Consider the following 447,805-nt stretch of genomic DNA (forward strand, 5'->3'; position numbering starts at 1 on the left):
CAGCCCAACACTTCGGGCTCTGGCCCACCGCCATCTCCCGCCTCGAACGAGGACTACAACGCGACGACGACCTCGCCGACCGCTACCGAACCTGGCTCACCACGGCTTGACAGCAATAGGAGCATCAATCTTCCGGCGCGCAGAGGTGACGGCGAAAGGGTTGTGCCCACAAGCGTCCTCAAGTAGGGGGTAACCACCCAGAAAACCGGCACTGCCCCCGTACCCGAAACCCCATTGCCAGAACCGCGCTCCGCGCGAAAGGGTCGGTCGGAGGGGCATGGATGCCCGACTCTCCCCGGCATCCGGTCCGGGGACTCGTGCGGAGGTGTGCAATGCAGGACGTCCAGGACAGCCGTCGGTCCGAGACCGTCGAGGTCACCAGCGAGGCGGCGCTTCGCGAAGTCATCGGGCACCCGATCCCGCGGGTGGCGGGGAAGGTCCGCCGGCGCCTGGAGGAACCGCACCGTCAGTGGCTGGCCGCCTCGCCGTTCCTGGTGCTGGGCACCTCGGCCGCGGACGGCAGCGGTGACGTCTCGCCCAAGGGCGACCCGCCGGGGTTCGTCAAGGTGCTGGACGACCACACCATCGCGATCCCCGAGCGGGCGGGCAATCGGCGGGTCGACGGCTACCTCAACGTCCTGAGCAACCCTCAGGTCGGTGTGCTCTTCCTGGTCCCCGGCCGGGACGACACGATGCGCATCAACGGGCACGCCCGGATCGTCAGCGAGGCGCCCTTCTTCGACTCCATGGTGATCAGGGGCAGCCGTCCGGTGCTGGCCCTGGTGGTCACCGTCGAAGAGGTGTTCTTCCACTGCGCCAAGGCGTTCATGCGCTCCGGGCTGTGGGCGCCCGGCACCTGGAGCCCGGAGAGCGTGCCCACCCGCGCCCGCATCGCGCACCAGATGGAGAGGTCGGACCAGACCCTGCAGGAGGTCGAGGCCTACTACAGCCCCGAGAACTACGACGCGGGCCTGTACCCGGTGAAGCCTGAGTGACGTGAGTTGGCCCGCTGCCGAGGCAGTGGTATAAATCACACTTGTTACAGGTGGGGTGGTAGGTGCCTTATGGCAGGATTCGACGGGAAATCCTGTCACGGGTCCGGCGCGCAATTGACTCGTCCCTGAGCGTCTGAAAAGGCGGCTCCGGGCGGGTCACGTTTGCTCCCGTAAAATCAAGCTGGGTCGGACGAACAGCGCGCCGAAGTGCCGGGATGGGGCCGAACTGTGGAAAGCACCGAGACGGCATCCGTGCCGTCCTTTCCGCGTCCACGTGTTTCTGCCGAGGACCTGGAAATCCGGCGGCTCCTGCGACTGGCCCGGGTGCACCTGGGCATGGAGTTCGCGGCGGTCGTCGAGGTCCTGGGCGACGAGGTGGCCCTGCGGGTCGTCGACTGCGGGCAGACCACGCTGAACTTCCTGCTCGACCGTCGGCTGCCGGCCGAGGGCACCTACGCCCAGCGCATCCTGGCCGGCACGTTGCCCACCCATCTGGCCGACACGCACTGGCACCCCGGCACCCGCGACCTGCCCACCACGCGGATCAACGGTGTCGGCTCGTACGCGGCGGCGCCCCTCGGCCCCTCGGCCCTGCTGGTCTGCGCGAGCGGCACGAGCACGCCCGGTCTGGACGAGCGGGCCCCGCAGTTCCTGAACCTGCTCGCCGAGGTGGTGGGGGAGCAGGTCCGGCGGGCCCACCTGTGGGAGCCGGGGCGCATCCACGAGGCTCTGGACGCGGCCCGGTTCCGCATGGTCTACCAGCCGATCGTCGATCTGGCCCACGGCGGCGTGGTCGGCTACGAGGCGCTGGCCCGGTTCGACGACCCGGGTTTCCCCACACCCGCGCACGCTTTCGAGGCGGCCGCCCGGGCCGGGGTCGGGGTGCAGCTGGAGCTGCTGACCATGCGCTCGGCACTCGAGCAGCTGCCGGCGGTACCGGCCGGCGGGCGGCTGAACGTCAACCTGTCGGCCGAGGCGCTGATGACGCCGAGCGTGGTCGACGTTCTGCTGCACCATGCGCAGTACCCGCTCAGCGTGGAGATCACCGAGCACACCCAGGTCCGTGACTACGTGTCGCTCTCGGAACCGCTGGAGCACCTGCGCCGCGCCGGGGTGGAGATCGTGGTGGACGACGCGGGGGCCGGTTTCGCGAACTTCGTGCACCTGCTCAAGCTCAGGCCCTCGGTGATCAAGCTCGACATCGAGATCGTCCGGGGCGTCGACCGCGACCCGATGCGCCTGGCCCTCACCCGCAGCCTGGTCGGCTTCGCGGCCGAGGCCAAGGTGGCGCTGGTGGCCGAGGGCATCGAGACCGACGGCGAACTGCAGACCCTGAGGACGCTCGGGGTCGGGTTCGGGCAGGGGTTCATCGTCGGGCGTCCGGCAGACCTCCCAGCCGTCTGAGCTTCGGGTTCAGTCGTCGATCAGGGACGAGAGAACGGCCGTCCGGCTGCTGCGTCGCTTGGCCTCGTACTGAGCCTGGTCGGCGGCCCGGAACAGGTCGTTCGCGCTGAGATGGGGCCAGGCCCGGGTGGTGCTGGCCACCCCGCACGACACGCCGGCCCCCGCCGGTAGCCCGGAGGCCGCCGCGCACAGGGCGTTGGCGCAGGTCAGCACGGCCTGGACGGAGTGGTTGGGCACCAGCACGACGAACTCGTCGCCGCCGACCCGGGCGATCAGGCTGCCGATCAGCGGGGAGAAGTGCTGCACGAGCAGGCGGGCCACAGAGGTCAGCAGTTGGTCGCCGGCCGCGTGCCCGGTGGTGTCGTTGACTCGTTTCAAGCCGTTGACGTCGACCGCGACGGCCGTCACCCGGCGGGCGCCGGTCTCGGCCCCGGTGCGGTTACGGACCCGCCCGTCGTAGCCGTCACCGTCGTCGGGCCCGACGACGGTGGGGCTGAACCCGGCCAGGTGGCCGGGCAGGTCCTGACGCGAGGCGCGGCGGTGCTGAAGGGCCACCTCGGCGGCGTCGTCCAGGGCGCGGCGGTTGGCCAGGCCGGTGAGCGGATCGCGGAAGGCGAGCTGTTCGAGGGCCTCGAAGTGGATGGCCCGGGACAGGGCACCGGCCAGGATCGCGCACAGCGCCTCGGTGTAGGCCAGGTCGAGCGGGAAGAAGCGGTTCAGGTCGTGGTCACGGGTGGCGTAGAACTCGCCCCAGAGCTGGCCGTCGACGATCAGCGGGGCGGCCAGGGCGGTGCGCTTGCCCAGCTTGCGCAGCAGTTCCACCTCGACCGGGTCGCTCAGCGGGTCGTCCACGTCGGTGACCCAGACCTTGAGGTCGGAGAGCACCTCGCGGGCCTGCGGGTAGTCGTCGAAGTGATAGGTCTCGTGGACCGGCCAGCGTTCCTCGTCCGGCGCCAGGTCCCCGACGTTGATCAGGGTGTGCAGGGTGCTGGTCCCGGGCTGCAGCCGGCTGATCGAGATGCTGCTGGCGCCGAGGGCCGTCAGGGCCGACTCGCTGGCCAGTTCCAGCATCTGGTCGAGGCGGATGGACAGCCCGAGGGCGCGCGCGACCGTGGCGAGGCTCTGGATCCTCGCCGTCGCCTCGTGGGATCTGGCGGTTGCTTCGTCGGATCGTGATCGCACGGTCGCCCGTCGGAGGTCGGTCGGAGCTGGTTCGCCCGAGTTCGGCACAGGAGGTGATGATGTCATCGTTCGGGCCAGGATGACCTTGAGTCTTCGGTCAGTAACTAGATTGACGGGACTTGTGGGCATCGTGGGGCGGAATTTTGGCCCTCCGGAGTGCCGGTAGGGGCCGATGCGACCGGTTGGACACGTGGGGCGGCAACGCTGGCCACCGGGCCTAGGCGCTCGACGGCGCCCCAGGGTGGCTCCTGGGGCCGCGGACGGCCCCCGGATCGGCGAGCGCGGGAACCGCGCCCGTGTGAAGGGTGGTGCTGGTGCGCCCGGCAGGATTTGAACCTGCGACCGACAGATTAGAAGTCTGTTGCTCTATCCGCTGAGCTACGAGCGCGCGGGGGATCACTGAGCGAGTCGCCGCGACTGCCGACGCCTCACCGGCTGACCCCCGACCGCGATGATACCGGCGCGTCGCCTCTGGTGAAGGGAATATGGAATGACCGCGTCGGCCAACAACGGGTAAATGGTGCGAACCGTACTTTTGGCTGGGCGTGAGGCTGTGGGAGATTGTCCTGCGCATTAAAGAAGTAGTGACCAAGAGTATTTGAATGAATGCGCAGAGTTTAACTGACCCTCCTCTCGCCGTATTTGCCGGGAAGACTTGTGTGCTGGGTCTCCCGGTACGCCCATTCGAAGGTTTCGGCGTGGGTGGGCGGTGTTCCGGGCGGGAAGGCAGTAAACATAGGTTCGGAACCTGGTCAACTGAGGCCCTTCCTCGCCCAATGCACAATTAGTTATCTTTGCTCGACGGAACGTATTGCATTCGGTCGTCAGGTCGACGACGTCGCGGACGACAGGGAGGTGGACGGCGCTGTGAGCCCGGCACGAGATGGCCGCCGCACGGAAGATCCTGGTGGAGCCGAGGGTCTCGACGGCGAACAGCGTCATCCGGAAAGAGCTGGAGGCGAGGCCTCCGGGGAGTCCGTTCCTGCCTGGGTCGTCGCCGCGGAATCGGCGAGCGGTTCGTGGATGACCGGCTCTCCTGCCCGTCGCGTGGATCTGAGTGAGATCGAATCGGCGGAGCGCGAGAAGGCGGCCGCGTCGGCCCGGTCGGCTGCCCCGGTCGTTGGCGGTGCCTCGTCCGCGGGTGCGGGTGCGCCGGGTATGGCAGGTACGGCTGCTTCGAAAGTTTCTCGTTTTGCTGGAGGAGTTCCGGTGGCTGGTCATGAGGCCCCATCGCCGGCTGTCGGCGGGGTCGAAAGTGGGCCGGGTGGGGCCGTGCCCGCCGGTCAGGCTGCATCTGCTGGGCAGGCTGTCTCTCCGGGCCAGGTTGTCTCGTCGGGTCAGGCTGGATCCGTGGGCCGGGCTGGATCCGTGGGTCAGGCTGGATCCCCGGGTCAGGCTGCCTCTTCGGGCCAGGCCGCATCCGTGGGCCGGGCCGGATCCGCTGGTCAGGCAGCATCTGCGGGTCAGGTTGGAGCCGCTGGCCAGGTTGGAGCCGCTGGCCAGGCTGGATCCGCCGTTCAGGCCGCCGCATCCGCCGGTCAGGCCGCACCGTCGCGTCGGGCGTGGCCGGTCGGCCGAGGCGGAGCACATGCCGAGGTCCCGGAGACTCACACCGACGCTGATGCCGACCAGTCCTTGTCCGACGGCGTATTCGCTCCTGCCGTAGGCAGAGCTGTGCCCGGCGCCGCTCGCGCTGTCCCCGGCCCCGCCGCGCCTGGCCAAGCTGTGCCTGGCGCTGGCGCTGGCACTGCTGCGTCTGCTGCTGGCCCTGTTGCGCCCGCTGCCGGGCCTGGGGTCGTGCCGGGTGCCGGTCCGGGTACGGGACCGGTGCGGGTGAGTCGTGCCGCGGGCGTTCGCCGTGGTGGCGTGCCGCGAAACGGGCCTGTTGGTGCGCGGCCTGGTTCTGCGCCGGGTGTCGGGCCGGGTGTCGGGCCGGGTGTCGGGCCGGGTACTGCGCCCCGGGGTGGGCCTGCTGGCGCGGGGCAGGGTGTTGGCGCCCCGCCACTGAACGAGTTTGCTAGCGCTGGGCAAGGTGTCGGGGCTGATGCTGTGCCGGGGACCGGTCCTGGTGTCGCGTCCGTTGCTGGCCGTGGCGCTGGTCCCGGTGTAGGTGCAGGTATCGGCGTTGGTGCCGGTGCCGGTTTCACGGCTGGGCCGGGTACCGGAACTGCCGTGGGGCCTGGGGTTTCGCCCGGTGGAGCCGGTTTGGTTGCCGGTGCGCAGGCTGAAGCGGGTCCTGGAGCTGCCTTCGGGGCCGCGACTGGGGCGCCCCAGCGGCGGCAGGAGCGTGGAGGGCCGGTGCCGCGTGGCGCCCGGGCCGGCAACGGGCCGGGCGGTGCTTCGGGTCCCGCCTCTGGGCCGCTTCCGGTCGGTCGTCGGCCCGTGGCCCCGGCTGTCGGCGGCCCAGCTCGCCCACCCGAAATGGGGACGGCGGGTGTTGTGGGCCCGGGCGCTCGTCCCGTGGGTAATGGATCGCAGACGGCTCCGGTCGGGGCCGGTGTCGCTGGCGGCCCGGGGGCTGGTGCGGCCTTGAGCGGTGGGGTTTTCGGCGGTCTCAGTGGCAACTCTGCGGTCGGGCCGGCTGTTGCCGGAGCTGATTCGGGTGTCGGTGGGCGCGCTGGGAATGCCACCGGTTCGGGCTTCGGAGCTGGGCCAGAGGTTGGTGCTGGCGGGAGCCCTGGTGGGACCGGGGCGCACCCGACCGGTGCAGGTGCTGGCGCACAGCTCCTGCCTCCGTTGGGGGCGCAGCCCGCTGGGAGCGGCCCGGTCGCGCAGCAGGGACAGGCGCCGGCGGGGGCCTCCGGGCAGCCGTGGTTCAGCCGTGATGCCGCAGGCGCGAATGTTTCCGCTGCGCAGGGACAAGGCGCTGGAAGCGGGCCCGGCCTCGCGGCCGGGACCTCCCGCGCTGAAACCGGGGCCGAAGCCGCGTCCACGGCCAAGCGTGGTCGCTCGGACAAGAGCGCGAAGGCCGCCCTCGGATCGGATGCGGCGCAGGATGCGGACGAGAACACGCTTGGCTTCGCGGCTCCCGTCGGACGCCCCTGGGTGAAGCGCCCCGACAGCGCTCTCCAGAGCGCCCGCCCGGAACCGGGCCGTGAAACTGCGACCGGACCCGCTCGCCCCGAGGGCAGCCCTGGAGCCGACGAAGACGGCTCGGAACAGAACCTTTTCGCTGCCGGACCGGTCAGTGGCAAGGCCGGCGGTGTCGGCCGGGCTGCCGGGGCCGGTCTGGCTGCGCCGATCAGTTCGGCCGCCGGGAGTGTGCAGCAGGGGGCGCCCGGTTCGGCTTCCACTGCTGGTCCCCGGACGGATACGGCCGCCGAGACCCCGGCTGCGCCGGCGGTCGGACGTGGTGTTGAACCCACAGCGGTGACCGGGCCTGCCGGTGCCGGTCAAGGCGTGGATGCGGCTGGGGGAACCACCGTGCCGAAGCGACTGGCTGCCGTCGAGCGGCTGCGTACCCAAGTGGCGACCCTGCCCCTGACTCTGGATGTGGAAGGCGTGGCCGACGTCCGTCGGGAGCGAGAGGACCTGCTCAGCCAGTTGGACGACTACATCCTGCCGCGGCTCCAGCGTCCGGACGCTCCGGCGCTCGCCGTCATCGGTGGTTCCACCGGGGCGGGCAAGTCGACGCTGACCAACTCCATCGTCGGCCGCGAGGTCACCCGGTCCGGCGTGCTGCGGCCGACCACCCGCTCGCCAGTACTGGTGCACCACCCGATCGACTCGGGTGCGTTCCTGTCGCAGCGCATCCTGCCGCGACTGACCAGGGTGACCTCCGAGGCGCCGGAGCCGGTGCAGCCGATCGACCCGAACGCCCCGCGGATCACCGGTCTCCGGCTGGTGCCGTACGACGGCCTGGCCCCTGGGCTGGCCCTGCTCGACGCGCCTGACATCGACAGCCTGGTCGAGACCAACCGTGATCTCGCGGTGCAGTTGCTCCAGGCCGCGGACCTGTGGGTGTTCGTTACCACCGCGGCCCGCTACGCCGATGCAACGCCCTGGAAGATGCTGCGCCAGGCGGCTGAGCGGGGCGCCGCCATCGCCGTGGTGCTCGACCGGGTGCCGCCGGAGTCGCTGCAGGAACTGCGTATTCACCTCGCCACCAAGCTGCGCGACCAGGGGCTGGGCGGGGCGGCGCTGTTCACCGTTCCGGAAAGCCCACTGGAGAACGGGTTCCTTCCGCCCGCTTCGGTCAAGCCGTTGCGTGACTGGTTGCGCCGGATCGCCGGTGATGCACGCTCGAGGTCGGTGGTGATCGAGCGCACGCTCAAGGGCGCCCTGCGCAGCCTGCCGCCGCGGGCCCGGTTGCTCGCGAAAGCGGCTGCGGCACAGGCTGACGGCTGGTCGCAGCTGTGGGAGGAGACCGACGAGGTCTTCATCCCCGCCCGCTCGCGCATGCTGGAAGGACTGGCCGACGGTTCGCTGATGAGCGGGCAGGTGCTCTCGCACTGGCAGGAGTTCATCGCCCGCGGCGACCTGGCCTCCCGTCTGGGGGGCGTGACGACCACGCGCACACAACGGATCGGAGCCGCGCTCAGCCAGGCGGAGGAGAGCGAGGAACCGCTCGCGGCCACCATCTGTGAGGCCGTCTCGGCTTCGGTGCACCACAGCGTGCGCACGGCGATGGAGCAGGTGGTGGTGACCTGGCGCAAGCACCCCTACGGGGTCGGCCTGCTCACCGCCCGCGGCCATCAGGTGACCCCCACCGACCGGGAGAATCTGCTGGGCCGCCCGGTCGACGAGTGGCGGCGCGGGGTCACCGAGCAGGTGACGGAGGCGCTGAACAAGGTTCGCCAGGAACGCCCGGACGTGTCGGTCGACGAGCAGACGGTGGTGGACGTGATGTTCACCGTCACCGTGGCTCCGGATCACGATGCGACCTCCGTGTCGTCTCCCGCCGGGGGCACCGGAGCAGTCGGTGAGCAGGCCGATCCCTCGACCGAGGGAACCGGGCCTGCGGCTGAGCCCGAGGACGTCCCGGCCGGCTCCACCGTGGGTGCGCGCTTGGCGGTCGAGGAACTGCTGGGGGCCGAGACGGTGCGGGCGATCGTGGATGCGGCCCGGGCGGACCTGCTGGAGCGGGCCGGTTCGGTCATGGAGAACGAACGCCTGCGGCTGGAACGGGTGCTCGAGAGCCCGGAGGGGCTCGGGTTGCGCGTCGGAGGGCTGCTCGACGCAGCATCCGCCGTGAACATCGCCGAATGAGCCCTACCCTTGAAACACATGAGTGCTGACGCGCGCCCGGGCCGTCCCGCCCGGGCCGCCGCGTGGTCACCCGACGCAGCTTCGCGAGCGACAGGATCGGCAGGATCGATGACGGACAAGGACGGCGACCGGTGAGCGACGTGATGGGGCGCGTCGCAGCACTGTCCGCAGCACTGGACTGCGGCGCTCCCTGGCTGCCCCCGGAGGCGGTCCAGAACACCCGCGACCGGATGGAGCACGTCGGCCACCGGCTCGACCTGGGTACCGAGCGCACGGTGGTGGCGCTGGTCGGCGCCACCGGCAGCGGGAAGTCCAGCCTGTTCAACGCGATCGCGCGGATGGACATCGCGGCGGTCGGTGCCCGCCGTCCGCTGACCACCTCGCCGATGGCCTGTGTCTGGGGCGAGTTCGGCTCGCAGACCCTGCTGGACTGGCTGAAGGTGCCGGCCGACCGGCGGATGGCCCGCGAGTCGGTGCTGGACGCCGACGACCAGGCCGCGCTGCACGGACTGGTCCTGCTGGACCTGCCCGACCACGACTCGACCGAGGTCGTGCACCGGGTCGAGGTGGACCGCCTGGTGCGGATGGTCGACCTGATGATCTGGGTGGTCGACCCGCAGAAGTACGCGGACAACGCCCTGCACGCGGGGTACCTGCAGAAGCTGACCAGCCACGACGGGGTCATGCTGGTGGTGCTGAACCAGGTGGACAAGCTCACCGCCGAGGAGGTCGACACCTGCGTGACCGACCTGCGCCGCCTGCTGGACGGCGACGGGCTGGGCCGGGTCGGCATCGTGCCGGTCTCGGCCACCCGGGGCGACGGGGTGGAGGAACTGCGCACGCTGCTCGCCGACGTGGTCCAGGACCGGTTCGCCGTGATCGAGCGGATCGAGAGTGACCTGGACATCGCGGCCGAGGAGATCGCGGCCGGTCTGGCTGCGGCCGAACCGGGCGCCGGGCAACCGGTCTCGCAGCAGAAGCTGAACGCCGACCTGGCTGCTGCGGCCGGTGTTCCCGCCCTGCTCGACGTGCTCACGGCCGAGTACCGCCGCCGGGGCAAGGAGAAGCTCGGCTGGGCCCCGTCGGGCTGGATCTCCAGCTTCCTCGCTTCGCGCCGGCCCAGCGCCGGGGCCGCCGAGACGCGGCTGCGGGCCGAGACCGCATCGCTGAAGGCGCTGGCTTCGCCGGCTCAGCGACCTGCTGTGCGGCTGGCTGTGGAGGCCGTTCTGGCCGACAACGCCGACCCGCTGCCGGAACGCTGGGCCACCGAGATGCGGGCCCTGGTGGCCAAGGCGGGCGACCCGGCCGTAGCGCCGGAAGACGCTCTGCTCCCGCCGGCCGGCGAAGATGACTCTTCCCGTTCGGCCGCGGTCCGGGGTGCCGGATCGCGCGGGCGGGGACGGCACACGCCGGCCTACGGCATCCCCACCATCACCCCTGGGGCCGCTGCGGGCGGGGAGCCGGACCCCGACGGTCTGGCCCGTGTCCTCGACACCCGTCTCTCCGCTGTCGATCTCCGGTTCACCGTTCCGCTGTGGTGGCGCGTGGTGCAGGTTTCGCAGCAGATCCTCTGCGGTGTGGCCGGGTTCGGTCTGCTCTGGATGCTGGTGGCGGGACTGCCCCAGCTGGCCGGCCAGAACCTGCCCGGTGCCCTCGGCTCCTTCCCGGCGGCTGTCTCGGTAGGTGTGGGCGGCCTGGTCGCCGGGCTGCTGCTGGCGCTGCTGTCGCGGTGGTGGCTCGTCACCGGCGCCCGTAACCGCCGGGCCGAACTCGAGAACCGGCTGAACGCGGCCGTCGCCGAGGTCGCGGCCGAACGGGTGGTCGCACCGATCCGGTCGGTGCTGGCCCGCCACCGTGAGACCAGGCAGGTACTGCTCGGCGAGAAGGCCCCCGCGGTCGGGCCCGGGCCGGGGGGCGCCCCCGGCGTGGGACACCGCCAGGCCCCGACGCTGGAGACCCGGGGCGAGCCGGTCGCGGCCCTCTCCAACTGAATCAGCACGCGGGGCATGTGTCTTCATGCCTCCGATGGTCGGCCCGAACGGTCGTGCGGTGCCATCCGCACGGCCGTTCTGTGGATAGATGCGGGTTCCTGCTTTCCACAGCCGACACGACCGGCCAGTTATCCACAGATCACCTTCCCCGCTTTGAGCCGTGCCCTCGGGCAGCCGAACCTGGACTCCTGACCGGGCATCCGGCCCGGCGGTCCCGGCTCATCCGGCCGGTGGCGAAAGGGGTCTGCAATGAACGACATCCAGGTGGTCCTGCGCGGAAATCTCGCCAGCGACCCGCGGTTCGTCCAGTTCGACGACGGCAACACCGTCACCAGTTTCCGGCTCGCCTCCACGTCCTCGTGGTTCGACCGGGAGCGCAACACCTGGGTCGACCGGCGCACGACCTACGTCAGTGTGAACTGCCGCCGCGCGCTGGCCGACAGCGCCCGGCAGAGTCTGCGCAAGGGGCATCCGGTGGTGGTCACCGGCAGGCTCTGGGAGCGTGCCTGGGTCAAGGAGGACCGCTCCGGCCGCACGCTCGAGGTGGAGGCCGAGACCGTCGGTCACGACCTCACGTTCGGGATCTCTGCGTTCACCCGGGTGGTCCGGGCGAGCCGGGACCGGCACGTGGGTGAGGACGGGGCCGAGCCGCGCAGCGCGCAGGAGTCGGAGCTGCACGGGCGTAAGCCGGAGGAAGTGGCGGTGTTCGACGCTGTCCGGGAGATCAACGCAAGTATCACCGACGTCTCCGGTCTCCCGGTCCTGGAGGATGAGCCGGCTGGTTCCGAGGGTGAGGAAGAGGCCGCCGGAGACCGGTTCTCCACGTCGCGGGCGGGGTAGGCGTCGTAGCCCGTGGGGTGAGCATGAGGTCCGCAGGTGCCGGGGAGGGCTTGTGTACCGGGTCGGGTCATGAGGTGCGGCAGGATGCGCTGTCATGAGTTCCAGGCATTCGACCGGCCAAGACCTCTCGGCACGGGCCATGGGCATTGCTGCCGGAGTGCTTGCCGACGCGGTGTTCGGTGACCCCCGCAGGGGCCATCCGGTGGCCCTGTTCGGCACTTGGGCCGGGTGGCTCGAGCGGCGCCTCTACCGGCCCAGCCGCCAGCGGGGGGCTGTGTTCACCGCGATTGCTGCGGGGACGCCGGTGGTCGCGGTGGCGGTGGCGGACCGGCTCTGCAGCGAGCACCCGGCCGCCCGGGCCGGGCTGACGGCCTTGGCCACCTGGACGGCGCTCGGGGGCACGAGCCTGGCCCGCGAAGGCGCGCGGATGGCTACGGCGCTCGAGGCGGGGCACGTGCTGCAGGCTCGGGAGCTGCTCACACACCTGTGCGCCCGGGACCCGTCCGGTCTCGAGCCGCCGGAACTGGCCCGGGCAACGGTGGAGTCGCTGGCCGAGAACACCTCGGACGCTGTGGTGGCCCCGCTGTTCTGGGCAGCCGTGGCCGGTCCGGCCGGGGTGATCGGGTACCGGGCGGTGAACACGCTGGACGCGATGGTCGGGTACCGATCGCCGCGGTACGAACACTTCGGATGGGCGGCGGCGCGGGTGGACGACGTGGTCAACCTGCTGCCGTCCCGCCTGACCGCGCTCATCACGATCGCAGCGGCGTCCTCGGTCCAGGGGGCGCCCGGTGAGGCCTGGGCTGTCTGGCGACGGGACCGGGGGCGGCATCCCAGCCCGAATGCGGGCCAGTGCGAGGCTTCGGCTGCCGGGGCGCTGGGGGTCCGCCTCGGGGGGACGAACGTCTATGGCGAGCAGGTCGAGTCGAGGCCCGTCATGGGGGAGGGCAACCGTGCACCGGACGTCGGGGACGTGCGTCGGGCCGTGAAGCTCGGGCGATGGGTGGGGGCCTTGGCGGCGGCCGGTGCGGTGGTGGGTGTGGTGGGGGCTGCTCGAGGCCGGGCATGGCGGTAGAGAACGCAAGGATCGAAGGGGAGCCGGGACGATGAGTGCGGTTGAGCAGAACGGTACGAGTGGTGGCCCGTCGTCGTTGAGGGGCGGCCTGATGGTGGCCGGCACCACCTCCGACGCGGGCAAGAGCGTGCTGGTGGCCGGGCTCTGCCGCTGGCTGGCCCGGCAGGGCGTGCGGGTGGCTCCCTTCAAGGCGCAGAACATGTCGCTCAACTCGTTCGTCACCCGGGGTGGGGCGGAGATCGGCCGGGCCCAGGCGATGCAGGCCCGGGCGGCCCGGATCGAGCCGGAGGCGGCGATGAACCCGGTCCTGCTCAAGCCCGGCAGCGACCGCACCTCCCAAGTGGTGGTGATGGGCCGGCCCTTCGCCGAAGCCGGCGCGATGGACTACGGCGACCTGACCCCCCGGCTGCTGCCGGTCGTCCTCGAGGCCCTGGAAGATCTGCGGTCCCGGTTCGACGTGGTGATCTGTGAGGGGGCCGGCAGCCCGGCCGAGATCAACCTGCGCCACCGCGACATCACCAACCTGGGCCTGGCCCGTCCGGCGAACCTCCCGGTGCTGGTGGTGGGGGACATCGACCGGGGCGGGGTGTTCGCCGCCCTGCACGGCACCCTGGCGCTGCTGGACGCGGACGACCAGCGGCACATCAGCGGATTCGTGATCAACAAGTTCCGGGGCGATCCCGCGCTGCTGGACTCCGGGCTCGACATGATCCGGAAGATCACCGGGCGGCCGGTTCTCGGGGTCCTGCCCTACCTGACCGGGCTCTGGCTCGACGTCGAGGACTCGCTCGACCTGGAGAAGGACCGCGGGCCGATGCGCCCGCCTCTGGGCAGCGACGTGATCCGGGTGGCGGTGCCGCGCCTGCCCCGCCTCTCCAACGTCACCGACATCGACGCCCTGGCCGCCGAGCCCGGTGTGGCCGTGCGCCTGGTGCATCACGGCGCCGAGATCGCCGGAGCCGATCTGGTGGTGCTGCCGGGGACCCGGGCCACCGTCGACGACCTGGCCTGGCTGCGTTCCACCGGTCTGGCCGACGCAATCGTGGCGCACGCCGGGGCGGGGCTTCCGGTGCTGGGCATCTGCGGTGGCCACCAGATGCTCGGCCGCACGGTCACCGACGAGGTGGAGTCCCGGCGGGGCCGCGTGCCCGGTCTCGGCCTCCTGCCCACCCGCACCGATTTCGGTGCCGAGAAGGTGCTGGCCCGGCCGCACGGAACCGCGCTCGGGCACCCGGTGGAGGGTTATGAGATCCACCACGGCGTCGTCACCCTCGACCCGGAGGCCCCCGAAGGGCTCCGGAGGTCGGCCGAGGTCTTCCTGGACGGCTGGCGCAGCGGGCCGGTCTGGGGCACCACCTGGCACGGCGCGCTCGAGAACGACGCGTTCCGCCGGGCCTTCCTGACCGAGATCGCCGATCTGGCCGGGCGGGACGGGTTCCGGGTCGCCCCCGACACCTCGTTCGCGGCGTTGCGTGAGGCCCGGCTGGACTCGCTGGCCGACATGGTGGCCGACCACCTCGACGTCGCGGCCCTCGAGCGCCTGATCAACGGGGGTGTGCCCGACGGGCTGCCGTTCGTGCCGCCCGGCCGGCCATGATCACGCCGCTGGCAGCGGTGGTGACGTCTGGTGGGGGATTGCCCGGACATCCGGATGTGGCAGTATCCGAGGCGACCCGCGCGGAGGAACACCGGTGCAGGAGGTCCGGCCTGTCACGGGTGGTCCTCCGAGTCCGGGGCGGTCCCGCCACTGTGACCGGACACGATCCGGGAGCCAGGTACTCCGATCAGGTCCCCGTGCCCGCCTGGGTGCGGTGTGCGCTAGCGGTGGGCGTGGAGACCCACCGGGAGTGGAGGAACCACTGGTGCCCCCGTATCCGTTGACCGCCGTCGTCGGCATGGACGATCTGGTCCTGTCGCTCCTTCTCTCGTCGGTGGCCCCCGACATCGGCGGTGTCCTGGTCCGTGGTGAGAAGGGCACAGCCAAGTCCACCGCGGTGCGCGCGCTGGCGAACCTGCTGCCCCCGGTCGACGTGATCTCCGGCTGCCGCTTCGGCTGCGACCCGCACGCTCCCGACCCGGAGTGCCCCGACCAGCCGCACGGCCACGAGCACCACCCCCGACCGGCCCGGCTGGTCGAACTGCCGGTCGGCGCCACCGAGGACCGTCTGCTCGGCTCCCTCGACCTGGACCGCGCGCTCTCCGCCGGCGTACGGGCCTACGAGCCCGGGCTGCTGGCCGGGGCGCACCGCGGGATCCTCTACGTCGACGAGGTCAACCTGCTGCACGACCACCTGGTGGACGTGCTGCTCGACGCGGCCGCGATGGGCCGGGTGCACATCGAGCGGGAAAGCATCTCGATCACGCACGCCGCCCGTTTCGTGCTCGTCGGAACGATGAACCCCGAAGAGGGGGAGCTGCGCCCGCAGCTGCTCGACCGGTTCGGTCTGACCGTCGAGGTGCGGGCCAGCCGGGATCCGCAGGTGCGGGCCGAGGTGGTCCGCCGCCGTCTGGCCTTCGACGCGGACCCGGAAGCTTTCGTCAAGGAGTGGCAGGAGGCCGAACGCGAGCTCTCCGCCCGCATCGTCTCCGCCCGTGAGCGTCTGGCCGCCGTCGAACTGTCCGACGGGGTGCTGCACCAGATCGCCGGTGTGTGCGCGGCTTTCGACGTGGACGGCATGCGGGCCGACCTGGTGGTCGCCCGCACCGCCCGGGCTCACGCGGCCTGGGCCGGGCGCAGCAGCGTGACCAGCGAAGACGTCCGGGTTGCAGCGATGTTCGCGCTCCCGCACCGCCGCCGCCGGGACCCGTTCGACGCCCCCGGCATGGACGAGAACCTGCTCGACGAGGCGCTGCGCGACAACGCGCCCGAAGACCCGGAACCGCCGCAGACCGATCCTGACGGCGGCCCCGAGGGCCCGCAGGGTGGCCCGGGTGGGCAGGACCCGCAGAATCCGCAGGGGCCCCAGGGCGATTCCGGCGAACAAGAGCCTGTGGACGATCGTCAGGCCGCTGGTTCGCAGCCCGAGTCCGTCTCGGATCAGGCTGGTCGGGACCAGGCCGGGCCATCTCCAGCCGGAGGGAACGCTTCCGCACGAAAGAACGAGGACGAGCCGGACGAGCAGACACCTCGTGCCCCGGCTCCCACTCAGGACGCGGTTGCGGCCACCAGCCCGTTCAAGGTGCGCTCGTTCAAGGTGCCCGGACTCGGAAAAGGCGCTGCCGGCAGGCGGTCCCGGGCTCTGACGGTCTCCGGCCGGACGATCGCCACCCTGCCCCTGACCGCGGAACGGGACTCCGGCGGCCGGGTGCATCTGCCCGCCACCCTCACTGCAGCCGCGACTCAGCAGCATGCTCGCGGCCGGGTGCCGGGCGGTCCGGTGCTGCTGCGCCGGGACGACATCCGGCTCGGTGTGCGAGAAGGCCGTGAGGGCAACCTGATCCTCTTCTGCGTGGACGCCTCCGGCTCGATGGCCGCCAAACAGCGCATGGCCGCGGTCAAGGGTGCTGTGCTCTCCCTGCTCCTCGACGCCTACCAGCGCCGTGACCGGGTCGGGCTGGTCACGTTCCGGGGCCAGGACGCCGAGCTTGCCCTTCCGCCCACCGGTGCCGTCGAGGCCGCTCGTATGCGTCTGGACAGGCTCCCGACCGGAGGCCGGACCCCGCTCTCGGCCGGTTTGCGCAAGTCCTGGACCGCCATCGGTAACGAGCGCCTCCGAGACCCCCACCGACGTCCGTTGTTGGTGATCGTCACCGACGGCCGGCACACCGCGGGTGAGGACCCGACACCGATCGCCGCGGAATTTGCCCGAAGGGGCATCCGCAGCGTGGTGGTCGACTGCGAACGCGGGCCGGTGCGGCTCGGTATGGCCGGAAAGCTGGCCGCCGGCCTCGGCGGCGAACTGATCACCCTCGACGATCTGCGCGCCGAGTCGCTGGCCGGCCTGGTGCGCCACCAGGTCGCCCAGACCCAGGAACGGAGGATTGCCTGATGCCTCAGGGAAAACCGGTCGCTGTCCCGACCGACGGTCTGACCACCCGTCAGCGCCGCAATCGTCCGCTGGTCATCGTGCACACCGGCACGATGAAGGGAAAGTCCACCGCCGCCTTCGGTCTGGCGCTTCGGGGCTGGACCCAGGGCTGGTCGATCGGCGTGTTCCAGTTCGTGAAGTCGGCGAAGTGGAAGGTCGGCGAGGAGAACGCGTTCCGGGCGCTCGGCCGGCTGCACGAGCAGACCGGTGAGGGCGGGCCGGTCAGCTGGGCCAAGATGGGCGAGGGCTGGTCGTGGTCGCGCAAGCCCGGCTCGGACGAGGAACACGCCGAGGCCGCACTGGAGGGCTGGCGCGAGATCCAGCGCCGGCTCGCCGCCGAGGAACACGGGCTCTACGTGCTCGACGAGTTCACCTACCCGATGAAGTGGGGCTGGGTGGACGTGGCCGAGGTGGTCGAGACGCTGCGCGACCGGCCCGGGCACCAGCACGTGGTCATCACCGGCCGCGACGCGCACCCGGACCTGGTCGACGCGGCCGACCTGGTCATGGAGACCACCAAGATCAAGCACCCGATGGACGCGGGCCAGAAGGGCCAGCGGGGCATCGAATGGTGACAACCACCGGCCCCGGTAGGCCCGCGTCCCGGACCAGGGCAGTGCCCGCGACCGGCTCCGGCCCCGGGGGCGCCCGGTGACCGCCCGGATCGTGGTGGCCGCCCCGGCCAGCGGCCACGGCAAGACGAGCGTCGCCACCGGTCTGCTCGCGGCCTTCGCCGCCCGGGGGCTCACCGTCAGCCCGCACAAGGTGGGCCCGGACTACATCGATCCGGGCTACCACGCGCTCGCCGCTGGGCGTCCGGGCCGCACGCTCGACCCCTGGCTGGCCGGCGAGGAACGGCTCGTCCCCCTGTTCAAGCACGCCGTGGCCACCCCCGTCCCGGCCGACCTGGCCGTGATCGAGGGCGTGATGGGGCTGTACGACGGGGCGGCCGGCCGGGGCGAGTTCGCCTCGACCGCCCACGTCGCCCGGACGCTCGACGCCCCGGTCCTCCTGGTCGTGGACAGCACCGCGATGGGCCGCTCGGTCGCCGCCCTGGTCAAGGGCTTCGCCGGGTTCGACCCGCGGATCCGGGTCGGTGGCGTGGTCCTGAACCGGGTCGGCTCCGACCGGCACGAGATGATCCTGCGCCTCGCTCTGGAGGAACTGGGCATCCCTGTGCTCGGCGCGATCCGTCGGCACGATGCACTCGCGACGCCCTCTCGGCATCTGGGCCTTGTGCCCGCCGCGGAACGGTCGCAGGAGGCCGTGGACGTGGTCCGCGGGCTGGGTGCGGTGGTTGCCGACGCGGTCGATCTGGACGCCGTGCTGGCCCTCGCCCGCTCCGCGCCGGAGCTGCCCGGCCCGGCCTGGAACCCCGACAGCGAGATCGCCGCCCTCCGGGAGAGCGCGCCCACCGACGGATTCCGGCCGGTCATCGCGATGGCCGGGGGTGCCGCGTTCACCTTCTCCTACGCCGAGACGGCCGAGCTGCTGACCGCCGCCGGCGCGGACGTGGTCACGTTCGACCCGCGCAGCGACGAGACGCTGCCGGCCGGCACCAGCGGGCTGGTGATCGGCGGAGGCTTCCCCGAGATCTACGCAGAGGAGCTGTCGGCCAACCGTCCGTTAAGAATTGCCGTGGCCGAACGGGCAAAGGTGAATGTGCCCATCGTGGCGGAGTGCGCGGGTTTGCTCTACCTGGCACGCTCTCTCGATGATCGGGAGATGTGCGGTGTGCTGGACACGGAGGCGAACATGACCGGCCGGCTCACCCTGGGATACAGAGAGGCGACTGCGATGAGTGACTCCGTCCTCGCCACCGCCGGCGCAACGGTGCGTGGCCACGAGTTCCACCGGACGGCCTGTCGTCCGGGCACGGGTGTCACACCGGCCTGGGAATGGACGGCTCCGGACGGGAGCCGGCACCGGGAGGGATTCGTCCAAGGTGCTGTCCATGCCTCCTACCTCCATCTGCACTGGGCCTCGATGCCGGGCGCCGCGCTGCGCCTGACCGAGGCAGCCCGCGTGAACGCCCTGACCGGCGACGTCGTCCACAGCTCGACCGGTGCCACCGGTAGAGGAAGAGAGGTCAAAGCCTGATGTCGACCACCGCAGCCTCCGACACCGGCTCGACCGACGGGCGCAGTCCCGAGGAGATCCGCGACCGCTACAACGAGATCGGGCCGATCACCGGCGCCCTCCAGCTGGGCCTGCAGGGCACCGGCGACCAGATCGTCGTGGGCATCGGCTCACGCCGGGGGGTCGGCATCCGCGACGTGCGGATGGCGATCGGCCAGGCCCTGTCCAGCTCCGGGGTCCGGGCCCGCGACGTGATCGCGATCGCCACGGTCGACGCCAAGCAGAGCGAGGAGGCCCTCCTCGAGCTGGCCGACATGCTCAACATCCCGCTGCGGTTCCTGCCCGCCGACGTCCTGGCCGGGCAGAACGTGCCCAACCCGTCGGCCACCACCGAGCGGCTGGCCGGGGTTCCCTCGGTCGCCGAGGCGGCGGTGCTCGCCTCCGACGCCGAGCTGATCGGCCCCAAGCACACCTACCGCGGGGTCACGGTCGCGGTCGGCCGGATGACCAGGGCCGCCCCCCCGCAGCAGCACGGCTGGGCTGCCCAGAGCGCGCACGGCGTGGGCACCGAGGCCCGGGTCTACGAACAGACCTACGACGAGGCGTACATCGCCGAGGACCTGGGGCACCACGGAGACGCCGAAGTGGCGCCCGGTCTGGTCGATCTGGCCGTGAACGTGCGCGGCTCCGCGCCCGAGTGGCTGCAGCAGCGCCTGCGCGACGCGGTCACCGACCTGGCCGCCTATCCCGACCCGCGGGCCGCCACCGAGGCGATCGCGGCCCGGCACGGCCGTCCGGCCGACCAGGTGCTGCTGACCTCCGGCGGCGCCGAGGCCTTCGTGCTGCTGGCCCGGGCGCTGGCCCCGCACCGCGCCGTGGTGATCCACCCGCAGTTCACCGAGCCGGAGGCCGCGTTGCTGGCCGCCGGGCACGAGGTGCAGCGGGTGGTGCTCGCCCCGCCCTTCCGGATCGACCCGGGCCTGGTGCCCGATGACGCCGACCTGGTCATGGTGGGCAACCCGACCAACCCCACGTCGGTGCTGCACCCGGCCGAGACGCTGATCGCGCTGTCCCGGCCGGGCCGGGTGCTGGTGGTCGACGAGGCCTTCATGGACGCGGTCCCGGGGGAGTCGCAGTCGCTGGCCGGCAGCCCGCAGCGACCCGCGCCGGACGTGCCCGGCCTGGTGGTCGTGCGCAGCCTCACCAAGAGCTGGGGCCTGGCCGGTCTGCGGGTGGGCTACCTGCTGGGCGCTCCCGAGCTGCTGCGGGCCTGCGCGGCGACGCAGTCGCTGTGGGCGGTGAACTCGCTGGCGGTGGAGGCGGCCACCGCGGTCACCACGCCGGAGGCCCTGGCCGAGGCGCAGACCTTCGCCGCGCATCAGGCCGAAGACCGTGAGCACCTGGTGCGCGCCCTGGCCCAGGTGCCGGACGTGGAGGTGCAGGGCCCGGCCTCGGCGCCCTTCGTGCTGCTGCGTGCGGGCGGCCCGGACCCGGCGGGCGTGCACCAGCGCCTGCGTGAGGCGGGCTGGGCCGTGCGCCGGGCCGACACCTTCCCCGGTCTGGGTTCGGGCTGGATGCGGGTGGCCGTGCGCGACCGGTCCACGTCGCAGCAGTTCGCCGTGGCCCTGAACCGGGCCGTGCACGGGTAGCCACTCCGCCTGCTCAGGACGGTCTGGCTCAGCAGAGCCAGACCGTCCTGGGCAGAGACATCCACAGCGGCTGACCAGACTCCTGAAGGGGCAGCGGCCCGCACCGGCGCCCAGGCAGAATCGCTGCCCGGGCGCCGAATGCTGTCAGGACATCGCACGACCGGCGGGAGCGGCCGAACAGCCGTCCTTCCGCCCCGACACCGCCAGGAGCACCACATGACAGCCGACCAGGGCCAAGGACACGGCCAAGAGCCGGGCCAGGCGCAGGGCCGGGCCCTGCTCGAGGCCACCCTCGCCGCGATCACCCCGGCCGATCCGCAGGCCCTGGAGGCGGCCCGGGACCGGCAGGCCCGCCTGACCAAGCCCGCCGGCGCCCTCGGCGTGCTCGAGGACGTCTCGATCCGCCTGTCCGGCCTGGCCGGCACCTGCCCGCCGCCCGACCCCAGCCCCGCGGCCGTCGCCGTGTTCGCCGCCGACCACGGCGTGCACGCCCAGGGTGTCAGCCCCTGGCCGCAGGAGGTCACCGCCCAGATGGTGGCCAACTTCCTGGCCGGTGGCGCCGCCGTCAACGTGCTCGCCCGGCAGACCGGCGCCACGGTGGTGGTGGTCGACGCGGGCGTGGTCACCCCGCTGCCCATTCCCGACGGGGCCCTGGTGGCCGACGCCCGCAACCTCACCCCCGAGCAGCCCCGCCTCCTCGAGCGCGCGGTCCGGCGGGGCAGCGACGACATCTCGGTGCGCCCGGCGATGACTCGGGAGCAGGCCGTCCAGGGCCTGGCCAGCGGTATCGAGATCGCCGGGCAGCTGGCCGAGGCCGGCCACCGCTGCCTGGTGGCCGGGGACATGGGCATCGCCAACACCACCGCCTCGGCCGCCCTGATCGCCGCCTTCACCGGCACCGACCCGGCCGACGTCACCGGCCGGGGCACGGGGATCGACGACGAGGCCCACCGGCACAAGATCGGCGTGGTCCGGGTCGCCCTGGCCCGTCGCACGGCCGAGAACGAGACCCACCCGCAGGACCCGATCGACATCCTGGCCTCGGTCGGCGGCCTGGAGCACGCCCAGATCGCCGGCTTCGTGCTCGGCGCCGCCGCCCACCGCGTCCCGATCGTCCTGGACGGGGTCATCGCCGGCGCCGCCGCCCTGGTCGCCGTCGCCCTTGCCCCCGCCGCTGTGGACGCCTGCCTGGCCGGTCACCGCTCGGCCGAGCCCGGGCACGCCGTGGCCCTCGGCCACCTCGGCCTGACCCCGCTGGTGGACCTCGAACTGCGCCTGGGCGAGGGCAGCGGAGCGGTGCTGGCCCTGCCGTTGGTCCGATCGGCTGTCGCCGTGCTGCGTGAGATGGCGACGTTCGACACAGCCGGCGTCACCGAGAAGAGTTCCTGAGACAATGCCGCAAGTGGACAGGCCGTACATCGCCGGGCTCGATCTGACCGGTCGCCGAGTGGTCGTGGTCGGCGGGGGAACCGTCGCCCAGCGCCGGTTGCCGCCCCTGCTCGACGTCGGGGCGCAGATCGTGCTGGTCGCCCCCGAGGTCACCCCCGCCATCGAGGGCATGGCCGAGGCCGGTGAGCTCACCTGGCACCGGCGCAGCTACCAGCCGCACGACCTCGAGGGCGCCTGGTACGTCCTCGCCCTCACCGACCAGCCCGAGGTCAACGCGGCGGTGGCCGAAGAGGCCGAGCAGCGCCGGGTGTTCTGCGTGCGCGCCGACCGGGGTGCCTCCGGCACCGCCTCCACCCCCGCCAGCGGTGAGTGGCGAGGTCTGCGCGTGGCGGTGGCCAGCGAGTCGATCGGCCCCGGTTCCGAGCACGGCGCCGACCCGATCCGCGCCGCCGTGGTCCGCGACGGCCTGCTGGAGTGGCTGCGTTCCGGCGCGGGCGACGAGCTGCTGGCCCGGCGCAAGCAGGCGCGAGGCGAGCAGACCCGGGCCGACATGGCCCCGCAGAAGCTTCCCGGGGTGGCCCTGGTCGGCGGTGGCCCCGGCGACCCCGACCTGATCACCGTGCGCGGGCGCCGGCTGCTCGGCCAGGCCGACGTGGTGGTGGTCGACCGGCTCGGGCCGCGCAGCCTGCTGCCCGAGCTCAGCCCCGAGGTCGAGCTGATCGACGCGACCAAGCTGCCCCGCGGGCGGTCGATGTCGCAGGAGGCGATCAACGCGGCCCTGGTCGAGCACGCCCTGGCCGGCAAGTTCGTGGTCCGGCTCAAGGGCGGCGACCCGTACGTGTTCGGCCGCGGTTCCGAGGAGCTCGAGGCCTGCCTGGCGGCCGGCGTACCGGTGCAGGTGGTCCCCGGCCTGAGCAGCGCCATCTCGGTGCCCGGCCTGGCCGGGATCCCGCTCACCCACCGGGGGGTGGCGCACGAGGCGGTGATCGTCTCCGGGCACCTGCCGCCCGACAACCCCGACTCGCTGATCGACTGGACGGCCCTGGCCCGCCTGCACGGCACGATCGTGGTGCTGATGGGCGTGGCCAACCTGCCTGCCATCGCCGAGACGCTGATGGCCCACGGCCGCGACGGCAGCACCGGGGTCGCGGTGATCCAGGACGGCTCGATGCCCGCCGAGCAGGTCACCGTCTCCAGCCTGGCCGAGATCGGTGCGCTGGCTCAGCAGGCGAACATCCGCCCACCGGCGATCATCGTGATCGGGGAAGTGGTGAACCGCAGGCCGCAGTAGCCGTACGGGGGAGGCTCAGGGATGAGCGAAGTGGCCGACGTTCTGGTGGTCGGCGCCGGTCCCGCAGGGGCCAGCGCCGCCCTGGCGGCCCGGCAGACCGACCCGGCCGCAGACGTCCGTCTGCTCGATCTGGCCGACTTCCCCCGCGACAAGGTGTGCGGTGACGGCATCGCCCCGCACGCCCTGGCGGAACTGCGACGGCTCGGGGTCACCGGCCTGGCCGAGGGCTACGGCCCGATCCACACGCTCGACCTGCGCTCACCCGGCGGCCTGCAGCTGAAGGCCCGGGCGCCGGAGCCGATGTACGTGATCCCGCGGGCCGTGTTCGACGCGCGGGTGGTGGCGGCGGCCCAGGCTGCGGGCGTCACGCTGGTCAGACACCGCGCCAGGACGCTGGAGCAGCACCGCACCCATGTCCGGGTCGACAACGAGCACGCCGGAAAGACTCTGGTGATCGCCGACGGGGCGAACTCCACGCTGCGACGGGCCCTGAACATCCCGCGCAACCCCGACCAGCACATGGCCGTGGCGATCCGGGGTTATGCACCCGAACACCCGGCCGACCACCTGGACCCGGCCCAGTCCATCGTCATGCAGGACGACGCCTGGCCGGCCTACGCCTGGTCGTTCCCACTGGTCGACGGCAGCGGGACGGCGAACATCGGGTACGGACGCCTGCGCTCGGCCCTGCGCTCCCGTCGCCAGCTCGAGGAGGAGCTGACGCGGCTGCTCCCCGGCCGGCCCGCCGAACGGCTGCGGGCCCACCACCTGCCGCTGGCCACCTGGCGTCCGCGGCAGCCCGACGGCCGGGTGCTGCTGGCCGGTGACGCGGCCTCGCTGATCAACCCGCTGACCGGTGAGGGCATCTTCTACGCCGTGCGCTCGGGCCGCCTGGCCGGGCAGGAGGCCGCGCGGGCCGCCGCGCGCGAACGAACGGCGACCACCGAGCCGACCAGGGCGAACCCCGGCCGGGCCTACCGCGAGGCCCTGCGGGCCGAGCTGGGCCGGCACCTACGCCACACCAGCTGGCTCGCCCGCCTCTCCGCCCACCCGGGAGCCGTGGACGCCGCCGTCGCCGCAGCCCAGGCCCGGCCGGAGACCCTGCACCGCCTGATCGACCTGGGCCTGGGCGACGGCGTGATCCCGGCCCGCCTGGCGCCGCCGGTACTGCTGCACTTCGCCCGGGGGCGGCTGCTCAGGCTGCCTGCCAGTACGGGTCGCGCCCGGTGAATGCCACCAGCTTCTCCAGGTCGGAGGCGGTGCCCGGCACCTCGACCTGGTAGCCGAAGCTCTTGTCCGGCCCGCGGTACTCGTCGGTGAGCATCTTCGGCATGAACGCCAGGGCGGCCGCCACCGCCTCGGCCGGCGGGTTCCAGGGCAGGCCGGTGGCCTGGGCCAGGTCGTGCCCGTGCACCAGGTACTCGCCCAGGCACATGCCCAGCCCGGCCGAACCGGGCAGCGGCCCGCCGAACATGACCACCTGCTCGTCGGCCACCCCGGCGTCGACCCCGGCGCTGATCTGACGGCGGGCCCCGCGCATCACCTCGGCCGCCTCGGCCGGGCTCTGTGGGGCCTGGTAGCCCTCGACGTCAGGCCGCTCGTCGGTGCCCTGCGGCCGCTCGAACACTGCGCCGAAGAACAGCGCCCAGCCCAGGATGTGGCTGCGCAACTTGGACACGTCGAACTCGGGGCACGGTGTCGGCGCCGAGTACTGCTCGGGTTTCACCTGGGCGAGCAGGTCGGCGAGTTGGTCCAGGACGATCGGCAGATGCAGCCCTGCGGGCGACGAATTCGTCATGACAATCAAACTAGGGGTGAGGTACGACAGTTTCTTGAAGAACCGCGACACCGGCACCCGCAGTAAGGTCACCGTCATGGAGGGCCCGAAACCCGTCACCGAGGACAGCAGAGGCATCATCGGCCCCGAGGCTCTGCGGCGTCACACCCGCCTCGACCGCTACCCGGCCGGAACGGCGCTCGAGGGTCTGATCGCCTGGTTCTGGGTGGCCTCCTGGTCGCTCCCGGCGAACACCGTCCACACCCAGGAACTGCTCACCCACCCCTGCGCCAACCTCTACGTCAGTCCCGAAGAACCGAACGGCGTCACGAAGGCCGAACTGGAAGGCGTTCTGCAGCAACGTTCCAGCCGCCGCCTGGCCGGCACCGGGATCTGCGTCGCCGCAATGACCACGCCCGGCGGCCTGGGGGCCTTCCTCGACGGGCCCGCCGGCCGGTACAACGACCGCGTCGTCCCCCTGGGCCAGGCCATCGGCACCGATGACCAGAGTCTCGTCACGCAGATCGAGGCGACCGACGACGAAGTCGCCAAGGTCGCCGTGTTACGGCGGGCGCTCGAAGCAGCGGTCCAGGAGCACCGTGTCGAGCCCGCCCGCGAGGTCGCGGCGGTGGCCAGGCTGGCCGAGACCGACCGCACCCTGCGCCGAGTGGAACAGCTGGCCACCGAGGCCGGGACGAGTGTGCGCACCCTGCAACGGATGTTCGCCGAGTACGCGGGGGTCTCCCCGACCTGGGTGCTGCGCCGCTACCGCCTGCTCGACGCGGCCGAGTCCGCCCGCCGGGGGGAGAACGTGAAGTGGGCCCGGATCGCCGCCGATCTCGGCTACAGCGACCAGGCCCACCTCGTCCGGGACTTCAGCGCGGCGATCGGGTCCACCCCGGCCGCCTATGCCAAAGCCACGCTCTGAGAGCTACTTACCCTCCAGATCGCCCTCGGTACGCAGAAACACCTCGCGCAGCGCGTCCAGCATCGCCTCGTCCGGCGCCGCCCACAGTCCCCGCTCGGCCGCCTCCAGCAGGCGCTCGGTGATGCCGTGCAGCGCCCACGGGTTGGAGTCGGTCATGAACTTCTGCATGCCCTCGTCCAGCACGTACGTCTCGGCCAGCTTGCCGTACATCCAGTCCGCGACCACACCGGTGGTGGCGTCGTAGCCGAACAGGTAGTCGACCGTGGCCGCCATCTCGAAAGCGCCCTTGTAGCCGTGCCTCTGCATGGCCGCCACCCAGCGCGGGTTGACCACCCGGGAGCGGAACACCCGGGAGACCTCCTCGTGCAGGGTCCGGGTGCGGACGGCGGAGGGCTGGGTGCTGTCTCCGATGTACGCCTTGGGGGCGGTGCCGGTCAGCGAGCGGACCATCGACACCATGCCGCCGTGGTACTGGAAGTAGTCGTCGCTGTCGGCGATGTCGTGCTCGACGCTGTCGTAGTTCTTGGCCGCCACCGCGATCCGCTTGTACGACGACTCCATGTCCTCGCGCGCGGGCCGGCCGTCCAGCCCTCGCCCGTACGCGTAACCGCCCCAGACCGCGTACACCTCGGCCAGGTCCTCGTCGTTGCGCCAGGTCCGGGTGTCGATCAACGGCAGCACGCCGGCGCCGTAGGTGCCCGGCTTGGAACCGAAGATCCGGGTCGTGGCGCGGCGGGAGTCGCCGTGCGCGGTCAGATCGTCCTGCACGTGCGCCCGCACGAAGTTCTCCTCCGGAGACTCCTCCAGCGAGGCGGCCAGCTGGACCGCGTCGTCCATCATCGCGACCACGTGGGGGAAGGCGTCCCGGAAGAAGCCCGAGATCCGCACCGTGACGTCGATCCGCGGGTGGCCCAGTTCGTCCAGCCCGATGGCCTCCAGCCCGGTGATCCGCCGGGAGGCGTCGTCCCAGACCGGCCGGATCCCCAGCAGAGCCAGCACCTCCGCCACGTCGTCACCGGAGGTCCGCATCGCCGAGGTGCCCCAGATCGACAGCCCCACCGAACGCGGCCAGTCGCCCTCGTCGGCCCTGTACCGCTCGAGCAGCGACTCGGCCATCGACCGCCCGGTCTCCCAGGCCAGTCGGCTGGGCACCGCGCGCGGGTCGACCGAGTAGAAGTTGCGCCCGGTCGGCAGCACGTTGACCAGACCTCGCAGCGGCGAACCGCTCGGGCCCGGGTTGACGAAACCGCCTTCCAGCGCGTGCAGCACGGCCGTGAGCTCGTCCGTGGTCCCGGCCAGTCGCGGAACCACCTCGGTGGCCGCGAACTCCAGCACGGCCCGCAGGCCTTCGCGGTCCACCTTCGAAACGTCCAGATCAGAGGACGCCAGCACCGACTCGATCACGGACGGCACCGACTCGACGGCCCAGGAAGCGTCGTCCAACCCCTGGACCAGCGCCACCGCGGTCAGTTGCGCGGCGTCCACCTCTTCCAGACCGTCCGCTTCAGCAACGCCGGTACCGACCGAGGCCTCGTCCAGGCCCAGCGCCTCGCGCAGACCGGGCAGCGACTGCGAACCGGCCCACAACTGCCGGGCCCGCAGCATCGAGGTGACCAGGTGCACCCGCACCGAACCGGTCGGCGCTTGCCCGAGAACGTGCAGCCCGTCCCGGATCTGGGCGTCCTTGACCTGGCAGAGCCAGCCGTCCAGGTGCAGGATCATGTCGTCGAACTCGGCCTCGTGCGGCCGCTCGGCCAGGCCCAGGTCGTGGTCCAGCTTGGCGGCGTGCATCAGCGTCCAGATCTGGGTCTGGATCTGCGGGGCCTTGGCCGGGTCCATCGCGGTGACCGCGGCGTACTCGTCCAGAAGCTGTTCGAGCCGGGCGATGTCGCCGTAGGAGTCGGCCCGGGCCATCGGCGGCACCAGGTGGTCGACCAGCGTGGCGTGCGCCCGGCGCTTGGCCTGGGTGCCCTCGCCCGGGTCGTTCACCAGGAACGGGTAGATCAGCGGCAGGTTGCCCAGCGCGGCGTCGGGGGAGCAGGAGGCCGACAGCGCGAGCGTCTTGCCGGGCGTCCACTCCAGGGTGCCGTGCTTGCCCAGGTGCACCAGCGCGTCGGCGCCGAAACCACCCTCGGAGACAGCCAGGTTCAGCCAGTGGTACGCCGCCAGGTAGTGGTGCGAGGGCGGCAGTTCCGGGTCGTGGTAGATGGCCACCGGGTTGTCGCCGAAGCCCCGCGGCGGCTGCAGCAGCAGCACGATGTTGCCGGAGACGATGGCGGCCAGCACGATGTCGCCGTCCGGGTCGCCGGAGGACAGCGCCCCGCCGGGCGGGTCGACGAACATCTCACCCGGCGCCGGACCCCACGACTCGACCACGGCCTCCTGCAGATCGGCAGGGAGCGTCTGGAAGAACCGGCGGTACACCGCGGCCGGGATCCGGACCGGGTTACGGGCCAGGTCCTCTTCCGACAGCCAGTCCAGGTCCTGCCCGCCGGCCTCGATCAGCCCGTGCACCAGCGCGTCGCCGTCCATCGCCTCGAGGCCGGGCAGCGCCTCGGAGCCTTCCAAAGGCCCGACATCGTAACCAGCTTCAGACAGCGCCTTCAGCAGCACCAGTGCCGAGGCCGGAGTGTCCAGCCCAACTGCGTTACCGATCCGCGCGTGCTTGGTCGGGTAGGCCGTCAGCACCAGACCGATGCGCTTCTGCGGAGCGGGCAGGTGCCGCAGCCGGGCGTGGGCCACCGCGATACCGGCCGCCCGCAGGGCGCGCTCCGGGTCGGCCACGTACTGCGTGAGGCCCTCGGAGTCGACCTCCTTGAACGAGAACGGCACCGTGATCAGCCGGCCGTCGAACTCCGGGATCGCCACCTGGTTGGCCGCGTCCAGCGGGATCAGGCCCTCGGAGTTCTCCAGCCAGCGCTCCCGCGAGGTCAGCGTGCTGATCGCCTGCAGGATCGGCACGTCCAGCGCGGCCAGCGCCCCGATGTCCCAGGTCGACTCGTCACCCCCGGCCGAGGCGTTGGCCGGCCGGTTGCCGCCCGCCGCCAGCACCGTGACCAGCAGCGCGTCGGCCGTGCCGAGCAGCTCCATCAGGTCGTCGGGGGCGGCCCGCAGCGAGGCACAGAAGATCGGCAGGGGCCGCCCACCGGCCTGCTCCACCGCCTGGCACAACGCCTCGACGAAGGCGGTGTTACCCGCAACGTGATGGGCGCGGTAGTAGAGCACCGCGATCGTTGGGCGCCCACTCTCGTCCTCAAGCAACGGACGCTCGAGCACACCCCAGACCGGCGTGCTGCGCGGCGGCTCGAAGCCGAAGCCGGTCAGCAGCAGGGTGTCGGTCAGGAACGAGTGCAGTTCGGTCAGGTTCTCCGGACCGCCCTCGGCCAGGTAGCCGTGCGCCTGGGTGGCCACCCCGACCGGCACCGTCGAGCGGCGCATCAGGTCGGCGTCGGGCAGCGCCTCGCCGGAGAGCACCACCACTGGCACGCCCTTGGCCAGCAGCGCGGCCAGGCCCTCTTCCCAGGCCCGGGTGCCGCCGAGCAGGCGCACCACGGTGACCGCGACGCCTTCGAGCAGGCCGTCCAGGTCTTCCACGGCCACCCGGTTGGGGTTGGCCAGGCGGTAGGGCACCTTGCTCGCGCGTGCGCTGAGCAGATCGGTGTCCGAGGTGGAGATGAGCAGCACAGTGGAGCGCTCGGGAGCCTCAAACGTCACGTACGTCCTCTTCCTCGCCGTCCGCGCGGCGGGTTGCTGCGGTGCGGCACAGTTTCCTGGCTCGGCGTCCGCGTGACGTCCCGGCCTTCCAGCCCTCACAGGCCGTGACCATGGAGTTCTGGAACGTCACTCAGCGCTCACAGTGGCGCGACCGCGCCGGATTCTCACCGGCTTCCTGTCCGCCACACCGCGGTTGCTTTACGGGGCCACTGTGCCAGCCCTCGGCAACCCGCCCAACCCCCGGCCGTGGAGCACCTAAGCTGACCGGGTGTTCGTCGTGCATGCGTGGTGGTCGATCTCTGCCAATGACCCCGCTGACGACGGCTCCCTGGTGCTCTGGGCCGAAGATCCACAGATTCGCACTGCCCCCGCCGAACGCACCGGCCGTCGGCCCAAGATCCGCGAGCACCCCTTCGACGTGCCCTCCGAGGAGCTCCGGCACACCATCACGGATGTCGCCGACCTGGTGGACGAAGGCTGGAAGGAGGGCACAGCCGACCTTGTGCTGCCCTCGTTCCAGCACGCTCCCGGCGGTTCGCCCGAGCTCCTGGACCTGCGTTCGGGCTGGCCCAGTGATCGTGCCGAGGGGGAGTCGGCGCGGCTGTTCCCACAGGTCCGCTGGCGGGTAAGGACGATTGCGGTGCCCGCCTGGCAGGCCCCCCAGGTGTTGCTGGGGTTAGGTAAAGAGCTTGAAGACGCCCCAACGCTCGGATCCGACGTCCGTCACCTTCTCGCTCTGCACCAGTTCGCAGAAAACCTGATCAGCCGCGGTCGCGTGCTTCCCGTCGTGCTGGAGACCCCCGACGGGCACGGAGTCGCTCGTTGGCGCCCGGTGATCACCGGGGACGACGGCGAATGGTTCCGGCATGTGGTGCACACTCTGCCCCCGTCCTGGAATGCCGAGGCCCCCGCCGACCAGAGCGCTGCGGCCGCAGTCGATGCCCTGGTCGACGTGGGAGTGCGGGGCAGGCTCGGGCCTGGCCCGGGTACGGGCGGGCTGGGGCTGCTGGGCTGGCGGCAGGCCCTGCACGGGCAGTACCCCGCGTTCCCGGCGAACCAGCGGCAGATGCGTCACCTGGTCGAGGGCCTGGACACCTGGCAGGCCGAGACGGTGCACGGCGGGCTCGTGCGGGCCGGCTTCCGCCTCTCCGAGCCCACCGACGACGACCTCGACAGCATCCTGCGCCCGGCCCGGATCGAACTGCGCCCGGCCGAGCTGGCGGCCCTGTGGCGGCTGGAGTTCGGCCTGCAGGACGCCGACCAGCCCGGCCTCTTCGTGTCCGCGCAGGACATCTGGGACCGGGAGCCGAGCCTGACCCGGCTGCGCCGCAACGCCCCGCGCCCGCAGGAGACGCTGCTGGCCGAACTGGGCCGGGCCCTGCGGCTCTACCCGGCCCTGCGTGATGCGCTGCTGCACGCGCAGCCCGTCGAGCTCCTGCTCGACAACGCCGGGGCCCACCACTTCCTCACCGAGGCGGCCGGTCTGCTGATCGGCGCAGGCTTCGGGGTGCAGCTGCCCGGCTGGTGGTCACGGCCGCAACGGCTGGGCGCGCGGCTGCAGGCCGGCACCAAGCCCCAGCCCGGAAGGGTCGAGGGCACACCGGTCTTCCGGCAGAACGACATCGTGGAGTACGACTGGCGGCTCTCCGTCGGCGACGCGCTGCTCACCGACGACGAGGTCGAGTCGCTGATCGAGGCCCAGGCGCCACTGGTGAAGCTGCGCGGCGAGTGGATGCAGGTCGATCCCGAAAAGCTGCGCAAGGCGCGTACTTTTCTGCGCAAACAGCGCAAGACCGGCCCGCAGACCATGTCCATCGCCGACGTCCTCTCGGTGATCGGTGCTGGTTCCGAAGGGCCCGCCGGGCTCGAGGTGACCGGGGTGGACGCCTCCGGCTGGCTGGCCGACTTCCTGGCCTCCCCGGAAGAGCGTCAATTGACGACGTTTCCGGTGACCAGTGATTTCAAGGGCACCTTGCGCCCGTATCAGGAGCGCGGTGTCTCCTGGCTGGCCTTCCTCGAATCTCTCGGCCTGGGAGCGGTTCTGGCCGACGACATGGGGCTGGGCAAGACCGTGCAGCTGCTCGCCCTGATCGCCTCGGACCAGGAAAAGCCTCAAGGCACCGATGATCTGGTGCCCGCGCCGACGCTGCTGGTCTGCCCGATGTCGCTGGTCGGCAACTGGCAGCGCGAGGCCGCCAAGTTCACCCCGGGACTACGGGTGCACGTCCAGCACGGCTCCGACCGCCCCCAGGGTGAGGAGTTCGCCGCTGCCGTGGCCGGGTCCGACCTGATCATCACCACCTACTCGCTGCTCGCCCGCGACGCCGTGGCCCTGCGCAAGTACGGCTGGCGGCGGATCGTGCTGGACGAGGCCCAGGCGGTGAAGAACGCGGCCACCCAGGCGGCCACCGCGGCCCGTTCGCTCACCGCCGAGCGCCGGATCGCGGTCACCGGAACCCCGGTCGAGAACCGTCTGGCCGACCTGTGGAGCCTGATGGAGTTCGCCAACCCGCGCGTGCTCGGCGACCCGGCGGACTTCAAGAAGCGCTACGCCCTGCCGATCGAGCGGGTCGGCTCCGAGGAGGCCCGTGAGCAGCTGCGGGCGGTGACCCAGCCGTTCGTGCTGCGCCGGGTCAAGACCGACCGGAAGATCATCAGCGACCTGCCCGAGAAGCTGGAGATGGAGGTGGTCTGCACCCTCACCGCCGAGCAGGCCGCGCTCTACCAGAACGTGGTCACCGACATGATGGAGCGGATCGAGCAGAAGGAGGGCATGGAGCGGCGCGGGCTGGTGCTGGCGGCGATGACCCGGCTCAAGCAGGTCTGCAACCACCCGGCCCAGTTCCAGCGCGACGGCAGCCGGATCCCCGGTCGTTCGGGCAAGCTGGCCCGGCTCGAGGAGACCCTGGAGGAGGTGCTCGCCTCCGGTGAGAAGGCTCTGCTGTTCACCCAGTACGCGGAGTTCGGCGAGATGCTGCGCACCCACCTCACCGCCCGGTTCGGCCGCGAGGTGCTGTTCCTGCACGGTGGGGTGAGCAAGACCCGGCGCGACGAGATGGTGGCCCGGTTCCAGAGCGGCGACCACGACGCGCCGCCGATCTTCGTGCTGTCGCTGAAGGCCGGCGGCACCGGGCTGACCCTGACCGCGGCCAACCACGTGATCCACGTCGACCGCTGGTGGAACCCGGCGGTCGAGGACCAGGCCACCGACCGCGCCTTCCGGATCGGCCAGTCCCGTACGGTGCAGGTCCGCAAGTTCGTCTGCGCCGGCACGCTGGAGGAGCGGATCGCCACGATGATCCGCGACAAGCGCGGTCTGGCCGCCTCGATCGTCGGCACCGGCGAGGGCTGGCTCACCGAACTGTCCAGCTCCGAGCTGCGCGACCTGCTCACCCTCGATCCCTCGGCGGTGGGCTGAGATGGCCGATTTCAGCAAGTTCGGAGCGCCCCGGCCGGTCGAGAACGGCCTGACCGCCCGCAGCGAGCGGGGTGACATCGGCGAGCAGTGGTGGTCGCGCCGGTTCATCGGGGTGCTGGAGTCGTTCGCCCTGGGCACGTGGCTCACCCGGGGGCGGTCCTACGCCCGCAAGGGGCAGGTGATCTCGCTGGAGATCGCGGTCGGCGAGGTGCAGGCCGACGTGCAGGGCTCGCGGGTGACCCCCTACCGGGTGCGGATCGGCCTGAAGAAGTTCAGCGAGCTGGTCTGGGCCAAGATCGAGGTGGCGCTGGCCGAGCAGGCCCTCTACAGCGCCCAGCTGCTGGCCGGGCAGTTCCCGCGCGAGCTGGAGCCGGTCCTGGCCCAGATCGGGGCGCCGTTGTTCCCGGCCCGGCTGGCCGACCTGGACCTGCGCTGCACGTGCCCCGACCAGGCGGTGCCCTGCAAGCACATCGCGGCCGTGTTCTACCTGCTGGCCGAGCGTTTCGACGAGGACCCGTTCCTGCTGCTGCGCTGGCGCGGCCGCTCGAAGGAGGCCCTGCTCGAGCGGCTGCGGGCACTGCGCGGCGACGTCGAGGAGGTGCCCGAGGAAGACCGGCCGGTCGCGGCGCCGGTGCCGACGGGCCGACCGGTGCTCAGCGCCCGGCTGGCCCTGGGCGAACCTGACCCGATAGCGGCGGTTTCCGGTGGCAAGCAGGCCAAACCCGGCCCCGCGGGTGGGGATGCGGTCGCGTTCTGGACGGCGGGCCGGTTGTTGCCGCTGCCCAGCCATCCCGAACTGCCGCCCGACCTCCTGTTGCGCCAGTTGCCGGTGCCCGGGGCCTGGCTCGGCGGCGAGGAACTGGTGCGGGAACTGGCCACGCTGTATCAGCGCCTGGCTCCGGAGGATTGAGCCGACTTCGCGGATTTTGACCGGTGAGCAGGAGCCGGTCCGCACGATGAAGTCGCCCGGCACTCCGCGTGCTAGGCGGGATTCCGGGCGCCCGGCCGGGCAGTCTTGGGCGGTGACCTCCGGACAGAAGCCCAGGGCCAGGAAGACGCCGCGAGCATCGGCCGCGCGCAAGACCGGGGTGCAGGAAGCGGCCGGCGCTGCCGAAGACAGCAAAGTGAGCGCGGCAGCAGCGAAGACGGGCCCAGTGAATGCGGACGGAAAGACCCCGGTCAAGGACGCCCTGGTCCCGGCCCCCCGGACCGCGGCCGACGAGTCGCCCCGGCCGCAGGAGATTTCGGCGTCCAAGTCCGACCGGTCCGAGAAGTCCCCGTCCGACGGCAGTTCGTCCGATGCGGACGGTTCCGACGAGAAGGCCTGGGGCGACGGCGGGGTCTCGTGGGGTCTGCCCGCCGAGCCGACCGCCGAGCACGCCCGCCTGGCCGAGTCGCCCGGGCCGGGCAGTCCTTGGCGGCAGTGGGGCCCCTACCTGGCGGGCCGCCAGTGGGGCACCGTGCGTGAGGACTACACGGCCGACGGCGATGCCTGGTCGGCGTTCCCGTTCGAGCACTCGCACGCCCGCGCCTACCGCTGGGGTGAGGACGGGCTGGGCGGCATCTGCGACCGGTTCGGCTTTCTCAACTTCGGCGTCGCCCTCTGGAACCGGAAGGACCCGATCCTCAAGGAGCGTCTCTACGGCCTGACCAACGGCCAGGGCAACCATGGTGAGGACGCCAAGGAGTACTGGTGGGCGGTCGACGGCACTCCCACCCACAGCTGGATGCAGTGGCTCTACCGCTATCCCCAGCGCGAGTACCCCTACCACCAGCTGCGCGAGGAGAACGCCCGCCGGGGCCGGGACGAGCGCGAGTTCGAGCTCGGCGACACCGGGATCTTCGACGAGAACCGGTTTTTCGACGTCCTGGTCACCTACGCGAAGGCGTCTCCGGAGGATCTCTGCATCACCGTCCGGGCCACCAACCACGGCCCCGAGGCAGCGCCCCTGGACCTGCTGCCGCAGATCTGGCTGCGCAACACCTGGGCCTGGGGCCGGGACTCGCGCCGCGGCCACCTGAACCAGCTCCTGCCACCCACCCTGGCGGTCGGCGGGATGGAGGCGCTGGAGGTGCAGCACGGTTCGCTCGGCACCTACTACCTGGCCGCCGAAGGTGCTCCGGTGCTGCTCTTCTGCGACAACGAGACCAATGCGGTGTCGCTGTTCGGGGCCGAGCGCAACAACAGCCAGTACCCCAAGGACGGCATCAACCAGCGGATCGTGCACGGTGACACGCAGGCGATCAACCCCTTCGACGAGGGCACGAAAGCCGCGATCTGGTACTCGTTCGACTCGGTCGCCCCGGGTCAGTCGGTCACCGTCAAGCTCCGGCTCAGCCGGCAGATGCCGGCGAACAGCACGTTCGGCCCGGGTTTCGAGGCGGTGATGAAGGCCCGGCGCCGGGAGGCGGACGAGTTCTACAGCCGGGTGATCCATCCCGACATCAGCGCCGCCGACCAGCACGTGGCCCGCCGGGCCTACGCCGGTCTGCTCTGGGGCAAGCAGCTCTACCGCTACGACGTGGAGCAGTGGCTGGAGGGCGACCCGGGCAGTTCGACCGCGGCGCCGGAGTCCCGCCGGGCCAAGGGGGCCCGCAACACCACCTGGCGCCAGGTGTCCCTGGCCGACGTCATCTCCATGCCCGACGAGTGGGAGTACCCCTGGTTCGCCGCCTGGGACACGGCTTTCCACGCCATCCCGCTGGCCCACGTCGACCCGGACTTCGCCAAGGAACAGCTGGTGCTGATGTGCCGGGAATGGGCCATGCACCCCAACGGCCAGCTCCCGGCCTACGAGTGGGAGTTCAGCGACGTGAACCCGCCGGTGCACGCCTGGGCGGCCTGGCACGTCTACCGGATCGACGGCTACCGCGACCGCGAGTTCCTGATCCGGGTGTTCACCAAGCTGCTGCTGAACTTCTCCTGGTGGGTCAACCGCAAGGACTCCACCGGGTCGAACATCTTCGAGGGCGGCTTCCTCGGGATGGACAACATCGGCCTGTTCGACCGGTCCGCCCCGCTGCCGCCCGGTTTCCGGCTCGAGCAGTCCGACGCCACCAGCTGGATGGCCTTCTACTGCCAGCAGATGTTCAAGATCGCCCTGGAGCTGTCCCGCTACGACAAGGCCTGGGACGACACCGCCACCAAGTTCCTCGAGCACTTCCTGTCGATCGCCCGCTCGATGACCAACTTCGGCTCGCACGAGGTCTCGCTCTGGCACGAGGAGGACGGCTTCTTCTACGACGTCCTGGTCGGCCAGGACGGCAGTGCCCAGCCGATGCGGGTGCCCTCGATGGTGGGCCTGCTGCCGATCCTGGGGGCCACCGAGGTGCCCTCCTGGATCAACGAGGAGTGCCCTGACGTCACCGCCCGCCTGCGCTGGCTGCAGCGCCGGCGGCCGGAACTGGTGGGCCCCCTGCTGTTCGCCAAGGGGCAGGGAGGCCGCAAGATGCTGCTCTCCCTGCTCGACCCCGAGCGGCTTCGGCGCATCCTGGAGCGGATGTTCGACACGGAGCAGTTCCTGTCTCCGTACGGCATCCGGTCGATGTCCCAGGCGGTTCGTTCCGGGGTCACCACGGTCATCGATGGCCGCAGCGCCTCCATCGAGTACGAACCGGGGGAGTCGCGCACCGGTCTGTTCGGGGGGAACTCCAACTGGCGGGGGCCGATCTGGTTCCCGGTGAACGTTTTGCTGGCCGACAAATTGAGGACGTACGGGCGCCACTTCGGCGATACGTTCACCATTGAGATCCCCACGGGTTCGGGGAACCACTGCACTCTCGTAGAGGCCGCGGACATGATCGACCGTGGCCTGACCGCCCTGTTCCGCCCGGTGGACGGGAAGCGTCCGGCAGACGGGAACCGGATCGAGGCCTCGGACGACCCGCTGTGGGCAGAGCACCCGACGTTCAGTGAGTTCTTCGACGGGGACACCGGGGAGGGCCTGGGAGCCACTCATCAGACCGGATGGACGGCGTTGGTGGCTCATCTGCTCAACCCCCGGCTGCCACCCGACCCTCGCCAGCGCGGCTGGGCGTAGCGCCCGTTCCGTCCTCTTCGGGACTCTTGCCCCACGGTGAGGAAGACCGGCGGGGGTAGGCATCCGGCGCGGCCACGTAGGATCGAAGGCGTGGTTGGACGGGTGGCGCCGATGCCGGTGCAGCGAGTGGCGGCAGATTCCTGTCCGGGAGTCCTGCGTCCGCATCAGGCCGCAGACGGAGCGCTCGCACGCCTGCGCGCCCCCGGGGGAGCGTTGACGGTCGATGCCCTGCGCGGCCTACGGGCGGTTGCGGAAGAGTTGGCCGACGGCCGCCTCGGGCTCACCTCGCGAGGAAACCTGCAGGTCAGGGGAGTGGACCCGGCGAGCGTAGGCCGTCTCGAAGCTCGCCTGGCCGGGCTCGGCCTGTTGCCCCACCCCACGCACGAGCGGGTGCGGAACATCGTGGCCTCACCTTTGGCGGGGTGCGGGTTCGGGTCGATTGAGGACGTCGGTGAGCTCGTTCCGTCGTTGGATGCGGCTCTGTGCGCACGGGCGGATCTGGTCGAACTCCCCGGGCGGTTCCTGTTCGGCCTGGACGACGGCACCGGCGACATCGCCGGGGAGGAGCCGGACGTGCTGATCCGGGCCGCGGCGCCCGGACGGTTCGAGGTGTGCCCCCTTGGGGCGTCGGCCGGAGTAACGGTCGGCCGGGCCCAGGTGGTGGAGGCTGCGCTGGTCGCCGCCACGGCCTTCCTGGCCGAGCGGGCGCGCCAGGAGAGTAAGGCCTGGCGGGTCGACGAACTGCCCGGTGGTGCGGCCGCCGTGATCACGGCTCTGCTGACTGCCGGTCATCCCGAAGCCGACGACCTAGGCGCTGGGCGACTCGCAGCCTCTGTCGTCACCCCCGGGTTGACCGAGCAGCGCGACGGCCGGTTCGCGGTCTGCGCCGTGGTTCCGCTCGGCATTCTCGACGGCGAACAGATGGACGCCCTCGCCGCCTGCTGTGAGATGGCTACCGACGAAGGTCTGGCCGAAGAGGAACTCCTGGACGGGTACCCCTCGTCCGATGCCCTACTCGACGGCACAGACTTCCCCGGCGCTGAGCCGGACGGCTTCATGGTTGCCGGGTCTCCCGGCAGCACCCCCCTGCGCATCACCCCCTGGCGCCGCGTGGTCGTCCGTGATCTCGAACTTCCCGCCGCCCTGGCCGCCCAGGAACTCCTGGCCGCGGTCGGGCTGGTGGTCGAACCCGAATCGCCCTGGGCCCGGATCACCGCGTGCGCCGGGCAGCCGGGCTGCGCCAAGTCGCGGACCGATGTCCAGGCCGACGCCCGGGCCTTCGCCACGATCTCCGCACCGGACGGGCCCGCGGTGCACTGGGCCGGGTGCGACCGGGGCTGCGGCACCCCTCACGCGGCCGTCGCCCTGCTCGCGGCCGAAGGCGGCTACCGGGTGAACGGTGAACTTCCCGAAAGCGACCGCAACGCAGCGGCGTCCTCAAGTATTGGACTGAAAGACGAGCCCCGGCAATGACTGACACCACCCCCTGGCCCGGTCCGTACGAGGCGAACGGCGTGGAGATCTACCGGGAGTCGTTCTCGACCATCCGGTCCGAGACCGCTGCCGACCTGGCCGGGATGCCGGCCGACGCGGCCCGGGTCCTGGTCCGGATGATCCACTCCTGCGGGATGACCGACCTGGCCACCGATTTCGCCTACAGCCCGAACGCGGTCAAGGCCGCGCGGCAGGCCCTGCTCGACGGCGCCCCGGTGCTGTGCGACGCGCAGATGGTGGCCAGCGGCATCACCCGGGCCCGCCTGCCCCGGGACAACGAGATCGTCTGCACACTCAACGAACCCGGCGTGCCCGAACTGGCGGCCAAGCTGGAGACCACCCGCAGCGCCGCCGCCATCGATCTGTGGATGGACCGGCTGGAGGGCGGTGTGGTGGCCATCGGCAACGCCCCGACCGCGCTGTTCCGCCTGCTCGAGCTGATCCGCGACGGCGCTCCCCGCCCGGCCGCGATCCTCGGCATCCCGGTCGGTTTCATCGGCGCGGCCGAGTCCAAGCTGGCCCTCAGCCAGAACCCGCTGGGGCTGGAGTACCTGGTGGTGCACGGCCGGCGCGGCGGTAGTGCGATGACCGTCGGAGCCGTCAACGCGATTGCGAGCGAGAAGGAATGAGCGGCACTCTCTACGGCGTCGGGCTCGGCCCGGGCGACCCGGAACTGGTCAGCGTCAAGGCGGTCCGGCTGATCGGCAGCGCCGACGTGATCGCCTATCACAGCGCCCGGCACGGTCGCAGCATCGCCCGCTCGATCGCCGAGCCCTACCTGCGCTCCGGTCAGATCGAGGAACAGCTGGTCTACCCGGTCACCACCGAGACCGTCGACCACCCGGGCGGTTACCAGGGCGCGATGAACGCCTTCTACACCACCGCCGCCGAGCGTCTGGCCGCCCACCTGGAGGCCGGCCTGAACGTGGTGGTGCTGGCCGAGGGCGACCCGTTCTTCTACGGCTCCTACATGCACATGCACAAGCGGCTGGCCCACCGGTACCCGACCGAAGTGGTGCCCGGCATCACGTCTTTCAGCGCTGCGGCGGCGGCGCTGGGCCGTCCTCTGGTGGAGCGCGACGAGGTGCTCACCGTGCTGCCCGGAACCCTGCCTCCCGCCGAGCTGGCCCAGCGCCTCGCCACCACCGATGCCGCGGTGGTGATGAAGCTGGGCCGCACCTTCGAAGGCGTGCGTGACGGTTTCGAGACGGCGGGCAAGCTGGACCGGGCTTGGTACGTGGAGCGGGCCAGCAGCCCGCGCCAGCGCACCTCGGCCCTGGCCGACGTGGATCCGCAGGCCGTGCCGTACATGTCGATCGCGCTCATGCCCGGGCCGCTGAACGAGGGCAAGGCCGCGGTGGTCGAGGCCACTGCGGACGGCTCGCACGGGGGAGAGGTGGTCGTGGTCGGTCTGGGCCCCGGCCCCCGCGACTGGACCACTCCCGAGGTGCAGCAGGCCCTGGCCGAGGCCGACGATCTGGTCGGCTACATCACCTATCTCGACCGGGTGCCGGTCAATCCCCGCCAGGAGCGCCACTCCTCCGACAACAAGGTCGAGTCCGAGCGCGCTGCCTTCGCTCTCGACCTGGCCCTGCGCGGGCGTCGCGTGGTGGTGGTCAGCTCGGGCGACCCGGGCGTCTTCGCCATGGCCTCGGCCGTGCTGGAGGTCGCCGACGAGCCGGCCTACAAGGGCGTTCCGGTGCGCATCCTGCCCGGAGTCAGTGCCGCCCAGGCGGTCGCGGCCCGGGCCGGAGCCCCGCTGGGGCACGACTTCTGCACGATCTCGCTGTCCGACCGGCTCAAGCCGTGGGCGGTGGTGGAGCAGCGGCTCGACGCCGTGGCCGCCGCCGACCTGGTGATCGCGATCTACAACCCGGCCTCCAAGGAGCGCCGCGAGCAGGTCGCCCGGGCCCGCGACGTGGTGCTGCGCCACCGCGACCCGGCCACCCCGGTGGTGATCGGCCGGGCGGTCGGCTCCGACCAGGAGAAGGTCGGCGTGGTGACGCTGGGCGAGCTCGACCCGCAGGTCGTCGACATGCGCACGCTGCTGATCATCGGCTCGTCGCAGACCCGGATCAGCACCCGCCCCGACGGGTCCCCGGTGGTCTGGACGCCCCGCCGCTACCCGACCTGATCAGCCTGACGCCTGCGCAGGTTGCGCACCGATGGCGGGATCAGCGCCAGAGCCGTTGATCCCGCCATCACACCCGCCGCGACCAGCAGCCAGGTGCGCTCGCCGGTGGTCTGGACGACCGGACCGACCACGGCCAGGCCCAGAGGGCGCATCACGTACGAGCCGACCTGGTCGAAGGCGAACACCCGGGCCAGCTTGTCCGGCGGGATCTGCTCCTGGATGGCCAGGTCCCAGTTCACGCTGAAGATCTCCAGGCCCAGACCGTGCACGAAGGCGCCCAGCAGGATCACCGGCAGCGGCACGTCCAGGGCCATGGCCAGCGGGAAGCAGGCGGTGAGGGCGAGCATCGTGGTGCCCGCGAACAGCAGCCGGGTGGGCCGGTAGCGCAGGCTGATCACCCCGCCGGCCATGAACCCCACCATCAGTGCAGCCAGGGCCAGACCCCAGGCCTCCTCGCCGAAGTCGCGGGTGATCACGATCGGCCCGACCACGCCCTGCACCCCGCCGTAGACCAGGTGGTAGATCAGGGCCTGGGAGATCAGCAGCCACAACCAGGTGTGCCGGAACACCTCTCGTGCGCCGGCGCCCAGGTCGTCCAGTAGGCTCTGGGACTCGGCCGCGGCCAGGGGAGCCACCTTCATCGCCGTGTAGCAGAGCCCGGCCAGGGCGAACGTGGCCGCGTCCACGGCGATCGCCCAGCCCGCCCCGAAGAACCCGACCAGCACCCCGGCCAGGCTGAAACCCAGCACCATGGCGGTGTTCTGGGACAACCGCAGTGCCGAGATGGCGTTGGGCAGGGCGGCTTCGGGCACGGTCTGCGCGACCACCGCCCGAGAACTCGGTCCGGCCAGCGCGGCCAGCGCCCCGTTCACCCCGCCCATCACCGCCAGCAGCGGCACGGTGGCCCAGTCGGCCAGCAGAGCCACCGCCACGAAGGTCTGAGCCACGCACGACAGCGCGGCCGAACCACGCATGAGCAGGGTGCGCGAGAACCGGTCGCCGATCACCCCGGCCAGCAGCGTGGTGAGCACCTCGACCAGGGCGTAGGCGGCCACCACGAGTCCGAGCTCGGTGGCCGACCCGCCCAGGTGCAGCACCGCCAGGGCGAGCGCGACCGGGGCGATGGCCGATCCCAGGCTGACCACCGTGCGCCCGGCCAGCAACCAGCGGAAGGCCGGCGACTCCCAGGCCCGGGCGTCGAGGACCGCAGAAGCGGGAGGCCCGGGCACTGACCCACCGCTCCCAAGATCTGCGGCCGGCCCGTCAGCTCCCGCCGCGTCACGAATTCCGGCCGTCTCGTCCATGTCGCCGGATGCGCCCCTGCTCATGTTGCTCTCCATCCTGTCTCCCCCGTCTGCCCGGCCACCCACCGCCAGCAATTTAGTTCGCCAGCGAAATATTCGTCAACGAACTTCTCGCCCCGCCGATCACCGGAAAGGTAGCCTCGGGGAATGGCTGAGGACTTCGCCGAGCGGCACGTGGCCCGCTGGCGGGACCACTGGATCGACATCGACTTCGACGACGCGGTCGAGCTGGCCACCGTGCGCATCTCGCGGATCAAGCGGCACGCCAAGGAGAGCACCCGCCGGGCTGCGGCCGAGGTCGGTCTGCAGGTCTACGAGTACGAGACGCTGCACGCCCTGATGATCCGCGACACCCCGGGCACCGCCTCGCCCCGGGAGCTGGCCCTGGCCGCCGACGTGTCGCCGGCCGGGATGACCGGCCGGCTCGACGCGCTGGAGAAGGCCGGCCTCATCAAGCGCACCCCCAGCCGCACCGACCGGCGCAGCGTCACCGTCGAGGCCACCTCGCGCGGGGTCGACGTCTGGCGTCGGGCGATGGATCTGCGTGGCCAGGCCGAGCGCCGGCTCTTCGGTGCGCTCTCGCCCAAGGAGCTGGCCTCGCTCAACCGCCTGCTGCGCAAGGTGGCCCTGGTGGCCGACGAGGAGTTCCCGGCCGAGCCGTAGGCCCGTCACTGCCCTGGGTTCCCCACTCGAGTAGTGAACCTCCGACGGTCGCCCAGCACCGGCGTCCATCAATTCTGATCTTTTGTTGCAGGCCTCTGACCTGCGCCTTCGTGCTGCCTGCGGCCCGGGTCGGCCAACTGTGCGTTGACACCGGGCCGACCAGGTTGCATGGTTAGTTACATGAGTAATGAACCAGCGAGGTGGCGAACCCCCGATGGATGAGGGACGCCCGATCTTCCTGCAGATCGCCGAGCAGCTGGAGAACGCGATCATCGACGGCTCGCTCGCCGAGGGGGCGCAGGCCCCGTCGACCACCGAACTGGCCGCCTTCCACCGGATCAACCCGGCCACGGCCGCGAAGGGTGTGAATCAGTTGGTAGCCGACGGAGTTCTGCACAAGCGCCGCGGGATCGGGATGTTCGTCTCGGACGGCGCCCGGGGGCAGCTGAAGGAGCGGCGGCGCAACGCGTTCGCCGAGCAGTTCGTGGTTCCGCTGGTGGTCGAGGCCCGCAAGCTCGGCCTCGACGCCGACGAGCTGAAGAACATGATCGACAAATGGGGTCAGGGAGCCGCCGGATCGGACGAGGCGGTCATCACTCAGGAGGGGAAGCGATGAACGCCCTGGAGAACCGGACGTCCGTGCCGGCCGCCGTCGAGGTGGCCGCACTGAGCGGGGTGAGCAAGCGGTTCGGCGACTTCACCGCGGTCGACGACGTGAGTTTCACGCTGCGGGCCAACACGATCTACGGTCTGCTCGGCCGCAACGGGGCCGGCAAGAGCACGATCATGCGGATGATCTCGGGGCAGGCGCTGCCCACCTCGGGGCAAGTGATGGTGCGCGGCGCCGAGCCGTTCGAGAACGACGCGATCACCCAGCAGATCTGCTTCGCGGCCGAGAATCAGGTTTATCCGGACGGTTTCCGGGTCCGGGACGTCCTGACGGCGGCCCGCCTGCTCTACCCCCGGTGGGACCAGGACTACGCCGACGAGCTGCTCGAGGTGTTCAATCTGCCGAAGAAGCGCCACGTGAAGAAGCTTTCGCGGGGTATGCGCTCGGCCGTCGGGATCGTGGTCGGCCTGGCCGCCCGGGCCCCGATCACCATCTTCGACGAGCCCTACCTCGGCCTGGACGCCACCTCGAGGCAGCTGTTCTACGACCGGCTGCTCGCCGACTACGCCGAGAACCCCCGCACGATCATGCTTTCCACGCACCTGATCGACGAGGTGAGCGAGCTGATCGAGCACGTCCTGGTGATCGACCGGGGCCGGCTGGTGATCGACGAGGAGGCCGAGCTGCTGCGCGGCCGGGCGATCAGCGTCAGCGGCCCGACCGAGCTGGTGGACAAGTTCAGCTACGCCATGACCCGGATCCACGAGGAGCAGATGCTCGGCCAGAGCCGGGTCACCGTGCTCGGCGACCCGGACGACCCGCAGCACGCCCGGGCCCTCGGCCTGGACGTGAAACCCGTTTCCCTGCAGCAGCTCGTGGTGCAGAGCACGCTTCAGGTCAACCCGGAGAAGACGGAGGGCAAGCGATGAACCGTGTCGTCGGTGCGGCCCGGCTGCATCTGCTCGGCTACCAGAACGTGCTCGTGCCCTGGAGCGTGCTGGCCAGTGCCCTGGTGATCAACCTGCTGCTCTTCTGGTCGATCCAGCTGGGCAACCCGTCGGAGTCGGCCGCCTTCACCGGGGGCCTGCTGTCGATCTACATCTGTGCGGCGGTGGCCGCCGTGCAGATGCTGAACCGCAACTTCGACTTCGCTCTGGGGCTGGGCCTGACCCGCCGGGGCTACCTGCTCGGCACCGCCCTGTTCGCCCTGCTGATGGCGGTCGGCTCGGCGCTGGCGCTCTACGCCCTGCTGGGCATCGAGAAGGCCACCGGCGGCTGGGGCCTGGAGCTGGAGTTCTTCGGGCCGGCCGGGCTGTTCAGCAGCAATCCGCTGGTCGCGGTGCCCTCGTACGCGGTGCCGATGCTGGCGTTCATGGCGCTGGGGGCGCTGTACGGCGCGATCAACAACCGGTGGGGGTTGACCGGGGTCTACGCCTCGGGTGTCCTCGTGGCGCTGGTCGGTGGCCTGTTCACCGTCGCCATGATCTACGCCGGAGCCTGGGGTTCGTTCTTCACCTGGTGGGCCGGACAGCCTACGGTGGCCGTGATGGCCGGTTACCCGCTGATCGCGGTGGCTGTGTTCGGCGGGGGCGCCTACCTGGTCGCCCGACGAGTGGGGGTCTGAGAGCGCGATGAGTACCGTCGAGCAGTTCGCGGTGGGTCCGGCCGTCACGGCCGGCCGGACCCCGCTGACCCGGATCACCGACGCGGCCCGGCTGCACCTGATCGGCTGGCAGAGCATCCTCATCCCGTACTCGGTGATGTTCAGTGCCCTGGCGGTCAACCTGCTGATCTTCGGTCTGCTGCGGGCCCGGGGGATCGGCTCGGACGAGGCCGCCTTCACCGGCGGTCTGCTCTCCCTCTACATCACCGTGGGCCTGGTGTTCGTCTCGGCGATGAACCGCCAGCTCGCCTTCGCCCTCGACTTCAGCCTCACCCGCTGGGCGTACCTGCTCGGCACTGCCCTGTTCGCCGTCGGCCTGAGCCTGGCCTCGGCGCTGGCGCTCTACCTGATGCGGCTCGTCGAGAACGCCACCGGCGGGTTCTGGATGGATCTGCAGTTCTTCGCGATCGGCGGCTGGGACACCGGCGACCCGGTCACCCAGATCCTCGGCTACGCCGCCCCGATGCTCGCGGTGAGCGGGATCGGGGCGCTCTTCGGGGCCGTGTACGCCCGCTGGGGCACGATCGGCTCCTACGCGGCCCTGATCCTGCTGGCCCTGGGGATCGGCCTGTTCGTGGTCGGGGCGACCTACGCCGAGGCCTGGACCTCGATCGGCGACTGGTTCACCGGCCAGCCGATGGCCGCGCTGCTGGCCGGCTACCCACTCGTCATCGCCCTGGTGTGCGGGGCCGGGGCCTACGCGGTGTGCCGCCGGGTCAAGGCCTAAGACATCAGCTCGTCCTGGCACCACTGCCGGAAGGTCGTGGGAGAGCTGGTCTCCCGGATCCGCTGCAGGTGGTTGTCCAGCCCCTGGGCCTTGGCGGCCAGCATGTCGCACCGGGCCTGGGCCACGGCCTCGCTCACCCCGGCGGCCAGCTGCTGCCGCTTCAGGTCCGACAGCCCGATGCGCTCGTAGCGCACGGGCTGTCCCAGCACCTCGGACATGATCTCGGCGCAGCGGCGGCGCGACAGGTCTTCCGGGCCCAGCAACGGATGCTCGGCCACACCGCTCCAGGCGCCGTCCAGCAGCAGGTCGGCCGCGGTCGCCGCGATGTCCCGCACCGCGCACAGCGGCGCCTCGTGATCAGGGTCGAAAATGTCGGTGAAGAAACCCTGCTCGCGAATCTGGGCCACCTGACGCAGCCAGTTGTCCATGAACGAGGGCAGGGTCAGGGCCTGGTAGTCCACCCCCGAAGCCGCGATCAGGTCGTCCGTCGCCCAGGAGGCGGAGGCCAGACCGGCCGAGTCGGTCGTGCCCCGCCCCAGCGCGGAGATGCCGACCACGCGGCGAATTCCCTTGGTAGCGAAGAGAGCCGCGGCCGGACGGGTGAATCCGACGTAGTCGTCGAGATGGGCCAGCGAAGGGTCCGGCGGCCGGAGCCAGAACACGGTCTCGACCCCGGTGAGGGCCCGGTCGAGGACGTCGGGGTCGTCGTGGGCGCCCGGGACGACCTCCACCCGGGCGGCCACCTCGGGTGCCAATCGGTCTGGTCGCCGGGCGATCACGCGGACCGGAACCCCCGAACTGACAACGAGGGGGAGCACCTGTCGGCCGATCTGTCCGGTCGGGGTGGTGATGAGGATCAAGACGATCTCCTGGTGTCGGGGCGTTACGGCAACCATCGGCCCGGCCGGCGCGCAGCGTCCAATACCTGTTCTGCGCGATTGATACCCTCAGGGCATGGATCTGGATCTGCGCAAGCTGCGGTATTTCGCCGCGGTGGCCGAGCTCGAGCACTTCGGGCGGGCCGCCGAGCGGCTCTACATCGCGCAGCCCGTGCTGAGCCGGCAGATCCGGGCTCTGGAGGCCGAACTGGGCTGCGCCCTGCTCGAGCGCACCACCCGCAGCGTGCGTCTCACCGACGCGGGCCGGCAGCTCTACGCGGAAGTTCCGGCCGTGCTTCAGGCAGCCGAACAGCTCACCCGAAAGGTCCGTCGGGCCGCCCAGGGTCCGCAGCGGATGGTTCTGGGCTTCGCGCCCGGGCTTTCGGTGGCGCCACTGGTGCGGGAGTGGGCGGCGCTCCACCCGGAGGTGACGGTCGAGCTGCAGCAGGTGCAGTGGTACGAGCAGGGGGCGGCGGTGCGTGAGGGGCGGGTGCAGGTCGGCTGTCTGCGCACCGCCGAGAAGCTCGATGATCTGCGCACGGTCCCCGTCGGGATCGAGCAGAAGGTGCTGTGTCTGCCCTCCGGCCATCGGCTGGCCCGGCGCCGCAGATTGAGCATGGCGGATCTGGAGGGCGAGGTCATGCTCGACGTCCAGGCCCGCCGGGTGGGCACGCTGGAGGAGAAGTTGCAGCTGATCGCCGCGGGCGAAGGGCTGGCCCTGGTGCCGGTGAGCGTGGCCGAGACCTACCGGCGGCCGGGCCTGGTGCACCGCAAGGTGGTGGACGGCCCGCACGTGGGGCTCTGCATCGCCGTCCTGCCCGGCCGGCACCCGGCCCACGTCGAAGAGTTCGTCGAACTCGCGGCGCGCCTGGCCGACCTCGGCTGAACGGGTGAGAACGATTGTGCCCCGGCTGTTTCCTACCCGTGCGTTCGGCTGTTCCTACTACCGGGGATGCGCTAAACCAGGCATACCCCGTCAAGCCGATCTGGCCGCGACGCCGTCCCTCCTCATCGGGGCGGACGCCGCGGCCAGATCGGCGAGGGTGTGTCAGTCCAGCGCGCGGCCGGTCCGGGCCCGTAGCGAAGCGAAGGCCTCGCGCAGTTCCAGCGGCTCCAGGTCGCTCAGGTCGGCGTCGAAGGTGAGCATCAGTCCCGCGATCCCGGCCCACGACCAGGCGCCCAGCGTCAGCCGGCAACTGGCCTCGGTCAACTGCTCGACCGTGGAGCCGCCGGGAGCGTAACGGGCCACCACCGGGGCGGGCAGGGCCAGCACCGCCGATCCCCGGCACTGCCACCGGGCCGGGGTGTCGCCCCGGTCGGGCGTGGTCATGACGAAGGTGACGGCGTCGTTCAGGGGCACCGGGCGCCGCTCGAACGGGGTGTGCGTGGGTGGCCCCGGCACCAGGCCGTCCGCCCGCATCACCCGCCAGCGCTGCGCCTGCGGGTCGAACGCCACCAGGTACCAGCGGGCCGCCCAGACCACGAGTTCGTGCGGTTCCAGGGTGAGGTCGGTGCCCTCGTGCTCCACCCGCAGCCGGTGCCGCCGGCTGATCGCACTGCCGATCGATCGCACGATCCCGGCGTCGATCGGGGGCGCCGGGAACTCCCAGTAGTTCCGCGCGGCCGAGACGGTGAAGGCCTCGGCCTGCACGCGACTGCGGGCCGGCATGGCCTGGCGCAATGTGGCCAGGGCCCGGGCCGAGTTCTCCCGGATTCCGGACAGAATGGTGGGAACCGTCTGCAGGGCCACCGCAGCGGCCACCGCCTGGTCCTCGTCGAAGACCACCGGGGGCAGCCGGGTGGCCCGCCCGAGCCGGTAGCCGCCGCCCGCTCCGTGGATCGCCTCGATCTCGTACCCGAGTTCCCGCAGGGTCTCGATGTCGCGGCGCACCGTGCGCACCGAGGTGTCCAGACGCTCGGCGAGCGCTGCGGCGCCGAGCGTCGTGCCGAGCCCCAGCACCGACAACAGCCGGAGGGCGCGGGCGGAGGTGGTGGCCATGTCGGCGATGCTTCCACCTAGGACAGGACCTAGTGGCCATCCCGCGGCCACTACGGCTGCCAGGGTGCGTCGCATGACCGACTCACCAGGCACAGACATCATCGTCGTCGGGGGCGGGATCGGGGGTCTCGCGCTGGCCGCGGGCCTTCGCCGGCACGGGTTCGAGGTGACCGTGCTGGACCGGGACACCGACCTGCGCCGGACCGGCGGCTACCACATCACCCTCGATCCCCGAGCCCAGCAGGCCCTGGCCGGGCTGCTGCCGCCGGACGTCTTCGAACGCCTGCTGGCCTCCTCGGCCGACGGCAGACTGCGTGACCCGGACCCGTTCTGGGACCACAAGGGCCGGTTGATCGGCCAGGCCAGGACGGCGAGCGGGGTCCCCGGCATCGACATCGACCGGATCACCCTGCGGGTGCTGCTGGCCGAGGCCGCCGGTGACCGCCTGGTCCTCGGCCGTACCTTCGAGAACTTCCGGCACAGCGAGAACGGCACCGTGGTGGCGCGGTTCGACGACGGCAGCGAACGGGAGGCGGGCCTCCTGGTCGGGGCCGACGGAGTGCAGTCCCGGGTGGCCCGGCAACTGGCGGGCGGGCCCACCAGCAGGCCCACCGGCCTGGTCGGGGTCTGCGGCCGTACCCCGCGGGCCCGGCTGAGCCAGGACGAGCAGGATCGGCTCGGAACCCGTTCCAGCCTGGCGGTCGGAGCTCACGGCACCGCTCTGTACGTGGGCTACCTGGACCCGGGCGCCCAGGCCGTGCTCGACGCCCCCGAGCTGAGCATGGCGGTGACCAAGGAGCCGATCTACATCTGGGGAGCCATGTTTCCCGAGAGCGAGCACACCGGACAGATGCGTGCGCTGAGCGAGAGCGGTCTCCGTGACGCCACCCGTGACCTGTTGCGCTCGCGGGGCTGGGGAGAGCGCCCGCTGGCCGTGCTCGAGCACACCGACACCCAGGGCATCGCCGTCTTCCGGTTCAACGCGGCCTCTTCCGACCCGCAGGAGCAGGCGCCCTGGCCGGCCGGCAACGTCACTGCATTGGGGGACGCCGTCCACGCCACTCCGCCGACCGCCGGGATGGGTGCGGGGGTGGCCATCCGGGACGCGGCCGCGCTGGTCGAGGAGCTGCAGGCGGCCCGGGCCGGGCAGAAGGCGCTGCGGGTGGCCGTGCACGACTTCGAGGGCGGGATGCGCGAACGCGGCGCCGAGGCGATCCGGGCCGCGATGAAGACCGTGAACTGGGTGCTGGCCACCAACACCCCGGCGGGGGCGGCCCTCACCCGTGCGGCCCTGCCGGTCCTGGCCGGGCTGCACGGGCTCAAGCGGTCGAGCTGGTCGAGCTGGTCGGGCTAGTCGAGCAGGGCCTGGTACTCCTCGGAGGTCAGCAGCTTGGCCGTGGTCTCCGGGGTGACGGTGAACAGCCAGCCGTTCCCGTAGGGGTCGGCGGCGATCAGCGCCGGGTCGTCCACGATCGCCTGGTTGACCTCGGCCACCACTCCGGTGGCCGGGGAGTACAGGTCGGACACGGACTTGGTGGACTCCACCTCGCCGCAGGCGTCGCCCGCGGTGACGGTGGTGCCCACCTCGGGCAGGTCCACGAACACCACGTCGCCCAGGGCGTCCAGGGCAAAGGTGGTCAGGCCCACCTGCACCGGCCCGGTGGGCAGGCTGTCGTCCGTGGTGCCGGGCGCCAGCAGGATCCACTCGTGCTCGGCGGTGTAGAGACGGTCGGCGGGGTTGCTCATCGTGGGACTCCTCAGGAGCGCTTGTAGAACGGGTACGGGACGACCTCGAAGGCCAGGTGCGTGCCGCGCACGTCGACCTGCAGCCCCCGGCCCGCCAGGGCCTCCTCGCGGTCCACGTAGGCCAGCGCGATCGGGCGGCCCAGGGTGGGGGAGAGGGCGCCGGAGGTGATCACACCCACCGGCCGGCCCTCGGCGTCGAGCACGGTGTTGCCGGCGCGGGCGGCGCGGCGGCCGCTGCCGGCCAGGCCGGTCAGGACCCGGGCGGGCGGTTCCTCGGCGAGCCGGGCCAGGGCCTCCTGGCCCACGAACGGCTTGCCCAGCTGGGCCACCCGGCCCAGGCCGGCCGCGTACGGGGTGGTCTGCAGGCTCAGCTCGTTGCCGTACAGCGGCATCCCGGCCTCCAGCCGCAGGGTGTCGCGGCAGGCCAGGCCGGCCAGGCGCCCACCGGCCGCCTCCAGGCCCGGCTGCAGCGCCTGCCACAGCGTCACGGCCTGGTCGGCGGCGACGTAGACCTCGAACCCGTCCTCGCCGGTGTAGCCGGTGCGGGCCAGCAGCACCGAGAGACCGGCCAGCTGGGCGGGCATGCAGGCGTAGTAGCGCAGGGCGGCGACGGCCTCGCGCTCGGCGTCGGTCGCCACCAGCGCCTGGACGATCGCCTGCGAGGCCGGGCCCTGCACGGCGATCAGGGCGGTCTGCTCGGTCTCGTCGGTGATCCGGGTGTCGAAGCCACCGACGCGGGTGGTCAGGGCCTCGAGGACGGTGGCGGTGTTGGAGGCGTTGGCGATCACCAGGAACTCGTCGTCGGCGAGCCGGTAGGTGACCAGGTCGTCGAGGATGCCGCCGTTCTCGTCGCACAGCAGCGAGTACTTGGCCCGGCCGGGGGCGATCGCCGACAGCTTGCCCACCAGGGCGTGGTCCAGGGCCGCGCCGGCCTCCGGGCCCTGCAGCCGGATCTCGCCCATGTGGCTCAGGTCGAACAGGCCGGCGGTGGTCCGCACCGCCTCGTGCTCGGCCAGTTCGCTGCTGTACTTCAGCGGCATGAGCCAGCCCGCGAAGTCGGTCAGCCGGGCGCCGGCCGCGGCGTGCACCTCGTGCAGGGGCGTGGAACGGGGCACGGGCCTGTCGGACATGAGCTGCCTTCCGGAATCCTGCGACCGCGCGCACGGCGGCGCCGGTGGGCCGATTCCTCCCCGCTCTGTCCTGGGACCTGAGAGCTTGGCCGCCGCCCGCGGACGGGTGGGGCACTTCACCTTCGGTAAACCGGCATCCGGCCGGATTTCTCCAGAGTTGCCTCGTCGCGACGGTATCTGGGCCTGAGAGATTCCTGGGGAGGGATTGCTCCTACGGCGCTTCCGGTACGGAAGGCTCTCCCGTCGCGCGTCGACGGCGTATTCAGTTCTGCGTGCGGCAGGCAACCGTAGCCTGGCCCGCACACCCCCATCAACACGAAGCGGTGTGTCCACTCGGGTGGAATCGGCCCTTTGCCCCGGCTCGCCGGCCCAGCAGCATGCCGCTGAGGCACAACCGGAGGGGGAGAACATGATCACGTTCGCGCACGTCAGCGATCTGCACATCGATCTGGGGGAGCGGGCCACCGAGCGGGCCCGGCGCCTGATCGGCCGGCTGAAGGCGATGTCCGGGCTGGACGCCGTGCTGGTCACTGGTGACATCGCCGACCACGGCACTGCCGCCGAGTACCGCCTGGTGCGGGAGCTGCTCGCCGAACTCCAGGGGCCGGTGCTCGTGCTGCCCGGCAATCACGACGTGCGCGAGCAGTTCGGGCCGGCCCTGCTCGACCGCGACGCCTCCGCCGATGAGATCAACCAGGTGGTGCCGGTCGGCGACTCCGACTTCCTGCTGTGCGACAGCACGATCCCCGGCGAGAGCGGGGGCCGGCTCAGCCCGGTCACCCTGACCTGGCTGAAAGAGGTTCTGGCGGAGCGGGATCCGGCCCGTCCGGCGGTGCTGGCCTTCCACCACCCGCCGGCCGTGCTGCACATCCCTTCCGTCGACGCGATCCGGCAGACCGGCGAGCAGGAACTGGCCGATCTGCTGGACGGGCGTCCGGACGTGGTCGCCCTGGTCTGCGGCCACGCCCACACCGCCGCGACCACCACGTTCGCGGGCCGGCCGCTGGTGGTCGGGCCGGGCTGCGTGTCGACCACCCAGCTGCCGGTGCTGGGCCCCGAAGTCCTGGAACCCCAGGCCCCGCCCGGTTACGCGATCCACCTGCTGGACCAGGACGGCCGGCTGGTCACTCACTTCCGCCCGGTCCAGGTCCGGTTGGGCCGAACGCCGTAACCACCCTTCACCACCCCCGTCCATCGTTCCGAAGAACTCCTGGTGAGCACGACCACGGACAAGGCGCCCCCGCAGACCCCGCCTGCCCCCGCCCAGGTCCTGCTGCACGACATCGCCGAGGAGGCGCCGCTGCGCGACCCGGTGCGCCGGCGCCGGTTGCTGCTCGGGATCGGCGTCGCCGTCGTCGCGCTGGCCCTGGTGCTGGCCACGCTGCGGCTGGTCGGCGTGGTCGGCGCCCCGAGCGAGGCCGACAAGGACGCCGAGGCCCTGGTCACGGTGCAGGAGCAGGTCCGGCCCGCGCTGGACGACCTGATGAGCTCACGGGCGGTGTTCTTCGACGCCGAACGCCGCTACCTGCCGGCGATGAAACAGGCCGAGACCAGGGCCCAGGCCTACAACCGGCGTTACCTGTCCGGTCAGCGCCGCACCGCGGTGCCCGACTTCAGCGGCCCGGCCGGTGAGCTGGACCAGGTGGCCGACGAGCTGACCGCGCTGGGGAAGCAACTGAGGGAGGTCCGGCCCGAGGCCGGGGTCACCTCCGACGCCCACGACTACCTGATCAACGCCGTGCGCACGCTGGCCCGCGACGCCCGGCGTAACGCCGCTGTGCTGCAACGTTCTCGCGGCCCGTTCGTCCTGGTCGCGGTCGACGACGACAACGCCCTCAACTCGATCCGGCGGATGAACAAGTCTCTGCTGTTCGTGCTCGACGCCACCCAGTTGCCGATCCGAGAGTTCGACCTGCCCGGGGGCACCGACCCGCACCGCGACGACCACAGCAACCTGATCTGAGGCGTACAGCGGCAGATAGCGGCGTATAGTTGCGTTCGTGACTCACTCGTGCCCTCCGCCCGCCGGGCGTCTGGAGGTCCTCGGCGCTCTCCGCGCCGGCACGAGGTAGCTCTGCCCTCATCCGGTGATCCGCGTGCGTCTTCCGCACGCCGTCCGTGGCCTCCTCGAGGTCATTTCCCACCACTGAGAATCGTCATTCCCTGCGGCCGGTCCGGCCGCGGGGCGATCAGACATGAGGCAGAACCTTGCGTCCCATCACCGAGAAGCAGATCCGCACGTCCTTCGTGAACTCCTCCCTGCGCGAGCGCAAGGAACTCGTGCTGCCGGAGAACCTCGGCGAGCTGGACTGGGAGAACCTGGACTACCTGGGCTGGCGCGACCGTAAGTACCTGAACCTGGGCTACGTCCTCGCCCAGATCGACGATCAGCTGGTCGGCGTGGTCATGCGCCAGGCCGACGCCCAGACCCGCAGCCGGCCGCTGTGCAACTGGTGCGAGAGCGTGCAGGACAACAACGACGTGGTGTTCTTCAGCGCCCGGCGGGCCGGTCCGGCCGGGCGCAACGGCAACACCCTGGGCACCCTGGTCTGCTCCGGGTTCGAGTGCTCGGCCAACGTCCGGATCCTGCCGCCCACGCCGTACGAGGGCTTCGACCATGCGGCCGCCCGACAGCGCCGTTCTGAGACCCTGCAGCTGAACGTGTACGCCTTCCTCAGTGCTGTGCTCAGGCAGGGCTGAGAGCGGGCACAACCTTTCTGTCGGGTCACGCGTCGTACCGGGGTGATGGTCATGTCCTCCTCTGCCGGCACCTCGCCCGGGTTCGGTGACGAGGTGCCGGCGGCGCCCACCCTGTCCGGTCTCGACGCCGAGGCGGCGGTCGAGATCCTGTTCGACCGCTACCAGCTACGCATGCTCCGGGTGGCGACCGTGCTGGTCGGTGATCCGGTGCTGGCCGAGGACGTGGTCCAGGACGCGTTCCTGGCCGTGCACGGCAGCTGGGAGCGGATCCGGAACAAGGACGAGGCGGTCGGCTACCTGCACCGCAGCGTGATCAACACAGCCCGGTCCCGGCTGCGCCGGCGCTCGGTGGTGCAGCGGCTGGCCGGGCTGCGCCAGCACGACCAGATGAGCGCGGAGGACGCGGCCCTGAAGGCGCAGTTGCCCGGGCCGCTCACCGCGGCCATCGCGGCGCTGCCTCGGCGGGAACGGGAGGTGGTGCTGTTGCGGCACTACCTGGATCTGTCCGAGAAGGAAACTGCGGACGCTCTCGGGCTGCGGTCCGGTTCGGTGAAGGGGTACGCCTCACGCGGGCTGGCGAAGCTGCGCAAGGTGCTCCAAGAGGAACAGCGACCAGAGCTGCTGCAACAGAAATCATCAGGGAAGGAGGAACCGCGATGACCGACGAAGAGCGTCTGCGCCAGCAGCTGGACGAGGAGCTCGGCGACATCCAGGTGCGGGCCGGCTCCCGGGAACGGCTGCGGCAAGGGATGCGCGGGCGGCGTAAGTCGCGGTGGTTCCGGGCCTCGGTGATGGTGCCGGTGGCCGCCGCCATGGCGATCGCGGCCCTGGTGCTGAGCATTCCGCTGCTGCTGGACCGGCCCGGGCAACGGGTCGAGGTGGTGCCGGCCGGTCCGCCGCCGGTCGTGGCGACCACCCCGGACCCCAGCCCCACGGCCAGCACCCGCCCGGTCGAGTCCGGCAAGATCGAGCCGAGGCCCTCCGCCGAACCCGAGCGCACGGCGGCCGTGCCGAGGTCCAGCCCGGCGAAGGTGCGCGAGACCACCACCCGGGCGCCGTCGCGCGAGTCCGTGCCGCGGGCCACCGAGGCCGAGCCGACCCGCCGCACCGACAGCCCCACCGACGACTCGGAGTGACCGGAAAACTACTTCCCCGAAAAAGCTTTCAGTCGCACAACCTTTGTCCCCACCGGTGAGTCGTTCGTTCAGTGAGACCGGCACCCCTGCCGGATCACCGGACGAGGAGGACGAAGATGCGCAAGACCAAGCTGGTGGCTGCGGTACTGGTTTCGGCGGGTTTGCTGTTCGGGGCGTCGGGCACGGCCCTGGCCGCCGGGAACGACCTCACGCCGGAACCCTCGCCCACGGCGGAGGAGAGGACGCGGCCCGCCCCGGTCGAGACCACGGCCCGGCCCAGCAAGCGGCCCTCGGAGGCGACTCCCACCGCGATGCCGCGGGACGAGGGCAAGGTTCCGGCGGCTCGCCCGGCCCGGCCGGTCCAGGGCGACCCGAGCTTCACCGGCTGAGCCTGGTGCGCCGTACTTCTGGTGGTCGTCCCGCCGGGCTCCGAGCCCGGCGGGGCACCCCGCAGATTCTGACCGCTGTCGCAATTGCCTGCGGCGTATTGCTTTCCGGGTGTTCCTCGACTGCCGAGGAACCCAAGGCGCCGGTCGCCGATCAGGCGGCACCGTCGTCCTCAATCGGAACTGACGAGCAGGCGCAGGTGGTCAGCCATCTCGAGAACCTGCAGCACGGAAGCAGTCTCGTGGCCACCGCGACCGGCAGTGGGGTGGAGGTGCTGAAGAAGCCGGGCGGGACCAAGGGCAAGAACCTGGCCAGCCCGATCGAGAGCGGGGGACCGCTGACCTTCCTGGTCACCGATGAGAAGGACGACTGGCTGAAGGTGCACCTGCCCACGCGGCCGAACGGCTCCACCGGCTGGGTCTCACGCTCGGAGGTCGAACTGTCGGTCACGCCCTACCGGCTGGTGGTCTCGATGAAGAAGCACAGCCTGGTGGTACTGAAGGACGGCAAGCTGGTGGCCGAGCACGAGGTGGGAGTGGGTAAGGCCGCCACCCCCACCCCGCCGGGCGAGTACTACCTGACCGAGCTGCTTCAGCCCAGTGACCCGGACGGCGCCTACGGTCCCTACGCCTTCGGCATCTCCGGGCACTCCGACACCCTGAAGAAGTTCGCCGGCGGTCCGGGGCAGCTCGGCCTGCACGGCACCGACCAGCCGGACAAGCTCGGCACCGACGTCAGCCACGGCTGTCTGCGCCTGTCCAACGAGGTGATCACCGAGCTGGCCGAGACCCTGCCCCTGGGCACCCCGATCGAGATCCAGGCCTGAGAGCCGGCCCGGTTCTGAGGAGTTCGCGGGGAACAGCACCCGATCGGCCCAGGTGCTGGTTCCCGCGTGCTACTCCTTCAGGGGCGGCACTGGGCCGGGCGGGTGGTCGGCGCCGTGGTGTCGTGACGCTCAAGTACCTCTCCGCACATGATTGAGCCATGGACGAACTCAGCCGCCTGGCCGGCATTCTGCAGGCCTGCTCGGACAAGCTCGAGGTGCTCTCCGGGCAGGTACGCGCCGACGCGCTCTTCTTCGACCTGACCAGCCACCCCGATCTGGCCTACCTCGACGCGCAGGTCGACGGGTACTACGGCCGCTGATCGCGGAAGAGACCGGCCAGCGTGTCCATGCCGTCGACCCAGAGCTGATCGGTCCCGGGCGGCGGCGGGGTGCTGAGCAGAGCCACCGCCGCCACACCCCCGGCCTGTGCGGCCAGGATGTCGCTGGAGGAGTCGCCGATCATCGTGGTCTCGGCCGCGGTGGCGTTCAGCGCCCGCATGGCCCGCAGCAGCGGGGTGGGGTCGGGCTTCATCAGGCGCGGATCGGGATCGCGGCCTTCGACGTGGCCGACGAGTTCGGACAGGCCGTAGAGGGCCAGGACCTTGTGCACCGCCTCGGCCCCGTTGTTGCTGACGACCGCCACCGGCCGGCCGCTCTCGGCGCAGGCCCGCAGGAAGTCCTCGGCCCCCACGGTCAACGGGGCCTCGGCGGCCGCGTCCACCTCCAGCGCCCGTACCGAGGCGTCCACGCGCGCGGTGAGTTCGGGGTAGATCTCCGAGACCCCGTCGAGCAGGTCGAGCGGGTCGTCGATGTCGGTCAGCTCCTCGTCCACCGGGCCGCCGACGAAGGCTTCCAGCTCGTTCAGCGCCGCGTCGGCGAGCACGTCGGCGGGCAGGCCGGCGAACAGGTCGCAGATCGGCCCGTCGAAGTCGAGCAGCACGTACTTGGTGGCCGCGACGAGTTCGGCCAGGCGCGGTTCGTCCTCCATGAGCAGCGACACTAGACCCGTTCCGCAGATCGGGCCTTCGATTCGGACCGGAAGTACCAGAGCGCCACCACTGCGCAGATCAGTGCCGTCAGGGCCAGCCCGGCCGTGCGCTGCACCAGCGTGGGAAGGTCGGCGTCGCGCAGCGGTTCGGTGGCGAACGCGTGGAAGAGGTACACCCACAGCGACTGCTGCCCCATGAACACCAGCCAACCCGCCCGCGGTTCGCGCAGTTCGTCGAGGGCTGCAGGGACAATCGTGACCAGGCACAGGTTGAGCACCAGGAAGCTGATCGCGGCCAGCCAATCGCTGCCCTGGTACGAGTACGAGTAGACCGCAGCGGCCAGGAGCCCGGGGATCAGCAGCGCGGGATGAGGCCGTAGGGCAGCGGTGTTGCGCGCGCTGAAGCCGGCCACGAACCAGACCAGGTAGCTGAAGTACCGATCGTCGACCAGATCCAGCTGCGGCGGGAGCTGCTCGGCCAGCGGCGTACCCCAGATCAGCCACCCGACGGCGGCGGTTCCGGCCAGGAGCAGGAACGGGTGGGGTAGGCGAACGGCGAGCCAGGTCAGGCTGATCATGGCGAACAGCACCGGCACGTACCAGAGGTGCCACTGCGGCGCGGTGAACAGTTCGGCCACTGCTCGCAGGTCGGTGGGGAACACCCCGAAAGTGCTGGCCCAGAGCAGGCTCACGGCCAGCCAGGGCAGCAGCATGCGGCGGCCGTAGTCGGTGAGCAGCTCGGGATAGCTTCTTTCCTGCAGTCGCTCGGCCCGCAGCAGATAGCCGGACAGGAACAGGAACGCCGGCATGTGGAAGCCGTAGATCAGCCACTTGGTGAAACTGTCGTCCAGGCGTTCGGCGAAGGTGTGCCCGAAGATCACCAGGACCAGCAGCAGGGCCTTGAGCTGGTCGGGGCCGGCCGAACGGGATCGGCGGGGCCGAACTGACACCTGACGCTCCCTCTGCGTGGACCGGCGGCACACGCTAGCCAGGTCTGTGACAGGAGTGCACATCGGGGAGCGTATCGGCTCTTCGGCCGAGACCCGCGAGTATCCGCCGGGTATCCGCTGATGGGCCGGTACCGGGCTCTACGGTGGTCGTCTTCCGCCCGGTGCCGCGGGCGCGGACGTAGGAGTGGGCAGCTGAAGAGGGTGCTGGTTCTGGTGTGCGCGGCCGTGCTGCTCGCCGGCTGCACCGAGCCCCATACCCCGCTGGCCGCAGCCTCACCGGTAGCTTCGCCCGGCGTCTCCGGAGTTGTCGGCCCGACGGGCGGGCGGGTGGCGGTGCCGGGCGGTCCGGTGGTGGACGTGCCGGCCGGTGCGGTGTCGGGTGCGGGCACGCTGGTGGTCAGGGAACCCAACAATGGACGACTGGCGCCGGTGTCCGGCTCACCTTTCCTTGGAGTCGGGGGCGCCTACGAGATTGCTCTGCAGGGAGCCCGGCTGACCGGGCCGGTCCGGCTGACCTTCCCGGTGCGGATGGAGCCGCTACCGGCGGCCGCGGACGCCGATGCCGCAGCCGTGCTCGGCCACTACGACACCGCCGAGCGCACCTGGAAAATCGTTCCGGCGCAGTACGATCCGGACAAGAAGACGATCACCGCCGAGGTGTACGAGCTGGCCTGGTGGAACGCCTTCGTCTGGGACTTCTCCCGGCTGCGCGACGCCGTCGCCACCACCTATGCCTCGGTGCTGGCCGAGCCCGGGGCCCAGCCGACCTGTGAGCACGAGTCCGCCGCCCGTCTGACCGGTGTGCGGGTCAGCGCCGGGCCGAGCGAGCGGATCCGCTGGTGCTACGGGCTGGCCGACGGGGCGCCGGTGCTGAAGGTGGTGAACGTCGGCGGCTATCCGATCAGCATCGAACATCCGCGTTCGTGGCCGGTGCGGCGGCACGAGGACAGCGTCCGGATGCCTCCCGAGCTCGACGCCCTGGTCAAGCGCCCCGGAAAGGTGCTGCTGGCCGGGGGCTCGACCCTTGAACTGCGTCCCGATGGGCTCACGCCCGGCGGCACGGTGACCGCGCGGACCAGTGGCGCCGGCTTCCTGGCGCTGGCGCTGGCGCTGGGGCAGGACTCGTTCGACCAGGTCTCGGCCGGAGTGCCGGGGGCCCGCCCGGCCGAGGCGGCCGATGTGCTGCGGAAGGTGCTCGAGGGCGACTGTCTGGAGCGGTACACCCGGCGCATGGACCGGCCGGTGCCCGACCTGGCCGATGCCGAGCAGCGCGCGCTGGAGGCGCACACCGTGGCCTTCGACTGCCTGCGCCGGGCCTGGCCCGGTTCGGAGGCGTTCACCGGGGTGGCGCTGGCCTGGCTGGCCTCGGGCATCGGGGTGCTGCTGGACGGGGTGACGGGGGTGGCCGACGCGGCGGTGTTCGCCGAGCCGGAGACGATCCAGGTACGCGTGGACCAGTAGCCCGGGATCACCGGAAGGCCGTGAACGGGCAAGTTGATCACGTCCTGCTACGGTTTTGGGGCTCACCGACCTGAGCGCGTTGACGTCCCCCCGGCCGACCGGAGCTCACGGTGATCGCTCTTCTTCTCGACCTGTCCAACATCGTCGGCGGGCTGTTGCTCGGCCTGCCTCTGCTGCGCCTGGCCCCCCGCGGGGGTGAGCAGAGCGCCCGCCTGATCTCCCGGATCGACCCCTGGGCCTGGATCGTCGGTGTGGTGGCCCTGGTCACCGGCGGCTACTACCTGATCGTGCACCTCGTCTCGGGTCCGCACCTGTTCCACTTCGAGGTGGTCGGCCTGGCGGTCGGCGTGATCCTGCTGTGGGACCGGCTGACCGGTCGCCCTCCGCTGCGGGGCCAGGCCGGCCCGCCCGAGGGTACGGCGCTGGTGCTGGCCATCTTCGGGCTGATCGCCGTGGTGGTCGGGCTGCAGGGGCTGTTCACCCCGAACTGAGAGGGGGCCGGTGGAGACGGGAATCCGGGGCATCGGCGCCCGCCTCCACCGGCGTTCGGGGGCCCGGCCGGCTGCTGGCAGCGACTGACCGGGGGAGTCGCGCGCGAGTTCTCCACGCAGCGGCTCTGGACGTTACCCGGCCCGGCCCTCGCGCCGCCACCAGGGGTTACTGGTGAGCACAAAGGGCATAGGGCGAGGCGGACTCACCCCTGATCTGCGCCCAGCTCGCGGTACAGCGGCTCCCACCGCGCCTTCCGGTCCTGGCTGGACTGCTCCCACCAGGGGGTGCCGCGCTCGCCGAGGGCGACCTTGGCCCGCTGCACCCGGTCGCGGGCGGCCCGCTCGGCCGCCTCGTCTTCCTGCCGCAGCGCGCGCCCGACCTCACGCCGCGCGCTCATCAGCTCCTTGCGCAGGACCGCGCCGACCTCTTCGGGCAGCTCCGGATCGGTGGCCCGCCACTTCCGCCCCTTGATCACCACATGATGACCGTCGGGGGTGAGTTCGGGGTTCACGCGTTCTCGACGATGCTCTCCGCCACGTCGCGCAGGTGCTCCTGGTTCGGGGCGAAGGCGTCGGCGATGTCCGGGTGCAGACCGGCCCGGGTCTTCTCCAGGAGCTCCTCCTCGACCTCGTCGACGCTCTCGCCGGAGTAGTGGCCGTCGACCTTCTTCACGGCCACGCGCAGGGCCGAGGTCAGCTGGTCCTCCAGCGGCTCGCGCAGCTTCTCGACCGGGCCGAGCGAGGTGTCGGGATCGAGCTTGACACGGGGCTGCACCATTTTTCGGGCCTCCAGCACTCAACCAGCCGGGCGGATCCGGCGGTGCCCAGTATGTGGCCCGAAGATCGGTTCGGCATCCCGGGCCCGAGGTGCGCCGCGGCCGCCCGAGCACAAGAATCGGACGGGTAACGCAGGCCCGAGTCACGCAGAAGGTGGTCATGGAACCGATGTCCCTGATTCTCACGGCGGTCGTCGCCGGGGAGTCCAAGACCGAGACCAACACCATGATCGGTGCCGTCGAGGACGACTACGGCAAGCTGCACAGCGCCCTGCAGGCCCGGCTGGAGGGCCGTCCGGACGCGCTGGAGGCCCTGCAGCAGTACGTGGACCAGCCCGAGAACGACAAGGACACGCTGATCACCGGGCTGCAGCAGGCCGGTGTCACCCACGACTCCGAAGTGCTCGAGCTGGCCCTGAAGGTGATGCAGCGGATCGACCCCGAGGGCAGCGCCAACGGCAACTACGCCGTCGACCGCTCGTAGGTCAGGCGCGTTCCACCCGCAGACCGGCGCGCTCGGCGTTGCTGTAGTCGTCGGCCACCCAGACCACCTGGCGCCCGGCGCGTTTCAGCAGGCTGGCGGCGATCGAGGAGCGGTAGCCGCTGACGCAGTGCACCCACAGCTCGCCCGGCGGCAGCGAGTCCAGCCCGGTGAGCAGCCGGTGCAGCGGCAGGTGGGCCGAGCCGGGCAGGTGGCTGGCGGCCCGTTCGTCGTCGCGGCGCACGTCGAGCACCACCGCGTCGGTGGCCCGGGCGAGGTCTTCGAACGAGGCCTTGCGGTAGGACGCGGGCTCGTCGGTGAAGGCGGCGACGTCGCCGAACGCCGTGGCGTCGGGCCGGTCGATACCGATCCGCACGAGCTGGCGCTGGGCCTGGGCGATCTGTTCCTGGTTCTCACCGATCAGGGTGAGCGGCGCGCCCCAGGGCATCAGCCAGCCCAGGTAGGTGGTGAACTGCCCGCTCAGGTCGATGCTGACGGTGCCGGCCAGGTGCCCGGCGGCGTAGGCGGTGCGATCGCGCAGATCCACCACCCATTCCCCGGCGCTGATCCGGCGGTGCAGCTCGTCGGCCTGCACCGGCTCGGCTACCGACAGGTCGACCGGACCGGGGCCCTGCCGGTTCAGCACGCCCATGTGCACGTAGTACGCCGGGTAGGCGGTCAGCCCGGCCACCAGCCGCTGCACGAACGCGTCCTCGTCCGGTTCCAGCAGCGCGTCGTTCACCTTCTTCTGCTCGCCGATGGTGCTGGCCGAGCCGCCGGTGGCGCTGCCCGCCGAGCAGAAGCTGCCGAACCCGTGGGTGGGCATCACCTGCACCTCGTCGGCCAGTTCGTGGGCCAGCCGGTGGGCCGAACGGTACTGGGCGTGGGTGAGTTCCACGGTGCGGGCGGCGTCGACCAGGTCGGTCCGGCCCACGCTCCCGAACAGCAGCGAGCCGCCGGTGAACACCACCGGGTCGGACGAGCCGTCCTCCACCACGTAGGCCAGGTGCGTGTCGGTGTGCCCGGGGGTGGCCACGACCCGCACCCGCAGCCCGCCGGCGGTCAGCTCGTCGCCGTCACCGATCGGCCGGCGCTCGAAGCCCACCTCGTCGTCCCGGTTCACGCCGTACTCCGCGCCGGTGCGCCGGGCCAGCTCGTAGCCGCCGGTGACGTAGTCGTTGTGGATGTGCGTCTCCAGCACCAGCACGCAGCTCAGGCCCAGCTCGCCGAGCCGGCCGAGCACCCGGTCGACGTCGCGCTGCGGGTCGATCACGACGGCGCTGGAACCGTCGTGCGCGATGTAGCTGCGGTCGCCGAGCTCGCTGGTCTCGATCACGTCCACCTGGATCACGTGCTCACGCTCCCGCGCATTGCTGGGACATCCGAATGTCCGTACATTAAGTGCCCAGCGCAGACGAGGGCAACGGAGCGATGGTGAACTTCACGAGCGTGCACACCGAAGAAGGGGCGCCGGCCCAGGGGTCCTGGTCGGCCGCGATCGACCGGTCCGCCCCGCTGCCGCTGTGGGCCCAGGTGCACGCCGACCTGCGTCGCCGCCTCAATGCTGAGCAGTTCACGGCCGGTTTCCCGGGTGAGATGGCCCTGGTCGAGGCGTACGACGTGAGCCGTCACACGGTGCGTGAGGCCCTGCGGCGCCTGCGCGACGAGGGCGTGGTGATCGCGGCGCGCGGCCGCCGCCCCCGGGTCGCCTCCGGCACCCGCCGCATCACCCAGCCCCTGGGGGCGCTCTACAGCCTGTTCGCCTCGGTCGAGGCCGAAGGGCTGGAGCAGCGCAGCATCGTGCGGGCGATCGATCTGCGCACCGACGCCCACGCCGCCTCCCGCCTGTCCCTCGGGCCCGACACCGAGCTGTTCTACCTGGAGCGGGTGCGGCTGGCCGGTGACGAGCCGCTGGCCTTCGACCGGGTCTGGCTGCCCGCCGCCCTGGCCGCCCCGCTGCTCGAGGCCGACTTCAGCCACACCGCGGTCTACCGCGAACTGGAACAGCGCTGCGGCATCCGGCTGGGCGGAGGCGAAGAGACGATCCACGCCGTCCTGCCCACCGCCCCGGAGCGCGAGCTGCTCGGAATCGGTCCGGAGACGGCCGGGTTCGCCATCGAGCGAAGGGCTCAGGGGCCGGCCGGGCCGGCCGAGTACCGGCGCACCCTGGTCCGGGCCGACCGCTTCGCCGTGGCGGTGCAGTTCTCCACCGGCGGCGGCTACAAGCTCAGCCTCTCCGGCGCCTGAATGTGGCTACCCGCAGCCATATCTCTCGCCGACTGTTCCTGACCGCCACCGCCGGTGCCGTGGTCACCGGCGCCGGGGTGGCCGGCTACCTGAGTGGTGTCCTGCCCGGGGTCGGGGGAGCGGAACCCAAATTTAAGACGTTTGACTCCAGCGCGCGCGGAAAGCCGGTTACGTACGGGTGGGCTACTCCGCCCGATCACGAACCTGACGGGCTGCCAGTTGTTCTGGTACTGCACGGCCGGGGAGATGATGCCCACTCCGCCTTCGATTCCCTTGCCGCTCATGAGTTCTTGGCCCAGCACGTGGCCAACGGCGGTGCGCCGGTCGGCATCGCATCGGTCGACGGTGGCGAGACCTACTGGCATCCCCGGGCCGACGGCGACGACCCGCTGGCCATGATCTCCGGCGAACTGCTGCCCCGACTCGGCGAAATCGGCTTCGACACCGGCCGCCTTTCCCTCCTGGGTTACTCAATGGGTGGTTTCGGGGCCTTGATGTTGGCCCGGGAGGCGTCGAACGGCCGCTTCGGGGCGCCCGGCCAGTTGGTGGCCGCCGCTGCCTCCAGCCCGGCCCTCTTCGCCCGGGCCTCGGTCACGTCGGCCGGATCGTTCGACGATGCCGAGGATTTCGAGCGCTGGGGTGACCTGGCCGCCGATCCTGACGTCGGCGACCTACCGCTGTCGGTCTCCTGCGGGGCGGACGACCCCTTCCGGGCCGAGACGGAGCGCTACTGCAAAGCCTGTGACCCGGCTCCGGCCGGCTCGCTCGGCGAGGGTGGGCACGACCACGGTTACTGGCGCAGCCTCCTGCCCGATCAGCTGGTCTTCCTCTCGGAGCGGTCATGATCCAGTTCGGCTTGCGGGAGTGATCGATTGCCCCAATGGTGGACATGTCGGGTTTTCGCCTCGCAGCAAGGGAGAGAAGACATGCCTTTCACGTTCCGCAAACGGATCAAGATGCTCCCGTTCCTGCGCCTGAACGTCTCCAAGACGGGCACCAGCCGTACCTGGCACATCGGTCGCTGGTCGTGGAACTCGCGCAGCCGCCGCCACTCCGTCGACCTGCCGGGTCCGGTGAACTACCAGAGCAAGGCCCGCGGCCGCCGCTGAGTCCGCACTACGCGCCGATGCCCGTGGCCGCCAGGTGGTTCACTTGGCGGTCATGGACACGGCCGTGAGCGGGGTCAGGCACCACACCTTCACCGTCTCCCGGGAGCTGGACGCCCCGCCGGAGACGGTTTTCCGGGTTTTCGCCGACGATGATCTGCGCCGGATCTGGTTCCGCCTGCCCGGCCGCGACAGCGAGTACTCGTTCGACTTCCGGATCGGCGGTACCGAGCAGGCGCGCAGCACGTTCACCCCGCTCGAGGGCGAACCGGAGCTGGTGCACAACCGCTCCCGCTGGATCGACATCGTGCCCGGGCGCCGCCTCGTGCAGTCCTACGAGGCCGCCATCAACGATGTGCTGATGTGGACGGCCCTGCTCACCGTCGAGCTGTACCCACTGCCCGGAGCCACCGGCGAACCCGGCGGCACGCTGCTCGACTGGACCGAGCAGGTCGCCTTCCTCAACTACCGCGGCGACGGCGGGGTCGACCTGCAGCACCTGCGCGGCGCCACCGGCCTGCGCCTGAACGGGCTGACCAAGGCCGTCGCCCAGGCCTGACTCACCTCGAAAAGTCCACCGCCCACCCCCGAGTCCCACCGGCAGGCCGTCGGCGGATCGTGGGTGGGCGGTGGATGATCCGACCCTGGGGCGGCCAGGGCCGGAGCTCGTGGGTCCCGGGCCTAGAGCCGGGAGTCCTGGGTGATCGCGACCGCTGCCCTCGCCGGCACCTTCACCGAGGCTTGGCCGTCGGCGCCCACCTTCACAGTGGTGCCGACGCAGCTGCCGTCCTGAGTGCCGCCGCTGGTCAGATCGCAGTAGGTGCCCTCGGGCAGACCGGTGGCGAACGTCTGCGTCTGGGCGGAGGTGCCGTTGTTCAGCGCCGTCCAGCCGGCCTCACCGCGACTGAACGAGATCAGGTCCGCGCCGTCGTCCGACCAGTTCGTCACCGCCGCGTCGCCCACGCTGTTGCGGAAGGCGACCATCCCGAGCACCGCCGGGTCGCGGTCCAGACAGTTCCAGGCATCGTTGTCGCAGTCGGTGTCGGTGATCAGGCCGTCGGCCCCGGAGGGCGGGGCGTCGTCGTAGGCGTTCCACCGGAACGACGAGTAGACCTGCGGGACACCGTAGTCGTGAGCCAGCACGAACTGGGTGGCCAGCTTCTCGGTGGCGGCGTCCTTGGAGCTGATCGACTCACCGGTGCGGTCGGTGTCGTGGTTCATCACGAAGGTCAGCGACTTGTCCGAGGCCACCAGCCCGTCGCCGAAGTTCTCCAGTGCCGCGAGGTTGCCGCTGAACGCCTTCTTCAGCTGCACCGAGGCGTCCAGGCCGAGCACGCTGCCCAGCTCGGAGTAGGCCGCCTGCGAGAGCTCACCCTGACCGCCGAAGACCTCCAGCGCCACGTAGGGCCGGGTGCCGTCCACGGTCGGGTCCAGGCCGTCGATGATCGCCTTCAGGTCGGCCCGCGGGATGTGCTTGGCGGCGTCCACCCGGAAGCCCGAGACCCCGTACCCGACCAGCTTGTTCAGGTACTTGGTGATCGCGCCGCGGACGTAGTCGCTCTCGGTCTTCAGGTCCTCGAGCTTGCCGAGCCGGCAGAAGTGCGCCTGCTGGACGTCGTCGTAGTTCTCGACATCCCCGGAACTGGTGGGACAGTCGGCCGCCTGGTGGAAGTCGTCCTTCATGTACAGCCCGGGATACGTCATCGCGCTGTACTTGTTGCCGCTGTAGGAGGTGGCGCCGCTCGCGGTCATGTCACTGCCGGACATGTGGTTGATCACCGCGTCCACGTAGACCTTCACCCCGGCGTCGCGGCAGGTCTGCACCATGTCGCGGAACTCGGCCTCCGACCCCATGCGGCTGTTCAGGTCGTAGCCGGCCGGCTGGTAGACCTCCCACCACGGGTGGTGGTCCCAGTTCACCCGGATCGAGTCCTGCGGCGGGGCGACCTGCACGCCGCCGAAGCCGTTCGGCCCCAGCACCTCGGTGCACTCGGTCGCCACGGAGGCCCAGTTCCACTGGAAAAGGTTGGCCATCACGTCCCCGGCCGAGGCGCTCGCGGCAGGTGCGCTGACTTCAGTGCTGACTTGGGTGCCGGCTCGGACGCTGTCCTGCTGAGGCCAGGCCATGGCCGTGGCGGCGGCCCCCACCACGAGAACGGTGGTGGCACCGGCGACGGTCGCAATGCGCCGTTGCCTGGCCGAGCTTTCTTTACGCCGAGTCACGGCGGTGACCCTAACAGCCCGCAAAACCCCCGTGCACAGCCATAATTGGAACGCACGTCCGACTACTCTGCGTAGCTTAACCATGCATCCCGGCGTGATCACCCAGGTCTTCGGTGCTTGATCGGCGTCGGTTGTCGTCAGAGACAACAGCGCACTTAGCTCCCGTTTAGCCCTCATCGGCCTGACTGCCCGGCCTGCTGTGACTCAGGTCACCTGAAATTCTGCGACCTAAACCGGGCCTGCGCGCATCTCAGTAGGTGTGCGGGTACCGGGCTGTCCCCTGAGCAGCCTGGTCCGCATCCGAGATCGTGAACGCCCGAACGGAGCCGCAGTGGCATCCGCCGGGCTCGTAGCGCCCGGCTGGGTTCAGGGGCCCGGCCGGGTGAGGGCGACGGTGTCGGGGTGGAATTGAGGGCCACCCCGGCACCGCGCCCGCAGGTCGTCGGAGTCACGCGAGGTCGCCCGGCTCCGGTGAACGATGCGCTACTTCATCGCCGGAGAGGGGTACACCGTGCCGATCCGCAGGCCGTCCAGCCAATCGGTCAGGCGGGCGGCCTCCTTGTCGAGCGCGCTGCGCACCCCCGGTGGGACATCCTCCACCAGGCGTACTTCCACGCGCCCGGCCGCGTCCTGCACCCAGCAGCCGACCATCCGGCCGTTCGCCCAGGCGCTGGTGCCCACGTTGCCGCGGGTGTCGAAGAGCCGGGCCTTGTGGGGGCCGAGGTAGAAGTCGCGGGCCTGCCAGCCCATCACGGTGGCGTCCAGCACGGGCAGCAGCCTGACCCAGGGGCCGGGGTCGGCGACCGGCTCGAGGTCCTCGGGCAGCAGCCAGCCGGTCGAGGAGTCTTCCAGCTGCACCGCCTGCGCCCCGAGCTCGGCCAACGCCGTGCGCACCGCCTTCTTGGTCGAGCCCAGCCACCACACCAGATCGCCCTCGGTGCCCGGCCCGAACGACCAGAGCCAGCGCCGCACCAGCTCCCGATAACCGGCGTCGACATCCGGCACCCCACCGTCAGCCAGGCCGTCCGAGTCGCCCGAGCTGGTCGGCTCAGCCAGACCAGCGGAGTCGACCGAGCCACCCGGGCCACCCGGGCCAGCCGAGCCACCGGCAAGCCAGTCCCGGGTCAGTGTCCATCGCGGCCGGGAAGCCACCCAGCGCCCGGTGTTCACACCCCGCACGATGTCGGCGGAGGCGCCGAGCAGGACCAGCATCCGCGGCCCGGCCCAGGTCTCGCCGCCCACCGCGCTCGCCTTCACCCGCAGCCGGGGCACGGCCTCACGGATCTCGGCCGCGGTCAGCCCGGTGGGGTGCTCGGCGAGAACAGCCAGAATCTCCGCCCGCGCCGCGTCCAGCCAGCCGGCGCCCTCCTCGGCAATCCCGGCCGCGACGACGTCCTTGATCAGTTTCGCTCGTTCGGTGGCCGCCACCCGGGCTGATGCGCTGGACCGCACCGAAGGCAGCAGCTCCCGGGGAAACACGAACAGGGTGCGCCGCATGGCCAGTTGCTTCACCAGGGACCGCTGCTCGTAGAGCGCCTGGTCCAGATCCTTGGGCTGCATCGACGTGGTCCGGGCCCAGCACGACAAGTACGGCGTGGCCGGCTCGGTGGCGTGCAGTGCGGTGAGCGCCCGGGTGACCGCGTCGGGGGAGTCCGCCTCCAGGCCGGGAACCAGCGCATGACGGACCGCCAGGCGGGAGCGGCGTTCGGCATCGGTGACCAGTCGCACCTCGCCATCATGCCGCCCGGCGACCCACGGCGGGGAAGTCCGGGTCATGGCCTTGATCTGAGCAGGCCCGCCGCCGATGTATCCCTGACCAGACCGTCCACGGCTTCGGGGGCCAACGTGGGTGTCACGACGCTGTCCTGTCCCGCCTGCGCGCGCCCACTGGGGCACCGGCAGACCTACTGCGAGACCTGCGGGGCCCGGGCCGGCGATCCGCCCGCGCGGCCGGTGCGTAGGCCGGTCGTCCAGGTTCCGGGGCCGCGCCAGGTGCACATGCAGGAGATCCTGACGCCCGCGAGGCAGGGCTCCCGCGGCGGTGGCTGGGGGATCGGGCTCGGCCTCGTTCTGGTCGTGCTGCTGGTGGTGGCCGGTCTGACCTTCGCCACACTGAGATCCACCGGAGTGGTGGGCGGTCCGAGCGAGACCGAGCGCCAGGCTGCCGCAATGGCTCAGGAGCAGGCCGACCTGCGTTCCGGCCTGGGCGTTTTCATGGAGATCCGGGCGGTGTTCTTCGGGGCCGAGCGCCGCTACCTGCCGGCCATGCACCAGGCGCGGGTGCAGATCCAGGAGTACAACACCGAACTCGCGCAGGTCGAGGCGCAGATCGACGAGATCAACTCGGCCAACGCCGCTCGCCTGCGGGGCTGCGGCAGTTCCTGCCCCGACCTCGACTACCCGGCCTACCCGAAGATGCCCGAACTGGGGCCGCAGATCAAGGATCTCAAGGCGGTGGTGCAGCGCACCGGCGAACTCCACGGGCAGCTCTCCGCCCTGCGCGAGACCGGTGTTCTGGTCATGGCCTACTCCGACCTGCTCAGCGCGGTGGATCTTCTCGGTGAGGATGCCCGGGAGAACCTGGCCTCGCTGAAGGACATGCGCCGCAAGCCCAAGACCGGGTCGTACGCCGACGGCCGCACCCGCCTGCGCATCGGCACGCTGAACGGGAACAGTTCGCTGCCGGTGATCCGGCGGATGAACGGCAATCTGGTCCGGCTGCTGGAGCGTACCGACCTTCCGGTACGGGGCTACGATCTGCCCGGGGGGCGGGACCGGGACCGGTCCGATCACAGCACTGCGGTCTGATCAGGCCTGGGCCGGCACAGCGGATCCACAGCGAATCCGTGACGAGTGCCTCATGGTTGAAAGCTAAATAGTTGTTGCTTCAAGTTTCGCGCTCGGTCAGGCTGGACCGGCTGGCCCTCCAAGACCGGCCGCCGGGGAGCGACGGGGCCCCTCGCCGGGCCGGACCTGTGACCTGTCGAAAGGAACTGTCGTGAACAACGCCGTACTGCGGGACGTCGCCGTACTCATTGCCCGGATCGCCCTCGGGGTGGTCTTCATCGCCCATGGCTGGCAGAAGTTCAGCGAGTGGGGCATGGAAGGCACGGCCGGCTCCTTCGAGCAGATGGGCGTGCCGGTTCCCACCGTCAGTGCCTGGTTCTCGGCGATCGTCGAGGTGGTGGGCGGCGCCCTGCTGATCGTCGGTCTGGCCGTCCCTGTGGCCGGACTTCTGTTGCTCGTCAACATGTTCGGCGCATTGTTCATCGTGCACCTGGAAAGCGGCATCTTCGCCGCCGACGGCGGCTACGAGCTGGTCCTGGTGCTGGGTGTCACCTCGCTGCTGCTGGCGGCGGTCGGCGCCGGCCGGTTCAGCCTCGACCAGGTGGTGGCCCCGCGGCTGGCGCAGGGCGCCGGAGCCCTGGTGAAGGCCTGAAAAGCTCCCCAACTGAGGACGGCGGTGGCCAGTGGGCCGTCGCCGTCCCGTTGGGTGCGGCACCAGTGGGGTAACGGCGGTCAGGTTGACCTTCAGGTCGGATGAAGCTCCAGGATGACGGCATGCCCACCGCAGACCTCATGCCCATCGGTACTTTCGCCCAGCGCACCGGCCTGACCGCGAGCGCCCTGCGCTTCTACGCCGACGCCGAGGTACTGGCCCCGGCCCGGGTCGACCCGTCGACCGGGTACCGGTTCTACTCCGAGACCCAGGTGGAACGGGCCGTGCTGGTCCGGCGCCTGCGGGAGATCGGGATGCCGCTGCCGGCCGTGTCCGACGTGCTCGCCGGGGCGGTCGAGCTGGTCGAGGAACATGTGCGCCGGATGGCCGACAGTGCCGAGAGTGCCCGGCTTCAGGCCGCTCTCATCGTCTCGACCCTGAACGGGGAGGCGGGCGAGCCGGTGCTCACCCTGAGCGGGCCGGTGTTCGCGGCGGCGGTGGATCAGGTGCTCGCGGCCACCGCGCGGCAGGCCGAGCTACCCATCCTGAACGCGGTGAGGATCGAGTTGGCCGACGGTGCCGTGACTCTGACTGCCACCGACCGCTACCGGCTCTCGACCCGCACGCTCACCCCGCTGGATTCTCGGGGGACGTTCGCGGTCACTGTGGATGCGGACGACCTGCGGGCCGGTCTGCCCGAGCTCAGGAGCAGTCATCGGGTATCGGTTTCGATCGGTGAGCGCGCCCTGACCCTGCATCTGGACGGGCGGGAAGGTGTACAGGAGAGCGGCTACCGGATCCGGCCCGGTGACTATCCCGACCACCGCGCCCTGCTCGAAGGGCTGCCGGAGGTGACCACCCGCGTCCTCACTCAGAAGTCGGCGGTCCTGGCCGCGCTGGAGACCGGGCCGGGCGATCGCGCCGTTCTGCGGGTTTCTCCCGAAAGCCTCCTGATCGGGGAGGTTCCGGTGGAGGCAGTGGTGAGTGGGACGTCCATTGTCGTGCAGTTCGAGCTCACCAACCTGTACCCGGCGATCAGCACCGCGATCGGGACCGATCTGGTGGTGGAACTGAGGGGTGCGGCCCTGCCTGCGACCATCCGCTCGGCCGACCACGGAGACCTCACCACCCTCGCCATGCCGGTGGCCTGAGCCGCCCGAACGAACCGGGCCCCGCGGAACGAGTTCCGCGGGGCCCGGTTCGGTGCGAGGAGCTGGTCAGCCCTTGACACCCTGGTACGGGTAGATCTTCAGAGTGCGCTTGCCGCCCGGCTTGCCGCCGATCTTGACCTTGCGCAGCGAGGAGTTGTTGTCGTAGTTCGCCTCGCCGAGCTTCTTGTCCGGGTTCGCGATCGTCTGGATGTAGTAGATGCCGTTCTTGACCTTGGTGATGTCGAACGACTGGCCCGGCAGGTACTGGCCGTAGGTGTCGCCCCAGCCGGTGCCCAGCACCTCACGGATGCTCAGCAGGTTGGCGTTGCCCTGACCGCAGGCGGTGTAGAGGTCGATCGACTCCGGCTGCCACTGGGCGCCCTCGACGTTCGGGTCGACCGAGTCGGTGGGGGCCAGGCAGAAGGCCTCCTTGCCGCTGATGATCGCCTTCTTCTTGGTCGAGTCGAGCAGCCGGTAGGAGGCGAAGTCCCGGAAGTGCCAGTGGTTGTGGCCCTCGCGCGGGTCCCACTCCATCTCGCCGGCGCCGGTGTAGCCGACCTGCTTGCCGTCCTTGTCGAAGTAGTACTGGTAGGCGTCGAGGACCGGCTTGCCCTTCTGGCGGAAGCCGTCGACCACCAGCGGCGAGGGGCCGGCGTTCCAGACGGTGGCGCCGAAGCTCAGGTAGGTCTTCTTCTTCTTGCTCGAGGTGTCGAGCATGATCTGGTACGCGGGGAGCGAGCGCAGGTCGGGCTTGGGCAGGTCGTCGACCGCGGCGGCGCCGAGACGGTTGCCGGTGGGCGCGGTCTTGGCCGGCACGTTGGGCTTGCCGAGCGCGGCCTTGCGGTCCATCTCGCGCTGGGCCTGCTGCGGGGAGAGGTTCTCGGCGTCGGGGTCGATGCCGGCCGGCTGCTGGCCGTGGCTGTGGCCGGCCTCCGCGGCGGCGAAGCCGATGCCCTGGTCCTCCTTGACCGTCTTGACCTTGACCTTGATCTTCGAGGTGGCCTCGGCGGCGGGGATGCCCAGGGCCTTGGCCCACTGCTTGTTCACCGTGGCCTCGACGGTGTACGTGCCGTCCTTGCCCTTGAACTGCAGGGGGTTGTTCCAGTCGGCGAAGACCGGGGTGGACCAGCCGCCGGGCAGGCCGAACAGGCCACCGATCGCGTAGGGGTGGTAGCCGCACTGCTTGGGGTAGGGCGACTCGGCCGCGCCGTCGGGGGCGATCCGGCTCTGCTGGTCGGAGTTCAGGCAGAAGTCGAGCTTGCTCTTGTGCACCGTCTTGCCGGCCCGGGTGACCTTGAGGTCGAAGAACTTGGTCAGCGTGGACGGGCTGGCGGTGATGTTGGCCGGCAGGGTCTTGGTGACCTTGCTGTCCCCCTCGCCGACGATCAGCTTGGTGGTGATCGGGTTCTTGTACGACTTGCCCCGGTCGGTGCGGATCTCCAGGGTCTTCGGCGCGACGGCGTAGAAGCCGAGGCCGTAGAGGGCGATCGGCTCGCCCTTGAAACGCTGCACGCTCTGCGTCTTCACCGGCACGACGAAGTCGAGCGCGGCCTTCGAGGTGGCGGCGGACTCGGCCCCGGAGACCTGCCCGGCCGCCTCCACGGCAGCGGCGGTCATGACAGAACCCGCCATCACGGCGGTCAGGGCCACGGCGGCGACAGGTGCGACGCGCCTGGCGGCAGGGCGGCGGATCGGGCTCACGGGGGTCCCCCTCATGGGATCAGGAATGGCATCACCTCAAGTGACGCATTACCGAACCATAAGGTTGTCTGGGACGAAGCCGAATCAGCCTCCGGGATGATGCTCGCCGCGCGAAGGGGCCGCGGCGATCCTCCCGAAGGATGAGTATCAGACGACTGTCTTTTTGCCGTGGCGGGTGGGTGACGCTCGGTGGGCGGTTGCCGAGACCGCACCGCAGCAGGGCGATCTCGCTACGGTCGGCTGGGCGGGGATGACCGTGAGGTGTCGATCGCGCTCGCTCGGCCCAACTGAGGCCCGATCCGGCCCCGCATGGTTCAGGGGTGGTCTATCGTTCGGCGACCCGGACCTGCCCGACGAAGGAACGCCGAACGTGATCAGAAGGTTTCACCCGGGTCACTACGTGCTGGCCGGGCTGCTGGCCGTGACCACGCTGGTCGTCCTGGCGCCGGGTGTGTCCTTCTCGTTCGGCTCCTCGTACGGCCCTTCGGACGGGTCGAGCACGGCCGAGGAGCTGTGGGAGTCGGGTCCGTCGGGCATCGGTGGCGCTGAGAACGACCAGTGGGTGATGGAGGACGCGCAGGCCCGCACCATGGAGATCGCGGGCTGGGGCACCGGTTACATCACCTCGAAGTTGTGGAGGCTGGCCCGCGACGGGAACGCGGACGTGGACGTGTGGGCCTACGAGCACAAGGCGACGGCCAGCCCGCGAAGTCGCGCCGGACAGCCGGATCCCGTGGTCAGCCGCCTGTACCTGCAGGCCACCCCGCGGACGCCGGTCGAGGAGTGGCTGGACTGGTCGGGTAGCCCGTCGGCGGACTTCCGGATGAACGGCGACGTGCCGGGGGAGGCCTCCCTGGCGGTCGAACCCGGCTGGTTCGCCCCGGCCGGCGGGCAGAGCGCCTCGTACGTCACGGAGTTCACGGTGAAGGCCGGGCAGCGGCCGGTTTTCGATCCGGTGCAGGAGATCGAGTTCCGGTCGGTCTGGCGGACCACCCGTTCATGTTCCGCGAACGGGTCCGAAGACGAACCAGAAGACTGCGTCACCGACCTCAGCTGACCGAGCGTGGTCTCCTGAGCGAACCGCAGAACCCGCTCACGGACGTCTGTGCTCGGGTGGCCGCCCGAACCCGCCTACGGGTGCCGGTGGTGGGTGGACCACAGAACCCGCTTGAGGACGTTTGTGCTGGGCAGTCGCGGTGACCTCGCCTTCGGTGGGTTCTGGGTCCTGTTCTGTGGATCACTCGCCTACTGCGGGGCAGGTCTAGTCGTGTTCGATGTGGTCGCGGCCCGGGCCGCCGGAGATGGTGTCGGTGCCGGGGCCGCCGTACAGCCGGTCGTTCCCGCTGTTGCCGAAGAGCTCGTCGGCGCCGGCCCGCCCGTAGACCACGTCGTTTCCTTCGCCCCCGTAGAGCCCGTCGGCCCCGGCGCCCCCGTCGAGCAGGTCGTCACCGCGGTCGCCGCGCAGGAACGAGGCTCTCTTGTCGCCGTAGAGCTTGTCGTCGCCGTTGCCGCCGTGGGCCGAGTTGTAGCCGCCGCCGATGCGGATCGTGTCGTTGTTGTTGCCGCCCCAGACGCCGCCCAGGTCGCCGATGCCGCCGGCCGTGATCTGGTCGCGGCCGTCCTGCCCCCAGATCCCGCTGCCGTCGATAGCGCCCGGCTGCGGGCGGGTGTCGGCCTTGTCGTTGCCGGCGCCCAGCCAGAACTCGTTCGAGTAGTAGGCCTGCCGGGTGCGGTTGTGGAAGCGCACGGTGTCGCTCTGGTCGCCGAGCCGGAACTTGGCCATCACGTACGGGTCCTGCGACTCCCGGCCCTCGACCAGGCAGACCACCTCGGTCAGGTCGGCGGCGGCCGGGTACTCGCAGCCCTCGCCCGCGTCGATCGGCTGCGAGTCGTCGATGGTGTAGCGGTAGAACCCGTCGTCGGCCAGCTCGGTGGTGACGGTGAGCTGGTTGGCCTGCCCGGGGGCGGCCGTGTAGTGCAGGTACCAGTTCTCGACCTCGGCCTGCCCCTGCGCAGCGCTGCCGGCCAGAGCGGGAGCGGCCGGCCCGAGAACGGCCGAGGCGCCCAGAGCCAGAGCCGAGGCAGGTAGCAGAACCCGGCGAAGTGCAGTCTGAGTGAGCACGACTGGTACCCCCTGGAGCGATGCGAGCGTGACCTGCCTCACTGTACGCCGGAGGGCATTCCGGCTGCCGGGCGATCCGGCCATATGTGGATAACTCGGCGCGTCTGTGGACCGGCGCGACCTTCTGATCAGTGTGGGGTGTTTGACCGTCACCACCGCACGCAGCCATGACACAGACTTCATACGCGACAACGAGCGCGCCGGACCTCTTCTGCCCCTTGGGTGGCAGAGGCTGCTCGGCACCCGAGGAGGGGCGGGTGCCGGGCGCGATCCGGCTGGGACGACTGGTCTTCTATTGGTGACCAGACGTGATGGTGCGTCACTTTCGGGTGACATATGGTGAGTCTTGCACTGCCTGCTGTCATACTGCGCCCGTGTCGTCACCGCCCGTCGAGCGCGAATCGCAGGCACCGGCCCTGCGCCCCGCAGTCGGCAGCCGGGCCCTGGTTGCGGCCGGACGCAACCGTCCTGGCCTTCCCCGGCGCCCCCGCGAGCGGCTCGTGGCCGATCCGGCGCAAGCCCGTCAGCTACCCACCCAGGTGTCTCTGACCTGCAGCGTCCGGCCGGGTGAAGCCGCTTCTTCCCGCCACCTCGGTCAGGGCGGGCGCGCCGTCGGGAAGCTCGCCGACGGCCGAGAAGGCACACCCGCTGAACCAACACGTAAGGACGTCGTCTCCGGGGACACCGGCGGCCGGGTACGGGTGAGCCGGCTGGTCAGTGACGACCGGCTCCGGGTGGAGGTGGCATGGGAAGCACGGACGGCGCGGACGGTGGACGGCCGGACGGTGCGGCTGTGAGCGCCGACGTGCAGGTGGTTCTGGTCGACGACCACCCGGCCATCCTGGCTGGGGTGCAGGCCTGGATGGCGCTGGCCAGCCCGGCGGTCGATGTGGTGGCTGCCGGGTCCGACCTGTCGGTGGCCTGGCTGGAGCCCGGTCGTTCGGTGCCTGTGGTGGTGATGGACCTGCAGCTCGGCGGCGCCCCGGCCTACGCCGACCTGTCGCGGCTGGTGGAGCACGGCCGTCAGGTGGTCGTCTACTCCATGCGCGAGGACAGCGACACCGCGCTGACCTGCCTGGAGATCGGCGCCTTCACCTACCTGACCAAGGCCGAGGGGCAGGCCCACCTGGTCGACGCGGTGCGGGCGGCGGCCGAGTCGCGGCCCTACGTCTCGCCGTCGCTGGCCGGGGCGATGGGGGTGGACAGCCGCCGGATCCGCCCCGACCTCGCGCCCCGGGAGATCGACGTGCTGCTGGAGTGGTTCCGCTGCGAGTCCAAGGACCTGGTGGCGCAGAAGCTCGGGATCTCCGCCCGGACGGTGTCCACCTACATCGACCGCGTGCGGATCAAGTACGCCAACACCGGCCGGCCCGCCTCGACCAAGGCCACGCTGGTGGCCCGGGCGATCCAGGACGGGCTGGTCTCGCTGGACGACCTGTGAGCCGGCTCGGAGCCGGGATCTGAGCAGGGTTCAGGAGAGGGCGTCCTCGAGCGCCCGGCGGATCTCGGCCTGCCCCCGGGCGTTCGGGTGCAGGCTGTACGTCGGGTTCACCGGGTCTACGTAGGTCAGCCAGCGCCTGGCCGGCACCTGCTCGCAGGCCGCGTGCCCGGCGAACGGCTCCACCAGGTCCACGAACGTGGTGCCCGGTACCTTCTGGGCGATCAGCTCGGTGCGCCGGTTCAGTTCCAGGGTGATCGCGTTGATCAGGTCGGTGGCCGGCTTTCCGAGCGGGGCGCAGGCCTGGGGATCGTTCGGCGGGAACAGCATGGGGTAGCCGGTGACCGCGAGGTGGGCGTGCGGCGCGGCCTCGTGCACGGCCCGGAAGGTGCGCTCCAGCAACGAGATCCCGCCGTGCTCGGGCAGCGGCGTGGTCATTGCGGCCAGGGCGCGGGTGGCCTGGGCCAGGGCCTCCTGGCAGCCGGCAGCGGGCAGGCACGAGGTCAGGATCTTGCCCACCCCCACGTCGTTCCCGCCCACCGAGAGCGTGACCAGGCTGACGTCCGGGGTGGCGGCCAGCCGCGCGAGCTGCCCCGGCTCGCCCTTGGATCCGGCCAGCAGCCCCGGGATCGTGACGCCGCTGCAGGCCACGTGCCGGAAGGTGGTGCTGCCCCCGGCGGGGACACGAGCCCGGTCGGCCAGCTGGCGGGTGGCGGCGGTGGCTGAGCGGTGGCAGCCGTTGGCGGTGGTGTCGTACTCGTCGGTGACGAAGGGCGGGTCGGCCTCGCCGGAGGCGTAGGAGTCGCCCAGCGAGACGAACGAGACGTCGTCCAGCACCTGCGTGCTCGTGGTGCTCCGGGAGCCGTCGGGACGGCTGGCGATGAACGCCATCCGGCCACCCCGGGAGCGGTCGCGTACCCGGCACTCGGCCGCCGAGCCGCTGGTCTTCAGGCAGCTGGCTCCCCGGCCGGTCCAGGTCAGGGTGGTGCCGGCGGCGGCCTCGACGGTGAACGTGGTGTCTCCGATCACCGGCCGCAGCACCTTCTCCGGCGGCGGGGTGAGCCACTGAGGCTGGTCGGACTGCACCGCCGACGCGGTCTGGGTGACCCAGGCGACCGATGTCACCACCGTCGCCGTGGCCACCACCGCGGTGACCGCCGAGCACAATCGACCGGATCTGCCGAGCTTCATCGTCTTCCCCCGTTTTCCCCGTGAAACCTGGCCAAGACCGTAGGACGGGGGTGCGCGGCTTTCGCTGGAACCGGGGGTAATCCAGTGAACGGGGGACGAGGGTTTGGGGCGCGTCGCCGTCGAGGTGAGGCTGGTGGGGTGCGGGGGTATCGGTGGCGCAACGCGCCGGATCCGGAACAATCGCGGCCATGACAGCTGCTCTGCCCCTTTCCTGCGGATCCCTGGAGGCGTCGTGTTCGCGGCGCTGACCGGTTCCGGCCTCGCGGCGGCGGCCGGGCTGAACGCCTGGATCCCGTTCATGCTGGTGGCCCTGACCGCCCGGACCAGCGACCTGATCGAGCTGCCGGGCGACTACGACTGGGTGATCAGCGACTGGGCGATCGGGGTCGGGGCCCTGCTGCTGCTGGCCGAGCTGGTGCTGGACAAGGTGCCGGTGGTGGACCACTTCAACGACCTGGTGCAGACCGCGGTCCGGCCGACCGTGGGCGGGCTGATCTCCAGCGCCACGTTCAGCGCCCAGAACCTGGACAACAGCCAGTGGATGCGCGACAACCCCTGGGCCGGGGCGGTGATCGGCGTGGTGGTGGCCGGGCTGACGCACGCGACCAAGTCGGCCGCCCGCCCGGTGGTGAACGTGAGCACGGCCGGGGTGGGGGCGCCGGTGGTCTCGACGGTCGAGGACGTGCTTTCCCTCGTGCTCAGCGTGCTGGCCGTCTTCGCGCCGGTGCTGATCGTGATCGCGCTGATCCTGCTGGCCTGGCTCATGTTCGTGATCTGGCGCAAGTGGGCGGCCCGGCGACGGCGTCGGGAGGCCGCAGTGGCGGGCGGCACCTGAGGCTGCGAAGCCGGTACTTCGGGACGATTCGCCCACCTGGACGGCTGCCTAGCTTGCTGGTGTGCATCTTGTCGGTCAGCTTCTGCTCCGGGCCGCGGTCACGGTGATCAGCGCCGGGTTCACGCTCTTTCTCTGGTTCGTCTTCCTGGTGTTCTTCTCGGGGGACTGGTTCAACGGCGTCTCGGCCATGTGCCGTAACGGTGTTCCGGACTACCCGCCGATGAAGGAGCGGTTGTTTCCGCTCTCGCAGGCGTGCGTGTACACCGACGGCCGGACCGAAGAACTGGTGCCGTGGATCGCCAATCCGGTGATCGCCCTGGCCGGTGCGCTGACCCTGTACTGCCTCTTCCGGTGTCTGCGAACGGTGAACGAGATGGTTCGGGCGGTGGCCGGGTACGCGAGGTCGTTGCGGGCCTGACCCGCCGCTGAGGCGAAGGTGCGAGGGTGGGCGGATCTCGGTGGCGGGACCGGTGTCGCCTACTCGCCGCGGACACCGTCGATCGCCTCGCGGATCAGGTCGGCGTGGCCGTTGTGCCGGGCGTACTCGTCGACCAGGTGCAGCAGGACCCAGCGCAGTGACACGGTGCGGCCGTTGACCGGGTGCACGACCGTGTCGCCGAGGGTGAGCCCGGTGGTGATCCGGCGCGAGTGGGCGACCTGCTCGCGCCACGTGGCCAGGGCGGCTGGGCCGGTGGCGGTGGCCAGGTGCACGAACTCCTCCTCCGCGTCGTCGGTCTCGGTGTAGAGCTCGGGCGGGTTCTCGTCGGCCAGGACGACCTGGAAGTACCAGCGCTCGACGGCGGCCAGGTGCCGGAGCAGACCGAGCAGGGTGAGCTGCGAACTGGGCACCGGGTGGCGCCGGAGGTCGGCGTCGGCCACCCCCGCACAGTTGCGCACCAGGGCCTCGCGCTGGAAGTCGAGGTAGCCCAGCAGCAGGGCGCGCTCATCGGTCGAGGCCGACAATTCCCATCGTGAATCGTCCATGAGCACAGCGTGCCGGAGGGGTACGACAAAATGGACTCGTCTCACCCTCCGGGGCCGATCCGTAGCCTGCGGTGAAAAGACGCGGGCGACCCTTGTGCTCAGGCTTAACACAGGTCACCTTGGTCTCTGTGACAACGGTGGCGGGTGCGCGTGAGTGGCCGGAACCAGCCACCCTCACCGGCGGCCGCTACCCCAAGCGGTCCGAGCTTCGCAGGGCCGAAGCGCGACGTGGCCATAACGGTTCGTCTGCCCGTCCCGCTGACAGCCGGCCGTCCGGTGCTCCGCACAGTTCGTTGCGTCCCCCGGCCGCCCCCGTAGCTGCCGCTCGCAGCGTTGAGGCCCACAAGCGTCCTCAGTTACAGCAGTTCCCGTACTCGCACCCGCCGGTCGCCGTGGCGCCTACCCCGGCGGTTCTCCCTATACCGCAAGCCAATCCGCGCCGCCCCGCGGGCATCGACGTACCCCTGCCGCCGCAGGTCTCCTCCGATCCATTCCGCAACCCCGCGCAGGCGGCGCCCATGGTGCCGATCGCCTTACCCGCCACTCGCCCGCCGTTAGGTAGGGGCGTTACCGGAGCCGCGCGTCTTCTGGTGATGGCTCTCGTCGTGGGTGCGCAGGGGGTCGGGGCGTCTTACCTTGCCGATCACGCCCTCCCACTGTTCGGCGATGGCGAGGGCGCTGCCTCGGCCGCCTTCGTGCTCAGCGATGAAGAGCGGCAGAACCAGGCTGCCGAGCGGGAGCAGGCCGAGGCCGAGCAACGGGCGGTTGCGGCAGCGGCGCAGGAGTCGGCTGCGCTCAACAGCGCGGTCAAGGAGGCCTCGCCGGCCAAGGCGGAGGCCGCGCTGGCCCAGTACACGCAGGCCAAGGCCGCGGCCGACCGGATCAAGGCGGCCGAGGAACGTCGTGAGCGGGCCCTGCGCAACGCCCAGCGCGACCCTCGGTCGGCAGCCCGGGTGATGCTCGAGGACCGGGGTTGGTCCTCGGCCGAGTTCTCCTGCCTGGACTCGCTGTGGACCAAGGAGAGCCACTGGAACTACCAGGCCACCAATCCCTCGTCCGGGGCCTACGGCATCCCGCAGGCCTATCCGGGCAGCAAGATGGCCTCGGCCGGTTCGGACTGGCAGACCAACCCGGTCACGCAGATCCGCTGGGGCCTCGACTACATCGCCGAGCGTTACGGAACCCCGTGCGCAGCCTGGAACTTCAGTCAGGCCCACAACTCGTACTAGCGGGTCAGTGTCACTCGGGCCACATCGGTGAAGCCTCGGCGGCGGTACCAGGACAGCGGCCAGTCGTCCTCGTCCGCCCCCACGATCACCGTGTTCACTCCATCGGCGTGCAGCTGGTGCAGGGTCGCGGCGAGCAGCGCATCGCCGAGGCCTTGCCCGCGCCAGGCCGGGAAGATGTCCACCTCCTGCAAACGTGCCCACCCACTTTCGCCGAAGTGACCGATCGAGCCAACCACCCCGTCCTCTGTTGTGTGCCCGAAATACATGGCCAGGCGCAGGATTGCGGTGCGTTGACGAAGAACCGCGACAATTGTGCGGGCTTGAGGTGGGGGTACGCCGAAACCGGCCTCTACCTCGATGCGCAGCTCCTCGTAGAGCCGCCAGTCGGCGGGGGAAGAGATTTGTTTCAGGGTGAGCTGTTTGGCGACAGGCGGCGGTTCGCCGGTGTGGGCCAGAAGAGCCTTACCTATGGACGGGTCGTCAGCCGCCAGTTCGCGGGTGAGGGGGAACAGCAGCCTTTCTGACGTAAGCGCCAGATGGTCGCTCATGCTCGCGGCCTGGTGGCCAGAAGATGTGCGTACGGACGGGTTTCGTGAGGTGGGTGCGGCTCGTGCACCAGGCGGGCCTGGACCTGCAGCCCGGCATCAGTGAGCGCCTGCTCCACCTCGTCCGGCACCAGGCGCTGCAACGGCAGCGTGACCGGATGGTCGAGCCAGCTGGTCATCCGGAGCGGCTCCTCGCGCACGCTGAAGGCCAGCAGGGCCACCCCGCCCGGCCGCAGCGCCCGGTGGAAGCCCTTGAAGGCCTGCGCAAGATGTTCTGCCGGAACGGTGTTGAACGAGAACAGGGCCACGATGCCGTCGAGGCTCAGATCGGTCACCCGCAGGTCGAGGACGGAGGCCTCGTGGAAGGACAGGTCCGGGTAGGTCTGACGGGCCTGCGCCAGCATGGCCGGGGAGAGGTCGAGGCCGAACGCGTCCAGGCCGAGTTCCCGCAGCCAGTGGGTGACGTGGCCGGGACCGCAACCCACGTCGGCCACCCGGGTGCCGCCGGCCTCGCGCACCAGCTCGGCGAACAGCGGCAGCATCGCCCGGTCGTAGGGCCGGTGGGCCAGCTTCTGGCTGCTGGCCTCGGTGTAGGCCTGCGCCACGGTCTCGTAGGAGTCGCGGGTGGCAGTCAGGAACTCGGGTTCGCTCACGAAGCCACGGTATGGTCCCGGCGACCACGCCGGTACTCCCGGGGCGAGACGCCGACCACCCGCTTGAAGGCCGTGCTGAGCGCGCTCTCCGAGCTGTAACCCACCTCGCGGGCGATCCGGTCGAGGGTCTGGTCACCCTGGCGCAGGCGTTGCGAGGCCAGTTCGATCCGCCAGGCCGTGAGGTACTCCAGCGGGCCCTGCCCGACCACCTGCTTGAACCGGGCCGCCAGCGAGGAACGCGAGACCCGGCTCACTGCGGCCAGTTCGGCCACCGTCCAGGCGTACCCGGGCCGTTCGTGCAGGGCCCGCAGGGCGCCGGCGACGAGCGGGTCGGACAGCCCGGCCAGCCAGCCGTGGACCTCGGCGGGGCGGTGCCGCAGGTGCAGGCGCAGCACCTCGATCAGCATCACCATGGCCAGGTGCTCGGCGATCGGCCCGGCCCCGAAGTCACCTCCGGCCAGTTCGGCGCCGATCTTGGCCAGGGCCCAGTGCACGGTCCCGGCCTCCGGCAGACCGCCCGGGACGTGCACCACCGGCGGCAGGTTCTGCAGGAGCACACTGCGGGCGCGCTCGTTGAACAGGAAGCCGCCGCCCAGCAGGAGCACGTCCTCGCCGTGCCCGGCCCGGGCCGGAGCGGGACCGGCCGCCGCGAAGATCGGGGCGGCCGCCAGCGCAGGCCGGTTCAGGTCGCTGGCCAGGACGAACGCCCGCGGTTGGGTGAGCAGGAAGCAGTCGCCCGGCGCCAGGTCGATCGGTGCGGGCAGGCCCTCCACCTGCAGCCGGCACCGGCCGCGTTGCACCGAGTTGAACTTGACCCCGAGGGGCGGCTCGAACCGCACCGCCCAGTCGCCGCCCGCCACCATGCCGCTGGAGAGGTAACTGGTGGCGCCGACCACCGAAAGAACGTCCTGAAGCGGATCCATGAGACCTCTCGCTGGACGATGGATGAAGAAGCCTGGACTCAGGAAGACGATAAGTCCACGAGACGGGTCGTTGTGCAGGACATGATCACGACTTCCTTCTCAGCCCGCACCACCGCGTCCGAAATTCTCGAGGGCGTCGACCTGACCGGCCGCCGGGCGCTGGTCACCGGGGGCGCCTCCGGCCTCGGGGCCGCCACGGTCCAGGCCTTGGCCGACGCCGGGGCGCAGGTCACGGTGGCCACCCGTAACCCTGACCCGGCCTCGTCGGCCGTCCGGCTGGACCTGAGCGACCTGCAGTCGGTGAAGGCTTTCGTGCAGAACTGGCACACCCCGCTGGACATCGTGGTGGCGAATGCCGGTGTGATGGCGGTGCCCACCCGCCAGGTCACCGCCGAGGGCTGGGAACTGCAGTTGGCCACGAACTTCCTGGGCCACTTCGCCCTGGTCACCGGCCTGCGCGAGCACCTGCGGCCGGGCGCCCGGGTGGTGGTCGTCAGCTCCGGGATCCAGCGGCAGGCGCCGTTCGACTTCGAGGACCCGCACTTCGAGCGCCGGGCCTACGACCCGTGGAGCGCCTACGCCCAGTCGAAGGTCGCCGACGTGCTCCTGGCCGTGGGGATCACCCGCCGGACGGGGGTGATGGCCAACGCCCTGAACCCGGGCTACATCCACACCAACCTGCAGCGCCACGTCGACGCGCAGACCATGCGCGCGCTGGGCGGGATGGACGAGGAGGGCAATCTGGTCACGCCGGACTACTACAAGACGCCCGAGCAGGGGGCCGCGACCTCGGTGCTGCTGGCCGCCTCACCGCTGGTCGAGGGCGTCGGTGGCCGGTACTTCGAGGACAACCAGGAGCTGCCGGTGGTGAAGGCGGACGCCGACGGGCCGGGTGTGGCCGAGTGGTCGGTGGACCCTGGGGCGGCCGACCGGTTGTGGGACTACGCGGCCTCGGTGGTGGTCAGGGCCTGGGGCGGGAGGTAGCAGATCGGATGGCTGAGCGGGGGCGGCCGTCGTAGCGTGCCAGCATGTCCAAGCTCCCTGCGACGGTCCTGGCCGACCTGCTGAACATCCGGTTCGCCGACGCCACGCTGGAGGAGGTGCTGGGCCAGTACGTCCGGATCGCGAAGGCCGGGGTGCCCGGGGTGGACGAGGCCTCGATCACCCTGATCCGGCAGAACCGGCCCTTCACCGCCGGCTACACCGGTGATCTCGCTCTGGCGGCCGACGAACTGCAGTACGAGCGCGGCTACGGCCCCTGTATCGACGCTGGTACGTCCGGCACCGAGCTGGTCATCCCGGACATGCGCGAGGAGACCCGCTGGCCGGACTACTCCGCGGTGGTGGTCGAGCGGGGAGTGCTCAGCTCCCTCTCGATCCCTCTGCCGGTGCAGACCGAGCTGGTCGGCGGGCTGAACCTGTACGCGCGCAAGCCCGGGGCGATGGGCCCGGAGTCGCTGGAGGCGGCCCGCGAGGTGGCTGCGCACATCGCCGTGGCCATCGGCAACGTGGTGTCGTACCAGGACAGCGCCAAGCTGGCCGCGGACATGCAGGCGGCGATGGCCAGCCGCGCGGTGATCGAGCAGGCCAAGGGGGCGATCATGGCGCAGAACCGGTGCACGGCCGACGAGGCGTTCGAGATCCTGCGGGTGGCCTCGATGGGCCGCAACGTGAAGCTGCGCGATCTGGCCACCGACATCGTCGAGAGGTTGCAGGCCCCGTCCGCCTGAGTCCTGACGCGGCTCAGCCGGCCGGGCCGATCACTGCCCGTTCCGTGGGCAGGGGGTTGTGCCGGACCTGAGCGGTCGTGCCCGGCCGCCGGGTCTCGGTGAAACGGCGGAACAGGATGGGGACGCCCACCGCGGTGCCGAGGTCGAGGCGGTCGCTGACCTGCAGGTGCAGATGCGGCTGGGTGGAGTTGCCGGAGTTGCCGCAGTCGGCCAGATGCTGGTGAACGCCGATCCGTTCACCTTCGGCCACCCGTAGCGACCCCCGCCTCAGGTGTACCAGGGCGAGGTAGGGCCCGGTGGGGGTGATTTCGACGATCAGGTGGTTGCCCGCGACGGCGGCCGGGCCCTGGGCGAGACGCCGGGCCTGGCCCAGGGCGTAGGGGATGAGCGTGAGCTGGGACCGGCGGGCCTCGTGGTCCGGCTCCCCGTCGTGGGCCCTCACCACCCGCCCGGCGATCGGCGCGAGCACCGGTCGGCCGAAAGCGTGGAACAGTTCTGGGGGTTCACTGGCCAGCAGGGTGCGCCAGGTGCGCCGGGACGCGCTGCGGTGCCGTTCGTCCACGGCCACGAAATCGATGGCGTACCGGCTCCCGAGCCGGTCGGTGCCGTGGCTGGGCACCCGCTCGGCCGGGCTGTTCTGCACCAGCCAGGAGCCGGTGAACGGCAGTTCGAGAACGATCGTCACCGGTCGAACTTTACGTCCGGCTTAGGGTGATCGAGAGCGGTTCGGGATCTAGGGTTGACCGCATGGCGATGACTCTCCCAGTCTCCGGGCTCGTGTCGGCCGGACCGGGCCACGACGGTGCCCCGGTCCGGATCGGATAGTTCGGCGCATGGGCCGCAGGGAGATCGTTGCGTTGGGCACCTCGTGCCAGGTGCCCACCCGCGAGCGCAATCACGTGGCCACGCTGGTGCGGCTGGGCGAGGTCAGTGTCCTGGTCGACTGCGGCGAGGGCACCCAGCGACAGATGCTGCGGGCCAGCGCGGCCAGTTCGCGGGTCTCGGCCCTGTGCCTGACCCACGAGCACGGCGACCACACCTACGGCGTGCCCGGTTTCCTCAACCGGCGGCGTCTGGACGGGGCGGTCGGCCCGCTGCCGATCGTGGCGCCGGAGGCCGCGCTGGAACGGCTCGATCTGCTCACCCGATTCGCCACCCGAGGCGATGTACCGCTGCACCGGTGGGTCCCCGCGCCTTCGGACGGCCTGGTCGAGGTGATGCGGCTGAACGAGTGGGGCGTCTGGACGGCACCTCTGAAGCACGGGGTACCCACGGTGGGCTACCGGTTCGTCGAGGACGACGGGCGGCGGGTGGTGCCGGAACAGGCTCGCGAGCGCGGGGTCTGGGGTCCGGAGATCGGAAGGTTGCAGCGGGGTGAGCAGATTCGCGGGGTCTCGCTCGACGACGTGAGTGTTCCCCGGCCCGGTCAGCGCATCGCCGTGATCATGGACACGGCGGTGTGCGACGGGGCTCTGGCTCTCGCGCAGGGGTGTGACCTGCTGGTCGTCGAGGCCACCTACGTGGAGGCCGAGGCCGCCCTGGCCGAGGAGAACCTGCATCTCACCGCCCGGCAGGCGGCCACACTGGCGGTGGAGGCAGGGGTTCGGCGTCTCGTGCTCACCCATTTCTCCTCACGTTACGGAGATCTGGACGAGCACGCCAAGGAGGCCGGGGCCATTCATCCCGACGTCGTGGTGGCGCACGATCTGCAGACGGTTGCGGTGCCTAGTCGACGTCTTCAGTAGCGCGGAACACGTTGCCCTCGCTCGCCGGGCTCGGCTTGCGGGCCAGGGCCAGGAGATTGAACAGGGGGCCCACCAGGACGTCGTAAAGCCTTGGCACAACGGTGAATCCGAGCCGCATCAGAGGGTTGAACGGGCCCACCGCGGCGTTGTGGCGGCGCTTGTCCACCACCCGCAGCACCTTGCGGGCCACCGCCTCAGGGCTGAGCACCGGCGGGGGAGGCGAGCCGGCCCGGCCCACGTAGGTGGCGGCCATCCGGTAGATGCGCGTGTCGATCCCGCCGGGCGACACCAGTGCCACGTGCACCTCGGGAGTCTTGCGGGCTTCCTGCTGCAGGGTGCGAGCCAGCCCGTGCACGGCCCACTTCGAGGTGGCGTACGCGCCCATGCGCGGGGCGGTGATCTGCCCTAGCACCGACCCGATGATCACCAGGCTGCCGCTTTTCGCCGGCTCGAAGACGCGCAGCGACTCACGCGCCACATTGGCGGTGCCGTGCACGCCGACGTCGACCACCCGTTCCCAGACGTGCCTAGGTACCTCGGTGAGCCTGCCGTAAGCCACCACTGCGGCGGTGTGGACCACCACGTCCAGGCCACCGAACTCCTGCACGGCCCGGTCCACGGCACTACCCACCGCCGCGCTGTCGCTGACGTCCACGACCTGGGTGAGGGCCCGGCCGCCCACCTTTCGGCAGCGCTCGGCCAGATTCTCCAGTTCGCCGGCGGAGCGGGCGGTGAGGAGGAGCGAGGCCCCGCGCTCGGCGTAGGCCAGGGCGACGGCGGTGCCGATCCCGCCGCTCGCGCCGGTGATCAGGACTACCGGTGGTGCCTGCATGAACGCCTCGTCTCGTGGTCGAACGGTCCCGGTCAGCCTGACAATCAAGGACGTCGGTGGCGACTTGGGAGGGCATCGCGGGCGGGCGGGTCGACTTGCAGGGCGGCCGGGCCCCTGCATCACTGATCACCATGTCCTCCGTCGTATCTGGGAAGAATCCGCCTGTCGTCGTGGTCACCGGGGCGAGCGCCGGGATCGGCCGGGCCACCGCGGTGGCCTTCGCCGCCCGCGGGGCGAAGGTGGCGCTCCTGGCCCGGGGTGAGACCGGTCTGGAGGGCGCGGCCCGCGAGGTGCGCGAGGCCGGGGGCGTGCCGCTGGTCATCCCGGTCGACGTGGCCGACCCGGAGGCCGTGAACGCGGCCGCCGACCGGGCCGAGGCCGAACTGGGACCGGTGGACATCTGGGTGAACTCGGCGTTCTCCTCGGTCTTCGCCCGCTTCGCCGAGATCAGCGCCGAGGAGGTGCGGCGGGTCACCGAGGTCACCTACCTGGGCACGGTCTACGGCACCCAGGCGGCGCTGCGGCTGATGAAGGCCCGCGACCGGGGCACGATCGTCCAGATCGGCTCGGCCCTGGCCTACCGGGGGATCCCGCTGCAGAGCGCCTACTGCGCGGCCAAGCACGCGGTGCAGGGCTTCCACGAGTCGCTGCGCATCGAGCTGCTGCAGGAGGGCAGCGGGATCAGCACCACGATGGTGCAGATGCCCGCGGTGAACACCCCCCAGTTCTCCTGGGTGCTCTCCCGGCTGCCGAAGCAGGCCCAGCCGGTGCCCCCGATCTACCAGCCCGAGGTGGCGGCCCGCGCGGTGCTGTTCGCGGCCGACCACCCGCAGCGCCGCGAGTACTGGGTGGGAACCGGCGCGGCCAAGACCATCCTGGGCAACGCCCTGATCCCGGCCGTGCTCGACCGTTACCTGGTGCGCACCGGCTTCGACTCGCAGCAGACCCCCGACCCGCGGCCCGCCGACCAGCCGACCAACCTGTGGGAGCCGGCCGACGGCCCGGGCGGGCGCGACTTCGGCTCGCACGGCATCTTCGACGACCAGGCCCGCACCTGGAGCAAGCAGCAGTGGGTGGCCCACCGGTTCGGTGAGCTCTCGGCCGCGGCCGGCGGCACGCTCGGCCCGGCCGCCAGCAACCTGGGCGCGAGCCTGATCGACATCGGCACCCGGGCAACTGGCAAGATCGGCGGCATGGTCACCGATGCCCGCCGCCGGCTGGGCGCTGCATGAGGCCCGGGGTCGTCGCGCTGACGGGGGCGGCCTTCGGGGCTGCGCTGCTCTGGCAGCCGCGCCGCGTCCTGGCGCTGACCGGGGCCGACCCGGATCTACCGGGTGCGGTCGTCGCCGCCCGGGTGCTGGGCGCCCGTCATGTGCTGCAGGCCGTGGCCATCAGCGCCGCGCCCACCCAGGCCGCCCGCTGGTCCGGCCGGATCGACGGCCTCCACGCCGCCAGCATGCTCGCCCTGGCCACCATCTCTCCCGAATACCGGCGCGCGGCCCTGGCCAGCGCCGGTATGGCGGGGGTGCTGGGCGCCGGAGCCACCCGGAGCGTGGGCTTCAGTTGATCGCGAGCTTTTCGATGCGGCCGGCCTGGACGGAGTAGAGGAAGGGCCCGGGCTGAGCACCGGCCCGGGCTATGGCCGGCAGGTTCCGCAGGTAGCACTGGGCCATCTCACTCGAACGCAGATTGGCGTTGGCGAGGCAGAAACACCGGGCCTGATGCTGGTGGATCATTGCCCGCTCCGCGGGTCGGCGACGGATCCGGTCGTCCTCCATGAACAGGATCCAGCCCTGCTGAGCGGCCTCCGCGATCCATGTGACATCTTCCACGCCCTCGTCCTGGGGTATGCCGTAGTACTCGGCGAGCGTGGTGAGCTGGACACCAGCCTCGCGGAGAAGCTGGGGCACGAGAATCCGCCCCAGACTGCGGTCTACGAAAACGTGAGGTAGTCGGGGCGCTCTCCGGCTCACGCGGCCGTGGGGCGGGACGCTGCGCGGACCGCGTCTTCCAGTTCGTCTTCGGGGACGCCGTACTCGGCTGACACCGTGGCCAGGGACTCTCCGGCCCAGAACAGCCCAAGCACATCTTCCAGGCGGGCTCCGCCCCGTTCAAAAGTCGGCTGGCCGAAGTTTCGACCTGGGGCAGCCACCACTTTGGCGCTGCCGAACCGGGGCAGACGTATGAGCTGTGCGAAGTCGTCGGACGCGAACTCGATCTGCTGGAGGTACTGCGCGACGACCTCGGTGAAGGCTCGCTGACCATGACGGACCACGACGAGTTGCCTGAGGGCCGAGGCATCTTCGGGATCCTTGCTGTGCCGGCCGAAGTCGTACAGCACCTCCGCGCCGTCGGTGTAGAGGCGCCGGGAGGCCAGGACATGGTCCATCCCGAACTCTGTCCGGAGCTGATCCAGAGCCGGCCTGATCCGCTGCAGCGGCACTCCGGACTTACGGATGCCGGCCAGGACGAGGCCCTCGGCCAAGCCGATGAACGGGACACTGGCCGATCCCCGCCCCTCCACCGGAATCCTGGTGACCGCGGCGGGCACGTTCTGCTGCTCACCGGTCTCCGCCGGCCGACGATGGCTCTGGGCCCAGGAGCGGAAGGTGGAGTTGCTGACGCCCAGGTACCTGGAAGCTTCGGCCACCGTGTAGAGGGGAAGGGAGAAGCGTTCGTCCGAGAGATCGTTCATCGACGTCGGGCCCTTCCCTCTCGGCAAGTAGCGGATTCTGTCCGGGGCGGACCGGTCCAGTATTCGCCGGCGAGCGTGCCGAGCGTCCGGCGCGTGTCTGCGCAGTTGAGCCCGCACCCACTTGCCGCCGTCTGCTGACGGGTCTTCGGTCGCTGCTGCACTGTCCATTAAACCGCACCCTCAAGGCCAGTATCGGATTATCCGATCTTACTACGGCTTGTCCGGGGCCATGGCGTGTGGAGTCAGGCGGTGGCGGTGTCCTGGTAGGTCTCGTCGCGGCCGGGGCCGCCGGTGATGGTGTCGTGGCCCTTGCCGCCGGCGATGATGTCGTCGCCGGTTCCGCCCTGTAGTTCGTCGGCCTGGTCGCCGCCCATCAGCATGTCGTCGCCGGGACCGCCCCGGATCAGGTTGCGGCCGCTCTCGTCCATCGCGGCGTCGGCCCCCGGGCCGCCGTCGAGGGAGTCGTCGGCGCCCTCGCCGTTGAGCACGTCGTTGCCCTGGCCGCCGGCGAGCCGGTCGTTGCCGTCGCCGCCGCTCAGGATGTCGTCGTCGGCCTCGCCGGCCAGCACGTCGGATCCGTCGCCGCCCTCGACGAGGTCGGCGCCTTGGCCGCCGAAGACCTGGTCGTCGCCGCGGCCCGCGTCGATCGAGTCGTCCCCGGAGCCGCCGCGCACGGTGTCGTCGCCCGGCCCGCCGCAGATGATGTCGTCGCCGGCCAGGCCCTCGATGGTGTCGTTGCCGCCCAGGCCCGCGATGACGTCGGGGCCATCGGTGCCGGTGAGCTGGTCGGCCCGGGCGGTGCCGACCAGGGTGGCCGGGGTGCCGAAGCAGGACACCTGGTGGACGTCGGCGGTGGACGGGGTGGGGGAGGCCTGGGCGGAGTTGACGGCCAGGAGCAGGCCGCCGATGCCGAGCGCGCCGGCGGTGAGGCCGGTGACGACGATGCGTGTGCTGCGAGCCATGGCTTTTCGTCCTTCGCTGCCGGAACGGGATGCCCCAAAGCTGTCGCGTGCGGCCCTGACCGCGCGTCCCTCCCAAGTCCCATCCGCGCTCCGGTGACGTTCCCGCTTTGGTCGCACTCGCGTCATCAATCGGTCTGGATACTCTCGGGGGTGCGTCCCTCCCCTCACGTACTGGACCTGTTCGCCGTTCCCGAAGACCTCGAGCCGCTGCCCGGCGGTCAGGGGCGCAGCGTGCGCGCCGGTGACCTGGTGCTCAGCCCCGAGCGCGACGCGCTGATCCAGGACTGGCTGAGCCCGTTGCTGGCCCGGCTGGCCGTTCGGCTCGACGTGGACCCGGCCCGGCATCCGCAGGACCTGCGGGTGGCCGTGCCGGTCCCGGCCCGCGACGGGGCCTGGGTGGTCGAGGGCTGGGCGGCCAGCCGCTACGAGCCCGGCTCGGTGGCCTGTCAGGATCTGGACGTCACCATCGCGGCCGGGCACCTGCTGCACGCCCGGCTGGCCTCGCTGGTTCCGCAGCGCCCGGTCCGGTTGCCCGAGCGCACCGATCGCTGGGCCCGGGCAGAGCGGGTCGCCTTCGGGGAGGCACCGGTGCCCGAAGGGCGGCCCGAGGTGACGGAACTGGTCGAACGCGCTCTGGCGGCCGCCGACCAGGAGAACACGATCGGACGGGACCAGCTGGTACATGCCGACCTGGCCGGAAACGTTCTGCTGGATGCGAACCGGGCCCCGGTCGTCATCGATTTCGCCCCGGCCTGGCGGCCGGTGCTGTGGGCCGATGCGGTGTGCGTGCTCGACAGCGTGCTGTGGCACGACGCCTCGCGCAAGGCCCTCGACGACTGGACGAGCGGTCCGGCCCGGGCGGCGATGTCGCGTGCGGTGGTCTTCCGGATGCTTTCGGACGATCCGGCGGACGTTGCTGCCTACGCGGACGTTCTCGGGGCGGTCGAGGTCTCGGTCTGACCTCCCGCCGGACCGGTCCGAACATCCTGAACGTTCGCAGCGCCGAACGAGGGGTTCGCTGCTTCGGCCCGGCTGTTCGGTGGGCCGGCCTGCCTGGCCAGTGGTCCGGGACGGCCGCGACCAGACCGGCCGCAAGGTGGCACTCGGTGTTTATCACTGGAGGCTCCTTGGCCAGGCGGCGGACGGGGACGGGTCTCTGATCGGAGAACTCGGCGGATCAGTGGGTTCCGGTCAGGTGCGGGGTCTCGGATGAAGACTTCGGGCAGGCCCGGGCAGCGGGCCAAGCTCAGCTGCACAAGGCGTTGTCAACGAGTCGGTCGGCCGCCTGCTGCTGGCTGGCCAGTTGCTCGAGGGAGCCGCCCAGGGCAGTGTTCATGGTGAGCACGACACTGCGCTTGCCGTCCTCGGTGGCGCCGGTGACGGTGATGAAGCCGGCGTCTCCGCCGTCGTGGCCCCAGTACAGTCCGCCGCACGACAGGGGACGGCTGATCAGCCCGAGACCGTAACGGGCGCCCGGCAGAAGGTGTTCGATGTCTTCGCTGACCGGCACCGTCCGGCGCATCATCGCCAGCTGGGCAGCGGGCAGGAGCTTGCCCCCGAGCAGGGCCCGGAAGAAGACGGCGACCTCGTGCGTGGTGGCCAGCACGGCATCCGGATCGGTGGTGACCTGCTCGGTGACATCGACCAAGCCGTGGTTCGGGAACTCCTGATAGGCCTGCGGATGCGGCTCGGGCAACGACGGTGAAGTTCCTGACCACACCAGCCTGCGCAGGCCGAGGGGGCCGGCGATGCGCTGTATGACGAGCTGTTGCAAGGGTTTGCCGCCGACCCGTTCGGCGATCTCGTCGAGCAGCAGGTAGCCGGTGTTGGAGTAGGACCAGTCGGTGCCCGGGGCGAAGTCTGGGCGGTGCTGCAGCGCCCGGTCGATCAGCTGATCACGGGTGTAGACGTCGTACCGCTGCTCGAGGTACTCGGTGGGACTGGTGTATCCGGGCAGGTCGTCGTGCAGGCCGCTGGTGTTCTGCAGCAGGTGCCGCACGGTGACCCGGCGCCCGTCGTTGCCGTTGCCCCGAACCCTTCCCGGTAGCCACTTCTCGACCGGATCGTCGATGCCCAGCCGGCCCTCGGCGACCAACTGCAGCACGACCACGGCGGTCAGCGACTTGCGGGTGCTGGCGATACGGAAGTAGCCCTGTCGGGGCATCGAGGTTCCGGCCTGATCGGCGGCACCGCTGGTGACCAGGGAACGCTTCCCGCGGTCGAGCAGCTCTGCCTGCACCCCGACGACCCCGAGGGCCGTGATGGCATCGGCGTCTGCCTGTAGGTGGGGGTGCGGGTGTGGGGCAGTGGCCGCGGAGGCCGGCGGAACCGCAACTGCGGTGAACGCAAGCCCGGCGAGGAGCAGTGCAGCGGTCGAGCGGCGGCGATGACGTCGTGAATTCATGCCACGACAGTAGTTTTCGCGATCCGAGCAGCGCAGTGCCCCGGGCTGTAGGTCATCGACTACAGCTGGCTGTAGTGCCAGTGGCCCGGCGAGGTCGGCAGACTGTTGCGCGTGCTGGGGGATGGGATGCGTGAGCGGGCGATCGACGCGGTGCGCGGCGTCGGGTACATCGAGGCCGGCCTGGCCCAAGGGGTGGCAGCGTTCCTGATGCTGCCGCTGCTGTGGCGCCCAGGGGTGTCGGTGAGATGGGCTGCCTTGCAGCAGGAGAGAGCCCGAGGGTTGCTGCGGTTGGCTGATCCGGTGGCAGGTGAAGGACGCGCAGGGCCGGTGCACGAGGTGCCGCAGGCTCAGCTGGTAAGTCGGTCGGGGCTCGGTCAGGGCGTCGGGCAGCCGAGTGGGGCAGGGCAAAAGGCGGGACGGGACCAGGAAGAAGACCGGGCAGTCGCCCGGGGCATGGAGGCCGAGCCTGGGCGGCAGTTGGGACAGGTAGACCAAGCCGGGCGGCTAGGGCAGGCGGGGCAGGTAGGGCGGGAGGGGGCGGCCGGGCGGTGGCGGGTGGCGGCCTGGGCGCTGGTGCAGGCGGTGGTGGGTACGGTCCTGGGCATCGTGGGGCTGCTGGTCGTCGGCAATGTCGTGCAGGCCGTCATGGCTGCTTCGATCTGGTGGCTGCTGAGCCCGGCCGATCCCGCGCGGCTGTTCGTCGAGGTCCCGGTCCGGAGTTGGCTCGTTGCCCTGACGCTCGCTCCGCTGCAGGTCCTTCTTCTGCTTTCCCTCACCCTGGCCACGGCCGGTCCGTTGGCCCGGGCCTACGCCCGCTGGTGCCTGGTCGTGCTCGCGCCGTCCGAGGCCGACCTGCGGGCCGGGCAGTTGGCCGAGCGGGTCGCGGTGCTCGCCGAGACCCGGGCCGATGTCCTGGATGCTCACGCGGGCGAGCTACGGCGCATCGAGCGCGACCTGCACGACGGCACGCAGGCCCATCTGGTCGCCATCGCGGTGCGGCTCGGAGTGGCCGAGAAGGCTCAGGCCCGGGGCGAACACGAGCGCGTCGGCGAACTGATCGGGCAGGCGCACCAGGAGGCGCGCACCGCGATGGAGTCGTTGCGGGCGGTGTTGCGCAGCGTGTATCCGCCGATCTTGGCCGACCGAGGTCTGCCCGGTGCGCTGAAGACGTTAACGGCCGGGTGCGCGGTGCCCACCCGGCTGGAGATGGACGAGGTCGGCAGGCTTCCTGCGGCTGTCGAGTCCGTCGTCTACTTCGTGGTGGCCGAGTCGCTGACCAACGTGGCCCGGCACAGCGGTGCTCAGGCGGCCGGGGTCGAGGTTCGTCTTCACCCGTCGTCGGGGTTGCGGCTGACGGTGACCGACGACGGTGCTGGTGCGGCCGATGCCCGAAGAGGGAGCGGCCTGAACGGGATGCGGGATCGAGTGCGTGCTCTGGACGGCAGTTTTCAGATCGACAGTCCGGCCGGTGGGCCTACAGTGATCCAGGTGGAGTTGCCATGCGGGTGGTGATCGCCGAAGACAACGTCCTGCTGGCCAACGGGCTCGAACTGCTCCTGGCCGAGGCCGGTTTCGAGGTGGCGGCCCTGGTCGGCGACGCGACCGCGTTCCTGTCCGCGGTCGAGGAGCACGAACCCGACGTCACCATCGTGGACGTGCGTCTGCCGCCGGGCTTCCGGGACGAGGGGATCCGGGCCGCCCTGGAGGTCAGACGGCGGCGTCCCACGTTGCCGATTCTCGTTCTGTCGCAGTACGTCGAGCAGCAGTACGCGGGCGAACTGCTCACCGCCGGGGGTGGCATGGGATATCTGCTGAAAGACCGGATCAGCCGAGTCAGCGAGTTCACCGAGGCCCTGCTACGGGTGGCGGGTGGCGGCACGGTGATGGATCCGGAGGTGGTGGCCCAGTTGCTGGCCAACCGTCGGCCCGGGCCGATCACCACGCTGAGCCCTCGTGAGCGGGAGGTGCTGGCCCTGATGGCCGAAGGGCTGGACAACCAGGCCCTTGCCGAGCGCCTTTTCATCACCGACAACGCCGTGCACAAGCACATCGGCAACATCTTCGCCAAGCTCGGCCTGGCGGCTTCGGAGAGCGGGCACCGGAGAGTGCGAGCCGTGCTCATGTTTCTGGAGGGCTGAGACCCGGGAGCGTAGGCCCTCCGCACCGCGTCCGGCCGGCGTGCTGGGCGCGGGGCCAAGTGCCCGACGGTGGACCTGCCCGAGCCCACGAGATGCGTTCCGGATCCGCCCGGGAGTAGAGGCCACAACCTGGCCGCTACCCCTGCGATGGTCCTCGTGTCGAAGCGGGAAACACCCGCTCAAGGAGGCAGATCATGAGCGTCACCACCACCGTCCACCTGAACTTCCGGGGCCAGGCCCGGGCGGCGCTGGAGTTCTACCAGTCCGTCTTCGGGGGCCGTCTCGCCGTGGCCACTTACGCCGACGCGCACCGGGTGCAGCGACCTGAAGAGGCCGATCAGGTGATCTGGGGAGAGGTTCAGTCCGAGGCCGGCTTCCACGTGATGGCCTTCGACGTGCCCGGCGACCGCGCCCACGACCCGGGTGTCGAGGCCGTGTTCGTGTCGGTGCGGGGGCAGGACGAGGACGAGATCCGGGGCTACTGGGACAAGCTCGTGGTCGGCGGTACGGTCCGGGAGCCGCTGGAGCCCTCCGGCTGGGCCAAGCTCTACGGCATGGTCGCGGACCAGTTCGGGGTGATCTGGGTGCTCGACGTCATGGCCCCCTTCGAGGGCTGAGCGCACTCCACCCGCTGCGTATCTCGTATGTTCGGATGATGAGCGCTCAGATCTTCCCCCCTCCCGCCGCAACCCCTGGCCGGTCACGGATGAACGTGGCCGCCCAGTGGGTCCGGTGGGGGGTGCTGGGCGCGTTCCTGGCCGCTTTCGTCCTTCTGCCGACCCTGGGCGAGCGGCAGGGGCGGCTGAGCAACCTGGAACGGGACATCGCGAGCGGCCGGGTGAGCGAGGTGGCGGTCAGCGGCGAGTGGATGGAGGGCGGCACCTTCACCCAGGGCATCCACTGGCGGGACGGGCTGATCCGCCGCTATGTCGAGGTGGTTTCCGGCGATGACCGAAGCGTCAACCGAGGCGCGCCGCGGATCGACGCCGAGGGTGCCGAACCGTACCTGCGCCAGCAGAATCCCGACCTTTCCATCACGACCGCCCCCGACCTGAACAGCTACGGCAGCATCTTCGGCTGGGATCATCTACCCGAGTGGCTCTCCGCCGCATACGTTCTGTTGTCAGTGGGCGTGCTGGCCCGCCTGATCGGTGGTCCGCAGCCCCTGCGGGCCACCCGCTGGGCCTGGTTCTGGCTGTGGACCACTCCACTGGGGGCGCCGCTGTTCCTCCTGCTGGCTCGCCCGGCGCCCTTCCTGCCCACCCCGAGGCCGGGCGCGCGCAGGCTGACCGGTGGCTACGCCTTCCTCCTGTTCCTGGTTCTGAGGTGGATCTTCTAGGCGCAGGACTTGACCCCGGCGCGCTGCCTGCCGATGGGAGAGAATGCCGGCCCAGGAGCAGGCCAGGGCCGTTTGTGCCGCCTACGAGCTGATCGAGGCCGCGCAGGACCACGACGTGTCCGAGGAACTGGCCGCGCTCGACGCCCAGGCCCGGGAGCAGGGCTGGGGCGAGGTGGTCCTGCTGATGCACTTCGCCCGTTCGCTGCTCGAGCGTGATGCCGGCCGCGACGACTCCGAACACGTCCGGGCCATGGTGCAGACCGTGCAGGAACTGGGCGATCCGGCTCTGGTGGCGCTCGGTCTGGCCACTACCGCGATGCGCGACGCGACGGTCGGCGCGAACCCGCTGGAGGCGCGCGTCGGAGCCGAGCCTCTGGTGCGCGCGGTCATCCTGCTCGACAGCGCTCACAGTCTCGTGGTGCACCGGGTGGCCGCCCGGCTGGAGGTCGCCGGGGGCTTCCACGCCCTGGGCCTGTGGCCGCTGGCCCACGAGCAACTGGCCCTGCTGGAGCCCCTGTTCAGGCAGGCCCACGATCCGCTCTGGGACGACGTGCTGCACCGGCAGAAGCGGGTGGTGCACGCGAACAAGATCGACATGGCCGTGGACGAGGCCTGCGCGCTGGCCGAGGTGGGTAAGTGGAAGGCCGCCGCGCACAATGCCGTCCGCCACCTGCCCGACGTCCTGACCCCGCTGGACGACGGCTGGGCCCCGAGCTGGGTGGCGATGGTCCACGCCTTCGCCGACATCTTCGCCGCCCTGGCCGGGCGCCCCTCACCGGCCGACCGCCGGATGATCGCCCAGCAGGCCCAAGGACAGGCCGACGATCCGAACCTGGCCATGCTGGCCGTGGCCGACGCGATCCGGGCCCACCAGGCCGGCGACGCGGCCCGGGCCGCCCGCCTCGCCGGGCCCTGTGCCGGTCCGGTCACCCCGAACGTCCCCATGCACGTGAGGTTGCTGGCCCTCAACCTGGCCGTCCGCGATCCGGGAACCCCACCGGCTGCACTCACCTACGCCTCGGAACTGGTTGCCCTGCGCTGGAACTCCCGGCTCAGCCGGCTCACGTCGATGCGCGCGGCGATCGATGCCGAGAGGCGCCGGGCGGAGCACGAGTTCCTGCGCGACCAGGTGCTGATCGATGAGCTGACCGGTCTGGGCAACCGGCGTGCCTACACCGCCTACCTGGAGCGGATCCGCCGCACCCTCGGCCCGCCCGGGAGCTCCCGGCGCCGTCGGTCCACCGAGACCGAGCTGGTCATCATGATGGTCGATGTCGACCACTTCAAGCAGGTCAACGACACCTTCGGTCACGACGTGGGAGACCAGGTGCTGCGCCGGATCGGCTCGATCCTGACCTCGCACGTGCGCTCGGACGACCTGGCGGCCCGGCTGGGCGGGGACGAGTTCGTGGTGGTGATGTGCCCGGACGTCCGGGGGATCGGGGCGGCCCGGGCCGAGGCCATCGTGAAGTCGGTCCGCGAGCATCCCTGGTCGGAAGTGGCACCCGGACTGAGCATCTCGATCAGTCTCGGCCTGCACCGGGGTCCGGCTGCCGACCTGTCGCACCTCACGGCCGAGGCGGACCGTCAGTTGTACGTGGCCAAGCGGGAAGGCCGAGGAAGGGTGGCGGGCGGCACCCCCTGATCAGTGGCTGGCGTAGTACTGGCCCAGCCGCTCGAACCCTTCTTCCAGCCCCACCGCAGGCGTCCAGTCGAGCACCGAACGCGTGTGCTTCTGATCGAACCAGTGTGCGGTGGCCAACTGTTCAGCCAGGAAGCGAGTGAGGGGAGGATCGTCGCGGCGCTTGCCGGCGGCCCAAACGCCTTCCACTGCAGCACCGGCCAGCCAGGCCACGCCGAAGGGGATGTGCAGGCTGGGCGGTTCGGCTCCGGCGGCCGTACATAGACGGGCGAAAAGATCGGCCACCGGCCGGGGTTCGCCATTGGTGACCACCAGGGCCTGCCCCCGCGCATGATTGATGCGGTCGAGGGCGGCAACCGTCGCGTCTACCGCATTGTCGATGTACGTGGTGTCGATCAGCGCTGCCCCGGAACCGATCAGGGGCAGGCGGCCGGCCTGGGCGCGCTGCACGATGCGGCCCACCAACTGCGTGTCGCCCGGCCCCCAGACCAGGTGCGGGCGGATGGCGACGACGGCGAGGTCGGGACCATTCGCAGCAAGGGCGAGCTGTTCGCCGGCAGCCTTGCTGCGAGAGTAGTTGCCGCGGGCGCGTTCCGGGTCGGCCGGGCCCGCGCCCGCACCGACCAGGGCGTGGCCGTGGTGGGCCACCGAAGGCGACGACACGTGAACCAGACGCGGAGTACCCGCGTGCTCAATGGCGTCCAAAAGATTCTGGACCCCATCGATGTTGACCGCCGCGTACTCGGCCCAGGGGCCGGTGACGTTGACCTTGGCGGCCAGGTGCACCACCGCGTCCATTCCTTCTACTGCTTTGAGGACGCTGGTGGCATCGGTGATGTCGCCGGTCACCTCCCGCACACCGGCCAAAGACGATGGGCGGCGCTGGAACACAGTGACCTCGTCACCGCGGTCGGCCAGCTTCCGGGCCACCCCACCACCGAGCAGACCGCTGGCGCCGGTGACCAGAACCCTCATCGGGAACCCGCCAGACGGCCTTCCGCCCAGCGGGCCACCTCGGTGCGATCGATCTTGGAGTTGTGCCGGATGTCGGTCTTCAGGCCGTCGGTGACCAGCACCGCAGCGAGTTCGACGCCGGCCACGGCGCGCACGGCGGCGGCCAGCTCGAGCGGGGCCACCCCGGCGGGGGCCTCGCCCTCGAGCACGGCGACGAGCTGTTGCGCGCCGGCCGGGCCGACCCCGACCAGGGCCGCCCGCCTGACCTGGGCCACCGTCTCGATGCGCTGCTCCACGCCGACCGGGGTGACGAAACCGCCGGCCGTGCCGAGCACGTGCACCAGCCGGCCCTCGACCCAGAGCCGGCCTTCGGCGTCGAAGTGCCCCACGTCGCCGGTACGGTGCCAGCCGTCTTCGGTGAACGTGGTGCGCTGCGTGTACCAGAGCTGGTCGTAGTGGTTCTTCACATGCCCGGCCCGCACCAGGATCTCGCCGGTGACCTCGGGCTTGTCGGTGGTCTCGGCGATGGCGGCGGTGCCGTCGGCCTGCAGCGGGCTGAGCGTGACCTCGACCCCGGGCAGGGGCCGGCCGACCAGCACACCGTTGCCCGGGCCGGCGGCCACCAGCTCGGTCAGGTCGACGTCGGTGACCAGCAGCGCCTCGGTCATGCCGTAGGGGGTGTGCAGGGCGGCCGCGGGCAGCAGGGCCTGCAGCGAGGTGAGGAGCGCGGCCGGGACCGGGGCCCCGGCCGAGAGCAGCAGCCGCACCTGGTCGAGCCCGCTGCGCTCGGCGGCGCCCAGCTCGACCGAGGTGTGCAGGACGTTGGCCAGGGCCGCGGGCGAGGCGAAGACCATGGTGGCGTCGATCGCGCGGACCGCCTGGGCCAGCGCGGTGGCGCTGAGTGTGCGCGGCGCGGTCACGTCCATGTCGGGCACCACCGAGGGCACCCCGAGGGCGGGGCCGAACAGCGCAAAGGGGGCGAAGGCGGCCACGAAACGGTCTTCCGGCCCCAGGTCGTAGGCGCGGGTCAGGGCGTCGCGGACGGCCTCGAGACGGCGGTGGGTGTAGACCACGCCCTTGGCCGGGCCGGTGGAGCCGGAGGTGAAGATCACCATGGCCTCGTCGTCCGGCGCCGGTTCGGGCGGCAGTTCGGTGACGGCCGAGTTCTTCAGGCTCTCGAGCGTGGTGCTGACGCCGAGGGCGCGGGCCCGGGGCGAGCCGGCCCGCAGGCCGACCGAGATGCGCCGGCCCGGCCAGCGCAGGGCGCGGGCGGCGAGCAGGCCCCGGTCGATGGCGATCACGTGCTTGATCGCAGCCCCGCGGATGGCCCGGTGCAGGCCCGGCAGACCCAGCCCGGCGTCGGCGATGACCGCGACGGCGCCGATGCGGGCGCAGGCGTAGAGCGCCACCGTGAGGTCGGCGCCGGGGGGCACGAGCAGGGCCACACGGTCGCCGGGGGCGACGCCGGAGGCGAGCAGGCCGGAGGCCACCCGCGTGACGTCGTTGGACAGCTGCAGCCAGCTGTGGGTGCGCCAACTGGCGGTCTGCGCGGTGCCGTTGCCGGTCGCCTCCACCAGGGCGGCAGTCAGGTCTTCGGCCCGCTCGGTCAGCGGCGCCCACAGGGGGCGGCGGTTCTCGGAACTCTCAGAACTCTCAGAACTCTCAGAACGAACAATGGACGATGTTTGCGCACCTACGGCGGTCGGGGGGCCGGAGGCGCCCAGGGTGGGCACCACCGCGTCCTCGAGCCACCGCCGAAGGGCGCCGGCCACGTCGGCGTCTTCGGCGACCAGGTGGCCGGCCTTCTCGAACCGGTGCACCTGGGCGTGCGGCAGGCGCTCGCGCAGGTCGCGCAGGTAGAGGTCGGTGAACACCGGGTCGCGCGGGCCCCACAGCATCAGCGCGGGCACGTCGGCGAGCCGGGGCAGGCCCTGCACGATGCTCTGCAGCGCGTCCCAGCTGGGGTGGCTGGGCGAGACCGGGATGTCTTCCACGAAGTGGTCGATGCCGGTGCGCCGCTCGGCCGTGCGGTACGGGTCGAGGTAGCCGGCCCGCACCGGGCGGCGCAGCAACGGGTGCGCGATGGCCAGGGTGCCCTGCAGGAAGATCGGGCAGGTGGCGGTGACCAGGCGGCGCACGCCGGGCAGCCGGGCGGCACCGATCAGGAACGGCAGGGCGGAGCCGGGCGGCTGGTGCACGGCGGTGTTGAGCACCGCGACCCCGGCCAGCTGGGCGGTGTTGCGGGTGGCCCAGCCCAGGGAGATGCAGCCACCCCAGTCGTGCCCGAGGGTGACCACCGGGCCCTTCAGCTCCAGCGCCCGGGTGAGCCGGTCGAGGTCGTCCAGCCGCAGGCCCAGCCGGCGCCGCACGCCGGTGCGCTCGGACCAGCCCATGTTCAGCTGGTCCATCGCGATCACCCGCCATGGACGCGGGCCGGTGGACAGGGCGGCGATGACGTGGCGCCACAGGTACGACGAGGTGGGGTTGCCGTGCACGCACAGCAGCGTCCCGACCGGCTCGGCCTCGAGCACGTCCTGGTTGTCGAGCACGTGCCAGGTGTGCACCGCGCCGGTGGCCTCGGCCACCCGCACCTTGCGCACCCAGCGCGGGTCGACCCCGTGCGCCGGGCTGCTCACTTCCGGGCTCACTTCCAGGCTCACCAGATCACCGGCAGGACCCCGGCGGTGAACCCGGCCGCGCCGCAGACCAGCAGGACCTTGTCGCCCTTGCTGATCAGCCCCTGCTCGGAGGCCAGGCTGAGGCCCAGCGGGATGCTGGCCGCGGCGTTGTTGCCGAACCGGTCGAGGGTGAACTCCACCTGGTCGGGGGAGTAGCCGATGGCCGAGCACAACGCCTGGGTGACGCCCTTGGAGACCTGGTGCGGGAAGATCCGCTTCACCTCGTCGAGCTTCCAGCCCAGCTCGTCGATCGACTTCTCGATCAGCGGCGGGATGTGCTCGATGGCCAGCGACTGCAGGCCCGCGCTGTCGCACTCGAAGAAGTAGCGCGAGTTGTCGTGCGGCATCAGGTTGCCGCCGGCCAGCACGGTGGACAGCTCCCACTTCGAGCCGTCGGAGACGAAGCGCCCGGGCAGCAGACCGGTGTTCTCCTCCTCGGTGGCCTCCAGCAGCACCGCACCCCCGGCGTCGCCCAGGGTGAGCGCGGCCAGCTTCTTGCGCAGGTCGTTGGAGCTCTCGATCGAGAAGTTGATGGTGGGGGAGAGCACCTCGCCGGCCACCACCAGGACCCGCCGCGCGCGACCGGTCTCGATCGCCGCGGCGGCGAAGTCCAGGCCGTTGAGGAAGCTGTTGCAGGCGTTCTTGATGTCGGCGAAGGTCGCGTTCCGCGCGCCCATCTTGTGCTGCACGATCGCGGAGGTGGCGGGCTCGGACACGTCGTGCGAGGCCGAGGAGTAGATCAGGAAGTCGACCGACAGCGGGTCGACGTCGGCGTTGCGCAGCGCGGCCAGCCCGGCCTGCGCGGCCAGGTCGGAAGAGGTGGTGCCGGGCACCGCGTGACGTCGCGCGCCGACCCCGGTGAGCCGCTCGACCAGGCCGGCCGGCATGGCGAAGCCGGGGCTGCGCTCGGTGACCAGGGCTTCGATCTCCGCCGAGGTGATCACGCCGTCCGGTATCGCGTGTCCGGTGCTCACGACCGCAGAATTGATCAAAGTTCTCTCACCTTGGCGACTGGGATTCGGATGGTCCGGTCCTGACTTCGGTGTCCCGCCGGGCCTGGGCCACCTGCCATCCTGACACGGAATCGGCATTCCGCTCGCGCGGGGCCGCCGATACGCGTGGTAGGTGCGGGTATGAAGTGACGACGAACCAGCGCCGCCCGGCGTTCCGCAGTGGTCCGCGGTGGCCCGCCGCCCGGCCGAGATCAAGTCGTTATATCGAAACCCTTGTTTTCGGGTTGCGGGGGTGGAGGCCCTCTCCGAGGCTGACAGTAGGTGGCGCGCCCCGTGCTCGCGCGAGGGCTCCCCGGCCGGCGGGACAGCTGATGTCTGCCTCTCCGATCTCCCGGTAGTTCCAGCGTCGAACATCCGCTACCCACAGGCATTCAGCGGTCACTGCGGTCGAATACGCCCGGCAATCGCTGAATCTCGTTCGGTCACGGATTCCCGTCACTGGATCGCAGGTGCCCGATCACAGAATCAGCCCAGGTCAGACGGTATTCGGCAAAGACTTGCGTCGGGCGGTACTGATGGAAGAGGATGATCAAAGCCTCAACTTCCAGGCGATCATGAGCACCACTGCCCGGAATTCGTCCGCTGCTTCATTGTTTCGGCAACCCGGTCGCCTCCTTCGTCCGGCGTGCAGGCCAGCGCCTCGGCCGGATCCCTCCCGGTGCGTGTGAGATCCGTTCCACCGCAACCCTTGATCGAGAGCAATCTGATGACGCCAAGTTCGAGCCCGGTCACCGCACCCATGGACATGGTTCGCATCGTCCGGCAGGGCCGTCACGCCGCCTTCGAGCAGGTCTCCTCCGCAACCGAATTCGCCCGCCCGTCGGCCCCGCCCGATCGTGCGGCGGTGATCAGGGAGCGTCTGGCCGTTGAACGGGACCAGCTGCGGCGGCTGCGCCGGACCCTGCCTGATCTGGCCGACCGGTCGCAGCGCTTCGAAATCGAAGAGGAGATGCGCGTTCTCGCGGGGAACATCCGAGCCGGGCGGCAGGCTCTGGAACGGCTCAGCGCGCTGGGGTCGGCCTCCGCCTGGGGCCCGTCCGACTTCGTACCCGGAGACGAGGCGCGCCTCGGAACCACCTGGGGCGAGGTGCTGCACATCGGCCCGGCCGGGCTCACCCTCCGGTTGGACCAGTCGTCCGAGCAGTCCGTCGAGTACGCCCGCATCACCGGCCGCCGTCGCGACGGGCACGAAGACATGAACAAGGCCTGAGCCTCCCTCAGGGCCGCGCCTCGTGCCCGGCGCGCCCGTGGGTACGCCGGTCCTCCTTCATCCGGGCCTCGAACAGGTGCCGACGCCCACCCACCAGCTCCTCACGCGCCGTGCGTTCCAGCTCACGGGCCAGCGACCAGTAGCCGTCGTCGTAGTCCTCGACCACCTGGAACGTCCATCGGCCGGCGATCACGTTGTGCCCCACCAGCTCCTTCTCGATCCGGTCGGCCAGCTCGGGGTGCCCGGCGGTGCGCAGCGCCTCCACCGCCTCCCCGAACTGAAGATCCGAGCGTCCGGTGATCTGGTGGAACGCGTACAGGTGCCCTCGGGCCTGCTCGAGCGTCTCGAGCGCCTCGGAGAGCTTGCCCAGCGCCTCCACCGTCGCGTCGCTGACCCCTTCCGGCACCCGGTGGGCCTCGTCCGGGCCGGTCGGCTGGGGGGCTGAGTTGATCGTCACGCCCTATCCGTAGCCCGCTCGCCCAGCCCTCGCCCGTCGATCTTGCCCCTCCGCACCCGGGCCAGGTCCAGCGTCCAAAATCCAAAACAAGCCCTTGACCTGGTCAAACGTCAGTGAGCAGCCGAGTGGGCGAAAAGTTGAGCGATAAGGGCTCAACTTCGGAATGCATCGGCGCCCGATCGGCGTTACCTTCTTCGTGCGGCCCGGAAGAGGGGTCGCGAGAACGAGATGCTTCGAAGGAGCGTGAGTCGAAATGGCTCTTCCTGTGCGTTCGGGCGACGCGGTCGTGCGGTGGGATCCGTTCCGTGAGTTCGGCGACATGCAGCGGCAGTTCGACAGTCTGGTCCAGTCCGTGTTCGGTCCCGCGGGCCGCGAGCAGGCCGAGAGCCGGCGTCCGTGGCGCCCGCTGGCCGACGTGAGCGAGACCGACAGTGGCTACGTGCTCAGCCTCGAGGTGCCCGGTTTCCGCCGGAACGAGATCGAGATCAGCGTCGAGGGTGACACCCTCACTGTCGGTGGCGAATACGCGCAGTCCGAAGACGGTGAGCAGCGGCACGCCCGTCGGGCCGGGCGGTTCCAGTACCGCACCCTGCTGCCGAAGGGCGTGGCGGCCGACCGGATCGGTGCCTCCCTGGCCGACGGTGTGCTGCAGGTCTCCATCCCGAAGACCGGCGAGACCGCACCCCGCACCATCGAGATCACCGAGGGCTGACCGAAACCCTCGAACAGACAAAGGATGCCCGACCTCGCCACCGAGGTCGGGCGTCCTTTGTTGTGGGTCAGGGGGTGTTCGGGTGTAGCTCCACGGTCAGCAGCACTTCGTAACAGTTGCCTCGGGCCAGGCTGGTGACGCCCATGTTCGCCCGGGTCACCGCCCCGGCCTCCCCGAAGACTTCGGCGAGTACGTCGGACACGCCTTCGCCCACTTCGTGGTGGCGGTCGAAATCCGGTGTGGCGGCCACGAAACCGAGCATCTGCACCGGGGCCAGCACGTGGTCGAGCGAGCCGACGGCCAGGCGGATCATGCCCAGACAGTTGGCGGCTGCCTTACGGGCAGCCACGTAACCCTGCTCTACGGTGAGGTTCTCGCCCAATCGTCCCGGATTCAGCACGGTGCCGTCACGGTCTTCCGGGGTCATGCCGCCCAGGATCAGCAGAGAACCGGTGCGATGGAAAGCCTTCAGTTGCTTGCCGTAGCGCGCCCCGTACGGCGGGTCCGAGTAATCGGGGACGATGTGCTCGAGTCGGTCTGCGCGCGCATCGGGGCCGTCGGTCGCCATGAGCGAACCCTAGCCATTGGATCCAGCTATTGGAAGAATGGATCCTAGGATGAGAGGCAGCTGGCCAGAGCACTGCCGTTGCCCTGAGTGCCCTCGTAGCCCTGGGCGAAGGCCTGGGTGCGCTGCTGCCCGGTGCCGTGCGCGCCCTCAGCGAACCACGGGATGCCCGGCTGGTCGCCGACCGTGGCCAGGGAGGTGAGTAACTCGTCGATGTCGCCTTCCTCCACGGCCAGCACGTCGGCCCGGACCGAGTCGCCCAGATAGGCACCGGCCATGCAGTCGGCCTGCAGTTCGTGCTGGATGGTCAGGCGGTGCTGGATGCCCAGCAGGTCCTGCACGGCGTGCGCGTACTCGTGGCCGATCAGGTAGTACACGAAGGCGTCGCCGATGGCCTGGTACTGACCGGCGATGAAGTTCTGGTCGTAGGCGATGAAGTTGCCCACCGGGCAGAAGAAGGCGTTGTTGAGCACGAAGGGCTCGCCGCCGCAGTCGCCGTCGCCCTCCTCGTCGTAGGGGATCACCCCCTGGACCGGGGTGAACTGACCGCCCTGGGACTCGAAGAACGACTCCCAGTAGCTCTCCGAGGTCCGGATCGAGGTGTCGATGTCGGTCTTCAGCTCGTCGGCGCCGGACTGGGAGCTGCCGCCGGAGTCGGGACCGGTGCCCACCGAGCCGTCTTCGGCGTAGGCGCACGCGGACAGCAGGAGCAGGGCGGTCAGGCCGGCCGAACCGAGCCGGAGAGACCTGCTCCGGCTGGCCGGCCGCACACGACGCAAGACGCTCATATCGTCCGAGAGTAAGTCAACCAAGATCGAACGGCGACCCGAAGGACTCAGAGGCGCCGATCGTCCTCAGGTCTTCGGTGGTTCTCCGGCGCGGGCCCAGGCCGCCTGCGATCACTGCCTTTTCGCGGGTGCCCCGGTCTCCACCGAGGTGGGCTCGGAGGGGGTGCCCGCGGGTGCAGTGCGCCGTCCGGTGAGCAGGCGCCGGGCGATCGGCTGGCCGAGCAGGATGCCCAGGACGACCAGGGTGACCCCGACGATCTGCCGCACCCCGAACGGCTCGGAGGCCAGGAGCACCCCGAGCACCACCCCGGACACCGGGTTGAGCAACCCGATCAGGCCCACGGTGGCGGCGTCCAGGCGTTTGAGGCCGTTGAACCAGAGGGTGAACCCGAGGGCGGTGGCCACGAAGGTGACGTAGCCGTACCCGGCCAGACGCTCGGCCGTCATCGCCGGGGGAGCGCCCTCCACCGCGATCGCCACCGGCAGGATGATCAGGCCGCCGGCGATCAGCTGCCAGGAGGTCAGCGCCAGGATGTTGATCTTCGGGCTCCAGCGCTTGGTCAGGATCGCGCCCAGGCTGGAGAGGATCATGGCGGCCAGGGAGGCCAGAACACCGCGGTAGTCGATGCCCTCCCCGCCGTAGTTACCCAGCAGCATCACGGCTACCCCGGCGATCCCGACCACGGCGCCCGCCACCGCCAACACCTGCGGCCGCTCGGCCAGCAGGGGCCAGGCCAACAGCATGAGCATCACCGAAGAGGTGGCCATGGTGGTCGAGGCGACGCTGGTGGGCAGAAGCTGGGCGGTGATGTAGATGAGGGTGAAGAACGCCCCAAAGTTCAGTGCCCCGAGCACCAGCGATCGCCACCACCAGGAGCCCTTGGGTAGCTGTCGGGTGATCAGCAGCAGGAGCAGACCGGCCGGCAGGGCGCGCAGGGCCCCGCCGTAGAACGGATGGTCCGCAGGGAGGGTGTGGCTGGTGACGTAGTACGTCGAGCCGAAGACGATGGGGGCGACGGCGGTGAGCGCCACCCAGCGGACGTTAGCTTCCATGGAAGCTAATATAGCTTCCCGGGAAGCTATATAGTCGGCCGATGAGCACGCCTGATCATGTGGCCCGGGTGATGGCCGAATGGTCCCGGGAACGACCGGATCTGGATTCCAGCCCGGTCGCGGTGATCGGCCGCCTGCACCGCCTGGCCAACGCGCTCACCCAGGAACTGGTGCAGGTGTACCGGCAGTTCGGTCTGACCGAGGGGGAGTTCGACGTCCTGGCTGCCCTGCGCCGGGTGGGAGAGCCGTTCGAGCGGGCGCCGGGCGAGCTGGCCCAGAACACCATGGTCACCACCGGGGCGATGACGAAGCGGCTGGACCGGCTGGTCGAGGCGGGGCTGGTCTCGCGGCGGGTCAGCGAGGTGGACGGGCGGGGCCGGGTGGTGGCGCTGACCCCGCAGGGGCGCGAGCTGATCGACCGGGCGTACACCGCGCACATGGCCAACGAGCAGCGACTATTGCAGCATTTCAGTCCGCTGGAGAGGCGCACGCTCGAGGAGCTGCTGACTCGCTGGCTGGGCCGGTTCGAAGGCTGAACCGGCCCAGCCAGGGGGTCAGGTCAGTGACTGGGCCTTGAGGCAGGCGGCCTGCCGCTTGCACTTCTCGGCCGCCTCGAGCTTGCGGTGCAGGCTGCGCAACTTCTTCTGGGACAGCTGGTTCACCACGTTGCGCCGCTCGAGCGGGTCCTTCTTGCGGTCGTAGTACTCCCGCTCCCCGGTGACGTACTCGACGTACAGCCACGACTTGCCGCGGATGGCGGTGTAGTCCGGTGGGTTCGGGCTGCGGAACACCTCGCGGTCCGGGTCGTTCGGGTCGACCAGCGGGCCCCGGTGCTCGATCAGCACGTACTGCCGGCTGTTGGTACCACCCCGCCAGAGCGGGGCCAGGCTGCGGCCGTCGGCCTTCTTCGGGCGCGGGGCCCCGGCCAGGTCGGCGAAAGTCGGCCGCAGGTCGATGCTCTGGCCCAGTGCGGACACCTTCTGGCCGGCCGGGACGTCCGGGCCGGTCACCACCAGGGGCACGTGGATGTCGGTGTCGAACGCGGTCATCTTGCCCGAGACCAGGGCGTGCTCACCCATGTGGTAACCGTTGTCGGAGGTGAACACGATGTAGGTGTTGTCCTCGACGCCGCTGCGGCGCAGCTGGCCCTTGATGTCGACGATCAGGTCGCTGACCGACTGCACGGTGCGCAGCCGCTGGCGGTACTGCTCGTCCATCAGCTTCTTCTGGGCCTTGGTCAGTTTCCGCGCGCGCATCCAGGCCGAGGGGTTGGTGTTCGCCTTGTCGTACGACTTCCCGCGCGGCACCTTGGCCTTCTTGAACAGGCCGGCGTGGCGGGGGGCCGGGATGTAGGGCTTGTGCGGGGTGAAGGTGGAAAGTTCCAGCAGGAAGGGCTGTTCGCGGGCCGCGGAGCGCCGGATGAAGTCCTGGCCGCGGCGGGAGATGACGTCGGTCAGGTAGTCCTTGGGCTTGCGGCCGTAGTGCACGACCTCGCCGTTCTGGTTCAGGTTGTAGTTGAAGCCCGCGTAACCGCTGGCCGCCAGCGACCATTCGTCCCAGCCGGCCGGCTGGTTGCCGGACGGTGACTTCGTGCTGCCCGGCTGGTAGTCGTTCAGGAACTTACCCATGATCGCGGTGCGGTAGCCGGCCTTGCGCAGGTCGCTGGCGAAAGTGTCCTGGTCCAGCTTCTTGTCGCGGAAGGCCTGGTAGCCGCCGTCGGGGGTGCCGTTGGTCCAGATCCCGGTGTTGTGCGAGTAGCGGCCGGTCATGATCGACGTGCGGGAGGGGCAGCACAGCGAGTTGTTGACGAAGTAGTTCTCGAACGTGGTGCCCTGCTGCTGCATCGTGCGGACGGCCGGGATGTGCTTCAGCAGGTTCATCGACAGGTCGTCGGTGAGCACGAGAACGATGTTGGGGTCGCCGTTTCCGCCGGCGGCGGGCTGGACCACCGGCTGGACGAGCGGTTCCTCGGCGGGCCGGTCGACGATCGACGTGGTGGCCGGCGGGGTGCCGCAGGCCACCAGGGCGGTGATCAGAAAGCCGGTCAGGGGCAGGACCCGCCACGGGTTGCGCACGGTTGCGCACCTCCTTGTGCCGCCACCGCGGTAGCGGTGCGGGTGAGAGTGTCAGGGGGACTCCAGATTAGTCTACTAATCTGGTAGAGAATGTGGGACGTGGGCAAAAGTTCCGGGGGTCCCGGTGAAATTCCGGAACCCCCGATGGGGATCGGCCGAAAACTCCTGGTGGGGAGCCGGAGATCAGTTGGCCGAGGGCAGACCGGCACCCAGCGGGGTGCTCGATGCGCTCGGCGAAGGGGTGGCCGTGGCCGAGGGCGAGGTGCTCTCCTCGAGCAGCTCGTCGGCCTTCGCCTTGGCCCGCCTCCGGGCCTGCCGCAACTCCGAGACCGAGGCCGGCTCGGCGTGGGCGTGGGTGCACTGCTCCTGCCCGGCGCACTGCCGGACATCCTTGAGCAGGCGGTCCAGGGTGAGCAGGCGCTTCTTGGTGATCTTCCCGACGATGTTGTTCATCTCGTACGGGTCGCTGGTGAGGTCGTAGTACTCGCGCTGGCCGTTGTTGTACTTGACGTACAGCCAGTCCCGGTGGCGCAGGGCGGCGTAGTTCGGCGGGATGGGGCTGCGGAAGATGCCGGTGTCCGGATCCATCTTGTCGACCTCCATCCCCTTGTGCTCCACCAGGAGATGCTGCCGGTCGTTGGTGCCGCCGCTCCACAGCGGGGCCAGGCTCTGACCGTCCACGCTGGCCGGCACCGTGGCCCCGGCCAGGTCGCCGAAGGTGGAGCGCAGGTCGATGTTCGAGCCCAGGTCCTCGACCTTCACCCCGGCCGGGACGTCGGGACCGGTCACCACCAGGGGCACCTGGATGTCGGTGCTGAACGCCGTCATCTTCCCGGAGATCAGGGAGTGCTCACCCATGTGGTAGCCGTTGTCGGAGCTGAACACGATGTAGGTGTTGTCGGCGACGCCGCTCTCGCGCAGCTGGGCCTTCACGTCGGCGATCATCTCGTCGATCGAGAGCGTGGTGCGCACCCGCTGACGGAACTGCTCGTCCATCTTCTTCTTGCGCGGGCCGGTCAGCTTCTGCGAGGCCATCCAGCTGGGGGCGTTCTTGTTCTTCTTGTCGTACGAGGCCACCCGCGGCGCCTTGAGGTCTTTGTACAGGTTCTCGTGGCGCGGGGCGGGCACGTACGGCTTGTGCGGCGTGAACGGGGCCAGCTCGAGCATGAACGGCTCGCCCTCGGCGGCGGCCCGCTTGATGAAGTCCTGGCCGCGCTCGGAGATCACGTCGGTCAGGTAGTCCTGCTCGGCCCGGCCGTAGTGCACGACCTCGCCGTTCTGGTTCAGGTTGTAGTTGAACCCGGCGTAGCCGCTGGCCGCCAGGGCCCACTCGTCCCAGCCGGCCGGGTTGTTCGCCGAGGGTTTCTTCGGGGAGCCGGGCTGGTACTCGTTCATGTACTTGCCCATCATCGCCGTGCGGTACCCGGCCGCCTGCAGATCGGTGGCGAACGTGTCCTGGTCGAGCGCGCGGCCCTTGAACATGTAGTACCCGCCGCCGGTGGCCGCGGTGTTGGTGATGATCTCGGTGTTGTGCGGGTAGCGGCCGGTGAAGATCGTGGCGCGCGAGGGGCAGCACAGCGAGTTGCTGACGAAGTAGTTCTCGAAGGAGGCGCCCTCGTCCTGCATCGCCTTCACCGTCGGCATGTACTCGACGAGGTTCGTGGCCAGGTCGTCGACCAGGACGAAGACGATGTTGGGCTTGGACCCGGAGGCCGCCACCGCCGCCTGGTCGCCCTCGACGCTGCTCACGCTGGGTGTCTGGGGGGCACTGCAGGCGGCCAGGACAGCCACCGTCAGGCCGGCCACAACGGTCACCGCGCGTTTCTTCAGCATCTCGCACCTTCCGCAGCCGTCACCGCCGGCCAAGGTCAGCCACCGGGTCGGGTCGCGTCAATCAGGGGGAGTGGCAGCCTAGTCGACCGCATAAGTCACGATTGGCGCCACAACTCGCTCGAACCCTTACTGCACCGCCCCGGATCGGCGGCGGCGCGGGTTCTTCACCGCCGGGAGACCCTCAGGGTCGTTCATCGGAATCGGTGCAGACGCGCTGAACTGCGCCGATGGCGCAATGTGAGGGAAGTATGAGAGCCCGGTGAGAAGCTGTGAAGAGCCTGAGAACGTGGCGATCGTCACGTGGCCGACCGGGTGAACGGTCGAGCCTAACTCCCGTTGATCAAGAACGCACTCCGACCGTTAACCGGCCGTTCAGTCCGAGGCTCAGCTCCTGGCGACGCGACGGGTGGTGGCGTTCTCCTGGATCCGGTAGATGCCCGGGCCCACCGTCAGGTAGAAGCTCGTTCCGTCAGTGACCGGGCCGCTGATCCTTTCGGGGCTGCCGCTCTCGTCCGCCCGCCCCGGCAAGTGCACCTGCGTCCACGACGAGCCGTTCCAGCGGTGCACGGTGTGGCGGTCGTCGGCCGTGGGCGAGGCCGACGCGTGGGTGGCGACCACGGCGATGCTTTCGTCGGTGGCGGCCGCGAGCTCACCCGGAGACTCGATCTCGGTGGTCTCGCCGGTGGCCGGCGTCAGGCGCACCACCGTGCTCGGGGAGGAACCGTCGGGGGCGGCGGCGAGGCTCCAGACCACCGAACTGGGGGTCAACGTCATGCCCGAGAGCAACTTCGGCCCCTCGCCGGCGTCGTACAGCGCCTGGGTGGTGCGCCCGTCGTCGGTGACCAGCAGCAGGCGCCCGTGACGGTAGACCAGCGTGCGCTCACCGTCGCTGACCACGTAGGGAGTGCTCTCGTAGCCGCCCGCGGGCAGCTGGAGCAGTTCTCGCCTCACCCCGCCCCGCAAATGCTGCACCAGACGGTCGTTCTGGTATCCGATCCAGCCGCGGGGGGTCCAGGCGACCAGCTGTTCCGGCGTGCGCCAGGCTTTTTCCCGGCCACTGGCCAGGTCGAGCCGGTGCAGGGTGATCCCGGGGCCCGCGTCCTCGGTCCAGCGCAGGACGCGGCCGTGCAGGTCGGTGTAGTTCTCCCGCCAGCCCTGGCGCAGCCGGGCCTGGGCCACCTGGGTCAGGGGCGCTCCCGGGCGTGCGGCGAGGATGGTGGCGTCATTGCGCAGTACCGCCAGGCGGCCGGAATCGAAGCCCAGGATGGTCAGTTCGGCGGGCCGGGCCGCCGCCGGGCCGGGAGCGGTGAGGCTGGGCAGCAGGGTCGCCAGCAGCAGACCGGCCACCCCGGTGCGAAGTCGCCGCCCGCTGGTGCGCGCCGTCATCCCGGTCTCCCGTCTTCTCGGCCAGTGCGACAAACTAGGCCTGACCGGCGAGTAGTTCTGTGGCGTGTTCGGGGGAGGGGTGGCTCGGCCGATCCGCCCGTGAGCGCCTTCAGTACCCGCTCCAGCAGCCCATGCCCAGACCGTCCGGCCAGCCGCCGACCGGGGTCAGGTTCAGGCTCCCGCCCGGTTCCGGTCCCAGGTCACCGATCACCGGACCGCTGCCGTCGGCCGCCTCGGCCTGCAGGACCCAGGTGTAGCAACTGGGGGGCACTGCTCGGCCGGAGTGGTCACGGCCGTCCCAGCGAAAACCGCCGATGGTGCCGAAGGGAGCCTTCGACTGCAGGGTGGCGAGCGCCGAACCGGAGCCGAGCAGGGTGAGGCGCACGTTCGTCAGTGGCTTGGACACGTCGAAACGCGGCTTCCAGGGCTTCCCGGCCTCCAGTTCGGTGGACAGTTGCGACGAGATCAGCCAGGGGGCCTGCCTTCCCGGGGTGAACGGCAGGTTCTGCACCCGCACGCGCCCCTGGGCGTCGATCCCGGCGACTTGGCGTCCCTCGACGGCGTAGGGCGGCCGCAGAGCCAGCTTGTACCGGCGTGGTTCGGCCTCGCCGAGATCCATCACGTGCACGCTGCCGTCGTCGGCCGTCCAGGAGAGCGTGGCGTAGTTCAGCCGGAGATCCCGGACCCGGCGACCGGCCGGGACGGTTCGGCGCTCGTAGCCGAGGTTCCCGAGGATGTGGATCCGCCCTTCGGTGTCCAGGTAGGCCGATCGCGGGCCCCAGACCGCCACCGGCCCGGCCGCCCCGCTGCGGGCCAGGATCTTCTTCACCGGGCCCTCCGGGTTCAGGTACCGCTGCCGCACCTGCCCGTCGTCGGTCGACCAGACCACGTGCGGGCCGAACAGGTCGGTGTCCGACGTGCCGGTGCGCAGCATCAGCCGGGCGCCGTTCCTCGGCGCAGCCACGAAAACCGTTCCACCGACCAGCGAATAAGACCCGGACTGCTTGATCCGGTGCTGGCCCCGGGGAGCCGCGGTCAGCGGAATCGCCGGAGCCGGGCCGTGCTTCACGGAGTAGGCGCCGGACGCGGACCGGCGCAGTTCGTGGGTGCCCGAGACACTGACCGCGCCGCTGTCCACCTCGAACAACCGCCCCGCGCTGAGCGAGATGTCGCCTGGGGCGCTCGGCCGGGCGTACCCGCGAGGGGAGGGTGCGAGCAGGCCGAGCGTACAGAGAGCGGCGAACACCCCCGTCGCGAAACGTACCCGCGTTATCCGACCGAACCGCAACCCGACCCCCGTGCCCGCAACCCCCGTTGGGTGCTGCCACGGTACTGGGCGCAGTCGTCCTCAGCGGCTAGGCACTCGGAGGTTCGGCCCGATTGTCGGTGTGGCGCAGCGAAAGCGCGTCCGGAGCGGGTGGAAGCGGACGGAATCGCGGTGATTGGCCGTTGAGGACGACCAGGCCCAGAGGAGCCGCCTCGAACACGCCGCCGGTGGTGCCGAAGTGCCGCTCATGGAACCGGCGGCCCTTCTCCGTGGTTTCCAGGTGCGTGGTCAGCGCCCCGAACCGCGACCCGGGCAGGCCGTTGAGGTAGCCGTGCTCGATCAGCCGGCGCAGTGCCCCGTCCACCGTGTGCACGTCGAGACCGAGCAGGTCGCCGAGCACCCGGGCAGGGGCGCGGGGCGGGCCCAGGGCGCTCTGGCCCTTCTCGACGGCCCCACTGTGGACGACCAGAAGCAGGGCCTGGAGCAGCAGTTCGCGCTCGGCCGGGGCCAGCCTTCCGTAGGCCCGGCGCCGGGCCGCCTGGTGCAGAACCAGGGCCAGGACCAGGAGCAGGAAGGAGGTGGTGGCGACCGCGAGCACGCTGGAGCCTGAGTCCTCGAGCCAGCTCTCGTCGGCCATGAACATCCCCGTCGTCCGCAGGTGTTGTCCCGTCCGAGCGTAAGACACCAGGGGCGCGTGAGGCGATGGACGACATCGCCCGGACAGCGGATCGGAACAAGGGGTTAACCCCTCCGGCTGCAGCGGCGCGCTGATCAGGAGCTGAGGGAAGCCTCGGTCAGTGTGCCGAAGACGATCTCGGAGTCCCTTCCCGCGGCCCGGGCGAGGACGGCGCCCTGCGGGGACCAGATGCCTGATCCGCCGGCCGAACGCCGACCGAGAGGCGAGCCACCCAAGTTGGCCGCGATCGTCCAAAAATTGTTGTCGGCTGCCCGGGAGGCCATGCGCTGGTCCAGTTCGCGCTCCTCGCCCTCGGTGAAGATCACCGAGGCGGCGTACGCGTGGGCGCCCGCGGTGCGCAGGTTTTCGGCGTGCTGCGCGAATGCGGTGTCGAAGCACACCGCCAAGCCGACGCTCCAGTCGGCCACCTGTACGACGACCGGCTCGTGCCCTGCGTCGAAGATGTCTGATTCGGCGCCGTGTAGGTGGCTTTTCGGAGCGACGACGTCCGGGCCGTTACCGCTGAGGGCCAGCGAGGCGAGGTAGCGGCGCTGGCCGACGCGGACGGGGACGCCCACAACCACCACGGCCCCGGCCGCCCGGGCGCTTTTGCGCAGCCGGTCCAGACGGGCGTCGCCCGGCGCGAACCACAGCCGGGGGTCGTCCAGTCGGTCGAGGTCGTAACCGGTCAGCGACAGTTCCGGGAACAGCACCAGGCGCGCACCGCCCTCGGCGGCCTGGGCGAGCGCTGTCTCGGCGGCTTCTAGGTTGGCCTCGACGTCGCCGATCACCGGGATCGACTGGATCGCGGCCACCGTCAGATCGGCTCGTCTCGTGATCACAGGAGCACGATAGGCGCCTAGGGCCGAGGGGCGCGGGCGGGGCGCAGGCGCTTGGCCGGCAGCCAGGTGTCGGTGACCGTGGCCCGGCCCTCGGGGGAGGAGGTGCTCAGGATGACCCGGCCCCACCAGCCGTCGCCGTCACGCCGCCAGTCGATCAGGAGACCGGCCAGGGGCCGCGCGGGGGCGGCCGGGTCGGTGACCCAGCAGTGCCGGCCGGTGGGCCGGGAGTTCGCCGGGTCGGTCTGGAGCCTCGCCCGGCCGGGGAAGGGGATCTCCTCGGTGGTGAGGTTGTTCTCGATGGCAGCGATCGGCCTGGTCGAGCCTGCGAACGAACTGGGTGCCTGCCGATCCCTCACCGGGCAAGACTCCCACACTCGTTCGCACATGTGTTCGACCGGCCGGGTGGTTCGAATCGGCCAAAAGGCCTGCGGCGGCCGAAAAGCACCGCAGCCCGTGCCCCGGGTGAGCCGGGACACGGGCTGCGGTGACTGACTGTGCGGATCGGATCAGCTCAGCGCGGCCAGAGCCTGGTTGAGCGTCGCCGACGGGCGCATGATCGCCTCGGCCTTGGCCGGGTCGGGCCGGTAGTAGCCGCCCACGTCGGCCGGCTGCCCCTGGACCTGGATCAGTTCGTCCAGGATCGTCTGCTCCTTCTCGGCCAGGGCGGCCGCCAGCGCGGTGAACTTCTCGGCCAGCTCGGCGTCGTCGTTCTGCCCGGCCAGCTCCTGGGCCCAGTACAGGGCCAGGTAGAAGTGGCTGCCGCGGTTGTCGAGCTCCCCGGCCTTGCGGCTGGGCGACTTGTTCTCGTTCAGGAACGTGCCGGTGGCCCGGTCCAGCGTGTCGGCCAGGACCTGGGCCCGGGCGTTCTTCGTGGTCTGGGCCAGGTGCTCGAAACTGACCGCCAGGGCCAGGAACTCACCCAGGCTGTCCCAGCGCAGGTGGTTCTCGCGCAGCAACTGCTGCACGTGCTTGGGCGCCGAGCCGCCGGCGCCGGTCTCGAACAGGCCGCCCCCGTTGATCAGCGGCACCACCGACAGCATCTTCGCGCTGGTGCCCAGCTCGAGGATGGGGAACAGGTCGGTGAGGTAGTCGCGCAGCACGTTGCCGGTGACCGAGATGGTGTTCTCGCCCCGCCGGATCCGCTCCAGCGAGTAGGCCGTGGCCTCCACCGGGGACATGATCTTGATGGTCAGCCCGTCGGTGTCGTGCTCGGGCAGGTACTGCTCGACCTTGGTGATCAGGTTCGCGTCGTGCGCGCGGGCGGAGTCCAGCCAGAACACCGCCGGGTCGCCGGTGGCCCGGGCCCGGTTGACGGCCAGCTTCACCCAGTCGCGGACCGGCACGTCCTTGGTCTGGCAGGCGCGCCAGATGTCACCCGGCGAGACCTCGTGCTCCAGCAGCACAGTGCCGTCGGAGGAGACCACCCGCACGGTGCCGGCCTCGGCGATCTCGAAGGTCTTGTCGTGGCTGCCGTACTCCTCGGCCTTCTGCGCCATCAGGCCCACGTTGGGCACCGAGCCCATGGTGGCCGGGTCGAACGCGCCGTTGGCCCGGCAGTCGTCGAGCACGGTCTGGTACACGCCGGCGTAGCTGCTGTCCGGCAGCACCGCCAGGGTGTCGGCCTCGTTGCCGTCCGGGCCCCACATGTGCCCGGAGGTGCGGATCATCGCCGGCATCGAGGCGTCCACGATGACGTCGCTGGGCACGTGCAGGTTGGTGATCCCGCGGTCGGAGTCGACCATGGCCAGGGCCGGGCCCTGAGCCAGCTCGGCGTCGAACGAGGCCTTGATCGCCTCGCCGTCGGGCAGGGCCGACAGGCCGCCGAGGATGGCGCCGAGGCCGTCGTTGGGGGTGAGCCCGGCCGCGGCCAGCGTGTCGCCGTAGCGCTCGAAGGTCTGCGGGAAGAACGCACGCACGGTGTGGCCGAAGACGATCGGGTCGGAGACCTTCATCATCGTGGCCTTGAGGTGCACGCTGAACAGCACGCCCTCTTCCTTGGCCCGGGCGATCTGGGCGCTCAGGAACTGCTGCAGCGCGGCCACGTCCATCCGGGTGGCGTCGACGACCTCGCCGGCCAGCACCGGGACCGACTCGCGCAGCACCGTGGTGGTGCCGTCGGTGCCGACGTGCTCGATCCGCAGCGTGTCGTCGTTCTCCAGCACCACCGACTTCTCGCTGGTGCGGAAGTCACCGGCGCTCATGGTGGCCACGTTGGTCTTCGAATCGGCCGTCCAGGCGCCCATCCGGTGCGGGTGCACGCGGGCGTAGTTCTTGACCGAAGCCGGTGCGCGGCGGTCGGAGTTGCCCTCGCGCAGCACCGGGTTGACCGCGCTGCCCTTGACCTTGTCGTAGCGGGCGCGGATGTCGCGCTCCTCGTCGGTGCCCGGGCTGTCCGGGTAGTCGGGCAGGTCGTAACCCTGCTCGCGCAGCTCGGCGACGGCCGCCTTGAGCTGCGGGATCGACGCGGAGATGTTCGGCAGCTTGATGATGTTGGCCTCGGCCCGCTTGGCCAGCTCACCGAGCTCGGCGAGGGCGTCGTCGAGCTTCTGCCCCTCGGGCAGCCGGTCGGCGAAGGCGGCGATGATGCGGCCGGAGAGGGAGATGTCCCGGGTCTCGATGGTCACACCCGCCGTCGAGGCGTACGCCTGAACGATCGGCAGCAGCGAGTACGTGGCTAACGCAGGAGCCTCGTCCGTGTGGGTGTAAATGATGGTGGAAGCGTCCGACGCCAACGCTGGCTCTCCGTCCCTGAGTTGTGACTCTGGTCGTCCCCGAGCCTATGGCCTGGGCAGTGTGATGGGTGAGGCGGCGGGCGTGCCGTCGGTCGCACTCAGGTCTCGGTGGCCAGGTCGGGGCGCCAGTTCTGCACCTGCCCACGGCCCCGGCGCTTGGCCGCCTTCAGCGCCACCTCGGCCCGCAGCATCAGGGTCTGCAGGTCGGCGCCGGGTTCCACGCCGACCACCCCGATCCCGGCGCCGGTGCTGTCCACGCCCGGGGTGGACACCGCCAGGGTGGCCACCGCGAACGTGATCCGTTCGGCGATCCGCAGCGCCGCGGCCTCGTCGATGCCGGGCAGCAGCACGGCGAAGTCGTCCCCGCCGAGCCGGGCCACCACGTCGCTGCCCCGCACGATCTCCCGCAGGATGTCGGCCACCCGGCGCAGCACCTCGTCACCGGTCTCCCGGCCGCACGCCTCGTTCAGGGCGGTGAAGTCGTCGAGGTCGATCAGCAGCAGCGCGGCCTCACCGGCCCCGGGCTGGTCGAGGATGTCGTAGAGGACCTCGGTGAAGGCCTGCCGGTTGGCCAGGTGGGTGAGGGTGTCGGTGATCGCGGTCCGGGCCAGCTCCTCGTGCACCAGGCTGGTGCGGTAGGCCAGCATCACCTGGTTGAGGATGCTGCGGGCGGTCAGCACCACCTCGAGGTCGAGCTGTTCGGGGTGCCCCAGCGCCATCGTCACGTCCGGCGCGACGTGCGGATAGGTGATCATCACCCAGGTGCAGGCGGCGCCCGCCGCCCGGTTGAGCACCTCGTGCACCAGCGGCACGTCGGCGTCCAGAACACCGGTGATGGCCGGGGGCTGTTCGGGGAACGGGCCCAGCCACGGCCCCAGCCCGAAGCCGTCGGCCGTGCGGGCCATCCGCACCGCGCGCAGGCCCGGGGTCTCCTCGGTCAGGTCGCGGATCGCTCCCCAGCCGGCCACCCGGATCAGCGATGCGTCGGTGCCGGGGGTGTTCAGCAGGTCGGCACCGATCCGGCAGACCAGCATGGCCCGGCGGGCGCCGGCCTCGGACGAGGTCACCGGCATGCCGGACCACCCGCCGGCCGGAGTGTGCTTGCGTGCATGGACCCGTCCCCCCGAAGTCTCGACAGACGGCATCGGCTGTCGGACCGGGCCGGGTTGAGGTGGGTCGAGGGCCGGCCACCCTGATGGCTCAGACCTGGTCCAGCCGGCCCTCGACCCGGCCCTGCCGAGGTTCGCCCGACCAGGCCGCCAGCAGGGCCTCGACCTGGCGGTGCACCAGGTCCCACTCTGCGTCGGCGCTCTCGCCGGTGACGTAGTAACCGCCGTCGGCGCGCTGCTCGGCCCAGCCCTCGCGGGCCAGGCGGCGCAGGGCATCTCGCGCCGTGCGCACCGGGTAGCCCTCGTGCTCGAGGTCGGGCGGGCTGGGCAGCGGGGCGCCCGGCGGGAAGTGCCCGGCCTGGATGCGGGCGGCCAGGTGGTCGGCCAGCAGCAGGTGGACGGAGACCGGCATGGACTTATGAACTGCTGCTGGGGCGCAGTTCCGGGCCGATCGCCGCGGCCTGCAGTACCAGCCAGGGGCTGAAGGCGAACGGGGTGCGGCGCACCGCCTCGTAGAGGTCGGGCCAGGCCACCCAGGTGTACTCGGCCACCTCACCCGGGTCGGGCCGGGGCACGGCCGCCGGGTCGAGCACGGCCACGTGCACCGGGCAGAACTCGTTCTCCACCACCCCGCCGGCGTCGACAGCGCGGTAGCGGAAGTCGGGCAGCACCACGCTGAGCGACTCGGCGGGCACGTGCAGGCCGAGTTCCTCACCGACCCGCCGCTCCACCGCCGCCGTGATGTCCTCACCCGGGCGCGGGTGGCCGCAGCAGGTGTTGGTCCACACCCCGGGCCAGGTCTTCTTGCCCAGGGCCCGGCGGGTGAGCAGGGTGCGGCCCTGCTCGTCGAGCAGGTGCAGAGAGAAGGCCAGGTGCAGCGGGGTCTGCGTGTCGTGCACGGTCAGGCGGTTCGCCGTGCCGTTGGGGTTGGTGTCCTCGTCGAGCAGCACCACCAGATCAGCTCCGCCGAGGCTCTGTTCGGTCGGCGGGTTGGTGACGGTCATGCATGCCCTCTCTGTAGGCCGGCCCCGGCACGTGAGTTACGCGCGAGGCCGGAACACCTTTTTCGCTGATTCGGTCCGGATGCGCCACCCGGCGCGCGGGGATCAGTGTTCGTGGGCTGCGGCCATCTGCTGATTGACCTGCGTCAGGGTGCCGGTGAGCAGCGTCAGGGCGCCGGTCAGCTGCTCGAGGACCTCTGGTTCCAGCCCGTCCAGCGTGGCCTCGAGCAGCCGGGCCGGCTCGGTGTAGATCGCCTCGGCCCGGTCGCGGGCCAGTTCGGTGGTGCGCAGGGTGACCTGCCGCCGGTCGGTGTGCTCCCGGGTACGCACCACGTAGCCCGCGTTCTCCAGGCGGTTGACCAGGGCGTTGGTGGCGCCGGAGGTGAGCCCGACGCGCTCGGAGAGCCGGGCGGGGGAGAGCGGGTGGCCCAGCCGCTCGGCCGAGAGCACCTCGACCAGGGCGTTGGCGTCGGTGGTGTGCAGCCCCAGGCCGCGCGCCGAGTGCCGGGCCAGCTCCTGGAACTCGCCGGCGTAGGCCCGCAGTTGGTTCAGCAGATCCAGGCGGGGGCCGGGCCGGAGGATCGGCGGGAAGGGCCGCATCTCCTCGCTCATGAAGGGCAATCTACTTCACGAGATGCAATACTTCACGACTGAGGTAACTTCACCGTGAAGTAATCATCCAGGACGGGAGTGGACGACATGGCGAGAACCGTGCTGGTGACCGGGGGCAGCATCGCCGGGCCGGCGGTGGCCTGGGCCCTGCATCGGGCCGGGTTCGCCCCGACGCTGATGGAACGGGCACCCCAGCAGCGCACCGCTGGGCAGAACATCGACATCCGCGACGCCGGGCACCAGGTGATCGAGGCGATGGGCCTGCGTGAGGCGGTGCTGGCCGCCCGCACCGGAGAGGTCGGCACGCGTTTCGTCGACCGGGCGGGCCGCCCCTACGGCGAGCACCCGGCCGAGACCGGGCACGACGGCCCCACCGCGGAGATGGAGATCCTGCGTGGTGATCTGGCCGAACTGCTGCTGTCCCTGACCAAGGACGAGATCCCGCACCGGTACGGCGATCACGTGACCGCGGTCGAGCAGTTCGACGACGGCGTGGAGGTGACTCTGGCCAGCGGTGGGCAGGAGCGCTACGACCTGCTGGTGGTGGCCGAGGGGCGGCGTTCGGCCACGCGGCAGATCGTGTTCGGCGACGAGGTGCGCTGGCGCGACCTGGGCGAGTACATCGCCTACGGCACGATCGACCGCACACCTGAGGACGACGACTGGTGGCGTTGGATGACAACCACCGGTAGCCGTATGGTTTCGTTGCGGCCGGATGCCTACGGCACCATCCGCGCCAACCTGGCCTTCCTCTCCCCGCCGATCGGCCTGGAGACCCTGCCGTTCGAGGCGCAGTTGCACGTGCTGCGGCAGCGCTACGCCGATGTCGGGTGGCAGAGTGAGCGCGTGCTGGACGGTTTCGCGGCCCGGCCGGAGGAGTTCTACCTCGAGCGCTTCACCCAGGTGCGTCTACCGGCCTACACCAAAGGACGGGTGGTGCTGGCGGGCGACGCGGCCTGGGCTTCGGGGCCCTCGGGTATGGGTACGACACTGGCTCTGGTCGGCGCCTACGTCCTGGCCGGAGAACTGGCCCAGGGGTGGGACAACCGGCACCTCGCCCAGGCCTTCGGTGGTTACGAGCGGGTGATGCGGCCCTACGCCGAGAAGGTGCAGGCCTTCCCGCCCGGCGTGCCGCGCATCATCTTTCCCAAGTCCGAGGCCGGGCTCCGGGTGCTCGAGACCGCGCACCGGATCGCGGCCAGCGGCCCGGCGCGCCGACTGGCCCACCGGGCGCTGCTGTCCCGCTCGAGCCCGATGCCCGAACTGCCGGTCTACGCCTCAGTGTGAGCCGGTGAGGTGGTGACGGGACCGGTGGTCAGCGACCGCCGTTCCCGTTACCCCCGCCACCGTTACCGCCACCGTTCCCGCCGCCACCATTGCCGCCGCCGCCGTTCCCGCCGCCGCCGTTCCCGTTACCACCGGGACCGTCGCCGCCACGATCGTCCTTCTTTTTCTTCTCCTTCTTCGGCGGCAGCGGCTTCTGCCCGATCAGGCTGCTGTCCGCGCTGGGGAAGCTCTTGACCTTCTTGCCCTTGAGCGCCGACTCCATGATCTTCTTCCAGGTCGGCGCCGCGATCGTGCCGCCGTACACGTGCGAGTGCCACTGGCCGTTGATCCGCACGCCCTGCATGTACTTGCGCTTGCCGTTCACCGTCTCCGGGCCCACCCACACCGAGGTGGACAGCTGCGGGGTGTAGCCGACGAACCAGGTGTCCTGCGAGTTGTTCGTGGTGCCGGTCTTGCCCGAGGCGTCCTGGCCGCTGGACAGCCGGCCGGTACTGGCCGCCGTGCCGTTGATCAGGGCCCGGCTGAGGCCCAGGGTGGCGGTGTTCGCCACGTTGGCCGGGACGGTCTGCTTGCAGCTGGTCTTCGGGATCTTGACCGCCTTGCCGTTGCGGTCCTTGATCGAGGTGACCGCGATCGGCTCGCAGTACTTGCCGCTCGCGGCGAACGTGGCGTAGGCGTTGGCCATGGTCAGCGGCGACTGGTTGATCGTGCCGAGGACGATCGAGGGCACCGTGTCGGGGATGCCGGTGGTCGCCTTCTCCTCGCCCCACTCGACCGCGGCGGCCCGGTGCATGCCCAGCGCCTCGGCCATCTCGCGCACCTGGCACAGGTCGAGCTTCTGCTCCATCCGCACATAGGCGCCGTTGACCGAGTTGGCGGTGGCGTCCCAGGCGGTGATGGCCCCGGACCCGCTGCCGTCGCCGGCGTTGTTGAAGTTCCACGTCTCGGTGCTGCGCAGGTTCGAGCCGCAGGCCCGGAACGAGCTGACCCCCAGCGAGCCCGGCCCGCTCTCGATCGTGTCGTTCAGCTTGCGGCCGGACTTCAGCCAGGCGGCCAGCACGACCGGCTTGAACGTGGACCCGGTGAGGAAGCCCGAGGAGCCGCCGTAGGTGTAGTCGGTGGAGTAGTTGACCGTGGTGTTCTGCCGGCCCTTCTCCACGCTGTAGTACTTGTTCTGGATCATCGTGAGCACCTTGCCGGTGCCCGGCTCCACGGTGACCGAGGCGGTGGCCACCCGGCTCTTGTCGTCCGGCGGGATCGCCGACTTCACGGCCTTCCAGGCGGCGTTGAGCATCTTCGGCTCGAGGGTGGTCCTGATCGTGTAGCCGCCGCGCTTGATCGCGATCGCCCGGTCCTCCTCGGTCTTGCCGAGGGCCGCGAAGCCGGGGCTCTTGGTGAGCAGGTTGTACACGTAGTCGCAGAAGTAGGCCCGGGTGCCGGCGTTGGCGCAGCCCTGGTAGGTCGGGCTGATGTCGGCGCCGAGCTTGGCGGCCAGCGCCTTGTCCCGGGTCTCGGCGTCGATCATGCCCTGCTGGTACATCTTGGTGAGCACGGTGTTGCGGCGCTGCTTGGCCCGCACGTGCTTCTCGGTCTCGGCCAGGTTGTACTGCGGCGGCGACTGGATCATCCCGGCCAGCGTGGCCGCCTGGGGCAGCGTGAGCTTCTTGGCGGTGGTGTCGAAGTAGTAGCGCGCGGCCGCCTCGACGCCGTTGATCTGCCCGCCGAACCAGGAGATGTTCAGGTACGCCTCGAGGATCTCCTTCTTGTCCATCCGCCGCTCCAGCGCGGTGGCCAGCCGGATCTCCTTGAGCTTGCGCTCGTTGGTGCGCTCCTGGGCGGCCTCGAACCCGGCCTGGTCACCGGCCAGGTAGGCCTCCGCCTTGAGCATGTTCTTGACCAGCTGCTGGGTGAGCGTGGAGGCGCCCTGCGAGACCCCGCCGGAGACCTGGTTGGCGACCACGGCGCGCAGCAGGCCCTTGGGGTCGACCCCGCCGTGCTCGTAGAAGCGCTCGTCCTCGATCGCCACGATCGCGGTCTGCATGAACGGCGAGATGTCCTTGAGCTTCACCGGCACGCGGTTCTCGTCGTAGAACGTCGCGATCAGCGAGCCGTCGGCGGCCAGCACCTTGGTGTTGGTCGGCATCGGGGTGTCGGCGAGCTCGGTCGGCAGCTCGTTGAACGCCTTGATCACGTTGCTGGTGGCCAGGCCCGAGGCGCCGATCGCGGGGACCGCCAGACCGGCCGCGAGGACGCCCGCCACCAGACTCGTCACCACGAAGGCACCGAGCAGACCCAGGAAGTTGAGCGGGCGAGGCTTCGGCGACATACCGCGACCCTAGTGCAGGCATTCTGCCCACCAGAACCAAAGCACTGTTGTATGAGGGTAAATCGGCGGACGGGTGAGGCAGATCGCAGGCATGATGACGGTGCGGGCAGGGCTGCTCACCCAGTGCATCGGGCCGATCGTGAAGAAGTTTCAGTTCGCGTCAAGGCCAGGGCAAGAACCGGCCGCGAAATCGGCGGCCGAGGAGAATTGTCCGCGCACGGGCAAGACATCAGCGCTGAATCCCTGTCGCTTCAGCGGTGCGGCTGCGACACTATGCAAACGTTGCGAAAGCGTCGTATGCAGACATAAGCGGGCCGGAGGGCGCGGGGCATGGATCAGGTGCAACGCTCGCCCGGGGCCGACGCGCCGGCCGGGCTGCTGGTCCGGATGCGCCCGCCGTCCCTGCCCGCCGATCCGGGGTTCGGGCCCGGGCCGGAGGCCGAGCTCCGCGAGCTGCAGGCGCTGGTCACCTCCGAACCGGCGGTGGCGGCCGAGCGGGCCCGCGACCTGCAGGTGCGGGCCGAGGCCCTGGGTGAGCCGCAGATCGTCGCCGGGGCCCTGCTCTGCCGGGCCGAGGCCAGTCAGCGCACCGGCGAGATCACGGCCGCGGTGAAGCTGATCCGGCAGGCCTGCGCCGGGCCGGTGGCGCTCACGGCGGTCAACCGGGTGCGCGCCTCGCTGCTGAAGGCGTTCGTGCACAACGACCTGGGCGACGAGCCGACCGCCCTGCAGCACGTGATGGACGCGGTGCTCGCCTTCACCGACGAGGTGCCCCGGCCGCTGCGGGTCAGGGTGCTGAACAAGACCGCCGACCTGCTGCACAAGCTCGGCGCCGGGGAGGACTCGCAGCTGTGGTACTCCCGGGCCGAGGAGCTGGCGGTCGGCGATCCGCAGATGCACCTGCTGGTGATCAACAACCGGGCCTACGCCGCGCTGCGCGATGCCCGGGTGGAGGACGCCCGGGCCGGGGCCCAGCAGCTCACCGCGTTCAGTGCCCGCTACGGGTACCCGCTGAACGCGGCCAGCCTCGACACCATCGCCCGCATCCACCTGCTCGCCGGTGAGCCGCAGCGGGCGGCCGAGGTCGCCCAGCAGGCGGTGGAGGCGGCCGTCCAGGTCGACTTCCGCACCCCCGACGCCGGCTCGTACTACCTGATCACCCTGGCCGCCGCCGAGCTGGCGCTCGACCGGCCGCAGGCCGCCCTGGACGCCCTCGCCCGGGCCCAGCAGGCCTGCGCCGACGAGGGCTGCGCCCGGGTCAAGAACGAGATCCTCAAGGCCCGGGCCGAGGTGCGGGCCGCCCTGGGCGACTACCGCGCGGCCTACGAGATGCTCCAGGCGTTCAGCACCGCCGACCGTGAGCTGCTCTCCCACGAGCGCGAGGCCCAGGCCCGCATCCGGCAGACCCTGTTCGAGACCCGCACGGCCCGCGAGGAGGCGGCGCGCTACCGCGAGGAGGCCCGCCGCGACCCGCTGACCGGCCTGCGCAACCGGCTCTACGTGCAGGAGCGGCTGGGCGAACTGCTGGCCTCCGGCCCGGGGCCGATCGGTGGCCTGAGCGTCGCACTGGTCGACCTGGACCACTTCAAGTCGGTGAACGACCGCTACTCGCACGAGGCCGGCGACCGGGTGCTGCAGACGGTGGCCGGACTGCTGGAGGCGGCGCTGCCCCCGGACGAGGCGGGATCGTTCGCCGCCCGGCTCGGCGGGGAGGAGTTCCTGCTGGTCATGATCACGCCCAGCCGGGGCCGGGCGCACCGCATCGTCGAGCACGTGCGCCGCACCGTGCAGCAGTACGACTGGAGCCCGGTGACCCCCGGCCGCGGGCTGACTCTCAGCGCCGGCGTCGCCGCCCAGCACCCCGGCGACACCTACGAGACCCTCCTGGCCCGCGCCGACCAGCAGCTCTACACGGCCAAGTCCAGCGGCCGGAACCGGATCAGCGTCTACATCTGAGCCTCCGCGGTGCACTGTCCGGCAGTCGCGCCGTGCCGCCGGCCCGGCTGAACCTAGGCTCCCTCGCCATCCGACGGTGGGGGGCAGCGATGAGCGGACAGGCCTGGGCCAATGTGATCGCGGTGTCAGGCTCGGTGCTGGCCCTGCTCGGCGTGGTGGTCGGCGGGTTGCTGGCTGCCCGCGCCCAGAGCCGGCACTGGCGGTTCTCCGAACAGGCCGATGCCTGCGCCGCGTTCCTCGCTGCCTACGCCGGCGTCTACCTGGCCCACGTCGAGGCGGTGCGTTCCGGCACGGCCGCCACGGCCCAGCACACCTCCGACTTCGTTGACTGGGCCCAGTTCAACGAGGCGCTGGAGGCGCTGAACATCCGGCGGACGCCGAGATCGCTCAGGCTGCGCACGATCTGGACGCGTCACTCTGGAGGGTCGGGCGAGAACTGCTGAGACGCCCGATATCTCTCACCGAGTGGGCGGCCCAGCGCAGGGCTCTCGACGAGGCCAAGCTGACCTTCGTGAACGTCTGCCGCTCCCGTCTCGTGCGGGGTGCGGGCCGGCTGAACACGCTCAGCGGCCGTCCGGCCGACGACGACCCGATCTGGGCGGCCCCTTGACCTCAAGCGCGCTTCAGCAATCAGGCTTACCCGCGGGACGTAGGAGCGAGCAGCAGGGGGCCAGACGATGAGGGCAGCGGCGTTCGAGCAGCCGGGCGGGCCGGAAGTGCTCAAGGTGATGGAGGTTCCGGCGCCCGAAGCAGGTCCGGGGCAGGTGCGGATCGCGGTGCGGGCGGCCGGGGTTCAGCCGTTCGACCTCGCCGTGCGGGCCGGATGGATACCGCAGGGGGTAGAGCCAAGGGCCGTGACGATCCCGGGCAACGAATTCGCTGGGGTGATTGATCAGATCGGCGCTGGCGTGACCGATTTCGCCACGGGCGACGAGGTTCTCGGGTTCGGACGGTTGGACGCCTATGCCGAATACCTGGTGATCCCGGCCGACCAGATCACCGCGAAGCCGCCGAGCATGTCCTGGGAAGTGGCCGGCGCGTTCAGTGCGAGCGCCCAGACCGCGCACATCGCCCACGGTGAGCTGCGGCCCGCCCAGGGGGAGACTTTTCTGGTTCAGGGCGCAGCCGGTGGGGTGGGCACGGTCGCCGTGCAGTTGGCGGTTCAGACGGGTGCGGTCGTGATCGGCACGGCGCGTCCCGAGAATCACGACTACGTGCGGTCTCTCGGTGCCACGCCGGTCGAGTACGGCGAAGGTCTGGTGGAGAGGGTGAAGCAGTTGGCCCCGCAGGGCGTGGATTCGGCGCTGGACTGCGCGGGCGGTGCGGCGCTGGAGACGTCACTGGCTCTGGTGGCCGACCGCTCAAGGATCCTGACCCTGGTCGAGCACGGCAGGGCCGAGGAGCTCGGCATCCGCGTCACTCCGGCCACGCGTTCGGCCGCCCGCCTGGCCGAGCTGGTGAAACTGCACGAGCAGGGCCGACTGCGCATCCACATCCGCAGCACCTACCCGCTGGCCGGTGCCGCCGACGCGCACCGCGAGCTGGAGACCGGTCACGGGCGCGGAAAGATCGCGATCACTCTTCCCTGAGCCGCCCGGCGACGATGGTGAGCAGCACCACCGCGTCCTCCTCGGCGTTCAGGTCGTGCTTGGCCGCGGGGATCACCAGGTGGTCACCGGCCGCGCCGCTCCACGTCTCCTCGCCGGCCTGCAGCGTGACCTTGCCGGTCAGCACCTGCACAGTCGCCTCGCCGGGGTTGTCGTGCTCGGCCAGCCGGTGCCCGGCCGCGAGCGCGAGAACCAGCTGCTTGAGCCGGTGTTCGTGACCCACCACCAGGGTGTGCGCGGCGCGGCCGCTGTGGGCCGCGCGGGCCTGCTCCAGCAGTTCGTCGGCGAGTTCGGTGAGCTGGGTGCTCTGCATGGCGGTTTCCTTCGGCCAATGATGGACGCTCGTGCTGGCGAACGCGGTAATGGCATCATTGTGGCTTCTCACCTGTGGGGGAGGGGCCTCCCGGCCCGGTTGTGCGGGACTTTGGTCGGTATCCGGGCAGGCACGGCTGCGGGCCCCGCCCGCCGGGTGCAGGGTGTTCCCATGGCGGCGCCGAGTGAGAAGCAGTTGCGGCAGAGCATCCTCGACCTGCTGGCCGAGCGCCGGGAGGGGGCCACGATCTGCCCGTCCGAGGTGGCCCGGGCCCTGGGTGGTGAGCAGTGGCGCGACCTGATGGAACCGGTCCGGGAGGCCGCCCGGGGGTTGCGTTCCGACGGCCGGGTCGAGATCACCCAGGGCGGTGAGGCCGTCGATCCTGCGACTGTGCGCGGCCCCATCCGCATCCGGTTGGTGTGACTTACGGGGGTTAACCCCACCCCCGTTCGGTGGTGCATCGGAGTGCCCGGTAGTACGGCCCGCTGGTGTGCTGGACACATGCTTACGAACCGGAAGACCAAGACCGTGGTGGGGCTCGCTGCGCTGGTCGGCGCGGTGGTGCAGTTCCTGGTGTTCCACCTCGTGGTCCAGGCCGCCTGGGAACGGCCGTACAGCTGGGCCGACCACAACATCAGCGATCTGGGCAACCGCACCTGTGCCGTCCAGGCCGAGCCGCAGATGCGCTGGGTCTGCTCACCCGATCACGGGATGATGAACGAATCCTTCATACGGCTGGGCGTTCTCGCGGTGATCGGCCTGCTGCTCAGCGCTCCGCTGTGGCGGCCGGGGGCGCGGGCGGCCCGCGGGCTGCTGCTCGCCGCGGGCCTCGGCTGGGTCCTGGTCGGGCTGGCACCGGCCGACGTGAACGAGAACGTGCACGTCCTCGGGGCGGCCTTGATCATGCTGGCCGGCAACATCGGCCTGATCGTGGCCGGGCGGCAGGCGTCCGACCCGATCGTGCGGCGCTTCGGCCTGCCCCTGGGCGCGCTCGGCCTGACCGCGTTCACGCTGTTCCTCAGCCAGCAGTACCTGGGGCTGGGGATGGGCGGGATGGAGCGGGTGGCCGTGTTCCCACAGCTGGCCTGGCTGGTCCTGTTCGCCGTGGTCGGCCTGCGGCACCTGTTCACGAACGAGCAGCCCAGCCCGGCCGAGCCGGTGCTCAGCTCATCCGGCAGGCGTTCCCGCTGACGCTGATCCCGCCCTCGGCCGGGATGTTCACCTTGATCATGCTCGGGCGGCCCATCTCGATGCCCTGCGTCACCAGCACCTCGGACGGAGGCTGGACGATGCCGAAGTGTCGCAGGTGGGCGCCCAGCGCAGCCGCCGCCGCACCGGTGGCCGGATCTTCCACCACTCCACCCACCGGGAACGGGTTGCGGGCGCGGAAGGTGTCGGGGCCGGTGCGGTGCACCAACTGCAGCGTGGTCAGGTTCTCGGCCAGCATCAGCTCACGCACGGCGGTGAAGTCGTACTCGAGGGCCGAGAGCGTGCCCAGGGTGTGCAGGCCCAGCACCAGGTGCCAGGCGCCGGCGAAGCTCAGGGCGGGCGGCAGTTCGGGATCCAGGTCGTCCGGGCTCCAGCCCAGCAGCGGCAGCAGCTTCTCCAGCAGACCGTCGGGTACCGGCTTCACCTGCGGCTCGACCGAGGTCAGAGTGGCCACCGGCCAGCCTTCTTCGACGTCGGTGCTGACCATCACCACACCCGGCCGGGTGCGGAACTCGTAGGTGGCCGGGCCGTGCGAGTCGGCCAGGGCCACGGCCGAGGCGATGGTGGCGTGGCCGCAGAAGTCGACCTCCCGCTCCGGGCTGAAGTAGCGCACCTCGGCCACGGTGGAGCCGGGGGCGATCGCCAGGAAAGCTGTTTCGGAGTAGCCCACCTCGGCCGCCACCCGCTGCATGGTGGCCTCGTCGGGCAGGTGGTCGCCGATCACCACACCGGCCGGGTTGCCGCCTTCGGGGTCACGGGTGAACGCACTGATCCGCTGAACGAGCATGAAGAGCAGTTTGAGCGTCCCGGATTGCGCCGGTCAAGAGCCCCGGAAACGACTTGCCGCCGCAACCTCCGGTGCCCGACGCTGAGCGGCGTGAAGAGCTCCCGGCTGCCACCGCGCGGCCCCGCGGTGGCCGCGAGAAGCATGCTGCAGGCCTTCGACGTGGACTGCGGTGAGCTGGTGCCGGGGCATAACTTCATCGCGCGTGGTCTGGCCGGGCCGTACGAGCTCACCGTGCCTCAAGAGTGGGACGGCGACGCGGGCGAGTACGAACAGATGCTCGAATACCTGGACGGCGGAGGTTATCCCGGCTTCTCGCTGGAGTACGAGCTCGCGCCGGCGGTCGTAGACCTGCAGAAGGCCGAGGCCTACTGGCGGCCGGCCGGCTGAACTACGGCAGCCAGGTCCAGTCGGCCGGATCGGCCGAGTACCTCACGTCGCCCCAGTCGAGCGTGTCGTTCGACACCGGGACCTCCACCGAGACCTGGAGCAGTTGCCCCTTCTCGGTGCTGCTCACGTCGATGTTGGTTTCCGGGCAGATCCCGGCGTCGGCGCGGGTCAGTTCGACGCACACCATGGCGGTCTCGTGGTTCAGCCGGAACCAGGCCTTGCGGGCGATGATTTTTTCGCCCTTCTTGGTCGGGCGCACGTCGGGGGGCACGAAGCCGGTGAACTCGTAGCCCTCGGGCAGGGTCACCGGCAGCTTCAGGCGCAGGCCCTTGTCCCGCTCGTACATCTCGACCACGTCCTGCTTGGTCCACACGTCGCCCAGGCCGGGAGGCTCGTCGCTGTCTTTCTGGACGGTCGGCGCCGGGGTGGTCATGCCCTGCCCGCGAGGGGTGCCGCTCGCGCTGGAGCAGGCTGCCGTGAGGGAGAGCACCGCGCCCATCATGACCAACGTGGGTCGAGCCCCACCACGTGACCTGCGCATACCGCCCTCTCTTGCCTGACCTGCCGAACGGGGAGCCTGCCACCACCGGGTGTCGCGTCGTTGAACGGCGGGCAGAGTGCGAGGGAATTCGCCGGGTTGGACGTTAATACGTTTGTGCGTAGTAACGTAGAACTATGGACGAGGACATGCTCGCCTTGCGAGCGGAGCTGCGGGCTCTGACCGACCGGGTGGAAGCGCTGGAGAAGCAGCCCGCTGCGCCCGGGCCCCTGTCGGAGGAGACGTTCTGGGCGCTGACCGGCCTGCAGGCCCGGCTCGACGACGACCCGTCCACTGCCGAGGGCGCGGTCATGCTGGTCGGGGCGCTGACCCTGCCCACCGGGGCGCCGGTCTCCTGGCAGCAGAGCGCCGGCACGGCCGGGCTGCTCGAGACAGAGTGGTCCGACCAGGCCTCGGTGTTCGCCGCGCTCGGGCATCCGGTGCGCATCGAGATCCTGCGCCAGGTGCTGCTGGGCCGGCACACCACGGCCGACCTGGCCGCCCTGGAATCGCTGGGCACCACCGGGCAGCTGCATCACCACCTACGGCCCCTCATGGCCGCGGGTTGGCTGCGTCAGAGCGGCCGGGGCAGCTACGAGGTCCCGGCCACCCGCGTGGTGCCACTGCTGGCCTGTCTGACTGGAGCGCAGCGATGAAGGCAACGGTGTTGGCGCTGTACCGCGTGCGTATGCCGATCTACCTCGGCGCTGCGGTCATCCTGATCGGAAACGCCCTGTCCGGTGCGGCGCTGCCGCCGGTGCTTCCGATCTTGGCCCTGGTGGCCGTCGTCTTCTGCCTGGCTCTGGTCGTCCTGGGCCCGAAGCTGCTCCCGGTGCCCGAGCCCCGGGTGGTCACCGCGCCGGTGCGCGGAAGGTGGCTGGGCATCAACAGTCCCGCCACGAAGACGCCCAGCCACGGCATCCGGGCCTACGGCCAGGCGTATGCGATCGATCTCGTCCACGAACCGGAGGCTGACACTCGTCCTCAATTCGGGGTTGGTCCTGCTCTGCGGCCCAACCACCAGTACCCGGCCTTCGGGCAACCGGTGCTGGCGATGATCGACGGTGAGGTGGTGAAGGCCTCGGGCTGGCGGCGCGACCACCGTTCCCGCTCCACCACTGCGGCGCTGCTCTACATGTTCGCCGAGGGGATGGTCCGCGAGATCGGCGGACCCGGGTTCATTCTGGGCAATCACGTGGTGATCCGCGGCGAGGACGGCATCTTCGCCGCCGTCGCCCATCTGCAGCAAGGTTCGCTGAAAGTCCGGGTGGGCGACCGGGTCCAGGCCGGCGACCAGGTCGGCAGTTGCGGAAACTCCGGCAACAGCAGCGAACCCCACGTGCACGCCCAGCTGATGGACAGGGCATCACCCACCCTGGCCCAGGGGCTGCCGATGGCCTTCGCCGCCGTCACCATCGAGGCCGATCAGGTCGACGGCCTGCCCGCCAACGACCAGCACATGAGCGCCTGAGCGGCCCTAGAGCCGCAGCCGCCGCCGCACCAGAGCCTGGTCGGCAGCCGGCAGGGCCGGCGCATCGAGAAGCCGAGGCAGGAGCGCCGGTTCGAGCGTCATGGCCCGGAACGCCAGGCTCACGGTGACGTCGTGGTCGGGGCGCTCGAGAACCTCCACGGCGTCGCCGGCCTGCAGGTGCCCCGGGGTGATCACCCGGAAGTAGGGGCCGGGAAGGGCGCCCTTGGTGAACTCCTTCACCCAGCCCTTCCGGTCCAGCCAGCCCTGGAACGTGGAGCAGGGGATGCGGGGCCGGGTGACCTCCAGCACCACCTCGTCGCCGACCTTCCAGCGCTCGCCGATCAGGGCCTCGTTCACGTCGATACCGGCCGTGGTCAGGTTCTCGCCGAACGAGCCGTTGACCAGCGGGCGGCCCAGGATCGACTCCCACGAGTCCAGGTCCTCCCGGGCGTAGGCGTAGACCGCCTGGTCGGTGCCGCCGTGGTGGTCCACGTCGTACACCCGGTCGCCGGCCAGCCCGACCGAACCGTCGCCCATCGGGCCGGGCGCGGTGACCAGCACCGGCACCGACACGGGCCGCTTGTCGATCCCGGTCTGCGACGCGGTGCGCCACGGGTTGTCGATGGCGTGGGCGATGTTGACCGACAGAAGCTTCACCGGGCCACCGTAGAAGTTGCCCGAATTTGCCGCTACCACTCAGGCGGCGCTGATCGGGCTCGCCTCGTCGATCCGGGTCCAGGACGCGGTCAGGCCGTCGGCGGTGACCGGCTGGGAGAACAGGAAGCCCTGCCCGTACTGGTAGCCCAGGTCCTGCAGCAGGCTGCGCTGCTCCTCGGTCTCGATGCCCTCGGCCACCGAGGCGAAGTCCAGCGTGTCGGCCATCTGGCTGACCGCGGTGGCGACCGCGGCCTGCCGGCCCACCGTGGTGATCGACTCCACGAACGAGCGGTCCAGCTTCAGCGTGGTGACCGGGCAGGTGAGCAGCAGGCCGAGCGAGGAGGCGGCGGTGCCGAAGTCGTCCAGCGCCAGCTTGACCCCCAGCTCGCGCAACGCGACCAGCGCGTCCATCGACTCCTGGTCGTCCAGTACCGCGGTCTCGGTGACCTCGATGCTCAGCCGCTCGGCGGGCAGCCCGAACTCCTCCAGCGCCTGCGCCACCTCCTGGACGAAGGTGCCGGAGCGCAGTTGCCGGCCGGCCACGTTCACCCCGATGTTGAGCTGCTCGGCCTGCGGGAACTCCTTCCGCCAGACGGCGGCCTGACGGCAGGCCTCGCGCAGCGCCCACCGGCCGATCTGCACGATCTGCCCGCTGCGCTCGGCCAGCGGGATGAAGTCGGACGGCGCGACCAGCCCGTGCACCGGGTGCCACCAGCGGATCAGCGCCTCGACCCCGACCAGGCTCATGTCCTGAAGCCGCACGATCGGCTGGTAGACCAGCGTGAACTCGCCGGCGTTGACCGCGGTCTCGAGGTCGCGCAGGGTGTCGGCCTCGGCGTTGATCCGTACGCCCATCTCCTGGTCGTACAGCGCCGAGGTGCCCTTGCCGCGGTGCTTGGCCTCGTACATGGCGATGTCGGCGTTGCTCAGCAGCACCGAGGGCAGGGTGCCGGGCTGGGCCACGGCGATGCCGATACTGGCCCGCACCGCCAGGGTGTGCTGCAACACGTCCACCTCTTCGGCGAAGCCCTGCAGGATGCGCTCGGAAACCCGCAGCGCCACCACGGCGTCGGCGTTGGGCAGCAGCACCGCGAACTCGTCACCACCCAGCCGGGCCACCAGGTCGCCCGGCCGCACCGCCTCCTGCAGTCGCTGTGCCACCGAGACCAGCAGGGCATCGCCGGCGGCGTGCCCCATCGTGTCGTTGACCGTCTTGAAGTCGTCGAGGTCGATCAGCAGCACGGTGTGCGAGTCGGCCGGGTCACCGGCCCGCCGGGCCTCGGTACGGGCCAGCAGCCGGGTCATCTCCTCCTGGAAGTGCACCCGGTTGGCCAGGTCGGTCAGCGCATCGTGCGACGCCTGCCAGCGCAGCTGCACGTCCTGCCCACGCAGGTTCTCGAGGGCTACGTCCAGACGGCCCAGCAGCCGGCTGTTGTCCTGGAAGGAGATCAGCTGCCGGCCGGTGACCAGCGCGGTGATCACCACGATCCCGGCGAACGCCCCCCACAGCTGGATCGACACGTGGTCCGGCAGCACGAAGTAGAACATCACGAAGGTGAGCGCGACCATGACGTACGGCAGCAGGCTGTAGGCCCGACGCTTGGGCCGGGGCGCGTAACCGGTGATCCGGACGGTGAGTTCCTGGATGCGGGGGCCGGCGGCGATCAGCAGCGAGGGCAGCAGCTGCACGGCGAAGGCGTAGGGCTCGTGCTCCTGGTCGAAGATGCCCAGCAGGAACACGCTCACGCCCTGCACCACCGGCGCGGCGACCATCGGCCAGGCGGCGATCCGGTCCATCGGCGGGTCGGGGCACAGCGCGACCTTGGTGGCGGCGAACGCGGCCACCACGACCAGGGCCACGGTCAGGCTGGCGGCCACCCGGTTGGTGCCCTCGTCGACCGGGTTCACCGCGAAACACCAGGCCAGCACGGCCCCGCCGACCAGCACGGTGGCCGAGTCGAGCCAGAAGATCAGCCGTTCCCGGCCGGTCTGCGGGCCCTGCGGGAAGGTCAGGCAGGCCAGCAGGTTGCCGGTCATGCCGACCGCGAAGAACGCGTTCTGCACGATGCTGCCGTCGACCGAGGCCTGGTCGGGCACCGCCAGACAGTAGAAGAACTGGAAGCTGTCGCCGATGGTGAAGGAGGTGCCGCCGAAGGCGATGAACGACCAGAAGCGGCGGAAGTGGGGCGGCGCCAGCTGTCGAAGCCGCCAGGCCCCTACGGCGAGCACCGCGTCCATCGGCACCTGCACGGCCCAGTAGAGCTGGGTCTGGCGCACGGTGTTGCCGGGGAAGAAACCGAACAGCACCCACCCGACGACGGTCAGCGCCACCAGTCCGAGCAGGACCGGGTCCCGCAGGAGAGTGGCGAGCGGACGCGCCGGCTGAGACGGTCGGGTCTGCACTCGTCCTCCTTCTGGCAACAGCATCTGCCTCAACCATCGGCCGAGGGGTGACGATGCTGAGAAGGGCGGGCTCAGAGGTTCGGCTCCGCGGTCCGGCGGGACCGGTGCCGTGCCTGTTTCGCCCGATTGCCGCACACCCCCATCGAACACCACTGCCCGGTGCGCGAGCGCGAAGTGTCGAAGAAAGCCCAGCGACAGGCGTCGTTTCGACACACTTTCAACCGCGCCCAGGTGCCGTCGGCCAGCCCTGCGGCCACCCGAGCCAGCACCTGCGCCCCCACCGCCCGCGCACCGTCGGCTTCCGAGCCGAGCATTGCGCCATCCGGGCAGAACCGCACCCGCACCTCGGCCCACTGCGCCGCCCGAGTGAGCTCGGTGGCCACGGCCTCGGGCAGGGGAGCCCGGTCATGGTTGGCCTGGAGCCCCTCGCGCAACGCCTCACGCAGCCTGACCAGACGGGCGAGATCATCAGAACTTGAGGACGGTTGCTGCCGGAAACCGTTGCGGCCCGCCCAGGCGGGCCATCCGTCGGGATCGGTGAGCTCGTCGGTGCCGGCCTCGATGTCCAGCGAGTTCACGAACCGGCGCACCAGTTCGAGGCCGCCCGCCGGGGGCGTGCTCTCGGTGCTCGGGTCGGTCTCGGCCACAACCAATGCTAACCCTCGTTGCGCCGACGCTGGTTGTGGGTAACCTTCAAATTAAGGACGATGGTTACTGGCGCTCGTAGGAATGGGGACTTGCGATGTCGGTGGGTGGAGCGGGGCAGGCAGACACGGAGGCCGAGCCCGGTGGGCGGCCGGACCCGAGTTCGGGCACGGCGCAGCGCTCGGCGTCCGGCGTGGGGGTGTGGCCGGATGCCGGGTCGGGCCTGAGCGCGAGTCCGACGCCAGCGACGGGTGTTGAGACGGGCGTGGTGCCGGGCGTGGGGCCGGGCGTGGGGCCGGGTGTTGAGACGGGCGTGGGGCCGGGTGCTGGGTCGGGCACTGGGTCGGGCGCTGCGGCCGGCACTGGGTCTGAGGGCGAGCTGGGCTCGGGGCCGCCCGCATCGGCCTGGGGCAACCGCTCGTTCCGCCGGGTATGGGCGGCGGGTACGGCGTCGGAGGCCGGTACCCAGATCGCTGACCTCTCCTTGCCGGTGCTGGCCGTGGTCACCCTGGGGGCGAGCGCGTTCCAGCTTTCCCTCACCCGCGCCGCGTTCGTCGTGCCCTACCTCTTACTTCCCCTGTGGGTGGGCGTCCTCGTCGACCGGCGGGCCCGGCGTCCCCTGATGATCTCGGCCGACCTGGCCCGCGGGCTGCTCCTGCTCGCCGTGGCGGGGCTGGCCCTGGCCGGGTGGCTGAGCTTGCCCGTCCTGATCGGGGCGGCGCTGGCGGTGGGCTCGTTCGGGGTGCTCTACGTGCTGGCCGAGTTCGCCTTCCTGCCCTCCGTGGTTACGCGCGAGCAGCTGGCCGACGCCAACGCCCGCACCGCAGCCACCCGCTCAGCGCTCGAAGTGGCGGGCTCCGGGATGGGCGGGGCGATCGTGCAGGTTCTGACCGCTCCCTTCGCAGTACTGGTCAATGCGTTCGCCTACCTCGGCTCGGCCTTACTCCTGCGCAGAGTCGTGGCCGACGAGCAGGCCGCCCCCGAAACCCAGCCATCGGGCACGTGGCGAGCAGCGCGGGAAGGGGTGAGCACGTTGCGGCGCAGCCGGATCCTGCGGCCGCTGGCGGCCGAGGCTGCGACGTGGAACCTGGGCAACGAGATCCTGCTGCTCGCCCTGACCGTGCACCTGGTCAACGGTCTGGAACTGGGCGCGCTGATCCTGGGCGGGCTGCTGATGACGGTAGGCGTCGGCGCTGTGCTCGGCAGTGCCACCAGCGCCCGCCTGACCGCCCGCTTCGGCTATGGCCCGGCCCTGGTCGCGGCCCTAGTGCTGGGCAACAGCGCGCCCCTGGTCGGGCTGGTGGCCGGGGCCGGTCTGGACCGCGCTGCGCTGATCGGGCTGGGGGTGGCCTTCTTCGTCTCCGGCGTGGGCATCGGTGTGGCCGACTCGCAGGCCGCCACCGTGCGCCAGCTCTCCACACCCTCGCACCTGCAGGGCCGGGTGAACTCCGCCTACCGCCTCTTCTCCTGGGGTGCCCTGGCGATCGGCGCGCTGCTGGCCGGGGGCCTGGTGACCCAGTTCGGCGCCTACCCGGCCGCGCTGATCGGGGCCTCGTTCATGGCCCTGGCCACGCTGCCGGTGGCCCTCTCACCCGTGCGCCGCATGCGCACCCTCACCCAAGAGCCGGCCAGTCCGCATTGACGTCGGCCCGGACCCGGTGCCCCGATTCCTGGTCCCACGTCCAGCGCAGCAGGGCCATCAGCCAGCCCGGACCGAACGCCGGCCCGAACAGCTTCTCCCAGAACCGTTCGGCCCCGCTGCGGTCGCCGTCCACCGCGCAGTCGGCGGCCGCGCGCGAAAGGGCGGCCGCCTCGTGCAGAGCAGTGGCCAGCTTGGTGCGGGGCAGGCCGAGCTCCAGCACCCGCCCGTGCCCCGGACGCCGGAGCACGCCCGGATAGGTCTGGGCGGCCTGGAAGAACCGGGCCAGGGCCTCGGCCCGGGTGAGCGTCTGCCACGAAGTGGGCCTGGGCATGAAGGCCAGGACCAGCACCTCCAGGGCCAGCGGCGCCAGCCCCAGGGCGTGATGCCGATTCCACGCCCGGGTCATCCGCACCAGGTCTTCGAAGTGCTTCCACTCCCGCTGCCGCTCCGCGACCCGGGCGTACAGCTCCTGGGGATCCACCGACGTCCATTGGTTGTCGTTGCCCGGAACCATCAGCTCGGAGCCCTGCTGAAAGGCCGGCATGAGATGCACCGGCGCAGAACCAGGAACGATCGCGCGATAGTGGTCCGGCCAGCGCGGGGCCGACCACGCGCAGGCCACCAGGTGACCCGCCACCCGCGTGCCCCGGCGCAGAGCCGCATCGTCGAGGGCCCGGTGGTGCACCCGATGGCCCACCAGACGCTGGATGATCTCGAGAGCCTGCTCGGGGGTGTGGTTCCGGAGCCGGGGCAGTACCACTACCAGATCCACGTCGAACGCGTAGCCCGGCACGTGTCTCGGCGAAAGTGCCCCCACGTGGATGATTTCCGCCACGTCCGGGTCACTTCTCAGCGCGCTGGTGTACCGGTCGCGCTGCATCCGGGTGAACAGCCGCAGCAGCTCGGCCGGACCCACGGTGAGATCATGCTGGTGAAACGCGGTTTCGGCGCTCATCACTGCCCCTGTCGCCCGGGATCGTCAGCCAAGACGTTAGGCGGCCGAACCGGCGAGGACCATGAATCGCCCACGCACGAGAGATGCACCGGCGCACCCGCTACGAGCAGACCGCCACCAGGCAAGCCACCAACGCCGTGACGGCCGTCACGGCGCGGACCCGGTCGACCCGGAGCAGCGTGGCCAGGAGCTGACGATCATGACCGGTGCCCAGCCGCCCGTGCAGCCGGGCCGCAAACCCCGTGGTGACCAAGGTGGCGCCGACCGCGACGGCGGTCACGAGCGTCCACAATCGGGTCTCCGTGACCACCGCCCACCCGGTGCTGAGCAGCAAAGCCCCGTACACGACACCGACGAGCGGGGTGATGGTCCGGGAGTGCCTGCGGTGGGCATCGGCCCACTGCTCGGCGGGCACCCGGGCCAAGGCCGGATAGACCAGCAGGGTCACCGTGGTCTGGAACCCGGCATGCACGGCGGTCGCGGCCAGCAGGGCGGTCAGCGCGGTACTCACCCGCCGAGCCAACCAGACCCGGTCAGCCTCGCAACCGCCGCAAGTGCGCCTCGACCTGCCGGTTCATCTCGTCCCAGTTGATCTCGCCGGCCTGGTCGTCGGCCACCACATAACCGCCGTACGTCCCGATCTGCACCCACCCCTGCTCGACCAGCCAGCGCAGCGCCTGCCGCACCGCCTCACGCGAGTGCCCGGCCTGCTCCAGGTCGGCCGGACTGGGCAACGGGGTGCCCGGGGCGTGATGACCGGCCTGGATCCGGGCGGCGATCTCGTCAGCGAGGAGGTGGTGCGGGGAAAAAGACATCCCCACGATGATCTCTTGCCCCGCCACTCCCGCCGCACACCCCTAGGGGTGAACTGAACCACGCCTCTCAGGACGGGAACGTGACGGTTACGGTGAGGCCGCCTTCGGGGCGGGGGGTGAGGTGGAGGTCGGCGTGGTGGGCACGGGCGACGGAGGCGACGATGGCCAGGCCGAGACCGCTGCCGCCGGGGCCTCGGGTGGGGCGGGTGCGGCCGTGGGCGCGCACGAAGGGTTCGGTGAGGGTGGCGGCGATCTCGGCGGAGATGCGGGCGCCGGTGTTGGCGATGCTGAGGCGGGCGCGGCCGGCCGGGTCAGTGCCCACCTCGACCCAGATCGTGCCGCCGCTGGGCAGGTTGTGGGTGATCGCGTTGCGCACCAGGTTGTCGACGAGCCGGCGCAGCAGGGGCGGGTTGGCGTGCACCGCGGCGGGGGCGAACGACTCGGACAGTTCGATCCCGGCCTCGGCGAGCGGGACCTCCGACTGCGTGAGGACGTCCATGGTCACCTCGGTGAGATTGCACGCCTCCCGCGGTAGGTCACCTTTTTCGGGACGGGCCAGTTGCAGCAGGGCCTCATGGGTGTCGATCGAGCGGTCGTTCATCTCCTGCAGTCGGATCAGAAGCTGTTCCAGATCAACGGCTTCAGGGTTGGCGCGGGCCACCTGCAGCATGGTCTTCATCACGGTCTGCGGGGTGCGCAGCTCGTGCGAGGCGTTGGCGGTGAAGCGGCGCTGCTCCTCGAAGGTGCGTTCCAGGCGGGCCAGCATCGCGTCGAAAGTGTCGGCGAGCTGGCGTAGCTCGTCGTCGCGGCCGGGTAGGTGCACCCGGTGCGAGAGCGAGCCCTGGGCGGCGGCTTCGGCGGCCCGGGTGATCCGGGCCAGCGGGCGCAGCATCTGACCGGCCAGGATCCAGCCGGCGCCCAGGCCGACCGTGGTCAGGAAAAGCAGGCCCCAGAAAGAGAACTGGATCGCCACCTTGAGCAGGTCTCTACGGCGGGGTGCGAAATCACCGTTGCTCACCACCGTCAGATTCGCGTCCGGCACATAGCGCAGCACCAGCAGCAGCACGGCGAAAAGCACTGCGCCGGAAAGGACGAGGAAACCGGCGTAACTGAGGGTCAGCTGCCAGCGGATGCTCAGGCCGGGGGTGCGGCGTGGGGGCGAGTTGTCAGGAATGATCGGACGCCTCTTCTCGGCCGAACCGGTAGCCGACGCCGGGCACGGTCTGGATCAGTTGCGGTTCGCCCAGGCGCTTGCGCAGGGTGGAGATGGTCACGCGGACGGCATTGGTGAACGGGTCGGCGTTCTCGTCCCAGGCCTGTTCCAGCAGGTCTTCGGCGCTGACCACACCACCGGCGGCGGTGATCAGCACCTGCAGCACCGAGAACTGTTTCCGGGTGAGCGCCAGGTACCGCCCGTCGCGGTAGACCTCGCGGCGGAACACGTCGACCCGCACGCCCTCGCGCTCGATCACCGGGGGCAGGGCCTGACCGGAGCGCCGGCCCAGGGCCCGCAGCCGCATCACCAGCTCGCGCATCTCGAACGGCTTGGTCAGGTAGTCGTCCGCGCCCAGTTCGAAGCCGCTGGCCTTGTCGTCGAGCAGGTCGGCGGCGGTGAGCATGAGGATCCGCGTGCTCGGGTGCCCGGCCACGATCCGCCGGGCCACCTCGTCGCCGTGGATCACCGGCAGGTCGCGGTCGAGCACCACCACGTCGTAGTCGTGCACCGCCAGCATGTCCAGGGCCGACGCGCCGTCGAGGGCCAGGTCGGCGGCGATCGCGGCCAGACGCAGGCCGTCCCGGACCGCCTCGGCCAGGTACGGTTCGTCCTCCACGATCAAGACACGCATCCGGCCAGGTTAGTCGGGCCGGGATAACGTCGGCATAAGCAGAACCGCAGACGCCCGGGCAACCCGAGGCTGGCTTCTCTGGTGTCATGACCGATACCAGAACACCGGCCGCCAGATGGGTTTTGGTTCTGGCCGCCATCACCCTCCTGGGTGCGTTGGGCAGCATCGTCGCCCCAAACGTCCTCAAACAGTGGACGTCGGGTGCGCCTTGGCCGGAAGGCGTCCACCTGAGTGGGGGGCTCGGTACCGAAGATGGCGTCATCGGTGACGATCCCGCGGAAGTCGGGACCGACGTCCCCGCTCTGACCGAACTGCGGCCTGCCCTGCTGGCCGCCGTGCGCGAGGCCGCGGCCGACGCGGCTGAGGACGGCGTGGACCTGAGGGTGACCAGCGGCTGGCGCAGTGCGCAGTACCAGCAGCATCTTCTGGACGAGGCGGTCGACGAGTACGGCTCCTACGAGGAGGCGCGGCGCTGGGTGAACACACCCGACGGCTCGAAGCACGTCACCGGTGATGCGGTGGACGTCGGGCCCACCGACGCGGCGGACTGGCTGGGGCGCAACGGCTCGGCCTACGGGCTGTGTCAGGTCTACGCCAACGAGATGTGGCATTTCGAGCTGCTCACCGCACCCGGCGGCGAGTGCCCGGCAATGCGGCTCGACGGATCCTCTTGACCAGCAAGGACCCGGCACATAGCTTCCAACGACGGTAGTTTCGTGGCGGTTGGGAATGGGTTGGTGGACGTGAGCGTCGGCTGGGGTTTCGTCGGTACCGGTGGCATCGCGAAGGCGGTGTCGGCTGCGCTGGAGCAGGCCGAGGGCGGTCATCTGGCGGCGGTCGCCTCGCGGGACCTGACCCGGGCGCAGGAGTTCGCCCAGGCGCGGGGAGTCTCGGCGGCCTACGGCGGCCCGGACGCGGTCGAGCAGCTCCTGGCCGACCCGGGGGTGGACGTGGTGTACATCGCGAACACCCACCCGCAGCACTACGCCCCGGCCCGGGCCGCCCTGCTGGCCGGCAAGCCGGTGCTGGTGGAGAAGCCGATGACGGTCTCGCTGGCCGCCACCCAGGACCTGTTCGACCTGGCCGAGAAGCAGTCGGTGTTCCTGATGGAGGCGTACTGGACGCGCTTCCTGCCCGGCACCCGCGCGCTGCTCGAGCAGATCGAGAACGGTGCGATCGGGCCGGTGCAGTCGGTGCACGCCGACCTCGGCTTCACCGTGCCGGAAGACGCGAGCCGCTTCCACGACCCGGAGATCGGCGGCGGCTCGCTGCTCGACCTGGGCCCCTACCCGGTCGGCCTGGCGGTCACGCTGTTCGGCTCGGCCACCGCGGTGCGGGCGGTCGGCTCGCTCACCGAGAGCGGGGTGGACCGGCACATCGCGCTGGCCGTGAGCTTCGAGGGCGGCCAGGTGGCGGCGCTGTCCACCACGATGGTGGCCCGCTCGGCCAGCAAGGCCTGGATCGAGGGCAGCAAGGGCCTGATCGAGATCGCCGAGCCGGTGCACAGCGTTCCGTCGTTCACGGTGCTCACCGGTGAGGAGCCGACCGTGCACGAGCACCCGGTCGAGCACGGCTGGAAGTACATGCTCGAGCACGTGCACGAGTGCCTGGGCGCCGGGCTGACGGCCTCCCCGCTGATCGGCCGCAAGTGGTCCATCGACGTGGCCACCATCTTCGAAGAGGCGCTCACCCAGGTGGGTGTCACCCGCAACCTGGAGACTCTGCCCGACCAGGGGTAGGCCTTAGGTCCTGTCCTGCGGATCAGTCGCCTACTGCGGGGCACCCGGTGGGCAGCCTGGACGCACCCGGCGGGCGCCCACGTAGAACCACTACGAGGGCGCCCACCGGGCACGCCCAGGCCGTCACCGGGCACCTCCTCGCTACGGCGCTGATCCACAGGACAGGCCCTAGACTCGCCGGTTGTGACGAAAGCGCCCGAGCCGGTCGAAATCGCCGTTGGTCTGATGCAGGAAGGGCGCTACGGCGACGCCGAGAACCTGCTGGTGCGGGAGGTCGAGCGGGCTGCCCAGGCGCACGGCGTGGGCAGCCCCGAATGGGCCTCCGCCCAGTGCGACCTGGGCAACATCCTGATCAACGCCGGTCGGGTCGACCGGGCGATCGAGTGCTTCCGCGGCGCCGTGACGATGACCGTGCACGACGAGCAGAACCGCAAGGACCAGCTCACCTACCGGATGAACCTGGGCATGGCGCTGCGGATGGCGGGCCGGCTCGACGAGGCGGAGACCGAGCTGCGGCAGGGCGTGGCCGAGCGGCTGGCCTTCTACGGGCGCGAGCACGCCGGCTACGCCTTCGGTCTCGAGCCGCTGGCCGACCTGTTGCGCCAGCGCGGCGACCTGACCGCCGCCCGGGAGGTGGTCGAGGAGACGGTCGACAACCTCTGGCGCAACGGTAACGAGCGGCTCACCTGGGCGATGGCCCTGCGGGCGCAGATCGTCCTGGCCCAGGGAACCGGGGAGCCGCTCTTCGCCGGTCTCGACGCGCTGCCCGAAGAACTGGTCGCGATGGTCGCGCGCACGCTCTGCCATCGGATGGACCGGTCCGACCCGCAGTCCCGGGTTCTGCTGGAGGTCGCCCTCGGGGCCGTCGAGCACATCCTCGGCCCCGACCACCAGGCCACCCTCAACCTGCTCTCCGAGCTGGCCAACCTCAAGCGCGAGCAGGGCGACACGCAGGGGCGGGCCGAGCTGATCGAGCGGGCCCGCGACTCCTACGACCGGCTGGGCCGCCCGGAAGAGGCGGTGCTGACCACCCTCGCCCTGGCCCTCGCCCACAGCGAGGCCGGCGGGGTCGAGTCCTCCCTGGCCACCTACGCCTCGGTCGGGGAACGGGTGCGGCAGCTCGGCAGCCCGGAGCTGACCAGCCACGTGCTGCGCAACTGGGGGCTCGCGCTGAACGAGGCCGGGCGGAGCGAGCAGGCCGAGCCGGTGCTGGCCGAGGCGGTGAGCCAGGGCCGCCGCGGCGCCGACCACGACCTGCTGGGCCGGGCCTGCGTCGCGTTCGGACTGTTCCTGCAGCACCAGGAGCGGCTGGCCGAGGCCGGGCCGATGATCGAGGAGGGTCTGGCGGTGCTCGACCCGGTGGACCCGGACGCCCTGGTCGGGCGCAGCCACCTGGGGGCGGTGCACCAGGGGCTCAGCTGCGGCTGCGGTGACCTGGGCACCACGATGGCGGCCGCGTTCCGGGAGTTCGTCAGTGCCCGGCTGCCCGCCGACCTGCTCGACCGGCTCGAGGTGGAGCTGGTGGACGGGGATTTCAAGGTCGACGTGCACCTGCGCCGCGAGCCCACCGAGGGCGAGCTGCAGCGGCTGAACGAGGTCACCAGCACGGCCCAGGCGGAGTTCCGCCGCCGGGTCAACGGCCGGCACTGAAGATGTCCCTGCAGGACGACCTGATCGACGCCGTGGCCCAGGACGGGGTTCACGTCGCCTCGTTCGGCGAGACCTTCCGGTCGCTCGGGCTGTGGCCGCTGGGCATCAACGCCCGCAACGGGGCCGCCTGGCTGTTGCTGCTGGGTACGGGCTTCCTGGTGTGGTTCGCCGAGGCCGTGCTCTTCGGCCGCTACTTCCCGGGCTTCCCGTTCTGGCCGGTGGTCGGCTGGCTGACCCTGGCCGCGGTGGTCGCGTACGTGCCGGTGTTCCTCGGCGTGGCCGCCTTCATCACGGCCACTCCGGCCTGGACGGTGTTCATCGACGACGAGCACACCGCGATCATCGGGTTCCGGGTGCGCGGGCATGAGCTCACCCTCAACTCCCACCTGGCCCGGCGCCTCGGGACCGGTCAGGGCCGGGCGCTGAGAGAAACGGTCGGGCAGCGTCTTTCACCGGTGCTCGAACGGCACCCCGACACGGTGATCCGGTTCCGGGCTCAGCATGCACGCCTGGCCCAGATGTACGCCGACGATCTGGTGAGAATGCTGCCCGGCTGGACCCATGAGCTCGAGGGCCTGCACGGGGTGGTGCGCCGGAGCGGTGGCCCCTCAGCCGGGCAGGGTGAAGTCGACCAGGACGGGGCGGTGGTCGCTGTTGCGGGCGTTGCCGGTCCAGGCGCGCTGGGCGGTGAGGTCGCGGCCGTAGACCCAGTCCACCCGGATCTTGCGGCGGGTGGTGCCGAACCCTGAGCCGGCCTCGGCCTGCAGATCCTGAAGACCGGCGCCCAGCAGGAGTTTGCGCGGGGTGTTGGCCGGGGCGGAGTTCAGGTCGCCGCCCACCAGCAGCGGGTTGCCGGTGGTGCGCAGGGCGTCGGCGATGATCTCGGTCTCGGCCATCCGCAGCCGGGAGTTGTGGCCCAGGTCGGGCAGCCCGCGCCCGGACAGCGGGGAGGCCAGGTGCAGGGGGACGAGGTCGAGCCGGGTCCCGTCGACGTCCACGGTGACCACGGACGCCGTCCTTGCTTCGGCGGGCATCCCCTCGATCACGCGGCTGGCCACGATCGGGTAGCGGGACAGCACGGCGGTGTGCCCGCAGCAGGGGGCCTGCTCGGCGATCGGGGCGAAGTAGTGGTGGGGCAGGCCGGGGGCGGCGGCCGCCACGTCGTCCAGGTATTCGCTGGGCACCTCGGCCAGCAGCATGATGTCCGGGTCGGCCTCGGCGATCAGCGCGGCCAGGTCGGCGGAAGGGTTGCGGGGGCGCACGTTCCAGGCGATCGCCCGCACCTGGGTGGCGCCGGCCGAGACTCCGCTCGGATCGGCCCGTCCGGGCACCAGGTAGGGGCCGAACGTGGACACCCAGACCACGGCGGGCAGCACGCTCAGCAGCGCGGCGGGCCACCAGGCCCGGCCCAGGAAGGCCAGCGGCAGCACCAGCACGGCCGGCGCCCACCAGATCACGCCGAGCATGTTCGCCACGTAGAGCCACGACCACTGGTCGCCGGCCACCTGTCGGATGATGACGTGCAGTGTGGCCAGCGCACCGTAGAGGACCACGGCAAGCATCGCCGTCGTCGCGAGCAGGGGCCGACCGGAAAGAATCCCTGCCGTCACGGCGGTGAGATTACCGGACGGATCCCCCGTTCCCCGGCACCGGGCTGTCGGTGCCGGGGAACCATCCGGGCCCCGGAGGGGAGCGAGGCCCGGATGCGGGTCGTGCACAGGGTCCACGGGTCAGGTGCCCGTCGGGTTCACCTCAGTCCCATCCGCTCGGCCTTGGTCCGCAACGTGCGCAGGGCTCACTGAACCTCGGAGCGGTCCTGGACGTGCAGCAGAGGTGAGTCTTGCCCAGGAGAGGTCAGCGTTGCTGGTCGGCCAGCAGCGCTGCGCCGAGAGCGGTGGCCGTCTGCGGGTCGGGCAGCAGCACGACCTCACGCCCCAGACTTTCGGCCAGCATCTGGCCGACCACCGGGATCTGCGCGGTACCGCCGCTGAGCAGGACCGTCGCCGGGTCGGAGCGGCCGATCCGGGCCGAGTCGAGCACCTGCCGCAGCGCCGGCAGAGCGGCTGCCAGTTGCGGGCGCAGCCACTCCTGCAGGTGCAGCCGGGTCAGCATGACGCTGTGCGACCGGCCGGGCAGCGCGACCTCGATCTCGGTCTGGGGCACCACGGCCAGGGCCTCCTTGGCGCGCACGGCCGCGGCCCGGATGCGCTCCAGGGTGCGTGCCTCGTCCGGGTCGCCCGGATCCAGCTGGGACACGGCCCCGCTGCAGGCCCGGTCGACCCGGCTGAGCACGGCCCGGTCGAGGTCGACCCCACCGAACCACTCCATCGACTCGGGCACCCCGAGTTCGCGCACCGTGACCTGGCCGTCGGGGGAGTGCACGACGTCGATCACGCAGGCGTCGAAACTGCTGCCACCGGCGTCGTAGATCACCAGTGGTCCCGGCGTGCGCGGGGGCTGGCCGGACAGGTAGGCCATGGCCACCGCCTCGGGCTCCGAGCGCAGCGAGAAGCCGTCGGGGTGCAGGTCGGTCTCGCGGCAGATCTCGGCCAGTTGCTCGCGGCGGCGCGGGCCCCAGGTGGCGCGGCAGGTGATCACCACGTGGCCGGGGCGGGCGCCCTGGCCTGCGGTGACCTCTTTCAGGACGGCCGAGATCGGGGCGCCCCCCGGGAGGGACAGGGGGGCCGTGCGCCCGTCGCTGACGGCAGCCCGGGTGACCACGGTACCCAGATCGATGCCCAGGCCGTAGCTCACCAGAACTCCTGCGACGCATCGATCGGCACGTTCAAGGATAATCCCAGGAATCCCACCCGCTACCGTCCGACGAAGGCCCTGCGATGACTGAGACCGTTGCCCGGCGCCCTTCCCTGCGGGTGGCCGTGGCCGAAGACGGCGCCCTGTTCCGCGAAGGGCTGGTGCTGCTGCTCGAGGCCATCGGGCACACCGTGGTCGGCGCGGTGGACGGCGGGGACAAGCTGGTCGACCTGCTCGACCGCGAGCCGGTGGACGTGGCCGTGCTGGACATCCGGATGCCGCCGGAGCCGGACGGCGGCCTGAGCACGGCGCGCCGGGTGCGGGCCCGGCACCCGGAGACCGGGTTGCTACTGTTGTCCCACTACGGTGAGGCGCACTATCTGATGGAGATCCTCAAGATCGGCACCGAGGCCATCGGGTACCGGCTGAAAGACCGGATCTCCAGCTCGGAAGCGTTGCACGACACCGTCTTGCGGGTGGCCGAGCGGGAGATCGTGATCGAGCCGGTGGTGGCCGGGCAGCTGGTCGAGAGCCCGGGCGCGGGGGCCGACGAGCTGGGCTCGCTCACCGAGCGCGAGCTGGACGTCCTGCGGCTGATGGCCGAGGGCCGCTCGAACGCCGGGATCGCGCGGCAGCTGTACTTCTCGCCCAAGGCGGTGGAGAAGAACGTGGCCGCGATCTTCGCCAAGCTGGCGCTGCCCACCGATGCCACCTCCCACCATCGCCGGGTGCTGGCCGTCCTCACGTATCTGCGGGCGCGTCGGGAAAGGTGAACCCGCTCAAGGGCATGCTCTGGCCGGCTCGCCGGGAAGCACTGCTGGCCCAGATCGCCCGGTTCCGGCCCGGCCCCGGTGGTGCGCATCTGACCCGCCTGTGCCGGGAACTACAGGTCGGGCTGCGGGCCGAACGGGTCCGGCTCACCCTGGACAGCGGCCAGCAGTTCGGCTGGCCCGACGTGGGGGTGCCGGCCGATGGTCCACCCCCGCGTGAGGTGCCGCTGCGGAACGGCATGCTGTACGTCTATTTCCGGCCCTGGAGCTTCGGCCGGCACCGGGCAACGCTGCGCGAAGTGGCCGACCTGCTGGGGCCGGTGCTGGAGAACCTTCCCCTGCAGCACGAACTGGATCGATCGCTGGAAGAGGCTCGGGTGCACGCCGAGCTGGTGGCGGCGGCCCGGCGGCGGGCGTTCGGCGAGCGTGACGCCGAACGGCAGGAGATCGAGCGCGATCTGCACGACGGGGCACAGCATCAGCTGGTTGCCCTGGGGATGACGCTTGGCCTGCTGGAACTGCATGCTGCCAACCAGAACGAGCCGGGTGTGCAGGCGCAGATCGAGCGCTTGCGCAGCGGTTTGGACCGGGCCCAGCGCACTTTGCTCTCTTCCGTGGAAGGAGGCAGTCCTCTGCTGCGGGAGTTCGGGGTGCTGCCCGCCTTGGAGGCCGAGTTACGCGATGTCGGGCCGCAAGTCAGGCTGGAAGTAGGGCAGTGGGACGGCAGTCGCCGCTATGACGCAACGATCGAACTCGCCGTGTATTTCATCTGTCTGGAGGGGGTGAACAACGCCCGTAAGCACGCCCCGGGGGCTCAGGTGGTGGTGCGTCTGGCCGATGGCCCCTACGAGCTGACTTTCAGCGTGGCCGACGACGGGCCCGGCATGGAAGACGCCCAGATGGAGGGGACTTCCGGGCTGGCGAACATGCGTCGCCGCATCACTGCGGCCGGTGGCCGACTGCAGATTCGTACCGCTCCGGGGACGGGGACCGCCATCTACGGGTTCATCCCGCTCTGAGCGCGTCCTCGGTCTTCACCAGTCGTTCCAGTTCGTGCAGCTCGTCGTCGACGGCCAGGTCGGCAGTCTGAACCAGACGGACGATCGCGGCCAGGGCCGTACGAGCCCGCAACTCATCGGCGCGGGCCACCACCTCGGTAGTGAGTATCTGCGAAAGGTCCGGCCATTCACAGTCTTTGCGCAGCAGGCCAACGCCGGGCAGGTGCACCTCGAAGCAGCGCTGGGGCGCCGTTGCGCTGGGCCGGACGATGACGTCGGCCCCCAGGCCGGTGGTGACGTCGCCGCCCGGCATCGAGACCAGGTCTGGGCGCCGAGCCACCAGTTCGGCCAGACGCTGAGCCCGGGGGCCCGCCTCCGGCAGCCCGGTCAGGGCCACGTGCACCGGTTCGTCCAGCCAGTTGAGGATCCGGCGGGCCGGTGTCGCGCCCGGACTGTGGGCGCAGCGGGCGACCAGGGTGAGCGCCAGCGCCCGCACCCGGGTGTGCAGGTTGCCGCTGGGGACCAGGCCGACCCGGGCGACCGGTTCCAGCCGGTCCGGCACCCAGGCCTCGACCCGGATGCGCTGCGCGCCGGCCGAGACCACGACCCGGCCGCCCAGATGCCGCAACCGGTCGGTGTCTCCGGCCAGGGCCGCGCGCACCTCCGCCTCGGACTGCTGGGTCCAGGCCAGGATGATGACCTGCAGACCGGACGCCCGCTGCTCGAGGAAGTCGTGCCCGAGGAAGACCTCGAGGTCGGCGCCGGAGCGGGCCAGGGTGTGCAGGCAGCCCGCGGCCAGGTAGTAGAGCGAGGCCGAGACCTCGTGGTCGACGCGGGGCGGGATGGACCCGGTGATCCGGATGCGGCCGGGGTAGGTGGCCGCCATCTCGGTGAGGGCCGCGCGCACCCCGTGGCGGTAGAGCACCCGCGGGTGAATGCCCCGGGCCAGGGCCTGGAAGTCGGCCGTGAGCCGCTCGAGGTGGGTGCGCAGCTCCTTGACCTGCCCGGCCACGTCGGAGCTGGGCGTGAGCTGCTCCACCCCCTGCTGCAGGGCGGCCAGCCGGCCGTGGCTGAAGGTGACGATCTCGGCCGCCACCCGCCGCCGCTCTTGGTCGCGCACCCCGGCCAGGCGTCGGGACGAGTCCAGTACCTCCCCGGCCAGCTGGCTGGTGTACGCCGCCTGATCGTGCACTTCACGCTGGAGCTCGGCGCGGCGGTGCAGCACCATGAGGCAGTTGGCGGTGTCGCTGAGTTCGCGCCGCTCACGCCGGGTTACGCGACGGCGCGATTCCAGCGTGACGGCCGCCTGGGGCCGGCCTTCGTCGTCGGCGAGAATTCTGGTCCGGGGACGGCGGGCCAGCTCGGCGGCCGGGATCTCCGGGACCGGCGGCGCCTGCGGGGGCCAGGCCAGCGCTGGGCGCAGCAGGTCGGGCTGCCCGGGCTCGGGCAGCCAGAGCCGAACCGCGTCTGCGTGCGTGACCTGGGCCAATCGGCGCAGCAGGACCTGACCGGCGACCGCCTGCGGCACAGCGGGATCGAGAGCGGCGAGGGCCGCATAGGCAGAACCGCGGGAGGCCTCGTGCCCCGAGGGTGGCGCCTCAGGCAAGTCTGCTCCGTCCTGGTGCCGATGGGGCGACGGAGGTGCGTGCTCATCGGGTGGGCGCCTGACGGAGCACCATTTTAGGTCATTTCCGGGCGGGCCATCTCGGTCGTGAACCCCGGGCCCACGCCACCCGTGTGATCCGTGAGGAACACGAGCTCGGAGGCTGTGATGAGTAAGGGAGCCTGGTCCCTGCGCGAGCCCGGGACCGCCCTGGCGATGCCGGGGGAGGCCCGGATGGTGGTGATGACGACCGACCCCCTGGCCCAGGCCGAGGTGGACGGGATGCTCGGCGGCCGGCCCGGTCTACGGCAGCTGCCGATCACCCGGGCCGACGACGCGCACCTGCTTCTGCTCCTCGCCCGCCGGCCCGGCCGCAGCGTCACCGAGGCCCTGAGCGTGCGCAGTGCGCAGCACCTCCCCGTGCTGGCGGTGCTCGACGAGCCGGGCGATGCGAGCCCCTCCTCGGCCGCCGAACTGGCCGGGCTGGGAGTGGTGGCCTGCCTGTGGCGGGCCGAGGTGGACGCCCAGGTGCTCAGCGACGAGATCCGCTCGGTCGCAGCGCAGGGGCGAACGCTGGTGCCGGCCCGGCGGCGTATCGGTCAGGACATGGACCGTTACCGTGAGCGATTCCTGCACGAGGCGGTCGGCCCGGCTCGCAGCCGGCGCGAGGCCGACGTGATCCGGCTGATGATGGACGGCCGCTCGGTCCGCGAGATCGCCCGCGACCTAGGTTGTTCCGAGCGCACGGTCGGGCACACGCTGGATGCGGTGGTTCGGCGCACCGGCGCCCGTAACCGGATCCAGGCGCTCACTCTGCTGTGGCGAGGGGAGGCGCTGTGATCGGCTCGGTCAATGCCCCGGGGCGTACTCCACCGCGCCAAGCCGCCGGTCCGGTGGCGGTGGGTGTGCTGGCCGCGACTCAGCTGGACGAGGCCGGCATCGTCGCCCTGATCGGGCGCGACCCCGGTCTGACCCTGCGCCCGCTGGACCAGTTGAGCAAGACCGGCGTCCTGGTCGTGGCCGCGCCACGCTTGAACGGCCCACTGCTGCGGCGGGTCCGCGAGCTCACCGAGCTCGCCAAGGTCCCGGTCGCCGCGGTGATCAGCCAGCTGGGCGAGGCTGATCTGCTCACGGCCGTGGACAGCGGCCTGCAGGGGGTGCTGTGGCGGGAACAGGCCACCGCCGAACGGTTCTCGGCCCTGCTCCGCACCGTGGCCTCGGGGCAGGGCGACTTTCCCCGTGAGGTGCAGAGCCGGCTGCTCAAAGACCTGGCCCGGCTGCAGCGCAACGTCTTGCGCCCGAGGGGCCTGACTCCCTCGGGGCTGGAACAGCGCGAGATCGCCGTGCTCACACTGGCGGCCGACGGTCTGGACACGGCCGAGATCGCCGCGAAGCTGTCGTGTTCCGAGCGCACGGTGAAGAACGTGGTCTCCGGCGTGCTCGAACGTTTCAACCTGCGCAACCGCACCCACGCCGTCGCCTTCGCCCTACGCAGCGGCCTGCTCTGAGCAGCGTCAGGCGTCGGGCACGATGACGACCTTGCCCCGGAGGTCCGGCGACTCAGCCAGGGTCAGGGCAAGGTCGGCCTCGGAAAGCGGGAACCGGGCGGCGATCCGGGGAGTCAGCACGTTCTCGGCCAGCAACTGCAGCACCTTGCCGGTGTCCTCGCGCCACCACTGCTGCCGCTGTCGCCCGCTGCGGAACTGGCCGCTGTGCAGGTTGAACGAGTGCGCCCGCCGACCGTTGGGCAGCAGGTTCCACAACCGCAGGCGGGCCGCGTCCTTCGCCGAGGGGCCCAGCCGGGGGTCGTCGTCGTTATTGGTCGAAAGACTGGAATAGAGCACCAGCGTGCCGCCACGGCGCAGTCCTGCCCACGACTTTGCCAGGGTTTCCTCACCCACGTGGTTGAACACGGCGTCCACGCCGTCGGGCGAGTACGCGAGCACCTGTTCGAGCAGGTCCGGAGCCCAGCAGTTCATCGCCACAGCACCCTGCTGGCGCAGCGACTCCTGATCGCGGGGCGGCGCGATCGCGATGACGCTCAACCCCGCCCGTCTGCCCAGCTGGACCAGGGATCCGCCGATCCCGCCGTCGGCCGCCAGCACCACGATGATGCCACCGGGGGGCACGGCGGCGACCCGGTGCAGCATCTGCCAGGCGATGACCCCGTGGCTCAGAACGGTTTCCACCGCCGCCGCATCGAGTTCCTCCGGCACCGGGATGAGTAGATCGGCCGGGACCACCAGATGACTGGCCCAGCCGCCGGTCCGGACCACGGCCGCGTACCGCCGCCCGATCAGCCTCGGCGACACCGAGGGGCCGACCTCGACGACCCGCCCCACCACGTCGAACCCGGGAACGAAGGGAAAGGCCGGCTGGTCACGCTCGATACCCCGGCGCATGCGTACTTCGGCATTGGAGACGCCGGTGGCCTCCATCTGCAGCAGAACCTGGCCTACGGCCGGCATCGGCCGCGGCAGCCGGCGCACCTGCAGGGCCTGGGGCTCCACGATGCCCGGCAGGACGATCTGCGTGACCTGCGCACTCTCACCGTGCTGCCGCGCCAGAACTGTTCTCATGGTGGTTCAGCCTGCCTTGACCGGCGGGGGCGCTGCGTCCGCCGCAAGAAGGGGAAGGCCACCGGGACGTACTTCTTTGGATGTACTGGTATGGGGAGGGCACCGATATTGGTGCCCTCCCCGTACTTGCAGACCGACGCTCAGTAGCGGCCGGTCACCTTCGCCAGTTCGCGGGCGTAGGTCTTGTAGCCCCGGTCGGTCGGGTGGAACATCTCCAGCTGGTTGTCCAGATCCACCTCGTGCAGCCACGGGTCGTCGGTGCAGACCTCGTGCCCGGCGAACGGCCCCCGCAGGTCGACGAACTTCACGCCCGCCTGGCCGGTGGCCGTGATGATGCCCTGGTTCACCGCGTCCACCGTGCTGGTGAACAGGGCCCGGCGCTCGGCGTTGGGCGTGACGTCACCGCAGCTGTCGGTGCCTTCCGGGTCGACCAGGTGCGGGTAGCCGAGCACGATCACCCGGGCGTTGGGGGCCTTGCCCTTGATCTCGCCGAGCAGCGCCTTCAGATCGTCGACCAGGGTGGTGGACGCGTAGTTGGTGGCCAGCGCGGCCGCGCCCTGGCACTGCGCGTCGGTGCCGCCCAGGCAGGCGTTGAGGGTGGCGCGGAAACCGGCGTCGTTACCGCCCACGGTGAGGGTGACCAGCTTGGTCTTCCGGCTCAGGGCGCCGAGCTGCTCGGCCCGTACCTGCGGGATCCGGTAGCCGCTGCAGGCCACGTCTTTCAGCTTGAGCTTGGGATGCTTGCGCGACCACGTACGCGGGTAGCTCTTCGGGCTGCGCAGGCACTCGCCACTGGCCTCGTCGTACACCGAGGCCCCCACCCCGGAGGCGTAGGAGTCGCCCAGCGCCACGTACTCGCCACGTTGATGCGCCGACGCCGGCGTCGCGCCCAGCATGGTGAGACCCATCACGGCGGCCACCGCGGTCAGAACGATCTTGCGCACGTAGAGACCCCTTCGTCGTGTTACTCGGACGTCAACCATCCTGCCTGCGTCCGATGATCAAAAGGAGCGAAACGGATAAATACCTGGGATGTCTGCCCGATGGCGTCAGGCCGTAAAGTGCGGCAGATGAGCACTCGTCCGGCCGCGGTGGCGGTTCTGCCGGCTGAGCCGGGGGTCTACCGCTTCCGCGACGAGGCCGGGCGCGCCCTCTACATCGGCCGGGCCGGCAACCTTCGCCGCAGGGTCAGCTCGTACTGGGGTGATCTGCGCGACCGGCCCCGTCTTCGGCGAATGGTGCCGCAGGTCGCGGGCATCGAGGCTCTGGTCTGCGCGTCCGAGCACGAGGCGGCCTGGCTGGAGCGCAATCTGCTGGAACACCGCAAGCCCCGGTGGAATCGGGCGCGTGGAGGGCAGGAACTACCGGTTTACATCAGGCTCGACGAGACGCCTGCGGCTCCTCGTCTCGACCCGGTCTTCGGAGTCGAACCCCGCCCAGGGGTGCGTTTCTTCGGCCCCTATCTGGGCTCACGCAAGGTGCGGGCGGCAGTCTCGGCTCTCAACCGCTGCTATCCGCTGGTCTACACGGCGTCTCGGCTAAGGGGAGCGGAGCGTGATCTGGCCGCCACCCGAGGTGTCGATGCGGGTGACCGGGAGCGGTTGGTGGCGAACATCGCGGCAGTGATGGAGCGGTCGGATGAGGCGGTGCCGGCGGCGATGGAACTCTTGCGGGTACGGCGCGACGAGGCCGCGGCCGGATTGCGCTTCGAGATCGCGGCCGCCGTGCAGGACGAGATCGAAGGCCTGACCTGGGTGGTGGCTCCCCAGCGGGCCACCGTCGAAGGCGCCGGAGATCTGAAGATGTCGGTCCGGCAGAGCGGTCTGGCGTTGCATTTAGAGATCAACAATGGACGTTTGCGCCAGTGGAAGCAGGAGGCTCACCTGGGTGCCGATCGAGTTGTCGATGCCCCGGAAGGCTGGGCCGCCTTCCTGGAGCGCAACGCGGTTCTGGCGGCCGAGCTGGGCAGCCCGGTGCGGGCTGCCCAGCCCTGAGACTCAGTTCTTCGGCACGTCGGTCACCGACCAGACCAGCCGGTCGAGCTGCTGGCCGTTCTTGCCCCAGATCGAGGTGCCGGTGAAGGTCAGCCCGTCCTGCACCGGGTAGGTACCGCGCACTCGGATCCGGTCGAAGATCTTGCCGGTCTTGGCGTCGGCCACGGTGATCCGGCCGTGCGCCCGGCCGCCCGAGTTGGCCCGCACGTCGAAGTCGACCTTGCGGCCCTCGATCACGCCGACCCCGTCGATGCCCTGCAGCTTGCCCTTCTTGTAGGTGAAGACGAAGTCACCCGACTCCAGCTCACCGCCGAACCGGTAGGAACGGGTTCCGCTGCGGTCCATCGTCAGGCTGTCGCGCATCTTCGGCGGCTGGGTGGCGTTGACCGTGACCGCGGCCGAGGAAACGTCCTTGGCCCCGTCGGAGTCGGTCACCGTCAGCTTGGCGGTGTACGAGCCTGCCTTGGCGTAGGTGTGATCGACCACCGCGCCGGCGCCCGTTGTCCCGTCTCCGAATTCCCAGGCGTAGGTGGCAATCCCTTCCACGTCCACCGAGCTGTGACCGTCGAAGCGCACCGCCAGCGGTGCGTTTCCGCTGGTCGGATTCACCGTGAAGCCTGCAGTGGGCAGGTCGTTCACCGCGCTGACAGAGAGCTTGACCGTGCCGGTGGCGGTTCCGCCCTTACCGTCCGAGACGGTGTAGGTGAACGAGTCGCTGCCGTTGTAGTCCGGGCTGGGGGCGAAGGTGCACACCCAGGCCGAGGTGCAGGACAGGTCGCCGTGGGCCGGCGTCGAGGTCGACGTGATCGTCACCGGGTCGCCGTCGGGATCGCTGACTTTCGCCTTCAGGTCGACCTGCACCGAGACGTCCTCGGTCGTCTTGACGTCCAGGTCGGGTGCCAGCGGGGAACCGTTGGCACAGTCCAGGACCAGCCAGAGGTCGGTGACCGGCGGCGGGATGGTCATGGTGTACGAGAGCGCGTACGGCAGACTCGGGTCGTCGGCCGAGACGCACCCGGGATGCTGGGCCCGCACCTGGTAGTAGCCGGCCACCACGTCCCAGCCGAAGTAGCCGTTCTCGTTGGTGAGGGACGGGTTCCGCCGGTTGGCCGGCGACATGATCCGCGAGCCGTCCGGCACCACGGTGAACGGGCCGTCATAGTTCTCCGAGCGGTAGAGCGTCACCACCGCGTCCTCCACCGGGTTTCCCTCCGTGTCGACCACGTGGCCGCTCGGGTCGATGTAGACGTCGAACGAGACCGTGGTGGGCGGGCCGTTCGGGCACTCCAGCCGGATCACGAACGTCGCGTACCCGTGCACCGGCTGGATCGGGGCGATAATGGTCGTGTACTCACCGTCCACCCCCTCGGTCAGCGTGCCGGAGAGTCGGACCTCGCTGTCCTGCAGCAGCTCCCAGGTCGCGACCGCGCCCTCGCAGCCGTGGGTGCGTAAGGTCAGAGGCTCGCCCCAGTACACCGTGGGCACGCCCTGCGGGTTCGTCCCGATGTTGGTGATGGTGGTTCCGGCCGGCGGCGGGGCCAGGACGTTGAGCACGATGTCCTGCCCGGTCTGCATTCCGCCCGCTTCCGGAACCGTGACCTGGCGGCCGCCCGGCTCGGCGGTGGAGTTGGCCGGTGGGTAGGCCGAGAGGTAGTAGTCGCCCGGCGCCAGATCGGTGAACGAGTAGGTGCCGGCGCTGTTGGAAGAAGTGGTCTCGCACTGCCCGTCGGACGAATCGTTGCTGGACGAAGGCGTGTTCGATCGGGAGTCGGTACCCGTCGGCCGCCACGAGGGGCAGATCTGCACGAAGCTGTCGGCCAGCACATTGCCCGGCGCGATCGAGTCCTCGTACACAGTGCCGCTGACTCCACCGGTCGCAGCGGCTACCCGCGCGTTCGGTTGCGGCGCCCCGGTGGCCGTGACCACCGGAGTTACGGTGTTGCCGGAAGTGTCTGATGCGCTGGGTGATCCGGCAAATGCTACCGAAGCGCTCAGAGTCAGGGCCAGGCCGCAGGCGGCGACCAGCCCTCCCCGTACGACTCGTGATGCCCGTGTGCGGGCGGTTGTTGACGCCATCTGTTTCTGCTCCCCCGAATGGCGGTAAAGGACGCTGAACCGTAGCGCCGGGAGTTTCGCGGTAGCCGCGTCTTGCCGGAAAGGCTGGCTGAACGGGGGAGCGCCGGAACCTTCAGCGGTGACAAGGCCGGTCCGATGTTCCGACGGGGGAGTTGCGTCGATACTCGGGGGTTCGGTGGTGTCCGCTGACGACGGTCTGGCCAGGCTGCTACGCAGGGAAGAGACGATCAGCGACCTGCTGGCCTTTCTGACCCAGCACGACCCGCAGCCGCTACCGGGCCTGCTGGGCCTGCCGCCGGGTACCTACGAAGTGGCCCGCGAGCGTCCTCTGGGATCGGCCGCGCGCGTGGACCTGCTGGTTCTGGATGCCGAAGGCCAACCGGCCGCGGTGCTCGAGATCAGGGCCGGTGCAACCGAATCCGGCCATCAGCGCGCACGCCTCGAAGCCTGGGCGCCGACCAGCGGACTACCTCTCGAGCGCCTGTTCTTCGTCACCCTCGCCCGCGTCGAAGCGCCCCGCGGCTGGACCTCTCTGGCCCTCGGCGACGTGTTCGCGGCCTGGGAAAGTAGCCCGGAGGCGGGCTGGCTGGCCCAGCGCATCGGCGACGAACTGAAGCTCTGGCAGACCCAGGCCGACGGCCGACTGGGTGAACTGTCCGGCTGGTTCGCCCCCGACCTGCTGCTCCAGCGCCTCGCCACCGAGCTCGACCAGCGCCTCGCCGCCGTTCCCGGCACCGAGACCCGCAGAACCGTGGCCGGAAGCACCAGCGGCGGGCAACCGCAGCTCATCGCCTGGCTCCGCCCGGCCGGATACGACGGACAGATCTGGGCCTCGGTCGAGCTGCGCGCCCAGGGCCGGGCCGAAGCCGGCGGCCAGCCCTGGAGCCTGCGGCCGTGCGTGGATGCCACCGCCGGCCCCGCACCCACCGACCAGATCCTCACCGAGGTGCACCAATCGTCCTTACATCTGCGCGAGCACCTGTCGTTCGACGCCGTCGCCGCCCACCTGCAGGTCCAGGGCCGAGCCGATCTGGCCCACCACCTGCAGCCGGGGCAGTACGGCGGTGACCTCGACACCTTCGACGCGGCCGCCGTCACCCGCTGGTACGAACTGGCCCTCGGCGGCCGTCGCCCCCGCCTTCACCCGTTCTTCTTCCACGACCGCGGCCGCCGCATGGGCACCCAGTTCCGCCTGGCCGTGCACGATCTCGACCGCACCGACCTCGGCGACCTGATCACCATCGTCCTGCAACACCTGAGCGACGGCCTGCACACCTGAGCGGTGGCCGGACCCGGTGCTGGCTGGCGGGCCGTCGAGAGCCCACGCCTGGACCAGTGAGATCAGAGCTTTTGGACGCTAGTGGCGGGCTGGGCGGCAGTGGCCCGAAGGCTGCGGTCGGCGAATTCGATCAGCCACGCGTAACTTTCGTCGATATCGGTGGCAAATTGAAACCCACCGTCGGCCTCCAGGCTCGCGAACCCGTGCATCACACTCCTCAACATGCGCAGGGCGTGGATCTCCTGGGCCGGATCGAGGTCATACCCCCTCAGCACCGCCTTCATCGACTCAAGAACCTTGCCGCGGGCCGCGATCAGCGGATCGTCCGGCCCATTGGTGGGTGCGTTGTTGCCCGCCGCGTACTGGCCCGGGTGTTCCAGGACGAACGTGCGGAACGCCTGGGCAGCGGCGTAGAGGGCGTCTGACCCGGCCCGGCCCTGGGTGGCGTCGCGCAGGGCGGCGCTGAGTTCGTGGCCGGCCTGCACCGCGATGCCGTGCACCAGATCGGCCAGGCCGTTGACGTGCTTGTACAGCGAGGGGCTCTTCACCCCGAGGCGTTCGGCGAGCAGGCCCATGCTCAGCCGGTCCAGCCCCACCTCGTCGGCCAGCTCCGCGCCGGCTGCGATCACCGAGGCACTGGTCAGCCCGGCCCTAGCCACGAGCGAGCGTCCGGGCCAGGAAGGGCAGGCTCAGGTCGAGCACGGCCTGCGAGGAGCTGGTGTGCAGGTAGTGACCGCCGCCCTGGATCATCTCCAGCTGGCCCAGCCCCTCCGGCAGGTCGGCCAGGATCTTCTCGCCCTCGGCGCGGGGGTCGGCCCAGTCCGGGTCTTCGGTGCCGACGAGCACCAGGACGGGGCAGCGCACGTTGGCCAGCTGGGCGCCCGCATCGCCCGGGCTGGTCATCCCCATCGCCTTCAGCACCTTCATCCGGCCCGGCTCGCTCATCTTGGCCTCGATCCGGCCCAGCTCGGCGTCCCAGTCGGCCGGTTTGGCCGGGTTCGCCACGTCGAGGTACCGCTTCCAAGCCTTCACGTTGCCCAGCATGGCAGCGCGCCCCAGATGCAGCGTGCCGGTGCGGTAGAGCTTGTTCTTGAACAGCCCGCCGACGTCGAAGCTCTGCGCCCGGGTGAAGGGAGCCACCTCGACCAGCCCGCGGATCAGGTCGGGGGCGGTGGCGGCGGCCACCGTCGCGGCGCCGCCACTGATCGAGTGCCCCATGATCACGGCCGGCCCACCCAGGTGCCGGATCAGGGCCACCAGGTCACCGGCGATCTCGGTGCGGCTGTACCCGTCCCAGCCCAGGCTGGAGTCGCCGCAACCCCGCAGGTCGACGCTGGCCACGCGGTAGCCGGCGGCGGCCAGGGCGGGAGCGATGAAGCGGTAGGAGTGCCGGCTGTCGCCGATCCCGTGGGCGAGCACCACCAGGGGGCCTTCGCCGATCAGGTCGTAGGCGATGGTGTTGGCGCCGATGCTCAGGTGCTCGGTCATGATCCCGGTCCTCCGTGACGTTGGTTAACTGTGTTAGCTAAAAGCTACGCCGATTAGCTTTGGTCGTCAAGGGCCAGTCCAAGGATCGAGGCCCACGCCTCAGGTGCGGGCGTCGTAGTCGGCCCGCGCCGACGCGATCGCCGCGCGGTTAGCCAGGGACCAGTCGGTCAGGGCCCTGATCAGGTGGGTCAGGCCGGCGCCGGTTTCGGTGAGGCGGTAGTCGACCTGGGCCGGCACGGTGGGGTAGACGGTGCGCTGGACCAGGCCGTCGCGTTCCAGGCGCCGCACGGTCAGGGTGAGCATCCGCTGGGATATGCCGTCGATCGCCCGCTCCAGCTCTCGGAACCGGCGGGGGCCGGAGGCCAGTTCGACGACGACCAGGACCGACCACTTGTCGCCGAAGCGGTCCAGCACGTCGCGGATGCCGCAGTCGGGGTGATCGGCCTTCCCGCACGGCTCCAGCTCGGCCGTCGGCTCACTGACCTGCAGGCTTACCGCGGTGTTCGTCGCTGACACGAAAGTGCCTCCTTGTGGCGTCCGGCCCTGGGCCACAGATTCGGTTCCGGTGACCGATCCGGGTCACCCACCAGGAACCACGGTTGGGGCCATCTTGATCCTCATCACTGGCGCGGGCGGCCAGCTCGCCCGCCGCATCGTCGCTCATCTCCGCACGGCCGGCGCGCAGGTGGTGCCCGGCAGCCGGAATCCGGCCGAGGGAGGTCGCCGGCTGGACTTCGACCTTCCCGAGACCATCGACCTCACCGACGTCTCCACTTTGGTTCTTGTCTCCGCCGGATATGCCGAGGACGACATCGTTACCCAGCGCCACGCGTCCGTAATTGAAGCTGCCCGCCGCCACGGCGTGAAGCACGTGGTTTACACCAGCCTGGTCGGTGCGGGGGATCACCTGGCGTTCGCGCTGGCGCATCGCGCCACCGAGCGCCTGCTCCGCGACAGCGGGCTGAGTTGGACGATTCTGCGCAACGGGCTGTATGCGGAGCTGATCGGCGGGTTGCTGGCGTGGGAGCAGGGGGTGCTGGTGTCGCCTTTCAACAATGGACGGGTGGCGGCACCGACCCGAGAGGACCTCGCGGTTGCGGCGGCCCGGGTGGCGATCAGGGCAGAAGATCACGTCGGCCGGGTCTATGAGCTGACCGGTGTTCCTTTCAGTACGGCTGACATTGCCGCCGAGCTCGGTGTCGAGGTGCTCGGGCTGAGCCTGGGGGAGTACCGGGACCGGTTGCTGAGCAGTCCGGACCTGTTGCCTTTCCAGCCGCCGATGCTGGCCGGGATCGCCTCGTCGGTGCGGCACGACTTTCTGGGCCAGCACGGGCCTGACCTGGAGGTGCTTCTAGGCCGGACTCCGGCTCCGGGTCTACCGGTGGCCGCACGGACTGCTCGCGCGGCGCTACCTGCTAACCGTGCGCAAGACGGGGCTGCCCGTAGTCTTGGGGGGTGAGCTATTCCGAGCCTCAATTGGTCCGGCTGCGACTGCCGTCCCGTCTGCACCCCGTCTACCTCATCCGTCACCTCGGCCGGGAGGTCGAGGGATACCCGGGGGCAGATCAGTTGGAAACCTTCGAAGGGAAGCTTCTGGGGTCTGACAGCCCGGGTCTCCTGCTGAGACATCTCGGCCTGTCCGACCAGCCCCAGGTGCGCATGCTCAGCCTCGACCTGCGCCGGGCCCGGCGTGGGCTGGGCCGGCCGAGCCCGCGGTGGTCGCGGGTGGTCCGGGCCACGCTGACCGACGCCGACGACCTGTTCTTCGACGCTGCCGCTTCCCTCTCCGACCAGGCCATGGCCGATGCCACCAGTGGCGACACCCCTTTCCACCGCACCCACCAATACCTGTGGGGCCGCGCCGACACGCTGTTGCCGGCCACCGAGCGGCTGCGGTTGTGGGACGCACACCTGGAATGGCTTCAGGATTCCATTACGGTGCGGCACCGCGTCGGTGTCTGAGTAAGTCCTAAGCCCAGAATTCGAACGACATCAAAGCCTGTCGGCGGCGGTAATGTGCTGCCGCCGGCAGGCGCTATGCTGGCGCGCGGTCATGAATGCATTGCGGTGTATTCACCCCGGTAAAGCTCCGTCTGCAGGCGCCCAGGAAGGGCGCCGATGTCGTGGAATCCGAAGCGAAACCTTCGGTGAATCGAACCGGCGGCCCAGGACGAGGCCGACGGTCTCGTATGGGCTTAAGGGGAAAGATGAACATCGTCGTCACCGAATCGCTGCGTCAGGCGGCTCAGGTGCAGACCAGGGCCGCCAGTGCGGTCGGGCCGCAGGTCAGCGAGGCTGCGCGGCGTCTGGCCGAGTGCCTGCAGGCCGACCGGCGGGTGTACGTGATCGGCAACGGCGGCTCGGCGGCCGACGCCCAGCATTTCGCGGCGGAATTCACCGGTAAATATCTGCGCCCCCGACTGCCGCTCCCGGTGCTGGCCCTGACCACCGACACCAGTGCCCTCACCTGTATCGGTAACGACTACGGCTACGATGCGGTCTTCTCCCGGCAGGTCGAGGCCTTCGCCCGGCCCGGTGACATTCTCTTTGCGATCAGCACCAGCGGAAACTCGGTGAACGTGATCGAGGCCGCCCGCAGCGCCCGGCGCAAGGGTGTTTCGGTGATCGGAATGACCGGTCGGGCAGCCGCCGGTCTGGACGCTTTCTGCGATCTGGTGCTCAAGGTCCCTTCACCGGTGACCGCGCGGGTCCAGGAATGCCAGATGACGATTCTGCACATCATCTGCGACCTCACCGAACGTATTCTGCTCGACTCCCGTCGGCCCGCCCCGAAAAACCCGGGTGTGCTTCCGCCCGCGCTGTTGTCGTTGCGGCAGGAATGGCGGCGTCAGGGCCTCACCGTGGTCTCTACCAACGGCTGCTTCGATGTGCTGCACGCCGGTCACCTCGACTCGCTCGACCGGGCCGCTGCCCTGGGCGACGTGCTCGTGGTGCTGCTGAACTCGGACGAGTCGGTGCGGCGGGCCAAGGGGCCTGCCCGCCCGGTGAACCCGCAGCAGGCCCGGGCCCGGCTGCTGCAGGCCCTGACCCCGGTCGCCTACGTGTGCGTGTTCGACCAGGACAACCCGGCTGCGGCCCTGGCTGAGCTGCGGCCAGACGTGCACTGCAAGGGCGAGGAGTACGCCGCCGGCCAGCCGGTGCCCGAGCGTGAGGTGGTGGAGCGCTTCGGCGGCCGCATGGAGTTCCTGCCCCGCACCGTCGACGTCTCCACCACCCAGATCCTCGATCGCCTCGAGGTGGTCTGAATGCCCCACCGGGCGCTGGTGGTGGGCGATCTGATGCTCGACGTGTTCAGCGAGGGTCACGCCGGGCGTCTCTCGCCCGAAGCGCCGGTGCCGGTGGTGCTGCAGAGCACCCGCGTCTACACGCCCGGCGGGGCCGGCAACGCGGCCGCGAACCTGGCCGCGCTGGGAGACGAGGTCACTCTGGTGGCTGCCGTCGGTGACGATCCCGAGGGCCTCCGGCTGCGGGCCGGCCTGAACGCCGCCGGGGTGAAAGACCAGGCCCTGATCACCGGTAATGGCCCGACCACCTACAAACACCGGGTGATCGCCAACGGCCAGCAGGTGGTCCGCCTCGATGTCGAGCAGCCCGCCGAACCCGAGCTGACCGCAGCCTGCCTGGATCAGGTGCGCCGCAGCATCGGCGCGGTCGACGTGGTGCTGATCTCCGACTACGCCAAGGGCCTGTGCACCCCCGAGGTGTGCGCCGAGGTCATCCGCCTGGCCCGGGCCCTGCGCATCCCCGTGGTGGTCGACCCGAAAGGTGTTGACTACAGCCGTTATCGCGGAGCCAAGCTGATCACCCCGAACCTTGCCGAGCTGAACCAGGCAACGCCTGCCAACCTGAGCACCCTCCAGCAGAAGGCCCTCGCCCTGGTCGACAGCCTCGGCAGCGCGGTGCTGGTCACCCGCAGCGCCGACGGGATGTCCCTGTTCGACGGGCACTTTCCGGAACTGCACCTCCCAACCCAGGCCCGCACCGTCCTGGACGTCACCGGCGCCGGTGACACCGTCGCGTCCATTGTTGGTGCTCTTCTGGGCCGGGGAGCGCCCCTGAAAGACGCCTGTCGCGTGGCCAATGCCTGCGCCGGCGTGGTGGTGGGGCGCCGGGGCACGAGCCCTATCACTTCGGGGGAGCTGCTCGAGGTGTGGGAGGCCGAACTGCCCTCAGAGGCAGGTGTGAAAATTCCGGCCAAGTCATGACAACCTACTCCCGGCAACCCGCGTTGCCAGTAGCGGGCCGGGAAAGTCCTGGCCCTATCGGAGGGGAAAACCTGTCATGCGTCGAGTTCTGACCGCCGTCGGCATCACCGCAGCTCTGCTCGTGGGTGGGGCCGTGGCCGCCGATGCCGCTCCCAAGAACAAGCCCTGCGTCACCACCACCGAGTTCGGCAAGGTGAAGGTCGGCCAGTCCAAGGCCAAGGTGGCCAAGATCTTCGGCACCAAGGGCAAGCGCGACTCGATCGGCCCCGACGGCCACGGCTACACCAACGAGGTGCGCCAGTACAAGGCCTGCAAGGCCCCCGGCGCCATCGTCACCGTGACGTTCGCGTCCGGCGCCGACCTGCCCGCCACGAAGGTCGGCTGGGCCAACAGCAAGTCCTGGGTCGAGGGCTGGACCCAGTAACCAACTGCTCGTCGTGGCCGTCGGATCCCGCGTGGATCCGACGGCCACACCGGCATTCAGTTGCCGGCCGGAGACTGGTCCCCGGCCCGGGCCGCCTCCAGCAGACGCAGCCAGACCTCGCTGACGGTGGGGAAGGCGGGCACGGCGTGCCACAGGCGGTCGAGGGGCACCTCGCCGACGATCGCGATCGTGGCCGCGTGGATCAGTTCCCCCACGTCCGGGCCCACCAAGGTGAAGCCCACGATCACCTGGCGGTCTTCGTCCACGACCATGCGGGCCTGCCCGCGGTAGCCCTCGGAGTGCAGCGCAGCCCCGGCCACGGCGGCGAGGTCGTAGTCCACCACACGCACGGCCAGTCCAGCGGCGGCCGCGGCTGCGGCAGTCAGCCCGACCGCGGCAACCTCGGGCGAGGTGAAAATGACCTGGGGAACGGCGCGTTCATCGGCGGTCAGGGCGTGTCGGCCCCAGGGGCGGTAGTCGAGTGGCTCTTCCGCGGCTCGGGCAGCGAGTGCGTCGCCCAGCGCTCGGGCCTGGTACTTGCCCTGGTGGGTCAGGAGCACGCGGTGGTTCACGTCGCCGGCTGCGTAGAGCCAGTCCACCGGGGTTCCATCAGCGTCGAGCACGCGCAGCGTGTCGTCCACCGCGAGCCAGTCGCCCGGCGTCAGGCCGATCCGGTCCAACCCCAGGTCGTGGGTGTTCGGCTCGCGGCCGGTGGCTACCAGAAGCTCGTCGAATGCGATGGTTTCGCCGTCGACCAGAGTGAGGTGCAGCAGGCCCTCACCGGATCGGTGCACGTTCGCGACCTGAGCTCCCACTCGCACGGTGACTCCGGCTGCGCGCAGAGATTCGGTGACCAGTTGGCCGGCGAACGGTTCGACCGCCGGCAGGATCCCGTCCCGGGCGAGCACGGTCACTGAAGACCCCAGTTCAGCGAACGCAGTGGCCATTTCGCTGGCCACGACTCCGCCGCCGATGATGGCCAGGTTCTTCGGGAGGCGCTGGGTGGCCGTTGCTTCCCGGCTTGTCCACGGCCTGGCCTCGCGGAGCCCCGAGATCTCAGGAACCAGGGCGCTGCTGCCGGTGGCGATGACCACGGCGTGCCGGGCCGTCAGCGTGATCGTCGAGTCGACCTCGACCACGCGCGGCGAGACGATGCGGCCCTGCCCCCGGAACAGTTCGATCCCGGCCTGCTCGAGCCAGGACGCCTGCCCGTCGTCTTTCCAGTCGGAGGCAAAGGCGTTTCGCCGCTGCAGCACGGCCGCCGGATCCAGGGCGCCGGTCACCGCTTCACGAGCGCCGGGCACCTGACGGGCCGTGCGTAGCGCGGCGGCGCTGCGCAGCAGAGCCTTGGTGGGCATGCAGGCCCAGTAGGAGCATTCGCCTCCCACCAGTTCGCGTTCGACGATGGCGACGCTCAGCCCGCCCTGCCGGGCTCGGTCGGCGACGTTCTCTCCGACCGGGCCGGCGCCGATCACGATCAGGTCGTAAGTGTGTGTGCTCATGTCACTTTCCCTTCGAGGCGCTGCGCAGCCGCAGGGCGGAGACCAGGAAGAAGACGCCGCCGGGGATGGCGTAACCAGCGGCACCGGCCAGGGTGGGGTCGTCGGCCCCGGCGCCCGCGATGAACGAGGCCCCGGCCAGCACGGAGATCGCGCCGCTCAGGATGAGGGGCCACTGGCCGCCCATGGCCCGACGGCTCAGGGATACGGCCAACTGCACGGCTCCCGCCACGATTGCCCAGGTACCCCAGACGCGCAGGACATCCGGGATGCCGGAGGTGGCGGCGACGGCCACCGCGATTGCGGTGATCGAGCTGACCGCCATGTTCACGTACAGGCCCACGACCGATCCGGTGCGGTGGGACGAGCGGGCGTCGACGACGGCGGCACCGACATCGAACAGCGGGTAGATCACGAGCAGGGTGCCGGCCAGGACCCCGAGGTCCTTGGCGGTGGTGAACAGGGCAAGTGCCCAGGCGATGGCGAACGCGAACCGGACGAAGTACAGGCGTTGCAGGGTGTCGGCCACTGCGGTTGTGGTGGTCGTGGTCATGGCGGGTGTCTCCTCCTCGGAATGCAAGAACGAACGTTCTTCCCACCGAAGAGTTGCGCACGTCGGCTCGCAAAGTCAAGAACGAACGTTCTTCCTACTAGAATGGCGGCATGAGCCCGACGACCCGCCCCTCCGAGGCCCGCGACCGCCTGCTGAGCACAGCGAGCGCGATCTGGTACGCGGAGGGCATCCACGCCGTCGGGGTCGACCGGCTCGTGGCGGAGGCCCAGGTCACTCGGGCGACCTTCTACCGGCACTTCCCCAGCAAAGAAGACCTGGTGGTGGCCTATCTGCGGGCGGCCGACCGGGGTCTGCGGGAGCAGGTCGAGCAGGCGATCGACGGGCTGGAGCCGGCCCCGGCACTGCAAACGATCGCGCAGGGCATTGCCGCCGGAATCGAGTCCGAAGGCTTCCGCGGCTGCGCCTTCCTGAACGCCGCAGCCGAGTACCCGGACCAGGACAACCCCGTGCACCAGGTCGTCCTCGAACACCGGGCCTGGTTCCTCGACACGCTGACCAGCCTGTTCACCCAGATCAGCACCAAGCCTGACGCCGCCGCCCGGCACTACGCGATGCTGCGCGACGGCGCCATGGCGGCCGGCTGCCTCTTCGACCCGGCCCTGGTCAACGAGACCTTCCTGCGGGGAGTCGAAGGTCTGCTGCAGGCTCAGGTGGCCGCCGCTGAGTAGGCTGCCCGGATGCGGTGGCGCCCGGGGCGAGAACGCCGCCCGGCACCATCTGGGCGGTTGATCCGGGGTTACCCCGGGCTCGGCACCACATCCTCGGCACCGCGCCGCACGTGCGCCGCAGCGCTTCGCGCAGCAAGGCACGCGCACTACAGGACAGGTCGTCGTCGGGCGTCACCGCTGTGAACTCATCCCGCCGCCGCGCCCTGGCCCGTGCCCTGGGCAATGCCTTCCTGACAGCCGACGACTGGACTGTCCGGCCATTGGTGGCCAGTGCCGAGGCGGCAATCGGCTCACGACCGCGCTGGCTGTTCCGGTTGGCCCGCGAGGTTCTGGCGGCCTATCCGCGTCGGCCGGCGGACCGGCCCCGCGAATTCGCCCGATTCATCGAGCTCAGCCCGATCCTGCAGCGAGCCATCGCCCGGGCACTGGCTTCCGGCCAGCCCCTCCGCGTAGTCAGCATCCCGCCGGCGCGCACCCGGATGGCCCCGAGCCGCCCCTGGCCGGTCCCCGAACTGCACGACGCCAACGACCTGGCCGAACTGCTGGAAACTGAACACCTGGAATGGTTCGCCGACGTCTCGTTCAGACAGCGGCGCGCAAAGCCGGGACCGCTGCACCATTACCGCTACCTCTGGACAATCGCTGCCTCAGGACGTCCTCGGCTGCTGGAAGCCCCACTCCCGCGCCTGAAAAGAATCCAGCGCACCCTGCTGGAGCAGGTCCTGGCCCCGATCCCCGTGCACCCCGCCGCCCACGGCTTCGCCCCCGGCCGCAGTGCCATCACCGGCGCCCGCCTTCACACCGGCGCCCCGACAGTGGTCAACCTGGACCTGGCCTCCTTCTTCACCACCGTCAGCGCAGGCCGCATCTACGGCATCTTCCGCACGGCCGGCTACCCAGAACCAGTGGCCCACCTGCTCACCGGCCTGTGCACCACGCGTTCCCCGGTTCGAGTCATCTCGGCCATGCCCCGCAGCACGGGCGACCACAACGAGATCCGATCCCGCCTGCGCAGCCCCCATCTGCCCCAGGGCGCACCCACTTCACCAGCGCTCGCCAACCTGGCCGCGCTGGCACTGGACCGTCGGCTGGCAGGCCTCGCCGCGTCCATTGGTCTGACCTACACCCGCTACGCCGACGACCTCACCTTCTCCGGTGATCTGAGCGACCGCGCGGCCATACGGCTGATCGGCGGTGTCGAAAGGATCGTCCGAGCGGAAGGATTCTCGGTGCAGCCGGCCAAGACCCGCGTACGGCATGCCTTTCAACGGCAGGTGGTCAACGGCATCGTTGTCAACGAACGCCCCAATCTGACCCGGGCCGAGTACGACCAGCTGAAGGCCCTGCTGCACAATGCGGTTCGCCTCGGCCCGGACAGTCAGAACCGCGACCAGCACGGCGACTTCCGGGCTCATCTGCTGGGTCGTATCGCCTGGGCAACGCAGCTCCACCCGGAACGCGGGCAGCGCCTGCGGGCGGCCTTCGACCGGATCGAATGGCCGGCGGACCAGCTGAATCGGGTCACTGCGTCCCGCAGTACGTCGGCGGCTGCCGCGCGGGAGTGATCCGCTCGATCTCCCAGAAGTAGCTCCAGATGGGCGCGGCTGAGTAGGCGGCCCTGTGGGGCTGCATCCGGCCGATCGTGCCGACCGTCAGGGTGTGGGGTCTAGCACTTGTGATTGCTTGGACGATCCGTAACGGATCCTGGCTTCAAAGTTATAGATCGTGCGACCCAAGTAGACAGGCAATCCGATCCTGGCCGCGAATACACAAAGCATCCGAGTTTGCGCTTGCGGTAACGAGTGGATCGGGTGGCCAGGGCGCCGCGCGTCGACACCCCACCGCGCGACGCCACACGTGGCGGGACGCGGATGGGAGAACGACTTGTTCGTCGTGAGCGGGATCGCGTCGAGTCGCTGGCCGGCCGGGCCCGGGGGATGCTTCACGAAGGTTCCGACCCGATCACCGGAGGTACTGATGAAGGCGTTCCTCACCAAGCGACTGCGCACCTGGCTGTTGCTCACCGTTGCCGTCCCCGCGGGCGCAGCGGCTGCGCGGGCCGTGGCGCACCGCATCGAGAAGCGCAATGGCCCCACGCCGGTGTCGCGCGGGCTGATGTCGGTGAGCAACCTGGTGGTGCGGCGGGGCGGCAAGAGCCAGGACGTGTCGGTGGGTGGGCAGGCCGAGGTCAGCCCGGGCAGCCGACGCCGCTGAGCGCTTGTCATCGGATCGGGCACCCTGCACAATGAGGCGCGAGGGTGCTCGACACCCGTGTCTTCGATGGCTCCCGGTGTGCCGAAAAACGCCGATCCGATGCAGAATGCACCAAGCCTTTCCGTTCTGAGTCTGCAGTTCGAGGTCGCGGAAGAAAGCAGCCCCGACTGGCCCGACCTGGTGATCCGGGTCGATGGGCGAGATCCGTTCGAGGGATCCAGATCAGGCTGGCGCGGGTTCGATCCCTCCAGCATGCTGGGTGAGGATTGTCCGCTCATTCCAACCAGTTCCGGTCGCCGCGTGGCGGTCGTCCGCTGCGGGTGTGGCGAAGCCGGGTGCGGGTCGCTCGCGCCGCTGATCGTGGCCTCTGTTGATGGCCGGCGCATCTCCTGGCTGGACTTTCGCGACTACGTGGGCGTCTTCGCCGGCCCAGTCGTGGACGAAGAGATCAAGCCCGACTGGGGACGGCCGAAAGACCTTCCTGATCTGCACTTCGACCGCGACCAGTACCTTGCCGAGGTCGAGCGGGTGCGGTGGGACCGGGGCTGGGAGACGCCGCGCAGACGGGTGGCCCGGCTGGTCGGAGAACGCCTGCTCCCTCTGAATCTGGTGTTGCCGCCGAATCTTCCCTTCCATGGGGCCGGTGCCGCCTGGCCCGACAATCAAGGCGTGGTCATCTCTTTCGCGCTCTGGGGCGAGGGAGCCGAAGAGCAGCAGTTCAGTCAGAAGCTCCTCAAACTCCGAAGCGACCTGGCTGAGCCCGAGGCCGCGGCCGAGGAGATGGTGCAGGCACTGCTGGCGGTCCCGCCCGAGCGCTGGTCCGAGACCTTCGGCTACCGCCCGTGAAGCCCTGACGCTGCACTCCCGGGCAATCCCGAAAGGGCAGTGTTCGGCAATCGCTCCTCCCGTGTACCCGTCTTCCTGCTATCGCTAGTGGCCTGCGAACGGCCCCAGTGCGAGAGCCAGGGAGATGGCTATGTCGCAAGACAACGCGGCGGCCCCCACCAAGGCCGGCAAGCCCGAGCTGAGCGTGAGCAGGACCGAGCCCGAGAACACCTCCCCGCGAATACCGGCCGGCGTGCTCACCCTGGTCACGGTGGTCCTGGCCTGCGTGGTAGCCATCGCCGAGATCAACCGGCTCACCGGAGCCCTGCGCGACAAGCAGGATCGGGCCGTCTCATTGATGACCTTTGTGGGCCCCAGTCGCTTGTGGACGTGGGAGCCGTCGGGAGACGAGGCGTTCGGGCGACTCGCCGACGGTGCGGCCATCGCGGTGGTGGGTCTGCGCTGGTGGCTGCTGCTGTACGTCGTCCTGCACGTGGTCGCGCTCGGCTGCGCCCTGCTGCTGGCCCGGCGGGCACTGGAGCCCAGTCGAATCACCGGCTGGGTCCTGGTGGCCGCGGCCGGCCTGTGGCTGGTGGTCGACGTCCTGGTGGTCTGGCTCGCTCTGCTGGTCACCCGGACGGAGGCCGAGACCTATAGCGCACCTCTGGCCGAGAGCACTGAATCCTCACTCACCCCGTTCGCAGCCGGGCTGGCCAAGTTCGCCGGGGTCATGGCGTCCATTGGTTGGGTTCTGGCTCTGATTATCGGCTTGCTGCTCGTGCGCCGCCTGACTCAAGAAAGGGCAGACCGAGGACGCCCGCGGCTGGCCAGGCTGCGCAGGGTCGGGCGGGCCGTTTTCATCCAGCGTTTCTCGGTTTTCGTGGTTGCCGTCATCGGCGGGCTCGTCGTTCTGCCGGGCGGGGAGATTCGCGACCAGTTCCCCGATGCAGTGAGGTCTTGGACGGATGGCGAGCTGACCGGCGTCAAGGACGCGGTGGTCGCGGTGCTCGCCCTGGTCGCGTTGTCGGTTGTTGTCTTTCTTACAGGACGGCTGCGGTCCACTTGGGTGTGGAGGCAGCGGGTTTCGCAGGATCAGAGGCCGGCGCCGGATCGCGCGGTCTACCTGTGGTGGCTGGCGGTCGCCGGGGTGGCTCTGGTCGGCGGCCTGGTTGTCGACTTGCTGGGCATGGGTGACGTAGATCTTCGGGTGTTGGGGCTTTTCGTGGCGGCCATTGTTGCGGTGCCGGGGCTTTCCTGGCTCGTCAACCGGTTCAGACCTCAGGCCGGGCCCAGCCTTCCGAAGCAGGACGAGCCTCTGGCTCGAACCGTTTGGATGGTGGGTGACATCGCGGCCGGGGCTTTGCTGGCGATCGGCGGGCTGGGCCTGGTGCGCGCCTACACCGCGCCAACCGTCCTCGGGTTCGGGGTCTGGCCGGCGCTGGCGTTGATCGTAGGCGGCCTTGTGTCTGCGCTCGTCTGGTGGGTCGTTGCGCAGGCCGAGGAAGCGCTCAACCGAGGGGAGGGGCAGACCAAGCATCTGGTCCGACCCGACGTAATGACCGACCTGGGGCCGAAACTGGGAATCGGTCTCGGCGTGGTAGCCGCGCTGGGCCTGATCTTCGTGCTCTTCAAACCCCTCACCGCAGCTTCCTGGCTCGGCGTGATCGGCGCGACCACCACCGTCCTCGGTTTTCTCGTAACCCTGGCCGCCCTCGCTGTCCTGACCGTGCAGCGCAACGATCCACTACCCGTCTTCAGGCTCTTCGGGCTCAAACACACCCCGCTGCTGACCCTGCTCTTCCTCGTGCCCTTCCTGGCCTCCCTGGGCGGAGGCGACGTCGACGTGCACCGTGTTCGAGTGGTGTCCAACGCCGATCAGGCTGAGCTCGCGGTCAGCCAAAGACCGCTACTGGCTGAGGCGTTCGATCAATGGCTACAGCAAGAGGGCGGGTGCGTCGGCGCCAACGATGTGGCCGGGCACCCCGTGCGGCCTCTCGTGCTCGTGGCTGCGGCCGGAGGTGGTATCCGCGCTGCGGTCTGGACGGCCTACGGTGTTGACCGGCTGGCCCAGCACTGCGGCCCGCGGCCGATTTTCTTATCTAGCGGCGTCAGCGGTGGCTCGCTCGGACTTGCGTTGGCGCGGGGCGAGGGCTACACCCAGGCAGCCGAGAAACTGGCCGAACCCGGAGCCCTGACCGCGGCCGTCAACGGTCTGCTCGTGCGCGACCTGCTGGCCAGCACCACCGGCATCCGGGTGAACGACCAAGACGGCACGCCCAACGAAAAATGGCTCGACCGAGCCGGTCTGATGGAACACCGCTGGGAATCCCTGGCCCCGGTGCTGGGCGAGAACTTCTTGGGGTCGACCGGCGATTCCGGCCACCTGCTGCTCAATTCAACCTCGGTCGGCACGGCCTGCCGCATGATCGTCAGTGACCTGAAGCTGACCACCGGCGTCGAGCAGGTGGGCTCGGAGTCGGCCCCGGGCGCCGAACGAGACCCTGACTGCCACGCCCCCGACAGCAGCCTGCCCGCGGGCTCGGTCGACCTTCTGCACCAGTACACGCCCTGCCTGAAAGGCGCCCTGCGCAATGGCACCTCGGCCATGCTGTCGGCGCGCTTCCCCTACGTCACACCCAGCGGGGTGATCGACGGGTGCAACGATCTGACCAAGCAGCAACTGGTAGACGGCGGCTACGCCGAGGGCAGCGGGCTGGGCACTCTCGTGGACCTCGGGCCGGAGCTCATGCGTCTGGTGCGCGCCCACAACCTCGGCGTTCTGAACGGGACCGAGCCGGGCGGGTCGCTGGTGGTGCCGACCGTGGTGTTCCTGCAGAACCACTTCGGCACCGACCTCTCAGCCCCGCCCAGCGGCCTCACGTCCGAGCTGCTCGCCCCGCCCATCGCCGCCCGGGCCAAGGAGGAACTGGCCGGCGACGCAGCCCTGCGGCAACGCACCTACGCCCAGTACGCCGACCCGATCCCCTGCGACCCGGCGGAGTCGTGCGAGTCGGACATCCCACCCCTCGTGGTGGTCGCGCCGGCAACCCAGCCGTCCGTGACCGCACCCCTGGGCTGGACCCTGTCGGAGCGCAGCATCGAGCGCCTCTCGCAGGCCATGGACTTCCAGGTGGGGGCCTGCGCCGGTGGGCTCTGCAACCTCTTCGCCGCGACCAGACGCTGACCCAAGATCACAGCAAGGTGCGCGAGACCCATTCCCCGACCGGCAGCCCGTACACCTCGCCCGCCCCGCCCACACTGCCGATCGACAACACCGAGCCGACCGAGCCCACCGACAGCACCGAGCCGACCGAGAACGCCGAGGCCAGGCTGCCCACGCTGCCCACCGACAAGACGCTGAACATGGACCCGGCCGAGAAGGTGCCGGCGATGGAGGCCCAGCTGAAGGCCGACAGGGCCGACTGCGCAGACGAGAACGACGCGATCGACCGGTAGGAGGAGCCGGGCGACTTCCGTACCGGCTTCGCTGCGGCAGGGGAGCCGTACTGGGGGAGGGCCTGGCCAGAGTCTTCCATGATGATCTCCTCAGTCGTGTCCTTCACAGACCATCATGAGACCCCGGCGCACAGCGGAGGATGGGGATAGCCCCCGGGTCAGTCCTCCTCAGGAAGCACGATCAGCCCGGTGCGCTCCGCGATCGGCAACACCGACTGGATCCGCGCCAGGTCCCACGGCGGCGGCTGCTGACCCGGAATCGGGTCCTCACCGGCGTCGACAAAGAACTCCTCGGGCCCACCCGGGGTGTAGAAGAACAGCATCTTCGTGTTGCTCTTGCTGATGTTCTTGAACCGGTGACGGTGCCCCCGCGGCACGTACACGAAGTCACCGGGCCCAGCCACGAACTTCTGCTCCCCGTCGAGGAACTCCAGCTCGCCCTCAAGCAGGTAGAAGGTCTCGTCCTCGTCGGTGTGGGCGTGCGCCACCGGCCCACCCCCGGGCGGCACGACCGCCTCGATGAACCCCAGCCGCCCGCTGGTCTGACCACGGGTGACCTTCATCGTGTAGCTGTCCCCGGAAACCCACTTGGTCAGCCCCTGCCCGGCCGGCACGTGCAGGGCCCCCACCTTCTCGGTTCCGGGGGCTACATCAGGTACGGAAAAGCTCATCTCTTTCGCCCTCCAGGCTTGCCACAGATCTGCGATGCACCTGAAGACACGGAGGCCGGCGTTCGATGGTTCACCCAGATCCCGCTCGGCCGAGCCTGCGCTCTCGCCACGACGGCCGGGGCTCGGGAAGGCAATCGAGTGAGGTGTACGCCTGGTACACGGCGTACACCTCGAGACTGCGGTGACGGACTGCCGACCGCCAAGACGATGCTGCAGGCGGGATGCTGGGCGGCCTGCAAATGGGATGCTAGGAAGCCTGCAAATGGGATGCTAGCGAGCCTGTAAATGGGATGCTGGGGAGCCTGCAAACGGGATGCTAGCCTGAGAGGCGGTTACCCACTGTGGAGGCGAACGCACTGATGAGTCGAGGCGACCAACGGCCCGAAGCGGGGCGTCTTGCCTGGCCGGACTACCGGCGAAGAGTCATCGATGATGAGTTGGACGAGCTCCTCACAGGGCTACCCGCCATCGCGCTGGACGGAGCCAAGGGTGTGGGAAAGACCAGCACGGCCCGGCAGCGGGCCAACACCCAGTTCCGGTTGGACAACCCCGCGGAGATGACGCTGCTTCGCGCCGACCCTGAGCGCCTCGGCACGGCCGACGCGCCGGTACTCGTCGATGAGTGGCAGCACTGGGCCTCCGTCTGGGACTTCGTTCGTCGGGCAGTGGACGCGAACCCGAGCCCGGGCCGGTTCCTGCTCACGGGCTCAGCCGTGCCCCTTGGGCATCCCGTGCATTCCGGGGCCGGGCGGATCGTGACCCGGCGGATGCGCCCGTTGTCCCTCGCCGAGCGCGATCTGGTCTCGCCGACGGTTTCGCTGAGCAAGATGCTCCAGAGCGATCCTCCGATCGCCATCGATGGGGAGAGCCCGATCGGGCTCGCGGAATACGTGCACGAGATCCTGGCGTCCGGGTTCCCGGCCATCCACCCTCTGAGTCAGAGGGTCCGTAACGCGCTACTGGACGGCTACCTCGACGCGTTGGTGCAGAAAGACTTTCCGCAGCAGGGGCATGACGTCCGCGTTCCGCAGACGTTGAAAACGTGGCTTGCCGCTTATGCGGCAGCGACGTCCTCGACCGCCGCCTACTCGGTCATTCTGGATGCTGCGACACCAGCAGACGCCAGCAAGCCGGCCAAGACAACTACTCAGGCCTATCGAGCGGTGCTAGAGCAACTGTGGCTGCTTGATCCGGTGCCCGGATGGGTTCCGAGTAACAATCCTTTCTCCAGACTGACCCAGCGGCCCAAGCATCACTTGGCTGACACCGCCTTGGCAGCTCGCTTACTGCGCGCCTCCGAGCGGACTCTACTGAGCACGGGCGGGGCACCCGGGGACGTGCTGCCTCGTGATGGAACACTGCTGGGTGCTCTGTTCGAATCTCTCGTCACCCTGTCTGTGAAAACCTATGCGCAGCATGCTCAGGCCGAGACATTTCATCTTCGCACGGCGGGACAGCGCGAGGTCGATCTGATAGTCGAAGGCGAGGATCAGCGGATTGTCGCCTTGGAGGTCAAGCTTGACGGTGAGGTCCAGGCAGAGGACGTGAAACATCTGCATTGGCTTCGCGAGATGATCGGAGACCGTCTGGCGGATGCAGCCGTGATCACGACGGGACGCTTTGCCTACCGTCGACCGGACGGGATAGCCGTTGTCCCCGCTGCCCTTCTCGGGCCCTGACTCGACCGGTCGTCATGGTGTACAACGAAGGCTCGGCCAAGCGGTTGGAGAACCGATGCGACGCACGACCGCCCTGGGCCTGGGGTTGGTTCTTCTGCTTGCCGGTTGCGGCGCCGACAACACCGTCGAGGTGGTCACCGCAGAGGCGTCCCAGCAGGCCGCGACCGACTGCGGCGACCACGAGATCGGCCAGAACGAGCGCCTCAACACTCCCGCCGCCACCTGCCTGCTCGACGCGGTGAAGGCAGACGAGCAGGCCATCCTCAAGATCACCTTCTTGACCACCGAGGGCGATCCGATCAAGCAGGTCTATCGGCATCTGGGCGCGGGCGAGGTGCAGGTGGTCACCGACACGACCGAGGACAAGTTCGGGCCGAACGAGGTCCGCACCGAGACCTGCACGGGCCTGGTGCGGTCGTCGTTCGCCTTCACCTTCAGCGCCTGCACCTAGGTCGTGTCCTGCACCTAGACGCAGAGCACCGACGGCCACCGGGGAAGAGTGGCCGTCGGTGACGCTGGTTCAGCGGTGGGCCTTCAACCACTTGCTCACGTCGTTGACGACCTTGCGGTCGGGCTCACCGAATTCGGGGGTGAACTTGGGCGTGGTGTTCATGGTGTGGGCCATGCCCGGGTAGATCACGATCTTGTGGTCCTTGTTGCCGGCCTTGGCCACGGCGGCGTCGGCGGCCAGGGCGGCGCGGGCCGGGGTCTGCAGGTCGTTCTCGCCGTTGAGCATCAGGACCGGGCCGGAGTACTTGGGCAGGGCCTCGGAGACGGTGGGGAAGCGGCTGAGGTCGTTGATGTAGTCGACCAGGGGCTTGTCGAAGCCGGGCACGTTCGGGTAGCTGCCGATGCCCGTGACCTTGCGCAGCACCGCGCCCGCCTCGGCGTCGATCGAGACCTTGCCGTCGCGGTTCTTGTCGGTGCTGGCCAGCACCTTGCCCTTGCCGTCGAGCAGGATCGGCCGGAACTGCTCGGCCACCTCCTTGGGCTGGCCGACCAGGCCGTCCTTGGCCTCGCGGGCGGTGAGCTGGCCGTCGGCGTTCACGTCGAACTCGTCGTGCAGCTGCAGCAGCAGGCGCCCGAAGATCTGCAGCGTGAGCAGCTGCTTCAGCTCCAGCCCGACCACGCCCATCTCGACCACACCGGCGGGCTTGGGGATGTCGTAGCGCTTGGGGTCGGCGGCCAGGTTGGCGGCCACGTTGGTGCCTTCGCTGTGGCCGAGCAGGAAGATCTTGGACGCGTCGACCTTGGGTGACTTGGCAGCGAACCGGATCGCGGCGGCCGCGTCCTTCTGGATCCGGGTGTAGGGGTTCTTGGGGTTCAGCTGGGCCGGGTCCTTGGTCTCCACCGGCCCGACGCCGGTCACGCCGCGCTTGTTGAACCGCAGGGTGGCGAACCCTTCGCGGCTGGCGGCCTGGGCGAGCGGCACGAAGGTGGAGCCCTTGCCGTCGGGCAGGGTCTGATTCATGTCGTTGTGGCCGCTGCCGTGCAGCATCACCACCACCGGCAGCTTGCCCTGCGCACCCTTCGGATAGGTCAGCTCGCCCTCTGTCACCCAGCCCTGACCGAAGTCGATCCGGACCTTTTCGCGCACGATGCCCTGCCAGCCGTCGGATTCGGCGTTGGCACCCGTCGGCTGGGCGGTCGCCGAGGCCGGCAGGGCCGCAGAAGCGGCGAGCGCCCCACTGGAGGCGAGCACCGCGGCAGCGCCGACGGCGACGGTCACTTTCCGGAACTTCTGCGTCGTTGTCATGCCCTGAACGCTATTTTCGACGGGCCGAGTGGAACGATCCCGGCATCTACCCACTATTGGTATAGCTGGCTGTACCGTCACCAGGTTCGGAGCGTGCGCCATGAGTCGTCGTGAACAGTTCGTCCGTGCGGCCGTAGAGCGAGGTCACAGCCCCAGCGAGGCCGAATCTTTCACGCGGTTCCTGCGGTTCGCGATCGGTACGAATGGACGGGTGAACGGCCCCGTTGTCGGGCGGAACGGGGGCCTGCCAAGCCTGCCGGTGGGCCTGGAATGGCCGCGTTCCGAGTACGGGCCGCTGCCGTTCGTCGTTTCGTACGACTGTGCGGCCCTGCCCCAGGTCGAGGGTCTGCCCATACCGCCGACCGGCACGATGCTGTTCTTCCTGCACCACGAAGACGACTACGAGAGCGACGCCAAGGATCAGCAGCACGCGCAGGCCATCTACGTGCCGCTGGGCGCAGAAACCGTCGAGGCGGCCGAGCCCGAGCACGCCGAAAGCATGTTCTCCGACTGGGAACGCAACTTCGTCAGGCCGCAGCGCGAGCTGTACGCCTGGGTGCGCGCCGACCTGCCCGAATGGCTGAGCAGAGACGAGGCCGACCTGTCCGCGTTCCAGCGGGAATTGGTGCAAGACCTGCCGCACCGCCAAGACCTCTGCGCCCTGGCCCAAGAGCTGTGGCCGGCCGGCGAAGACTGCGACTGCCAGCTGGGCGGCTACTCCATGCACATCTCCGAGCTGAGCACCCCGCACCTGTACGAGACACCCGAGGTGGCGATGGCCCGCGAAAAGGTAGAGGTGAGTACCGGTGAGAGCGCGAAAGACCATCTTCTGGAGCAGGAGACGCACCGGGTGATGGGGGAGTGGCTGCCGCTAGCCCAGTTCCAGATCGACGAGGTCTACATCGGGCGCTTCCTGATCCGCCCCGACGACCTGGCCGTCGGCCGCCTGGAAGGCGTGATCACCTGCACCGAGTTCACCGAGTGAAGTCTCCCCGCGCACGACGATGCCCGCCCACCAAAGGTGGGCGGGCATCGTCCTCAAATTTGCCGTAGAACCTCAGCTCACCAGCTCAGGTTCGCGATCCGCGGGCCGGTTCTTCGTCAGCTCGTGCCCCTCCACGTCCACGTTCGGCACGATCCGGTCCAGCCAGCGCGGCAGCCGCCAGGCGCGCTCACCCAGAAGCTTCATCACCGCCGGCACCAGGGTCAGCCGCACCACGAAGGCGTCGATCAGCACCCCGAAGCCCAGGGCGAAGGCGATCGGCATGATGTTCGGGTCGTGCGAGAACAGGAAGCTGACGAACACCGCGATCATGATTGCGGCCGCGGCCACCACCACCCGCCCGGCGCTGCGGCCCCCGGCCACGATCGCTGCGTCGGCGTCGCGGTGACGGGCGTAGTGCTCACGCATGGCCGAGACGAGGAAGACTTCGTAGTCCATGGCCAGGCCGAACAGCACCGCCATGATGATGATCGGCACGAAGCTGGCCACCGGTCCCTCGGAAGGCACACCCAGCGGCCCGGCCAGCCAACCCCACTGGAACACCGCCACCATCGCGCCGAACGCTGCGGCGACCGAGAGCAGGAAGCCGGACGTGGCCTTGAGCGGGATGGTCCAGGAGCGGAAGGCGATCATCAGCAGCAGGAGCGACAGCCCGACCACCACGATCGTGAAGGGCAGCAGAGCGCCGTTGAGCTTGTCGTTCACGTCGATGCTGACCGCGGTCAGGCCGGTGACCGCCGCGTAGTCGCCGGTCTGAGCACTGATCGGTTCTAGGGTTGAGCGCAGCTCCGCGACCAGGGCGTTGGTCTCGCTGTCACGGGGACCGGTCTCGGGGATGATGCCGACCATCGCGGCCTGCTCGTCGGGCGCCATCTGTACCGGGCTCACTCCGGCCACCCCGGGAACCTGCTCAACAGCCGCGGCCACGCTCTCAGCGGTGGTCTGGATCTGAGCCGGGGAGTCGCCCTCGACCAGGATGGCCAGCGGGCCGTTGGCGCCCGGCCCGAATGCGTCGGAAATGAGGTCGTAGGCCTTGCGGGGCTCGGAAGACGCTGCCGCCGAACCGTTGTCGTTCAGAGCCAGCTCCAGCTGGGCGGCCGGCACAGCAACAACACCCAAGCCAAGGACGACTGCCAGCACGACAGTGCGGGGGTAGCGGGTTACGGCGCTCACCCAGCGAACCGACCAGGTCCGAGCCTCGGAGTTCAGTTCACGGCGGGCAGCGCGGGAATTCGGCTTCGGGCGCATCTTCTCGCCGGCCAGCGCCATCAGCGCCGGCAGCATGGTCAGGGCCAGCAGCACCGCGACAGCCACCGCACCGGCCGAGGCCAGACCCATCGAGGTCAGCATCGGCACCCCGGCCACCACGAGCCCGGACAGGGCGATGATGACGGTCAGCCCAGCGAACACCACCGCGCTACCAGCCGTCGCCGTGGCCATCGCCACCGACTCGGCCACGCTCATACCCCGGGCCAGCTGGCCCCGGTGCCGCGAAAGAATCAGCAGCGCATAGTCAATGCCCACCGCCAGGCCCAGCATGATCGACAGCGTCAGCGCGTTCTGGTTGACCGAGAACTGGTTGGCCACCAGCAGCGTGGCCCCCACCGTGCCGCCCACGCCCAACACTGCAGTCAGCAGCGGGATCCCGGCGGCAACCATCGAGCCGAAGGTGATGAGCATGACCAGCAGAGCCACGCCGATACCAATGACCTCGGTAGGCCCGAACGGTGCGTGCTCCTCCTCAAAGGCGTCACCTCCGAACAGAACCAGGCCCCCGGCGTCTTCAAATTGGCGGTTGTAGTCGGCCCCCGCCGCACGCACCGCCTCCTGCAGGGCCGGCTCGACCTCTTCGCCGGCCGGAACGTCCAGGCTCAGCGACGTGACCGCAACCCGACCGTCTTCGGAGACCTCCGGAGACGGGTCACCCACCTCAACGACCTTCTCGGCCCCCTGAAGCCGCTCCACGGTGGCCTGGATCTGCTGAGCAACCGCATCGTCCGTGATCTTGGCCCCCAACGGAGCCTGGAAGACCACGTCTCCGCTGATCCCGCCGTCTTCCGGGAAGTGCCGGTCCATCTTCTCCAGGGCAGCCTGGGCGGGGGAGCCCGGGATCGAGCTGCCGGACTCGAACGAACCGGGGAAGCTGAGGGCCAACCCCAGCACCACCAGCACCGATGTCAGGGACAGGCTCAGGAAGGTGAGCCGGCGGCGAGCTGCCAGGGCACCCACCCGGTAGAGGAACGTAGCCACAGAATTGCCTTCCAGACGGGCCGTTTTGCTGACACGTCCAATCTGGTGGAGCAGGTTGACGCCATCCCTGCTGCGAGCGTGACGGGTTCCTGAGGGGTTGTGGGGTAATCGTCAAGATCGCTCGCAACGCACTTCTACAAAACAGCCCACTTCTACAAAACGCCGTTGTATATTTCGATCGTGCATGTTGAGGAACTGGCCTCGCTGGTGTCTGACCTTCGTCAGGAGGGCAGTGACACCCCTGAAGTCGAGGTCAAGCGGGCCGCGGGTGGGTTCCCAGACAGCGTGCTGCCTACAGTGTCCGCCTTCGCGAACACGCCCGGTGGGGGAACGATCGTCTTCGGGCTGGACGAGAGGTCAGGCTTTGCTGCTGTCGGCGTGTACGACGCCGCCGCATGCAAGGCAACCCTGGCGACCAAGGCCCGCCAGGCTCTCGATCCGCCGGTCACCTTCGAGGCCTGGGATCTGACTTTCGAAGGCGTCGCCGTCCTGGTCGTGAAAATCCACGAACAGCCGGCCCACGGCAAGCCCTGCCGGGTTCTCTCGTCTGGAAAGGCCTACCTGCGTTCCTACGATGGGGACTACGAACTGTCACAGGTTGAGGAACAGGCCTTCGTTGCGAATCGCAGTACCCCCGTCTTCGATCAGCAACCTGTGCCGGGAACCACCACGGCCGACCTGCGCGCCGACCTGCTGGCCTCCTACTTGACGTCGTGTCGCGCTTCCTCTACCGCGCTGGGGGCGATGTCTGACGAGCAGATCCTCTATCGCACCGGCGTCACGACGGGCACTGATCGCGTACTCAGCCTTGCCGGTCTTCTCGCGCTGGGAACCTATCCGCAGCAACATGTTCCGAACTGTGTGATTCAGGCATCTGTGGCGCCCCGCAGCAGTGATCCGGCAGGCACCCGCGCCGCCGATGTGCGCCGCTTTGACGGCCCGCTGCCGTTGATGCTGGACGAGGCATTGCGATGGGTACAGCGCAACACTCGCACCAGGGTCCGGTTCGGCATCGACGGACAGGCCCGGGACGAACCCGAGTTCCCGGTCGAGGCTGTTCGAGAGTTGCTTTCCAACGCGCTGATACACCGCGATGTCGGGCCGTATGCCCTAACTCAGGCCATCACTCTGCGGCTGGATGAGCGACAGTTGATCTTGTCCAATCCTGGCGGCCTGTGGGGTATTACTGTCGATCGACTCGGCAAGAGCGGTGTCACGTCAGCCCGTAACGGCCACCTGTTGAGAATCTGCCAGAACGTGCGCAGCCAGGAGGGCAACCGTGTCGTGGAAGCTCTCGCGTCCGGTATCCCGGCCGTCCTGGAAAGTTTGCGCAATGCAGGAATGGTGCCGCCCCGGTTCCACGATCAAGGCATCAGTTTCACTGTCGCAGTCCCCAACCATGCGCTGCTAGCGGCCGACGACCTGACTTGGCTGGCCGCTCTTCCGGCCGCCGCGTCGCTCAGCGACCGCCAACGGCACGCACTGGTCGCCATGCGGCACGGTCAAACCTGGACGAACCAGACGTTCCGTGAGACCTTCCCCATGGATTCACGCGAAGCCCGGACCGAACTTGCCGGGCTCGTCGAAGCAGGTGTTGCAACAGCTGAAGGGGAGCGCGGCCAGCGCATCTACCGACTTCCAGATGCGCTGACTGGCCAACAAGACGCGGGTTCCCGCACCACGTCGCCGCTGACCTCGTCGACACACGAGCCACACGTCGCTCCTCGGACGCAGCCACAACCGACAATCGTCAACAACACCGGTGCAGGGCGCCGTATCCATTGGGAAACCATCAAGCGGCAACTGCAGACGGGCGAAAAGTCGGCGTCCGAATTGGTAATCGCCACCGGATTGACGGCCAGGCAGGTTCAGTACGCGCTTCAGCAGATGCGTGAGGCCGGTCTGGTCGTCCTGGTCGGCAGCCAAGGGCGCCGCGAAAGTCGTTACCGGGCGATCCCATAGCCCTCGAACCCGCTGTCCTCATCGCAGAAAGCTGGCCTGGCGCGTTACTACAGGCGCTGGTCGTCTGCGGCAGGGCCAAAGCCCGGTCAAGAACGGCGGTTGCGGCTTGTGCGGGTGACCCACGCGATCAGGGTCGCGTTCACCACGGCGCTGAGGGCGACGACGCCGGCGAAGGCTGCGACGTTGCCGCTCTCGCCCAGGTCCGGCAGGGCCATGGTGGCGGGCAGCGACCAGGGCAGGGTGACGAAGAGGGCCCAGACCCCCGCCAGGTTGGCGTCCGGAGCGGTGTGGGTGGCTTGGGAGACGGCGACGAACAGGCCGGTCGCGGCGACCGCGGCCAGGTAGACCTGGGCCGGTCGGCTACTGGCGATGAGCTGGAGCGGGTTCGTGCTGCCGTGGTTGCCGTTGCTGCTCGCGTTCGTCATGGCTTCTGTGCTCCTGGGCTGAGAAGGGGTGTTTCTCGGTGAGCACGAAACTAGGCGGGCAGGCGGGCAAGTGCGTCCGTCCGAAGTCGCAGGATGGGGGTGCGCCAAAGGATGACCCCGGGCCCGCTGCTCAAGCCGATGCGGATCTTCGCCGATGGGCAGAGCTCACCTGTTGGCGATCAAGGAGGAGCTCCAATGGCGAAGAAGAAGGACAGCAAGGACAAGAAGGGCAAGAACAAGAAGTCCGGCAAGAAGAAGAAGTAGCAGCCGGGCTCGACGGATGGTCGCGGCCTGGATCGGCTCACGTCCGTCAGGGCCGTGACCACCCGACTAAGCATGCTTACTCAGCTGCCGCGCCGCGCCCTAAGGTGGCGGCATCGCTCTGGCCCGACCAGGTCGCCAAGCTGAGCTACCACGACCCGGAGACCTACGGGCTCGACCCGACCAAGCTGCCGCCAGAGGCCCTGGCCCGCATGGCCGGCAACCGCCAGACCCTGATGGCCTACGCCCCCGAGATGACCGACCCCACCCTGGCCGGCCGGCTCGCCCGCGTCACGGCACCGACCCTGGTGCTCTGGGGCGAGGCCGACCAGATCGCAAATCCCAATTATGGACGGGTGTTTGCGGCTGCGATCCCCGGCGCGCGTTTCGCTCTGATCACCGAGGCGGGACACCTCCCGCAGATCGAGAGGCCGCGCGAGCTCATCGAGAGCATCTGGTCATTCCTCGAAGAGGTGGGGGACTAGTCGAAGGGGCAGGGTTTGTCTGACGGAGCGCACACCGAAAGCCCCTGCGTGAGCGTCAGACTTCCTGAACGACGACCCTCCTTGTATGCCATCGTCACCGTGTCGTACTTCCGAGCTCCTTCTTTCAGCGCCCGGTACTGGACCAGCACCGACACTCTGACGCCAGGCGCCAGTTCGTAACCGGCCAACGGCGAGCGCTTGGCCTCAGGGATGACCTTCTCTCCGGCGCCGGCGGACATGCCAATCGTCGTCTCGCCTTTCAGAGACTCGGTGGGTACGACCTGCAGGCGCTGGACCTCGATCGGGTCCTGTACCTGACTGGTGTCCTGGTCGGGATTCAGCGTCAAGTCTTCCAGCACGATCGGCGAGTCCCCGGTGTTCCAGACGAGCAGCATGCCCCACGTCGCAACATCATCTACGTCCATGGTCAAGCCGGTGATCGTCTCGGTCGTCGGGCCGGCCAGCGCATCGGAGGCGCGGATCGCGAGGACGTACACCATCACGGATGCCACGACCGCCGTGGCGGCGACCGCTGAAACCATCAAGGCGAACAGTCTGCGCCGGCCGATCCCTCGTGCGTGTGTCACGGGCCGGAGTATCCACCGGTGGCTCCAAGCAGCTCAGTCCGGATCGTTCGGGTTCAGCAGGCGGGTGATGGCTGCCCGATCGGAGCCCTCGGCTGCCGGAACGCTCGAAACGCAATTCGCTCATTCGACGCTGCTCCCGAGCCTGGGTCTCAAAGTGTGGTTTGTCCGACCTTACGTGATCATGATTCGGTGGCCGATCCCGACCTGGCAGTCGTAGCCCGCCGACGCCAAAAGCGCTTCTTCGTAATAGCTTCGCCGCTGTTCGTTCTTCTGGTCCCGGCAATGGCCCTGGTGAGCTTCGCTTCAACCAGGTCTATGGACGATCTGCCAGCCGGGAGCTGGATCATCCTGGCTGCTTCGGCCGTCCCTGCGCTGCTCGTCGTGGGTGCGCTGCTCTGGGCTCGCCGATGGGGTGCGCGGGCGGTGCAGCCGCCGCTTTCTTGGGGGCTGAGCTGGACCGAGCGCTGGCGGATCTCGAAGGCCATCCGGACCAATCAGCCGGTGGGCGAGCATCTTGAGGTCGCCCGTGACATGGCTCATCGGTCGGTCAGCAGTCGGTGGGTGGCCTACGTGCTCGGCCCGATCGGGGTAACTCTCCTGCCGCTGCGGTTCCTGATCGACGACGGGGAGGGTGCGGGCGGATTCCCGGCCTACGCTGCCCCGGTCATTGCAATCGCCCTGGCTCCCAATATCTGGCTCGAGGCCAAGCGGGCGCAGCGCTGGCTCGACGAGCACGGCCAGGGGGAGACGGCGTGACGCGCCTTGTGTACCCGAAGCCGGAACCGGACCGCCGTTGGTCTGCCTGGTGGTGGGCGGTGGCCGCGGTGGCCGCGGTGGTGTGGGTGGTGATGGCGGTCTGGGTTGTCGGCTGGGGGAGGGCGGTCATGCTGGCCGCGATCGGGATGTTCTGCAGCTGGTACGACCAGCGAGTGCAGACTGTCGTCACAGCGGAGGAGATCGCGGTCAAGGGATGGTTTCGCAACTGGACGCTGCCGGTGGGCGACCTCATCGAGGTTCAGACGCGCGATCTGGCGGGCGACCCGGTGTACGCGGTTACCCGCGCCGGTCGTCGCAGGCAGTTGGCGAAGGTGAAGCCCGAGCACCTCTCTGAGATCGGCGCCTTGACCGGCCTGCCTGTGCGCGACTACACAGACAAGGCCTGAGCCTGCCCAGGGGCTTGCTTCGGGCTGGCTGTTGGACGCCGAGGAGGGGCAAGAAGTGAAGCGCTGGGCGATTGTCCTGTTGGTCTGTGGCATCGCGGGTGCGGTCACCAACGAGTGGGCGTTTCGGCAGTTTCCGGAGACCTGGGGTGGGCCCAATATTGGCGGCGGTGCTCTCCAGATCTGTTTCTACGCAATGATTCTTGGTGGGGTCGTGCTGCTTGCTCGGGTCGCCCTCTCGAAGCGGAGCTGAGCGGTCGGACAGTTTTCTGCTCGCCGGTAGCGCAAGAATCGTCAAGTTTGGGCGCCGCTGGGTTGGTACGGTCACAGGGTGTCGCCGCGCACTCGCGAACTGTTGCACCTCCTGGCCGTCGTCAACGCGCGGCTGAGTGAGGACGTCTCGCTGGGCACCTTGGCGGGGTGGGCCCACCGGTCGCGGTTCGACCTGCATCGGCGGCTGCGGCAGCTGACCGGTGAGACGCCGAAGGCGTACGCGATGCGGGTGCGGCTGGCTCGGGCCGCGGGGGAGCTGGTGGCTTCCGGTCGTCCTGTGTCGGTGATTGCCGCTCGGCATGGGTTCCGTAGCCATGAGGTGTTCAGCCGGGCCTTCACGCGTCACTTTGGGCGCAGCCCGCGGAGTTACCGCGTGCGGGGGTTGCATGTGGATGTTCCGGGTGCGGCTGCCGTGCACGCCTTGGCGGCCGGCTCGGCGGCGCCGTGTCTTGGCCTTTACCGCGTAAGTCTTACCGAGAGGAAAGCTGCTGTGTCTCTTGATGTATCGGTCCGTGAACTGCCGACCATCCATGCGCTGATGATGCGCCGGCGGGTCACGCGCGACGAGATCGCGACCGCGCTGGGGGAGATTCTGCCCACCGTGTTCGAGTTTGTTCAGCGAGAGGGGCTGGCGATCGCCGGCCCGCCGTTCGCTCGCTATCCGGAGATGGGCATGGGGTCGCTCGTCATCGAGGGTGGGATCACGATCGTCGAGCCCGCATCGGTCGAGCTGCCCGAGGGGGTCGAGGCGATCGAGATCCCGGCTGGGCGGGCGGCGACGGCCATTCATCGGGGGCCGTACGAGACCCTGCAGGAGTCGTATCAGGGGATTGAGAAGTGGATGCGAGAGCAGGGTTTGAGCGCGGCGGGTGCGCCGTGGGAGACGTACTTGACTGACCCGGGGGAGCAGCCGGACCCGGCTCTGTGGGAGACGGAGATCGTTCAGCCTGTGCGGTGACAGGCCGTCGTGGGGACAGGCGTCTGTGGGAGTCTCGCGAAAGAGACTCCCACAGACGTGAGCGACTTGTCGGGATGAGCCCGTCAGTCGAGGACGCTGGTCACCTGGAACTTTGAGCCGGTGGAAAGCACAGCTCGGGGGGTGCCGTCGGCATCGATGATCTGGAGCTCGCCGTTGGCGTCCTGCTTCACGCCGGCCGCGTCCTTGACGATCGGGCCGGACTGCCACTCTCCCGGTAGAAGGAGGTACTCGGCCTCCGACCTGGCCACGATCCTTTGGCACCCGCCCTTCGCCTTGAACTCCTCGCAGTTCAGGACCAGGCCGTCGACGTCATAGTTCTCGCGGTCGATTCGGCACAGGACGGTGTCGTGGTTGGGGTCGTCCGAGGTGTTGTTGCCGCAGTACACCGCGTCGGGCGTCACCGTGAACCAGGTGGATGCGGTGCTGAGGGGTTCCCTCCTGTTGATGCTCACGGTCTCGGACACACTCACTCCACCGGCCTGCGGAAAGGCTCGCAGGATGCGGCTGCCGTCCTGCGACAACAACAGCAGTTCGCTGTACTCGCTCAGGTCGCAGAGGTCGTAGATCGGAATGGCCCGGTCCTGGGGCAGGCAACCCTCCTCGTCGACGGCCGGCGCTTCCTGAAAGACCGGGCTGCTGAGCACCCAGAGGCCCTCCGGGGTGCTCACCGCCGGAGCAATGATCTTGCCGACCCGCTGCTTCAGCGGCAGGTCGGCCACCACTGCGTAGACGTCGTCGCGCAGGTAGTCATTCCGGGCCTGGCTGGGTCCCTCGACCTCGGGGATCTGCAGCGTCGGGGTGGGGGAGGCCGGCGCCGACTCGTTCTGGGCCTTGCCCAGGATGCCGGTGCCCAGGAGCACGGCCAGGACAGCGACGGCGGCGAGGGCTGGGACCAGAACCTTGTAGGCCCGCATCCTTGGTGACCTTTCTGATCGAGGCGCGACGGACGTCCTTTGTTCTAGTGATTCGTGGGTGCGGGCGTGCCGTTCGTGCAGGGCGGCACGAATCCGGTCGTCCAGGTCGCTGTCGTTCATCGGGAGTCCTCCTCGCTCAGGATCGTGGCCAGTCGGGTGCGCGCTCGGAACAGGTGGGCCTTGGCGGTGCCCTCTGCGCAGCCCAGGATCTCTGCGACGTCCTTGACGCTGCGGTCTTCCAGTTAGACCAGCACCACCACGGCCCGCTGCTGCTTGGGCAACTGGCGGATCGCGGCCATCACCCGGTCCAGCTCCTCAGGTCCGGAGCGGATCACCGGGGGCGGTGGCCCCAGCCGCAGCAGTGCAGCCGCCTCGGCCCGGGCCCGGCGCAGCCGCTTGGAGGCCATATTGATCGTCACCCTTCGCAGCCAGGCACCGGGCCACTCGTACTGCCGGACGGTGTCCCAGTTCTGCTCAGCCTTCAGCAGGGCCTCCTGGGCCACGTCCTCGGCCATCGCCGAGCTGTTCGAGACCAGGGCGGCCAGCGTGACCATCCGGGGGAACTCCTGACGGTAGAACTCCTCGAAACTCAGAGCCGTCTCTCTCCCCTTGAGGGCGCCTGCGGGCATCTGGGCAATCCTTCCCCTTGTGCGTGGGTCATGCCCGTACAAGGCCGCGGGGTGGGGGGAGAGGTTTACCGGGTTGGGGCATGAGGTTCGACGAGCACGGTCGGGCCGAGACTGTTCGGAGCGTCTGGTCTACCCGGAGCTGCGCGCGGGGATGGGCTTGCCGAGCATCGTGCAGATCGCGGCATCCACCAGCGCAGCTTCTGCGGCGCCGGCCTTCGGGTCGGCCTGCAGCCCGAAGTGGGTCGTGTTCAGCACCGACACTGTGCGCTTGCCGACCTTGTCCGTGTAGTTGTAGCTGCGGTAGCCGGGCAGCGATCCCTCGTGGCCCCAGACGGTGCCGCACGAGCTGTGCACTTCTTCCAGCCCCAGCCCGTAGCGGGACGTGCCGCTGCCGTCGTCCACAGTGGTGCGCATCTGGTTGAGCTGAGCCTGGGGCAGCAACCGGCCGGACAGCAGGGCCCGATCGAACGTGGCCCAGTCTTTCGCGGTGGAGACCATCGAGCCGGCCGCCCAGTTCCAGTTCGGGTTGATCGCGGTGACATCGACCCGCTTCCCCCGGGCCGGACCGACGAACCCGAACCCTTCCGGCACCTCAACGCCCAAGTGCTCGATCAGCGGCGCCAGATGAGCTGCATCCGGCTCATACCCGTGAGCCAGCTGCGAATCCTGCTTCTCAGTGGAAGTATTGGCTGGCATGTAGGTGTCTTTCAGCCCCAGAGGCTTGACGATCCGCTGCTGGATCAAGCTGGGCAGAGAGCGCCCGCTCACCTTCTCCAGAATCAGGCCAAGGGCGATGTACCCGGTGTTGCTGTACGAGTAGCCCTCGCCCGGGGCGAAGTGCACCGGGTGGCTGGTCGCCACAGCGATCAGCTCCAGCGGGGCGGGGTAGACATCGGACTGCCCAGTCATCACCGTTAGCGACTGGGGGTCCCAGGCATAGTCGAACAGGCCGCTGGTGTGGTTTAGCAACATCCGCAGCGTCATGTTCTCGCCGTTGGGAATGACGCCGGGCAGCCACTTCTCGACCGAGTCGTCCAGCCCGAGCCGGCGCTCGGCGACCATCTGCAGAACCAGCGTGGCGGTGACAGTCTTGGTGTTGGAGGCCATCCGGAAGCGGTCGTCCGCCGCCAGCTTGTGGTCATTGACGCTCCAGCGCGCCTGCCGGCTGATGGTCAGCGGCTTCCCCCTACCAGTGTCCACCCGCACGATGCTGCTAGGAACACCAGCTGCCACAGCCTGATCCATTACCGAGGCCAGCTTCGGCTTCGTCTCCGCTGAGGCCGAGCGCACGCTCGTCTAGGACGCGAAGGCCGCACCCGCTCCCGTCGCAGCAGTCAGGCACGTTGCCAGAGCGACTGCCGTGAACGTTGCCCGCCGCACACCCGACGCCAGATTCTTCTTGCCCGCCACGATGAACTCCCCTGTTCGAGCTGCGACCCGTGTCGCAGCGACGTGAACGACATTAGGAGTGGCGCCGGGACGCTCACGTCACTCCAGGAGGAGTCGGTTTGTAACTCTTGCGAGGGACGCGCAGACTTATGGCTGCGCCAGGAAGTACCCTGACGAAGAACGCGGTCGAGCAACGAAATGGCCGTTGACCTGCGCAAAGACCCCACCGCGGTCGCCTGGGACCCAGATTGTGCGTGGTCCATGCCCGTACAAGGCCGCGCGGTGGGGCGAGGTTCATCGTTGTCCATGCCGTGAGACTGAGACGCCAGCTACGCAAGTTGCTGGGATGGCCCGAACTGCCCGCCTCTTGACCCCTACGTTCGCCCCAAGACTCACGAGTTCAGCCAGTTCCCGGGCTCTCACCCTGCGACGCTGCGGTCTTCGGGATCACGCAGCGCCGTGGGGTTCCGTCATGACCGTTGCCGGATGCTCGATCGGGAGTTCTGTGTCTGACCGTTTGTTCACCTCCGAGTCCGTCACCGAGGGGCACCCCGACAAGATCTGTGACCAGATCAGTGACGCGGTCCTGGATGCTTTGCTGGAGCAGGACCCCACCTCCCGTGTCGCGGTCGAGACCATGGTCACCACCGGCCTGGTCCATGTTGCCGGTGAGGTGACCACCAAGGCCTACGCCGACATTCCCTCGATCGTGCGTAAGACGATCCTGGACATTGGTTACGACTCCTCCACGAAGGGCTTCGACGGCAACTCCTGCGGCGTCGAGGTCTCGATCGGTGCGCAGTCGCCGGACATCGCCCAGGGTGTGGACACGGCCTACGAGGCGCGGGTCGAGGCTGGCGCGGATCCGCTGGATCTGCAGGGTGCGGGCGATCAGGGCCTGATGTTCGGTTACGCGAACGACGACACTCCTGAGTTGCTGCCGTTGCCGATCTGGCTGGCGCACCGTCTGGCCGAGCGCCTGACCGAGGTCCGCAAGTCCGGCGAGGTGCCGTACCTGCGCCCGGACGGTAAGACCCAGGTCACCATTGCCTACGACGGCGACAAGGCCGTGCGCCTCGACACCGTGGTCGTGTCTTCGCAGCACGCTGCGGACGTCAGCCTGGAGAACCTGCTGCTGCCGGACGTGGTCAACCACGTGATCAAGCCGGTGCTGGAGCGCGTGTCGATCGACACGTCCGACTACCGGCTGCTAGTGAACCCGACCGGGCGGTTCGAGGTCGGTGGCCCGATGGGTGACGCCGGCCTGACCGGGCGGAAGATCATCGTGGACACCTACGGTGGTTTCGCCCGCCACGGTGGTGGCGCGTTCTCCGGCAAGGACCCCTCAAAGGTCGACCGTTCCGCCGCGTATGCGATGCGCTGGGTCGCCAAGAACGTCGTGGCAGCGGGTCTGGCCAAGCGGTGCGAGGTCCAGGTCGCCTACGCGATCGGTAAGGCCCAGTCGGTCGGTCTGTACGTGGAGACCTTCGGTACCGAGACGGTCCCGACCTACAAGATCACCGAGGCGATCCGGGAGGTCTTCGACTTGCGTCCCGCCGCGATCATCCGTGATCTGGACCTGCTGAAGCCGAAGTACCACCAGACCGCGGCCTACGGTCACTTCGGCCGCGACCTGCCGGGCATGACCTGGGAGCAGACCAACCGCGTCGACGCCCTGCGCTCAGCTGTGCGGCCTCATAACTTGGAGATCGTTCTGGGTGAGCGTGCGACTGCCCTCCGGCAGTGAGCACGGCGTACAGCCAACGCTGAATTCCTTATAAGGAGAACCTGATGCAGACCGAACGGGACACCGTCGCTGTTGAACGCCAGCAGGCATACTACGAGCGCACTGCCGAAAGCTATGACGCCGATCATGTGCATGCCGGAGATGAGCACGCCATTGCACTGAACTACATTGCTCAGCTTTCCCGTGTGGTGGGCGCACATAGAATCTTAGACGTGGGGGCTGGGACGGGGCGAGGCCTCAGATACCTGACCAGTTTGCGTCCCGATATGGAAGTTGTCGGGGTCGAGCCCGTGGCCGGCCTCAGGGCTCAGGCTGAACTGCAGGGGACCAAGCTTCTGGATGGGGCAGGACAGCATCTTCCCTTTGAAGAAGACTCATTCGACCTAGTCATCTCCACAGGCGTTCTGCACCACGTCCCGGACCCGGCGCCCGTGGTGAAAGAAATGATGCGCGTGGCCCGGTTAGGTGTACTCATCTCGGACGCGAACAGGTTTGGCCAGGGTCCGCCGGCAATGCGGGCGGCCAAGATCCTCATGCATCTCACGCACACCTGGAAGCCATACATGTATCTGCGTACTAAGGGGCGAGGGTACATGGAATCGGAAGGGGATGGAGTCTTTTACTCCTATAGCATTTTTGATTCTATGCCGCTCATAAGCACATGGGCAGATCGCACCTTTGTAATCCCCACAAGCGGGCGATCCGCAGGGCGCCTTGGACCTCTCCTGGATGCCCCCAGCGGGCTGTTGGTGGCCTTGCGAGAGCCAGAAGGAACGCTAGAGCTTTAGGGTGCTTCTCTTGACTTCGTGTCACGCTCGTATCAGCCCATAGCTGGGGATCGCAGGTGCGAACGCCCTGTCGGTCTCTTCTCTCATCAGCAAGTTCATCATGGTGGTACTGGTCGAAGCAGTTGCGCTCACACGTGAGCATCAGGCACATCCCAAGATGGGGTTCCACGAGCGCCCCCCAAGTCTTGCAAGGGTTAACATGAGGGCAGCAGTACTGCGTCTCACCATGGCATGGCAGACCAGCAGCAATGGCATGTAGCGCAATGGTCTAAGGCGACAGGCGCGCGACCACGCCGCCCGTGGCTAAGTATGAGGCGCCATCCGACAAACGGAGGACTCCCCAAATCTGATTGGCGGGCACCGCATGTCCCTAAACAGTGGGACATGGCCGTGCCTCAGTTCGATTCCCTGGATTTGGGCCCGCTAAGCGAGCGAAAGATGTACTCTCTGTATCGAGTCGAGCACTCACCGTCGAGTTGGTCGAGCAGCATGGCCATATCGGCCGTTCCGATCGCAGATGAAGTCCGGGGACATGTCGTAGGTGAGATGAAGGAGACTCAAGCGGTGTTACCGGAATCCGTTGCACAAAAAGTGCGCGGAACTCCAATGAAAGTCTATGCCGGCTTCATGGGTGGGCAATCCTTGATTCAAGCAATATCTCTTGTGGTTGGCATTATCGTGGTCAATCAGTTGAGTAAGGCCGAGTATTCCTATTACACCATTGCTTTTACGGTCGTATCGGCCATCACTGTTCTGGGGAACTCGGGGTTCTCATCGGCCATACTTTCCAGGGGGGCGAAACTCAGGTCAGACCGACACGAACTGTCACGTCTCGTTCTGTCAATTATTTCTCTGCGCCGCCGGGTCTTCGTCATCGTTGTGATGATCGTGGGACCGCTTACCTGGATTTTGCTCCGACGAAATGGGGCGAGCACGCATACAACGCTCACATTGGTCTCTCTTGTGATGCTCACGTCGGCGGCCATGACGAGTTTCACAGTATTTAACGATTTACTGGCTCTGGAGTATGAACGAGCACGACTGCAGGTCGTTTCCATCTCAGGGGCTTTTCTGAGGCTTGCTGGGGCAGTGTGGTTGTTAGCGTGGCCCATGAAGGCTGCCGCAGTACCCGTCGCAGTCAACGCGATGGTGATATTTCTTTCCATACGTATGCAGAAGACCAGCGTAAGAAAATTGATTGACCTTCGCGCGCCAACGAAGAATCAGTTTCGGCAATTGGCCATGAGAAACTTTGCCAAACTGCTGCCGGTCAATCTATTCGTCGTGCTACAAGGCCAAGTAATCGTGTTCTACCTGGGGGTGCTGGGGCAGACGGAAACGTTGGCGGAGGTTGGAGCGCTGGGACGCTTCTCGACTGCGTTTGCTGTGATCTCCGTGTCGATGTCCATGCTGGCAGGTCCGATCGTCGCACGGGCCTCCACGGAGCGTGTCGCCATAACGTACTTTGGCATTCTCAGCTGCGCAATCCCTTTGATCTTCGTTCTTGTTGCATGTGTCAGCGCCTTGAGTCCTCATCTCTTGCCGCTGCTAGGAACCCAGTACTCGGGACTCGAAGCAGAATTGAGGGTTATGTTCGCTGCGGGGGCGATCATCTGCGTAGGCGAAGTTCTGCGAACCCTGAATCAGGCGCGTGGTTGGATCGGGCTCTCGTGGCTGCAGATACCGATAACGATTCTTGCGATCGGATCAGGTGTAGCGCTGCTTGACATGAGCAGCGCGATGGGTGCCTGCGTCTTCAGCGTCGTGGTGAGCGCACCAGCGCCCACATGCCAACTCATACAGATGACGGTGGGTATGAAAAACAGACAACGGACCGACCAACTTGCCTTGGCCGAAGGAAGAGCTTGATTGTGAGCATTACAGGCTTCTCGCCACAGGCGGTTCGTTCTAACGCCGAAGCCGAGCAAACAGTCACCCTCATCGAGCGACTGCTGATGCTGTATGCCGTGGCCTGGATTTATGAAGGGGCGCTTCGGAAATGGATTGTTCCCAGCCTTGGGTCGCAACTGTATTTCATAAGAGATGCACTTCTGCTTCTTATTATCATTTGCATTCTTTAAGAAAACCTAGGGCGTGCGGCAATCGTGACCGCCTGCCTGGAATGGTTCCTGCGCTCCTTATTATTGCGTTCGCGTCATACGTAAGACTGCTTGCGATTCAACACAATTTGGCGCTGCCGGTGCTTGTGCTCGGGGGTTTACAATATTCCGGTCTGTTTATCATTGCACTGCTGATAGGAAAGGTCTCACTCTGCACCCGAAACTCTTTGGAAAAGGTTGTAATCTTTGCCATTTCGGTACAGGCGGCCTTGATCTTAGTGCAGGTCCTGAGTCCGAAAATGTCCTACGTGAATCAGGTCGGCGCTGAGGCGTACCAAGAGGCGAGCACAACCAACGAGGTCGTGCGCTCGAGCGGCACCTTTGCTTCACCCTATGGTCTCGTCACATTAAAGGTGTCATGCGCCGACTTGCGCTCCTGATGGTTCTTGTGGCTTTCTCCATCAATATTGTCAGCTCATTTTTGCCGTCCGTGACCAATGCGTTCATGGAGCGTTCTAAAAATGCAAGCCAATCCGAATCGCTCACGACAGGATTATTTTTCAGAGCTTTGGCTACATCGACAGCGATTTCGGCGAGAACTTGGCCATTAGCGGCGCGGGCGTGAACAGTCAGGCGGGAATTCAACTTGGTAGCAATCAAGAGTGGGTTGAGAATGAAGGGATGCGCTGGGTTCGGGAGCTGGGCATCCTTGGGTTTATGCTCATGATTGCACGAACAGTTCTTCCGTTGGTTGCTTTGTACAAGCTTCAACGCATCAGGGAGCCCTTGCTTAGGGTCCGTGGCCTTATTCTCATTTTCTTGTTCATGCCTAGTGTTTTTTCGGGGCAGCTGAATCCGCAGGCCACCGTAGGGGGTGGTTTGGCCATATTCGCAGGGCTCGTACCCTGGTACGCCAAGGCCGGGCACCAGATCCGGGAGACAACATGAAACGGTTGGTGTACGCGTCAAATGTTCGACACACGGAGACGGCCTTGCGCGCGGCTGCACAGCTGCACTTAGACGTTTCTAGTTACGGACCTAGCCCATGGCCGGCGTTTGCATGGATCGCAGCTTCGCGAATGCCCATACCCCAAGCTTATGGTCGCCGCCTACAGCACTACGCTGCCAGGGGTGGGGGAGCAGCGGTCCGCTCCATCGGGCCAGGACAATACATTCCGCACGCGCTGGGACTGATGCGAAAGCCATACAGTGGTCGCGCAGTGCGTCTGACGCATTTGGCGCAGGCTCGGTACGTAACGACTTCCTATGGTCGTAAGGCTCCCGACTTTCTTCACACGGTAGAGGGTCTCCTAGCCCCCATGTTGTCGAGCTGGCCGAGCGCCTTCGGTGTCGTCGAGCGCCGCAGCCATCATTATCGTGTTCAAGAGGCTTTACGCAGGACTGAAGGCGAATTTCCACAGACAGCACCGTTTAAGGATGCCTTGCGCGAAACACTGGATGTCGAGTTCCGTCTGGCCGCCAAAGTGGTGGTGTACTCATCAGCAGTAGCCGAGAGCCACTGCCGCTACGGCGTCGAACCGGAGAAGATCCAGGTTATACCCATTTCCTTTGAACCGGGTCAGCTTGAAAGGACGGAACAGTCAGTTCTGGCCCGCAGTAATCGCAATGCGCGAAAAGCCCTATTTGTTGGAAGGGCAACCCTCGAAAAAGGAATCGACATCGCGGCGGAAGCCGTTCGGCGCAGCCGCAATTTTGACAAATTGCTGGTTGTCGGAAGCGCAACTGCCCAAGTACAGGCTTGGATGGCGAAGTGCTCGTGGATCGAGTACCTGGGCGTACTTCCTGGCGACGAGGTGCGGCAGTGGATGGAATCTGTGAACATCTTCATTATGCCGTCGGTGGAATCCTTTGGACTGGCTGTACTTGAGGCAATTGCCATGGAGCAAATTGTTTTAGTGTCTCATCAGACAGGGGTCGGATCCTACCTCAAGGAGGCCAACGAAGCCATTGTGGGTTCACTGCAGCCTGATGACTGGGCTGCTCGGCTGGATAAGTTGGCGTCCATTTCAGATGAGGAGCGCCGCGTTCGTATTGGACGGCAACGGCAGGTTTTCTCGCGTCTGTCTCCGACCATCGTCAAGCAAGGTTATCAAGCCATGTACGAGGAACTTCTTGCGTGAGCGTGACCTTGATGCGGTGACGGCTTTCGGGGCTTACCCCCGGACCTTGGACACGCTGAACCCGGCATGATGCTGGAGGAAGCGAGATGATCCTATCGTGGCACGTAAGTCGTGCTCGGAGGAGTTCCGGCAGCAGGCGGTGGACCTGTACCGGTCCACGCCCGGCGCATTGATCAAGGACATCGCCGCTGATCTGGGCGTGACCAGGGACGCGCTGAGTAAGTGGATCAAGGCACGACCGGCACCAGCGGACGAGGTGCCCTCGCCCTGACCCGGGTCTGTGGGGGCGCCGCCTGCCCGACGAGGACGGCCGGCAGGCGGGGCGGCGCGGATCGCGGAGCTGGAGGCCAAGTTGCAGCCCTGGAGGCGGCTGAGGCCGACCGCCAGGCCGAGATGCGCAAACTCGCGACCGAGCGGGACATGCGTCAGGCTGCGAAATATTTCGCGGGAGAGACGAACTGGTGAGCCGTTTCCAGTTCGTTGACGACCACGCAGACACCTTCACGGTGAAACGGCTGTGCGAGGTCCTGGACGTCCAGCGGTCTTCGTTCTACGCCTGGCGCAACGCCGCGCCCGGCCGGACCCGGCGGGCCGCCGCGGACGCGTTCCTGGCCGAAAAGATCCGCGTGGTCCATGAAACGGACCGCACCCAAGGCTCTCCGCGGATCACCGCGGAGCTGAATCAGGACGCCGGGCCTGGTCAGCCGGTCAACCACAAACGGGTGGCCCGGGTGATGCGCGAACACCAGATCATCGGCCTGCGGCTGCGCCGCAAGGCCCGCACCACCATCTCCGATCCGTCCGGGCAAAAGTTCCCTGACCTGCTCAAACGCCGGTTTAGCGCGCCCGCACCCCGATGTGTCTACGCCGGTGATATCACCTACCTGCCGATCGCCGACGGCTCGACGCTCTACCTGGCCACGGTCATCGACGTCGGCACCCGCCAACTGGTCGGATGGGCCATCGCTGACCACATGCGCACCAGCCTCGTCACCGCCGCACTCGACGAAGCCCTCGCTATCAGAGGAACTTTGAAAGGATCGATCTTTCACTCAGACCACGGCGGGCAATGAGCCCATTCCAACCTGCGTCAGCGGTTAAGGATCAAGGTCTGAAGGGCGTTGACGAGGATGGTTGCGTGGGCGGGGCTGGAGCGGCTCTTGCGCAGGATGCGCCAGCTCTTGAGGTCGGCGTTGGCTCGTTCGCCCGGTGCACGCATCTGCGAGATCGACGTGTTGACGGCCTTTTGGCCGACGGACAGTTCCCTGCGTTGGAAGAGGTGGGTGCCGCGATCCTGGCGCAGTCGGCGAAACGGGGCGGTGATGGTGGGCCCGGCGCCGATGTATGCGGTGTCGGCGAACGCGTCGATCCCGGCGGTGGCCAGGGCGTTGGGGATGCCGTGTTCGCGGGCAGCGCCGGCGTCGTGGCGGGCGCCGGGCAGGGCTGGTGATGCCCAGATCAGCCGGCCGACGGGGTCGGAGATGACTTGCACGTTCACCACGTGGGCCTTGGCCTTGCCGGAGTAGTAGATGCGGTCACCGCCGGAGGCCATGGCCACCCGGTCGATCCGCAGCAGGGTGCCGTCCAGGATCACGTAGGCCTTCTCGGCGGCGGTCTGGATGGCCTGTTCCAGGCTCGGGGCCAGCGCGGCCACGACCTGCAAGGCCTCGCGGAGATACCGATAGGTCGTGGTAGCACCGACGCCGAACCCGACGTCCAGGTCCCGGTAGGTCTCGCCCTTCTTCAGGTAAGCCAGGAGCATCAAAGCTTGCTGGTGAGAGGACAACACGCGCCAGCGGGTCTTCAGCTGGCGGCGGTGGGTGCGCAGCGCGTTCGTCACGAACCTTAGCGACCGGGTGGACACGTTCATGCCCGAGCGATAGACAAGCACACGAAGCTCCTGGTGGCGGATCTTGATCTCGACAATCCGGATCCCACCAGGAGCTTCTTCATGTCTGCGCCACCGCCACGTGCACCCTCACCGCCCCCAGAACCCCTGTGACTCAGGAGGTTGGAATCAACTCAATACACCTCGAAGGACTTCGTCCAGCACTGCAAGGACCTCGGACTGCGCCAGTCCATGGGAGCGGTCGGCTCCAGCGCCGACAACGCGATGGTCGAGTCCTGGAACGCCACCTGCAAACGCGAGGTCCTCCAAGGCGCCCGCTACTGGCCCGACCAGGCCACCTGCCGTCGGGACATCTTCCGTTTCAATACCCGATACAACACGCGCCGCAGGCACTCCTACTGCCGGTATCTCTCACCCAACAACTACGAGGAAACCTTCACCCTCGATACACTCACCCTGGCCGTCTGAAACAACCACCCGCGTGTCCAGGATCCGGGGTGAAGGCCCGTTTCATCTCGATGCCTCTATCGGACATGGTGGAGGACGCAGGTGAGATTTTGATCCGCACGGTCTGGCATTGGAACCTGCACACGCGGTTCGCGTGCCGACGGGCAGTCCGGCGGGCGGAGCATGCAATCGCTCACCCGGACGAGAAGCTTCAGATCGGGTACATAGAGCGCGCCCGGGGCGCCCACTTCTAGCCGAAGGGGCATCGCCAGTAGCCGTCGAGATCATGCCCAGTCGCCCTGTTCGCGCCGGGGTTTAGTGTGGAGCATGAGCGACAAGGAGACGGGGCGGCAGGGCTGGTCCGCGAAGGTAACCGCCGTTCTAAGGTCGGCCTTCCGGCGGCTGAACGACGCGTCCACCCACACGGTCGCCGCTGGCCCGCCGCCCAGGCCGAAGGGCCCGGTCAGCCCGTGGGAGAGGATGCGCGAGCCCACCTGCGAGGTGACCAGCCTCGAGCAGAAGCGCATGGCGCGGGCCCGCCGCGTTGGAAGGCCACTCCGGTCCTCAGTCAGCCTGGCCAGCCGCAGGGGGTACGTGTTCAGGGCTACCGCCGACGGCAGCACCAGAGCGAACTCCGAGAGGCAAGCCCGCACTGATGTGTGGGGCGCCCGGAACAGCTACCGAGTCACTCGGCCTCTTCAAGGCTGACCGCAGCCTGACGTTCATTGATGCCGAACGCGAAGATGACGAGGCCGGTGCTGTCCATATCTGCAGTCTGGCACCCGCGGCGAGGCCGGAGCCCGTGACCACCATTGCGGGGTCCACCAAACGCCCCACGACTGGCGGGTAACCGCTTGGCCTCACCACGGCTTGGGCACCCTGGGTGGTCGCGGTCACGGGGACCGCGGTTCAAATCCGGGGATGTCATGGGCCTTCACACCAACGCAGTTACCGCGACGTCCAGCACCGTCCAGCACCGCGTCGCCTATCTCGACGGACTTCGAGGTGTAGCCATCCTCGCGGTCATCGCCGTTCACTGGCGCCACGGGTTCCAGTGGTTCATCGGCGGATCCGTCGGGGTCGACGTCTTCTTCGTCCTGTCCGGCTATCTCATAACGGGCATCCTCATCCGCAGGCGCCCCAGCTACGGCGCCTTCATGCTCGCCCGTGCCCGCCGCCTACTCCCGGCGCTTGCCGGTGCCATCGCTGCGGGGCTCCTGCTGTGCCTGCTGTTGCCAGACCCGCCGGTCAGCGCGGCCGAAGCGTTTGCGGGTGCACTCGTCACGGGCCTGCAGCTCACCTCAATCAGCCGTCCTGGCTGGGATTTCGCGGCTACCCCCTGGAGCGTCAGCTGGTCTCTGGCGGCCGAGTGGTACTTCTACGCAGCCTGGCCGGCGATCGTTGCTGCTGTCGGGCGGAGGACTTGGTCGCCGCAGCAGGCGCGTAACCGCCTGCTCGTGGGGGCAGGCATCGTCTACGGGGGTTCTATGCTGCTGTCTGGATCGTGGTTCTACTACGGCCCGTCAGGGCGGTTCGCCGAACTGGTCGTGGGCGGCGCCCTCGCCTACCACCAACTCTGCCCTCGCCCGGAGCACACCGGCCGCGGCCGCCAAGTTGCAGCGTGCGTGCTCGGTGCCGCAGCGGTAGCCTGGGTGGTCATCGGCACCGGCGGGACGGACGCCGCGTACCGTTGGATAGGACTGCCGGTCGCCGTGGCCTGGACCTGCTCGGTGATCGTCCTGGCCATGAGCGAGCCGGGGGCCGCACTCATCCGCGGGCTGGCATTTAAACCTCTTGCTGCCCTTGGGCGCATCTCGTACAGCGTGTATCTCTGGCACTACCTGCCCCTTGCGTTCCTCGCGAACACCTCGTTCGGTCTGCCTAAGCCGGTAGCGCTCGGGGGTTGCATGATCCTGGTGGCCGCCGCGTCGATAGCCAGCTACCGGTGGCTTGAGAAACCGTTCATCCGACCACACGCCGCCACCCCGCCAGTCATCGATGTGCGAACTAGCCGAAAGACCGTGGCGCCAGCGGATACTTCGGGGGTGTAGCACACTGCACGCCGACGCTCCCGGGGATCACCGGGGCGGAGGACCCATGGGCCGGACAAACGCACGGCTCGGCTATGAACCGCTCTCGCTGGGCGGTACGCCCGGGCAAACTAGACGGTTGCGGTCACGGGGACCGCGAGCTACTGAGGCAACGATGATTTCCAGCGTCCGACTGATGCGTCATCTGAAAGGGCAGGCGATCACGTGGAGGACCCGCCGCCGTATTCAAAGGCAGTGGCCTACCTGCGCCGGCTGCGATGAACGCATCCAGCTTTCTGAGGCGCATCGAGGGCACCTGCGGCTGGGTACATGAGCGGCCGGACTGCTTAAGCGAGAACGGGGCCAGATGGGCCCTCTGAACGGGGACAGCGTCCTTGCCCGACTCGGCCGCTTCTTCCGGCCGCTTCAACCCGTCCACCTAGGGCACGGGCCGATCGCCAACGACCAGCGGCCCTGCCTGCAGTGCGGAACGCCCATCCCCCGGGCGCCGTGGCACTGGTGGTGGGACCGCCAGGACTGCTGCAGTGAACGCTGCTGGGCAACGTGGGCCTCAAAGGTCGGCTTTGACCAGTGATCTCACGCCCACGCAGTATCAGGCGATCGTAGGATGACCGGCAAGTACGCCGCAGTATGGAAGATGGCCACCGGGACACTCGGCCGGTGACCTCCGCCACCGCCACGCCCTCAGTGCGACTCCACAGCCTCGATGGACTACGCGGTCTGGCCGCCGCCATCGTCGTCGTGCACCACGCCCTGATGGCCAACGCCGTCCTGTACGACCACTCAGCCACATGGCCGTCCTGGTCTTGGGTAGCCCTACATACTCCGGCCTACCTGCTGTGGGCCGGGGCTGAGGCCGTCACCCTGTTCTTCGTGCTGTCAGGCTTCGTGCTGGCTGCCCAGGCATGCCGCGAAGGATTCACCTGGCGCAGCTACTACCCCAGCCGACTGGTCCGCCTCTACCTGCCCGTCTGGGCCTCCATCGCTCTGGCCGGTGCGCTCTTCCTGGCCATACACCGCACCGCGCCGGCCGGGGCCAGCTCCTTGCTGCTGGAACACCGGGACCAGCAGATCGGCGACACCTTTAAAGACCTGATCCTCCTGGCCGGGACCAGTATGCTGAACGGTCCGCTGTGGTCGCTGCGGTGGGAGGTCGCGTTCAGTCTTCTCTTGCCCGTCTACGTGCTGGCGGGTCGGTGGAGCGCCACGAGCCGGGCCCGGGCGGCCGCGGTGGCTGCCGGGCTGACGCTCGTCATGGTGGTGGGGATCGCCACTCACGTCTTAGCCCTGCAATACCTGCCGGTCTTCGGGTTCGGCACGCTCCTGTTCTTCCATCAGGATCTGAACTCAGCGTTGGCGCCGCGGTTGGCCCATGGCTTGACCGCGCCAGCGCTGGCCGTCGTGGCTGGCTGCCTGATGATGCCCGTGGTCGTGGCCGGGTGGGTCATACAGCCGCCTGCGGGGGCGGCCAGCGCGGGGAAGATCTTGGTCGTGTTCGGTTCGATCCTGTGGATCGTCCTGGCCCTGCACTGGCCGCCGCTGAGGTCGTTCCTGACCATGCCAGTGCTGCGCTGGCTGGGGTCCAGGTCGTTCACGATCTATTTGGTCCACCAGCCGATCATCGTCACGGCAGCGTTCGTCTTCGACCTGGCCGGGCGCCCCGCCCTCCTGCTCGCGGTGACGGCGCCGATCGTGCTCGTCACCAGTGAGGCTTTCTTCCGGTGCGTCGAGCGCCCCGCCCATGCACTCTCGCGTCGCCTAGTCCGCCGGGACACGCGGCAGACGTCTGCGGCCCGGATGCGGTGACGGAACAGAGAGCGGACCCAGCAGAGGCAGCAGCAACAGCGCAACGGTGATAGCTGTGGCCCCTTGTTGCGTGGGTTGGGTGTTCAGCAGCCCTCCAAAGAGGTTGACCGAAAGGATCATCCCGAGAAGGAAAAGCTCCGGCTGCCGGAGCCTGTAAGCCCATCGCCACGCCCAGACCAGCAAGGCAATTCCGGTAGCGAACCGGGCAACGACCGTGAGGAGCCCGAGGAGCCCGCCTTCGGCGATCCAGCGGCCAGGTTCATTCTCTATCCACCCGTACGGGGAGCCGGCGGCAATGCCGCCCATCGCCCTTGCGCCAAGACCTTGCCCGAACAGGCTCACTGTCGGTACGTACTCGGTGAAGAGCAGCAGCTGATCGTTGACCCGATCGCTGGTCGACTGGCTCTGCTCAGCATTCTCGAAGCGTTCCTGGAACGCGGTCAGAACGCCGGGCGCGAGGTGGGTAACGACGACGAATGCCGCGACCAACGGGACGGCCAACCGCAGCACTTGGCGGAACAACTGCCTATCTCCGGCAGCCCGGGCCACCAGGAGCCTGGCTACCAGGCACGCGACCGCCAAGAAGATTGCCGAGCGCGACCCGGACACAAAGCACGTCAGCAGCAGCGACGGCAGGACCACGATCCGGTTCAGGAGCGCCATGCGTGGCGTGATCTTGTCGGAGCCGACCATCCCGAGGGATAGCGGCAGCGCGATCATCAGGTACGACACGATCCCGAAGGCCGCAGTGAAGGTGCCCGACGCCCGGACCACTTCACCGGACGAGAAGATCACGACGTATGCGTCCGGGCCGACCTTGTTGATCCAGCTCTGCTGCGGGCTTAGCGACTGCAGCAGCGAGATCCCGGCCTCCAGCGGGGCCATCATCAAAAGGATGCGGGCCAGCGACCAGAACAGCTCCGGGCGGCAGTACCGCCAGCATAGGTGCACGACGAACAGCGGGCCCAGGAACGACCTGACCCCGACGACACCAACTCCCACCGGGATCGGCTCAACGATCAGCTGAACCAGGACCAGGAAGACGACTATGGCCTCGGCCCAGGCGAGCGCTCGGGGAACCCGCCGCCGTGGCACGTCCTGCAACAGGAGCAGTGCCAAGGCGACGACGATGAAACCGTCGCGCGCGAAGTACAGCGGCTGGCCGAGGCCGGCGGGCCCCCACTTGCGCAGGATGCCCTCGCCCAGCCACAGCAGCAGATAGATCTGGGCGGCGCGCTCTGCAAGGTTGGGGCGCCACACGGTCTCGGCGACCGTCTCGCGGACGGTCGAGGTGCGCGGGGTTGTGGACATCAGACACCGCCCGTGTACTGGTGATCCCAGAAAATCCGGTGGTGTTCCGCGCTGCAGCACCACAGTTTGCGCGAGGCCTTGAACTCGTCGACGACCGACCAGGGAGTGTTGACCGCGACTTCGGCGCACGTCGTGACCGCGCACTGCGGCTCCGCGGCCCTGACCCGGGCACGGGTTCGGTGCGTGATCCAGGCGTCGGCGAGTCGCCGCCTCAGAGACGGGCCGGCAGGTGCGTTCATGCCCGCGATTCTGCACTGTGGGGCGAGAGACCCTCCACGGCGAGTAACCTTCTCCGCCGATCGGCTGAGCCGGGCACTGAATTTCGTACGACTCAGAGGGGCCGGGCCTGAGCGGGCCCGGCCCTCACCCGGTCAGTACTCGAACCAGCGCAGCGCCGACTGATCCCACATGTACTGGCAGGTGGCGCCCTGGGCCAGGACGTCATTCGCACCTGACTTGTTCACGATGTTCGTGCAGTGCGGAATCGTCGTGTTGCCGCAGCTCGCCCGCAGGAAGATCACCTGCCCGTCGGCGGCTCCCGCGAACTGAGTGACCGTCGTGGGGCTCGCGTGCGCCAGGATGAACCGATTTCCTGCCGAGACGTCCGGCGTTGCGCCGGTGAGCTGGCCCTGGTCGCCGAGCAGGTACCGCTTCGCCGTGAAGCGGCCGTCGCTGCGCACCGAGGCAAGAACGGACTGCGAGGCATCGCCTAGCCGGATCTCGACGTTGCCGAAGCCACCGCTGCCCACATCATCCTGAGGACGCAGCCCCAGGACCAGATCCCGGCCAGGAGGCGACGCCACCACGGTTCGCGGGAACTCGGTGCCGGCCAGGATGGACCGCGGCGCCAGCTGGCTGCCCCTGAAGTACTCGGCGTAGCCCGTGGGGGGTTGGCGTAGCGGAACCGACCCGCAGAGGATGTGCCCGACCCGTTGGGGGTCGTAGACGACCTGGTAAGCCGTGCTGCCCATCAGGGTGACGTCGCCGGAGCATGCCGCAAGGTTGACGGCGTACCTGACCCGGCCGAGGCTGGCCTCCCCGCCGATACTCCCACCGATCCACGTCAGGCGAGCAGAGCCGTTGTTACCTCCTCCAGTGTTACCCATGAGGAAGTCGTCCCAGCTGCCGTTCGTCATAGGCACGTTGGCGACAGCGGCGCCCGCAGGATCGGCCAGGGTGATGCTGGTGCCGCTGATATCCGCCACGGTGGTGACGAGGTCCCGGCCGAACACATCCGCGGCGCCGGCCACAACGATCGGATCGCCTGGGGGATGCCGCTGGCGGATGCCACGGTGAGGGCAGTGCTGCCGTTGCTGACGGTGCCTGTGGTTCTGGCGTTCTTGCCGCTGCTGCCCACAGATTCGGTGTTGTAGTCCACCCAGAGGAACGAATGCAGGCCGCCCTTGAAGACGGCGCCGTGCTGCTGGGTGGCAGAGTGCCCGCAGCGGATCCACGTGCAGTCGTTGCCGCCTACGGTCTGCACGTCGTAGGCCGACTGCGGGTGCCCCGCGACGAGCGTGTTCTCGAACAGCATCTTGTCCATATACGAGTTGCCCGGGTCGCCTGTGCCCACATACTCGTGCTACCAGCCGATCTGGCCGCCGCTGATCTGGACGTCCCGGACGGCCCACCCTTCAATCGACGCCTGCGTGCCGCCATCGTTCGGCGCGACATGGAACGCGGCCCGCTGGACGGACGTGAACACCACGCGGTTGATTTCACATTGGTAGCTGAGCCCTTTCGACGCGATCTGGCCGCGGACACCAGCGAAGATGGCGTCCTACCAAGACATCTCGCTCTGGTGTGTGTGGGCGGCGTGATGGTGTCGGACCCTGAGGTGCCGATGATGCGGGCGCCGGAGGTGCCGTTCCTGGTCTGACGGCCAGCGCCCTTGAAGCGCACCTTCGCCGCCCACACGAGGCCGGTGGCCTTGATACCGGGGCCCGGGGCCCGGGGCCCGGGGCCCGGAGCACGCCGCCGCCGGCCGCCGCGATGGCGTCCTGCATCTGGGTCGAAGCGTTCGTCGTCCCGTCGAGAGGCACCGCGAAGTCGCGCACGTCGTACTCGACCGGTCGGGCCACCACGCTGGCCCGGCCCGCCGCCGTGCCTGGGTAGACCGGGAGATCCTCGACGGCGGGCATAAACCGCTGCTGGGGAGGCACTACCGCAAGACCCAGAACGCCCAGTTCGCGGCGGCCAGATCCATAGCGCCAGCAGTGGGGTTGTAAATCACCAGGGTGACCACGTCGTTCGCGGTCGGGTAAGCGTTCTGCAGGATCAGCCCGCTCGTGGTAGAGGCCGCCGCCGGGCTGACCGTGATCGAGGTGGCATCGCCACGGTCGCCGGTACGAGCGATCGTCACGGCAACCGTGGCCGTGACGATCGCGCCGGCCGCGATCGACGGAAGGTCCACCGACACGATCTGCCGGTCACCAGTTGTCGGACCAGGATGCGCCCCGGTCACGACCGCGACCCGGCCCGAGTAGGCCGTCAGATCCGGGCTGCCCGGCAGGTTAGTGATCCGGATGCTGTTCGTCGCGAACGTGCGGCTGATCGACGCCGAGGTCATCGCGAACTGGCCCAGGCCAGGCACATACAGAGAATCGGCCTGCGTGATCGGCTGCTGCGCCGCCGTCGGTCCCAGCGGGTACACCGCCGCCAGGTCTACCCCGCCCGCGCCGGCACCTGCAACGACCAGGAACTCCTGCCGGAACCGCTGCGCAAGCATCAGGTCGCCCGGTGTGGCGGTCGACTTCTGTCCGATGGTCGCAGCCAGCAAGTCGGCGATCGCGACGTCGCCGCCGTTGAGCGGAACCCAGGTCGGGCCAGTACCCATGGCGGACGAGCGCGGCGACGGGTGAACCTGGTCGCCGAGCATCGGATTGCGCGCAGTCGCCTGCGTCCCGAAGATGCTCGAGGTGTCCATGACCTGGACGTGCGACCACACGCCCTCCAGCGACAGGTACGCATCCCGGATCAGCGTCGAATAGTCCTCCTCAGCGCCCGCGGGGTTGATGACGCCACCCGTGCCCTGGACAAGGTTCAGCGCCCCGCTGTCCGTCGTGGAGAACGTGTTCGGGATCCGCAGGACGATGTCGGCCGCCGGGCACGTCAACGCGGAGCTTCTCCACTGTCCGGGACGACTTGCCGAGGACCGAGGAGAACTGATTGCCGCCCCCACCTCCGCCGCCCGCGCCAGGCTCTGCGGACAGCGCCCACCGGGCGCCGTACCAGCCGTGGTCGGACCACACGGTCGTCGGGCCACCATCGGTCAGCCTAGTGTGAAGCCGTATGACACATTGGGAGCGCCCTACGTTCGGGCTCTCTGATTGTTCAGCTAACAGCGCCGGCGGCCCGATCGAAATAGTCGCGCATGGCACCTGCTTCGCGTTCCGCGTTAAATCTTTCCGTGACCTCGTGTTCGGCTCGGTCGAGGCGAAGGTCCAGGTTGTGGCGGGTCATTTGGAAGAGTCGCTGCAACGCGTTCGCTAGCGCATCTGGATCGCGCTGGGGTATGACCAAGCCATTATCGGGAGTCACCAGCTCTGCAATTCCTCCCGCGTGCGTGGCGATCACCGGTCGTCGGAGCGCCATCGCTTCCATCAGGGCGACGGGGATACCGTCTCCAGCTCCTGCAGCGGTGCTCTCACTCGGCAACACGAATACGTCGCATTCGGAAAGGTGCCGCATTACCTCGGAATGCGGCTTCGCACCAAGGAGTTTGACATGTTCGCCCAGCCCGAACATGGCAATTCGGGCTTCAAGCTCGCTGTGCAAAGGCCCTTCGCCGATGATGGTCCAACGGAACGACTGGCCTTGATGGAGCAGCAGTTTTGCAGCTTCAAGACAGGTCAGCAGGCCCTTGGTAGTCACCAGTCGTCCGACGGTGAGAAGGCGCGGCGTGCTGGGCTGCGTCAACGCAGCGAGCCCGCCCACCGGCAACCGGTCCAGCGCCACTCCGCAGCGTACGATGCTGGTGGAAAGGTGCGGCGCTGCCGCCTTGACTGCGGCTTGGACGCTATGACTCGCACAGTGAACGTGCTCAGCACGGTGCAGTCGAATCCGCTGAAGTTGTGGCTCGCCGTTGGCGTAGGCATCGCCTGCATGAGCTGTTGCAGACCAGCCAATGCCTAGTTCTGCGGCTACGAGACTGGCGACGTCAGCCGTACGACCTAGAAAGTGTGCGTGTACGTGCCGTGGTTGAAGATGTAGCGAGCGCAGTGCGTTCAGAACTGTGACAGCACGCTCGCAGGCGTACACGAGACGGGCTCGTTGTCTCAAGTCGCGTACGTCTCGGTGGTGTCTCGAAAGTTGCGTGACTGCCAATGGTAGGGCCCGGCCTAGCGAGCTTGTGCTTGGCCGACGCCCGGATCCGGGGAGTGGGGCAAAGGACGGTGCGTCTGCGCCCGATGCTGGGGCTTGTAGGCCGAAGACACTGACCGCAACACCCTGCTGGCGGAGCATTTCGACCTCGGTCTTGACGAAGGTCTCTGAAATGCTCGGCCATGCGTTAACTATGTACAGAATTGGTTTGTCCGGGCTGGAGGGTCTCATCAAGGCTTCTCCTGGGGCACGGCCCGGCGCTCAGCCGCAGCCAGCACATCCTGATACACCGAAAGCGCCTGTCGGGCACTGGAAGCCCAGCTGAAGCGGTCCTCGGCCAAGCGCTTGGCGTTTTTGGACATAGTCTCACGTGCAGTGGGGGCAAGGGCCTGCAGGATCCCATCGGCGACGGTCTCGATCGACCGTCCGCTCAATACGACCCCGGCACCCCATTCGGCAATTTGGGGGGCGATGGCGACGTCAGCGGTTACCACGGCAGGCAAGCCTGCGTGCAAGGCTTCAGCGACGCTGATACCGAAATTTTCGTTCTCGGAGGGGAGAACATATACATCAGCCCTGCTGAACTCGTGGGCCTTGGCTGCACCTTCGACAAAGCCGACCACATTTACCCGTGAGCGCTCCCCGGCGGTCAACTGTTTCAGCGCGTCGTGGAGCAGCGAGGTATCGCCCGAGCCCGCGATAGTCAACTGAGCTGCGGGATACCGTCGGAGAACAAGTGGGAAGGCGCCAATGACCAGATCCACTCTCTTTTTCGGCGCAATTCGAGCGAGAAATAGTATGTTGCAATTGTTTTCGTTTTTCGCAACAGCGACCTGCGCATGTGCAGGGTCCCCTGGTGGAGCTGAACCGAGAGACATCAAAAACGCTGGCGTCCGGTATCTGTCAAGTATCTGATGAGCGTGATCACGTTCGGATTCGGTCGCGAAGAGCATGCCTGCGGCGTTGCGTAAGATGTAGCTGCCTACAAGACGGTTATATAGCGATTTGCGGTGGGCAGACTGTTTTTCTTGGTACGGCTCGAAGACGCCGTGAGGCTGAATCAGGTAGGGCACCCGGTGAATCCGGGCCAGGATCGCTGCGGCGGCGGTATGGAACAGGTAGAAGCCATGGATATGCACGACGTCGGTTCCTTGGAGGCGCCTGATCAACGTAGGCAACATCCCCAGTGAAGCCTTGAGTGCTTTGGGGCTGTGAACACGGGTCAATGTGAGGTCGAGCGATTCGGCGTGGCCGATCTGGTCGACGTGCAGATGGCCGTCGTCATGGGCATCGGTCGAGACAATGACGTCCTCAACCCCGAGACCGCGCAGCTCACGTGATAGGGCCAGCGTCCCCAGTGAAGGACCACCGTCGCTTGGCGAGACGGAGGCAGCTACCCGAAGAACCTTGAGGGTCATAGCGTTTGCTGCTCGCTGGGACTCTGGACGGACTTGCTCGTGCCGCTACGCACGTCGACGACGGCCTTGGTGTTGCGCCTCAGCTCAAGGCGCTTTGCGCTGATCTGCCAGAAGTAGAATGCATGGGCAACGGCGTAATGAAACCCCGCCCTACCATCCAAGAAACCTCGGCGGGCAATGTATGAGTAGAAGAAGAACGCCAGAGGCTTGAGAGGTAGCCGCGCGTAACGCTTTCCGCGCTCGGTACGCGCGCCCTGAACCGATTTGGCTAGCGGTTCACGTTCGGCCAGATGCGCCTCCCAGTCGCTGTAGCGGTTGTGACGCGCAAAATAGTCGAACAACGGGTCCCGGTCGTTGTGGTGCAACGTGCCTGTCAGCCGGCCGATGCTTCCGTCGATGAGAGGCTGGTAGTGCCCTTCCACCTCCCACATGTTCTTGACGCCTAGGTCGTCTACATGCGGCCAGACGGCCCGGGTGCGGTCAAGTAGAACTCGTTTGGTGACCCGATGGCCGTGACGCAGCATCTTGCCCAGGAACCAGTAGTCGAGTTCGACGTCGTAGGCGGCATGCTCTGGATCGGTCCGCATCAGCTCCGCCAGTTGCACCGCAAGCTTGGGGGTCACCATCTCGTCCGCGTCCAGGTACAGGACCCACTCGTACTTGAAGGGGAGGTTCAGGAGCGCCCATTCCTTCTTCTTGGGGTAGCCCCCGTTCCAGGTGAACTGCACCACTTCCGCCTCGTGGGCTTCTGCGATCTGGAGAGTGCGGTCGGTGCTATGGCTGTCCACCACGAAGACCTGCGCGAACGGCGCAACGCTTTGCAGCGTGTGTTTCAGTACCCGCTCCTCGTTGATCGTCATGATGATGACCGATATGGGGATGGAGCCAGGGGGAGGGGCCTTCATCGGGTTCACCTGCTCCTCGGGGTAGGGGTGCCGAACTCAGGGCTCATCGCGACAGCGGTGTCGCGAAATCAGGGCGGCAGCTACAGCACACAGTGTGCTGGACAGACTACTGCAGGTGATTCGGGATGGTGCAGGGATGGACAGTTGCAGGTGGTTATGAGCACCGGACAGCCGACGGGCTTGGGTCTTTCGCAGTGGTCTACTCCGCTGAACGAGGGATGCGCCGGGTCGCCGGAACGTATGGTCGGCTCAGAGGCCCTCGGCAGTCAGAGCTCAAGGCGTCGTCAGGCGCTGAATACGTAGTCGCCTGACCGAGGTGAGCCGGCATGAGGCGTGAGCTTCCGGATCGGGCCTGGCCGGTTCGTCGGCGTGGCCCGAGGGGGCGCGTGTCGTCACTCGGCTATTGGCGCATTGCTGCCGGTGTCGCATGCGGCAAAGGCTCGACCGTGGTCTGTAAGTGTTGTTCGGCGGCTCTTTTCGGTGCGACCGCCAGACGAAACGTGAGGGCGATCTTAAGTCCGGGCATCGAGACGGCTGGCTAAGGGTGCGGCTTCCGGCTGTGGTGTAACAACCGTCGAACTGTTGGGGCTGCTGGGGATTATCTATCGCTGCCTGCGCAGGGTGCGACGGTCCCTGCGCGCTCCTGGGCAGGCCATCCTGGCAGCGCCTGAGAGCTCATATGGTCGTGGAGCTATGCCGCCCCGGACCGTGCCGGAGTCAGACTTCTGTGGAGAGCACGTGAGCTCGTGTGTGGCGCCCCATCAGATGCCAGCCCCGCAGAGCCTGACTCCTCCGGGGCTATTGCCTTGCTGCTGTCAGCTGGAAAGGCTGTCGAGCTCGCCGCGCTTGGCGGCCGTCAGCAGGTCCGAGTAGGCGTCCGCATCGACCGTGAGAACAGCGCCACTCGGGTTCTTGCTGTCCCTAATCTGGCGAGCCGCACCGTTCCGGCGCTGTTCGACGCACTGGCCTTCGGATCCAGACCGGGTGGACTTCACCCAAGGTGTGATCACGCTGCACGCTCCCTGACATCGGTTGTCCCGGCGTCGATGATAGAACGTGCGACGTCCTGATAGCGGCGAACCACCCTCGGGTCGCTGACCCAGTTGGAACCGTTGAATGATTCCATGTAAACCACGGTCTCCTTAGAATCGATCTGCATGAGGGTGAAAGGGCCGGAGATCATGGCCTGGTGAGCGAGCGTCGCAGGGATGAAGCGAATGCTGAATTTTGGTCGCGCGGCCAGCTCGTGGAGATGCCGGACCTGGTCTCTCATGACTTGGGCAGAACCGATCTCGCGAGTAAGGGCTGATTCGTCCATGATGACGGATAGTTCGACGTCGTCTCGGGCCAGGAAGAGAGCTTGGCGCTCTGCTCGGAGCTCGATCTCGCGGGCCACGTCAGTGAGCGGTGGGATCAGGTCGCATAACGCCTGATGATATCTTCGGGTCTGAAGAAGCCCGTTGATCACTGTTTCGTGAATGGCAGTGATCGCTTCGGCCTCCTGCTCCGTCTCCAGGTACAGGCCAAACCGCGAGCCGTACGGTTCGTGGAAGCTGTTCTCCCGCCAGCGTGCTGACATCTCGATCAACTTGTTGAGCTGGTCGGTGGCTGCGCCGTACTTCCCGCACAGCGCGCGGATTTTCAGCTCGCCGTAGGGGCCCTGGCCGGACTCCAGGCGCCAGATGGTCTGGCGGGACATGAAGCCCGAGCGGTCGAGGTCGGCCATGTCGATGTGGGCGTCTTCTCTGAGCCGCTTGAGCTGGGCGCCGATCCTGCGGCCGACGAAGGTCGTGTTTCCTCTCGCCCGCTCAGACTTGGTCTCTGCCATGCCTTTAGCATGACTCATTTTTCGGTAACCAAATCTCCGTTGCTGATGGTTACGTTGGCTACTGGCGTGTAGCGCGGAAAGACTCTGGTTTAGGCGCACGCCGGGGATGAATGGCTCCCTCCGCCGGCCTCCCCGGTGTGTGCCCACCAAGTTCCGGCCGTACGTGGAGAAGGTGACGGGGGACGGTCGGAAGGCCCGGCGGGGGAGCGAAAAGCGTTGTGCCAGGAGATGGACATTTGCCCACTGGACCGCTGTTTCCGTGAGGATCGCTGCTTTGCCGGGCCACCCGTCCTTAATCGAGTACTTGCATTTCAGGGTGGGGAGATCGCTATGCGCGAAGTGCAGCACGAGGACGGTCACCTGTGGCAGAAGTCGTCTGTGGTGGACGAGGAGGCCGTGGATCACGAGCGGCAGATCGCGCTGGTGGAGGTGACCGGCGAGGTGGTGCGGGTGCGGGTGGCGCAGCGGGTCGACTTTGATCTGCTGGCCGATCCGATCACGGCTCGGGTGAGCCCGCCGCGCATCACGGTGGGTGGGGCCTTCGAGATGACGGGGGCTGCGGGGGCGGAGCTCGGTCGGCAGTTGCTGGAGGCCGGCCGGTTTGCTGAGGAGGAGGTTGGGCAGGGGGAGGTGCGCTCGTTCCAGCTCACGGTGGCGCCGGCGCCGAGGCCGCGGTTGGTGGTCGACGGGTAGAGCACGGCCTGATGCCTGCGAGACGACCATCCAGCCTGTACGAAAATTGAGGGCGATCTCTGCGACACACGTGGGCGAACTTGGACAGGAAGAGGGAGTGAACTCCACCATTCCGCCGCCGCGGGAGCGTGAACAGCGCTTCCGGGAGATGTACGACGCGGCGTACGCCGACCTGCTCCGGTTCGTACGCAGGCGCGTTCATCCAAGCCACGCCGAGGATGTAGTCGGTGAGGTCATGCTCGTTGCGTGGCGCCGGCTGGACGATGTTCCTGTCGATCTGTCGGCGGCGCGCGCCTGGCTGTTTGGCATGGCCCGCAACATCCTCCAGAACACTCGACGCCGCGACGACAGGCACGAGGCGGTCGCGGTCCGTCTGGCCGAAGCCGGTCACAGTCCCGCCAATGTTGGCGAGCTTCCTGACCTGGTGGCCTATCGGGTCGACATCGCTGCAGCCTGGCCGCTGCTGAGCGCGTTGCATCAGGAGGCGATCGCGCTGTCGGTCCTGGACGGGTTCACCGCGTCTGAGGCGGCTGCCGTGCTTGGCATCTCGCCCACCGCTTTTCGCCTGCGGTTGTCCCGGGCCCGGCGCCTCCTGCGGCGTCACGTCGAATCCACCACCGCCGATGACCGACTGCCCGGTGCCCTTGCTTCCGACAGGAGTTCACGATGAACAAGCGCACCTTCGACAGCATGACCAATGCTGCCCTGCGTGACCTCGACCCCGCCGGGCCGGCCGAGTTGAGCGATGCCGAGCACGAACGCGCCGACGCGACATTGGCCCGCATCCTGGCCACTCCTGTCCATGAGCAGGCCCCGCAGACGCCCGATCGCCCGCGCCGGCGCCGTGGTCGACTGCTGCTGCCGGTGGGCCTGGGCGGCGCTGCCGTCACTGCCCTGCTGCTCAGCGGCGGTGGCTCCGCTTTGGCGTCGTGGACGCCCAAGCCCCAGGCCCTGACCGGCGCGGCAAAAACCGAGGCCGTCACCGCCTGCCGCGGCGCCTTCGGGAGATCCGATCGGGGAGAGCCGGCCGTGATCGCAGAGCGACGTGGCGGTTGGACCTACGTGATCATGAACGGCCCCAAGGAAAACATCTCCTGCCTGATGTCCGACAAGTTTCTCGGGCAGGGCGACCCTGCGGACACCACGGTGGGGTTCATGGGAGGTTACGACTCGGACCCCGTTGAGGCCCCCTCCGTGGCGCCGGACAGCCTCGTCGAGACCGAGAGTGCGGGGAGCAGCTTCTCCCTTCCCGGTCGCTGGCCTTTCACCACTGACGATGGGTACGTGGAGTGGGTCCAGGGATATGTGGGTAGCAACGTCACCGGTGTCACCGTGCACCCCCCTGTAGGCCCCGACGTCGAGGCATCGGTCAACGGTGGCCAGTTCGCCACCTGGTGGCCTAGAGGCGTGCTCAAGGGCGACCACCCTGGGATGGGTGGGGCGTGGAGCTACACCGTGACCCTGGCCGACGGCACTACACGACTGATCACGAAGGATATTGCGGACGACTGACTCACACACCGTCCACGCCCGGGCTGGCCTGACATCAGGGCTACGAGGGACCGGCGAGGGACCACCAGCGAACGCCCTCGACATCTGGAGAACCGAGCTGCTCTGCGTAGTTGCCGAGCGGCTCAGATATGTCGAAGGCCGCTATGTCGACAGCTACCCGCTCGGGGGCATCACCCTGCTCCGCGAGATCCAGCCTTCTGATGAGCCCCAGTCGGCCGGTGTGCAGCGGGTGCGTGTAGACCGCGCGCAGGACGCCGTCGCAGTCGAGGTCGGCGCCCAACAGATCGACGCCCTTGGACATGAGGTCGTGCTGAGGCGGCTCGAAGCAGGCGCGGAAGCTGGTCATGAACGTGTCGCGCCATTGCTGTTGCATTCCTAGCTTCGCGCCTCGATCTCGTCCTCGATCTCGTCCAGAAAGTCGTTCCAGGCGACGCCCTCTGGCAGTGGGAAGGCCGACAGCAACCAGCCGGTGATGGCAAAGACCGCTGGGACGAACTTCCCCAGGGGAATCCGGTCCAGCGGGGATCCTGACTCCTGCCCCAGCGAGTCCAAGTAGTCCTTCACCACCTGGGGTTCGATGTCGGCCCAGGTCTCGTTCTCGGTGAACTTCTGCACGAGGAGGTCGACGCGCTCTGGGCCTGGCCATTCCTGACCATGCAGGATGTAGAAGGCGATCGCACTGACGGCAAGGGTCAGGTTCATCGTCTCGTTCGCGAAGTCGTCGCCACGACGGGCGATGTCCTCAACAGCGTTGTCGAAGCGCTGACGGGCCCCGCCGGCGGACGCGGTGAGTGCCTCGCGCATGGCCTTGTCGACTTCACTATCAATCTTCACAGCGTTTCTCCTCGTCGGTTGTGGCGCGGCTTGGGCGGCTTCGACTGCTTCTCTTTCTCCGCCTTGAGTTGTTGCCAGACGCCAAGTCCTGCGAGCACACCAGTGACTGCTCCCGCGGCGATCCCGGGCATCTGGGCGACGGCGGCGACGACCCCCGAGGCGCCGGTCACGATAGTGGCGGCGATCCCGATCTTGGCGGCGGTGATCCGAGACGCTCTCTTCGGGGCTGGAGCCTCCGGGTCGATGCGATCAGCAGGTCCTACTGGCGTCCCTCCCGGCTCGATCCGGCCGGCGACGGAGCCAGAGAAACGTTGTCGACCGGCTGGCCGTTGGGCTCCCGCGCTTCGACGTGACGGCGGCCCTCCTCGCGGCACCGCGGTGGTTCCCGACGGGGATGACTGCCCTGCCGAGGAACCTGCGGTGGTATCTGCGGAGCCGCTCGTCCTTCAACCCTTCGCGGACTCCAAGACCTTGATGGCGTCGTCGAGCGAGCTGGTCAACCCATCCGTTGCCGCGGCCACACCTTCGAGTGAGGTCTTGACCTCGCTGACCACTTCGACCATGGCCTCGGCGCCGACCTCGGCCAACAGATTCGAGGTGGTCTCCGCCTCCTGCACGGCCACGGCCAATCCATCAGCCGCCTGGACGTACTGCTCCTTGGCGCTGTTGATCGCTTGGATGGTGTCGTCGATCGCCGGCATTCCCAACCCTCCGTCATGTCATAGTGACTCTGGGAAATGTTAGCTAATCGAACCGGGCGAATGGGTATGTTCCGGGCTCGCAGCTAGGGCTGTGAGTCTCCAAATCGCGGGAAGCCGCAGGTCAGACCCGAAGTGTCTTGACCGCTTCCCGGCGCAGGCCCGGCTCAGCCATCATGAGGCGTGCACCGATCGGTGCCGCCCAGCGTCCGGAAGGCCCTCACGTGCGTCGTCCCGCTTCCCTCGTCCTCGCACTGGCGGCCGTCCTCGCGTCCTCGACGATCGGCATGAATTCGGCCCAGGCCAGTCAGGTCAGCAGCGATTCGCCGGAAGTGACCAGCGCGGCCGCTCGCACGACCACCGGCAAGGCGTTGCTGGGCAAGCTCAAGGTGCGGGCCGTGCACCGGGGCGGCTACAAGCGGGACAAGTTCGGCGAGGACTGGCTCGACGTGAACGACGACTGCCAGAACACCCGGTCCGAGGTGTTGCAGCGCGACTCTAAGGTCAAGGTCACCTTCTATTCCGCCAGCCAGTGCGCGGTGCTGACCGGGCGCTGGACGTCCCCGTACGAAGGCCGCACCTGGACCGATGCCCGGAAGCTGGAAATCGACCACGTGGTGGCCCTCAGCGAGGCCTGGAAGTCCGGCGCCTCGAAGTGGAAGAAGTCCAAGCGCCTCAGTTACGCCAACGATCTGGGCTACGGCTGGACGCTCAAGCCGGTCACGCGCAGCGTCAACCAGGACAAGGTCGACAAGGATCCTGCCGAGTGGCTGCCGGACAAGAACCGGTGCACGTACGCCCGGCAGTGGGTGGCGATCAAGTACCGGTGGGGCCTGAGCGTCGACACGGGCGAGAAGCGCGAGCTGGCGAAGCTCCTGGCCGGGGATTGCGGACGTGTGAAGATGAAGGTCCCGGCCCGGGTCAAGTAGTTGACCTGCATCTGGCCAGTTCGGTCTGCTCAGCAGTGGCTGCGTCTTGCTCGCCACTTCGTGAGCCCTCCCACTGATAAGGCGCGCTCGTAAGCGTGCCCTGCTCACCGACGTCCATCGTTGGCGCAGTTGATGGGCGCGCTCGTATACGTAGGCAATGTCGGGACGTCGGCGAATGCCTCCTCACCTCGCCATAGTGCGAGGGCCTGGGCCGGACGGGTTTCGGCGGCTTCGCGCTCGCTCTCGCGCAACAAGGGCAGGTGTTCGCTGCACGGGCGGGGAGTTGCCCTGGCAGAGCGTCGATCAGCCAGTCGCTGGAGACGTACTCGCCGTTGCGGACCACCAGGATCGCCAGCAGCGCTCGCTCCATCCAGGCGGTGATCGGCGTTGACTTGTTTCTGTGGCGGATGTGCAGGGGCTATCGACGAGGGAATAGGCAAGCGCATACATGAATATGCCGATTCCAAAGCTACACATATCGGTTTCCCAACGCAACTAATCTATTTTGAGACGCTCGCCACATGATCAGTAGGTGGCATGTGCCGGGTTGGCTTGTCGCAATATTCTCAGCCTGCTAGGTTTCAACCCGCTTGCATGAGTTACGACATGGGCGAATTCGATGCAGTAGGGCCTCTTTTCGCTCGCGTTTCGACTGGCCGGCTGTATTCACGTGCTCGCATCGAGCATCAAACGCTTAGCACGACGAATGGCTTGTATTTGCAGGCCGATCTGACAAGGGGTAAGGCACGTGGCAAGAACCAGAATCGCAGCCGTACTGTCACTGATGGTGATCCCGTTTGCAGCGCTGCCGGCGTCTGCTGGCTCAACGGGAGACTCGCCTTCGTCTTCGTTCCAAGGCTTGGAAGCCTCGACTGAGGTCGACACTTTTACCGACGAAGACTGTCTGCGAACGCTACCCAAAAATATGGATGACGCTGTCTGCCAGGCAAAGATGATCACCGAAGTCTCGGAACCCGAGGCAGTCACTGCGGCTCAAGCCAAGGGGCAGAGTGAATCGGTCATGCGGGCGGCAGCTGAGGGTACGCTCAAGAGTCGCCAATGGTCACAGAGCTCCAAATCCAATCTTGGTGGCATCGTTTGGACGGAAAAGCATGAGGGTGTCTTCTGGTACAGCGGTCAGTACGCCTGGATCAAGAAGTACAAGAACAAGACAGGCTGGCACGAGTGCGATCTTGGGCAGTCCGTCGGCTACAGCATCAGCGTGAAGAAATGCAGTCAGCCTGCGGGGCATGAACGTGGATTCGATCTGTACGACCGGTTTCAGGTTCACCTGATCCTCAAGCAGATTCCGCTGAAGACAAGTCAGTGCATGCTGGTTCACTCGAACGGTGATGGCACTCTGGCGCGAACGGCCGACTGCCGCTAAGGAGATCGATGAACATGGCTGTGCGATCACGGAATGAGACGTTGGCCCTCGTCGCCATCGTTCTCGTTGGACTTGTGGTGCCTCTGGGAGGCATCCTCACCGCCGTCATTCTCAGTTTGACTATGTTTCGGGACAATCCCGCGATGAAGCGAAGCGCTCTGATCGTCGGCCTGGGCGTCACCGTAGTGGAACTCGTGCTGTTCGGACTGGCCGTTTGGGGGCTTCAACCACAGTGAGTCACGCCCGGATCGCGGATCGCGCCGGTTGCTGCGAAAGCAGGTAAGCCGGGGGCACGTCAGTGCCCACCGCGGGCAGCGCACGGTGGAGAACAGCCCGGTCTCGGACTGCTGCCCCAGGTTCGGTATCGGCGCGCGGACCACGCCGTGCTACACCGAGACCCCAGCTTGGGCTGCCCTGAGATTCTTCCGAACTTTTCCTGGGGCCGGTGCATCGAAGTGGTTGGAAGCAAGAGCCAGTCCCTTCGCTGCACCCCCCTGGAGGAAGCAATGTTCAGCGCCCGTCTCTCCCGCCGTACCAAGGTCGCGACCGCCGTCGCCGGCGTGCCCGCCGTTGCTGCAGGGCTGTGGCTGAGCACCGGCGTTGCCGCTGCCGACGACAAGCCTGCTGTTCAGAGTGTGTCGGCCGCGGTGGCCGCGCCGAACACCGACGACCCGGTGCTGATCAAGGCCCCGAAGTACAAGGGCAAGGACCGGATCCTCACCGTGAACAAGGGCGGCACGATCTCGCTGAAGCGCTCCAAGCCCACCGCCTCGAACGGGCTGTCCACCGAGGGCACCTGGATGGGGCTGACCAAGGTGGGCAAGAAGTACCAGATCATGAGCCTGAACGACAGCCACGAGATCGACGCCTACTGCATCCAGCAGAAGCAGAACGGCACGATGAACCTGGCGCTGTGCGACAGCCAGAAGAAGAACCAGCTGTTCTCGTTCAAGCCCACCGGCAAGCAGTACACGATCCACGGCAAGTGGGGGCACCTGGAGACCTACAAGCGCCAGGTGACGTACCTGCCGGCTGAGCACGCTGGGCCGGCGGCGAAGTTCACCGTTGTGGCGAAGAAGCAGTAGCAGTTCTCAGCTCGCCACTGGAGTGCCGAGGAGGATGGCGTAGCCATCGTCCCGGCACTCCAGCCGGTTTGTGCGCAGGGCTGCGATCCGCTCGCGTTGTACGGCGGTGGGCTGGCTACGCAGCGCGGTCCACGCCGTCTCGGTCAGCTTCTGCACCTCGGGGAATCCGGTGTCGAGCGGTTCCTTGCGGTTGAGCAGCCAGGAGGCGGCGATTGTGCGGGCTGCGTACTCCTGGTCCAAGGTGCGCGAGTCGTCAGCTTCGGCGCACCACATCGCGCCGGCGCCGTCGAGAATGCTTTCTTCCAGGCTGGTTCCGCCGGTTACCAGGTGACCTTCGTGGTCTAGGACCAGGTCCAGGAGAACGGTCTCTGGCGGCTGACGTTCGTCTTTGCGTGGGTCACGAGTGTCTTGAAGGACGGTTGTGGGCGCGTTGGGTAGTTGGGCCAGCGCTCGCAACGCGGCCCGGGCCGGAGCTACCAGCTCGGGCAGGGATTTGGCGTAGGGGCGGGCGACGCAGACCCGGGGCAGTCCTTCGGCGCAGACCAGCTTCGTTGCGCCGGCGTCCTGTATCTGCGCCTGATTTGGCGACGGGAACAGCAGCAGCGCGGCGGTGAGGCCGGTGATCAGGACTGCGCCGGTGGCGCTGAGAGTCCGCCGCCGGTCCCACTTCGTGACCGAGCAGAGCAGCAGGCCGGCGATGCCGAGGGCCAGGAACCAGGTGGCTTGAGCGGCGTTCGTGCGGGCGGCGGTGGTGGCGAACTGGCCTGCGTCCGGTCCCAGGTACGAGGGGATGAGCAGCCAGGCTCGGGACGGGTGGTACTCGGCCAGGAGCAGTCCGAGCCCGATCGTGGCCATGGCTACGACCCCGACCACCGGTACCAGCAGGCGAGAGGGCAGCGACCGGCCCAGGGCCAGGCCGAGCAGCGCGGCTGCGGCGACGGTGAGCGCCCCTGCCAGCAGTGACCAGGCCCAGCCTTTTGGCCAGTACGAGTCTGTCTGGGCCGCAGAGATCAGTTGGTCGGCCGGTGCTACGAGGTAGGCCGCGGCCAGGCCGAGGGTGAGCAGGGCTGCCCGCGGCGCGATCCGGGTCCAATGGCGGGTTGTGGTGCTGAGCAGTTCGCTCACTCCCGCGGCTCTGTCCCGCCCGCCGATCGCGGTGCCGATCGCCAATGCCAGCGGCCAGAGCAGGAAAAGGTTGTTCTGGTGGCCGGAAAGAACCGGCATCACCAGGCCGGGCCAGCTTCCGGACATCGGGTCTTGGGCGAGGAAGTTGGCCACCACGAGGAAGCCCACGCCGAAAGGCAGGATCATGGTGCGGCGCACCTCGCGCCAGAGGATCCGGGCGATCACTGGATCACCCGCTCCAGCAGGACGGCCAGGCCGTGCTCGAGGCTGTTCCCGGCTTCTCGTACCTGTGCGATGCCGCCCCCGAACGCGAATCGCCCGGTGTTCATGATGAGGACCTCCGCCGAATCGGTGGCCACGTCCTCGATCAGATGGGTCGCCATGACCACGCAGGTGGATTCGGCCAGACCCCAGAGCAGTTCGCGGATCTTCTGCCGGGTCTGCGGGTCCAGCCCGGTGGTGGGCTCGTCCAGGAGCAGGATCGGCGGGTCACCGACCAGGGCCTGAGCCAGCCCGGCCCGGCGCACCATTCCGCCGGACAGCGTGCGCAGGCGGGCGTCGGCCTGCTCGGCCAGGCCGACCAGGTCGATGGCGCGTTGGCTGGCGGCCGGAACATCGCTGGCGGAAATGCCTTTCAGCCAGGCCAGGTACTCCACGAACTCGCGCACGGTGTAGCTGCGGTAGTACCCGAAGCTTTGCGGCAGGTAACCCAGCGAGCGGCGGACTGCGCGCAGGTCGCCACCGTCGTGCACCGGCTGGCCCACCAGTTCGAGGCGCCCACCGGTCGGTCGCTGCGCAGTGGCGAGAGCACGCAGCAGCGTTGTCTTTCCCGCTCCGTTGGGCCCGAGAATGCCGTAGACGCCGTTGGTCAGGGCCAGATCCACGCCGGACACTGCGACCTTGCGTCCGGCCCGCACGGTCAGGTTCTCGGCCCAGACCGGCCAGGCGTAGCCGATCGGTTCCATGTCCTGCTGGGATACGCCCTGGACCACCAGTTCCTCCAACGTGCGTCGCGACTCAGAAATGACGTGGGTCCTGCTGGTATCCGTCCCGCAGTCGGGTCAGCGCCGCTGCTGACACCAGTGCGAGGGCAGCCCAGAACGGCGCTGCGGCGGGTTCGAGTGGCACCGGTGTTGAGCCCCGGGCGAGCACCGGCAGGATCACCGCCAGCGTCCACAGCCCAGCCAGAGCCGCGGTTGCCCGGCCCACTCCGATCACCGCGCCAAGCGTGAGCGCAGCCGTGGTCATGGCCAGGCCGGGCAACAGCCAGAGCGCCGGTGAGGCACCGACCAGGAGGCCGGCCAGTGTCAGCGGAGGCAGGATGACGATGAGAGCGGCCAGCGTCCGGCGTAGCACCAGGCCTAGCCCGGCCTGGGCGGTGACCGAGACCAGCGCGTGCGCCCGGTCGGTGAACCGGTTCCACGAGGCCGCCACCCCCAAAGCAGGGACGATTGGCGCCACTAGGAGGAGCAGTGGTGTTTGGTCGGTGCTCGCGTTGAGGTCCAACAGCATCGCGGCCAGGGGGATGGCCAGCACACACAGCAGCCAGGGCATCGCTGCCGGGGCGGCCCACCGGGCCATCTGTCGGCGGAACCGATGCCTCAGCCCCCACCACCGGCCGTGGCCGGGACCGAGGCGAGGCTCCAGGGCCGTTCTTACTGATTGGACGAGTTCGGTCACCCTGGGATCGGTCGTTACCTGCCCCACCTGCTCCCGGCAGGCCGGGCAACTGTCCAGGTGCGCCTCCAGCACCCAGAGCGTCTCGCTGGGCAGGTCCTCACCCGAGGCGTAACGGGTCAGCATGGTTGCGGACACGTGAGTGGTCATGACAGCGCCCTCCGCAGGTGCAGTCGGGCCCGGCGCACGCGCGTCCTGACCGTTGCCTCCGGAACCCCGAGCAGGCCCGCCGTCTCCCTGGCGGTCAGCCCGTCCAGGACCATCAGTTTCAGCGCCGTGTGAAGTTCGGGGCTCAGCCCGGCCAGCGCGTCGGTGAGCGCGGCGTCCGGGATGCCCACGAGGACCTCGTCCTCTGCCGCGGGCTCGGACCGAACGGGCTCAGCGATCACTGCCTCCCGCTGCCGGGCCCGGCGGCGGAAGGCGTCGATCAGTCGGCGGGAAGCGATGGTCCACAGCCATCCGCCGGCGCCCCCTTTACCGGCGGGTGCGCCCACGTAGCTGGCTGCGGCCTGCCACACCGCCAGGTACGACTCCTGCATGACCTCGGCCACGATGTCGTCATCGGCGCAGCGTCGGTGCAGGCGGACGGCGAGCCACGGCGCGGTGCGCCGGTAGAACTCGTCGAAGGCGTGGCGGTCGCCGCGAGCAATCCGCCGCAGCAGTTGCTCCTCGTCGACCTCGCCCAACCCCGCACTCTGGTTCACACAGCGCCTGACGCCCTACCCCTGGCCGAATGATTCACTTGGCGTTGTGACCTGGCTCACTTGCCTTGAGCAGGTGCTGTTCGGTGCGGGCGACGATGCCGAGGAACGTTGCGTTGTCGCCGTACGCGCGGGCCAGGATCAGCCCGCCCTGGATTGCCGCGACCGCGTCGAGCGCACGATCGGCCGCCTCCTGAGCGGGGAGCCCGCCGGTACGCAGTGCCTGCGCGAGCGCGTCAACCCAGTCGGTGAAGTAGGCCCGCACTGCTTCGGCGAAGGTGTCCTGTTCCTGCCCCAACGTCATCGCGGCGAACAGGCACACGCTCTCGCGGGAGGTGAAGTAGTCGGCCACCTCCCGCGACATCGCCTCGATCGCCTGCGGGACGTCGTGCGCGGTGCGCAGGGGCGTGAAGATCTGTTCTTCGAACCACTCGCCCACCTGCTCTAGGACGGCCCGAGCCATGTCCGTCTTCCCGTCGGGGAAGAAGTGGTAGAGGCTGCCGCGCCCCAGGCCGGCCTCCCGCTGGATCACCGACAGGGAGGCGCTTTCGAAGCCCCTCTTGCGGAAGACGCCGGCCAAGGCTCGGACCGCGTCCGAGCGGTCGAGAACAGTTCGTGCCATTACAGTCCGAGTTCGCTCAGGCCGGGGTGATCCGCCGGACGGGGGCCTGAAGTGTCCCAGAAGAACTTGCGCTCGGACTCCTCAATGGCCACATCGTTGATGCTCGCGTGGCGGTGGGTCATCAGCCCGTCCTGGTCGAAGCGCCAGTTCTCGTTGCCGTAGGCGCGGAACCACTGGCCTTCCGCGTTGTGGTATTCGTACGCGAAGCGCACCGCGATCACGTCGCCGGTGTAGGCCCACAGCTCCTTGATCAGCCGGTAGTCGAGTTCGCGCTCCCACTTGCCGGTGAGGAACTCGACGATGGCGGCGCGGCCCTGCGCGAAGGTCGAACGGTTACGCCACCAGCTGTCCTCGCTGTACGCGAGGGAGATGCGCTCGGGGTCACGGGTGTTCCAGGCGTCTTCCGCGATGCGGGCCTTCTGGATGGCGCTGGCCTCGGTGAAGGGCGGGAGGGGAGGGCGAGACATGATCTTGCCTTTCGAGAGTCTGTACCGATCGGTTCGGCCTGTACTGAAAGGTACAGACGCGCTGGTGGAGGTGTCAATCGCGGGTGGCTCGGGCAGGCGCAAAAGTTTTTTCGGTCGAAACCCATCCGAAGCGGTGTGGGCACCGAACCCAGCCCGCAACGTCAGTCCATCGATCACTCGGAGGAACAAAAATGCGTCTGCGTCGCCGCGTTCTTGGGGTTGCCACCGCTGTCACGGCCACCATCGGCGTGTCCTCGGTTGCCCTCATGGCCTCCCCGGCATCCGCTGACACGACCGGCAAGGCCGCAGCCAAGGGCGACAAGTCCCTGGCCTCGGTGCTTCTCGCCGACAAGGGCAAGTTCGACCACAACAGCAAGGACTTCGACGTGTTGCGCTCGGCCGTGCTGGCCGTGCTGAAGGAGAAGCCGAAGTCCCCGGTGGGCGTGCTGACCAAGGGCGACACCGCCCTGACCGCGTTCCTGCCCAACGACCACGCCTTCAGGGTCCTGGTCAAGGACATCACCAAGGCGCACAAGCTGCCCTCGGAGAAGGCCGCCTTCAAGGCCGTGGCCGGCCTCGGAATCGACACTGTCGAAACGGTTCTGCTCTACCACGTCGTGCCCGGCGCCACCCTCAGCTCCAAGGCCGCGCTGAAGTCCGACGACGCGGTGCTGAAGACGGCCCAGGGCGGCACGGTCAAGCTCAACGTGTCCCTGCGCTACCCCAAGGTCGGCTTCCACCTGATCGACGCCGACAAGAGCGACAAGAACGCCCGTGTGATCGGGGTCGACGTGAACAAGGGCAACAAGCAGATCGGTCACGTCGTGGACCGCGTGCTGCGCCCGGTCGACCTTCCCTAAGACGCCTGTCTGGGGCCGGAACTGAAGTGTGCTCCTCACACTGAAGTTCCGGCCCCGGCCGGGTCTGCCGTCTATTCGGGTGTGCTCAGCTCTGCCATGTGCCAAAGGACGCGTTGGGTCTGCTGATTCGTTCCCTTGACCCAGACGATCGTGTCGTGAGCCGGGTCACCCTTGACGGCGCTGTACCCCCGATGCTCCGCGATGGAATGGAGCTTTCGGGTAGACATGTTCAGGTAGTACTCCGTGGGATCGCCGTTGCCCGACCCGTTGCCCCAGAGCACGCCCGTCCGGGTCAGCGACAGGTTCCTCTGGCCCCCCACCTCGTCGGCCGTGATGGCAGTGCCCACTTCTTGGGTGGCCAGATCCAGCACGAAGATCTGCCCGGGCTCAGACTTGGACGACCACCCATGTTCGCCGACCTTGGGGGCGCTCACGCCCCATGCGACGTAGGAGTCCGAGGCCACCAGATCAACGATTTCCGTTTCCCCGTAGGGGATGCCGCGAACGATTGTCTTTTCGGTGCCACCGTCCGACACCGCCCTACGGCGGATCTCGTAGCCCTTGGATGCCCCTGGGGTTCGCGTAACGTAGACCAGGTCACCACCAGCGGCCGCAGGCAACACCGAGTTCTTGGCCACCGTATCCACCTTGGACCTGCCCGACAGCTTGGTCCGGAGAATATTGAACTCCCAGTCCTTCTCGGCTGCCGGATCGGGCGTCAAGGTGGTAGCGACGGTCGCCGCCCAGTACACCCAGTCCCCGATGACCACCGGATCGGTGCCCCCGAACACGGGGAGCGGGCGCGCCGGGGGCTTCAAGGGCTGGCTGTGCGCCAACTCGCGCACGCCCGAGCCGTCCGTCTTAGCCGTTCGCAGACTCCATTCCTGGAACATCAGATCCGTGCTCGGGGTCTCCATCCAGACCAGGCGATCTCCAACGCGCTCCATTCCGGTTGCCTGCCGTTCAGCGCCCTTCAACACGCCCCCGGCCTCCCGCCCGGTCTTGGCCGCAGGAACGAAGCCCTTGGTCTGATTCCACAAGCCCACCCTGCTGAAGGTGTTCAGTGTGTCGCCGGCCCCGTCCAAAGACCTGAGGCTGCTCTCCTCAACGAGAAGATCCTTCTCGGCCGAGATACCCCCGGGCGCAAGCATGCGATCGGCAGAATCAGCCTTCAGCCGCAAGCGGGCCGCCGGCGCTTTGAACTGCACCGGCGTGGCCTCAGCAACGTCAAGGACGAACGACAGCTCCCGGTCAACTTCGATCCGACCGCCCGTCGGTGACGGGTCGGCGCTCGATGACTCCACCCGAGATGGCCGGGTCGCCTTCGCTGTCTGCGGATCGCCTGTACAACCGATCAGGCCTGCAAGGCTGGGCAGCACCAACAACAGCGTCAGGTTCCGAGACCTCATGACTGCTCGAACGCTCCATCACTCTGTGGTCAAGACGGGCTCGCGCCACTCCGGCCGGATCCCCACGGTCATTCCTGTTTCGATGCGCCCAAGTTCGCAAAACCCATCGTCCCTGATGACCGTCGTCGTATTCTCGCGCGTATGAACGTTGACGGTCTGCCTCTTTCGGAGTTCGCGTTCCCCGGGCCGCTGCGCGACCAACTGGTGGCGGCGATCCTCTCCGGGGCGAAGACCTCGACCTCCGGCCTCGTGCTCTTCTACGAGCGGGAGAACGAGCCCTTGCCGCAGGTCGGGCTACGGTCGGCGGTGGTGGACTCGCAGGGCCGGCCGGTCGCGGTGATCGAGCTGACCGAGGTGCGCGTGGTTCGGCTCGCCGACGTCGACCTGCAGCACGCGGTGGACGAGGGGGAGGGGTTTGCGAGCGTGGCGCAGTGGCGGGCGGGGCATGAGGAGTTCTGGCACAGCGCCGAGGTGCGGGCCGAGCTCGGTGATCCCGGGTTCACGGTGAACGACGACACCCTGGTGCTGGCTCAGCGCTTCCGGCTGGTGAGCGCGGTGACCAAGCTGTGACCCCGTTCGGAGGCGGAAAGTCGCATACTCACGACCATGGAGAACGGCCGCCCGCGGGCGCGATCAGACTGGATCATCGAAAGCGTCCTCGCCGTGCCCGGTGTGGTCGGCGTGATCTTCTTCCTGATCCAGGCGGTCATCTGGGCGGGTTCAGGGGATCAGACACACATGGCGCCGGTCGGGGTCATGGGCGCGCTCATGATGGCCGGCATCTCGGCTGCGTTCGTCGCTCCGCTGGCCAGCAGTCTCTACCAGCACAGGCAGTCACGGCCACAGCGGTAGGGCTTCACTGCCCCTCGTGGGCGGCCCGGACCGCCTTGACGTTGTCCGACGACGAGGAAAGTTCCCACTTTCTGCCGAAGTTCACGTACAGCCCGCGCAGCTGGATGTGCACCATCAGGGGGCGCGGGGTTGCGGTCAGCACCGATTTCAGGTGGGCGAGCAGGAGCAGGTAGGCGCCCCGGTCGCCGGTCTCGTCGGGGAACAGGTACTGGCCCTGTTCGTACACGTAGTCGAGGTAGCGGGCGAGCTCGTGGGCGTCCATTACCATCGCGACCGGTGGGCGGAACTCGTTCAGCCCCCAGCTGTGGATGCGCACGAACGGCTGGCGGCGCATGATCAGCCGCTTCAGCCCCCGGTCCACGATCAGCTCGACTTCCCCACGTTCTTGCAGGTCGAGCAGCAGGCCGTTGATGCCGGGCATGGCGGACCCTCCTGAAGCCGTCAGTTAAAGGTCATTTTAGACATTCACTGGGCTCGTGGGCCGAGAGCTCACTCCACGAGCGCCCGGGCATACCGACGCCGGTACGCGGGCTGGAGCAGGAGGGCAGCGGGGAAGGCCAGGCGCCACAGCCCCTGGGGAGCCCGGGTGAGCGAACGCAGTGTCAGGTGCACCGAACCGTCGGCCTCGCGGTGCAGAACGAAGGCCTCTTCGCCGCTCACGGGATGCCCGTGTGCGGTGCCGTAGGCAAATCCCCGCCGGTCCGGCTCGTCGGCCACCGCCACGATCTGCACCGGTTCCCGCACTCGGAGCGGCCCGAGGTGGGCTGTGAGCTGGTACTTCTGGCCAGCCTCGACGACAGTCGTGGGCTGGGGATCGACGGTGAAGCCGCTGCGGGTCTTCACGCCCCAGCGAAGCAGAATTGAAGACGTCGTTGCCCAGTAAGCGTCTCCCTCACCGAGGCGCACGGTGCGTTCGAAGTCGCGGTAGCCGTCTTGGCGGCGCGAAGCCCACTCGGGGTCGGCCGGCTGGGTCGCCCCGACCACGTCGTAGTTCAGCACCAGCCGCCCCCACCCAATCTGGGCTCACAAACGTCCATAGGTAGTAATGCTTTTCGATCAGATGGAGCGGGCGACCCACTCGGCCACCGGCAGCCCGTACACCTCGCCGGCGCCGCCGACGCTGCCGATCGACAGCACCGAGCCGACCGAACCGACCGAGAGCACTGAGCCGACCGAGAAGGCCGAGGCCAGGCTGCCGACGCTGGCGAAGGAAGTGGCGCTCAGGAGTGACGCGGCCGAGAAACTGCCCCCGATCGACGCCCAGCTGAACGCCGACAGCGCCGAGTGGGCCGAGGCGAAGGACATCAGGGAACGGTGCGACTTCGGCAGCTGCTTGTGGGGCCCCGGGCGGGTAGGCGGCTGCGAGGCTGCGGCGGCCTCGGGCGACCCGTACTCGGGCTGGGGTGTGCTGGCGTCGGGCATCGGGTCTCCTCCGTGAGTCGCCGAACCGGATCAGGCGAGGTAGCCAGGCTACTGCGTCCCTCCCACAGGCCGACCGGGTGACTGCCGCCTATAACGTTCTAGTCGCCGAGGGCCTAGAACGTTATAGTCGAAGAGCGCCCCCGTCTGGCGGGCCCACATCACCCGTCACCGGAGGAACAGTGGAACAGCTCACTCCACTGCGTCGTTTTGGCGCCCTTTTCGCCCTCGCGCTCGGCGGTTTCGCGGTGGGCCTGACCGAGTTCGTGGTCATGGGCCTGCTGCCCGACATTGCCCGCGACCTGCTGCCCGAGCAATACGCCACCGACCGGGAAGCGGCCATTGCCCGGACCGGCTGGCTGATCAGCGCCTACGCCCTGGGCGTGGTGGCCGGCGCACCCACGATCGCCGCGCTCACGGCCCGGGTGCAGCGCAAGCCCCTGGTTCTGGGGCTGCTGGGCCTGTTCGTGGTGGGTACGGCGGCCTCCGCGCTGGCCCCCAGCTTCGAGTGGGCGTTGCTGGCCCGGTTCATCGGCGGTATCCCGCACGGCGCCTACTTCGGCGCGGCCGGTCTGCTGGCCTCCCGGCTGCTCGGACCGGGCGCCCACGCCAAGGGGTTCTCGCTGGTCATCGCCGGGCTGACGGTCTCCAACGTGGTCGGTGTCCCGGCCATCACCTACCTGGGCCAGGCCACTGACTGGCGGGTTGCCTACCTGGCGGTGGCCGCCGCGTTCGCCCTCACGCTGTTCGCTGTGCTGGCGATCGTGCCGCCGGTGACCAGCACCGTCATCGGCTCCCCACGCGCCGAGCTGGGTTCGCTGCGCTCCGGTCAGGTCTGGCTGACGGCGCTCGCCGCGGCTATCGGGTTCTCTGCGTTCATGGCGATCTACACCTACGCAGCCCCGATGACCACGTCGGTTGCCGGGCTCTCGGAGTCAGCGGTGCCCTGGGTGCTGGCGACGGCCGGTCTGGGGATGACCGTGGGCAATGTCCTGGGGGGATACTCGGCCGACCGTGACCTGCCGCGCTCCATGACCGGCGGCTTCGTCGCTCTGCTCCTGGCCGGGGCCGTGTTCTGGGTGATCGCGCGGAACCCGGTGGGCCTGTTCGTCGGGGTCTTCCTGGTCAGCGCCTGCGGCCTGTTCCTGGCTCCCGCTCTGCAGGCCCGGCTCATCCAGGTCGCTCCCGGCGCCCTGCTGATGGGTGCGGCGCTCAGCCAGTCGGCGATGAACACGGCCAACAGCCTCGGCGCCTGGCTCGGCGGTCTGGTCATCGCCGGCGGCTTCGGTTACCTGTCCCCGGCCGTCGTGGCCGTGGTCCTGTCTGCGGTCGGGCTCGGGCTCACGGTGTTCACCTTCAACAGCCAGAAGAACAATGGACGGGTCGGTCACCAGGCGTACGAATCGGTCCAGTAAGGCATTGGTACGGTTCTGCGATGCGGCCCCAGCGCAGCGGCGCCTCCCGAGTCACGCTGGCCGATGTGGCGGCCCGGGCCGAGGTCTCCACCGCGCTGGTGTCGATCGTGATGCGCGATGCACCCGGAGCCAGTCCGGCCACGCGCGAGCGGGTGCGCAAGGCCGCCAGCGATCTGGGCTACCAGCCGGACCGCCGGGCGCGGCTGCTGCGTAGTGGGCGCACCCGGCTGCTGGGCGTGGTGTTCAGCGTGCGGCACGCCTTTCACGGTGATCTGGTCACTGGTCTGTACGAGGCCGCCGAACGGGCCGGTTACGAGCTGACGCTGAGCGCGATCACCCCCAGCCGCAGCGAGGCTCAGGCGATTCGGGGCCTGCTGGCCGAACGCTGCGACGCCGTCATCGTGCTCAGCCTGCAGGGCGCCTCGGCACAGCTTTCGGAGCTGGCCGCGCAGGTCCCGGTCGTGGTGTTGGGCCGCCCGGTCCGCGAATCCGCGGTGGATGTGGTGCGTAACGACGACCGGGCGGGCCTGCACCTGGCGGTGGATCATCTGGTCTCTCTCGGCCACGAGCGGATCGCCCACGTGGACGGCGGGCGCCATCCCGGCTCGGCGGAACGCCGGCGGGGGTACCGGGAGGCCATGGAACGCAACGGACTGGCGTCTCAAATTCGGGTTGTCACCGGCGGAGTCAGCGAGGCGGAGGGCGCCGAGGCCGCCCGCGCCCTGCTCGACGAACCGCCCACCGCCGTCGCAATGTTCAACGACCGCAGCGCCACCGGCCTGCTGGAGGTGGCGCGCGGCGCCGGCCTGGCCGTGCCGGAAGACCTGAGCGTGGTCGGCTTCGACGACGACCGGCTGGCCCGCCTGGGCTACATCAACCTGACCACGATCGGCCAGGACGCCACCGCGATGACGACGCTGGCGATCGAGCGGGCGATCGACCGGATCGAGGGCCGTGAGGTGGAGCAGCGGGCCGTCGTCATTGCGCCGCATCTGGTGGTGCGGGCGACGACGGGGGAGCGGGGGAATGACTAGCTGAGCGCAGCTTTGTCCTCAGCGGGAGGGACGATCGCGGGGTAGTTCTTCTCCAGGAACTCGCGGTAGCCGGTGGGACGGTAGCCGATGAGCCGCTCCAGGTCGTCGGTGCTCTTGCTGAACGCGCCCAGGCCGACGCCCGCGACCCAAGCCGTCAGGAACTCGGCGACCGGCTGAGGGGTGCCGTTCTGAAGGTAACTTTGGAGGTGGGCCTCCCGCTCGACGGGTTCGTAGGGAACCGGCTTGCCGTGGATTTCGCTCAGCACGGCCGCGATCTCGCGGAACGACGCCGCCTGGCTTCCGTTCAGGGTGTAGGTCTGGTTCTCGTGGCCCTCCTGGGTGAGCACGGCCACGTTGCCAGCTGCTAGGTCGCGGAGCAGCGCGGGCGCCATCGTGCCCTCGCCTGAGGGAACGCGCAGGCCCTTCTCGTACGTGCCGGGCGGGATGTAGAGCTCCAGGTGGTCGAGGTACATCGGGTTTCGGAGAATGGTGTAGGTCAGACCGGACGCACGCAGCGCCTGCTCGGTGAACACGTCGGACTCGGTGACCCCCACCTGAACGATGCCGAGTTCCTCGTCGCGTTGGATTGACGTGTAGATCACGTGCTTGACCCCGGCCTGCTTCGCGGCCGCAATGGCGTTGAAGTGCTGAGCGCTGCGGTCCGTGAAGGCCAGGGCCGAAACGAGCAGCAGCTTGTCCACACCTTCAAAAGCCCTCACGAGTGAGGCGTAGTCGAGGTAGTCACCCTGGCGGATGTCCACACCCCGCTCGGCCAGATCGGATGCTCGCTCGGGGGCGCGGGAGAGCCCAGCCAGTTGCTCAGCGGGCACGCGCTCGAGCAGGAGTTCCAGGGTCAGGTGGCCCAGGTTTCCCGTGGCGCCGGTGACGAGTAGCTTTCCCATGTTCTTGTTCCTGTTCTGTGGTTCGTTCAGACGGTGATGACGGTCTTGCCGATCGTGCGGCCACTTTCGGCCAGTCGGTGGGCTTCGCGCATGGAGTCCACCGTCAGGCCGTGCAGTTCTGTCGTCACGATGGGCCGCGCATGTTCCACCAGTTCGGCGAGAACCGCGCCCTGGCGGTGGAGGTTGTGGTCGGCGATGACGCTGCTGAAAACCATCTCCGTGTGCACGGATATGGACTTCTGAATCAGTGGTTCGATGTCGGTGCTACTGGCCAGGTCGGTGGTGGCCAGGTGGCCGAACGGTTTGAGGACGTCCGCGAGCCAGTTGATGTTCGCGGCTGTGCCTTTGGTGGAGAGCACCAGATCGATCCGTTCGACTCCGGCGGTGCGCAGCTGCCCGGCCACGTCTGCACTGTGGTCAACCACCAGGTCGGCTCCCATGGCGGTGCACCACTCGCGGGATTCTGGGCGCGACGCGGTGCTGATCACCAGGGCGGATGTCTTGGCCTTGAGCAGTTGAGTCCCCAGCGAGCCCACGCCACCGGCGCCGCCCACGACCAGCACGTTCTCCACGCCGGGCGGCAGCTCGCTCCGATCGCGGAACAGGGCTTCCCAGGCGGTCAGGCCGCCGATCGGCAAGGATGCGGCGTCGGTGAAGGAGAGCCGATCCGGGATCCTGGTGACCACTCGATAGTCAACCGCCAGGCGTTCGGCCCAACAACCGTCTCTAGTTATGTCTCCGGTGCCCATCACCCGGTCGCCGACGGCAAAGCCATTGCCTGCCTTGGCCACCACCCCGGCGAACTCCCAACCAAGGATGACCCGCCCACCCGGGGGTGCGCTACGCATCTGCCGGATCGACGCCTCGCCCGGGTTCACGCCCACGGCCCGAACTTCAATCAGCAGATCGGTCTCGCGCAGCTGGGGCTCGTCCACCTCCCTGAGTTCCAGGGCGAACGCTTCGAGCGGATGCGCCTTCTCGTAGGCCAGTGCCTTCACTCAGCACTCCTCTCGCAGTCTCTGGGGTCAGTCTTGTTTCAGGGCGTGCAGGGCAGACAACAGGCCTCCTCCGACCTGCATCAGCCGTCCGCCTTCGCCGAGCGGTCCCGCGTCCACCGGCGCAAAGCCGACGCCCGCAAACGTCCTCTGGAAAATGGTTTTCGCCTCGGCGTCATCGCCTGCGTAGAAGAGAAGCTGACGCCCCTCGGCATGCCGCGGGTCCGCTGCGATGTACTGCCCGTACAAGGTGCTGAACGCCTTCACCACCCGTGCGCCAGGCGCGTGCCGAGCAACGATCTCGCTGCTGCTCTCCCCACCGAGATCGGCCAGGTCCGCCGGTGTTTGGCCCACAATGTGGTTAGTGGCATCCACCAAGATGCGCCCGTTCCAGTGAGGCAGACCCTCCAGCGCCGCCGGCACATCCCTCCACCTGACCGCCAGAATCACCATCTCAGCCGCCGCAGCCTCGGCCGCCGTGCCTGCTCTGGCCAACGGCCCCAACCGAGCGAGCACGTCCTCGAGCGACGCCGGCCCCCGACTGTTGCTCAGCACCACCCGGTGCCCCGCCGCCACGAGATGACCCGCGACGGCCTGCGCCACCGTGCCCGCCCCGATCGTTCCCACATCCATACCCAGACCTCTTCCGGCTTCGATGACGCCCGTCATCGATAAAACAATGATGGCCGTCATCGTTCGCTGTCAAGCCGGGGCTCGGGCGCGACGGTGCCGAATGATGACGGGTATCATCAAGGGTTGAAGCGGCGTTGGACCTGGTCAGACGCCCGCCCGGGAAGGAGACGCACATGCCCCGCCTCACGCAGGAGCAGAAGAAGCTCAACCACGACAAGATCATCGAGGCCGCGGGCCGGGGCTTTCGGACCCACGGCGTCCACGGCATCGGCATCGCCGACCTGATGAAGGCCGCCGAGATGACCCACGGCGGCTTCTACAACCACTTCGACTCCAAGGACGACCTCGCCCTGGCCGTCATCCGCGAGGGCTTCACCAGCTCCCTCACCGCCCTGGCCAGCATCCGCGAACAACACCCCGGCTCAGCCCGCGAGGCCCTGGACCACATGTTCGACCAGTACCTCGACCCCGAGCACCGCGACCACCCCGAATTCGGCTGCGCCTCAGCCGCCCTGGTCACCGACGCCGGCCGCGAAGGCGTTGCGGCCCAGTCCGAGTACCAGCACGGCCTCGAGGGCTTCTTCACCGCCATCACCGAGATGGTGCTCGAGTCCGATGCTGATCTGACCGCCGAGCAGGCCCGAGAGCAGGCGATCGCCCTGTTCAGCCAGATGGTCGGGGCGATGCTCCTCTCGCGCGCTGTCGCTCAGTCCTCCCCTGGGCTGGCGGACGAAGTTCTGAAGGCGAACAACGCGCGGCTCAAGCAGGTGTGATGGAGGGCCCGAGCCCTGAGCAGGGCGACACAGAAGCGGGGCTGCTGCCCGGCCGTCCCGCCCGTCGGCTGCGCTCCGCGGTGATCGGCGGTTCGGCCGCGCTCGTTGTGCTCGCGGTCAGTGCCGGGGCGCTGGCCGGGCTCGTTCCGGGTGTGCCGCTACGCAGTGGCCCGCTGGACGGGGGGAGCTCCACGGAGATCCTGGCCCCCGTCCGCGAAGGAGACGCTGGGGTGTTCTGGGGTGTGCTGGAGCTGCGTGGTCCCTCGGACGGATCGATGGTTCTGGACGGCGTGAAGATAGATGAGAACCCTGACAAGGTTGGGCTACTCACGGCTCCGTACGTCTGGGACGAGTCACGTTTCGAAATTCTGACGGACGGCGGCGTCAGCGCCTACCCGATTCCTTTCCCCGAAGACATGACACTTCCGCCAAGGCAGAAGGTGAACGGGTTCGCCATGAAGCCGGGGGAGTCAGCGCAGGTTGCGTTCGAGTTGGCAACGCCTGAGAAGGCCGCCACAGTAGAAGGAATCAAGGTTCGCTATCACGTCGGCTGGATGGCCTACGAGAAGACCTTCGACATGTCCCTCACGCTCTGCCCGCCAGTGGATCCGGAACTCTGCCAGTAGGGCGTATCTTTCGGGTCCAGGAGGATGGTGGTGAGCCCGATACCTTGTGGCTCGGCGAAGCCGGCCACCTTGGGTGCTGGCCGGCCAGACCGCAGGTCAGCACCGTCAAGGCCACACGAGAACCCTCACGATCCATCTTTCTCACGGGCGGCCTGCTCGCGCGCTGCAGAGATGAGGGGCTGAAGCTTCTGGGCCTGCTCGGCGGCTGGTGCGTACAGCGCTTCGCATTCCTCTTTGGTCAGGTAGTCGTTGCCGAGAACTATCAGTGCCTCGAGCTGGACCTCGCCGATGACGTCGCCCGGGATTCCGACGAGGTAGTCGGCGCCGTCGGTCTCGGCGGCTCGCAGGCAGGCCTCCACCATCCAGATCTGTGCCTTCGTTTCCAGCCGGCCCGCCAGGTCGCGGCACAAGTCGTGCCGCTGAGTCTCGTTCATCTTGGGGAGCTGGCGGCGTGCGGCCAAGGCAAAGCACGCAACCATGGCGGAGATGAAGTCGGCCTCGGGCAGTTCGTCGAGGACGCCTTCCGGGAGGTCCGGATCAAAAGGAAGGAAGTGAGGAACGATGGCTGCGAAATCGGTCGCCTGGTCAGGCATCAGTCCTCGTCCTCCATCTCCTCCAGTTGCCTCAGAGCGTCTTCTACGAACTGCTCCAAGGCGTCTCCAGTGATTTTCAAGTCGTTCACCAGGGCGTACGTCAGCAAGTTCTGCGTGTCTGTCAATTCGGGGATAGGAACGTCGTCGACCAGGCCATCGTTACCCATGGCATCAAGGAGTACTTTTTCGGCAAGCACCGGGTTCAATGCTTCCGGCTTGATCCAGGCGCCTCGCGCCCGCCTGACGAAATCTTGTAGCTCCGTAGTCGTAGCGCCGTCTTCAAAGCGCTTACTGAGAGCGAGATGAAAAGCAGAGAAGCTGTAATTGACCGCGTTCTGCAGTCCGAGGTCGGCGATCCGCACGCCAGGAACGTTGTCCATCCCGACAATCCGGCGTAGGTAGTTCTTGGCATCCTCTGACATTCGTTCCTCATTTCAGCGCGGTCCAGATGTGCAGATCCTACCCGCGCGGTGGCTACTCTTTAGGGAACTGCTTTGGCGTCCTGACCATTCGTCGCCCGCGGCGGCGTATTTCATCGAAGCCGAAAGTCGCGACGAGGAGAGCAATCAGACCTCCGGCCAACGAAGACCCCTCAACGCCGTGCGCAGACGCAGGCGTACCCGCAGTCGAACTGGGGGCTTGTGTGCTGGTCGACGCCACGTCCGTGGGGTCGGGAGGGCGCGTCTCCCGTCCGGTCAGGGTGTCGAAGCGTTCCTGCGCGGTGTCAACCTGATCTTGAACATCTTCGACCCGCTTGGCGGTTTTCGTGGTCCACCTGCGGACTGAGCCAACCTTGTTCTTCTTCTCTGGTGGGGCGTCGTCCGACCGTACGTTCGAGGGGACGCCTGCGGGGTCTGCGGTGGCGGGCGGTACCTGAGGCGCCCCGGCGCCGGGTGCCTTCTTCGAGTCACCGACCTGTAGCGCCAGAGCCTGGACCGCTGCTGCCTGGTCCGAAGCGTTCCTGAGGGCTGCTTCCACCGCCTCCAGTTCGTCCTTGACCTGCAGCATGCCGTCCGCGAGCGACTCCGAACCGATCATCTCCGCGACTGCTGCCACATCCTCGGCCTGCTGAGCAGCGCCGACCGCTTCGGAGGCAGCCGCGTCGATCTTGCTGGCTACCTCGCCGATGCTCTGGGCGAGGTCATCGATGTCGGACATCAGGACGTCCTTGGGAGGAGGCGGCGGGGCAGCACGGTCGGCACAGGGGGTCGACCAAGCCGTTAGCCGTTGTCGGCCAAGCTGAGCGTCAGGGTCTGGATCTCTGCGGCCTGCTGCGAGATGCCCTGTAGGAGTTCGGTCAACTCGTCGAGTTGAGTCTTGACCTGGGCCAGGCCTTCGACCACGTTCCGCGCGCCCAGGTCGGCCGCGGCGGCGCCGGCCTCTTCGGCTCCCTGCGCAGAGCCGCCGCTCGCGGTGCTGGCCTCGTCGATCTTCAGCGTCAGGCCGCTGATTGCTTCCGCCAGCTCGTCGATCTTGGACACCCGTTGGCCCCTCCGCCGCGAACGATGTCTTCTCGACGGTGAAGCTACCGAAGGGCAGCGTTAGCCGCTACCAAACGTCATTAATTGTGGCTTTTCGTGCGCATCTGATTGGGATGAAGCCGATGGGAGCGCCAGAAGAACGAGCCAGTTGGGAAGTGTGTCCCTGAGGTCCATTCTCCGGCGACATCCCTTGGGTGAAGATGATCAGCGTGGACTATCTGGCCGTGATCGAACAGGGCACTCGGGACTTCGCCGAACTGCTGGAGCGCAGTGATCAGGAGGCGTTGGTTCCCTCGTGTCCGGGGTGGACGCTGCGCAACCTGGCCGAGCATCTCGGCGAGGTGCATCAGTGGGCGGCGCACGCGATTGTTGCGGGGAACCCGGGATGCGAGCCCGACGGTGGCTCCGGAAGGCGCGGTGTGTGAGTGGTATCGCGACTCGGCGCGTCTGCTCGTGGAGACGTTGAGGGCTACGCCGGTGGATGCGCCGGCCTGGCATTTCGGGGCGAAGCCGCGGGTGGCGGGGTGGTGGCGTCGGAGGCAGGCGCACGAGGTGACGATTCACCTGCACGATGCTCAGTCGGCGGTGGGGAAGGTGCTTGCGATTGATGCGGCGCTGGCTGCGGACGGGGTGGCGGAGGTGCGCAGCGTCTTCTTTCCTCGGCAGGTGAGGCTGGGGCGGATTCCGGCCCTGGAGCACGCGATGGCGCTGGTGGTAGGCGAGACCGGGGAGCGGTTCGTCTTCGCCGGTGATGGGCTGAGTCCTGACGCTGAAGTTGAAGCAACCGTGGCGGGCCCGGCGGAGGCGCTGTATCTCCTTATCTGGGGCAGGATTTCGGTGGATGATCCCCGTCTGCAGGTTTCGGGGGACGGTGCTGCGGCGCGAGCGGTTCTGGCAGCGGGCCTGGTGCCTTGATGCGTTGGGTTGGCCGCCTGGGTTTACGTCTCAGGCGGCCAACCACTAACAACTAAGGACGTCGGTACGCCCGGATCGAGGGAAGCGCACGACCGCTGAAGTCGAACTGGGTGAGGTTGTCGTTGGGTGCGCCGGCTCCCGGTTCCCAGCCAACACCGGGCACCCACGCCGGTTCCCAGGCCAGGAAGCCCAGGCCGTTGCCGCCGGGGATGCCGGCCAGGATCTCGCGCAGCGCCTCGTAGTAGCCGGCCTGCCCGGCCGGGGTGGCGGGGAAGCGGGCTACGTCGGGCAGGGCCGAGGCGTCTTTGATCAGGTTCTCGTAGCCGTCGCCGTCTTCGATGGTCCACGGGTAGCTGGTCTCGGCCAGCAGCACCGGCTTGCCGTAACGGCTCACCGAGTCTTCGAGGTTGGCCTTGAGGTCGGCCAGGGAGCCGTGCCACATCGGGTAGTAGGACTGCCCAATGATGTCGAAAGGCACGCCCTGAGAGGTGATCTGGTCGAAGAACCAGCGGGTGTCGCCGAGCTTGCCGCCCCGGTCGATGTGCAGTATGACCTTCAGCGGACGTTTGCCGGCCCCCTGCCGGGCACCTTCGATCCCGGCCTTGAGCAGCGTGGCGAACTCGCTCCAGCGCTGCGGGCCCTCTTCCGGGTAGAGCTTGCCCACCGGCCAGAGGATGCCGGCGGTGATCTCGTTGCCCATCTGGAACATGTCGATCGGCGTGCCCTGGGCGGCGAAAGCCCGCACCAGGTCACGGGTGTAGGTGCGCACCTTCTCGGTCAGCGCAGGCAGCTCGGTGGGCCAGCCGGCCGGGATCGGCTGCTTGCTCGGGTCTGCCCAGAAGTCGGCGTAGTGCGGGTCGAGCAGGATCTTCAGCCCGGCCTGCTTCGCACGACGAGCCAGGCCCAGCGCCCGCTTCTTGTCGGTGTAGCCCTTGGGCGGGTTCACCCACACCCGAATGCGCTGGTAGTTGGCGCCCGCGTCGGCCAGGATCCGCTCGGCCGGACGCACCCGGCCCTTCAGGTCGCGGTACTTGACCCCGGCTTCTTCGAGCTGAGGCAGGAACGACAGGTCGGCGCCGCGAACGCTCAGCGCGCCACCCGATCCGCGGGCCGCGGTAGAGGCGGCGTGGGCGGGGGTGGCGGCGAAGCCGGCCAGGGCCAGGCCACCGGCAGCAGCGAAGACGGAACGACGGCTGAGGCCGGGACTCTGCTCTTCAGCGGTGCGGGAACTACGTGAGGGCATCAGTGACCTCCGGAGGGAACGAGCGGGACCGTGAGCGCTCACAGTCCACGGTGTCCTGTCCGGATTGTCAAGAGTGGGTAGCTCGGGCTCCGCGCCGAGCGGCTAGGGTGCAGCCGAGGACGTCGGTAAAGGGTTGGGTGCATGTCGGACGAGGCGAGTGTTCACCCCAAGTCCCGGGGCGCGGCCCGCCGCGCCCAGCGCCGAGGACCCACGATGGAAGACGTCGCTGAGGTCGCCGGAGTCTCTCGGGGAACGGTCTCGCGGGTCCTGAACGGGGCCCACCACGTCAGCGCCGAATCGCTGGCCGCCGTCGAAGCAGCCATGCAGCAGACCGGTTACGTGGTCAACCAGAGTGCCCGCAGCCTGGTCACCCGCCGCGCTGACGCCGTGGCCTTCGTCCTGTCCGAGCCCCACGAGCGCCTCTTCGAAGACCCTGTGTTCGACGTGCTCCTGCGCTCGTGCACCCAGATCCTCGGCGAGCAGGACTGCAGCCTCGTGCTCATGCTGGCCTCCACGTCGCAGGAACGAGCCCGGGTCATGCGCTTCGTCCGAGGCGGGCACGTAGACGGAGTTCTGCTGGTCTCTACCCACCACGGAGACCCGCTCGCAGCCGAACTGGACGAAGCCTCGGTCCCCATAGTCGTCTGCGGCCGCCCGCCCAACCCGGCCCTGCGCATGCCCTACGTCACCGCCGACGACCGCGGCGGCGCCCGGCTGATCACCGAGCACCTGCTCCAGCAAGGCCGCTCCTGCATCGCCACCGTGGCCGGCCCCCAAGACACAGCCGGCGGCGCCGAACGCCTGGCCGGCTACCGCGACGTGCTGGGGGAGCGGACGCCGGAGCACGGCATCGCCCGAGCCCGCGACTTCAGCATCGCCGCCGGCCACCAGGCCATGACCCAGCTGTTGACCGACTGCCCGCAGCTGGATGCCGTTTTCGTGGCCTCAGACCTGCTCGCCGTAGGCGCCCTGGAAGCCCTCGCCGACGCCGGCCGTCGCGTGCCCGAAGACGTCCTCGTCGGCGGCTTCGACGACTCCGTCATCGCCGCCACCACCCACCCACCCCTCACCACCGTGCGCCAACCCCTCGACCAGGTCGCCGCCGAACTCGTCGAGGTGCTCATGCAGCTCATCGCCGGACGGCCGGCCTCGTCCCGTGTGCTGCCGACCACCCTCGTTCGTCGCCGTTCGGCCTAGACGCACTGGGAGCGCTCACAGCGAGGTCGGTCGGCGGTGCGGGCTGGTGGCCGCTCCTGACCACCCCTCACCCTTTGTGGGATCAGAGTTCCGATGGGTGATCGTAGCGGAGGGAACGATGCGGGTTTGCGACGTCGATACGATCCATAACGCGCAGGCCCAAATCGTTTACGCATAGTCCAGTCCTCGGTCGACTAGTCACGTCTGATGGCGCTCCAGGCGTGGGTCGGTAGCTCTAAGCACTCGTTTGGTCACGCGGGGAAGATCGCCCTTCTGTTGCGGCTCACGGAGATCTGCCAGGACGCGCACGTGGGTGGTCGTTGCTTCGGTGTGCCTGAACCGGGCGCCCTGTGCCTCGCACCCATTCGATAGAGTGCCCTCTAGTCAAAAGTGATGGCTCTACCGGAGGTGAGATCATGCAGGCGGTGTGGTTGAAGGAGTTTGGCTCGCCCGAGGTTCTTCACGTGCAGGAGACGCCCGACCCGCGCCCCGAGGCCGGGCAGGTTCTGGTGGAGATCGAGTTCGCGGGCATCACCTGGATCGAGACCATGTTCCGGGCGAACGGGTTCGGGCCGTTCCCGGCTCCGCCGATGATCCCGGGCAATGGTGTCGGGGGCACGGTCGTCGAGGTGGGGTCGGTCGAACACGAACACCTCAGAGGACGTCGGGTGGTCACCGGAACCGGTGGCTCGGGTGGGTATGCCCAGCGGGTGGTGGTCGGGGCCGAGCAGGTGATCCCGATTCCGGACGGCGTGGGCACGGCCGACGCCACGGCTCTGCTGGCCGACGGGCGTACGGCTCTGATGATCCTGGCCGCGGCGAATGTGCAGCCGGGGGAACGGGTTCTGGTTGAGGCTGCGGCCGGTGGGGTGGGTTCGCTGTTGGTGCAGTTGGTCCGGTCGGCGCGTGCGCAGGTTGTAGGTGCGGCGGGTGGTCCGGCCAAGGTGCAGGTGGCGAGCGAGCTGGGTGCCCATCTGACCGTCGACTACCGAGAGGCTGGCTGGGCCGAAGCCATCCGAGGCGACGTCGGAGGGGTGGACGTGGTGCTGGACGGGGTCGGGGGTGATGTTGCCCTGTCTGCTGCGACTTTGCTGGGGCGGGGCGGAAGGCTGATCAGCTTCGGGTTCAGTTCGGCCGCCGGCTGGCCCGACATCTCCGACGAGGACGCCGAGCGCCGCGGTATTCGGGTGCAGCGCGGAGTGTTCGGCCCGACCGAGGAGCAGACCCGGCGAACGACGGAAGCTCTGGCTCTGGCCGAGGCTGGTCTGCTCAAGCCGCTCATCGGTCAGCAACTGCCTCTCGCCCAGGCCGCCGAAGCTCACGCCGCGATGGAGGCACGCACAGTTCTGGGCAAGACGCTGCTGGTGCCCTGAGCGGTGCTGTGCCGAAGCAAGGTCTTCTGAAAGCCGAGTCAGAACTCCAAGGCTCAAGTATCGTCACTGGCCGGAAGTCCGCGTGGTCCCTCTGGTAACGGCGGGCCGAGACGAGAGGGTTGTGAATGATCCGGGCCTTGGCAAGAACTTCGGTCGTGCTCGTGGCAGCGTTCGGAGTCTCGGCGGGAGCCTTGGCTCTGCCCGCGGCGGCGGCCACCGCCAAGGTCACTGTCCCGAAATCCGCCACCGTCCCCTTGGACGGAGACTGTTTTGACCTTCCGGTGAAGATCCAGCCGCCGTCGGGAGTGGACCACTGGAGCGTCGATGTCGACGTGGCCAACGCGGGGAGCACGTTCGACTACGGGGATGACGACAGCGCGGCAACGGCTGAGCTCCAGCATTGCGCCGGGCTCGACGGCGTCGGCCGGTTCACCTGGTCGGCCAAGCTGGAGTGGGGAAACTTCGAACAGGACACAGAAGGTGAGCGGACCTTCTCGGGCAGCTTCACCATTCACAAGGCCAAGCGCACCGGCAAGCTGAAGATCTCCGACACCACGCCGGAGTACAGGCAGCAGGTCCGCTTCAAGACCTGTGTTCCCGGCCCGCGGTACGTGACCTACAAGCTGCAGGTGAAGGCTTCGGGCAAGACCGCCTCCAAGACCTACAGCACGGGCTCGACCGGCTGCGACACCCGCAAGCTGAAGTGGCCGGAGTCCAGGAAGCCGGTCAAGTACCGGCTCCACATCCCGGGTGACGACACGACGAAGTCGTTCACCGGCAAGTGGGTCACGATCCGCGGCCACGCCTGACCGAGCAGTCAAGGTGCCCGATGGTGGGCCATTCGTCCATATTGTGTGGATGGTCCACCACCCTGAACCCGCGCAACCGTTCGCCGAGCTCCTGCGCCGGCACCGGCTCGCGGCCCGGCTCACCCAGGAGCAACTGGCCGCCAAGGCCGGTCTGAACGTGCGTTCGGTGAGTCAGCTCGAGCGGGGCAAGGTGCGTTACCCGAGGCCAGAGTCGGTGCGGCTGCTCGGGCAGGCGCTCGAGCTGGCCGACGACGAGCTGGCCGCGTTCACCGAACTGGCCCGCTCGGAGTGGTGGGCCGACCACAACGCCCACGCCGACGTCCTCAATTGGTCCCGCCCCACCCAGTTGCCGGGGAGCATCCCCGGCTTCACCGGGCGCAAGACCGAGCTGCAACAGCTCGACCAGCTGCTCGAACGAGTGGCAGAAACTACGGACGTCCCCGAGGCCCCAGCCGTCATAGGTGTGGTTTCAGGGGCGGCCGGGGTCGGGAAGACCACGATGGCGTTGCAGTGGGCGCGTACGGTGGCCGCTCGTTTTCCGGATGGGCAGCTGTATGCCGACCTGCGCGGCTTCGACCGCTCGGGCGCGGTGGCTGACCCCGCAGACGTGCTGCGGGGGTTTCTGCAAGCGCTCGGGGTAGAGGCCGGATCGGTGCCCGTGTCGTTGGAGCAGCGGGCGGCGCTGTACCGCAGTCTCTTGTCCAACCGTCGGATCCTGGTGGTGCTGGACAACGCCCGCGACAGTGATCAGGTCAGGCCGCTGCTGCAGGGGTGGGCCGGTTGCCTGACCCTGGTCACGAGTCGGAACCAGCTGACCTCGCTGGCGGCCACCAGCGGCGCACAGTTGCTTACCCTCGAGCCACTGCCCTCCGTAGAGGCGCAGGAGCTGCTCACGGCCCGGCTGGGTGTGCAGCGCATTGCGGCTGAGCCCAGTGCGGTAGAGAAGATTGTGGACGCTTGTGGCGGGCTACCGCTGGCACTGGCCGTTGCGGCGGCGCGGGCTCAGCAGAGCAGCTTTCCGCTGTCCGTACTCGCGGCCGACCTCAGGGAGGCCGCGCAACGGCTCACCGTGCTGGAAGCCGGCGACGAGGTCACGGACGTACGGGCGGTCTTCTCCTGGTCGTTCGAAGCGATCTCGGCCCAGGCTGCGGATCTGTTCCGACTGCTGGGTCTGCACCCCGGTCCCGAAATCTCTCTCCCCGCCGCAGCCGCACTCAGCGGCCAGCCCGTGACCGACGTCCGTAAGCTCTTGATCGAATTAGTTCGCGCCAGCCTGCTCAGCGAACGCGCACCCGGCCGCTACCACCAGCACGATCTGTTGCGTGTGTACGCCGCCGAACTGGCCGCCACGCTGGACCAGGGCGAGCGCCGCAGCGCGATCATCCGCCTGCTGCAGCACTACGCGCACACCGCATACAACGCTGCACGGCTGATCGACCCTACCCACGACCCCATCGAGATACCCCTGGGGCCGGTGCTTCCGGGTACGAGCGCAATCACCGTCGCCGACGACCGACAGGCCCTGAACTGGATCGGCGGCGAGCTCCCCTCCCTGCTCGCCGCCGTCCATCTGTCGGCCGAGGCCGGTCTGGATGATCTGGCCTGGCAGCTGGCCTGGACCCTGGAGTCCTACCTACGGCGACAGGCCCGGTGGAGCGATCTGCGTGACGTCACCGCAGTCGGGCTGCGCGCCGCCGAACGTCTGGGCACCCCCGCCGCCCAGGGCTACTCGCAGCTGGTCATGGCCACCGCCGCAGCCGAAGTCAGCCAGCTCGCCACCGCTCATACGCACGCGGCCGAGGCCCTGGAGCACTACGCCCAGGCTGGAGGAGGCTCGGCCCAGCTCGGCCAGGCTCGCACTCACCGCATGATCGGCTGGCTCTACGAACTGCAGAACCAACATACGGACGCCCTCGCGCACGTCCGTATGAGCCTGGCCGGCTATCGGGCGGTGGGACATCGTGACGGGGAGATGTTCGCGCTGAACGCCGTGGGCTGGGGACTGACGCTGACCGGCGAGCACGCTGAGGCCGTGATCAGCTGCCGGCAGGCGCTGGCGCTTGCCGAGGAGGCCGGTGATCGTAATGCGCAGGCGATGATCCTGGACAGCATCGCGTTGGCCGAGCATCACCTCGGCCACTACGGCACCGCCATCGACTGCTACAGACGGGCTGCTGACCTCTTCCGGGAGCTGGCCAGCCCTCGGGGAGAGGGATCCACCCTCGCCCGCCTGGCCGACTCCCAGGTCGCTGCCGGAAGCCTGACCGCCGCGCACGCCACCTACCAGCAGGCGTTGCACCTTCTTCGCGCCCAGAATCATCCCGACACCACAGCCGTCCTCAAACGATTCACCGACCTCCCTCCGGCCCCCACCGAAGCGCCCCCGGGGTGAAATGGTGGACGCGGGGGAGCCGGGTGAACAGGACGAACGACTTGACGTTCGGCCGGAGGTTCGCTGCTTCTCGTCGGGGGAGTGGTACTCAGGTACCACGTCGGGCCGGTACCCCGAGGTGGCGACAGCAGGGAGCGGGATTCGCCAGGGTCGTAGTCACGCACGCAGTCAGGCCTCTGACCAGCCTTGGCAGGAGAATCATGATTGAGACCCGGATCGAAGCCGCCCTCATGCCGCTCTACCTGCGCCTGCGCACCCTTGGGCCGTGGGACCTGGCCGCGACCGCATTAATCCTCGGCGTCGGCGTCTTCCTCGCCCAGTCCTTCTCGCCCGCGTTCGCGCTGACGTGCTGCCTGCTACCCCTGGTGCGCGTCTTCCCCACGGCTCTGGGGCCGGTGGCCGCCCTGCTCAGTGGGCTCGGCTACTCCTGGTGGCAGAACCAGGGCCAGGGAGGCCTGTTCAGCGAAGCCGGGATCTGGTGCCTGATCGCGGGCGTGGCGGCCTGGCACGTGGGGCGTCGAGGAGTGGCCGGGTGGATTCTGCCCCTGCTCGCTGTGGCCGCTCTGATCGGCACAACCCCCTGGCAGCTGTCCGCGACCCCCGCGGGCGTGATCGCTTTCGCCTACGTCGCCGGGCGGATCCATGCGTTCCACGATCGTGTGGGCCTGCTGAACCAAGAGCTGCACGAGGCCCGCGACGAGGTCACGGTCGTACGCAGCGAGAACCGCAGCCTGGAAGAGCGCTCGGCCCTGGCCCGCGAACTGCACGACGTGGTGGGGCATCATCTTTCGGTGATCTCACTGGCTGCCGAGGGCGCGAACCTGAACCCGGACACCACTTCGGAATCGCTGCAGCGCATCCGCATTGCCTCGACCGCCGCTATGAGCGACCTCGACGTGCTGCTGCGCTCGCTGCGGGCAGACGGCGAGAGCGCTCCCCTTGAGCCGTACAAGGGGCTGGCCAACATCGAGGAACTGACCGGTGTGCTGCGCGAGGCCGGCATCCAGGTCGAGTCCCGCATCCTGGTCACCATTCCCGTGCCCGAGGGCCTGCAGCTCACGGCCTACCGGATCGTCCAGGAGGGCGTCACCAACATCGTCCGCCACTCCCAGGCCGGCCGCGCTGCCCTCAGCATCACCACCGCCGGCAACGACCTGCTGATCTCGATTGGAGACGACGGCGTCGGCTTCAGCGGTGGGCCCGACGAGCAGGGACGAGGGTTGGTGGGGATCGGCGAACGCGTGGCCAGTTTCGGAGGCATCTGGTCGACCGGCACCTCCGAGGCCGGCGGCAGCGTGCTCGACGTCAGGCTCCCGATCGCCCTCGAACAGATCACCTCATGATCAGCGTCGCCGTCGTCGACGACCAGGAGCTCGTGCGCGCCGGCCTGCGCAGCGTGTTGTCGTCGGCGGCGGACCTGAACGTGGTGGCCGAAGCCGAGAACGGCCGCCAAGCCGTACGCCTCGCCCACGAACTCGAGCAGCTGGACGTGATGCTGCTTGACATCCGCATGCCCGTGCTCGACGGCCTGACCGCCCTCCCGCAGATCCTGGAAATCCGCCCCGACCTCGCCGTCCTGATCCTGACCACGTTCCAGGACGACGAGTACGTGGTCGCCGCCCTGGCCCAAGGCGCATCAGGATTCCTGCTCAAGCGCGCCTCCGGCACCGAGCTCATCGCGGCCGTCCGAGCCGGAGCCGCCGGCGACGCCGTCCTGGCCCCCGAGGTCACCCGGGCCGTCATCCACCGCAGCACCCAGCCCGCCCCCGCCCCCGCCCCCGCCCAGACCCCCGCCGAACTCACCGCCCGCGAGCTCGACGTGTTCCGCATGATCACCGCCGGCGCCAACAACGCCGAGATCGCGGCCCAGCTCTTCCTGAGCGACAGCACCGTGAAAACCCATGTCTCCCGGGTGCTGCAGAAACTGGGCTGCCGTGACCGGGTGCAGGTGGCGCTGCTGGGGGTGCGGATGAACATCCTGGCTACTTAGAGGCGCTGACGGTTCCCGGTGCGTCCCGACTCGGCCACGGCCGCGATCAGTGCGGCGTTGTGGGTGGCCAGGGCGAAGTCGGGGGTGGTGCGGGAGCCGGTGCGCAGGTCGGTGGTGATGCAGGTGTACACCTGGGACACATTGAGAGCCGGGCCCTGAAGAGCCGGTGCCTCGGGCGCGTCGAACTCGGCGCTGGAGGTGAGGGTGAGGTCGCCGCCCTGAACGCCGAACATCGTCCCGCCGCGCAGCCGCAGCCAGCCTTCCGTTCCTCGGACGGTGAAGTCGAACTCGGCGTCCTCGACCGCCGCGCCCCCGATGACCGACACGTTGAAGGCCGTGCCTGAGCCGGCGGTGCCGAGGATGTCGGCGTGGTCAGGCACTTCGCGGGTGGTGCTCTGCTGGGTGTCGAAGACCTGGGGGTTCGGGAAGAGGGTGGGGGTGTGGGCCTGCAGTTCGCTGACCTCGCCCAGGACCGACTCCATCAGATCCAGGGTGTGCCCGGCCGTGATGGTGAGCAGGTTGGCGCCGGACGAGGCCTGCTCGAAGTACAGGTAGCCCGACGCCGTCACCGGCCCGAAGGCGCCCGACGTCGAAACCACCCGCGCGCTGACCGGACGCCCGATCGCCCCGTCAGCGACCAGTTGTGCAGCCCGCCGAACTGACGGGTTGAGCCGACCCTGCAGCCCGATCGCGGTCACCGCGTCCTTGCCCGCGGCCTGCAGGTACTGGGCCTCGGCCAGATCGACCCCGAGCGGCGCCTCGCAGTACACCGCCTTGCCGGCCTTGAGCGCGGCCTCCACCAGGGCCCGGTGCGCCGGAACCCGCACGGCGACCGTGACGATGTCGATCTCGTCGCTGGCGATCATCTCCAGCGGGTCTGCGTACCAGCGGTCAGCGCCGAAGGCCTCGGCTGCCTCGCGGGCGCTGGCCTCGTTCCGCGTGGCCACGGCGGCGAGGTGGGTGTCGGCCAGGCTCTTGACCGCGGGCACGTGGGAGAGCTGCGCCCAGCTGGCCCTGGTGTCGGCGCCGATGATCCCGACGCGGAAAGCCTTGTTCATTGTGTGTCTCCAGAGCTGGTGGTGGGTTGGCTCCAGAGAACTGCCTGCCGCGTCGGGCCACCAGTGCTGGTCGAACCTGGGCATGGGATGACCAGGTACGACGGGACTCAGGCCCAGCGGGCGGCGTTCTGCTCGAAGGGCTCGATACCCACGCTGGCCCGGCGTTCGTTCAGCTGATCCGGGTCCACGCACGGCCAGAGCACGGGCTTGCCGTCCACGACATCGGCGACCTGGGTTCCGTACACCTGGTAGCGGCCCTCGTTCACCGCGACGCGATCTTCCAGGAAGGCCAGCTCGCGGGCCTGCGCAACGCCGCGGTCAACGGCCTCGCGTAGCAGCCGCACGGCCAGCCGTTGCACATCGAGCTGCGTATCTGCGTGCTGGGCGATGAGCCAGGCCCCGCGAGCGGCCTCTGGGCCGACGCGCTCAGCCGTTGGCCAGCCGTGGTTCTCCAACAGTTCATGCAGCCGGTCTGCGTGCCGGACGAACACTTCCCGCTGCTCACGCTTGACCTCTGCGGTCACCGGCCCGGGGACGTCGGCCCGGGTCCGGATCATGAGCTCCTTCTGCTCCGTCATCATCGCGACCAGCTCAGCGGCAATCTCATTGTCCTGCAGCATTTCTGCTCCCCCAATGCGGTGATGGAGCAGTGATTCTGCGGCACGACGGGGGCCTTGCCGCAAGGCCCCCGGTCGCCGGTAAGCTTGAGGAGGGGGCAGGAGTGGTCGGCTCCCGTTGCCCGGTCGAGCGGTGCCCAGGGGGTTGCACCAGATCCGTCGAGCGTCCATGGTCTTGGTGCACGAGGTTGATGGCCGGGAATGTGGCCGTCGGCCGTTCGCTCCTCGACGGCGGCAAAGGGGATCCGAAATGCGGGCAAACAAATGGACGACGGCGGCTGGGGCAGCGCTGACCGGTGCCTTGGTGGTGGGTGGGCTCTTCGGCTCGGCGGGTCCGGCGTCGGCCAGCCCGACTGTCCAGTCTTCGCAGGGCGTCTCGCACGAGGCGGCGGGCAAGAAGAAGGGGCCGCTGTCGGGCAAAAGGCAGGTGACAATCGTCCGTAAAGGCTCTTTCGAGTCGGGGGTGGCCCTGATGAAGAAGGCGGGCCTGGTCGAGCGGGACGACGACGCGGGGCGTCAGTTGTTCGTGCCGACCCCGCTGGGCAAGGGCAAGTACCTGGTCAAGGCCTACAAGAGCGGGTCGAAGGCGAAGGCCACCTGCTGGCAGGCCTACCAGCCCAAACCTACTGCCTCGCTGCGGATCCGTGGGGCCAAGTGCAACGCGAAGAGCAAGGCCCAGCGGTTCGAGATCGTGAAGATCAAGGGCAAGGGCAAGGGGTACGTGTTCAGCAACCGGGGCGCCTACCTGTGGCACACCGACAACGGGTTCATCCTGGAAGAGATCGGTGACGCCACGCAGGACACCTATTTCAAGCTGGTGGACAACGGTAAGGCGCCGGCCTGAGTCCTGATCTGCGCGTCGGTGGCTGCCGGGTCGAAACGGCCCGGCAGTCAACGGTTCCGCCTCAGGAGCTGAAGTAGGCGATGATGGCCGGCACGTCGGCGACGGTGGCGTCGGCGGGAGCCTGAACCGGTTCGGCCTGCTGGTCGATCTCCACGTCGAGCGCGAGGTTCGCTCCCTTGACCGGCTTTTCCAGGAACTGCACCAGGTCCACGTTGAGGCCGGTCAGCTTGCCGTTGTCCACGTAGAGGTCGACCGCCACGTCCTGGTCGGGCATCTCGTCGATCGAGGCGATCTCGGTGTCGCCGGTGAGCGCGGCCAGGTCGTCCTGCACCGACTCGGCGATCTGCTTGGCCGGCGCGGTCATCCGGTAGCCGCCGTCGATCGTGGTGACCTTCACGTCCTTCTCGAACGCGGTCTTCAGCGAGTTCAGCAGGTCGTAACCGCGCGTCGGGTCGGGCGCTCCGATCTCGGTCAGGTCTTCGAGCAGGCCGTCCTTGGTCAGGGCCTGCTCGGCCTCGGGCAGGTTGATCGAGATCCACCTGCTGTCCAGCAGGGCGTTCCCGGGGTCGGCGAAGACCGGCGGGACGTCGTCGAAGACCGTGCGGGCCTCGGCCACGTTCGTCCCGAACTGGTCGGTCCACCAGTCCGCGTCGACGCGCAGATAGAACTGGTCGTCCACTCCGACCACATCGACCAGGGACGAGTCCTTCAGCTGCACCGAGACCTGGTACGAGTCCGGTCCGTCGGACAGCGTCTTGTCTTCTGCCGCACTGAAGTTCGACGAGATCCGGCCGTCGAGCGCGGCGACGGCCAGGTCGATGTCCTCCTTCGACATCCGCTCGGTCTTGGGCTGGGCGGCATTGATCTTCACCAGATCCGCGCGCGAACTCTCCAGCCGGGCCTGCACTCCCAGCTCCTGCGGGTCGCCCAGGTTCTGAAAGGCCCTGAGCAGCTCCGCCTTCGGCCCGCTGCCGACAGTCGTTCCGGCCTTTCCGGTCTGCTCGGCTCCGCAGCCGGCCACCAGCGTGGTGGCGATCAGGCCGAGCCCGACGAACAGTGTCGTTCCGGTGCGCTTCATGGTTTCGTCCTTCGCTTCTGGTGACGGTCCTGCTTGCCTGACAGAAGGCTAGGAACGGACGGGGGTGCGCGGCGTCGGCCCGAAGTATCAGGATCGCTGGTCATCCGAAAGTTGCGATACACCCCCGGACGGGCGCCTGACCTGCGCCGATGCCGGTTCCGCGTAGGGTGCACAGATGGATGCCTCGCTCACGCAGCCCGAAGTACAGCCCGGCCGGGGCCTCGGATCGGCCTCGGCGGTGCTGTGGGACATCGACGGAACCCTGCTGACCTCGGGCGGGGTTGCAGCCCAGGCGTTCCTGAAGGCGGTGGAGCAGGTCACCGGACTCAGCCCCAGCGTGGAAGGCATCGAGTTCGGGGGCCGGATCGACCCGGAGATCGCCACTCTGCTGCTGGAGACCATCGACCACGGCACCGATCACGTGCCGGCGGTGCTGTCGACCTATCACGACCTGATCCACGGTGACCTCGACGCGCTGAACACGCGCACCCAGGTGCTGCCGGGGGTAAGGGAGCTGATGGCCATGCTGGTCGACGCCCAGGTTCACCAGACCGTGGTCACCGGCAACATCCGCAGCGTGGCCGAGGCGAAGCTGAACGCCGCCGGCCTGGTGCCACCGATCGACGTGGAGCCGGGCGGCTACGGTGACAGCGGCTCCACCCGCGTCGAGGTCGCCGAGTCGAGTCTCAGGGCTTTGTTCGGAGACCAATGGACGACGCGGGTCGGGGATTGCTGGATCATCGGCGACACCCCGCGCGATCTCGCCTGCGCACAGGCCCTCGGGCTGCGGTGTGCCTTGGTCGCGACCGGCCGTACTCCGGTCGAGGCCCTGCAAGGCCTGGGAGCGGACGCCGTCCTGACCGGGCTCGAGGTGCCCGGTGACATCAAGCGGCTCTGGGGCTGACTACTCCTGCTCCTTGCCGCACCACCACGTGGTCCGGCCTCCTACCGTCCCCTGGACCATGGACGTATGGCAGCGCGGGCAACGGGCAGCCTTCTTGCGGTAGGCGACCACCTTGAGGGTGTGAACTCCACCCCCGGCAATGGCGTCGCGGATCGCGGCCCGGGTAGCCCGGAGCAGGCGGCTGACCTCGTCGGGTGCCAGCTCGTCGGCCGGGCGGGCGGGATTGATACGGGCGGCCCAGAGGATCTGGTCGGCCAGCAGATTGCCGATGCCGGCGATGCGGTCCTGGTCCATCAGCCGCGCCTTCACCGGGGCGCCGCTCGACTCGAGCAGTGCCCGGAAGGCCGGGGGCTTGATGAACTGCGCGTCGGGCCCCAGCTTCTCCACCGGCGGATCCAGGCGCACGCGGCCCAGACGCCGGGGATCGATCAGCAGCAGGGAGCCGCCGTCTTCAAAGGTCAGGCCGAACCGCGTGAAGCGATGGTCACCGGCCTGGCGCCCCCGCTCCCAGTAGTCCCCGCCGTCGACCTCGGTGCCCTCCCCGTCGCCGATCACGATCTTCCCGGACATGCCCAGGTGGATACCCAGCACCGGGCCGTCGTCGGAGGTGTCCACCCACATGCTCTTACCCCGCCGGTGCGCCGCGGTCAGCGTCCGGCCCAGCAGGGCGCTGCGGATCTGGCCGGGGGAGTGGGGGCGGCACTCGTAGGTGTCGCTGTCGTCCACGTCCGCGATCGTGCGATGCAGTGCAGCCCGCTCGATGACGGCGCGAGCAGACTCGACTTCGGGCAGTTCAGGCACCGGGGAAGCCTCGCACAGTCTCCGGACTGCACAACGGCAACCGTCGCGCCGTCATAAGACGTAGAAATTTGTCTGCTGACGGGACAACCTCGAGAGGGGTAAAAGGCGTCAAGCATGGGGGGAGGACCAATGACGGCGATCGAACACCGTGCGACTGGCCATGCCAGCGCGCTCGAGCAGGTGAAGAGCTGGGTGCGCAGGTACTGCCTGGCCAGCCTGCTCGGCACCCCTGGCGCAGCCCACACCGCCGACCTGGTCACCCAGGCCGTCTACGCCGACGTCCGTGCGGCTCTACGCAGCCACCGAGCGCAGTCGCCCACCTTCGAAGCGTTCGTCTACCAGGCCATGGTCTGGCAACTGCGGCACGTCGAGCGCCCGCAGCCGACCCCAGCGGGTTCAGCCCTGCACCACCTGCCCGACCACCTGCGCGAGGTGCTGCTGCTGCGCACCGCCGCCGGCCTGAGCGCCGAACAGACCGCCCGCGCCCTCAGCCTGCCCACCGAGGCCGTGATGGCGGCCCAGCATCAGGCGTTGCAGGTGCTGCGAAGGTTCGGCCTTCCGGGCTGACCGAGTCAGACTGCGCGGCCCAGCAGGGACATGAGCTGGACGGTCGGGTCGGTGCTGGTGGTGGGGATCGAGGGGGCGAAGATGCCGGTTCCCTCGAAGGCGGCCAGATGCTGGCGGGCAAAGCCGAGACAGATGCCCACGGCCTGAGGGTCGAGGGTCTCGTCCTGGCCCGAGCCGCGGGCCAGGTCCCACTCGTGCACCGTCAGGTCGACGAACATCTGCCCGGCGTAGATGTCTGCCGGGACGGTGCCGAAGGACAGTTCCACGGTGCCGGACAGGTCGGTGCTGAGCCAGGCCTCCCGGGAGACCTGGGCGGCCTGCTTCCAGACGCCGGCCGGGTCGGTGCCCACCAGGTCTCCTTCGTAACGATCGCCGACCTGGGCGAGGGATTCGTGAGCCAGGATGTGCGGGGCCCAGAAATGCTCGCTGACCAGATGGTTCACCAGGCGCCGGACAGACCATTCCGAGCACGGGGTGGGGTTGTCCCAGCGGTCTTGCGCAACGGCTTGGACGCGGGTGTCGAACCGGTCGATCGCGGCAATGATGGCCAGGGCATGTTCGTGAGGCACGGGTGGACCTTTCGGGGATCTGAAGCTGATGTCGGACGGTTCTACGGCCGAATCCGCCCGACGGTTCACACCTCGCCCGATCAGGCACCCGCGACGGTCGTCTTCTCCACCAGTTGCCCGTCGCGGAAACAGAAGCGGTAGTAGAGGTTGCCCGACGCGTCCGTGACGTCACTGGACATGTACAGTTCGCAGTCCGCTCCCTTGGGAGTCGGCTCCGGGTCGCTCTTGCCGGCCCCGAACACGTCGGCCTCGGTGAACTCCACCGCGTCGGAGATGTCGGCCCGCACGGCTTCCCGCGTGTCTCCCACCTGCACCGAACTGTAGGCCTGGGGTGAGACTGTGCTCTTGGTGAAGAGCTTGAACAGGAAGTAGCCGCCGCCTGCCAGTGCGCCGATGCCCAGGATGCATGCCACCAGGATTCCGGCCAGAAGCTTTTTCATGACTGTGTTTTCCCTTCGTCAGTACCTTTTCCGACCCCTTGATCGTGACAAGGCGCTGTTGACGGGCACGACCGCAATCCGGCTGATCCCCGTGCTGTCGCCGGTGATACGAAAGTGCTACGGCGCCAACACGGAGCGTTGGCAGGGGTGACTCGAAAGGGGCCTCTGGGGGCCGACCGCCCGGCGCTCGCCTATTGTGGGAAGCGGTTGCCCTGAAGTAGTCCGATGGAAGGAACGACATGGCTGACGGTGCGGCGCAGGGGTGGGTGAAGAAGGCCGAGGTCGACGAGGGGGACGGGTTGACCCTGGCCGAGATGGGCCAGCTGACTGAGCTGGCCATAGAGGTCGAGGCGCGGGTCACCGGCGGTCCTCTGGCGCCCCCGTCGGCCTGAGCGGCCCCTCTCCGGCCGGGCGGTGGTGAACCCGGGCCGGAGCGCAGCCGTGGAGGAGGGCGTCAGTCGTCCCGGGCTGTCTGGATGTGAAGCAGGTCACACGGTTCTGAGCAAACGCTTTGGATCCGCCCCGACCATTACCGGGCGTGAACACCAAGAGCGTGCCGAGGGGGACCGTGGCCTCCGATGCCGATCTGATCGCCGGTTGCCTGGCCGGTGACGAGGACGCCTTCGTGCGGATGGTCAGCCGGCACGAGGAGGCGATCAGCCGCTACCTGGTCCGACAGGTCGGCCGGGAAGCGGCCCAGGACCTGCTGGGCGAGGTGTGGATCGAGGCCTACACCTCCCGGGCGAGCTACGACCGGTCGTACGCCGACGCGCGGCCCTGGCTGTACGGCGTCGCGCTGAACCAGGTGCGGCGGCTGTGGCGGAATCGGCCGCCCGAGAATCTGATCCCCGACATGGGTGAACTGCCGATCGCCTGGGACCCCTGGCCGACGGTGGAGATCCGCCTGGACGCTCGGGAAGCGCTGCGCGGCGCCCTGGCCGCGCTCAGGCCCGATGCCCGGGATGTGCTGACCCTGGTCGTCGGTGAAGACCTGGCGGTCGTGGACGCTGCGCGGGTTCTCGGGATCACGGCGGCCAAGGCCCGGCGTCTGCTGTACGAGGCGCGGGCGTCGCTCCGTCAGGACTCTCGGATCGCAGCCCTTCTGGACGAACTGAACAACGTGGGGGAGAGCAAGTGATGACCAACGAGATCGACCTGGTGAAGCAGGCCCTGGTCGCCGAACCCCTGGACCGCCAGGCCCGCGACCGGGCTCGGGCGCAGTTCCTGGCCTATCGAGAGACTGCTCGCGACACGAGCCCGGGGCGCTTCCGAAAGGTTCTGGCCGGCCGCAGGCATGGGCAGGGCGTAGTAGGGATCGGCGCCGGTATCGGGGCACTGGCTGCCGGGGCCGCCGTGGTCTTCGCTGTCACCACGACTCTCCCGGCCGAAAATCAGCGAACGCCGGTGGTGCCGAGCGCCGACCCGGCCCCCGTGATCGAGTCCGAACTGGTGGCGCTGACCAATCGGATCGCCGACGAGAAGCCCGGCGGAGATGCGTCTTTGATCATTGAATCACGGACGACGGGTGGTTCGTCCGAGCAGGTCACCTACAACCTCTATGCCGACGACGGACGGTACTTCTTCGCCGAAGACCGGGCGTCACTGGCCGCGGCGGTGGACCAGGGGCGAGACGTCTCGGCCAGCTCTGATCATCGTAAAGCGCAAGCCGCAGCAATTTTCGCCGCCGATGGCGACCTGACGGTGGCTCGCACGAAAATGGTCAATGCAGAACCGAACTATCTCGGCCTGGGCCTCGGCCAGGCCGAGCGTCAGAAGCTCTGGAACAAGGCGCTGGCCAACAGCGCCGACGTGATGGCGGAGCTGGGGATCGAGCCCGATCCGAATCCGCCCGTCGGCAAGGAGCTGGAGATGCGTGTGGGCAGTGCGCTCTGGAACAACAGCTACGAGGCTCTGGCCACCGGTGCCGGAGATCCGAAGGTGCGGGCCGGAGTGCTTCGGCTGCTTTCCACCATTCCGGATGTCAGCGTCGAGAAGTCCACCTCAGAAGGCGTATTGAAACTGACCGCTGCAGCCGAACTCTCCGGCGGCGATGTGGTGCAGGAACTGACGATCGACGCCGATAACGGAACGCCGTTGTCCTACGAGAGCAAGCCGGTGGAGCCGGGGATCGAGGCATCCAAGAGCACGTTGGAGGTTTCCCGGGTGACGGTCGCCGAGGTGCAGGCCGACTGATGAGGGCCCGGTCCGCGCCGACTGACCAAACCGGCGCGGACCGACGTCCATAATTGGTGCTCTTAGGCCCGTTTGCCCAAGGCCTCGGACATCTGGCCCAGGACCTGCTCCAACACCGCCGTACTCGTGGCGAAGTTGAGCCTGGTCCACGAGGGCAGACCGCCGTAGTCCGGGCCCGGGCTCACGAAAACCTTGGCCTCGCGCCGGAAGAAGGCAGAGGCGCTCTCATCCAGACCCGCCTCGGTGCAGTCGAGCCAGGCCAGATACGTGGCGTCGGGCACCCGCAGGCTCACACCGGGCATACCCTTCACCGCAGCATCGAGCAGATCCCGCTGCCGCAGCAGGTGTTCCCGCACTCCGGCCAGCCAAGGGTCGCCCTGCTCCCAGGCCGCCCGGGTGGCTGCAACCCCGAGCACGTTGGTGACGCCGTGAATGTCGGGCGGCTGCTCATCCCACAGTTCCCGCACCCGCTGAGGGCCGACGTGGGCAACGGCCGCCCGCAGGCCCGCGATGTTGAAGGCCTTGGTGGCGGAGGTGAGCGTGACGGTGCGAGCGGCGATCTCGGGGCTCAGGCTGGCGAAAGGGATGTGCTGGTGCGGGTCGTGCACCAGGTCGGCGTGGATCTCGTCGCTGATCACCAGCAGGTCGTGGCGCTCGGCGAGTTCGGCGATGCGCAGCAGCTCTTCGCGCCCGAACGCGGTGCCGGTGGGGTTGTGCGGATTGACCAGCAGCAGCACCTTGGCCCGCTGACTGCTGAGCTCGGCCTCCAGCCGGTCGAAGTCGTGCTTCCACTCGCCCTGGTCGAGCACGACCGGAAGCCGGACCGAAGTCCGCTTCATGGTGGCGACGGTAGCCCGGAACGGCGGATAGTTGGGCTCCTGGATGACGACGCCGTCGCCCGGCTCGGTGGTCAGGTCGAGCAGAATCTGGAGCCCGGCAAGCAGATCGGTGATGCCGCGCACCGCAGAAGGATCCGGTTGCCAGCCGAAGCGGCGCTGCATACGAGAGGCGAAAACCTCGGCCAGCGGATCCATTCGGGATGACCACGCCGGGTAGCCCAGGTCGCCACGATCCAGCACGTCGAGCACGCTCTGACGGATCACCGGAGCGACCGGGAAGTCCATGTCGGCGACCCAGGCGGGCAGCAGTTCGGGGTGCCGGCTCCATTTCACGCCCTGCTTGGCGCGAAGCCAGGTGAGCGGGGGTTCGTACGCCGGTACCGAGCTGCCCAGCAAGGCGTCGCGCAGGCCCTCCAACTGGCCGTGATGCTGAGCCAGCTCTTCGTACATGTGCAGCAACACGCCGTCTTGGCTGAGTTCGCGCGTGGGGCCGATGAAATCGGGATTTGGTTTCACGGCCGGGGGAGCCCCGGGAACCAGGCGCCTGAGGTCGGCGTGGAACTGGGCCTGGGCCGTATCGAGCGCGGCCAGAAGAGCTTCTGCCGAACCGGTGGCCAGGAACTCGGCCTCCCGGTCACGGACGATCTCACGCTGGCCCACCAGCCGGCCGCACCAGTAGTTCATCACCCCGATCACGTGCGTGACCAGGCCGAACGGCGAATTGGCGGACGGGGTGGGGCGGCGGTTGACGTGCTCGTCACCGAGCTGCGTGATCACCGAGCGGATCCCGTCGAGGGCGCGGTCGACGAAGTGGGCGAAGTCGTCACCGGGGATCTCGAGCGTGGGGACGTCTGTGGGGCCTGCCATGGCTACCTCTTCTTCGGCTCCTGGTCTGGTTGGGCAGAGCCACTGTAACCGGTTAAGGTGGTTACATGTTTGTGTACGTCAGCAATCGGCTGAGCCTGGACCTGCTCGGCACCCTGAAGTGGCGGCGCGATGTGCCCGAGGAGCATCTGCGTACCCCGGCTGACCTGGCGCTTTGGAGTGCGGGGGCATCGCTGGGCATCGCCGTCGAGACCGATCTGGCGGGCCTGGAGCGGGTGCGGGTGGTGCGCGAGATGCTGTACCGGGCGATCACCGCCACCCGGCGCGGACACGAGCTGAACGCCGCTGAGGTAGCCGAGCTGAACGAGGTGGCCGCTGGCCCAGGGCTGCAGATGACGCTGGATCGACAGGGCAATGTGGCTCGCGGTGGCACGGTGGATCAGTTGCTCACCGCAGTCGTCCGGGACGCCTTCGAGCTCATTTCCGAACCGGCGCTGGCCAAGGTGAAAGACTGTGCGAACGATCGCTGCACCCGCTTGTACGTGGATGTTTCCCGGGCGGGCAACCGGCGCTGGTGCGGGATGGCCGAATGTGGGAATGTGGCGAAGGTAGCGGCCTTTCGCTCACGCCAGAAAGTTTGAGCGGTCCGCCTCCTGGTAGAGGCGGACCGCTTTCTGTTAACTCAGGATGCGGCGAAGAAAACGTAATGCGCCTTATAGGGCACGCTTTGGGTAGCGCCCTCGGTGCAGCTGCCCGTGGGGGCCAGTCCGCCCTTGGTCTTGAGGCGCTGAATGTAGGTCACGTCGCCGAAAATGCCTTCGCCACGGGTCTTGGTGGTCTGGAGCAGCAATAGCGGAATGGCGTTCTTTCCCGGTGAGGATGCGGTCGACTTGGCCTCCACCAGGGATCCGTCGGTCACCGACTGCCAACTCGGCCCGCGGAAGTGAATCGCCTCGTTGCGCTTGTTCGTGCCCTTCGCCCGCCCGGTCAGCGTGGCCGCCGGCTCGACGAATGTCCAGGTGCCACCCGTGCACTGGTAGATCTGCACGCCGGCGGCCTTGAATCGGGCCACCTCACTGTTACCGGCCGGTGGAACCAGGTTCTCCGGCACCTTTGACTCAGAGCTTTTGGACGTCGGTGCCGCCTGGGTGGCCGAGGCGGTGGTCAGTGCGGTGGTCACGGCCAGACCGAGGACGGCGGAGGCGCGGAACGCCCGGTTGCTCAGGATGCGCGATGTGCTCATTGAGGTTTCCTCTCACTGGGACAGATCGATGATCAACCTATGAGACAAGGCTGCCTGACTGTTCAGTAACCGCCAAGGGTTCTGGAGACAGAAGGCTACTCGGCAGTGAAGTTGCATCGATTGGTGACGAAAACGGTTGCGGCTGTGCGTCAAGGGGGAGCGCACCATCCGTGCGCCCGATTGGGCAACGTACAGAAATGCCCTTTTAACCTCTTGATGAATGCTTATGATGTTGCCGTCCGAAGTGACCGGGGGGTTGGGTTCGGACGGGGTCGACGGCCACCGAGGGGGTGGGAGGGGGAACGGGCACGCCTCGTGCGTGCACGCTACGAAGACAGCTGCCTGAGACCGATCGAGGGCTGGCTTCTTCGTCATTGGCGCCTGCCTTTCTTGTGGGCGGGTGCGGGGGAGTACCAGGCGTCGTGATGCCTGGACTGAACGACTCATGTGCTGACCGCTGTTCTGGTCGGCCGTCGATGCCGGGTGCCTCAGCTTCGGGCTGCCCGTTCAATGAGCTCGGCAATGCCGTTTGCTGACAACAGATTTCAGAGGGCCTCATGCAGGGCCTCACGAAAAGGGTTGTCAGCAAAGAACTTAGATCTGCACAAACTGCTGACACGGCGCGTACTGGCGGTTAGATTGAGGGCGCGTTGGCTCAGGTGCCGAAGTGACGAGTGGGGTTCTCGTCCCGCAGATCTCCTGATTTCTCCTCGGAAGTGTACGTATTCGGGTTCTGCCCGCTCTGGTGATGAAGAGCGGGACCATCACCTGCCAGCTCCGATCGCGGAGGGTGTACCGACATGAACGATCCAGACGACTCCCGCAGGCCACCGATGGGCATGGGTCCCGAACCGGTGCGAGTGCCGGTCGGCCGGCCGCGGCGTATCCCGGTGGGGGCGGAGGGGGCTGCTGATCACGGTGGCCCGGTTCCGGTCGGCGCTGGTCCGGGGGGACCGGCTGGGCCAGGCGGACCAGGGCCCGCGGGGCCGCCGATGCGGATGAACGGCCCGATGCGACCGCGTGAACGGGGGCCCGAAACTGGCAGTCAGGCAACGGAGTCCGAGGGGGAGACTCTGGGGCCGGGCCCGGAGAACGACGAGTTCCCGGTGACCGAAGGGCAGACCAGCTTCACCTTCCGCGACACGCTGGCCCTGGCCAGTTCGTCGCTGAAGCTGGTCTGGGCAGCCGGCCGGCGCGAGCTCGTGGTCATCCTGGTGATGGACGCGCTGCAGGCGATCGCCCTGTTCTTCGTCATCTTCCAGCTGCAGCGGCTGATCACCGAGCTGATCCTGGCCGACCGCAACGGCGACTCCTCCGCCCTGGCCATGAGCATCGGTCTGTTCGTCCTGGTCAACATGGTGGCGATCGCCGCCCAGACGGTGATCTCGAACCGCCGCCCGCTGCTCAGCGAGCGCACCGGGATGTATGTCAGCGGCGAGGTCATCCGGGTGGCGGGCACGGCCGAACTGGCCGACTTCGACGACTCGGCCTTCCACGACCGGCTGCAGCGGGCCGCGGCCAGTGCCGCCACCCGGCCGTCGATGCTGGTGCAGAGCCTGGTCATGATCCTGCAGGAAACCATTGCCCTGCTGGCCATCTGGATCGCCCTGGCGTTCGTGGCCCCGGTCGTGGCGGCGGCCCTGCTGGTGGTGGTCGTGCCGATCTGGATCGCCGGCGTGCGCGGCGGGGAAGAGTTCTTCGGCTTCATCACCCGGATCACCCACACCGACCGGGGCCGCAACTACCTCTTCGGCCTGCTCACCCAGCGCGAGCCGGCCAAGGAGATCCGCGCCCTCGACATCGGCGACTACCTCACCCAGCGCTGGCGGGTCTCGATGAACCGCCGGATCGACCTGCTGGCCGAGACCATGCGCAAGCGGATGCGGGCCTCGGTGCTGGGCTCGCTGGGCAGCAACGTGGTGATGGCGATCGCCGGTTCGGCCCTGGTGGCGATGAACCAGGCCGGCTACCTCACCCTTCCCGAGACGGCGACCGTGGCCGGGGCCCTGCTGATGTTCAGCCAGCGGCTGCTGCGCTCGGTCACCATGGCCAACGACTTCTTCGAGTCCGCGCCGCTGGTGCGCGACCTGAACGAGTTCCTGGCGCTGGAGCCCTCGCTGGTGCGGGTGCGCTCCGGGCAGGCCTACGCCGGTCAGTTCGACCAGATCCAGATCGACGGCGCCTCGTTCCGCTACTTCGGTTCCGACAAGGACGCCCTGGAGGCGGTGAGCCTGTCGATCCGGGCCGGCGAGGTGGTGGCCCTGGTGGGTGAGAACGGCTCGGGCAAGACCACTCTGGCCAAGATGCTGGCCGGACTGTACGCGCCCACCAGCGGTCAGATCCGGGTGGACGGGGTGGACCTGGCCGCGATGGACACGGCCACCTGGCGGGCCCGGGTGGCGGTGCTCTTTCAGGACTTCATCCGCTACGCCCTGCCGGCGGGGGAGAACATCCACGTCGGCGATGTGAGCCGCGAACCGCTGGTGGCCGACATCCGCGAGGCGGCCCGCGCGGCCGGGGCCGACGGGTTCCTGGCCAGCCTGCCCGACGGCTACCGCACCATCCTGTCGCCGCAGTTCAGCCGCGGGCAGGACCTGTCGCTGGGGCAGTGGCAGCGGGTCGCCCTGGCCCGGGCCTTCTTCCGCGACGCGCCCCTGGTCATCCTCGACGAGCCCACCGCCTCGCTCGACGCCCGGGCCGAGCGGGCGCTGTTCGACAGCATCCGCGACCTGTACGTGGACCGCACCGTGCTGCTGATCTCGCACCGGTTCGCCACCGTGCGTTCGGCCGACCGGATCGTGGTGCTGAAAGACGGGCGGATCGTGGAGCACGGCTCGCACACCGACCTGATGGCCTCGAACGGGCTGTATGCCGAACTGTTCTCGATCCAGGCGGCCGGGTTCCTCGACGCGGACGAGCAGGAGGAGCCGGACGAGTTCACCGCGGCCGCGGCCGCGGCGGCTCCGGCTCCGGTCGGTGGGCCGGTCGGTGGGGGAGTGCCGACTGCGGGAGCTGGGCCGGTCGGTGGGGGAGTGCTGACTGCGGGAGCTGGGCCGGCTGGGGGGCCGTGGGCTGTGGAAGCAGGAGGCCCCCGGATGGCCGCGGCTGGTGGTGCGCGGCCTGGTGGGGCAGGGGGTGCGGGCCCGGTGGAGGCCGGTGGTCCGTGGCCGGTGGAGCCGGGGGGAGCGCGGCTGGGGGAGCCGGGTGGGCCGCGGCGGCGGGAGCGGAGAGGTGGGGCCGGTGAGCTCGGGTAGGGCGGGCAGTCGGTCGCACTCGATGCACCTGATCCGGCAAGGGCGGGCTCGGCGCAGCGGAGAGAGTGCAGGGCCGGTGGTGCTGCTCGTGCCCGGGTCCGACGGCAATCCGGCGGTGTTCGTGCGGCTTGCCGGTCTGGTTCCGGCTGGGCCTGCAGTGTTCGCCTTCCAGTCCCGAGGGCTGGAGCCGGGGGAGCAGACGCTCAGCACAGTTGAGCAGATCGCGGCCGCCTACCTGGAAGAGGCTGTGCGTACCCGGCCGCACGGGCCCTACGTGCTGGGCGGTTGGTCGATGGGGGCCTACGTGGCCCTGGAGATGGCCCGCCAAGCAGACGAGGCCGGCTTGGACGTGGCGGGGCTGCACCTGATCGCCCCGGCCGTGCCGGTGCGGGGTGGGTACTGGGCCCGCCGGAAGGCCCGGCGGGAACTGCGGGCGCGGCTGCGGGACACCCAGGCTCAGCTCGAGCAGGCGCAGGCCGCCGACCCGGCGGCGCTGCAGAAGATGCCGCTGTGGGACTTGGCCGACGACCCGCTCGACGAACCCGCCGAGCGGCCGGCCGACCAGTTGCGCCGCGATCTGGTCAACCTGGCCAACCTCGCTGCCGGAGCCCACTACCGGCCGCGCCGGGCCTGGAAGGGCCGCACGGTGCTCTACCTCCCGCAGGAAGATCCGGCCGACGTGCAGGAGCAGACCCTTTCCTTCTGGTCGCGGGTGGTGCCGCCGGGGCCGCAGGTCGTGGCCCTGAACTGCGAGCACCACCACGCCGTCTACGGGGCGGCGGCCCAGACCGTCGCCGCGTCCCTGGGTCCCCGACCCGACCGCACGACCAACCCGTACCAGACCGCGAACGGTGAGGAAGGCGTCCTCAAATGACTGCTGCAACCGACCTTCTGAAACAACTCGAGGCCGGCGGGGTGCACCTCTACCTGGCCGAGGGCAGGCTGCGGGCCCTGGCCTCGAAAGAGGCCCTCACCCCGGGCGTGCGCGAGCAGATCGCCGGCCACCGCGACGAGCTGATGGCGTTGCTGCGCGACGGGGGCCTGGACGAGGGGCCGCAGGCCTCGGTGATCGAGCCCGCCGACCGGAGTCAGGTGCTTCCCTTGTCGTTCGCCCAGCAGCGCCTGTGGTTCCTCTGGCAGCTCGACCCCACCTCGGTGGAGTACAACCTGCCGATCCCGATCAAGTGGGACGAGGAGTTCGACCTCACGGCGATGACGTCGGCCCTGACCGCCCTGGTGGAGCGGCACGAGGTGCTGCGCACCCGGCTGGTCGACGGCCCGGACGACACCCCCTGCCAGGTGATCGACCCGCCCGCACCCTTCGAGCTGCCGGTGCGCGACGTCTCCGGTGCGGCCGACCCGGAGGTCGAGATCCAGGCCGCGCTGCGCCGCGAGATGACCACGCCTTTCGACCTTTCCACCGGGCCGGTGATCCGGGCCGAGCTGCTACGGGTCACCGACACTCAGCACGTGCTGGTGCTCTGCCTGCACCACGTGGCCTTCGACGAGTGGTCGGCCCGCATCCTGCAGCGCGAGATCAATGAGCTGTACCAGGCCTTCCGCGACCACCGGCCGGCCCGGCTGCCCGTACTGCCGGTGCAGTACGCCGACTTCGCGGCCTGGCAGCGGCAGTGGCTCAGCGGCGAGGTGCTGGACGAGCAGCTGGAGTACTGGCGCAAGCGGCTGGCCGGCGCCCCGGTGCTGGAACTGCCCACCGACCGGCCCCGCCCGCCGGTGCGCTCCACCCAGGGCCGCTCCCTGGAGTTCGAGGTGCCGGCCGAGGTCACCGCACGGCTGCAGGCCCTGGCCCGCACCAGCGGCGCCTCGATGTTCATGACCCTGTTCTCGGCCTTCGCGGTGCTGCTGAGCCGCTACAGCGGGCAGACCGACGTGATGGTGGGCACCCCGATCGCCAACCGCAACCGGGCCGAGACCGAGGGCCTGATCGGCTTCTTCGTGAACACCCTGGTGCTGCGCGCCGACCTGGACGGCAACCCCTCGTTCACCGAGCTGCTGGGCCGGGTGCGGGAGACCGCCCTGGAGGCCTACGCCCACCAGGACCTGCCGTTCGAGCACCTGGTCGACGCGCTGGAGACCACCCGGGACCGCTCCCGTACGCCGCTGTTCCAGGTCATCTTCAGCTACGCCTACGCCCAGCCGGGCGGTGACGGTCCGGCCGACGGGGGTGCACCGCCCGCGCCGGAAGACAGCACCGTGCCGGTCAAGTTCGACCTGGCCCTGTCGGTCGGGGAGACCAACGACGGCACCCTGCGCGCCGGTATCGCCTACGCCACCAGCCTGTTCGACGCCGACCGGATGGAACGGCTGGTCGAGCACCTGAAGGTGCTGCTGGCCGGGATCGCGGCCGACCCGGACCGGCCGGTGGCCCAGTTGCCGATCCTGAGTGCCCCTGAACGGGCCGACCTGGCCCGTTGGAGTGTCGGTGAGGGGCCGGTACCGGCCGTGACCGGCGTCCATGAATTGATCACTGCACGGGCCCTGGTGGCTCCGACCGCGGTGGCGATCCGTTGCGGGGACGAGGTTCTCACCTACGCCGACCTGGAGGAGCAGGCCACCCGGCGGGCCCGGCACCTGCGCTCGCTCGGGGTGGGGCCGGAGAGCCTGGTCGGGCTCTGCCTGCCGCGCAGCGCGCAGATGGTGGTCTCGATGGTGGCGGTGTGGAAGGCCGGGGGCGCCTACGTGCCGCTCGACCCGAACTACCCCTCCGACCGGCTGGCCTTCATGCTCGAGGACAGCCGGGCCGAGGTGCTGCTGGCCACCACCGAGGGCCTGAGCCGGCTCAGCGCCGAGCTGATCCCGCCGGGCTGCCAGATCGTCCTGCTCGACGACGAACCGCGCTCTTCCGACGAGGGGGAACTGCCCGGCTGCGTGTCGGGAGACCAGGCCGCCTACGTCATCTACACCTCCGGATCGACCGGCCGGCCGAAGGGCGTGCAGATCGCCCACGGGGCCGTGGTGAACATGGCCCTGGCCCTGCGTGACGTGCTGGGCGCGGGGGAGGGCGTCACCGCGTTGCAGTTCGCCTCGTTCAGCTTCGACGCGGCCGTGCTCGACGTGGCGGTGGTGCTCACCGCCGGTGGCACCCTGGCCATCGCCACCGACCCGGAGCGCGGTGAACCCGAGGCGCTGGCCGCACTGATCGAGCGGCACCAGGTCGACGTGGCCAGCGTGGTGCCCTCGCTGCTGGCCGTGCTCGACCAGCCCGCCGTCTCCCGCGTGCGCAACTGGGTGGTGGGGGCCGAGCGCCTCACCGCCGACCGGGCCCGGCCCTGGACCAACGGCTCGCAGCTGTGGAACACCTACGGCCCCACCGAGACCACGGTGATCGCGACCGCCGGGCTGCTCCCGCCCACTCAGGCCGGTGCCGCGCACCCGCCGATCGGCAGCCCGATCGGCAACATCCAGGTGCGCCTGCTCGACCGGGCCCTGCAGCCGGTGCCGGTCGGGGTGGAGGGGGAGGTCTACATCGGCGGCGCCGGGGTGGCCCGCGGCTACATCGGACGCTCGGCCCTGACCTCGGAGAAGTTCATCGCCGATCCGGTGGCGGGGGACGGCTCCCGGCTCTACCGCTCCGGAGACACCGCCCGCTGGCGCCCGGACGGCCTGCTGGAGTTCGTCGGCCGCATCGACCACCAGGTCAAGGTGCGCGGCTTCCGGATCGAGCCGGGCGAGATCGAGAAGGTGCTCGCCACCCACCCGGCGGTCGCCACCGCGGTGGTGATCGCCGACGGTCAGGAAGAAGACCGGCGGTTGGTGGCCTACGCGGTGCCGGCCAGCGAGGACGCCCTGCCCCCGGTGGAAGAGCTGCGCCAGCACATCCGCCAGCACCTGCCCGAGTACATGGTGCCGGCCGTGTTCGTGCCGATCCCCGAGATGCCGCTGGGCCCCAACGGCAAGCTCGACCGGGCCGCCCTGCCCGCCCCCGACAGCGCCCGGCTGGCCCCGGTCACGGTCTACCAGGCGCCCCGCGACGGCACCGAAGAACTGCTGGCCAGCATCTGGGCCGGGCTGCTGAACGTGGAACGGGTCGGGGTGGCCGACAACTTCTTCGACCTGGGCGGGCACTCGCTGCTGGCCACCCAGGTGATGTCCCGGGTGCGCTCGACCTTCGACATCGAGATCCCGCTCGCGGCGCTGTTCGACCGGCCGACCGTGGCCGGGCTGGCCGAGGCGGTGCGCGAGGCCCTGGCCGCCGCCGACGGCGCCGAGCTCGAAGGGTTCGACCTGTGAGCTGGCCGGTTCATCCCGCACTGGGCGATCCGGTGATGGACACGATGAACTTCCTGAACGAGATCGCGGCCCGCTACCCGGCGGCGATCTCGTTCGCCCCCGGCCGCCCGTACGACGGCTTCTTCGACGTGGAGCAGATCTTCGGGCATCTGCGCGGCTACCTCGATCACCTGGCCGCCGGCCTGAACCCGGCTCAGGTGCGGGACGCCCTGTTCCAGTACGGCCCGACGGCCGGGCGCATCCAGGGCCTGATCGCCGAGGCACTGCGTCAGGACGAGGGGTTCGACGTTCCGGACGAGTCGATCGTGGTCACGGTCGGCGCGCAGGAAGCGATGCTGCTCACCGTGCGGGCACTGTTCTCGCGGCCGGAAGACGTGTTGCTGGTCTGCAGCCCCTGCTACGTGGGCGTCGTCGGCGTGGCGCGGCTTCTCGGGGTCACCGTACGCGCTGTGCCCGAACGTGAGAACGGTCTGGACGCGGGCGATCTGGAACTGGCCATCAAGGCCGAGAAGGCGCTGGGCAACAACCCCCGCGCGGTCTACGTGATCCCCGACCACTCCAACCCGTCCGGCAACACGCTAGGTCTGGAAACCCGTGAGCAGGTGCTCCAGATCGCCCACCGCGAGCAGGTTCTGGTGCTGGAAGACAGCCCGTACCGCTGGGCCGGGCCGAGTGAGCCGGTTCCGTCGCTCAAACGGCTCGACCAGCACCGGCAGGTCGTTCAGCTGGGCTCGTTCTCCAAGACGGTGTTCCCCGGAGCCCGGGTGGGCTACGTGGTGGCCGATCAGGAGGTGGCCGGCGGAGGGCTGCTGGCTGCCGAACTGGCCAAGGTCAAGAGCATGGTCACGGTGAACACGCCTCCGCTGAGCCAGGCCGTGGTGGCCGGGGCGCTGCTGTCCGGCGGTGGGGGAGTACGCGACCTCACCGCGCAGACCCGCCGGCACTACCAGCGGGCCATGCAGCTCACGCTGGATCAGTTGCAGCTGCGCCTGGCTGGTCTACCGGTGCGCTGGAACCGCCCCAGCGGCGGATTCTTCCTCAGCCTTCAGGTCCCCTTCCCGGCCGACGATCGCGAACTGATCAGCTGCGCCGAGGAGTTCGGGGTGCTCTGGACGCCCATGCGCTACTTCCATCCGGATTCCGGCGGTGAGCACGGGATCCGGCTCTCGATCAGCTGTCTCAGCGACGAGGAGATCGCCACCGGGGTCTCCCGGCTGGCCGTCTACCTCACGTCCAGGTGTTCGGCTACTTCCCGGCAGTGAAAGGAATCCGTCATGAAGTTCGACAGCCGTCCGACGCACCGTAAGCGCATGTGGGGGTGGACGTACCGATGAGCGCCGTCCTCGAGACCCCGGTCACCCGCACCACCGTCTTCGACACCGACCCCTTCTCCGACCTGCGTCCCCGGATCCTCTCGGTCGGCCTGGCCACCCCGCCGTACTCCTACACCCAGGCCGAGATGATCGACGCCCTGGGCATCACCGACCCCAAGATCCGCTCCATCTTCCTGAACAGCGCGATCGAGCGCCGGAACCTGGTGCTGCCACCGGTCGGGCCGGCCGGCGGCCTGAGGATCGAGAGCCAGGGCGACCTGCTGGACAAGCACAAGCGCGCGGCCCTCGAGTTCGGCGCCCAGGCGCTGCTCCGCTGCCTCGACCAGATCGGCCTCGACCCGGCCCATCTCGGGCACCTGTGCTGCGTCACCTCCACCGGTTTCCTCACCCCGGGCCTGAGCGCGCACCTGATCAAAGAGGTGGGGATCGGCCGCCACTGCAGCCGCAGTGACATCGTCGGCATGGGCTGCAACGCCGGGCTGAACGCGCTGGGCGTGGTCTCCGGCTGGGCCCAGGCGCACCCGGGGCAAGTGGCGGTGGTGCTCTGCATCGAGAACTGCTCGGCCGCCTACGCCTACGACGCCACCATGCGCACGGCCGTGGTGAACAGCCTGTTCGGGGACGGCGCGGCGGCTGTCGCGATCGGCGCGCGCGAGGCCGGTGCCGACGACATCGGGCCGATGGACGCGCCGGTCGAGGGCCCGCGAATCCTCAAGTTCGCGAGTTGCCTGGTTCCCGAGGCGATTGACGCGATGCGCTACGACTGGGACCGGGGGTTGGACCGGTTCAGCTTCTACCTCGACCCGCAGATCCCCTACGTGGTGGGCGCGCACGCCGAACTGGTGGTCGACCGGCTGCTGGCCGACACCGGGCTCTACCGCAGCGACATCAAGCACTGGCTGGTGCACTCGGGCGGCAAGAAGGTGATCGACGCGGTGATGGTGAACCTCGGCCTGAGCCGCTACGACCTGCGCCACACCAGCGGGGTGCTGCGCGACCACGGCAACGTCTCCAGCGGCTCGTTCCTGTTCTCCTACCAGCGCCTGGCGCAGGAGAACGCCGGTCAGCCGGGGGATTACGGCCTGATGATGACGATGGGGCCGGGATCGACGCTGGAAACAGCTCTCCTGCGCTGGTAAGGGGGAACCGACATGGGGGTACAAGAAATGACCACAGAGACAGTTGTCAGGCTGCGCATCGACGGCGCCGGTTCGCCTGGCCCCGACGCGCTGCGGGCCGTCGAGGCGGCCTGCCAGCAGGCCGAGGCCACGCCCGGCACGCCGATCGTGGTGGAGGTGTCGGGCACGCCGCACGAAGATTGGCTGGGCGGCCTGGACGTCACTGCTGTGTCACGGTGGGAGCGCGCACTGCGCCGCCTGGAGTCGTCGGTGGCGGTCACGCTGGCCGTGGCCACCGGCGAGTGCGGGGGCATCGCGCTCGATGCGCTGCTGGTCACCGACTACCGCATCGCCTCGGCCGAAGTGGCGTTGTGCGTGCCGGTCGGCCCGCAGGGGCCCTGGCCGGGGATGGCCGCCTACCGGCTGGCGGCCCAGGCCGGCGCCGGGCCGGTTCGCTCAGCAGTGCTTTTCGGTACTCCGATCCCGGCGGCGCGAGCACTCACCCTGGGCCTGCTCGACGAGGTGCACCCCGACCCGGAAGGCGCGGTTCCGGATGCGCTTTCGAGGATCACGGGGTTCGGCGGCGAGATCAAGGTGCGGCGCCAGTTGATGTTCAACGCCCGCACCGTGGGGTACGACGAGGCTCTGGGATCGCACCTGGCCGCCTGCGATCGGGTTCTTCGGCCGCGGGTGACCCGGTGAGCCTGGACACTCAGACGTTCTGCGAGCCGGCCGGCCTGGTGGCCGGCCGGCTTCGTCTGCGGGACACACCCATAGGTTGGGCAGGACGAGATTTTCGAGCATGTTTTGCCCGCAGTTTCGTCGAGCCCGTCTATGAAGAACTAACACAGGGGTACGTCCGCAGCCTGCGCCTGGACGAACTGCTGTTCGAGGCTTCCCAGGTGTTCCCCGGCCTGGTTCCCGATGCCTCCAGCCACGCGGCCGACCCGGCCGGCGCCGAGCTGGACCAGGCCATCTTCCTGCACGGAGTGCTGCGCTCGCCCCGGGCCGGTCGGCATCTTCTTCGTTCCCTGCAGGCCCCCAGCCCGCGAGCCCTGATGTTGCAGCACGAGTTCGAGAACAATGGACGGGTCGAGCTGGCATCGGTGACATTGGAACGTCGCGATGGGGTCGGGTATCTGACGTTCTCGGCCGGCGATCGGCTGAATGCCGAGGACGAGCAGCAGGTGGTGGATTTCGAGACGGCCGTGGACCTGGTGCTGCTCGACGACCAGATCCGCGTCGGGGTGCTGCGCGGCGGCGTGATGACGCATCCCCGCTACCAGGGCCGCCGCGTGTTCAGTGCCGGGATCAACTTGAAGGCGCTCAATGCCGGGCGGATCACTCTGGCCGGGTTCCTACTCCGCCGCGAGCTGGGCCCGCTGCGCAAGCTGATGGCAGGTCTGCAGCTGGGCGGTGTGACCCGTGAAAAGCCCTGGATCGCAGCGGTCGACGGCTTCGCGATCGGCGGTGGCATGCAGATCCTGCTCACCGTCGACCACGTGATTGCCGAGTCGGGCGCCTACGCCAGCCTGCCCGCGGCCAAGGAGGGCATCGTGCCCGGGGTGGCAGCGTTGCGGCTGCCCAAGGTCGGTGGCCCGCGTCTCGCCCGGCAGGTCATTCTGGCCGGTCGCCGCATCGAGGCTACCGAACCGACCGCTGCGGTCATCTTTGACGAGGTGGTCGAGCCGTCGGCGATGGACGAGGCGATCGCCCGGGCGGTGAGCCGTCTGGCGGCGCCCGCGGTGGTGGCCAACCGGCGCATGCTGGGGCTGGCGATCGAGCCGGAAGACGAGTTCCGCCTGTTCATGGCCGAGTTCGCCTACGAGCAGGCCCAGCGGATCCACGCGCCCGACGTGCTGGCCAAGGTGGGCCGGTTCGCCGGGAAGGGAAGCAAAGAAGGGCCGGGTGATGGGGATGGCTGAGACGGCCGCGGCCGGGGTGGCCGGGGTGGCCGGGGTGGCCGGGATGGCCGGGATGGCCGGGATGGCCGGAGTGGTCGGAGTGACTGAGGTGACTGAGGTGGCCAGAGTGACCGAGATGGCTCGTGTGGCCGGGGTGACCGCAATGACTGGGGTGGCTGGGGTAGCCCCGGTGGCTGATGTGGGCAACCGGGTCGAGGCAGCCAATCCGGTTGAGGTGACCAACCCGGGCCAGGTGGCGGAACCGGCTGAGCCGGTCGGAGTGGCCAATTCAGTCACGTTGGCAGGGGTGGTCAAACTGGCTGGGGCGGAACCGGCTCCGGCGCCAGACGAGAAGTGGGGCCGGCAACCGGGCGAGAAGAGGGGGCCGGGGCTGGACGAGAAGCGGGGGCTGGGGCGCGACGAGAAGCGGGGGCGGGGGCTGGACGAGGGGAGGGGGCCGGGGCTGGAAGTGGAGCCGAGCACCGTGCGGTACGAAAAGCGGGGGGCGGTGGCCTGGGTCACGTTGAATCGGCCGCGGGTGCTGAACGCGATGAACCTGCAGATGCACGCCGAGCTGGCCCGGGTCTGGGACTGCGCCGAGGCGGACGACGAGGTCCGCGTCGTGGTGCTGACCGGTGCCGGCGAGCGCGCTTTCAGCGTGGGGCAGGACCTGACCGAGCGGGCGCGGCTGACGCGGGAGGGGGCGGGGCCGAGCAGTTTCGGTAGCCGCGGTCTGCCGGGGTGGCCTCGGCTGACCGAGCGCTTCGGGTTCACCAAGCCGGTGTTGGCCCGGGTGCAGGGTTACGCGCTGGGCGGGGGTTTCGAGTTGGCGCTGGCCTGCGACATCGTGGTGGCTTCAGAAACCGCCCAGTTCGGCCTGCCTGAAGTAAAGCTGGGGCTGGTGCCGGGGGCGGGCGGGGTGTTTCGGCTCGCCCGGCAGGCGCCGCTGAAGGCTGCGATGGGCCACCTGCTCACCGGGCGCCGGATGGATGCGTTCACCGCCGCTCGGTACGGCCTGGTCAACGAGGTGGTTGCCGCCGACCGGCTGGACGCCTGTGTGGACGAGTGGCTGGCCGATCTGCTGGAGGCCTCGCCCTTGGCTGCGCAGGCGGTGAAGGAGGCGGCGTTGCAGTCTCTGGATCTGCCGCTGGAGCAGGCCTTCCGCACTCGGTTCAGCGCGGAGGAACGGCGGCTGGCCTCGGACGAGCCGGCCGAGGGGGTGGCTGCTTTTGTGCAGAAGCGACCGCCCCGCTGGAGTGCCCGCCTCGCCGGGCCCTCATCACCGGAAGTACACCAAGGAGGAGAACACCGATGACCGCACTTCTCGACGATCCCGAAGGCACGTTCTGCGCACTGGTGAACGAGGAGGGGCAGTACTCCCTCTGGCCGGCCAGCGTGCCGGTGCCGGGCGGCTGGCAGGTCGCCTTCGGTGCGGCCGGGCGTCAGGCCTGCCTGGACCACATCGAGCGGAACTGGACCGATCTGCGTCCTCGCAGTCTGGTCTGGCAGTTGGCCCGAGCCGGGTACGCGACCAGTGGCACCCCGGAGATCGAGGTGGCCACCGCGTCCTGAGTTCTGCATGACTCCCTCCCGCAGTGGCGGTGCCCGACGAACAGTTCGGGCACCGCCACTTTCGCGTTTCAGACCGTGCGCAGAGCCTCGGTGGGCGACAGACGGGCCGCCCGCATGGCCGGCAACAGGCCGGAGACCGCGCCGATCAGGATGGCCGCGATGATGCCCCCGGCCCAGGCCTGTACCGGCACCACCACCGTCCAGTCTTTCGCCTCGGCGTAGACCACGGTGGCGAGCACCCCGGCCAGTTCGCCGACCAGACCGCCGAGCAGAGAGAGCATCACGGCCTCGGACAGGAACTGGGTGCGGATCTGCCCGGTGGTGGCGCCCAGGGCCCGGCGCAGCCCGATCTCGGACCGGCGTTCCAGCACCGAGATCACCATGATGTTGGCAACTCCCACCGCGCCGACCACCAGCGCCACGGCCCCCAGCCCGAGGAACAGGCTGTTGAAGGCCCCCGCGGCAGCGGCTCGCGCGGTGAGCGTGTCGGAGGGCTGGCTCACGTCGACCTCGTTGGGCGAACCCGGATTGGCCGTGCGAGCCAGCAGATCCTGTACCGAGCCGACCTGGGCGGTGTCGGTGCGCACGAAAATCGTGGTGGGCGGCCCGTGCGTGGACTCCCCGGCGACCAGGCTGGTGTGGTTCAGGTACTTCTGCGCGGCCGGGAAGCCGATCAGGGCACTGGCGTCGATGTCGGACGAGAGGGTTGCGGGTTCGAGAATGCCGGCCACGTAGAACCACTGACCGCCCAGCCAGATCCGCTGCCCCTCGTAGACCCGGCTGATGCCCAGGCGCTCGGCCGCCACCGAGCCCAGCACCACCACCGGCTCGTTCTGCGTGGCCTCGTTCAGCCAGGCGCCCTGGGCAACGGAAGTGGCCACCACCGGCAGCAGATTCAGGCTGGTCGCCTGCACCCGCAGCGCATTGGTGTTCACCTCCGGGATCAGCGGACTGCGGTAGACCTTCGCAGTGCCCACTTCGCCGACCTCGGCGACCTGCTCCACCCCGTCCAACCGGCCGATCATCGCGGGGGCGGTGATCGGCAACTGTGCGTCTTCCCCGCTGAACGACTGCCCCGTGCCCACGGTGAGCAGATTCGTGCCCAGTTTGTCGATCTCGGCCAGCAGCCCGGCCTGAGAAGACGACGAAAGTCCCAGCACGGCAACGATCGAGGCCACCCCGATCGCGATGCCCAAGGCCGAGAGGCCGGCCCGGGTGGGCCGCGCGCGAATGCCGACCGCGGCCACCCGGGCCGCGTCGCGCAGCGAAAGCCGCGCCGGAACCAGAGTCTCCGCCCCGGTGGCGACGCTCATGAGACACCCCCGGCACTGTCGTCCATGATTTGACCGTCGAGAACCCTGACTTGACGAGGCAGATCGGCGGCCAGCCCGGAGTCGTGGGTGATCACCACGATCGTGGCCCCGGTGGCGTTCAGTTCGTGCAGCAGACGCACGATCGAGGCGCTGGTGGCGCTGTCCAGGTTGCCGGTCGGCTCGTCGGCCAGCACGATCGCCGGCCGCCCGACCAGAGCCCGGGCAATGGCCACCCGCTGGCGCTCACCGCCGGACATCTTGCCCGGCCGGAACCCGGCCCGGTGCTCCAAACCGACCTGCGCCAGCGCCTCGGCCGCCCGTTCGCGCCGCCCCCGCAGCGGCACGCCCGCGTAAAGCAGGCCGTCAGCGACATTGTCGAGCGCGGTGGAGTGCTCGGCCAGGAAGAACTGCTGGAACACGAACCCGATGTGATGGGCGCGCAGGGCCCCCATCCGCCGGTCGTCGAGGCTGGCCACGTCGATGCCGTTGATCCGCACCACGCCGCTCGTGGGGCGGTCCAGCGTGCCCATGACCTGCAACAACGTGCTCTTGCCGGAGCCCGAGGGGCCGACGATGGCCAGCAGTTCACCGCGGTTGACGGTCAGGTCGACGCCGCGCAGGGCGTGCACCGGGGGCTGCGACCCGTAGGTCTTGACCACGTTGGCCAGTTCCAGCACCACCGGCCGACTCGGGTCCAGAGCCGGATCGGGACGGGGGGCGAGCGTGGTTCCGGTCATGTCCGCGGCACCACCACTCGGTCGCCGGCCGCCAGCGAACCGGTCACCTGCACGACCCCGTTGGCGTTGTCGAACAGACCGACCTTCACCGGCACCGTCTCGTGCCGTCCGGCCTGGTCGACCCGCTCGACCGCATAACCGCCCCCGGCATGCCCGAGCAACGCGGTCACCGGCACCGACAATGCCTTCTCGACGCCGTCGGAGGTGATGAACACCTGTACCGGCGCCTCGTCGAGCGTGCCCGCGTCTTTCGGTTCGTCGAGGGTGACATACACCGGGACCGTCGCCGAGGCGTCCTCTTCCTGCTCCGAGGACGACTGCGCGACCGTGCCGATCCGGCTGACCTTGCCGGTGGTGGTGCGGTTGTTGGGCAGCACGATCTGCGCCTTGTCGCCGACCTTGACGGCAGCCTGCTGGCTGGCGCTCAGAGGCACGGTGACCTCGCGCTCGGTGGTGGTCGCGGACAGCACAGGGGCGCCCGGACCGGCCCTCGCCCCCAGTTCGGCCAGCGTCTTGCTGACCCGCAGCGGGCCGTCGAGGAAGAGTGCGTCACCGAGGCGAAGTTCGCCGGTCTCTTCGGCGTTGACCTCGTCCTGCAGCTCTTCCAGGGCCTCGTGAGTCTCCCAGCTGAACGTACGCGACTCCGGGTCCAGGTCGTCCTTGTCCGCGTACCCCAGCTCGACCAGGTTGCGGTTGAGCTGCCGTACATCCCAGCCCTTGTCGCCGATCTGCAGGTCGCGGTAGGCCGGGGCGTCGGCGCAGAGCAGGATCACGGGCTTCGACTCGACGCGGTACAGCTCTTCGCCGCACTCCACCGTGTCACCGGCCTGGGGTAGGCGCGTGTACACGCCCGACGCCTGGTTCAGCGCCCGTAGATCAGAACCGTCGGCTGCGGCCGCGTAGGACAGGGTGCCGCCCTGGTTGATCTGGCTGCGCACCGCCCCTTCCTTGACGGTGGCCAGATTGACGTCGGAGCTGGTGGTGCTGGGCGCATCTTCGGCGTCTTCGCCCCACGGATCAGCAATGGCCAGCGCCGCAGCACCCGCGCACACCACCACCAGAACGCCGGCCACGACGGCGAGTCGGCGCCGGTTGCGGGGTGGTGGGCTCTCAACAATGGACGGGGTGCTCGCCTCGGTCGGGTCCGGGGCCGAGTCGGTGGTCGCCTCGGCAACCGATGGGCCGGACGGCTGCGTGATCGGCTTGGTGGCCTCGGCGACGTCGGGATCGGGCATACGTGCACTCATCTGATTCCCCCTCCTAGGACGACCGCTCAGGCCCCGCCCGGCGCCTGCGGGCCGCCGGGGCCACCCTTCTGCTGGCACTTCTCGTCGGCCGCGAGGAACTGCGGTGACTCCGGGTCGACGCCCTCGTTCGGGTTCAGCAGCAGACGGCCGTCGGGCTGCGGGTCGGGGAAGTTCGGCACGCCGTTCTCACGCATGCAGCTGACGTAGGCCAGCAGGTTCTCCTGCGCCTGCCCGTCCGGGCCGCCACCCTGCTGGATGCCGGGGGGCTCCTTGTCCTTGCAGGCCTGCTGCGCGGCCTGGAACGAGGAACTCTCCGGGTCCATGTCGCTGCCCTGCCGGCCGCGGATCTGCAGCCGCCCGTTCTCCGGGTCGGGGAAGCTGGGCACCCCGTTCTCGCGCATGCACTGGGAATAGGCCACCAGAGCGGCGTTCGCGTCCTCGGCCGAGTCCGGCTGGGCGTCGCTGCTCTGCGCCCCCGCCACCGTGCTGTCGGAGTCGCCCGAGTCACCCCCGCAGGCGGCCGTGCCCAGCCCCAGCGTGACGGCGGTGGCCAGGACGAAAATCGTCCTGGGAAGGCGGTTGCGGTAGTGCTTCATGACGTCGGGCCCCCCGGCTCGGAGTGGTTGTGCTGACCGTGGTCCGGTCCAGCGGGTTCATTTCTAGCGAGGAGGCGGTCACAGCACGGTCCGCCCGGTTGTGACCCGGGTGTGACCGGAACCCTGCGATCGTCGTCGGGATTCGGGGGCCTCTGTCATCCTGGGAAGGTCCGTGCGTGGGGGAGGGACAAGGGGGACGCTGTGCGTGTGCTCGTCGTCGAGGACCAGGCCGAGCTGGCCAATTCGGTGGCCCGGGTGCTGCGCCGCGAGGGGATGGCGGTGGATGTCAGCCTGAACGGGCAGGAGGCGCTGGAGCGCACCGTCGAGGTGGAGTACGACGTGGTGGTGCTCGACCGCGACCTGCCGCTGGTGCACGGTGACGAGGTGTGCCGCACGCTGATCGCCCGGGAGCAGGCCACGCGGGTGCTCATGCTGACCGCCTCGGCCACCATCGACGACCGGGTCGACGGCCTGAGCCTGGGCGCCGACGACTACCTGCCCAAGCCCTTCGCCTACGCCGAGCTGATCGCCCGGGTGCGCGCCCTGGGCCGGCGTACCCAGCCCGCGCTGCCGCCCGTGCTGGTGCACGACGACGTGCGGCTCGACTCGGGCCGGCGCACCGCCACCCGGGCCGGCAGCCGGCTGCCGCTCAGCCCGAAGGAGTTCGCGGTGCTGGAGTTCCTGCTCGCGGCCCAGGGCCGGGTGGTCTCGGCCGAGGAACTGCTCGAGCGGGTCTGGGACGAGGCCGCCGACCCGTTCACCACCACGGTCAAGTCCACGGTCAACCGGTTGCGCACCAAACTCGGCAGCCCGCCGCTGATCGAGACCGTGCCGCACGGCGGGTACCGGATCTGATCATGAGCCAGTTCAGGAACCGGTTGCGAAGTCTGGCCCGGCGGCGTCCCAGCCGTATCCGCCTGCGGCTGACCCTGCTCTACGGCGGGCTCTTCGCCGTTCTCGGGGTCGCGCTGCTGGTGATCACCTACGTCCTGGTCAGCAATGCGCCCACAGAGCAGTACATCTCGACCAGTGCGGCCCGGGTCCCGATCCCCGAAGGCGGTGAGGCCCCCGCGCCCAGCGCCTCTGAGATGCCCGGTCCCGAAGCTCTGCCGCCCGGCCGGTTACCGGATGCGCTGGAGCACCAGCGGGCCGACTGGATGCACTCGCTGCTGGTGCGCTCGGCCGTGGCGCTGAGCATCATGGTGGTGCTCTCGCTGGTGCTGGGCTGGCTGCTGGCCGGCCGGATCCTGCGCCCGATCCGCTCGATGACGTCGGTGATCCAGCGGATTTCGGCCTCCAACGTGCACGAGCGCCTGGCCTCCACCGGCCCGCGCGACGAGATCCGCGACCTCTCCGACACCGTGGACGGTCTGCTGATGCGGCTGGAGACGGCGCTGCAGGCGCACAAACGCTTCGTCGCCAATGCCGCGCACGAGATGCGCACCCCGCTCACCCTCGAACACGCGCTGCTCGAAGAGACGCTGATCGATCAAGAGGCCGGGCTGGAGGCGTATCGGGCCACGTTCCAGCAGGTGCTGCAGATCAGTCGGCAGCAGGGCCAGTTGCTGGAGTCGCTGCTCACCCTGGCCGGCAGCGAGCGGGGGCTCGACCGGCGCGATCCGGTCGACCTGGCCCAGGTCTGCGAACAGGTGCTGGCCACCTACCGTTCCGGGTTCGAGCGCCGGGGGTTGGAGGTGCGTGCCGACATCGCCCCGGCCGCCACCACCGGGCACGCCGGCCTGCTCGAATGCCTGGCGGTGAACCTGGTGGACAACGCGATGAGCTACAACCAGCCCGGCGGCTGGGTCAGCGTGGCCACCTCCAGTGCCCCGGCCGACCAGGGCCACACCGAGTCGGCCGACAGTGCGATCAGCACCGGCACCGTCGGCGCAGCGGGCCGGGCGGTCCTGCGCGTGGCCAACTCCGGTCCGCCCGTCCCGGCCGACCAGGTGGACCGGCTGTTCGAACCCTTCCACCGGCTCAACCGTTCCGACACCGGCCAGGGCGGCCACCACGGCCTGGGCCTGTCCATCATCTCGGCCATCGTCAGCGCCCACGGCGGCCGGGTGCGCGCCGAGGCCCGGCCCGAAGGTGGCCTGCTGGTGGAGGTCTCGCTCGAGGCCGCTAATCCGCCCGCCGCACAACCGCGCGCCGCGCCCGGGCAACGGGCACCGGCGGGCGCGTAGCGTGCCTAGGGCCTGTCCTGTGGATCAGCGCCGTAGCGAGGAGGTGCCCGGTGACGGCCTGGGCGTGCCCGGTGGGCGCCCTCGTAATGGTTCTACGTGGGCGCCCGCCGGGTGCGTCCAGGCTGCCCACCGGGTGCCCCGCAGTAGGCGAGTGATCCGCAGGACAGGACCTGGAGGTCAGGAACGGCGGAGCTTGCCGATCACGGCCTTGTACTTGGCCGCGGCCTTGCGGTTCTTGGTGGCCGAGATGGCGCAACCGCAGTAGGCCGAGCTCTCGTTGAACACCGACACGAACCGGATCGAGCCCGGGTCGGACTTCTGCCTCTGCGCCAGCCACGTGTAGGTCGCGTCGAAGAACCGGGGGTTGTCGCCGCCCGAGGCGCCGGCCTGGCCGGTGCCCGACGAGACGCTGAACTCGGCCAGGGCGAAGGGCAGGCCGCGGTCACGGGCGAAGTCGTACCAGTAGTTCCAGCCGTACTTCTTGGTGAAGTGACTGTCGATGTTGGCCTTGCTGGTGAAGGGCGCCCACCAGTCGTAGGCGTCCAGGGCGATGATGTCGACCTTGCCCTTCACGTACAGGCTCTCGACCTTGGCCACGGTGCCGTTCTTGGCCGGCCCCTCGTTCGGGTTGAACACGATCTGCAGCCGGGGAGCGGTGGAACGCAGCAGCGTCACGGCCCGGGAGAACTGCTTACGCCACTTCTGGGCATTCGTGGCGTGCGAGAAGCAGCAGTTCATCTCCCAGCCCAGGCGCACCAGGCCGTCCGGGTCGACCGCGGCGATCTTGCGGCCCAGGTCCTTCCAGTTCTGGTCGGTGCCGGCCCGGCCGTCGTCGGTCCACAGCGGCACCGACAGGATGAAGTCGTCACGCCGGGCCCGGAACGACGACGGGACGGACCCGGCCCACCAGTCGTTCAGTTGCTCGTTCCAGTTGGTGCGGGTGGTGTAGGCGGTGATGTTGTCCACCGGGGCGCCCCGCCACCGGGCGAACGACTGCGCCTGGGCGGCCGAGTGCTCGAAGAACCCGCCGTCGCTCCACGGCATCCCCGACGCGTACCTCGGGCTCGTGGCCTGCGCCGGGGTGATGCCGGCGGCGACGAGGGCCACCGTGGCCACGGCGGCGGCCTTGAACCGGCGGGCGCGTCTCATCAGGTCTCCTGTCTTGGGCTGCTTCAGACCAGTTCGGAGAGACTTCCGCCCAACTCGCGCGTAGCTGAGGCGAGTTCACCCAAATGCGCCGACCACAAACGTCCTTTGGTCGGTTTTCAGGAAGGTATGTGCGAGTTGGTGACGAGGTTCGGGAGTTCGACCCGGCCCACCTCTTCTCCGGCGCTGTCGTAGCCCACCAGTTCCGGCGGATCGACCTTCTCGTCGGCCTGGTACCAGAAGGCGAAGTTCGCTCCCGCGGCTATCGCCTCGCGCACGCTGCCGTCCTTGAACTGCAGTTCGGCCCGCACCGCGTCTCCGGCCGCCGAGACCATGGTGTGGATGCCGCCGTCGCTGCCGCCGCCCAGGTTGCCGAAGCTGCTCATGGCCTGCTGCTCGGCCGTGGGACAGGCGGAGGTGGTCCAGCTCGGCGTGGTGTCGGCCGGCCGGTCGAGGGGCCCGGCTTTCTCGAAGACGGTTGCGTAGCAGATCGTTCCGTCGGCTCCGGTGGCCTGCCAGACGCTCAGCACGGTGCCCGGTTCGGGCCCTGGACCCTGGGCGATGCGGCGAGCGTTCAGTTCGTTCACCGCCCCGTCGGTGTGGTCGCTCCAGAAGCTGAGCTGCTCGGCCAGCGGGCCGGAGATCAGCCCCTGAGCAGTAGCGACCCCGACGCCGGTGGGGATCAGCACCGCCGCCAGCGCACCGGCCAGGATCAGGCGGCCGCGCCGTCGAGGCGGCTTGGTGGCCGACCTGGCTTCCAGGATGCGCTCGAAGGCGGCGTTGCGTGCGGGAGTGGGCCAGAGCTCGTCCACGCTGGTTCGAGGCCGGAGCTTCTCCAGCTGGGTCTGCTCGTTCATTCGATGCCTCCTAGAGACGGGGACGGGCGGGGTTCGAGGGTTTCCCGGCCCTGACGAAGCCGGCTCCGCGCTCGGAACAGGCGGGTGTGGAAGGCGGGCACCGAACAGCCGGCCACCGCGGCGGCCTGCCGGGGCGACAGGCCGTCCCAGGCCGTCAGCAGCAGCGCTTCCCGTTCGGGAGCGGTCATCGCCGCCAGGATCTGCAGCATCGCCTCGCGCTCACCGGCCAGGACCTCGGCAGCCGGCGCCGGCTCGGCCACCGTTCGCAGGCGCTGCAGCTCATCGGCCACGCGGCCCTGCCGCTCGCGGGACCGGTGCTGGTTGGAGATCACGTTGCGGGCCACCACGAGCAGCCACGGCACCGAGTCCAGCCGCCGCCAGGCCACCAGGAACACCTCCGACACCACGTCCTGGGCGACGTCGGGGTCGGTGTGGCGCAGCGCGTAGGCCATCACCCGAGGGCCCCAGCGCAGCCAGAGCGCCTCGAACCGGTCGTCCGGCGACGGGGTCGATGTCTGTCTCACATTAGGTAATGTCCGGCCGAGGGTCAGGCTTACGCCAGGTTCTGGCACCCTTCCGGTCATTTCACCCCTCTAGCGTCCCGCCCCATGCGAACAGTCCTGCGTAACGCCCTGGCCGGTACCGGTGTGCTGGCCCTCACCCTGTCCCTCACCGCCACCGCGTCCCACGCCGACGGTCGCGGGGTCTCCAAGCCCACCCTCACCGGCTGGGCCTCGCTGCCCGCCGGAACGTTCGTGCCGGGCAGCGAGCCCTCCGGAGCCAAGGTCACCGGAGACACCCACGGCTTCGCCACCCCCTTCGCCGACCAGCCCGTGCAGGGCTTCTCCGGGATCGCGGACAACGGCGACGGCACCTTCGACGTGCTCTCCGACAACGGCTACGGCACCCAGGCCACCTCGGCCGACTTCCTGCTGCGCATCCACCGCCTCGCCCCGGCCTTCGCGAGCAACCAGGTCGACGTGCTCGGCGGCATCAACCTGACCGACCCCGATGGCAAGGTGCCGTGGAAGCTGACCCGCGACGACCGCGTCCTCACCGGGGCGGACTTCGACGTGGAGTCGATCCAGAAGATGGCCGACGGCTCCTACTGGATCGGCGAGGAGTTCGGGCCCTACCTGCTGCACTTCGACCGCGCCGGCCGGCTGCTGTCGGCCCCGGTCGCGCTCGACGGCGCGGTCTCGCCGGAGACCGCCACCCGCACCGGGGCCACCGCGACCCTGGCCAGCAGCAAGGGTTTCGAGGGCCTGGCCCAGTCACCCGACGGCAAGCGGCTGTACGCCCTGCTGGAGGGCACGGTCACCGGTGACCCGGCCGGCACGCTGCGCTTCAGCGAGTTCGACCCGCGCAAGGGCAAGTACACCGGCAAGAAGTACACCTACAAGCTGGACGACGCCGCCCACGCCATCGGCGACGCGATCGCGGTGGACGGCAACCGCTTCCTGGTGATCGAGCGGGACGGCGGCCAGGGGGCGACCGCCAAGGTCAAGAAGATCTACCTGGCCGACAAGCGTGACCGGGACAAGGACGGCGCGCTCGACAAGACCCTGGTGGTCGACCTGATGAACGTGGCGAACCCGCAGGGCCTGGGCGGATTCGGCAAGACCTTCACCTTCCCGTTCCAGACCATCGAGGACGTGGTGATCCTCGACAACCACACCATCGGCGTGCTGAACGACAACAACTTCCCGTTCTCCACCGGCCGCAGCGCCACCGAGGCCGACAACAACGAGTGGATCACCGTGAAGCTGCCCAAGTCGCTGGACGTGGACCGGCGTCTGCTGCGCTGATCCAGGGCTGACCTAGGCGTTTCTCCCGACTGGCTCAACCGGGCCCCGCCTCCGGCCGATGTCTGCTGGGTGTGGAGGCGGGGCGCACGTCATGACGCCGGTCTGGCCCGATGATGGCCAGAGGGGGGCGCAGCTACCGGGGGATGCCCCTGTGGCTGGCTCTGGCTGCCATCACCCTGCCCCCGTTGATCGTGGCCGCGGTGATGGGCGGCCTGCTGGTCCGGCGGGCCCAGGCCGACGCTCAGGAAGCCGCCGAGGCGCAGGAGCTCGTCGCCTCGGTGAAGCTGCTCGACGCGGCCCGCCGTGCCTCCGACGCCGAGGTCCTGCCCACTCTGCTGCTGGACGTACTGGCCGAGAAGGACGCGGCCAGTGAGCTGGGATTCCAGGCCACTCGGCGCGACCTGCTGAGCACCACCGAGCCCGCGGTGGTGCGGCAGCGCCGGGTAGCCACCGACCAGGCCCTCGAGGCCGTGCTCGACGCACCGCTGCCGCTGCAACTGCGGGGCGTGGTGATCGAGGCCCGTCAGACCCTGCTGGCCGCACGCCGGGCCGCCGACAACAGCAGCCAGGTGCTGGAGACCGTGGCCTCGGGCTACAGCCGCACCTCCGCCACCCTGGCCGCCGGTCAACGCTGGGCCACGGCCCAGGCGGTGGCCGCCGGACTGAGCAGCCACAGTGTCGCCGCGTTGCAGGATCTGACCCAGGTGGCCCAGCTCAGTGAGGCCGCGAGCCGGCAGCTGGGTCTGCTGTTCGCCGCGCGGGTGCTGCCGGGCGCACTGCGGGAGGAGGCCGAGCGCGGCTGGATGGCCGCGTGGGGCAAGTACACCGAGCTGGCCGACCAGGGCAACGAGCTGTCCAGCGCCCGGGTGCGGGAGGGCTACCAGCTGTTCCAGAGCACCCCCTCGGTGGCCGCCTTCTCCGACCTCCTGGCCCGTCAGGCGCTCGATCCGGGCACCGAGGTGGTGCGCACCGGGGCGCTGCCCGGGCTGGTCGACCGCAGTGGCACGCGGGACGACGCCGTGGCGGTGGTGCTGCAGGACGCGGTGGCCGAGGTCACCGACTCGGCCCAGGCCGACCGGGACGCCGCCCAGGCCCGCGAGCGCGCGGCGCTGGCCGGCTGCCTGGCCCTGGTGCTGCTGTCGCTGCTGATCGCCGGGCTGTTGTCGCGCTGGCTGACCCGCTCGATGAGCTCCCTGGCGGGCAGTGCCCAGCAGATCAGCCAGGGTCACCTGGTCGTTGCACAGGCCCAGGGCCCACGCGAGATGCGCACCGCCGCAGCTGCTCTGACCTCGGCCGTGGCCGGTCTGCGGCGTGTGCAGGAACAGGCCCGGGCAGTGGTCGACGGCGATCCGGAGGCGGCCCTGAGGCTACGGCCGTTGCCTGGACCGCTGGGGGAGGTGGTGCACGCCTCGATCGAGCAGATCGTCGACACCTTCCGGGCCCGCGAGGCCCTCCAGGAGGAGCTGGCCCACCAGGCCAACCACGATCCGCTGACCGGCCTGGCCAACCGGGCCCAGGTGCTGGAGCAGCTCACGGCCCTGCTCGGGGACGACGAGCCGGAAACCCACACCGGTGTGCTGTTCATCGACCTTGACGGGTTCAAGGCGGTCAACGACACCCATGGGCACGCTGCCGGCGACCGGGTGCTGATCGAGGTGGCGCAACGCCTTTCCGCCGGGCTGCGGCCCTCGGACGTGGTGGGCCGGTTCGGCGGCGACGAGTTCGTCGTGCTCCTGCCCAAGGTGCCGGGGATCGCTCCGCTGGCCGAGCTCGCCCAGCGTCTGGTCGCCGCGGTCAGCTGGTCGGGGCCGCTCGACGGGGGCGCCGACGGCGACCGCGGCGCAGTGCGGAACGTGCAGGTGGGCGCCAGTATCGGCGTCGCTCTCTCATCGCCCGACAGCACCGCCGACACCCTGCTGGCCGAGGCCGACCTGGCCGCCTACCGCGCCAAGCGGGCGGGCCGGGGCCGGGTCGAGGTCTTCGACGACCGGCTGCGCGCCGAGCTCTCGGAGCAGGCGGAGATGGAGGTCGCCCTGCGGGAGGGGCTGGAGGCGGGGGAGCTGCACCTGCACTACCAGCCGGTGGTGAACCTGCACACCGGCGTGGTGGTGGGTTTCGAGGCCCTGGCCCGCTGGGAGCGGCCCGGCGTCGGCCCGGTGCGCCCCGACATCTTCATCGCCGCCGCCGAGGCCTCGTCGCTGGTGTGCGACCTCGGACGCTGGGTGCTGCACGCGGCGCTGGCCCAGGTGACCCGCTGGAAGACGTTCGGCGAAGCCGGGTTCGGCACCGGAGAGGACGAGCCGACCATGGCCGTCAACATCTCTGGGCGGCACCTGAGCGACAACCGGATCCTGAACGACGTCTACGACGCGCTGAACGCGGCCGGGCTGCCCGCTTCGGTCCTGGTTCTCGAGATCACCGAGACCGTGCTGACCACCGACCCGCAGGTGCGTGAGCACCTGCGGCAACTGCGGGCCAGCGGGGTGCAGGTCGCGATCGACGACTTCGGCACCGGATTCACTTCGGTGGCGGCGCTGGTCGACACGCCCGCCGACATTCTCAAGATCGACCGCAGCTTCGTCGACTCCGACGATCCCGGGCACCACCAGCTGGCGACCCTGATCACCCGCGCCGCACAGACCTTCTCGCTGCGAGTGATCGCGGAAGGTATCGAAACACCCGAACAACTGGCCCGAGTCATGGCCGACGGTTGCGAAGAGGCTCAGGGGTACCTCTTCTCTCGGCCCCTGCCGCCCGAAGCGGTAGGGAGGCTTCCGGCGTCTCTAGTGCCACAAACGTCCTCTGGTTCGCTTCTGAAAGATCTGCCTCGGCAGGCCGAGGCGCCGGAGAACAGCGAACAGAGGACGAGTGTGCCTGGGGGTCCCGCATGAGCCTGTCGCGTCGAAGCTTCCTGCTCGGGACCGGGCTGGTCGCGCTGAACCTCTCCGGCTGCGGTGATTCGGGTGAGGCGGAGAGCTCGCAGGAGCTGACGTTCTGGTACTGGGAAGGCGCCCTTTCGGCCGCGGTGGTGAAGGACGTCAGTGCCAAGTTCGCCGACCGCGCCCGGATCAGCACCTCGTTGGTAGGTGGCGACTTCGCCCAGCGGCTGAGCACCTCGCTGCGCGCCGGTGAGGCGGTGCCCGACATCAGCGGTGTGAAGGGTGAGGACATGGCCTTCTTCCAGACCCAGGCCGACTACTTCCTCGACCTGAACACGCTGGGCGCCGAGGACATCGCCGGAACATTCGTGGCGGCCAAGTTCGCCCAGGCCACCACCGACGACGGCCGCCAGATCGGCCTGCCCATCGACCTCGGCCCGACCGCCCTGTTCCTGCGCGAGGACCTCTGGCGCAAGGCCGGCCTGTCGGTGGAGATCTCCGAGGTCAGTGAGAAGATGGCCGACTGGGACGGCTGGTTCGACACCGCGCACGAGCTGAAGTCCCGCCTGCCCGGCACTTTCGCCATCCGCAACTCCAACGACGTGTTCGGGGTGGCGCTGGCCCAGCAGACCAAGACCTTCGTCGACCGGACCGGTGCCTTCGTGGGCGACCAGGACGAGGTCAGGTCGGCCTGGGAGAAGGCCGTGCAGGCGATCGTCGACGGGCTGCAGGCCGGGATCTACGACGACACCGCTTTCGGAACCGCGCTGACGTCAGGCACTCTCACCGGACACCTGGGCCCGGCCTGGAACGGTCTGGACATAGCGTCGGCCGCGCCGAGCACCTCGGGGCGCTGGCGGGTTGCGGCCTGCCCTGGTGGTCCGGGGAACATCGGCGGCTCCTACCTGGCCATCCCCGCGCGCAGCCGCGACCCCGAGACCGCCTTCGCCTACATCGCGGAGCTGCTCTCGGCCGCCAACGAGGCCCGCGCCTTCACCGACTCCTCGGTCTTCCCGGCCGTGACCGCCGCCTACGACCTGCCCGCCCTGACCGAGGGCCAGAAATTCTTCGGCGGCCAGTCGACCATCGAGGTGTTCGGCCCCGCCGCCGAGCAACTGCCCATCGTCTACGAGAGCCCCCTCAACGCCGCTGCCCTGACTTCTTACTACAGCGAGCTGGCGAACATCGAGGGCGGCAAGGCCCCGGCCCAGGCCTGGAAGGACGCCGTCGAGGCGGGGCGGCGCACCGTCGAGGCCGGCCAGTAGCCGAAGTGCGGGAGATCTGGCCGCCGCCTACTGTCCGATGTGTGAGTTCTGCCGGAGATGATCAGCCCTCGGAGCCGGATGCCGTCCCGGACCTGTGGAAGTCATGGTTGTACGGGGTCTTTCTGTCGCTGGTGGGGGCGGTGGTCACCGTCGTCTTCCTGGTTCAGGCCATCACCGGTGGTCGTGAAGACAACCACTTCTACGCCTTCGCGCTCTGCTCGGGCATCATGACGGCCCTGTTCGGCGGGGTGACCTGGAAGGCCCGGCATATGGGCGCGCGCTCCTGGCGGGGGCGGAAAGAGGCTGGGCCTGCGCAGCCCGCCCACAGGCCGGTGAGCCTGAGCCAGGGGATGAAAGATCCTGTGGTCTGGCTCCTGCTCGGCCTGACCTTGAGCTTCGCGACTTTCAACATCTTCCTTCTCATCACCCGTGGCCCTGAGGACTCGTTCTGGCGGCCCGTGATCTACCTGGTTCTTCTGTCGTTCTTCAGCTGCCAGCTGGTGCTACGAAGGCTGCGCCACCTGGCCGGCCAGCTCGACGTGAACCGCCAGCCCCGCTGACCTACGACCAGAGTTCGAAGGGTTCGTCCACGGGTTCGCCGCGCAGCAGGGGGCCGATCAGGGCGGGCAGCTGACCTGGGTAGAAGCGGTCGGTGCTGGAGGTGAGCTCGGGCAGGGGCCACCAGCGGTGGGCGAAGTAGTCCTCGAGTTCGTAGTCCAGGCGGCCGGTCTCGTCCATCTCGGGTTCGGTCGCCGCCAGGCGCAGGAGGAGCACCACCTCGTCCTGCACATGGCGGGATTGGCGGTGGCGGAACGAGGCGCGCCGACGCCAGGTGGGCGGGCCGAACTGGTCTGCGCTGGCCACGAATCCGGTCTCTTCGTGCAGTTCCCGCACCGCTGCGTCGAGGTAGGTCTCTCCGGCGTCGATCCCTCCGCCCGGCAGCTCCCACCAGGTGCCCAGCTCCGGGTTCTCGATGTCGCGGGTGTGCAGCAGCAGGACCTGGTCGGCGGCGTCGATCACGACCAGGCGGACCGCACTTCGCCTGACCAGCGGCAGGTCATCGGGGTACATGGCGGCACGGTAGCCCGTTCACTCGCTGGGAACTCGCGCCGCCAGCAGGCCACCCCGCCAGGCCGACCCGGCCTTGGCCGCGGAGGCCCGCTTGTTCTCGTACATCCCGGCGTCGGCGGCCCGCATCAGGCTCTCCGGGTCCTGCGGGGGTTCGGTGCTCCAGGCCATCCCGGCGCTCACACCCACGGTCACCGTCTCGGGGCCGAGCCGGAACGGGTCGTGGAGGCAGTTGCAGAGGGCGGCGGCCAGGGCCGAGGCCTCCTCGGCGGCGCGCAGGCCCGGGGCCACGACGACGAACTCGTCGCCGCCCATCCGGGCCAGGAAGCCAGGTTCGGGCACGACCAGGCCGAAGCGCTCGGCCACCTGCACCAGCAGGGCGTCGCCGACGGCGTGGCCGTGCTGGTCGTTCACCGCCTTGAAGCCGTCCAGGTCGAGGTAGATCACCGCCAGGCCGGGGGAGCGGCCGGCCGGCCCCGCCAGCACCTCGCTCAGGCCGCGCCGGCTGAGGGTGCCGGTCAGCGCGTCGTGGGTGGCGGCGTGCCGCAGTTCGGCGTGGTGGTGGGCCTGCTCCTCGGCCAGCTTCTGGCGCAGGGCGTCGGACTTACGGGCCCGGCCGACGCCGCGCACCGTCATCAGGCTGCCGAACAGGGCCAGGATCACCGAGAGGTGGTGGCTGGTCGCGGCCGGGAACGCGCTGGGCATCACCCCGGTCTCGACCAGGTAGCCGGTCAGGCCGGTGCCGAGCAGCAGCATGACCAGGGCGACCGAGGCGGTGCGCCAGGAACTGTCGCGGCCGGCGATCTCGAGGGCCACGATGCCCATCAGGATCGGGTACATGCTGGGCAGGTGGGTGGTGGAGGCGGCCGCCCAGATGGCGATGCTGACCATGAACACGAAGAGCGCGCAGCTGCGGCCGTCGTGCGACCAGGCGGTGATGGCGGCCTGCACCGGCGAGGCGTAGAGCAGCAGGCAGCCGCCCCACACCACCATGGTCACCGGGAAGGACGCCTGGTGCTGGCCGAGCCCGTCGAGGATGAACCAGGCGAGCGCGCACAGCAGCAGTTCCAGGGCCAGAAACACCGCGGCCAGCAGCAGTTTCGGCCGAGCAGCCGGTTCCGGCTCCATCCCACCCTTTCGGCAGTCCCTGTCTGGCGTCGGCTGCCCGTCGGCCGGAGGAGGGCAGGCATGAACCCGGTTCACCTGTTCGCCGCACCGGGAACTCCGCATCACAACACGACAGCTGCCGGACAGGAAGACGGTCGGGTGTTCTGCCACTCCAATGGGCGGCTGCCCTGAGGCGGCCCGTGCCCCAGAGTGGTTACGGTGCGTGTATCCACGAATTCGGAGCGGAGTCGGTAGTGCAAGAGCAGTGGGTGTTCCTCGCGGTGATTGCGCTGCTCGTCGTCGGCGTGGCCGGAGGCGGGATCTGGGCGCGCCGGGCCTACCGGCGCCTGTCCGACCGGCACCAGTCGCTGGTGGTGGTGCACGAGTTCGTCCAGCAGGCCACGGTCACCGCCAGTGTGCGGGAACAGGCCCGCGGACTGCTGCTGCGCACACGTCAGCTCCTGCGGGCCGGCCGGCTCGAGCTGATCGTCTTCGACTACCACGACTTCGGCGACCGTCACATCCGGATCGGGGCGAACGACGCGTACGCCTCGACAGCCGTGTCCGGCGTCGGCGACCGACTGCTCGACCGGGTGATGGACACCGGGGAGCCGATGCTGCTGGCCCGGGGCACCCAGGACGTGGAAGCCCGGCAGTGGCTGCAGGCCCGAGGGGCCCGCGACGCCCTGGCGGTAGCGCTGCCCTCCAGCACCCGCGGTTGCATCGTCCTGCTCGACCGGCTCGACGGGGACACCTTCACCGACGACGACCTGACCATGGTGCAGACCCTGGCCAGTCATCTGGTGATGTCGCTGCGCGGTTCCCGGCTGGTCGAGCAGCTGACCCACGACGCCACCCACGACGCGCTCACCGGGCTGGGTAACCGCACCTTCCTCAGCCAGCGGGTCGAGACCGTCCTGTCCGGGCCCGGCCAGGTTCCCGAGGCGGCCGTGCTGCTGCTCGACCTGGACAAGTTCAAAGAGGTCAACGACGCGTTCGGACACCATGTCGGCGACGCGCTGCTGCGTGAGGTGGCCACCCGGCTGGTGACCACGGTGGGCGACCTGGGCACGGTCTCCCGGCTGGGCGGTGACGAGTTCGCCGTGCTGGTGGTGGGGCGGGAGGCGACCGACGCCGCGCCCACCCTGGCCCACAACATCCTCGAGGCCCTGGGCCGGCCGATCTCGCTGGTGGACGCCGTGGTCACGACCCAGGCGAGCATCGGGATCGGGCTGGCCGGCCCGGATCTCAGCGAGGCGGACGTGCTGCGGCACGCCGACACCGCCATGTACGCGGCCAAGGAGGGCCCCGACCCGGTGGTGGTGTACGGCGAGCACCTGGAACGCGGCCGCACCGAACGCATGCGGCTGCTGGCCGATCTGCACATCGCGCTGGAGCGTGACGAGATCAAGGTGTTGTACCAGCCGCAGCTGGACCTGCGCACGAACGCGATCCACAGTGTCGAGGCGCTGGCCCGCTGGGAACACCCGGTGCTGGGCTGGGTCAGTCCCGAGGTGTTCGTGCCGCTGGCCGAGTCCAGCGGCCTGATCGAGCAGCTCACCCACCAGGTGCTGGACCAGGCCCTGGCCCAGGCCCGGCGGTGGCAGGACGACGGCCTGGACCTGGCCGTGGCGGTGAACCTCTCGCCGCACAACGTGAACACGATGAGACTGGTCGAGGACGTGGCCTCAGCGCTGGCCCGGGCCGGGGTGCCGGCCGATCGGCTGGTGCTCGAGATCACCGAGAGCAGCGTGATGGCCGACCCGGACCGGGCCGTCTCCCTGCTGCAGCGACTGGTCGACCTCGGAGTGACGCTTTCTCTGGACGATTTCGGCACCGGCTACTCGAGTCTCGCCTACCTGCAACGGCTTCCGGTCAGCGAGGTGAAGATCGACAAGGCGTTCGTGATGGGGCTGGCCGATCCGGAGCAGGCGCACGCCAGTGCCGTCCTGATCCGCTCGATCCTCACACTGAGCGCGAACCTCGGCCTCGAGGTGGTGGCCGAGGGCGTGGAGGACGCCCAGACGCTGGAGCTGCTGCGCTCCGGCGGGTGCGACCTGATCCAGGGCTACCACCTGTCCAAGCCGGTGCCCGCCGACCGGGTGGCCGCCGTGGTCGAGCGGCACGGTGGCCGTGAGGCCGTCCGGGTGCCGGGGCCCCGCTCGCACCTGAGTGCGGTGAACGAGGACGGGACGCTCGGACGTCACCTCGCCTGATCTCTTACATGTGTTAAAGTTTTTACATGCGTAAGACCCGCCGCGAGAACCCCCTCGCCGTCCGCTCCCGGACGGCGCTGGTCGAGGCGGCGACCGGTCTGCTCGACGAGCGCAAGGCCGCCGAGATCTCGATCAAGGACGTGGTGGAGGCCGCCGGAGTCAGCCGGCCCACCTTCTACCAGCACTTTCCTGATCTGGGAGCGGTGTTCGCGGCGGCCGGCCTGATGCGGCTGGAGCAGTCGTTCGCCGACCTCGAACCGCCCTCGCAGGCCCCCGACGGGTTGCAGAGCGCCTTCGCCCCGGTGCTCGCGGTCATCGCCGACCGGATGCGCGAACACGCCGTCTTCTACCACCGGGTGCACGCCAGTCCGGGCGGGCCCGCCTACCACGCGCAGGTCGTCGCCTTCAGCGCGCAGCGGTTGCGCCGCGAGCCGTTGTTGCAACCCTGGGCGGGGCGGGACGAGGTGTTCTGGGAGTTCCTGGCGGCCGGTCTGGTCTGGGTGATCAACCGGCAGCTGGCCGCCTGGTGCACCGGCGAGCCTGGCCCGACCGAGGCCGACCTGGCCGGCGTCTTCGACTTCGTCTTCCGCACCACCACCTGAATCCCTCCGAAAAGAAAGCCGAGGCACTCCATGCGCGCCGTCGTCCACCACGAGTTCGGTGACCCGTCCCAGGTTCTGAACGTCGAAGACGTCCCCACCCCCGAACCCGGCGCCGGTGAGGTCCGCGTCCGCACGGTGCTCTCCGCCGTCCACAATCATGATTTGTGGACGATCCGGGGCACCTACGGTTTCAAGCCGGAACTTCCGGCGCGGGCCGGCACCGAGGCCGTCGGAGTGGTGGACGCGCTCGGTGAGGGGGTGGACAACCTCGAGGTCGGCCAGCGGGTCGCCTCCAGCAGCACCTTCGGGGTCTGGGCGGAGTACTTCGTCGCCCCGGCCGGCCGGCTCACCCCGGTGAACGACGAGCTGCCCGACGAGGTCGCCGCCCAGCTCGTCGCCATGCCGTTCTCGGCCCTGGCGCTGATCGACTCGCTCGACCTGCAGGAGGGCGACTGGCTGGTCCAGAACGCCGCCAACGGTGCCGTCGGCCGCCTGGTGGCCCAGCTGGCCAAGCCGCGCGGGATCAACGTGCTCGGCCTGGTGCGCCGGGCCGCCGGGGTGGAGGAACTGGCCGCCCAGGGCATCGGCAACGTGGTGGCCACCGATGGTGAGGGCTGGCGCGAGCAGGCCGAGAAGCTCACCGGCGGCGCCTCGGTCAAGGTGGGCGTGGACTCGGTCGGCGGTCCCGCCGCCAACGACGTGCTCTCGCTGGTCGGGCAGGACGGCACCCTGGTGGTCTTCGGCGCGATGGGCGCCCCGGTGATGGAACTGTCGTCCGGCGACATCATCTTCAAGAACGTCACGGTGAAGGGCTTCTGGGGCAGCAAGGTCTTCCCGGCCCTGGCCCCCGACCGTCGCGCCGCGCTGTTCGGCGAACTGGTCACCCGCGCGGGCGACGGGTCGCTGACGCTGCCGGTCGAGGAGGTGTTCTCGTTCGCCGACGTCCGCTCGGCCAACGAGGCCAACTTCCGGCCCGGCCGCAAGGGCAAGATCATGCTGCGGCCCTGACAAAGGGTGCGCGTCCGCGGTCTTCGGTGTCGTATCGTGACGGTCCGAAGAACGGAAGGACGCACCATCTCCAGCCCGCCTGAACCGCAGATCACGAACGTCCCCGGCTCGCCGGAGGGTTCGTGATGTTCGCCCCGCACGCCGAGTCCGCCCTGTTCTTTCCACCCGAACTAGGCACGACGGCGCTGGTTCTGTTGCTCCTGGCCGCCTTTGCGGCGGGCTGGGTCGATGCGGTGGTGGGCGGCGGTGGGCTGCTGCAGCTGCCGGCCCTGCTGCTGGTGCCCGGGCTGGCACCGGTGCAGGTGCTGGCCACCAACAAGCTGGGCTCGATCTTCGGCACCGCCACCAGCGCGATCACCTACTACCGCCGGGCCCGCCCCGACCTGCGCACCGCGCTGCCGATGGCCGGGGTGGCCCTGGGTGGCAGTTTCGCCGGGGCCTCGATCGCCTCGGCCCTGCCGGTGGCCGTGTTCAAGCCGGTGATCGTGGTGGCGCTGGTGGTGGTCGCGGCGATCACCCTGGCCCGGCCCGCCCTGGGCCAGGCCACGGCCCTGCGCTACTCGGGGTCGGCGCACTACCGGGCCGCCGTGGCGGTCGGCCTGGCGATCGGCGTCTACGACGGGGTGCTCGGCCCGGGCACCGGCACCTTCCTGGTGATGGCCATGGTCAGCCTGATCGGTTACGACTTCCTGCAGGCGAGCGCCAAGGCCAAGATCGTCAACTTCGCCACCAACCTGGGCGCCCTGGCGTTCTTCGTGCCCACCGGTGCGGTGGTCTGGGGCCTGGGCATCCTGCTCGGCGTGGCCAACCTGGCCGGTGGCTACCTGGGCGCCCGGATGGCGATCTCCAGCGGTGCCAAGTTCATCCGTGTGGTGTTCCTGGTGGTCGTGCTGGCCCTGATCGTCAAGGTCAGCCACGACATCTACGCGGAGAACTGGGGCTGAGCGGCAGCCTGGTGGGCCTCGCTGCCCTCCCGGTAGAACAGGTAGCCGCCGTGGTGCAGCACGTCTCCCTCGAACCGCCCGTCGGCTGAGAAGCCGGTGTCGTCGCGGTAGTCGATCTCGGTGCCGTTGACCCAGTAGCGGCCGGTGTAGGCCTTGAGCCGCCCGCCCCGGGCCTCCTCGTAGCGGCCCTCGGGCAGGAGCTCCTGGCGGATGTGGTTGTCGGCCGTGACCCACATGCCGACGTAGGGGTGCGTGGTGTTCTGAGTGCTCATGCCTCCAGACTAGGAAGACCGGCCCGATCGTTCCTGGCTGTGCTGCTCCCACCCAGTTCCCGCAGGGCCCGCAGGAACTGGTCGTTCTCGGCCGGTGTGCCGGTGGTGACCCGAAGGTGGCCGGCGACCCCGACGTCTCTGATCAGGACCCCGGCTTCCAGGAGCCGACGCCAGACGCCAGGAGCGTCGGGTACTTGGAAGAGCACGAAATTGGCGTCCGATTCGACCACCGTCAGCTCCAGGAAACGCATTTCGGCAATGAGCCGGTCCCGTTCCTTCTTCGTGTCCTCGACGTGCTGCAACAGGCCCTTCCGGTGACGCAGGGCCGCACCGGCAATGGCCTGGGTGACCGTGGACAGGTGGTAGGGCAGGCGCACCAGCTGTAGTGCGTCGATCACGCGCGAGTCGGCGGTCAGGTAGCCCACGCGTGCCCCGGCGAAGCCGAAGGCCTTGGACATGGTGCGACTGACCACCAGCCGCGGCCGGTTCTCCAGCAGGCTGAGAAGCGATTCTCCGTGGGAGAACTCGATGTAGGCCTCGTCCAGCACCAGAAGCCCGCCGAATGCGTCGTGCACCGCCAGCACCGTCTCTGGATCGAGGGAGAGGCCGGTGGGGTTGTTCGGCGTGCAGAGGAACACCACGTCGGGTTGTTCTTCGCGGATGAGCGCCACGGCTGCGTCCGGGTCGAGCGTGAAGTCCGGGCGGCGCGGTCCTGAGATGTACCGGGAGCCGGTGGATTCGGCGATGGTGCGGTGCATGGAATAGGTGGGCTCGAAGCCCAGAACTGTCCGCCCCGGACCGGCGTAGGCCTGCATCAGCTGCTGAAGGACTTCGTTGGAACCGTTGGCGGCCCAGACCTGTTCGAACGTGCGGGGCACGCCGGTGGGCTCGCTCAGGTATGCGGCCAGGGCGGTGCGCAGTTCGACGGCGTCGCGGTCGGGGTAGCGATTCAGATCAAGGACGGCCTTGGCCACCGACGCGGTGATGTCGGCGACCAGTTCGGGGCCGGGTGGGTAGGGGCTTTCGTTGGTGTTGAGCCGCACGGGCACGTCGAGCTGGGGTGCTCCGTACGGAGACTTGCCCCTGAGCTCCGGCCGGATCGGGGCGAGGGTCATGACGGGCTCTCCTTCGGTTCCAGGCGACTGCAAAGGTATGTATGTTTAAGACCCTGAGGGACGGACACGGCTTCGCGCAAGCCCGGATCTCGGTGCATTAAAGATCTAGATGTTCCAGGCCAGGCTGATGAGACCGGGAAGAGACAAGTCGGATGACCAACGACACCGCGAGAACGGTTGCCGTGCTGGGCAGCAGTGGCGGGAATCTGCGCAGCCACGGCGGTGACGACCCGGCCCGGCTGCTCGCCGAGGTAGCCCGCCAGGTCCGGGCGGCCGGCCTCGGTCTGGGCGTGGTCCAGTTCGTGGCGGCCCAGGCCTCGATGGACGGGATCGACGACTCGACCGCCGCTGAGCTGTGGGCCCTGGTCGAGGGGCGGCCGACGGTGGTCGCGCAGGGGCCGCTCAGCGAGGTCAACGTGGCCGCACGGGCTGCCGACGCCCAGCTCGCCGAGCGGGTGGAGTCCGGCGAGATCGACGCGCTGATCCTGGTCAGCGCAGATCCCACCGACACCAATGCGGCCACGGTGAGGGCCGCCGTGGCCCAGGGGCTGCCCGCGGCCGGTACCGGCGGCACCTCGATCGCCAACGCCCAGCAGGCGGGCCTCAACCTGGTGGCGGTCTCCGGCACCACCGGCACCACCTCGACCACCCGCGCGGTCTCCTACGTCGCGGGCCTGGCCCGGCACTGGAAGATCCGCTACCAGCCTCTCCTGGGCGGCTCGTCGGAAAGTTCAGCCGTCGAAGGGCCGGCCTGGAGGCGAATCAGCATCCGCGGGATCATGGTCGGTTCGATCCCTGCCTTCATCGCCCTGGCCCTGGTGCTGGCGATCAGCAAGATCCCCGGCCTGCAGAGCCTGACCGAGGTCTTCGACCTGCTGATGGCCGGTCTGCCGGTGGTGGTGGCCGCGGTGGCCGCCCGCCGGGTCTCCGCCCTGGACGAGGTCGGCCTGGTGGCCGGCGCCGTGACCGGGGTGCTGGCCGTCGAAGGGGGAATCCTCGGTGGGCTGGTCGGCGGTGTGCTGTCCGGCCTGATCGCGGCCCGGCTGATCGGCTGGACGCTGTCGAACCGCTTCCCGGCCACCACCGCAACATCGTCACCGGGGCGGTCGCCGGCCTGCTGCCCGGTCTGCTGGTGCACTACGCCCTCGCCCCGGTGACCAGCGCGGTGGGGGACGGGGTGAAGGACGGCATCGAGGCCGCCCTGGACTTCTCCCCGGTGATGGCCGGGGCCCTGGCCGGTGCGGCGATCTGGTTCGCGATCATCGGCGGGGTCTACCACTCGGTGATCCTGCCGCTGGTGCTGCTGGAGATGGGGCAGAAGGGCCACAGCTTCTTCGGCGCCGTCGACATGGTCGGCCTGGTCATGGTCAGCCTGGGGATCACGCTGGCCAACGCGGTGAAGCCGCGCACCAGCGGTGAGCGTGCCCTGGCCGGTTCCGGGGCGGCGGTGAACTTCTTCTTCGGCACCTTTGTCGAGGCCTCGTACCCGTTCATGTTCGGCGACAAGCGGATCTTCGCTACGGCGGTCGGTGCCTCCACCGTAGGTGGCGCCCTGGTCGGGGTTTTCGGAGTCGAGGCCTCGGCCTACCTGCCGGCGTTCATGGCCCCGTTCATCGCCACCAGCGCGGGCGGGATGGTCGTCGCGATGCTCGCCGCCGCAGGCCTGGCCTTCGTGTTCACCCTGCTGATCAATCTGCACCACCTACGCCGCACCGCCGCCTCGGCCCCGGAACCGGACTTGGCCCCGGCCGTGGTGTAGTAGACGGGAGATCCGGACGGGGCGAGGAGCAGGATGAGTCGGCGAGCGGGGGCACGGGTTCCGCTGCACGAGCAGATGTACACGGTGATCCGCGCCCGCATCGAGTCCCGCGAGTGGGGCCGGGGCCACCAGCTCCCGCCGGAATGGCAGCTGGCCGAGGAGTTCGGAGTCAGCCGGGGCACCACCCGTCAGGCCGTCACCCGCCTGGTCAACGAGGGCCTGCTCGACCGCTCGGCGGGCCGGGGCACCTTCGTGACCGGCGGGCGTCCACTGGCCTACCGGGTCAGCGACCTGCTCGGGTTCGGCCGCCGGATCAGCGAGAGCGGCCGGACACCGAGCTCCCGGGTTGTCCGGGTGGAGGTGACCGAACGCTCGGCCGCGCACGACAGCTTCGCCTTCGCCACCGGCGTCCACAAACTGCTCCTGATCGAACGGGTGCGCCGGGCCGACGACGTGCCGGTCGCGCTGGAGCAGATCCACCTGCCCTGGCCGCGTTTCGCCGGCCTGGCCGACATGGACCTGGAGAAGGCCGGGGTGTACGACACGCTGGAGGCCGACTTCGGCGTGGAGATCCAGCTCGGCGACTTCGACCTGACCATCGCCGATCTCGACGAGGAACAGGCCGGGCTGCTCACCGAGAGCCCGGGGGCGCCGGTGTTCCTGATGCAGGGCTCGGTGGTCGACTACCAGGAGACGGTGATCGCCGGGATCCGCTCGTACTACCGGCGCGACACGTTCTCGTTCCAGTTCGCGATGACCCGGCGCGGGCCCGGTCAGACCCCTGCCCGGCCGCTCAACCCGGTGCTCAGGCCGGGGGCAGGACTTCCCTGACCAGCTGCTGGTGGAGCCACTCGGCCGCCTGGGGCGGTGACCAGGCCAGCTCGTCGGTCAGGGTGAAGTACGAGGCGTTGCCCAGGTAGTACCAGAACACGTCGGCCGCCCGGTCGGCGCTCACCCCCGGCCGCAGGCCACCGAGTTCGTCGAGCCGGCGGGCGGCCAGCACCATTCCCTGGCGCATGCCCGCATTGGCCAGCGCCAGCGTCTCGCGTACCGCCGCCTCCTGCGGGGCCGCCGCGATCACCTGCCGCATCAGCGGTGACCAGCTCTCGAACATCGCCCGGGTGGCTTCGACCAGGTACGCCACCAGCTCGGCGGGATCGCTCTGGGCCAGGATCTGCTGGTACGCCTGCTCGGCCTCGCTGCTGTTCACGCCCTCCTGGATGAGGGCCAGCAGAAGCCCGCTCTTGCCACCGCCCACGGCGTACACGGTGGGGGCGGCGACCCGGGCCTGAGACGCGATGTCGTCGACCTTGGTGCCGAAATAGCCACGTTCCACGAAGAGTTCGCGAGCTGCGGTGAGGATGGCCTGCCGGGTGGCGGCTGCGTACTCCGCCCGTCGGCCGCCGGCTTTCTGAGGTGTCACTCCGTGATCGTAGCCTCGACCGGTCAGGAGAGTGCGCTACTGTCGATATAGTCCACTCTATTGAACTGGCCGAGATCAGGGAGTTGATCGACGTGCGCATCCTCTTCAGCAGTTGCCCGGCCTTCGGGCACCTGCTGCCCATGCTGCCGCTGGCCCGCGCGGCCGGACGGGCCGGTCACGAGGTGGCCTTCCTGACCCATCCCTCGATGGTGCAGCAGGTGCCCTCGTTCCCGGTGCTGGCCGCCGGGCCGAGCATCGAGCAGACGCTGGCCGAGGTGTTCCGTCGCTCCGGGGTAGACGCCCGGGACGTGCCGCTGGACGACAATGCCGCGGCCGCCCAGGCCCCGATCGACTTCTTCGTCCGGGCCCGGACGGATCTCGGCGCGGCCGAGGCGCTGGCCGCGGCCAAGGACTTCGTTCCCGACCTGGTGATCGCCGACATGGCCGACCAGCTTGGCCCTTTCGCGGCCGACGCCATCGGGGTGCCGTGGGCGCTGCACGGGGGCAGCCTGCCGCTGAGCCCAGCCCTGGCCACCTACATCGAGCAGGCTGCCGTCGAGCGGTTCGCACAGGAAGGCGTGGTGCGCACGCAGCCGGTGGCCTACTTCGATCCCTGGCCCGATGTGCTGCTCGAGCCCACCGACGCGTACCCGGCGGAACGCATTGCCGTGCAGGCCGAACCGCATGCGGGGGAGGGCCCGGTCTGGCAGCGCCCGCCGTTCCCGGGCCGGGAAGACCGCCCCACCGTGCTGCTGACCCTGGGCACCATCGTGGAGGAACCGCAGGCGCTCGCGGCGGCGCTGGAGTCGTTGTTGCAGCAGGACGTCAACGTGGTCCTCGCCCCGCACACCGACGTCGATCTCGAGGTGGACCCGTCCCGCGTGTGTGTGGCCGGGTTCGTGCCGATGCGCGATCTGCTCGACAGCGGCATCGACGTGGTGGTCAGCGCGGCCGGGGCCGGCACGGTGCTCTCGTCGCTGAGCGCGGGCATCCCGATGGTGCTGCTGCCCTTCGGTCTGGACAAGCCGATGAACTCCGCCCGGGTGCAGGCGGCCGGGGCGGGCCGGGTGGTCTCGTCGGCTCAGCAGGTCGGCCCAGCCGTGCACGACGTTCTCGCCGAACCTTCGTTCGCTGCAGCGGCCGCGCGGATCAGCGCGTCGGTGAAGGCGCAGAACACGCCCGACGCGGCCCTGGCCCTGCTGCTCGAGCGTCAGGCGTAGCGCGAGGCCAGCAGTGCGGCCCGGCGGTGCAGAGTTGCCCGCAGCGACTCGGGGGCCAGGGCCTCCGCGTCACTGCCCAGTTGCCACAGCGACCATTCGGCGTGCTGCGCGTTCTGGAAGGTGACCTCCAAGTGCAGCCAGCCCTCCTCGTCGGGATCGAGGGCCCGCACGGCCAGGGCGCTGTCGGCCAGCTCCTCGCGGCGGGTGGGGTTCACCCGGATCCAGGCGGTGAGCTGGTCGGCCGAAAGGAACCGGGCGCAGTGCTCACGCCACATCCGCTCCAGGTCGACGGCGGTGGAGCGCTGCGCTGCCTCCGGCAGACTCTCGGCGGCCAGCACCCGGGACAGCCGGTACGCGCGCTCCTGGCCGTTACGGGTGGCCAGCAGATAGCCCCGGCCCCGGGCGGTGACCAGGCCGACCGGCTCGACCGTGCGCCACTGCGCCGTCTGGTCGGTCGCGGCGTAGCGGATGCGCAGCCGTAGCCCTTCCAACACGGCCCGGCGCACCTCACCCATCGGCGTCGGCTCGGCCGGCGCCAACCCGTGGGCCAGGAGGTCGTGCTCCGGATCGACCAGGAGCCGGCGGGCCGCGTCTCCAGCCATCACCCGGTGCTCCTCCGGCAGCGCGTCCAGAACCTTGCGTACGGCCGAGGCCAGCGCCGAGCCGAGGCCGAACACCTGCTCCCCGCGACCGGACCCGGCCACCACCAGGGCCAGGGCCTCTTCGCGGTTCAGACCGGTGAGCTCGGTGGCGAAGCCCGGCAGCAGGGCGAACCCGCCGTTGCGGCCGCGCTCGGCGTAGACCGGCACGCCGGCCGCCGACAACGCCTCGACGTCGCGCAGCACGGTGCGGGTGGAGACCTCGAGCTCACGGGCCAGCGTGGGGGCGGTCATCCGGCCCCGGGTGCGCAACAACAACACCAGCGCCACCAACCGGTCTGCCCGCACGGGAAAAGCGTAACCAATACCTGACAGTCGGTGTCAGGTATTGGCTGGGATGGTGCTGCCGGTGGAGATTCCGAGGGGGATGGAGCACGACATGACAGTGCAGCGAAGTGCGGTCAACCCGGTGACCTGGTCGCTGGCCATGGGTTTCAACCAGGGAGAGCTGGTGTCGGGGCACACCCGCACGCTGTTCGTCTCCGGGCAGACCGCGATGAGCAGCGAGGGCCGGCCCGAGCACGAGGGAGACATGGCGGGCCAGCTGGGGCTCAGCCTGGACAACCTCGAGGCCGTGCTGCGGGAGGCCGGCCTGGCCCTGGGCGACCTGGTCCGGCTCAACGTCTACACCACCGACGTCGACCTGCTGTTCGAGCACTACGGGGTGCTGGCCGGCCGGTTGGCGGCCGTCCCGGTCGCCCCGGCCACCACCATGCTCGGGGTCACCCGGCTGGCGATCCCCGGGCAGCTGGTCGAGCTGGAAGGCACCGCGGTGAGCTGAAGGGTGGGCTGAGTCCGGGGAAGAAAGGCCGAAGGGCGCCACCGGTGACGGCAGCGCCCTTCGGTGAGAACTCCTGCGGCTCAGGCGACTCCGAAGCCGTCGGCGATCCGGTGGAAGCGGGCCGACTCCACCTTCTCGTTACGCCGGTACAGGGTGCGGGCCAGCACCCGGTGCGCCCAGCCGTTGGCCGGGTTCTGCTCGATCAGCCGGCGCAGGACCCGCTCGGCCTTGTTCAGCTGGGCGGAGTTGAAGTAGATCCGGGCCAGCAGCTCGAGGTACGACTCCGGCAGCGACTCGTACTTCTCGAGCGGGGCGGCGACCTGCGCGGCCTCGATCACCAGGCCCAGTTCGATCAGGGTCTGCGCGCGCCGGTAGCGGTCGTGGGTGCTCTCGTCGATGGTCAGGTTCTCGCTCACGGCCTGCTCAACCAGCCCGGGGCCCTGCGCATTCCAGGCTCGTTCCGGGGTCAGAAGTTGCCGGAGGCGAGGTCCTCGGCGGAGATCGGGTCGGCCGGGGCCTTGATCTTCAGCTTCTTGTTCCAGTTGGTGTAGATGCCGCTGGCCTCGGGGTCCTGGTAGGAGACCAGCTCACCGGAGCCGTCGGCCGCGATGTAGGTGGTGCCCTTCTCCGACTCGGTCTTCAGGCCGATGGTCTCGCGGCCGGCGATCTTCTTGCCCTCCACCCGGACCAGGTCGTCACCCTCGTACGAGAGGTCGACCAGGTCGGTGACCACGAAGTCGACGTCCATCACGTCGTACATGTCGGCCATGTCCTTGTCCTTGCGGGAGAACTCCATCCACCGCCCGGACATCAGGTCGATCACCGCCTGGTCGCCGGCCGCGATGTCCTTGAGCATGTCCTTGCCGGGACGGAAGTAGCCCTGCTCACCGATGATGGTGAGGTTCATCGAGCCTTCCTTGGGCACGGTCAGCTTGCCGGTGGCCCGCCCCGCCCGCGAGATCTTCATGTTGTAGCGGATCTTGCCGCCCTTGTCGGCGTAGGCCAGCTTGACCTGCACGGTCTTGGCCTTCTTGGCCTTCTCGTTGGCCAGGGCGAGGATCTCCTGCGGCTCCATCCCGGCGTACGGTTCGGCCGCGGCGTCGTCACCCTCACCCTCGGCGGCCGGCTGCGAGGCCTTGGACTCCGCGGTGGCCTTCGAGGCCGGCGCCTCGTCGTCGCCGCCACCGCAACCGGCCAGGATCAGGGAGCCGGCCAGGGCCGAGGCGATGGTGACGGTGATGGAGCGGGCGGTGCGGGACCGGCTGACACTGGCAGACAAGGCGAATCCGTTCGCTGGGACTGAGCGCGCCTGTCCGGATCGGCCGGGGCGCCGCACTACGCACGTGCCCGCCGAGCTTAAGTTTCGCTTGAGGCGAGTGAGGCCTGTTTACCCAATTTCTCCCCGGCTGATTCTCAGCCGATTCTCAGGTTGCGCCGAACGGATGAAGCCGATCATGAAACGCATTCCGGCGATCACCCGGCGCCTCTCCAGGGGCGCCTCACCCTTCCTGTGGGGCTCGACAATCCCGCCCGGAGGGCTGAGATGAAGAGTTACTGGCGTACTTTGGGGATCCCCGCAGTGGTGGTCGGGTGCCTGGTGGCCACCCCGTTCACCGCCAGTGCGGCCTCGTCGCAAGGAAAGTCGGCCGAGGGTGAACCGACTCAGACCGAGAGTCGCCCCTTCCAGTACGTCCCGGCCGCCCAGAAGGCCCGGATGGCGAAGCAGGCTCCGCTGGTGAAGGCGGCCCAGCAGTTACGCGACGCCCTCGAAGGTGGCCGTCACGCCGGGTACACCGGAATCTCACTGACCGGTGACACCGTGAGTGTCTACTGGAAGGGAAAGGTGCCCACGAGCGTCCGTAAGCTCGTTTCCAGCACCGCGGCCGCCGAACTCCGTTCGGCCCGTTACTCGTTCACCGAGCTCAAGGCCGCCGAGAAGGAGGCGATCAAGTACATCGCCGCCCATGACGGCCCGGTGTTCGGCGTGCGGGTGCCCGCCGACGGCAGCGGCCTGGTGGCCCAGACGTCCTCGCCCCTGGGAACGGCTCGCGCCGCCACGTTCCGGGCCCGCGCGCTCGACGACTCGGCCGTGCAGATGAAGGTGGAGGTGGTCCCGGCGCCGCAGCCCACCGGCCGGGTCGACGACTATGCGCCCTACTACGGCGGGGGCCGGATCACGAATCCCGGTGGAGGTGGCTGTTCCACCGGTTTCGCGGTGCAGCGCAACAATGTTCAGTACCTGCTCACGGCCGGGCACTGCGGCTGGCCGGGCGGGACCTTCCTGAACGGCAACAGTTCCCGCACGGTCGGCACGGGAGACAGCGAACACGTGGCCCACGACATCATGCTGATCCGGGCCGGCTCGTCGGGGCGGATCTTCGACGGGGGCGGGCTGAAGCTGTACGAGGACCGCGGCCAGTTCACCAAGGCGGTGAGCGGCTGGAACGACGCCTTCCCCAACGAATGGGTCTGCCAGTCGGGGATGACCAGCGGCGCGCAGTGCAACATCCAGAACTCCAACGACTTCTCGTACAGCTACAGCTTCGCCGGGGAGACGTACACCGACCTGGTACTGGCCCACTCGCGCGGAGGCATCGGCTCCCGTCCGGGTGACAGCGGCGGACCGGTATTCACCCTGGATGGCGCCAAAGTGACTGCCAAAGGCACGATCTCGGGCGGCAGCTCGTTCTACCCGATCAAGATCTCGTACAACGGCAAGTGCCTGGACGCCGACGCCGGCAACCTGAACCGCGACGGCACCCGGATCCAGCTGTGGGACTGCAACAACTCCACGCAGCAGAACTTCGTGTTCCGCAACGACGGCACGATCCGCAGCGCCACCAACGACGGCTTCTGCCTGGACGCCGACCTGGCCACCATCGGTGGCAACGGCACCCGGATCCAGCTCTGGACCTGCAACGGCACCAACCAGCAGAAGTGGAAGTTCAACGGCTCGGTGGCCGGGCCGATCCAGTCGATCTACAACGGCCGCTGCCTGGACGGCGACCTCGGGCAGATCAACAACAACGGGGCCAAGGTGCAGCTCTGGGACTGCAACAACACCGCCCAGCAGGGCTGGGGCCCGCAGACCCGGATGCTCTACCAGGACTTCCGGACGGCCAACCGGGACTTCGGGATCACGGTGCTGACCCAGTAGACACGCTCGCGCCAAGAGGTGGTCCGGACGTCCGGACCACCTCTTCGTGCGAGCCGGTGGCCTCCAGCGGGTAGGTCAGGGCCGGGACCTTGACCTGGATCTTCTCGTTCCAGTGGCTGAACACGGCCCGGGTTCCGGCATCCACCGAGGCGACCAGTTCACCCGAGCCGTCGGCGGACACGTACAGGGTGGCGCGCAGGTTCTTGCGCCGGATCCCGATCGTCTTCCGGCCGTCGAAGATCTTGCCCTTGACCTGGAGGAGGTTGCGCTGGTCGCTGGTCACGCCGATCAGGTCGTCGAGCAGGAACCCGAGGTCGAGCACGTCGAACGTGCCGCCCCAGTCGGGGTCGTGGTCCAGCGGAGCCTCCAGCCAACGGCCCCGCAGTTCGCGGCGTACCGCCTGGTCGTCCCCGGCCAGCTCGTCCAGCAGCGACGAGCTGGGCAGCAGGTACCCGATGCCGTCGACGACCTTGATCTTGAGCAGCCCGCCCGCCGGATCGGTCATCTCACCCCGGCCCTGGCCGTTGCGGCCCGCGCGCAGGTCGTACTCCTGGGGCCCGTCGCCCTCGTCGAAGCTGATCTGCACCTGGGCCGAGCGGGCCTCGGTGAAGTTCTGCTCGGCCAGCTCGAGGATCTCCCGCGGCTTCAGACCGGCGTACGGCTCGGCGGCGCCGGACCGGAGCCTGGCTCTCGGCTGCGGATCGGGCGAACCGGTGCAGGCGGCCAGCACCAGGGCGGTGAGGGTCGCGGCAACTCCTCGGCGCAGCCGGGGCCGGACTGCGGGCCGGGCGGTGGGCATGGCGAATCCGTTCGCTGGGCTCGGGGTCATCCTGAGCCTAAAGTTCCGGATGGGGCGGGGGAGGGGTTTTCGTCGGTCCTCCGGAACCGGCGTACCGAGCTGGGGGCCGTTTCGTGATGTGAGCTTCCCCGGCCGGTGCGATGCTGCCCACCATGCCGATGAGCTCAGCTGAGGGTAAGGACTGGATTCACGACCGGATCGCCGGCCTGACTGCCGAGGGCGCGGTGACGGTGCTCGACATCGGCCCCGGCGTGGGCACCTACGCCAAGCTCCTGAAGGATCTGCCGATCGACCGGATCACCGGGATCGAGATCTACGAGCCCTACGTGACCACCTACCGCCTGCGTGACTACTACGACGAGATCGTGGTGGCCGACGCCCGCGAGGCCGACCTCCCGGCCGCCGACGTGGTGATCCTGGGCGACGTGGCCGAGCACATGAGCGAGCCGGATGCCCTGGCGCTGTGGGACAAGGCCCGCAAGGCGGCCCGCCGCGCGGTGTACCTGTCCATCCCGGTGGTGCACTACCCGCAGGGCGAGATCGAGGGCAACCCGCACGAGGTGCACGTGGTGGAGGACTGGAACCACGAGCGCATCCTGGAGACGTTCCCCGGCATCGGGCGCTCGTGGACGGGGACCGAGGTCGGCGTCTACGAATGCCTCACCTCGTGAGGCGCGACCCCGCCCTCGACCGGCCCGTCGGCAGTTCGCCGCGGGTGCTGCAGATCCCCGGTGACCACCCCTACGTGCATCAGGTCTGCCCCAGTCCCTTCCGGTTCGAGGGTTCGCCCGGCGCGGTGCCCAGCCCGGCCCTGACCCCGCAGTGGCTCTCGCAGCACCGGGGCGAGTTCGACGTGGTGCACCTGCACTTCGGCTACGAGCACCTCGACGTGGACGAGATGCGGCACTGGATCATGCATTTGGGACGCCTGCGGGTCCCGTTGGTGCTCACGGTCCACGATCTGCGCAACCCGCACCAGGACACCCCCGAGGCCCACGACCGCCATCTGGACCTGCTGGTGCCCGCCGCGGCCGTGGTCCTGACCCTCACCGCGGGCGCGGCGGCGGAGATCCGCCGGCGCTGGGGCCGGCGGGCCCAGGTCGTGCCGCATCCGGCCATCTTCGACCGCAGCCTGCTGAGCCGGCGCCCGGCGCCCGGCCCGCAGAAGATCGTCGGCATCCACCTGAAAGACCTGCGGCGCAACGTGGTCGGGCCCGACCAGGTGGTGCGGGCCGCGCTCAGCGGCGCGCAGGCGGCGGGGGCGCGGCTGCGGATCGACCTGCACCCGGGGGTGCGGAACCGTCCGGAGCTGCAGCTGACCCGCAGCCTGGCCGAGCAGGGGTTGCTCGACCTGGTGGTCCACGAGCGCTTCAGCGATGCCGACCTGGCCGGCTACCTGAAGGGCCTGCACACGTACGTCCTGCCCAACCGGTTCGGCACCCACTCGGGCTGGCTCGAGGCCTGCCGGGACACCGGCACCCGGATCGTGGCGCCCTCCTGCGGCTACTACGCCGACCAGTGGGACGAGGTGCTCACCTACCAGCACGACGAGGTCACCGGGCTCAGCGCCGCATCGCTGACCCGGGCCGTTCGCCGGTCGCTGGAGGCTGGCCCGGTCCAGCCCGCGACCCCGGGCTTCCGGGCCGCACAGCTCCAGCAGGTGCAGGCGCAGCACGCCGACGTGTACCGGCGGGCCCACCGCCGTAAGACGCTGCCGGTGCGGGCCGTGGCGCTGCGCCAGACCGTCGGCGCGGCCGGATGACGAAACCAGCCGTCCATCTGGTGGTGGGGCCGCCGGACCACGGCGTGGTGATCTTCGCGGACTGGCTGGCCCGGCAGACCGGCGGCCACCGCATCCACCTGCCGGGTCCGGACGCTCTCGACGCTTCGGTGCTGGCCCGCATCCGCGAGGTCGAGGCCCCGGTGCACCTGCAGTACACCGAGGCCCTGTTCGGCCCACACACCACCACGGCGGCGGCCGCGTTCGTACGCCTGCGCTCGGCCCTGCCCGGACCGGTCGGGGTGACCCTGCACGACCTGCCCGATCCGGCCGACGAACCCGGCCGCTACCAGCGTCGTTCAGCCGGGTACCGCGAGGTGGCCCGGGCCGCGGACGTGGTCTGCGTGAGCAGCCGGCACGAGCTACGGCTGCTGAACCAGCTGGCCCCCGAGGTGACCAGCGCCCAGGTCATCCCCCTGCCGATGGCGGCCGACCCGGTGGTCGAACCGGCCGACAGGCCGCGGCCACGGCCGGAGGTGGCGGTCTTCGGGTTCATCTACCCGGGCAAGGGGCACGCGGCCGTGCTGGGTGAGATGCGTGATCTGCCAGAGGGAATCGCGCTCACCGCGATCGGCCGCCTGGCCGACAACCACGCTGACCTCGGGTCGGAGCTGACGGATGCCGCAGCCCGTTCCGGTCGTTCGTTCGCGGTAACGGGGTTCCTGCCCGAAGCGGAACTGCAGACCCGGCTGCGGCTGTCGGCGGTGCCAGTGGTTCCCGCCACCAACATCTCTGCCTCCGGTTCGCTCAACACCTGGATCGCTGCCGGCCGTCGCCCGCTGGTGGCGGAAGGCCCGTACACCCGTGAGCTGGCCGAGGAGTGCCCGGGCCTGCTCACCCTCTACCGCCCCGGTGAGTTCGCCGAGGCGGCCCGCGAGGTTCTGGCCGACGCCTCGAAGTCCTGGCTGTTGCAGCCCCCGCCGCCTGAGCGACACGAAAGTGCCGTGGCCGAAGCGTATCTGAACGTGTTCGCACCCGCAGGAGTGAGCTCTTGATCGACCATGCCCTGGTAGCTCCCCGCGGTGAGCTCGTGGTTCCCGGAAATCGCTGGGACCTGGCCGAGCACCCGGCCGCGCAGCCGCTCGAGGTGAGTGTGGTGGTGCCCTACTACCAGGGCGCCGAGCAGCTGGCTCTGCTGCTGGAGGGCCTGCGGGGCCAGGACTTTCCGTCGAGGCGCTTCGAGGTGCTGGTGGCCGACGACGGCTCTCCGGATCCTCTCGATCTGGGCCGGTTCGACACGTCCGGCTTGCGGGTGCGCGCGTTCCATCAGGAGAACAAGGGTTTCCGCGCGGCCGCGGCCCGCAATCTGGCTGCGGCCTCGGCCGAGGGGCAGGTGCTGTGCTTCCTCGATCAGGACACCATCCCTGAACCGAGCTATCTGAGCGCCATTTCGAGGCTTCCGGGACAGCTGCCGGACGCCCTCGTGGTCGGGCGGCGGGAACACGCCGACCTGGCCGGCTGGAATGCCGAGGGAGTGCGGGACTGGTTCAGCGGCAAGGGCCCGGCACCCGAGATCCTCACCGCGCCCGAGTGGCTCAGCCGGGAGTACCGGGACACGCGTGATCTGCTGGATGCCGGCGAGAACGGCTACAAGTACATCATCAGTGCGGTCATGGCCTGCAGCACCGCGCTTTTCCGCGAGCTGGGCGGGTTCGACGAGTCGTTCCAGCAGTACGGCGGTGAGGACTGGGAGTTCGCGCACCGCGCCTGGAATGCGGGTGCCGTGCTGGCGCACGAGCCCAGGGCGGTGGCCTGGCACGACGGGCCGGACTGGGCGGGCCGTTCCACCCCCGAGAGCCGGCAGGCGATGAAGCAGGACGAAAAAGAGGCTCTGCTGCGCCGTATCCCGGAGTCGGAGGTCTGCGCCCGACCCGACCACCCCGCCAACCTGCTCCTGACCTGGACGGGGCTCACCGACGTCCACAATCAGGCAGTTCAGGACGTCTTGGACCACTTGCGCGCCGCGCCCCTGAACATTGCCGTGCAGCAGAACGCGCAATTCGGCCCGCAGGAGCAGAGCCGGGCCCGCTTCCAGGCCACCCTGCACGGAATGCCCGAAGATCCGGAACAGCTCACTGCCTCAATTGAAGACGCCCTTACCTGGCTACGGCACTCGGGCGCCGGTGAGGTGCGGCTGGACGAACCGCGGCTCACGATCACGGCCACTCGCGCGCGGCGGCGCGCCGAACGCTGGCAGAACAGCTTTCCGGGCCGGGATCTGCTCGACGACCTCTTCGGTCGCGTGGAGTTGGCCTCCCAGGTCCGGACCCGAACGGCGTAAAGACCTCCGCGCTTGTGCTTACGCTCCCGTAGCCGATGTCGGGCGAACGGGTGACGGGCTCGTCCGCGTGGCGTAGGCGGCCACGGTCTGTTCATGGGCGGCCACTGGCGGCCGACTGCCGTATTGGCCCGGAACCGCGGGGTTGCTGCGAAGGAAAGTAGACCCATGGCCCAGGTGAGGGACGCGCTCTCGGCGCGGGCACGCGTCCTTGGGCCGGCGGCTGTGAGCCTGTCCGCTCTCATCGGGATCGTTCTGTTCCCCGGAGCGACAGCGGTTTCCAGCGCCCGGGTCGCGATAGTCACCGCGGCCACCGCAGTGCTGGTGCAACGGTCGGCCCGCGGGCACAGCGGAGACCAGCGGGTGTGGACCTGGTTCGCCTGGGCGGGTTTCGCGCTCTCGACCGGGGCAGTGGCCGATCTGCTGGTGCGGGTGGTGATCGGTACCTCGGCCGCCGCCCCCTACCTGTTCCCGGCCGGTGTGCTGGTCTCGTGTCTGCTGACGTACCAGGGACTGATCCTGTGGAACCGCAGCCGTACGGCCATCGCCGATCCGGGTGACGTGCTGAACGGCCTGAGCGCCACCCTGACCGTGGCCGCGCTGGGCAACCTGGCGCTGATCGGGCTGCACGGCGACTGGCTGGAGAACCCGGCCGGGCCGTCGTCGTGGCTCTCGGTCCAGCTGCACCTGCTGTGCCTGGGAGCCGGCGTCGTGCTGGTCGGCACGGGGGCGTTCTTCGTGCAGAGCGGATCGGTGGCCAGAGACTGGCGGACCTGGCGGGGGGTGGCGGTGCTGCTGCTGGCCGTGGTCGGCACCGCGGTCTCTCCGTGCACCGGGCTCCTGCCCGAGTCGCTGGCCTGGTCGCAGTCGGTCGCCGGGGAGAACGTGTTCACCGTCGCCTGGGTGCTGCCGATCTCGGTGATGGCGCTGAACGCGCTGGCGCCCCCGCGGGTGGCCACGCCCCAGCCGGCCTCCGCCACCGAGGTCAACCAGGGGGCGCTGACCGTGCTGCTCGCCGCGCTGGCGGTGCTCCTGCTCAGCAGCCGGCTGGATCCCGGGCTGACCGGGGCCGCCGTGGTCCTGGCCGGTCTGGCCATCCTCGGCGCCGGGGCCCGGAGCGTGCACCTGGTGCGGGACCTGACCAACCTGGCCGTGCGCCGCCAGGAGGCCCTCACCGACGAACTCACCGGCCTGGCCAACCGCCGCGCGTTCACCCGGGAACTGGCCGAGCGCACCCGCGCCGGGCGACAGGCCTCGTTGCTGGTCATCGACCTGAACGACTTCAAGGACATCAACGACGGCCTCGGGCACGCCACCGGTGACCAGGTGCTGGTCGCCACGGCCGAACTGCTGCGGCAGGGCACCCCGGCCGGTGGCCTGACCGCGCGGCTGGGCGGCGACGAGTTCGCCGTGCTGCTGCCGGGCACCGTCACGGCCGACGCGGTGGCGGTGGCCTGGCGGCTGGCCGAGGCGGGCGAGCGCCGGTCGGTGGCCGTTCCGGTGGGGCTGAGCATCGGGGTGGCCAGCCGGGAGGCGACCTTCGGGACGGACCGGCTGATCGACGGCGAGGAGCTGCTGCGGCGGGCGGACGCCGCGATGTACGTGGCGAAGACCACCCGGGCCCAGGTCAGCGTCTACGACCAGGACCTGGACCGGCTGCGCCGCGACCAGAACCAGCTCACCCACGACCTGCTCGACGCCTTCGAGGGCGACCACGGGCTGCCCTTCGAGGTCTACTACCAGCCGCAGGTCTCGATGCACACCGGACAGGTGGCCGGGGTGGAGGCGCTGGTGCGCTGGCAGCACCCCGAGCGCGGCCTGCTGGCCCCGGGACAGTTCCTCGAGCTGGTCGAGCGCAACGGCCGGATGCGCGAGCTCACCCAGTTCGTGGTCTGGAGCGCGCTGCGCGATGCGGCGGTCTGGGAGCGCACCGGGCTGAAGCCGCTGCGGGTGTCGGTGAACCTGTCGCCCAGCTGCCTGACCGACCCGGTGTTCCCGCTGATGCTCGATCAGATCGTGCAGGCCGGGGTGGAGCCCGGGGTGATCACCTTCGAGGTCACCGAGACCAGCCTGATGAAGGACCCGGAGCACTCGCTGCGGATCTGCGCGCTGATCGTTCAGGCCGGGTTCGGCCTGAGCATCGACGACTACGGCACCGGTTACTCGTCGCTGGCCTACCTGAGCGACCTGCCGGCCACCGAGCTGAAGATCGACCGGGCCTTCGTGTCGCGGATCCAGAGCGATGCGCGGGTGCGGGCGATCGTCTCCGGCACCGTGGACCTGGCCCACCAGCTGGGCCTGCGGATCGTGGCGGAGGGGGCCGAGCAGTCCGGGACCCTGGGCCTGCTGCGCGATCTCGGCTGCGACGAGGTGCAGGGCTACGTGTACAGCCCGCCGCTGCCGGCGGTGCAGCTGTACGCCTGGGTGCTGAATCAGGAGACGGCGCGCGGCTTCACCGACGACGAGGTGGTCAGGACCTAGGTGCGGGCGCCGTCCAGCTTCATGATCGCCAGCTCGAGGTCGGCCTGGGTGATCGGCCCGGCCTGACCGCCGCGGGCCTCGGTCATCGCCTTCTCCAGCTGCGCCCGGCGCAGCACCTCGGCCAGGTCGGCCCCGGACAGGCCGGCCGACAGGTGGGCCAGTTCGGTCACCGAGACGTCGTCGGCGAACAGGCGGAAGGCGTCGGTGCTGTGCTTGCCTTCGAGCGCTTTCAGCAGCTTGGCCAGGATGTCGGCGCGAGCCGCGTCGCCGGGCAGCGGGACCGCGAGCTTGACGTCGAAACGGCCCGAGCGGATCAGGGACTCGTCCACCCGGTCGGGGAAGTTGGTGGTGGCCACCACGATGACGTTCGGGTTGGCCTCGATCAGGTCGTTCATCTCCTGCTTGAAGATGCCCGCCACCGAGTTGATCGCCTGGTCGGCCGAACCCTGCGGCCGGCCGGCGTAGCTGACGATGCTGTCGAACTCGTCGAACAGCAGCACGGTGGGCTCGGTGTAGCCGCGGGCCTCGGCGAATACCTGGGCGATGTTGCGCTCCGAGGCGCCCATCCAGCGGTCGAGGATGTCGTTGCTGCGGACCTCCTTCAGGGTGCCGCCGATCTCGTTGGCCAGGGCCCGGGCCAGGGTGGTCTTGCCGGTACCGGGCGGGCCCCACATCAGGATGCCCTGTGGCCGCCGGGCGCCCCAGCGGGCCATCACCTCGGGATGACGGAAGGAGTCGGCCACGTCGCGCAGCTGGCTCACCACGTCTTCGAGCCCGCCCAGGTCGGCCAGGCGGACGTCGTTGTCGAGCGGGGTGCGGGTGGCCGGGGAGTTGCGCGAGAAGCTCGGCCAGCTCGGGCCGGGGCTGGCCGCGGCCGCCTTCGGGTCGAGGCGGAAGCTGCGCCCACGCAGGTAGGTGCCCGCCTCGGCGGTGGCCAGCCGGCGGGACCCCAGAACCACGAGCAGACGAAGGACGGCCTCGAGCCGGCGGGCGTCCAGCTCACCTCGGGGGAGGGTGGTCAGGAGCCGGTCGGTGACCCGGCCGTCGAGCATCGGGCGCCCGGTGACGGCCGTCGCCTCGACCCCGTCGGCACTGAGCTTCTCGCCCCGGCTCTCGTTCTCGAACAGCCGGCCCAGCGCCTCGAAAACCGGTGCCACGTATTCGGTGCCGACCATGAACTGGTGCAGCGGACCGTCGAAGCCGGGCTGACGGACGGTGACCCGGCCCTCGACGTGGACCTGCTCGCCCTGGGAGCGCAGCACCAGGGCCAGGCGGGGCAGGTCGTCGCCGGAACCGGTGAGCACCGGCAGCGCCGTCGGGGTGCCGAGGACCCGGGCGATCACCAGGTCGGCGGCGCCCAGGTCGAAGCGACCGCCGGCGGCCTCGAAGCTGTCCATTCCGTCACGATAACCCGGCTTGGGGAAGCTCTCCTGTGGCGATGGCCGGGGTGGCCCCCTGCACGGTGGCCGGGTCGACTCCCTGCCGGGCGGCCCAGGCCACCAGGTTGGCCGGCCGGTAGTCCGGATCGTCACGCCAGCGGTCGAACACCGAGCCGTCGATGGTCTCGTTCAGCGAGTGCGACCAGCCGGGCCGTTTGCGGGTGGCCTGGGGCAGGCGGCCGATGGGCCGGTGGAACGGGCGGCCCAGGCGGGTGATCCGGTAGAAGCCGAGCAGGAACGAGCCGAAGCTGTCCTCGACCGGCAGCAGATGGTCGCCCGCCTCCAGCGGGGCGGAGCCCTCCAGGTGCAGACCGCACTCCTGGGCCCGGGCCCACAGCCAGGCCAGCGGGATCCGGGCCAGGCTGGGGTCGTCGCGGTTGCCGCCCACGTCGGAGTGGGCCCCGGTGAACCAGCGCTGCTCCAGCGTCTGGTCCTCGCGGAGAAGCTGCAGCGGAACGTCTTTCGGGCTGAAGGCGGTCCACAGGGTGGGGGCGTAGGCCTGGCGGTTCTCGTCGATCGCCAGGGCGTGGAACATGTTGCGGTAGCGCACGCTGGGGTTGGTGTTGTGGAAGCGGATGGTGCTGCGGCTCAGGCCCCGGATGCGGCCCCAGGGCACGCCGAGCGCACCCACCGTGTCCCACACGCCCAGGAAGTGGATGTCGACCGCCCGGGCGCCGGGGGCGTGTCCCTTCGGGCCCTGCTGGTAACGCCGGTAGACCTCTTCGGCGGAGATCGGGGCCCGGCGGTCGGTCAGGCCGCAGCGGGCGATCATCCCGGCCAGCGAGCGGGCGGTGAACGCGCCCCGGCTGAAGCCGAACAGGAAGATCTCGTCGCCGTCGTCGTAGTTCTGCACCAGCCACTCGTAGCCCTGGCGGATGTTGCCGGCGGTGCCGAAGCCCAGGACGCCGCCGCGCAGCCACTCGCCCCAGCGGGTGCCCACCCCCTGGACGTAGACGCTGCGCTGTTCCACCCCGTCGGGGCCGGAGCCGGCCAGGGCGGCGTGCATGCGGGACACGTTCGTCCGGGCCGAGGGACGGTTCCAGGTGCCGTCGAAGAACAGGGCCAGGCGCTTCACCGCGACCTCCTTGGGCGAGAAGGCGACCAGCCTACTGCGCGAACAGTTCGCGGAACTCCTTGCCCGACTTCCGGAAGGACTTGGTCAGGCTGTGTTCGCCCTGGAAGGAGTTCAGGTTGAAGTAGTTGGCGTAGGCGACGTTGTTCTGCGGCCGGCTGATGTAGTCGTGCATGAAGTGGATGAACAGCGGGTTGTCACCGCCGCCGGTCTTGTCGAACCGGTCCCACAGGCCCCACTCGGGCAGTGCGACCGGCTTGTCGTGCTGGGCCGCGAAGTCGGTCCAGAACGCCAGGCCGCGGGGGCCGCCGTAGATCGCCTCGGTCCAGGCCCGGGTCTGGCGCTCGTTCCGGCAGGCCTCGTCGCACTTCTTCGGGTAGGGGTAGACCCCGGCGTGCAGGTCGTACACGTCGACCCCGACGTAGTCCACGTATTTGTCACCGGGGTAGTACTTCTCGCCGGGGTTGGGGTTGAAACCGTTGTTCGGGTTCCAGTCGAACTCGAAGTCCTGACCGGGCACCGAGCGCATCGCATCGACGATCTCGCGGTAGAAGTCGATGTAGAGCTTCTCGTCGTCGGTGCCCCAGGCCCACGAGCGCAGGTTGAACTCCCAGCCCACCCGCAGGATCGCCTTCTTCTGGCCGGCCTGCACGAGGTTCTCGGCCAGGGTCACGAAGTGATCGTTGTACTCGCCCTTCCCGCCCTGGCGCATCAGCCGGTTCTTGCGCTTCATGCTGTTGTCCGGGTTCAGCGTCTCGGGCAGCATCGGGACGGCGTAGACCAGGGTGTAGCCGCTGCCCTTCCACTCGGCCAGCAGGGCCTCCGGGTGGGCGATGTCGTCCCAGGTCTGGCGGGGGCCGAAGTCGGTGACGTAGCTGATCTCGTGCTTCGCCCACTTCTCGAAGGCGCGCACGTCGCCGAGCTTGGTGCCGGCGAAGACGCCCATCCGGACGGGGTCCTTCTTCTGCGCCGCCTCCATCTCGGGGGTGGACACGACCGCGGGACGGGTCTGCTGGGTCAGGGATTCCGTCGGGGAACTCGTGGTGCGGGCGTTACGCACGGAACTCACGGTGACCACCGCGGCCATAGCTGTGATCAGAGTGAGAGCTGTGATCGGGGTGCGGTGACGGGAGCACCAGGTGCCCATCCCGCGCAGTCGCGAACCCAGCGAGCGGCGCGGCGGCCGCCACTCCTCGGCCGGGCGGAGGTCCTGCTTCGTCGGCCGATCGTCGTAAATCACGGCGTCCACCTTGTCAGGCGATCACCGTTCGGTGCGGGTCGAACGAGCGCGTTCTGGGAACAAGTTTCGCCAGACCGCGATTTTCTCGCCCCGGAAGTGCGTCAGGACGCAAGCGTTACGGAAAATTTACTGATTGCCGGGCAACCTTTGGGCGGTGACCCGGGCCACGAAAGTGCCCACGGACGTCGTCAGTTCGCCTGAGAGGTGGTCTGCCGGGTCAGTCGTTCGAGCACCTCGGTCAGCTGGGCGGCCTTCCAGGGCTTGGGCAGGAAGTCGTCCATGCCGGCGTCCAGGCAGGCCCGCCGGTCGTCGTCGAAGGCGTTGGCGGTCATCGCGACGATCGGGATCCGGCCGCCGGTCTCGGCCGCGCGGATGCGCCGGGTGGCCTCGAAGCCGTCCACCCCGGGCATCTGGCAGTCCATGAAGACGGCGTCGTAGCCGCCTCCGGCCGCGGCGGCGACGGCCTGCTCGCCGTCCTCCACGATGTCCACCGAAAGGCCGCGGGCCTGCAGCATCGCCCGGGCCACGAGCTGGTTGGTGGGGTTGTCCTCGGCCACCAGAACGCGCAGTCCGAGGTTGTTGCGGGGCGGCGGGGAAGGGCTGACCACCTGAGGACGACCGGGGCCTGGTTCGCCGGCCGCCAGCGTCGGGATCGGGCTGGGTTCGAGCTGCCGGGGGATCTGGCGCACGGCTGCCGGCGGCCCGGCCGCGGCGGGCAGCGGCAGGAGGACGGTGAACGTGCTGCCCACCCCCGGCCGGGAGGTCACCGAGATGCTGCCCTGCATGGAGTCGACCAGGCCCCGGGTGATGAACAGGCCCAGCCCGGTGCCGCCGAAGCGGCGGGTGGTGTCGGAACTGGCCTGCTGGAACGGCTGGAACAGACGTTCCTGCTGCTCGGCGGTCATGCCGATGCCGGTGTCGGTGACCCGCAGGCGCACGTCGGGACCGACCTGGTCGAGGGCCAGGGTGACCGAGCCGGAGGGAGTGAACTTGGTGGCGTTGGCCACCAGGTTGGTCATCACCTGACGCACCCGGGTCGGGTCGCCCAGCCGCCGTGCAGACAGGTCGGCCGCCACCTCGAGGTCCAGCCGCAGCCCGGCCTCCCGGGCCTTCAGCCGGCTCGGCAGCAGGGCCTCCCCGGCCAGTTCGGCCAGGTCGAACTCGACCTGTTCGAGGTCCACCTGACCGGCCTCGATCTTGGCCAGGTCCAGGCCGTTGTTGACCAGGTCGAGCAGCACCCGCCCGGAGGTGTCGGCCCAACGGGCCCACTGCGCCGCCTCCGGCGCGTCGGGGGACTGGGCCAGCAGGGCGGTGAAACCCAGGACGCCGTTGAGCGGGGTCCGGATCTCGTGACTCATCGACTGCAGGAACTCGGACTTGGCCCGCGAGGCGGCCTCGGCGGCCTGCTGCGCCTCCTGCAGCCGGCGGTTGGCCTCCTGCAGCTGCTCGGCCCGCTCGGCCAGGTCGATCTCCCAGCGGCGCCGTTCGGTGAGGTCACGCACCACGTAGACGCGCTGCGAGGCACCGGACCCGGCGGCCTCGTCGGACACCTGCAGGCCGGCCGTCTCGACCGGCACGACGTGCCCGTCCTTGTGCCGCAACCGGGTCACCGCGGTGCTCACCGACCCCTCGGACGTGACCCGCTCGCGCAGGTCGGCGAAGACCGCCAGGGCCTCCTCGTCCGCGGCCAGGGCGCTCGAGGGCAGGGCCATCAGCTCCTCGACCTCGTAGCCGACCAGCCGGGCGTAGGCCGGGTTGGCGTAGACGATGCCGTAGCCGTTGGTCACCAGGACGCCCTCGCCCAGGTCGCTGAGCAGGCCCAGCAGCCGTTCGTAGCGATCGTGCTCGGCGCGCACCTCGGCCTCCAGCCGCCGGCGCTCGGTGACGTCGTGGAAGACGGCCACGGCGCCGCCGCCCTCGACCCCGGAGGCGCCGGTCAGGGGCCGGCCGGAGACGCTGATCAGGACGCCCTCCGGATGACCAGAGTTGCGGATCAGCATGTCCACCAGGTCGGTCCGCTCCCCGGCGAGGGCCCGCACCAGGGGTAGTTCCTCGGTGGGGAAGGGCGTGACCCCGTCCGGCCGGTAGATGCCGTAGTGCTTCTGCCACTGCTGGGGATCGTTGCTGTCGCCGCTCACCCCCAGCAGGTCCCGGGCCGCCCGGTTGTGCAGCAGGAACCGGCCCTGGCGGTCGACCACGCCGACCCCGTCGGCGATGCTGTCCAGCACCGCCGACAGCATCAGGGCGTCCCGCTGCGAGTCGCTCTCGGCCTTGTGGCGGGCCCGGAACTGCCGGTACACGAGCAGCATCAGCAGCACGGTGATCACCGAGCCGGACACCGCCACCGACGTGGCCAGAGGGCTGTAGCGGCTCTCTCCGGTGGCCCGGGTGCCCTGGGCCTGCATCGTCCAGCGCTGCTGGCCCACGGTGAGCAGGGCCTCGCTGACCGGGCCCTCGGGCCAGCTCTCGCCGGTGTGGATCGAGGCCAGCCGGGTGCTCCGGCCCTCGGCGCCGGAACCGGTGAGCGTCACGTTCACCTGGCCCTGCGCGGCCGAGGGCACCACCTGGTCCACCAGGTCCTGCACCCGCATGCCGAGCAGCACCCACTGGTCCGGCCCGGCCTGGTCCGGGTTCGGCACCGGGGCCACGATGCTCAGCGACAGCTGCTGCCGGGGCTCGGGCAGGGCCCGGTCCTTGAGTAGCACGTAGGCGTCGGAGATGGTGGTGCTCCGGGTGTCGCGGGCCTGCCGGAGGGCCGTGCCGAGGGTCAGGTCCTGCAGGGCGTCCAGGCCCAGCACACCGGGATGCCCGTCCAGGGCGATGTGGGCCACCCCGAACGCGTGCCCGCCCGGATCCTCGGCGTTTGCGGCCGGATCGAGGGTCAGGCCGGTCGCCCCGCGCTCGCGCCAGTCCTGCTGGACCTGCGCAACCTGGGCGTCGGTGGCGGCGACCACCAGGGTCACTCCGGACGCGCCGGCCAGTCCCTGCCCGAACAGGGGCGCGATGATCCGGTCGAGCTCCCGCACCGTCACGTCGGGCCGGGCCCCGACCGCCGCGGCCACCTGCTCGGCGGTGGACACGTAGCGCTGGGCCTGGGTGGACACCGCCCACCGGGTGATCTGGGTGCGCTGGTCGACCTCGCTCGCGGTGGCCTCCTGCTGCCAGCCCCACACCGTGCGCACCAGGGCCCCCGTCACCGACATGCCGACGACCAGGACGATCAGCAGCAGTACGGCGGCGGGGCCACCGACCCGCAGGGCTGCCTTCACCGACCTCACCACCCGGTCATCGGCTGGTTACCGGGCGGTCCTGATGCCTGCCGGGTGCTTCGCGTCCCGGGCCCCGGTCCCGGCCTCACCCGTACGGCCCTGGCCGCCCGAGGCGAGGTGTCCCCGGTCCGGGCCACGGTGAATCTGCCCGAATGCCTGAGTACCGACCTGCTCCCGCTCCCCGGGGTTCTCCCGTACGCTCCGGTACCGGCGTTGGTCGCGAAAAGAGCGATGAGGCAGTACTTCTCCCGTTTCTTCGCATTCTACCGGCGCTCGTCGCGGCGCCGGTCATCGGCATCTGTCCCGGTTCGGGCCCTTAGTCGGGGCCCCGGCCGACGCCGCCAACCAACAGGGGGCAGTGCATGTTCGGTAAGCGACTCGTGGTCGACATGATCGACCGCAGTTCGGAGAACCAGACGGATCGGCGCCGATTCCTGCGGGCGGCCGGAGCGGCCGGCCTGGGCGCGGTGGGGGCCGGCGTCGTGGGCGGGAGCGTCCTGGGGGCCGGGCCGGCCCAGGCCAGTGTCCCGGCCACCGACGAGGTCGAGGCGGCGGCCGCTCCCAGTGACGGGGCCGTCCTGAACTTCGCCCTCAACCTGGAGTACCTGGAGGCGGAGTACTACTCGTTCGCCGTGCACGGGCACGGCCTGGCCGACAAGCTCACCAGCGGCAAGGAGCGCCGGGGAGGGGTGATCGGCGGCAAGAAGGTGCCGTTCCGCAGCAAGCGCATCCACCAGTACGCCGCCGAGATCGCCGGGGACGAACTGGCCCACGTGAAGTTCCTGCGCTCGGCCCTGGGCAGCGCGGCTGTGTCGCGGCCGCGGATCGACATCCGCAACAGCTTCACCGCTGCCGCCCGGGCGGCCGGTCTGATCGGGGCCAAGCAGTCGTTCGACCCGTTCGCCAGCGAGGACAACTTCCTCCTGGGCGCCTACTTGTTCGAGGACGTCGGGGTGACCGCCTACAAGGGCGCGGCTCCGCTGATCGACAACAAGACCTACTTGGAGGCGGCCGCGGGCATCCTGGCGGTGGAGGCCTACCACGCCGCCACGATCCGCACCGCCCTGTACGAGAAGGGCATGTTCGACGCGGCGGCGAAGATCTCCAAGGCCCGCGACACCCTCGACGGTGGCAAGGACAAGGACCAGGGGGTGCGCTGGAAGGGCGACGCGAACATCGTGCCGGCCGCGATGAGTGGCATCGCCTTCAGTCGTTCCCCGGGCCAGGTGCTGAACATCGTCTACCTCAACCCGGGGTCGGTGAAGAAGGGCGGCTTCTTCCCCAACGGGGTCCATGGTGCGGTGAACACCAGCGCCTGAAGGTCCGTGCCCGGGGTGCCCGCCGTGACGGGCGCCCCGGGCCACCCGTTCCGCAGCGGCAGGAGAAGCAACGCGTGCAGGTAAATCCCGGGCCCGGGCCCGGTTTCGCCCCGGCCCCGCCGAAGGCCCCGGCCCGGCCGGTCGGCCTGGTCACGGTGCTCGGGCCGGCCTTCGTGGCCGCGATCGCCTACGTGGACCCGGGCAATTTCGCCACCAACTTCCAGGCCGGGGCCAGCACCGGCTACCAGCTGGTGTGGATCGTGGTGATGGCCAACCTGGTGGCCATGCCGATCCAGTTCCTGTCGGCCAAGCTGGGGGTGGTCACCGGCCGGAGCCTGCCGCAGCTGTGCCGCGAGCGCCTGCCCCGCCCGATGGCCCGCCTGATGTGGGGGCAGGCCGAGGTCGTGGCGATGGCCACCGACCTGGCCGAGTTCATCGGGGCCGCGGTCGGGCTCAAGCTGCTGTTCGACATGCCCTTCCCGATGGCCGCCCTGGTCACCGCGCTCGCCGCGTTCGCTGTGCTGTCGCTGCAGCGGCGCGGGCACCGTCCGTTCGAGGTCGCCGTCACCGCCGCGCTGATCCTGATCGGGGCCGGCTTCGCCTACCTGGCCCTGCGGATCCCGCCGGAACCGGCCGCCCTGGTCCACGGCCTGCAGCCCTCGCTGAGCGGCGACGACACCCTGCTCCTGGCCGTCGGCATCATCGGCGCCACGGTCATGCCGCACGCCATCTACCTGCACTCCGGGCTGACCGGCGGCCGGATCGACGTGCGCGACGTGGACGAGCGGGTCCGGGTGCTGCGCCTGGGCCGGGTCGACATCGTCGTGGCGATGAGCCTGGCCGGGCTGGTCAACCTCACCATGCTGGCGGTCTCGGCCGAACTGTTCCACGGCCACGCCGGTGACCTCACCCTCGAGGGGGTGCACTCCGGCCTGGCCGAGACGGTGGGCGGCGGTGCGGCGCTCGCCTTCGCCGTGGCGCTCCTGGCCTCCGGGGTCTCCTCGGCCGGGGTGGGGACCGCGGCCGGGCAGGTGATCATGGACGGCTTCCTGCGCCGCCGCCTGAGCCTGGTGCTGCGCCGGGCCGTCACCATGGTCCCGGCGGTGGTGGTGCTCTGCTCCGGGGTCGACCCCACCCAGGTGCTCGTCCTGAGCCAGGTGGTGCTCAGCTTCGGCATCCCCCCGGCCCTGATCGCGCTGACCGCGCTGACCGGCAGCCGGGCGGTGATGGGCGAGCACGCCAACACACCGCGGCTGAACGCCCTGATGGTGCTGATCACGCTGGTGCTGACCGGGATGAACGCGGTGGTCGTGGTCCTGCAGTTCACCTGATGAGGCGTGTGCAAGCATCCAGGGATGCAGCGCGCAGGTCTTCGTCTGGCCGGTTTCGTGGCCGTGCTGGTCACCCTGGGCCTGCTCACCACGTTCTTCCTGCCGGTCTCGGCCGACGGGCTCAGGGCCGGGGTGGACCGGTTCGGGGTCTTCGCGCTGCCGGTGTTCATGGCGGTCAGTGCCCTGCTGTCGCTGGTCTTCGTGCCCGGCCCGCTGCTGTCGGCCGCGTCCGGCGCGTTGTTCGGCACCGCCCTGGGGTTCACCTCCGGCCTGGTCACCTCGGTGGTCACGGCGGTGCTGGCCCTGCTCATCGCCCGCCGGGCGGGGGCCCCGGCGGTGGCCGAGCTCAGCAACGAACGGGTGCTGGCCCTGACCGACCTGGCCCGGGAGCACGGCACGCTCGCAGTGGTCCTGCAGCGGCTGATCCCCGGGATCCCGGACACCCCGCTGTCGTACGCGTTCGGCCTGATCGGGTTACGGGCTCACCAGATCGCGCTGGGCACGCTGATCGGCACGGCGCCCAGGGCGTTCGCCTACACGGCGCTCGGGGACGCGGCGGTGTCCGGGAACTCGGGCCTGGCGCTGGTGGCGAGCGGGGTGGGGATCGCCGTGAGTCTGGTCGCGGTGGTGGTCGGCGGCGTCCTGGTGCGCCGAAGGCGCCGGAACGCGCCCGACGACGGGCCGGCTGAGCCGGCCCGTCGGGGTGACGTCTAGCTAGGAACGGCGGATCTTGGCAATCATGGCCTTGTAACTGGCTGCCGCCCGGGGGTTCTGGGTGTCCGAGATGGCGCACCCGCAGTAGCGCGCGCTGTCGTTGAACAGCGAGACGAACCGGATCGAGCCCGGATCTGCATTCTCGCGCCGCTGCAGCCAGTCGTAGACCACCTCGAAGAACCGCGGGTTGTCGCCGCCGGAGGCCCGGGACCCGGAGTAGACGCTGAACTCACCCACGGCGAACGGCACCCCCTTGGCGCGGGCGAAGTCGTACCAGTAGTCCCAGCCGTACTTCTGGGTGAAGTGCCGGTCGATGCTGGCCTGGCTGGTGTACGGCGACCACCAGTCGTAGGCGTCGAGCGCGATCACGTCGACCTTGCCGTCCACGTAGAGGCTCTCGACCGCGGCGACGGTGCCGTTCTGGGCCCCGCCCTCGTTGGGGTTGAACACGATCTGCAGGCCCGGGGCGGCCGAGCGCAGCAGGTCGACCGCCCGGGAGAACTGCCCGCGCCAGTCCCCGGCGTCGGTGGCGTGCGAGAAGCAGCAGTTCATCTCCCAGCCCAGGCGCACCAGGGCGTCCGGGTCGACGGCGGCGATCTTCGTGCCCAGGTCCTTCCAGTTCTGGTCGCTGCCGGCGTTGCGGTCGTCGGTCCACAGCGGCACCGACAGGATGAAGTCGTCACGCTCGGCCCGGAAGCCGGCCGGCACCGTGGCGGCCCACCAGTCCTGCAGCTGGGCCCGCCAGTTGGTGCGGGTGGTGTAGGCGGCGACGTTGTCGACCGGGGCGCCCCGCCAGGCGGCGAACCGCGTGGCCCGGGTGCTGGAGTGCTCGAAGAAACCGCCGTCGCTCCAGGGCATTCCGGAGGCGTACCGTGACGGGCCGCCCGGTTCCGCAGTGGGAGTCACGGTGGGAGTCACGGTGGGGGTCACAGTGGGCGTTGCGGTGGGTTCCTCGGTCGGACCGGCGGTCGGTGTCTCGGTCGGGATCGGGGTGTCCGGGTGGGCCAGGATGTAGTTGCGCACCGTCTGGTTCGCGTCCAGGGCCTGCTGCTGCGTGGGACTGGCCACCGCGCCGCCGTTCTCGGCATCCTCCGCGTAGGCGCCACCGGCTGCCACCCCGGCGGTGATCGCCAGGGCGGCGGCGAGCGCGGCACTGACCGGATGAATGCGTCTCATGGGCTCTCCTGTGGGTCCGTCCGATCCGGCGGATACGGCAAAAGCCGCCGAGGGCAGCGGTTTCTGCCCTCGATGACCCATTCGGAGAACGTTGTGATCAACTCACCTGCACCGGTGACCGCTCCACCCGTACGGGGGACAGGCATCTGGGGGGTATCCGGCAAAACGACAGCAGGACCCGTGACCGGCGGCCACGGATCCTGCTGCTGCGTTCTCGGGGGACTACTTGGTGAGCGGGCCGAGCGTCGGGTCGTCGGCGTAGGCCTCGGCCGCGTTCTCCTTGGTCACGATCACCGGGTCGAGCAGGTACGACGGGATGACCTTGACGCCGTTGTCGTAGGACTCGGTGTCGTTGACCTCGGGCTCGTCGCCGGCCTGCAGCGACTTGACCATGGTGATGGTCTGGGCCACCAGCTTGCGGGTGTCCTTGTTGATCGTGGAGTACTGCTTACCGGCCATGATCGACTTCACCGACTCCACCTCGGAGTCCTGACCGGTCACCACCGGCACCGGCTTGCCGGCCCCCTCGACCGAGGTGAGGATGGCGCGGGCCAGGTTGTCGTTCGGCGACAGCACCCCGTCCAGCTCCTTGTCCCCGGTGTAGGCCGAGTTCAGCAGCGAGTCCATCCGCGACTGGGCGTTCTCGGCCTCCCAGCCCTGGGTGGCGGTCTGCTTGATGTCGGTCTGCTTCGAGCCCACCACCACGTCACCGGACTCGATGGCCGGCTGCAGGATGCTCATCGCGCCGTCGAAGAACACCTTGGAGTTGTTGTCGTCCGGCGAACCGGAGAACAGCTCGATCGTGTACGGGCCGTTCGGCTTCTTGGCCTTCATCCCGTCCAGCAGCGCCTGGCCCTGCAGCTCGCCCACCTTGAAGTTGTCGAAGGCGACGTAGTAGTCCAGGTCGGGGGTGTTGGCGATCAGCCGGTCGTAGGCGATCACCGTGGCCCCGGACTGCTTGGCCTGGGCCACCTGGGTGGACAGCTGCTTGGCGTCGGTGGCCCCGATGACGATCACCTTGGCGCCCTTGGTGACCATCGCGTTGATCTGCTGCTGCTGGTCGGCCACGGTGGTGGAGGCCCCGGCGTACTGCACGTCGGCCTGGAAACCGGCCTCCTTCAGGCCGTTCGTGAACAGGTCGCCGGCCAGCACCCAGTTCTCCGAGGTCTTGGCCGGCAGCGCCACGCCGACCAGCGAGTCGGCGGCGAAGCCCGCCTCGGCCTCGCCCGTGCTGCCGCCACCGCCGGAGCCGGAGTCGCCCTCGTCGTCGCGCTCGGAACCGCACGCGGTCAGGACCAGAAGTGCTGCGGCGCCGAGGACGACGCCCTTGGTGAGGAGATTACGCATGCTGGATCGGCCCTCCATTGGGTTGGTGAACAGCATCGTTCGGTGATTCGCGGGCAGGTGAATCAACTTGCCGGGGTGGTCGTGCGGTCCTGGTGGCCGCCGTCGGCCAGCGAGACCAGGCCCGGGTCCGGGGGATCGGACCGGAAGGGGCGGGTCAGCGCTTCGATCACCGAGAAGCGGCCCTGGTTCTTGTTGTAGACGTCGAGGGCGACGGCGGCCAGCAGGAACAGGCCCTTGATGATCTGCACCATGTCCGAGCCGGTGCCGATCAGCTGCAGGCCGTTGCTCAGCACCGCCATCACCAGACCACCGACGATGGCCCCGCTGATCGTGCCGAGACCGCCGGAGACCGCGGCGCCGCCGATGAAAACGGCTGCGATGGCGTCCAGTTCCCAGCTCAGACCGTCCTGCGGGCCGGAGGCCGTGGAGCGGGCCACGTAGATCATGCCGGCCAGCGCGGCGAGCACCGACATGTTCATCATGACCATGAAGTTGACCCGCCGGAGCTTGACCCCGGACAGCTCGGCGGCCCGGGCGTTGCCGCCGACCGCGTAGATGTAGCGGCCGCCCGCGGTGTTCCGGGTGTAGAACGAGTAGGCCACGGCCAGCACGAGCAGGATGATCCCGGAGATCGGGAAGCTGGTGCCGACCCGGCCGCCGGCGAAGCGCAGGGTCACGTAGACCACCAGGGCCAGCAGCACGGCGATCCGCACACCGGTGATCCACAGCGGGGCGGGGGTGGCCCCCTCCATCTGCCGGCGCACCTGGCGGGCCCGCAGTTCCCGCACCACCACGGCCACGCAGATCACCAGGCCAAGGATCAGCGTCGGGTTGTTGTACCCGGTGTCCGGTCCCACCTCGGGCAGGTACCCGGCCCCGATGTCGCGGAAACCCTCGGGCACCGGCACGGTGTCGGCGTTGCCGATGTACTGGTTGCCGCCGCGGAACAGCAGCATGCCGGCCAGCGTGACGATGAAGGCGGGCACCCCGATGTAGGCCACCCAGAAGCCCTGCCAGGCGCCGATCGCCGCCCCGACGATCAGCCCGAGCAGGATGCCCAGCGGCCAGGGCAGGTCGTTCTCGGCCATCTGCTTGGCCACCACGATGCCGGTGAACGCGGCCACCGAGCCGACCGAGAGGTCGATGTGCCCGGCCACGATCACCATCAGCATGCCGATGCTCAGGATCGAGATGTAGGCGTACCCCTGGATCAGCGACATCAGGTTGCCCGAGGTGAGCAGCAGCCCGTCGGTGCGGATCTGGAAGAACAGGATGATCGCCACCAGGGTGAAGATCATCCCGAACTGGCGGGCGTTCGAGGTGCCGCCGCCGAAGAGGAAGCGCTGCAGGTCTCTCACGTAGTTCATCGGGTCGGCATCCTCTTCGTCGAGGTCATCTTCTTCATCAGCGTCTCCGGATCGGCCTCGCCCCGGCGGGTCTCACCGGTGATCTGCCCCTCGGCCACGGTGTAGATCCGGTCGCACAGGCCGATCAGCTCGGGCAGTTCCGACGAGATCACGATCACGCCGCGGCCCTGGGCGGCGAGGGACTGGATGATCCCGTAGATCTCGTACTTGGCCCCGACGTCGATGCCCCGGGTGGGCTCGTCCAGGATCAGCAGGTCCGGGTCGGTGAACATCCACTTGGCCAGCACCACCTTCTGCTGGTTGCCGCCGGAGAGTTTCACCACCCCCTCGTCCACCGTGGGGGTCTTGATCCGCAGGCTCTTGCGGTAGCTCTCGGCCTCGCGGTACTGCGCCGCCTTGTCCAGCACGCCGCGGTGGGTGATCTTGCCGAGTTTGGCGGCCACCACCGAGGTCTTGATGTCGTCGAGCAGGTTCAGCCCGATCGCCTTGCGGTCCTCGCTGACGTAGGCCAGGCCGTGCCGGATCGCGTCGGCCACCGACTTCAGCTCGACCTCCCGGCCGTCCTTGAGGATCCGGCCGTGCAGGTAGACCCCGTACGAGCGGCCGAACAGGCTCATCGCCAGCTCGGTGCGCCCGGCCCCCATCAGGCCGGCGAAACCCACGATCTCGCCGCGCCGTACGGTGAAGCTCGAGCCCTTGCAGACCAGCCGCTCGGTCGAGATCGGATGGCGCACGGTCCAGTCGCGCACCTCGAAGAACACGTCCTGGATCTCCGGAGTATGCGGTGGGAAGCGGCTGTTCAGCTCCCGCCCGACCATGCCGCGCACGATCCGGTCCTCGTCGGCGCCGGAGGCGGCGACGTCCAGGGTCTCGATCGTGCGGCCGTCGCGCAGGATCGTGATCGAGTCGGCGACCGCCTCGATCTCGTTCAGCTTGTGCGAGATCATGATCGAGGTGATGCCCCGCTCGCGGAAACCGCGCAGCAGGTCGAGCAGGTGCCGGGAGTCGGTCTCGTTCAGGGCGGCCGTCGGCTCGTCGAGGATCAGCAGCTGCACGTCCTTGGCGAACGCCTTGGCGATCTCCACCAGCTGCTGCTTGCCCACCCCGATGTCCTTGACCAGGGTGTCCGGGTCGTCCCGGAGCCCGACCATCTCCATCAGCTGCAAGGCCCTGTGGTTGGCGCTCTTCCAGTCGATCCGGCCGAACCGCCGCGGCTCGTTGCCGAGGAAGATGTTCTCGGTGATCGACATGCCCGGCACCAGGGCCAGCTCCTGGTGGATGATCACGATGCCGGCCCGCTCGCTGGCCCGGATGTCGGCGAACCGGGTCTCCTCGCCGCGGTAGACGATCGAACCCTGGTACGAGCCGTAGGGGTAGACACCGCTGAGAACCTTCATCAGCGTGGACTTTCCGGCGCCGTTCTCGCCGCAGATCGCGTGGATCTCGCCGGGGCGCACGACGAGGTTCACGTCCGCGAGGGCCTTGACCCCCGGAAACTCCTTGGTGATCGAGCGCATCTCCAGGAGTGGCCCAGCGGCATCCATGCATCCTCCAAAGGTGCTGCCGCGAAAACTTTTCGGTTTCCACGGCCTGGTGTGACCGTTCCCCGCACCGCATCGTCCGTTGCTCGACGAACGCTAAATTCAATTGTTTTACTAAGTCAACGGCGTCCCGCGACTGTGTCGACGAACGGTGAGGGAAGGGGGTTGACTGTGCGCCAGAGGGGAACCAATCTCCCGAAGGTCGGCCAGTACAACCGGGCCGTGGTGCTGGACAAGATCCAGTTCTCGGACGGGGTCAGCCGGGTGGAGATCGCGGAACTGACCGGGTTGACGCCGCAGACGGTCTCCGGCATTGTTCGCCGTCTGATCGCCGAAGGCATCGTGCGGGAAGACGGTGTCGGCCTGTCCAACGGCGGCAAGCCGCGAATGCGCCTGCGGGTCAACGCTTCTTCCGGGCGGGCCGTCGGCGTGCACTTCGACCCGGCCGAACTGTCCTGTGTGGTGGTCGATCTCATGGGGCATCCGCTGGGCAGCCTGCGCCGCCCGACGCCGCCCGACGCCGATCCGGCGAGTATCGCTGCGGCCGTGGCCGATCTGGTGGACAAGGTGCTGGCCGGTGCGGGCGTACCCCGGGAAGACGTTCTAGGTCTCGGTTTTGTAACGCCCGGCCCGATCGCCCACGAGGACGGGCTGCTGATCAGCCCGCCCCAGCTCTCCGACTGGAATCGGGTGCCCCTGAAACGGCTCGTCGCGGAGGCCACCGGATTACCGGTCACCCTCGACAACGACGCGACCGCGGCCGCGATCGGCGAACGCTGGGCCGGGGCCGGCCGGGGCGTGGCCAACGTGGCCTTCTTCTTCGTCGGCACCGGGGTCGGCGGCGGGCTCATCCTCAACCACCAGGTGCACCGCGGGGGCTCGATGAACGCGGCCGAGTTCGGCCACACCTCGGTGTATCCCGACGGCCCGGCCTGCTACTGCGGGAACCGGGGCTGCCTGGAGGCGCTGATCAGCCCCAAGGCGATCACGGCCGACGTGCGGCGCCGGCTCGAGGCCGGCCAGGGCCGGGGGTCGGCGCTACGGCAGCTGCCCGTGCTGGAACACGAGGCGATCTACCGCACCGCCGCTCAGGGCGACGAGTTCGCCGGGCAGATCGTCGCGATCGCCGCCGAGCACCTGGCCACGGTGGTGGTCAACGTGGTGAACATCGTCGACGTCGACCTGGTGGTGCTGGGCGGGCACGGCCTGCGCCATGTGGAGGAGCGGTTCCGCAGCACCGTGGAACAGGCGCTGCAGACCCGCCCGATGGCCCGGCGCATCCGCACCGCCCGGGTCGAACTCTCGCCCCTGGCCCGCGACGCGGTCGCGATCGGCGGAGCGGCCCTGGTGCTCTACGCCACCTACTCGCCCCAGGTGTCCGACCTGCTCTCGTTGTGAAGCCTCAGCGGCGACGGGCCACTGACAGGGAGACCACGAACTGGCCGCCGCCGGAGTCCACCGCCGCACTGACCGGCAGGTCGGGCGCGAGGCGGGAGAACCGGTCTTCCAGCCACTGCGCGGTCTCGGTGGCGTCCTTCTTGTCCGGGCAGCGGGCCACCACCTCACGTCCGCCCTTACGGTGCAGGCGCTCGGCCACCGCCAGCAGCGGCGCCGGATCGGCGATCATCGGGCCGGTCGGCCAGGGGATGACCGGCGTGACCGCACCCTTCTTGGTGTTGCAGGCCCGGTGGGCCAGCCGCTCCGCCCCGGCGAAGTCGTTACCCACCTTGGCCCTCGGCTTGTTGGTCCGGGCGTCGACACTGGGACCACGATCGTCGTTCACCGATGCTTCGGGATCAACCGGCTCGTCGCAGACCCAGCATCGCCAACCATCGTGCTCACCGACGTCTTCAAGCTGACTCATGGAGGTACACGCTAGCCAACGGGTGCATGTGCGGGGCTGGGAACGGCCGGTGGGGGAGACCGCAGGTGGGTGGAGAAAAGGATTTGCGGTCGGAACGGCCGGTCGCCTTCGCTGAGCCGATGCGCGGACGACGGGTGTTCGGGACGCTGCTCGGCGCGGTTCTGGTTCTGGGGATCGCGGATTCGCTGTCACAGCCCTACCTGGCGCTGTTCGCGGCGGTCGAGGCCGGGATGCAGCCGTTCCAGGTGGGGGTGCTGGCCTCGGCGACCGGGCTGGGCGGGATCGTGATCAGCACCTGGCTCGGGCACCGCTTCGACCGGGCGCCCACCCGCTTCTACATCGTGCTGGCCTGCCTGGGCGGAGCGGCCGGCTACGCCCTGCTCACCGTCACCCGCGGGTTCTGGCCGCTGCTGCTGCTCTCGCTGACCCTGCTGGGGGTCGTCGCGGTCGCCTTCCCCCAGCTCTTCGCCCTCGCCCGGCAGGTTATGGGCGACTCCGAAGGCGCGCGCTGGGCGGCGCCGGTGCTGCGGTCGGGCTGGTCACTGGCCTGGGCCCTGGGACCGCTGCTGGGGGCGCTGATCCTGGCCCGCTACAGCTTTTCCGGGCTCTTCTGGGCCAGCGCCGCGGTACTGCTGGGGGCCGCGCTGATGGTTCTGGTGGTGCCGATGAAAGTCGGCCCGGGGCAGGTGACGGCCACCGAAGCGGTGGCCCGCGTACCGCTGCCGCGCGCCCCGATCGTGCTGCTCACGCTCGGCGTGGCGCTGTTCTTCACCTCGATGATCGCCGGTTCGCTGGTGCTGCCCTTCTACGTCACCGACGAACTGGACCTGCCCGCCTCCCGCATGGGCCTGCTGTTCAGCGCCTGCGCCGCGGTGGAGGTGGTGGTGGCCCTGGGGCTGGCGCTGATTCCGCCCGACTGGGGCCGGGCCTGGCTGGTTCCCGGTGGAATGCTGCTGATGACCGGTTATTTCGCGATCACCATGCTGTCCCAGGATCTGACCGGGCTGTTACTCGGCCAGATAGCGCGCGGGGCAGCGATTGCCGTGGTGGGCGCCGCCGGAATCGTCTATTTCCAGGACGTGATGGCCCCGGCGGTCGGGCGGGCCACCACTCTGTTCTCCAACGCCACCACCGCCGGCGTCCTCGGCGCGGGGCTGTTGGCCGGCTCGTGGCTGGAGGTCTTCAGCTACCGCTGGTCTCTGGCCCTGTGCGGTGCCACCGCCCTGCTCGGGGCGGTGGCGTTCGCCTGGGGCGGCAGGCAGCTCTCGAACCAGACTGAGGACGAGGGGACCCGGCCCGTGGAGCCGGGTCCCCTCGTCCTGTGATCGGGTTCTCGTCAGGCCTGGACGAACTGCAGCAGGGCCTTGTTCACCTCGTCCGCGTGGGTCCAGAGCAGGCCGTGCGGCGCGCCCTCGAGCTCCACGTACGTGGCCTCGGGCACCGCCGCAGCGAACCGGCGGCCGGTGACGTCGACCGGCAGGATGCGGTCACCCGTACCGTGCAGGATGAAGGTGGGAAGCCCCGCCTCCTTCACCGCCTGGACATCGGCGCGGAAGTCCTCCAGCCAGGCCGGGACCACCGCGTAGGCGGCCACCGGGGCGCTGCGGGTGGCGGTGTTCCAGCTGGCCCGCACCACCTCCTCGGAGATCTTCGTGCCGAGGTTCTCGTCGAGGTTGTAGAAGTCGTTGTAGAACTGCGTGAACCAGGCGAACCGGTCACTGCGCGCGGCCTGCGCGATACCGTCGAAGTTCTCCCCCGGCACACCCTCGGGGTTGTCGTCGGTCTGCAGCAGGAACGGCTCCAGCGAGGCCAGGAACGCCAGCTTGGCCACCCGCCCGGCACCGTAGCGCGACACGTAACGGGCCAGCTCACCCGTGCCCATCGAGAACCCGACCAGGATCACGTCGTTCAGGTCCAGCTCGGTCAGCAGCGTGTTCAGGTCAGCGGCGAACGTGTCGTAGTCATAGCCACCCGCCACCTTCGACGACGCACCGAAACCACGCCGGTCGTAGGTGATCACCCGATAACCCGCACCCAGCAGCGCCGCGGTCTGCTTCTCCCAGCTGTCACCGTCCAGCGGATAACCGTGGATCAGCACCACCGGCTGACCCTCGCCCTGGTCCTCGTAGTGCAGTTCGATATCGGTCGAGTTCTGCTTACCGACCTTGATCGCGCCCATTGTGGTGTCCTTCCTGGATCCGGCTGGTTTCCGTGAGACGGAGGCAGGTAGCGCAGGGCCGGGCCCAGCTATTCCCCACTACAGCTTCGGGCAGAGTTGTCGAGATTTTGGGGCATGGGGATGCTCGGCTGGGTCGGCTGGATGCCGAAGGGGTCGCCGGTGACGGACGAGTCCTGGCACGCCCGCCACCGGATCGTGCGCCTGACCCTCTGGGTCAGCGTCCCCGTCCTGCTGATCACCGGTCTGCGCGGGCCCCGGCCGCTGACCGAGACCCTGGTCATCACCGGGCTGGTGGCCCTCGTCGGCCTGTCCGCCCGGCTGGTGCGCTCGCGGGAGCTGAAGGCCGAGCTCGCCAGTGTGGCGGTGATCGGAGCCTCGTTCGCCGGGGTGGAACTGTCCGGCGGGCAGATCCACGCCCACCTGTTCATCCTGTCGGCGGTGGCCGTGGTGGCGCTCTACCAGCGCTGGGGGCCCCTGCTCGGCACGATCGCCGCGGTCGGGGTGCACCACTTCGTCTTCGGCCTGCTCGCCCCCGAGCGCGTGTTCAACCTCTCGATGGGCGGTATGCACGGGGTCGGCGGCCAGCACATCCCGACCGGCCTGCTGCTGGTCATGGTGCTCACCCACGTGGTGGCGATCGCCGTGGAGGTGTTCGCGATCCTGGCCTTCTGGCGGTTCAACGAACAGCTCAGCGACCGGCTGCAGTACACCGTGGACCAGCTGCGCCTGCGCGAGGAGGAACTGCACTACCAGGTCACCCACGACTCGCTGACCGGTCTGCCCAACCGGGCCCGGTTCGGCGACGAGGTGATGGACCAGCTGCAGCAGGGCCGGCCGTTCGCCGTGCTGATGCTCGACCTGGACGACTTCAAGCCGGTGAACGACCGGCACGGCCACCACGCCGGCGACCAGCTGCTGATCGCTGTGGCCGAGCGGCTGATCGGCTGCCTGGGCGGCTCGGACCTGCCGGCCCGCCTGGGCGGCGACGAGTTCGCCGTGCTGGTGCGGGAGCGGACCGACCTGCACAGCATCCAGCACGTCGCCGACCGGATCATCGCCGCCATCCACGAGCCCTTCCACCTGCAGGAGGGCGACGTCGCGGTGAGCGTCAGCATGAGCATCGGCATCGCCCAGGCCGACGAGACGCTGACCGCCGCCGACGTGCTGCGCCGCGCCGACTCGGCGATGTACCTGGCCAAGCGGGCCGGGAAGGGGCAGTGGGTGCTGCGTGACGGCGAGCAGCCGCCCGTCGAGGTGCACCCCACCCGCCCCTGAGGTGCCCGTCACACCCGATCAGAGCACGGATGTGGCGCGGGCCACGGGGGAGGGCCGCCCCAACGGGTGAGGTCGGTCTCTCTCGCGTGCACAGGTACCCCCGGGCGGGGCATGGTCGCTTCAGAGGTCGGGAATCCGGACGACGAGGGTGACGTTCAGTACCGATGAGGAGTTGCCGTCACGGCGTTCGTGACACCGGGCCCACCTGGGCCAGGGTCGAAGCGAGCGCCCGAACGAAAGAGGTACCCCGCGTGACCGCCATCGCCCCCGAACTGCAGGCCCCCTCGACGTCCGCCTTCGACGCCGTCCCGGCCCTGACGGCGGCCGACCGCTGCGATGCGACCACCACCACCGTGCGGGAGGGCTCCGGCAGCCCGAACCCGCGCGTGGCCTGCGGCGCCCAGGCGTACGTGACCGCCCTGTTCCCCAGCGGCCGCACCCTGATCTTCTGCGCCCACCACGGTCACAGCCTCGAGGCCAGCCTGGTCCAGCAGGGCGCCGTGATCCGCGACGACTCCGGCGTGCTGCAGCAGAACACCAAGCCGGGCGCCTCCGCCTGAGCCCATCTGATCAGCCTCTCTGCGGCTTCCCGTCACGGACGGGGAGCCGCAGGCTCGTTTTGGCGGGGCAGGGCTGCCTCGAGCCGGGCCAGCCGCTTCCGGGCCTGGCGGGGTGAGAGGGCGACGAAGCCGGTGAGCCAGAGCAGCATGGCCGTCATCACCAGGAACCAGGGCGACCAGGCGAACGCGGCCACGGCGAAGCCGATCGCCAGGGCCAGCATGACGGTCAGCGAGACAGCGATCAGGAACCAGTGGCGCCGGGCGGTCTCGAGCCGTTGCGCGCACAGGTCCCGAGCCGCCCGCACCAGCCGGGGGTCTGCTGGCACCGGGCCTTTGACGCTGGCCCGCCGTGCCTGCTCGAGCTCGTCGGGGTCGAGCCCGGTGAGCTCGGCCTCGCGCCGATTGCGGCGGGCGATGAGCGGAACTCCCACCAGGCCGGGGCCGATCCCGGTGACGAACCCGGACACGGCGTTAGACACGACCCCACCGTCCAGGTCGAAGCCGAGCACCAGCACAGCCACGCGCACCGAGGCCCCGAGCAGGCCGGTGAACACACCCGCGCCGATCGCCAGCAGCCAGACGGGCAGATTCAGCAGTTTGCTCCGCATCTGCGGATCTTGACCCAACCCGGGTGGGACGGCCAGCGGAGAAAATCGGTGGCACGGGGGAGTGGTGCGGTGTGATGCTGATGCCGCGCCAGAACGGTTCTGCGGAAACCCGGTTCGCAGACCACCCGTCCGGAGAGGAGCCGCAGGATGTTCACTCAGACCCTGTTGTGGCGACTTCTCCGTGCGCATCCGGGAGGCCCCGCGCGACCCTGAGCAGGTTCAGGTGTCTTTGAGGGCGCCGCTTCCCGGAACACCCGGGAGGCGGCGTTCTGCGTTGTCTCCCAGAGGGACTTGGCTCAGCTGGTAGAGCGCCGGTCTCCAAAACCGGATGTCGGGGGTTCGAGTCCCTCAGTCCCTGCGCAAGCAGCTAACAGCACGCCCGTGTAGCCCAACTGGCAGAGGCGCCGCACTCAGAATGCGGAGGTTGAAGGTTCGACTCCTTCCACGGGCACTGGCCGGCGGCCGATAGCGTCTCTTCCGTCGAAGATCGCCGAGCCGGTAAGGACGCATTGATGCGCACTCTGATCAGCACCGCTTTCGTCTCGCTCGACGGGGTCGTCGAAGGACCGGGCGGGGAGCCCGGTTACCGGAACTCGGGGTGGACGTTCAAGAACGTCGACTTCGTGCCCGAGGCCTACGAGATCAAGGGCCGGGAGCAGACCGAGGCCGGGGCCATGCTGCTGGGCCGGGTGAGCTACCAGGCCTTCGCCCCGGTCTGGCCGGCGATGGAGGACTTCGCCATCTACAAGGAACTGCCCAAGTACGTCGTCTCCACCACCCTCGGCGAGGACGACCTGGTCGAGGGCTGGGGCGAGACCACGATCCTGCGCTCGGTGCCGGAGGTCGCGGCCCTGAAGGAGACCGAGGGCGGGCCGATCATCGTGCACGGCAGCGCCACGCTCAACCAGGCGCTCTCCGACGCCGGCCTGATCGACCGCTACCACCTGCTGGTCTTCCCGCTGCTGCTGGGCGCGGGCAAGCGGCTGTTCAGCCAGAGCGACAAGGACGTGCAGAAGCTGCAGCTGGTGGAGCACGAGACCTACTCCAACGGCGTGCAGAAGAACGTGTTCGACGTGGTGCGCTAGCTAGCAGTCCTCGGCGGCGTACAGGTCGCAGTCGAGCTCGGCGCCCGTCCCGGTGCTGCTCGTGTCCTCCAGCAGGCCACTGTCGCTGACCTGGTCGAACAGGGCGGCCGCGCCGAGGAAGAACAGCAACAGGGTCAGGACCCAGATGACCACGGTGCCCAGGATCAGGCCGACCACGACGGCCCCCACGGTCTGCCAGAACGACAACGGTTCACGGGTGCGGCGCTGCATCGGACGGCCGTGCTGGGGCTGGGGGTGGTGGGGCTGGTCCTGCTGCCAGTTGTTCGGGTAGCTCACTTCGCTCCTCGGGGGATCGCCAGGGTCACTGGGACGAAGTGTGCTACCCGGAGGTAAGCAGGCGCAGGCGTTTGCGTGATCGCCGGGGCCCACGTCGGTTCGGGTGAACCGCCGGGCCGCCGGTGGTACCCCGTCTCAAGTCGTCCTGACCCATCGTCGATGACACCGCACGATGACTGGGATGAGTGATTCTCCGCAGGCCGACCACGTGGAACGCCGTTCGCGGCTGCGTGGCCGGTGGGTCGCTCAGCTGGCGGTGCTGGGGGCCCTGGTGGCCGCCGTCACCGTGCTGCAGCAGCGGCTCGCCGGATACCCGTGGCACCGGCTCTCCGAGGACCTGGGCGCGATCGGGCCCGGGCCCCTGGCCCTGGCCGTGCTCGCGACTGCCGCCTCGTACTCGATCATGGTGTCGTACGACGCGCTGGCCCTGAACTACGTCGAGCACGCGATGCCGTTGCGGCGCTACGCCGCGGCCTCGTTCGTGGCCACCGCCTTCGGCAACACCCTGGGGGCCTCGGCCCTGGTCGGGGCCGCGCTGCGGGCCCGGGTGTACTCCGCCTGGGGGTTGCCCGCCTTCGCGATCACCCGGGTCACCGGGTTCAACCTGGTCACCCTCAGCCTGGGCAGTTCGGTGCTGATCGCGGTGGGCCTGATCTGGTCGCCCGACGCGGTGCTGGCCTGGCTGCCGTTCGGCCGGGTGGTCTCCGCGTTGCTGGCCGCGGCCCTGCTCGGCGGGGTGGTCGCCTACCTGGCCTGGTGCGGCCGGGGCCGGCAGCCGGTGATGGTGAAGAACTGGCGGATCGACCGGCCGACCCGGACGATGGCCACCACCCAGCTCGCCGTCTCGGTGGTCGAGTGGCTGACCATGGCGGCAGTGCTCTACGTGCTGCTGCCCGAGGGGCACGGGCTCGGGTTCGCCGCCTTCTCCGTACTTTTCGTGCTGGCCACCACCCTGGGCCTGATCAGCAACGTGCCCGGCGGGCTCGGGGTGGTCGAGGCCGTGCTGGTGGTGGCGCTGGCTGACAACACCCCCGAGACCGGCCTGGTCACCGCGCTGATCGCCTATCGCCTGGTCTACTACCTGGTGCCGCTGGGCGTGGCGGCGGTGGTGCTGGCCGTGCTGGAGGCCCGGCGCAGCCCCGACCGGGCGACCGCGCTCGCCCGGGTCGCCGACATCCTCACCCCCTCGTTCATGGCGTTGCTGCTGATCGTGCTGGGCGCCCTGATGATCATCACCGGCCAGGTACCGGGCGGGCCCGGAACCATCATCAGTTCCTTCACCACCAGCCTGGCCGGGGTGGGGGTGCTGGTCCTGGCCCGCGGCCTGCACCGCCGGCTGCGCGGGGCCTGGGCCCTGACCGTGGTCGCTCTGCTGGTCTTCGCGGCCACCCACGCCACCCTGCTCGCCGTCTTCGCAGTCGCCCTGGCCGTGCTGCTGGTGCTGGCCCGGCCCGCGTTCCGGCGCAGCACCTCGATCCTGGCCGACCCGCGCGGCTGGGCCTGGCCGATGGCGGTCACCGGGATCGCGGTGGCGCTGGTCTGGTGGCACAACGACCGGCTGGCCGAGGCCAACGGCGACCGGCCGCTGGCCGCCACCGTCACCGGTGACGGGTCCGGGGCCGCCCGGCTGGTGCTGCTGCTGTTCGTGGTGGCCCTGATCTTCGCCGGGATCCGGTTGCAGCGGCCCACGGCCGGCCCGCCCACCGCCACCGAGGACGACCTGGAGCGGGCCGTCCCGGTGATGGCCCGGGCCAGTCACGGCAACGCCAGCCTGATCTGGACCGGCGACAAGCGGGTGCTGTTCTCGGCCGAGGGCAACGCCCTGCTGATGTACCGGGTGGCCGGCCGCAGCTGGGTGGTGATGGGCGACCCGGTGGGCGAGGAGTCCGAGTTCGACGAGCTGATCTGGAAGTTCCTGGACCTGTGCAACAGCCGCACCGGGCGGCCGGTGTTCTACTGCGTGCGCGAGGACCTGGCCGACCTGTACCGCGAGCACGGCCTGCTGCTGAACAAGCTCGGCGAGGAGGCGATGATCCCGCTCGGCGACTTCAGCATGACCGGTTCCAAGCGGGCCAAGCTGCGCAGCGAGTGCCGGGCCAGCACCAAGGCCGGGGTCACCATCGAGGTGCTCCAGGGGGAGGCGCTGCAGGCGGTGATGCCGCAGCTGCGCGAGGTTTCGGACCTCTGGCTGACCAAGCACAACACCAAGGAGAAGTCCTTCTCGCTGGGTGCTTTCGAGGAGGAGTACATCGCCCGGTTCCCGGTCGCGGTGGCCCGGATCGAGGACGAGGTGGTGGCCTTCGCCTCGCTGTGGGCCAGCGGCGCCCGGCACGAGGTCAAGGTCGACCTGATGCGCCGGCGTCAGGAGGCGCCCCGCACGGTGATGACCCACCTCTTCGTGGAGTCGATGAACTGGTCGAAGGAGAACGGCTACGAGACGTTCAACATCGGCATGGCCCCGCTGTACGGGCTGAACATCGACGGCACGGGCTCGTTCTGGGAGCGGATGGGCAGTCTGCTGTGGACCCACGGCGAGCACTTCTACAACTTCCAGGGCCTGCGTCAGTTCAAGGAGCGGTTCTCCCCGGTGTGGGAAACCCGTTACGTGGCATCGTTCGGCGGGCCCGCCCTGCCGGTGATCATGATCGACGTGGCGATCCTGGTGGCCGGCGGGCTGCGCGGCATGGTGCCGCACCTGCACCGGATCCCCAGCGGGATCCCCTCGCCCTCACGCCAGAAGCAGCCGGTGGCGGTCGGCGCCGGAGGATCGACCGACGAGGCGGTGGCCGCAGTTCCGGCCCCGCGTGAAGGGAACGCGGCGGATGCCGAGAGTGGGAACACTGCCAAGAGTGGACGTCCGGGGTGACCTTTCGGTCGATCAGCAGGGGACGATCGTGGTGAGGGACGGGATCGGCAGGCTCACCCCGGCCCTCGCGAAAGTACTTTTCGGACGGCACGGGTTCGTGATCCAGCGACCGGTGTACCCCGACCGTGCCGAGACGTTCCCGCTGGCCGTGATGCGGACCGGCCCGCCCAGTGATCTGCCGGTGCTGTTCATCCCCGGTGGCCCGGGCATGGGGTCGGTGCTGCCCTACGTGGGTCTGCGCGCCACCGCCACCCAGCACGGCCTCGACGCCATCATGGTCGAGCACCGCGGAGTCGGCCTGTCCCGCAGAGACAATCGCGGCCGCGACTTACCCCTCGACGCCGTCACTCTGGAGGCTGCCGCCGACGACCTGGCCGCCGTCGTCCAGGAATGTGGCGTGAAGTCGGTTGTGGCGTACGGAAGTTCCTACGGCAGTCACCTGGCCCAGGTATTCGCCGCCCGCCATCCGGAACTGGTGGCGGCGATGGTGCTGGACTCGCCCCTGCTCTCGGTCGAGGACGATCTGGCCATGGTGCGCGCGCACCGGCGCCGTCTGCTGTGGGACGGGGACGATCCCGCCCTGATCGCCGTGGCCTCCGCCGTGCAGGACCTGGCCGCCACCGGGATCTCGATGGCCGAGCTCAGTCATGCCGTAGAGGTGGTCTATGAGTTCGCCGGGCCGCAGGTGCTGCTGCGCCTGCTGCGTGCGCGGCGGGCGGGGCGGCAGAAACAGCTCTGGCGCCAGGTGAGCCGACTGGGAGTGCGCCAGCTCGAGGGCCGGGGCGTGTCCGGTGTGATGGAGCCCGATCTGGTGGCCGGGATCGCCTACGGGCAGCTCGGTTTCGGTCTGCCGGTCGACGGTGAGCCGCTCGACCCCCAGTTGCACTTCGCCGAAGCAGCCGTGCGTCAGCCTGCCTTTCACGGGCAGCCGCTCGACCTGCCCACCCAACTGGCCGCTTTCAATCGTCCATTGGTGGTGGTCTCCGGGGATCGCGACCTGCGCACGCCCCGCCCGATCGCCGAGCGGGCAGTGAGCCTGGCCCCCGACGCCGTACTGGTGCCGCTGGTCAACATGGGCCACAGTGCGCTGGACGCGCATCAGTCGGCGGCCGTGCACATCGCGCACGCCCTGACCGTTGGTGCCGCCCACGGATTGCCGGCCGAATCCGGCCGACTGTCGGGGTTGCGGCGCCGGGGGGCCTCGCACTGGCTCGGACACGCCCTGAACGTGGCCACCCGGCTGCCTTGACCAGCGTCAGTCGCGCTCCGGCTCGGCCGGTTCGGCCGGTTCGGGGCGGTCCGTACGGGTGGCCCGAAGTGCCCAGAGCACCAGAAGCGGCTGGAAGAGCAGGCGTACTGCGCGCTTGGTGTCGGTGTCCAGGCCGAAGCCGTCGCGGCCCTCGGTGAACTGGGCGATGTTGCCCGGGAAGACGGCCACGAAGAAGGCGGCGGCGATCTTGCCGACGGTGGCCCGGCTGGGCTGGCGCCAGGTGGCCAGCAGGGCGGCGCCCAGGCCGATCTCGACGGCGCCCGAGGCCAGCACCACGGCATCGGCGTCGGCCGGGAACCAGCTCGGCACCTGCGCCTGGAACTCGTCCCTGGCGAAGGTCAGGTGCGAGATGCCCGCGTAGGTGAGTGCGCCTCCCAGCGCCACCTGCGCGGCTGTCTTTCCCCAGGCTCGCCTGCCCATGCGTCCTCCTCGGCCGGTGACCGGTCCACGCACGAATTGGCCGGACCGAACGTTCTGTGTCAGCTAGTTGACCAGGCAATCTCAACCGGCGCAAATGGTGACCCCGGTAGGCCCCTGACCAGCGCCGGACCGATGAACCCGGGGGTGATCTTCCGGTCGGGAACGGCTGTTCCGGTCAGAAGCGGGCTCCGGGGAGCGCATACTGAGGTGTGAATTCTCGCCCTTCGCCAGCGCGACGTGTCCTGGCCGGCAGTCCGTTCGCACCGCCCACCCGGGTGCCTACCGCCTCCGAGCGCCTGGAGGACGGTGATCGCATCACGCACGACCGCTACGGTCTGGGCACGGTGGTGCGCATCATTGACGACCATGAGGTCGTCTGCAACTTCAAGCACGACCTGGAGGGCACCTCCCGGGTCGTCTCCCACCTGAAGCTGACCAAGCTGTAGTTCGTGGTGGTGGCCCGCTGCACGCCCCACCGTGGGCGTTCAGCGGGCCCGGACCACACCCAGCACCACCAGGAGGGGCCAGAGCGCCTGGGCCGCCGCGGCGGCCCGCTCGGCCAGACCCAGGGCACCTCCAGCCCACCCGAGGGTCAGGCCGAACCAGCTCACCAGGGCCAGCAGCACCGCTGTGGCGATCCGGGAAGCGACCGGTCGCAGCAGGGTGGCCGAATCCGGCCGGCTGCTGAACCAGGGCCACAGGGCCAGCGCAGCGAAGGCGGCTGTCGCGGCCGAGGTGTGCGCCGCCGAAGACCCGCCGCCCGCCGGCAGGGGGAAGGCCGCCACCAGCATCGTCGCCACGCCCCCGGCGCCGAGCAGCAGTCGTCCGGCCCGGGCGGCCTCGCTCAGGCAGTAGGCCGTGACGCAGTGCGCCACCCCCACCCCGATCAGGGCCAGCGTCATGATCCCGCGGTCCGTCGCCCCGAGCGCGGCCAGGTCGCTGATCGTGTCGTGCAGCGGATCGAAGCCCGGCGGCTGCCGCGACTCGGCCAGCAGCCAGCCGCCGATCAGCAGGACGGGCGCCGCGGCGGCGGAGACGACGGCGGGGGATCTCACCTGGCCACGGTAACGCTCACCCAACCAGGTGGCAGAGTGTGACTTGATGCTGTCGCCTTGCGTCCGAACGCGGATTCCTGAATCCTGTCTGTAGTCCGAAGGGGAGTACCCGACCTCACTTCGCCTCGTCGTCATTACGGGCCCGGCCTATCCGGGCCCCGGCGGGCAGCCACCGTTCACGGTGGCCCGGGGAGACCTTCATCCAGCAGAGCCAGCCCGTGCGTACGGGTTCGGCTGGACGAAGGGTGTGCGTTTTTGGACGTCTCCATCTGGGCCTGGGTAGCGGTCATGGGCGCGGTCGGCGCCATGCTCGCCGTGGACCTGTTCCTGCACCGCGACAACCACGTGATCGGCTTCCGCGAGGCCGCCACCTGGTCGGCGATCTGGGTGGCCGCCGGCCTGGCCTTCGGTGCGGTGCTCTGGGTCTGGCAGGGCGGCGACGTGGCCGGTGAGTACTACGCCGGCTACCTGATCGAGAAGGCCCTCTCGATCGACAACGTGTTCGTCTTCGCCCTGATCTTCACGCATTTCGCGGTGCCCGACGCGTTCCAGCACAAGGTGCTGTTCTGGGGTGTGCTCAGCGCCCTGGTGCTGCGCTTCGCCTTCATCTTCGTCGGCGCCGAGCTGCTGGAGACCTTCTTCTGGACCGCCTACGTGTTCGGCGCGTTCCTGATCTACACCGGCTACAAGATGGCCTTCAACCACGGTGACCAGACCCCGCCCGACCGGAACCCGGTGGTCCGCCTGGTGCGCCGGGTGATCCCGACCGACCCGAACTACCACGGTGCCGCGTTCTTCACCCGGGTCGACGGAAAGCGCGTGGCCACGCTGCTGTTCGTGGTGCTGGTGGCGGTCGAGGCCACCGACATCATCTTCGCGGTCGACTCGGTGGCCGCCATCCTGGCCATCACCACCAGCACCTTCATCGTCTGGACGGCCAACGCCTTCGCCATCCTGGGCCTGCGCAGCCTGTACTTCTGCCTGGCCGGGCTGCTGCGCCGGTTCGTGCACCTGCACTACGGCCTGGCCGTGCTGCTGGCCTTCGCCGGGGTGAAGCTGATCCTGTCCGAGACCCCGGTGGGCAAGCTGCCGATCCCGCTCACCCTCGGCGTGATCGTCGTGGTGATCACGGTCTCCATCGTCTGGAGCCTGCGCAGCACCCGCGACAACCCCGAAATTGAAGACGCTGGTGAGCCTTCCGACGAGGACGGCACCGATGCAGTGGTCGGGTCGGGTGATTCGGACTCGGCGGTCTCGCACCGCTAGTCCCGAGAAACTGCAAGCAGGGCGGCATCTGAGACAGATGCCGCCCTGCTCGGCGGTTCAGGCCTCGTGCGGGTGCCGGCTCAGCTTGTCGGCCAGGCCGCCCTGCACCAGCCGGTGCGCGGCGGTCTGCGGCTTGCGCGCGGCCTGGTCGGTGACACAGGCGGTGAACTCCGGGCCGAGGGTCAGACGGGGATGCGCGGCCAGCACTTCCTGGACGAACTCGGCCGGCAGCACGTCGGGGCGGGCGCCGGAGATGTCCAGCCCGGTAGCGATCTCCAGAAGGTACCCCTCCTCGTCCATCGTCGGATCGACCGAGGGCCAGTTGTGCCGGATGATCACGTCGAGCGCGCGCTGCCGCCGTTCGGCCGGCCAGCCCGCCCCGGCCGTGAGGGCGACCGCGGCGTGCCCGCCGGCCTCCTCGTACGACAGCGAGACGTTGTCGAACTGCGGGGTGATGCCCAGATCGTGCAGCACGGCGCTGACGTAGAGCAGTTCGTGGTCGAAGCCGGTGCGGCCCTCGACCTGGGCGAAGGCCTCGGCCCACAGCCACGAGCGCACGCCGTGGTTCAGCAGGGCGGGGGAGTAGTACGCGGAGGCCAGTTCGAGGGCGGCCTGGGACGCGGGGGTGGCCGGGGGAGTGAAGTCACGCAGATGCACGGGGACATCCTGCCTGAACGCCCCGGCGGCGCGGAGCTCAAGTCCGGCCGGGATCCGCCCGTTAATTCCTTCAAGACGGGACCGGTCCGGCCGAAGGGTTCAGTCGATCCGCGGTGTGAACCGGCCCGCGGCTGGTTGAGGGGGATCCACGTTGCGACGTAGAGCACTGGCCTGGGCTGCCACGATGGTTGCCGGCAGCCTGCTGCTGGCGGGGTGTGGCGGTGACGGCGACGAGGCGGAGCCGGGCGTGTCGGTGTCGGGCGGGAAGATCGGCCTGGCCATGCCGACCACCTCGTCCTCGCGCTGGGTGAACGACGCCGAGAACATGGCCAAGCAGTTCGAGCTGCTCGGCTACGAGCCCCTGGTGGAGTTCGCCGAGGACAACGTGCCCGCCCAGGTGGAACAGATCCAGGCGATGATCGACCAGGGGGCCGAGGCGCTGGTGGTGGCCGCGGTCGACGGGACCGCGCTGGCCGACGTGCTGAGTCAGGCCGCGAGCAAGGACATCCCGGTGATCTCCTACGACCGGCTGATCCGCGACACCCCGAACATCGACTACTACGCCAGTTTCGACAACTTCCGGGTCGGCGTCCTGCAGGGCGGTCACCTGGTCGACGAGCTGGGCCTGCGCTCGGCCTCCGGGCCCTTCACGATCGAGCTGTTCGCCGGCGACGCCAAGGACAACAACGCCGGGTTCTTCTTCGACGGGGCGATGAGCGTGCTGCGCCCCTACCTGAAGCAGGGCAAGCTCGAGATCCGCAGCGGGCAGAACAAGTTCGCCCAGATCACCACGGCCGGCTGGAACGGTGAGGTGGCGCAGAAGCGGATGGCCAACCTGCTGTCCGCGAACTACGGTTCCGAGAACCTGGACGCCGTGCTGTCCCCCTACGACGGCATCTCCCGCGGCATCCTCACCGCTCTGCAGGCCGACGGCTACGGTAAGGGCGGCAAGCCGCTGCCGGCCATCACCGGACAGGACGCCGAGCTGGACTCGGTGAAGCTGATCGTGGCCGGCACCCAGAGCGAGACCGTGTACAAGGACAGCCGGGAACTGGCCAAGGTGGCCGTGCAGATGACCGACTCCCTGCTGGCCGGGGCCACCCCCGAGGTCAACGACACCAAGCAGTACAACAACGGGGTCAAGGACGTGCCCTCGTTCCTGCTGCAGCCGGTGAACGTGGACCGGTCGAACTACGAGACCGTGCTCGTCGACGGTGGGGTCTACACCGCGCAAGAGATCGGGAGCTGAGCCACCGTGACAAGCTCGTCCGGGCCCGTGCGCCCCGTCCGGCGCGGCCTGATCGCCCGCTTCCTCGACCTGCCCACCTGGACCAAGCTGACCGCCCTGGTCGCGGCCAGCGTGCTGGCCCTGCTGACCTGCCTGGCGCTGAGCGCGGTGACCAACCGGTCCAGCACCGCCACCAGCCGGGAGCTGCGTGACCTGAACGACGCCGACGCGATCGTGCTGCAGCTGAACACCGTTGCCGGCGAACTGAAGTCGCAGGCATTGAGCGCGATCCTGAGCTCCTCGCCCGAGCGCCAGCAGCAGAACCTGAAGGACCAGGCGGCGGTCGCCGCCGACCTGATCAACCGGCTCGACGCGCTGTCCCTGCCCGAGGGCAGCCAGGCCCAGATCGACCGGATCAAGACCGTTTTCACCGAGTACCAGGAAGTGGTGGACCGGTTCGCGGCCGGGGTGATCGCCGACCCGACCACCGCCCGGCTCGGCTGGGAACAGGTCGGGGTGGACAACTACCTGGTCAGCGCGGTGACCAAGAACGGCCGGGCGTACTTCGCCGAGCAGGTCGACCGGGCCGACGCGGCCCAGCGCGACACCCAGCGCCAGGACTTCCTGATCATGGTGGCCGCCGTGCTGGTGGCCTCGCTGATCCTGGTCCTGATCGCCCGGTTCGTGGTCACGTCGGTCACCCGGCCGCTGATCCAGGTGCGCCGCTCGGTCGACGCGATGGCCGAGGGTGTGCTGACCGTGCCGGCCGACGTGCACTCGCGCGACGAGATCGGCCGGATGGCCGAGGCTCTGGACCGGGCCCGTGACCAGGTGCGCTCGATGGTCACCTCGGTCTCGGCCTCGGCCACCACCCTGGCCGAGGCGGCCGGGCAGATGGCGGCCACGTCCTCGACCATGGCCGCCTCGGCCCAGACCTCCAGCGGTCAGGCCGGTGAGGCCTCGGTGGTCGCGGCCGGCGTCTCCGACAACGTGGCGACGATCGCCAAGGGCTCGGAGGAGATGGACACGGCGATCCGGGAGATCGCCCGCAACGCCGGTGAGGCGGCCAGCGTTGCGGTGCAGGCGGTCGACGTCGCCGAGCACACCACGGTGCAGGTGGCCCGGCTGGGGGAGTCCTCGGCCGAGATCGCCTCGGTGGTCGAGATGATCACCTCGATCGCCGAGCAGACCAACCTGCTGGCGCTGAACGCCACGATCGAGGCGGCCCGGGCGGGCGAGAGCGGCAAGGGGTTCGCCGTGGTCGCCAACGAGGTGAAGGACCTGTCCCGGGCCACCGCCCAGGCCACCGGGGAGATCACCAAGTGGGTCACCTCGATCCAGGGCGACACCAAGGACGTGGTCGGGGCGATCGAGGAGATCAGCTCGGTGATCAACCGGATCCGCGACTACCAGACCGTGATCGCCGGTGCGGTGGAGGAGCAGTCGGCCACCGCGGCCGAGATCAGCCGCGGCGTCACGGCCCTGTCCGGAGGTGCCCAGGACATGGCCGTCAACGTCTCCACCATCGCCGACGCCTCCCGGGTCACCACCGAGGGGCTGTCGGAGTCGGAGGCAGCGGTGGCCCGGCTCAGCCGCATGGCGGCCGAGCTGCAGGCGCGGGTGAACCAGTTCCGGGTCTGATCCTGGTCTGATCAGCAGACCTGGGACACGTCCTGGGCGCCGGCCGGGTCCGGCTCGTCCTTCTTCTTGTCCTTCTTGCGCTTCGGCTTCCCCTCCGGGGTCACCGTGGCGGACGGAGTGGGCGTGGAAGCGGCGGTCGCTGTGGCTGCGGCCGGGGGGTTCACCGAGTTCTGGATGGCCTTGCGCACCTGACGCCGGATCAGGTCGTAGTCCGGGTTGCTGCGGCTGGCGATCACGTCGTCGGTGAAGGCCAGGCTGGTCACCTTGGCCTTCTGCACCCGGGTGGCCAGCTCGACCCAGGCCTGCAGCTGCGAGCGCGGGATGCCGGTGGACATGTTGTCCTTCAGCGCGCTCGCGATCGCCGGGAAGTTGCTGGCCAGCGTCACCGGATCGGCCTGCTCGGTGACCGCCGCGATCACACAGCGCTGGCGGCGCATCCGGTCGTAGTCGCTGGTGCTCCAGCGGCTCCGGGCGAACCAGAGCGAGTGCCAGCCGTCCATCTTCTGGTTCATCCCGGCCTCGATGTAACCGATGGTCTCCCAGGGGTGTTCGGAGTCACCGCCGATCGGCAGGCGCTCGTGCACGTCGAGGGTGAGGCCGCCCACCGCGTCGATGAACTCCTCGAAACCCTTGAGGTTGAGCATCGCGTAGGTGTCGATCTCCAGGCCGAGGATGCCGGTGACCGCGTCCTCGGTGGCCTTCAGACCCGGGTTCTTGCTGCCGGCGTAGCCCTCGGCGTCGAGCGCCCAGGTCCAGACCGCGTTGAGCAGGCAGGCGTCGTTCGCGCAGTAGAAACCGTCCGGCCAGGCCGCGGCCCCGGGGGTGCCCTTCTTGAACGGCACCCGCTCGAGGTTGCGGGGCAGGCTGAACAGCACGGTGTTACCGGTCGAGGGCTGGATGCTGGCCACGATCAGGGTGTCCGGGCGCACGCCCTCGCGGTTACGGCCGGCGTCGGAGCCGATCAGCAGCACGTTGATCCGCTTGGTGCCGGCCCACGGGTCGACCGCCTCGGTGTCGGGCCGGGCGTCCGCCGCGTCCTTGTCGCTGCTCTCGTCCTCGTCGAACACGGTCTTCACCAGATCGCGCTGCACGAGCGAGTAGTCGGTGGCGAGGTAGGCGGGCACGCCGACGCCCACCACCAGCACCGCCACCACGACCCAGCTGACCGCCTTCTGGCCCCGGCCGAGGCCGGACTGCCGGAGCAGCTGGGCGTTGGTGAGCAGGATGAGCAGGGCCCAGAGGACGCCGGTCACGACGACCGCGATCGCGAACAGGAGCAGTCGTTGCGGGTCGAGCGCGAACGACAGCCCACGGCGCAGGACATCGCCGGTCAGCAGCCAGACCAGCAGAGCGGCCAGGACGGCGACCGTGACGCTGAGGACAGCGGCACCGGCCCGCCGCCGGCCCGCCGCCACCAGGCCGAGGCCGGGGATCAGCGAGCCGATCACCGTCCAGGACACGACCCAGGGCAGCCCGTGCTCCTCGGCGCTGGCCGGTGCGGAGTTCGCACCATCGGGCGACGTGCTCACCCTCGACTCCTGTCGTGTGATCCATCCATGGCTACCCGCTGTGCGCTTGGCATTGCGCAAAGTGCTTACCGGGCAGGAAGTTCAGCTAACTGGTCAGGATAGATCGTTTACCTGAGTGAGCGCGTCAGCGGTCCTGGTCCTCCTGGCCGCCCTCGTCGCCACCGTCTCCGCCGTCGTCCTGGGAGTCGTCGCCGCCGTCGTCCTGACCGTCACCCGAGTCGTCGTCCGAGTCGTCGCCGCCGTCGGAGTCGTCGCCCCCGTCGCCGTCGTCGCCCTTGTCGTCCTTCTCGGGCGGGGGCGGGGGGCTGCCGACCAGGCTGCTGTCCACCTCGCCGAACTGCTTGACCGGTTCGCCCTCGAGCGACTTGCTGGTGATGTCCTTCCAGATCTTCCCGGCGAAGGTGGCTCCGTAGACGGCGCCGTAGTAGGTGCCGTCGATCGTGACGCCCTGCATGTTGTCGCGCTTACCGTTCACCGTCTCCGGCCCCACCCAGACGGCGGTGGCCATCTGCGGGGTGTACCCGGCGAACCAGGTGTCCTGCGAGAGGTTGGTGGTACCGGTCTTGCCGGAGGCGGGCTGGCCGCTGCTCAGTGAGCCCACGCTGACCGCGGTGCCGGAGGTGAACACCTTGCTCATGCCCAGGGTGGCGGCGTTGGCGACCTTCTCGGAGATCGTTCGCTTGCACGTGCCGTCCGGGACCTTCAGCTTCTTGCCGTTGCGGTCCTTGATCGAGGTGACCACGACCGGGTTGCAGCGGATCCCACCCGAGGCGAACGTGGCGTAGGCGCTGGCCATCGTCATCGGCGACTGGCTGGCCGTGCCCAGGGCCACCGAGGGCTCGCACTGCGGCACCTTGGTGGTCGTCTTCGGCTTCTTGGCGTCGTAGTTGCCGGGGATGCACGGGTCGATCACCGGCTGGGCCCGGTGCATGCCCAGGTCCGAGGCCATCTTCTGGATGTCGCACAGGTCGAGCTGCTGGGTCATCCGGATGTAGGCGCCGTTGATCGAGTCCTTGGTGGCGTCCCAGGCACTCATCATGCCCTCGCCCTGGCCCTCGGCCGAGTTCTGGAACGTGTAGCTGTCGTAGCTGCCCACGCTCTGCCCGCACGACTTGAACGAGTTGATCGGCAGGGTGCCCGGGGAGCCGTCGAGCTGGCTGTACAGCGAGCGCCCGGCGTCCAGCCAGGCGGCCAGCACGACCGGCTTGAAGGTCGAGCCGGTCTGGAAGCCGGAGGAACCGCCGTACTGGTAGTCGGTGGAGTAGTTGACCGTGGTGTTCTGCTTGGCGGCCTTGGGGTTGTAGAACTTGTTCTGGATGATCGAGAGCACCTTGCCGGTGCCCGGCTCGACCGAGACCGTGGCGGTGGCGATGCGGCTCGGGTCCTTCGGCGGGATCCGGTCCTTCACCGAGTTCCAGGCGGCCTTGAGCACCTTCGGCTGCAGCGTGGTGGTGATGGTGTAACCGCCGCGCAGGAGGGCATTCTCGCGGGCATCCTGGGTCTCACCGAGCGCCTTGAAGTCGTCGCTCTCGGTGATCACGTTGTAGACGTAGTCGCAGAAGTACGCCCGGGTCTTGGCGTTGGCGCAGCCGGCCCGGGTCGCGGTGATCTTCGGCTTCAGCGGGGCCTTGACCGCCTTGTCGTGGGCGGCCTGGTCGATCTTGCCCAGCTCGAGCATCTTGTCCAGCACCCGGTTGCGGCGGGCGGTTGCCCGCTCGTGGCTGGTCGGGTCGCCCAGCTTGTACGCGTTCGGGTTGTGGATCATCCCGGCCAGCATCGCGGCCTGCGGCAGGGTGAGCTTCTTGGCGCTGGTGCCGAAGTAGTACTTGGCTGCCGCCTCGATGCCGTTGGTCTGGCCGCCGAACCAGGCGATGTTCAGGTACCGCTCCAGGATCTCCGGCTTGGTCAGCCGCTTCTCCAACGCGGTGGCCAGCCGGATCTCGCGCAGCTTGCGGTCGGAGGTGGTGTCCGTGGCCTCGAGCATGCCGGCCTCGTCACCCTTCACGTAGGCCTGCAGCTTGAGGGTGTTCTTGACCAGCTGCTGGGTGAGCGTGGAGGCACCCTGCGACTCGCTCTTCAGCACCGTCACCGCCACCGCGCGCAGCAGGCCCTCGGTGTCCACCCCGCTGTGCTCGAAGAACCGCTCGTCCTCGATCGAGACCACCGCGTCCTGCAGGAACGGCGAGACCTTCTCGAGCTTGACCGGGCTGCGGTTCTCGTCGAAGAACGTGGCGATCGGTGAGCCGTCGGCCGCCAGCACCTTGGTGGTGGCTGAGACCGGCGTGTCCTCCAGCTCGCTGGGCAGGTCGAGGAACGCGTTGACGGCGGTGTTGGAGGCCACCCCGGTGGCGCCGACCGCCGGGGCGACGAGCCCGGCGGCGATGACCCCGCCCACCAGGCTCACCGCCGTGAAGGCCCCGAGGAGGCCGGGGATCGACTTGCCGCCGGTCTTAGCAGTTGCGTTCAAAACTCTTCCAGCACCCTTGGTCTGCCGTCGGCCCGCGCGCAGCGGAACGTCGGCGTTCAGCGGAAAGGAGGATGGACCGCCCCGCGCGCGTGCGGCGGTCAGCGGTACCTACGCGAGGGTATCGCCCCGGCGGAGGTGGACGCCCTCGTTCTGGAGGATGAATCGCCCCGGTTCACGAAGTCATCCCCCAGGATGAGGACTCAGCCCTTCGACCGGGTGCCGAGGGCGGCGAGCAACCCGGCCGGCACCTCCGGCCGGTCGAGGGTGACCGCGAACTGGCGGCCTCCGTCGAGGTGCAGGACCAGGCCCGGGCCGCGGCGCAGCACCAGGGCCGAACGGCCCGGCAGGATGCGGTATCCCCAGCCACCCCAGGCGCCGGGCTCGATGGTGGCCGTCTGCGCGGCCTCGATGCGGGCCAGCGGAATGCGTTTCAGCGGAAGGCCGATCAGCGCGGCCACCAGACGAAGGCCGCGCCGGTCGACGGTGACCCGGATGCGGGCGAAACACAGGGTGACGGCCAGTGGCACGAGCAGGACGACCCACAGCCCGGGACTCACCGTCAGCGCCAGGGCCAGCACCACGGCCCCGGTGAGCGCGGCGGCGCCGGTCAGGAGTGGTGACGAGAGCGTGGTGGCGAAGGCGGCGCGCTCGTCCGGCCCCAGAGGCAGCGGTTCGGCTGACTCGGGGGCGGAGCCGGTGGCCGGGCTCGGGCCTGCGACCTGACGCACCACCAGGCCCCAGGCCAGGCCGACCACGAAGAGGACCAGCCACCAGCTCAGCCGGGGGTCGGCGGGGTCGGCCAGATTCATCTGCGCGGTGGCGACGAAGGCCCCGGCCGTGCCGCCGGCCGTGGCGCCCGCCGCGGTCACCGCGAAACGGAAGCCGGGGGTGCTGCGCAGCCGGGCTGCGGCCACCAGCGCGATCCCGCCGCAGAGGGCCCCGACCAGGAGTGTGACCACGAAAAGGGCCTGGAACGAGGAGAACCGGTCGGCCCCGCCGCCCGGCCCCCAGTGTGTCGCGATCGGGTCGGGCAGCCGGTCCGACCAGGCGACCCGCCCCACCACCGGGACCACCAGGGGCAGCCAGACCAGGATGACTGCTGCGCTCACTCGTCTCATGCCTGTGCCTCCTTGAGAATCGCCAGCACCTCTTCGTCACGCAGCCCCTGTCGCCGGGCCTCGCGGGTGAACTGCCGGGCCAGTTCGACCAGACGCAACCGCCCCGCGTCGGCATCGCCCCGCACCACTGCCCCGCGCCCGCGGCGCAGGTCGACCAGCTGCTCGTCGCGCAGCTGGCCGTAGGCCCGTAACACGGTGTGCAGGTTGACCTCGAGCACCGCGGCCAGTTCGCGCGCCGAGGGCAGCCGTTCGCCCGGGGCCAGTTCGCCCCGCAGCAGCCCACCCCGCACCTGCGCCGCGATCTGCTCGGCCAGGGGCTCGGAGGAGGCCAGGTCGACTCGGAACAACATGTTCGCATTCTACTATAACAATGGGCGATCACGAGAGGGCGGCCGAGCCGGTGATGACATCTGTCATCGGTTCCTGGTGAGCTACGGCAGCGGCCCGGCCGCTGCTCCGGGGACAGGCTGGAAGACATGAACAGCGAAGTCTCAGACGAGTTCGCGGTCCGCGTCCGGGGGCTGCGCCGCACCTACGGAACCGGTGCCTCCGCCTTCGAAGCCGTCCGGGGCGTCGACCTCGACGTCCGGGCGGGCTCCGTCACCGCGCTGCTGGGCACCAACGGCGCCGGTAAGACCTCCACCCTCGAGGTGATCGAGGGGCTGGCCGCACCGACCGCGGGCACCGTCCGGGTGCTCGGCCTGGACCCGGTCGCCGATCGCGCCGCGGTGCGCCGCCGCACCGGAGTCCTGTTGCAGCGCAGCGGTTTCTCCGGCGACCTGACGGTGCGCGAGACGCTGCGGCTGTGGGCCGGCACGCTCTCGGCGCCGCGGCCGGTGGAGGAAATGATCGACCGGCTCGACCTGGGCCGCCGGGCCGACACCAAGGTGCTGTCGCTGTCCGGGGGTGAGGCCCGCCGCCTCGACCTGGCCTGCACCCTGATGGGCGACCCGGAGCTGGTGGTGCTCGACGAGCCGACCACCGGCCTGGACCCGGAGAGCCGCCGCGAGGTCTGGGCCCTGATCGACGGGCTGCGCGAGGCCGGCTCCACGGTGCTGGTGACCACGCACTACCTGGACGAGGCGGAGACCCTGGCCGACCGGCTGGAGATCATGCACGCGGGCCGGATCGTGCGCTCCGGCACCCCCACCCAGATCGCCGAAGGACACCCGTCGGTCATCAGTTTCGCCCGGCTGGCCCAGGTCCCGAGTGACCTCGGCGCGGTCACCGACCTGCGCGAGGAGCACGGGCGGACCGTCCTGCACACCACCGACCTGCAGACCTCCCTGGCCCACCTGCTGGCCTGGGCCGGGGGCCGGGGAGTGCGCCTGGAAGGCCTGGACGCCCGCAGCCCGAGCCTGGAGTCGGTGTTCCTGGCCATCGCCGACGGCCGTGACCCGGCCGTGCACACCCCCGAACTGGAAGGAAGCGTCCGATGAGCGCCACCACCGCCACCAAGGTCCCGGCCCGGGGCGGGTTCTCGGTGACCCGTACCCTGCACCTGGCCCGCTGGAACGCCGTGCTGCTGGTCCGCAACCGGCTGGCCCTGACCTACGCCCTGGTCATGCCGCTGGCCCCGCTGCTGACCCTGCTGGCCGGGGAGCGCGGACTGACCAGCCTGGGCGCCACCGCGGTCGCCGGGGTGCTGCTGCTGGCGGGCCTTTTCCCGGTCTTCTACAACGTGCTGTCGCAGTTCGTCAGCCGCCGCGACGAGCTGGTGCTCAAGCGGATGCGCACCGGTGAGACCCGTGACGCGGAACTGCTCACCGCGATCGCCCTGCCCGGGGTGGCCTGTGCGCTGCTGACCACCGCGGTGGCCGTGCCGGTGGCGGTCGTCGCGGGTCAGGACGCCCCGGTCAACGTGCTGCTGTTCGCCCTCGGGGCGCTGCTGTCGGTGGTGATGTTCGCGGCCTTCGCCTACTGGACCGCGGCCTGGACCCGCAGCGCCGAGGCGGCCCAGCTGACCAGCCTGCCGGTGATCGTCCTGGCCTCGGTCGGCCCGTTCGTAGGGGGTCTGCCCAGCCTGTCCGACCCGTTGCGCGAGGCCATCTCGCTGACTCCCGGGGCGGCGATCAACGAACTGGTCCGGGTCGGCTGGTTCGGCCTCGACTCCTTCGACGCCACCACCACGACCCTGACCTTCGCCGAGACCTGGAGCCTGGCCGGGCAGCCGCTGGTGGTGCTGGTGGTCTGGACCGGCCTGGCCCTGCAGCTCGCCCAGCGGTCGATGCGCTGGGAACCGCGCACCTAGTGCGCGTCCTAGGCTGATCCGGTGAAGTTCCGGAGACCACGCCGCTGGTCAGAACTCAGCCGCGTGGAGCGCGTCGACCTGTACACCCGGCAGTCGCTCTACCTGGTGCTCTGGGGCATGTGCGGAAGCCTGCTGCTGTCGTCCGCGCCGGCGCCGGGGGCCGGGCAAGGCACCGCCGTGATCATCGGCGCGGTGGTGGTGACCATGCTCGGCACCGCGGTGATGCGGGCGGTGATCGACAACTATCCGAACATCCAGCCGTTCCCGGTCCGCCCCACCGCCGCCCTGCTCGTGGTCAGCCTGCTCTACCTGGGCCTGGTCGGTCTCCCGGCCTCGGGCGAGGCCCAGGGGGTGGTGGTCGTGGTGGTCACCGCGAACTTCGCGGCCAGCCTGGGCGGGATCCCCGACCGCTGGGCCTCGGCGGCGGTGATCCTGGGCTGCGCCCTGGTGGTCGGGGTGGCCGGGACGCAGTGGTTCAGCGCGGTGGCCGGGCTGATCATCGGCCTGGTCAGCGTGATCAGCGTGCGGATGTCGCTGTGGCTGTACGGGGTGGTCGCCGAGCTCGACGCGTTGCGCCACACCCAGTCCCGGCTGGCCGTGGCCGAGGAGCGGCTGCGGTTCTCCCGCGACGTGCACGACGTGCTCGGCCGGCACCTGTCCACCATCGCGGTGCAGGCCGAACTCGCCGCCACCCTGGCCCGCCGGGGCGACGAACGAGCCGCCGACCAGATGATGGAGGTGCGCCAGGTCGCCCACGACGCCCTGACCGAGGCCCGTGCGCTGGCCCGCGGCTACCGCCCGACCAGCCTCGGCCAGGAGCTGGAGGGCGCCCGGGCGCTGCTGCGCTCGGCCGGGATCGAGGTCGCGCTCGAGATCGGGGTGGTGCCCCGGGCCTGGCACGAGGCGGCCGGCTGGGTGGTCCGCGAGAGCGTCACCAACGTGCTGCGGCACTCCTCGGCCGGCTCCGTGCGGATCTCGTTCCAGGACAACGACCTGCGGATCGAGAACGACGGCCTGGGCGAGCCGGCGGCCGAGGCCGGTCTGGCGTCCGGCTCGGGACTGCAGGGCCTGCGCGAGCGTCTGACCCCGCTGGGCGCCGGCCTGGAGGCCGGCCGGGAGAATGACCGCTGGGTGGTGGTGGCGCACCTGCCCGGCACCGGCCCGCTCAGCGCCGCCGGACCCGCCGGCACCAGGAACAGCCCCGACCAGCAACCGGTTCTGGACCCAGCACTGGACCCAGCACCCGACCCGACCAGACCCGTCGCCGGCTAGGAGAACCCTCGTGAGCGCCCCCGTCCGCATCCTGCTCGCCGACGACGAGAACCTGATCCGTACCGCCCTGGCCCAGATGCTCAGCCTGGAGGACGACCTCGACGTGGTCGCCGAGGCGGCGACCGGCGACGAGGCGATCGCCATGGCGGTGAAGCACGAGGTCGACGTGGCCGTCCTCGACCTGCAGATGCCCGGCCCGGACGGGATCGCGGTGGCCGAGCAGCTGCGCACCCGGCTGCCCGGGTGCGCCACCGTGATCGTCACCAGCCACGGACGGCCGGGGCACCTCAAGCGGGCCCTGGCCGCCGGCGTCCGTGGTTTCCTCCCGAAGACCACCTCGGCCGCAACCCTGGCGAGCGTGGTGCGCACCGTGCACACCGGGGGCCGCCACGTAGACCCGCAGCTCGCCGCCGAGGCGATCGCCGCGGGCGACAGCCCGCTCACCCCACGCGAGTCCGACGTCCTGGAACTGGCCGCCACCGGCGCCCCGATCGACGAGATCGCCGCGCGCGCCTCCCTCTCGCCGGGCACCGTGCGCAACTACCTCTCGAACGCGATGACCAAGCTCAACGCGTCCAACCGGCACGACGCCTGCGCGATCGCCCGGCGCATGGGCTGGATCTGATCGTCCGGTCGCCCGAGAAGCCCGGGGATGTCACGATGACGGCCTAGGTTCTGTCCTGTGCCGGTCTTGCCCGTCGCGCGGGCAGGATGCCCGAGCCGGCCACTACGGCAACGATTCTTGAGGTGCGCATGCAGTCGCGGGTGCCGGTGGTGCTCCTGGTGGAGGACGACCCGGGGGACGTCCTGATGATCACGGAGGCTTTCGAGCGGGTGGAGCGGCCGCCGGTGCTGCACCGGGTGGGTGACGGGCAGGAGGCCCTGGAGTTCCTGCGGCGGCCCGGGGCGCCGCAGCCCGACCTGATCCTGCTCGACCTGAACATGCCCCGGCTCGACGGCCGGGGCACCCTGGCCGCGCTGAAGGACGACCCGGTGCTGCGGGCGGTGCCGGTGGTCGTGTTCACCACCTCCGACGCCGAGGCCGATGTGCTGAGCAGCTACCAGCAGCACGCCAACGCCTACGTCACCAAGCCGATCGACCTGGCCAGCTTCGAGGACGTGGTGGAGCGGATCGAGCGCTTCTACACCGCCACCAGCGCCCTGCTGCCGGTCCAGCGCTGACCACCCGGCTTCTCCGCCGTACCCCGCACGCGAGGTGCGACAACGGGCTCGGGCCGCCACGGACGTCCTCTGGCTCAATGCCCCTTCAGAAGGGGCGCAAAATACGGATGGTGGGCAACTCGCAGTGCGAGATGCCCACCATCACGTGCGACTACTGAGCGAGACGCACAGCCTCGGCCTGCGGGCCCTTCTGGCCCTGGCCCAGCTCGAACTCCACTCGCTGACCCTCGTCCAGCGCGCGGTAGCCGTCCATCTGGATCGCCGACCAGTGGACGAAGACGTCAGCGCCGCCCCCGTCGATGCTGATGAAGCCGAAACCCTTTTCGGCGTTGAACCACTTGACCGTACCCTGTGCCATGTTTGTCCTAAGTTCAGGAGGCCCACGCAGGTCTGTTACCTGGTGTAGCCGACCCCCAGCTTAGGACAGAATGGCGTGCGGATGCACTCGGCAGCAAATCGAGCCTGCTGAATCGCCCACTTGCCGGAGACAAAATCTCAGCTCATCCCCATGATCAGCGGCCTGGACGGGGGATTTGCCCGGCCCGAAACGGGTTCAAGTGCTCCCATCGGGCGGCCTCGCGGGGGCCGATCCGCAGGGTCGGGCCCGGGGACGGGGGCTTTCCCTCTTGTCCCGATTCGCCCCGGCGATCAGGGTGGCGATGGTGAGCTCGACGTCTCTGGTCGTGACGTCGCCCCCGTCGTCCGGGCCGGCCTCCGATACCCGGCAGTGGTCCCGCACCATCGCCGTCACCCTGGGGCTGTCCGCGGTCGGGGCCGTCGTGATGGGCCCGCTGTGGCGGGAGTACCCGGTGGTTGCCGTCGGCAGCCTGCTCTTCGGGGCCATGCTCACCTGTGCCGGGGTGATCCTCTGGGAGGAGCCCGGCCACCGGGTCACCGGCGGGCTGCTGATCGGTGCGGCCCAGCTGTGGGCCCTGGGCTGGAGCGAGGAGTGGGCCTTCGGGCCGATGCCGCTGATCTCGGGCATCTCCAGCTTCGTGGCGCTGTCCCTGGCGGTCTGGGCGATGTTCCGCTACCCCGACCCGGCCCTGCTCGACCGGGCCGAGCGGGCCTTCGTGACGGTGCTGGGCGTGGTCCTGGTCGGCGGCATCCTGGCCCAGGACGTCACCATGCGCCCGGAGTGGAAGCACTACGACCCGGACTCCTGGTGGATCACGGTCTACGCCGACCGGTCGCTGAACGAAGCGGTGGTCCAGGTGGTCAGCGCCGGTCAGCTGATCCTGGCGGGCCTGTTCACCGTGCTGTGGATGGTCCGGATCCGCCGGATGCGAGGGCTGGACCGGCAGGTCCTGACCCCGATGGCGATCGCCGCCCCGGCCACCACGCTGGCCGCCGTGACGGTGCCGATCGTGCAGCTGCTCGGGGTGCACGGCGATGCGAAGGACTACACCTTCGCCCTCCAGGCCGCCCTGTTCGCCCTGGTCCCGATGGCCTTCCTGGCCAGTGTGGTGCGCCGGCGGCTGGCCGACCACGCAGTGCTCACCCTGGTGCGGCAGGTGCAGCAGCACCCCACCCCCGAGGCGGTGCAGACGTCTCTGCGCACCGCCCTGCTCGACGAGTCGCTGAGGGTGCGTTACTGGGCCCCCGAGCTCAACACCTACGTCGACGTGACCGGCAGCCCCGACGATCCCGAGCATCCCGGGCCGGACGAGAAACGCCTGCTCCTGCCGGTCACCTCGGCCTCCGGCACCCCGCTCGCGGTGATCGACACCGACCCGGCCCTGCGCCGCCACCCCAACGTGGTCACCAACGCCCTGGCCGCCAGCGGCCTGGCCCTGGAGAACGCCCAGTTGCAGGCCGTGGTGCTGGCCCGGCTGAGCCAGGTCCGGGCGATCCGGATGCAGGCCGTGCAGGCCGCCGCGGCCGAACGCCGCCGGGTCGAGCGCAACCTGCACGACGGCGCCCAGCAGCGGCTCCTCGCGCTGAAGCTCTTCCTGGCCGCGTCCGACTCCGAGCAGCTGTCCGACGAGGCCCGCAAGCGCCTGCGGGCGATCAGCAAGGAGATCTCCCGGGCCCTCGACGAACTGCGCGACCTGGCCCGGGGGATCCACCCGGCGGTACTGAGCCAGGCCGGGCTGGGGGCCGCGGTGGAGGCCCTCGCCCAGCGTCAGCCGGTGCCGGTCGACGTGCGCCTGCCCCTGGGCCGCTACCCGGCGGCCACCGAGGAGACGGCCTACTCGCTGATCAGTGCGGTGCTGGAGGTGGCGGGCGAGGAGCCGGCGGGGCGGGTGCGGGTGGAGATCCGGGGGCACGAGGCCGACGGCATCCTGACGATCGAGATCGAGGACGACGCGAACCGTCCCGCCCAGCTGCGGCTGGGGGCCGAACTGCCGGGCATGCTCGACCGGGTGCGGGCACTGGGCGGCGACGTGATGTTCTCGGCCCTGGCCCGGGGCGGTTCACTGATGGTCGCGGCGATCCCCTGCGTCTGAGGCCGGCCGCTCAGGACGAGTGCCCGGCCGCTCAGGACGAGTGCACGGAGAGGCCGGCGAGCTGGGCCGAGCCGTACTGGGTGGCGCCGGTGAACCGCAGCTGCAGATAGCGGGTGGCGGTGGGCGTGAAGGTGGCCGTGGCCTGGCTGCCGGAGTTGGGGAACTGGTAGGCCGACGAGCCCTTGAGCGTGCGGTACGACGAGCCGTCGGTGCTGCCCAGCACGGTGATCGTCTGGGTGCGGGGGCCCCAGCCGAACGACGGTGACGACAGTGCCACCCGGCCGACCGTGGTGACCTGGCCGAGGTCGACGGTGAGCGTCTGCGGGAAGCCCGGCCTGGACTCCCAGTAGGTGCGCGTGCTGCCGTCGGTGACGTTGCCCGCCCCCAGGCCCCAGCTCGCGCTGCTGGCCTGGGCGGAGGCCGAGGCCGCGAGGTTCACGCCCGGATCGGCCACCGGGACCTGGCCCGGACCGGTCTCCGGCCCGGGGTTCTGGCCCTGGTCGTCGTCCTGACCCTGGTCCTGGCCCTCGTTGTCGTCGCCGTCGTCCCAGCCGTCCCAGCCGCCGTTGTCGTCCTGGTCGTCGTCGGGCCGGGAGGTGGGCTCGTCCTGCTCGTCGGCCGGGCCGGAGGACGGCTGGGGGTCGGTGCCCCCGGTCGGGCCGGACGGGGTGGCGGGCCGGCCGGGACCGGTCTGCCCGTTGTTCTCCGGCGCGGGCGTGCCTTCGGTGGCCGAGGCGGAGGGCGTCGCGGTGGCCTTGGGCCGTTTACTGGCCGACGGCTCCGGGGTGGGGGAGACCGGCGGTGACGCATCGGAAGCGCTCGGCTCCGGAATGGTGATCTCGAGCCCGGACAGCGACGTGTCCTGGGCGGTGTAGCTGGGCGAGCGTGTCGTGTACTGCACCACGGCGACCCCGCCGACGATCACCGCCACCACCGCCACGATCGCCCAGACCGTGCGGCTGAACCCGAACAGACGCGGCGGCCGGCCCTCGTCGTCGCCGCCCCGGCGGCGCATCGGGGGACGCTGCGACGAGACCACGTCTTCGGGTTCGTCGAGACGGAACTCACCCGTCGTCGGGTTGTTGCTGTCCACGCGGTCGGCTCCCAGAGGTCCAGACGTGACCGACGAATCGTCACGCGCAGAGCCATTCTGACAGGAGCCCGGCGGCCCTGAGCATCCCTGTGGATAAACAGAACTCGTATGTTCGCTGGGTGACGGCGGCACCCCGGAGGGTGATGCCCGGCCTACGTGGTCCGTCTTTTCTGTGCATTAAGCCCGGCGAAAGAAAGCTTTCAGAAAAGCCGGAGGACGTCGGTGACCTGAATTGCGTACGGTACGCACGGAATGTGAGAGTCGCCTGCGATCACTTCCGGCTCCTCCCCAGGAGGGATCTTGCCCACGAGCCGCCCGGTGCTGGCGCCCGAGGTCGTCCTGAGGGGCGCGGCGATCCACTTCGCCCGCCACTGCACCCTCGACATGGACCTGCTGGCAACCGAACTCGCGGTCAGCCGCGCCACCCTCTACCGGGCCGTGGGCAGCCGCGACAAGCTGCTGGGCGAGGTGTTCGGGATGATCAGCCGGCGGCTGTTCCAGATCGCCCGCGCGCGGGTCGGCCGGGTCGGCGGCGCCGAGGACGTCCTGGCGGTCACCCGCTCGTTCGTCGGGATGCTCGAGCTGGCCCATCCGCTACGCACTTTCATGGCCGAGGAGCCGCAGATCGCGGCCCGGGTGCTGTTCACCACCGCCGGCGACGTGATGCGCCGCTCGGTGGCCGAGCAGGCCCAGATCTTCCGCGAGGCCGGGGTGGGCGGGCCTCAGCCGCTGGGCCGGGCGCTGCTGTACGTGCGCCTCGTGGAGTCGGTGATCTTCGCCGAGCTGCTCGGCGCCGGGCCGGTGGAACTGGCCGACGCCGAGCCCGCCCTGCGTGCCCTGCTGGAGTGAGCCTCAGCTCACGGGGTGAAGCTGGAGCAGGTGTTCAGGTACTGCGAGACGTTGCGGTCGCCGGTCGGGCCGGGGCAGACGAACTGGCGGTAGCGCTCGTCGTTGTCCACGAAGAGCTTCAGCCACGACAGGCTGTACTTGGCGATCGTGGTGTTGGACAGGTTCGGCGCGAAGTGCGAGGCGCCGTCCAGCTCCAGGTAGGCCTTGCCCGGGGCGCTGGGCAGGCTGCGGTAGAAGGGCTGGGCGTGCGAGGCCACCGAGGCGACGGTGTCCTGCTCGGCGCCGACCACCAGGGTGGGCACCTGGTTGCCGGACCAGGACTTGGTGATGTTCCAGGGGGTCAGCGGGACGGCGGCCTGCAGGCTGGGCCGGCTGCGCGAGGCCTCCAGGGTGCCGCCGCCGCCCATCGAGTGGCCCATCACGGCCAGGCGGGTGGGGTCGATCCGGCTCGAGACCCGGCTGTCCCGGGTGAGCTGGTCGAGCGCGGCCAGCAGCTGCCGGCCGCGGCTGGCGGGCTGGTCGCTGGTGGTCAGGGTGTCGATGTTGAACACCACGAAGCCGTGCGTGGCCAGCCGGGAGGCCAGCCAGGCCATGCTGGACTTACGGGCGGTGAAGCCGGGGGCGATCGCCACCGCGCCGAAGGTGCCCTGGCTGGTGTCGGTCGGGTAGTAGATGTCGCCGCCGCCGAACCCGTTGGCGCTGAGTGCCGACACCGAGACCTGGCTGGTGGCGAAGGGTCCGCGGGAGGCCTCGATCGAGCTGCTGGTGGGGGCGGGACCACGCTGGTAGGGCGAGGGCTCGGCGGCGTTGGCCCCCGGGCCGAGCAGGACCCCGGTCGCCACCAGGGCGGCGGTGGCCGCGCCGGCCAGGCTGGCGATCAGCGGGCGGGACCGGGAGGGGCGGCGGGGGGCCGGGATCTGGTCGGTGCGCGGTCGCGGATTCATGATCCGTTCCTTTCGGCGAAAGCGACTGGGACGCAGCGATCCTTGGACGGTACGGGCCTCGGTTCAATGAAACCGGCGCATCGTGAGACGTAGGTCCGGGCATTTCGGGAATGCGTCACTCAAGCCCCAGAAGCCACAAGCCGCCGCGAGAGCTATGTGGGGCTTAAATCGTTGTCAAGAAACGCTTTTCGGGACCGCTGGGCGCTGAACCGGGGAGCCGTCGGGCATCAGCCGCTCGACCAGCCAGGGATCCAGCACCCGCGCCATCTCCTCGTCGAGGAAGGGGGCCAGGGTGCGCGAGAACGTGGCCGTGAGGTGGTGGTCGTCGCGGTAGACCAGCACGTCGCCGATCACCGGCGGGCAGAGATAGGCGGCGCACACCCGGTCGGTCAGGTCGGCCACCGGGGTGTCGGTCTCCTCCGCGGCCTTGCCCACCACCAGGCCCTTGAGCACCGAGTCGCGGGGCTTGGCGCAGGCGTCCAGGTCGTCCAGGTGCAGGCTGACGCAGGCGGCGACGTCCTCGCCCATCCGCGGGGTCTCGGCCATGGCGAGCACCGGGACGTCCAGGTCGTGCATCTGCTGCAGCCGGACGGCCATCCCGCGGATCAGTTCCTGCCGGTTCGCCTCGCCCGGCAGGGGCCGGCCGTCCTTGACCGAGCGGTAGAACTGCAGCTGGGTGGTCACCAGCAGGGTCGGGGGATGGGCCCGGATCTCCTCCAGCACCGCCTGGTTCCACGGCTCGCAGGTGGTGTACCCCTCGTCCGGGGTGAGCAGCCGGTGGATGTCCGAGAACGGGCAGCCCGCCTTGGTCATCGAGACCAGCTTCCAGCCGTGCTGCTGGGCCAGGACCAGCAGTGCGGGCGCCCACTGGCCGGCCTTGGAGTCACCGACCACGTAGACCACCGGCGCGTTCGGGCCCTTGCTGTGGTCGAACACGCAGGGCCGGGGGTCGGAGGAGGCGTAGTTCGAGGCGCAGCCGCGCTCGTAGATCTCGCCGTTGTCGTCCTTGGCCCGTTCCGGTGGCGGGGCCAGGGCGCTGGCCGAGTCCTGCGCGGGGTAGGCAGCGGCGGCGCCCAGGGGCTGCACCGGCACCTCCACCGAGCGGGAGTGGGCCAGGGCGGTGCCCGAGCCCACGGCGACCAGGGTGAGGGTCAGGCCACCGGCGATGCCGAGGGCGGAGGGCGCCCAGAAGCGGGCCTTCCGGGCCGGGCCCTCGACCAGGTAGTAGGTCAGCGTGGCGAGCACCACGCCGATCCCCACGATGCTCAGCCCCTCGGTCCGGGTCAGCTCGCCGTCGACCTGGGCGAACACCACCAGGGGCCAGTGCCACAGGTAGAGCGAGTACGAGATGTCGCCCAGCCACCGCATCGGGGGCAGGGCCAGGACCAGGCGGGCGCCGCCGGCGCTCGGGCCGTAGCGCAGCAGCAGCATGGTCCCCGCCACCACCAGCACGGTGAGCGGGCCCGGCCACATCGTCTCCGGCTTCACCACGAACAACGCCACCAGGATCATCGCCAGGCCGGCCCAGCTGAGCAGGGCCGCCACCAGGGACCGGCCCTGCGGCAGGGGGCGGCGGGCGAAGGCCACGGCGCAGAGCGCCCCGGCGGCCAGCTCCCAGACCCGGGTGTGGGTGGTGAAGTAGGTCTGCGCGCTGTACGTGGTCAGCGCCAAGGTCAGCGAGACCACGACGACCAGCCCGATCACCGCCGTCGCGACCGCCCGGCGGCGGGCCAGCAGCAGGACGCTGAGCAGCAGCGGCCAGACCACGTAGAACTGTTCCTCGATGGCCAGCGACCAGTAGTGCTGCAGCGGGCTGGCCAGCGACCCCTCGGCCAGGTAGTCCACCGACTCGGCGGCCAGACGCCAGTTCACCACGTAGGCCGCGGCCGCCATCGCGTCCTGGCCGATGCTCTGCCACTGCGAGGCGGGCAGGTACCAGCGCGCGCCCACGCAGGTCACCAGCAGCACCAGCGCACTGGCGGGCAGCAGACGCCGGGCCCGGCGGGCCCAGAACTGCGGCAGCGAGATCCGGCCGGTCTTCTCGTGCTCGCGCACCAGCAGGCCGGTGATCAGGAAGCCGGACAGGACGAAGAACACGTCCACCCCGATGAAGCCCCCACTGGGGCCGAGGCCGGTGTGGTAGAGCAGCACGACGAGGACGGCTACGGCGCGAAGGCCCTGAATGTCACCGCGGAAGGTGCCGGCCCGGACCGTCTGGTCGGGCGACTGGGGTGTCTCGAGGGGTTCGTCGCGCGGTGCCCTTTTCACGACCTCTGGTTCGGTTGGGTCAGCTGTTCCGGATGGAACGTCCGACGCACTTTCGCTGCAATCGGCGTCGGCCGCAACCTGCATCCGGTGGTCTGTGCGCCGAGTCACTCGAGACCGGCGGCCGGGCCTCCGAAGACCTGTGAACGACCGGAGAAATCCCCGTTACGAGGAGGTCCGATGCCCGATTTCCCGCCCCTTGCGGCGCTCACCGCCCAGACCCGGATCCTGGAACTGGACGACGCGGACGCGGTCCGGATGCTGCGGGTGGTGCTGGAGCGGCAACGCCGGCTGCCCGACCCGGAGACCGCCCGCGACCTGGCCGCACACCTGAGCGAGGCGGCCGCCCATCCGCTCGCCCTGGAGTACCCCGCCCCCAGCGCACACTCGGCCACCGGCACCGACCGGCTGAACCTGCCCCTGGTGAGCCAACCGGTCTCCGGCGGCGACCTGGCCCGCGAGACGCTGCTCTACCTGCTCACCGAGCAGCCCGCCCTGGAACCGCTGCTGCTCGCCGCCGCCGACGCGGCCGACGGCCCGGTCGGCTCCCTGACCCGCCCCGGCCACCTGGACCTGGGCGTGCAGGTGCTGCTGGCGCTGCACGAGGAGGTGACGCTGGAGCGCGCCCCGGCCGGCGGCTGGCGCTTCCGGGTGCACCGCAAGGCGATGAACGACGCCTCCCTGACCGGCGTGCTGGCCAAGCTGGTACGCACAGTGAGCAGCGCACGTAGCTAAGTACGCTGAAGGAGTGGAAGAACCGAAGGTCTGGTACGCCAGCTACGGCTCGAACCTCCACGCCGAGCGATTCACGGTCTACCTCCTCGGAGGTACTCCTCCCGGTGGCCGCCGGGCCACATCGGGCTGTCGCGACAAGCGCCTCCCGTTCGCCGTCCGGCCCTTCGAGGTGCCGGGGGGCATCTTCTTCGCCACCGAGTCCCTGGTCTGGGGCGGCGGACGGGCCTTCTACGATGCGAAGCTTCCCGGCATCACGGCCATGCGGGCCTACCTGATCACACTGTCCCAGTTCAGTGACGTCGTGGCGCAGGAGATGTACGGCGGGGTGCGAGCCGACGTCGACCTTCGGGAAGTGCTGACGCAAGGGCGGTCGCAACTGGGGCCGGGACGTTACGAGACGCTGGTGCGGCTCCGGGGGCCTCAGGGCCCGCCGACGATCACCTTCACGTCGCCCTGGAACGCGGGCGACGTACCCACGCTGGCCCCGTCCGCCGCCTACCTACGCGTGCTCGGGCTCGGGGTGAAGCAGGCGCACGGCTGGCCGGTTCCGCAGGTCGCGCGCTACCTGGCCGCCGCCCCCGGTGCGGCGGGCGCCTGGTCCGCCGACGAGATAGCGGCGCTGCTGGCCTGACCGGGAGGTGGTCATGGCTTGGTAGTCTCCTTGGTCGCAAAGATTGCGCCGCGCAGTTCAGCACATTCAGGACGGATCAGGAGCCCTCGTTGGACATCGACGCCTTGGTCAGGCTCCTGAAAGAGGATCGTTCGCACTTCGAGCACCGCTACGTGAAGGAGCTCGCCGAGGTCAAGGGCGTGATCGACGCGGTCCGCGCCCAGGGCCTGCGGATCGTGCTGACCAGCGGCTCCTTCGACGTGATCCACGAGGGGCACTCGATGTACCTGGAGGCGGCCCGCTCGCGCGGCGACTTCCTGGTGGTCGGGGTGGACAGCGACAGCAAGGTGCGCGAGCGCAAGGGGCCGGCCCGCCCGGCCGTGCCCGAGCTGGAACGCCTGCGCATGGTCACCCACCAGCGCGGGGTGGGCATCGTGACGCTCAAGCACCCCGAGCACGAGCGCTGGGCCCTGATCCACGCGGTGCGCCCGGACGTGCTGATCGCCACCGAGGAGACCTACTCCGCCGAGGACATCGCCGAGCTGGAGCGCACCTGCTGCGGCAAGGTCGAGGTGCTGCCGCGGATGGCCACCGTGAGCACCTCGGCCCGGCTGCGCAAGACGTACTTCGAGATCGCCAACGTGGTGGCCGAGCGGCTGCCCACGTTCATCAACAACATCGTCAGAGAGATCGCCGGCGAGCGATGACGCAGATCCTCGCCTTCGTCCCGGTGCTGCACGCCGGGTACGAGCGGTTCCTGGCCGAGCACTGCGGCCCCGACGACGAGTTGCTGCTGGTCGGGCGCAGTTTCGCCGCCGACCACGCGGTGGTGCGCAAGGAGATCCGGGCCCTCGACCCGGACCGGCTGCTGAGCTGGCTGCTCACCCTGGGCCTGGTGCGGCGCGGGCGGGTGGTGGAGGCCGGTGACCTGCCCGGGGCGGTGACCGGGCCGCTGCTGAAGGCGCCCGACGAGGAGCTGATCCGGGCGCTGGTGACCGAGCACGGTCTGGCCGAGCGGGCCCGGATCGAGCTGATCCCCACCTTCCTGCGCTGGGACAAGGCCTGGAGCCGGGCCGGTTCCATGCCCGACTGGGACGGCCAGGTCAGTGCGGACGAGTACGCCCGCTCGATGCAGGCGCTCGCGGCCGAGGCCGCAGGGCGGAGCTCGGACTGGTGGCGCCAGGTGGGCGCGGTGGCCGTGCGGGACGGGGAGGTGCTGGCGGTGCAGCACAACCGGCACCTGCCCGACGAGTACGCGCCCTACCTCAACGGGGATCCGCGCAACGACTTCAAGCGCGGGGTCGAGATGGACCGCACCACAGCCATTCACGCCGAGGCTGCGCTGGTGGCCCGGGCCGCCCGGGAGGGTATCGCCCTGCAGGGGGCCGACCTGCACGTGACCACGTTCCCCTGCCCGGGGTGCGCCCGGCTGGTGGCCGAGGCCCGGTTCGCACGGTGCTTCTTCGGGGGCGGCTACTCGGTGCTCGAGGGCGACGCGGTGCTGCAGCGGGCCGGGGTGGAACTCATCTATGTAGAGCCGGGCCCGGCCGGGAGCTGAGCTTGAGGCGCACCGGGTGTTCGGACTCCGGGTCGCCGGCGATCAGGTGGGCGTGCACGTGGGCGATGGTGCCGCCGGTGTAGGCGCAGTCACCGCACCGAACGCCCAGGCCGTAGTAGGTGAGCCCGAAACGCTCGCGCAGACTACGGATCACCTGCCAGTAGTCGGCGAGTGCGGCGTCGGGCAGATCGACCAGGTCGGTGACGTGGCGGCGGGGCACGCAGAGCAGGTGCAGCCGGGCGCCGCGGTAGGGAAAGTCGTTGTGCCGCACCACCCAGTGCTCGTTGGCCAGCACCAGGCCCTCGGCCGGTTCCTGGTCGATCGTGGGGGAGCAGAACAGGCAGATGCCCGCCTCCTCCAGTTCGCGCATGCGTTCGGCCTGGGCCTCGGTGCGCGTGTTGCCCAGGTAGTAGAGGCCGGGCTCAGTCACTGTCGTTCTCCTGCAACAGCGAGCGGTGCGCCGACAGCCAGGAGTCGATCACCGCGTAAGCCTTGGACCGCACTTCCGGGACCGACAAGACGATGTCGTGGCGAGCGTCTTCAATCGGAATCACTGTGGTTTCGCCGCCCAGGCAACCCGCCCAACGGGCGATGTGCCGTACGTCGAGCACACCGTCGCCGCGGTCGGGATCTCCGTCGGCCGCGGTGAACACCGACTTGTCCGATCGCAGAATCAGCGATGGGACGCCGATGTCGAGCCCTCGGTGCAGTTCGGCGTGCCCCCGGCGCACAGCGTTCATCCATCCCGCGGTGACGGGGAAACCGTTGAGGGGTTTCATCACCACGTCGTAGTCCCACTCGCCGCCGCCGCTGATGTGCAGGGTCTGGCCGTAGATGCTGGGCGGGAGCTTGAACGTGCGGAACGGGGAGGCCTTGCTCAGCCCCCGCAGCAACCAGGTGCCCGGCCCGCGCAGCACCGGCTTTCCCTGCAGATCGAACCAAGGGCTGTTCAGCACCACACCGGTCACCGGCAAAACCGCTCCGGCGCGGCGTTTACGGTCTAGGTAGAGGGGAACGATCAGACCGCCGGTGGAGTGCGCGACAAAGGTGACCGGCAGTCCGGGCCAGTCTTCCCGGATCAACGCCAGTGCGGCGTCGAGGTCTGCGTCGTACTGCCGCAGGTCGGAGGCGTAGTGCGCGGTCTGGCCGGGCCGCCGCGCGCGCCCGCACTTGTGCAGGTCGAGTGCGTAGAACGCGAACCCCCGGGCGGCGAAGAAGTCGGCCATCTCGGTCTGGAAGAAGTAGTCGGAGAAACCGTGCACATAAAGGACGACCCCGCGCACCGCTTCCTCGGCCCGCGGCTTGCGGCGGACCACCGCGGCGGCGATCTCCCCCTCGCCGTCCGGGTCGGCCCCCAGTTCGACCGTGTACTGCTCGTAACCTTCACCCAGCAGATCGCCGGCCCAGTTCGCAGAAGTCACCCGCCCATAATCACACCAGCGACGCCCGGCCCGTCCCGTGGGATCCCTACGCAGAGACCGTCTGGTCGAAGGTCTGGTCGAAGAACGACCTCACGCTCCCGCACCTCAGGCCCGGCCGGTTTCACGATCAGCCCGCCGCGCGCCTGGTGAAGGGGTGGCGGCAATCCCCCTGCACCCAGATCAGCCGCCCCACTCTGAGCCTGCCGAGCGTCCGCGCCGGAAGGCTTGGACGATTCTTGAAGAGCTGGACGGTGCATAACGAATAGGTCTTCTCAAGTTATGGATCGTCCGGCCATTTCAAACCGCATATCTGGTGTCCACTGACCCAGGCCCCGAATGGCACCGGTCAGTGTGCAGATCCGGTTTCGGACCACATGGGGGCCGGGGGGCCAGCGGCCAGATCACCGGCCGACCGGCCAGATCACCGACCAGAAGGCGTTCAGTACACGGATAGACATTTAGCCGCCGTCACCGGTGCGCTGCTCCAGAGATCTGCTCGCCCCGGTGGCGTGGGGTCTGTCTGGTGCCCCGGTCCGCCCGACCTACGTAGGGGCGGGTGGGGCTGGCAGACTCGGTGATTCAGAAGCTGGCCGAGTTCGCTGCACGGACGGGTGGTGGCTTAGCTGCACGGGCGGGTGGCGGCGCGGAACGGGGGCCGGGGGCGGTGGAGACCGAGCTGAGCGTCGAACTGGTGGCCGAGGTCGAGGCGCTGGGGGATGCGGACGATGCGGTGGGTAAGGCGGTCTTCTTCAAGACCGGCCCGGGGGAGTACGGCGAGGGCGACGAGTTCGTCGGGGTACGGGTGCCGGAGCTGCGCCGGATGGCCCGGGGCGCCGGGAAGAGCGCCACGTTGGCCGACGTGGAGGCGCTGCTGGCCCATCGGTGGAACGAGGTACGGCTGCTGGGCGGGCTGATCCTGGTCGAGCTCTACCGGCGGGCCAAGGAGCCCACCCAGCAGGAGGCCGCGGTGCAGACCATGCTCGACAACCTGGACCGACTGAGTAACTGGAACCTCGTCGATTCGGTGGCCCCCTACGTCCTCGGGCCCTGGCTCCTACGAAACCCCGAACGGCGGCCCCTGCTGGACGAGTTGCTGACCTCGCCGTCGGTGTGGTGGCGGCGTACGGCCGTGGTGGCCACGTTCGCGCTGATCCGGGCCGGGGAGTTCGACGATCTGCTGCGGCTGGCGGGCCGGGCGATCGGCGACGAGCACGACCTGATGCACAAGGCGACGGGGTGGATGCTGCGCGAGGTGGGCCAGCGCGACCGGGCGGTGCTGAACCGGTTCCTTGATGCCCACGCCCACGAGATGCCTCGCACCATGCTGCGTTACGCCCTGGAGAAGCATCCGCAGCCGGAGCGGCAGGCTTATCTGACCGCAGCTAGGAGGGTGTGATGACGGTTCCCACGGACAGCCGGATCCCGACCACTGAGGACGAGCGGCAGGCGCTGTACCGGCGCTCGCTCACCGTCGTCGTGATCTCGCAGGTGTTCGGCGGGGCCGGGCTGGCGGCCGGGATCACCGTCGGCGCGCTGCTGGCCCAGGACATGCTCGGCGGCGAGGGGGCGGCCGGGCTGCCCACCGCCCTGTTCACCCTCGGCTCGGCGCTGGCCGCGTTCGGGGTCGGGCGCTTCTCCCAGCGGGAGGGGCGCCGGGTGGGGCTGGCGCTGGGCTTCCTGATCGGGGCCGTCGGTGCGCTGGGCATCGTGCTGGCCGCGGTGGTCGAGAACCCGGTGCTGCTGTTCTTCTCCCTGTTCGTCTACGGCGCCGGCACGGCCACCAACCTCCAGGCCCGCTACGCCGCCACCGACCTGGCCGACGCGCAGAACCGCGCCACCGCGGTGTCGATCGCCCTGGTGTCAACCACTTTCGGTGCCGTGGCCGGGCCCAACCTGGTCGAGCCCCTCGGTGACCTGGCGGAGGCCCTGAACCTGCCCGCCCTCACCGGGCCCTTCCTGCTGGGCGGGGTCGCCTACGCCGTGGCCGGGCTGGTGCTCTACACGTTCCTGCGGCCCGACCCGTTGCTGGTGGCCCGGGCGCTGGCCCAGCCCTCGGCGGCACCGCAGGCCTCGGGGGCCGGGCGGGGCCGGGGCGTGGTGGTCGGGGCGGCGATCATGGTGATCACCCAGATCGCGATGGTCGCCATCATGACCATGACGCCCGTGCACATGCGGCACCACCAGCACGGTCTGGGCGAGGTCGGGTTCGTGATCGGCATGCACGTGGGCGCGATGTTCCTGCCCTCGCTGGTCACCGGGCGACTGGTCGACCGGCTGGGCCGGATCACCATGGCGGTGGCCGCCGCGGGCACCCTGCTGGCCGCCGGTCTGGTGGCGGCCCTGGCCCCGGGCGACTCGCTGCCGGTGCTCACCGTGGCTCTGGTCCTGCTCGGCCTGGGCTGGAACTTCGGCCTGATCAGCGGCACCGCGCTGATCATCGACTCGACCGCCCCGGCCGAGCGGGCGGCCACCCAGGGCAGCGTGGACGTGCTGATCGCGATCGCCGGGGCCTCGGGCGGGGCGCTGTCGGGGATCGTGGTCGACCGCAGCAGTTATGCGGTGCTCTCGATCGGCGGCGGGCTGCTGGCGCTGGCCCTGCTGCCGGTTATTGCCTGGTACCGGGGCCGTCGGGTGCCTAGGGTCTGAGGAATGACGATTCTGGTGCCCTTCCATCAGGACGAACTGCTTACGGACGAGAACCTCCCCACTCCCACGGGTCCCGTGCGTCGGGTGGTGCCCACCTTGGGATCGGGGAGCCAGTGGGACCGTGTGCGGCGGCTTTTCGGGGCCCTGGCCGACGAGGTCACGGCGCAGGCCCCGGAGGGACGCCCGGTGAAGGTCCTGACCGGCGACTGCCTGGCCGCCGCGGGCACCCTGGCCGGGCTGCAGCGCGCCGGGGTGAATCCGTCGGTGGTCTGGTTCGACGCGCATGCCGACCTGCACACCCTGGCCTCCTCCACCTCGGGCTACATCGGGGGCACATCGCTGCGCGTGCTGATCGGCGGCGACCGGGACGAGCTGGGCGAGCCGCTCGGCCTGCGCCCGGTGCCGGAGAGCAACTGCCTTCTGGTCGGTGCCCGCGACATCGACCCGGCCGAGCGCGACTACCTGCGCGACAGCGAGGTACGGCAGATGGCGGTGCCCGACCTGACGGTGAACGATCTGCCGCCCGGGCCGCTCCTGGTCCACATCGACCTGGACGTGATCGACGGCGCCGAACTTCCCGGCCTGAGGTTCCCGGTGCCGGGTGGTCCGTCGTCCGGGCAGACCCTCCGGGCCCTTTCGCTGATCCTCAGCACCGGTCGGGTGGTGGCTCTGGAGATCGCCTGCCCCTGGCACGACCCGGCCGGTCCCGACCACACGGCGGCCCGCGCCGCCCTGGTGAACCAGATACTCGACCTGACCTGATCAGGGGTCCAGGGACTCGATCGGTTCCGGGTTCTCGCCGGTGTCCTCGCCGCCCTCGGCGGCGGGGCCGCCCTCCTCCAGGTCGGAGATCAGCCGGATCGCGTCGGCCACCAGGACCTGCTGGCTGCGCACCAGTTCGGCGGCGTTCTCGACGTTCTCGCGGGCCCGGTCGACCGTGCCGCTGACCCGGGCGAACGCGCTCTCCCCGCGCCGGGCCGCGTCGTAGCCCTGGTTGACCTCGAGCTTGACGTCCTCGACGAGCCGGGTGATCTCCATCGCGGCCTGGCTGGAGCGGTCGGCCAGGCGCCGGCCCTCCTCCACGATCACCGCGATGCTCTCCTTGTCCACCTTGTCGCGGCCCAGTTCCACCTGCAGCGTGAACGCCGCCGCGTTGGACTGCCGGGCCAGGTCGGCCAGGATCTGCGAGACCTCGCCGATGTGGTTGGCGGTGCGCTGGATCTGCGAGAACGCGCCGATCGCGGCCGGGGCGGTGGCGTGGCCGGAGTTCACCTCGTCGTGGGCCTGGCTGAGCATCATGTCCGAGCGGGTGCAGCGGGCCGCCACCGTGCTGGTGATCTCGGTCAGGCGCTGCGCGGTCTCCGTCATCGCCCGGCTCTTCACCTGCAGGCGGTGCTGCAGGCCGACGAAACCGGTCACGTCGTAGGCGTACTTGATCACCCGCAGCGGATTGCCGTCCAGGTCGAGGATCGGGTTGTAGCTGGCCTGGATCCACACGTCCCGGCCGAACTTGCCCTTGCGGTGGAACCGGCCGGAGATCAGCTCACCCCGGCGCAGCCGGGCCCAGAAGTCGCGGTAGGCGGCCGAGGTCACGTACTCGCGGGTGCAGAGCATGCTGTGCGGCTGGCCGACGATCTCGTCGCTGCCGTACCCCATCGTGCGCAGGAAGTTCTCGTTGGCCCCGACGATCCGCCCGGTGAGGTCGAACTCGGCCACCGCCTGGGCCCGGTCGATCGCCTCGAGCCGGCCGGAGAGCTCGACGCTGCGCAGCTTCTCGCCGGTCACGTCGACCGCGAACTTGACGATCTTGTAAGGACGTCCGTCCGCGTTGATCACGGGGTTGTAGGTGGCGCGGATCCACAGCTCACGCCCGTCCTTGGCCACCCGGCGGTACTCACCGCTGTCGTACTCGCCCTTCGCCAGGTTCTCCCAGAACAGCTGGTAGCCGGGCGCCTTCGCCTCGTCCGGGCGCACCAGCACCCGGTGGTGCTGGCCGAGGAGCTCGTCCTCGGCGTAACCGAGCAGGTCGAGCATGTTCTGGTTGGCGCCCAGGATCCGGCCCCGGGTGTCGAACTCGACCATCAGCTGAGACCGGTCGATGGCGGCCAGTTTCCCGGCGTAGTCGGCGTTGCGGTTCTTGTCGGTGGTGACGTCGAGGGCGTACTTGACCACCTTCCAGGGCCGGCCGTCGGGGTCCAGCACCGGGTTGTAGGTGGCCCGCAGCCAGACGTCGGCGCCGTCGCGCGAGCGCCGCCGGAACTCGCCGGTGACGTACTCGCCCCGGCGCAGCCGCCGCCAGAACTCCTCGTAGGCCACCGGGTCCTCGTCCTCGGCCAGGAACATCCGGTGCGGCCGGCCGATCACCTCGTCGAGGCCGTAGCCCATCACCGTGAGGAAGTTGGCGTTGGCGGCGAGAACGGTGCCGTCCAGGCCGAACTCGATCACCGCCTGGGAGCGGTCGATGGCCGAGACCTTGCCCTCGAACTCGGCCGTGCGGTTCTTCTCGGCGGTGATGTCGAGGGCGTACTTGATCACCTTCCAGGGCCGGCCGTCGGGGTCCAGCACCGGGTTGTAGGTGGCCTGCAGCCAGATGTCGCGGCCGTCGCGGCCGAGCCGGTGGAACTCGCCGGAGACGAACTCCCCGGCCCGCAGACGTTCCCAGAAGTCCTGGTAGGCGGGCGAGGCCGCGTACTCGGGGTCGACGAACACCTGGTGGTGGAAGCCGACCACCTCGGCGCGGTCGTAGTCCATGATCGTCAGGAAGTTCTCGTTGGCCGCGGTCACCGTGCCGTCGAGGGCGAACTCGACCACGGCCTGCGAGCGGTCGATCGCGGTGACCCGGCCCTCCAGGTCGGTCTGGCGGCGCATCTCCCCGTCGATGTCCCGGGCGATCAGAACGACCCGGTCGATCTGCCCGTCCGGGCCGGGGATCGGTACGTAGTGCCCGCGCAGCCAGACCGCGGCGCCGGCGTGGTCACGGCGCCGGAACACCCCGCTCACACTGTGCCCGGTGCTGACGTGCGCCCACAGGTTGTGCAGGGCGACGCTGTCGGCTTCCTCGGGGGCGCAGAGGATCTGGTGCGGGCGCCCGGTCAGTTCGTCCTCGGAGTAGCCGAACCGGGCCCGGGCCCGGGCGTCGGCCTGGATGATCTCGCCGGCCGTGGTGAACTCGATCTGCAGCGTGTCCTCGGTCAGCGCCTGCAGTTCGGCCTGCCACTCGGCCATCGCGGCGACGGTCTCGCTGAGGTCGCGGAAGATCAGCAGGGTGCGCCCGTCGGTCTCGGCCCGGTGGGCCAGCCGCACCGCCCGCACGGTGCCGACCGTGCTCAGGGCCAGCGGCCGGTCGACCGACGACCAGCCCGGCCGGGGCTGCGGGGCCGGGAGCCCGGCCAGGTCCTGCCCGAGCAGGTCCTCCACGCTCACCCCGACCAGCTCCTGGGCCGGGACCCCGAGAGCGGCGGCGGTCTGCGGGGTCACCGAGACCACCCGTTCGCTGCCGGTCTCCACCGCCAGCACCAGGAAACCGGACAGCACCGTCTCCACACAGGCAGCGGTCAGCCCGGCCTCATCCACCTCGAGCACCTCGGTACGCCCCACGGGTGATGTCTCGACCCGGGCGGGCCCGGGGTTGAGTGATGCCGGGCACAGAGCTTGACCTCAAGTCGAGTTGAGGTTCTAGGTTCTTGACGGAATCAGCACCAGGAGGAAACCCGTCATGACGTCCGCACCCGCCGCATCGCTCGGCGAGCGCTTCCGGGCCGGTTTCCGGCTGCACGCCTCGGGGGTCAGTCTGGTGACCTGCGCCACCGCCGACGGGCCGGTCGGGCTCACCGCCTCCAGCCTGGCCTCGGTCAGCGCCACCCCGCCGATGCTGTCGTTCTCGGTGCGGCGCACCACCTCCGCGGGCGCAGCCCTGACCTCGAGCTCACGCCTGGCGGTCACCGTCCTCGGTGAGAACGACCTGGAGGTGGCGGCCGCGTTCGCCCGGCACGGGGCCGAGCGGTTCACCGCCGACCAGGGGTTCGTCGAGGAGGTCGAGGGGCTCCCGACGCTCAAGACGGCCCCGGTGGTGATGTGGGGACGTCCGTCGCGGGTGATCCCGGCCGGCGAGTCATGGCTGGTGCTGGCCGAGGTGACGGAGGTCGCGTTCGGGCCCGACGCCGGGCCGCTGATCTACTGGAACCGCGCCTACCGCACGTTCACCGCGCCGGAACCCCGGTGAACTTCGAGAACCCGATCGCCACGCTGTTTCCCGGAGCGGCCGGGCGCACGGTGTCGGAGCTGGCCCGGCGGCACGCCCGCGGTGAGAGCCAGGTCGAGGTGCTCGTGGCGGCCCGGTCCGCCGCGGTCGTGCCGGACCAGTTCGTCAAGGTGGCGACCCGGCTGGCGCTGCTCGGGCTGGTCGACTTCCCGGTGACCGAGAAGGTCACCCTGGTGCGCGAGAACATCGTCTGGCCGGCCCTGTACGACCTGGCCGACCAGGGCGCGCGGCTGGACGCGCTGCTGCGCGACGTGGCCGCCACCTGCCCGCCGGTGACCCGGATCGCGATCGCCGGGCCGGTCGCCGCGGGCACCGCGCGGACCTTTCCGGAGCGGCTCGAGGTGGCCCTGATCGCCCCGGACGGCACGGTCGGCGCCGAACAGTGCGACGAGATCGCCGCGCACCTGTCCCGGGCCCTGGGCAACGCCTGCCTGGTCACGGTGGCCGAGGACGAGCTCGCCGCCGCCGGAACCCTTTCCCCGCAAGGGTTCCGGATCGTCTAGACGTCCAGCGCGCCCGGGTCCACGTCCAGCTCACGCAGCAGCCGCACCGCGCGGTTGCCGGGCTCGGCCAGCAGCCGGCGCAGCAGCTCGGTGGTGCCCACCGGGAAGTTCTTCAGCTGGGTGCGCAGCGGCACCGCGTCCTGGCCCAGGTCGGTGCTCTCGATCACGGCCTGCACCCGCACGTGGTCCAGCCCGGCGGCGGTCAGGATCTCCCCGGCCCGGGAGTCCTCCTTCGAGTCGTCGATCACGTGCGGGTAGAGCTGGGCCAGGGCGTGGGTGCGCAGGATGGCCAGCAGCAGGTCGTCGCTGCGGACCCGGCCGCCGTGCCGCTCGGCCAGGTCGCCGGCCTCGAGGCGGGCCCACAGGCTGGGGGCGTGCCCCGGGTTCTGGGGGAAGAAGCGCACGAAGAACGTGGTCCAGAACTGACCCAGGTCGCGCGGCCGGTACTTGCGGCGCCCGAGCAGGGCCTCGCGGGTGCTGCGCAGCTCGACGGGCACCGCGTCGGCCCGCTGCACCGGCTCACCGGCGAGCAGCGACCCGCGCAGTTCGGCCACGTCGACGCCCACCTCGGCCAGGTTCCGGCCGGCCCGTGAGCCCGGGTCCTGCAGGATGGCGGCCAGCAGGTCCACCGGGGAGCGCCGGTCGCCCGCCCCGGAGAGCGACGGCTGCTGCCGGCACCGCTCCAGCGCCTGCAGCATCGGTGTACTGAAACCGATCCGGGCCTCGTCGTCCCAGCGGTCGGGCACGGTGATCTCGGTGCGGCCGGGCTCCTGCTGCGCCGGGTCCTCGTCCTGGGCGGCGAAGTCGCGGATCACCACCGCGAAGGTGACCTCGTAGGGGGCCAGGAACTGCGCCACCCGCTCGTTCTTGAGCAGCGTGGAGAGCATCCGCAGGGTGTCGACGGCCGGGACCAGGGCGTAGAACGGGCCGAAGGCCGAGACGAGGGCGGGGTCGGCCGGGAACGGGGCAAGGTCCGTGGTCATGACCCGAGCCTGGCCCAGCGGCGGACCGGACCGCGTCGGTCGGCAGGCGTAATCCACAGTGCGACGAAAGTGTCATACCCCCTGGCCCGGGCCGAGAAGTACGCTGGGCCGCCTGATGGGGACATTCGGGTATCTGGTGATCAGCGCGGCCAAGGCCGTGCGCCGGGCGAGCTGGCAGCGGCGCACCTACGAGGCCGGTCTGGCGCTGTTCTGCGGCCTGGGCACGGCGGTGATCCACCTCTCGCTCACCTACGACCCACCGCAGGACCCGCTGGCCGAGGCGATCGCCTACGCGGTGCTCGGCTTCGTGCTCTCGGTGACCCTGATCCCGCTGCGGCTGGTGCGCCCGCTGAGCGCGCTGATGATCTGCGGTCTGCTGGCCATCCCGATGGGCGGGGTCAGCCTGGCCCTGGTGCCGCTCAGCGCCGCCGTCGGCTACCGGTCCTGGCAGGCCGTCCCGATCGTGGTCGCCTACCTGACCGTGCTGGTCGGCTGCGTCGGCGGCATCTACCGGGTCAGCGGCTTCCCCCTGCTCACCTCGTTCCTGCTGGGCCTGATGGAGTTCAGCTCCTTCGTGCTGCTGCCGGGGGCGGTCGCCGCCATGGTGGCCCAGCGCCGGCTGCTGCTGACCACGATGCACGAGCGCAATCAGCAACTGCACGCCGAGCGCAAGCTGGCGGTGGGGCAGGCCCAGACCCGCGAGCGCAACCGGATCGCCGCCGAACTGCACGACTCGCTGGGCCACCGGCTCACGCTGATCTCGCTCTACGCCGGCGGACTGGCCCAGGCACCCAAGTCCGCGATCGGCACCGAGGCGAGTACCCCGTCCTCGATCGAGAGTCCGGAACGCCAGCAGGCGCTGGCGCTGCTGCGCGACACCTCGGCCCAGGCGATGGGCGAGCTGCGGCAGATCCTGAAGATCCTGCACCAGGACGGCGACGGTGACGGCGGGGGCCGCTCGCTGGCCGAGGTGGAAGAGACGGTGGCCTCGGCGCGGGGCACCGGGACACGGGTCGACCTGGCCCGGATCGGCGATCCCCGGCCGCTGCCGCTGATGGCCGAGCACGCGGCCTACCGGGTCGTTCAGGAGGGCCTGACCAACGCGCTGAAGCACGCCGGAGGGGCCGCGATCCGGGTGGAGGTGCGCTACGACGAAGACGCGTTGTTCGTCGAGGTGCGCAACGGCCCGGGCCGCCCCTACGAGGGGCAGAGCACCGGACAGGGGCTGGCCGGCCTGGCCGAGCGAGTCCGGCTCGCCGGCGGGGTGCTGTCTTCGGGGCCCCTGGTGCCGCAGACCCCCGGCAGTCGGGAGACGCCGTCGGACAGCGGGTTCCGGATCGGCGCCATCCTGCCCTACCAGGCCGAGGTGCCGGCCGCCGCTCCGTCGGCCGAGGACGACTTCCCCCAGCAGATGGCCCGCAACTCCCGCCGGCAGCGGATCGGCGCGATCGCCGTGGTCTCGGCCATCGTGCTCTCGCTGGGCTCGTGCATCGGCTCGATCCTGGCCCCGGTGCCGCAGGAGACGGTGTCGCAGACCGACTTCGACGCGGTCCGGGTGGGCGACGCCGAGGGGCGGGTGCGCGACCGGCTTCCCGAGGCGCCCTGGTACCCGCAGACCGGCGCCGACGGGGAGAGCTGCGAGATCTTCGTCGCCGGCGACGACGTGGAACCGGTCGGCAGCAACATCGCCGAGGTCCAGTTCGAGTTCTGCTTCCTGGCCGGGAAGCTGGTGAGCAAGGACCTCTGGGAGATCCCGGACTGACACCCGGGTGAACTCCTGAGATTCCCGAGGCGCCCGAACGCAATTGGGCCAAGGGGAGGATTCAGCGATCCGGCGAGTGTTGATTACCCTTCATCGAATGGATCCGACGTCGCACGGAGCCCTGAGCCTCCGCGGTGCAGCCGGCTACCTGGTGCATGACCCGGTGCACGACCTCGACCGGGCCTGTGCCGGGCCGCTCGAGGCCTGGCGCGAGGCCACCGCCCGCTCCGACCGGGCGCTGGCGCTGGCGCAGGTCGGGCGGCACGAGGAGGCCGACGCCGACATGGCCGAGGCGCTCGCGGTCACGCCGAACAGCGCCTGGGCCCACCTGCGCCGGGCTCGCCTGCACCTGCTGCGCGGCGACGTCGCGGGGATGGGGACGGCGGTGCAGCGGGCCCTGGAGACCGGCGAGCCGCCGCTCACCGGTCCCCAACGGGCCATGGCCGAGGCCCTGCTGCGCCTCGGCTGATCACTCGCGGGGGCCGGCCCCCCGGCTGGACGCGGCCAGGCTGGCCACCGTGGTGATCACCAGCGTGCCGATGATGACGGTGAGCGAGAGCCAGATCGGGATCTCGCCGCCGAACGGGGCCCAGTCGGCCCAGTGGTACTCGTGCATGGCGTGCAGCACGAGCTTGACGCCGATGAAGGCCAGGATGAACGACAGGCCCAGCGACAGGTAGATCAGCTTCTGCAGCAGGCCGCCGATCAGGAAGTACAGCTGGCGCAGCCCCATCAGCGCGAAGACGTTCGCGGTGAAGACCAGGTACGGCTCCTGGGTCAGGCCGTAGATGGCCGGGATCGAGTCCAGGGCGAAGAGCAGGTCGGTGCTGCCCAGGGCGATGATCACGAACATCATCGGGGTGATGTAGCGGCGGCCGTCGCGCACCACGGTCAGGGACCGGCCCTCGAAGTTCTCGGTGGAGGGGAAGCGTCGGTTCACGAACCGGGTCAGCGCGTTGTCGGCGGCGTCCTTCTCCTCCTCGTCGCCGTGGGCACGGTAGTCCAGGACCAGTTTCCAGGCGGTGTAGACCAGGAACGCCCCGAAGATGAAGAACACCCAGGAGAACCGGCTGATCGCGGCGGCGCCGACGGCGATGAAGACGGCCCGGAAGATCAGCGCCAGGATGATGCCGACGGTGAGCGCGTACTGCTGCAGCTCCCGCGGCACGGCCAGCTTGGACATGATGATCAGGAAGATGAACAGGTTGTCCACCGACAGGCTGTACTCGGTCAGCCACCCGGCGAAGAACTCACCGGCGTAGCGGCCGCCCGCAGTGGCCCACACCCCCAGCCCGAAGACGACCGCGGCGGCCACCACGATGCCGACGAAGGTCCCGGCCTCCTTCATCGTCGGTTCGTGCACGTTGCGGCCGATCACGAACACGTCGACGGCCAGCACGGCGATCAGCACGACCGCGGTGATGGCCCAGGTGTAGAGGTGTACGTCCACGAACGGGTCGATCGGCAGACCGGGGGCCGCCCTGTACTACTTCCGGCGGACGGCTGCTCCGAAGGCGTCTGCGACCGATGGGCGACGCGGTGACCGGCCTGGAACAGCAGGATCGTGGCCATGACGACGACCCCGTTCCCCGGTACCGACGACTTCGACCACGTCTTCGCCTGGGCCTTCCTGTACACGGACGACGAGGACGAGGTCGTCTGCACGCATCACCTGCTGCGGGGGATGCGCCGCCTGCCGCGGGTGGCCGAGGTGCTCGACGCCTACGACATCACCGCCTCGGTGATCGAGCGGACGGTGCGGGCCGAGGCCCCGGAGCCCGGAGCGGTCGAGCGCATGCTGACCTGCACGGTGAAGCCCACGCGGTTCTCCGACGCCGCGGCCGCGGCCCTGGACCGGGCCCAGGCCCAGCCGTCGCTCGACGGGGGCGCCGAGCGCACCCCGGTCGACGTGCTGCTGGCGATGCTGGGCGACTCCCAGAGCCGGGCCGTGGGCGTGCTCACCGAGTGCGGCGCCGACATCGGCGAGGTGCGGAACGCCCTGCGCGAAGGATCGGTCCCGGTGCGCCACGAGCGACTGCCGGTCGACCTGCACCGCACCCGGGACGCACTGGTGGGCCGGGAGCTCTACCGGCCGCAGGGACGCGGGATGATGGGCTGGCTGCGCCGTTTCATCCTGAAGATGACCAACGACGACTTCGGCGCCGAGCCGGTGTTCTGGGTGCGACTGGAGGCCGACCGGCTGGCCGCCGCCCGCGGCCGGCGGATGGCCACGGACGACGTCCTGCTGGCGCTGCTCACCACCCATGAGGTGGCCCTGGCCTACCCTCACCTGGTGGGCAACGCCCAGCCCCGCTACCGCGGTGGGCAGGCCCTGCTGGCGGCCGGCGTCGACCACGACCGGGTGCGGGCCGTGATGGACTCGACCGACCTGGGCAAGGACGCGGTGCCGCTGCCCGCCTTCGGCGACTGGCCGAAGGACACCGGGCAGATCCTCGAGCGCCTGCTGTGCGTGCCCGGCAGCCGCAGTGCCCGCCTGCTCGCGGAGCTCGGGGTGTCTTCGGACCTCACCCCGGTGCCGTGCTGGGCTCCCTAGGACCTAGTTCTGGACCAGGCCGAGCCGGTGCGCGATCAGCGCCGCCTGCACCCGGTTCTCGCAGCCCAGCTTGGTCAGCACCCGGCTGACGTGGGTCTTCACCGTGGCCTCGCTGATCCACAGCTGGGAGCTGATGGCCGCGTTGGACAGGCCCTGGGCGACCAGCACCAGCACCTCCCGTTCACGGGCGCTGAGCTCCTCCAGCCCCTTCTCGGCGAACTCGGGCAGCACGATGCCCGGCGCCGCGTCGGGGGTGGCGGTCCTCGCCGCCGCCGGCGTGCTCATCCCGTCGAGCAGCTGGCGGGTCACCGCGGGGGAGAGGAACGCGTCGCCGTTCGCGGCGGCCCGGATCGCCCGGGCCAGGTCGTCGGCGGCCGCGTCCTTCAGCAGGAATCCGGCCGCGCCGCCGGCCAGGGCCCGGGTGACGTAGTCGCTCTCGCCGAACGTGGTCAGGATGATGACCACCGCCTCGGGCCACGCCTGACGCAGCTTGACCAGCGCGGTCAGGCCGTCGGTGCCGGGCATCTGGACGTCCATCAGCACCACGTCGGGGCGGTGGCGCAGCGCCTCGGTGATCGCCTCGGCGCCGTCGCCGGCCTCCCAGAGCACGTCGATGCCCTCGACCATCGACAGCACGAACCGGATCCCGCCACGCACCAGCGCGTCGTCGTCGGCGATGAGCACCCGGATCGGCCCCTGCGGGTCCGTGGGCTCGGGGGTCGGCTGGCTCATGGGAAAAGCTCCTCTTCCACTTTCCGCTTGCTGACCAGGATCTCGTCCCGGAAGCAGAGTTCGTAGTTGATCGTGGTGTTCTCGTCGTCGGTGTTCTCGAGCCCGTCGCCGGAGTAGGTCCGGCAGATCTCGCCGTTCTCCTTGGTGCGCTGCGACATCGGCTCGTCCGGCAGGAGGTGGCGCAGCCGCTCCATGTCGTCGCCCTTGCGCATCGAGCGGAACGCGCCCTGGTCGACCGGCTCGTCCACGCCGACCACCACGATCGAGGCGACGCACGAGGACATCGCGACCAGGACGGTCACCCCCACCCCGACCAGGCCGATCTTCTGCCGGCGGCTGGTGCGCCGGATCTCCTGCCGGAAGTCACCGGTGACAACCGGTGTGGGATCGGGGATCTCGGCGTCGTAGGGGAGCACCGCGCCGAGCCGGAACTCACCCGTCTCGAGCCGGCTGTGCGAGAGCACGCCACCGGCCAGGCGGACCCGCTCGGTGAGCCCGTGCAGCCCCTGCCCGGTGCTCTGCCCCTCGTAGGGCAGGCCGGGGCGGTTGCGGACCTCGATGAACAGGGCCTCGTCGTCGTAGCGCACCTCGACCCGGACCGGCGCCCCCCGAGCGTGTTTCAGGGCGTTGGTGATGCCCTCCTGGACGACCCGGTAGGCGGCGTGCTCGGCCAGCATCGGCAGCGGACGGGGGTGGCCCAGACGCACCAGCTCGATCGCGGTGCCGGTCTGCCGGGCCGCCTCGACCGTCTGCTCGACCTCCTGCATCGAGCGGCCCGCGCCCTCGGCCGGCCCGTCCTGGTGCAGAACCTTGAGGATCTGCCGCAGTTCGCCCATCGCCTGGGCCGAGGTGTCGCGCAGCAGGCCGAGGGCCTGCTGGCGTTCCGGGCTCTCAATTGCGGACGGGGTGCTCGCCTGGGCGCTCAGGGCGGGCTTGGGTGCCTGGGCCAGTCCGCCGGCGTAGAGCGAGATCAGCGTGAGCCGGTGGCCCAGCGAGTCGTGCAGTTCGGCGGCGATCCGGTTGCGCTCGCGCGACTGGGCCTGCCCGGCCACCACCAGCTGCTGCTCGTGCAGCTCGATGTTGCGCTGGTTCATCGTCATCACCAGCAGCCGGCGCTGGGCCAGGATGGCCGCGATCGCGCCGGGCAGGATGCTCAGGAAGCAGAACAGCACGATCGCGATCAGGATGTTGAAGACCGGGTTGCCGGCCTCCTGGACGAACAGCCCGGCGGTGCAGGCGATCAGGGACACGAGGTAGCCGAAGGTGACCGCCAGTGCCTTCTTTGCCCGGTAGCCCACCGAGAATGACAGCACGCTCACGATCAGTGAGCTGCCGCCACCCGGAATGCTGATCAGCGAGCCGAGAACCAGCGCGGTGACCGGAAGGACCAGCCGCAGCGGGGTCAGCACGAGCGAGGCCAGACCGGTGAACAGGGCGGTCGCGATCTGCAGACCGTCCGACGTCCAGGGCATCAGGCCGACCACCGACCAGGCGGTGGTGAGCGCGCAGAACAGCGCCAGGCAGCACTCGAAGACCACCCGGCCGCGGCCGGCGGTACGAACCGCTCGCCACCAGGTGGTCACTGATCGGATCAGGGTCGGCATCAGGTGAACAGCCTAGTGGGCAGGCCGGGAAAGTTGGGCCAGGTCACATTTCGCCGTTCGCTGTGTCCGGCTTCGCCGGTTCTGTCACAGTGCTTCTCGCACTCGGGGAAACATCTGGAACCATGGAGGGTCCCAAAACCATGTCGCTGAAGAAGAGCCGGCGTCTGATCACGGCGGCGGCGGTCGCCGTCGGTGTTCTCGCGGTGGGTGGGGCCGCGCTGGTCTTCACCAACTCCGCGAGCGCGCAGGAGCCCACCGCCACGGTCTCGTTCGTCGACGGCAAGCTGAACTTCCAGGCGCTGCCGGGCCAGGTCAACAACCTGGTCGTGACCAAGGGTGAGACGTTCTACGAGGACGAGGGCCCCTACGGCAGTTCGGCGTACACCTACACGATCGACGACGACGTGGTCATCGAGGCGGTCGGCGACAGTGGTGTCTGCAAGCACCGGGAGGAGACCGACCGGACCCGCCTGGTCTGCTACTGGCGGATGCAGCACGGCAAGAACCCGGGCACGGTCACCGACTTCCGGCTCGGCGACCAGAACGACTCGGTGAAGTTCACGGTCAGCACCGACGACGCCTACCAGAACGACCTGTTCCACCTCGGCGCCGGTGACGACCAGTACGACAGCGCGGGCAGTGAGGACGGCAGCATCGTCCAGGGCGGGGCCGGCTCCGACACGATCAAGGGCGGCGTCCAGATCGGCGACCAGGCCCGTATCGAGGGCGGGTCGGGCAACGACTTCCTGTATGTGCGCGGCGAGGGTGGCCGGGCCTGGGGCAACGCCGGCTTCGACTTCCTGCGGGGCTACGGCAGCAAGCAGTACCTGTACGGCGGCGCCGGGATCGACACCCTCGAGGGCGGGCTCGGGAACGACGAGCTCCACGGCGGCCCGGACAAGGACCGGCTCAGCGGCCAGCGGGGCAACGACAAGCTCTGGGGCAACGGTGGCGACGACAGCCTGGCCGGTGGCCCGGGCGACGACACGCTGAACGGCGGCCTGGGCAAGGACAAGTTCTTCGACAAGGTGGGCAAGAACACGATCAAGCAGTAGTTCTCGCCGAATGGTGTGGCCCCCTGGTCGAAGGACCAGGGGGCCACAGCTGTTCTAGCGGCGGAGGACCCGGACCCCGCCGGCCGGGATCTTGGCGCTGTCCGAGACATTTTCACCGGTCAGCAGGTCGCTGCCGGCCACCGGCAGGTCGACCGGGGTGGCGGCGTGGTTGATCGCGAAAACGTACTCCGCGCCCTCGTTCCCGTGCCGGGACACCAGCTCCAGGTCCCAGGGCAGTTCGCGCTGCACCGAGACACCGGCCAGCTTCAGCACCGGGTCGAGCACGCCGGTCAGCGTCTCATGGTCCAGAACGGTCGAAACGTAGGTTGCGGTGCCGCTGCCCAGGGTGCGGCGGGTGACCGCGGCCTTCCCTGCGGCCGGGCCGTCCAGGTACTCCACCACCGTCTCGGCCTCGAGCGGGAGCAGGTCCTCGGTCCAGATGCTGCCCCTGAGGTCGCCGCTCAGCGTGACCTGGCCGTCGGCCGGCAGCGGCAGCACCTCTTCCACGCTGACCTGCAGCAGGTCTCGCACCGCGCCGTTCCAGCCGCCCTCGTGCACCGCGTCGTCCTGGTCGACCACGCCGGAGAACGGGCCGACCACCAGGTGCCCGCCGCCCTCCACGTAGGCCGTCAGGTTGGCCACCGCCTCGGCCGTGAGCAGGTACGAGGCCGGGGCGAGCACCACCTGGTAGGCGCTGAGGTCGGCCGTGGGGTGGGCGAAGTCGACCGTGACCTTGTCGCGCCAGAGCCGCTCGTAGTACTCGCGTACCTGCTGGCGTGGGAAAAGGTCCACGGTGGGCCGCCAGTCGAGGTCCTGGGCCCACAGCGACTCCCAGTCCCAGAGGATCGCGGCCTGGGCCTTCACCTGCGAACCCCGCACCGCGTCGAGGCCCTGGAGGTCGGCGCCGAGCTGGACGATCTCCTGGAACACCCGGCTGTTGGCGCCGGCGTGCGGAAGCATGGCCGAATGGAACTTCTCGGCGCCCCGCCGGGAGGCCCGCCACTGGAAGAACAGGATGGCGTCGGCCCCGCGGGCCAGGTGGCTCAGCGAGTTCCGGGCCATCTCGCCGGGCGCCTTGGCCAGGTTACGCGGCTGCCAGTTCACCGCCGAGGAGGAGTGCTCCATCAGGATCCACGGATGTCCGCCCGCCAGTGAGCGGGTCAGGTCGGCGTCCAGCGCCAGACCCACCTGGCTGCGCGGGTCGGCCGCGGTCAGGTAGTGGTCGTTGGCCACCACGTCGACCTCGCGCGACCACTTCCACAGGTCCATCGACGGGCAGTTGGTGGCCATGAAGTTGGTGGTCACCGGGATGCCGGGCGAGAGTTCGTGCAGCACGTCGCGCTCGCGGGTGAAGCAGCCCAGCAGTTCTTCGTTGGAGAACCGGGCGAAGTCCAGCCGGTGCGCCGGGTTCGAGGTGGTGGCCGATTGGGCCGGCACGCCCACCTGCGCCCACTCGCCGTAGGTCTGGCCCCAGAAGGCCGTGCCCCAGGCGTGGTTCAGCGCCTCCAGGGTCTGGTACCGGGCCTGCAGCCATTCACGGAAGGCGGCCGCGCTCACCTCGCAGTAGCACTCGGACACGGGCGCGCCGTACTCGTTGTGCACGTGCCAGAGCGAAAGGGCCGGGTGGTCGCCGTAACGACTGGCCAGCTCGGTGGTGATCCGCACCGCGGCCTCGGCGTACTCGGGGGACGAGGGGCAGCAGATGCCGCGGGAGGCGGTGGCCAGCACCGTGCCGTCGCGCATCACCGGGCGCACGTGCGGGTTCTGCTGCCAGAACCACTGCGGCGGAACGACGGTGGGAGTGCCCAGGTCGACCCGGATGCCGGCGCCGTGCAGGCCCTCGATCACCCGGTCGAGCCAGCCGAAGTCGAACTCGCCCGGCCGCGGTTCCAGCAGGCCCCAGGAGAAGATGCCGATGCTGACCAGGTTCACGCCCGCCCGGCGCATCAGCTCCAGGTCCTCGGCCCAGACCTCTTCCGGCCACTGCTCGGGGTTGTAGTCCCCGCCGAAACTCAGCGACCGCACCCCGGGCAGCCAGCCCTCCGTGAGCAGGCTCTGGTTGCTCATGAACTCACCCTCATTCGCAGACGACACGCGTCGACGTGCGGCGATGCAGGCCGTCGGGACTGTTCGTCGGCGCGTCGTCGCACGGCGCCGACCAGACCGGTCGACGAGACGTGTGTGCACGGTCCCATGAATTTGCGCTGAGGCAAAGCCCCAGGTGGTGAGCATGCGTGCGACCAATTCGTGATCTGACGAAACGTTGACACCGGCGTTTTTCAATGTCACGTTGTGACCGGTCACACGCGGCGCCGCACGACCGGCCGCCGCCCGCTTCAACGACGAAGCTGATGCTTCGCAAGGAGGACGTCATGCGGCGAACGCTGCGCGGCAGTCTGGTCACCCTCACCCTTTCCGCCCTGCTGCTGAGCGCCTGCGGCGGGTCCTCGGACTCCGACGCCGACAGTCAGACCGGTGACGCGCCCCGCAAGCCCGGCGAGAAGGTCGAGCTGAACTTCTGGTCGTGGGCGCCGGAGATGGACAAGACCGTCGAGGTCTTCAACCAGGCGCACCCCGACATCCACGTCACCGTCAACAAGCAGGACGGCGGCGACCCCGCGGTCACCAAGCTGCTCACCGCGATCAAGGCCGGCAGCGGCGCGCCCGACGTGATGCAGGCGGAGTACCAGGCCATCCCGACCATGGTGGGCGCCGGCGCCCTGGCCGACATCAAGGGCCAGCTGGGCGACGACGTGAAGGGTCACTTCGCCGAAGGCACCTGGAACGCGGTCACTCTGGGCACCGACGCGGTCTACGCGGTGCCCCAGGACGCCGCCCCGCTGATGTTCTACTACCGCGCCGACGTGTTCGAGAAGCTCGGCCTCGAGGTGCCCAAGACCTGGGACGAGTACGCCGAGGCGGCGCGGAAGATCAACGAGGACGACCCGAAGAAGTTCCTCGGTACCTTCTCGGCCAACGACGCCGGCCTGTTCGCCGGTCTCACCCAGCAGGCCGGGGCCAGCTGGTGGGGCATCGACGGTGACGCCTGGAGCGTCGCGATCGACTCCGAGCCCTCGAAGAAGGTCGCCCAGTACTGGGGCGGTCTGGTCGAGGAGGGCGTCATCGACAACACCCCGATGTACACCCCGGCCTGGAACGCCGCCCTGAACGACGGTTCTCAGGTGGGCTGGGTCAGTGCGGTCTGGGCGCCGGGCGTGCTGGCCGGCAACGCCGCCGACACCGAGGGCAAGTGGAAGGTCGCCCCGATCCCGCAGTGGAGCGCGGGCGAGAACGTCACCGGCGCCTGGGGCGGTTCGGCCACGGCGGTCACCTCCCAGTCCGAGAACAAGGCCGCTGCCGCCGAGTTCGCCACCTGGCTGAACACCAGCCCGGAGGGGGTCAAGGCGCTCGCCAGCATCAGCAACGTCTACCCGGCCGACACCGTCAACTCGGGCGCCGCGCTGACCGAGCCGCCGGCGTTCTTCAAGAGCCAGGCCGACTTCTACGACATCGCCGGTTCGGTGGCGGGCACCGTGAACAGCTTCACCTACGGCCCGAACACCAACGTCGCCTACAGCGCCTTCAACGACGCCTTCGGCAAGGCGGCCACCGCGAAGAAGGCCAGTTCCTTCGCCGAGGCGCTGACCACCATGCAGACCCAGACGCTGGACGACCTCAAGGCCAACGGGTTCAACGTCAAGTAAGAACCCGGTCGGCACAGTCCCGGGCCCGATGAGCAGGAGTCGACGATGACCAGCGTGACCAACGACCGCACGAGCGTGGTACCCGAACGGGTTCCCGACCCACCGCCCGGCCGGCGGCGGATCCGGGTCCCCCGGGCCCCGTACGTGTTCATGCTGCCCGCCGTCGCCCTGTTCGTGTTCTCGATCGCCGTCCCCATCCTGTACACGGCTTATCTCAGCCTGCGTACGGTGAAGGTCGAGGGTCTGGGACTCGGGCCCGGGGCCCGCACCGAGGTCTGGGGCGGGCTGTCCAACTACGGCCGCACCCTCTCCGACCCGGACTTCCTGTCCAGCGTGCTGCGGGTGCTCGGCTACGGCCTGGTCGTGATCCCGGTGATGCTCGGCCTGGCCCTGCTCTTCGCCCTGCTGCTGGACTCGGTGCGGGTGCGGGCCCGGCGCTTCGCCCGCCTGGTCATCTTCATGCCCTACGCGGTTCCCGCGGTGATCTCCTCGCTGCTGTGGGGCTTCCTCTACCTGCCGGCGGTCAGCCCCTTCAACTACGCCGCCGAGCAGGTGGGGGTCACCCTGCCCGAGCCGATGGCGCCCGGCCTGGTGCTGTTCGCGATCGCCAACATCGCGGTCTGGGGCGGCGTCGGCTTCAACATGATCGTGCTCTACACCGCACTGCGCTCGATCCCCTCCGAGCTGTACGAGGCGGCCCGGATCGACGGCTGTTCCGAGCTGCAGATCGCCTGGCGGATCAAGGTCCCGATCATCGTCCCCTCGCTGATCATGACCTCGGTCTTCGGGATGATCACCACCCTGCAGGTGTTCGCCGAGCCCACCGTGCTGCGCCCGCTGACCAACAACATCTCCACCAGCTGGAGCCCGTTGATGATGATCTACCGGGACGCGTTCACCCGTAACGACATCTACGCCGCCTCGGCCACCTCGGTGGTGCTCGCCGTGGCCACGTTCGTGCTGTCCTTCGGCTTCCTGCGCCTGGTGCAGAAGCGAGCCTTCGCCCAGGAGGAGAACCGATGAGCACCGTCACCCTGGCGGGTACCCCGAAACCCCGTACCGCCCAGCAGAGGCCGAGCGTGTTCGGCACCGGCATCCTGGTGGTCGGCGCGATCTACTGCCTGATCCCGGTGGTCTGGGTGCTGATGGCCTCCAGCAAGGCCTCCAACGAGCTGTTCTCCACCTTCACCTACGCCCCCGGCGGCAGCCTGTTCAGCAACATCGCCGACCTGACGGCCTACCGCGACGGGCTGTTCTGGCGCTGGATGGCCAACACCGCGCTGTACGCCGGGGTCGGGGCCGCGCTCTCCACCCTGGTCTCGGCGATGGCCGGCTACGCGATGGCCAAGTACCGCTTCCCCGGCCGCGCCGCCCTGTTCAACATCCTGCTGGCCGGCGTGCTGGTGCCCGGCGTGATCCTGGCCGTGCCGCAGTACCTGCTGTTCGCGAAACTCGGCCTGACGAACACCTACTGGGCCGTCCTGCTGCCCAGCATCATCAGCCCCTACGGCATCTACCTGGCGCGGATCTACGTCTCCGCCGCGGTGCCGGACGAGGTGATCGAGGCGGCCCGCACCGACGGCGCCAAGGACTGGCGGGTGTTCCGCTCGGTGGTGCTCCCGATGATGGTGCCCGGCCTGGTCACGGTGTTCCTGTTCCAGTTCGTGGCGATCTGGAACAACTTCCTGCTGCCCTACGTGATGCTCGGCGACGACAAGCTGTTCCCGGTCACCGTGGGCCTGTCCGGTCTGCTCAACCAGGGGGCCCAGCAGCCGGCCATGTACGCGCTGGTGATCCCGGGAGCGCTGCTGTCGATCCTGCCCCTGCTGGCGCTGTTCCTGTTGCTGCAGCGGTTCTGGCAGGTCGATCTGGCCGCCGGCGCCGTGAAGAGCTGAAGTAGCCTTCCGACGTGCAGCTCAGACCGGGCGACAAGCGCCCCACCATCCGCGACGTGGCCAGCGTCGCGGGGGTTTCCCGAGGCACCGTCTCGCGGTTCCTCAACGGGGGCGAGCGGGTCAGCCCGGAGGCGATGGACGCGGTGGCCCGGGCGATCGCCGAGACCGGGTACACCGCCAACCACGCCGCCCGGACCCTCGCCCTGGGCCGCTCCAACACGGTCGCCTTCCTGCTCAGCGAGCCCCAGCACATCCTGTTCGAGGACCCGACGTTCGCCCGCCTGATGAGCGGCTGCACCCGGGCCCTGGCCGAGCACGGCATCCTGCTCACCCTGGTCACCGCGGGCACCCCGGCCGACCGGGAGCGGGCGGTCGGCTACGTCTCGGCCCGGCACGTCGACGGGGTGCTGCTGGTCTCCAGCCACGCCGTCGACCCGGTGGCCGAGGAGCTCCTGGCCACCGGGGTACCGACGGTGGTGTGCGGGCGGTTCCCCGGCCTGGAGTCGCGGATCAGCATGGTCGGCGCCGACGACCTCGACGGTGGCCGGCAGATGACCAGCCACCTGATCGCCCGCGGCGCCCGCACCATCGCGCACATCACCGGGCAGATGGACACCCCCGGTGGGTTCCAGCGGCTGGAGGGCTACAAGCAGGCCCTGGTGGCGGCCGGGCTGCCGGTCCGCCCGGAACTCATCGTGCACGGCGACTACTCGCGGCTCAGCGGTGAGGCCGGGATGCGGGCCCTGCTGGAGCGGGTGCCCGATCTGGACGGGGTGTTCGTGGCCTCCGACCTGATGGCCGCCGGAGCCTGTGCGGCGCTGCGTGAGGCGGGCCGGCGCATCCCGCAGGACGTACGGGTGGGCGGTTTCGACGACGCCGGCGTGGCCGAGCACCTCGACCCGGGCCTGACCACCATGCGCCAGCCGTTCGAGCGGATCAGCCGGGAGATGGTGCGTCTGCTGCTGGGCCGGATCGAGGGCGAGGGAGCCGCCTCGATGTTCCTGCCCTCTACGCTGATCCAGCGCTCCTCCACCTGACTTCACCTGAACTCCCTGAGAACCGAGACTGCTGAACCGATGAGCACCACCCCGGGCCGGGCCCGCTTCGCCGTGGCCGTCCTCTTCTTCACCAACGGCGGGCTCTTCGCCAACCTGCTGCCGCGCTACCCCGAGATCAAGGAGGGGCTGGACCTTTCCAACGCGGCGTTCGGCAGCGCGGTGGCCGCCTACCCGCTGGGCGCGCTGGTGGCCGGGCTGAGTGCGGGTGTGCTGATCCAGCGGTTCCGCTCGTCCCGAGTCGCTATCGCGGCCACCCTGCTGGCCGCCGTCGGTTTCGTCGGGGCCGGGCTGGCTCCGGCCTGGGCCGCCCTGGCCGCCGCGCTGTTCCTGGCCGGGGCGATGGACTCGATCACCGATGTTGCCCAGAACTCGCACGGCCTGCGGGTTCAGCGCCTCTACGGGCGGTCCATCCTCAACTCCTTCCACGCGGTCTGGAGCGCAGGCGCGGTGCTGGGCGGTGCGATGGGCGCGGGACTGGCCGCTCTCGGCGTGCCGGTGACCACTCACATGGTCATCTCCGCGGTGGTGTTCGGTGCTCTGTCGGCCTCCTCCTACCGCTGGCTCCTTCCCGGGCCGGAACCGCGGGAGCAGGCGGAGGCCGTCGAGCCGGGCAGCGTGGTCAGGGGTGCCTGGACCCTGGCCCGGGTCGGAGTGCTGCTGGCACTGGTGACGATCGCGGCCGGGGGAGCGGTGGCCGAGGACTCGGGAGCCTCGTGGGCGGCCATCTACCTGTCCGACTCGCTCGGCGCCACCACCTTCGTCGCCGGCCTGGGCTTCATCGCCCTCCAGGGCCTGCAGTTCGTCGGCCGGATGCTCGGCGACCCGCTGGTCGACCGCTTCGGCCAGCGCCAGGTGGCCCGCGCCGGTGGGCTGATCGTCACCCTGGGCATGGGCGCGGCCCTGCTGGTGCCCACGATCCCCGGCACCATCGCCGGTTTCGGCCTGGCCGGTCTGGGCATCGCCACGCTGATCCCGGCGGCCATGCACGGCGCCGACGAGATCCCCGGCCTGCCGCCAGGAGTCGGCCTGACCGTGGTGAGCTGGCTGCTGCGGGTGGGCTTCCTGGTCGCGCCTCCGGTGGTCGGCGCGGTCGCCGACGCCACCTCGCTCCGTGTGGGGCTGATCGTGGTGCCCATCGCCGGGCTGCTTGTGATCGCCTTTTCTGGAGTGCTTTCCAGCTCCACTCAGGAGCGGACCTCCGACTCCACCGCCCAGCAGAGCGCGTAGCCCACGCAGACCACCGCGTGCAGCACCCACTGCCACAGCAGCAGCCCGGTGATCACGCCGATGATCCCCAGCCCGCCGAACGGCCGCCCGAGATCGACCGGCAGGGCCAGGAACAGGGTGAAGCCCTGCAGGAAGCCGGAGAGGAAGGCGGCCGTGACGACGGCCGAGATCCAGGCCGCCCGCCAGCTCGGCCGGCCCGGTGCGATCACCCGGTACATCCAGGCCAGCGGCGCCCAGAGGATCACCCAGATCAGGTTCAGGCTGAGGTACGAGGCGGCCAGGGCGCCGGCCACGCCGTTCTGGTTCACCAGGTGCTCCACCGTCGGGCTGATCATCAGCAGGGCCACCAGCATCAGCGGCGCCAGGCCGACCAGCGGCAGGGTGAGCAACCGGGCCCGCAGCGAGGGCGGGGGAGCGGCCCGGTGCTTCTCCGGCACCAGCCGGACCAGCGCCTTGCTCAGCCCGCGGCCGTAGGCCGAGGCCATGAACACTGCGAACAGCACCGGCAGCAGCGACAGGGACAGGCCCGCCCCGAACAGCGCGTCCACCCAGCCGTCAGCGCCCTGCTCGTCCGGGATGGCGGCGGCCAGGCTGGCCCCGTAGTCGGCGATCCGCTCGCGGCCGAACATCAGCCCGGCCGCGGCGATCGCCACCAGGAAGGCGGGGATCGCGGCCAGGGTGCCGTACAGCGCGGCCCCGGCCGACAGTAGGGCCGTGTCCGTCTTCACCAGCCCGGCCCGGGTTCCCGACAGCACTCTGGTCACGGCTGACCGGGTCCGCGACCACCTGTTCTGCACCCGCACAGCATCACCTACCCGCTCAAGATCGGCAGCTCAGCCCCGTCGCGGGTCGGCGATCTCCCAGGTGATCGTGGGCGCCGGGCCGGTCCCCGGCCCGAGCGCGGCCTGCGCGCACAGCCGGCCCTGCTCACGCAGCGGGTTGGTGACCGACACGATGCCCGCCTCGAGAGCTTTTACGGACGCGTCCCAGCCAGTGACGACGGCGTCGTCACCGGCCGCTTCCCGGGCTCCCAGAGCCAGTTCGTCACTCATCGCGAGAATGACCGGAGACGAGCCGGAAAGCCGCTCGAGGACGTCCTCAATCGCGTTCCGGCCCTGAAGGCGGTGGTTCTGGGCGACCACGGCGACCAGGGTGTCGGACCAGCGCTCGCCGAGTGCGTCGCGATACCCGGCGAGCCGGTTGCGGGTGACCGGAAAAGGGATGTCCGACGGTAGTTCCCGGGCCGGGACCAAGGACGGCTCGCGGGTGCGGTCGAGCGGGAAACTGAGAACGACGGGAGTGCGCCCGTCTTCCAGTACGGCTCCGGCCAGGGCGGCCGCCGCCTGCCGGTCGTCGGGCGAGACGGCCGTGATGCCAGGGTGTTCCGGCCCACCCTGGATCGCCGCGGGACGGCCGCTGCCGGCCACCGCGGGCAGCACCGGGTCGTCGTCGCTCGTGGTCCACAGCACATACGCGTCGACCGCGGCGGCGAGAACCCGGTCCACGTCGCCGGCATCGCCGCGGGTGGGGATCAGCACCATGCCCAGCCCCTCCTCGACGCACACCTCGGCCACCCCGGCCAGGAACTGTGCGGCCTGCGAATCGTCGAAGGCGTAGGAGAGGTGCTCGCCGAGAACCACCCCGAGCTGGCCGGTGCGGCCCGAGCGCAGGGCCCGGGCGGTGCTGTCGGGGCGCCGGTAGCCGAGCCTCTCGGCAGCCTCGAGCACCCGGTGCCGGGTGGCCTCGGCCACCCGCGAGGGCTGGTTGAAGGTGTACGACACGGTCATCACGCCCACCCCGGCCGCGGCGGCCACGTCCTTGACGGTGGGGCGTCGGCTCCCGGTCCCGGGTCGCCCGGATTGGCCTGGCACGACCCCACCCTAGCTGTGTAACGTTACACAGATGAACTCGTCGCGACCGCACCCCAGCGCTCTCGCCGCGTACGCAGCCTTCGCCGGGATGGGCGTCTTCTGGGGCACCTGGGGCGCCGCCCTGCCCGCCCTGCGCACCCAGGCCGGGCTGACGGAGGGGCAGTTGGGCCGATCCCTGCTCTTCGTCGGCGTCGGTGCCCTCCCGGCCATGTTCCTCACCGGCCGGCTCACCGATCGTCTGGGCCTGCGCCTCACCGCCGTGCTGCTCGGCCTGCTGGGGGCCAGTGGTGTGGTGGTCGCGCTGGCGGCACAGGGGTTCGCCTGGGTCGTCGCCGGGATGCTGCTGGTGGGAGCCACCTCGGGGGCGACCGACGTGGCCATCAACACCCTGGCCGGCCAGGTCGAGCACCGCACGGCCCGCCCCCTGGTCACCCGCGCCCACGGAACCTTCTCGCTGGCGGTGGTCGGGTCCAGCCTCAGCGCCGGGGCCCTGCTCGGCGGCCCGGGCCTGACTGGCACGTTCACCGTCGCCCTGCTGGCCATCCTGCTGTTCAGCGCTCTGGTCTGGCGGGGCACCTCGTTCACCGGCGTCACCCCTGGGCCCGCACCGCGCCCTTCGTCTTCCCCGGGCCTGACCGCCCCCCTGCTCGCCCTCGGCCTGATCGGCGCCCTCGCCTACGCCACCGAGAACGCCCACCAGAGCTGGGGCGCCGTGTTCATCACCGAGTCGTTCGCTGCCTCACCCCAGCTTGCCGCCACCGCGCCGGCCACCTTCGCCGCCGCCGCAGCCCTGGCCCGCCTCATCCTGGCCCCGCTGTCCCGCAGCCATCCGGTGCAGCTCCTGATCGCCGGGGGAGCCGCAGCCACCGTGGGCACCGTCGTGCTCGCCACCGCCCCCAATGTGCCCGTGGCGCTGCTGGGCCTGGCCGTCGCCGCCCTGGGCACCGCAACCCTCTTCCCCACCCTGATCAGCTACGGCCTGCGCACCGTCGACCCCGCCCGCCGCGGGCGCGCCACCTCGGCCGTGGCCACCACCGCCTACCTGGGCTTCCTGCTCGGCCCCGGCTACGTGGGCCTGCTCGCCGACGCCTCCGGCCTGCGCACCGCCCTGCTCGGCATCGCCGCCCTGGCCCTGATCTTCACCGCGCTCGCCGCCCCCGCGAGCCGTTGGGCCGGTGCCCGGCCCGGTGCGGCGCCCTAGGCAAAGGGGTCACTGTCGTCTCGGGGATCCCGCTGCGCGACGATGCCCTGGCGCAGCAGTTGCAGATCGCGGCCTGCGGTGTACACCCGGTTTCGCCGTTCTCCCGTTGCCACCAGTAGTTCCGCGTCGACCATCGACTTCAGGTCACGGCTGGCGGTCTGGAAACTGATCTCGTCTTCGCCGCTGTCGCGCAGGCTGCTGCGGTAGGTGGCATTGCGTACCCGGAGCCCGGATGCCGCATCGAAGAGCGCGGTAAGGCAGCGGTCGGGCAGTTTGTGTTGAGCAGCAAGGGTTTCCATTCCGATCCACAACTTGGCGCTTTCATCTACGCGTCGCAGCATCGTGGCCGCCTGGCGCAGATGCGCCAGCAGGGCGAACCGGATCCACGGGCGGGCATCGGCCTCCGGTGACCACCGCCCCTGGCCCACCCGGGCCAGCACCTCGTAGTAGTCCTGGGTGTTCTTGCCCAGGTATTCCTCGATGCTCAGGAAGACCGGGCTCAGCAGGCCGCTGCGGGCCAGGACCAGACTCTGCAGGCACCGGGCCATGCGCCCGTTGCCGTCCTTGAACGGGTGCACCATCACCAGATTGAGATGGGCCATCGCGCCGTACAGCAGGGCGTGCCCGGCGTCTGCGGACCGTTCCTCGTTCAGTCGCGTGACCAGAGCGCGCATCAGAGCCGGTACGTCGGCCGGGTCGGCGCCCTCGTAGACGATCTGGCCGGTGTCCTCCTTCTGTACGTACACCTGACCGGTGCGCCACAGACCGGGCCGGTTGGCGAGGCTGTAGCTGGTCATCATGAAGTGCAGCGACTTGATCAGCTGGGTGGAGTGCTCGAACTCCTCGTCCTGGCGCAGTTGCAGGACATGAGTCATCGCATCCCGGTGGCCGGCCAGCGCTCGTTGTGTCTCTTCGCCCACGTCGAGAGGATCCTCGCCCAGGGCCACTGCCGCTGCGTCGTCAAGGCGGGCGTCGTAGCCCTCGATGCTGTTGGAACCCTGGATGGCCCGAGCAAGCGACAGCCGCCGGAGAGAACCGCTCCAGCGGCGGGGCTCATGGAGCTGCCACCGAAGTCGCTCCCGCAACTCGTCGATGCGGTTCAGTACGTCCAGTTCGACCCGTTCGGGTTCGGGACAGGCGATGAGCATGGCCAGACCAGTCATGAGTTAATGATGGATATCAACTGTCGTCTCGACAGTAAATATCCATCATTGCCTCATGCCGGGCCGGGGAGCGGTGCGCGCCCGGCTCCGAGGAGGCGCCCGAAGGGCCGCGGACCGGACGCGCACCTGCACCACGCCCGCGACGGAGGGAATGTCGGCGGGGTGGTGCCTTCCGACCGCGGCGCCGTTGGTGGGCGGCGCGCGCGGTGGGTCTGGAGCGTGCCCGCCGATCCCCTGCCTGTGTCAGGCGCCCCGTTGTGGGGATCGGCGGGTCACGTCACCCGTTCCTCCAGTTAGCCCGCTCCGGCGGCGGATTCCCATTGGTACGAAGCGGACATCGGCCTTGTCTTCTTGATCCGGGCGTCGTCGCGGATCAACGGTGAGTCATGAGTGCAGGTCGGTGGCCCGGTGAGGCCCGAGCGAAAAAAGTTTTCGCTGCGGGGGCAACCTTTCGGGCCCGGCGACGGACTTAGGGGGCGTCAGAAGCGCGGGGCGCCGGTGGTGCCCGATGGTCTCCCAGCCCGTTCAGGGCGGGCCGGGAAACCGTTCGGGCCTGTTCAGGGCAGGCCCGCCGAGCGACGCCGGTCGGGACCGTTCAGGGCGGACCCGGCCGGCTCACCGGCCCCGCGCGGCGAATCCTCCGTGAGGACTCCCGAGGTCACTTGACGGCCTCGGGCCCTCGCGGTCCTCTGCCCGGAAAGGTAACCGCATGAAAAGCCCCACGCGCGGTGGTCTGAAGCGTACGTTCACCGGCCGTCGCCGCCTCTGGAGCGGTCTGATCGCCGGTGTCGCGCTGGCCGCGGTGGCCGGTTCGGTCGCCACTGCCGCCAACTCGACGTCCTCGTCCTCGTCGGCCACGGTGAAGAGCGCGGCCGCGGCCGCGACGCCGAAGGCGCTGAGCACGACCTGGCCGACGCCCACCGGCACCACCAACCTGACCAAGACGCAGCCCGTCAGTGGCACTTTCGACGGTAAGGGCAAGCGGTTCCAGGGCTGGGGCGGCGACCAGGGCGAGAGCCAGGACCCGCTGTTCAAGGTGGCCGACGGCGGCACGGTGAAGAACGTCATCATCGGTGCCAAGGCCGGCGACGGCATCCACTGCGAGGGCACCTGCACGCTGTCCAACGTGTGGTGGGAGGACGTGGGCGAGGACGCCGCCACCCAGAAGGGCAAGAAGTCCGGTCAGGTCATGACCATCACCGGTGGTGGCGCGAAGAAGGCCAGCGACAAGGTCTTCCAGCACAACGGCACCGGCAAGCTGGTGATCAAGGACTTCGTGGTCCAGGACTTCGGCAAGCTGTACCGCTCCTGCGGCAACTGCTCGACCCAGTACCAGCGCTCGGTCGAGCTGGACAACATCCTGGTGGTGGAGCCCGGCAAGTCGCTGGTCGGGATCAACACCAACTACAAGGACACGGCCACGTTCAAGAACGTGCGCCTGTACGACAAGAACAAGAAGATCTCGATCTGCGACAAGTTCACCGGCAACAGCAGTGGCAAGGAGCCGAAGAAGACCGGCTCCGGGGCCGACGGTACGTACTGCAAGTACTCGTCCTCGGACATCACCTACAAGTAGGTCTTCCGGCGTCAAGGCCGGTCCCGCCCTCTATCCGGGGGCTGGACCGGCCTTTCGCGGTTGCGGGCCGGCGGCGCCGAGCAGCCGGTGCCCGAGTTCGCGGGCCCGGTCGGCCAGACCGGGCGGCTCCAGGACCTCGAAGGCGTGGCCGAGCAGCAGCACGTGCGCCAGCACGGTGTCGAGATGGGCTGCGCCGCTGGACACCTCGCAGCTGGATGCGTCGATCTCCACCACCGCGGCGGTGGAGGGCGGGATCTGATTGCGGACGACGGTGGCGGGGGAGTGCACTCGGAACCTCGCCTGCTGGGGGTAGACCCTTGTGGTCACTGCCTCCTGGACGTAGCGCGCGGCATCGGGTGCCGGGCGCGGGGTGAAACGCCAGGTGCGGGCGTGCACCTCGGACATGCGGTCGAGCCGGAAGGTGCGCCAGTCGTCGCGGTCGAGGTCGAAGGCGAACAGGTACCAGCGCCGGTCGGAGGCCACCAGGCGGTACGGCTCCACCCGCCGCTGCTGCGACACCGGCTCGGGAGCGCCGGTGCGGTAGCCGAATCCGGCCTCGACCTGGTCGCGGCAGGCCCGGGCCAGGGTCAGCAGCGCCTCCGGATCGAGCGGGGTCCGGCCGCCGCCGAACGACTCGACCGCCTCGGAAAGGGCGCGCACCTCCTGGCGCAGCCGGGCGGGCAGCACCTGGTCGAGCTTGCTCAGGGCGCGCAGGGTGGCGTCGGTCGCGTCCGGATTGGCCTGCGCGGTGGACGACGGCCCGCCGATCCAGCCGGCCCCGGCCAGCAGGGCCACCGCCGTGGCGATCGCCTCTTCGTCGTCGAGCAGGAGCGGCGGCAGTTCCTGACCGGGCCCCAGCCGGTAGCCGCCACCGGCCCCCGGGCCGGCCTGCACCGGATAGCCCAGAGCCCTCAGCCGGTCCACGTCGCGCCGCACCGTGCGCGGCGTCACCGCCAGGCGCTCGGCCAACTCGGGGCCCGTCCACACCTGGCGCTGCTGCAGCAGGCCGAGCAGCGTCAGCACCCGCTCGGTCGTCCGCAGATCCTGACCACCACCCTGGCCGACGTGGGCGCCCGAGGCGCTACCGACGTCCTCAATCGGTGCCCTACTGGACGCTGTGCCCGAGTGCGGCCGGTCGTTCGGCATCGATGCACCTAGCCCTTCTGGTCGGCCGACTTCACCCCCACTCTCGCATCCATTGCGGACCGACCCTGTCCGCATAGCCTGGCAGGCTGCCTCTCATGGACACACTGAACTGGAACGAAGTCCTGATCGAGCAGTGGGAACACCACTGGAACACCCAATTGCGAGACCGGCTGGAGGGTTTGGCCGACGAGGAGTATTTCTGGGCCCCGGTCGCGGACGCCTGGAACGTCCGGGTCCGCAGTGATCTGACCACGCAGTTCGGGACCGGCGCGCACACCATCGACTTCGCCTTCCCGCAGCCCGAACCCGCCCCCTTCACCACGATCGCCTGGCGGCTGGGGCACGTGATCGTAGGGGTGCTGGCGATGCGCAATGCCGCTCATTTCGGTTTCGAGGCAGCCGATTATGAGACCTGGGAGTACGCCGGAGACGCCAGAACGGCTCTGACGCAACTGGAAACGCAGCTCGACCGCTGGCTGACCGGTCTGAAGGGGCTCAGTGAAGCCGATCTGGCGGTTCCGGTGGGCCCGAAGGAACCCGCCTATCCCGACCGGCCGATGGCCGACCTGGTGCTGCACATCAACCGGGAACTGATCCATCATCTGTCCGAGGTCTGCCTGCTGCGGGACCTCTACGTGCACACCCGACCCGAGAACGGAGCCTCGCGATGAGCCGCGGATTCCAGGTCACGATCGACGCCCACGACCCGGCCGGGCTCTCCCGGTTCTGGTCCGAGGTGCTCGGCTACGTCATCCCCGGCCCGCCCGGAGTCGCGCCGGCCGAGGGGGCCGACCCGCTCGAGGCCTGGCAGGAGTTCCTGGCCGGCATCGGGGTGCCGGCGGATCAGCGCAACACCCGCTCGGCCGTGGAGGACCCGCAGGGCCAGGGGCCGCGGGTGTTCTTCCAGCAGGTGCCCGAGAGCAAGACGGTCAAGAACCGGGTGCACCTGGACGTGCGGGTGGCGCCCGAACTGCGGGGGGAGGAACGGATGGCCGCGCTCGAGAAGGAGTGCGACCGGCTCAGCGGCCTGGGCGCGCGCCGGGTGCAGCGGGTGGAGCCGGAACCGCCGATGGGCTTCGGGCACATCGTGATGGCCGACCCGGAGGGCAACGAGTTCTGCCTCGACTGAGGTGTTCGAGAGGCGCAGAACGGGACAAGACCGCAGGATGGGCGCGGAGCGGGCACGACCGCTCCGGGTCCGTCCGAGCGAGCGCGGGAGCAACCTGGCGTGTCCACGACATCCTCCGACGTAACCACCCGGGTGCCCACCCGGCGCCTGTTCACCTCGGTCGGCCTGTGCGTGCTGCTGTCCCTGCCCGCCGTGGTCGTGCGGTTCTCGGGCCTGCACGTCGAGCCGGTGGTGGCGATGCTGGTGTTCGGGGCCGCGGTCTTCGCCGCCTCGTTCGTGCTGGCCTGGGCGGCCGAGGCGGCCCAGGTGGACATCTCCGGGGGCCTGGCGATCGCCATCCTGGCCCTGATCGCGGTGCTGCCCGAGTACGCGGTCGACCTGTACTACGCCTACACGGCAGGCAGTAATCCCGACTACGTGCAGTACGCGGCGGCGAACATGACCGGCTCGAACCGGTTGCTGCTCGGGCTGGGCTGGCCGGTGGTGGTGCTGGTCGGCCTGTGGGGTCTGCGCCGGGTGCACGACCGGCGTGGGCACGTGCTGCCGCTCGACGCGGGCAACCGTCTGGAGCTCGGATTCCTGCTGTTCGCGGGCGTCTTCGCGTTCATCATGCCGCTCACCGCGCAGATCCACGTGTGGATGGGCGGGCTGCTGTTCATCTGGTTCGGCTACTACGCCTACCGGCTCAGCCGCGGCCCGGTCGAGGAGCCGAAGCTGCGCGGCACGTCGGCGGTGATCGGGGCGCTGCCCATCACCACCCGGCGCTGGACGCTGGTGGCGCTGTTCGTGTTCGCGGCGGCGGTGGTGCTGATCGCCGCCGAGCCGTTCGCCCACAGCCTGGTGGAGGGCGGCGAGGACCTCGGGATCGACGAGTTCCTGCTGGTGCAGTGGGTGGCGCCGCTGGCCTCGGAGGCCCCGGAGTTCATCATCGCGATCATGTTCGCCGCGCGGGGCAACGCGACGGCGGCGATCGGCACGCTGATCTCGGCGAAGGTCAACCAGTGGACGCTCCTGGTGGGCTCCCTGCCGATGGCCTACTGGGCGGGTGGGGGCGAGCCGGCGCTGCCGCTCGACGACCGGCAGGTCGAGGAGATGCTGCTGACGGCCGCGCAGACCATGCTCGGCATCGCGCTGATCCTGGGGCTGCGGTTCCACCGCTGGTCCGCCTGGCTGCTCCTGGCCCTGTTCCTGGTGCAGTTCCCGGTCACCAGCACCGAGGGCCGGGTGATCCTGTGCGGCGTGTACGGCCTGGCCGCCCTGGTCGCCCTGGCGCTGAACTTCCGCCACCTGCTGCCCACGCTGCGGGCCCCGTTCACCAAGGACCTGATCCCCGAGTCGGAGTACGCCGGGCATCAGCCCTGATGGCCGGGAGCCAGCGTGTGGGCGTGCGGTCGTCGCCGGCCGGTGCCAGGGTCGCGGGTATGGCGAACAAGGAGAACCCCGAGCTGGTCGAGCAGCAGGGAGTGAACGAAGGAACCGGCGCCGAGCCCGCGGCCACCGACGCCCCGGCACCGGACGTGCTGCGCGGCGGCGACGTGAGCCAGGCCCCCGACCGGCGGCAGGCGCTGGCCGGCTACCCGGGCCAGAAGATCGATGAGCAGGCTGCCGGTGAGGCCCCTCCGCACCGTAAGGACGGGGTGTCCGGCCAGGACGCCGGGTTGATGGACTGATCAGGCCTCGCGCAACAGCTGGGCCAGGCTCTTGGCCGGGTGACCGGTGATGTCCTCGACGGCGGTGCTGACGGTGGCCAGCTCTCCGGCGGCGATGGCGGTGTAGGTGGAGATCCACGCCTTCACCAGCCACTCCGGGGCCCCGTAGCCCGCCCGAGAGGCCCGGGCCTGGGCCAGGGTCTCGTTCTCGAAGCGCACCGGCCGCCCGGTCACCTCGGTGATCGTGGCCGCGACCTCCCCCAGCGTAAGAGCCTCCGGCCCGGTGAGGTCCCAGCTGCGACCGGCATGCCCGGCTGGATCGCGCAGCACCGCGACGGCCACCTCGGCGATGTCGTCCTGGGCCACGGCCGCCACCCGCCCCTCGCCGGCCGGCCCCCGCATCACCCCGTCGTCGCCGGCCATCCCGGGCAGGAAGTCGGCGTACAGGTTGTCGCGCAGGAAGGTGAAGGCCACCCCGCTGGAGCGCAGATGCTGCTCGGTGTGCCAGTGGTCGCGGGCGTGCGTGAACGTGGCGTCGGGCGCGGCGCCGAAGAACGAGACGTAGACGATGTGCTCGACCCCGGAGGCGACGGCCGCGTCCACGAAGGCGCAGTGCTCGTCGACCCGAGTGGGCGACTCGGTGCCGGAGACCATGAACAGCGTCTTCAGGCCGGCCAGCGACTCGCGCACGGCGGGCGTGTCGGCGTAGGTGATCGGCCGCGCCTCGGAGAACTCGGGGGCGCGGGTGACATCGCGCACGAGCAGGCGCTGGGCCACGCCCGCCTCGGCCAGGCGGCGGGCGACGCAACCGCCCAGATTGCCGGTGGAGCCGGTGATACCAAGGGGCGCTGCGGTGACCGTCATGGGCCGCAGCCTGTCAGACGCCCTCCCGGCCGGCCTGCCGGCCATGCTGGTAGCCGGCAGACCGGAGGTGGCCGGAACCCGGTGCTGGTTCTGCTGAGCACCGGGTCCGTCCGCAACCGTAGAGGACTGTTTACTTCGTAGGGATCAGCCCTTGCGCGGGCTGCGGTTCTCCGAGGAGACCATCCAGGCCTGCTTCTCCAGGTCGTGGATGATGCTGTGCAGCAGGTCGGCCGTGGTCGGGTCCTCGTTGTCCACGTCGTCGTGCACGGCGCGCGCGGTGGCCGCGGTCTCGCGCAGCATCAGCGTGATCTTGTCCACCGCCTCGGCGGTGTCGACCTCGTCGGAGCCGAAGTCGCTCAGCGTGGTCTGGGCGCAGACCGCCTTGGGGCCGGCGTCGGGCACCACGTCGAGGGCGCGCATCCGCTCGGCGATCGTGTCGCTGTGCTCGCGGGCCAGGTCGACGATCTCGTCGAGCTGCAGGTGCAGGTCGCGGAAGTTCTTCCCCACGATGTTCCAGTGCGCCTGCTTGCCGTACAGGTGCAGGGCGACCAGGTCGACCAGCACGCGCTGGAGGTTGGCCCCCAGGATCGCGGAGGCGTGGAAACCGGTGTTCCCGGTGTTCTGGGACGCGAAGGTGGTCATGATCGGGCTCCTCTACGTTCGGCTGCTGAGGTCCACCCTGAACCCTTCTTTTGAATCTGTCAAAAGAAGTAGGTGAGGCTAACCTATCTCCATCACTGCAGGTCAGCGCCGGAACGACGGTTGTGCACCGGGTGGGTGGCTGTCACCTGCGTAACTTAGGTAGCACTAACCGTGAGTTGTCCCGCCGATGGGCCCAGCCTGCCGAGTGGCAGGGGCGGCGTTCCCGTGGTGCAGTGACCGACGGTGCAGAAAAGTGCCCCCTCGGTGACTCCCCGTTCGAGAAGAGAGCCTCCCTTGCCTGACGCCCCGGCACCTTCCACCCAACTGCAGGTCTGGCCCGGCAAGGCCTACCCGCTGGGCGCCACCTACGACGGTTACGGCACCAACTTCGCCCTGTTCAGCGAGGTCGCCGAGCGGGTCGAGCTGTGCCTGTTCACCGAGGACGGCACCGAGACCCGGGTCGACCTGCCCGAGGTCGACGCCTTCGTCTGGCACGTCTTCGTGCCCGGGGTCGAGCCCGGCCAGCGCTACGGCTACCGGGTGCACGGCCCCTACGACCCGGCCGCCGGGCACCGCTGCAACCCGAACAAGCTACTGCTCGACCCCTACGCCAAGGCCATCGACGGCCAGTTCGACTGGGACCAGAGCCTGTTCAGCTACGACTTCGGCGACCCGGACAGCCGCAACGACGAGGACTCGGCCGCCGCGATGCCCCGTTCGGTGGTGATCAACCCGTTCTTCGACTGGGGCAACGACCGCCCGCCCCAGCACGAGTACGCGGACCTGGTGATCTACGAGACCCACGTGAAGGGCCTGACCCAGACCCACCCGGACATCCCCGAGGCGATGCGCGGCACCTACTCGGCGATGGCCCACCCGGCGATCATCGAACACCTCACCTCGCTCGGGGTCACCGCGGTCGAGCTGATGCCGGTGCACCACTTCGCCAACGACTCCACGCTGATCGACAAGGGCCTGTCGAACTACTGGGGCTACAACACCATCGGGTTCTTCGCGCCCGACCCCAAGTACAGCTCGATGCCCGCCCCCGGGTCGCAGGTGCAGGAGTTCAAGGCCATGGTGCGGGCCCTGCACGAGGCCAACATCGAGGTCATCCTCGACGTGGTCTACAACCACACCGCCGAGGGCAACCACCTGGGTCCCACGCTGTCGATGCGGGGGATCGACAACGCCGCGTACTACCGGCTGGTGGACGACGACCAGCAGTACTACATGGACTACACCGGCACCGGGAACTCGCTGAACGTGCGTCACCCGCACGCCCTTCAGCTGCTCATGGACTCGCTGCGTTACTGGGTCACCGAGATGCACGTCGACGGCTTCCGTTTCGACCTGGCCTCCACCCTGGCCCGCGAGTTCTACGACGTGGACCGGCTTTCCAGCTTCTTCGAACTGGTGCAGCAGGATCCGACGGTCAGCCAGGTGAAACTGATTGCCGAGCCTTGGGACGTCGGTCCTGGCGGCTACCAGGTCGGTAACTTCCCGCCTCAGTGGACTGAGTGGAACGGCAAGTACCGCGACACCGTGCGGGACTTCTGGCGCGGCGAGCCGGCCACCCTGGGTGAGTTCGCGGCCCGGATCACCGGTTCGGCCGATCTCTACGAGCACTCGGCCCGGCGCCCGGTGGCCTCGGTCAACTTCGTCACCGCGCACGACGGCTTCACGCTGCGGGACCTGGTCTCGTACAACGAGAAGCACAACGAGGCCAACGGCGAGGACAACAACGACGGGGAGAGCCACAACCGGTCGTGGAACTGCGGGGTCGAGGGCCCGACCGAGGACGAGTCGGTGCTGGCTCTGCGGGCCCGGCAGCAGCGCAACTTCATCGCCACTCTGCTGCTCTCGCAGGGAGTTCCGATGATCTGCCACGGTGACGAGCTGGGCCGCACGCAGAACGGCAACAACAACGGGTTCTGCCAGGACAGCGAGCTCACCTGGATCGATTGGTCCACGCTGGACGAAGGGCTGCAGGAGTTCACCCGGCAGGCGGCCGCGCTGCGCGCGCAGCACCCGGTGTTCCGGCGCCGGCGCTTCTTCGACGGTCTGCCGGTGCGTCGGCGCGGCCGCGAGGGCGTTCCCGACATCAGCTGGTTCTCACCCGACGGTGAGGAGATGAGCGAGGAGGACTGGGGCAGCGGCTTCGGCAAGGCGGTGGCCATGTTCCTCAACGGCCGGGGCATCACCGGTACCGATGCGCGCGGTCAGCGGATCGTGGACGACTCGTTCGTGCTGATGTTCAACGCGCACCACGAGGACCTGCAGTTCGTGCTGCCGCCGGTGGAGTACGGCAAGCAGTGGCAGGTGGTGCTCGACTCCCAGCCCTCGCAGGAGGAGCCGACCACCGTCGAGGCGGCCGGGAAGCTGCTGGTCGAGGCCCGGTCCCTGGTGGTCCTGGGCTGCGCCCACGCCTGAGGTCAGGCGGCCGGGTCGTGGGAGGCGGTGGCCGGCGTCCAGGTGACGTCGAGCCACAGCCGGTCCCCGCTGACCAGCCGGCTGACCTCCACCCGGCCCGCCTGGGCGTCGCCCGTGCTCGGCGGGGCCGGGGTCTCGGCGATCTGCTCGGCCCCGTCCACCACCACGCTCAGTGAGACCTGGTCGGCCCGGGCCACCACGGCCACCCGGGCGCTCGACCGGGCTCCGGTGAGCACCGCGATCACCGGTTCGGTGAGCGCCCGGCGGGCCGGCAGGGGCACCTCGGGCAGGGCGCCGCGCATCGAGGCCTGCACCGAGATGCCGCGGCGCTCGGCCACGTCGATGCAGGCGTGGATCTCGTGCTCCAGCGGGTCGGCCACCTCGTCGCTCTCGGCGAACAGCCGGCGCATCCGGGCGGCCTCGACCGAGCAGGCCTGCTGGACCTGGGGGTCGCCCGGGTCGTACCGGCCGCTGGCGATGCCCTCGAGCAGGGGAGCGGTGGTGGCGGCGAGCTCGTCGTAGCGGGTCTGCCGATCGGTGTGTACCTGCTCGGCGACCTGCTCGGAAAGGCGCAGCCGGGCCTCCTCGGCAGCCGTGCGCCGGGCCACCGCCCCGGACTGCTGCAGGGCCACCGCGGCCACCGCCACGGCCCCCTGCCAGCAGGCCACCAGCAGGCTGGTCACGCCCATCTCGACCAGCGTGGGCTCGTTGCCCTGCCCGGCCACGAGCACCTGCCCCAGGGTGATCAGCTGCTGCAGGCCCAGGGCGCCGAAGAACCAGCCCAGCGGCAGGTCCATCAGCAGCAGCACGGCGTACCAGCCGAAGATCTTCCATGACCAGTGCGGAGGCAGGATCAGCTGCTCGGGCTCGACCGACGCGGTGGCCAGCACCGTGGCCACCAGGGCCACCCCCACCATCGGCCAGCGGGCCCGGCCCCAGGGCCGGTCGAGGGCCACCATCGCGATCGCCGTGAACAGCAGCACGACCAGCGCGGCCAGACAGGCGTACTGCAGCGGCGCCGAGGTGTAGGCCTGCGGGCTGGTCAGCGCGATGGGCAGGAACCAGGCGCACAGCACCGCGGAGGTCACGCCGAGCACCGCGATCCGCAGCCCGCGCAGGAACTCGTCGGCGATGACCACCCCGGCCACCACCCCCGCCGTGGTCGTCGACTCAGGCATCGGCCCACTCCAGACGCACGACGGTGCCCGGCCGGGGGCGGAGGTGACCGAGCCGGTGCCGCCGGCCCGGTGCATCCGGGAGACGATCGACTCGGCGATCCCCCGGCGGTGCAGGGGAACCTGCGAGGGGTCGAAACCACGCCCGCGGTCGCGGATCTCGACCACCAGCCGGCCGTGGTCGTGCTGCACCGACAGGTCGGCCTCGGAGACCGAGGCGTGCCGGGCGACGTTGGCGAGGGCCTCGCGCACGCTGTCGCGGATCGCGATGGCCGGCATCGAGGGCAGCATCAGGGTCTGCGGTGGGCGGTAGGAGACGGCCACCCCGCCCGCCGCGGTGGTCTCGGCGAGCATGGTGGCCAGGTCGAGCACCGGGGCCGGGCGCACCGCCCGGACCTCGGGGTCGAGCATCTGCAGGTCCCGGCGGGCCTGCTGCTGCAGCCACTCGCTGCGCCGGGGCACGGTGCCCTGCCCGACCATGAGCAGGGTGGCCGCCGCGGTGTCGTGCAGGGTGGCCAGGTGTTCACGCTCGTCGGCGCGCCGGGCCCGGCTCACCTCGGCAGCGGCCCGCTCCCGGTCACCGGCGGCCAGGACCTCGTCGGCCCGCCGTCCGCCCCGCCGCACCATCACGAACAGCCCGCGGGAGAGCACCGCGTCGGCGAGCAGCCAGATCGCCGGTGCGGGCCAGGTGCCGCCTTCGCCGCCGGTCGCCCCCTCGATGCCCACCCAGTAGCCGGCCACCAGCAGCACTGCGGCGAGCGCGCCCACCCGGGCCGAGGTGTGCCACTGGTAGCTGACGATCGTCATCGCCACCAGCGCGTTCATCCAGCCGGTGCCGTCCGGCACGCTGTTCGGCGGGATCAGCCAGTACTGCCCGGCCAGCACCCCGCACACCACCGCCAGGTCGGCGGTGAGCCAGAGCCCGCCGACCGGTTCGCCGCCGGGCAGTCGCAGCAGGCGCAGGCAGAACACCAGGGTCCAGGCGATCAGCCCGGCGGTGACTATCGCGGCGGTCAGCAGCCGGGTGCCCTCGACCAGGAACAGGCCGATGCTGCCGCAGCCCACGGTGACGACCAGACGGCTGTAGGCAGCCCACCGCCGGCTGATGCGCAGCATCGACCGCTCGACGGGCTGGGGTTCCGGCACGGGAGGAGTATCCCAGAACAGTCCTACTGGCGAGTCGGGGTTCGCAGGGCCGACGATGCAGCCGAGGGTCCGGCCGGCGGTCTAGCCGACGACGTGCTCGGCGGTGAAGGTGTCCGGGCCGGCCTGGACCAGGCGCCAGACCCGCAGGTCCTTCCCGGTGCCGCCGCTGTCCTTCTCGTAGAACTTCACGGTGCCCTCGTCGCGGCGCGAGCTGCCCCGGACCACGTAGCCGTTGCCGTGGTCGATGGTGAACTCGGAGACCGTGCCGAGCAGGTCCTCCAGGCTCTGGACGGGCTGCCCGCCACCCATGGCGAGGATTCGGTAGGCGCGGCCGGACACGATGGGTGAAGGTGTGGACATGCTGATCCTCCGGACCGCGGGGTTGGACTCTCGTCCATGGGTGACTCTTCAGTAAGAATCACCCCAAAGGCCCCAGGGCGCCAGGTCAGGTGCAGGCTGGGGCACCCGCCGGCGGATCTGGGCGCCGGACGGGCCGTCTGCGCCGGAACGGGCCGAAACATTAGGTGAGTGAACGCTGACTAAATTGTCCGTTCATCGACTGTACGCATCGAGTCTGGTGTCTGCCCACCGTGGCCCCGTTAGCGTCCGGGTGACCCACGGCTGACCAGCACCCGTGGATGTGAAGTCCGGGAGATCCTGATGAGAAACCTGCCCATGCTCGGGCTGACGCACGGAAACCGAAGTGCCGTCACCTGTCACCTCAAGTGCGACAGCGCCTGCGCCCGCCCGGCTCCCAACTCCAGCTGCGAACCGTCCTTCCAGAGCATCGCCTCCGCCGCGCTGAGCCGCCGCACCCTGCTGGCCGGGGGCGGGGTTCTGGCTGCGGCCGTGGCCATGCCGGTGGTGCACGCGCAGGGCGCCGAGGCCGCTGCCTCGGGCACCTGGGCCACGCCCTCCCCGCTGCGGTTCACGCCGATCGAGTCGGTCGAGGCCACCGTCGACGCCTTCACGGTGCCCAAGGGCTTCCGCTGGGACCCGATCATCCGCTGGGGCGACCCGCTGTTCAAGAACTCCCCGGAGTTCGACCCGACCAAGCCCGACGCCAAGGCCCAGGCCCTGCAGTTCGGCTACAACAACGACTACCTCGACATCATCGAGACGAACAAGCGCGGCACCGAGGCGCTGCTGGTGTGCAACCACGAGTACACCAACCGTCAGATCATGTTCCCGCCCACCACTTCCGAGGCCGAAGAGGCCGAGGTGCTGCGCACGCTCAAGGCCGCGCACGGGATGGCCGTGGTCGAGCTGGAGCGCCGCCGCCGCGGTGAGAAGTGGGAGTACGTGCGCGGGGCGAAGAACAACCGGCGGATCACCGCCGACACCCCGTTCCTGATCGACGGCCCGGCGGCCGGCTCGGCCCTGCTGAAGACCAAGGACGACCCGGAGGGCGTGCTCGCGCTCGGCACCTTCGGCAACTGCGCCGGTGGCACGACCCCCTGGGGCACCGTGCTTTCCGGTGAGGAGAACTTCAACGGCTACTTCGTCGCCGACCCGGCGGCCCGGGGCAGCAAGCGCTACGGCCTGACCAACACCCCCAGCAGCTACGGCTGGGAGAAGGTCGACCCGCGCTTCGACGCCACCAAGGCCGGCTACGCCAACGAGCCCCACCGGTTCGGCTGGATCGTCGAGATCGACCCCACCGACCCGAAGTCCACGCCGGTCAAGCACACCGCGATGGGCCGGATGAAGCACGAGGGCGCCAACGTCCGGGTGGACTCCGACGGCACCGTGGTCGCCTACATGGGCGACGACGAGCGCTTCGACTACCTGTACAAGTTCGTCGCCAAGAACAAGTTCCGCAAGGGCGACTCCCGCGCGGCCCGCAAGCACAACCTCAAGCTGCTGAGCGAGGGCGACCTCTACGTCGCCAAGTTCACCGGTGAGATGCGCCAGGACAACGCGAACCTCGGCTCCGGCACCTGGATCCCGCTGACCAAGGACGGCAAGTCGGCGGTTCCCGGCTTCACCCTGGACGAGGTGCTGGTCTTCACCCGGGAGGCGGCCGACGCGGTCAAGGCCACCCCGATGGACCGTTGCGAGGACGTCCAGCCCTCGCTGAAGTCAGGCAAGGTCTACGTCGCCTGCACCAACAACACCAACCGGGGCGCCGACGGCAAGCCCGCCCCGGACGCGGCGAACCCGGTGAAGGGCAACAAGAACGGCCACATCATCGAGATCACCGAGCGCAAGAACAAGGCCGACGCCACGAAGTTCGAGTGGAACCTGTTCATGGTGTGCGGTGACACCGACGAGGCCGGCACGTACTTCGCCGGCTGGGACGGCCCGGTGGCGCCGATCTCCTGCCCGGACAACGTGGCCTTCGACTCGGCCGGCAACCTGTGGATCTCCACCGACGGCCAGCCGGGCACGATCAGCAAGAACGACGGCCTGTTCCGGGTGCCGGTGGCCGGCAAGGAGCGCGGCCACCTGGTGCAGTTCCTGGCTGTGCCGGTCGAGGCCGAGACCTGCGGCCCGGTCGTCCACGACAAGGACGGCTCGGTCTTCGTGGCGGTGCAGCACCCGGGTGAGAACGGCACCTGGGCCGCGCAGCACTCCTACTTCCCGGACTACGTGAAGGACGGCCAGAAGCCGGGCAAGGGCGACTGGCGCGGCCCGCGTCCGTCGGTCGTCCAGATCACCCGCAAGTAGGTCACCCGCAAAGAGCCGAGTGCGCCCCTGTCCCGGTCACCGGGGCAGGGGAGCACTCGTGTCGAGCCGGACGCTGAGAAGTGGCCCGGTCAGCACCTCTTCGGTGAGAACGGCCCGGATCTGCTGCTCGATCAGGGCCAGGGCGGCGGGTGCCCGCCGCACCCCGGGAACCAGCTTCTCCTGCAGGCGGTCCCAGTAGGGCCGGGGCTCCCACCTCGGCCGGGAGTAGGGCCGGCCGGGCTCGAAACCCTCCAGACGCTCGCTGTCGCGCCAGTGCTCGAAGCGCACCGATGAACCGCTGTCGTGCAGGACCAGCGTGTCCGTACCTTCCGAAAGTGCTTTAAGGACGATTGTTCGCAGCCCTTCAGTGCCCTGTTCCTCGTAGCCGAAGGCCCAGCGGTTGAGCAGACCTGCGCGCAGCATCCGGGAATCGGCCGACCAGGGAACCGTGTGGGCCTCGCTCGCCGGTGCGCCGTAACCGGCCAGGACCTGCTCGGCGGAGATGCCGCGGGTGAAGGTGATGGTGAAGCCGGCTCCGGTGGGGGCGGTCAGGGTCCACGGAGCGCGCTCGGCCGCCATGCCGGAAATGGTAGACACGCCCTCCTCGCCGGAACAGGGCTCCCGGCGGCCCGGGCGGTGTCCGGCCCGTCTTTCGATCGGTGCTCGACTGGCGCTCGGTCGGGGATCGGGCATCCTGACCGGATGTCTGCACCCGAACCGGAACTGGACCCCGAGGTGTACCCGCCGATCGACCCGCGCGAGCCCGTCCCCGACGACCCGGGCGAACTGCTGCCGGACACCCCCGAGACGCTGCCGCCGGCTCCCGCCGAACCCGGGCCGGGAGACCCGGAGGACCCGGACGGGGTGCCCGAACCCATCTGAGCAGCTCCCAGGGGCGGAACTTGCCAAGGGGGTAAGGCTAGCCTTACCTTTCGTCGCCGGACCAAGTGACGGAAGAACCCTGACTGGAGAGCTCGTGACGCCTGCGATCGACGCGCCCGCAGGCGACCCGGTCGCGCGCACGCAGCACCGGATCACCCGGGTGCGGGTCAGCACCGGCCTGGCCGGCATCCTCGGCCTGGTCGTGCTGCTGGTCCTCTCGATTGCCCTCAGCCTGATGATCGGCTCCGGCAGCGTGCCGCTGAGCGACGTCTGGCAGGGTGTGTTCAGCCCCGACCGCTCGGTCGAGGGGCAGCTGATCATGCAGGAGCTGCGCATCCCGCGCACCGTGGCCGGGCTGCTCGCCGGGGCCGGCCTGGGCCTGGCCGGTGCGGTGATCCAGGGGGTGACCCGCAACCCGCTGGCCGACCCCGGACTGCTCGGGATCAACGCCGGCGCCTCTGCGGCCGTCGTGTTCGCCCTCGGCTGGCTCGGCCTGACCTCGGCCGACGTGTACATCTGGTTCGGCTTCCTGGGCGCCGCCCTCGCCGCCACCCTGGTCTACGGCATCGGCTCGCTGGGCCGCGAAGGCGCCACCCCGGTCAAGCTGGCCCTGGCCGGGCAGGCCGCCAGCGCCGCCCTGCTCGCCCTCACCACGGCGATGCTGCTGAAAGACACCGAGACCTACGACCGCTACCGGTTCTGGCAGGTCGGCTCGCTGGTCGGCCGGGACAGCGCGGTGCTCGGCCAGGCCGCGCCGTTCATCGCCGTGGGGGTGGTCCTCGCCCTGCTGCTCGGTCCGCAGCTGAACGCCCTGGCCCTGGGTGACGACGTGGCCCGCGGCCTGGGCCAGAAGGTCGGCCTGGTCCGGGTGGTCAGTGCGGTCGCGGTGGTGCTGCTCACCGGGGCGGCCACGGTGGTCGCCGGGCCGATCGCCTTCGTCGGGCTGGTGGTGCCGCACGCCGCCCGCATGCTGGCCGGGGCCGACTACCGCTGGCTGATCCCCTACAGCCTGCTGCTGGCGCCCTCGCTGCTGCTGGTCTCCGACGTGCTCGGCCGGCTGATCGCCCGGCCCGGTGAGCTGCAGGTCGGCATCATCACCGCCGCCGTCGGGGCGATCCCGTTCATCCTCCTGGTCCGCCGACGGAAGATGGCCGAGCTGTGAGCAGTACTGTCCTGGCCGACGTCGAGGTCCTGACCCGGGCCCGCCACAGCGGCCGCGGCCGGGAGATCGGCGTGACCGCCGTCCTGGTCACCGGCATCGTGGCGATGCTGGTGCTCAGCCTCTCGTTCGGCGACTTCCGCATCCCCTTCGCCGACGTGGTCAGCACCCTGCTCGGCCAGGGCGATGCCGGCAATCACTTCATCATCGTCGAACTGCGTCTGCCCCGGGCGGTCACCGGGCTCTGCGTCGGGCTGGCTCTCGGGCTGGCCGGCGCCCTGTTCCAGGCGCTCCTGCGCAACCCGCTGGCCAGCCCGGACATGATCGGGGTGACCCAGGGGGCGGGTGTGGGCGCGGTGGTGGCCGCGATCACCTTCGGGGTCAGCGGTTTCGCCCTGTCGGCCTCGGCCCTGACCGGCGCCCTGGTCACCTCGACCCTGATCTACCTGCTGGCCTGGCAGCGCGGTGTGGCCGGGTACCGGCTGATCCTGATCGGCATCGGCGTGGCCGGAGCCTCCGCCTCGGTCATCTCCTACCTGATGACCAGCGCCGACGTGACCGTGGCGCAGGACGCCCTGGTCTGGCTCACCGGCTCGCTGAACGGCTCCTCGCTGGAGGCGTTCTACCCGCTGCTGATCGGCCTGGTCGTGCTGCTGCCGCTGACCGTGGTGGCCGCCCGGCCGCTGCCCGCCCTGCAGATGGGCGACGACACGGCCGCCGGTCTCGGCGTGCCGGTCGAGCGCAGCCGCCGGTTCCTGCTGATCTGCGCGGTGGGGCTGACCGGGGTGGCGGTGGCCGCCGCCGGCCCGGTCAACTTCGTGGCGTTCGTGGCCGGGCCGGTGGCCCGCCGCCTGCTGCCGGCCAAGCCGGCCGCGCTGTTCCAGGCCGCGCTGGTCGGCGCACTCCTGATGCTGGTGGCGGACTTCGCCGCGCAGCACCTGCTGTGGTCCACGCAGTTCCCGGTGGGGGTGGTCACCAGCCTGATCGGTGCGCCCTACCTGCTGTGGCTGCTCTCGCGGGCCAACCGGATCGGCAAGGGTGGGTAGTACACGATGACGGCCGAACACACGCTCGGGGCCCGGGACCTGCACCTGGGCTACGACGGGCAGAAGGTGGTCGAGGGCCTCGACCTGGACGTCCCGCCGGGCCGGGTGACGATGATCGTGGGCCCGAACGCCTGCGGGAAGTCGACCACCCTGCGCGCGATGGCCCGCCTGCTGGCCCCCACCTCGGGGCAGATCCTGCTGGACGGCAAGGACATCCAGAAGACGCCCACCAAGGAGGTGGCGAGCGTACTGGGCATCCTGCCGCAGACCCCGGTGGCCCCCGACGGCATCATCGTCAGCGATCTGGTCGGCCGCGGCCGTTACCCGCACCAGGGCTGGCTGCGCAAATGGACGGCCGAGGACGACCAGGCGGTCGCCGAGGCGATGCGCGCCACCAGCGTGCTGGAGCTGGCTTCCCGCCCGGTGGAAGCGCTTTCGGGTGGTCAGCGCCAAAGAGTCTGGATCGCCATGGCTCTGGCCCAGCGCACCGACCTGCTGCTGCTCGACGAGCCCACCACCTACCTCGACGTGGCGCACCAGCTCGAGGTTCTCGACCTGCTGATCGACCTGAACACCACCCGGGGCACCACCGTGGTGGTGGTGCTGCACGACCTGAACCTGGCCTGCCGCTACGCCGATCACCTGATCGCGATGCGGGCCGGAAAGGTGATGGCGGTGGGGGATCCGCGGGAGGTGGTCACCGCCGGCCTGATCGAGGACATCTTCGGGATGCGGTGTTCGGTTGTGCCCGACCCGATCTCGGGCAGCCCGATGATCGTGCCGATCGGCCGGCACCGTGTCGCAACCGAAACCGGTTGACAGCTTAGGTAATGCTAACCTGATCTCATGCGTTCCTCACTGCCCCAGCGGCGTTCGCGGCGTACGGTTCTCGTCGCTGTCGCCGCTGCCACCATGGTTGCCCTGACTGCCTGCGGCAGCGACTCGGACTCCGACGCCGAGGCCGCCTCGTCCGACTCCGAAACCAGTTCCAGCAGCGCCTTCCCGGCCACCGTCGCCACCAAGTTCGGTGACGTGACCATCGAGAAGAAGCCCGAGCGCGTCGTCGCCCTGGGCTGGTCCGACGCCGAAACGGCGCTCGCCCTGGGCGTTCAGCCGGTCGGCGCCAGCGACTGGCTGGCCTTCGGCGGTGAGGGTGTCGGCCCCTGGGCCGAGGGCAAGTACACCGAAGCCCCGCAGATCATCGGCACTCTCGAGCCGGAGTACGAGAAGATCGCCGCGCTCAAGCCCGACCTGATCCTCGACGTGAAGTCGAGCGGCGACCAGGAGCGGTACGACACGCTCAGCAAGATCGCCCCCACGGTCGGCATTCCCGAGGGGGCCGACGCCTACCTCACCCCGTGGGCCGACCAGACCACGATGATCGCCACGGCGCTCGGTGAGAAGGAGAAGGGCGAGCAGATCGTCGCCGACATCGACGCCGAGTACCAGAAGTACGCCGACGAGAACCCCGAGTTCGCCGGTAAGACCATCACCGTCGGCTCGAAGACCAGCGAGGGCTACGGCGCCTACGTCAGCGGCACCGGCCGGGTGAACTTCGCCGAGAAGCTCGGGTTCAAGAACAACCCGACCGTCGAGGAGCAGCGCGAGGCCGGCTCCTTCTCGGTCAGCGTCTCGAGCGAGAACCTGAAGATGCTCGACGCCGACCTGGTCACCATGGCGCCGATCGGCATCGAGGCCACCGACATTAGCGAAGACCCGCTGTTCCAGGCGGTTCCCGCGGTGAAGGCCGGTCACAGCGTGGTCATCGACGACAAGAACATCAGCTCGGCCTTCGCCACCGAGTCGCCGCTGTCGATCTCCTACGCCCTGGAGAACGTGGTGCCGCTGTGGAAGGCCGCCCTGGCCAAGTAGTCCCAGCTGTCTCTGCCCGCAGTCAGGTCCCGGCTGCGGGAAACGACCCCCGGTTCGCCTTGCGAACCGGGGGTCGTGCCTTTGGTGACCAAGGCGACCGGCGGACGTCTGCAGAGATGGTCGCCACCGACGTCCATCGATTGATTTTCGATAGATACTCAGTGATACTCGATGCATGTTGATTGATCATCGAGTGGTCTTCGTGCTCAAGGGGTTCCTGGCGGTGCTGTTCGGCGTCCTGGTGATGCTGCAGACCTTCTCGTTCCCCGGTCAGTTCGCCTACATGGCCGAGCAGAATCCCGACGACGCGCACCTGCGCTGGCCGCTGACCGTCCTCACCGGGTTCTGGCTGCTGTGCGCCGAGGCCGTGGTGGTCTCCACCTGGAAGCTGCTCGGCCTGATCCGGCGCGACCGCATCTTCAGCGAAGACGCCTTCACCTGGGTGAACGTGATCCTGGCGGCGATCGCGGCGGCCTGGCTGGTGCTCACCGGCTTCTTCCTGTGGGTCGGCTTCAACGCCGACGACCCGGGCGTGCCGTTGTTGCTGTTCCTGCTCGTGGTCGGGCTCGCCGTGGCCGGGCTGCTGATGCTGGTGATGCGCGCTCTGCTGCGTCAGGCCACCACTCTGCGCTCCGACCTGGAGGGGGTCATCTGATGCCGATCGTCGTGCGGATCGACGTCGAGCTGGCCAGGCGCAAGATGAGTGTGGGGGAGTTCGCCGAGAAGGTCGGCCTGAGCGCGGCCAACGTGGCGGTACTGAAGAACGGGCGGGCCAAGGCGGTTCGCTTCAGCACGCTCGACGCGATGTGCCGGGTGCTGGAGTGCCAGCCCGGCGACCTGCTGGAGTGGGTCGAGGAGGAATGATCCCCGACCCACTCCCAAGCCCTTACAGGCCGTCTGCGATCGCGGCGGTCACCCGCAGCCAGGCTGCACGGCTGGCCGGCGAGAGCGCGTCGTAGGTGATCGGGCCGCCGGAGACCAGTGCCGGGTCGTGCGGCACGTCCAGCACCACCCGGGTCAGGCTGCCGAAGTGGGCGTGCAGCCGGTCGTGCAGCTGCGGATCCGCCCGTCGGCCGGGAGCACTCAGCACGGTGACGGCGTTGCGCACCACGTCGGTCTTGCCCGCCGCGGTCAGGCCGTCGGCCAGCCAGGCGGCCGAGGCCGCGGTGTCCTCCCGGATGGTCGAGACGATCACCAGCTGGTCGGCCGCATTGATCGCGGCCTGCCAGTTCGAGGCCCGCATGTTGTTGCCGGTGTCCACCACCAGCACCCGGTAGAACCGGGCCAGCGCCCGGTGCAGCTGGTCGAAGGCCCGGTCGTCGATGCTCGCCGCCGAGGCCGCGTCCTCGTCACTGGCCAGTACGTCGAACTGGGCACTGCCCTGCGAGCGCACGTAGTTGTCCAGGTCGCCGACCCGTGACGAGCGCACGTCGGTGAACCGGTCGAGGTCGCGCAGCAGGTCGACGGCGGTGTTGCTGTGCCGGGCCGGGTTGGCGCGCCAGCCCAGGGTGCCCCGGGTCTCGTTGTTGTCCCAGGCCAGCGTGTAGCCGCCGCGGTGCATGCCGAAGGTGGCAGCGATCAGCAGTGTGGCCGTGGTCTTGTGGGCCCCACCCTTCGGGTTGACCACCACCACGGTCTTCGGCCCCCGCAGGCTGCGCTGCACCGACGCCACCGACTCGCGGTACTCCAGCTCCTGCGGGCTCGGGGAGGGGGAGATCAGGCCGCCGGTCAGCCGACGCAGCACTCCCTGCCAGCCGTCCTGCGCCGGCCCGCTCGGAGCCGGGGGACGGGTGGCCAGCAGGTCGGGGAGTGTGGGTTTCGCCTGGGGCACACCGAGTTCCTTAGCCATCCGGTTGGTGGACGAAGGGGGCGGGATCGTGGGGATACCAGAGGACGTGGGTGGGCCACCCGGGGTGCTGGCGGCGGCTGCCGGAGTGGGCTGGTTGGTGATCGGGGCGGCGGGCTGGCTGTTGCTCTGCATGCCCGACGTCGGGCGGATCGGCAGCCCGGCCGCGGTGGTCTGCTCCGGCAGGGTCGGGGGAGAGATCGGGACGCTCGACGTGGGCGGCGGGTCGTCCGGGCTGAGTGCAGCGTCGGTGCCATTCTCCGGCAGGAGGGTCGGGCTCAGCGCGTCCGAGCCGGCCGTGCGGGGACCCAGTGCATCGCGCAGCGGGCCGTGCTTCGAGCGGCCCAGCTTCGCCCGGCGGGCCGAGCCCGGCAGTGGGCCGGGAGCCACCTGTTCCCAGGCGCGGGCGGTGCTGTTGGGCGGCTGGTCCTCCAGCGGCAGAACCCGGCCGTCCGGATGCACCACCAGGTGTGAGTGACCCTCCGGGTCGACTGTCTCGACCCGCAGGGGCCGTCCCAGGCCTGCGGTCTGCACGCTCAGGTGCTCCAGCACGGCCGCCCGGGCCTGGGCGACGTCGCCCCCGCCACTGAGCACGGTCCGCGGGGAGCCGTTGATCGTGACTTCGGCGGAGCCGTCCTCGGCGATGTTCGCGCTGACCTTGGGCCAGTCCGGCACGGCGCCGTACGGATCGGTGATGCTCACGCGGCTGCCTTTCTTGTGCGGGGGTGAGGGAGGCGCCTGGAGGGGACGACGCCGGCCGCCGCTGCATCCGGAGGTCGAGCCACGGAGAACCCATGATCAACCTGGATGAAACGGGCAGGCACGTCACGGAAGATACGTCACGACTCAACGGAAAGTCACCAATCCACCGAAACGTGACACAAATGATTGTGGGGATGAGCGCTGAGTGGCACAACCTAAGCTGCGGACGTGAGCAATGTTGAGGAAAGGCCCGTCGAGGTGGTCTGCGACAGTGCACCGGCCGACGGTGTGGAGGTGCTCGAACCGCGCGACGTTCCGCTGGGTGGCCCGCGGTCGATGTCGGTGCGGCGCACGCTGCCCCAGCGTCAGCGCACCCTGATCGGGGCCTGGTGCTTCCTCGACCACTACGGCCCGGACGAGGTGGAGGCCACCGGCGGTATGCGGGTCGCCCGGCACCCGCACACCGGTCTGGCCACGGTCAGCTGGCTGTTCACCGGCGAGATCGACCACCTGGACTCGGCCGGTTTCGCCGCGCGGGTCAGGCCGGGCGAGGTGAATCTGATGGTGGCCGGGCACGGCATCTCGCACCAGGAGATCTCCACGCCCGAGACGACTACGCTGCACGGCGCCCAGCTGTGGTACGCGTTGCCGGAGGCCACCCGGGACATGCCGCCGACCTTCCATCACTACGCGCCCGAGCCGATCCGGTTGGGCGGGGCCGATGTTCGGGTGTTCATCGGCTCGCTGGCCGGCAGCAGCTCACCGGTGCCTACCTACACGCCGCCGCTGCTCGGCGCCGAGATCCTGCTTCCCGCCGGGGAAGTCCTGGAGTTGGCCATTGCCGAGGGTTTTGAGCACGGCGTGCTGGTCGATCAGGGCGCCGTGCAGGTGAATGATCACGCGGTGGCGGCCGACCACCTGGCCTATCTGCCACCGGGGCACCGGAAACTGGTACTCCGCGCCGACTCGTCCTTGGTTCGTCTGGTTCTGATCGGAGGTGAGCCGCTGGGCGAGCAGATCGTCATGTGGTGGAACTTCGTGGGCCGTGACCACGACGAGATCGCCGGGTTCCGGGCCGCCTGGCAGGCCGAGATCAGTGGCTCCGACGGTCCGAAGCGCTTCGGCGAGTTCCCTTCGGGGCAGCCGGATCCGCTTCCGGCCCCGGTGCTTCCGCCGCTGCGTCTGCGACCCCGAGGCTGAGGGCCAGCAGGCGCAGGTTGTCGCCGGAGGCGCTGCCGGGGGCGGCGTTGTACACGAACAGGGTCTGGTCGTCGTCGCCGGCCAGCGTCAGCGCCTCGAACTGCAGGGTGATCGGCCCGACCTCCGGATGCGTCATGCGCTTGGTGCCGTGCGTGCGCGCGTGCACCCGGTGCCCGTCCCAGGCCGCCCGGAACTCGGGGCTCCTGATAGTCAGTTCGCCGACCAGGGCGTTCAGGGCCGGGTCGGCCGGGCGCCGTCCGGCCTCCAGCCGCAGGGTGCCCACCGCGTCGGCCGCCACCTGCGCCCAGTCGGGGAACCGTTCGCGGGCCAGCGGGTCGAGCAGCACCCAGCGGGTGTAGTTGCGTTCTGCCGCAGGCAGTTTCCGCCAGTTCGTGAACAGGGCGGTGGCCAGGGGGTTGGAGGCCAGGACGTCGGTGCGCCGGCCCAGCAGCAGGGCCGGGTGGTCGACCAGCGAGGCCAGCATCTGCTGCACGGCCGGCCGGACCCGCTGACTCCGGGGCTGGGCCCCCGTCTGGCGGCGCACGGGCCGGGCGAGATCGATCAGGTGGGCGCGAGCGGCGTCGTCCAGGCGCAGGGCCCGGGCCAGCGCCTCCACCACCGACTCGGACGGGGTGCTGTGCCGGCCCTGTTCCAGCCGGGTGTAGTAGTCCACGCTCACCCCGGCCAGCTGCGCCACCTCTTCCCGGCGCAGCCCCTGCACCCGGCGCGGGGTGCCGTTCGGATCGGTGTCCAGGCCGACCTCCTCCGGCGTCCGGCCGGCCCGGCAGTTGCGCAGGAAGTCACCCAGATCGCTCATGTTCCCCATCCTCACGCGCCCCGGCCCTCGGGGGCAGCCTCCTGGGTGGGTGCGTCGTTCCCAGGCAGGGCTGGGCGAGGCAGACCGTGGTGACGTGGGTCCGGCGAGCGGGAACCTGGACCTAACGAAAGCAACCACAGATGAGGAGTTCTCATGTCCACCTGGCTCGTCACCGGCGCATCCCGCGGAATCGGCCTGGAACTGGTCCGCACCCTGCTCGAGCGCGGCGAGAACGTGGCGGCGACCACCCGCTCGGCCGAGCGGCTCGACCAGGCCCTGGGTGGCAGCGCCGACTGGCCCCGCCTGCTGCCGCTGGAGATCGACCTGGCCGACGAGAAGCAGGTCGGCGAGGCGGTGGCGGCCGTGACCGAGCGGTTCGGCGGCCTCGACGTGGTGGTGAACAATGCCGGCTACGGCCACCTCGGCGCGGTCGAGGAGATCTCCGACGCCGAGGTCCGGAAGATGTTCGACGTGCAGGTCTTCGGCGTCTGGAACGTGCTGCGCGCGGTCCTGCCGCAGATGCGGACCGCCCGGGCCGGGCACATCGTGAACGTCTCCTCGATCGTCGGCCTGGTCCCGTTCCCCGGGTGGGGCCTGTACACCGCGGGCAAGTTCGCCCTGGAGGGCCTGACCGACTCGCTCGCCGCCGAGGTCGCCCACCTGGGCATCCGGGTCAACCTGGTCGAGCCCGGCTACGTGCGCACCGACTTCCTGCGGGCCGGTTCCCTGGCCCTGCCGCAGGCGCCGGTGGAGGGGTACGAGGCCGTCCGGGAGATGATCGCCCAGCACCAGGCCATGCCCGGCACCCAGCTCGGTGACCCGGTGAAGGTGGCGGCCGCGATCGTCGAGGTGGTGGAACGGGGCGACGCGCCGCTGCACCAGCTGCTCGGCTCCGACTCCTACGCCCTGGCCGGCGGTCGCCTGGACACGCTGCGGGCCGAGGTGGAGGCGGGCAAGGCGCTGGCCCTCACCACCGACGTGTAGAGGCCAGCAACGAGGTCAGGTCAGGCCGCCCGCCCAGCCGCTGAACCGTTCGTTCGGCCGCCGAGGCACCCAGTTCGGCCGCGGCCCGGTGGTTCAGCCCTCGGACGAGACCGGCCGTCAGGCCTGCGATCCAGGCGTCACCAGCGCCGGTCTGGTCGACCACGGCGTCGTCCTCCAGAGGTAGCAGAGCCTGACCGCCGGGCCAGGCCACCGCATTGCCGGCCTTGCCTGCAGCCAGCACCACCAGCTCCAAGGCGTGCCGTTGCTGCAGTTCGGTCGCGGCCCGAACCGGATCCTCGAAGTCGTCCACCATCGACGACGCCTCTTCCTCATCGGCCCGCAGTACGTCGGCCAGCGCCAGAAGTTCAGCGTTCGGTACGGCGCCGTCCAGCACGATCCGCCGGCCGGCCGCTCTCGCTGCCCGGGCCGCGATCGTCATCGATTCGGCGGGTTGCTGCATCTGCAGCACCACGGTGGAGGCGGCAAGCACGGAGGGCAGCAAGTAGGCGATGTCCTCGGGGGTCAGCAGGGTGCCCTCCGGCACGTCCTCGACCAGTCGCCGATGACCACCTTCCTCCACCAGGTCCAGTAGCAGGGCGGTGGAGGTGGACGAGCGCCGCACCACCGAACTCACGTCGATGCCGTCGGACGCGGCCGCCGCGAGCACCTCCTCACCGGTGCGGTCGTCGCCCACCACGGCGACGAGCCCGACCGAGAGCCCGAGCTGCGCCATCCCGACAGCCTGGTTGGCGCCCTTGCCGCCGAGCATCTCCAGACGTCGACCGGCCGGGGCAGCTCCGCCGGGCTCTGGCCACTCCTGCACCTGCAGCACCAGGTCGCGGCCGATCTGTCCGAGGACGGCTACGTCGAGCTCGGTGGGCATCCGGGGGAACCTCCGTGTCGCCGGGCTTTTCCGGCCACCCTAGGGCGCCCTCTGCGTTGGCGCGCCCGGGAACGGCCCGGATGATGGGGTGGCAGTCCGAGACGGTAGGAGACGCAGGATGTTTCTGTGCCACAAGCAGCGTTCTGCGCGGTGCCGATGAGGCTCCGGCGCAGTTCTCCGGAACGGCCGGGCTGGACCCGTCGCCGTAGCGGCAAGGGTTTTGTCTACCTGGACGAGCAGCGCGTCCGGCTGGCCGAGGCCGAGCAGGTGCAGCGGATCCGCGACCTGGTCATTCCACCCGCCTGGCAGGATGTCTGGATCTGTCCCTGGCCGAACGGACATCTGCAGGCCGTGGGCACCGACGCGGCCGGACGCCGTCAGTACCTCTACCACCCGCAGTGGCGTGAGAGCCGGGATGCCGACAAGCACGTCAAGGTCCTGGACTTCGCCCGTCGGCTGCCCACTGCCCGGCTGCGGGTGGCGGAGCACCTCGAGATGCCCGGCATGCCCCGGGAACGGGCGCTGGCCATCGCCTTCCGGCTGCTCGACGTGGGCCTCTTCCGGATCGGGGGTGAGGCCTACGCCGAGGAGAACAACAGCTTCGGCCTGGCCACCCTGCGCCGGGAACACGTCCGGGTCCGACGCGGTGGGGTGGTGGAGTTCTCCTACCCGGCCAAGTCCGGTGTGCATCGGGTGTTCTCGATCAGCGACGAGCCGATCGCGGACGCGGTGAGCACGCTGAAGCGGCGGCGCGGCGGAGGAGAGGAGCTGCTGGCCTGGCACCGCGACCGGTCGTGGGTCGACCTGGGCAGCACCGACATCAGTCACTACGTGAAAGCGGTGGTGGCGCGGGACGCCTCGGCCAAGGACTTCCGTACCTGGCACGCCACCGTTCTGGCCGCCATCGCCTTCGCCGGGTTGGAGGGCCCGACCTCGGCAACGGCCGCGAAGCGAGCGGTTTCCCGGGTGATGCGGGAGGTTTCGGAGCAACTGGGCAACACCCCCGCGGTCTGCCGCGCCTCCTACGTGGATCCCCGGGTGGTGGCCGGGTTCCAGCAGGGCACCACCGTCCGGGCCGCCGTGGCCCGGGCGGCCCGACGGTGCGCGCCGGAACAGCTGAGCGCCGACGAGTCGGTCGAACGAGCCGTCCTGCGGTTGCTGCGCGGGGTGCGGGGCTGAGCCGAACGGGTGGTGCCGGAAGCGGATGCGGATCGTGACCGAGCTGCTAGACCGGTAGGCATGACCACTGAATCCCAGGGCGTACCCGGTGCCGAACTCTCCGACGACGACCTGCGCCGCGAGGTCGCGCGCCTGCACGAGACCCGGCACGAGGTCATGCTGAACGGTACGGAGGACGCGTTCGAGGTACACACCCGGCGCATGCTGGAGCTGGAACAGGAGTTCCTGCGCCGCTTCCCGGACGACGCGGCCCCCGACCCGGCCCGCACCCGCGCGGGGCGCCGCGAGTAAGGAGTGCCGCATGTCCGAACTGCTCACCGGTGACCTGTACCAGTTCGAGGCGCTCCTCGACGAGGACGACCGGGAGGTGCTGGAGCGGGTCCGGGCCTTCCTCGACACCGAGGTCCGGCCGATCGCCAACGACTACTGGGGCCGGGCCGAGTTCCCGCACCAGCTGATCAAGGGCTTCGCCGGCCTGGACATCGCCGGGCTGGCGCACCCGCTGTCGGCCGGGGAGCCGCAGCGCAGCCTGCTGAACGGGTTCCTGGCCCTGGAGCTGGCCCGCGCCGACGCCTCGGTCGCCACCTTCTTCGGGGTGCACACCGGCCTGGCGATGGGCAGCATCACCGCCTGCGCCTCGGCCGAGCAGAAGGAACGCTGGCTGCCCGCGATGTCGCGGATGGAGAAGATCGGCGCCTTCGCCCTCACCGAGCCCGAGAGCGGTTCGGACATCGCCGGGGGCATGCGCACCACCGCCCGCCGCGAGGGCGAGGAGTGGGTGCTCGACGGGGCCAAGCGCTGGATCGGGAACGCCACGTTCGCCGACCTGATCGTGGTCTGGGCCCGCGACACCGAGGACGGCAAGGTGAAGGGCTTCGTGGTGGAGAAGGGCACGCCCGGCCTGACCACCCGCAAGATCCAGAACAAGATCGCCCTGCGGATCGTCGAGAACGCCGACATCACGCTGGAGGGCTGCCGGGTGCCGGAGAGCAACCGGCTGACCGGAGCCACCTCGTTCCGCGACACGGCGGGTGTGCTGCGCCGCACCCGCAGCGGGGTGGCCTGGGAAGCGGTCGGCGTCATGATGGCGGCCTACGAGATCGCGCTGCAGTACAGCAAGGAGCGCCAGCAGTTCGGCCGCCCGATAGCGGGCTTCCAGCTGGTCCAGGACCTGCTGGTGCGGATGCTCGGCAACACCACCGCCTGTCTGGGCATGGTGGTGCGGCTGGCCCAGCTGCAGGAGGAGGGCACGTTCCGCGACGAGCACTCCGCCCTGGCCAAGGCCTACTGCACCACCCGGATGCGGGAGGTGGTCGGCTGGGCCCGGGAACTGCTGGCGGGCAACGGGATCGTGCTCGACTACGACATCGGCCGGTTCGTCGCCGACGCCGAGGCGCTGTACTCCTACGAGGGCACGCGGGAGATCAACAGCCTCATCGTCGGGCGGGCGGTGACCGGCGTGAGCGCGCTGGTCTAGTTGGGTAATTGAAGGACGCGGGGTGCCGGTTCGCTACGAACCGGCACCCCGGTCTGTGGGGCACCTTCGCGGCCGCGAGTACGTCAGGCCCCTGGGTCGCCTTGGGCTGTGGGGCAGCTTGAGCGGTGTACCTCGGGCCGTGGGTTAGCTCAGGCTGTGAGGTCGGGTTTTGTCTCCCTGGTCTGCGGGGCACCGTTCACCGAGTGCCGCGGCTCGAGCGGGTCGGTGTTCCCACCGAGCAGCTGACCCAGGTCCAGCCCGCCGGCCTTGGCCGTCTCCAGCACCTGCAGCAGCAGCGCGGGCACCGAACCGGCCACCTTGTTGAGCGCGTCGTTGCTGTCGGCGCCACCGTTGCTGAGCACCGTCAGGTTCTTGATGTTGGCCATCGGCGCCGCCACCTCGCGGGCGATCTTGGGCAGGGCCTCGATCAGGTCGGGCAGCACCCGCAGCCGCGCGGCCTCGTCGTTGAACGCGCTGAGCGCGGCCGCCAGCTCCTTCTGACCCTCGGCCTCGGCCAGCAGCTGCTGCCGCTGACCCTCGGCCGCCGCCAGCATCTTCGCCTTCTCCACCTCGGCCTGCGCCGTACCCTCACGCTGGAAGGCGGCGGCGCCGGCGGTACGGGCCTTCAGGTCGGCCTCACCCGCGAGCTCCCGCTGACGCGCCTGCGCCTCGGCGTTGGCGATGGTGACGGCCTTCTGACCCTCGGCCCGGCGCTCGGCCGCCTGCCGCTCGGCCTCAGCCGGGGCGATCACGTCGGCCTCGAGCGCCTTCTTGCGCTGGGCGGCGCGCTGCTCCTCGACCGAGATCTGCCGCTCGGTGCGCTGGCGCTCGGTGTCGATCCCGGCCAGCACGACCGCCCGCTCGGCCTCCGCCTCGGCCAGCGGACCGGCCTGCGCGGCACGCGCCTGGGCGGCGTTGACCTCGGTGTCGATCTCGGCCTGCTTCATCGACAGCTGACGCTGCGCCTCGGCGATCGCCTCCTGCGACTTGGCCTCGGCGGTACGGCCCTGCTGGTCGGCCTCGGCGGCGGCGATGCGGGCGTCCCGGCGGGCCTGGGCCTCGCCGACCTCGGCGTCGCGGCGCACCTCGGCGATCCGCTTACGGCCCAGCGACTCGATGTAGCCGTTCTTGTCCCGCACGTCCTGGACGGTGAGGACGTCGAGCTCCATCCCGATCGAGGCCAGGGCGGCGCCGGCCTCCTCGGCGACCGAGCGGGTCAGCTGGTCGCGGTTGCTGTTCAGGTCCTCGACGGTCATCTTGGCGCAGATCGCGCGCATGTTACCGGCGATGATCTCGGTGAGCTGGTGCCGCAGTTCCTCGCGGTTGGCGGTGAGGAAGCGCTGGGTACCGGTCTCGATCGCCTCGTCGGTGGAGCCGAAACGCACCAGGGAGACCACGTCGACGGCGATACCGACGCCGTTGCTGGAGATCGCGGAGCCGACCGAGACCTGGATGTTGAACGGCTCCAGGCTCATGAAGTCGACCCGCTCGAGCACGGGCACCCGGAACCGGGCCCCACCGCGCACGATCTTGGGCCGGCCCCGGCCGGTGAACACGGCCACCATGTTCGGCGGCACCTTCACGTAGTTCTTGGCGTACAGGACCGCCAGCAGCAGGAAGGCGATGACCACTGCGGCCACGGCCCACGCGATGGGGGAGATTTCGTTCATTGAGGGCTTTCCTTTGTAGGGGGTGGGGGAGGAGCTGGGGGAGGGCTTTGCGGAGGCCCGAGCTTCCGGGGCCGGTGGCCATGGGATCTCACGGCCGTCGAGTGCACTGCCGGCAGTTTCAGGCCGTCGTAGTCGCCCGGGCGCCGGATGCGGCTCAGTTCGAGAAGGAGCTGCGGTGCACCACGACACCGCCCGGTTTCAGGTCGGTGATGGTCACGGCCGAGCCCTTCGGCACACCCTCGCCCAGGTCGGAAGACGCCGTCTGGGTGATCCGGGCGCCCTGCCGGTCGTGGAAGGTCACCTGGCCGGTGCCGTGCGGAAGGATGTCGAGGGTGACCACGGCGGGCCGCCCGATCCAGCCGTAGCGGCTGGTGAGCGAGTTGTACTGCTGGCGGCCGAGGGGTTTGAGGATGAACTGGTGGGTGGCCGCACCGGTGGCCAGGAAGGCCGCACCGGCGATGGGCCAGGCCAGCAGGGCGGGGACACCGCTGTAGGCGGCGATGAAGCCGGCCGCCCCGAAGCCGACGAGCGAGATCGCCAGGACCCGGATGCTGAACCAGGTGGGCGCATCGAGAGCGGCAGACCCTTCCGGGATGACGCCACCGGCGTCGGCCGAGGCGTCGGCATCCAGGCCGCCCGCCTCAGCTACTTCACCGCCGAGGTCCGCGCCCGCGTCGCCGGCCGAGAAACCGCTGTCGTGCCCGGGTTCTCCGTCGGCCCCACCCAGTTCGCCGAGCAGCACGCTCAGGAGAAGAACCAGGAATCCCGTCGCGCCAACCGCGATGAAAATGATCTGCGAGTCCGGCATGACGACGAGCGATCCTCCTGAACCTGGCTGGCGTGGCATGGGTCTGGTGCGGGCAGGGCGTGGTGCGGAACAGCGTGGGGCTGGAGGGCTCGGCGCAGGCCTCGCTCACCTGACTTGGCCGGTGGGTACCGGCCCAGCATTCAGCAGACGCATAAGTCAGCCTGTGTGTTGCATGTGATCGTGCAAGTGATCTGCGGACCTCGTCGTCAGAGGCGCAGCAGCAGGTCTGTCACCCGCTCGGGCCCCTCGGCGAGCACGTTGTGACGCACCGGCCATTCCTCGTAGCGCCAGGCCGGGTCTTCGCTGACGCGGCGCATGCTTTCGGGGGCCTGCAGGCCACCTGGCGTCTCCAGCGCGGCTACGAAGTGTTTCACCGGCACCGTCTTCCAGGCCCCGCTCAGTCGCGTGGGCTGGAGCAGGGTGGCCAGCGGGTGGGGGCGGGCGCGTTCGTCGAAGAACGGCAGGGGAGCCACGCCCAGGCCGTCGGGGGTGACCGCCTCGAGGAAGTACTCGCGGTTGGCCGGGGTGGTGAAGGTGTAGCAGCTCTCGCCGTTCTCCAGCACGTCCGAGTCCAGGTGCACCAGCGCCGCGATCTGCTGCGGGACCTGGTCGGCGACCTGGTTGATCACCGAGCCCCCGTAGCTGTGCCCGACCAGGACCAGATCGTCCTGCCCGGTCGCCCGGGCCTGGTCGAGCACCTGCTGCACGTGCGTGTCCAGATTGATCGCCCGCTGCCCGGCGAGCTCGTCGCCCTCGGCCAGACCGGCCGGTGTGACCGGGACGGCCCGATGGCCGGCGGCGGTCAGGCGCTCGACCACCGGCTGCCACCACCAGCCGCCGTGCCAGGCGCCGGGAACCAGGATGAAGGTGGTCACGTGAGCCTCCCCAAGGCCGAAGCTTTCTGGTCAGGCCCAATCTAGGCGGCAGGTCCGACAGTTTGGCGGGTCACGATCCGGTAAACCGGCCTGAACTGCCTACATTGACGGGCCGGGCCGGGCTGCGGTACCACTGCGCTGCTGACTCAGGATCCGCCGCCCGGGCGAACCGTCGGCTCGTCCTGCTCATGGTGGAGAGGGAATTGGGTGCCTGAGGTCGGAACAGCGGCGCGTGGTGCGGAGGTCTTCGGCCAGGATGCGCTGATCGTCTGCGACAGCCTGGTCCGGATCTACCAGACCGGCTCGATCGAGGTCCAGGCCCTGCAGGGGCTCGACCTGCTGGTCGACGCGGGCGAGATGATCGCTCTGGTGGGCGCGTCCGGGTCGGGCAAGTCCACCCTGCTGTCGCTGCTGGCCGGAATCGACGCCCCGACCGCGGGCCGGGCCCGGGTGGCGGGCTGGGACCTGCTGGACATGTCCGCCCGCGACCGGTTGCGTTACCGGCGCCAGACCGTGGGTTACGTGCGCCAGCAGACCGCGCAGAACCTGATCCCGTACCTGACGGCCGCCCAGGTCGTCGACCTGCCCATGACCCTGGCCCGGGTGCCCCGCAAACTGCGCGCGCAGCGGGTGAACTCGCTGTTGGAGGCGGTCGGGGTCAAGCACTGCGCCGACCGCTACCCCGGGCAGATGTCCGGCGGAGAGCAGATGCGGGTGTCCATCGCGGTGGCGCTGGCCAACGAACCTCAGGTGCTGCTCGCCGACGAGCCCACGGGCGAGCTCGACACCGCCACCTCGGCCCAGGTGTTCGAGGTGTTGCGAGACGTGAACAAGAAGCTCGGGGTCACGATCGTGGTGGTCACCCACGATCCGGACGTCAGCGGGCAGGTGGAGCGCACGGTGGCGATCCGAGACGGGCGCACCAGCAGCGAGGTGCTGCGGCGCACCTCCACCGCGGAGAACGGGGACGACGAAGTGGTCCACGAGGAGTACGCGGTGATGGACCGGGCCGGGCGGGTGCAGGTGCCCAAGGACTACCGCGAGGCGCTGAACCTGACCCGTCGCGTGCGGCTGGCGCTCGAGGGTGACCACGTGAGCATCCGCCCCGACCAGGTGGAGACCTCCCCGGCCGACTCGAAGAGCCTGGGTGAAAACGCATGAGCGAGAAGCAGAACGGTCAGGGCGGGTCGCCTTCCTCCGAGACCGGAGGACGGGTGGACGCGGCGCAGCCGCCCATCCTGAGTCTGCGGGGTGTCAGCCGTTCCTACGGAACTGGTGCGGGCGCCGTCCATGCTCTGAAAGATGTCTCGTTCGACGTGCAGCCCGGCACGATGGTGGCCCTGGTCGGGCGTTCCGGATCGGGCAAGACCACGCTGCTGAACCTGGTCGGCGGGCTGGACTCGCCCGATGCCGGTGAGATCCGGCTGGAGGGGACCGACGTCACCGGCCTGGACGAGGCCGGCCGGAGCCGGTTGCGGCGCGACGGCGTGGCCTATGTGTTCCAGACCTTCGGCCTGGTGCCGGTGCTCTCGGCGGCCGAGAACGTCGGGGTACCCCTGCGGATGCGGCGTACCCCGCGCGCCGAACGTGAACGTCGGGTCGCCCTCTTGCTGGAACTGGTGGGCCTGCAGGCACACGCCGAGCAGCGTCCCGACGAACTTTCCGGCGGCCAGCAGCAGCGGGTGGCCATCGCCCGCGCGCTCGCGGCTTCGCCGCGGCTCCTGGTGGCCGACGAGCCGACCGGTCAGCTGGACGCCGAGACCGGCCTTTCGGTGATGGCCCTCCTGCGCGGGGTGGTCGAGTCCGAGGGAGTGACGGCGCTGATCTCCACCCACGACGAGGTGATGATGCGTCTGGCCGACCGGGTGCTGCGGATCTCCGACGGCCAGATCGCCGAGGACGTGCTCCAGAAGACCGAGGCATGATCACCCTGCTGGCCCGCCGGGCCGCGGCGTCCTGGCCGCTCCTGGCCGCGGTGGTCGCGGTGGTCGTGATCGGGGCCACCCTGCTCGGGGTCTCGACCCGGCTGCTGACCGGCTCCGCCGACCGCGCCCTGTCGTCCGGCCTGGCCCGGGTGGAGCCGGAGGAGGCCGAGGTGACCGCCTACCTCACCGACGTCCCCGGCGAGAACGGTGCCGAGGCCACCCGCCGGACCGAGGAACTGCTCACCCGCACGCTGTCCCCGCTCGGGGAGCCGGACGTCCGCACCCGGGCCTCGAGCTCCATGCGCGAGGTGCTGCGGCGGGGGACCGACCCGCAGGTCGCGTACCTTTCCGGGCTGAGCGATCTCCAGCAGGCGACGGAACTGCTCAGCGGGAAGTGGCCGGGGGAACCGGCCGACGGTGAGCTGCCGGCCGTGGTGCTCGAGGCCACCGCCCAGGCGATGGGGCTGGAACCGGGTGACCGGGTGCACCTGGGCCGACAGGCCACCACCGGCCGACGCGACCAGGTGCTGAGTACCGAGCTCGTCGTCACCGGGGTGGTGGCGCCCCGGCCGGACGCCGGCTGGGACCGCGACCCGCTGGAGGCCGCCGGGGTCGACCCGGCGCTCGAAGCCGGGTTCCCCTACCCGGTGCGGGCCTACGGGCCGCTCCTGGTCGATCTGCCCACGCTCTGGGACACCGGCATGATGTTCGACCGGGTGCAGACCGACGCCCTTCCGGACCTGAGCAGCCCGAGCGTGGCCGAGCTGGACCAGGTCTCGGCCGGTCTGGCCGGCCTGGACCGTACCCACCGCGATCTGCTCGGTGACCTGATCGGCAATCAGCGCGTCGCCTCGGCGTTGCCCTGGACCCTGGACCGGGCGCACGCCCAGGAGGCCACGACCCGTTCCACCGTGCTGGTCGTGGTGCTGCTCGGCACCCTGCTCACGGCCTCCGCCCTGGCCCTGGCCGGACGCCTGGTCACGCGGTCCCGGGCCACTCACACGGCGCTGTTCGCGGCGCTGGGGGCCAGTCGCGCCCAGATCCTCGGCCTGGCCGCCGGCGAGGCGTTGCTGCTGGCGCTGATCGCCACGGCGGTCGCGCTCCCGGCCTCCTCGCTCGGGCACTCCGCCCTGACCCGGCTGCCGGACCTGGCCGCTGCGGGTCTGGCCGAACCGCCCGGTCTGAGCCTGGTCCAGGTGCTGGTGGTGCTGGCCGGTTCCGTCGTGCTGGCCGCGGTCCTGCTTCTGCCGGCGCTGCAGCCGGATCCGGTGACGTCGGGCCGGGCCGGCCGGAAGGAAACCGGCGCGCTGGTCCGTTCCGGTGCCGACGTGGCCCTTCTCGTCCTGGCCGGAGTGGGCTTCTGGCAACTGAAGGTGCAGCCGGGCGGCGAGACCGGCATCGACGTCGTGCGCATCCTCGCACCGGGCGTCGTCCTGCTGGCCGGGGCCGCGCTGATGGTGCGCCTCACCGGCCTGCCGCTGCTCCTGGCCGACCGCCTCGCCCGCCGCTCCGACCGTCTTCTGCTGCCGCTGGCGGCGTTCGACGCCGCTCGTCGGCCCCAGGCGGCGGCCGCCGCGTTGCTGCTCGTACTGGCCTCGGCCGCGGGCACTTTCGGGGTGGCCTTCGCCGCCACCTGGCAGCAGTCGCAGGCCGACCAGGCCGATCTGGCGGTGGGTACCGACCTGCGGGTGGCCCTGACCGGACCGGCCCGTGCGGGGCAGAGCGAGGCCCTGACCGCAGCGACGGGCGGCACGGTCTCACCGGCGATGAGCCGCAACGTCATCGTGGGCAACTGGCTGGGCGGCACCGGCGACCCACCCCAGCTGGTCGCCGTCAACACCGCCTCGGCCGAGCTGCGGGGGAGACCGCCCGAGGGGAAGACCTGGCCCGGGGTGACCCGGGAGCTGGCCGAGCCGGGCCCGGTGACCGGTTTCGAGCCGTCCGGTCCGGGCCCGATCGAGGTGGTCGCCCAGGGGTCGTCGGGGGCCGGGCAGGTGATCTCGGCCCGGCCCGGAGTGGTGGTCCAGGACCCGGCGGGTCTGCGGATCGGCTGCTATCTGCCGGTTTTCGAGCTCGACGGCAAGAAGCACGAACTCTCCGGCTGCGACCCGGCGCAGGCCGGGTCCAAGGTGGTCGCGGTGATCCTCGACCTCGACCTGAACGCGCCGCCCAACCCGGGTGCAGCCGCTTTCGGCGCTGTTCCGGTCGACCTGAACCTGCGGTTCCCCGGGGCGCGGACCGCTCCGGGACAGTGGACGATGGACGGCTCGTTCGGTGAGGACGCGGGCGACGCCGTGATCACCGGTGTGCAGGGCGAGTTGGCGAACCGCGGCGAGGACACGGTTCTCAGCCTGCGCGCCGACGTCCCCGAGGACGTCCTCACCTTCCTGACCGGGCATCTCGTGGTCACCGGCTTCGAACCGCAGGAGGTGGTGCCGGTGGCGGTCTCCCAGCGGTTCGCCGACGTGTCCGGGGCGACCCCGGGGCGCCGGCTCAACGTCACCGTCGGCACCACCCCGGTGTCGGTCCGGGTCCGCTCGGTCGTGCCGGAGGTGCCCTCGGCCCCCGGCGCGAGCGCGGTGCTGGCCGACCTGGACTCGCTCAGCCGGGCGCTGATCACCCGCAGCGACCTGTCGACGATCGGCCAGGCCTGGTGGGTGAGCGACGCGAAGACCCCCGAAGCGGCGGCGGCCCTGGGGCTGGGGGAGGTGACCTCCCGGGCGCAGGTCCACCAGCAGCTCTCCCGCGGGCCGCTCCGGATCGGCCTGCCGGCCGCCCTGATCATGCTGGTCCCCGCGGCCCTGCTGCTGGCGATCGGCGGGCTGGTCATGCACGTGGTCTCCGACCTGCGGGTGCGGGCCCTGGAGGTGGCCCGGCTGCGGGCCCTGGGCCTGACCCGACGAACCGTCTCCGGCGTGCTGCTGGCTCAGCACGGTGGTCTGCTGGCCATGCTGGTGGCCGCGGGTGGCGTGGTCGGTCTCGTCGCCGCCGGACTCATCGGCCCCCTGCTGGTCCGGTCCGACCTGGGCGGGGCCCCGGCGCCCCCGGCCCGGCCCAGCTGGCCCTGGACCGAGCAGGCCCTGCTGCTGAGCGCGTTGCTGGTGGCCGGGCTCCTGGTGATCCAGGTGGTGGGCCACGTCCAGGTACGGGCGGCCGATGCGCGGACCCGTAGGAGCGGACGATGAGCGGCTTCCCGTTCCCGCACGGCCCCAGCGTCCGCGGCCGGCTCCGCGCCGACCGTGGTCCGCTGGCCCTCACCGCCGTGGTGGTGTTCCTGGCCGTCCTGATCGCCGCGGCCACGCCCCCGCTGATCGAGAAGGCCGCCGACCAGGCCCTGGCGGACGCCGCACGGGAGGCCGGAAGCCGTTCCTGGCTGAGCGTGCGCGGGAGTTTCGACCCCTCCTCGCCCTATCCGCCGCGGTACCGCGACCCGAGCTCGGCCGAGCTGGTCGAGGCCACCGGCCGCACCGCCGACGACCTGCTCGCACCGGCCCTCGAGCCGGTCTTCGGGCCCCCGGTGATGCGCGCCTCCAGCACCGTCTTCGACGTGAGTTCCGGCCCGGCCCCGGGCCTGAGCTTCCGCTTGGTCCATGCCAATGGCGCGGGCGACGATCCGGGGCCGCGGGTCACCTGGGTCAAGGGTGAGGCTCCGGGCGCGGCCGAGGAGACCGTGCGCCGGACCCTGGCGCCCTGGCCGGTGCAGGTCGGCCTGTCCGAGCCGGTCGCCGAACTGCTCGAAGCCGGCGTGGGTGACCGGATCAGCGCCGGCAACGACCGACGCGAGTCCCTCGAGCTCACGGTCAGCGGCGTCTACCGCCCCCAGGACCCGGCCGAGGACGTCTGGCAGGTCGAGACCGGCCTGGTCCGGCCGGAGACCTTCACCGACACCCGCGGCATCAGCCAGAGTTCCTTCTCCGTGCTGATGTCGGCGGAGTCGCTGCCCGACGGCCGGCTGGCGGTGAACCCGGACGGGATGAACCTCACCGGGGTCTTCCGGCCCGAGCCCGGTGCCCTGAACCGGCAGAACGCGCAGAGCGTGACCGACGCGCTGGTCCTGATGGAATCGGGAGCGGCGACCGCCGAGAGCGGGCCACCGCTGGAGTACAGCAGCGGCCTCGACACCGTCCTGCAACGCACGCTCGGCCAGATCAGGGTCGGCATCGGCCTGGCCACGGTGATCCTGCTGGCCGTGCTCAGCGGTCTGGGCCTGGCCCTGTTCCTCACCGCCGAGCTGCTGACCCACCGCCGCGCAGCAGTTCTCACCTCGACCCGCCGACGCGGGGCCGGCCTGCCGGGTCTTGCCCTGGAACTGGCGGTCGAGTCGGTCTCGCTCACCCTGCTGGCCGGTGGTGCGGGCCTGCTGTTCGCGTGGCTCGTCGCGGGTGAGTTCTCCCTGGCCTGGGTGGTTCCGGTGCTGCTGCTCGCCGCCACCTGCGGACCGCTTTTCGCTGTGGTGCAGGCGGCCCGGGCGACCAGCCGGAAAGCCGCTCCGGCCAACCGGTCTGCGCGCCGCAACCGGCGGATCACCCAGCAGATGCGCCGGGTCGCGGCGGAGGCCGTGGTGGTCCTGCTCGCCGTCGCCGCCCTGGCCGCGTTGAGCCAGCGCGGCATCGTGGTCCAGGACACGGGGGAGTCCGATCTGCTGCCCGCCTTCGCCCCCACTCTGCTCGCGGTCACTGCGGGGGTCCTGCTGCTGCGCCTGATCCCGCTTCTCCTGCGCGCCGTCCTGCGACTGGCCACCCGGGGGGAGGGGAGTCTGCCCCTGCTCGCGGCCAGCCGGGCCGCAGACACCGGCGCGCGCCCGCTGCCGATGATCACCGTGGTGGCCACGGTGGCGCTGAGCGTGTTCGTTCTCGCGGTCCGGGCCACGGCCGGCCAGGACGTGGTCCTTCCGCCCGAGATGCTCCAGGACGCGCAGCCTTTGCCGGCCGCAGTGGCCGACGGGGTGCAGAGTCTGGCGGTCGCCGCGGCCCTGGTGCTGACCCTGCTGGCCGTGCTGGCCCTGGTGCTCGGTGCCTCGGCCTCGGCTCCGGCCCGCGGCGAGACCCAGGCCCGGCTGCGGACTCTGGGCCTGACCCCCTCGGACACGCGCTGGATCACGGCCGGGGAGTTGCTGCCGGTGGCGTTGGTCGGCGGCCTGGTGGGCTGGGCGGTGGGCGGGGTGCTGGCCTGGCAGGCCGTGCATCTCCTCTCGTTGCGGGTGCTGTCCGGGGGCCCCGACGATCCGCCCCTGGTCGTGCCCCTGGTGGCCCATCTGCCGGTGGTGTTGCTGCTGCTGGCCCTGGCCGGGGTGGTCGCCGTGGAGACGTCGCTGCGCCGCCGCGAACGTCTGGGGCAGGTGCTGCGGGCCTGAGCCCACTTGCGTAACCGGATCAACGTTCCGTATGTTGTGGAACGTTGATCCGGTAATGCTGTGCGTTCGGAAGGAACCGTTCCATGTCCCAGACCCCCACTGCCCCAGCCATCGTCTCGGTGAAGCCGGTCGTCCTGCCCGCCCCCGAACGGGGTGACGACCTGCAGGTCCGGGTGGCCGCCCCGATCGAGGGCGAGAACCTGCCGGTGGTCGTGTTCTCACACGGTTTCGCCCAGTCGCTCGACGCCTACGCGCCCCTGGCCGACCACTGGGCCCAGAGCGGCTTCGTCGTGCTCCAGCCCACCCACCTGGACTCAAGCACCCTCGCCGTCACCCCCGAAGACCCGAGGTACCCCGCAATCTGGCGCACCCGCGTCCATGATCTGGTTCGTATCCTCGACGACCTCGACACCCTGATCGCGGCGGTACCCGGACTGGCGGGCCGGGTCGACACCGGCCGGATCGCGGCTGCCGGGCACTCGTGGGGCGGCCAGACCGTCGGCACCCTGCTCGGTGCCCGGGTGCTGGACGACGACGGCCGGCCGGGGGAAGACCTCTCCGATGCCCGGGTGAAGGCCGGGCTGCTGCTGGCCGCCACGGGAGTCGGCGACGACCTGACCCCGTTCGCGGCCGAGCACTTCCCCTTCATGAAGCCGGACTTCTCCGCGCTGAGCACGCCGACTCTGGTGGTGGCGGGGGACAAGGACCAGTCGATGCTCTCCGAGCGGGGGCCGGACTGGTTCGTCGACCCGTACCGGCTCAGCCCGGGCGCCCGCGCCCTGCTGACGCTGTTCGGTGGTGAGCACACCCTGGGCGGGATCGTCGGGGTGGCCCACACCCAGACCACCGACGAGAACCCTGAGCGGGTGGCCCTGGTGCAGCGGGTCAGCGTGGCCTACCTGCGGCACGAACTGGGGCTGGACAGTTCGGAGTGGACCACTCTGCTGCAGGACGGCGTGGGCCCGAACGCCTCGCTGGAGGAGAAGAAGTAGAGCCACTGCGCAGGCGCCCCGGCCCCTCCTCGGGCAAGATCTGCTCATGGCAGCTGCGGAGCACGACCGACGGGGGACGGGAGTCGTCTTCACCCCCTCGCCCCTTCTCACCGTGACCATCGAGGGCCGGCCCGACGGGGACACCGAGATCCACGTGCACGGTGGTGGTCAGGGGGTCTGGATCGCCCGGATGATGTCTTCGCTGGGCTGCGAGACCCGGCTCACCGGCCCCTTCGGCGGGGAGAGCGGCGAGGTGCTGATCCCGCTGATCGAGCGCGAGGGCATCATCCCCCGGCCGCTGCGGACCAACCACACCAACGGCTCCTACGTGCACGACCGGCGCGAGGGTGAGCGCGAGGTCGTGGCCACCCACAACGCCTACGCCATCTCCCGGCACGACCACGACGAGCTCTACGACCTCACCCTGGTCGAGGGCCTGAACGCCGGGGTCGTGGTGCTGGGCGGGCCGGACGGCGAGAACCTCATCGAGCCGGAGACCTACCGGCGGCTGGCCTCCGACCTCACGTCGCACGAGGTGCCCGTGGTGGTCGACCTGTCCGGCGACTACCTGGAGGCTGCGGTCTCGGGTGGCGTGCACGTGGTGAAGGTCAGTCACGAAGAGCTTTTGGACGATGGGCGCGCCTCCTCGGAGGACCCGAAGGATCTCATCAAGGCGGCTGAGAAACTCCGCGAGGCCGGGGCGGCGAACGTCATCGTGTCGAGGGCCGGAGACCCGGCGATCGCCCTGATCGGCGATCGCGCGGTCGAGGTGGAGACCCCCTCGTTCGAGCGGGCCGACCACCGCGGCGCCGGCGACTCGATGACGGCCGGGCTGGCGGTGGGCACCAGTGCGGGCATGGCGCTGGAGGATGCACTGGTCCTGGGTGCTGCGGCGGGCACGCTGAACACCACCCGGCACGGCCTGGCCACCGGGGAGCGGGAACTGATCGAGAAGCTGCGCGAGCGGGTCGTTCTGCGCAGTCTGTGAGCCATCGGCGAAGCAACCAGTGAACTAGGCATCGGAGGTGAGGTGCTTGCGGGCACTGATCACTAATGACGACGGGGTCGGCAGCGAGGGCATCCGCACGCTCGCCGAGGCGGCCCTGGCGGCCGGGCTGGACGTGACGGTCGCGGCGCCGCACGAGGAGCGCAGCGGGGCCAGCGCCATGCTCTCGGCCCTGGAGGACGACGGCCGCCTGCTGATCGACCGCACCACGGTGGCCGGCACCGAGGCCCTGGCCGTGCACGCCTCGCCCGCGATGATCGTCTTCGTCGCGGTACGAGGTGCTTTCGGCGAACCGCCGGACATCATCCTGTCCGGGGTCAACCACGGCCCCAACACCGGCCAGGCGGTGCTGCACTCCGGCACCGTCGGCGCCGGCCTGACCGCGGTCTCCCAGGGGCGGGCGGCCCTGGCCGTCTCGCTGATCGGCGGCCGGCCCACCCGCTTCGACACCGCCCGGGCGGCCACCGACCAGGCCCTGGCCTGGTTCCTGGAGAACTGCGAGAACCCCTACGTACTCAACATCAACGTCCCGGACATCCCTCCGGAGCAACTGCGCGGCCTGAAACCCGCCTCGCTGGCCTCGTTCGGTGCCGTCCAGGCCGAGATCGGCGAGATCGGTGAGGGTTTCGTCACCGCCACGTTCCACGAGATCGGTGACGAGCCGGAGCCGGGCACCGACGTGGCCCTGCTGCGCGAGGGCTGGGCCACCGCCACCGCCCTGCGCCCGCCGATCGTCGCCGACGCGGTGAACCTGACCGGGCTCGGGGGGACGGACGGATGAGTGATCCGGACGAGCGGCTGGCCCAGCGGCTGACCGAGCAGGACGAGACGGTCCGGGTGACCCAGGACGCCCGCTCCGGCGGCCTCGACGACCTCGGTGACCTCCGGGTCGGCGCGGTCGTCATCAACACGCGGGACATGGGCCGGGCGGTCCGGTTCTGGATGCGTGCCCTCGGATACCGGCTGCGCGACAGTGACATCGACCCCGACTTCACCGTACTGGTGCATCCGGCCGGGGTCGGCGTGCCGATCTCGTTGCAGCGCACCGACCACCCGCCGGCCGAACCGGCGCGGGTCCACCTGGATCTGTACACCGCGGAGCAGGAGCGGCACGTCGAGCGTCTGGTCGGGCTGGGCGCCACCCGGCTGACCGAGTGGGAGCGGCCCGACGGGGCCGACTGGGTGGTGCTGAAAGATCCGGACGGCAACGAGTTCTGCCTGGTGAACCGGTCAGACGCGCAGTACTGACCGGCCCACTGCGGCCACCAGAACCGCCGGCAGGGCGCGGAACCGGCGTCGCGGCGGACGCGGCGGCGCGGTCTGCAGGGGCACAGCGGTGGACATGTCCAGGGTGATCACCGTGTGCTCGCCCGAGAATCCGCCCTGGCCACCGACCTCGAGTTGCCACTGCGGCCGTTCCATCTGCTTGGTCAGCCACTGCACGTCCAGGTCCAGAGCCAGGGCCACGTCGTGGATGCTGGCGCTGCCGCCCATCTCCATCAGGGCGTTGTGCACGTCGGCGGGCCCGCAGACCCCGCTGAGCTGGACGGCCCGGCGGGCATTCGGGGCACGATCGTGTGCGGCCGCCTCGGCCTCGGTGAGATACTCGATGACGCACAGGGTGTCACCGCCCTCGTGCTCCCAGCCGATGTGCGAGATCAGGACCTCGGGCCCCAGGGTCTGTTTGGCCCGGGCGCGGGCCTGGTCGTTGTTCTTGACCGAGTTCTTGCCCGCGTAGGGGTAGGTCACCGTTTCCATGACGGCTCCTCCGCTCTCCGATGAGGGGGAAAGATTTTGCCCCCAGTCGGCCGCCCGCGCGAAGGTGTTAGCGACTTCAAGCAACCCGATCGAGGGTTCACCCGGTCGGGCCACTCGCGACGGGTCTCCCGGCGGCCGGTCAGGGCGCCTGGGTGACCGGTGCCGACGATCCGGAGACCACCAGCGTCCCTAATTGGTAGGAGAGCCCGGCCAGTTCGTCGGCAGTGGCCTTGGTGCCCCCGGCCGACTCCTGGTGTTCCCGGGTGGCCTCGGCCATCGCCGAGATGGCCAGGTCGGTCTGCTCCACCGCCACGGTCTGCTGACTGGTGGAGAGCTGGATCTGCCGGGCCGACTCCATCGTGTTCGCCACCAGGGCCACGATCTCCTCGAAGCTGTCCACCGCCTGCCCGACCATCGTGGCCCCGTCGCCGACCACCTCCGAGGCCTCCCGGCTGACCCGCCGGGTGTCCTCCACCGCCGACGACACCGAGGCGACCAGTTCGCCGATCTCCCGGGTCGAGCCGGCCACCCGGTCGGCCAGCGCCCGGATCTCGTCGGCCAGGGCGGCGAACCGGGCCGCCTCGGTGCCCGCGCCGGCCGCCTCGATGCTGGCGTTGATCGCCACGATGTTGGTCAGTTCGGCCAGCTCCGAGACGATCTCCACGACTCCGCTGATCTGGTGCGCCTTCTGGTTCAGGCCCTCCATGTGGGCCTCCACCGATCCGGAGTGCTCGCGGATGCGCTCCATCGAGGAGCGGGTGGCCAGCACGATGTCCCGGCCGTGACGGCCGGCCTCCTCGGTCTGCCCGGCCGCCGACACCACGTCCTGCGCCCCCTCGGCGATCCGGCGCGACTCGGTCAGCATCTCTTTGACCGTGGTGGCGATCTCGGCCGCCGAACTGGCCTGCTGACTCGCGCCCTCGGTCTGGCGCTGGGCACTGAGCACCAGGTCGGCCGAGGACGCCTGGACCGAGCGGACCGCGGACAGCACCCGCCCGCGAACCTGACGCACCACCAGCGAGGCCACCACTGCGGCCCCGACCAGGATGGCCAGGAAGGCCGCGACCACCAGACGGACGCCGTCGCGGGCGACCTGGGTGGCCGCCTCCTCTCGTTCCAGCACCAGGCCCTGCAGGTACTCGTAGAGGGTGTCCATCGCCCGGGTGGTGGTGACCCGCTGCTCGTCGATCTCGCCCCAGGCCGCGACCACCGCCTCGGCCTCGGCGCCCTGCTGCCGCAGCTGGATCGGGCCCTCGTCGAGCCGGATGAAGTTGGCCTGCAGCGAGGCGATCCGCTCCACCAGTTCCCGGCCCCGGGCGGTGTCCACGGTCTCGCCCAGCGTGCGCAGCTGCTGCTCGAACTCCTGGTCCAGGCGGTACTGCTCACCCAGGTACTTGGGCCGGGCGGAGAACAGGTAGGCGCGGTTGGCGGCGGCGCGGGCGTCGCGCAGGTCCATCAGGGTGCGGGCCTGCAGCACCAGCGAGGTGTCGTGCTCGATCACCCGGTCCTTGTGCTCGACCACCCGCTGCTGCACGTTCAGGGCCAGCACGGCCATGCCGAGGGTGAGCAGCAGCACGAAGCCCAGCGCGGTGAACACGCTGGTGGTCACGGTCCACTCCCGGCGTTCCCGCGAGCGTCTCCAGCCCAGCCCCACACCGACCCCCGATCGGACGCGACCCCCGTCGGGTCTCAGCCCCGTCGTCGGCAGCGGGCGCCCCGGCCTTTACTCCGATCGGTGGGTGGAGTCCAGAAGCAGCGCGTGGTGGTGCATGTCGTGCCAGCCGTCGCTGTGCAGAAGCGACTGCACGGCCGTGCCCTCCAGGGCGAAGCCGCAGCGCTGGGCCACCCGGCAGGAGGGTTCGTTGCGGGTGGAGTGCAGCAGCGTGAGCCGGTGCAGACCGTGGGCCCGCGACCAGGTGGTCAGGGCCCGGGTGGCGCGGGTGGCGACCTGCTGGTTGCGCGCCGCGGGGGCCACCCAGTAGGCCACCTCGGCCTCGCCCAGGCTGAGGTCGGCCACCCGGAACCCGATCCGGCCCAGCGCCTTCCCCTCGCCCTCGACCAGCCAGTCGGCCGCCGTCTCGCCCGCCCAGGCGGCGCTCTTGCGCTCGATCCAGGCCGTGGCCTCGGCCTCGTCGGCCAGGGCGAGCGCGTGCCACCGCTGGATATCCGGGTCGGAGTAGGCCTCGAGCAGGAAGGGCTCGTCACCGTGACGCCACGGCCGCAGGAGCAGCCCTTCCCCGCGGAAACCCGGTTGTGGCACCGAGGACCACGAACCGGCCGGGATCACATCTCTGACCAGAGCAGGCATGTGGCCCATTCTAGGGACAGCTCAATGATCAAGAGGCGGGCCACCGGCGGGCGCCGTAGCGTCGCCGCATGACGACGACGGACAGCCGCTCCCAGTCGACGACCAGCACGGTGCGTCTCGGTGTGAACGGCTCCGAGCACGAACTGGCCCTGGACAACCGCACCTCCCTGCTCGACGCACTGCGTGAGCACCTCGACCTGACCGGGTCGAAGAAGGGGTGCGACCACGGCCAGTGCGGGGCCTGCACGGTGCTGCTGGACGGCCGCCGGGTGAACGCCTGCCTGGTCCTCGCCGTGACTGCGCAGGGCCGCGAGATCACCACCGTCGAAGGCCTGGCCGACGGCGAGAGCCTGCATCCGGTGCAGCGCGCCTTCGTCGACCGGGACGCCTTCCAGTGCGGTTACTGCACGCCGGGCCAGATCTGCTCGGCGGTCGGGGTGCTGTCCGAGGCCCGGGCCGGCTGGCCCTCTGCGGTCACCCCGCCCGAATCCGGCCCGCCCGAGGTTCCGGTCGCGCTCGACGAGGCCGAGGTGCGCGAGCGGATGAGCGGAAATCTGTGCCGCTGCGGCGCCTACGCCAACATCGTCCCGGCCGTGCTCGACGCGGCCGCAGCCGATCACGCCCCGGGAATCGAGACCGGGTACGAGCCGGGAGGAACGCGATGAAGCCTTTCGCCTATGCCGTGGCCGAGGCCCCGGGGCAGGCCGTTCACCAGCTCGCCGGCCGGCCGGGCGCCAAGTTCCTGGGCGGCGGCACCAACCTGGTCGACCTGATGCGCCTGGGGGTGGAGTCGCCGGATCTGCTGGTGGACGTGACCCGCCTGGATCTGGACCGGATCGAGGCGACGGCGGGCGGGGGCCTCCTGGTCGGCGCCGCCGTACGCAACTCCGACCTCGCCGCCGACCCGCGGGTGCGCACCGCCTACCCGATGCTCTCCCAGGCTCTGCTCTCGGGTGCCTCCGGCCAGCTGCGCAACCTGGCCACCGTGGGCGGAAACCTGTTGCAGCGCACCCGTTGCCTCTACTTCCAGGACGTGACCAAACCGTGCAACAAGCGTAAGCCCGGTTCCGGCTGCCCGGCCCGCACGGGCGTCCATCGTGACCTGGCCATCCTCGGCGCCGGTGAGCACTGCATCGCGACCCATCCGTCCGACTTCGCCGTGGCCCTGGCCGCGCTCGACGCCCGGGTGCACGTCACCGGCCCGGGCGGGGACCGGCAGGTCGCCCTGAACGAGCTGTACCGGCACCCGGTGAAGACCCCTCACGAGACACCGTTCTCGACCCGGTCGACCTGATCACCGCGGTCGAGCTGCCCAGTCCGCTTGCTGTGCATAAGAACTCGCTCTACCGCAAGGCCCGCGACCGGGCCTCGTACGCGTTCGCGGTCGGATCGGTCGCGGCCGGGCTGAGCCTCACTGCCGACGGTACGGTCGAGGAGGTCCGGATCGCGCTCGGCGCAGTGGCTCACAAGCCCTGGCGGGCCCGCCTGGCCGAGACCGCACTGACCGGCCGCGTGGCCGGCGCCGAGGAGTTCCGCCGAGCCGCCGAACTCGAGATGTCAGCCGCCGAACCGTTGCCGGACAACGAGTTCAAGGTCCGGCTGAGCCAGAACCTGATCGTCGCCGCCCTGTGCACCCTGGCCGGGATCGAGGAGGAAGCGTGAGCGCCGCCCTGACCGGCCCGCCGCTGGCTCGCGACGAGTCGGTCGAGAAGGTCACCGGAACGGCCCGTTACGCCTACGAGCACGGTGAGCCGGGCGGGACGGCCTACGCCTGGATCGTGACCTCGCCGGTGGCCCGGGGGCGGGTGCTCGCCGTGGACGCCGACCACGTGCTGCGCGACGACGACGTGATCGCCGTGCTCTGGCACGAGAACGCGCCGCGGCTGGGCGATGTCGGTGATCCGGTGCTGGCCGTGCTGCAGTCGCCGGAGGTCGCCTACCACGGTCAGCTGGTGGCCCTGGTGGTGGCGAAGACTCCGGAGGCGGCCCGGGAGGCGGCGGCCGCCCTGCCGGTGCAGTACGAGGAACTCGACCACGACGTCGTCCTGACCCCCGACCACGCCTCGCTGTACAAGCCGGAGAAGGTGAACCCGGCGTTCGCGACCGACAGCGAACAGGGCGAGCCGGACCAGGCGTTCGACCGCAGCCCGGTCCGCGTCGACCACACCTACACCACCGTCGCCCTGCACAACAATCCGCTCGAACCGCACGCCACCACCGCGATCTGGGCCGACGACGGGTCGCTCACCGTGCACGACTCCAGCCAGGGCGGGCAGCCGGTGCGCAAGACCCTGGCCGGGCTGTTCGAGCTGGACCCGGGCCGGGTGCGGGTGCTCAACCCGCACGTGGGCGGCGGATTCGGGTCGAAGGGCACGCCCCGTCCGAACGTGGTGCTGGCCGCCCTGGCCGCGAAGGTCACCGGGCGCCCGGTCAAGCTCGCGGTCACCCGGCAGCAGATGTTCTCGCTGGTCGGGTACCGGACGCCGACGATCCAGCGGATCCGGCTGGGGGCCGACCGGGACGGGCGGCTGAACGCGATCATCCACGAGGTGGTCGAACAGACCGCCACCGTGAAGGAGTTCGCCGAGCAGACCGCGGTCTCGACCCGTTCGATGTACGCCGCCCCCAACCGCCGCACCAGCCACCGCCTGGCCCGGCTGGACGTGCCGGTGCCGTCGTGGATGCGCGCACCGGGGGAGTGCCCGGGCTTCTACGCCTTCGAGTCGGCGGTCGACGAGCTGGCCGCCGAACTCGGCCTGGACCCGGTGGAACTGCGCATCATCAACGAGCCGGAGATCGACCCGGAGACCGGGAATCCGTTCTCCAGCCGCAATCTGGTGGCCTGCCTGCGGGAGGGGGCCCGGCGCTCCGGGTGGCGGCCGGGTCCGCGCACTCCCGGTGAGCGGCGTGAGGGCCGCTGGCTGATCGGGTCGGGAGTGGCCGCGTCGTTCTACCCGACCTACGAGATGCCCGCCAGCGCCCGGGCCTCGGCCGACGGGAACGGTTGCTACACCGTGGCGATCAACGCGGCGGACATCGGCACCGGCGCGCGCACCGCGCTGCGCCAGTTGGCCGCCGAGGCCCTGGACGTGCCCGCCGAGCGGGTGAAGATGCTGATCGGCGACACCGACCTGCCGGAGGCCGGTATCGCCGGTGGCTCGATGGGCACCCGGTCGTGGGGGTGGGCGGTCAGCAAGGCCTGCCGTCAGCTGCGCGAGCAGGGTGCTTCGTCGGTGACCGCGAACACCGCCGAGGACATCAAGGCCCTCGGGAAGAAACACACCCGGGGAGCCTACGGGGCCCAGTTCGTCGAGGTCCGGGTGAACCGTGACACCGGCGAACTGCGGGTACCGCGGATGACCGGGGTGTTCGCGGCCGGGCGGATCGTCAACGCCCGCACCGCGCGGTCGCAGTTTCTCGGCGGCATGACGATGGGCCTGTCGATGGCCCTGCACGAGGAGGGCGTGATCGAGCCGGCGTTCGGCGACTACCTCAACCGCGACCTGGCCTCGTACCACGTCGCATCCTGTGCCGACGTCGGGGCGGTGGACATCGGCTGGATCGAGGAGGGGGACGAGCACCTCGGCGGGGCCGGGACCAAGGGCATCGGCGAGATCGGCATCGTCGGCACCGCGGCCGCGGTGGCCAACGCCGTCCACGACGCCACCGGGGTCCGGGTCCGGGACCTGCCGATCCATCTGGAAGACGTTCTGCGCTGAGGGCGACCGGCAGACGGAGGGGACGGGCCGGTAGACCGGTCCGTCCCCTTCGTCGGGCCCGGGTGCTCAGATCTCGATCGTGCGCTCCAGGTTGGCCAGCTTGTGCCGGGCCAGGGCCAGGTTGGCGCGGCGCTTGTCCAGGGCCATGTAGAGGAACAGGCCGTTGCCGGTGGGGCCCTGGATCAGCCGGATCAGGTGGTACTGGGTGTCGAGGGTGATCAGGATGTCCTCGATGCTCTCGCGCAGCCGCAGCGACTCCATCGTGCGCAGCTTGGCGCGGACGATCTCGGTGTTGCCCGCGGCCGCCACCTCGAGGTTCAGCCCACCGCCGCCGCCGGCCTGGCCGAGGGTCATGCCGCTGGTGTAGTCCACCAGCGCGGCGCCGATGGCGCCGTCGATCTGCATGGCTTCCTTGAGGACGATCTCGATGTTGGACACGAAAAGTTTTCCTTCCACGGAACCGACGGGCAACCACTGCTCACGGTGACCGCGTGTACGCGGATTGCGTAGGGACTTTGGTCCTGGGACCTGGGCCCTCACACTGCGGTCTCACCCGCTCGGGGCAGCGCGGGTTCAGTGCCGGTTCGGTGGCGTTTCTGCGTGTCGGCCGAGACGGTCAGCTCGGCAGGCGCACGGCCAGGATCGCGCAGTCGTCGTCGGTGCCTTCGTCGACGAGTTCGCTCAGCAGCCGGTCCAGCAGTTCCGGCAGTTCGAGGCGGTGATGTTCCCGGGCCGCCGCGAGCAGACTTTCCTGCCCCTGCGAGATGCGCCGCCCGGCCCGCTGTACCAGGCCGTCGGTGTGCAGGATCAGCGTGTCGCCCGGGTCGAGGTCGAGCTCGTGGGTGGTCCGCCCGAGGTGGAAGGGCATGCCCAGCAACAGGTCCGGGGCGGGGGTGAGCAGAGTGGCCACCCCGGCGCCGGTGACCCGCAGCGGGGGCGGGTGCCCGGCGTTGGCCCAGTGCAGGCGTTTTGCGCCGGGCCGATCGGGGGAGGGGCACAGGATGGCCAGCACAGCAGACACACCGGTGTCGATCCGCAGGTGTGTCAGCGCCGCGTCGAGCCGGGTCATCACCTCGGCCGGGGGCTGCGGCCGATCCACCAGCAGGCCGCGCAGCAGGCTCCGGATCTGGCCCATGGTGGCGGCGGCCTCGATGTCGTGCCCGGCGATGTCGCCGATGATCACGGCCAGGTCGCCCGGCCCGCCCCCGGGTTCGGTGGGCAGGGCCACCGCGTCGTACCAGTCGCCACCCACCTGGTTGGCACTGGCCGCGGGCAGGTAGCGGGCGGCGAGGTGCACGTCGTCGCGCTCGGGCAGGGTGGTCAGCAGGGCGTGCTGCAGGGTGGTCGCGGTGTCGCGGCGTTCCTCCAGCAGGATCGCCCGCTCGAGGGCGGTCGAGGTGTACTGCACCAGGGCTGCGAGGGCCTCCCGGATGCGCTCCTGGACCGGCCCGGGCGGTTCCTGTCCGAAGGCCGTCCAGGGGGAGTCGGCCGAGCTCCAGCCCAGGGCCAGCGTGCCCCTCACCCCACCGGACAGGGGCAGCCGCAGCCAGGGGCCGCCGGGCC

At 69.7% G+C, this 447,805-nt stretch carries 429 protein-coding genes, 3 tRNA genes, 2 pseudogenes and 2 riboswitches (1 of these 436 cut by a window edge); of the genes and pseudogenes, 247 read left to right on the plus strand and 187 right to left on the minus strand.

The window, feature by feature from the left end:
- Positions 1-332: 332 nt before the first annotated feature.
- Positions 333-995: a pyridoxamine 5'-phosphate oxidase family protein gene (locus tag QSK18_RS12640; protein ID WP_232808983.1), complete on the plus strand. Its 663-nt coding sequence runs from the start codon at positions 333-335 to the stop codon at positions 993-995.
- 252 nt (positions 996-1,247) lie between these two features.
- Positions 1,248-2,399, plus strand: a complete 1,152-nt coding sequence (locus tag QSK18_RS12645) for an EAL domain-containing protein (RefSeq protein ID WP_232808982.1) — start codon at positions 1,248-1,250, stop codon at positions 2,397-2,399.
- Positions 2,400-2,408: 9 nt separating this feature from the next.
- On the opposite strand, the gene QSK18_RS12650 is transcribed toward QSK18_RS12645, so the two are convergent.
- Both QSK18_RS12650 and QSK18_RS12655 read right to left on the minus strand, forming a co-directional pair.
- Complete coding sequence (locus QSK18_RS12650; protein WP_285619010.1) at positions 2,409-3,470, minus strand: GGDEF domain-containing protein; 1,062 nt, start codon at positions 3,468-3,470, stop codon at positions 2,409-2,411.
- Between the two features lie 423 nt (positions 3,471-3,893).
- Positions 3,894-3,969 (minus strand) — tRNA-Arg (locus tag QSK18_RS12655).
- A gap of 3,035 nt (positions 3,970-7,004) precedes the next feature.
- Here QSK18_RS12655 and QSK18_RS12660 point away from each other — a divergent pair.
- The 12 genes from QSK18_RS12660 (at position 7,005) to QSK18_RS12715 (ending at position 24,361) form a co-directional block, all read left to right on the plus strand.
- Complete coding sequence (locus tag QSK18_RS12660) at positions 7,005-8,789, plus strand: dynamin family protein (RefSeq protein ID WP_285619011.1); 1,785 nt, start codon at positions 7,005-7,007, stop codon at positions 8,787-8,789.
- A gap of 131 nt (positions 8,790-8,920) precedes the next feature.
- Positions 8,921-10,780, plus strand: coding sequence for a GTPase (locus tag QSK18_RS12665; RefSeq protein WP_285619013.1), 1,860 nt, complete (start codon positions 8,921-8,923; stop codon positions 10,778-10,780).
- Positions 10,781-11,029: 249 nt separating this feature from the next.
- Complete coding sequence (locus QSK18_RS12670) at positions 11,030-11,620, plus strand: single-stranded DNA-binding protein (protein ID WP_232808978.1); 591 nt, start codon at positions 11,030-11,032, stop codon at positions 11,618-11,620.
- 94 nt (positions 11,621-11,714) lie between these two features.
- Complete coding sequence (locus tag QSK18_RS12675) at positions 11,715-12,695, plus strand: cobalamin biosynthesis protein (protein WP_232808977.1); 981 nt, start codon at positions 11,715-11,717, stop codon at positions 12,693-12,695.
- A gap of 31 nt (positions 12,696-12,726) precedes the next feature.
- Complete coding sequence (locus QSK18_RS12680) at positions 12,727-14,292, plus strand: cobyric acid synthase (RefSeq protein ID WP_232808976.1); 1,566 nt, start codon at positions 12,727-12,729, stop codon at positions 14,290-14,292.
- A gap of 262 nt (positions 14,293-14,554) precedes the next feature.
- Positions 14,555-16,684, plus strand: coding sequence for a magnesium chelatase subunit D family protein (locus QSK18_RS12685; RefSeq protein ID WP_352396545.1), 2,130 nt, complete (start codon positions 14,555-14,557; stop codon positions 16,682-16,684).
- The gene (gene cobO, locus QSK18_RS12690; RefSeq protein WP_232808974.1) at positions 16,684-17,298 is read left to right on the plus strand and encodes a cob(I)yrinic acid a,c-diamide adenosyltransferase; all 615 of its coding nucleotides are present in this window, start codon (positions 16,684-16,686) and stop codon (positions 17,296-17,298) included. Before QSK18_RS12685 ends, cobO begins: the two co-directional genes overlap by 1 nt.
- 76 nt (positions 17,299-17,374) lie before the next feature.
- Positions 17,375-18,823 carry a cobyrinic acid a,c-diamide synthase CobB gene (locus QSK18_RS12695; RefSeq protein ID WP_232808973.1) on the plus strand — a complete coding sequence of 483 codons (1,449 nt, stop codon included), beginning with the start codon at positions 17,375-17,377 and terminating at the stop codon, positions 18,821-18,823.
- Positions 18,823-20,451, plus strand: a complete 1,629-nt coding sequence (gene cobC / locus QSK18_RS12700) for an Rv2231c family histidinol phosphate aminotransferase CobC (RefSeq protein WP_285619021.1) — start codon at positions 18,823-18,825, stop codon at positions 20,449-20,451. Before QSK18_RS12695 ends, cobC begins: the two co-directional genes overlap by 1 nt.
- Positions 20,452-20,727: 276 nt before the next feature.
- The gene (gene cobT, locus QSK18_RS12705; RefSeq protein WP_352396546.1) at positions 20,728-21,840 is read left to right on the plus strand and encodes a nicotinate-nucleotide--dimethylbenzimidazole phosphoribosyltransferase; all 1,113 of its coding nucleotides are present in this window, start codon (positions 20,728-20,730) and stop codon (positions 21,838-21,840) included.
- A 4-nt stretch (positions 21,841-21,844) separates the two neighbouring features.
- Positions 21,845-23,131 (plus strand): uroporphyrinogen-III C-methyltransferase, encoded by a 1,287-nt coding sequence (cobA, locus tag QSK18_RS12710; protein ID WP_269809569.1) that lies wholly within the window; start codon positions 21,845-21,847, stop codon positions 23,129-23,131.
- A gap of 21 nt (positions 23,132-23,152) precedes the next feature.
- On the plus strand, positions 23,153-24,361 hold the full coding sequence (locus tag QSK18_RS12715) for an NAD(P)/FAD-dependent oxidoreductase (RefSeq protein WP_285619063.1): 1,209 nt from the start codon (positions 23,153-23,155) through the stop codon (positions 24,359-24,361).
- On the opposite strand, the gene QSK18_RS12720 is transcribed toward QSK18_RS12715, so the two are convergent.
- On the minus strand, positions 24,327-24,929 hold the full coding sequence (locus QSK18_RS12720) for a TIGR03086 family metal-binding protein (RefSeq protein ID WP_232808968.1): 603 nt from the start codon (positions 24,927-24,929) through the stop codon (positions 24,327-24,329). The genes QSK18_RS12715 and QSK18_RS12720 overlap by 35 nt on opposite strands.
- Before the next feature lie 34 nt (positions 24,930-24,963).
- On the opposite strand from QSK18_RS12720, the gene QSK18_RS12725 reads away from it, so the two are divergent.
- The gene (locus QSK18_RS12725) at positions 24,964-25,836 is read left to right on the plus strand and encodes a helix-turn-helix domain-containing protein (protein WP_232808967.1); all 873 of its coding nucleotides are present in this window, start codon (positions 24,964-24,966) and stop codon (positions 25,834-25,836) included.
- Positions 25,837-25,839: 3 nt separating this feature from the next.
- Here the strand turns inward: QSK18_RS12725 and cobN are convergent, their stop codons facing one another.
- Positions 25,840-29,550, minus strand: coding sequence for a cobaltochelatase subunit CobN (gene cobN / locus QSK18_RS12730; RefSeq protein WP_285619067.1), 3,711 nt, complete (start codon positions 29,548-29,550; stop codon positions 25,840-25,842).
- Positions 29,551-29,579: 29 nt separating this feature from the next.
- Positions 29,580-29,751: riboswitch (cobalamin riboswitch) on the minus strand.
- A gap of 67 nt (positions 29,752-29,818) precedes the next feature.
- Between cobN and QSK18_RS12735 the strand changes: the two genes are divergently transcribed.
- The 6 genes from QSK18_RS12735 to cobJ all read left to right on the plus strand — a co-directional run bounded on the left by QSK18_RS12735 (position 29,819) and on the right by cobJ (position 40,636).
- Positions 29,819-32,968, plus strand: coding sequence for a DEAD/DEAH box helicase (locus QSK18_RS12735; protein WP_285619069.1), 3,150 nt, complete (start codon positions 29,819-29,821; stop codon positions 32,966-32,968).
- Position 32,969: 1 nt separating this feature from the next.
- Positions 32,970-33,878 carry an SWIM zinc finger family protein gene (locus tag QSK18_RS12740; protein WP_285619070.1) on the plus strand — a complete coding sequence of 303 codons (909 nt, stop codon included), beginning with the start codon at positions 32,970-32,972 and terminating at the stop codon, positions 33,876-33,878.
- A gap of 442 nt (positions 33,879-34,320) precedes the next feature.
- Positions 34,321-37,008, plus strand: a complete 2,688-nt coding sequence (locus QSK18_RS12745) for an MGH1-like glycoside hydrolase domain-containing protein (RefSeq protein ID WP_352396547.1) — start codon at positions 34,321-34,323, stop codon at positions 37,006-37,008.
- A 111-nt stretch (positions 37,009-37,119) separates the two neighbouring features.
- Positions 37,120-38,481, plus strand: coding sequence for a ferredoxin-like domain-containing protein (locus QSK18_RS12750; RefSeq protein ID WP_285620037.1), 1,362 nt, complete (start codon positions 37,120-37,122; stop codon positions 38,479-38,481).
- Entirely contained in the window at positions 38,478-39,131 is a 654-nt protein-coding gene (locus tag QSK18_RS12755; RefSeq protein ID WP_232808961.1) for a precorrin-8X methylmutase, read from the plus strand. The genes QSK18_RS12750 and QSK18_RS12755 overlap by 4 nt, the downstream gene beginning before the upstream one ends.
- On the plus strand, positions 39,128-40,636 hold the full coding sequence (gene cobJ, locus QSK18_RS12760) for a precorrin-3B C(17)-methyltransferase (RefSeq protein WP_285619074.1): 1,509 nt from the start codon (positions 39,128-39,130) through the stop codon (positions 40,634-40,636). The genes QSK18_RS12755 and cobJ overlap by 4 nt, the downstream gene beginning before the upstream one ends.
- Here the strand turns inward: cobJ and QSK18_RS12765 are convergent.
- Entirely contained in the window at positions 40,624-41,964 is a 1,341-nt protein-coding gene (locus QSK18_RS12765; protein ID WP_285619076.1) for an MFS transporter, read from the minus strand. The two genes, cobJ and QSK18_RS12765, sit on opposite strands and share 13 nt — an antisense overlap.
- A 123-nt stretch (positions 41,965-42,087) precedes the next feature.
- Here QSK18_RS12765 and QSK18_RS12770 point away from each other — a divergent pair, with 123 nt between their 5' ends.
- The 5 genes from QSK18_RS12770 (at position 42,088) to QSK18_RS12790 (ending at position 45,603) form a co-directional block, all read left to right on the plus strand.
- On the plus strand, positions 42,088-42,603 hold the full coding sequence (locus tag QSK18_RS12770) for a MarR family winged helix-turn-helix transcriptional regulator (RefSeq protein ID WP_232808958.1): 516 nt from the start codon (positions 42,088-42,090) through the stop codon (positions 42,601-42,603).
- Between the two features lie 214 nt (positions 42,604-42,817).
- On the plus strand, positions 42,818-43,219 hold the full coding sequence (locus QSK18_RS12775; RefSeq protein WP_232808957.1) for a GntR family transcriptional regulator: 402 nt from the start codon (positions 42,818-42,820) through the stop codon (positions 43,217-43,219).
- Entirely contained in the window at positions 43,216-44,142 is a 927-nt protein-coding gene (locus tag QSK18_RS12780; protein ID WP_232808956.1) for an ABC transporter ATP-binding protein, read from the plus strand. Before QSK18_RS12775 ends, QSK18_RS12780 begins: the two co-directional genes overlap by 4 nt.
- Positions 44,139-44,837, plus strand: coding sequence for a hypothetical protein (locus tag QSK18_RS12785; RefSeq protein WP_232808955.1), 699 nt, complete (start codon positions 44,139-44,141; stop codon positions 44,835-44,837). The genes QSK18_RS12780 and QSK18_RS12785 overlap by 4 nt, the downstream gene beginning before the upstream one ends.
- A gap of 7 nt (positions 44,838-44,844) precedes the next feature.
- Entirely contained in the window at positions 44,845-45,603 is a 759-nt protein-coding gene (locus QSK18_RS12790) for a hypothetical protein (RefSeq protein ID WP_232808954.1), read from the plus strand.
- Here the strand turns inward: QSK18_RS12790 and QSK18_RS12795 are convergent.
- Entirely contained in the window at positions 45,600-46,463 is an 864-nt protein-coding gene (locus QSK18_RS12795) for an NAD(P)H-binding protein (RefSeq protein WP_285619081.1), read from the minus strand. The genes QSK18_RS12790 and QSK18_RS12795 overlap by 4 nt on opposite strands.
- A gap of 94 nt (positions 46,464-46,557) precedes the next feature.
- Between QSK18_RS12795 and QSK18_RS12800 the strand changes: the two genes are divergently transcribed.
- Positions 46,558-47,367: a LysR family transcriptional regulator gene (locus QSK18_RS12800; RefSeq protein WP_232808952.1), complete on the plus strand. Its 810-nt coding sequence runs from the start codon at positions 46,558-46,560 to the stop codon at positions 47,365-47,367.
- Between the two features lie 162 nt (positions 47,368-47,529).
- Here QSK18_RS12800 and QSK18_RS12805 read toward each other — a convergent pair whose 3' ends face one another.
- Positions 47,530-48,480 (minus strand): helix-turn-helix transcriptional regulator, encoded by a 951-nt coding sequence (locus QSK18_RS12805; protein ID WP_285619084.1) that lies wholly within the window; start codon positions 48,478-48,480, stop codon positions 47,530-47,532.
- Between the two features lie 73 nt (positions 48,481-48,553).
- Between QSK18_RS12805 and QSK18_RS12810 the strand changes: the two genes are divergently transcribed.
- Positions 48,554-49,834 (plus strand): FAD-dependent oxidoreductase, encoded by a 1,281-nt coding sequence (locus tag QSK18_RS12810; RefSeq protein WP_285619086.1) that lies wholly within the window; start codon positions 48,554-48,556, stop codon positions 49,832-49,834.
- Here QSK18_RS12810 and gcvH read toward each other — a convergent pair.
- Positions 49,831-50,226, minus strand: coding sequence for a glycine cleavage system protein GcvH (gcvH, locus tag QSK18_RS12815; protein ID WP_232808949.1), 396 nt, complete (start codon positions 50,224-50,226; stop codon positions 49,831-49,833). The genes QSK18_RS12810 and gcvH overlap by 4 nt on opposite strands.
- 11 nt (positions 50,227-50,237) lie before the next feature.
- Positions 50,238-51,356, minus strand: coding sequence for a glycine cleavage system aminomethyltransferase GcvT (gene gcvT, locus QSK18_RS12820; RefSeq protein ID WP_232808948.1), 1,119 nt, complete (start codon positions 51,354-51,356; stop codon positions 50,238-50,240).
- Positions 51,357-51,517: 161 nt separating this feature from the next.
- A riboswitch (glycine riboswitch) is annotated at positions 51,518-51,609 on the minus strand.
- Between the two features lie 156 nt (positions 51,610-51,765).
- Between gcvT and QSK18_RS12825 the strand changes: the two genes are divergently transcribed.
- The 8 genes from QSK18_RS12825 (at position 51,766) to QSK18_RS12860 (ending at position 56,725) form a co-directional block, all read left to right on the plus strand.
- Positions 51,766-52,527 carry a metallophosphoesterase gene (locus tag QSK18_RS12825; protein ID WP_232808947.1) on the plus strand — a complete coding sequence of 254 codons (762 nt, stop codon included), beginning with the start codon at positions 51,766-51,768 and terminating at the stop codon, positions 52,525-52,527.
- A gap of 42 nt (positions 52,528-52,569) precedes the next feature.
- Positions 52,570-53,319: a hypothetical protein gene (locus QSK18_RS12830; RefSeq protein WP_285619090.1), complete on the plus strand. Its 750-nt coding sequence runs from the start codon at positions 52,570-52,572 to the stop codon at positions 53,317-53,319.
- A 245-nt stretch (positions 53,320-53,564) separates the two neighbouring features.
- Complete coding sequence (locus tag QSK18_RS12835) at positions 53,565-54,056, plus strand: FBP domain-containing protein (RefSeq protein WP_232808945.1); 492 nt, start codon at positions 53,565-53,567, stop codon at positions 54,054-54,056.
- Positions 54,057-54,107: 51 nt separating this feature from the next.
- A complete protein-coding gene (locus QSK18_RS12840) occupies positions 54,108-54,716 on the plus strand; it encodes a SigE family RNA polymerase sigma factor (RefSeq protein ID WP_232808944.1) in 609 nt (202 codons plus the stop codon).
- Complete coding sequence (locus tag QSK18_RS12845; protein WP_232808943.1) at positions 54,713-55,192, plus strand: hypothetical protein; 480 nt, start codon at positions 54,713-54,715, stop codon at positions 55,190-55,192. Before QSK18_RS12840 ends, QSK18_RS12845 begins: the two co-directional genes overlap by 4 nt.
- A gap of 116 nt (positions 55,193-55,308) precedes the next feature.
- Positions 55,309-55,581 carry a hypothetical protein gene (locus QSK18_RS12850; protein ID WP_232808942.1) on the plus strand — a complete coding sequence of 91 codons (273 nt, stop codon included), beginning with the start codon at positions 55,309-55,311 and terminating at the stop codon, positions 55,579-55,581.
- 197 nt (positions 55,582-55,778) lie between these two features.
- On the plus strand, positions 55,779-56,405 hold the full coding sequence (locus tag QSK18_RS12855; protein ID WP_232808941.1) for a L,D-transpeptidase family protein: 627 nt from the start codon (positions 55,779-55,781) through the stop codon (positions 56,403-56,405).
- Between the two features lie 158 nt (positions 56,406-56,563).
- Positions 56,564-56,725, plus strand: coding sequence for a hypothetical protein (locus QSK18_RS12860; protein WP_232808940.1), 162 nt, complete (start codon positions 56,564-56,566; stop codon positions 56,723-56,725).
- On the opposite strand, the gene QSK18_RS12865 is transcribed toward QSK18_RS12860, so the two are convergent.
- Both QSK18_RS12865 and QSK18_RS12870 read right to left on the minus strand, forming a co-directional pair.
- Positions 56,713-57,393 carry an HAD family hydrolase gene (locus QSK18_RS12865; protein WP_232808939.1) on the minus strand — a complete coding sequence of 227 codons (681 nt, stop codon included), beginning with the start codon at positions 57,391-57,393 and terminating at the stop codon, positions 56,713-56,715. The genes QSK18_RS12860 and QSK18_RS12865 overlap by 13 nt on opposite strands.
- Before the next feature lie 11 nt (positions 57,394-57,404).
- The gene (locus tag QSK18_RS12870; RefSeq protein WP_232808938.1) at positions 57,405-58,343 is read right to left on the minus strand and encodes an acyltransferase family protein; all 939 of its coding nucleotides are present in this window, start codon (positions 58,341-58,343) and stop codon (positions 57,405-57,407) included.
- Positions 58,344-58,544: 201 nt separating this feature from the next.
- Here QSK18_RS12870 and QSK18_RS12875 point away from each other — a divergent pair, with 201 nt between their 5' ends.
- Complete coding sequence (locus tag QSK18_RS12875) at positions 58,545-59,804, plus strand: hypothetical protein (RefSeq protein ID WP_285619101.1); 1,260 nt, start codon at positions 58,545-58,547, stop codon at positions 59,802-59,804.
- Positions 59,805-59,914: 110 nt separating this feature from the next.
- Complete coding sequence (locus QSK18_RS12880; protein WP_232808936.1) at positions 59,915-60,295, plus strand: hypothetical protein; 381 nt, start codon at positions 59,915-59,917, stop codon at positions 60,293-60,295.
- 203 nt (positions 60,296-60,498) lie between these two features.
- On the opposite strand, the gene QSK18_RS12885 is transcribed toward QSK18_RS12880, so the two are convergent.
- Together QSK18_RS12885 and QSK18_RS12890 are read right to left on the minus strand one after the other, a co-directional pair.
- The gene (locus QSK18_RS12885; RefSeq protein ID WP_285619103.1) at positions 60,499-60,807 is read right to left on the minus strand and encodes a hypothetical protein; all 309 of its coding nucleotides are present in this window, start codon (positions 60,805-60,807) and stop codon (positions 60,499-60,501) included.
- On the minus strand, positions 60,804-61,073 hold the full coding sequence (locus QSK18_RS12890) for a hypothetical protein (RefSeq protein WP_232808934.1): 270 nt from the start codon (positions 61,071-61,073) through the stop codon (positions 60,804-60,806). Before QSK18_RS12890 ends, QSK18_RS12885 begins: the two co-directional genes overlap by 4 nt.
- Positions 61,074-61,240: 167 nt before the next feature.
- Here QSK18_RS12890 and QSK18_RS12895 point away from each other — a divergent pair, with 167 nt between their 5' ends.
- A complete protein-coding gene (locus QSK18_RS12895; protein ID WP_232808933.1) occupies positions 61,241-61,555 on the plus strand; it encodes a Het-E N-terminal domain-containing protein in 315 nt (104 codons plus the stop codon).
- Position 61,556: 1 nt separating this feature from the next.
- On the opposite strand, the gene QSK18_RS12900 is transcribed toward QSK18_RS12895, so the two are convergent.
- Positions 61,557-62,903, minus strand: a complete 1,347-nt coding sequence (locus tag QSK18_RS12900) for an MBL fold metallo-hydrolase (RefSeq protein ID WP_232808932.1) — start codon at positions 62,901-62,903, stop codon at positions 61,557-61,559.
- Positions 62,904-63,085: 182 nt separating this feature from the next.
- On the opposite strand from QSK18_RS12900, the gene QSK18_RS12905 reads away from it, so the two are divergent.
- The 4 genes from QSK18_RS12905 (at position 63,086) to QSK18_RS12920 (ending at position 65,464) form a co-directional block, all read left to right on the plus strand.
- Entirely contained in the window at positions 63,086-63,799 is a 714-nt protein-coding gene (locus QSK18_RS12905) for a GntR family transcriptional regulator (RefSeq protein WP_352396548.1), read from the plus strand.
- 77 nt (positions 63,800-63,876) lie between these two features.
- Positions 63,877-64,644: an alpha/beta hydrolase gene (locus tag QSK18_RS12910; RefSeq protein WP_232809486.1), complete on the plus strand. Its 768-nt coding sequence runs from the start codon at positions 63,877-63,879 to the stop codon at positions 64,642-64,644.
- A gap of 81 nt (positions 64,645-64,725) precedes the next feature.
- A complete protein-coding gene (locus tag QSK18_RS12915) occupies positions 64,726-64,908 on the plus strand; it encodes a DUF4236 domain-containing protein (RefSeq protein ID WP_232808930.1) in 183 nt (60 codons plus the stop codon).
- Positions 64,909-64,960: 52 nt separating this feature from the next.
- Positions 64,961-65,464 (plus strand): SRPBCC domain-containing protein, encoded by a 504-nt coding sequence (locus QSK18_RS12920; protein WP_232808929.1) that lies wholly within the window; start codon positions 64,961-64,963, stop codon positions 65,462-65,464.
- Positions 65,465-65,586: 122 nt separating this feature from the next.
- Here QSK18_RS12920 and QSK18_RS12925 read toward each other — a convergent pair whose 3' ends face one another.
- Positions 65,587-67,128, minus strand: a complete 1,542-nt coding sequence (locus tag QSK18_RS12925; protein WP_285619107.1) for an alpha-amylase — start codon at positions 67,126-67,128, stop codon at positions 65,587-65,589.
- A 483-nt stretch (positions 67,129-67,611) separates the two neighbouring features.
- Positions 67,612-68,856 (minus strand): winged helix DNA-binding domain-containing protein, encoded by a 1,245-nt coding sequence (locus QSK18_RS12930; protein ID WP_352396549.1) that lies wholly within the window; start codon positions 68,854-68,856, stop codon positions 67,612-67,614.
- Between the two features lie 117 nt (positions 68,857-68,973).
- On the opposite strand from QSK18_RS12930, the gene QSK18_RS12935 reads away from it, so the two are divergent.
- From QSK18_RS12935 to QSK18_RS12945, 3 genes are all read left to right on the plus strand, one after another.
- Positions 68,974-69,936, plus strand: a complete 963-nt coding sequence (locus QSK18_RS12935) for a hypothetical protein (RefSeq protein ID WP_285619110.1) — start codon at positions 68,974-68,976, stop codon at positions 69,934-69,936.
- A gap of 190 nt (positions 69,937-70,126) precedes the next feature.
- Positions 70,127-70,567 carry a DoxX family protein gene (locus QSK18_RS12940; protein WP_285619111.1) on the plus strand — a complete coding sequence of 147 codons (441 nt, stop codon included), beginning with the start codon at positions 70,127-70,129 and terminating at the stop codon, positions 70,565-70,567.
- A gap of 122 nt (positions 70,568-70,689) precedes the next feature.
- Entirely contained in the window at positions 70,690-71,718 is a 1,029-nt protein-coding gene (locus QSK18_RS12945; protein WP_285619113.1) for a DNA polymerase III subunit beta family protein, read from the plus strand.
- Between the two features lie 66 nt (positions 71,719-71,784).
- On the opposite strand, the gene QSK18_RS12950 is transcribed toward QSK18_RS12945, so the two are convergent.
- Positions 71,785-73,335 carry a lysyl oxidase family protein gene (locus QSK18_RS12950; RefSeq protein WP_232808923.1) on the minus strand — a complete coding sequence of 517 codons (1,551 nt, stop codon included), beginning with the start codon at positions 73,333-73,335 and terminating at the stop codon, positions 71,785-71,787.
- Positions 73,336-73,789: 454 nt separating this feature from the next.
- Between QSK18_RS12950 and QSK18_RS12955 the strand changes: the two genes are divergently transcribed.
- Entirely contained in the window at positions 73,790-74,476 is a 687-nt protein-coding gene (locus QSK18_RS12955) for a hypothetical protein (RefSeq protein WP_285619115.1), read from the plus strand.
- Positions 74,477-74,680: 204 nt separating this feature from the next.
- Here the strand turns inward: QSK18_RS12955 and QSK18_RS12960 are convergent, their stop codons facing one another.
- The gene (locus tag QSK18_RS12960; protein ID WP_232808921.1) at positions 74,681-75,541 is read right to left on the minus strand and encodes a calcium-binding protein; all 861 of its coding nucleotides are present in this window, start codon (positions 75,539-75,541) and stop codon (positions 74,681-74,683) included.
- 374 nt (positions 75,542-75,915) lie between these two features.
- Between QSK18_RS12960 and QSK18_RS12965 the strand changes: the two genes are divergently transcribed.
- Both QSK18_RS12965 and QSK18_RS12970 read left to right on the plus strand, forming a co-directional pair.
- Positions 75,916-76,338, plus strand: coding sequence for a hypothetical protein (locus tag QSK18_RS12965; protein WP_232808920.1), 423 nt, complete (start codon positions 75,916-75,918; stop codon positions 76,336-76,338).
- The gene (locus QSK18_RS12970) at positions 76,287-76,982 is read left to right on the plus strand and encodes a response regulator transcription factor (RefSeq protein WP_232808919.1); all 696 of its coding nucleotides are present in this window, start codon (positions 76,287-76,289) and stop codon (positions 76,980-76,982) included. The genes QSK18_RS12965 and QSK18_RS12970 overlap by 52 nt, the downstream gene beginning before the upstream one ends.
- A 30-nt stretch (positions 76,983-77,012) precedes the next feature.
- On the opposite strand, the gene QSK18_RS12975 is transcribed toward QSK18_RS12970, so the two are convergent.
- Positions 77,013-78,170 (minus strand): SGNH/GDSL hydrolase family protein, encoded by a 1,158-nt coding sequence (locus QSK18_RS12975; RefSeq protein WP_285619118.1) that lies wholly within the window; start codon positions 78,168-78,170, stop codon positions 77,013-77,015.
- A gap of 232 nt (positions 78,171-78,402) precedes the next feature.
- Between QSK18_RS12975 and QSK18_RS12980 the strand changes: the two genes are divergently transcribed.
- Positions 78,403-79,005: a DUF4126 domain-containing protein gene (locus QSK18_RS12980; protein ID WP_232808917.1), complete on the plus strand. Its 603-nt coding sequence runs from the start codon at positions 78,403-78,405 to the stop codon at positions 79,003-79,005.
- 61 nt (positions 79,006-79,066) lie between these two features.
- Positions 79,067-79,423: a hypothetical protein gene (locus QSK18_RS12985; RefSeq protein ID WP_285619120.1), complete on the plus strand. Its 357-nt coding sequence runs from the start codon at positions 79,067-79,069 to the stop codon at positions 79,421-79,423.
- A 59-nt stretch (positions 79,424-79,482) separates the two neighbouring features.
- Here QSK18_RS12985 and QSK18_RS12990 read toward each other — a convergent pair whose 3' ends face one another.
- Positions 79,483-79,989, minus strand: coding sequence for a DinB family protein (locus QSK18_RS12990; protein WP_232808915.1), 507 nt, complete (start codon positions 79,987-79,989; stop codon positions 79,483-79,485).
- 593 nt (positions 79,990-80,582) lie between these two features.
- On the opposite strand from QSK18_RS12990, the gene QSK18_RS12995 reads away from it, so the two are divergent.
- On the plus strand, positions 80,583-81,218 hold the full coding sequence (locus tag QSK18_RS12995; protein WP_285619122.1) for an aggregation-promoting factor C-terminal-like domain-containing protein: 636 nt from the start codon (positions 80,583-80,585) through the stop codon (positions 81,216-81,218).
- Here the strand turns inward: QSK18_RS12995 and QSK18_RS13000 are convergent.
- Genes QSK18_RS13000 through QSK18_RS13010 form a run of 3 tightly spaced genes read right to left on the minus strand, consistent with a single transcriptional unit; the run spans position 81,215 to position 83,339 of the window.
- Positions 81,215-81,766: a GNAT family N-acetyltransferase gene (locus QSK18_RS13000; RefSeq protein WP_285619124.1), complete on the minus strand. Its 552-nt coding sequence runs from the start codon at positions 81,764-81,766 to the stop codon at positions 81,215-81,217. The two genes, QSK18_RS12995 and QSK18_RS13000, sit on opposite strands and share 4 nt — an antisense overlap.
- Positions 81,763-82,416, minus strand: coding sequence for a class I SAM-dependent DNA methyltransferase (locus QSK18_RS13005; protein WP_285619126.1), 654 nt, complete (start codon positions 82,414-82,416; stop codon positions 81,763-81,765). Before QSK18_RS13005 ends, QSK18_RS13000 begins: the two co-directional genes overlap by 4 nt.
- Entirely contained in the window at positions 82,413-83,339 is a 927-nt protein-coding gene (locus tag QSK18_RS13010) for an AraC family transcriptional regulator (RefSeq protein WP_232808911.1), read from the minus strand. The genes QSK18_RS13005 and QSK18_RS13010 overlap by 4 nt, the downstream gene beginning before the upstream one ends.
- 81 nt (positions 83,340-83,420) lie before the next feature.
- Here QSK18_RS13010 and QSK18_RS13015 point away from each other — a divergent pair, with 81 nt between their 5' ends.
- Entirely contained in the window at positions 83,421-84,323 is a 903-nt protein-coding gene (locus QSK18_RS13015) for an SDR family NAD(P)-dependent oxidoreductase (protein WP_285619128.1), read from the plus strand.
- Positions 84,324-84,367: 44 nt separating this feature from the next.
- Positions 84,368-85,069, plus strand: a complete 702-nt coding sequence (locus tag QSK18_RS13020) for a GAF and ANTAR domain-containing protein (RefSeq protein ID WP_232808909.1) — start codon at positions 84,368-84,370, stop codon at positions 85,067-85,069.
- Positions 85,070-85,082: 13 nt separating this feature from the next.
- Here the strand turns inward: QSK18_RS13020 and QSK18_RS13025 are convergent, their stop codons facing one another.
- The gene (locus QSK18_RS13025; RefSeq protein ID WP_285619131.1) at positions 85,083-85,754 is read right to left on the minus strand and encodes a M23 family metallopeptidase; all 672 of its coding nucleotides are present in this window, start codon (positions 85,752-85,754) and stop codon (positions 85,083-85,085) included.
- Between the two features lie 148 nt (positions 85,755-85,902).
- On the opposite strand from QSK18_RS13025, the gene QSK18_RS13030 reads away from it, so the two are divergent.
- The gene (locus tag QSK18_RS13030) at positions 85,903-86,814 is read left to right on the plus strand and encodes a ribonuclease Z (protein ID WP_232808907.1); all 912 of its coding nucleotides are present in this window, start codon (positions 85,903-85,905) and stop codon (positions 86,812-86,814) included.
- On the opposite strand, the gene QSK18_RS13035 is transcribed toward QSK18_RS13030, so the two are convergent.
- Complete coding sequence (locus QSK18_RS13035; RefSeq protein WP_232808906.1) at positions 86,795-87,646, minus strand: SDR family NAD(P)-dependent oxidoreductase; 852 nt, start codon at positions 87,644-87,646, stop codon at positions 86,795-86,797. The genes QSK18_RS13030 and QSK18_RS13035 overlap by 20 nt on opposite strands.
- A 131-nt stretch (positions 87,647-87,777) precedes the next feature.
- Here QSK18_RS13035 and QSK18_RS13040 point away from each other — a divergent pair, with 131 nt between their 5' ends.
- Together QSK18_RS13040 and QSK18_RS13045 are read left to right on the plus strand one after the other, a co-directional pair.
- Positions 87,778-88,878, plus strand: coding sequence for an SDR family oxidoreductase (locus QSK18_RS13040; protein ID WP_269809614.1), 1,101 nt, complete (start codon positions 87,778-87,780; stop codon positions 88,876-88,878).
- On the plus strand, positions 88,875-89,213 hold the full coding sequence (locus QSK18_RS13045) for a hypothetical protein (RefSeq protein ID WP_232808904.1): 339 nt from the start codon (positions 88,875-88,877) through the stop codon (positions 89,211-89,213). The genes QSK18_RS13040 and QSK18_RS13045 overlap by 4 nt, the downstream gene beginning before the upstream one ends.
- Here QSK18_RS13045 and QSK18_RS13050 read toward each other — a convergent pair.
- From QSK18_RS13050 to QSK18_RS13060, 3 genes are all read right to left on the minus strand, one after another.
- The gene (locus QSK18_RS13050) at positions 89,206-89,619 is read right to left on the minus strand and encodes a PIN-like domain-containing protein (RefSeq protein WP_285619135.1); all 414 of its coding nucleotides are present in this window, start codon (positions 89,617-89,619) and stop codon (positions 89,206-89,208) included. The two genes, QSK18_RS13045 and QSK18_RS13050, sit on opposite strands and share 8 nt — an antisense overlap.
- On the minus strand, positions 89,616-90,341 hold the full coding sequence (locus QSK18_RS13055) for a MerR family transcriptional regulator (protein ID WP_285619137.1): 726 nt from the start codon (positions 90,339-90,341) through the stop codon (positions 89,616-89,618). The genes QSK18_RS13050 and QSK18_RS13055 overlap by 4 nt, the downstream gene beginning before the upstream one ends.
- 242 nt (positions 90,342-90,583) lie before the next feature.
- Positions 90,584-91,303, minus strand: coding sequence for a calcium-binding protein (locus tag QSK18_RS13060; protein ID WP_285619139.1), 720 nt, complete (start codon positions 91,301-91,303; stop codon positions 90,584-90,586).
- Positions 91,304-91,453: 150 nt separating this feature from the next.
- Between QSK18_RS13060 and QSK18_RS13065 the strand changes: the two genes are divergently transcribed.
- Entirely contained in the window at positions 91,454-92,263 is an 810-nt protein-coding gene (locus QSK18_RS13065; RefSeq protein ID WP_285619141.1) for a hypothetical protein, read from the plus strand.
- A 286-nt stretch (positions 92,264-92,549) separates the two neighbouring features.
- Here QSK18_RS13065 and QSK18_RS13070 read toward each other — a convergent pair whose 3' ends face one another.
- Positions 92,550-93,707 (minus strand): serine hydrolase domain-containing protein, encoded by a 1,158-nt coding sequence (locus QSK18_RS13070; protein WP_232808899.1) that lies wholly within the window; start codon positions 93,705-93,707, stop codon positions 92,550-92,552.
- 111 nt (positions 93,708-93,818) lie between these two features.
- Between QSK18_RS13070 and QSK18_RS13075 the strand changes: the two genes are divergently transcribed.
- The 5 genes from QSK18_RS13075 to QSK18_RS13095 all read left to right on the plus strand — a co-directional run bounded on the left by QSK18_RS13075 (position 93,819) and on the right by QSK18_RS13095 (position 98,829).
- Positions 93,819-95,219 carry a sensor histidine kinase gene (locus QSK18_RS13075; protein WP_285619142.1) on the plus strand — a complete coding sequence of 467 codons (1,401 nt, stop codon included), beginning with the start codon at positions 93,819-93,821 and terminating at the stop codon, positions 95,217-95,219.
- Complete coding sequence (locus QSK18_RS13080) at positions 95,207-95,845, plus strand: response regulator (RefSeq protein ID WP_285619143.1); 639 nt, start codon at positions 95,207-95,209, stop codon at positions 95,843-95,845. Before QSK18_RS13075 ends, QSK18_RS13080 begins: the two co-directional genes overlap by 13 nt.
- A gap of 194 nt (positions 95,846-96,039) precedes the next feature.
- Entirely contained in the window at positions 96,040-96,462 is a 423-nt protein-coding gene (locus QSK18_RS13085; protein WP_285619144.1) for a VOC family protein, read from the plus strand.
- Positions 96,463-96,500: 38 nt separating this feature from the next.
- Complete coding sequence (locus tag QSK18_RS13090; protein ID WP_285619145.1) at positions 96,501-97,184, plus strand: hypothetical protein; 684 nt, start codon at positions 96,501-96,503, stop codon at positions 97,182-97,184.
- Between the two features lie 43 nt (positions 97,185-97,227).
- On the plus strand, positions 97,228-98,829 hold the full coding sequence (locus QSK18_RS13095; protein ID WP_285619146.1) for a GGDEF domain-containing protein: 1,602 nt from the start codon (positions 97,228-97,230) through the stop codon (positions 98,827-98,829).
- On the opposite strand, the gene QSK18_RS13100 is transcribed toward QSK18_RS13095, so the two are convergent.
- From QSK18_RS13100 to QSK18_RS13110, 3 genes are read right to left on the minus strand one after another with little or no spacing between them, the layout of a single operon-like run.
- Entirely contained in the window at positions 98,830-99,801 is a 972-nt protein-coding gene (locus tag QSK18_RS13100) for an NAD-dependent epimerase/dehydratase family protein (protein WP_285619147.1), read from the minus strand. It lies immediately after the preceding gene.
- Positions 99,798-102,440, minus strand: coding sequence for an alpha/beta fold hydrolase (locus QSK18_RS13105; protein ID WP_285619148.1), 2,643 nt, complete (start codon positions 102,438-102,440; stop codon positions 99,798-99,800). Before QSK18_RS13105 ends, QSK18_RS13100 begins: the two co-directional genes overlap by 4 nt.
- On the minus strand, positions 102,437-103,432 hold the full coding sequence (locus QSK18_RS13110; protein ID WP_232808891.1) for a 3-oxoacyl-ACP synthase III family protein: 996 nt from the start codon (positions 103,430-103,432) through the stop codon (positions 102,437-102,439). Before QSK18_RS13110 ends, QSK18_RS13105 begins: the two co-directional genes overlap by 4 nt.
- A 745-nt stretch (positions 103,433-104,177) precedes the next feature.
- Between QSK18_RS13110 and QSK18_RS13115 the strand changes: the two genes are divergently transcribed.
- Complete coding sequence (locus tag QSK18_RS13115; RefSeq protein ID WP_285619149.1) at positions 104,178-104,681, plus strand: hypothetical protein; 504 nt, start codon at positions 104,178-104,180, stop codon at positions 104,679-104,681.
- 7 nt (positions 104,682-104,688) lie between these two features.
- On the opposite strand, the gene QSK18_RS13120 is transcribed toward QSK18_RS13115, so the two are convergent.
- The gene (locus QSK18_RS13120) at positions 104,689-105,138 is read right to left on the minus strand and encodes a hypothetical protein (protein WP_232808889.1); all 450 of its coding nucleotides are present in this window, start codon (positions 105,136-105,138) and stop codon (positions 104,689-104,691) included.
- 253 nt (positions 105,139-105,391) lie between these two features.
- On the opposite strand from QSK18_RS13120, the gene QSK18_RS13125 reads away from it, so the two are divergent.
- On the plus strand, positions 105,392-105,850 hold the full coding sequence (locus QSK18_RS13125; protein ID WP_232808888.1) for an Hsp20/alpha crystallin family protein: 459 nt from the start codon (positions 105,392-105,394) through the stop codon (positions 105,848-105,850).
- Between the two features lie 67 nt (positions 105,851-105,917).
- Here QSK18_RS13125 and QSK18_RS13130 read toward each other — a convergent pair whose 3' ends face one another.
- The 3 genes from QSK18_RS13130 to QSK18_RS13140 all read right to left on the minus strand — a co-directional run bounded on the left by QSK18_RS13130 (position 105,918) and on the right by QSK18_RS13140 (position 108,256).
- Positions 105,918-106,418, minus strand: coding sequence for a RidA family protein (locus QSK18_RS13130; RefSeq protein WP_285619150.1), 501 nt, complete (start codon positions 106,416-106,418; stop codon positions 105,918-105,920).
- Positions 106,419-106,462: 44 nt separating this feature from the next.
- Positions 106,463-107,203: a neutral zinc metallopeptidase gene (locus QSK18_RS13135; protein WP_232808886.1), complete on the minus strand. Its 741-nt coding sequence runs from the start codon at positions 107,201-107,203 to the stop codon at positions 106,463-106,465.
- A 111-nt stretch (positions 107,204-107,314) separates the two neighbouring features.
- Positions 107,315-108,256: a DMT family transporter gene (locus QSK18_RS13140; protein ID WP_285619151.1), complete on the minus strand. Its 942-nt coding sequence runs from the start codon at positions 108,254-108,256 to the stop codon at positions 107,315-107,317.
- A 41-nt stretch (positions 108,257-108,297) separates the two neighbouring features.
- Between QSK18_RS13140 and QSK18_RS13145 the strand changes: the two genes are divergently transcribed.
- On the plus strand, positions 108,298-108,792 hold the full coding sequence (locus tag QSK18_RS13145; RefSeq protein ID WP_232808884.1) for a MarR family winged helix-turn-helix transcriptional regulator: 495 nt from the start codon (positions 108,298-108,300) through the stop codon (positions 108,790-108,792).
- Between the two features lie 18 nt (positions 108,793-108,810).
- Here the strand turns inward: QSK18_RS13145 and QSK18_RS13150 are convergent, their stop codons facing one another.
- The 12 genes from QSK18_RS13150 to QSK18_RS13205 form a co-directional block, all read right to left on the minus strand.
- The gene (locus tag QSK18_RS13150) at positions 108,811-110,331 is read right to left on the minus strand and encodes a sulfatase family protein (RefSeq protein WP_232808883.1); all 1,521 of its coding nucleotides are present in this window, start codon (positions 110,329-110,331) and stop codon (positions 108,811-108,813) included.
- Between the two features lie 183 nt (positions 110,332-110,514).
- Positions 110,515-112,164, minus strand: a complete 1,650-nt coding sequence (locus QSK18_RS13155) for a sulfatase family protein (RefSeq protein ID WP_285619152.1) — start codon at positions 112,162-112,164, stop codon at positions 110,515-110,517.
- Between the two features lie 384 nt (positions 112,165-112,548).
- Positions 112,549-113,550 (minus strand): hypothetical protein, encoded by a 1,002-nt coding sequence (locus QSK18_RS13160; protein WP_285619153.1) that lies wholly within the window; start codon positions 113,548-113,550, stop codon positions 112,549-112,551.
- Between the two features lie 109 nt (positions 113,551-113,659).
- On the minus strand, positions 113,660-114,796 hold the full coding sequence (locus QSK18_RS13165) for a hypothetical protein (protein WP_285619154.1): 1,137 nt from the start codon (positions 114,794-114,796) through the stop codon (positions 113,660-113,662).
- A gap of 109 nt (positions 114,797-114,905) precedes the next feature.
- Entirely contained in the window at positions 114,906-115,454 is a 549-nt protein-coding gene (locus tag QSK18_RS13170; RefSeq protein ID WP_232808879.1) for a hypothetical protein, read from the minus strand.
- A gap of 134 nt (positions 115,455-115,588) precedes the next feature.
- Positions 115,589-116,335 (minus strand): carbon-nitrogen hydrolase family protein, encoded by a 747-nt coding sequence (locus QSK18_RS13175; RefSeq protein ID WP_285619155.1) that lies wholly within the window; start codon positions 116,333-116,335, stop codon positions 115,589-115,591.
- A 17-nt stretch (positions 116,336-116,352) separates the two neighbouring features.
- Positions 116,353-116,691 carry a hypothetical protein gene (locus QSK18_RS13180; protein ID WP_232808877.1) on the minus strand — a complete coding sequence of 113 codons (339 nt, stop codon included), beginning with the start codon at positions 116,689-116,691 and terminating at the stop codon, positions 116,353-116,355.
- Positions 116,692-116,841: 150 nt separating this feature from the next.
- Positions 116,842-119,067 (minus strand): NADP-dependent isocitrate dehydrogenase, encoded by a 2,226-nt coding sequence (locus QSK18_RS13185; protein WP_285619156.1) that lies wholly within the window; start codon positions 119,065-119,067, stop codon positions 116,842-116,844.
- 98 nt (positions 119,068-119,165) lie between these two features.
- A complete protein-coding gene (locus QSK18_RS13190) occupies positions 119,166-120,140 on the minus strand; it encodes a GGDEF domain-containing protein (protein ID WP_285619157.1) in 975 nt (324 codons plus the stop codon).
- 127 nt (positions 120,141-120,267) lie between these two features.
- Positions 120,268-120,588 (minus strand): GntR family transcriptional regulator, encoded by a 321-nt coding sequence (locus tag QSK18_RS13195; RefSeq protein WP_232808874.1) that lies wholly within the window; start codon positions 120,586-120,588, stop codon positions 120,268-120,270.
- A gap of 4 nt (positions 120,589-120,592) precedes the next feature.
- Positions 120,593-121,180: an isopentenyl-diphosphate Delta-isomerase gene (idi, locus tag QSK18_RS13200; RefSeq protein ID WP_232808873.1), complete on the minus strand. Its 588-nt coding sequence runs from the start codon at positions 121,178-121,180 to the stop codon at positions 120,593-120,595.
- Between the two features lie 102 nt (positions 121,181-121,282).
- Positions 121,283-121,789, minus strand: a complete 507-nt coding sequence (locus QSK18_RS13205; protein WP_232808872.1) for a MarR family winged helix-turn-helix transcriptional regulator — start codon at positions 121,787-121,789, stop codon at positions 121,283-121,285.
- Positions 121,790-121,876: 87 nt separating this feature from the next.
- Between QSK18_RS13205 and QSK18_RS13210 the strand changes: the two genes are divergently transcribed.
- Positions 121,877-123,076, plus strand: a complete 1,200-nt coding sequence (locus QSK18_RS13210; protein ID WP_232808871.1) for an FAD-dependent monooxygenase — start codon at positions 121,877-121,879, stop codon at positions 123,074-123,076.
- Positions 123,077-123,104: 28 nt separating this feature from the next.
- Here the strand turns inward: QSK18_RS13210 and QSK18_RS13215 are convergent, their stop codons facing one another.
- Positions 123,105-125,402, minus strand: coding sequence for a transglycosylase domain-containing protein (locus tag QSK18_RS13215; RefSeq protein ID WP_285619158.1), 2,298 nt, complete (start codon positions 125,400-125,402; stop codon positions 123,105-123,107).
- Positions 125,403-125,732: 330 nt separating this feature from the next.
- Between QSK18_RS13215 and QSK18_RS13220 the strand changes: the two genes are divergently transcribed.
- The 3 genes from QSK18_RS13220 (at position 125,733) to QSK18_RS13230 (ending at position 128,947) form a co-directional block, all read left to right on the plus strand.
- Entirely contained in the window at positions 125,733-127,358 is a 1,626-nt protein-coding gene (locus QSK18_RS13220; RefSeq protein ID WP_232808869.1) for a tetratricopeptide repeat-containing diguanylate cyclase, read from the plus strand.
- Positions 127,359-127,447: 89 nt separating this feature from the next.
- On the plus strand, positions 127,448-127,801 hold the full coding sequence (locus QSK18_RS13225; RefSeq protein ID WP_285619159.1) for a hypothetical protein: 354 nt from the start codon (positions 127,448-127,450) through the stop codon (positions 127,799-127,801).
- Positions 127,802-128,035: 234 nt separating this feature from the next.
- Positions 128,036-128,947, plus strand: a complete 912-nt coding sequence (locus tag QSK18_RS13230) for an NADP-dependent oxidoreductase (protein WP_232808867.1) — start codon at positions 128,036-128,038, stop codon at positions 128,945-128,947.
- Here QSK18_RS13230 and QSK18_RS13235 read toward each other — a convergent pair.
- Positions 128,934-129,278 (minus strand): cupin domain-containing protein, encoded by a 345-nt coding sequence (locus tag QSK18_RS13235; RefSeq protein ID WP_232808866.1) that lies wholly within the window; start codon positions 129,276-129,278, stop codon positions 128,934-128,936. The genes QSK18_RS13230 and QSK18_RS13235 overlap by 14 nt on opposite strands.
- Positions 129,279-129,449: 171 nt before the next feature.
- Between QSK18_RS13235 and QSK18_RS13240 the strand changes: the two genes are divergently transcribed.
- Together QSK18_RS13240 and QSK18_RS13245 are read left to right on the plus strand one after the other, a co-directional pair.
- A complete protein-coding gene (locus QSK18_RS13240; RefSeq protein ID WP_232808865.1) occupies positions 129,450-129,701 on the plus strand; it encodes a DUF3253 domain-containing protein in 252 nt (83 codons plus the stop codon).
- Positions 129,702-129,779: 78 nt separating this feature from the next.
- Complete coding sequence (locus QSK18_RS13245) at positions 129,780-130,469, plus strand: DUF998 domain-containing protein (RefSeq protein WP_285619160.1); 690 nt, start codon at positions 129,780-129,782, stop codon at positions 130,467-130,469.
- Here the strand turns inward: QSK18_RS13245 and QSK18_RS13250 are convergent.
- Complete coding sequence (locus QSK18_RS13250) at positions 130,441-131,274, minus strand: PhzF family phenazine biosynthesis protein (protein ID WP_285619161.1); 834 nt, start codon at positions 131,272-131,274, stop codon at positions 130,441-130,443. The genes QSK18_RS13245 and QSK18_RS13250 overlap by 29 nt on opposite strands.
- A gap of 90 nt (positions 131,275-131,364) precedes the next feature.
- Here QSK18_RS13250 and QSK18_RS13255 point away from each other — a divergent pair, with 90 nt between their 5' ends.
- A complete protein-coding gene (locus QSK18_RS13255; RefSeq protein WP_285619162.1) occupies positions 131,365-131,661 on the plus strand; it encodes a hypothetical protein in 297 nt (98 codons plus the stop codon).
- 1 nt (position 131,662) lies between these two features.
- Here QSK18_RS13255 and QSK18_RS13260 read toward each other — a convergent pair whose 3' ends face one another.
- Positions 131,663-132,151 (minus strand): hypothetical protein, encoded by a 489-nt coding sequence (locus QSK18_RS13260; RefSeq protein ID WP_285619163.1) that lies wholly within the window; start codon positions 132,149-132,151, stop codon positions 131,663-131,665.
- Between the two features lie 185 nt (positions 132,152-132,336).
- Here QSK18_RS13260 and QSK18_RS13265 point away from each other — a divergent pair, with 185 nt between their 5' ends.
- Both QSK18_RS13265 and QSK18_RS13270 read left to right on the plus strand, forming a co-directional pair.
- Positions 132,337-132,855 carry an ArsR/SmtB family transcription factor gene (locus tag QSK18_RS13265; protein ID WP_232808860.1) on the plus strand — a complete coding sequence of 173 codons (519 nt, stop codon included), beginning with the start codon at positions 132,337-132,339 and terminating at the stop codon, positions 132,853-132,855.
- Positions 132,852-133,670: a M23 family metallopeptidase gene (locus QSK18_RS13270; RefSeq protein ID WP_285619164.1), complete on the plus strand. Its 819-nt coding sequence runs from the start codon at positions 132,852-132,854 to the stop codon at positions 133,668-133,670. Before QSK18_RS13265 ends, QSK18_RS13270 begins: the two co-directional genes overlap by 4 nt.
- A 6-nt stretch (positions 133,671-133,676) precedes the next feature.
- On the opposite strand, the gene QSK18_RS13275 is transcribed toward QSK18_RS13270, so the two are convergent.
- The 3 genes from QSK18_RS13275 to QSK18_RS13285 form a co-directional block, all read right to left on the minus strand.
- Positions 133,677-134,327 (minus strand): MOSC domain-containing protein, encoded by a 651-nt coding sequence (locus QSK18_RS13275; RefSeq protein ID WP_232808858.1) that lies wholly within the window; start codon positions 134,325-134,327, stop codon positions 133,677-133,679.
- 39 nt (positions 134,328-134,366) lie between these two features.
- Positions 134,367-136,730 carry a putative bifunctional diguanylate cyclase/phosphodiesterase gene (locus QSK18_RS13280; protein WP_232808857.1) on the minus strand — a complete coding sequence of 788 codons (2,364 nt, stop codon included), beginning with the start codon at positions 136,728-136,730 and terminating at the stop codon, positions 134,367-134,369.
- A 71-nt stretch (positions 136,731-136,801) separates the two neighbouring features.
- The gene (locus QSK18_RS13285; protein WP_232808856.1) at positions 136,802-137,377 is read right to left on the minus strand and encodes a CGNR zinc finger domain-containing protein; all 576 of its coding nucleotides are present in this window, start codon (positions 137,375-137,377) and stop codon (positions 136,802-136,804) included.
- A gap of 311 nt (positions 137,378-137,688) precedes the next feature.
- On the opposite strand from QSK18_RS13285, the gene QSK18_RS13290 reads away from it, so the two are divergent.
- Entirely contained in the window at positions 137,689-139,017 is a 1,329-nt protein-coding gene (locus QSK18_RS13290; protein WP_285619167.1) for an MFS transporter, read from the plus strand.
- Here the strand turns inward: QSK18_RS13290 and QSK18_RS13295 are convergent.
- The 5 genes from QSK18_RS13295 to QSK18_RS13315 all read right to left on the minus strand — a co-directional run bounded on the left by QSK18_RS13295 (position 138,989) and on the right by QSK18_RS13315 (position 142,634).
- A complete protein-coding gene (locus tag QSK18_RS13295) occupies positions 138,989-139,972 on the minus strand; it encodes a hypothetical protein (RefSeq protein ID WP_285619169.1) in 984 nt (327 codons plus the stop codon). The genes QSK18_RS13290 and QSK18_RS13295 overlap by 29 nt on opposite strands.
- 100 nt (positions 139,973-140,072) lie before the next feature.
- Positions 140,073-140,483, minus strand: coding sequence for a DUF1772 domain-containing protein (locus QSK18_RS13300; protein WP_285619171.1), 411 nt, complete (start codon positions 140,481-140,483; stop codon positions 140,073-140,075).
- A 22-nt stretch (positions 140,484-140,505) separates the two neighbouring features.
- The gene (locus tag QSK18_RS13305) at positions 140,506-140,787 is read right to left on the minus strand and encodes a GntR family transcriptional regulator (RefSeq protein WP_285619173.1); all 282 of its coding nucleotides are present in this window, start codon (positions 140,785-140,787) and stop codon (positions 140,506-140,508) included.
- 67 nt (positions 140,788-140,854) lie between these two features.
- A complete protein-coding gene (locus tag QSK18_RS13310) occupies positions 140,855-141,865 on the minus strand; it encodes a sensor histidine kinase (protein ID WP_285619175.1) in 1,011 nt (336 codons plus the stop codon).
- An 88-nt stretch (positions 141,866-141,953) separates the two neighbouring features.
- On the minus strand, positions 141,954-142,634 hold the full coding sequence (locus QSK18_RS13315; protein WP_285619177.1) for a response regulator transcription factor: 681 nt from the start codon (positions 142,632-142,634) through the stop codon (positions 141,954-141,956).
- 86 nt (positions 142,635-142,720) lie between these two features.
- Between QSK18_RS13315 and QSK18_RS13320 the strand changes: the two genes are divergently transcribed.
- From QSK18_RS13320 to QSK18_RS13330, 3 genes are all read left to right on the plus strand, one after another.
- Positions 142,721-143,308, plus strand: a complete 588-nt coding sequence (locus tag QSK18_RS13320; RefSeq protein ID WP_285619179.1) for a M15 family metallopeptidase — start codon at positions 142,721-142,723, stop codon at positions 143,306-143,308.
- Positions 143,309-143,350: 42 nt separating this feature from the next.
- A complete protein-coding gene (locus QSK18_RS13325) occupies positions 143,351-144,373 on the plus strand; it encodes a Gfo/Idh/MocA family protein (RefSeq protein ID WP_285619181.1) in 1,023 nt (340 codons plus the stop codon).
- Positions 144,374-144,556: 183 nt separating this feature from the next.
- Positions 144,557-146,023, plus strand: coding sequence for a tetratricopeptide repeat protein (locus QSK18_RS13330; RefSeq protein WP_285619184.1), 1,467 nt, complete (start codon positions 144,557-144,559; stop codon positions 146,021-146,023).
- Between the two features lie 608 nt (positions 146,024-146,631).
- Here the strand turns inward: QSK18_RS13330 and QSK18_RS13335 are convergent.
- Positions 146,632-147,633, minus strand: coding sequence for an endonuclease/exonuclease/phosphatase family protein (locus QSK18_RS13335; RefSeq protein ID WP_285619186.1), 1,002 nt, complete (start codon positions 147,631-147,633; stop codon positions 146,632-146,634).
- A 244-nt stretch (positions 147,634-147,877) separates the two neighbouring features.
- Positions 147,878-148,777, minus strand: a complete 900-nt coding sequence (locus QSK18_RS13340; protein ID WP_285619188.1) for an Hsp70 family protein — start codon at positions 148,775-148,777, stop codon at positions 147,878-147,880.
- Positions 148,778-148,890: 113 nt separating this feature from the next.
- Between QSK18_RS13340 and QSK18_RS13345 the strand changes: the two genes are divergently transcribed.
- Positions 148,891-149,550: a response regulator transcription factor gene (locus QSK18_RS13345; RefSeq protein ID WP_352396550.1), complete on the plus strand. Its 660-nt coding sequence runs from the start codon at positions 148,891-148,893 to the stop codon at positions 149,548-149,550.
- Entirely contained in the window at positions 149,547-150,566 is a 1,020-nt protein-coding gene (locus QSK18_RS13350; protein WP_285619192.1) for a sensor histidine kinase, read from the plus strand. Before QSK18_RS13345 ends, QSK18_RS13350 begins: the two co-directional genes overlap by 4 nt.
- On the opposite strand, the gene QSK18_RS13355 is transcribed toward QSK18_RS13350, so the two are convergent.
- Entirely contained in the window at positions 150,553-152,151 is a 1,599-nt protein-coding gene (locus QSK18_RS13355; protein WP_285619195.1) for a hypothetical protein, read from the minus strand. The genes QSK18_RS13350 and QSK18_RS13355 overlap by 14 nt on opposite strands.
- Before the next feature lie 165 nt (positions 152,152-152,316).
- Between QSK18_RS13355 and QSK18_RS13360 the strand changes: the two genes are divergently transcribed.
- Positions 152,317-152,988, plus strand: a complete 672-nt coding sequence (locus tag QSK18_RS13360) for a helix-turn-helix transcriptional regulator (protein WP_285619197.1) — start codon at positions 152,317-152,319, stop codon at positions 152,986-152,988.
- Positions 152,985-153,656 (plus strand): helix-turn-helix transcriptional regulator, encoded by a 672-nt coding sequence (locus QSK18_RS13365; protein WP_232812319.1) that lies wholly within the window; start codon positions 152,985-152,987, stop codon positions 153,654-153,656. The genes QSK18_RS13360 and QSK18_RS13365 overlap by 4 nt, the downstream gene beginning before the upstream one ends.
- A 6-nt stretch (positions 153,657-153,662) precedes the next feature.
- Here QSK18_RS13365 and QSK18_RS13370 read toward each other — a convergent pair whose 3' ends face one another.
- On the minus strand, positions 153,663-154,727 hold the full coding sequence (locus tag QSK18_RS13370) for a zinc-binding dehydrogenase (RefSeq protein WP_232812320.1): 1,065 nt from the start codon (positions 154,725-154,727) through the stop codon (positions 153,663-153,665).
- A 140-nt stretch (positions 154,728-154,867) separates the two neighbouring features.
- Positions 154,868-155,671, minus strand: a complete 804-nt coding sequence (locus tag QSK18_RS13375) for an SGNH/GDSL hydrolase family protein (RefSeq protein ID WP_232812321.1) — start codon at positions 155,669-155,671, stop codon at positions 154,868-154,870.
- Between the two features lie 126 nt (positions 155,672-155,797).
- Between QSK18_RS13375 and QSK18_RS13380 the strand changes: the two genes are divergently transcribed.
- Entirely contained in the window at positions 155,798-156,721 is a 924-nt protein-coding gene (locus tag QSK18_RS13380) for a GIY-YIG nuclease family protein (RefSeq protein ID WP_285619204.1), read from the plus strand.
- Between the two features lie 3 nt (positions 156,722-156,724).
- On the opposite strand, the gene QSK18_RS13385 is transcribed toward QSK18_RS13380, so the two are convergent.
- Positions 156,725-158,647, minus strand: coding sequence for an Ig-like domain-containing protein (locus QSK18_RS13385; RefSeq protein ID WP_285619211.1), 1,923 nt, complete (start codon positions 158,645-158,647; stop codon positions 156,725-156,727).
- A gap of 328 nt (positions 158,648-158,975) precedes the next feature.
- Between QSK18_RS13385 and QSK18_RS13390 the strand changes: the two genes are divergently transcribed.
- A complete protein-coding gene (locus tag QSK18_RS13390) occupies positions 158,976-160,076 on the plus strand; it encodes a hypothetical protein (RefSeq protein WP_285619213.1) in 1,101 nt (366 codons plus the stop codon).
- 62 nt (positions 160,077-160,138) lie between these two features.
- Here the strand turns inward: QSK18_RS13390 and QSK18_RS13395 are convergent, their stop codons facing one another.
- From QSK18_RS13395 to QSK18_RS13405, 3 genes are all read right to left on the minus strand, one after another.
- Positions 160,139-160,735: a TetR/AcrR family transcriptional regulator gene (locus QSK18_RS13395; RefSeq protein WP_285619215.1), complete on the minus strand. Its 597-nt coding sequence runs from the start codon at positions 160,733-160,735 to the stop codon at positions 160,139-160,141.
- A complete protein-coding gene (locus QSK18_RS13400) occupies positions 160,728-161,564 on the minus strand; it encodes an alpha/beta fold hydrolase (protein WP_232812326.1) in 837 nt (278 codons plus the stop codon). Before QSK18_RS13400 ends, QSK18_RS13395 begins: the two co-directional genes overlap by 8 nt.
- A gap of 99 nt (positions 161,565-161,663) precedes the next feature.
- On the minus strand, positions 161,664-162,080 hold the full coding sequence (locus tag QSK18_RS13405; protein ID WP_285619217.1) for a winged helix-turn-helix transcriptional regulator: 417 nt from the start codon (positions 162,078-162,080) through the stop codon (positions 161,664-161,666).
- A gap of 94 nt (positions 162,081-162,174) precedes the next feature.
- On the opposite strand from QSK18_RS13405, the gene QSK18_RS13410 reads away from it, so the two are divergent.
- The 5 genes from QSK18_RS13410 to QSK18_RS13430 all read left to right on the plus strand — a co-directional run bounded on the left by QSK18_RS13410 (position 162,175) and on the right by QSK18_RS13430 (position 166,214).
- On the plus strand, positions 162,175-163,023 hold the full coding sequence (locus QSK18_RS13410) for an NAD(P)H-binding protein (RefSeq protein ID WP_232812328.1): 849 nt from the start codon (positions 162,175-162,177) through the stop codon (positions 163,021-163,023).
- Complete coding sequence (locus tag QSK18_RS13415) at positions 163,020-163,526, plus strand: hypothetical protein (RefSeq protein WP_232812329.1); 507 nt, start codon at positions 163,020-163,022, stop codon at positions 163,524-163,526. Before QSK18_RS13410 ends, QSK18_RS13415 begins: the two co-directional genes overlap by 4 nt.
- A gap of 245 nt (positions 163,527-163,771) precedes the next feature.
- A complete protein-coding gene (locus tag QSK18_RS13420) occupies positions 163,772-164,830 on the plus strand; it encodes an SIS domain-containing protein (RefSeq protein WP_232812330.1) in 1,059 nt (352 codons plus the stop codon).
- On the plus strand, positions 164,831-165,790 hold the full coding sequence (locus tag QSK18_RS13425) for a bifunctional heptose 7-phosphate kinase/heptose 1-phosphate adenyltransferase (RefSeq protein WP_285619219.1): 960 nt from the start codon (positions 164,831-164,833) through the stop codon (positions 165,788-165,790). It begins immediately after the preceding gene.
- A 76-nt stretch (positions 165,791-165,866) separates the two neighbouring features.
- Positions 165,867-166,214 (plus strand): hypothetical protein, encoded by a 348-nt coding sequence (locus QSK18_RS13430; RefSeq protein ID WP_232812332.1) that lies wholly within the window; start codon positions 165,867-165,869, stop codon positions 166,212-166,214.
- Between the two features lie 56 nt (positions 166,215-166,270).
- Here QSK18_RS13430 and QSK18_RS13435 read toward each other — a convergent pair whose 3' ends face one another.
- Both QSK18_RS13435 and QSK18_RS13440 read right to left on the minus strand, forming a co-directional pair.
- Positions 166,271-167,716 (minus strand): dihydrolipoyl dehydrogenase family protein, encoded by a 1,446-nt coding sequence (locus QSK18_RS13435; protein ID WP_285619222.1) that lies wholly within the window; start codon positions 167,714-167,716, stop codon positions 166,271-166,273.
- 1 nt (position 167,717) lies between these two features.
- Positions 167,718-168,266, minus strand: a complete 549-nt coding sequence (locus QSK18_RS13440; protein WP_285619223.1) for a hypothetical protein — start codon at positions 168,264-168,266, stop codon at positions 167,718-167,720.
- Positions 168,267-168,376: 110 nt separating this feature from the next.
- On the opposite strand from QSK18_RS13440, the gene QSK18_RS13445 reads away from it, so the two are divergent.
- The 6 genes from QSK18_RS13445 to QSK18_RS13470 all read left to right on the plus strand — a co-directional run bounded on the left by QSK18_RS13445 (position 168,377) and on the right by QSK18_RS13470 (position 175,450).
- Complete coding sequence (locus tag QSK18_RS13445) at positions 168,377-168,955, plus strand: TetR/AcrR family transcriptional regulator (protein ID WP_285619225.1); 579 nt, start codon at positions 168,377-168,379, stop codon at positions 168,953-168,955.
- Positions 168,956-169,134: 179 nt separating this feature from the next.
- Positions 169,135-170,520 (plus strand): reverse transcriptase family protein, encoded by a 1,386-nt coding sequence (locus QSK18_RS13450; RefSeq protein WP_285619227.1) that lies wholly within the window; start codon positions 169,135-169,137, stop codon positions 170,518-170,520.
- Between the two features lie 412 nt (positions 170,521-170,932).
- The gene (locus QSK18_RS13455; RefSeq protein WP_232812338.1) at positions 170,933-171,169 is read left to right on the plus strand and encodes a hypothetical protein; all 237 of its coding nucleotides are present in this window, start codon (positions 170,933-170,935) and stop codon (positions 171,167-171,169) included.
- Between the two features lie 57 nt (positions 171,170-171,226).
- A complete protein-coding gene (locus QSK18_RS13460) occupies positions 171,227-172,015 on the plus strand; it encodes a hypothetical protein (RefSeq protein ID WP_285619230.1) in 789 nt (262 codons plus the stop codon).
- 130 nt (positions 172,016-172,145) lie between these two features.
- Complete coding sequence (locus QSK18_RS13465; RefSeq protein ID WP_285619232.1) at positions 172,146-175,178, plus strand: hypothetical protein; 3,033 nt, start codon at positions 172,146-172,148, stop codon at positions 175,176-175,178.
- A 17-nt stretch (positions 175,179-175,195) separates the two neighbouring features.
- Complete coding sequence (locus tag QSK18_RS13470; RefSeq protein WP_232812341.1) at positions 175,196-175,450, plus strand: hypothetical protein; 255 nt, start codon at positions 175,196-175,198, stop codon at positions 175,448-175,450.
- A gap of 158 nt (positions 175,451-175,608) precedes the next feature.
- Here QSK18_RS13470 and QSK18_RS13475 read toward each other — a convergent pair whose 3' ends face one another.
- Positions 175,609-176,121, minus strand: a complete 513-nt coding sequence (locus QSK18_RS13475) for a cupin domain-containing protein (protein WP_232812342.1) — start codon at positions 176,119-176,121, stop codon at positions 175,609-175,611.
- A gap of 359 nt (positions 176,122-176,480) precedes the next feature.
- Here QSK18_RS13475 and QSK18_RS13480 point away from each other — a divergent pair, with 359 nt between their 5' ends.
- Both QSK18_RS13480 and QSK18_RS13485 read left to right on the plus strand, forming a co-directional pair.
- Complete coding sequence (locus QSK18_RS13480; protein ID WP_285620040.1) at positions 176,481-177,800, plus strand: ATP-binding protein; 1,320 nt, start codon at positions 176,481-176,483, stop codon at positions 177,798-177,800.
- A 55-nt stretch (positions 177,801-177,855) separates the two neighbouring features.
- Positions 177,856-178,251: a DUF4362 domain-containing protein gene (locus tag QSK18_RS13485; RefSeq protein ID WP_285619235.1), complete on the plus strand. Its 396-nt coding sequence runs from the start codon at positions 177,856-177,858 to the stop codon at positions 178,249-178,251.
- Between the two features lie 69 nt (positions 178,252-178,320).
- Here QSK18_RS13485 and QSK18_RS13490 read toward each other — a convergent pair whose 3' ends face one another.
- Positions 178,321-179,556, minus strand: coding sequence for an alpha/beta fold hydrolase (locus tag QSK18_RS13490; protein WP_285619237.1), 1,236 nt, complete (start codon positions 179,554-179,556; stop codon positions 178,321-178,323).
- Between the two features lie 211 nt (positions 179,557-179,767).
- Between QSK18_RS13490 and QSK18_RS13495 the strand changes: the two genes are divergently transcribed.
- Positions 179,768-180,541: a DUF1963 domain-containing protein gene (locus tag QSK18_RS13495; protein ID WP_285619238.1), complete on the plus strand. Its 774-nt coding sequence runs from the start codon at positions 179,768-179,770 to the stop codon at positions 180,539-180,541.
- A 72-nt stretch (positions 180,542-180,613) separates the two neighbouring features.
- Here the strand turns inward: QSK18_RS13495 and QSK18_RS13500 are convergent, their stop codons facing one another.
- Positions 180,614-182,809, minus strand: a complete 2,196-nt coding sequence (locus QSK18_RS13500) for an MMPL family transporter (RefSeq protein WP_285619240.1) — start codon at positions 182,807-182,809, stop codon at positions 180,614-180,616.
- 165 nt (positions 182,810-182,974) lie between these two features.
- Here QSK18_RS13500 and QSK18_RS13505 point away from each other — a divergent pair, with 165 nt between their 5' ends.
- Entirely contained in the window at positions 182,975-184,771 is a 1,797-nt protein-coding gene (locus tag QSK18_RS13505; RefSeq protein ID WP_269810503.1) for an RNA-binding domain-containing protein, read from the plus strand.
- A gap of 86 nt (positions 184,772-184,857) precedes the next feature.
- Here the strand turns inward: QSK18_RS13505 and QSK18_RS13510 are convergent, their stop codons facing one another.
- The gene (locus QSK18_RS13510; RefSeq protein WP_285619244.1) at positions 184,858-185,196 is read right to left on the minus strand and encodes an SCO4225 family membrane protein; all 339 of its coding nucleotides are present in this window, start codon (positions 185,194-185,196) and stop codon (positions 184,858-184,860) included.
- Positions 185,197-185,295: 99 nt separating this feature from the next.
- On the opposite strand from QSK18_RS13510, the gene QSK18_RS13515 reads away from it, so the two are divergent.
- Both QSK18_RS13515 and QSK18_RS13520 read left to right on the plus strand, forming a co-directional pair.
- A complete protein-coding gene (locus QSK18_RS13515) occupies positions 185,296-185,460 on the plus strand; it encodes a hypothetical protein (protein WP_285619245.1) in 165 nt (54 codons plus the stop codon).
- A 104-nt stretch (positions 185,461-185,564) separates the two neighbouring features.
- The gene (locus tag QSK18_RS13520; protein WP_232812351.1) at positions 185,565-185,942 is read left to right on the plus strand and encodes an alpha/beta fold hydrolase; all 378 of its coding nucleotides are present in this window, start codon (positions 185,565-185,567) and stop codon (positions 185,940-185,942) included.
- On the opposite strand, the gene QSK18_RS13525 is transcribed toward QSK18_RS13520, so the two are convergent.
- Positions 185,939-186,529 (minus strand): hypothetical protein, encoded by a 591-nt coding sequence (locus tag QSK18_RS13525; protein WP_285619248.1) that lies wholly within the window; start codon positions 186,527-186,529, stop codon positions 185,939-185,941. The two genes, QSK18_RS13520 and QSK18_RS13525, sit on opposite strands and share 4 nt — an antisense overlap.
- Positions 186,530-186,718: 189 nt before the next feature.
- Between QSK18_RS13525 and QSK18_RS13530 the strand changes: the two genes are divergently transcribed.
- The 4 genes from QSK18_RS13530 to QSK18_RS13545 all read left to right on the plus strand — a co-directional run bounded on the left by QSK18_RS13530 (position 186,719) and on the right by QSK18_RS13545 (position 188,920).
- Positions 186,719-187,285, plus strand: coding sequence for a hypothetical protein (locus QSK18_RS13530; RefSeq protein WP_285619250.1), 567 nt, complete (start codon positions 186,719-186,721; stop codon positions 187,283-187,285).
- Entirely contained in the window at positions 187,282-187,692 is a 411-nt protein-coding gene (locus tag QSK18_RS13535; protein ID WP_285619252.1) for a hypothetical protein, read from the plus strand. Before QSK18_RS13530 ends, QSK18_RS13535 begins: the two co-directional genes overlap by 4 nt.
- A 31-nt stretch (positions 187,693-187,723) precedes the next feature.
- A complete protein-coding gene (locus QSK18_RS13540; RefSeq protein ID WP_285619254.1) occupies positions 187,724-187,942 on the plus strand; it encodes a hypothetical protein in 219 nt (72 codons plus the stop codon).
- 78 nt (positions 187,943-188,020) lie between these two features.
- A complete protein-coding gene (locus QSK18_RS13545; protein WP_285619256.1) occupies positions 188,021-188,920 on the plus strand; it encodes a helix-turn-helix domain-containing protein in 900 nt (299 codons plus the stop codon).
- 83 nt (positions 188,921-189,003) lie between these two features.
- On the opposite strand, the gene QSK18_RS13550 is transcribed toward QSK18_RS13545, so the two are convergent.
- The 4 genes from QSK18_RS13550 to QSK18_RS13560 all read right to left on the minus strand — a co-directional run bounded on the left by QSK18_RS13550 (position 189,004) and on the right by QSK18_RS13560 (position 191,684).
- A complete protein-coding gene (locus tag QSK18_RS13550; RefSeq protein WP_285619258.1) occupies positions 189,004-189,975 on the minus strand; it encodes a hypothetical protein in 972 nt (323 codons plus the stop codon).
- A complete protein-coding gene (locus QSK18_RS35935; RefSeq protein ID WP_352396551.1) occupies positions 189,972-190,097 on the minus strand; it encodes a sigma factor-like helix-turn-helix DNA-binding protein in 126 nt (41 codons plus the stop codon). The genes QSK18_RS13550 and QSK18_RS35935 overlap by 4 nt, the downstream gene beginning before the upstream one ends.
- Entirely contained in the window at positions 190,098-190,484 is a 387-nt protein-coding gene (locus QSK18_RS13555; protein ID WP_285619260.1) for a sigma factor, read from the minus strand. It abuts the gene before it with no gap.
- A 129-nt stretch (positions 190,485-190,613) separates the two neighbouring features.
- A complete protein-coding gene (locus tag QSK18_RS13560; protein ID WP_285619262.1) occupies positions 190,614-191,684 on the minus strand; it encodes a serine hydrolase domain-containing protein in 1,071 nt (356 codons plus the stop codon).
- 694 nt (positions 191,685-192,378) lie between these two features.
- Between QSK18_RS13560 and metK the strand changes: the two genes are divergently transcribed.
- The 3 genes from metK (at position 192,379) to QSK18_RS13575 (ending at position 196,277) form a co-directional block, all read left to right on the plus strand.
- Positions 192,379-193,620 (plus strand): methionine adenosyltransferase, encoded by a 1,242-nt coding sequence (gene metK, locus QSK18_RS13565; protein WP_285619264.1) that lies wholly within the window; start codon positions 192,379-192,381, stop codon positions 193,618-193,620.
- Between the two features lie 44 nt (positions 193,621-193,664).
- Complete coding sequence (locus tag QSK18_RS13570; protein WP_285619266.1) at positions 193,665-194,408, plus strand: class I SAM-dependent methyltransferase; 744 nt, start codon at positions 193,665-193,667, stop codon at positions 194,406-194,408.
- Between the two features lie 384 nt (positions 194,409-194,792).
- Positions 194,793-196,277 carry a lipopolysaccharide biosynthesis protein gene (locus QSK18_RS13575; protein ID WP_285619268.1) on the plus strand — a complete coding sequence of 495 codons (1,485 nt, stop codon included), beginning with the start codon at positions 194,793-194,795 and terminating at the stop codon, positions 196,275-196,277.
- 593 nt (positions 196,278-196,870) lie between these two features.
- Here the strand turns inward: QSK18_RS13575 and QSK18_RS13580 are convergent.
- Positions 196,871-197,395 carry a hypothetical protein gene (locus QSK18_RS13580; protein WP_285619270.1) on the minus strand — a complete coding sequence of 175 codons (525 nt, stop codon included), beginning with the start codon at positions 197,393-197,395 and terminating at the stop codon, positions 196,871-196,873.
- 392 nt (positions 197,396-197,787) lie between these two features.
- Between QSK18_RS13580 and QSK18_RS13585 the strand changes: the two genes are divergently transcribed.
- The 3 genes from QSK18_RS13585 (at position 197,788) to QSK18_RS13595 (ending at position 199,682) form a co-directional block, all read left to right on the plus strand.
- On the plus strand, positions 197,788-198,609 hold the full coding sequence (locus QSK18_RS13585; protein ID WP_285619272.1) for a glycosyltransferase family 4 protein: 822 nt from the start codon (positions 197,788-197,790) through the stop codon (positions 198,607-198,609).
- Positions 198,610-198,706: 97 nt separating this feature from the next.
- The gene (locus QSK18_RS13590; protein ID WP_502894186.1) at positions 198,707-198,880 is read left to right on the plus strand and encodes a transposase; all 174 of its coding nucleotides are present in this window, start codon (positions 198,707-198,709) and stop codon (positions 198,878-198,880) included.
- A gap of 190 nt (positions 198,881-199,070) precedes the next feature.
- Complete coding sequence (locus QSK18_RS13595; protein WP_285619276.1) at positions 199,071-199,682, plus strand: IS3 family transposase; 612 nt, start codon at positions 199,071-199,073, stop codon at positions 199,680-199,682.
- Between the two features lie 17 nt (positions 199,683-199,699).
- Here the strand turns inward: QSK18_RS13595 and QSK18_RS13600 are convergent, their stop codons facing one another.
- The gene (locus tag QSK18_RS13600) at positions 199,700-200,500 is read right to left on the minus strand and encodes a transposase family protein (RefSeq protein WP_285619282.1); all 801 of its coding nucleotides are present in this window, start codon (positions 200,498-200,500) and stop codon (positions 199,700-199,702) included.
- 135 nt (positions 200,501-200,635) lie between these two features.
- On the opposite strand from QSK18_RS13600, the pseudogene QSK18_RS13605 reads away from it, so the two are divergent.
- From QSK18_RS13605 to QSK18_RS13615, 3 genes and pseudogenes are all read left to right on the plus strand, one after another.
- Positions 200,636-200,926: pseudogene (locus QSK18_RS13605) on the plus strand (integrase core domain-containing protein); the annotation flags it as partial.
- 905 nt (positions 200,927-201,831) lie between these two features.
- On the plus strand, positions 201,832-202,956 hold the full coding sequence (locus QSK18_RS13610) for an acyltransferase family protein (protein WP_285619285.1): 1,125 nt from the start codon (positions 201,832-201,834) through the stop codon (positions 202,954-202,956).
- A gap of 660 nt (positions 202,957-203,616) precedes the next feature.
- The gene (locus QSK18_RS13615) at positions 203,617-204,762 is read left to right on the plus strand and encodes an acyltransferase family protein (RefSeq protein ID WP_285619287.1); all 1,146 of its coding nucleotides are present in this window, start codon (positions 203,617-203,619) and stop codon (positions 204,760-204,762) included.
- Here QSK18_RS13615 and QSK18_RS13620 read toward each other — a convergent pair.
- The 3 genes from QSK18_RS13620 to QSK18_RS13630 form a co-directional block, all read right to left on the minus strand.
- Positions 204,715-206,073, minus strand: coding sequence for an O-antigen ligase family protein (locus QSK18_RS13620; protein WP_285619288.1), 1,359 nt, complete (start codon positions 206,071-206,073; stop codon positions 204,715-204,717). The two genes, QSK18_RS13615 and QSK18_RS13620, sit on opposite strands and share 48 nt — an antisense overlap.
- A complete protein-coding gene (locus tag QSK18_RS13625; RefSeq protein ID WP_285619290.1) occupies positions 206,073-206,312 on the minus strand; it encodes a hypothetical protein in 240 nt (79 codons plus the stop codon). The genes QSK18_RS13620 and QSK18_RS13625 overlap by 1 nt, the downstream gene beginning before the upstream one ends.
- Positions 206,313-206,444: 132 nt before the next feature.
- Positions 206,445-207,323, minus strand: a complete 879-nt coding sequence (locus QSK18_RS13630; RefSeq protein ID WP_285619292.1) for a hypothetical protein — start codon at positions 207,321-207,323, stop codon at positions 206,445-206,447.
- A gap of 140 nt (positions 207,324-207,463) precedes the next feature.
- Here QSK18_RS13630 and QSK18_RS13635 point away from each other — a divergent pair, with 140 nt between their 5' ends.
- Positions 207,464-207,952 carry a hypothetical protein gene (locus tag QSK18_RS13635; RefSeq protein ID WP_285619294.1) on the plus strand — a complete coding sequence of 163 codons (489 nt, stop codon included), beginning with the start codon at positions 207,464-207,466 and terminating at the stop codon, positions 207,950-207,952.
- A 282-nt stretch (positions 207,953-208,234) separates the two neighbouring features.
- On the opposite strand, the gene QSK18_RS13640 is transcribed toward QSK18_RS13635, so the two are convergent.
- The 6 genes from QSK18_RS13640 to QSK18_RS13665 all read right to left on the minus strand — a co-directional run bounded on the left by QSK18_RS13640 (position 208,235) and on the right by QSK18_RS13665 (position 214,547).
- Complete coding sequence (locus QSK18_RS13640) at positions 208,235-209,188, minus strand: hypothetical protein (protein ID WP_285619296.1); 954 nt, start codon at positions 209,186-209,188, stop codon at positions 208,235-208,237.
- 218 nt (positions 209,189-209,406) lie between these two features.
- A complete protein-coding gene (locus QSK18_RS13645; protein WP_285619297.1) occupies positions 209,407-210,030 on the minus strand; it encodes a glycosyltransferase in 624 nt (207 codons plus the stop codon).
- A gap of 596 nt (positions 210,031-210,626) precedes the next feature.
- Positions 210,627-211,814 (minus strand): glycosyltransferase, encoded by a 1,188-nt coding sequence (locus QSK18_RS13650; RefSeq protein WP_285619306.1) that lies wholly within the window; start codon positions 211,812-211,814, stop codon positions 210,627-210,629.
- Positions 211,811-212,674, minus strand: a complete 864-nt coding sequence (locus tag QSK18_RS13655) for a glycosyltransferase family 2 protein (protein WP_285619308.1) — start codon at positions 212,672-212,674, stop codon at positions 211,811-211,813. Before QSK18_RS13655 ends, QSK18_RS13650 begins: the two co-directional genes overlap by 4 nt.
- Before the next feature lie 860 nt (positions 212,675-213,534).
- Entirely contained in the window at positions 213,535-213,729 is a 195-nt protein-coding gene (locus tag QSK18_RS13660; protein ID WP_285619309.1) for a DUF397 domain-containing protein, read from the minus strand.
- On the minus strand, positions 213,726-214,547 hold the full coding sequence (locus QSK18_RS13665) for a helix-turn-helix domain-containing protein (protein WP_285619312.1): 822 nt from the start codon (positions 214,545-214,547) through the stop codon (positions 213,726-213,728). Before QSK18_RS13665 ends, QSK18_RS13660 begins: the two co-directional genes overlap by 4 nt.
- A gap of 330 nt (positions 214,548-214,877) precedes the next feature.
- Between QSK18_RS13665 and QSK18_RS13670 the strand changes: the two genes are divergently transcribed.
- The 3 genes from QSK18_RS13670 (at position 214,878) to QSK18_RS13680 (ending at position 216,752) form a co-directional block, all read left to right on the plus strand.
- Positions 214,878-215,240: a hypothetical protein gene (locus tag QSK18_RS13670; protein ID WP_285619313.1), complete on the plus strand. Its 363-nt coding sequence runs from the start codon at positions 214,878-214,880 to the stop codon at positions 215,238-215,240.
- A gap of 97 nt (positions 215,241-215,337) precedes the next feature.
- Positions 215,338-215,910, plus strand: coding sequence for an RNA polymerase sigma factor (locus QSK18_RS13675; protein ID WP_285619315.1), 573 nt, complete (start codon positions 215,338-215,340; stop codon positions 215,908-215,910).
- The gene (locus QSK18_RS13680; RefSeq protein WP_285619317.1) at positions 215,907-216,752 is read left to right on the plus strand and encodes a hypothetical protein; all 846 of its coding nucleotides are present in this window, start codon (positions 215,907-215,909) and stop codon (positions 216,750-216,752) included. The genes QSK18_RS13675 and QSK18_RS13680 overlap by 4 nt, the downstream gene beginning before the upstream one ends.
- A gap of 40 nt (positions 216,753-216,792) precedes the next feature.
- On the opposite strand, the gene QSK18_RS13685 is transcribed toward QSK18_RS13680, so the two are convergent.
- The 3 genes from QSK18_RS13685 to QSK18_RS13695 all read right to left on the minus strand — a co-directional run bounded on the left by QSK18_RS13685 (position 216,793) and on the right by QSK18_RS13695 (position 218,287).
- Positions 216,793-217,125 (minus strand): hypothetical protein, encoded by a 333-nt coding sequence (locus tag QSK18_RS13685; protein ID WP_285619319.1) that lies wholly within the window; start codon positions 217,123-217,125, stop codon positions 216,793-216,795.
- A 2-nt stretch (positions 217,126-217,127) separates the two neighbouring features.
- Positions 217,128-217,556, minus strand: coding sequence for a hypothetical protein (locus QSK18_RS13690; protein ID WP_285619320.1), 429 nt, complete (start codon positions 217,554-217,556; stop codon positions 217,128-217,130).
- A gap of 476 nt (positions 217,557-218,032) precedes the next feature.
- Positions 218,033-218,287 (minus strand): hypothetical protein, encoded by a 255-nt coding sequence (locus QSK18_RS13695; protein WP_285619322.1) that lies wholly within the window; start codon positions 218,285-218,287, stop codon positions 218,033-218,035.
- A gap of 173 nt (positions 218,288-218,460) precedes the next feature.
- On the opposite strand from QSK18_RS13695, the gene QSK18_RS13700 reads away from it, so the two are divergent.
- The 4 genes from QSK18_RS13700 (at position 218,461) to QSK18_RS13715 (ending at position 221,685) form a co-directional block, all read left to right on the plus strand.
- The gene (locus QSK18_RS13700; protein ID WP_285619324.1) at positions 218,461-219,213 is read left to right on the plus strand and encodes an HNH endonuclease family protein; all 753 of its coding nucleotides are present in this window, start codon (positions 218,461-218,463) and stop codon (positions 219,211-219,213) included.
- Positions 219,214-219,961: 748 nt separating this feature from the next.
- A complete protein-coding gene (locus QSK18_RS13705; protein ID WP_285619325.1) occupies positions 219,962-220,600 on the plus strand; it encodes a hypothetical protein in 639 nt (212 codons plus the stop codon).
- Positions 220,601-220,608: 8 nt separating this feature from the next.
- Entirely contained in the window at positions 220,609-220,836 is a 228-nt protein-coding gene (locus tag QSK18_RS13710; protein ID WP_232812385.1) for a hypothetical protein, read from the plus strand.
- A gap of 270 nt (positions 220,837-221,106) precedes the next feature.
- Positions 221,107-221,685 (plus strand): hypothetical protein, encoded by a 579-nt coding sequence (locus tag QSK18_RS13715; RefSeq protein ID WP_232812386.1) that lies wholly within the window; start codon positions 221,107-221,109, stop codon positions 221,683-221,685.
- A gap of 6 nt (positions 221,686-221,691) precedes the next feature.
- Here the strand turns inward: QSK18_RS13715 and QSK18_RS13720 are convergent, their stop codons facing one another.
- The 6 genes from QSK18_RS13720 to QSK18_RS13745 are packed head-to-tail and all read right to left on the minus strand — an operon-like array spanning position 221,692 to position 226,277.
- Entirely contained in the window at positions 221,692-223,035 is a 1,344-nt protein-coding gene (locus tag QSK18_RS13720) for a hypothetical protein (RefSeq protein WP_285619327.1), read from the minus strand.
- A complete protein-coding gene (locus QSK18_RS13725) occupies positions 223,032-223,802 on the minus strand; it encodes an ATP-binding cassette domain-containing protein (RefSeq protein ID WP_285619329.1) in 771 nt (256 codons plus the stop codon). The genes QSK18_RS13720 and QSK18_RS13725 overlap by 4 nt, the downstream gene beginning before the upstream one ends.
- 25 nt (positions 223,803-223,827) lie before the next feature.
- Positions 223,828-224,637: a zf-HC2 domain-containing protein gene (locus QSK18_RS13730; RefSeq protein WP_285619331.1), complete on the minus strand. Its 810-nt coding sequence runs from the start codon at positions 224,635-224,637 to the stop codon at positions 223,828-223,830.
- Positions 224,634-225,173 (minus strand): RNA polymerase sigma factor, encoded by a 540-nt coding sequence (locus QSK18_RS13735; RefSeq protein WP_232812390.1) that lies wholly within the window; start codon positions 225,171-225,173, stop codon positions 224,634-224,636. Before QSK18_RS13735 ends, QSK18_RS13730 begins: the two co-directional genes overlap by 4 nt.
- A gap of 52 nt (positions 225,174-225,225) precedes the next feature.
- Positions 225,226-225,768, minus strand: coding sequence for a TetR/AcrR family transcriptional regulator (locus QSK18_RS13740; RefSeq protein WP_285619334.1), 543 nt, complete (start codon positions 225,766-225,768; stop codon positions 225,226-225,228).
- 41 nt (positions 225,769-225,809) lie between these two features.
- The gene (locus QSK18_RS13745) at positions 225,810-226,277 is read right to left on the minus strand and encodes a nuclear transport factor 2 family protein (RefSeq protein ID WP_285619336.1); all 468 of its coding nucleotides are present in this window, start codon (positions 226,275-226,277) and stop codon (positions 225,810-225,812) included.
- Between the two features lie 266 nt (positions 226,278-226,543).
- Between QSK18_RS13745 and QSK18_RS13750 the strand changes: the two genes are divergently transcribed.
- Positions 226,544-227,137 (plus strand): fasciclin domain-containing protein, encoded by a 594-nt coding sequence (locus QSK18_RS13750; protein WP_285619338.1) that lies wholly within the window; start codon positions 226,544-226,546, stop codon positions 227,135-227,137.
- 71 nt (positions 227,138-227,208) lie between these two features.
- Here the strand turns inward: QSK18_RS13750 and QSK18_RS13755 are convergent, their stop codons facing one another.
- Positions 227,209-228,522, minus strand: a complete 1,314-nt coding sequence (locus QSK18_RS13755; RefSeq protein WP_285619340.1) for a hypothetical protein — start codon at positions 228,520-228,522, stop codon at positions 227,209-227,211.
- A gap of 165 nt (positions 228,523-228,687) precedes the next feature.
- Between QSK18_RS13755 and QSK18_RS13760 the strand changes: the two genes are divergently transcribed.
- Both QSK18_RS13760 and QSK18_RS13765 read left to right on the plus strand, forming a co-directional pair.
- Positions 228,688-229,116: an ASCH domain-containing protein gene (locus QSK18_RS13760; RefSeq protein WP_285619342.1), complete on the plus strand. Its 429-nt coding sequence runs from the start codon at positions 228,688-228,690 to the stop codon at positions 229,114-229,116.
- Between the two features lie 36 nt (positions 229,117-229,152).
- Positions 229,153-229,398 (plus strand): hypothetical protein, encoded by a 246-nt coding sequence (locus tag QSK18_RS13765; RefSeq protein WP_232812396.1) that lies wholly within the window; start codon positions 229,153-229,155, stop codon positions 229,396-229,398.
- Positions 229,399-229,402: 4 nt separating this feature from the next.
- Here the strand turns inward: QSK18_RS13765 and QSK18_RS13770 are convergent, their stop codons facing one another.
- From QSK18_RS13770 to QSK18_RS13780, 3 genes are all read right to left on the minus strand, one after another.
- On the minus strand, positions 229,403-229,819 hold the full coding sequence (locus QSK18_RS13770) for a hypothetical protein (protein WP_285619345.1): 417 nt from the start codon (positions 229,817-229,819) through the stop codon (positions 229,403-229,405).
- Between the two features lie 68 nt (positions 229,820-229,887).
- Positions 229,888-230,394, minus strand: a complete 507-nt coding sequence (locus QSK18_RS13775; protein WP_269810530.1) for a DUF1990 domain-containing protein — start codon at positions 230,392-230,394, stop codon at positions 229,888-229,890.
- Between the two features lie 60 nt (positions 230,395-230,454).
- Positions 230,455-230,820: a hypothetical protein gene (locus QSK18_RS13780; RefSeq protein ID WP_232812399.1), complete on the minus strand. Its 366-nt coding sequence runs from the start codon at positions 230,818-230,820 to the stop codon at positions 230,455-230,457.
- 179 nt (positions 230,821-230,999) lie between these two features.
- Here QSK18_RS13780 and QSK18_RS13785 point away from each other — a divergent pair, with 179 nt between their 5' ends.
- The gene (locus tag QSK18_RS13785) at positions 231,000-232,232 is read left to right on the plus strand and encodes an MFS transporter (protein ID WP_232812400.1); all 1,233 of its coding nucleotides are present in this window, start codon (positions 231,000-231,002) and stop codon (positions 232,230-232,232) included.
- 20 nt (positions 232,233-232,252) lie between these two features.
- Positions 232,253-233,266, plus strand: coding sequence for a LacI family DNA-binding transcriptional regulator (locus tag QSK18_RS13790; RefSeq protein WP_232812401.1), 1,014 nt, complete (start codon positions 232,253-232,255; stop codon positions 233,264-233,266).
- Here the strand turns inward: QSK18_RS13790 and QSK18_RS13795 are convergent.
- Genes QSK18_RS13795 through QSK18_RS13805 form a run of 3 tightly spaced genes read right to left on the minus strand, consistent with a single transcriptional unit; the run spans position 233,263 to position 235,796 of the window.
- Positions 233,263-234,168: an SDR family oxidoreductase gene (locus QSK18_RS13795; RefSeq protein ID WP_232812402.1), complete on the minus strand. Its 906-nt coding sequence runs from the start codon at positions 234,166-234,168 to the stop codon at positions 233,263-233,265. The genes QSK18_RS13790 and QSK18_RS13795 overlap by 4 nt on opposite strands.
- A gap of 26 nt (positions 234,169-234,194) precedes the next feature.
- Positions 234,195-235,166: an alcohol dehydrogenase catalytic domain-containing protein gene (locus QSK18_RS13800; RefSeq protein WP_285619350.1), complete on the minus strand. Its 972-nt coding sequence runs from the start codon at positions 235,164-235,166 to the stop codon at positions 234,195-234,197.
- 27 nt (positions 235,167-235,193) lie between these two features.
- Positions 235,194-235,796, minus strand: a complete 603-nt coding sequence (locus tag QSK18_RS13805) for an NADPH-dependent F420 reductase (RefSeq protein WP_352396553.1) — start codon at positions 235,794-235,796, stop codon at positions 235,194-235,196.
- A 173-nt stretch (positions 235,797-235,969) separates the two neighbouring features.
- On the opposite strand from QSK18_RS13805, the gene QSK18_RS13810 reads away from it, so the two are divergent.
- Both QSK18_RS13810 and QSK18_RS13815 read left to right on the plus strand, forming a co-directional pair.
- Positions 235,970-236,569 (plus strand): TetR/AcrR family transcriptional regulator, encoded by a 600-nt coding sequence (locus QSK18_RS13810; RefSeq protein WP_285619354.1) that lies wholly within the window; start codon positions 235,970-235,972, stop codon positions 236,567-236,569.
- Positions 236,569-237,195 carry a hypothetical protein gene (locus QSK18_RS13815; protein ID WP_232812406.1) on the plus strand — a complete coding sequence of 209 codons (627 nt, stop codon included), beginning with the start codon at positions 236,569-236,571 and terminating at the stop codon, positions 237,193-237,195. Before QSK18_RS13810 ends, QSK18_RS13815 begins: the two co-directional genes overlap by 1 nt.
- A gap of 125 nt (positions 237,196-237,320) precedes the next feature.
- On the opposite strand, the gene QSK18_RS13820 is transcribed toward QSK18_RS13815, so the two are convergent.
- The 4 genes from QSK18_RS13820 to QSK18_RS13835 all read right to left on the minus strand — a co-directional run bounded on the left by QSK18_RS13820 (position 237,321) and on the right by QSK18_RS13835 (position 239,269).
- A complete protein-coding gene (locus QSK18_RS13820; RefSeq protein ID WP_232812407.1) occupies positions 237,321-237,788 on the minus strand; it encodes a hypothetical protein in 468 nt (155 codons plus the stop codon).
- Entirely contained in the window at positions 237,788-238,210 is a 423-nt protein-coding gene (locus tag QSK18_RS13825) for a hypothetical protein (protein WP_232812408.1), read from the minus strand. The genes QSK18_RS13820 and QSK18_RS13825 overlap by 1 nt, the downstream gene beginning before the upstream one ends.
- Positions 238,211-238,262: 52 nt before the next feature.
- On the minus strand, positions 238,263-238,946 hold the full coding sequence (locus tag QSK18_RS13830) for a hypothetical protein (protein WP_232812409.1): 684 nt from the start codon (positions 238,944-238,946) through the stop codon (positions 238,263-238,265).
- A gap of 62 nt (positions 238,947-239,008) precedes the next feature.
- Positions 239,009-239,269 (minus strand): hypothetical protein, encoded by a 261-nt coding sequence (locus QSK18_RS13835; protein WP_285619357.1) that lies wholly within the window; start codon positions 239,267-239,269, stop codon positions 239,009-239,011.
- Between the two features lie 200 nt (positions 239,270-239,469).
- Here QSK18_RS13835 and QSK18_RS13840 point away from each other — a divergent pair, with 200 nt between their 5' ends.
- The gene (locus QSK18_RS13840) at positions 239,470-239,694 is read left to right on the plus strand and encodes a maleylpyruvate isomerase N-terminal domain-containing protein (protein ID WP_285619360.1); all 225 of its coding nucleotides are present in this window, start codon (positions 239,470-239,472) and stop codon (positions 239,692-239,694) included.
- A gap of 28 nt (positions 239,695-239,722) precedes the next feature.
- Positions 239,723-240,184, plus strand: coding sequence for a maleylpyruvate isomerase family mycothiol-dependent enzyme (locus QSK18_RS13845; RefSeq protein WP_352396554.1), 462 nt, complete (start codon positions 239,723-239,725; stop codon positions 240,182-240,184).
- 52 nt (positions 240,185-240,236) lie between these two features.
- On the opposite strand, the gene QSK18_RS13850 is transcribed toward QSK18_RS13845, so the two are convergent.
- Positions 240,237-241,427, minus strand: a complete 1,191-nt coding sequence (locus tag QSK18_RS13850; protein WP_285619361.1) for a glycoside hydrolase family 53 protein — start codon at positions 241,425-241,427, stop codon at positions 240,237-240,239.
- Between the two features lie 141 nt (positions 241,428-241,568).
- On the opposite strand from QSK18_RS13850, the gene QSK18_RS13855 reads away from it, so the two are divergent.
- The 6 genes from QSK18_RS13855 to QSK18_RS13880 all read left to right on the plus strand — a co-directional run bounded on the left by QSK18_RS13855 (position 241,569) and on the right by QSK18_RS13880 (position 249,188).
- A complete protein-coding gene (locus QSK18_RS13855; protein WP_285619364.1) occupies positions 241,569-242,624 on the plus strand; it encodes a LacI family DNA-binding transcriptional regulator in 1,056 nt (351 codons plus the stop codon).
- A gap of 416 nt (positions 242,625-243,040) precedes the next feature.
- Positions 243,041-243,997 (plus strand): zinc-binding dehydrogenase, encoded by a 957-nt coding sequence (locus tag QSK18_RS13860; RefSeq protein ID WP_352396538.1) that lies wholly within the window; start codon positions 243,041-243,043, stop codon positions 243,995-243,997.
- A gap of 191 nt (positions 243,998-244,188) precedes the next feature.
- The gene (locus tag QSK18_RS13865) at positions 244,189-244,806 is read left to right on the plus strand and encodes a hypothetical protein (protein WP_285619368.1); all 618 of its coding nucleotides are present in this window, start codon (positions 244,189-244,191) and stop codon (positions 244,804-244,806) included.
- Between the two features lie 49 nt (positions 244,807-244,855).
- Positions 244,856-247,198 carry a tetratricopeptide repeat protein gene (locus QSK18_RS13870; RefSeq protein WP_285619370.1) on the plus strand — a complete coding sequence of 781 codons (2,343 nt, stop codon included), beginning with the start codon at positions 244,856-244,858 and terminating at the stop codon, positions 247,196-247,198.
- A gap of 200 nt (positions 247,199-247,398) precedes the next feature.
- On the plus strand, positions 247,399-248,541 hold the full coding sequence (locus QSK18_RS13875) for a sensor histidine kinase (RefSeq protein WP_285619372.1): 1,143 nt from the start codon (positions 247,399-247,401) through the stop codon (positions 248,539-248,541).
- Positions 248,538-249,188, plus strand: coding sequence for a response regulator (locus tag QSK18_RS13880; protein WP_285619374.1), 651 nt, complete (start codon positions 248,538-248,540; stop codon positions 249,186-249,188). Before QSK18_RS13875 ends, QSK18_RS13880 begins: the two co-directional genes overlap by 4 nt.
- Here the strand turns inward: QSK18_RS13880 and QSK18_RS13885 are convergent.
- Positions 249,185-250,246: a Gfo/Idh/MocA family protein gene (locus QSK18_RS13885; RefSeq protein WP_285619376.1), complete on the minus strand. Its 1,062-nt coding sequence runs from the start codon at positions 250,244-250,246 to the stop codon at positions 249,185-249,187. The genes QSK18_RS13880 and QSK18_RS13885 overlap by 4 nt on opposite strands.
- Positions 250,247-250,353: 107 nt before the next feature.
- Positions 250,354-250,866 (minus strand): DUF6624 domain-containing protein, encoded by a 513-nt coding sequence (locus QSK18_RS13890; RefSeq protein WP_232812419.1) that lies wholly within the window; start codon positions 250,864-250,866, stop codon positions 250,354-250,356.
- 247 nt (positions 250,867-251,113) lie between these two features.
- On the opposite strand from QSK18_RS13890, the gene QSK18_RS13895 reads away from it, so the two are divergent.
- A complete protein-coding gene (locus QSK18_RS13895; RefSeq protein ID WP_285619379.1) occupies positions 251,114-251,707 on the plus strand; it encodes a hypothetical protein in 594 nt (197 codons plus the stop codon).
- A 61-nt stretch (positions 251,708-251,768) separates the two neighbouring features.
- Here the strand turns inward: QSK18_RS13895 and QSK18_RS13900 are convergent, their stop codons facing one another.
- On the minus strand, positions 251,769-252,785 hold the full coding sequence (locus QSK18_RS13900; RefSeq protein ID WP_285619381.1) for a hypothetical protein: 1,017 nt from the start codon (positions 252,783-252,785) through the stop codon (positions 251,769-251,771).
- A 175-nt stretch (positions 252,786-252,960) separates the two neighbouring features.
- Between QSK18_RS13900 and QSK18_RS13905 the strand changes: the two genes are divergently transcribed.
- Positions 252,961-253,689 (plus strand): HAD family hydrolase, encoded by a 729-nt coding sequence (locus tag QSK18_RS13905; RefSeq protein ID WP_285619383.1) that lies wholly within the window; start codon positions 252,961-252,963, stop codon positions 253,687-253,689.
- On the opposite strand, the gene QSK18_RS13910 is transcribed toward QSK18_RS13905, so the two are convergent.
- Entirely contained in the window at positions 253,690-254,490 is an 801-nt protein-coding gene (locus QSK18_RS13910) for an Fpg/Nei family DNA glycosylase (RefSeq protein ID WP_232812423.1), read from the minus strand. It abuts the gene before it with no gap.
- Positions 254,491-254,619: 129 nt separating this feature from the next.
- Here QSK18_RS13910 and QSK18_RS13915 point away from each other — a divergent pair, with 129 nt between their 5' ends.
- The gene (locus QSK18_RS13915; protein WP_285619386.1) at positions 254,620-255,057 is read left to right on the plus strand and encodes a sigma factor-like helix-turn-helix DNA-binding protein; all 438 of its coding nucleotides are present in this window, start codon (positions 254,620-254,622) and stop codon (positions 255,055-255,057) included.
- Between the two features lie 5 nt (positions 255,058-255,062).
- On the opposite strand, the gene QSK18_RS13920 is transcribed toward QSK18_RS13915, so the two are convergent.
- Positions 255,063-255,626: a TIGR03086 family metal-binding protein gene (locus tag QSK18_RS13920; RefSeq protein ID WP_232812425.1), complete on the minus strand. Its 564-nt coding sequence runs from the start codon at positions 255,624-255,626 to the stop codon at positions 255,063-255,065.
- An 80-nt stretch (positions 255,627-255,706) separates the two neighbouring features.
- A complete protein-coding gene (locus QSK18_RS13925; RefSeq protein ID WP_285619390.1) occupies positions 255,707-256,066 on the minus strand; it encodes a hypothetical protein in 360 nt (119 codons plus the stop codon).
- 239 nt (positions 256,067-256,305) lie between these two features.
- Between QSK18_RS13925 and QSK18_RS13930 the strand changes: the two genes are divergently transcribed.
- The 3 genes from QSK18_RS13930 to QSK18_RS13940 all read left to right on the plus strand — a co-directional run bounded on the left by QSK18_RS13930 (position 256,306) and on the right by QSK18_RS13940 (position 258,259).
- A complete protein-coding gene (locus QSK18_RS13930) occupies positions 256,306-256,458 on the plus strand; it encodes a hypothetical protein (RefSeq protein ID WP_232812427.1) in 153 nt (50 codons plus the stop codon).
- A 146-nt stretch (positions 256,459-256,604) separates the two neighbouring features.
- Positions 256,605-257,204 carry an RNA polymerase sigma factor gene (locus tag QSK18_RS13935; protein WP_285619393.1) on the plus strand — a complete coding sequence of 200 codons (600 nt, stop codon included), beginning with the start codon at positions 256,605-256,607 and terminating at the stop codon, positions 257,202-257,204.
- Positions 257,204-258,259, plus strand: a complete 1,056-nt coding sequence (locus QSK18_RS13940; protein WP_285619395.1) for a hypothetical protein — start codon at positions 257,204-257,206, stop codon at positions 258,257-258,259. The genes QSK18_RS13935 and QSK18_RS13940 overlap by 1 nt, the downstream gene beginning before the upstream one ends.
- Before the next feature lie 62 nt (positions 258,260-258,321).
- On the opposite strand, the gene QSK18_RS13945 is transcribed toward QSK18_RS13940, so the two are convergent.
- Positions 258,322-259,965 carry an aminotransferase class I/II-fold pyridoxal phosphate-dependent enzyme gene (locus QSK18_RS13945; RefSeq protein ID WP_285619397.1) on the minus strand — a complete coding sequence of 548 codons (1,644 nt, stop codon included), beginning with the start codon at positions 259,963-259,965 and terminating at the stop codon, positions 258,322-258,324.
- Positions 259,966-260,030: 65 nt separating this feature from the next.
- Between QSK18_RS13945 and QSK18_RS13950 the strand changes: the two genes are divergently transcribed.
- On the plus strand, positions 260,031-260,564 hold the full coding sequence (locus QSK18_RS13950) for a CGNR zinc finger domain-containing protein (protein ID WP_285619399.1): 534 nt from the start codon (positions 260,031-260,033) through the stop codon (positions 260,562-260,564).
- A gap of 41 nt (positions 260,565-260,605) precedes the next feature.
- Here QSK18_RS13950 and QSK18_RS13955 read toward each other — a convergent pair whose 3' ends face one another.
- The gene (locus QSK18_RS13955; RefSeq protein ID WP_285619401.1) at positions 260,606-261,166 is read right to left on the minus strand and encodes a DUF3455 domain-containing protein; all 561 of its coding nucleotides are present in this window, start codon (positions 261,164-261,166) and stop codon (positions 260,606-260,608) included.
- A gap of 1,010 nt (positions 261,167-262,176) precedes the next feature.
- Here QSK18_RS13955 and QSK18_RS13960 point away from each other — a divergent pair.
- The 9 genes from QSK18_RS13960 (at position 262,177) to QSK18_RS14000 (ending at position 274,599) form a co-directional block, all read left to right on the plus strand.
- Positions 262,177-264,420, plus strand: coding sequence for an ABC transporter ATP-binding protein (locus QSK18_RS13960; protein ID WP_285619402.1), 2,244 nt, complete (start codon positions 262,177-262,179; stop codon positions 264,418-264,420).
- Complete coding sequence (locus QSK18_RS13965; RefSeq protein ID WP_232812435.1) at positions 264,407-265,294, plus strand: alpha/beta fold hydrolase; 888 nt, start codon at positions 264,407-264,409, stop codon at positions 265,292-265,294. Before QSK18_RS13960 ends, QSK18_RS13965 begins: the two co-directional genes overlap by 14 nt.
- Positions 265,291-268,671: a non-ribosomal peptide synthetase gene (locus QSK18_RS13970; protein ID WP_285619405.1), complete on the plus strand. Its 3,381-nt coding sequence runs from the start codon at positions 265,291-265,293 to the stop codon at positions 268,669-268,671. Before QSK18_RS13965 ends, QSK18_RS13970 begins: the two co-directional genes overlap by 4 nt.
- Entirely contained in the window at positions 268,668-269,933 is a 1,266-nt protein-coding gene (locus tag QSK18_RS13975) for an aminotransferase-like domain-containing protein (RefSeq protein WP_285619406.1), read from the plus strand. Before QSK18_RS13970 ends, QSK18_RS13975 begins: the two co-directional genes overlap by 4 nt.
- A gap of 68 nt (positions 269,934-270,001) precedes the next feature.
- Complete coding sequence (gene dpgA / locus QSK18_RS13980) at positions 270,002-271,144, plus strand: 3,5-dihydroxyphenylacetyl-CoA synthase DpgA (RefSeq protein ID WP_285619407.1); 1,143 nt, start codon at positions 270,002-270,004, stop codon at positions 271,142-271,144.
- A gap of 27 nt (positions 271,145-271,171) precedes the next feature.
- Positions 271,172-271,825, plus strand: coding sequence for an enoyl-CoA-hydratase DpgB (gene dpgB / locus QSK18_RS13985; protein ID WP_285619408.1), 654 nt, complete (start codon positions 271,172-271,174; stop codon positions 271,823-271,825).
- The gene (locus QSK18_RS13990) at positions 271,822-273,048 is read left to right on the plus strand and encodes an enoyl-CoA hydratase/isomerase family protein (RefSeq protein ID WP_285619411.1); all 1,227 of its coding nucleotides are present in this window, start codon (positions 271,822-271,824) and stop codon (positions 273,046-273,048) included. The genes dpgB and QSK18_RS13990 overlap by 4 nt, the downstream gene beginning before the upstream one ends.
- A gap of 448 nt (positions 273,049-273,496) precedes the next feature.
- Positions 273,497-274,342 carry an enoyl-CoA-hydratase DpgD gene (dpgD, locus tag QSK18_RS35940; RefSeq protein ID WP_352396555.1) on the plus strand — a complete coding sequence of 282 codons (846 nt, stop codon included), beginning with the start codon at positions 273,497-273,499 and terminating at the stop codon, positions 274,340-274,342.
- A complete protein-coding gene (locus QSK18_RS14000) occupies positions 274,339-274,599 on the plus strand; it encodes an MbtH family protein (RefSeq protein WP_232812442.1) in 261 nt (86 codons plus the stop codon). The genes dpgD and QSK18_RS14000 overlap by 4 nt, the downstream gene beginning before the upstream one ends.
- A gap of 68 nt (positions 274,600-274,667) precedes the next feature.
- On the opposite strand, the gene QSK18_RS14005 is transcribed toward QSK18_RS14000, so the two are convergent.
- From QSK18_RS14005 to QSK18_RS14020, 4 genes are read right to left on the minus strand one after another with little or no spacing between them, the layout of a single operon-like run.
- On the minus strand, positions 274,668-275,912 hold the full coding sequence (locus QSK18_RS14005) for an ABC transporter permease (protein ID WP_285619416.1): 1,245 nt from the start codon (positions 275,910-275,912) through the stop codon (positions 274,668-274,670).
- Positions 275,909-276,649, minus strand: a complete 741-nt coding sequence (locus QSK18_RS14010; protein WP_232812444.1) for an ABC transporter ATP-binding protein — start codon at positions 276,647-276,649, stop codon at positions 275,909-275,911. Before QSK18_RS14010 ends, QSK18_RS14005 begins: the two co-directional genes overlap by 4 nt.
- The gene (locus QSK18_RS14015; protein WP_285619420.1) at positions 276,646-277,896 is read right to left on the minus strand and encodes an efflux RND transporter periplasmic adaptor subunit; all 1,251 of its coding nucleotides are present in this window, start codon (positions 277,894-277,896) and stop codon (positions 276,646-276,648) included. The genes QSK18_RS14010 and QSK18_RS14015 overlap by 4 nt, the downstream gene beginning before the upstream one ends.
- A gap of 26 nt (positions 277,897-277,922) precedes the next feature.
- The gene (locus tag QSK18_RS14020) at positions 277,923-278,492 is read right to left on the minus strand and encodes a hypothetical protein (protein ID WP_285619422.1); all 570 of its coding nucleotides are present in this window, start codon (positions 278,490-278,492) and stop codon (positions 277,923-277,925) included.
- A 201-nt stretch (positions 278,493-278,693) separates the two neighbouring features.
- Here QSK18_RS14020 and QSK18_RS14025 point away from each other — a divergent pair, with 201 nt between their 5' ends.
- Positions 278,694-279,347, plus strand: a complete 654-nt coding sequence (locus QSK18_RS14025; protein WP_232812447.1) for a response regulator transcription factor — start codon at positions 278,694-278,696, stop codon at positions 279,345-279,347.
- Between the two features lie 2 nt (positions 279,348-279,349).
- The gene (locus QSK18_RS14030) at positions 279,350-280,678 is read left to right on the plus strand and encodes a sensor histidine kinase (protein WP_285619424.1); all 1,329 of its coding nucleotides are present in this window, start codon (positions 279,350-279,352) and stop codon (positions 280,676-280,678) included.
- A gap of 177 nt (positions 280,679-280,855) precedes the next feature.
- On the opposite strand, the gene QSK18_RS14035 is transcribed toward QSK18_RS14030, so the two are convergent.
- The 3 genes from QSK18_RS14035 to QSK18_RS14045 form a co-directional block, all read right to left on the minus strand.
- Entirely contained in the window at positions 280,856-281,827 is a 972-nt protein-coding gene (locus tag QSK18_RS14035) for a glycoside hydrolase family 26 protein (protein ID WP_285619425.1), read from the minus strand.
- A gap of 116 nt (positions 281,828-281,943) precedes the next feature.
- Positions 281,944-282,681 (minus strand): hypothetical protein, encoded by a 738-nt coding sequence (locus tag QSK18_RS14040; RefSeq protein ID WP_285619427.1) that lies wholly within the window; start codon positions 282,679-282,681, stop codon positions 281,944-281,946.
- Positions 282,678-283,205 (minus strand): RNA polymerase sigma factor, encoded by a 528-nt coding sequence (locus tag QSK18_RS14045; RefSeq protein WP_285619429.1) that lies wholly within the window; start codon positions 283,203-283,205, stop codon positions 282,678-282,680. Before QSK18_RS14045 ends, QSK18_RS14040 begins: the two co-directional genes overlap by 4 nt.
- Before the next feature lie 84 nt (positions 283,206-283,289).
- Between QSK18_RS14045 and QSK18_RS14050 the strand changes: the two genes are divergently transcribed.
- The 4 genes from QSK18_RS14050 to QSK18_RS14065 all read left to right on the plus strand — a co-directional run bounded on the left by QSK18_RS14050 (position 283,290) and on the right by QSK18_RS14065 (position 289,193).
- Complete coding sequence (locus QSK18_RS14050) at positions 283,290-284,489, plus strand: esterase-like activity of phytase family protein (protein WP_285619431.1); 1,200 nt, start codon at positions 283,290-283,292, stop codon at positions 284,487-284,489.
- 143 nt (positions 284,490-284,632) lie between these two features.
- Entirely contained in the window at positions 284,633-287,380 is a 2,748-nt protein-coding gene (locus tag QSK18_RS14055) for an EAL domain-containing protein (protein WP_232812453.1), read from the plus strand.
- Complete coding sequence (locus QSK18_RS14060; protein ID WP_285619432.1) at positions 287,377-288,633, plus strand: ABC transporter substrate-binding protein; 1,257 nt, start codon at positions 287,377-287,379, stop codon at positions 288,631-288,633. Before QSK18_RS14055 ends, QSK18_RS14060 begins: the two co-directional genes overlap by 4 nt.
- Positions 288,634-288,674: 41 nt before the next feature.
- On the plus strand, positions 288,675-289,193 hold the full coding sequence (locus QSK18_RS14065) for a hypothetical protein (protein ID WP_285619433.1): 519 nt from the start codon (positions 288,675-288,677) through the stop codon (positions 289,191-289,193).
- Position 289,194: 1 nt separating this feature from the next.
- On the opposite strand, the gene QSK18_RS14070 is transcribed toward QSK18_RS14065, so the two are convergent.
- Together QSK18_RS14070 and QSK18_RS14075 are read right to left on the minus strand one after the other, a co-directional pair.
- Positions 289,195-289,704, minus strand: a complete 510-nt coding sequence (locus QSK18_RS14070; RefSeq protein ID WP_285619436.1) for an NUDIX hydrolase — start codon at positions 289,702-289,704, stop codon at positions 289,195-289,197.
- Positions 289,705-289,722: 18 nt separating this feature from the next.
- Positions 289,723-290,829, minus strand: a complete 1,107-nt coding sequence (locus QSK18_RS14075; RefSeq protein WP_232812457.1) for a GGDEF domain-containing protein — start codon at positions 290,827-290,829, stop codon at positions 289,723-289,725.
- A gap of 233 nt (positions 290,830-291,062) precedes the next feature.
- Between QSK18_RS14075 and QSK18_RS14080 the strand changes: the two genes are divergently transcribed.
- The 4 genes from QSK18_RS14080 (at position 291,063) to QSK18_RS14095 (ending at position 295,578) form a co-directional block, all read left to right on the plus strand.
- The gene (locus QSK18_RS14080) at positions 291,063-293,024 is read left to right on the plus strand and encodes a putative bifunctional diguanylate cyclase/phosphodiesterase (RefSeq protein ID WP_285619438.1); all 1,962 of its coding nucleotides are present in this window, start codon (positions 291,063-291,065) and stop codon (positions 293,022-293,024) included.
- A 26-nt stretch (positions 293,025-293,050) separates the two neighbouring features.
- Positions 293,051-293,626 carry a TetR/AcrR family transcriptional regulator gene (locus tag QSK18_RS14085; protein ID WP_285619440.1) on the plus strand — a complete coding sequence of 192 codons (576 nt, stop codon included), beginning with the start codon at positions 293,051-293,053 and terminating at the stop codon, positions 293,624-293,626.
- Positions 293,627-293,656: 30 nt separating this feature from the next.
- The gene (locus QSK18_RS14090; RefSeq protein WP_285619442.1) at positions 293,657-294,634 is read left to right on the plus strand and encodes a zinc-binding dehydrogenase; all 978 of its coding nucleotides are present in this window, start codon (positions 293,657-293,659) and stop codon (positions 294,632-294,634) included.
- Between the two features lie 125 nt (positions 294,635-294,759).
- Positions 294,760-295,578 carry a sulfite exporter TauE/SafE family protein gene (locus tag QSK18_RS14095; protein ID WP_285619443.1) on the plus strand — a complete coding sequence of 273 codons (819 nt, stop codon included), beginning with the start codon at positions 294,760-294,762 and terminating at the stop codon, positions 295,576-295,578.
- Here QSK18_RS14095 and QSK18_RS14100 read toward each other — a convergent pair.
- Together QSK18_RS14100 and QSK18_RS14105 are read right to left on the minus strand one after the other, a co-directional pair.
- A complete protein-coding gene (locus tag QSK18_RS14100; RefSeq protein WP_232812462.1) occupies positions 295,557-295,850 on the minus strand; it encodes an Atu4866 domain-containing protein in 294 nt (97 codons plus the stop codon). The two genes, QSK18_RS14095 and QSK18_RS14100, sit on opposite strands and share 22 nt — an antisense overlap.
- Entirely contained in the window at positions 295,847-296,965 is a 1,119-nt protein-coding gene (locus tag QSK18_RS14105; protein ID WP_285619445.1) for a histidinol-phosphate transaminase, read from the minus strand. Before QSK18_RS14105 ends, QSK18_RS14100 begins: the two co-directional genes overlap by 4 nt.
- A gap of 152 nt (positions 296,966-297,117) precedes the next feature.
- On the opposite strand from QSK18_RS14105, the gene QSK18_RS14110 reads away from it, so the two are divergent.
- The 3 genes from QSK18_RS14110 to QSK18_RS14120 are packed head-to-tail and all read left to right on the plus strand — an operon-like array spanning position 297,118 to position 299,555.
- A complete protein-coding gene (locus QSK18_RS14110) occupies positions 297,118-298,122 on the plus strand; it encodes a hypothetical protein (protein WP_285619446.1) in 1,005 nt (334 codons plus the stop codon).
- Positions 298,098-298,724, plus strand: coding sequence for a hypothetical protein (locus tag QSK18_RS14115; protein WP_285619448.1), 627 nt, complete (start codon positions 298,098-298,100; stop codon positions 298,722-298,724). Before QSK18_RS14110 ends, QSK18_RS14115 begins: the two co-directional genes overlap by 25 nt.
- A gap of 33 nt (positions 298,725-298,757) precedes the next feature.
- Positions 298,758-299,555, plus strand: a complete 798-nt coding sequence (locus tag QSK18_RS14120; protein WP_232812465.1) for a GntR family transcriptional regulator — start codon at positions 298,758-298,760, stop codon at positions 299,553-299,555.
- Here the strand turns inward: QSK18_RS14120 and QSK18_RS14125 are convergent.
- Entirely contained in the window at positions 299,530-300,147 is a 618-nt protein-coding gene (locus tag QSK18_RS14125; protein WP_232812466.1) for a TetR/AcrR family transcriptional regulator, read from the minus strand. The genes QSK18_RS14120 and QSK18_RS14125 overlap by 26 nt on opposite strands.
- Positions 300,148-300,239: 92 nt before the next feature.
- Between QSK18_RS14125 and QSK18_RS14130 the strand changes: the two genes are divergently transcribed.
- Positions 300,240-301,367, plus strand: a complete 1,128-nt coding sequence (locus tag QSK18_RS14130; RefSeq protein WP_285619452.1) for a glycosyltransferase — start codon at positions 300,240-300,242, stop codon at positions 301,365-301,367.
- Here the strand turns inward: QSK18_RS14130 and QSK18_RS14135 are convergent.
- Entirely contained in the window at positions 301,358-302,314 is a 957-nt protein-coding gene (locus tag QSK18_RS14135; RefSeq protein WP_285619455.1) for a helix-turn-helix transcriptional regulator, read from the minus strand. The genes QSK18_RS14130 and QSK18_RS14135 overlap by 10 nt on opposite strands.
- Positions 302,315-302,405: 91 nt before the next feature.
- Here QSK18_RS14135 and QSK18_RS14140 point away from each other — a divergent pair, with 91 nt between their 5' ends.
- On the plus strand, positions 302,406-302,807 hold the full coding sequence (locus QSK18_RS14140; protein WP_232812469.1) for a RidA family protein: 402 nt from the start codon (positions 302,406-302,408) through the stop codon (positions 302,805-302,807).
- A gap of 80 nt (positions 302,808-302,887) precedes the next feature.
- On the opposite strand, the gene QSK18_RS14145 is transcribed toward QSK18_RS14140, so the two are convergent.
- Together QSK18_RS14145 and QSK18_RS14150 are read right to left on the minus strand one after the other, a co-directional pair.
- Positions 302,888-303,223, minus strand: coding sequence for a tetratricopeptide repeat protein (locus QSK18_RS14145; RefSeq protein ID WP_232812470.1), 336 nt, complete (start codon positions 303,221-303,223; stop codon positions 302,888-302,890).
- Between the two features lie 50 nt (positions 303,224-303,273).
- The gene (locus tag QSK18_RS14150) at positions 303,274-304,086 is read right to left on the minus strand and encodes a hypothetical protein (RefSeq protein WP_232812471.1); all 813 of its coding nucleotides are present in this window, start codon (positions 304,084-304,086) and stop codon (positions 303,274-303,276) included.
- A 264-nt stretch (positions 304,087-304,350) separates the two neighbouring features.
- Between QSK18_RS14150 and QSK18_RS14155 the strand changes: the two genes are divergently transcribed.
- Positions 304,351-305,964: a ricin-type beta-trefoil lectin domain protein gene (locus tag QSK18_RS14155; RefSeq protein ID WP_285619459.1), complete on the plus strand. Its 1,614-nt coding sequence runs from the start codon at positions 304,351-304,353 to the stop codon at positions 305,962-305,964.
- Here the strand turns inward: QSK18_RS14155 and QSK18_RS14160 are convergent.
- The gene (locus QSK18_RS14160) at positions 305,945-306,763 is read right to left on the minus strand and encodes a hypothetical protein (protein ID WP_285619460.1); all 819 of its coding nucleotides are present in this window, start codon (positions 306,761-306,763) and stop codon (positions 305,945-305,947) included. The genes QSK18_RS14155 and QSK18_RS14160 overlap by 20 nt on opposite strands.
- A gap of 158 nt (positions 306,764-306,921) precedes the next feature.
- On the opposite strand from QSK18_RS14160, the gene QSK18_RS14165 reads away from it, so the two are divergent.
- From QSK18_RS14165 to QSK18_RS14185, 5 genes are all read left to right on the plus strand, one after another.
- A complete protein-coding gene (locus tag QSK18_RS14165; RefSeq protein WP_232812474.1) occupies positions 306,922-307,434 on the plus strand; it encodes a class I SAM-dependent methyltransferase in 513 nt (170 codons plus the stop codon).
- Entirely contained in the window at positions 307,431-308,525 is a 1,095-nt protein-coding gene (locus QSK18_RS14170; RefSeq protein WP_285619462.1) for a glycosyltransferase family protein, read from the plus strand. The genes QSK18_RS14165 and QSK18_RS14170 overlap by 4 nt, the downstream gene beginning before the upstream one ends.
- Positions 308,522-309,538 (plus strand): glycosyltransferase family protein, encoded by a 1,017-nt coding sequence (locus tag QSK18_RS14175; protein WP_285619465.1) that lies wholly within the window; start codon positions 308,522-308,524, stop codon positions 309,536-309,538. The genes QSK18_RS14170 and QSK18_RS14175 overlap by 4 nt, the downstream gene beginning before the upstream one ends.
- Positions 309,535-310,824 (plus strand): glycosyltransferase family 2 protein, encoded by a 1,290-nt coding sequence (locus QSK18_RS14180; RefSeq protein ID WP_285619467.1) that lies wholly within the window; start codon positions 309,535-309,537, stop codon positions 310,822-310,824. Before QSK18_RS14175 ends, QSK18_RS14180 begins: the two co-directional genes overlap by 4 nt.
- Positions 310,825-310,989: 165 nt before the next feature.
- Positions 310,990-313,302 carry a putative bifunctional diguanylate cyclase/phosphodiesterase gene (locus tag QSK18_RS14185; protein WP_285619468.1) on the plus strand — a complete coding sequence of 771 codons (2,313 nt, stop codon included), beginning with the start codon at positions 310,990-310,992 and terminating at the stop codon, positions 313,300-313,302.
- On the opposite strand, the gene QSK18_RS14190 is transcribed toward QSK18_RS14185, so the two are convergent.
- The 4 genes from QSK18_RS14190 to QSK18_RS14205 all read right to left on the minus strand — a co-directional run bounded on the left by QSK18_RS14190 (position 313,299) and on the right by QSK18_RS14205 (position 320,322).
- Complete coding sequence (locus QSK18_RS14190) at positions 313,299-314,699, minus strand: ATP-binding protein (protein ID WP_285619470.1); 1,401 nt, start codon at positions 314,697-314,699, stop codon at positions 313,299-313,301. The genes QSK18_RS14185 and QSK18_RS14190 overlap by 4 nt on opposite strands.
- Positions 314,700-314,703: 4 nt before the next feature.
- Positions 314,704-315,816, minus strand: coding sequence for a T6SS phospholipase effector Tle1-like catalytic domain-containing protein (locus QSK18_RS14195; protein ID WP_285619472.1), 1,113 nt, complete (start codon positions 315,814-315,816; stop codon positions 314,704-314,706).
- 31 nt (positions 315,817-315,847) lie between these two features.
- Positions 315,848-317,053, minus strand: a complete 1,206-nt coding sequence (locus tag QSK18_RS14200) for a glycosyl hydrolase (RefSeq protein WP_285619474.1) — start codon at positions 317,051-317,053, stop codon at positions 315,848-315,850.
- Between the two features lie 188 nt (positions 317,054-317,241).
- Entirely contained in the window at positions 317,242-320,322 is a 3,081-nt protein-coding gene (locus QSK18_RS14205; RefSeq protein WP_285619475.1) for an ATP-binding protein, read from the minus strand.
- A 362-nt stretch (positions 320,323-320,684) separates the two neighbouring features.
- On the opposite strand from QSK18_RS14205, the gene QSK18_RS14210 reads away from it, so the two are divergent.
- From QSK18_RS14210 to QSK18_RS14220, 3 genes are all read left to right on the plus strand, one after another.
- On the plus strand, positions 320,685-321,641 hold the full coding sequence (locus tag QSK18_RS14210; protein WP_232812483.1) for a ferritin-like domain-containing protein: 957 nt from the start codon (positions 320,685-320,687) through the stop codon (positions 321,639-321,641).
- Between the two features lie 74 nt (positions 321,642-321,715).
- A complete protein-coding gene (locus QSK18_RS14215; RefSeq protein ID WP_232812484.1) occupies positions 321,716-322,972 on the plus strand; it encodes an Nramp family divalent metal transporter in 1,257 nt (418 codons plus the stop codon).
- Positions 322,973-322,996: 24 nt separating this feature from the next.
- Entirely contained in the window at positions 322,997-323,686 is a 690-nt protein-coding gene (locus QSK18_RS14220; protein ID WP_232812485.1) for a TVP38/TMEM64 family protein, read from the plus strand.
- On the opposite strand, the gene QSK18_RS14225 is transcribed toward QSK18_RS14220, so the two are convergent.
- From QSK18_RS14225 to mmsA, 4 genes are all read right to left on the minus strand, one after another.
- Positions 323,687-324,862, minus strand: a complete 1,176-nt coding sequence (locus QSK18_RS14225) for a glycoside hydrolase family 26 protein (RefSeq protein WP_285619484.1) — start codon at positions 324,860-324,862, stop codon at positions 323,687-323,689.
- Between the two features lie 222 nt (positions 324,863-325,084).
- Complete coding sequence (locus QSK18_RS14230; protein WP_232812487.1) at positions 325,085-326,209, minus strand: substrate-binding domain-containing protein; 1,125 nt, start codon at positions 326,207-326,209, stop codon at positions 325,085-325,087.
- A 62-nt stretch (positions 326,210-326,271) separates the two neighbouring features.
- Complete coding sequence (mmsB, locus tag QSK18_RS14235) at positions 326,272-327,576, minus strand: multiple monosaccharide ABC transporter permease (protein ID WP_232812488.1); 1,305 nt, start codon at positions 327,574-327,576, stop codon at positions 326,272-326,274.
- On the minus strand, positions 327,573-329,120 hold the full coding sequence (gene mmsA, locus QSK18_RS14240; protein ID WP_285619487.1) for a multiple monosaccharide ABC transporter ATP-binding protein: 1,548 nt from the start codon (positions 329,118-329,120) through the stop codon (positions 327,573-327,575). The genes mmsB and mmsA overlap by 4 nt, the downstream gene beginning before the upstream one ends.
- Before the next feature lie 168 nt (positions 329,121-329,288).
- Here mmsA and QSK18_RS14245 point away from each other — a divergent pair, with 168 nt between their 5' ends.
- Positions 329,289-330,515, plus strand: a complete 1,227-nt coding sequence (locus tag QSK18_RS14245; protein ID WP_285619488.1) for an ROK family transcriptional regulator — start codon at positions 329,289-329,291, stop codon at positions 330,513-330,515.
- A 4-nt stretch (positions 330,516-330,519) separates the two neighbouring features.
- On the opposite strand, the gene QSK18_RS14250 is transcribed toward QSK18_RS14245, so the two are convergent.
- Entirely contained in the window at positions 330,520-330,981 is a 462-nt protein-coding gene (locus QSK18_RS14250) for a hypothetical protein (protein ID WP_232812491.1), read from the minus strand.
- A gap of 119 nt (positions 330,982-331,100) precedes the next feature.
- Between QSK18_RS14250 and QSK18_RS14255 the strand changes: the two genes are divergently transcribed.
- The gene (locus tag QSK18_RS14255; protein WP_232812492.1) at positions 331,101-332,306 is read left to right on the plus strand and encodes an MFS transporter; all 1,206 of its coding nucleotides are present in this window, start codon (positions 331,101-331,103) and stop codon (positions 332,304-332,306) included.
- A gap of 11 nt (positions 332,307-332,317) precedes the next feature.
- On the opposite strand, the gene QSK18_RS14260 is transcribed toward QSK18_RS14255, so the two are convergent.
- Complete coding sequence (locus tag QSK18_RS14260; RefSeq protein WP_232812493.1) at positions 332,318-333,160, minus strand: alpha/beta fold hydrolase; 843 nt, start codon at positions 333,158-333,160, stop codon at positions 332,318-332,320.
- 159 nt (positions 333,161-333,319) lie between these two features.
- Between QSK18_RS14260 and QSK18_RS14265 the strand changes: the two genes are divergently transcribed.
- Together QSK18_RS14265 and QSK18_RS14270 are read left to right on the plus strand one after the other, a co-directional pair.
- Positions 333,320-334,435 carry a GGDEF domain-containing protein gene (locus QSK18_RS14265; protein WP_285619491.1) on the plus strand — a complete coding sequence of 372 codons (1,116 nt, stop codon included), beginning with the start codon at positions 333,320-333,322 and terminating at the stop codon, positions 334,433-334,435.
- A 251-nt stretch (positions 334,436-334,686) separates the two neighbouring features.
- Entirely contained in the window at positions 334,687-334,995 is a 309-nt protein-coding gene (locus tag QSK18_RS14270) for a DUF7455 domain-containing protein (RefSeq protein ID WP_232812495.1), read from the plus strand.
- A gap of 32 nt (positions 334,996-335,027) precedes the next feature.
- Here QSK18_RS14270 and QSK18_RS14275 read toward each other — a convergent pair whose 3' ends face one another.
- Positions 335,028-335,603: a hypothetical protein gene (locus QSK18_RS14275; protein WP_285619493.1), complete on the minus strand. Its 576-nt coding sequence runs from the start codon at positions 335,601-335,603 to the stop codon at positions 335,028-335,030.
- A gap of 285 nt (positions 335,604-335,888) precedes the next feature.
- On the opposite strand from QSK18_RS14275, the gene QSK18_RS14280 reads away from it, so the two are divergent.
- From QSK18_RS14280 to QSK18_RS14290, 3 genes are all read left to right on the plus strand, one after another.
- A tRNA-Trp gene (locus QSK18_RS14280) sits at positions 335,889-335,961 on the plus strand.
- A gap of 19 nt (positions 335,962-335,980) precedes the next feature.
- Positions 335,981-336,054: transfer RNA gene (locus QSK18_RS14285), tRNA-Leu, on the plus strand.
- A 61-nt stretch (positions 336,055-336,115) separates the two neighbouring features.
- On the plus strand, positions 336,116-336,688 hold the full coding sequence (locus QSK18_RS14290) for a dihydrofolate reductase family protein (RefSeq protein ID WP_232812497.1): 573 nt from the start codon (positions 336,116-336,118) through the stop codon (positions 336,686-336,688).
- Here the strand turns inward: QSK18_RS14290 and QSK18_RS14295 are convergent, their stop codons facing one another.
- Positions 336,689-336,985 (minus strand): hypothetical protein, encoded by a 297-nt coding sequence (locus tag QSK18_RS14295; RefSeq protein ID WP_232812498.1) that lies wholly within the window; start codon positions 336,983-336,985, stop codon positions 336,689-336,691. It lies immediately after the preceding gene.
- A 181-nt stretch (positions 336,986-337,166) separates the two neighbouring features.
- Here QSK18_RS14295 and mprF point away from each other — a divergent pair, with 181 nt between their 5' ends.
- Both mprF and QSK18_RS14305 read left to right on the plus strand, forming a co-directional pair.
- Positions 337,167-339,851, plus strand: coding sequence for a bifunctional lysylphosphatidylglycerol flippase/synthetase MprF (mprF, locus tag QSK18_RS14300; RefSeq protein WP_232812499.1), 2,685 nt, complete (start codon positions 337,167-337,169; stop codon positions 339,849-339,851).
- Entirely contained in the window at positions 339,835-341,100 is a 1,266-nt protein-coding gene (locus QSK18_RS14305) for an alpha/beta fold hydrolase (protein ID WP_285619495.1), read from the plus strand. The genes mprF and QSK18_RS14305 overlap by 17 nt, the downstream gene beginning before the upstream one ends.
- Positions 341,101-341,106: 6 nt before the next feature.
- On the opposite strand, the gene QSK18_RS14310 is transcribed toward QSK18_RS14305, so the two are convergent.
- Positions 341,107-341,541: a DoxX family protein gene (locus QSK18_RS14310; RefSeq protein WP_285619497.1), complete on the minus strand. Its 435-nt coding sequence runs from the start codon at positions 341,539-341,541 to the stop codon at positions 341,107-341,109.
- A 275-nt stretch (positions 341,542-341,816) separates the two neighbouring features.
- Between QSK18_RS14310 and QSK18_RS14315 the strand changes: the two genes are divergently transcribed.
- Positions 341,817-341,987, plus strand: coding sequence for a hypothetical protein (locus QSK18_RS14315; RefSeq protein ID WP_232812502.1), 171 nt, complete (start codon positions 341,817-341,819; stop codon positions 341,985-341,987).
- A 39-nt stretch (positions 341,988-342,026) separates the two neighbouring features.
- Here QSK18_RS14315 and QSK18_RS14320 read toward each other — a convergent pair whose 3' ends face one another.
- Complete coding sequence (locus QSK18_RS14320; RefSeq protein ID WP_232812503.1) at positions 342,027-342,596, minus strand: DUF998 domain-containing protein; 570 nt, start codon at positions 342,594-342,596, stop codon at positions 342,027-342,029.
- A 255-nt stretch (positions 342,597-342,851) separates the two neighbouring features.
- Here QSK18_RS14320 and QSK18_RS14325 point away from each other — a divergent pair, with 255 nt between their 5' ends.
- Positions 342,852-343,862 carry a TerC family protein gene (locus QSK18_RS14325; protein WP_232812504.1) on the plus strand — a complete coding sequence of 337 codons (1,011 nt, stop codon included), beginning with the start codon at positions 342,852-342,854 and terminating at the stop codon, positions 343,860-343,862.
- Positions 343,863-343,919: 57 nt separating this feature from the next.
- Here QSK18_RS14325 and QSK18_RS14330 read toward each other — a convergent pair whose 3' ends face one another.
- Positions 343,920-344,519: an HD domain-containing protein gene (locus tag QSK18_RS14330; RefSeq protein ID WP_232812505.1), complete on the minus strand. Its 600-nt coding sequence runs from the start codon at positions 344,517-344,519 to the stop codon at positions 343,920-343,922.
- 184 nt (positions 344,520-344,703) lie between these two features.
- On the opposite strand from QSK18_RS14330, the gene chvE reads away from it, so the two are divergent.
- Positions 344,704-345,768: a multiple monosaccharide ABC transporter substrate-binding protein gene (chvE, locus tag QSK18_RS14335; protein ID WP_232812506.1), complete on the plus strand. Its 1,065-nt coding sequence runs from the start codon at positions 344,704-344,706 to the stop codon at positions 345,766-345,768.
- 6 nt (positions 345,769-345,774) lie between these two features.
- Entirely contained in the window at positions 345,775-347,388 is a 1,614-nt protein-coding gene (locus QSK18_RS14340; RefSeq protein WP_232812507.1) for a methyl-accepting chemotaxis protein, read from the plus strand.
- Between the two features lie 11 nt (positions 347,389-347,399).
- Here the strand turns inward: QSK18_RS14340 and QSK18_RS14345 are convergent, their stop codons facing one another.
- The 4 genes from QSK18_RS14345 to QSK18_RS14360 form a co-directional block, all read right to left on the minus strand.
- Complete coding sequence (locus QSK18_RS14345) at positions 347,400-348,917, minus strand: LCP family protein (protein ID WP_285619505.1); 1,518 nt, start codon at positions 348,915-348,917, stop codon at positions 347,400-347,402.
- A gap of 124 nt (positions 348,918-349,041) precedes the next feature.
- Positions 349,042-351,384, minus strand: a complete 2,343-nt coding sequence (locus QSK18_RS14350; protein WP_285619507.1) for a transglycosylase domain-containing protein — start codon at positions 351,382-351,384, stop codon at positions 349,042-349,044.
- Between the two features lie 200 nt (positions 351,385-351,584).
- On the minus strand, positions 351,585-352,502 hold the full coding sequence (locus tag QSK18_RS14355) for a DUF1648 domain-containing protein (RefSeq protein WP_285619509.1): 918 nt from the start codon (positions 352,500-352,502) through the stop codon (positions 351,585-351,587).
- Positions 352,499-352,852: a GntR family transcriptional regulator gene (locus tag QSK18_RS14360; RefSeq protein WP_232812511.1), complete on the minus strand. Its 354-nt coding sequence runs from the start codon at positions 352,850-352,852 to the stop codon at positions 352,499-352,501. The genes QSK18_RS14355 and QSK18_RS14360 overlap by 4 nt, the downstream gene beginning before the upstream one ends.
- Positions 352,853-352,978: 126 nt before the next feature.
- Here QSK18_RS14360 and QSK18_RS14365 point away from each other — a divergent pair, with 126 nt between their 5' ends.
- The 5 genes from QSK18_RS14365 (at position 352,979) to QSK18_RS14385 (ending at position 357,207) form a co-directional block, all read left to right on the plus strand.
- Positions 352,979-353,941 carry an ABC transporter ATP-binding protein gene (locus QSK18_RS14365; RefSeq protein WP_232812512.1) on the plus strand — a complete coding sequence of 321 codons (963 nt, stop codon included), beginning with the start codon at positions 352,979-352,981 and terminating at the stop codon, positions 353,939-353,941.
- A complete protein-coding gene (locus tag QSK18_RS14370) occupies positions 353,938-354,753 on the plus strand; it encodes an ABC transporter permease (protein WP_285619512.1) in 816 nt (271 codons plus the stop codon). Before QSK18_RS14365 ends, QSK18_RS14370 begins: the two co-directional genes overlap by 4 nt.
- A 21-nt stretch (positions 354,754-354,774) precedes the next feature.
- On the plus strand, positions 354,775-356,025 hold the full coding sequence (locus QSK18_RS14375; RefSeq protein WP_285619514.1) for a sensor histidine kinase: 1,251 nt from the start codon (positions 354,775-354,777) through the stop codon (positions 356,023-356,025).
- Between the two features lie 10 nt (positions 356,026-356,035).
- Positions 356,036-356,650 (plus strand): response regulator transcription factor, encoded by a 615-nt coding sequence (locus QSK18_RS14380; RefSeq protein ID WP_285619516.1) that lies wholly within the window; start codon positions 356,036-356,038, stop codon positions 356,648-356,650.
- A 128-nt stretch (positions 356,651-356,778) separates the two neighbouring features.
- A complete protein-coding gene (locus tag QSK18_RS14385; RefSeq protein ID WP_285620045.1) occupies positions 356,779-357,207 on the plus strand; it encodes a response regulator in 429 nt (142 codons plus the stop codon).
- A gap of 151 nt (positions 357,208-357,358) precedes the next feature.
- On the opposite strand, the gene QSK18_RS14390 is transcribed toward QSK18_RS14385, so the two are convergent.
- Positions 357,359-357,565, minus strand: coding sequence for a cold-shock protein (locus QSK18_RS14390; protein ID WP_231443382.1), 207 nt, complete (start codon positions 357,563-357,565; stop codon positions 357,359-357,361).
- Between the two features lie 304 nt (positions 357,566-357,869).
- Here QSK18_RS14390 and QSK18_RS14395 point away from each other — a divergent pair, with 304 nt between their 5' ends.
- On the plus strand, positions 357,870-359,657 hold the full coding sequence (locus QSK18_RS14395) for a sensor histidine kinase (RefSeq protein ID WP_285619519.1): 1,788 nt from the start codon (positions 357,870-357,872) through the stop codon (positions 359,655-359,657).
- Between the two features lie 31 nt (positions 359,658-359,688).
- Here QSK18_RS14395 and QSK18_RS14400 read toward each other — a convergent pair whose 3' ends face one another.
- Positions 359,689-360,750 carry a discoidin domain-containing protein gene (locus tag QSK18_RS14400; RefSeq protein ID WP_285619521.1) on the minus strand — a complete coding sequence of 354 codons (1,062 nt, stop codon included), beginning with the start codon at positions 360,748-360,750 and terminating at the stop codon, positions 359,689-359,691.
- 300 nt (positions 360,751-361,050) lie between these two features.
- Here QSK18_RS14400 and QSK18_RS14405 point away from each other — a divergent pair, with 300 nt between their 5' ends.
- Positions 361,051-361,599 carry a QsdR family transcriptional regulator gene (locus tag QSK18_RS14405; RefSeq protein ID WP_232811854.1) on the plus strand — a complete coding sequence of 183 codons (549 nt, stop codon included), beginning with the start codon at positions 361,051-361,053 and terminating at the stop codon, positions 361,597-361,599.
- Positions 361,600-361,607: 8 nt separating this feature from the next.
- Here QSK18_RS14405 and bdeA read toward each other — a convergent pair whose 3' ends face one another.
- Positions 361,608-362,543: a bis(hydroxyethyl) terephthalate hydrolase gene (gene bdeA, locus QSK18_RS14410; RefSeq protein ID WP_232811853.1), complete on the minus strand. Its 936-nt coding sequence runs from the start codon at positions 362,541-362,543 to the stop codon at positions 361,608-361,610.
- A gap of 174 nt (positions 362,544-362,717) precedes the next feature.
- Positions 362,718-364,811 carry an acyltransferase family protein gene (locus tag QSK18_RS14415; protein WP_285619526.1) on the minus strand — a complete coding sequence of 698 codons (2,094 nt, stop codon included), beginning with the start codon at positions 364,809-364,811 and terminating at the stop codon, positions 362,718-362,720.
- A 177-nt stretch (positions 364,812-364,988) separates the two neighbouring features.
- Here QSK18_RS14415 and QSK18_RS14420 point away from each other — a divergent pair, with 177 nt between their 5' ends.
- The 4 genes from QSK18_RS14420 (at position 364,989) to QSK18_RS14435 (ending at position 367,711) form a co-directional block, all read left to right on the plus strand.
- Positions 364,989-365,543: a hypothetical protein gene (locus QSK18_RS14420; RefSeq protein ID WP_232811851.1), complete on the plus strand. Its 555-nt coding sequence runs from the start codon at positions 364,989-364,991 to the stop codon at positions 365,541-365,543.
- 13 nt (positions 365,544-365,556) lie between these two features.
- On the plus strand, positions 365,557-366,174 hold the full coding sequence (locus QSK18_RS14425) for a hypothetical protein (protein ID WP_285619528.1): 618 nt from the start codon (positions 365,557-365,559) through the stop codon (positions 366,172-366,174).
- Positions 366,175-366,263: 89 nt separating this feature from the next.
- Positions 366,264-366,860: an adenylyltransferase/cytidyltransferase family protein gene (locus QSK18_RS14430; RefSeq protein ID WP_232811849.1), complete on the plus strand. Its 597-nt coding sequence runs from the start codon at positions 366,264-366,266 to the stop codon at positions 366,858-366,860.
- Positions 366,857-367,711, plus strand: coding sequence for a deoxycytidylate deaminase (locus QSK18_RS14435; RefSeq protein ID WP_285619530.1), 855 nt, complete (start codon positions 366,857-366,859; stop codon positions 367,709-367,711). Before QSK18_RS14430 ends, QSK18_RS14435 begins: the two co-directional genes overlap by 4 nt.
- Here QSK18_RS14435 and QSK18_RS14440 read toward each other — a convergent pair.
- Together QSK18_RS14440 and QSK18_RS14445 are read right to left on the minus strand one after the other, a co-directional pair.
- Positions 367,677-368,141, minus strand: coding sequence for an HIT family protein (locus QSK18_RS14440; protein WP_285619532.1), 465 nt, complete (start codon positions 368,139-368,141; stop codon positions 367,677-367,679). The genes QSK18_RS14435 and QSK18_RS14440 overlap by 35 nt on opposite strands.
- On the minus strand, positions 368,134-369,132 hold the full coding sequence (locus QSK18_RS14445; protein WP_232811846.1) for an alpha/beta hydrolase: 999 nt from the start codon (positions 369,130-369,132) through the stop codon (positions 368,134-368,136). The genes QSK18_RS14440 and QSK18_RS14445 overlap by 8 nt, the downstream gene beginning before the upstream one ends.
- A gap of 664 nt (positions 369,133-369,796) precedes the next feature.
- On the opposite strand from QSK18_RS14445, the gene QSK18_RS14450 reads away from it, so the two are divergent.
- From QSK18_RS14450 to QSK18_RS14460, 3 genes are read left to right on the plus strand one after another with little or no spacing between them, the layout of a single operon-like run.
- Positions 369,797-370,528, plus strand: a complete 732-nt coding sequence (locus QSK18_RS14450; protein WP_232811845.1) for a DNA alkylation repair protein — start codon at positions 369,797-369,799, stop codon at positions 370,526-370,528.
- A complete protein-coding gene (locus tag QSK18_RS14455; RefSeq protein WP_285619535.1) occupies positions 370,528-371,778 on the plus strand; it encodes an MFS transporter in 1,251 nt (416 codons plus the stop codon). The genes QSK18_RS14450 and QSK18_RS14455 overlap by 1 nt, the downstream gene beginning before the upstream one ends.
- 3 nt (positions 371,779-371,781) lie before the next feature.
- Positions 371,782-372,540 carry an arginase family protein gene (locus QSK18_RS14460; RefSeq protein WP_232811843.1) on the plus strand — a complete coding sequence of 253 codons (759 nt, stop codon included), beginning with the start codon at positions 371,782-371,784 and terminating at the stop codon, positions 372,538-372,540.
- Here QSK18_RS14460 and QSK18_RS14465 read toward each other — a convergent pair whose 3' ends face one another.
- Positions 372,541-375,375 carry a methyl-accepting chemotaxis protein gene (locus QSK18_RS14465; RefSeq protein ID WP_232811842.1) on the minus strand — a complete coding sequence of 945 codons (2,835 nt, stop codon included), beginning with the start codon at positions 375,373-375,375 and terminating at the stop codon, positions 372,541-372,543. It lies immediately after the preceding gene.
- Positions 375,376-375,493: 118 nt separating this feature from the next.
- Here QSK18_RS14465 and QSK18_RS14470 point away from each other — a divergent pair, with 118 nt between their 5' ends.
- Together QSK18_RS14470 and QSK18_RS14475 are read left to right on the plus strand one after the other, a co-directional pair.
- Positions 375,494-376,000, plus strand: coding sequence for a flavin reductase family protein (locus QSK18_RS14470; RefSeq protein ID WP_232811841.1), 507 nt, complete (start codon positions 375,494-375,496; stop codon positions 375,998-376,000).
- Positions 375,997-376,542, plus strand: coding sequence for a hypothetical protein (locus QSK18_RS14475; protein WP_232811840.1), 546 nt, complete (start codon positions 375,997-375,999; stop codon positions 376,540-376,542). The genes QSK18_RS14470 and QSK18_RS14475 overlap by 4 nt, the downstream gene beginning before the upstream one ends.
- Here the strand turns inward: QSK18_RS14475 and QSK18_RS14480 are convergent.
- Positions 376,539-377,525, minus strand: a complete 987-nt coding sequence (locus QSK18_RS14480; protein ID WP_285619539.1) for a Clp protease N-terminal domain-containing protein — start codon at positions 377,523-377,525, stop codon at positions 376,539-376,541. The genes QSK18_RS14475 and QSK18_RS14480 overlap by 4 nt on opposite strands.
- A 115-nt stretch (positions 377,526-377,640) precedes the next feature.
- On the opposite strand from QSK18_RS14480, the gene QSK18_RS14485 reads away from it, so the two are divergent.
- Both QSK18_RS14485 and QSK18_RS14490 read left to right on the plus strand, forming a co-directional pair.
- On the plus strand, positions 377,641-379,287 hold the full coding sequence (locus QSK18_RS14485; protein WP_232811838.1) for a sensor histidine kinase: 1,647 nt from the start codon (positions 377,641-377,643) through the stop codon (positions 379,285-379,287).
- A gap of 97 nt (positions 379,288-379,384) precedes the next feature.
- Positions 379,385-379,756: a hypothetical protein gene (locus QSK18_RS14490; RefSeq protein ID WP_232811837.1), complete on the plus strand. Its 372-nt coding sequence runs from the start codon at positions 379,385-379,387 to the stop codon at positions 379,754-379,756.
- Here the strand turns inward: QSK18_RS14490 and QSK18_RS14495 are convergent, their stop codons facing one another.
- The gene (locus QSK18_RS14495; protein ID WP_232811836.1) at positions 379,757-380,737 is read right to left on the minus strand and encodes a TerC family protein; all 981 of its coding nucleotides are present in this window, start codon (positions 380,735-380,737) and stop codon (positions 379,757-379,759) included.
- Positions 380,738-380,857: 120 nt separating this feature from the next.
- Between QSK18_RS14495 and QSK18_RS14500 the strand changes: the two genes are divergently transcribed.
- A complete protein-coding gene (locus QSK18_RS14500) occupies positions 380,858-381,841 on the plus strand; it encodes a Clp protease N-terminal domain-containing protein (RefSeq protein WP_232811835.1) in 984 nt (327 codons plus the stop codon).
- 3 nt (positions 381,842-381,844) lie between these two features.
- Here the strand turns inward: QSK18_RS14500 and QSK18_RS14505 are convergent, their stop codons facing one another.
- Positions 381,845-382,573, minus strand: coding sequence for a response regulator (locus tag QSK18_RS14505; protein WP_232811834.1), 729 nt, complete (start codon positions 382,571-382,573; stop codon positions 381,845-381,847).
- Complete coding sequence (locus tag QSK18_RS14510; RefSeq protein WP_232811833.1) at positions 382,570-384,177, minus strand: sensor histidine kinase; 1,608 nt, start codon at positions 384,175-384,177, stop codon at positions 382,570-382,572. Before QSK18_RS14510 ends, QSK18_RS14505 begins: the two co-directional genes overlap by 4 nt.
- A gap of 122 nt (positions 384,178-384,299) precedes the next feature.
- Between QSK18_RS14510 and QSK18_RS14515 the strand changes: the two genes are divergently transcribed.
- Positions 384,300-385,232, plus strand: coding sequence for a calcium-binding protein (locus QSK18_RS14515; RefSeq protein ID WP_269810306.1), 933 nt, complete (start codon positions 384,300-384,302; stop codon positions 385,230-385,232).
- Positions 385,233-385,286: 54 nt separating this feature from the next.
- On the opposite strand, the gene QSK18_RS14520 is transcribed toward QSK18_RS14515, so the two are convergent.
- On the minus strand, positions 385,287-387,299 hold the full coding sequence (locus QSK18_RS14520) for a beta-galactosidase (protein WP_285619547.1): 2,013 nt from the start codon (positions 387,297-387,299) through the stop codon (positions 385,287-385,289).
- A gap of 305 nt (positions 387,300-387,604) precedes the next feature.
- Between QSK18_RS14520 and QSK18_RS14525 the strand changes: the two genes are divergently transcribed.
- Genes QSK18_RS14525 through QSK18_RS14545 form a run of 5 tightly spaced genes read left to right on the plus strand, consistent with a single transcriptional unit; the run spans position 387,605 to position 393,116 of the window.
- Positions 387,605-388,936: an ABC transporter substrate-binding protein gene (locus QSK18_RS14525; RefSeq protein WP_232811831.1), complete on the plus strand. Its 1,332-nt coding sequence runs from the start codon at positions 387,605-387,607 to the stop codon at positions 388,934-388,936.
- A 45-nt stretch (positions 388,937-388,981) separates the two neighbouring features.
- Entirely contained in the window at positions 388,982-389,959 is a 978-nt protein-coding gene (locus QSK18_RS14530; protein WP_285619549.1) for a carbohydrate ABC transporter permease, read from the plus strand.
- Positions 389,956-390,831, plus strand: a complete 876-nt coding sequence (locus tag QSK18_RS14535) for a carbohydrate ABC transporter permease (protein ID WP_232811829.1) — start codon at positions 389,956-389,958, stop codon at positions 390,829-390,831. The genes QSK18_RS14530 and QSK18_RS14535 overlap by 4 nt, the downstream gene beginning before the upstream one ends.
- Positions 390,832-390,845: 14 nt before the next feature.
- Complete coding sequence (locus tag QSK18_RS14540; protein WP_285619551.1) at positions 390,846-391,868, plus strand: LacI family DNA-binding transcriptional regulator; 1,023 nt, start codon at positions 390,846-390,848, stop codon at positions 391,866-391,868.
- 39 nt (positions 391,869-391,907) lie between these two features.
- On the plus strand, positions 391,908-393,116 hold the full coding sequence (locus QSK18_RS14545; protein WP_285619553.1) for an MFS transporter: 1,209 nt from the start codon (positions 391,908-391,910) through the stop codon (positions 393,114-393,116).
- On the opposite strand, the gene QSK18_RS14550 is transcribed toward QSK18_RS14545, so the two are convergent.
- Both QSK18_RS14550 and QSK18_RS14555 read right to left on the minus strand, forming a co-directional pair.
- Complete coding sequence (locus QSK18_RS14550; protein WP_232811826.1) at positions 393,074-393,880, minus strand: YihY/virulence factor BrkB family protein; 807 nt, start codon at positions 393,878-393,880, stop codon at positions 393,074-393,076. The genes QSK18_RS14545 and QSK18_RS14550 overlap by 43 nt on opposite strands.
- 69 nt (positions 393,881-393,949) lie before the next feature.
- Entirely contained in the window at positions 393,950-394,930 is a 981-nt protein-coding gene (locus QSK18_RS14555) for a LacI family DNA-binding transcriptional regulator (protein ID WP_285619556.1), read from the minus strand.
- Between the two features lie 88 nt (positions 394,931-395,018).
- Between QSK18_RS14555 and QSK18_RS14560 the strand changes: the two genes are divergently transcribed.
- Positions 395,019-396,188, plus strand: coding sequence for an MFS transporter (locus tag QSK18_RS14560; RefSeq protein ID WP_232811824.1), 1,170 nt, complete (start codon positions 395,019-395,021; stop codon positions 396,186-396,188).
- Here the strand turns inward: QSK18_RS14560 and QSK18_RS14565 are convergent.
- The gene (locus QSK18_RS14565; RefSeq protein ID WP_285619559.1) at positions 396,185-397,351 is read right to left on the minus strand and encodes a Fic family protein; all 1,167 of its coding nucleotides are present in this window, start codon (positions 397,349-397,351) and stop codon (positions 396,185-396,187) included. The genes QSK18_RS14560 and QSK18_RS14565 overlap by 4 nt on opposite strands.
- 709 nt (positions 397,352-398,060) lie before the next feature.
- Between QSK18_RS14565 and QSK18_RS14570 the strand changes: the two genes are divergently transcribed.
- Complete coding sequence (locus tag QSK18_RS14570) at positions 398,061-398,927, plus strand: pectate lyase (protein ID WP_232811823.1); 867 nt, start codon at positions 398,061-398,063, stop codon at positions 398,925-398,927.
- Between the two features lie 30 nt (positions 398,928-398,957).
- Here the strand turns inward: QSK18_RS14570 and QSK18_RS14575 are convergent, their stop codons facing one another.
- The gene (locus QSK18_RS14575) at positions 398,958-400,073 is read right to left on the minus strand and encodes a helix-turn-helix transcriptional regulator (protein ID WP_285619562.1); all 1,116 of its coding nucleotides are present in this window, start codon (positions 400,071-400,073) and stop codon (positions 398,958-398,960) included.
- 95 nt (positions 400,074-400,168) lie between these two features.
- Between QSK18_RS14575 and QSK18_RS14580 the strand changes: the two genes are divergently transcribed.
- The 4 genes from QSK18_RS14580 to QSK18_RS14595 all read left to right on the plus strand — a co-directional run bounded on the left by QSK18_RS14580 (position 400,169) and on the right by QSK18_RS14595 (position 402,872).
- Positions 400,169-400,744, plus strand: coding sequence for a DinB family protein (locus tag QSK18_RS14580; protein ID WP_285619563.1), 576 nt, complete (start codon positions 400,169-400,171; stop codon positions 400,742-400,744).
- Positions 400,741-401,202 carry a VOC family protein gene (locus tag QSK18_RS14585; RefSeq protein ID WP_232811820.1) on the plus strand — a complete coding sequence of 154 codons (462 nt, stop codon included), beginning with the start codon at positions 400,741-400,743 and terminating at the stop codon, positions 401,200-401,202. Before QSK18_RS14580 ends, QSK18_RS14585 begins: the two co-directional genes overlap by 4 nt.
- A 99-nt stretch (positions 401,203-401,301) precedes the next feature.
- Positions 401,302-402,564: a calcium:cation antiporter family protein gene (locus tag QSK18_RS14590; RefSeq protein WP_285619566.1), complete on the plus strand. Its 1,263-nt coding sequence runs from the start codon at positions 401,302-401,304 to the stop codon at positions 402,562-402,564.
- A 59-nt stretch (positions 402,565-402,623) separates the two neighbouring features.
- Positions 402,624-402,872 (plus strand): hypothetical protein, encoded by a 249-nt coding sequence (locus QSK18_RS14595; protein ID WP_232811819.1) that lies wholly within the window; start codon positions 402,624-402,626, stop codon positions 402,870-402,872.
- On the opposite strand, the gene QSK18_RS14600 is transcribed toward QSK18_RS14595, so the two are convergent.
- Positions 402,873-403,715 carry an SDR family oxidoreductase gene (locus tag QSK18_RS14600; protein ID WP_285619568.1) on the minus strand — a complete coding sequence of 281 codons (843 nt, stop codon included), beginning with the start codon at positions 403,713-403,715 and terminating at the stop codon, positions 402,873-402,875.
- Between the two features lie 144 nt (positions 403,716-403,859).
- Positions 403,860-404,357, minus strand: a complete 498-nt coding sequence (locus tag QSK18_RS14605) for a Dps family protein (protein ID WP_232811817.1) — start codon at positions 404,355-404,357, stop codon at positions 403,860-403,862.
- A 294-nt stretch (positions 404,358-404,651) separates the two neighbouring features.
- On the opposite strand from QSK18_RS14605, the gene glgX reads away from it, so the two are divergent.
- Positions 404,652-406,790, plus strand: coding sequence for a glycogen debranching protein GlgX (glgX, locus tag QSK18_RS14610; RefSeq protein ID WP_285619572.1), 2,139 nt, complete (start codon positions 404,652-404,654; stop codon positions 406,788-406,790).
- 2 nt (positions 406,791-406,792) lie between these two features.
- Here glgX and QSK18_RS14615 read toward each other — a convergent pair whose 3' ends face one another.
- Together QSK18_RS14615 and QSK18_RS14620 are read right to left on the minus strand one after the other, a co-directional pair.
- Positions 406,793-409,111, minus strand: coding sequence for a sensor histidine kinase (locus QSK18_RS14615; RefSeq protein ID WP_285619574.1), 2,319 nt, complete (start codon positions 409,109-409,111; stop codon positions 406,793-406,795).
- 81 nt (positions 409,112-409,192) lie between these two features.
- Positions 409,193-409,471 carry a hypothetical protein gene (locus QSK18_RS14620; RefSeq protein WP_232811813.1) on the minus strand — a complete coding sequence of 93 codons (279 nt, stop codon included), beginning with the start codon at positions 409,469-409,471 and terminating at the stop codon, positions 409,193-409,195.
- A gap of 300 nt (positions 409,472-409,771) precedes the next feature.
- On the opposite strand from QSK18_RS14620, the gene QSK18_RS14625 reads away from it, so the two are divergent.
- Positions 409,772-411,781 (plus strand): PhoX family protein, encoded by a 2,010-nt coding sequence (locus QSK18_RS14625; protein ID WP_285619576.1) that lies wholly within the window; start codon positions 409,772-409,774, stop codon positions 411,779-411,781.
- A gap of 36 nt (positions 411,782-411,817) precedes the next feature.
- Here the strand turns inward: QSK18_RS14625 and QSK18_RS14630 are convergent, their stop codons facing one another.
- The gene (locus tag QSK18_RS14630; RefSeq protein WP_285619578.1) at positions 411,818-412,360 is read right to left on the minus strand and encodes a hypothetical protein; all 543 of its coding nucleotides are present in this window, start codon (positions 412,358-412,360) and stop codon (positions 411,818-411,820) included.
- A 123-nt stretch (positions 412,361-412,483) separates the two neighbouring features.
- Here QSK18_RS14630 and QSK18_RS14635 point away from each other — a divergent pair, with 123 nt between their 5' ends.
- The 7 genes from QSK18_RS14635 to QSK18_RS14665 all read left to right on the plus strand — a co-directional run bounded on the left by QSK18_RS14635 (position 412,484) and on the right by QSK18_RS14665 (position 417,604).
- Positions 412,484-412,663 carry a hypothetical protein gene (locus tag QSK18_RS14635; protein ID WP_232811810.1) on the plus strand — a complete coding sequence of 60 codons (180 nt, stop codon included), beginning with the start codon at positions 412,484-412,486 and terminating at the stop codon, positions 412,661-412,663.
- 151 nt (positions 412,664-412,814) lie between these two features.
- Positions 412,815-413,825 (plus strand): FecCD family ABC transporter permease, encoded by a 1,011-nt coding sequence (locus QSK18_RS14640; RefSeq protein WP_352396558.1) that lies wholly within the window; start codon positions 412,815-412,817, stop codon positions 413,823-413,825.
- Positions 413,822-414,868, plus strand: a complete 1,047-nt coding sequence (locus QSK18_RS14645; protein WP_232811808.1) for a FecCD family ABC transporter permease — start codon at positions 413,822-413,824, stop codon at positions 414,866-414,868. The genes QSK18_RS14640 and QSK18_RS14645 overlap by 4 nt, the downstream gene beginning before the upstream one ends.
- Before the next feature lie 6 nt (positions 414,869-414,874).
- Complete coding sequence (locus QSK18_RS14650; protein ID WP_285619581.1) at positions 414,875-415,687, plus strand: ABC transporter ATP-binding protein; 813 nt, start codon at positions 414,875-414,877, stop codon at positions 415,685-415,687.
- A 27-nt stretch (positions 415,688-415,714) separates the two neighbouring features.
- Positions 415,715-416,740, plus strand: coding sequence for an iron-siderophore ABC transporter substrate-binding protein (locus QSK18_RS14655; protein WP_285619583.1), 1,026 nt, complete (start codon positions 415,715-415,717; stop codon positions 416,738-416,740).
- A gap of 175 nt (positions 416,741-416,915) precedes the next feature.
- Positions 416,916-417,395: a DUF2975 domain-containing protein gene (locus QSK18_RS14660; RefSeq protein ID WP_232811805.1), complete on the plus strand. Its 480-nt coding sequence runs from the start codon at positions 416,916-416,918 to the stop codon at positions 417,393-417,395.
- Complete coding sequence (locus tag QSK18_RS14665; protein WP_232811804.1) at positions 417,395-417,604, plus strand: helix-turn-helix domain-containing protein; 210 nt, start codon at positions 417,395-417,397, stop codon at positions 417,602-417,604. Before QSK18_RS14660 ends, QSK18_RS14665 begins: the two co-directional genes overlap by 1 nt.
- A 22-nt stretch (positions 417,605-417,626) precedes the next feature.
- Here the strand turns inward: QSK18_RS14665 and QSK18_RS14670 are convergent, their stop codons facing one another.
- Positions 417,627-419,288: a MinD/ParA family ATP-binding protein gene (locus tag QSK18_RS14670; protein WP_285619586.1), complete on the minus strand. Its 1,662-nt coding sequence runs from the start codon at positions 419,286-419,288 to the stop codon at positions 417,627-417,629.
- A 228-nt stretch (positions 419,289-419,516) separates the two neighbouring features.
- Between QSK18_RS14670 and QSK18_RS14675 the strand changes: the two genes are divergently transcribed.
- A complete protein-coding gene (locus QSK18_RS14675) occupies positions 419,517-420,488 on the plus strand; it encodes a pirin family protein (protein WP_285619588.1) in 972 nt (323 codons plus the stop codon).
- On the opposite strand, the gene QSK18_RS14680 is transcribed toward QSK18_RS14675, so the two are convergent.
- Positions 420,382-421,314, minus strand: a complete 933-nt coding sequence (locus tag QSK18_RS14680) for a helix-turn-helix transcriptional regulator (protein ID WP_352396539.1) — start codon at positions 421,312-421,314, stop codon at positions 420,382-420,384. The two genes, QSK18_RS14675 and QSK18_RS14680, sit on opposite strands and share 107 nt — an antisense overlap.
- A 144-nt stretch (positions 421,315-421,458) precedes the next feature.
- Between QSK18_RS14680 and QSK18_RS14685 the strand changes: the two genes are divergently transcribed.
- The gene (locus QSK18_RS14685) at positions 421,459-422,289 is read left to right on the plus strand and encodes an SDR family NAD(P)-dependent oxidoreductase (protein WP_285619593.1); all 831 of its coding nucleotides are present in this window, start codon (positions 421,459-421,461) and stop codon (positions 422,287-422,289) included.
- Here the strand turns inward: QSK18_RS14685 and QSK18_RS14690 are convergent.
- On the minus strand, positions 422,273-423,172 hold the full coding sequence (locus tag QSK18_RS14690; RefSeq protein WP_285619599.1) for a PfkB family carbohydrate kinase: 900 nt from the start codon (positions 423,170-423,172) through the stop codon (positions 422,273-422,275). The genes QSK18_RS14685 and QSK18_RS14690 overlap by 17 nt on opposite strands.
- A gap of 156 nt (positions 423,173-423,328) precedes the next feature.
- On the opposite strand from QSK18_RS14690, the gene QSK18_RS14695 reads away from it, so the two are divergent.
- From QSK18_RS14695 to QSK18_RS14705, 3 genes are read left to right on the plus strand one after another with little or no spacing between them, the layout of a single operon-like run.
- Entirely contained in the window at positions 423,329-424,351 is a 1,023-nt protein-coding gene (locus QSK18_RS14695) for a DNA topoisomerase IB (protein ID WP_285620047.1), read from the plus strand.
- Between the two features lie 60 nt (positions 424,352-424,411).
- Complete coding sequence (locus QSK18_RS14700; RefSeq protein WP_232811795.1) at positions 424,412-424,642, plus strand: DUF6158 family protein; 231 nt, start codon at positions 424,412-424,414, stop codon at positions 424,640-424,642.
- A 10-nt stretch (positions 424,643-424,652) separates the two neighbouring features.
- Positions 424,653-425,828 (plus strand): acyl-CoA dehydrogenase family protein, encoded by a 1,176-nt coding sequence (locus QSK18_RS14705; protein ID WP_232811794.1) that lies wholly within the window; start codon positions 424,653-424,655, stop codon positions 425,826-425,828.
- 149 nt (positions 425,829-425,977) lie between these two features.
- Here QSK18_RS14705 and QSK18_RS14710 read toward each other — a convergent pair whose 3' ends face one another.
- The 3 genes from QSK18_RS14710 to QSK18_RS14720 form a co-directional block, all read right to left on the minus strand.
- On the minus strand, positions 425,978-427,498 hold the full coding sequence (locus QSK18_RS14710; protein ID WP_232811793.1) for a flotillin family protein: 1,521 nt from the start codon (positions 427,496-427,498) through the stop codon (positions 425,978-425,980).
- A 154-nt stretch (positions 427,499-427,652) separates the two neighbouring features.
- Entirely contained in the window at positions 427,653-428,306 is a 654-nt protein-coding gene (locus QSK18_RS14715) for a hypothetical protein (protein WP_232811792.1), read from the minus strand.
- 206 nt (positions 428,307-428,512) lie between these two features.
- Positions 428,513-429,181: an alpha/beta fold hydrolase gene (locus QSK18_RS14720; protein WP_285619603.1), complete on the minus strand. Its 669-nt coding sequence runs from the start codon at positions 429,179-429,181 to the stop codon at positions 428,513-428,515.
- 207 nt (positions 429,182-429,388) lie between these two features.
- Here QSK18_RS14720 and QSK18_RS14725 point away from each other — a divergent pair, with 207 nt between their 5' ends.
- From QSK18_RS14725 to QSK18_RS14760, 8 genes are all read left to right on the plus strand, one after another.
- Positions 429,389-430,342, plus strand: coding sequence for an ABC transporter ATP-binding protein (locus tag QSK18_RS14725; RefSeq protein ID WP_232811790.1), 954 nt, complete (start codon positions 429,389-429,391; stop codon positions 430,340-430,342).
- Positions 430,339-431,106 carry an ABC transporter ATP-binding protein gene (locus QSK18_RS14730; RefSeq protein WP_232811789.1) on the plus strand — a complete coding sequence of 256 codons (768 nt, stop codon included), beginning with the start codon at positions 430,339-430,341 and terminating at the stop codon, positions 431,104-431,106. Before QSK18_RS14725 ends, QSK18_RS14730 begins: the two co-directional genes overlap by 4 nt.
- Positions 431,103-434,291, plus strand: a complete 3,189-nt coding sequence (locus QSK18_RS14735) for an FtsX-like permease family protein (protein WP_285619606.1) — start codon at positions 431,103-431,105, stop codon at positions 434,289-434,291. Before QSK18_RS14730 ends, QSK18_RS14735 begins: the two co-directional genes overlap by 4 nt.
- On the plus strand, positions 434,288-436,459 hold the full coding sequence (locus QSK18_RS14740) for an FtsX-like permease family protein (RefSeq protein WP_285619608.1): 2,172 nt from the start codon (positions 434,288-434,290) through the stop codon (positions 436,457-436,459). Before QSK18_RS14735 ends, QSK18_RS14740 begins: the two co-directional genes overlap by 4 nt.
- A gap of 83 nt (positions 436,460-436,542) precedes the next feature.
- Positions 436,543-437,451: an alpha/beta hydrolase family protein gene (locus QSK18_RS14745; RefSeq protein ID WP_285619610.1), complete on the plus strand. Its 909-nt coding sequence runs from the start codon at positions 436,543-436,545 to the stop codon at positions 437,449-437,451.
- Positions 437,452-437,497: 46 nt separating this feature from the next.
- Complete coding sequence (locus QSK18_RS14750; protein ID WP_285619612.1) at positions 437,498-438,439, plus strand: 1-phosphofructokinase family hexose kinase; 942 nt, start codon at positions 437,498-437,500, stop codon at positions 438,437-438,439.
- Positions 438,440-438,485: 46 nt separating this feature from the next.
- Positions 438,486-439,238, plus strand: coding sequence for a 5'/3'-nucleotidase SurE (gene surE, locus QSK18_RS14755; protein ID WP_285619614.1), 753 nt, complete (start codon positions 438,486-438,488; stop codon positions 439,236-439,238).
- Complete coding sequence (locus QSK18_RS14760) at positions 439,235-439,705, plus strand: VOC family protein (RefSeq protein WP_285619617.1); 471 nt, start codon at positions 439,235-439,237, stop codon at positions 439,703-439,705. The genes surE and QSK18_RS14760 overlap by 4 nt, the downstream gene beginning before the upstream one ends.
- On the opposite strand, the gene QSK18_RS14765 is transcribed toward QSK18_RS14760, so the two are convergent.
- The 3 genes from QSK18_RS14765 to QSK18_RS14775 form a co-directional block, all read right to left on the minus strand.
- The gene (locus QSK18_RS14765; protein WP_285619619.1) at positions 439,688-440,215 is read right to left on the minus strand and encodes a hypothetical protein; all 528 of its coding nucleotides are present in this window, start codon (positions 440,213-440,215) and stop codon (positions 439,688-439,690) included. The genes QSK18_RS14760 and QSK18_RS14765 overlap by 18 nt on opposite strands.
- A 139-nt stretch (positions 440,216-440,354) precedes the next feature.
- Positions 440,355-441,824, minus strand: coding sequence for a methyl-accepting chemotaxis protein (locus QSK18_RS14770; protein WP_232811781.1), 1,470 nt, complete (start codon positions 441,822-441,824; stop codon positions 440,355-440,357).
- 114 nt (positions 441,825-441,938) lie between these two features.
- Entirely contained in the window at positions 441,939-442,523 is a 585-nt protein-coding gene (locus tag QSK18_RS14775) for a GNAT family N-acetyltransferase (protein ID WP_232811780.1), read from the minus strand.
- A gap of 68 nt (positions 442,524-442,591) precedes the next feature.
- On the opposite strand from QSK18_RS14775, the gene QSK18_RS14780 reads away from it, so the two are divergent.
- The 3 genes and pseudogenes from QSK18_RS14780 (at position 442,592) to QSK18_RS14795 (ending at position 446,242) form a co-directional block, all read left to right on the plus strand.
- Positions 442,592-443,188 carry a 2Fe-2S iron-sulfur cluster-binding protein gene (locus tag QSK18_RS14780; RefSeq protein ID WP_285619622.1) on the plus strand — a complete coding sequence of 199 codons (597 nt, stop codon included), beginning with the start codon at positions 442,592-442,594 and terminating at the stop codon, positions 443,186-443,188.
- Positions 443,185-444,185 (plus strand): annotated as a pseudogene (locus tag QSK18_RS35945) (FAD binding domain-containing protein). The gene QSK18_RS14780 and the pseudogene QSK18_RS35945 overlap by 4 nt, the downstream one beginning before the upstream one ends.
- Positions 444,182-446,242 carry a xanthine dehydrogenase family protein molybdopterin-binding subunit gene (locus QSK18_RS14795; protein WP_285619628.1) on the plus strand — a complete coding sequence of 687 codons (2,061 nt, stop codon included), beginning with the start codon at positions 444,182-444,184 and terminating at the stop codon, positions 446,240-446,242. The pseudogene QSK18_RS35945 and the gene QSK18_RS14795 overlap by 4 nt, the downstream one beginning before the upstream one ends.
- A gap of 66 nt (positions 446,243-446,308) precedes the next feature.
- Here QSK18_RS14795 and QSK18_RS14800 read toward each other — a convergent pair whose 3' ends face one another.
- Both QSK18_RS14800 and QSK18_RS14805 read right to left on the minus strand, forming a co-directional pair.
- Positions 446,309-446,680: a hypothetical protein gene (locus tag QSK18_RS14800; protein ID WP_232811776.1), complete on the minus strand. Its 372-nt coding sequence runs from the start codon at positions 446,678-446,680 to the stop codon at positions 446,309-446,311.
- A gap of 178 nt (positions 446,681-446,858) precedes the next feature.
- Positions 446,859-447,805, minus strand: the 3' portion of a protein-coding gene (locus QSK18_RS14805; RefSeq protein WP_285619631.1) for a GAF domain-containing SpoIIE family protein phosphatase. It continues 667 nt past the right edge of the window; only the last 947 of its 1,614 coding nucleotides appear in the window; the start codon falls outside the window, past its right edge; its stop codon occupies positions 446,859-446,861.

This window comes from Kineosporia sp. NBRC 101677 (assembly GCF_030269265.1).
Classification (GTDB): Bacteria; Actinomycetota; Actinomycetes; order Actinomycetales; family Kineosporiaceae; genus Kineosporia; species Kineosporia rhizophila.

What these genes read in the sequence shown, in the direction of transcription:
- QSK18_RS13655 (WP_285619308.1), bottom strand. Translation starts at nt 212,674, where the DNA reads ATGACGATCAACGAGGAGCGGGTACTGAAACACACGCTGCAAAGCGTT.
- QSK18_RS14290 (WP_232812497.1), top strand. Translation starts at nt 336,116, where the DNA reads ATGCGCACTCTGATCAGCACCGCTTTCGTCTCGCTCGACGGGGTCGTC.
- QSK18_RS13815 (WP_232812406.1), top strand. Translation starts at nt 236,569, where the DNA reads ATGGAGGGCCCGAGCCCTGAGCAGGGCGACACAGAAGCGGGGCTGCTG.
- QSK18_RS14545 (WP_285619553.1), top strand. Translation starts at nt 391,908, where the DNA reads ATGAGCACCACCCCGGGCCGGGCCCGCTTCGCCGTGGCCGTCCTCTTC.
- QSK18_RS14700 (WP_232811795.1), top strand. Translation starts at nt 424,412, where the DNA reads ATGACCACTGAATCCCAGGGCGTACCCGGTGCCGAACTCTCCGACGAC.
- QSK18_RS14190 (WP_285619470.1), bottom strand. Translation starts at nt 314,699, where the DNA reads ATGGACAGCTTCGAGGCCGCCGGCGGTCGCTTCGACCTGGGCGCCGCC.
- QSK18_RS13860 (WP_352396538.1), top strand. Translation starts at nt 243,041, where the DNA reads ATGCAGGCGGTGTGGTTGAAGGAGTTTGGCTCGCCCGAGGTTCTTCAC.
- QSK18_RS14655 (WP_285619583.1), top strand. Translation starts at nt 415,715, where the DNA reads ATGCGTTCCTCACTGCCCCAGCGGCGTTCGCGGCGTACGGTTCTCGTC.
- QSK18_RS14585 (WP_232811820.1), top strand. Translation starts at nt 400,741, where the DNA reads ATGAGCCGCGGATTCCAGGTCACGATCGACGCCCACGACCCGGCCGGG.
- QSK18_RS13610 (WP_285619285.1), top strand. Translation starts at nt 201,832, where the DNA reads ATGGGCCTTCACACCAACGCAGTTACCGCGACGTCCAGCACCGTCCAG.
- cobO (WP_232808974.1), top strand. Translation starts at nt 16,684, where the DNA reads ATGCCTCAGGGAAAACCGGTCGCTGTCCCGACCGACGGTCTGACCACC.
- cobJ (WP_285619074.1), top strand. Translation starts at nt 39,128, where the DNA reads ATGAGCGGCACTCTCTACGGCGTCGGGCTCGGCCCGGGCGACCCGGAA.
- QSK18_RS14745 (WP_285619610.1), top strand. Translation starts at nt 436,543, where the DNA reads ATGTCCCAGACCCCCACTGCCCCAGCCATCGTCTCGGTGAAGCCGGTC.
- QSK18_RS13625 (WP_285619290.1), bottom strand. Translation starts at nt 206,312, where the DNA reads ATGAACGCACCTGCCGGCCCGTCTCTGAGGCGGCGACTCGCCGACGCC.
- gcvH (WP_232808949.1), bottom strand. Translation starts at nt 50,226, where the DNA reads ATGAGCAACCCCGCCGACCGTCTCTACACCGCCGAGCACGAGTGGATC.
- QSK18_RS14000 (WP_232812442.1), top strand. Translation starts at nt 274,339, where the DNA reads ATGACCGCACTTCTCGACGATCCCGAAGGCACGTTCTGCGCACTGGTG.
- QSK18_RS13230 (WP_232808867.1), top strand. Translation starts at nt 128,036, where the DNA reads ATGAGGGCAGCGGCGTTCGAGCAGCCGGGCGGGCCGGAAGTGCTCAAG.
- QSK18_RS12670 (WP_232808978.1), top strand. Translation starts at nt 11,030, where the DNA reads ATGAACGACATCCAGGTGGTCCTGCGCGGAAATCTCGCCAGCGACCCG.
- QSK18_RS13250 (WP_285619161.1), bottom strand. Translation starts at nt 131,274, where the DNA reads ATGCTCGTTCAGCGGATCAGTGCGTTCACCCGTGACCCCGAAGGCGGC.
- QSK18_RS13765 (WP_232812396.1), top strand. Translation starts at nt 229,153, where the DNA reads ATGGAGAACGGCCGCCCGCGGGCGCGATCAGACTGGATCATCGAAAGC.
- QSK18_RS14185 (WP_285619468.1), top strand. Translation starts at nt 310,990, where the DNA reads ATGGCCCAGGTGAGGGACGCGCTCTCGGCGCGGGCACGCGTCCTTGGG.
- QSK18_RS14515 (WP_269810306.1), top strand. Translation starts at nt 384,300, where the DNA reads ATGGAGGGTCCCAAAACCATGTCGCTGAAGAAGAGCCGGCGTCTGATC.
- QSK18_RS13715 (WP_232812386.1), top strand. Translation starts at nt 221,107, where the DNA reads ATGTTCAGCGCCCGTCTCTCCCGCCGTACCAAGGTCGCGACCGCCGTC.
- QSK18_RS14160 (WP_285619460.1), bottom strand. Translation starts at nt 306,763, where the DNA reads ATGCCCACCGCCCGGCCCGCAGTCCGGCCCCGGCTGCGCCGAGGAGTT.
- QSK18_RS13955 (WP_285619401.1), bottom strand. Translation starts at nt 261,166, where the DNA reads ATGAGCACATCGCGCATCCTGAGCAACCGGGCGTTCCGCGCCTCCGCC.
- QSK18_RS13570 (WP_285619266.1), top strand. Translation starts at nt 193,665, where the DNA reads ATGCAGACCGAACGGGACACCGTCGCTGTTGAACGCCAGCAGGCATAC.
- QSK18_RS14605 (WP_232811817.1), bottom strand. Translation starts at nt 404,357, where the DNA reads ATGACCACCTTCGCGTCCCAGAACACCGGGAACACCGGTTTCCACGCC.
- QSK18_RS12800 (WP_232808952.1), top strand. Translation starts at nt 46,558, where the DNA reads ATGGATCTGGATCTGCGCAAGCTGCGGTATTTCGCCGCGGTGGCCGAG.
- QSK18_RS13225 (WP_285619159.1), top strand. Translation starts at nt 127,448, where the DNA reads ATGAGCGGACAGGCCTGGGCCAATGTGATCGCGGTGTCAGGCTCGGTG.
- QSK18_RS13880 (WP_285619374.1), top strand. Translation starts at nt 248,538, where the DNA reads ATGATCAGCGTCGCCGTCGTCGACGACCAGGAGCTCGTGCGCGCCGGC.
- QSK18_RS12755 (WP_232808961.1), top strand. Translation starts at nt 38,478, where the DNA reads ATGACTGACACCACCCCCTGGCCCGGTCCGTACGAGGCGAACGGCGTG.
- QSK18_RS14040 (WP_285619427.1), bottom strand. Translation starts at nt 282,681, where the DNA reads ATGAACGAGCAGACCCAGCTGGAGAAGCTCCGGCCTCGAACCAGCGTG.
- QSK18_RS14560 (WP_232811824.1), top strand. Translation starts at nt 395,019, where the DNA reads ATGAACTCGTCGCGACCGCACCCCAGCGCTCTCGCCGCGTACGCAGCC.
- QSK18_RS13030 (WP_232808907.1), top strand. Translation starts at nt 85,903, where the DNA reads ATGGGCCGCAGGGAGATCGTTGCGTTGGGCACCTCGTGCCAGGTGCCC.
- QSK18_RS14225 (WP_285619484.1), bottom strand. Translation starts at nt 324,862, where the DNA reads ATGAGACGCATTCATCCGGTCAGTGCCGCGCTCGCCGCCGCCCTGGCG.
- QSK18_RS14220 (WP_232812485.1), top strand. Translation starts at nt 322,997, where the DNA reads ATGCAGCGCGCAGGTCTTCGTCTGGCCGGTTTCGTGGCCGTGCTGGTC.
- QSK18_RS13170 (WP_232808879.1), bottom strand. Translation starts at nt 115,454, where the DNA reads ATGGCCGACGAGAGCTGGCTCGAGGACTCAGGCTCCAGCGTGCTCGCG.
- QSK18_RS14015 (WP_285619420.1), bottom strand. Translation starts at nt 277,896, where the DNA reads ATGAGTGCACGTATGCCCGATCCCGACGTCGCCGAGGCCACCAAGCCG.
- gcvT (WP_232808948.1), bottom strand. Translation starts at nt 51,356, where the DNA reads ATGTCCGACAGGCCCGTGCCCCGTTCCACGCCCCTGCACGAGGTGCAC.
- QSK18_RS13380 (WP_285619204.1), top strand. Translation starts at nt 155,798, where the DNA reads ATGAGCACTCGTCCGGCCGCGGTGGCGGTTCTGCCGGCTGAGCCGGGG.
- QSK18_RS12680 (WP_232808976.1), top strand. Translation starts at nt 12,727, where the DNA reads ATGAGTGCGGTTGAGCAGAACGGTACGAGTGGTGGCCCGTCGTCGTTG.
- QSK18_RS14230 (WP_232812487.1), bottom strand. Translation starts at nt 326,209, where the DNA reads ATGCGTAATCTCCTCACCAAGGGCGTCGTCCTCGGCGCCGCAGCACTT.
- QSK18_RS12975 (WP_285619118.1), bottom strand. Translation starts at nt 78,170, where the DNA reads ATGAAGCTCGGCAGATCCGGTCGATTGTGCTCGGCGGTCACCGCGGTG.
- QSK18_RS14490 (WP_232811837.1), top strand. Translation starts at nt 379,385, where the DNA reads ATGGATCCGACGTCGCACGGAGCCCTGAGCCTCCGCGGTGCAGCCGGC.
- QSK18_RS14255 (WP_232812492.1), top strand. Translation starts at nt 331,101, where the DNA reads ATGCGCGGACGACGGGTGTTCGGGACGCTGCTCGGCGCGGTTCTGGTT.
- QSK18_RS14210 (WP_232812483.1), top strand. Translation starts at nt 320,685, where the DNA reads ATGTTCGGTAAGCGACTCGTGGTCGACATGATCGACCGCAGTTCGGAG.
- QSK18_RS14530 (WP_285619549.1), top strand. Translation starts at nt 388,982, where the DNA reads ATGACCAGCGTGACCAACGACCGCACGAGCGTGGTACCCGAACGGGTT.
- QSK18_RS12840 (WP_232808944.1), top strand. Translation starts at nt 54,108, where the DNA reads ATGTCCTCCTCTGCCGGCACCTCGCCCGGGTTCGGTGACGAGGTGCCG.
- QSK18_RS14460 (WP_232811843.1), top strand. Translation starts at nt 371,782, where the DNA reads ATGACGATTCTGGTGCCCTTCCATCAGGACGAACTGCTTACGGACGAG.
- QSK18_RS12895 (WP_232808933.1), top strand. Translation starts at nt 61,241, where the DNA reads ATGTCCCTGATTCTCACGGCGGTCGTCGCCGGGGAGTCCAAGACCGAG.
- QSK18_RS14120 (WP_232812465.1), top strand. Translation starts at nt 298,758, where the DNA reads ATGAGTCGGCGAGCGGGGGCACGGGTTCCGCTGCACGAGCAGATGTAC.
- QSK18_RS13145 (WP_232808884.1), top strand. Translation starts at nt 108,298, where the DNA reads ATGAGCACGCCTGATCATGTGGCCCGGGTGATGGCCGAATGGTCCCGG.
- QSK18_RS13190 (WP_285619157.1), bottom strand. Translation starts at nt 120,140, where the DNA reads ATGCCGGTGACCTCGTCCGAGGCCGGCGCCCGCCGGGCCATGCTGGTC.
- QSK18_RS12950 (WP_232808923.1), bottom strand. Translation starts at nt 73,335, where the DNA reads ATGACCGCCGCTGCCGTGGAGGCGGCCGGGCAGGTCTCCGGGGCCGAG.
- QSK18_RS14505 (WP_232811834.1), bottom strand. Translation starts at nt 382,573, where the DNA reads ATGAGCCAGCCGACCCCCGAGCCCACGGACCCGCAGGGGCCGATCCGG.
- QSK18_RS13130 (WP_285619150.1), bottom strand. Translation starts at nt 106,418, where the DNA reads ATGGCGACCGACGGCCCCGATGCGCGCGCAGACCGACTCGAGCACATC.
- QSK18_RS12720 (WP_232808968.1), bottom strand. Translation starts at nt 24,929, where the DNA reads ATGACGAATTCGTCGCCCGCAGGGCTGCATCTGCCGATCGTCCTGGAC.
- QSK18_RS14690 (WP_285619599.1), bottom strand. Translation starts at nt 423,172, where the DNA reads ATGCCCACCGAGCTCGACGTAGCCGTCCTCGGACAGATCGGCCGCGAC.
- QSK18_RS13015 (WP_285619128.1), top strand. Translation starts at nt 83,421, where the DNA reads ATGATCACGACTTCCTTCTCAGCCCGCACCACCGCGTCCGAAATTCTC.
- QSK18_RS13205 (WP_232808872.1), bottom strand. Translation starts at nt 121,789, where the DNA reads ATGAGCGAGGAGATGCGGCCCTTCCCGCCGATCCTCCGGCCCGGCCCC.
- QSK18_RS12805 (WP_285619084.1), bottom strand. Translation starts at nt 48,480, where the DNA reads ATGGCCACCACCTCCGCCCGCGCCCTCCGGCTGTTGTCGGTGCTGGGG.
- QSK18_RS14310 (WP_285619497.1), bottom strand. Translation starts at nt 341,541, where the DNA reads ATGGGCAGGCGAGCCTGGGGAAAGACAGCCGCGCAGGTGGCGCTGGGA.
- QSK18_RS14420 (WP_232811851.1), top strand. Translation starts at nt 364,989, where the DNA reads ATGCCCGATTTCCCGCCCCTTGCGGCGCTCACCGCCCAGACCCGGATC.
- QSK18_RS14600 (WP_285619568.1), bottom strand. Translation starts at nt 403,715, where the DNA reads ATGACGGTCACCGCAGCGCCCCTTGGTATCACCGGCTCCACCGGCAAT.
- QSK18_RS14520 (WP_285619547.1), bottom strand. Translation starts at nt 387,299, where the DNA reads ATGAGCAACCAGAGCCTGCTCACGGAGGGCTGGCTGCCCGGGGTGCGG.
- QSK18_RS14010 (WP_232812444.1), bottom strand. Translation starts at nt 276,649, where the DNA reads ATGACCGGAACCACGCTCGCCCCCCGTCCCGATCCGGCTCTGGACCCG.
- QSK18_RS13425 (WP_285619219.1), top strand. Translation starts at nt 164,831, where the DNA reads ATGCCCCACCGGGCGCTGGTGGTGGGCGATCTGATGCTCGACGTGTTC.
- QSK18_RS13465 (WP_285619232.1), top strand. Translation starts at nt 172,146, where the DNA reads ATGTCGCAAGACAACGCGGCGGCCCCCACCAAGGCCGGCAAGCCCGAG.
- QSK18_RS14070 (WP_285619436.1), bottom strand. Translation starts at nt 289,704, where the DNA reads ATGTACCCCGATGACCTGCCGCTGGTCAGGCGAAGTGCGGTCCGCCTG.
- QSK18_RS13685 (WP_285619319.1), bottom strand. Translation starts at nt 217,125, where the DNA reads ATGCAACAGCAATGGCGCGACACGTTCATGACCAGCTTCCGCGCCTGC.
- QSK18_RS13040 (WP_269809614.1), top strand. Translation starts at nt 87,778, where the DNA reads ATGTCCTCCGTCGTATCTGGGAAGAATCCGCCTGTCGTCGTGGTCACC.
- QSK18_RS13305 (WP_285619173.1), bottom strand. Translation starts at nt 140,787, where the DNA reads ATGTCTTTTTCCCCGCACCACCTCCTCGCTGACGAGATCGCCGCCCGG.
- QSK18_RS14385 (WP_285620045.1), top strand. Translation starts at nt 356,779, where the DNA reads ATGCAGTCGCGGGTGCCGGTGGTGCTCCTGGTGGAGGACGACCCGGGG.
- QSK18_RS13950 (WP_285619399.1), top strand. Translation starts at nt 260,031, where the DNA reads ATGTTTGTGTACGTCAGCAATCGGCTGAGCCTGGACCTGCTCGGCACC.
- QSK18_RS13700 (WP_285619324.1), top strand. Translation starts at nt 218,461, where the DNA reads ATGAGGCGTGCACCGATCGGTGCCGCCCAGCGTCCGGAAGGCCCTCAC.
- QSK18_RS12790 (WP_232808954.1), top strand. Translation starts at nt 44,845, where the DNA reads ATGAGTACCGTCGAGCAGTTCGCGGTGGGTCCGGCCGTCACGGCCGGC.
- QSK18_RS14630 (WP_285619578.1), bottom strand. Translation starts at nt 412,360, where the DNA reads ATGGCGGCCGAGCGCGCTCCGTGGACCCTGACCGCCCCCACCGGAGCC.
- QSK18_RS13805 (WP_352396553.1), bottom strand. Translation starts at nt 235,796, where the DNA reads ATGGATGTGGGAACGATCGGGGCGGGCACGGTGGCGCAGGCCGTCGCG.
- QSK18_RS14680 (WP_352396539.1), bottom strand. Translation starts at nt 421,314, where the DNA reads ATGGGGAACATGAGCGATCTGGGTGACTTCCTGCGCAACTGCCGGGCC.
- QSK18_RS14710 (WP_232811793.1), bottom strand. Translation starts at nt 427,498, where the DNA reads ATGAACGAAATCTCCCCCATCGCGTGGGCCGTGGCCGCAGTGGTCATC.
- QSK18_RS12945 (WP_285619113.1), top strand. Translation starts at nt 70,690, where the DNA reads ATGCCCACCGCAGACCTCATGCCCATCGGTACTTTCGCCCAGCGCACC.
- QSK18_RS14050 (WP_285619431.1), top strand. Translation starts at nt 283,290, where the DNA reads ATGCGAACAGTCCTGCGTAACGCCCTGGCCGGTACCGGTGTGCTGGCC.
- QSK18_RS13810 (WP_285619354.1), top strand. Translation starts at nt 235,970, where the DNA reads ATGCCCCGCCTCACGCAGGAGCAGAAGAAGCTCAACCACGACAAGATC.
- QSK18_RS14100 (WP_232812462.1), bottom strand. Translation starts at nt 295,850, where the DNA reads ATGAGCACTCAGAACACCACGCACCCCTACGTCGGCATGTGGGTCACG.
- QSK18_RS13510 (WP_285619244.1), bottom strand. Translation starts at nt 185,196, where the DNA reads ATGACGAACGCGAGCAGCAACGGCAACCACGGCAGCACGAACCCGCTC.
- QSK18_RS12890 (WP_232808934.1), bottom strand. Translation starts at nt 61,073, where the DNA reads ATGGTGCAGCCCCGTGTCAAGCTCGATCCCGACACCTCGCTCGGCCCG.
- QSK18_RS13895 (WP_285619379.1), top strand. Translation starts at nt 251,114, where the DNA reads ATGCGGGCAAACAAATGGACGACGGCGGCTGGGGCAGCGCTGACCGGT.
- QSK18_RS13670 (WP_285619313.1), top strand. Translation starts at nt 214,878, where the DNA reads ATGCGCGAAGTGCAGCACGAGGACGGTCACCTGTGGCAGAAGTCGTCT.
- QSK18_RS12850 (WP_232808942.1), top strand. Translation starts at nt 55,309, where the DNA reads ATGCGCAAGACCAAGCTGGTGGCTGCGGTACTGGTTTCGGCGGGTTTG.
- QSK18_RS13890 (WP_232812419.1), bottom strand. Translation starts at nt 250,866, where the DNA reads ATGCTGCAGGACAATGAGATTGCCGCTGAGCTGGTCGCGATGATGACG.
- QSK18_RS13905 (WP_285619383.1), top strand. Translation starts at nt 252,961, where the DNA reads ATGGATGCCTCGCTCACGCAGCCCGAAGTACAGCCCGGCCGGGGCCTC.
- QSK18_RS13875 (WP_285619372.1), top strand. Translation starts at nt 247,399, where the DNA reads ATGATTGAGACCCGGATCGAAGCCGCCCTCATGCCGCTCTACCTGCGC.
- QSK18_RS13760 (WP_285619342.1), top strand. Translation starts at nt 228,688, where the DNA reads ATGAACGTTGACGGTCTGCCTCTTTCGGAGTTCGCGTTCCCCGGGCCG.
- QSK18_RS13550 (WP_285619258.1), bottom strand. Translation starts at nt 189,975, where the DNA reads ATGAACGACAGCGACCTGGACGACCGGATTCGTGCCGCCCTGCACGAA.
- QSK18_RS14695 (WP_285620047.1), top strand. Translation starts at nt 423,329, where the DNA reads ATGAGGCTCCGGCGCAGTTCTCCGGAACGGCCGGGCTGGACCCGTCGC.
- QSK18_RS14365 (WP_232812512.1), top strand. Translation starts at nt 352,979, where the DNA reads ATGAACAGCGAAGTCTCAGACGAGTTCGCGGTCCGCGTCCGGGGGCTG.
- QSK18_RS14780 (WP_285619622.1), top strand. Translation starts at nt 442,592, where the DNA reads ATGACGACGACGGACAGCCGCTCCCAGTCGACGACCAGCACGGTGCGT.
- QSK18_RS14525 (WP_232811831.1), top strand. Translation starts at nt 387,605, where the DNA reads ATGCGGCGAACGCTGCGCGGCAGTCTGGTCACCCTCACCCTTTCCGCC.
- QSK18_RS13270 (WP_285619164.1), top strand. Translation starts at nt 132,852, where the DNA reads ATGAAGGCAACGGTGTTGGCGCTGTACCGCGTGCGTATGCCGATCTAC.
- QSK18_RS13620 (WP_285619288.1), bottom strand. Translation starts at nt 206,073, where the DNA reads ATGTCCACAACCCCGCGCACCTCGACCGTCCGCGAGACGGTCGCCGAG.
- QSK18_RS14635 (WP_232811810.1), top strand. Translation starts at nt 412,484, where the DNA reads ATGTCTGCACCCGAACCGGAACTGGACCCCGAGGTGTACCCGCCGATC.
- QSK18_RS13000 (WP_285619124.1), bottom strand. Translation starts at nt 81,766, where the DNA reads ATGAGCGACCATCTGGCGCTTACGTCAGAAAGGCTGCTGTTCCCCCTC.
- mmsB (WP_232812488.1), bottom strand. Translation starts at nt 327,576, where the DNA reads ATGAACTACGTGAGAGACCTGCAGCGCTTCCTCTTCGGCGGCGGCACC.
- QSK18_RS13125 (WP_232808888.1), top strand. Translation starts at nt 105,392, where the DNA reads ATGGCTCTTCCTGTGCGTTCGGGCGACGCGGTCGTGCGGTGGGATCCG.
- QSK18_RS13440 (WP_285619223.1), bottom strand. Translation starts at nt 168,266, where the DNA reads ATGACCACGACCACCACAACCGCAGTGGCCGACACCCTGCAACGCCTG.
- QSK18_RS13635 (WP_285619294.1), top strand. Translation starts at nt 207,464, where the DNA reads ATGCAGGCCGCCCTTGAAGACGGCGCCGTGCTGCTGGGTGGCAGAGTG.
- QSK18_RS13070 (WP_232808899.1), bottom strand. Translation starts at nt 93,707, where the DNA reads ATGAATTCACGACGTCATCGCCGCCGCTCGACCGCTGCACTGCTCCTC.
- QSK18_RS13585 (WP_285619272.1), top strand. Translation starts at nt 197,788, where the DNA reads ATGTTGTCGAGCTGGCCGAGCGCCTTCGGTGTCGTCGAGCGCCGCAGC.
- QSK18_RS14075 (WP_232812457.1), bottom strand. Translation starts at nt 290,829, where the DNA reads ATGGAGCCGGAACCGGCTGCTCGGCCGAAACTGCTGCTGGCCGCGGTG.
- QSK18_RS13245 (WP_285619160.1), top strand. Translation starts at nt 129,780, where the DNA reads ATGCTTACGAACCGGAAGACCAAGACCGTGGTGGGGCTCGCTGCGCTG.
- QSK18_RS13695 (WP_285619322.1), bottom strand. Translation starts at nt 218,287, where the DNA reads ATGCCGGCGATCGACGACACCATCCAAGCGATCAACAGCGCCAAGGAG.
- QSK18_RS13240 (WP_232808865.1), top strand. Translation starts at nt 129,450, where the DNA reads ATGGCGGCGCCGAGTGAGAAGCAGTTGCGGCAGAGCATCCTCGACCTG.
- QSK18_RS14570 (WP_232811823.1), top strand. Translation starts at nt 398,061, where the DNA reads ATGAAAAGCCCCACGCGCGGTGGTCTGAAGCGTACGTTCACCGGCCGT.
- QSK18_RS14455 (WP_285619535.1), top strand. Translation starts at nt 370,528, where the DNA reads ATGACGGTTCCCACGGACAGCCGGATCCCGACCACTGAGGACGAGCGG.
- QSK18_RS14665 (WP_232811804.1), top strand. Translation starts at nt 417,395, where the DNA reads ATGCCGATCGTCGTGCGGATCGACGTCGAGCTGGCCAGGCGCAAGATG.
- QSK18_RS14250 (WP_232812491.1), bottom strand. Translation starts at nt 330,981, where the DNA reads ATGAGTCAGCTTGAAGACGTCGGTGAGCACGATGGTTGGCGATGCTGG.
- QSK18_RS12865 (WP_232808939.1), bottom strand. Translation starts at nt 57,393, where the DNA reads ATGGAGGACGAACCGCGCCTGGCCGAACTCGTCGCGGCCACCAAGTAC.
- QSK18_RS12740 (WP_285619070.1), top strand. Translation starts at nt 32,970, where the DNA reads ATGGCCGATTTCAGCAAGTTCGGAGCGCCCCGGCCGGTCGAGAACGGC.
- QSK18_RS14480 (WP_285619539.1), bottom strand. Translation starts at nt 377,525, where the DNA reads ATGACCACGGACCTTGCCCCGTTCCCGGCCGACCCCGCCCTCGTCTCG.
- idi (WP_232808873.1), bottom strand. Translation starts at nt 121,180, where the DNA reads ATGACCGTCACCAACCCGCCGACCGAACAGAGCCTCGGCGGAGCTGAT.
- chvE (WP_232812506.1), top strand. Translation starts at nt 344,704, where the DNA reads ATGGTTGCCGGCAGCCTGCTGCTGGCGGGGTGTGGCGGTGACGGCGAC.
- QSK18_RS14155 (WP_285619459.1), top strand. Translation starts at nt 304,351, where the DNA reads ATGAAGAGTTACTGGCGTACTTTGGGGATCCCCGCAGTGGTGGTCGGG.
- QSK18_RS14705 (WP_232811794.1), top strand. Translation starts at nt 424,653, where the DNA reads ATGTCCGAACTGCTCACCGGTGACCTGTACCAGTTCGAGGCGCTCCTC.
- QSK18_RS13475 (WP_232812342.1), bottom strand. Translation starts at nt 176,121, where the DNA reads ATGAGCTTTTCCGTACCTGATGTAGCCCCCGGAACCGAGAAGGTGGGG.
- QSK18_RS13445 (WP_285619225.1), top strand. Translation starts at nt 168,377, where the DNA reads ATGAGCCCGACGACCCGCCCCTCCGAGGCCCGCGACCGCCTGCTGAGC.
- QSK18_RS14360 (WP_232812511.1), bottom strand. Translation starts at nt 352,852, where the DNA reads ATGTTGTTCCGAGTCGACCTGGCCTCCTCCGAGCCCCTGGCCGAGCAG.
- QSK18_RS14760 (WP_285619617.1), top strand. Translation starts at nt 439,235, where the DNA reads ATGAGTGATCCGGACGAGCGGCTGGCCCAGCGGCTGACCGAGCAGGAC.
- QSK18_RS13370 (WP_232812320.1), bottom strand. Translation starts at nt 154,727, where the DNA reads ATGAGAACAGTTCTGGCGCGGCAGCACGGTGAGAGTGCGCAGGTCACG.
- mprF (WP_232812499.1), top strand. Translation starts at nt 337,167, where the DNA reads ATGAGTGATTCTCCGCAGGCCGACCACGTGGAACGCCGTTCGCGGCTG.
- cobC (WP_285619021.1), top strand. Translation starts at nt 18,823, where the DNA reads ATGTCGACCACCGCAGCCTCCGACACCGGCTCGACCGACGGGCGCAGT.
- QSK18_RS13090 (WP_285619145.1), top strand. Translation starts at nt 96,501, where the DNA reads ATGAGCGCTCAGATCTTCCCCCCTCCCGCCGCAACCCCTGGCCGGTCA.
- QSK18_RS12860 (WP_232808940.1), top strand. Translation starts at nt 56,564, where the DNA reads ATGGACGAACTCAGCCGCCTGGCCGGCATTCTGCAGGCCTGCTCGGAC.
- QSK18_RS14575 (WP_285619562.1), bottom strand. Translation starts at nt 400,073, where the DNA reads ATGCCGAACGACCGGCCGCACTCGGGCACAGCGTCCAGTAGGGCACCG.
- QSK18_RS14685 (WP_285619593.1), top strand. Translation starts at nt 421,459, where the DNA reads ATGTCCACCTGGCTCGTCACCGGCGCATCCCGCGGAATCGGCCTGGAA.
- QSK18_RS13400 (WP_232812326.1), bottom strand. Translation starts at nt 161,564, where the DNA reads ATGACCGAGCACCTGAGCATCGGCGCCAACACCATCGCCTACGACCTG.
- QSK18_RS12915 (WP_232808930.1), top strand. Translation starts at nt 64,726, where the DNA reads ATGCCTTTCACGTTCCGCAAACGGATCAAGATGCTCCCGTTCCTGCGC.
- QSK18_RS14625 (WP_285619576.1), top strand. Translation starts at nt 409,772, where the DNA reads ATGAGAAACCTGCCCATGCTCGGGCTGACGCACGGAAACCGAAGTGCC.
- QSK18_RS13435 (WP_285619222.1), bottom strand. Translation starts at nt 167,716, where the DNA reads ATGAGCACACACACTTACGACCTGATCGTGATCGGCGCCGGCCCGGTC.
- QSK18_RS13085 (WP_285619144.1), top strand. Translation starts at nt 96,040, where the DNA reads ATGAGCGTCACCACCACCGTCCACCTGAACTTCCGGGGCCAGGCCCGG.
- QSK18_RS13795 (WP_232812402.1), bottom strand. Translation starts at nt 234,168, where the DNA reads ATGGGAAAGCTACTCGTCACCGGCGCCACGGGAAACCTGGGCCACCTG.
- QSK18_RS13945 (WP_285619397.1), bottom strand. Translation starts at nt 259,965, where the DNA reads ATGGCAGGCCCCACAGACGTCCCCACGCTCGAGATCCCCGGTGACGAC.
- QSK18_RS12920 (WP_232808929.1), top strand. Translation starts at nt 64,961, where the DNA reads ATGGACACGGCCGTGAGCGGGGTCAGGCACCACACCTTCACCGTCTCC.
- QSK18_RS14085 (WP_285619440.1), top strand. Translation starts at nt 293,051, where the DNA reads ATGCGTAAGACCCGCCGCGAGAACCCCCTCGCCGTCCGCTCCCGGACG.
- QSK18_RS12675 (WP_232808977.1), top strand. Translation starts at nt 11,715, where the DNA reads ATGAGTTCCAGGCATTCGACCGGCCAAGACCTCTCGGCACGGGCCATG.
- QSK18_RS12970 (WP_232808919.1), top strand. Translation starts at nt 76,287, where the DNA reads ATGGGAAGCACGGACGGCGCGGACGGTGGACGGCCGGACGGTGCGGCT.
- QSK18_RS12650 (WP_285619010.1), bottom strand. Translation starts at nt 3,470, where the DNA reads ATGCTGGAACTGGCCAGCGAGTCGGCCCTGACGGCCCTCGGCGCCAGC.
- QSK18_RS13360 (WP_285619197.1), top strand. Translation starts at nt 152,317, where the DNA reads ATGAGTAAGGGAGCCTGGTCCCTGCGCGAGCCCGGGACCGCCCTGGCG.
- QSK18_RS13780 (WP_232812399.1), bottom strand. Translation starts at nt 230,820, where the DNA reads ATGCCCGACGCCAGCACACCCCAGCCCGAGTACGGGTCGCCCGAGGCC.
- QSK18_RS13490 (WP_285619237.1), bottom strand. Translation starts at nt 179,556, where the DNA reads ATGACAACGACGCAGAAGTTCCGGAAAGTGACCGTCGCCGTCGGCGCT.
- QSK18_RS12995 (WP_285619122.1), top strand. Translation starts at nt 80,583, where the DNA reads ATGGCTCTCGTCGTGGGTGCGCAGGGGGTCGGGGCGTCTTACCTTGCC.
- QSK18_RS14090 (WP_285619442.1), top strand. Translation starts at nt 293,657, where the DNA reads ATGCGCGCCGTCGTCCACCACGAGTTCGGTGACCCGTCCCAGGTTCTG.
- QSK18_RS13730 (WP_285619331.1), bottom strand. Translation starts at nt 224,637, where the DNA reads ATGACCACTCACGTGTCCGCAACCATGCTGACCCGTTACGCCTCGGGT.
- QSK18_RS13745 (WP_285619336.1), bottom strand. Translation starts at nt 226,277, where the DNA reads ATGTCTCGCCCTCCCCTCCCGCCCTTCACCGAGGCCAGCGCCATCCAG.
- QSK18_RS13055 (WP_285619137.1), bottom strand. Translation starts at nt 90,341, where the DNA reads ATGAACGATCTCTCGGACGAACGCTTCTCCCTTCCCCTCTACACGGTG.
- QSK18_RS13710 (WP_232812385.1), top strand. Translation starts at nt 220,609, where the DNA reads ATGAACATGGCTGTGCGATCACGGAATGAGACGTTGGCCCTCGTCGCC.
- QSK18_RS14470 (WP_232811841.1), top strand. Translation starts at nt 375,494, where the DNA reads ATGACGTCCGCACCCGCCGCATCGCTCGGCGAGCGCTTCCGGGCCGGT.
- QSK18_RS14095 (WP_285619443.1), top strand. Translation starts at nt 294,760, where the DNA reads ATGTTCGCCCCGCACGCCGAGTCCGCCCTGTTCTTTCCACCCGAACTA.
- QSK18_RS13080 (WP_285619143.1), top strand. Translation starts at nt 95,207, where the DNA reads ATGCGGGTGGTGATCGCCGAAGACAACGTCCTGCTGGCCAACGGGCTC.
- QSK18_RS12785 (WP_232808955.1), top strand. Translation starts at nt 44,139, where the DNA reads ATGAACCGTGTCGTCGGTGCGGCCCGGCTGCATCTGCTCGGCTACCAG.
- QSK18_RS14775 (WP_232811780.1), bottom strand. Translation starts at nt 442,523, where the DNA reads ATGCCTGCTCTGGTCAGAGATGTGATCCCGGCCGGTTCGTGGTCCTCG.
- QSK18_RS14060 (WP_285619432.1), top strand. Translation starts at nt 287,377, where the DNA reads ATGAGCCTGTCGCGTCGAAGCTTCCTGCTCGGGACCGGGCTGGTCGCG.
- QSK18_RS13830 (WP_232812409.1), bottom strand. Translation starts at nt 238,946, where the DNA reads ATGTCCGACATCGATGACCTCGCCCAGAGCATCGGCGAGGTAGCCAGC.
- QSK18_RS14715 (WP_232811792.1), bottom strand. Translation starts at nt 428,306, where the DNA reads ATGCCGGACTCGCAGATCATTTTCATCGCGGTTGGCGCGACGGGATTC.
- bdeA (WP_232811853.1), bottom strand. Translation starts at nt 362,543, where the DNA reads ATGAATCCGCGACCGCGCACCGACCAGATCCCGGCCCCCCGCCGCCCC.
- QSK18_RS12770 (WP_232808958.1), top strand. Translation starts at nt 42,088, where the DNA reads ATGGCTGAGGACTTCGCCGAGCGGCACGTGGCCCGCTGGCGGGACCAC.
- QSK18_RS13210 (WP_232808871.1), top strand. Translation starts at nt 121,877, where the DNA reads ATGGCGAGAACCGTGCTGGTGACCGGGGGCAGCATCGCCGGGCCGGCG.
- QSK18_RS12750 (WP_285620037.1), top strand. Translation starts at nt 37,120, where the DNA reads ATGCCGGTGCAGCGAGTGGCGGCAGATTCCTGTCCGGGAGTCCTGCGT.
- QSK18_RS13940 (WP_285619395.1), top strand. Translation starts at nt 257,204, where the DNA reads ATGACCAACGAGATCGACCTGGTGAAGCAGGCCCTGGTCGCCGAACCC.
- QSK18_RS14735 (WP_285619606.1), top strand. Translation starts at nt 431,103, where the DNA reads ATGATCACCCTGCTGGCCCGCCGGGCCGCGGCGTCCTGGCCGCTCCTG.
- QSK18_RS13850 (WP_285619361.1), bottom strand. Translation starts at nt 241,427, where the DNA reads ATGCCCTCACGTAGTTCCCGCACCGCTGAAGAGCAGAGTCCCGGCCTC.
- QSK18_RS14390 (WP_231443382.1), bottom strand. Translation starts at nt 357,565, where the DNA reads ATGGCACAGGGTACGGTCAAGTGGTTCAACGCCGAAAAGGGTTTCGGC.
- QSK18_RS13100 (WP_285619147.1), bottom strand. Translation starts at nt 99,801, where the DNA reads ATGAGGGTTCTGGTCACCGGCGCCAGCGGTCTGCTCGGTGGTGGGGTG.
- QSK18_RS13925 (WP_285619390.1), bottom strand. Translation starts at nt 256,066, where the DNA reads ATGAAAAAGCTTCTGGCCGGAATCCTGGTGGCATGCATCCTGGGCATC.
- dpgB (WP_285619408.1), top strand. Translation starts at nt 271,172, where the DNA reads ATGACCACAGAGACAGTTGTCAGGCTGCGCATCGACGGCGCCGGTTCG.
- QSK18_RS13770 (WP_285619345.1), bottom strand. Translation starts at nt 229,819, where the DNA reads ATGCCCGGCATCAACGGCCTGCTGCTCGACCTGCAAGAACGTGGGGAA.
- QSK18_RS13315 (WP_285619177.1), bottom strand. Translation starts at nt 142,634, where the DNA reads ATGCGTGTCTTGATCGTGGAGGACGAACCGTACCTGGCCGAGGCGGTC.
- cobA (WP_269809569.1), top strand. Translation starts at nt 21,845, where the DNA reads ATGCCGCAAGTGGACAGGCCGTACATCGCCGGGCTCGATCTGACCGGT.
- QSK18_RS14030 (WP_285619424.1), top strand. Translation starts at nt 279,350, where the DNA reads ATGAGCCAGTTCAGGAACCGGTTGCGAAGTCTGGCCCGGCGGCGTCCC.
- QSK18_RS14660 (WP_232811805.1), top strand. Translation starts at nt 416,916, where the DNA reads ATGTTGATTGATCATCGAGTGGTCTTCGTGCTCAAGGGGTTCCTGGCG.
- QSK18_RS14535 (WP_232811829.1), top strand. Translation starts at nt 389,956, where the DNA reads ATGAGCACCGTCACCCTGGCGGGTACCCCGAAACCCCGTACCGCCCAG.
- QSK18_RS12775 (WP_232808957.1), top strand. Translation starts at nt 42,818, where the DNA reads ATGGATGAGGGACGCCCGATCTTCCTGCAGATCGCCGAGCAGCTGGAG.
- QSK18_RS13840 (WP_285619360.1), top strand. Translation starts at nt 239,470, where the DNA reads ATGATCAGCGTGGACTATCTGGCCGTGATCGAACAGGGCACTCGGGAC.
- QSK18_RS14435 (WP_285619530.1), top strand. Translation starts at nt 366,857, where the DNA reads ATGACGCAGATCCTCGCCTTCGTCCCGGTGCTGCACGCCGGGTACGAG.
- QSK18_RS14730 (WP_232811789.1), top strand. Translation starts at nt 430,339, where the DNA reads ATGAGCGAGAAGCAGAACGGTCAGGGCGGGTCGCCTTCCTCCGAGACC.
- QSK18_RS14595 (WP_232811819.1), top strand. Translation starts at nt 402,624, where the DNA reads ATGGCGAACAAGGAGAACCCCGAGCTGGTCGAGCAGCAGGGAGTGAAC.
- QSK18_RS13320 (WP_285619179.1), top strand. Translation starts at nt 142,721, where the DNA reads ATGACCGATACCAGAACACCGGCCGCCAGATGGGTTTTGGTTCTGGCC.
- QSK18_RS13220 (WP_232808869.1), top strand. Translation starts at nt 125,733, where the DNA reads ATGGATCAGGTGCAACGCTCGCCCGGGGCCGACGCGCCGGCCGGGCTG.
- QSK18_RS13140 (WP_285619151.1), bottom strand. Translation starts at nt 108,256, where the DNA reads ATGGAAGCTAACGTCCGCTGGGTGGCGCTCACCGCCGTCGCCCCCATC.
- QSK18_RS13195 (WP_232808874.1), bottom strand. Translation starts at nt 120,588, where the DNA reads ATGCCGGTCTCCGTCCACCTGCTGCTGGCCGACCACCTGGCCGCCCGC.
- QSK18_RS13690 (WP_285619320.1), bottom strand. Translation starts at nt 217,556, where the DNA reads ATGCGCGAGGCACTCACCGCGTCCGCCGGCGGGGCCCGTCAGCGCTTC.
- QSK18_RS12990 (WP_232808915.1), bottom strand. Translation starts at nt 79,989, where the DNA reads ATGGACGATTCACGATGGGAATTGTCGGCCTCGACCGATGAGCGCGCC.
- QSK18_RS14175 (WP_285619465.1), top strand. Translation starts at nt 308,522, where the DNA reads ATGACGAAACCAGCCGTCCATCTGGTGGTGGGGCCGCCGGACCACGGC.
- QSK18_RS14370 (WP_285619512.1), top strand. Translation starts at nt 353,938, where the DNA reads ATGAGCGCCACCACCGCCACCAAGGTCCCGGCCCGGGGCGGGTTCTCG.
- QSK18_RS13970 (WP_285619405.1), top strand. Translation starts at nt 265,291, where the DNA reads ATGACTGCTGCAACCGACCTTCTGAAACAACTCGAGGCCGGCGGGGTG.
- QSK18_RS14765 (WP_285619619.1), bottom strand. Translation starts at nt 440,215, where the DNA reads ATGGAAACGGTGACCTACCCCTACGCGGGCAAGAACTCGGTCAAGAAC.
- QSK18_RS13790 (WP_232812401.1), top strand. Translation starts at nt 232,253, where the DNA reads ATGCGGCCCCAGCGCAGCGGCGCCTCCCGAGTCACGCTGGCCGATGTG.
- QSK18_RS14110 (WP_285619446.1), top strand. Translation starts at nt 297,118, where the DNA reads ATGACCAACGACACCGCGAGAACGGTTGCCGTGCTGGGCAGCAGTGGC.
- QSK18_RS12810 (WP_285619086.1), top strand. Translation starts at nt 48,554, where the DNA reads ATGACCGACTCACCAGGCACAGACATCATCGTCGTCGGGGGCGGGATC.
- QSK18_RS12825 (WP_232808947.1), top strand. Translation starts at nt 51,766, where the DNA reads ATGATCACGTTCGCGCACGTCAGCGATCTGCACATCGATCTGGGGGAG.
- QSK18_RS13870 (WP_285619370.1), top strand. Translation starts at nt 244,856, where the DNA reads ATGGTCCACCACCCTGAACCCGCGCAACCGTTCGCCGAGCTCCTGCGC.
- QSK18_RS13825 (WP_232812408.1), bottom strand. Translation starts at nt 238,210, where the DNA reads ATGTCAGAGGATGCCAAGAACTACCTACGCCGGATTGTCGGGATGGAC.
- QSK18_RS14355 (WP_285619509.1), bottom strand. Translation starts at nt 352,502, where the DNA reads ATGAGACGAGTGAGCGCAGCAGTCATCCTGGTCTGGCTGCCCCTGGTG.
- QSK18_RS12715 (WP_285619063.1), top strand. Translation starts at nt 23,153, where the DNA reads ATGAGCGAAGTGGCCGACGTTCTGGTGGTCGGCGCCGGTCCCGCAGGG.
- QSK18_RS12640 (WP_232808983.1), top strand. Translation starts at nt 333, where the DNA reads ATGCAGGACGTCCAGGACAGCCGTCGGTCCGAGACCGTCGAGGTCACC.
- QSK18_RS13820 (WP_232812407.1), bottom strand. Translation starts at nt 237,788, where the DNA reads ATGCCTGACCAGGCGACCGATTTCGCAGCCATCGTTCCTCACTTCCTT.
- QSK18_RS13960 (WP_285619402.1), top strand. Translation starts at nt 262,177, where the DNA reads ATGCGACCGCGTGAACGGGGGCCCGAAACTGGCAGTCAGGCAACGGAG.
- QSK18_RS13010 (WP_232808911.1), bottom strand. Translation starts at nt 83,339, where the DNA reads ATGGATCCGCTTCAGGACGTTCTTTCGGTGGTCGGCGCCACCAGTTAC.
- QSK18_RS13235 (WP_232808866.1), bottom strand. Translation starts at nt 129,278, where the DNA reads ATGCAGAGCACCCAGCTCACCGAACTCGCCGACGAACTGCTGGAGCAG.
- QSK18_RS13035 (WP_232808906.1), bottom strand. Translation starts at nt 87,646, where the DNA reads ATGCAGGCACCACCGGTAGTCCTGATCACCGGCGCGAGCGGCGGGATC.
- QSK18_RS14035 (WP_285619425.1), bottom strand. Translation starts at nt 281,827, where the DNA reads ATGAGACGCGCCCGCCGGTTCAAGGCCGCCGCCGTGGCCACGGTGGCC.
- QSK18_RS13915 (WP_285619386.1), top strand. Translation starts at nt 254,620, where the DNA reads ATGACGGCGATCGAACACCGTGCGACTGGCCATGCCAGCGCGCTCGAG.
- QSK18_RS13295 (WP_285619169.1), bottom strand. Translation starts at nt 139,972, where the DNA reads ATGAGCGCCGAAACCGCGTTTCACCAGCATGATCTCACCGTGGGTCCG.
- QSK18_RS13650 (WP_285619306.1), bottom strand. Translation starts at nt 211,814, where the DNA reads ATGACCCTCAAGGTTCTTCGGGTAGCTGCCTCCGTCTCGCCAAGCGAC.
- QSK18_RS14565 (WP_285619559.1), bottom strand. Translation starts at nt 397,351, where the DNA reads ATGACTGGTCTGGCCATGCTCATCGCCTGTCCCGAACCCGAACGGGTC.
- QSK18_RS14650 (WP_285619581.1), top strand. Translation starts at nt 414,875, where the DNA reads ATGACGGCCGAACACACGCTCGGGGCCCGGGACCTGCACCTGGGCTAC.
- QSK18_RS14500 (WP_232811835.1), top strand. Translation starts at nt 380,858, where the DNA reads ATGACGACGACCCCGTTCCCCGGTACCGACGACTTCGACCACGTCTTC.
- QSK18_RS13095 (WP_285619146.1), top strand. Translation starts at nt 97,228, where the DNA reads ATGCCGGCCCAGGAGCAGGCCAGGGCCGTTTGTGCCGCCTACGAGCTG.
- QSK18_RS13265 (WP_232808860.1), top strand. Translation starts at nt 132,337, where the DNA reads ATGGACGAGGACATGCTCGCCTTGCGAGCGGAGCTGCGGGCTCTGACC.
- QSK18_RS14740 (WP_285619608.1), top strand. Translation starts at nt 434,288, where the DNA reads ATGAGCGGCTTCCCGTTCCCGCACGGCCCCAGCGTCCGCGGCCGGCTC.
- QSK18_RS13555 (WP_285619260.1), bottom strand. Translation starts at nt 190,484, where the DNA reads ATGCCCGCAGGCGCCCTCAAGGGGAGAGAGACGGCTCTGAGTTTCGAG.
- QSK18_RS14105 (WP_285619445.1), bottom strand. Translation starts at nt 296,965, where the DNA reads ATGACCCTCGCCCCGATCCGGCCGGAGCTCAGGGGCAAGTCTCCGTAC.
- QSK18_RS13665 (WP_285619312.1), bottom strand. Translation starts at nt 214,547, where the DNA reads ATGGCAGAGACCAAGTCTGAGCGGGCGAGAGGAAACACGACCTTCGTC.
- QSK18_RS12845 (WP_232808943.1), top strand. Translation starts at nt 54,713, where the DNA reads ATGACCGACGAAGAGCGTCTGCGCCAGCAGCTGGACGAGGAGCTCGGC.
- QSK18_RS14275 (WP_285619493.1), bottom strand. Translation starts at nt 335,603, where the DNA reads ATGCGGAGCAAACTGCTGAATCTGCCCGTCTGGCTGCTGGCGATCGGC.
- QSK18_RS14750 (WP_285619612.1), top strand. Translation starts at nt 437,498, where the DNA reads ATGGCAGCTGCGGAGCACGACCGACGGGGGACGGGAGTCGTCTTCACC.
- QSK18_RS14510 (WP_232811833.1), bottom strand. Translation starts at nt 384,177, where the DNA reads ATGCCGACCCTGATCCGATCAGTGACCACCTGGTGGCGAGCGGTTCGT.
- QSK18_RS13885 (WP_285619376.1), bottom strand. Translation starts at nt 250,246, where the DNA reads ATGAACAAGGCTTTCCGCGTCGGGATCATCGGCGCCGACACCAGGGCC.
- QSK18_RS13455 (WP_232812338.1), top strand. Translation starts at nt 170,933, where the DNA reads ATGAAGGCGTTCCTCACCAAGCGACTGCGCACCTGGCTGTTGCTCACC.
- QSK18_RS13750 (WP_285619338.1), top strand. Translation starts at nt 226,544, where the DNA reads ATGGCCTCCCCGGCATCCGCTGACACGACCGGCAAGGCCGCAGCCAAG.
- QSK18_RS13855 (WP_285619364.1), top strand. Translation starts at nt 241,569, where the DNA reads ATGTCGGACGAGGCGAGTGTTCACCCCAAGTCCCGGGGCGCGGCCCGC.
- mmsA (WP_285619487.1), bottom strand. Translation starts at nt 329,120, where the DNA reads ATGGATGCCGCTGGGCCACTCCTGGAGATGCGCTCGATCACCAAGGAG.
- QSK18_RS14580 (WP_285619563.1), top strand. Translation starts at nt 400,169, where the DNA reads ATGGACACACTGAACTGGAACGAAGTCCTGATCGAGCAGTGGGAACAC.
- QSK18_RS12765 (WP_285619076.1), bottom strand. Translation starts at nt 41,964, where the DNA reads ATGAGCAGGGGCGCATCCGGCGACATGGACGAGACGGCCGGAATTCGT.
- QSK18_RS13485 (WP_285619235.1), top strand. Translation starts at nt 177,856, where the DNA reads ATGCGACGCACGACCGCCCTGGGCCTGGGGTTGGTTCTTCTGCTTGCC.
- QSK18_RS14005 (WP_285619416.1), bottom strand. Translation starts at nt 275,912, where the DNA reads ATGAGCGTCGCCACCGGGGCGGAGACTCTGGTTCCGGCGCGGCTTTCG.
- QSK18_RS13135 (WP_232808886.1), bottom strand. Translation starts at nt 107,203, where the DNA reads ATGAGCGTCTTGCGTCGTGTGCGGCCGGCCAGCCGGAGCAGGTCTCTC.
- QSK18_RS14620 (WP_232811813.1), bottom strand. Translation starts at nt 409,471, where the DNA reads ATGTCCACACCTTCACCCATCGTGTCCGGCCGCGCCTACCGAATCCTC.
- QSK18_RS14165 (WP_232812474.1), top strand. Translation starts at nt 306,922, where the DNA reads ATGAGCTCAGCTGAGGGTAAGGACTGGATTCACGACCGGATCGCCGGC.
- QSK18_RS13420 (WP_232812330.1), top strand. Translation starts at nt 163,772, where the DNA reads ATGAACATCGTCGTCACCGAATCGCTGCGTCAGGCGGCTCAGGTGCAG.
- QSK18_RS13900 (WP_285619381.1), bottom strand. Translation starts at nt 252,785, where the DNA reads ATGAAGCGCACCGGAACGACACTGTTCGTCGGGCTCGGCCTGATCGCC.
- QSK18_RS14140 (WP_232812469.1), top strand. Translation starts at nt 302,406, where the DNA reads ATGACAGTGCAGCGAAGTGCGGTCAACCCGGTGACCTGGTCGCTGGCC.
- dpgA (WP_285619407.1), top strand. Translation starts at nt 270,002, where the DNA reads ATGAGCGCCGTCCTCGAGACCCCGGTCACCCGCACCACCGTCTTCGAC.
- QSK18_RS14055 (WP_232812453.1), top strand. Translation starts at nt 284,633, where the DNA reads ATGCCCCTGTGGCTGGCTCTGGCTGCCATCACCCTGCCCCCGTTGATC.
- QSK18_RS13115 (WP_285619149.1), top strand. Translation starts at nt 104,178, where the DNA reads ATGACGCCAAGTTCGAGCCCGGTCACCGCACCCATGGACATGGTTCGC.
- QSK18_RS13430 (WP_232812332.1), top strand. Translation starts at nt 165,867, where the DNA reads ATGCGTCGAGTTCTGACCGCCGTCGGCATCACCGCAGCTCTGCTCGTG.
- QSK18_RS13930 (WP_232812427.1), top strand. Translation starts at nt 256,306, where the DNA reads ATGGCTGACGGTGCGGCGCAGGGGTGGGTGAAGAAGGCCGAGGTCGAC.
- QSK18_RS14260 (WP_232812493.1), bottom strand. Translation starts at nt 333,160, where the DNA reads ATGGGCGCGATCAAGGTCGGTAAGCAGAACTCGACCGATATCGAACTG.
- QSK18_RS13155 (WP_285619152.1), bottom strand. Translation starts at nt 112,164, where the DNA reads ATGCTGAAGAAACGCGCGGTGACCGTTGTGGCCGGCCTGACGGTGGCT.
- QSK18_RS12780 (WP_232808956.1), top strand. Translation starts at nt 43,216, where the DNA reads ATGAACGCCCTGGAGAACCGGACGTCCGTGCCGGCCGCCGTCGAGGTG.
- QSK18_RS14020 (WP_285619422.1), bottom strand. Translation starts at nt 278,492, where the DNA reads ATGAAGCACTACCGCAACCGCCTTCCCAGGACGATTTTCGTCCTGGCC.
- QSK18_RS13575 (WP_285619268.1), top strand. Translation starts at nt 194,793, where the DNA reads ATGGCCGTGCCTCAGTTCGATTCCCTGGATTTGGGCCCGCTAAGCGAG.
- QSK18_RS13480 (WP_285620040.1), top strand. Translation starts at nt 176,481, where the DNA reads ATGAGTCGAGGCGACCAACGGCCCGAAGCGGGGCGTCTTGCCTGGCCG.
- QSK18_RS14485 (WP_232811838.1), top strand. Translation starts at nt 377,641, where the DNA reads ATGGGGACATTCGGGTATCTGGTGATCAGCGCGGCCAAGGCCGTGCGC.
- QSK18_RS13680 (WP_285619317.1), top strand. Translation starts at nt 215,907, where the DNA reads ATGAACAAGCGCACCTTCGACAGCATGACCAATGCTGCCCTGCGTGAC.
- QSK18_RS13045 (WP_232808904.1), top strand. Translation starts at nt 88,875, where the DNA reads ATGAGGCCCGGGGTCGTCGCGCTGACGGGGGCGGCCTTCGGGGCTGCG.
- QSK18_RS13215 (WP_285619158.1), bottom strand. Translation starts at nt 125,402, where the DNA reads ATGTCGCCGAAGCCTCGCCCGCTCAACTTCCTGGGTCTGCTCGGTGCC.
- QSK18_RS13060 (WP_285619139.1), bottom strand. Translation starts at nt 91,303, where the DNA reads ATGGCTCGCAGCACACGCATCGTCGTCACCGGCCTCACCGCCGGCGCG.
- QSK18_RS13020 (WP_232808909.1), top strand. Translation starts at nt 84,368, where the DNA reads ATGTCCAAGCTCCCTGCGACGGTCCTGGCCGACCTGCTGAACATCCGG.
- QSK18_RS13160 (WP_285619153.1), bottom strand. Translation starts at nt 113,550, where the DNA reads ATGACGGCGCGCACCAGCGGGCGGCGACTTCGCACCGGGGTGGCCGGT.